Genomic DNA, 453,283 nt, shown 5'->3' with positions numbered 1-453,283 from the left:
CGGTCGACCGCCGGGTCCGCGTACCGGAAGCGGTTGGTCGCCCCGTTTTCTCCGGAGTGGTAGAAGCCGCGCAGGAAGGACGGGCTGGGACCGGGGTTGAGCGCGAGCAGCACGGCCTCGAAGCGCCCGGGATAGACGTGCTCGCGCAGCAGCTCGCCGATCGGCAGCGCGTCGACCCGCACCCGCACGCCCACGTCGGCGAGTTGGCTCGCGATCAACTCGGCGGCGGCCAGTTTCACCTCGTCACCGGCGACGGTGAGCAGGCTCAGCGTGAGCGGCCGGCCCGCGCCGTCACGGCGCACCGCGGTGCCGTCGAGCCGCCAGCCCAGGCGCCCCAACCGGTCCGCCGCCGCCATCGGGTCATAACGATGCTCGAAGACGTCGCCGCAGTGCCAGCGACTGTCCGGATGGATGATCGTGGTCGCCGGGCGACCCTGGCCGGCGATCGTCTCCGCCACCAGCTTCCGGCGGTCGATCGCCATGCTCAGGGCCGTGCGCAGCGCCGGCTCGCGCAGCACCGGTGTCGCGGTCTGGTAGCCGAGGTAGACGCAGCTTCCGTCGCTGCTGGTGTGCACCCGCACGCCGGGATGACCGGCGACCGATCGGGCGGCCGCGGGCGTGACGGCCGTGGCGATGTCTTCCGCGCCGGCCAGCACCGCGTCCACCGCCGCCCCCGCGTCCCGGTAGCGCCGCCAACGGGCACCGTCGAGCCTCGGTGGCGCCCAGTGGTCGCGGTTGGCCACCAGCTCGATCGTGCCGTCGGCCGGGTCGCGGGTGGCGAACCGGAACTCGCCGGAGCCCAGCGGGGCAACGGCGAACGGGTCACCGCCTCCGGCACCGTAGTGATGCTCGGGCAGCACCGGCAGCCAGGCCAACGCCCGCAGGCCGGCGTGGCCTTCGGGAACGAACTCGAGCTCGACCACTCGGGCCGTCGGGCACCTGACGGTCAGGTCGGCGCCGATGGTCAACACTTCCGGCCGGCGCGGGCTGTCCAGCGCCGGGTCGAGCACCCGGCGGATGGTGAAGGCGACGTCGTGCGCGGTGACCGGCCGCCCGTCGTGCCAGCGCGCGTCGTCACGCAGCCGCAGGCTGTGCCGGACCCGGTCGCCGAGCCGCGTCTCCACAGCCTCGGCCACGAGCGAGCCGTAGCCGTAGCCGCCGGCGCTGTCGGTGACCAGCAGGTGGCTGAACATGCGGTTGAGCACCTCACCGGTGCCCCGGTCGTTGTAGCGCACCGGGTCGAAGGTGGTGACCTCGGTGGTGCGGGCGATCCGGACCGTCGTCGTCATCCCGCGTCACCGCGCACCACGCGGATCTCCTCGGGGCCGCGCAGGAACCCGGTGCGGCACCAGCGGATCGGGCCCGCGGCCGGATGCAGCCGCAGGTCGGGCAGCCGGGTGGCCAGGTGCCGGAACGCGACGGCGCCTTCGGTGGTCGCCAACGACGCGCCGAGGCACCGGTGGATGCCGTGGCTGAACGCCATGTTCGGCGCCGGTGGGCGGCCGATGTCGAACGCCTCTGCGTCGGCGAACGCCTCGGGGTCGTGGTTGGCGGCGGCCAGCGAGACGCCGACGAGCGTGCCGGCCTCGAACGTCACGTCGCCGAAGCGGACGTCTTCGGTGGCGACCCGGAGGGTGGCCCGCTGCACCGGACAGTCGTAGCGGAGCGCTTCCCGCACCGCGGCGTCGGCCATCGACGGTGTGCTGGTCAGCAGCTTCCACTGGTCTTCGTGCACCAGGAACGCGGCCATCCCGTTGAGGATCATGTTGGCCGCGCCCTCGTAGCCGGCGGCGAGGATCAGCGTGATCATCGTGACGATCTCGCCGTCGGTGAGCGCGTTCTCGGACGCGTCGATGGCCAGGGCGCGCAGCAGCGGTGCCGTGTCGTCGACCGTCCCGCGTTCCCGGGCCTCGACGGCCACCCGCTCCCGGACGTACGCGCGGATGTTGTCGACCGCCGTCGCCTGAGCCGTCCGCTCGGCCTCGGTCGGCGCCGGGCTCAACATGCGGACCGTCCAGGCGTGGAAGTCGTCGCGCCGGTCGTCCGGGATGCCGATGATCTCGCTGAGCACGGTGAAGGCGAACGGGAGCGCGTACTCGTGGCGCAGTTCGGCGACGCCGGCGCCGGGCGGGTCCAGCCGCGCCACCATGGCGTCGACCAGCTCCTCGCTGATCCGGGCGATGCGCGGACGGCGGGCGGCGATGGCCCGCCCGGAGAAGGTCGAGGAGACGGTGGCGCGCAGCCGGGTGTGTGCCGGCGGGTCGCTGCCGAGCATCGAGCGCCCTTCACCACCGGCGGTCGAGGTGGCCGTGTACTTACCGGGCAGGTGCTTGGAGAACCGGCCGTCGGCGAGCACCTGCCGCCCGAGCTCGCAGCGGGTCACCAGCACCCAGCGGTCGGACCCGGCCGGCCCGATCCAATGCGCCGCCGCCTGCTCGCGGAGCTTCCGGTAGTGCCAGTACGGGTCGGCCGCATACTCGGCGGAGGTGATGTCGAGCTCCGCGCCCTCGTGGATAGTCATCTTGCGGTCTCCTCCCATGCCCATTGCCAGCTGTTCCAGGTCACGTACGTGCCGAACGCACCGACGTGCCGGACCCCCGTGAGGCCGCGCCGGACGGCGTCGATCTGCGGCAGGAAGAACAGCGGCAGCGACGGCAGCTGCTCGGCCCACTCCGCCTGCTGCTCGGCGATCAGCGCCGTCCGGGCCGTCGGGTCGCCCTCGGCGATGATGCGGTCGAGCAACCGGTCGTTGGTCGGCGACCGCCAGCCGGCCAGGTTGAGCCCGTAGTCGCCGGCCCGGCGTGGGACCTGGCCGGAATGCCACATCAGGTGCCCGTTGGCCTCCAGCGCGATCGACCAGGCAAACATCGCGAGATGCGGAAAGTCTCGGGAGCGGAACCGGCGGAACGCGTCGCCGGCCGGCACCGCGTCGACCCGCAGCTCGACGCCGACCGCCCGCAGCTGGTCCGCCAGCAGCTCGCCGGCCCGGGTCCGGGTGGACGAGGCGCTCCACCGGCCACCGGCCACCGACGGCGTCGTGGTGAGCAGCCGGAAGCACAACCGGTCGCCGGACGCGTCGCGCAGGATGCCGTCGGGCCCGGGCGTGTAGCCGGCGGCGGACAGCAGGGACCGGGCGGCGCGAGGGTCGTGCGGGTAACGCCGGACGGTGTCGTTGTGCGCCGGATGGCGCGCCGGCAGCCACGAATGTGCCACCTCGGCGAGACCGTCGTGCAGCGTGTCCGAGATCGCCTGGCGGTCGACCGCGTGGGCCACCGCGTGCCGCACCCGGACGTCGCGCAGGTGGCGGTCGTCCAGGTTGAAGTCGATGTGTTCCCACATCGACGAGGGCACCACCGCCACCCTTACCCCCGACCCGCCGGCCCGCAGGGCGCGGGCGTCGGCGGCGGTGAACCCGGACAGGTCGGTGACGTCGACCTCCCCGGCCGCGACGGCGTCGCGCAGCTCGCCCGAGCCGGGTAGGAAGCGGAACACGATCTCGTCCACGGCCGCGGCACCGCGCGGGTGCGGCTGGCAGCGGACCAAGCGGATCCGTTCGCCCGGCACCCACTCGGCCGCGCGGAACGGGCCGTGCGAGATCGGCAGCCGCAGTTGGGGCAGCTCCGGCCAGGCGGCGGGGTCGGCGAGTCGCAGCGGGTCGAGCAGCCGGGCCGGCAGCACCGAGCCCCACTCCTCGAAGACCGCGTAGGGGTTGGTCGCGCCCCACCGGACGGTCAGCGACAGCCCGGCCGCGGTCATGTCATCGATCGCTTCCACGATCTCCCGGTGCGGGTAGTCGCACTCGAGCGAGCGCAGCAGCCGGTAGCTCGCCACGACGTCGTCGGCCGTCACCGGCCGCCCGTCGTGCCAGCGCAGCCCCGTGCGCAGCCGATAGCGCATCGTCGTGCGGCCGTCGGGGTGCCGGACCCAGGAGCCGTCGGCCGGCGCCGGCAACCGCTCGGCCATCTCGGGCCACGGGCGCCAGTGGTCGTCGTAGCGGACCAGCTTGAGCGTGAGCGGGGCGAGCACGGCCCAGGTCGAGTGCCGGCCGGTGAAGTCCTGGACCAGGACGTCGGGCTCCTCGGCCAGCCCGACCACGACCCGGTTGGGCGGAGCCATGGCGGTCAGGCGATCGCGTTGCCGAAGGTGATGGCGTGATCGGCGCTCTCGCCGTCGCGCCAGACCTGGAAGCTCGCCGAGTCTCCGGGCCGGAAGCGGCCGACCAGCTCGCGGAACTCCGCGAAGTCGCCGACCTTCGTGCCGTCGACGCCGTTGATCACGTCGCCGACCCGTAGGCCTGCGGCGGCCGCCGGGGTGCCGGCGATGACGTCGATGACCCGCACGCCGGGCGAGGCCTGCGCGGTGACGAAGCGCAGTCCCATCAGGACGCCCTTCCAGACCTGGGGCCGGATGTCGGCACCTGTCTCGACATAGGCCTTGAGCACCTGGAGCTCGGTCTTCCAGCCGACCTTCATGCTCTCCCGGAGCCAGTCTTCGGAGTCGTTGTGGTCGAACCCCTCGACGTCGATGGTCAGCTCGGTGCCACCGAACGAGTTCGCCAGGGTGAAGGCGTTGTAGTAGCGGTGGCTGACGCCGCGGTCGAAGACGAAGTTCTCCTGCACGAGCCGGTTCGGTGCCGAGACCACCAGGAAGATGCCCGCCCGGGCCGGCCCGTACTGGAACAGCTCGATGAAGGCGCCACCGGGCCGCAGGTCGGTCTGGTTCTCGGTGCAGACATATTTGTTGCGTTCGGCCGGTGACGTCAACGCGTCCCAGACGCGTTGCCGGGGTGCGTCAATGACGATCGTGTGGGAGAAACGAAGGTCGTCGCTCATGTTTAGGCACGCTAACGAGCGGCCGCCAAGGGCGGCTAGCGCAATTCTTGCGCACATTAATTCGGCTACGTGATCCCGTGCTTGACTGCATATTTTGCGCAGCTCAAGTGCGAACCGGGGAGGTTAGCGGGATTCGCCCTAGGCTGCATTGTCAGCGTACGTATTAGGCAGTGCGGAAAGGAGTTCGGTCATGGGCGCGGAGCCGGCAATCGCCCGGATAGGTCGGGCGGCCGACGTGGTCACGCTGAATCCGATCATGTTCACCGACCTGTTCAGCGCGCCAGTGGTCACCCAGCTCTACGACCATCTCCTGTCGCTGGACGACGACTACCGATACCAGGCCGGCGGGCTCGTCGAGGACTGGACCATCAGCCCCGACGGCGAGACGGTCGACTTCCTGCTGCGGCCCGGGGTGCGTTTCCACGACGGTCACGAGCTCACCGCCGAGGACGCCGCCTTCACCTTCCAGGCGGCTCTCGACCCGGCCAACGAGAGCCCGCGGCGCTCGCAGCTCATCGTCGGCGGCGCCGAGATGGGCTTCGCCGCGACGGGCCGCTACCGCCTGCGGATCTGGCTACCCAAGGCGTCGGCCTCCTGCCTGGCGTCGCTGGCCTGCCTGCCCCTGCTGCCCAAACACCGCTACGGCGACGCGCCCTTGCCCGACCACCCGCTCAACAACTCGCCGATCGGCTCGGGCGCGTTCCGGTTCGTCGAGTGGCGCCCGGGCGAGGTGGTCTCGATCGCCGGCTACGCCGACTACTTCGACGGCAGGCCACCGCTGGACCGGGTGGACTTCATGACCTTCGGCGACATCGAGGCGGCGGTGAAGGCCCTGGTCGCCGGCGAGATCGACTACGTGCCCAACGTGCCGGCCGACCTGGCCCGGGCGCTGGCCGACGTGCGCGGGGTCGACGTGCACTGGAACGACGCACCCGTGGTCAGCTATCTGGCGTTCAACCTGGACGACCCGCTGCTGCGGGAGCTGCGGGTGCGCCAGGCCGTGGCGCACGCGATCGACCGGGAAGGGCTGATCCACCGGGTGCTCGGTGGCGCCGGGACCGTGGCCGACACCCTGGTGCCGCCCGGCACGGTCTGGCGCAACGACAACCTGCTCGCCCGCGAATACGCCGTCAGCGAGGCCAACGCGCTGCTGGACGCGGCCGGCTGGCGCTTTGTCGACACCGGCGACGTGCGCCGCGACAGCCGCGGCACGGCGCTGGAGCTCACCATCCTCACCGTCGCCGGCGACCGGGCGAAGGAGCGGTCGGCCGAGTTCATCGCCGCCGACCTGCGCCGGGTGGGCATCCACGCCACCGTGCGGGCGCTCGGCATGGGCCCGCTGCTGCGTGACCACATCTATCCCCGCCAGTATTCCGCGGCCGTGCTCGCGCTCAACCCGGACCCGGACCCGGCGTTCCTCAACACGTTCTACCACTCGGCGATGCTCACGCCGGTTGGCTGGAACCGCTGCGCCTACCGCAATCCGGCCGTCGACGACCTGCTCGACAAAGGACTGTCGATCCGGCTCGGGCAGGACGAGCGCAAGACGATGTACGACGCGGTGCAGCGCATCGTCCTGGACGAACTGCCGCACGTCACGCTCTACAACCCGCGCGTCGCCAACGTCACCAGCAGCCGCGTCGTGCTGCCGCCGACCGTGCTCTCACATGGCGACTTCCTGGCCGCCCTCAACCGGTGGCGGGTGGCCGGCAGCGGGAACGACGGCAACATACGCCGAGCGACTAGGCGATGACGCTGGATAACGTGCTCGTGTTCGCCGACAGGGAGGCAGAGCCATGACGTCCCGTTCCGGTTTTCTGACTTTCAGCGCCCTCAACGGCCGGCACCACCGCGCCGCCCTCAACGTGTTCATGTTCATCGTCATCGCGCACTGGGCCGAACACATCGTCCAGGCCATCCAGATCTGGGGACTGGGCTGGCCGCGGCCCAAGGCCCGCGGCGTGCTCGGCGTGTGGTTCCCCTGGCTGATCACATCGGAATGGCTGCACTACGGCTTCGCCATCGTCATGTTGGCCGGCCTCTGGCTGCTCCGCGACGGCTTCACCGGTCGGGCCCGAACCTGGTGGATGGTGGCGTTCGGGCTCCAGTTCTGGCACCACATCGAGCACCTGCTGCTGTTGCTACAGGCGCAGACCGGTCACTACCTCGGCGGCGCCGCCGTGCCGACCAGCCTGGTGCAGCTCATCGTGCCCCGGGTCGAGTTGCACCTGTTCTACAACACCGTCGTCTTCATTCCGATGGTGGTCGCCCTCTACCTGCACCTGCGTCCGACCGAGGCGGAGGCGCGGGCGATGGCGTGCAGCTGCCGACCGTCCGATGTCTCCGCACGACGCCGCGTCCAGGCCGCGACGGCGTCCTGAGATGAAGCCGCCCCGCGCCCTGCTCCTCGGAGCCGTTCTGGTGGTGGGCGCGTTGGCGCTGGTGCTCATGGCGGGCCGGAACGCTCCGGCCCGCCTGGTCGCCGCGTCGCCCGCCGCCGGTGACCGACTGACGTCGGCGCCGCACGAGATCAGGCTGGTCTTCGACGGCCGGGTCGACGCCGGCCGGAGCCACGTCGCGGTCACCACGGCCGACGGCCGCCTCGTCAGCGCCGGATCTTTCGCCGTCACCGACGACACCGTGGTGTTGCCGGTCGACATCTCCGGCAGCGGTGGTTATCGCGTCGACTATCACGCCGTGCTCGACGACGGACCGGTCTCGGGCGAGCTCGGCTTCGGCATCAACGACGACGCGCCGCTGCCCGCCACGGGCCATCAGCATGCCGCGTCGGACGGCCCCAACGTCGCCCTGCTGGCCGCCGACGCGCTGCTCATCACGGTGGCGCTCGTCGTGCTGCTGCGCGGTCCGCGGGTGCGCCGGGCACACCGTTGGGTGGCACCGCCCGACCTGTGAGCGCCGGCACCGGTAGAGTTGACCTGTGTCGATCTTCTATACGCCACAGATCATTCTCTTCAGCGACAATCTCCCGAGGGCGGTCGCGTTCTACAAAGGCCTCGGCTTCACCGAAACGTTCCGGGTGCCGGTCGACGCGGAGCCGATCCATGTCGATCTCGTTCTCGACGGCTACAAGATCGGGATCGCCTCGGTCGCCTCGACCCGCGACGACCACGGTCTGGACCCCATCGCCGAAGGCCAGCGGGCGGCGGTGATCCTCTGGACCGACGACACCGCCAAGGCCTACGAGGACCTCGTGGCCGCTGGGGCCCCGGCGATCGCCGCTCCGCACCGGTGGCTCGACCGGCTGCTGATCGCCTGGACCGGTGACCCCGACGGAAACCCGATCCAGATCGTGCAGTCCCTGGCATAAACGGCGCCGAACGGGGTATCCGACACCGACAGACCTAGGGAGGTCGGAAATGCTCGGAACCGCAGTTCGGCGGTGGGCGGTCGTCGCGGTCGCGCTGCCGTTGGCCGCCGCCGGGATCCGCAAGGTCACCCAGGTCGTCGAGGCCCGGCGCGGCCCTAGCGGCCTCACCAGGGGCATGCGGCAGTTCGCCGACCTGCTCGGCATGGGCCGCCGCCGGCGCCGCTTCTTCTAGCCGGCTCAGCTTTTAGCCAGCTCAGCTTTAGCCGGCTCAGCTTTTGGCCGGCTCAGCTTCTCGGCGGCTCAGCTTCTCGGCAGCTCAGCTTCCAAGCGGGCCTGCGCCCTTTCGGCGTGGTCGAGCCACACCATCGCGGAGTCGATCCGGCTGCCGACCTCGAGGTGACGGTCGTCGCGGTCGGTTTCCAGGGCGCGGCCGATCGCCAGGATCATCGTCCGAAGTTCGGCGATCTCGAGCCGGGTGCCGCGAGGTGTCCGACGGGTGCGGTCGAGGCGCCGGTCGAGGATCTCGTCGAACAGGTCTCCGGCCAGCTTCGCCAGCACCGAACTGCCGACGAGGACGGCCGCCAGCACCAGCGGGTCGCCCGGATCGGGCACGATCAGCAGCGCCGCCACCCACGAGACCACGTTGGTGCCGCCCATCGCCAGGGACACGTGCAGGAGCCGGCGACTCGCGACCGGCGGCTGGCTCAACACCTCGGCCGCATAGCGGAGCATGTCAGCGGTCAGTTGCAGCCCGGCGATGACCGTGCCGGTCGACCGCGGCCCGTCCAGCCCGGCGAGTTGCCGGTCGGTCGCGGCATATTCCGCCAGATCGGCGACCGACCGCAGCCGGCCGTCGATGTCGGTCACCGGTCAGCCTCGCGGGTGTCGCGCCAGATCTCGATGGAGTCGATGGCTACGCACAGGTCGCGGTCGGCGACGCTGGCCCAGTAGAGGTGGCGATCGCGGCTGGCCAGCCGGTCGACGCCGATGATGTAGGCCTCGGGCCACTGCCGCAACACGGTGGCCAGCCCGTCACGGACCGCCCACAGCAGCTCGATGACCGCCACCGCCGGATCGGGGTCTTCCGGCTCCACAATCGACACCGGCTCCGCCCGTCGCCTCGTCCGCCGGCGGTTGACCCGTTCCGCAAGAGCGTTGGTCAACAGGAAGACCGGCAGATGCGCCGCCAGCACCACCGTCACGGTGACCGTGATCGTCCAGCCCGCCGGCAGGCCGGCGAGGGGCCCGGCAACGGTGGCCACCGCCCAGGCCGCGATGCCCAACAGCACCGCGCCGAACCAGGTGCGCGTCCAGCCGGACAGGCCGCCCGCCACCCGGGCCAGTGCGTCGGCGGAATTCTCGATCCGCCCACGTGCCGTGTCGATCCGGGGATGGTCGAGGCCATCGGTCAGCACGGCGAACCGTTGCTCGGCCAGGTCCATAAGTTCCTTGTAGACCGCGAGCTGGCCCTGCCACCCCTTGGGGTTCACGCGGCCGAGGGTCGCACACCCGTGCAACCGGTGACCGCCGCGCGGCGGTCACCGGCGCACCCGTCTACGAGACCCGGCCGCAATAGGCGCCCGAGGTCCGCTGATGCATCATGGCCCGCCGGGTGTTGGGCCCGTATTCGCCATCAGCGGCGGTGCCGGCCAACTGCTGCACCCTGCGCAGCGCCCGCTCGGTCTCGGGCCCGAAGTCGCCGTCGACACCGACGTCTTTGCCCAACAGGTTCCACATCTCCTGGTGGTAGCAGATGTTCATGTCGTTCTGGAGCTGGCGGACCGCGTCCGAGCGGTCGCCCCGTGTCAGCAGGCAGTTGAATGGATCCCAGGACGGATAGAAGATCGGCACGTAGGCGTCGTTGGATTGGCCGACCCGGTTGCAGTGCAGGGTTGCCGCCTGCGACGGCGATTGCAGGACGACGACCGACGTGACGGTCGTCGCCGCCATGGCGGCGAGCCAGAGCCCGATCCGGGTGGCCCTTTTGGTTCGCGTCATGCCCGCTTCTCCTCACCGCGGGCCCCCCTCGGGCACCGCACACGGGCACCCTGCTGCCCGCACCTATTCCCGGCCTATCCGCGCTATCGCAGCGATGAACTTCCGATGGACGATCGACGGGATGGGGTTCGTCGCCGCCGCGCTGTGAGATCGTCTCGGCGGGGAGGTGCGGATGCTTCTCGTCGTGCTGCTCGGCCTGTCGGCCGCCGTCCTCCTGTCGGTCGCGGCGGCGTTGCAGCAACACGCTGCCCAGCGCGCGGCCGGAACCGGCACCGGCGGTCCGTTGCCGCTGCTGCGGGTCGCGCATCGCCTGGTGCGCTCGCCGGTCTGGGTTTCCGGTCAGGTGACCAGCGCGCTCGGCGCGGGCGTGCAGGCCGTCGCCCTGCATCTCGGGTCGGTCGGGCTCGTGCAGCCGCTGCTGGCCACCCAGCTGCTCTTCGCCCTGCCGCTCGGTGCCCGGCGCAGCCGGCGTTGGCCGCGGGTCCGGGACTGGTTGGCCGCCGGCGCCATCGTGGGTGCGCTCGCGCTGTTCCTCACCGTTCGCGGCACGGTGCCGGCGCACGGGCACTCCGATCGGGCGCGGGTGCTGGTCGCGCTCGCCGCGACGGTCGTGCTCGCCGGACTGACGGTCACGGTCGCCACCACCAAGATCGGGCGCCGGGGGTACGCGACCCTGCTGGCCGTCGGCGGCGCGCTCTGCTCGGCCCTCAGTGCCGTGCTCCTCAAGGTCACCGCCGAGAGCGCGGCCGTGCGTGGTGCTGCCGCGACGGTGACCGACTGGCCGGCGTACGCGCTGCTGGTCTCGATTCTTGGCGCTCTTGTGCTCGGTCAGCAGGCGTTCGCGTCGGGGTCGCTGGCCGCGGCCGTGACTGCGGGGTCGATCACCAATCCGGTGGCCAGCTACCTGCTCGGGATGGTGGCCTTCCACACCGCGCCGCCGCGTGGGGTCGGTGCGATCGCGGCGCTCGGTGGTGCCGCCGCGCTGCTGCTGGCCGGTGCGTGGGGGTTGGCCCGGTCGGCAGCGGTCGGGCTAGGCGGCGAGTTCGATGCCGGCGCGGCGGACGGGCTCGGTGGCGAGGCCCGCCAGCATCGGCAGGTTCTTGCTGATCACGCCGGTCACACCGATCGACCGGGCCCGCGCCAGCGCCGCCGGGGTGTCCACCGGCCAGGCGAGCACGGTGTCGGTGGCCCGGTGCAGTTCCTCGACCACCGCGGCGGAGAGCAGCCGGAGCCGGATCGACACGCCGTCAACGCGGCCGCGGCGCAGTCGGGCGCGCAGGCGCGCAAGCTGCAAGGGGTCACTCGCCGACAGGATCCGGCGCACGTGCGACTGGCCGGCGAACGCGTCGAGCATCGCCCACTGCTTGGTGCACACCGCCACCGGTATGCCCGGCGCGTAAAGCCGCAACGCCCCGGCGACCTCGGGGGCGACGTCGAGTGACGGGCCTTTGAGGTCGAGCATGAGCCTGGGGTCGCCGGCCGCCGTGGCCAGCACCTCGCGCAGGTCGGGGACGATCAGGTCGCGGCGGCGGTGCACCTGGGCCCACCGCTCCCAGTAGAGGTGCGGGCCGAGCGCCTTGCGGTGCCGGATCTCCAGCGCGCCGCGATAGAGGTGCACGTCGGCCTCGACCAGGTCGACCCCGGCGGCCAGCGCCGCCCGCAGGTCAGGCAGGGTGTTGCCGGCCCGGTGGGCCACGGCGAGCAGGGTCATGGCCGGAAGGGTAGCTGGCCGTGGATGCCAACTACGCCGATGTGACGCGACCGCCGGTTGAGCACCGGGCAAACAGGTCGAGACGGCATCGTTGACCCCACGCAGGGCAGATGTGAGACAGATTCTCCGGATTCTCATCTTTTGTGCCCCCGTTCGGGCACTATCGGCCGTACGGGCGTGAGCGGGCCGCATGTCCGGCTCGGGACCGAAGTGACGCGGGAGGTGGCGGTGTGTGGGCGCGCGCCCCGCACCGGCCGCAGGCGGACGATCAGCTGACTACGGGGGATCAGATGAAGAAACGTGCGCGGCTCGGTGCCGTGGCAGTGATGAGCGCGATGGGCCTGCTCGCCCAGGTGCCCGCGTTCGCCAGGGTGCAGACCGTGATGTCCGGCACCGGCACGGACATGTGCGCGGTCACCGATGCTCCGGCCGACGACTGGTCCGACGGCTGGTCCGAGGCCGACGGCTGGTCCGAGCCGGAGCACAGCGACGGCTACCTGGAGCAGGCGCCGACCGACGTGCCGGTGCCGCCGCTGGCCGCCGCGCCGGACGCCGCCGCCGCGCCCGCCGCCGGCACCGCGGACCCGGCCGGCGCACCGACGCCGACGCCCTCGCCGGCCCCGGCCCCGCTGACGCCGCAACCGGCGCCGAGCACCACCGGCGAGCCGCTCGCGGCCCCGAGCGGCGCGCCGTCGCCGGGTGTGGCCGCGACCGACCAGCCGACCGGCACCCCGGTCGACCCGCAGAGCGCGCTGACCCCGGCGCCGGACGCCGGGACCCCGATCCCGACCGTGACACCGGACGCCTCCGCCCTGCCGCAGCTCGCCCCGTCGGTCCCCGGCATCGCAGTCGAGTCCCCGCCCGCAGTCGGGTCCGCTCCCGCCGTCGCCTCCGCCCCCGCGGTCGGGTCCGCTCCCGCACCCGGTGACGTCCAGCCGTCAGCGCCGGGGATCGCACCGACGGTCGCGCCCACCCCCGCGCCGGCCGTGCCCGGGATCGCCGCCACCGTTGACCCGACACCGCTGCCGTCGGCCACCGCGCTGCCGCCGCTGACCGACCCCTACGCCGCGCCCGACCCCACCGTGGACCCCTACGCGACGACCGACCCCTACCTGGTTCCGGAGGCCTACGTCGACCCGGCGCTGCCGACCGAGTCGATGACCGGCGGCATCGGCGGCGGGATGGCCGAGCCCGACCCCGGCATTGCCCCGGCGACCGAGCAGGCGGTCTTCCCCGACATGGCGACGCCGGACCCCTCGGCGATCGCCACCGCCGACCCGTGGGCCACCCCGACCCCGACGCCCGAGGCCGCCCTGGCCGATCCCTACGCCACGCCGTCCGCCGTGCCCGGCACCGTGGCCCGGATCCCAACCAGGTCATGCCCGACGGCTCGGTCGACAGCGCCGTGCCCTACGACGCGACCGCCGCGCCGCCGCTCACCGCGAACGAGGGCTTTGTCGACCCCCGCTACGTCGACCCGAGCACCGCCAACTCCGACTGGAACGCGGCCGGCGAGGAGTGGACCGACGACAGCGGCTGGGGCAACGACTGGTCGGACAGCTCCGACGGGTGGGGCTGGGTCGACGAGGGCACCACCGTCACCGAAGAGGCGACGCCGTGGGCCGAGTCCTACGAGGCGCCCTCCGTCGAGTCCTACGAAGCGCCCTACGCCCCCGACTGCCAGCCGACCGACGACTGGTCCGGCGAGGACCACAGCGCGGCCGAGCCCGAATACCAGGAGCACCACGAAGAAGCACAACCCGAGCAGGTGTACGAGCAGCCGGCGGACGAGGAGCAGCACCACTACGAGCCGGCACCGCAGCAGGCCGAGCCGCAGCACGACGAGCCGCAGCAGTCCCGCCCCGCCGCCGCCCAGCACCAGGATCCGCCCCCGGTCGCCGCCGAGCCCGCGCCGGTGGCGGTTGACCCGGCGCCGGTCGTACCCGAGCCGATCCTGCCCTTGCCGGTCGACCCCGGCCCGGTGGCCAACGAACCGGCGCCCATCGACGCCGGCGCCTGGGGCCCGGGCGCCTCCACCTCGCTCAACGCGGTGCCGGTCGACCCGGACACCGCGACCACGGAGCCCGCCCGCACCGATGACCCGGCCGCGACCAGTTGGATGCCGGGCAGCAGCGGTGGTGCCGCCGTTGCCGAGGAGAAGAAGGCGAAGCCGGCCAAGAAGGCCGCCAAGCCGAAGGCGACCGGCACGAAGTCGGCGAAGCCCAAGGCCACCACCGCCACCAAAACCGCCAAGACCGCCAAGCCCAAGGCAACCAAGACCGCCACGCCCTAACCGGCGAGTTTGCCCCACACCGCCGCCCGCAGCAGCCATCAGGCGCTGCGGGCGGCGCGCGCGGCTAGGCTGGAACGGTCCTCCCCCGGTTTGCCGTCACGCAGTCGACCCGAGGGAATTGCGGCATGGCGCCCTATCTGGAAACCGAGAACAAGACCACCACGGCGGCGGACGGCGTGACCTACGCCTACCGCGAGACGGGCCAGGGCGGGCTGCCGCTGGTGCTGCTCCAGCACTATCGCGGCAACCTCGACTTCTGGGATCCGGCCCTGATCGACGCGCTGTCGGCCGGCCGCCGGGTGATCATGTTCGACTACGCCGGCGTGGGCGCCAGCACCGGGCGCACCGCCGACACCATCGACCAGATGGCGCGGGAGACCGTCGCGTTCGTCACCTCGCTCGGCCTCGACCGGATCGACGTGCTCGGCTTCTCGATCGGCAGCTTCGTGGCGCAGCGGGTCGCGCTCGACCGGCCGAGCCTGATCCGCCGGCTGGTGCTGGCCTCGACCGCTCCCGAGGGTGCGGAGGGCATGTTCGGCTGGGCGCCCGAGGTGATCGGCGCGGTAGGCGCCCCCGAGATGAGGCCCGAAAACTACCTGTCGGTGTTCTTCGCACCGAGCGAGACCAGCCAGGCCGCCGGGCAGCAGACCCTCGAGCGGATCTACACCCGCGAGGCCGGCCGCGACGAGGTGACCACCTGGGACACCCGGCTCGCGCAGTATGACGCCGTGGTCCGCTGGGGCACGCCCAACCACGCGGCCCTGCAACGGCTCAGCGCGATCGACGTTCCGGTCTTCGTCGCCAACGGTGACAGCGACCCGATGATGCTGCCCCGCTACAGCCACCTGGTCGCCGGCCTGTTGCCGAACGCCGACATCAAGATCTACCCGGATGCGGCGCACGGCTTCCTGTTCCAGCATTTCCGCGAGTTCGCCGACGATCTGACCGAGTTCCTCACGCCGTCCGACGAGGACGGCCGGGTCATCGCTGCCACCAACCGGCGGTGAGCTGGTCCGGGTCGTAGCGGCGGCGCACCTGGCCGAGCCGTTCGCGGATGTCGTCGGGCCAGCAGGCGGCGACCCGCTCCGCCGTGATCGGCTGGCTCACCACGTTGGCGTTGTTGACGTCGGAGATCCACGGCGCCGCCGTGCTGTCCCAGTGCGCGGCCGCGGCCGGTGCCGCGGTGGCGAACAGTTCCGGTTGCCCGGCGACGAACGCGCAGGCGAAGCCGGCACCGCGCCCACCAACGGCGGAGCCGCCGGGCACGTCACGACTGGTGGCCGCGCCGAGGTGGCGCAGTTCGCCGGCGAAGAACGGCGAGTCGGGGGCGCCCGGCCCGATCACGTCGAGGAATGCCGTGCCCAGGCCCTGGTCGATCCGGTCGAGCATGTTCCCGTGCACGTAGGCCGGGATCGGGTCGGCCGGGTCGTTGTGGATCCGGCCCAGCTCGGTGGCCGGCAGCTCGCCGAGCATGTCGAGGTAGACCGGTGCGGCGGCGCGCAGCGGCGCCACCAGGCGCTGCCCCTCGGCCGGGTCGCCGGGGAACGCGAACCGCACGCTGAGCAACAGTTTGCCGCGCATCGGCTCGGGCACCTCGGGCAGCGGCGGGAACCCGACCAGCTGGACGCTGGTGGTCACCCGGTCGTCGGCCCCGTCGGTCCAGTCGATCCAGGCCCGCAGCATCCGCTCGATGTCAGAAGTGTCCACGAAGAACGATCCACCATAGACAGACGTCAGCTCGACGAGGCGGACCCGCATCTCGGTCACGACGCCCAGCCCGAACTTGCCGCCCCGCAAGGCCCAGAACAGGTCGGGGTTGGTGTCGGCGTCGGCCTCGACGACGTCGCCCTCGCCGGTCACGACGGTGAACCCGGTCGCGTAGTCGGAGCTGAAACCGTGACTGCGGGCCAGCGGGCCGACTCCGCCGCCCAGCAGGTAGCCGACCGCGCCGACCGCCGGCGACGAGCCGGTGACGGGCGCCAGCCCGTGTTCGGCCGCGGCGTCCACCACCGCCTTCCAGCGCACCCCGGCGCCGATCGTCGCGACGCAGGCGGCCGGGTCGACGGTGAGGTGGTCGAGCCGGCTGGTGATGATCAGCAGGCCGGACTCGATCGGCGCCTCGGCGCCGTGCCCGGTGCCCTGCACGCTGACCCGCATTCCGGCGGAGCGGGCGAACCGCACCGCCTCGACGACGTCGTCGACGGACGTCGCGGTCACCACCAGGTCGGGTCGGGGTGCGAAGGACAGGTTGAAGCCGGCCGCGGCGGCCGCGAATCCGTCGTCGCCGGGCTGGTAGACCGGGCCGCGTACCCGGTCGGACAGGGTCGTCATGCTGTTGGCTCCTTTCAGTCGTTCTGGTTCGGGCCGAGCAGCGACATCTCGGTGACGTCGAGGGAGGCCTGGAGTTCGCGCATCACGATGTCGTCGATCTCCCGCCGGTCCCGCATGGCGGTCACGGCCAGCCGCTCGTGCTCCAGCACGCCCAGCCGCAGCCGCCGCTCGAGCTGTTCGGCGCTGGTCAGCCCGGACTGCCCGCTGTTGCCGCGCGCCTCGTTGGCGGCCGCCTCGTAGTCGGCCCGGACCCGGTCGGTCATCGGCTGCGGCGCGTTCAGCGAGCGGGCCACCGCCGGCAGCGCCGCCAGCCCGGCCTCGGCGGCGCGCACCCGGGCGTGTCGGGCCTCGTCGGCCCGGGCGGTGTCGGTGCTCATCCCCGCCCAGCGGACCACCATCGGCAGGGTCAGCCCCTGCACCAGGATGGTCACCAGGATCACCACGGAGGTGACGAAGACGATCAGGTCGCGGTCCGGGAACGGGTCGCCGTTGTCGAGCACGGACGGGACCGCCAGCGCGGCGGCCAGGGAGACGGCGCCGCGGAAGCCGGCCCAGCCGTACGCCGTGCGTACCTTCCAGTTGAGCCGCCGGGTGCGCTGGATCTCGCGCCGGTCGAACGTGCGGATCAGGAACGCGGCGACGTGCAGCCAGGCGAGCCGGGTCGCGATCACCACGGCGGCCGCGGCGAACGCGATGCCCACCGCGCGGCCCATCTGGTCGTTCTCGATCCGTTTGGCGGCCGACGGGATCTGGAGACCGACGAGCACGAAGAGGCTGCCGTTGACGATGAAGGTGGAGAGGTTCCAGAAGGCGAACGCCTGCACCCGGGAGCGGGCCCGGATGACCCGCGGCCCGGAGTAGGCGATGACCAGGCCGGCGACCACGACCGCGACCACGCCGCTGGCGTGGATCAGCTCGCCGAGGAAGAACGCCCCGAACGGGGTGACGATCGACAGGCCGCCTTCGCGCAGCGGGTCGTCGATCCGCCGCCGGATCCAGATGATCAGACCGCCAGCGACGATGCCGGCGATCAGCCCGCCGACGACCGACCAGATCAGTGTGCCGGTGACCGCCAGGACGCTCGGCCTCGACCCGCTCGTCAGCGCGCTGACCGCGACCGTGAACAGCACCAGCGCGGTGCCGTCGTTGATCAGGCTCTCGGCGCGCAGCGTGGTGAGGTTGCGGCGGGGCATCCGCTTGGCGAGCCCGGCGACGGCCGCCGCGTCGGTCGGCGCCAGCACCGCGCCCAGGATCCAGGCCGCGGCCGTGGCCACCCCGAGCGCCTGGAGCGAGAACGACAGCGCAACCATGGTTGCGATGACCAATCCGATGGCGGAAAGCAGGATCACCCGGATATTCGCCCGGATCTCGCGCAGGCTGGTGTTGAGGCTCTCCCAGTAGAGGATGCCGGGCAGGAAGATCACCAGGACCGCCGACGCCGGCAGCCGGATGTCGGAAAGCTGGGGAATGAGCGCCAGCAGGCCGCCCATGATGATCAGAAGAACCGGTGGGGCGACGCTGTAGCGGCGACCGATCGTGGTGCCGACGATGACCGTCGCGCCCAGCGCGACGATCACCAGCAACCCTTGTTCCACCGCTTCTCCCCCCGGCTTAGCGTGTGGACCATGTCCAGCATCGCGCGGGTGGCACGGCGACCAGGTGTGATCTGGCTATCGGAGCCGCGGGTGGATCAGCTTTAGCGACAGCCAGGCGGTGATCACGCCGATGATCACGCCGATCACGGTGTCGGCGAGGCGCAGGATCGGCTGTTGCCACGGTGCCACCGGGCTGATCGCCGACACCACCAGCACCACGGCCGTGGTGATCGCCGCCGTGGTCGCGTCGCCGGGCCGGCCCAGCAGCAGGCCGACCGCCCCCGAGATGCCGATCAGCAGCCCGAACGCCCACAGGTGGAACGGGAGGAAGATCAGGTAGATCAGGCAGATCACGAAGCTGATCAGGGTGGCCGACATCCGGGAGATGCCGGCGGTGTAGCTCTCCCGGAACGTGGCCCGGCTGACGAAGATCGTCGACAGCGCCGCCCACATGCCGCCCAGCAGGTCGCTGTCACGGCTGTCGAAGTAGACCCGGGCCAGCACGTCGCTGGTCAGCCAGAAGGCCAGCACGCTGGACAGGCCGAGGACCACACTCTCGGCGATCGCCACCCGCACCTGCGACGGTGTCAGCGGGCGCATGCCCCGCAGGCTACCGCCGGCAGCCGTTACGAGGTCAGGGTTTCCGGGATCTCCACGTCTACTGTGGTCTGCTCGCGTAGGGCGGTGCTGACCGTGCAGTAGCGCTCGTGCACCCGCTCGGCGACGGCGCGGAAGACCGGCTCGGCCTCGGCGTCGTCGGCGGGCAGCAGCACGTCGTAGGTCATGGTGATCGGTCCGAGCTTGTTGGGCTTGAGCTTCTCCGCCTGGAGGTCGGCGGCCAGCTTGGCCAGGCGGTGCCCGCGCTGGGCGGTCAGCGGCTCGACGGTGACGATGTTGCAGCCGCCGAGCGCGGCCAGGAGCAACTCGACCGGGGTGAAGTCGTCACCCTCCGAGGTGCCGAAGCGGATCTCGCCGCCGCGCCCGTTGCGGGCGACATAGCCCCCGTCATCGGTGCGCTCGACCGTTACGTGAAAACCCATGTGTTGATCTTCTACCCGTGGGCTTTGCCCCGGCCACCCGGGCCGACCTTCTTGCGGGGCTTGACCGTGACCGAGATCGGGCTGCCCTCGAAGCCGAACTCCTCGCGCAGCCGGCGCTCGATGAAACGCTGGTAGCCCGCGTCTAGCAGACCCGTGGTGAAGAGCACGAAGCGCGGCGGCCGGGTGCCCGCCTGGGTGGCGAAGAGCACCCGCGGTGCCCGCCCGCCGCGGACCGGGTGCGGGGTCTCCTGCACCAGCGCGGCCAGCCACTGGTTGAGCTGGCCGGTCGGCACCCGGGTCTCCCAGGACTCCAGCGCCTTGCGCAGCGCCGGGGCCAGCTTGTCGACCGCGCGGCCGGTCTTGGCCGAGATGTTGACCCGGATCGCCCACGGGATGCGCTTGAGCTCGCGGTCGATCTCTTTGTCGAGGTAGTAGCGGCGGTCCTCGTCGACCAGGTCCCACTTGTTGAACGCGATGACCAGGGCCCGCCCGGCCTCGACGACCATCGTCAGGACCCGCTGGTCCTGCTCGCTGATCGGCTCGGCGGCGTCGAGCAGCACGCACGCGACCTCGGCGGCCTCGATCGCGCCGGCGGTGCGCAGCGACGCGTAATATTCGGTGCCGCTCGCGTGGCTGACCCGCTTGCGCAGCCCGGCGGTGTCGACCAGTTGCCAGGTCTCGCCGCCGATCTTGACCAGCGAGTCGACCGGGTCGACGGTGGTGCCCGCGACCGCGTCGACGACCGCGCGCTCCTCCTTGGCCAGCTTGTTGAGCAGCGACGACTTGCCGACGTTGGGGCGGCCGACCAGGGCCACCCGGCGCGGGCCGCGCGGCCCGTCTTCGACGATCTTCGGCGCCGGGGCCGGCATCGCGGCCAGGATCGTGTCGAGCAGGTCGCCGGAGCCGCGGCCGTGCAGCGCGGAGACCACCTGCGGCTCGCCGAGGCCCAGGCCCCAGAGCGAGACCGCTTCCATCTCGATCGCGTTGTTGTCGGCCTTGTTGGCGACCAGGATCACCGGCTTGTTGCTGCGGCGCAGCATCTTCACCGCGGCCTCGTCGACGTCGGTCGAGCCGACCATCGCGTCGACCACGAACAGCACCACGTCGGCGGTCTGCACGGCGATCTCGGCCTGCATCGCGATCGCCTTGGCCCGGTCGCGGGCGTCGGGCTCCCAGCCGCCGGTGTCGACGACGGTGAACTGCCGGCCGTTCCACTGGGCGTCGTAGGGCACCCGGTCGCGAGTCACGCCCGGGGTGTCTTCGACCACGGCCTGCCGCCGGCCGATGATCCGGTTGACCAGAGTGGACTTGCCGACGTTGGGCCGACCGACGACGGCGACGATCGGAACGGGGCCGGTGTCTTCCACCCGCACATCCGACATGTCGGACATGTCGGAAAGTTCCGGGAAGGAGGCCGTCATGCCGTCACCATGGCGCGCAACCGCGCGACAACGTCGTCGATGCCCATCGCGGTGGTGTCGAGCACCACGGCGTCGGGCGCCTGCTGAAGCGGGTCGACCGCCCGGGTCGAGTCGAGCGTGTCACGGCGCAGCAGGTCGGCCGCGGTGTCGTCGACCGACGCGGCGGTCTCCAACGACCGGCGCTGGGCCCGGGCGTCGTGCGAGGCGGTCAGGTAGACCTTGAGGTCGGCGTCGGGCGCCACGACCGCACCGATGTCACGCCCCTCGACCACGATCCGCCCGGCCGCCTCGATCAGCTCGCGCTGCCGGGCCACCAGGAGCTGCCGGACCGCCGGCACGGCGGCCACGGCCGAGACCGCGGCGGTCACCTCGGGACCGCGGATGTCGGCGTCGACATCGACGTCGTCGGCGCGCACGTGCGGCGCCGCCGGATCGGTGCCGATCACCAGGTCGAGCCCGCCCGCCACTTTGGCCACTCCCTCGACATCGCCGAGATCGACCCCGTAGCGCAGGACCGCCCAGGTCACCGCCCGATACATGGCGCCCGTGTCGAGGTATTGCGCACCCAACGCGGACGCCAGCCGCCGGGAAACAGTGGATTTGCCGGAACCCGACGGGCCGTCTACGGCCACCACACACCGACCGTTAGCCAACTCGTCTGCCACCGTTCCTCCTCGCGCCGTCGACACCTATTCTGCCTGGTCCGCAGAATCAGTCGGCGACGGCCTTGAACAGGGCCGCGACCTCGGCATTGGTGAGGCGCCTGGTGCGCCCCGGCTTGAGGTCGCCGAGCCGGATCGGCCCGATGGCGGTGCGCACGAGCCGGTTGACCGGGTGCCCGACCTCGTCGAGCATCCGCCGCACGATCCGGTTGCGCCCCTCGTGGATCACGATCTCGATCTGGGCCGACCGCCCGAACGCATCGATCAGCCGGAACTTGTCGACCTTGGCGAGCCCGTCTTCGAGCTCGACCCCGGCCAACAGCTGACGGCCGACCGCGCGGGGCAGCGGGCCGGGGACCTCACACACGTAGGTCTTGGGCACCTCGTAGGACGGGTGCATCAGCTTGTGCGCCAGGGTGCCGTCGTTGGTCAGCAGCAGCAGGCCCTCGCTGTCGGTGTCGAGCCGGCCGACGTGGTAGACCCGCTGGTCGACCCGGTCGAGAAACTCCAGGAGCGCGGTGCGCCCCTTCTCGTCGGCCATCGTCGAGACGACCCCGCGGGGCTTGTTGAGCGCCAGGTAGACCAGATTCTCGTCGGCGATCACCCGCTGCCCGTCGACGTAGATCTCCGCCTTGTGGGCGTCGACCTTGTCGCCGAGCTGGGCGACCTTGCCGTCGACCGTCACCCGACCCCGGAAAATCAGGTCTTCACACGCGCGGCGGGAGCCCACACCGGCGCTGGCCAGCACCTTTTGCAGGCGCTCAGCGTTCGCCATCAGCCACCTCGTCGACGTCATCAGGAAGGAACGGCGCCAGGTCGGGAAGCTGGTCGACCGTGTCGAGGCCGAGCTTCTCCAGAAACAGCGTCGTCGTCCGGTAAAGGTACGCGCCCGTTTCGGGCTCCGTGCCGGTCTCTTCGATCAGACCGCGCGAGGTAAGCGTACGCACCACGCCGTCACAGTTGACGCCCCGGATGGCCGAGATCCGCGCCCGGGTGACCGGCTGCTTGTAGGCGATCACCGCGAGCGTCTCCAGCGCGGCCTGGGTCAGCCGGACCGACTGCCCGTCGAGCACGAACCGTTCGACGTAGGCCGCATAGCGCGGGCGCGTGTAGAGCCGCCACCCACCAGCGGCCCGGCGCAGCTCGAACCCGTGCCCCTGCTCGGTGTAGCCCGCCGAGATCGCCTCCAGGGCCGCCGTCACCCGGTCGGTCGGCTGCTCCAGGACCTGCGCCAGCACGATCTCCTGGACCGGCTCGTCGACGACCAACATGATCGCCTCAAGAGCAGCCCGCAACTCATCCTCATCGATCGTGGGGGGATCTTCGTCCGGGCCGGTAAGCGCGGCCTGGTCGGCCGCCGCGGTCGGTTCCCCATCCGCATCGGATACGCGCACCGGGGCGGGACCGGCGACGTCGGCCGCACTGCCGCCCTCGCTCCCGGGGTCGGCCTCCGACGTGAGGTCGACCAGGTCCGCGTCGGCGGGCGCCTCGGAGAGCTCGGCCGCGAGCTCGGGATCCTGCTCCTCGGCCTGACCGACGGCGTCGGCCGCCATGATCGTCTCGGCCTCGGCGGCCAACTCGGCCTTGGCCTCGGCGGCCAGGTCGACGTCACCGCCGGCGACCCGGTCCGTGGTGCCGAACGGCTCGACCTCCGGGGCCAGGTCGGGCTCGACGTCATCGGCCAGGCCGGCCTCGTCGGCCAATCCAGCTTCGTCGACGGCCCGGTCGGCCTCGTCGGGCTCCCCCGCGAGTTCAACATCACCGACGAAGCCGGCCTCGACGGCGGGCTCGACCTCGTCGTCGCCCAACCCGGCTTCGCCGGCAGGCTCAACGTCTTCGGCGAGCCCCGCCTCGTCGGCTAGGCCCGCCTCGTCGCCCGGCTCGACGTCGTCGGCCAGGCCGGTTTCGTCGGCCAGCCCCGGCTCGCCCTCGGCCGCCTGGTCGGCGGCCTCGGCCTCCGCAGCCGGGGCGGGGTCGTCGGTGGCTGGCGTGGTGGGGCGGGCGCGGTCCCAGGGTGGGATCCAGGCCGCTGCCTGTTCGGCCAGGGACGACTCGCGGCCCGCGTCGGCGCCGCTGCGCTCGCTCACTTGCTACTCCTTAACCGGGTCGGCGGGGGCGTCTTCGGCCGGCTTCTCCGGCGTACCCGCGTATTCGTCGACCTTGATCTCGCCGACGGCGTCGCCGCCGATCCAGCGGATCGTTAGCTCGCCCAATGCCTGGACCTGTTCGAAGCCGATCAGGTTTTCGCGGTAGAGCTCCAGCAGCGCCAGGAACCGGGCGACCACTTCGAGGGTGCTCTCGCAGTCGATGGTCAGCACCCGGAACGTCGCCGTGCCGGAGCGGCGGATCCGGTCGCGCAACAGGATCGCGTGTTCGCGCACGCTGACCTTGACGTCGTGGATGTGCGCGATCGACACCGTCGGCGGGGCGGCCTTCGGGGTCATCGCCCTGATCGCCAGCTTCAGCAACCGCTCGGGGCCGATGCCGAGGACCAGCTCGGGCAGCGCTTCCGCGTATCGCGGCTCCAGCGAGACCGCCCGCGGATAGCGGCGGGCGCCCTCCTGCTCGAGCATCGAGATGTGCGCGGCCGCCTCTTTGAACGCCTTGTATTGCAGGAGCCGCGCGAACAGCAGGTCGCGGGCCTCCAGCAGGGCCAGGTCCTCTTCGTTCTCGACCTGGGCGGCGGGCAGCAGCCGGGCCGCCTTCAGGTCGAGCAGGGTCGCGGCCACCACCAGGAACTCGCTGGTCTCGTCGAGCGGCCAGTCGTCGCCCATCGCGCGGATGTAGGCGATGAACTCGTCGGTGACCTGGCTCAGCGACACCTCGGTGACGTCGAGCTTGTGCTTGCCAATGAGGTTCAGCAGCAGGTCGAACGGGCCGGTGAAGTTGGCCAGCCGCACGGTGAAGCCGGTCGCCGGCGCGGCGTCGGGCGCCAGGGCATCGGCTGGGACCGATCCCTCGACGACGACGGGTGACGGCACGGCCGCACCGGGTGGTTCACTCACCGTTCGACCGTAGTCCACCGCCGGAACGGCGACGTTCACGCCCACCTCACCCGCACCATCAGCACCGGCCCGGGCCGGTGGGACAAAAAGATCAGCGCTCCGCCTGTTGGGCGATGACCTCTCGGGCGAGCTGGCGGTAGTTGCGGGCACCGGACGACGCCGGGTCGAGGGTGGTGATCGGCGCACCGGCCACGGTCGACTCGGGGAACTTGACCGTCTTGGTGATCACGGTCTGGTAGACCTTGTCGCCGAACGCCTCGACCACCCGTTGGAGCACCTGGCGGCAGTGGGTGGTGCGGCTGTCATACATGGTCGCCAGGATGCCTTCGAGCTCGAGGTCGAAGTTGAGCCGCTCGCGCACCTTGTCGATGGTGTCGAGCAGCAGCGCGACGCCGCGGAGGCTGAAGAACTCACATTCCAGCGGGATCAGCACCCCGTGCGCGACGGTCAGCGCGTTGATCGCGAGCAGGCCGAGCGACGGCTGGCAGTCGATCAGGATGTAGTCGTATTCCTTGCGCACCGACCGCAGCACCCGGGCCAGCGCCATCTCGCGGGCGACCTCGTTGACGAGCTGGATCTCGGCGGCCGACAGGTCGATGTTGGCGGGCAGCAGGTGCAGCCCGGCGACGTCGGTCTTGATCAGCACGTCTTCGGCCTCGACGTCGTCCTGCATCAGCAGGTTGTAGACCGACAGGTCGAGGTTGTGCGGGTTGACGCCCAGGCCCACCGACAGCGCGCCCTGCGGGTCGAAGTCGACGAGCAGCACGCGGCGGCCGTATTCGGCCAGGGCCGCGCCGAGGTTGATGGTCGACGTCGTCTTGCCGACGCCGCCCTTCTGGTTGGCCAGCGCGATGATCCGCGCCGGGCCGTGCCGATCGGTGGGCATCGGCTCGGGGATCGGTTTGCGCATCGTGTAGGCGGCCGGGTCGGCCGGGCCCAGGTCGGCACCGAGATCGAGCGACGACTGCTGCTCGCGGAGCTGCGACGTCCATGTCTCGGCACGATCATTGCCAGCCATGTCCCTGCCAACCCCCTCCCGACGAGCGTCCCCAACGCCGGAGCCCCGACTGTACGCCACGTCCCACCAGCCTCGGGTGCACCATATCGGCGTGTCGACACGCCATGACGCGGGTGTCAGCTATGCGCCCGCGGGTGGGCTGTGGCGTAGACCTCACGCAACCGCTCCACTGTGACCAACGTATATACCTGGGTCGTGGTCACGGACGCGTGCCCGAGCAGTTCCTGCACCACCCGCACATCGGCACCGCCGTCGAGCAGATGGGTGGCGTAGGAGTGCCGCAGGGTGTGCGGCGAGACCGCCCGGGAGCCCTCGACCGGCAGTCCCGCGGCGCTGGCCGCGCGGCGCAGGATCGACCACGCGCTCTGCCGCGACAGTGGACCGCCGCGGGCGTTGCGGAACACCTCGGGCCCACCCCGACCGGCCGCCATCAACAGCGGCCGCGCCCGCACCAGGTAGGCCTCCAACGCCGCGCGGGCATAACCACCGACGGGCACGATGCGGGTACGGCCGCCCTTGCCGTGCAGGGTGACCGCGCCGGCTTCCAGGTCGAGGTCGTCGACGGCCGCGCCGACGGCCTCGGAGATCCGTGACCCGGTGCCGTAGAGAAACTCCAGCAGGGCCCGGTCGCGCAGTTCGAGCGGGCTGTCGCCGGCCACCGACTCGAGCAGCCGCAGCACCTCGTCGACCTCGAGCGCCTTGGGCAGGCGGCGGGGCAGGCTCGGCGGTTTCACGTCGCGGCTCGCGTCGTCGGTGGCCAGGCCCTCGCGTACCGCGAAACGATGCAGCCCGCGCACCGCCGAGGTGGCCCTGGCCGCGGACGCCGCCGACAACGGCGGGTGCCGCTCGTCGCCGTCGCGCAGCGCGGCGACATGGCCGGCGATCTCGGCCGACGTGGTCGCCGCGAGATCGTCGACCCCACGAGCGGCGAGCGTGACCAGATAACGATCCAGATCGCGACGGTACGACGCGAGCGTGTTGCCGGACAGCCCCCGCTCGACGGTGAGGTGGTCGAGGTAGGTGCGGACCGCACGGCGCAGCGCCGGTGACGGCTCGGGAGGAGCGTCACCGGCGCCGGGCTTCGCGGCCGCCCCGGTCAGGCGAGGACCTCGGCCAGCGGCAGGTGCTTCATGCCGTGCGCCTCGGCGACCGGGCCGTAGGTGACCTGGCCGTCGAAGGTGTTCAGACCCAGCGCGAGGGCCGGGTCGCGGCGCAGCGCGTCGCGCCAGCCACGGTTGGCCAGCTCCAACGCGTAGGGCAGCGTGACGTTGGTCAGCGCGTAGGTGCTGGTGTGCGGGACCGCGCCGGGCATGTTGGCCACGCAGTAGAACATCGACTCGTGGACCTTGTAGGTCGGGTCCGCGTGCGTGGTCGGGCGCGAGTCTTCGAAGCAGCCGCCCTGGTCGATCGAGATGTCGACCAGCACGCTGCCGGGCTTCATCCGGCTGACCAGCTCGTTGGAGATCAGCGTCGGTGCCTTGGCGCCGGGCACCAGCACCGCGCCGATCACCATGTCGGCGTCGAGGACAGCGCGTTCGACCTCGTACGCGTTGGAAGCGACGGTCTGGAGGTGCCCCTGGTAGATCGCGTCGGCCTGGCGCAACTTGTTGATGTTGCGGTCGAGCAGCAGCACCTCGGCCTGCATGCCGAGCGCTATCGCGGCCGCGTTCATGCCGGAGACGCCGGCGCCGATCACGACGACCTTGGCGGCATACACACCGGACACGCCGCCCATCAGGATGCCGCGCCCGCCGCCCTGCCGCATCAGCGTGTAGGCGCCGACCTGCGGTGCCAGCCGGCCGGCCACCTCAGACATCGGGGCCAGCAGCGGAAGCGCGCGGTCGGCCGTCTCGACGGTCTCGTAGGCGATGCCGGTGACCTTGCGGTCGATCAGCGCGTCGGTGCACTCCTTGGAGGCCGCGAGGTGCAGGTAGGTGAAGAGCACCTGGCCCGGTCGCATCCGGTGGTGTTCCTCGGCGATCGGCTCCTTGACCTTGAGCACCAGATCGGCGCTGCCCCAGACCTCGTCGGGGCCGGGCAGGATCGTGGCGCCCGCGGCGGCGAACTCGCCGTCGGTGATCGACGAGCCGAGACCGGCACCGGTTTCGACGAAGACCTCGTGCCCGGCGCGGACGAACTCGTGGACGCCTGCCGGGGTGATCGCCACGCGGTACTCGTGGTTCTTCACCTCGCGTGGGATTCCGACCTTCACATTGACACCTTCTCTCCCGCGGTCGCCCGGTCACCGTTGACAGGGCGGTCATCGCGTCGGCGGCGAGTCTAGGGCTCCCGGGTCACGGGCACGCTGCTACCTCGCGCGGACGCGCATTCAGTATTGCCCGCCGCCCCTGATCAGCACACACGGCCGGCCCGACGGCTGGTGCGCACGAGGCGGGTGGTGCGACGGGAGACACAGCGGGGCGTCGATCGACAGCCGGTCTCGCTCACTGTGCCGGGCGCGGCCACCGACACCCGTGGCCCATCGCACGCCCGGCAGGTGCTCGAGCCGATCGCCGCCCGACCCGGCCGGCTCGTCGAGCGCCGGCCGGGACTATCGGGCGGTTCAACGCACCAGCGGGGTCTCCGGGTCGCGCAGCGGGCGCCACTCCTCGTCACGGGCCCGGGCGGCGCCGAGCACCCCGGCCACCGCGGCCGCGTTGGTGATCTCGCCGCGGAACACCATGGCAACCGCCTCGTCCAGCGGCACCCAGGTGACGGTCAGCTCAGCCTCCTCGTCGGAGCGCTCGAACCGGTCGGCCTCGGGGACCGCGGACAGCCCGCGGGCGAGGAACAGCCGGATCAGCTCGTCGGAGAAACCGGGCGAGGTGTGCAGGTCGAGCAGCAGGTCGAGCCGCTCGCAGCGCAGGTCGGCCTCCTCGGCCAGCTCGCGCCGCGCGGTGTCCGGCGGCGGCTCGCCGGCCACGTCGACGAGGCCGGCCGGCAGCTCCCAGAGGACCTTGCCGATCGGGTGCCGGTATTGCCGCACCAGCAACACCCGGCCGTCGTCGTCGAGCGGAACCACGCCGACGGCGCCGACGTGCCGCACATAGTCGCGGTCGGCCTGGCCACCGCCGGGCATGCTGACCCGGTCGGTGACCACGCTGAAGATCGGACCATGAAACCGCTCGACCCGATCGAGTACGGCGTACGCGTGCACCGAGCTCACGACGAGGCCGGCGCGCTGCCGTTGCTGGCCAGCTCGGGCTCGTGGTCGGTTGCCTCCGCGAGCTGGTCGACCGGGAGCTGGTCGGCGAGCGAGTAGGCGACCGCCGCCTTCACGAACGCCGCGAACAGCGGGTGCGGCCGGGTCGGGCGGCTCTTGAGCTCGGGGTGCGCCTGCGTCGCCACGAAGAACGGGTGCAGCTCGCGGTCTAGCTCGACGAACTCGACCAGCCGGCCGTCCGGCGAGGTGCCGCTGATCTGCAGGCCGGCCTTGGTGAGCGCGTCGCGGTAGGCGTTGTTGACCTCGTAGCGGTGGCGGTGCCGCTCGGAGACCTCGGTGGTGCCGTAGGCCTCGGCGACCAGCGAACCCGGTGCGAGCAGGGCCGGGTAGGCACCCAGCCGCATCGTGCCGCCCAGGTCACCCTTGCCGGCGACGATCTGCTCCTGGTCGGCCATCGTCGCGATCACCGGGTGGCCGGCGGTCTCGTCGAACTCCAGCGAGTTGGCGTCGGCGAGGCCGGACAGGTCGCGGGCCACGTCGATCGTCATGCACTGAAGGCCCAGGCACAGGCCCAGCGTCGGGATGCCGTTCTCCCGGGCGAAGTGCGCCGCACCGATCTTGCCCTCGATGCCCCGGACGCCGAAGCCACCCGGGATCACCACGCCGTCGACGCCGGCCAGCGCGGCCGCCGCACCCGCCGGGGTGGTGCACTCGTCGCTGGGCACCCAGCGGATCTCCACCCGGGACCGGTGGTGGAAGCCGGCCGCGCGGACCGCCTCGGTCACCGACAGGTAGGCGTCGGGCAGGTCGACATACTTGCCGACGATCGCGACGGTCACCGTGTGCTTGGGGTGGTGCACCCGCTCCAGCAGGTCGTCCCACTTCGCCCAGTCGACGTCACGGAACGAGAGCCCGAGACGGCGTACGACATAAGCGTCCAGACCCTCGCGGTGCAGCACCTTCGGGATGTCGTAGATGCTCGGCGCGTCGGGCGCGGCGATGACCGCCTCGCGGTCGACGTCGCAGTAGAGCGACAGCTTGTGCTTGAGCTTCTCCGGGATCTCCCGGTCGGAGCGGCAGACCAGCGCGTCGGGCTGGATACCGATGTTGCGCAGCGCCGCGACCGAGTGCTGGGTCGGCTTGGTCTTCAGCTCGCCCGACGGCGCCAGGTAGGGCACCAGCGAGACGTGCAGGTAGAAGCAGTTGTCGCGGCCCACCTCGTGGCGGACCTGACGGATCGCCTCCAGGAAGGGCAGCGACTCGATGTCGCCGACCGTGCCGCCCACCTCGGTGATCACCACGTCGGGGGTGCGGCCCTCGTCGTCGGGGTCGCCCATCGCCCGGATCCGCGACTTGATCTCGTTGGTGATGTGCGGGATCACCTGAACGGTGTCGCCCAGGTATTCGCCGCGCCGCTCCTTGGCGATCACCGCCGAGTAGACCTGCCCGGTGGTGACGTTGGCCTTCCCCGACAGGTCGCGGTCGAGGAAACGCTCGTAGTGGCCGACATCGAGGTCGGTCTCCGCGCCGTCGTCGGTGACGAAGACCTCACCGTGCTGGAACGGGTTCATCGTTCCGGGGTCGACGTTGAGGTAGGGGTCCAGCTTCTGCATCACGACCCGCAGGCCGCGAGCGCTCAGCAGATTGCCGAGGCTGGAGGCGGTGAGGCCCTTGCCGAGCGAGGAGGCGACACCCCCGGTAACGAAGATGTGTTTGGTCAGCCGTCCTGAAGGGGCCAAGGCCTGCTCCCGTGGTCGTTTGTCAAGGTCGAGATCATGCGATCCACGGGTCTCCACGGTAACACGTCCTCATGGTCACGCCGCGCCGACACCCTTCGCGACCTCGACCGACGCCGGCTCTTCCGGCGGTCGGGTGAAGTCGCTCGCGTGGTCGAGCACCCGTAGAGCGGTCAATGCGGCCATCGGCACCGCGACTGCGGCGGCCGCGCCGGCCAGGTCGAGTCCGGTCCCGCCGAGGACGCCGCCGAGCAGCACGGCCACCCCGACACCGACCGCGCCGGCCCGGACCGAGGGGTAGAGCCCGTACGCCCGGCGCAGCCCACCCCAGTTGCGCAGCAAAGCCAGCCACAGCAAGGCGGCTCCGACCAGGGCGAGCAGCGTCAAGGGGCTGCCGGCCAGCGCGTCCAGGCTGGCCTTGCTGGTGCGTTGCAGGGTGGTGCCGCCGGTGCCGTCGCCGAGCGCCTCGACGAACCGGCCCAGGCTGCCCCGCTCCCCGGCCGGCCGGCGCATCTCGATCCAGGAGAACGCCGCGGTCACCGCGACACCGGCCACCGACGCCGCCGCCAGCCGCCCGAGGGTCAGCCAGCCGCCGGTGCTCAGCGCTGTGGCGATACACACACCGGCGGTCAGCGCGACCGCGCCGATCGGGTCGGAGCCCAGGTAGGGGCTGCCGACCAGCAGCACGCCGATGCCGCCGACCACCACCACGACGAGCGGTCGCCACGGCCGGGCGAACCGCTGGGCCAGCGAGCCGGCACCGAGCAGGACACCGGTGATGAACACCCCAAGACCGACCGTGCCGACCCCGGAGTAGCGGTTGCCCTCCAGGACCGAGTAGCCGGCCACGCCGTTGAGCTGGAGCGTGCCGCCGGTCAGCAGGTCGAGGCCGACCACCGCGCCGGCGACGGTGACCACCATCGAGACCGGCCCGAGGGTGCGCCGGAAGGAGGGCGCCAGCCGCACCACGGCCGTGCCGACGGCGAGCACGAAGACCACCACGGCGGCGAACAGGTAGCCGGGGTGGCCGCCCCGCCACCAGGGGACCAGATCGGCGATCAGGGCCGCCGGTATCGCCAGGGCGGAGGCCACCAGCAGGATCTCGACGGTGTCGGTGATCGGCTTGCGGACGGTCTGGTCCTCGCCGACATGCCGGCGGGCCCGCCGCAACAGCGGCAACACGGTGATCGCCAGCCCCAGTTGCACCGCGGCGAGGATGCCGAAGAACCAGGTCGCGACGTTCTTCTGGGCCCCGGCCTCCCGGTCGGCGTCGGCCGGGAAGGTCACCGCGTCGGGCAGCTCCGCCGGCCGGCCCGGCACCGAGGTTGCCGCCTGGCCCACGAACAGCCGCTCCGGCAGCGGCCGATTGAGCGTGGCCAGCGCGGTTGGCGCCAGGTCGACGAGCTGCACATAGCCGTCGCGCCCGGTGCTCGGCGAGGTCAGCCAGCCGCCGTCCCAGCCCGGCCCGTCAGCGATCGCCACGTGCAACCGGCTGGCCTGGTCGGTGTCGGCCAGCCCGGCGACCATGACGAGCGAGTTGTCAGGGCGGGCGGCGAGCACTCGGGCAAGGGTCGCGTCGGCGCGGGCAGCCGCGGTCTGCCTGATCGTCTTGTCGTCGCCGCTCACCGACCCCAGGTCAACCATGCTGAGCGTGCACTGGCTGAGCAGCTTCTTCGGGTCGGCCGGCAGCTCGGGCTGGTAGGTGTCGACCCGCCCGTAGGGCCGCGCGGCCGCGACCGCGGCGCCGGGACCGACGGCAACGGTGCAGCGCACCGACTCGGGCAGCGCGCCCGGCACGGCGCCCCAGGTCAGCGTCTGCTGGTTGTATTGCACGGCCTGCCGGTCGAGGTCGGGCAGGAACGCGCCGATCTTGTCGGGCCGCTGCACGTCGACGTTGAGCGGCGGGCAGGCACCGCTGACCGGCGTGGTCCGCTTCCACCCGGCGAAGTTGCCTGCGCCGAGGGTCAGCCAGCCGTCGACCGGGCAGGTCGGCTTGAGCGCCGAACGCACCGACAGCGACCCGATCGAGCCGTGCTCGGCCAGCCGCCACAGGTTGGGCGTGCCCTTCTCGGTGACGTCTTCCCAGCGCAGCCCCGGAATGCCCACCAGCACCACATAGTCCGCGGACCGCTTGACCTCCGCGGCGGTTGCGGGGCGCATCGAGAGCGCGGCCAGACCGCCGGCAAGGGACAGGACCACGAGGAGGTACGGGGTGAGCCGGCGGATCATGTCGGCGCGAACTCTGCGTAGATCGCGCTGAGCTGAGCGACAGTGGCGGCCTCGGTCGGCCACGTCTTGGCGCGCTGGAACCCGCGCGCCCGGTATTCGGCCCGCTTGGCCTCGTCACCCAGCAGGTCCCGCACGGCTTCCGACACGGCCGCGACGTTACCCGGCGGAACCAGCAGCGCCGCGTCGCCGACCAGGTCAGGCAGCCCACCGACGGCGGTGGCGACCAGCGGCACACCGGCGCGCAGCGCCTCCTGCGCGAACAGCTGCCGGGCCTCCCAGTCACTGGTCACGACGGCCACATCGGCCGCTTCGAGCAGGTCGGCGATGTCATTGCGGTGGCCAAGCAGGGTGATCGGGGCGTGCGCCGCGGAGATGGCGGCGGCCAGGGGCAGGTAGGCCGGCCCGGACCCGGCGACCAGCACGGCCGGGATGGGCCGGATGTCACGCCAGGTGGCGGCGGCCTCGACCAGCACGTCGTAGCGCTTCTGCGGGTGCAGCCTGCCGACCGAGAGCACCACGGCCTGGTCCCGGTGCAGGCCGAACTCGGCCCGGACGGCGGCGCGCCCCCTTCTGGGCTCAGGAAGCTCCGGCGCGGCGACCGGAGCGAGCCGGGCATCGCGGGCGCCGAGGGCCCGGGCCCGCTCGACGAGGTCTTCGGAGGCACCGAGGCAGACGTCGGCGTTGCGGGCGACCATCCGCTCGGCCAGCCGGGAGGCGTAGCCGCGCAGCCTACGGGCGAGCACCGCGTTGTGCCAGGTGACGGCCAGCGGCTGGCGGGGCTTGGCGAGGACGGCGACCAGCCCGGCGCGCAGCCCGTGCGCGTGCACCATGTCGACGTCGCCGGCCAGCGCCTTGCGCAGCGCACCCACGGCCCGGCCGTCGTTGAGGGTGGGATTGGGCGGGATCTCGACCGGCACGAACCGAGCGGCGCCCGCGTCGGTGAAGCGGAAGTGCTCCTCGGTGGCGGCCGGCCCGGCGACGGTCACGGTGGCGCCACCGGCGATGAGCCCGCGGACGAGCGAGGTGAGGTGTTGGCCCACACCACCGGTGCTGGAGGCCAGCACGAGGCAGACAGAGCCGGCCCAGTGGTTCCCCCGTTCGGCGTCGGTCACGCCACTAACCCCCTCCCCCGTGTGCGCCGCGATCCCGGCCCGGCGCGGCCACCCGGGTCGTGCGGCGATGCTATCGGCACCTTGACCACCGCCGGTGCCGATGCAGCCGGTCCACCGGACGCCTGTCGGTCTTCAGTCACTCCCGCGCCGCGTGGAGTTCATTCTCGGTGATGCCCTCGGGCCGGGACGAAGTGGACCCACCCCATCGACGCCTAACTGTCTCGTGGTGGCCAACACACCCCGTAAGGCATCCTAGGATGAATCTGCTTGCTCTGCACCCTTATAGGCACCACTTGAACGGTTGTTTGGGTTGCCTCGATGTTGCTTGGACCACGGGTCCGGCTCTGGGGTTTCTCCTTGCTCTGCTGCCATCCAGGCCCCGCTTGAACGATCGTTCAAGCGGTGCGTATACGGGTGCAGAGCAAGGAGGGGTGTTGTCCTTCGCGGAGTGACGGCGGTCGTCGGCAGATGGCGACGGCCACGGCCCAACACGGTTGGCTACGGCCACCACCGTGGTCCGGCAACGCCCGGCCCGCCGCCCAACCACGGACGGCCGGGAGGTCCGGAACCGCCCGGCTCGCCGCCCAACCGCGGACGGCGGGTGGCCCGAAACGCCCGGCCCGCCGCACAACCACGGACGGCCGGGTGGCCCGGAACCCGCCCGGCCCGCCGCACAACCACGGACGGCCGGGTGGCCCGGAACCCGCCCGGCCCGCCGCACAACCACGGACGGCCGGGAGGTCCGACACCGCCCGGCCCGCCGCACAACCACGGACGGCCGGGAGGTCCGACACCGCCCGGCCTGCCGCCCCAACCACGGACGGCCGCAGCCATGGCTGTAGTCCCCCACGGCCGACCCGCCACCCGACCACGCACGGCAGCAGCCACCACCCTGGTCCAGCACCGCGCGCCCGCCACCCCACCACGGACCGCCACAGCCACCGCCGCGATCTGGCCCGTCATCCAACCGGGGGGAAGGCTGTCGCCTGCCCTACCTGGCGGCGCGTGGTGAAAGACGCCCATCTTCCTGGTGCTGAGTGGCGCTGTTCAGCAAGGTTGCGTTCGCGTCGGCGAAAGGCCGACACGCGCGGCCGACACGCCGACGGCGAGCCGTCCGTCGGAGATCTAGGTAAATGGATGTAGCTATAGCTACATCCATTTACCTAGATCTCGCCGCACGGGCCTCGAAGCCGCGGAGGTCGGCGATCTTGGGACGCCGTCAAGCGAGGACAGGCCTCTGCCTGTGGCGCCGCTACCGCAGAACCCCTCGGGTCTCAGGTCCGGACCGCCGGTGGTTGCTGGCGTCTGGTCCCGGCCGGGTGATCACCGGCGGCAACCCTCCCCCGCCAGCAACCGGGCCACCCACACCGCGGGGTTCGTAGAGGCGGCTTCCTGCCCGGGAGTTGGCTGCCAGGGCACGGCCTATCCCGGCCGCGCCGCCGGATCCGCCGGCCACGCCGCCGGATCTACCGCCCACCGCGCCGCCGGATCCGCCGGCCACGCCGCCGGATCTGCCGCCCACCGCGCCGCCGGATCTGCCGTCGGGCACGCCGCCGGATCTACCGCCGGCCACGCCGCCGGATCTGCCGCCCACCGCGCCGCCGGATCTGCCGTCGGGCACGCCGCCGGATCTACCGCCCACCGCGCCGCCGGATCCGCCGGCCACGCCGCCGGATCTGCCGCCCACCGCGCCGCCGGATCTGCCGTCGGGCACGCCGCCGGATCTACCGCCGGCCACGCCGCCGGATCTGCCCCCAACCGCGCCGCCGGATCTGCCGCCGGCCAGGCCGCCGGGCACGCCGCCGGATCTGCCCCCAACCGCGCCGCCGGATCTACCGCCGGCCCGGCCGCCGGGCACGCCGCCGGATCTACCGCCAGCCGCGCTGCCGGCCACGGGCCGGCTACGGCTGCCCGTCCCGACTCATGCGGGCCGGTGGCGGCGGATCCGGCGGCCGACCGCGTCGATCGCTGGCCGGATGTCGTGTCGGTCGAGCGGATACGCAACGACCAGGAAGACCACCACCACGACGACCGCGGCCACCGCGCCGTGCCAGAGGGCGTCCGGCTTGCTCGCCACGCTGCCGCCGCTCAGGGCGTTGGCCACCGCCCACCCCGCGCCCGCCGCAGCCGCCCCCGCCGTCAGGCCGACGAGCAGGGAACGAGAGAACCCGGCCAGCGCCGCCGCGCCGGCCCGGCGGTGGACGGTCAGCACCAGCAGCGCGCCCAGGACCAGCATGCCGATGGAGTTAGCCAGCGTCAGGGCGAGCAGGCGGCGGTCGTTGGCCAGCCCGGCCGCGAGCGCGATCGCCGCCACCGACACCGTGGCCCAGCCGATCGCCGTCGCGGTGGCGGCTGGGCGGGGCAGGCCTCGGGCGTACAGGGCGCGGGTCAGCATCGCGAACAGCCCGTAGCCGATCAACCCGGGCGCGAACCCGGCCACCGCCCCACCCAGGCCCGACAACGCGAAGAATCCGGCCACCGGCTCAGCCACCGCGAACAAGGCGGCGGCCCCGAGGCAGCTCAGCAGCAACACACCACGGGCGGCCGGAGCGAGCCGGGTTCGGTAACCAGAGTCGTCCCCCGTGCTGTGTGCCGTAGCCAGCGCCGGGTAGGCCGCCGTCGCCACCGGCACCGCCAGGATCGCCCAGGGCAGCAGGTAGACCGCCTGGGCCACGGTGAAGACCACCACCGTGCCCTCGGGGCCCTGGTTGGCCAGGCGGAGCGTGACCACCACCGCGATCTGTTGCAGGCCCACCGTGACCACCCCGGCGCTGGCCAGGCGCAGCGCCGAGCGGCCCGCGTCGGGCGGGAACCGGAAGCTCGGCCGGAGGCGGACGCCGAGGCGGCGGACCGGGATCACCAGGCACAGCGACAGCACGACCACGCCGAGGGTGGTGCCGACCGCCAGGATGAGTTGGCCGCCTACGCCGACCTCGGGCACGTCGGCCCGGGCGCCCTCGACCGCCGCGAAGACACCGTAGGACGCCGCCACCACCACGCTCGACATCAGGGGTGCGAGCACCGGCCAGGCGAAGCGGCGGTGGGCCTGGAGCACGCCGGTCAGCACGATGCCGACCCCGTAGAGCGGCAGTTGGGGTGCGAAGACCCGCAGCATCAGCACACCGGCGTCGCGGGCGGCGGCGGGTGGGTTCGATGCCAGGGCGTCGATGATCGGGCCGGCCAGCACCGCCACCACGGCCGCGAGGGGCACGAGCACCGCGAGCGTCCAGGTGAGCAGCGCGGAGACGGTGGCGGTTTCGGTGCGCCGGTCGCCGAGCGATACCGCCCCGGCCAGCAGGGGGACGACCAGGGCCGCCAGGGCGCCGCCCGCGACGATCTCGAAGATGATGTTGGGGACCGTGTTGGCCGTGACGTAGGCGCTGCCGAGCAGGGTGGAACCGACACAGAACGCGAGCACGGCGGTACGCCCGAAGCCGGCCACCCGGCTCAGCACGGTGAGCCCGCCGATCAGGCCGGCGGACCGGGCTACGCGCGAACCACCGGCGGCCGGGGGTGGGCCGTCGGGAGTGGCGGTGCTGGGAGGGGTGGTCACGCTCACGTGGTCAGGGGCGGCGTCCGAGCGCGTCGAGCTCGCGCAGCACCGGCGTCCGCTGGATGACCTGGGTGAAGCTGACCTTTTCGCTCGCCGCGGTCAGGCCCGCCAGGCCGGCCAGTAGCGCGGCCCTTCCCACAGCACCGGTGCGGGCGGCCAGGGCCACCCCGAGCAGCGCGCCGAACGCGTTGGCGCCGGCATCGCCGAGCATCGCCCGCTCGCCCAGGTCGTCGGGGAGGACACCGGCGGCGGCACCGAGTGGACCGGCCACCAGGTCGCGCGACGAGCCGACCGCCAGCGGGGCGGCGACGAGCGCGCCGGCCTTGATGGCCCGCCCCGGGCGCAGGTCGAGCAGGTTGAACAGGTTGGCGCTGCCGGCGATCACGCCCGCGCCGAGCGCGACGTCGACCACCGTGCCGAACCGGCCCCGCCGCGGACGGTCGACAGCGAGCAGCGCACTGGCCGCCAGCGCCGCCGCGCCCACCCCGGCGATCTTGACGAAACCGCTGGTCACCCGGCCCTCGCGGAGCGCGCCCAGGTGGCCCTTGAAGCCCTTGGCCTTGTGCTCCGGCCGACCGCCGACCACGTCGTCGTAGAAGCCGACCGCGCCCGAGCCGAGCCCGGCCACCAGGGCCGCACCGGCGGCGGGCACGCTGCCCGCGCCGACCGCCGCGCTGGCCGAGGCGCCGACGGCCAGCGCCGGACCGGCCGCCAGGGTGACCGTGTCGCCGCGGAAGTTGGTGCGATCGAGCTCAGTGCGAGCGGCCAGGCCGCGCAGGACCGCCCGGGCGGTCAGGCTGCCGATGGTGGCGAGGGCGAGCGAGCGGCTACTCATTGCGGCTGCTGCGGCATCATCGAGCCGGCGCCGGCGCCGAGGCCGTATTGCCCCGCCTTGCCCTGGTTGACCATCTCGGCCGTGGCCAGGGCGGTGACGACCTGGCCCTGGGTGGTGTTGGCGTTGTCGACCGTGCTGATGGTCTTGACCAGCGCGCCGTCGCCGCGGACCGCCGCGACCACGTTGCCGTCGCTGGCGCCGTTGCCGGCCACCACGACCGCGCCCATCTTGTCGAACTGGCTGACCATCGTCACGACGGCCTGGTCTTTCTGGGCCGACTCCTTGTCGACGTAGGGCAGCCCGGTCACGATCACCACGGCCTGGGCCGGCTCGGTGACCTTGTCCTTGCCCGCGTCGGAGTAGCTGATGTATTTGGCCTTCTCGTAGGCCGTCAGCAGCGCGGTCAGGTCGGCGGCGCTGGGCGGCGCCGTGCCCGGTGCGCGGTCGAGGACCGCGCTGGCCAGCAGCGCGCTCGCCGTCTCCACCCCGTCGCTGTTGCTCGGCAGCCCGGTGGCCGGGATCGTCGGCTGTGCGGCCGACGAGGCCAGGTAGAGCAGCTCCTGGGCGTTGTCGGGCACGAAGAACGAGTCCTGCATGTCGATCCGGCCGGTGACCGTCGCGCCCGCGGTGGTCAGCATCTGGCGGACCGGGTCGGCCTGGTCACGGCCGCTCGGCAGGGTGACCATGAGGATCTTGCGACCGGTGAGCCGGCCGGGGAGGACGACCTGCGACATCTCGGCCGCGAAGTCTTCCTCTCGCTTGACCTCTTCCTGAAGGCTGGAGACCGAGTCCCGTAGCTGGGTGTTGTCCTTGCGCAGCTCGGAGACACGCTGGTTGAGCGAGTCGGCGACCGGGCCGTTGAGCGCCGCGGTGCCGACGACCAGGCCGATGGCCAGTGCGAGGAACACCGCGGTGAGTGACACCACGTGGTACCGGAAATTGATCACGCTTATGTATGCCTTCTGATTCGGTCGGGAACGCCCCGCCCTTAGCTGAAGAGCTGTCCCAGTTGGAAGACCAAATTGTTCCACCACTCGGAAAGCACACCGAGATAGGCCTTCCCCACAGTGGAGACGGCCACTGCCGAAGCCATGGCGGAAACCGCGCTGAGCACCAACAACAGCAACGAAGAGCCGGAGATGCTCTGCCGGTAGAGGCGGCTGACGCCCTTGGCGTCGACCACCTTGCCACCGACCTTGAGGCGGGTGAGGAACGTGGAGGCCATCCCGCCGCGCCCCTTGTCGAGGAACTCGATCAGGTTGTTGTGGGTGCCCACCGCGACGATGAGGGTGGCGCCCTTCTCGTCGGCCAGCAGCATGGCGACGTCTTCGCTGGTCGCCGCGGCCGGGAAGGTCAGTGCGGAGAGCCCGAGCTGGTGCACCCGGGCCAGGCCCGGGGCGCGCCCGTCGGGGTAGGCGTGGACGATCACCTCGGCACCGCAGCGGAGCACGTCGTCGGTGACCGAGTCCATGTCGCCGATGATCATGTCGGGGGTGTAACCGGCCTCGACCAGCGCGTCGGCACCGCCGTCGACACCGATCAACACCGGTTTGAACTCACGGATGTACGGGCGGAGCACGTCGAGATCGTCCTTGTATTCGTAGCCCCGCACCACGATCAGGCAATGACGCCCGGCGATGCTGGTCTCGACCTCGGGCACCCCGACCCCGTCGAGGAGCAGGTCGCGCTCCTGCTTGAGGTATTCCATCGTGTTGGCGGCGAACGCCTCGAGCTGCACCGACAGCCCCTCGCGGGCATCCGACATCGACTTGGCGACGGTGTCGGTGTCCTGCCGGGTGCCGTGTGCGATCGGCTCACCGCCCACGAACACGGTGTTGCCGTCGATCCGCAGCGCCTCGCCCTCGCGGATCTGCTGGAAGACGCCTTCCCCAAGATCGTCGATCAACGGGATGCCGGCCTTGACCAGGACTTCCGGGCCGAGATTGGGGTAGCGGCCGGAGATCGAGGGCTTGGCGTTGAGCACCGCGGTGACACCGACCGCCACGAGGGAGTCGGCGGCCACCCGGTCGAGGTCGACGTGGTCGATGACGGCGACATCGCCCGGCCGCAACCGGCCGACCAGACGCTTGGTCCGGCGGTCGAGGCGCGCGGTGCCGGTGATTGTGCCCGGTTCGGCGCTCCGGGTCCGGCGCAAGGTGGGTAGACGCATCGTGACCATCCTGGCATGTCCGGCGAACTAATTCTGTCCGCGACATGCCTGAGCAGGGGTGCTAGCTGCGGCACGCGTCGAAAGTGGCACGTGCGCCGCTCCTCAGCGAACCATGCGAACGCCACCCGCGGCGGTGGCCCGCGTCACACCTTGCCCTTCTGCGACCCCCTTGCACCGCCCACGGTGTGCGACGACACCGTGCTAGCTGCGGCGTTCCCTGGCCGCCACCGCGAGCAGTTCTTCCGCGTGGGCGATACCCAGATCGGAGTCAGGCAAACCCGCCAGCATGCGGGCCAGCTCGCGGGCCCGCTCGGTGTCTTCGACGACCCGCACGCCGCTGGTGGTGACGGCGCCCCCGGTGTCTTTGGCGACCACCAGGTGGCGGTCGGCGAACGCGGCGACCTGGGGCAGGTGGGTCACGACGAGCACCTGGTGGGTGCGGGCGAGCCGGGCCAGCCGGCGGCCGATCTCGACCGCCGCGCGCCCGCCGACCCCGGCGTCGACCTCGTCGAAGACCAGCGTGGGTGGGCCGCCGGCACCGGCGAAGACCACCTCGATCGCGAGCATCACCCGGGACAGCTCACCGCCCGAGGCGCCCTTCTGAAGCGGCAGGCTGGGCGCGCCCGGGTGGGCGTGCAGCCGCAACTCGACGTCGTCGGCGCCCTCGGCGCTGGTGGCGGCGGCGGGCAGCACCGCGACCTCGACCCGGGAGTGTGGCATCGCGAGCCCGGCGAGCTCGACGCTGACCTGCTCGGAGAAGCGCCCGGCGGCCTCTTTGCGGGCCGCGGTGACCCGGGCCGCGAGCGCCGCGACCTCCTCTTCGAGCCGCTGCCGCTCGCGGTCGAGCTCGTCGAGCACGTCGTCGGAGGTGTCGAGCTCGCCCAACCGGCCGCGGGCGCGGTCGGCCCAGGCGATCACCCCGTCGACGTCGTCGGCGTATTTGCGGGTCAGCGCCCGCAGCTCGGCCCGCCGCTCGTAGATCGTCGTCAGCCGGTCGGGGTCGGCGTCGAGGCTGTCGAGGTAGGACGACAGCTCGGCCGTCACGTCACCGATCAGGGTGGCCGCCTCGTCGAGCCGGGCGGCGAGGTCGCCGAGCTTGGCGTCGACGCCGGACTGCCCCTCGAGCGACCGCTTGGCCGCGCCGAGCAGGCCGGTGGCGTTGGGCGCCTCGTCGGCACCGTCACCGGCGACCGCCTGGTAGGCCGCGATCGCGGCGACCCGCAGCCCCTCGGCGTGCTCGAGCCGCTGTGCCTCGGCCTTGAGGTCGTCGTCTTCGCCGGGCTGCGGGTCGACCCGGGTGATCTCGTCGAGGCCCAGCCGGAGCAGGTCGGCCTCCTGGTTGCGCTCGCGCGCGTTGCGCCGCCGGTCGGCGAGGTCGTCGGCGACCGCCCGCCACCGGGTGTAGGTCTCGCGCATCTCGCCGAGCAGCTTCTCGTGGTCGGCGCCGGCGAACCGGTCGAGCGCCGCGCGCTGCTCGGCCGGGCGGAGCAGCCGGAGCTGGTCGGACTGGCCGTGCACGGCGACCACCTGCTCGCCGATCTCGGACAGCGTGGCGACCGGCATGGCGCGGCCGCCGACGTGGGCGCGGGACCGGCCCTCGGCGGTGACGGTGCGGCTGAGCAGCAGCGAACCGTCGTCGTCGGGCTCGGCACCGGCGTCGCTGACCCGGGTGTGGACGGTCGTCGCGAGCGGCTCGGACAGCCGCAGCCGCCCCTCGACGACGGCACGGCCGGGGTCGGCACGCACCCGGCCGGCGTCGGCCCGCCCACCGAAGAGCAGCCCGAGACCGGTGACCACCATGGTCTTGCCGGCGCCGGTCTCACCGGTGATCACATTCATGCCACCCGCGAGGGGCAGCGTTGAGTCGTCGATGACCCCGAGCCCGGTAATCCGCAACTCTTCAAGCACAGGACACGACAGTAGTAGCGGGGTCCGACAGTTGACCAGCCGTGGCCGCCCGAAGCCGAAAGTGGTCCCCCCGTTTCCGGAAAACTGTTTGGCAGTCCACTGCTCACCCCCCGTTTTTCTGGCTGGCGTACGTTCTGCGGGTGAACGAACAGCGGGCCGCCGGTTGATCTCCGCCGAACTCAAGGCCGCGGCGCCGGAACGGCTCGCCGCCGCGGTCGGCACCCGGGTGGCCCGGCTCGGCGACAGCGCGCTGGTCGTCGCCGGCAACACCGACCTGCTGCGCGACATCGCGGCCGGCCCGTTCGCCGCCGAGCCCACCCGCCGGGTCCGCGTCGTGGTCGCCTACTGGCGGCACACGCCCTGGTCGGCACCGGTCGCGCCGGCACCGCACCTGGTCCGGCACCGGGTCGCCCGGCCACACCTGCGGCGCGGCACCGCCGTCGTCACGCTGCGCTACGCGCGGCCGGTGCCGCTCGGCGACGCGATCCGCAGCGCGCTGACCGCGCTGGCGCCCACCGACCCATGGCCAGCCCACGCACCCACGCCCACCGACCCACGGCCAGCCCACGCACCCACGCCCACCGACCCACGGCCAGCCCACGCACCCACGCCCACCGACCCGCGACCGGCCCACGCACCCACGCCCATAGACTCGCGACCGGCCCACGCACCACCAACGCCCACCGACCCGCGGCCAGCGCATCCGCCCGCGCTGATCGGCCCAGCCTGTTTCGACGCCACCCGGATCAATCCGCGCGGCCGGCGACCGGCCGCCTACCGCGCCGACGCGCCGCGGCTGATCCTCGACAACCCGGGCTTCGACGCGGCGGCCCTGGCCCGGCTACGCGACACCCACAGCGTCGCCGTCGGCGCCGGCATCGACCCGGCCGCCCTGGCCGCCCTCTGCGCGACCGGCGTGCTGATAGACGCCGCGGCCGTGCCGCCCACGACCCGCGCCGCCCTCCACACCGAACTGCGCGACCTCCTCGACGCCCCGCCGCCGGGCGACGACCCGCTCGCCGTCGAGGCCCGCAGCGTGCGCCAGCGCCGCGCCGCCCTGCGAAACCACGCGGCCGGGCAGGGAGACCCACCCGCGGTCAGCGCCATCCTGGCCACTCGCCGCCCCGACCTACTCGGGCCGGCGCTGGCGATGCTGGGCGGACAGACGTACCCCAATCTGGAGATCGTGCTCTGTCTTCATGGTGTGGCCGCGCCGCCCGGACTGGCCGCGGCACTCGGCGGGCGCCCGCACCAGATCGTCGAGGTGCCGGCGGAGGTCAGCTTCGGCACGGCGCTCGGGCTGGCCACCGCGCGCGCAGGCGGCACGCTGATCACCAAGGTCGACGACGACGACACCTATGGGCCGGAGCATCTCTGGGACCTGGTGCTCGCCCGCCACTATTCCGGCGCGACGCTGGTCGGCAAGGGCAGCGAGCTGGTCTTCCTGGAGAGCCGCGGCACCGTCGTGCGCCGCCGCTCGGGCGTCCCGGAGGCATTCGGCGAGATGGTCTCGGGCGGCACCATGCTGCTGGCCAAGGGCGACGTGACGGCCGTCGGCGGCTGGCGCCCGGTGCCCCGCTCGGTCGACCTGGGTCTCATCCAGCGGCTGGTGCGCGCGGGGGGAACGATCTACCGAACCCATCCATTGGGGTACGTCTACCACCGCCGCGCCACCGGACACACCTGGGACCCGGGCGAGGACTATTTCCTGCGCAACGCCGGCGCCACCTGGCCGACGATCCCACCTGACGCGCTGGCCTAGACGCGGCCGCCGCGCCAGCCGTCGACCGGCAGGCCGAACTTCGCCACCAGCCGGTCGGTGAACGGGCGCGGGCGCAGCCGGACGATCCGCACCGGCAGCGTGCCCCGGTTGACCGTGACCCGCGCGCCGGGCGGCAGGTCGTAGACCCGGCGGCCGTCGCAGCAGAGCACCGCGAGCGTGGTGAACGGGTCGACGGTGATCGCGAACGTCGAGGTCGGCGCCGTGACCAGCGGCCGGCTGAACAGGGCGTGCGCGCTGATCGGCACCAGCAGCAACGCCTCGACCTCGGGCCAGACCACCGGGCCGCCGGCCGAGAACGCGTAGGCCGTCGAGCCGGTCGGGGTCGCGCAGACCACGCCGTCGCAGCCGTAGCGGGACAGCGGCCGGCCGTCGACGTCGACCAGCAGCTCCAGCATCTGGGCCCGCTGTCCTTTTTCGACACTGACCTCGTTGAGCGCCCACGACTCGACCACCTGGCCGCCGGGTGTCAGCTCCGCCCGCACGTCGAGGGTCAGCCGCTCGTCCACCGTGTAGTCGCGGTTGACCACGTCGCGGACGGCCTGGTCGAGGTCGTCGATCTCAGCCTCGGCGAGGAAACCGACCTTGCCGAGGTTTATCCCGAGCAGCGGGGCCTTCGCCGGCCGGGCCAGTTCCGCGGCGCGCAGGAACGTGCCGTCACCGCCGAGCGCGAAGACGATCTCGGCACCGTCGGCGGCGTCCTGGTCGCTTCGCGGCACCACGCCGGGCACCTCGAGGTCGTCGGCCTCGTCGGCGACCACCCGAACCTCAAAACCGGCCCGGATCAGATCGGCGGCCACCGTACGCGCGTGCTCGGTGCTCCGCCGCCGCCCGGTGTGGGTGACCAACAGCGCTATGCGGCTCATGCGCCTACCTCGCTTCGCGAGGCGGGGCATGAACCCGGCTGACTGAGCTGGCCGATTCGCTCGCTGCGCTCGCTCATGTCGCCTCCTCGGGAACGGCCGTTGGGCCGGCGGCGACGATCGCGCGCACCTCGTCGGGGTCGACGGGCGGCGCGTCACGCCGGAACCAGATGAAGAACTCGACGTTGCCGCTCGGGCCGGGCAACGGGCTCGCGACCACGCCCGCCACGCCCAGACCGAGTTGGGCACCGGCGGCGGCGACGTCGAGCACCGCCTCGGCGCGCAGTTCGGGCTCGCGGACCACGCCGCCGGTGCCAACCCGCTCCTTGCCGACCTCGAACTGCGGCTTGACCATCAGGGCCAGGTCGCCGGTGACTTCGGTGCAGCCCGTCAGCGCCGGCAACACCAGCCGCAGCGAGATGAACGAGAGGTCCGCGACGGTCAACGACACAGAACCACCGATCAGATCCGGTTCGAGGGTACGGACGTTGGTGCGCTCGAAGACGCGTACCCGCGGATCGGTGCGCAGCGACCAGGCGAGCTGGCCGTAGCCGACGTCGACCGCGACCACCTCGGCCGCGCCGGCGCCGAGCAGCACCTCGGTGAAGCCGCCGGTGGAGGCGCCCGCGTCGAGGCAGCGCCGGCCGGTGACGGTGAGCCCGCGCGGGCCGAAGCCGGCCAGCGCGCCGAGCAGCTTGTGCGCGCCACGCGAGACGTAGGTCGGGTCGTCGCCGGTGACCAGCACCGGGTCGGCGGGGTCCACCATGGCGGCGGCCTTGCGGGCCACCACGCCGTGCACCTTCACCCGGCCGGCGTCGACAAGCTCGCCCGCCTGCTCACGGGACCGGGCGAGCCCGCGGCGGACCAACTCTGTGTCGAGACGGTTTCGACGAGCCATGGCCAGTGAGCGCTCAGGCCTGGTCGATGGTGGCGAGGGTCTCCCGCAGGGTGCGGTAGGCGGCCTCGTATTCGGCGATCTGGTCGGCCGGCGACAGGTCGGCCGCGTTGGTCATCGAGCGGATCGCCGCGTCGACCGCCGGGTGCCCGGACAGGCCGTCGCCGGCCGCCTCGGGTTCGACCGGCGCCAGCTCGACCGGCGCGGGCTCGACCGGCGCCGGCCGGGCGAACATCGCCGGGCTCGGTGCGCCGGAACCGGGTTGGTTCGCGGCGCTGCCGTACATCGTCATGCCGTTCCGCCTGCCTTCTTCGGCGGTGTCTTCTTCGCGACCTTGCGCGGCGCGGCCGCGGTCTTCTTCGCCGGGGTGGCGATCGGCTCAGCGGAGCCCAGGTCTTCGGCGATCGCGGCCGCCGACGGTGGGGTCGTCTTCTTCACCGCGGTCTTCTTGGCGACGGCCTTCTTCGCCGGTGGCGCCTGCTTGGCCGGCGTGGCTGCCGCGCTCACCGGTGCGGTCTTCTTCGCCGGCGCGCGCTTGGCCACCACCGGCTCGGCCGCCGGCGCGGGCGTGGCCTTCGCGGCCTGGCCGGTCTTCGCGGCCTGGTCGGTCTTCGCGGCCTGGTCGGCCTTCTCGGCCGCGTCGGCGCGGGCCCGCTCGGCCCGCAGCTCGACCTCGAGGTCACGGAGTCGGGTGTTGAGCTCGGCCACCTCGTCGGCGGTGGCCAGACCGACCCGCCCGAGTGCCTTGTCGACCTCGAACCGGACCAGCTTGGTCAGCGCCGCACGGTTGGCCGCGCTGGTGGTGACCATCTCCTCGGCCATCGCCGTGAGCTGTGCCGCCGTAGCGCCGCTCTTGCCGACGAGCTTGCGGGCGACCTTCTCGGCCTTCTTCCGCGACGTCTCCGTCGCGCCAAGAGCCAGCTCCAGGTATGCCCGCCACGCGTCCTGCATCGTTCGATCCTCTCCCACGGAGTTAGGGCCACTCACGATGGATCCGCCGGAAATCCGCCGGCTCGGGCTCCACGCTACCGGGCGCCGATAAGGGCCTTGTGCGGTACCGTGCCGGGAGATCACGTGGCGCGGAGAGGAGCGGCAGTTTGGCCACCGTCGACGAGTGCCGGGACGCGATGCACGAGTTGGCCGCGAGGCTGGCCGGCAACGCCGAGGCCCGCAACCGGCTCGACCTCGAACGCACCGTGGCCTGCCGGCTGACCGACCTCGGCGCCGCTTTCCACGGCCGGCTGCACGATGGGCAACTGATCGACATCACCGACGGCGACGACCCCAAGGCCAAGATCGCGCTGAGCCTCAAGAGCGACGACTTCCTCGCCCTGGTCCGCGGTGACCTCGACCTGACCCGGGCGATCGCCGGCGGTCAGATGCGCATCAAGGCCAACCCGTTCGACCTGCTCAAGCTGCGCAAGCTGCTCTAGAGCCCCAGGGCTCGCAGTGCTTTCGCCGCTTCGTCGGTGGCGCCGCTGAGCGCGCTGACGTCGGTGCCGTCCCAGGCGGCCGCGGCGATCGTGCGCAACGCGGCGATCGGGTCGCCGTGGCCGTCGAGCCGGCCCTCGCTGATCCGCCAGCCGGTCTCCCCGTTGCCGGTGATGGCCAGCGTCGCCACGTCGTCGAAGAGCCCGGCCAGGTCGCGCGCGACGTAGGTCGGCCGCTGGTGCGGCGGCGCGGCGATCAGGTCCTTGGGCTGGCTCACGCCGGTCAGCACGAGCAGGCTGTCGAGCCCGGCGCCGACCGCGCCCTCGATGTCGGTGTCGAGCCGGTCGCCGACGACGATCGGGCGGTCGGCGGCGTCGCGCTTGACCGCCTCCTCGAACAGCACCGGCTGCGGCTTGCCGATCACCTCGTCGGGCTCCCGGTCGAGGGCGGTGCGCAGCACGGCGACCAGCGAGCCGTTGCCCGGCAGCGGGCCACGCGGGCTGGGCAGCGTGCGGTCGGTGTTGGTGGCGATCCAGAGCGCGCCGGCCCGCACGGCAAGCGCGGCCTCGGCCAGGATGACCCAGCCGACATCGCGCCCGTAGCCCTGCACGACCGCGACCGGCTGGTCGTCGGCACTGCCCACCGGCGTCAGCCCGGCCTCGACGACCTCCTGGCGGAGCGCCTCGGCGCCGACCACCAGAACGCGCGCCCCCGGGTCGAGCCGGTCACCGAGCCGCCGGGCCGCGGCCGCCGCCGAGGTCAGCACCTCGTCGGCGGCGGCGGGGACGCCGAGCCCGGTGAGCAGGTCGGCCACCTCCGCCGCGCGCCGGCTGGCGTTGTTCGTCGCGTAGGCGATCGAGCGGCCCTGATCATGCAGCCGCTGAACCGCCTCGACGGCGCCCGCGACCGCCTTGTCGGACAGGTAGATAACCCCATCCAAATCGAAGATCACCAGGTCGTACGCGTCGGCGAGTCGACCCCGCGGCGGTGTGCTCATCGCTTGTCGTCGTCGACCTCGGGCAGGACCTTGCGGTCGTCGTCGTCGAGGCCGTCGTCGCCCGGTTCGGAGTCGATCTCGGCGTCGACCGGGACCTCTTCGTCCGCGTGGCCTTCGGCGTCGAGCTCGACCACCTCGTCGGTGGCCTCGTCATCGACGGTCTCGACGGGGACGTCGTCGTCGGCGACCTCGGACGGCAGGACGGCGGTCACGGTCTCGACCGGCTGGTCGTCGTTGAGATCCGCTACCACGTCTTCGTCGTCTTCGTCGTCTTCGTCTTCGTCGTCTTCGTCTTCGTCTTCGTCGTCTTCGTCTTCGTCGGCGTCCGCCTCGTCGTCGGCGTCCTCGTCGATCTCGGCGTCGACCGCGACGTCGTCGTCGGCCTTGCCCTCGGCGTCGAGTTCGACGTCGTCCTCGTCTTCGTCGTCCTCTTCGGTCTCGTCGAGCTCGGCTTCGAGGGCGGCCTCGTTTTCGGCGCCTTCCTCGGCGGCTTCCTCTTCGTCGTCCTCGTCATCGCCCTCGATGAGCACGCCGTCGAGCTCGAGCAGGCGCTCGGCCGCGTCGGTCTCGCCGTCTTCGTCGGCCTCGGCCGCGCGGGCGAACCACTCGCGTGCCTCGTCGCGCCGGTCGGCGGCCAGCAGCGCGTCGGCGTAGGCGTAACGCAGCCGACCCGCCCACGGCTCCTCGTTGCCGCTGGTGAGCTCGCGGACCTGGAGCATCGCCACCGCGGCGTCCTTCTGCCCGAGGTCACCCCGCGCACCGGCGGCGACGATGAGCAGCTCGACCGCGTCGGCCGAACCCAGCTCGGTGCGGTCGGCACCGCGGTAGAGGTCGATCGCCCGTTCCGGACGGCCCAGCGCACGCTCGCAGTCGGCGAGCACGGCCAGGTGGTCCTGGCGCCCGGTCATCCGGTGGTAGGTGCGCAGCTCGCCGATCGCGACCTGCCACTCACCGGCGTGGTAGGCGGCCAGCCCGACCGCTTCCCGCACCGCCGCGATCCGCGACGCCAGCCGGCGGGCGGCGAGCGCGTGCGCCAGCGCCTCGTCGGGGTCGTCGTCGATCAGCTGGCCGGTCGCGACCAGGTGCCGCGCCACGATCTCGGCGACGGGCTTGTTCAGCCCGAGCAGCTCGGCGCGGACGCTCTTGTCGAGGTCGCTGGCCGTGATGCCCTCGGGGATCTGCGGACCCACCTGGGTCGTCGGCCGGTCCTCGTAGGACCGACCCTCGTCGCGCGGGCCACGGTCGTCGCGGTCGCGGTAGCCGCCACCCGACCGGAAGCCGCCATCACGGGCACCCCGGTCGCCGCCGCCGTCGCGCTGTGCGGGCCGGAACCCACCGCGGTCGTCACGGTCACGGGAGCCGCCCCGGTCGTCGCGGTCGCGGTAGGGCCGGTCGCCACCGTCGCGCTGGCCCGGGCGGAAGCCGCCCCGGTCACCGCTGTCCCGGTAGGGCGGCCGGTCGCCACGCGGTGCGCCGCCGTCGCGCGGGCCGGAGCGGAAGCCGCCCCGGTCATCCGAGGAGCTTGGACGCGAGCCGCCGCGGTCGTCGCGCGGACCGGAACGGAAGCCACGGTTGTCGCGGTCGCCGTAGGAGCGGCCACCACGGTCGCCGCCGCTCGGCGGGCCGGACCGGTAGCCACCGCGGTCGCCACCGGAGTCACGCGGACCGGAACGGTAACCGCCACGGTCGCCGCCGCTGGGCGGGCCGGACCGGTAGCCGCCACGGTCACCACCGGAGTCACGCGGGCCAGAACGGTAACCGCCACGCTCGCCGCCGGAGTCACGCGGACCGGAGCGGAAGCCGCCGCGGTCGCCGCCGCTGGGCGGGCCGGACCGGTAGCCGCCACGGTCACCACCGGAGTCACGCGGGCCAGAACGGTAACCGCCACGGTCACCGCCGGAGTCACGCGGACCGGAGCGGAAGCCACCGCGGTCATCGCCGCTGTCGCGCGGGCCGGAGCGGAAGCCACCACGGTCACCGCCGGAGTCACGCGGACCCGAGCGGAAGCCACCACGGTCGCCGCCGCGGTCGTCGCGGTAGGGACGGTCGCCGCCGCGCTGGTCGCCACCGCGGTAGCCACCACGGTCGCCACCGGAGTCACGCGGACCGGAGCGGAAGCCACCGCGGTCACCGCCACCGGAGTCACGCGGGCCGGAGCGGTAGCCGCCACGGTCGTCACGCGGGGGTCCGGAGCGGAAGCCACCGCGGTCGCCGCCGCGGTCGTCGCGGTAGGGACGGTCGCCGCCGCGCTGGTCACCACCGCGGTAGCCACCACGGTCGCCACCGGAGTCACGGGGGCCGGAACGGTAGCCGCCACGGTCACCGCCACCGGAGTCACGCGGGCCCGAACGGTAGCCGCCACGGTCGTCACGCGGCGGCCCGGAGCGGAAGCCGCCCCGGTCGCCACCGCGGTCGTCGCGATAGGGACGGTCGCCGGACCCACGCCGGTCGCCGTAGCTCGGACGGTCGCCACTCGGGCGGTCGCCGTAGCTGGGGCGGTCACGGTTGGGCCGGTCGTCACGCGGCGGGCCGGAGCGGTAGCCACCACGGTCACCGCCGTAGCCACCACGGCCGCCGGAGCTCGAGCCCCGGTCGCCGTAGCTGGGGCGCCCGCCGGCGCTGCCGCCACGGTCGTCGCGGCCACGGTCGCCGCCGGAGCGGAAGCCGCCGCGGTCGCCCTGGGGACGGTCGCCACTGTCACGACGCGGGCGGTCCCCGCGGTTGTCGCGGTTACCCCGGTCGCCTTGGTCGCGACGGCCCTCGCCGCCGCGGTCATCGTCGCGGCGATCGCGAGGGGCGTCGCCGCCCTGGTCTGCACTCACGGGGTACATCCTTCCTCATGCCGGAATTGCCGGCACACGCAGTCGAGGGCCGCCCCTATGGGTCGGCCCTCGACTGGAATGATTGTCCGGCGGTGTCCTACTCTCCCACACCCTCCCGGGTGCAGTACCATCGGCGCTGGAGGGCTTAGCTTCCGGGTTCGGAATGTGACCGGGCGTTTCCCCTCCGCCATGACCGCCGTAACTCTATCGACATATCAAACAACCGACCAACAATGGTCTCGGGTGTTTGTTTGTCGGGAGTTGCACAGTGGACGCGTAGCAGCTTTGTAGGTCAAGTCCTCGGCCTATTAGTACCGGTCAACTGAACCCGTTACCGGGCTTACATTTCCGGCCTATCAACCCAGTGGTCTAGCTGGGGGCCTTACCCCACACAAGTGTGGGTGGGATACCTCATCTTGAAGCGAGCTTCCCGCTTAGATGCTTTCAGCGGTTATCCCTTCCGAACGTAGCTAACCAGCCGTGCCCCTGGCGGGACAACTGGCACACCAGAGGTTCGTCCGTCCCGGTCCTCTCGTACTAGGGACAGCCCTTCTCAAGTATCCTACGCGCACGGCGGATAGGGACCGAACTGTCTCACGACGTTCTAAACCCAGCTCGCGTACCGCTTTAATGGGCGAACAGCCCAACCCTTGGGACCTGCTACAGCCCCAGGATGCGACGAGCCGACATCGAGGTGCCAAACCATCCCGTCGATATGGACTCTTGGGGAAGATCAGCCTGTTATCCCCGGGGTACCTTTTATCCGTTGAGCGACACCGCTTCCACATGCCGGTGCCGGATCACTAGTCCCGACTTTCGTCCCTGCTCGACCTGTCAGTCTCACAGTCAAGCTCCCTTGTGCACTTACACTCAACACCTGATTGCCAACCAGGCTGAGGGAACCTTTGGGCGCCTCCGTTACTCTTTAGGAGGCAACCGCCCCAGTTAAACTACCCACCAGACACTGTCCCTGAACCGGATCACGGTCCGAAGTTAGATACCCGAATCAACCAGAGTGGTATTTCAAGATTGCCTCCACCCGTACTGGCGTACGAGCTTCACAGGCTCCCACCTATCCTACACAAATTAACTCAGATACCAATGTCAAGCTATAGTAAAGGTCCCGGGGTCTTTCCGTCCTGCCGCGCGTAACGAGCATCTTTACTCGTACTGCAATTTCGCCGGGCCTGTGGTTGAGACAGTAGGGAAGTCGTTACGCCATTCGTGCAGGTCGGAACTTACCCGACAAGGAATTTCGCTACCTTAGGATGGTTATAGTTACCACCGCCGTTTACTGGCGCTTAAGTTCTCCGCTTCGCCCCGAAGAGCTAACAGGTCCCCTTAACGTTCCAGCACCGGGCAGGCGTCAGTCCATATACATCGAATTACTTCTTCGCATGGACCTGTGTTTTTAGTAAACAGTCGCTTCCCCCTGGTCTCTGCGGCCATACCACGCTCCACAAGCGTGTTGCTTCACGTGTCCGGCCCCCCTTCTCCCGAAGTTACGGGGGTAATTTGCCGAGTTCCTTAACCACAGTTCGCCCGTCGCCTTGGTATTCTCTACCTGACCACCTGTGTCGGTTTGGGGTACGGGCCGCTAAGAACTCGCTAGAGGCTTTTCTCGGCAGCATAGGATCACTGACTTCACCTGAATCGGCTCGGCATCACGTCTCAGCCTTCATGCACCACGGATTTGCCTATGGTGCGGCCTACACGCTTACCCCGGCACAACCACCGGCCGGGATCAGCTACCTTCCTGCGTCACCCCATCGCTTGACTACTACCCACCAGGTTCCCACGCTCCCCACCCTCAACCCGAAGGTCTTGGATGGTTTGGGTGGTTAGCACAGTAAGGTTCATCAGGGACGCTCTTTCGCGGGTACGGGAATATCAACCCGTTGTCCATCGACTACGCCTCTCGGCCTCGCCTTAGGTCCCGACTCACCCAGGGCGGATTAGCCTGGCCCTGGAACCCTTGGTCATCCGGCGGAAGGGTTTCTCACCCTTCTTGCGCTACTCATGCCTGCATTCTCACTCGCACCGCGTCCACAACTCGATCACTCGGCTGCTTCACCCGCGGCACGACGCTCCCCTACCCATCCACACACCTGCACCCAAACCCGAAAGTTTAGGCGGGGTTATTATGTGAATGCCACAGCTTCGGCGGTGTACTTGAGCCCCGCTACATTGTCGGCGCGGAACCACTTGACCAGTGAGCTATTACGCACTCTTTAAAGGGTGGCTGCTTCTAAGCCAACCTCCTGGTTGTCTAAGCGACCCCACATCCTTTTCCACTTAGCACACGCTTAGGGGCCTTAGCTGGTGATCTGGGCTGTTTCCCTCTCGACTACGAAGCTTATCCCCCGCAGTCTCACTGCCGCGCTCTCACTTACCGGCATTCGGAGTTTGGCTGATTTCGGTAAGCTTGTAGGCCCCCTAGACCATCCAGTGCTCTACCTCCGGCAAGAAACACGCGACGCTGCACCTAAATGCATTTCGGGGAGAACCAGCTATCACGGAGTTTGATTGGCCTTTCACCCCTAACCACAGGTCATCCCCCAACTTTTCAACGTTGGTGGGTTCGGCCCTCCACGCGGTCTTACCCGCGCTTCAGCCTGCCCATGGCTAGATCACTCCGCTTCGGGTCTAGAACACGCGACTCAACGCCCTATTCGGACTCGCTTTCGCTACGGCTCCCCCACACGGGTTAACCTCGCCACGTGCCACTAACTCGCAGGCTCATTCTTCAAAAGGCACGCCGTCACCCCTAAAGGCTCCGACGGATTGTAGGCGAACGGTTTCAGGTACTATTTCACTCCCCTCCCGGGGTACTTTTCACCATTCCCTCACGGTACTCGTCCGCTATCGGTCACCAGGAAGTATTTAGCCTTACCAGGTGGTCCTGGCAGATTCACGGCAGATTACAGGGGTCCGCCGCTACTCGGGAACAACCACAGAAGACCAGCCACTTTCACCTACCGGACTATCACCGTCTACGGTCGGCCTTTCCAGACCATTCAGCTAGCAGCTAGTTTTGTAACTTCTCGACTGGTTGTCAGCCCAATCAGTAGTGTCCCACAACCCCGACCACGCAACCCCTGACAGGTATCACACGCAACCGGTTTAGGCTCGATCCGCTTTCGCTCGCCACTACTCACGGAATCACATGTTGTTTTCTCTTCCTACGGGTACTGAGATGTTTCACTTCCCCGCGTTCCCTCCACACACCCTATGAATTCAGGTGCAGGTGACACCACATAACTGGTGCCGGGTTACCCCATTCGGACACCCTGGGATCACAGCTAGGTTGGCAGCTCCCCCAGGCCTATCGCGGCCTCCCACGTCCTTCATCGGCTCCTGGTGCCAAGGCATCCACCGTTCGCCCTTGACAACTTGACCACAAAGATGCTCGCGTCCACTGTGCAATTCTCAACAAACAACCAACCCACAACCATCAAGCCCCACACCAGAACCCGACGATCCGCCGGCGGTATATGGAGCCAGGCCATGCCTGGCAATTCGAACCCAGAAAAAACAAGCTCAGCGCTTGTTCCTTCAGGACCCAACAGGGTGTTTAGTATCCACTTCCAGCCGCACCGAGCTCCCGTTCCTTCACGCAAGCGTGTGTACTAAGGAAAGTTTCGGCCGTTGCCGGACGTTGATTAAGCCAGTGTCTCCGCCATCGAGCACCCCAGACCGACATTCGCGGCCTGCGGGCTCCTACCCGGCTTTCGCCAGGAGGTGCTCCTTAGAAAGGAGGTGATCCAGCCGCACCTTCCGGTACGGCTACCTTGTTACGACTTCGTCCCAATCGCCAGCCCCACCTTCGACGGCTCCCTCCACAAGGGTTGGGCCACCGGCTTCGGGTGTTGCCGACTTTCGTGACGTGACGGGCGGTGTGTACAAGGCCCGGGAACGTATTCACCGCAGCGTTGCTGATCTGCGATTACTAGCGACTCCGACTTCACGGGGTCGAGTTGCAGACCCCGATCCGAACTGAGACCGGCTTTTTGGGATTCGCTCCACCTCACGGTATCGCAGCCCATTGTACCGGCCATTGTAGCATGCGTGAAGCCCTGGACATAAGGGGCATGATGACTTGACGTCATCCCCACCTTCCTCCGAGTTGACCCCGGCAGTCTTCGATGAGTCCCCGGCATAACCCGCTGGCAACATCGAACGAGGGTTGCGCTCGTTGCGGGACTTAACCCAACATCTCACGACACGAGCTGACGACAGCCATGCACCACCTGTCACCGCCCCCGAAGGACCTCCCATCTCTGGAAGTTTTGCGGTGATGTCAAACCCAGGTAAGGTTCTTCGCGTTGCATCGAATTAATCCGCATGCTCCGCCGCTTGTGCGGGCCCCCGTCAATTCCTTTGAGTTTTAGCCTTGCGGCCGTACTCCCCAGGCGGGGCGCTTAATGCGTTAGCTGCGGCACAGAGAGCCGGAGAGGCCCCCCACACCTAGCGCCCAACGTTTACAGCGTGGACTACCAGGGTATCTAATCCTGTTCGCTCCCCACGCTTTCGCTCCTCAGCGTCAGTATCGGCCCAGAGACCCGCCTTCGCCACCGGTGTTCCTCCTGATATCTGCGCATTTCACCGCTACACCAGGAATTCCAGTCTCCCCTACCGAACTCTAGCCTGCCCGTATCGGCTGCAAGCCCGCAGTTGAGCCACGGGTTTTCACAGCCGACGCGACAAGCCGCCTACGAGCTCTTTACGCCCAATAAATCCGGACAACGCTCGCGCCCTACGTCTTACCGCGGCTGCTGGCACGTAGTTGGCCGGCGCTTCTTCTGCAGGTACCGTCACTTGCGCTTCGTCCCTGCTGAAAGAGGTTTACAACCCGAAGGCCGTCATCCCTCACGCGGCGTCGCTGCATCAGGCTTCCGCCCATTGTGCAATATTCCCCACTGCTGCCTCCCGTAGGAGTCTGGGCCGTGTCTCAGTCCCAGTGTGGCCGGTCGCCCTCTCAGGCCGGCTACCCGTCGTCGCCTTGGTAGGCCATCACCCCACCAACAAGCTGATAGGCCGCGAGCCCATCCCAGACCGAAAAACTTTCCACACACCACCATGCGATGAAGCGTGGATATTCGGTATTAGCCCCCGTTTCCGAGGGTTATCCCAAAGTCCAGGGCAGGTTACTCACGTGTTACTCACCCGTTCGCCGCTCGAGTACCCCGAAGGGCCTTTCCGCTCGACTTGCATGTGTTAAGCACGCCGCCAGCGTTCGTCCTGAGCCAGGATCAAACTCTCCAACAAAAACCTTTGTTAAAAAGTGTCCCGGCAACCATTATTAACGGATGCCAAAAACAATCACAATTGGCACTGGCTTATCAAACACCCTGTTGAGTTCTCAAAGAACAAACACACACCAAGAAGCTGGCTCGTTTCCGAGCCCGCGTCGTGGGGCTTTGTTTTACCGCTTTCGTGTCCGGCGCTTCCGCGCTGGGCACTTTTACTACGTTACCTGGTCCGTTTGGCGTTGTCAACCCGGTGTTTCCCGGTTTGTCATGCCTTGGGCAGGTTTCCCCGTTGCGGGCGCGCAGCAGTCAACCTGCCGAACGTCGCTCAAGGGATTTGGTAGGCCGGCCGCCGCGACTCTCGCCGCATGCGCGCCCGGTGCCCTACCGGCTCGCAAAGCTTACCCCGTCGGTTTCGCCTCACCAAATCGACCCGTTGTCCGGATCGTTCCGTGTTGCTCCCGCCGTGCAGAGAGAAAGATACGCAGCCCCCGAGTTGAAGGTCAAATCGGGGGCCTGCGTCCCGCGTCACAGACCCGAACGGGCGACTCAGGAGACCCGCTCGACGCCGGCGAACGTGCGCTTGCCGCGCCGCAACACCAGGAAACGCCCGTGTAGCAAGGCATCCGCGGGCACGGTGGCCTCCACATCGGATACCCGCTCGTTGTTCACGTATGCACCACCCTCGGTGATCGCCCGCCGCGCCTCGTTGAGGCTGCCCACCAGCCCGGAGTCCCGGAAGAGCGCGGCCACGGTCGGGAGCTCACCCCTGACCTCCACCAACCCGGCCTCGGCCAGCGCCGCCCGCAGCGTCCCGGCGCCGAGGTCGCCCAGCGACCCACGCCCGAACAACGCCTGGCTCGCCGCCTGCACCTGGGCGGTCTCCTCCGCTCCGTGCACGAGCGTGGTCAGCTCCGCCGCCAGGGCCCGCTGACCCTCCCGGGCACCAGGTCGCTCCGCCGTCGCTCGTTCGAGCTCCTCGAGCTCGGCGTGCGAGCGGAAGCTGAAGTAGCGCAGGTAGGCGTTCACGTCGCGGTCGTCGGTGTTGAGCCAGAACTGGTAGAAGGCGTAGGGGCTGGTCAACTGCGGGTCGAGCCAGACGGAAGCACCCTCGGTCTTGCCGAACTTGGTGCCGTCGGCCTTGGTGACCAGCGGCGTCACGAACGCGTGCACCGGCCCACCACCCCGCCGGCGGATGTAGTCGACGCCGGCGGTGATGTTGCCCCACTGGTCGGAGCCGCCGAACTGGAGCGTGCACCCGTGCCGCTGGTGCAGCTCGAAGTAGTCGTGCGACTGGAGGAGCTGGTAGGCGAACTCGGTGAAGCTGATGCCGGTCTCCAGCCGGGCCCGGACCACCTCGCGAGCCAGCATCTTGTTGACCGGGAAATGCTTGCCCACCTCGCGCAGGAAGCTGACCGCCGACATCGGGCCGGTCCAGTCGAGGTTGTTGACCAACGTCGCGGCACTGTCACCGTCGTAGGTGACGAACGGCCGCACCTGCTCGCGGATCTTGTCGACCCAGCCGGCCACCACCTCGGGTGGGTTGAGCGTGCGCTCGCTGCTCTCCCGGGGGTCACCGATCTGCCCGGTAGCCCCACCGACCAGCAGCAGCGGCCGGTGCCCGGCGAGCTGCAACCGGCGGGCGGTGAGCACCTGCATCAGGTGGCCGAGATGCAGGCTCGGCGCCGTCGGGTCGAAGCCGACATAGAACGTCACCTGCCCCGAGTCCAGATGCTTACGCAGCTCGTCGAGGTCGGTGGAGTCCTGGAGGAGGCCCCGCCACAGCAGGTCGTCGATGAATTCGCTCACGCCTGGATTGTCTCCCACCCCCCGGGGGCGGCCGCACCCGGTTTACTGCACCGAGAGCACGTCGACCACGAACCGCAGCGCCCCCGCGGGGTAGCCGGCCGGCGGGTTGTCGCCGTAGGCCATCGCGGCCGGGATGTCGAGCTGGAGCCGGCTGCCGACCTTGGCGCCGACCAGCCCCTTGTCCCAGCCCTCGATCACGGTGCCGGAGCCGAGCTGCACCGGGAACGGCTGGCCCGTCTTCCAGGAGGCGTCGAACTCTTCGCCGGTCTTGTAGGTCACGCCCACATAGTTGACCGTCACGGTCTGCCCGCTCTTCGCGGCCGGCCCCTTGCCCTCGATCAACGGGGTCACCTTGAGCGCCGTCACGTCGCCCTCCCCCGACTTCACGACCGGTTTGGTCTTGAGCGCCGGGTCGACATCGGCCGGAATCCCGTTGGCCGGCGGCGCGGCAGCCGAGGCGCTGGGCGCGGCACCGGCCGACGACTGCGTCGAGGTGTCGTTGCCGCCACCCTTGGTGAACAGCACGATCGCCAGGACGATGGCCACCACGGCCAGGCCCGCGAGCACAACGGCGAGCTGCTGACGGCGCCGCTTGGCCTTGGCCGCCCGCTCGGCGGCAGCCTTGCGGGCCGCCTTGACGGCGGCCTTCCGGTCGTTCTTGGTGTCGACCATCCGGTTGCTCACGGTTGTCTCGCCCTCACAGCTAGTGTCCGGCCGGCCCGGACCGCTCCGGACACGGTACCGGCGTCAGCTGAGCATCGGCAGGGTCAAACCAACCCAAGTCCGATTGAGAATCCAACCGGCCTCACCTGTCACACCACCCCCAAGGCCAGGGGCGGGTCCCGTTGTCGGGCGTAGCCCAAAGGTCAGGATGTTCGGGCGGTGACAAGGTGGAGCGCCCAACTGGACGAACGACCTTGTCACCGCCCGAACATCCTGATGCCCTTGCGAAGACCGACAACGGGACCCGCCCCGGACCTCCGGCTGGGTCCCCGCAGCTCGGCCGGGGTCCGGGGCAGCGCCCCGGAGACCCAGTCAGCTAGCCGGGAGGTGCTGGGGCACGCCGGTGGCTACCCAACCGCGCAATGACCAGCGCCGGGCCAGCACAACCGCTCCGCCCAGAGCGGCCAAGACCAGGCCGCACTCGATCACGACCACCGGCAGTGCGTTGCTGTAGTTGACCAGGGCCGCGAACCCCATCGTCACCGGCGTCACGACAAGGCCGGCCAGCGGCACCAACAGCGCCATCCCGAGAACGGTGTGCCCCATCGATGGCAGGTCCCGCAGCCGGAACCACACCGTGAGCAGCGACGACGCCACCACGAGGGCGGCCAGCACGGTATAGGCGAGAAGCACCTCACCGGTCCCCGGTTGTTGCGTCTCCAACCGGGCCGGCACCGGGATGTGCGCGAAGATCACCGCGTAGCCGACCAGGATGCCGGGCAGCGCACCCACGAGCGCCGTCAGCAGGAGGCGGCGGAACTCACAAGGAATCCGCGGCGCCTCGGCGGCCAACCGGCGGGCGAACCCGCGCACATCGGGCCCGATCAGCTCCGCTGGCCCGACCCCCTCGGTTGCGGCCGCCGTCAGGTCGTCGCGCAGGTCGCGACTGAGCTTGGCCAGGTCGGCCGGATGCACATGCAGGCGGCGCCATTCCCGCTCCGCGGCGGACATCGCCTGGTCGATTGTCCATAGTGGGGTCTCACTCATGGCCGCCTCCGGCGGTGTCGGCGAGGGTCGCGTTGACGGTGTTGACGAACCGGTGCCATTGGCCCTCCCAGGCGGCCAGCCGCTGGTGGCCGGCCGCGGTGACGGCGTAGACCTTGCGGCGCGGCCCGCTCGGGCTCTCCTGGACCTCGTCGACGACCAGGCCCAGCCGGCGCATGCGGGTCAGCAGCGGATAGACCGTGCCGTAGCCGCCCGCGTCGAGACCCGCCTCGTCGAGCCGCCGCACCAGCTCATAGCCGTGTGCCGGCTCCTTGGCCAGCAGCGCGAGCATGCACATGTCGAGAGCCCCGCGCAGCAGTTGGGTTTGCCGCTCGGGGCCCTCGACTGGTGTCATGCGACACATAGTAGTGAGCACTATTAGGTGTCGTCAAATAGCCTTCCGCCGGTGGCCCGGCAGGAGCAGCGCGGACAGCGCGGCCGCCGCGACCACCGCGGCACCGACGAGGACCGCGGGGACCACGCCGTCCACGTACGACTGCGGGTTGGCGTAGCTGCCCTGGCTGGCGAAGACCGATGCCAGCGCGGCGACGCCGACCGCCACGCCGAACTCGCGGACCGTGTTGACCGTGCCGGACGCGACGCCCTGCGACGCCGGGTCGACGCTGTTCAGCGCGACCGTGCTCATCGGCGCGAAGGTCAGGCCCATGCCGATCCCGGCGAGGACGAAGGCCGGCACCAGCGAGCCGAAACCGACGCCGACCGTGGTCTCCAGCGCGACCCAGAGCAGGCCCAGGGCCAGCAGTGCCTGGCCGAGCACGATCAGCACCCGGCTGCCGACCCGGCCGACCAGCAGACCGGCGATCGGCGCGACCACCATCGGCGCCGCCGTCCAGGGCAGCGTGCGGATGCCCGAGCCGAACGGGCCGTAGCCCTGCACCACCTGGAAGAACTGGGCCAGCAGGAAGACCGATCCGAAGACGCCCGCGCTGAACAGGAACGCCATGATGTTGACCGAGGTGAAGGCCCGCGAGCGGAACAGGCGCAGCGGCAGCATCGGCGCGGGTGCCTTGCGCTCCCAGCCGATGAACGCCGCGAGCAGCGCGCCGCCGGCGATCAGCGTGCCGAGCACCGACAGTGACGTCCAGCCGTCGTCCTGACCGTGCACGACGCCCCAGATCAGGCCGAGCATGCCGAGCGAGACCAGCACCAGGCCGATCGGGTCGAGCTTGCGGGCGCCGCCGTGCGACTCATTGAGGACCAGGCGGACCAGCACGATCGCGACCACGCCGATCGGCACGTTGAGCCAGAAGATCCAGGTCCAGTGCAGGCCCTGGGCGACCGCGCCGCCGACGACCGGGCCGACCGCCACGCCGAGACCGCTGATCCCGCCCCAGATGCCGATCGCCGCGTTGCGCATCTTCTCGGGGACGGCCGCCGCCAGCAGCGTCAGCGACAGTGGCATGACCGCGGCGCCGCCGATGCCCTGCACCGCGCGGGCGGCGGTCAGCATCCACGGTTCGGTGGCCAGCGCGCAGGCGGCCGAGGCGAGCGTGAACAGCGCGATGCCGGCGACGAACAGCCGGCGCCGGCCGATCCGGTCGCCGACCGCGGCGGCGGTGAGCAGCAGCGCCGCGAACGGCAGCGTGTAGGCGTTGACGAACCACGACAGGTCGGTGAGCGATGCGCCGAGTTCGGTCTTGATCACCGGCAGCGCCGTGGTCACGACCAGGTTGTCCAGCGTGACCATGAACATCGGCACCCCGACCGCGAGCAGCACGGCGGCCAGGGAACGGGTCCGCGCGCTGGACGGCGCGGCGGCCACAGGTGGTGTGGCGGTGGTGGTCATGACGACGGGTCCCCCTTGTTGTTATCCACTGATAACTTGGAGAGTAGTAATCGACTGATAACATGTCAACGACAAACCCGAGGAGGACACGTGACCCGCACCCGGCTCACCGCCGCCGAGCGCAGCGTGCAGCTCATCGACGCGGCGATCATCGCGTTCGCCAAGGGCGGGTACGCCGGCACGAGCACCGACGACATCGCGCGACTGGCCGAGGTATCGCAGCCCTACGTGATCCGGCTCTTCGGCTCGAAGAAGGCGCTGTTCATCACGGTGATCGAGCACGTCAGCGGCCGGATCCAGGAGGCCTTCCGGGAAGCGGCGCCGGCCAGCGGTGCACAGCTCGCCGACCTGGCCAACGGCTTCGACAAGCTACTGGCCGAGCGTTACCTGCTGCCCGTGCTGCTGCACGGCTTCGCGGCGGCCAACGCCGACGAGGAGATCGGCCGCACGGCGCGCGGCTGCTACGGCAACATCTACACGCTCGTGCGGGGGCTGACCGGTGTGACCGACGGCGAGGCCCGCGACTTCATGTCGACCGGCATGCTGCTCACCGTGCTGGCGTCGATGAAGGTGATCGGTCCCGACCCGGTCGCCCAGGACCCGTGGATGACCGAGATGATCGGCAGCTTCGAGCACGAGAACCGCTACAAGAACTGACCGCCCGCCAGTGACGACGGGCGGCCAGCAGGAAAAACCGGGATCAGCGCACCGGCCTCGGCAGCCCCATCGGGCTCTCGTTCCACAGCCGGTCGAGCGCGGTCACCACGTAGGTGTAGCGCTGCCCGGCCCGCGCTGACGTATCCACATAGGACTGCGCCCGGGCGGTGCCGATCAGGTGGGTCGCGTCGGCCAGGTCGCAGGCGTTCGGGACGCGGGTGCCGTCGAAGCGGTAGACCGCGTACGACGTCGCCTTGCCGAATGGCCCCACCCCGTCGACCGGTTGGTGCCAGCGCAGGGTGACCGCCCCCGCCCCGTCGCGGGTCGCCGACGTGACCACCGGGAACATCAGCGGTTTGTGTGGCAGGTGGGTCATGGTGGGCACCAGCGCCGGGTGCGCGTAGTGCTCGGCCGCGTAGATGTCGGTGGCGCCCAGCTTGTTGTCGCGCACCTGCACCGCGCTGAAGTGCACGTGGCCCGACACGTTGTAGTCCTGCGCGAACGCCAGGTGGTCGGTCATCTCCCGCGGGTCGTTCCAGTTGGTGTCGGCGTTGGCCGCGATCTTGTAGTCGGCCTCGCCGATGTAGAGCTGCACGTCGGTGCCGGCGACCACGTCGGACCACCACGGGATCAGCTTGGCGTAGTCGGCCACCGTGAACCCGATGCTCCAGTAGATCTGCGGCACGATGTAGTCGATCCACCCCTCCTTGACCCACTTGCGGGTGTCGGCGGAGATGATGTCGTAGGACTGCGAGCCGGCCGTGTCGGAGCCGAGCGGGTCGGCGGTCTTGTTGCGCCAGATGCCGAACGGGCTGATGCCGAACTTCACCCAGGGCTTGACCCGCTTCACCGCGGCGCCGAACTCCTGGACCAGCAGGTTGATGTTGTCGCGCCGCCAGTCGGCCTTGTTGGTGAAGCCCCGGTTGTAGGCGGCGAACGTCGCGTCGTCGGCGAAGTCCTGGTTGGCCGCCGGGTAGGGGTAGAAGTAGTCGTCGAAGTGCACCCCGTCGACGTCGTAGCGGGCCACCGCGTCGAGCATCGCGGTCTGCACGAACGCGCGTACCTCGGGAATGCCGGGGTTGTAGTAGAGCCGGGCGCCGGCGGCGTTGACCGGGTAGGCCTGCACCCAGTCGGGGTGCTGCCGCACCGGGTGGTTGGGCGCCAGCTTGTTGATGTCGACGCCGGCACCGTCGGGCATCGAGACCCGGTAGGGGTTCATCCAGGCGTGGAACTCGAGGTTGCGCTTGTGCGCCTCGCCGATCAGGAAGGCCAGCGGGTCCCAGCCCGGGTCCTGGCCGCGCACCCCGGTGAGAAACTCCGACCAGGGCTCGTGCGGCGAGGGCCAGAACGCGTCGGCGGTCGGCCGGACCTGCACGACCACCGCGGTGTGGTGCAGCCGCTGTGCCAGGTCGAGCCAGCCGAGATATTCGGCCTTCTGCGCGGCGATCCGGTCGGGCGCGGTCTGCGACGCCTTGGTCGGCCAGTCGATGTTGACGACCGACGAGATCCACATCGCCCGGAACTCCCGCTTGGGCGCGGCCGGGTTGGTGACACAGGCGGCGGTCGAGCCGGTGGTGGGCGCGGCGGAAGCCGGCGCGGGCGCGAGTGCGAGCAACGAGACGGACAGCACGGCAGCGCTCAACGCCGCGCCGATGGGGCGTTTCATACGTGCGTACCTCCATTGGAGATTTTCGCCGTCAGTGACAAACCACTGAAGGAAATCTTCACGGGAAGCGCACCCGAAAGCAAGACCTACTTGAATGCGTGTCTCGGTGACTCGGACCTTGACCCCGCCCGCTGGCAGGGGGCACAGCCTGCGGCCGGCGTGTCGCGGCGCGGACGGGGTGGGCCTGTTCGGGCGTACATGTTCTTTCACGGGATGGCAACAGTTCCCACGGTTGGTGCGGCATGATCGGAACGCATTCGCGCAGCTCCGGACTGCGCCCACCCGCCACCCAGGTCATTGAGCGGCGGCGGGCGGCGCACGTCATCAGGAAAGGGCCACGTCGCTGTAGTAGTAGATGCGCCTGGCCGCGGAGGTCGGGTTCACCGACGTGGAGAGCTACGAGAAGTGGGGTGCCCGAGCAGGGGTTCGCCACACGGCCCTGGTCAGGCTGTCCCGTTGAACTCGCGGCAGACGACGCGGCGATCCGGACGAGAGCCAGCGATATGTCGCTCACTTCGATCGCTCGGACGAAGCCAGGCAGCGCGTCCTGAGCCCGTCGAGCTTCGGTTCGCCGCGCGACCTCCGCTCATGCCGATGACCGCATCCGGCTGCACACCGTCGCCGTCATCTGATTTCAGCCCGGAAAGGCGAGGGATTGTGTCCGTCTGCATTGGAGATGCACGACAGGCTCGAACCCCGGCGGTCCTGACGGGCTCGAACCCGGGTGGGGTTACGGGGACGCGCACCTCGCCCGTCGCGTGCTGGAACCCGGCTGGCGCCTCGGCCAAGCCCGCCTGGAGGTCAACGACCTCGCGGGATCGAGATGGTCACACTCGACTCCGACGTCGCCGACTGCGTCAGCAGCTGGCTGAACCACAGCGCCGACTCGATGATCGGTGGTGGGATGTTCTTGCGGCACGTGAACAGGACCTCGCTCGGGTGATACCGCGTTTGGCCGGCTACGAGTCGAGCTATTACCAACGGCTGTTGGACAGCGCCCACACTGACCACTGAAAACTCACGAACGCGGTGAACGCGAAGACGGCGACCTGGGAGGCGCTGTGGCCCCGGCGCTGTCGCAAGAGGCGCGGATCGAGATGGGCGCGGAGCGGGCACGCGCCAATACTGGTACCGCGCATATGGTCCCCCAGAGAGTGAGAGGCCAGCGCTAGTCCGATCCACGTCAGGGTAGTCGGCCCACACCTGGATCTGTTAGGACCAGTGTTTGCACCACGGGCGCCGCCCGGCATGTCCACCACGTCGTGTTGACTTTGCACGATCTCGATCGGGCGCAGGTGGACACTGCACCCGATGGCCGACTCCGAATATCGGATGGCCGTCCCGGGGACGCGCCCGTATCGTGCCGGGATGATCGACGAGTCGGTTTACCCGTATGACCACGTCGAGTCGCTGGTGGAGCAGGGACGGCCGGACGACGCGATCGCGTTTCTGGAAGACCGTGTTCGCGGGGGCCACTGGGAGGATCTCGACCGCCTGTCCGACCTGCTGGTCGAGCATGGACGCGCCGATGACGCGGAGGCGGTGTGGCAGACCGCCATCGACTCCGGTGTGGCCCACGCCCACCATGGCCTCGCCTACATGCTGGCCCGCTGGGGCCGGTTTGACGAGGCGGTCGCAGTAGGGCGGGTGGCTCTGGCGGCGGGCGAGCCGCGGGCCAGGGTCGATCTCGCCATCCTGCTCTGCAAGGCGGAGCGGATCGAGGAGTCCATTGTCGAGTATCGCGCGGCGGTGGCGGAGGGCGACGTCGCGGCGGGCGCGGCACTAGCGAAGATGTACGCCCGCAACGACCAGTTCGAGGAAGCGGTCCAGGCCTACCGGGCGGCGATCGGCGCCGAAGGTGTCGCGCGCTGGCCGCTGGGTGCGATCTTCGAGAAGTTCGGCCACGTCGACGAGGCGGTGGCCGCGTACCGGGCTGCCGTCGAGGCCGGCGAGAACCACGTTCGCGACCGGCTGACGCGCCTGCTGGCGGCGCACGGCAGGCTGGCGGAGGCGACTGTGGTCGTCCAGGCCCAGGTGGCAGAGGCGGGCCACAACCCGTCCTACCAGCAGCTCGGGTGGTTACTGACCGAACAGCGGCGGTTCGCCGAGCTCAAGGCCGCCGCGGTCGCGCTCAAGGAGACGAACCCGATCGCGAGGGCGTACCTCATCAAGGGCGCACACCAGTCCGCGAACCTCCACGACGAGTCCGAGGAGGGCAGCGCACGAGTGGTGCGTCAGCTTCCGGGCCGCTGGGACAAGGCGGCTACCTAGTGCGTTCGCAGCGGCCGGCGACCACGTCCGTGGTCGCGCCGCCAGCGAGCGGATCTGCCGATGAGCGGGCTTCTACCGGGCCGGGCGTTCGTAGAGGAACTCCGTGCCGTCCTCGTCGTCCCACTGCTCGCCCACATGGACGAAGCCGAATCCGGCAATGGTCGCCAGCGAGGCATGGTTCTCGGGGCTGATGCTGGCCCGCACCGTGACAGCCGAGCGCTCGGCGGCGGCCCAGCGCAGCAATTCGGGCACCATTGACCTGGCGTAGCCACGCCTGCGGTAATCCGGATCGGTGCCGTATCCGATCTCCACCATGCCATCGCCGTCGGGCGGACCGTGGAAACCGTACGGGGCGGGGAGACACCCCCCGCTCCGCCGCGCCACGCCCGACTGTCGCCGGCGGCCTTACCTCTTAAATGCGGGTCTTGGGTACGTGCCGGCGGTAGGCGCTGACCGTCGGGTCGCCGGCGATCCAGAAGCGCCACTCGAGGTCGTGCGCGCCGGTCACGCCGACCCGCGGCCCGGCCGCGATCGCGGTGGCCGGCACCGCCGACGGTCCCCAGGCCAGCCGCACCGGGCTGGCCCGGTCGAACAGGTCCAGCCCATAAGCCGAGCGGTCGATGCCCAACGCCGAGCAGAGCCGCGCCGGACCGCGGGCCAGGTCGACGTCGCGCTTCACGGTGAGCCGGCGGGCCCGGGCGGCGTCCACACCGGACACCACCTCGCCGGCCCGCAGCAGGACCGCCGAGGCCACCCCGGGCGTGCCGGTGACCACGTTCATGCACCAGTGCATGCCATAGGTGAAATAGACGTAGGAGAACCCGGCCGGACCGAACATGATGGCGTTGCGGGTGGTCCGGCCGCGGTGGGCGTGCGAGGCCGGGTCCTCACCCGTCCCCGCGTAGGCCTCCACCTCGGTCAGCCGGACCGTCACCCCGCCCGCCGACAGCGTGCAGCCGAGCAGCGACCGGGCGGCGTCTTCGACGTCGCCTGCCAGCACCGACCTCAGCGCGGGACGACGCGCTGCGCGGCCCACTCCCGCCAACCTTCCAGCTTGTCCTGCACCGACGCCAGCTGGTCGGCGACCGGGCCCGGGCCCGTCGAGCCCGGTGTGGTGCGCGACGCGAGCGCCGACTCGACCGACAGGACCGTGCCCACCTCGGGGGTCAGCAGCGGGCTGACCTGGCGCAGGTCGTCGTCGGAGAGTTCGTCGAGCGCGCAGTCGCGGGTCACGCAGAGCGAGACCAGCTTGCCGGTCACCTCGTGCGCGTCGCGGAACGGAACGCCGCGCCGGACCAGCCAGTCGGCCACCTCGGTGGCCAGCGTGAAGCCGACCGGTGCGGCGGCCGCCAGGCGGTCGACCCGGACGGTCATCGTGGCGATCATCCCGGCCAGCGCCGGCAGCAGCAGTTCGAGCGTGTCGACCGCGTCGAAGACCGGTTCCTTGTCTTCCTGCATGTCGCGGTCGTAGGTCAGCGGCAGGCCCTTGAGCATCGTCAGCACCGTGACGAGGCCGCCGATCAGCCGGCCGGACTTGCCGCGGGCCAACTCCGCGATGTCGGCGTTCTTCTTCTGCGGCATGATCGACGAGCCGGTCGCGAACGCGTCGTCGAGCTCGACCCAGCCGAACTCCTGCGAGGTCCAGAGCACCACCTCCTCGCCGAGCCGGGACAGGTGCACCCCGGCCAGCGCGGTGATGAAGAGGAACTCGGCCACGAAGTCGCGGTCGGCGACGGCGTCCATCGAGTTGGCCGCCGACGTGGTGAAGCCCAGCTCCTTGGCGACCACCACCGGGTCGAGCGGCAGCGACGAGCCCGCCAGCGCGCCGGCGCCGAGCGGGGAGATCGCGGTGCGCTTGTCCCAGTCGCGGAGCCGGTCGAGGTCGCGCAGCAGTGGCTGCACGTGCGCCAGCAGCCAGTGGCCGAAGGTGACCGGCTGGGCGTGCTGGAGGTGGGTCATGCCCGGCGCCGGGGTCTCGACGTGCTGCGCGGCCTGCTCGACCAGCACCGACGCCAGCTCCACGAGCCGCGAAGCCACCCCGCGGGCATGATCGCGCAGATACAGCCGCAGGTCGGTGGCGACCTGGTCGTTGCGCGAGCGGCCGGCGCGCAGCTTGCCGCCGAGCGAGCCGAGCCGCTCCAGCAGCCCGCGTTCGAGCGCGGTGTGCACGTCTTCGTCGTCGACCGTCGGCCGGAACGACCCGGAGGCGCAGGCCGCCTCCAGGTCGTCGAGCGCGGCCAGCGTCTGGCCCAGCTCCTCGGCGTCGAGCAACCCGGCGTGCGCGAGCACCCGGGCGTGTGCCCGGGACCCGGCCAGGTCGTAGGGCGCGAGGCGCCAGTCGAACTGGACGCTCACCGACAGGCGGGCCAGCGCTTCCGCGGGGCCGCCGGCGAACCGGCCGCCCCACAGGCTCGTGCGCGAAACAGGCTGATCAGTCACGGACACCATTCTGTCGGTCACGCCGACGGGCCACCGAACCGGGCATCCCGGGCGGCCGCCATCCGCGACGGCAGGCCCCAGAGCTGCACGAAGCCCTTGGCCAGCGACTGGTCGAACGTGTCGCCGGTGTCGTAGGTGGCCATGCCGAAGTCGTAGAGCGACGTCTCCGAGCGCCGGCCGGTGACGACCGCACGACCGCCGTGCAGGGTCAGCCGCACCTCGCCGGTGACGTACTTCTGACTCTCGTCGATGAAAGCGTCCAGCGAGTGCTTCAGCGGCGAGAACCACAGGCCGTCGTAGGCCAGCTCGGCCCAGCGCTGGTCGACGCTCTTCTTGAACCGGGCCACGTCGCGCTCGACGGTGACGGCCTCCAGCTCCTGGTGCGCGGTGATCAGGGCGATCGCGCCGGGTGCCTCGTACACCTCGCGGCTCTTGATCCCGACCAGCCGGTCCTCGACCATGTCGAGCCGGCCCACGCCCTGGGCACCGGCCCGCCGGTTGAGCTCGGCGACGGCCTGGAACGGGGTCACGGTCTCGCCGTCGATCGCGACGGGTACGCCGGCGTCGAAGGTGATCACGACCTCGTCGGCGTCGCGCGGCTCGGCCGGGTTGGCGGTGTAGGAGTAGACGTCTTCGATCGGGGCGTTCCAGATGTCCTCCAGGAAGCCCGTCTCGACGGCGCGACCCCAAAGATTCTGGTCAATGGAGTACGGGGATTTCGCCGACACGTCGATCGGCAGGCCCTTCTCCTCCGCGTACGCGATCGCCTTGTCCCGGGTCCAGGCGAAGTCGCGGGCCGGTGCGACCACCTTGAGCTCGGGCGCGAGCGCGCCCAGGCCGACCTCGAAGCGGACCTGGTCGTTGCCCTTGCCGGTGCAGCCGTGCGACACGATCGTGCCGCCGTGCTTGCGTGCCGCGGCGACCAGGTGCTTGACGATCAGCGGCCGGGACAGCGCCGAGACCAGCGGGTAGCGGTCCATGTAGAGCGCGTTGGCGCGGATGGCGGGCAGGCAGTAGTCGGCCGCGAACTCGTCGCGCGCGTCCACCACCTCGGACTCGACCGCACCGCAGTCGATCGCCCGCTGGCGGATCACGCCCATGTCCTCGCCGCCCTGGCCGACGTCGACCGCCACGGCGATCACCTCGGCGCCGGTCTTCTCGGCGAGGTATGGAATGGCGACGGAGGTGTCGAGGCCTCCGGAATATGCGAGGACGACGCGCTCGGTCATCAGGTGGTGCTCCCTTCGAGTGGTTCTCCGGCCCAGCCGGAAAGTTTGTCGGCCAGGGCGGCTCCGCCCATGGCGTCACGAGAAACGACGAGGATCGTGTCGTCGCCGGCGATGGTGCCGACGACCTCGGGAAGCCCGGTGCGGTCCAGCGCGCTGGCCAGGAACTGCGCCGCACCGGGCGGGGTTCGCAGCACGGCGATGTTGCCGCTCGCGTCGACCCCGGTCAGCAGTTCGCGGAGCAGGCGGATCAGCCGGGCCGAGGCGGCCTCGGCGTCGCGCAGCGGGCGTACGCCGTCTTCCGGGATCACGTAGGCGGCCGGGCCGTCGGCGCCGCGCACCTTGACCGCGCGCAGTTCCTCGAGGTCACGCGACAGCGTCGCCTGGGTGACCACCAGGCCGTCGCCGGCCAGCAGCTCGGCCAGCTCGGTCTGCGAGCGGATCGCCTTGGCCCGGATCAGCTCGACGATCCGGGCGTGCCGCGCCGCGCGGGTGATCGGCGAGGTCATGCGGACTCACCCAGCAGGAACGCGAGCAGCGCTTTCTGCGCGTGCAGGCGGTTCTCGGCCTGGTCGAGCACCGCGCTCTGGACACCGTCGAGCACGTCGTCGGTGATCTCGTGGCCGCGGTGGGCCGGCAGGCAGTGCAGCACGACCGCGTGCGAGGCGGCCTCGGCGACCAGGTCGGCGTCGATCCGGTAGGGCAGGAACGGCGCCATCCGGTCGTAGCCGTCGTCTTCCTGGCCCATCGAGGTCCAGGTGTCGGTGGCCACGACGTCGGCGCCCTGGACGGCGACGTAGGGGTCGGTCATCGTGCGCACCGAGCCGCCGGTGCCCGCGGCGATCTCGGTGGCCCGTTCGAGCACCGCCGGGTTGGGCAGGTGCGCGTCGGGGCCAGCCACCCGCACGTGCATCCCGGCCGTGGCGCCGGCCAGCAGGTAGGAGTGCGACATGTTGTTGCCGGTGTCGCCGAGGTAGGCCAGCACCCGCCCCTGCGTGCCGCCGCACCGCTCGCGCACGGTCAGCAGGTCGGCCAGCAACTGGCACGGGTGGAAGCCGTCGGTGAGCGCGTTGACCACCGGCACGGTGGAGCCGGAGGCGAGCTCGGCGAGGTGGCTGTCGGCGAACGTACGCACGACGATCGCCGACACGTAGCGGGACAGCACCCGGCCGGTGTCCGCGGCGGTCTCACCGCGGCCGGCGTGCGTGCCGCCGCTGTCTATCACGATCGGGTTGCCGCCGAGCTCGGCGATGCCGGCCGCGAACGAGACCCGGGTGCGCAGGCTCTGCTTGTCGAACAGCACCGCCACCGACTGCGGTCCCTCGAGCGTGCGGAACTTGAACCGGTCGGCCTTCATCGCCGCGGCCAGGTCGAGCACCGCCGACTGCTCGGCCGGGCTCAGGTCGTCGTCGCGGAGGAAGTGGCGAGTCATGCGATTACCTCGGAAAGGGCCGCGACGAACGCGTCGGCCTGGTCGGCGGTCAGGATCAGGGGTGGTGCCAGCCGGATCGCGTTGGGCTGCACCGGGTTGACCAGGAAACCGGCCTCGCGCAGCCGGCCGGCCAGCTCACCGGACACCGGCTCCGTGAGCACGATGCCGAGCAGCAGGCCGGCGCCGCGGACCTCGCCGACCAGCGGGTGGTCGAGCGCCTCGATGCCGCGCCGGAGCCGCTCGCCGACCCGCTTGACCGAGTCGAGCAGGCCCTCGTTGGCGATCGTGCCGATCACCGCGAGGGCGGCGGCGCAGCTCACCGGGTTTCCGCCGAACGTGGTGCCGTGCTGGCCCGGCGCGAGCAGGTCGCCGGCCGCGCCGAACGCGACGCAGGCGCCCAGCGGCAGCCCGCCGCCGAGGCCCTTGGCCAGGGTGATCACGTCGGGCTCGACGCCGTCGGCCTGGTGTGCGAACCAGTGGCCGGTGCGGCCGATCCCGGTCTGCACCTCGTCGAGCACCAGCAGCGCGCCGTGCTTCGTGGTGATCTCGCGGGCCGCGGCCAGGTAGCCGGGCGGCCGGACGACCACGCCGTTCTCGCCCTGGATCGGCTCGAGGATGACCATCGCGGTCTCGGTGGTGACGGCGGCGGCCAGCGCCGCGGCGTCGCCGTAGGGCACGTGGGTGACCTCGCCGGGCAGGGGCCGGAACGGGTCGACCTTGGCCGGCTGCCCGGTCAGCGCCAGCGCGCCCATCGTGCGCCCGTGGAAACCGCCCTCGGTGGCGACCACGTGGGTGCGGCCGGTCAGCCGGGAGAGCTTGAAGGCGGCCTCGTTGGCCTCGGCGCCCGAGTTGCAGAAGAACACCCGGCCCGGGCGGCCGGCCAGCGCCAACAGCAGCTCGGCGAGGGCGACCGGCGGCTCGGCGACGAAGAGGTTGGAGACGTGGCCGAGGGTGGCCACCTGGCGGCTGACCGCTTCGACCACCGCGGGGTGGGCGTGGCCGAGCGCGTTGACGGCGATCCCGCCGAGCATGTCGACATAGGATCGGCCGGCCTCGTCGGTGACGACGGCGCCGGTGCCGCGGACCAATGCCAGCGGCGGCGTGCCGTAGTTGTCCATCATGGACCGCTGCCAGCGGTCGACCAGGGTCATGCGTTCACCACCATGGTTCCGAAACCTTCCGACGTGAACACTTCGAGCAATGTGGAGTGTGCGACCCGGCCGTCGACCACGTGTGCGGCCGGCACCCCGCCGCGGACCGCGCGCAGGCAGGCCTCCATCTTCGGCACCATGCCCGCCGCCAGGCTCGGCAGCAGCACTTCCAGGTCGGCCGTGCTGATCTGGGAGACCAGGCTGGCGGTGTCGGGCCAGTCGGCGTAGAGGCCGGGCACGTCGGTCAGCACGACCAGCTTGCGCGCCTCCAGCGCGATGGCCAGGGCGGCCGCGGCGGTGTCGGCGTTGAGGTTGTGCAGCACGCCGTCGACGTCGGGCGCGACCGTGGAGATCACCGGGATCCGGCCGGCGGCGATCAGGTCGGTGACCGCCGAGGTGTTGACCGCGTCGACGTCGCCGACCTGGCCGACGTCGACCGGCTCGCCGTCGACGAACGCCGGGCGGCGGACCGCGGTGAACAGCCGGGCGTCCTCGCCGGAGAGCCCGACCGCGTAGGGGCCGTGCTCGTTGATCAGACCGACCAGTTGGCGGCCGACCTGGCCGACCAGCACCATCCGGACGACGTCCATCGCCTCCGGCGTGGTGACCCGCAGGCCGCCGCGGAACTCGGTGACGATGCCCAGCCGGGCCAGCATCGAGGAGATCTGCGGGCCGCCACCGTGCACGACGACCGGCTTGAGGCCGGCGTAGCGCAGGAACACCATGTCGGCGGCGAAGGCCCGCTGGAGCTCCGGGTCGACCATCGCGTTGCCGCCGTATTTGACGACGACGGTGGCACCGTGGAACCGGGCCAGCCACGGCAGCGCCTCGATCAGCGTCGCCGCCTTGACCTGCGCGTCGCTGAGGTCGCGGGAAAGGGAAGCTGTCATGTCGAGTAGGCCGAGTTCTCGTGCACGTACCCGTGTGACAGGTCGTTGGTCCAGATCGTGGCAGCGGCGGTGCCGGCGTGCAGCTCGACCTTGACCGTCACGTCGCGCCCGGTGAGGTCTACTTTAGAGCGGTCTTCGGCTGCGCCGCCGGCGCGGCAGACCCAGACCCCGTTGACGGCGACGTCGAGCTGGTCGGGCTCGAAGGCGGCGGCCGTGGTGCCCACCGCGGCCAGGATCCGGCCCCAGTTGGGGTCGTTGCCGAACAGCGCGGTCTTCACCAGGTTGTTGCGGGCGACCGAGCGACCGACCTCGACCGCGTCGTCGTCGGTGGCGGCCCCGGTGACCTCGATCGCCACCTTCTTGGTCGCGCCCTCGGCGTCGTCGACGAGCTGGTCGCACAGGTCGCGGCAGGCCGCTGTCACCGCCTCGGCCAGCTCCTCGGGCGTCGGCTCGATCCCGCTGGCCCCGCTGGCCAGCAGCAGCACGGTGTCGTTGGTGGACATGCAGCCGTCGGAGTCGACCCGGTCGAAGGTCAGCCTGGTGGCCTCCCGCAGCGCGGCGTCGAGCGTCTCGGTGCCGGCGACCGCGTCGGTGGTCAGCACGCAGAGCATCGTCGCCAGCCCGGGCGCGAGCATGCCGGCGCCCTTGGCCATCCCGCCGACCCGCCAGCCGCCGCCGTCGACCACAGTGGACTTGGGCCGGGTGTCGGTGGTCATGATGGCCCGTGCCGCCGCGGCGCCACCGTCGCGGGCCAGGCCCTTGACCGCCGCGCGTACGCCCGACAGCAGTTTGTCCATCGGCAGCCGCTCGCCGATCAGCCCGGTGGAGCAGACGGCGACCTCGCTGGCACCGATCAGCAGCCGCGGCGAGTGCTCGCTGACCAGCGCGGCGGTGTGTTCGGCGGTGGCGTGCGTGTCCTGGAAGCCGAGCGGCCCGGTGCAGGCGTTGGCGCCACCGGAGTTGAGCACCACCGCGCGCACCACTCCCCCACGCACGACCTGCTCGCTCCACAGCACCGGCGCCGCCTTGACCCGGTTGGCGGTGAAGACACCGGCGGCGGTCGCGTCGGGACCGTCGTTGACGACGACCGCGACGTCGAGGGCGCCGGCGGCCGACTTGAGACCCGCGGCCACACCGTGCGCGCGGAAACCCTTGGGCGCAGTGATCGTCATGGCATGACTCCGAAGGCGGACAGGCCGGTGGTCTCCGGCAGGCCGAGCATGAGGTTGGCGCACTGCACGGCCTGGCCGGCGGCGCCCTTGCCGAGGTTGTCGAGCGCGCTGACCACGATCACCCGGCCCGAGTCGCGATCGACGGTGGCTTGCAGGTGGCAGGCGTTGGAGCCGAGGGTGGCCGCGGTGCGCGGGAAGACCCCTGCGGGCAACACCTTGACGAAGGGCTCACCGGCGTACGCGGCCGCGAGCACCTCGGCGGCGTCGGCCGCACCGGTCGGCCGGGCGGTGACGGTGGCCAGGATGCCGCGCGGCATCGGCGCGAGCAGCGGGGTGAAGGACAGCGAGCGGGCGCCGCTGGCCTGCTTGATCTCCGGCACGTGCTGGTGCGTGCCGGTCTTGTAGGTGGACAGGTCGCCCATCACCTCGGTGGCCAGCAGGTGCGGCTTGGCCGCGCGGCCGGCGCCGCTGGTGCCCGAGGCGGCGACCACGACCACGTCGTCGGCCTCGACCGCTCCCGCGGCGATCAGCGGCGCGAGGGCGAGCGTGATGGTCGCGGCGTAGCAGCCGGTGTTGGCGACCCGGCCGGCCGCGGCGATGGCGGCGCGCTGGCCGGGCAGCTCGGGCAGCCCGTAGGTCCAGGTGCCGGCGTGCGGGCCGCCGTAGTAGCTGGCCCAGGCCGCCGGGTCGGTCAGCCGGAAGTCGGCGCCGAGGTCGACGATCCGCACCGACTCGGGCAGCTGGGCGGCCACGGCCGCCGACTCGCCGTGTGGCAGGGCCAGGAACACCAGGTCGGCGTCGGCCAGCACGGCGGGGTCGGTGGTGGTGAGCGTCAGGTCGAGGCCCGCGAGCTGCGGGTGGACGGCCGCGAGGGGTGCGCCGGCCTGGCTGTGCGCGGTGACGGCGACGAGGTCGAGCTCGGGGTGCCCGGCGATCAGGCGGACGAGCTCGCCGCCCGCGTATCCACTCGCCCCGGCCACCGCGACCCGGATGCCCATGTAAACCTCCGCATGTCTATGCGGAGAACGGTATCAGCACGCGCTCACCGATCGCAAGATCATGCAGTGCGGTGTATGGCCAATCACGCGTTAGGGCGACGCCGGCGGATCAACACGCCGGCGCCGATGCCGATCAGGACGGCGAGGGCGAAGCCGGACACCCAGGCACCGACGTTGTGCATCGGCATCCGGTAGGCCAGGCGCACCGTGTGGGCGCCCTGCGGCACGGCGACCGCCACCATCCCGTTGTCGGCCGGCACCAGCGCGGCCGGCGCCCCGTCGACGGTTGCCGCCCAGCCGTTCTGCAACGCGTCGGCGACGACCAGATAGCCGGCGCCCTGGGCGTCGACCCGAACCGCGATGTCGTCGGTGCCGTCGTCGGTCACGTCGACCGCGGCCGGCCGGCCCGCCGGCGGCACCGGCGGCGCGCTGTCGAGCACCACCTCGTCGGGCCGCAGGCTGGTGCCGGTCAGAGCGGACATCCGGGACCGCCCGTCGGATCCCACGTAGGCCTCGCTGGCCCAGCGGATCCGGGGCAGCGCGGTGGTGCGCTCCCAGACGACCGAGTTTCCGGCGTACGCGATCCGCAGCCCGTCGGCCGCGGCACCGACGACCGACACGGCCGGCCGGCCACCGAGGGCGGCGATCGTGACCGGCTCGTTGACGCTGACCACCGCGACGGTCGGGGTCCCGGCCGGGATGCCGTCGCCGGCGACCGCGACCCAGGTGGGCTGCCCGGTACGGATCTCCAACGCCAGCCGGCTGCCCTTGGCGAGTTCGTGGCCCCCGCGGTCACGCACGCTGACATCGATCCGCGCCGTCTTCGGCACCTCGGCCGGCAGGGTCACCCCGACGCCGCGGATCGGGCCCGCGACCGGCACCTCCACGGTCTGCGGCTGACCCGGCCGCAGCGCGATCGTCGACCCGTCGACGGCGGCGAGCCGCTCGGGGCCGAAGATCGTCGCCTGCGGTGGGGTGACGAAGTAACGCACCGACAGCCGGTCGAGGACCGGGCTGCTCACCATCTGCTGGGTGGCCGGCAGGCGCAGCAACGTGGTGCCGAACATCTCGCCCGGCAGCCCGGAGACGGTCTGCGCGAACCGCTTGTCGAAGAATGTCTCCCCGGTCAGCGAGCGCAGCCCGGCGGCGCTGTCGGCGCCCGGGTACATGCCGCCCTCGGCGGAGGCGAGCCGGTCGTGGCCGAGGTTGGCGGCCAGGTAGCGGTGCACGTCGGTCTGTGGATACCAGGTGTCGCGGTCGACCCGCGGCCAGTAGGCGTAGACCGTGAACAGCGCCTGGACCAGGACCAGCACCGGCACCGCAACGGCCGCCGCCGCGGTCAGCCGCCGCCGGGCGGCCGGTCGCCAGAGCAGCCGCAGGGCGAGCACGGTGACCGCGATGATGGCCAGCCCGGCCGCGCAGCGCACCGCGAACGCGACGATCCGCACGCCGCTGTCCGGTTGCGAGACCACCCGCCAACCGTCGACGAGGGTGAACACGAGCGTGACCACGCCCACCGCGCCGACGCCCACGGCCCAGCGGCGGTGCGGCGCGGGCAGCGCGACGGCCTTGGCCTTGCGCAGGGCGATCTCGAAGCCGACCGCGATCAACACGGCGACGAGGAAGCCGAGGATGCTGCGGGCCCGGCCGACGAAGTTGTCGGCGAACAGGATCGGCAGTTTCTGCATGACCGCCAGCGGCAGGCCGCCGACGTAGATCAGCGCACCCCAGGCCACCGCGGCGGCCACCGTGTAGGTCCAGACGCCACGGGGCAGGAACGACCGGGCGGCGGCGGGCAGCGCGACGGCCACGAAGAACAGCACCAGGCCCGCGGCGCCCACGTAGGACAGGGCCTCGACGGCGTTGTGCTGGAGCGCGAAGTGGTTGACCCGGCCGAGCGACCAGGGCGCCCACGACGTGACCAGCGCGGCCGGTTCGAGGTGGTCGGCGCCGGTCTGGCCGCGATAGCTGAGCTTGGCGTTCTCCATCGAGGCCACGAACGGCACGAGCTGGATCGCGGTGATCATGACGGCGCCGACCACCGCGCCGGCACCGGCGAGGATCGGCGCGACGGCCCGGCCCCGGGCCAGTGCCCGCACGACCAGATAGCCGCCGGCGGTCAGCACGGTGTAGCCGGTCACCGCCGGGAAGCCACCGAACAACATGCAGGCCAGCGCGACGGCGAGCAGGGCGCCGTCGCGGATCCGGCGTTCGGTGACCAGCCGCTCGGTGGCCCAGAACACCGCCGGGATGAACGCGGCGACCCGGGTCTGCGGCCAGTTGGTCCAGACGATCATGAACCCGCTGGTCACGAAGGCCAGCCCGCCGAGCAGGGCCGCGGCCTTGCCGAGCCGGAGCCGGCGCAGGAACAGGTAGCTGCCGCCGGCGGCGACCAGGATCTCCAGCAGCTTGACGAACGCCGGCGCCATCGACGCCGGCAGCAGGTAGTAGGGCAGCGTGAGCGGCGAGAGGACGGCGTAGTTGGGCACCGCGCCGAGCACGCCGCCGCCACCGACGTAGGGGTTCCACGCGGCCAGGTGGCCCGCCTTGAGCTGCTCGGCGAACAACGACGTGCCGGGCAGCACCGAGGCGACGATGTCGTTGGCGATGTAGCTCGTGACGCTCGGCTGCGACAGGCCGGCGCCGGCGTAGGGGCTGCTGGCCACCAGCAGGTCGGTGTTGGCGAAGGTGGTCAGGCCGAGCAGCGGGGTGCCGATGCCGACCAACGCGAAGAGCACGACCGCGGCCAGCGCGACCCGGTCGACGAGCCGGCCCAGCCGAGCGGCCGGTGGTGCACCGGCCTCGGCTGACTCGCGGACTTCCTCGGTTGACGTGGTCAACGCAGCCGGTCGCATGGAATGTGCACCTGCCCGTAAGGAGCCCCGCGTGGACCCGACAACAATATCGCCTCAAACGCGGAGGGATCGGCCCGGCACCCGCTCCGTCCGGCGTCGACCTGGGCCGACCAGCTCGGCGTCAATGGCGTACGCGTCTGGTGGTCGACCCGGTAGTTGGCGATCGAGGTCACCGCGAGCAACGCGCCGACGGCCGCCAGGGGTGCCCACCCGGCCAACCGGGCGCCCGCCCGCGGCTTCAGCAGCGCGACGACCGCGACGACGATCAGCATCGACGGCGCGACCAGGTAGCGGTTGGGCACCCGGCCCAACACGATCAGCTCGGCGCTGTAGAGGCCGACGGCGTGCAGCAGCGCCAGCGCGGCGAGCGGGATCGACGGGCCCTCGGCCGGCGACCGCCGGAACCGCAGCAGCGCGACGACTCCGGCGGCGAGCAGCGGCACCAGGGCAGCCGCGATCAGCCACGGATGGTTTGGCACGGCGGCGACCGGGTGTGCGATCCACCGCTCGCCGAAGAACGACTGCGGCAGCAACCGTTCGAACACCGACTTGCCGATCCACGTCAGGTCCAGGCGGGTCCCGCCGATGTCACCCCGGTCGGCCTTGCCGGAGGCGAGCGCGACGAGTTGGATCGCGATGGCACCGACCAGCGTCGCGGCGGTGGCGATGCCGGACCGGTCGCGGCGGACGGCGGCCCGCACCAGCGCCAGCGGAACGAACACGACGGCAAGGGTGGTGGTCAGGGCGATCAGCCCGGCCGCGACCGGCGCGCCGATCCGGCCGAACCGGCCGCGCGGGACCGCCAGCAGGATCCAGAACAGCGCGTAGAGCATCGGGAACTGGAGCGTGGCGTTGTTGTTGACGGCCTCGCCGTTGGCGACCCACTGGAGCACGACCGGCGCGGCCACGAACAGCCGCAGCGCGCGGTGCGGCAGGAAGCCGGCGGAGCACTGGTAGACGATCGCGGCGAGGCCGAGCGTGCTGCCGACCGCCAGCAGGGTGTTGACCACCGCCCACCACGAGACCGGGAAGGTGGTCACCACCTCGGCCACCAATCGGTTGTAGACACCGAAGTAGCCGTTGAGGGTGTTGGTGATCGCATCGACGACCGACCGGTTGGCCGCGTCGTTGAGGAAGTTGGCACCGTCTTCGGCCCAGACCGTGTCCCAGGCACCCACGCCCGGGGTGCGCCAGGCCAGGTAGAGGCCACCGCCGAGAAGGACGGCGAGCCAGACCGGCCAGTGCCGAGGGTCGGCGGCCGTGGCCGGCTCGGGGAAGAGCGTCGCCGCGAACCGCCGCGGTGCCCGCACCGGAGGCTCCTGCGGCCCGCTGACCCGTTGGTCGACGGTCACAGCGCCGGACCATACGCGAATCGGGCGCGGCGCGCGGACCCGGGCTCCTCGCCGATCGAAGGTCATCCACGGCCACTACAGTTTCCCGAATGGCGACCGACCTATCCGGCGACGAGCTGGCCAAGCTCTATGACGACCGCTTCGACGCCGTCGAACTGGAGAGCAAACGGGTGCTCTGGGAGGCACTCTGCCGCGGCTTCTTCGACCGCTACGTCGGTCCCGACGACACGGTCGTCGATCTCGCCGCGGGCACCTGCGAGTTCAGCAACGCGATCCGCGCCAAGCGGAAGATCGCGGTCGACCTCAATCCCGACACCCCGAAGTTCGCCGTCGACGCCGACGTGGTGGTCGCGCCGAGCGACGACATGCCGCAGATTGGCGACGGCAGCGTCGACGTCGTGTTCACCTCCAACTTCTTCGAGCACCTGCCCGACAAGCGTGCGCTGCTGCGCACCCTCGGCGAGACCCGGCGGATCCTGCGGCCGGGCGGCCGGCTCCTGGTGCTGATGCCCAACCTGCGGTTCGTCGGCCAGCGCTACTGGGACTATTTCGACCATCACCTGCCGCTGACGCACGTGAGCCTGGTCGAGGGGCTGCGGCTGGCCGGCTTCGAGGTCGACGAGGTGATCCCCCGCTTCCTGCCCTACACCGTGAAGGACTCGCCGGTGCCGGTGCGCCCGGCGTTCGTCCGCGCCTACCTGCGGCTGCGGCCGGCCTGGCGGGTGCTCGGCCGGCAGATGTTCGTGGTCGCCCGCCGGCCCGACTGACCTGGCTACCAGGCCTCGATCCGCACCGCGGGCTCCGGCCCGGACGGCGTCGACCGCGCGGTCAACGTCGCGAGTTCGGCCTTCCAGGCCACCTTCTCTTCGCCGGACTGGTGGGAACGGATCAGCCAGACGACCGCGCCGGGGCCCGACTTCGCGGCCAACCCGGTCGCCTCGAGCAGGCCGGCGTGGATCGCGGCCGGGTCGCGCCCCGGGCTCACCACGATCGCGGGGTCGGCGTAGGTCGGCTGCCAGCCCACCGCGGTGGCGGGGTCGGGCCGGTGTCCGGGTCGTTCCGGCCAGTAGTCCGCGAACCCGAACGCCGCCGAGCCGCTGACCAACACGACGTCGCCCGGGTGCCGATGGGCCCAGACGTAGGCGGCCGGGTCGCGCACGTCTTCGGTCAGCGCCGGACTGCGCGTGCCGAGCGCCGGGTCGGTGCCGCCGAAGCGCAACCAGTCGGCGGTCGCCCAGACGTAGCCGCCGAGCACCGCGGCGGCCAGGACGGCGGCGACGACCGCCCCGCCGGCCCGGGATCGGCGGGCGAGCAGGCCGCCGGCCGCCGTGGCGAGGCCGGCGACACCGAGGGTCGCGAAGGCGGTCAGGCAGACCAGCAGGAAGTGTGAGGTGCGCAGGTCGAGCAGCGGGTACTGGTGGGCCAACCCGGCCAGCACGGCCGCGGGAAGCAGGAAGGCGGCACCACAGGCCAGCGCCGGGCGGCCCAACCGGGCGACGGTGACCACGCCGGCGGCGGCCAGCAGGAGCAGCACCGGCCAGGGGACGCCGAGGTAGGGCCGCAGGTCGGTCAGCCGGTCGCCGAGGAAGCCGGGCAGGTGACCGACCGACGGGAAGAAGTCCTGCCAATAGCTGTCCATGGCGCCGTTGTTGCCGCGGCGGTCCAGCCCGGCGTAGCCGGCGACGAACACGGCCAGCATCAGCGCACCGGTGACCGCGACCTCGACCGCCTGCCGCCGTAGCCCGCGGGCCAGCGCGGCGACCAGCAGACCGCCGACCACACAGCCGCCCACCAGGACGGTCGTGTGGCTGACCAGCATCCCGGCGCTCGCCGTCGCCAGCAGCAGGGCGAGCCGCTGCCGCGGATAGCCACCGGCCTCGACCAGTCCCGCGACGACCAGCAGGAGCAGCGCGACCGCCGCGTCCGCGGTGTATTGCTTGAGGTCGTGGCGCACCTGTTGGGCGGGAAGCAGGGCGACGGCGAGGCCGGTGACCAGGCCGGCGCCGATCCGGTGGGCCCGCGACGGCCAGCGCACCACCGCCGCCAGCGCGTAGCCGGCCAGCACCGAGAGCACCAGGAAGGCGATCGGCAGCAGTCGCAGTCGGTCGAAACCGGGCACGAGGCGCAACAGCGCGGTCCAGCCGAGCGGTGTCGAACTGGTGACCACCGGCAGGTCGCTGATCGGGAACCGGACCGAGGCGGCCACCCACGCCTCGTCGAGCCAGTAGGGCGGCCGCAGGGCCGCCGGCACGTCGTGGATGGCCAGCGTGGCGGCGACCAGCGCGAGCGGCGCCAGCGCTTCGAGCAGCCGGAGCCGAACCCGCCCGAACCGGTCCTGGGTTGCGGCAGTCACGCGCCGAGGTTAGTCAGGCTCACAACCGGCCGTCGTGCACGGCCTGGGTCACCCAGGGGATGACCTCGTCGAGCATCGTGTCGAGGCTCGTCGTGGCTTCGAATCCGAGGACCTCGCGGGCCTTGGTGACGTCGGGGACCCGCTTCTGCACGTCGTACTCGAAGGGGTCGTCGGAAATGATCTGGAAGGGCACGTCGGGGCCCTTGATCTTGCGCCAGATCACCTCGGCCAGGGCGAGCACGGTGGTCGACTCGGCGGTCGACAGGTTGAAGTCGTTGTTGGTGGCGGCCTCGTGCTCCATCGCGACGACGATGCCGCGGGCCAGGTCACCGCCGTAGGTGTAGTGCCGGACCTGGTCGCCGGAGCCGAGGATGTGCAGCGGGTCCTGGCCCTTGACGATCTTCTGCACCAGGTCGGGAACGACGTGCGACATGGCCAGCTTCACATTGCCGGAGAGCACCTCGGCCTCGCCGAGGGCGCGGCCCTCACCGACGCCGACACAGTTGAACGGCCGCACGATCGTGTAGGGCAGGTGGTATTGGTCCCAGGCGGCCTTTGCGTAATATTCCACGGCCAGCTTCTGGAAACCGTAGGACGACAGCGGCGGCGGCACGTTGCGCTCGTCGCCCTCCTTGCTCGGCCAGGTCGTCGTCGACTCGAACACCATCGACGACGACATGTAGGTGACCTTCTTGAGCTTGCCGTCGCGGTGGGCCGCGATCGCCGCGTCACACGAGGCCGCCATGATCCGCTCGTTGGTGGCCAGCAGGTCGTAGGCGTAGGCGTGGAAGTAGGAGATCCCGCCGATCATCGCGGCACCGGCGATGAAATGGTCGCAGTCGGCGAGCAGCTTGGTCACCAGGTCGACGTCGCGCGCGTCGCCCTCGACGAAGTGGTAGCGCGGGTGGTCGTCGTAGCTGTGCGACACCGGGCCGTACTTCGAGAAGTTGTCGAGGCCGACCACCTCGTGACCGCGGCCGAGCAGCTCCTCGACCACATATCCGCCGATGAACCCGGCCGAACCGGTAACCAGGACCTTTGCCACTGCTCTCCTATCGGGTTTTCTGGAAGTCAGCTTGTGCCGGGACGCGTTGGGCCGGGACCTTGGCGGCGAGCCGCTCCGGGGACAGCCGGCGGCCGTAGGTGAAGAAATACCAGCGCAGGTAGCCGGGCAAGAACCGGCCCAGGTCGAAGCGGGACTCGCCGAGCTGGCGGTCGAGCCAGATCGTCGGGATCTCGGCGACCGGCCGGCGCAGCCGGGTGGCCTTCGCGGTCAGCTCCAGGCCGATCTCGAACCCGGTGCGCGACTCGATGCCGACCTCGCGGACGAACGCCGTGTCGTAGGCCTTGAAGCTGTTGGTCGCGTCGCGGGTGCCGGCCCGGGCGAACAGGTGCAGGGTGCGCCCGGCCCACTTCGACATCATCCGCTTGAGCCGCGGCCCACCGACCTGCTGGCCGCCGGGCATGTAGCGGGACGCAGCCGCGACGACCACGCCGCGGTCGACCAGCCGGGCCAGCTCGTCGATCTGCCGTGGGTCGTCACAGCCGTCGGCCATGGTGACCACCACGACGGGCGCCTGCGCCGCGTCGATGCCGAACCGGATCGCGTTGGCCGGGCCGCGGCCGTAGGTGTTGAGCACGGTGCGGACCCGCGGGTCGAGCCGGCCGACCGCCTGCGCGAACGGCACGGTCGTGTCGTCGGGCATGTCGTGCACCACGAGCACCTCGGCGGGCAGCAGCACCTCGCGCAGGATCCGGTCGAGGCAACGGGTGATGGTGTCGCCCTCGTTGTAGACCGGGATGACGACAGTCACGCGGGGCGTCATACCCGCACGCCCTGCCCCGTCAGCCCCCACATGTCGACCACCGGCAGGTCGGTGTCGAGCGCGGCGTATTCGGCGTGTGGCGACGCGATGACCAGCAGGTCGGCCCGTTTGAGCACCTCGTCGAGCGGGGTGAACCGGTCGTCGACGATGTGCGGGTCGGTGCACAGCGTCTCGCGGGTCTTCAGCGTCAGGATCTTGCGTAGCTTGTAGGCCAGGCTCTCCCGCGGGTCGTCGCTGCCGCCCTTGAACGCCATGCCCAGGATGCCGACGGTCAGCTCGCCGAGGTTGAAGCGCTCCTCCAGGCGGGAGACCAGGTAGAGCGGCAGCCCCTCGTTGATCAGCATCGCCGAGTGGCCGAGCACGAAGTTGTTGCGGTTGAACGCGGCGAGCTGCATCGTGTCCTTGAATAGGCACGGCCCCGCCGCGAAGCCCGGCATCGGGATGTCGGCCGCACGCGGATAGTCGAACGCGATCGCGTGCCGGATCCGCGCGAAGTCGAGCCCGAAGTCATTGGCCATCATCCAGAACTGGTTGGCCGTCGCGAACTTGATGTAGCGCCAGGTGTTGGTGAACAGCTTCGCCAGCTCGGCCTCTTCGGGCTCGAGCGGCACGATCCGGGTGGTCAGCCGGCGGAACAGCGCCTCGGCCCGGGCCAGCGCGACCGGGGTGCGGGCGGCGACGATCTGCGGCAGCTCGAACAGCTCCGTCATCGCCTTGCCCTCGGCGATCCGCTCGGGGCAGAACGCCACGTCGACGCCGAGCCCCTTGCTGGCCAGCAGCTTCTCGGTCAGCGCGGTGACACCGGGGTAGACCGTGCTGCGCAGCACCACGAGCTGGCCGTCGCGCAGGTGCTCGGCGCAGCGCTCCAGCGCCCGCGGCACCGCGTCGAGGTCGGGGTTGAGGTGCTCGTCGACCGGGGTGCCGACGACCACCACCAGGTTTTCCGCCGAGCCGACGCTGGCCGGGTCGGTGGTCGCGCGCAGGCGCCCGGCCTCGACCACGTCGGTCAGCACGCCGGCGGCGCCTTCCTCGGCGAACGGCAACGTGCCGGAGTTGACCACGTCGACGGCGTCGGCGTTGATGTCGTAGAGCACAACGGACAGACCACGGGACGCGAGCGCGATGCCGAGCGGCAGGCCGACCCGGCCGCATCCACCGACGACACAAACGTCTACATCGAACTCATTGGCAGAAGCCACGTGATCTCCCGTGAGTGTTGTGGACGATGGCACGCCATTCGGATCGACAACCAACGCAGGCTAGCCGAACGTGAGAGGGCGGTCCAATCCCTCTTTCGTGCCGGAGCCGCAGACACGCAACGGCCGCCGGGACACGTGGTCCCGGCGGCCGTTGCGACTAACGGAAGAAGCGGTCAGGCGCCGCGCAGCGTGGCGCCGAACCGGTTGGCCGCCTCGGCGACCGCCGCGTCGCGGGCCGCGACCGCTTCCTCGACGGTCAGCGTGCGGTCGGGCGCGCGGAAGGTCAGCTTGTAGGCCAACGACTTGCGCCCGGCACCGAGCTGCTCGGAGGCGTAGACGTCGAACAGGCGCACCGACTCGAGCAACTCGCCCGCGCCCTCGGCGATCGCCTGCTGCACGTCGGCGGCCGGCACGCCGTCGCCGACGACGAGCGCGACGTCGATCAGGGCCGGCGGGAAGCCGGAGACCCGCGGCGCCGGTGCGACCGGAGCCGCCGGGACCGCGTCGAGGTCGAGCTCCACCGCGGCGGTGCGCTTGGGCAGGTCGAGCGCGGTCACCACGGCCGGGTGCAGCTCACCGGCCCAGCCGACCACCACGTCGTCGACCGCGATCTCGGCACACCGGCCGGGGTGCCAGGGCGCCACCGCGGCCGACCGCACGGTCACCCGGGCGGCCGGGATGCCGGCGGTGTCGAGCACCGTGCGGGCCGACTCGACCGCGTCGGACCAGCTCGCCGGGCGGCCGCCGCCCCACCAGCCGGTCGGTTCGGCCTCGCCGGCCAGCACCACGGCGACGTGCCACGGCTGCTCGGGCACCACCGCGTCGGCGGCGGCGAAGACCGAGTCGGCCGGCCGGTCGTCGACGCCCATGACGGGCGGCGCGCCGGCGCCGGTGCGGGCCTGGAACACCACGCCGACCTCGTAGAGCGCGAGGTCGCGGGCGCCCCGGCCGACGTTGCGGCGCAGCGTGGCCAGCAGCGGCGGCAGCAGCGTCGTGCGCAGGTAGGGCTCTTCGTCGGAGAGCGGGTTGGCCAGCCGCACCAGGGCCCGCCGCGGGTCGTCGTCGGGGATGCCGAGCGCGTCGAGCGCGGCCGTGCCCACGAACGGGTAGGACAGCACCTCGACGTGGCCGGTCTCGGCCAGCGCGCGGGCCACCGAGCGGCGCCGGCGCTGCGCGTCGGTCAGGCCGCGACCGGCGGGTGCGAGCGGCAGCCGCCCCGGCACCTTGTCGTAGCCGTCGAGCCGGACCACCTCTTCGACCAGGTCGGCCGGGTCGGTGAGGTCGGGCCGCCAGGTCGGCGGCACGGCGGACACCCGGTCGCCGTCGAGGGTGACCGTGCAGCCGACGGCTTCGAGCAGGGCGACCACCCGGGCCGGCTCGTAGGCGACGCCGACGCGGCGGGTGGGCAGGTCGACGGCCATCTCGACCGGCCTGGCCGGCTGGACCGCGTTGATGTCGAGGATCTCGTCGCCGACCGTGCCGCCGCCGTAGGTGGTCATCAGGTCGACGGCCCGGGCGAGCGCGACCAGCGGCAGCGCCGGGTCGACGCCGCGTTCCCAGCGCTTGGCCGCCTCGCTGAACAGCTTGTGCCGGCGGGCGGTGCGGCCGACCATCACCGGGTCCCAGTGCGCCGCCTCGAAGAGCACGTCGGTGGTGCCCGGGTGCACCTCGCTGGTCTCGCCGCCCATGACCGCCGCCAGCGAGATCGGGCCGGTGTCGTCGCAGATGACCATGTCTTCGGCGTCGAGCGTGCGGGCGATGCCGTCGAGCGTCGTCAGCTTCTCGCCCGGCGTGGCCCGGCGGACCACCAGCGGGCCGCGCACGCGGTCGAGGTCGAACGCGTGCATCGGCTGGCCGAACTCGAGCATCAGGTAGTTGGTGATGTCGACCGGCAGCGAGATCGTGCGGATGCCGGCCTGGGTGAGCCGGCGGACGATGAACGCGGGCGTCGCCGCGGCCGGGTCGACGCCGCGGACCGCGCGGCCGGCGAACCGGTCACAGCCGACCGGGTCGCGCACGTCGACCGGGTAGGCCGGCTCGGCGGTCGCGCCGGGCGCCGGCACCAGGGCCGGGTCACGGAACGGAACGCCGACGGCCAGCGCCAGCTCGCTGGCGATGCCGCGGACCGACATCGCGTACCCCCGGTCGGGGGTGATCTCGACCTCGACCACGACGTCGTCGAGCCCGACCAGCGGGCGCGCGTCGTCGCCGGGCGCCGCGGCGGTGTCGGCCGGCAGCACGATGATGCCGTCGTGGTCGTCGCCGAGCCCCAGCTCGCGGGCCGAGGTGATCATGCCGGCCGACATGTGGCCGTAGGTCTTGCGGGCGCCGATCTCGAAGCCGCCGGGCAGCACGCCGCCGGGCAGGATCACCACGACCAGGTCGCCGGGCGCGAAGTTGCTGGCGCCACAGACGATCTCCTGCGGCGCGCCGGTGCCGTTGGCCTGGCCCACGTCGACCGTGCAGAACCGGATCGGCTTCTTGAAGCCGGTCAGCTCCTCGACGGTCAGCACCCGGCCGACCACCAGCCCGCCGGTCACCGACCGGCGGAGGTCGACAATGGACTCGACCTCGATGCCCAGCCCGACCAGGGCCCGCTCGATGTCGTCGGCGGAGATGTCGGCCGGCAGGTCGACGTGTTCGCGCAGCCAGGACAGTCCGACCCGCATCTAGAGCTCCATCCCGAATGCGCGCGTGAAGCGCACGTCACCCTCGACCATGTCGCGCATGTCGCTGATCCCGTGCCGGAACATCAGCGACCGTTCGATGCCCATCCCGAACGCGAACCCGCTGAACTCCTCCGGGTCGATGCCGCAGGCGCGCAGCACCCGCGGGTTGACCATGCCGCAGCCGCCCCACTCGACCCACTGTGGACCGTCGCGGTGCTCCGGGAACCAGATGTCGAACTCGGCCGACGGCTCGGTGAACGGGAAGTAGTGCGGGCGGAACCGGGTGCGCGCGTCGGGCCCGAACATCGCCCGGGCGAAATGGTCGAGCGTGCCGCGCAGGTGGGCCATCGTGATGCCACGGTCGACGACCAGACCCTCGACCTGGTGGAAGACCGGCGTGTGGGTCGCATCGAGCTCGTCGGTGCGGTAGACCCGGCCGGGCGCGATCACGTAGATCGGCGGCGTGCGGGTCAGCATCGCCCGCGCCTGCACGGGGCTCGTGTGGGTTCGTAAAACCAACCCACTGCCCTCGGGTGCGATGTGGAACGTGTCCATCAGACCACGGGCCGGGTGGTCCGGCGGGATGTTGAGCGCGTCGAAGTTGGTCCACTCGAGCTCGGCCTCGGGACCCTCGGCGATCTCGTAGCCCATGCCGACGAACAGGTCGCCGATCCGCTCCATCAGCGTGCTCAGCGGGTGCCGGGCGCCGCGCGGCCGGCGGCCCCACGGAAGCGTGACGTCGACCCGCTCCTCGGCCAGCACCCGCTGCTCCTGCTCGGCGGCGAGCGCCGCGGAGCGGGCGTCGAACAGGTCCTGGATCTGCCGCCGGGCCTCGTTGACCCGCTTGCCGGCGTCGGACTTGGCGGCCGGCGGCAGCGCGCCGATCTCGCGCCGGGCCAGCGACACCGCCGCCCGGTCACCCAGGTGCAGGTGGCGCAGCTGGGTCAGCGCGTCGGGATCGGCGGCCCCGGCGAACGCCTTGTCGGCCTCGGCGACCGCCGCGTCGAGCGCGGCGGGATCGAGGTAGGCGACCTGCTTAGGGTCGTAGGGGTCGTTGCGGTAGGACATGACTCTCCCTCGGCGGGACAACCTCGCAAGTCTACGGGCGGGTGGGTGCCGGCCGGCGCAGGGCTCGGGCGCTGGCGTAGAGGCAGACGGCGGCCGCCGCGGCCAGGTTGAGGCTCTCCGCGCGGCCGTGCAGCGGCACCCGGACCCGGTGGTCGGCGGCGGCCAGCAACGGCTCCGGCAGGCCGTGCGCCTCGGAGCCGAACAGCCAGGCGGTGGGCCCGGCGAGGCCACCGGTGTCGGCGAGGTCGTCGAGGTCGGTGTCGCCGTAGCCGGTCGCCGCGAGCACCGTCAGGCCGCCGCGCTTGAGGCTGGCGACGACCGCTTCCGGATCGCCGTCGCGGACGACGTCCGGGTGGAACACGCTGCCCGCGCTGGCCCGGACACATTTCCCGTTGTACGGGTCGACGGCGTCACCGGCGAACACCACCGCACCGGCGCCGGCCGCGTCAGCGGTGCGCAGGATCGTGCCGGCGTTGCCCGGGTCACGGATCTCGGCGAGCACGGCCACCAGGCGCGGCCGTTTCGCGAGGGCGTCGGCGAGGCTGACGCCGGGCTGGTGGCAGACCGCGACCAGCCCCTGTGGCGCGACGGTCTCGGCGAGCGCGGCGATCGCGCCGTCGGTGACGAGCGTGGCGTCTTCGGTGAGCTCGGGATGCCGGCCGGTCGCTTCTTCAGTGGCGAAGAGCTCCTTGACCGCGCCGGCGGCCAGTGCCTCGCGCACCGCCTGCGGGCCCTCGGCGAGGAACAGGCCGGACTCGTCGCGCTCCCGGCGACGTTGCAGACGCCGGGCAGCAATGACCCGGGGTGTCCGCTCAGTGAACGGAGCTACCCCGGGTCGCTGGTGCTGTTGCGACAACCGCTCGGCTTCAGGCGGCCTTGGCCGGGGCGCCACCGGTGCCCTCGGCTGCGACGGCGGCCTTGGCGACCTCGACGATCGCCGCGAAGGCGGCCTCGTCGTGGACGGCCAGGTCGGCCAGGATCTTGCGGTCGACCTCGATCCCGGACAGCTTGAGGCCCTGGATCAGCCGGTTGTAGGTCATGCCGTTCGCGCGGGACGCCGCGTTGATCCGGGTGATCCACAGCTGGCGGAAGTCACCCTTGCGGTCGCGCCGGTCGCGGTAGGCGTACTGCATCGAGTGCAGCATCTGCTCCTTGGCCTTGCGGTAAAGCCGGGAGCGCTGGCCGCGGTATCCACTCGCGCTTTCGAGGACTGTGCGGCGCTTCTTCTGGGCGTTCGCCGCCCGCTTGACGCGTGCCATCGATTGTTCTCCTTCGGTCGGTGGCGCGCGTCAGCGCCCGAGCAGCTTCTTGATGCGCTTGGTGTCGGCCTTCGAAATCTCTTCGGTGCCGGACAGCCGACGGGTGCGGGTCGAGGACTTGCCCTCGAGCTTGTGCCGCTTACCGGCGGGCTCGTGCACGATCTTGCCGCCGCCGGTGACACGGACGCGCTTGCCCGTACCGGTGTGGCTCTTCATCTTCGGCATCTTGTTACGTCTTCTCCCCTGTTACTCGCCGGGATTTCCGGCGGGCCCGGCCGTGGTGGCCTCGGCGGCCTCGTTCTCTTCAGCGCGCTGTTCGCGCGCCGAGGGCGCCTTGGTGTTCGCGGCCACTGCCGCGGCCTTGGTGGCCCGATGCGGGGCCAACACCATGATCATGTTGCGGCCGTCCTGCTTGGGGGCGGCTTCGACATATCCCAGTTCCGAGATCTCCGACTCGAGCCGGCGCAGCAGGCGGTAGCCAAGCTCCGGACGGCTCTGCTCGCGACCACGGAACATGATCGTGACTTTGACTTTGTCTCCGGCCTTGAGGAACCGCACCACGTGACCCTTTTTGGTCTCGTAGTCGTGCGGGTCGATCTTCGGGCGGAGCTTCATTTCCTTGATGACCGTCTGTTGCTGGTTTCGCCGTGCTTCGCGTGCCTTCAGTGCGCTCTCGTACTTGAACTTGCCGAAGTCCATGAGCTTGCACACCGGCGGGCGCGCCATCGGCGCAACCTCGACCAGGTCCAGGTCTACATCCGCCGCCAGCTGAAGTGCGCGCTCCAGCGGGACGATGCCCACCTGCTCGCCTTCAGGACCGACCAGTCGGACCTCTCGTGCCCGGATCTGCTCGTTGACGCGTGGTTCGACGCTGATGAGGCCTCCTCGTTGCCATGCCTGTTGCTGCGGTCGCAGCCTGTGCGCCAACCGAGGAGAAGCAGAAGGCCCCGGCGCATGCCAGGGCCCGCTCGACCGGCCGGCACGCTCACGCGTGCGCTCCCGGACCAGAACCCATAGGCTCTGTTTCCGGTGACCGGACCCGGCGCTCTTGATCGAGGCTCGGGTGGGAGCAGGCGCTCCGCTTCACCGCCACCCACGCGCGAACGCGCGGACAGCATGGTCGACGACCACAACGTTACCAGGTCGGGCGCCACCCCGCGAAACGGGCACGGCTCACACCGGTGCCGGAGGGTCACCCTCCGGCCGCGGCCCCTCGCCTGGCGCCGCCGGCGGCGTGACGTGAGCGGCCGGGTCGGGGCAGATCACGAACGGTCCGGGGTACGGCGGCGCCGGCCAGCCAGGCCCACCCGGCCACGGCTGCGGCCCCGATTCGGGGTGGCCGGCGTAGCCGCCTGCGGGTGGGTAACCGGCATAGCCAGCGCCGGGCGCATATCCGGCGTAGCCGGCCAGCGGCGGCACGCCGGCGTAACCGGCCATAGGCGGGTAGCCGGCGTAGCCGGCCGGCCAGGCCGGGGTGGGTGGTCGCGGCACGAAGTAGCGGTGGGCCGGCGGGACCGCGATCAGGATCGCGATCGTGATCACCAGCAGCAGTTCGAGCCCGGTGCCGATGGCGATGCCGCCGAAGAAGGCGTCGTCGAAGGACGTCGTCTGCCCGTAGAGCGTCTCGAGGAACCGCGACTCCTCCCACGGCACGCCGTCCATTGGCACGTCGTCGGGTGCCGCCTCGGAAATGCCGCCGATGAGGAACGGGATGGCCATGAAGCCGGCGGCGCACGGCGCGAGGCAGACCAGCGCGTGGGCGCCCGCGCCGACGAACACCAGGATCCGGGCGACGTTGCGGCCCCGGCGCATCGGCACCGCGGTCACCGCCAGCCAGACCGCCATCAGCAGCAACAGCGCGCCGGGCACGACGGCGCCGTAGAGGTTGCCCGAACGCTCGTCGCTGACCTCGAGCGGATCCGCGTCAGGGACGAGGGCGACGGCACGGGAGATCTGGTCGTCGAAGTAGATCGCGTGCGCCACCAGCACCCCGATCAGGGCGAGCAGCAACCCGACAGCACCGACCTGGAGCCAGAACGCGACGGTCACCGACGCCGGCCGCGGCGGACGCGACAGCCGCGCATCGGCGGTGATCATGGTCATGGCAGGAGAACCTACGGGCCGGCGACAACCGTCGATTCCCCCGTTCGGCCAGTGCCGCGCTAGCGGAGGTGCTCGTGGAACAGTTCGGCGCCCGAGCCGTGCCGTTTGGCGGCATACATGGCCTCGTCGGCGTCGCGCAGCAGGGCCTCGATCGGCTTGTCGACACTGACCGCGACGCCCACGCTGGCGGCCGGGCGCAGGACGTGGTCGTCGATCGACACCGGCCGAGCCAGGGCGTCGACGATCCGGCGGGCGGTGTCGGCCGCCGCCGCCTCGGTCGTGTCGACCAGGATCACGCTGAACTCGTCGCCGCCGAGCCGGGCGACCGTGTCCGCCGGCCGCACGCTGTGCTCGATCCGCCGCGCGGCGATGCGCAGCAACTCGTCGCCGGCCGGGTGCCCGAACTCGTCGTTGACGTCTTTGAACTGGTCGAGGTCGAGCAGCAGCACCGCACTGCCCCGGCCGCGGGCGGCGGGTTCGCGCAGCGCCTCGGCACGCTCGTTGAACAGGGTGCGGTTGGCCAGCCCGGTCAGCGGGTCGTGGCTCGCGTCGTGCCAGAGCCGCTCCCGCAGCGCAACGGTGTCGGAGACGTCGCGGATGTTGAGCACCAGACCGACGACCGCCGGGTCCTTGAGGCGGCCGGTCGCGATCACCTCCAGCCAGCGGCGGGCGCCGTCGGCCCGGCGTACCTCCAACTCGTCGGTCGCGGTCACCATCCGGCCGGCCATCACCGACGCGAGCAGCGCCTCGAGCCGCTCGGCGTCGACCGGCCGCAGCGCCGCGGCCACCGGCTGCCCGACCGCCGCCGCCGGCTCCTGCCCGAGCATCGGCCGCAGGGCCGGCGTCACGTAGGTGATGACGCCGTGGCCGTCGAGGACCATCGTGATGTCCGAGGCGTGCTCGACCAGCGACCGGAACCACCGCTCCCGCCGGCCGACCTCGTCGACGGTCCGATCGAGGCGGCCGACCAGCCGGGCGTTCTGCACCAGCAGCCCGTCCTGCCGCAGGATGATCAGGCCGGCGATGATCACCGTGCCCATGGCGGTGCCCCAGCTCCGCGCGTCCAGGCCCTCGTCGGAAAGTTGCGCGATGAGCAGCACCTGCGTGGTGCCGAGCGCGACGAGCGGTGCGACGAAGCCGGCGCTGCGCCGGCTGAGCGCCGGCCGGACGGCTCCCAGCTCCGCCAGGCATGGCGCGGCGGCCAGCAGCAACGCCGGCAGCAGCCGGATCACCAGCACCCACTCCGCGTCGTCGGCGTTCATGACCTGCGGGTTGAGGGCGCGTTCGAGCCCGTGCAGGGCAGCGGCCGCACCGATGGCGACGCCGGCCAGGACCGGGAACGGTGCGGTCCCGGTGACCAGCAGGTGGGTGACGGCGAAGGCGGAGACCAGCAGGATGATCGCCCCGACCGCGGTCCAGACCTTCTGCTCCGGCTTCTCGGCGCCGAGCGCACCGGTCAGCGCGATCGTCCAGATGAAGACCGCCGCCGCCACCACGACGGTGCCCGCGTCGATCCACAGGTCGCGCTGCGGCGGTCCGTCGCGTTCGACGCAGATGAAGATGAAGGCCAGCAGCCACGCCGAACCGATCGTGACCAGCGCCGTCGGCGCCGTCCAGGCGGTGCTGTGTAGTCCGGGGTCGACCGCCACGTCGATCGCCCGCAACGCCGCGCCCGCCACGAATATGACGCCGCTGACCGCGGCCGCCCGCCAGAACCGGCGCGCGCGAGGCGACGAGCGCCGGCTGTTCGCCAGTTGCCAGGACAGCACCGCGAAGACGGCGAAGCACACGGCCTGGGTGACCCAGGAGGTGATCGCCGGAGCCGGCCCGGTCAGGATCACGATGGTCGCGGCGACGAAGATCCCCAGGAGTAGCCACAGCCAGGGCCTGGCCAGCACACCGCCGGCGGGGCCCGCGCTCCGTCGAAGCTCGGCCGCCGTCAAGCCCTCATGACACCACGCCGGCACCGCGGATGAGTGGCGTACGCGAAGATCGGGTATCCGATCATAGCCGGACGAACACCAAGTAACGTGACGATGGTGCCGGGCCCGGTCCTGTTCGGCGACGCGGCGCGGCGGTCCACGTCGCTGGAGCTCTTCTTCGATCTGGTCGTCGCCGTCGCGGTGTCCCAGGCCGCCCGCCTGCTGCGGCTCGACCCGACCTGGCACGGCGCCGGCGTGCTGGCCCTGGTCTTCGTGCCGCTGTGGTGGGGCTGGAACGGGTTCACGTTCTACGACAACCGCTACACCGTCGACGACCCGGTGCACCGCGCGTCGGTGCTGGCCGCGGCCATCGGGATGGGCGCGCTCGGGCTCAGCCTGACCCGCGTGCCCGGTTCGGGGACGATGGTGCTCGGCCTCTCGTACATCTTCATCCGGTTGATTTTGATCGGCCTCTACGCGCGGGCCTGGCGCTCCGAGAGCCGGGCCCGCGAACAGGCCAGCGGGTACGTGCTCGGCTTCAGCTCCGCCGTGGTGCTGTGGGCCGCGGGAGCGCCGCTGCCGCCCGGCGTGCGTCTGGGGATCTGGTCGGTCGCGGTGCTGATCGACCTGGCGACCTCGGTGCTGATCGAGCGGCGGGTCGGCCTGCTGCCCGTCGACGCCGACCATCTCGCCGACCGGTTCGCGGCCTTCTTCATCATCGTGCTCGGCGAGTCGATCATCACCACCGGCGGCCTGGCCGCCGACGCCGTCACCCGGTGGGGCCCGCGCCCGATCGCGGCGGTGCTCTGCACGGCCCTGCTCGCCTGCGCGGTGTGGTGGGGCTATTTCGACCGGCGGGCCTGGGCGCTGCGCGCCGCCGCGCTCAAGCCGCCGAGCAGCGGGTGGAACGCGGCGACCGTCTTCGCCTACGGGCATTTCCCGATCGTGCTGGGCGTGTCGGCATCGGCGTCGGCGCCCAGCTCACCGTCCTGTGGGCGGCCGGCGCAGCGCAACAGACGGCCGCACGGGTGATCGCCGCGAGCGGGCTCGTCCTCTACCTGCTCGGCCTCAACCTGCTCACGCTGCTGCAACGGGTGCCGTGGGCCAACTCGCTGGTCGTCGGGCGCACCGGGCTCGTGGCGCTGCTGGCCGTCATCGCCGCCGTCGGCCCGGCCGACCCGCTGTGGGCGCTGCTGGCGATCCTCGGTGTCGCGGTGGCGCACGTCCTGCTCAACCTCCGGCGCGGCGCGCGGGTCCCCGAGCCGGCCTGACCCGTGCGAGGATGGGCGCTCTTCTGCTACGGGAGGGGTGGCTGTGGCGGCCGAGGAGCTCAACGACCGGGCCCGGCGGGTCATCGACGGCAATCGTTACCTGACGCTCGGCACCACCGGGCCCGACCACAAGCCGCGGGTGTCGCCGGTCTACTTCACCCACGTCGGCTACCGCGAGTTCTACTGGGTCTCGTCGCCGTTGGCGCACCACTCGGTCAACGTCGCCGAGCGGCCCGACGTCGCCATCGTCATCTTCGACTCGACCGCGGCGATCGGCGAGGGGCGCGCGGTCTACGTCGATGCGCGGGCCGCTCAGGTGCCCGACGACGAGTTGCCCCGGCGCTGTGCCGAGGCGTTCGCCCGGCCGGCGCCGGGCGCGAAGGCGTTCACGCCCGACGACTTCGCCGCCGACACCGACCTGCGCCTCTACCTGGCCGTGGCGACCAACCACGACCTGCACGTGCCGGGCCGCGACCCGGATTACGGCACCGGCATCGACTCCCGGCAGCGGGTCGAGCCTTAGCGGAGCCGCGCCGGCAACGGCTTGCGGTGCAGCACGACCAAGCCCGCGACCGCGCGGGTCAGCGCCACATACAACCGGTTCATGCCGCGCGGCTCGGCGGCCACGATGTCGGCCGGCTCCACGACGATCACGTGGTCGAACTCGAGGCCCTTGACCAGGCTGGCCGGCAGCACCGTCACCCCCGGCAGGTCGAGTGACCCGGCCAGCTCGTCAGTGGCGATGACGGCGACCGTGGCGCCGGCCGGTGCCTGCCGCACCGCCTCGCGCACCGCGCCGACCAGATCGTCGACCGCGCGCACCGACAGCGCGCCGCCCGGCTGGTAGGACCGGGTCGGCTCGATACCCGGCGTGAGCGCCCGGGCCGCGAAGTCGGCGATCCGCTGCGGCACCCGATATCCCGTGCGCAGGTCCAACTCCCGCACCTCGCGCTTGCCCAGCCGGGCCAGCAGTTCCGGCCACGAGTCACTGGCCAGCGGGTGCGTCGCCTGCCCGAGGTCGCCGACAACCGTCATCGACGCGTACGCCGCCCGCCGCGCGATCACCCGGCACTCCATCGGCGACAGGTCCTGTGCCTCGTCGAGGATCACGTGCAGGTAGCGGTCCTCGACGGGCGCGTCGTCGGGCTCCTGGACGGGCAGCGGGTCGGCCAGCAGCGGCACGTAGCCCTCCTCGCCGTGCGGGTCGAAGCCGTCCTGCCAGCCCACCACCCGTTGCCCCTCGCGAAGGATGATCGCCTCCGCCCAGCGCTGCGCGACACCGTAGGCGTCGTTGTCGATCGCCGGCCCGGCCACCGCGATCGGCGTCGCGAGCCCGGGCGCGTAGAGCTCCCACCCGTCACGCAGCCCGCAGCTCAGCACGAACGTCTCCACCAGCCGCGGGCCGCTGGTCAGCTCGCGCAGCCGCCATTCGGGCTCGGGCGCCCTGGGCGGCTTCGGTGGTGTGCCGAGCAGTTCGGCCAGTTCGTCGAGCAGGGGTACGTCGTCGACAGACCAGTCGCCCCGGTAGGACGCGGCCAGCGCTTCCGCGTTGTCGACCCCGACCGCCCGGGCCGGGTCGGCGAGCCAGGCCAGCACCAGCGGCGGTGTCAGCGGCGGCCACCAGGCGCGCAGGAACCGTTCGAACTCGCCGCGCTCGGCGACCTCGTCGGCGAACAGTTCCGGGTCGAGGTGCGCGCCGTCGACCTTCGTCCAGAGGGCGGCCGCCAACGCCGCGACGGCTTCCGGTCGGGCGCCGTTGGGCGGGGTGCCGGCCGCTTGGCAGCGTTCGCGCACCCGGGTGCGGGCCGCCGACAGGTCGGCCGCGTCGAGGGTGAGCACCTGGCCGGCGTACACCAGGCGCAGTCGGTCCGGTGCCGTTGGCGGCGTCTGCCACATCAGCTCGACCAGCACGCCGAGCATCCGCTCGCTGCCCTTGATCTCGGCGACCTCCGCGCGGTCGCGGCGGGTGGCGGTCACGCCGTCGACGAGTTCGCCGATGGCGCGCAGGTGCACGCTGTCTTCGCCGAGCGACGGCAGCACCCGGCCGATGTAGCTGGTGAACACCGTCGACGGCCCGACCACCAGGATGCGCCCGCCGGTGAACCGGCCGCGGTCGGTGTAGAGCAGGTAGGCCGCCCGGTGCAGCGCGACCTGGGTCTTGCCGGTGCCCGGGCCGCCGGTGATCAGCGTGACGCCGCGGGCGGGTGCGCGGATCGCCTCGTCCTGCTCCCGCTGGATGGTGGTGACGATGTCGCGCATGTGCGGGCCGCGCGAGCGGCGCAGCGCGGCCAGCAGCGCCCCTTCGCCGAGCACCCGCAGGTCGCCGACCGCGTCGGGCGTGAGCACGTCGTCGTCGAGGTCGACCACCGCCTGGCCGCGGCAGAAGATGACCCGCCGGCGCACCACACCGAGCGGGTCGCCGGCGGTGGCCCGGTAGAACGGCGCCGCGGCGGGTGCGCGCCAGTCGACGAGCAACGGCTCGTGGCCGTCGCGTACCCCCAACCGTCCAATGTGGTAGATCTCGCCGTCGTCGAAGTCGAGCCGGCCGAACACCAGGCCTTCTTCCTCGGTGTCGAGTTCGTGCAGCCGCACGGCGGCACGGTGCACGATCGCGTCACGCTCGACCAGACCGACGGCGGTGTTGCCGCTCGCCCGCCCATGTCCTTCGCCTTCGAGCGCCCTGGCCTGCGCCCGCAACTCCTCGAGCCGCTCGTAGACCCGATCGACGACGCGCTGCTCGGCCGCGATCTCCTGCGTTCTGCCTGCGGGCACGATGCTCCCCCGGGTTCCGTGCTGGATTGGCTCCGGCGAGCATATGGGCGGTTCTGAGCCAGAAAATCAGCACCCGGGCCGATTCGCCGAGGTTGACGCGTGGATATAGTTGAGAAGGACAAGGGGACGCCACCGGTTGGTGACGCCCCCTTTTTGTTGTTCTCGGATCAGCTAGGTGCGGTGTAGCAGAGCACGTAGGCGCTGCCCGTGCCCACCTGGCCGCTCGAGTTGGCGAAATTCACCGTCCAGCCGGTGAAAGGGCCGGCGCCGCTCTGCGGATTGGGCCGGCTGGCGAGCACCCGCACGAAGTTGCTGTTCTCCAGGAACCCGCCGCCGGTGGCGACCATGCCGGCCGGACAGTTGGCGGTGACCGGCGTATCCGAGGAGTTCGCCGGGATGCTACCGCTGTTGGGAACGGACTGGCCGACACCGGTGAGGCCGGCCGGCCCGGCCGGCCCGGCGGGCCCGCGCGGTCCGGGAGCGCCGCGCTCTCCCTGCGGGCCGCGGGGTCCCTGCACGTTCCAGACCACCCACCGCTCGCCCTTGTTGCAGCGCTGGCCACCGCCGTTGAACGGGTTGGGGATACGCACGTCGCCGGTCCGGTTGTTGACGCAGGCGTAGATGGTGCCGGCCGCCTTTTCGGTGTCGGCCTGCGCGAACCCGCCGAAGGCCAACACGACGGCGGCGGCGACACCGGTCACGCCGAGCGCGCGCCGCACCCGACGTTTGGTAACTGGTTCCACGTCTCTCCTCGATGAAAGCCGAGATCTCTCCTCATTGGAGACAAACTCGGTTATATCGCACGGAGAGTAGTCGTATGATTACGCCGCGCTGAGGCGGCGGAGGAACTGTTGGGTGCGGGCCTCGGCCGGCTCGTCGAAGACCTGGTCGGGTGGGCCCTGCTCGAGGATCCGGCCCGCGTCGAGGAAGCAGACCCGGTCGGCCACCTGGCGCGCGAAGCTCATCTCGTGCGTGGCCAGCACCATGGTCATGCCGTCGTTCTTGAGGTCGCGGATCAGGTCGAGCACCTCGCCGACCAGCTCCGGGTCGAGGGCCGACGTGACCTCGTCGAGCAGCAACAGCCGCGGCGAGTTGACCAGCGCGCGGACGATCGCGACCCGTTGCTGTTGCCCGCCGGAGAGCCGGTCCGGATAGGCGTCGGCCTTGTCGGCCAGGCCGATCCGGGCCAGCAGCGCCAGCGCCTGCTCGCGGGCCTCCGCGCGAGGGCGCTTGTGGACGCGCACCGGCGCGAGGGTGATGTTGTCGAGGACCGACAGGTGCGGGAACAGGTTGTAGGCCTGGAAGACGATGCCGATCTTCCGGCGTACGAGATCGGGGTTGATCCTCGGATCGGTGATGTGCGAACCGTCCAGGTGGATCGTGCCGTCGTCGAGTTCCTCCAGCAGGTTGACGCAGCGCAGCAGGGTCGACTTGCCCGAGCCGGACGCGCCGATCAGCGCCACCACCTCGTGCTCGGCCACGTCGAGATCCAGCCCGTCGAGCACCACCGACGACCCGAAGACCTTGCGGACGCCCCGGCAGGAGAGCACGGCGGTCATTGGCCGGCCTGCCGGCGGGCGGCGCGCAGGGTCACCCAGTCGGTGACCGCGATCAGCGGAATGGCGAGCAGCACGAAGAGCACCCCCGCGACGATGTAGGGCGTGTAGTTGAAGTGTTCGGCCGTCGAGATCTGCGCGGCGCGGACCGCATCGATCGGGCCCGCGAGCGAGACCAGGCCGACGTCCTTCTGGAGCGCGACCGTGTCGTTGAGCAGCGGCGGCGCCACCCGGCGGACCGCCTGCGGCAGCACCACGTGGCGCATCGCCTGCCGGTAGGACAGGCCGAGCGAGCGGGCCGCCGCGACCTGGCTCGGGTGCACCGACTCGATGCCGGCGCGGAACACCTCGGCGATGTAGCCCGAGTAGGTCAGCACCAGTGCCGCCCCGCCGAGCACCAGCACCGACGGCATCCCCTGCAGGCGCAGGCCCGGCACGCCCAGGGTGAGCACGTAGATCACGATGATCAGGGGCAGGCCGCGGAACGTGTAGGTGTAGCTGACCGCCAGGGCGCGGACCGGGAAGAAGACCGGACCGCGGAGGGTACGCAGCAGCGCGATCACCAGGCCCAGCCCCAGCGAGCCGAGCGCGCAGAAGAACAGCAGCCGGATGTTGAGCCACAGCCCGCGCAGGATGTCGGGCAGCGAGTCGACGGCGATCGACGGGTCGAGGAACGACTGGCGGACCCGGTCCCAGCCGGGCGCGCCGGTGACCGCGAAGACCAGCAGCGCGCCGAGCACCGCGGTGGAGCCGGCCGCGACCAGGATCGATCGGATCGTCTGGCGGCGCCGCCAGGCGATCCGATCCTGCTGGACCGCTGAAAGCGGCCGGTCCTGTCGGACCGCGGAGACCGGCTGGGTCACGACAGTTCGGGCGCGCCCGCCGTGTCGGCGAGCCACTTCTTCTCCAGCTCGGCGAGCTGGCCGCCGTCGCGGAGCTTGTCGACGGCCTGGCTCACGCAGTTGGTCAGCGGCGAGCCCTTGTCGAGCAACAGGCCGAACGTCTCCGGCGTGCCGACCTGCGGCAACTGCCCGACGATCTTGCCGTCGGTCAGCTCGGCGCCGGTCATGTAGAACGCCGTGGGCAGGTCGACGACCAGGCCGTCGATCTGGCCGTTTTCGAGGGCCTTCTTGGCGTCTTCGTTGGTGTTGTAAACCTGCGGCTGGGTGCTCGGCTTGATCAGCTCGTTGACCGCCTGGTAGCTCGTCGTGCCGACCTGGGCGCCCAACTTCGCGGCGCGCAGGTCTGCGATCGACTTGGCGTTGGCGATCTTCGAGGACTTCAGCGAGATCACGGTCTGCCGCACGAGGTAGTAGGGCGACGAGAAGTCGACCGCCTGCTGCCGCTCGGGCGTGACCGAGAACTGGTTGATGTCGAAGTCGAAGGCCTTCGGGCCGGGCGCGATCGCGTTGTTGAAGGTGACCCGGGTCCACGCCACGTCGGTCTTGGCGTAGCCGAGTTGCTCCGCGACCGCGTAGGCGACGGCCGACTCGAAGCCCTCGCCGGACTCGGGCTTGTTGTCGACCACCCACGGCTCGTAGCCGGGATCGTCGGTGGCGATCGTCAGCTTGCCGGCGGTCTCGGTCTGCAGGGAGTCCTTTGTGCAGGACGGGCCCGCCGACCCCGACGGCGCCGCCGCCGGCGTCTCCTCGGGCGCGCAGGCCGCGAGAGTGGTGATGAGGGCGGCCGCGACCGCGACCACGAGGGGGGTAGCTCGCCTGGACATGTGGGACAGCTTAGAGATGGAACGGTGTACGTCCATCGAGTTCCCTATCACACTGGTCGGGAATTTGGACATTCGACCCATGGCGCCCGTTCCTGGCAGGCGGTAAACCGGAACCGAGGCCCGCGCGTCATCCTGCTGTGCGAGCCGACACAGTGGCGCGTCCCCGGAGCTTCATGCGCGACGGACCCGACCCCGAATGGGACGCCGACCAGGCGGTCACCCATCTCTTCGGCGCGCACTACCGGCCGATGGTCCGGCTGGCCAGCCTGCTGCTGCACGAACGCGGCCTGGCGGAGGAGATCGTCCAGGACGCCTACGTGCGGCTGCACGCCCGCTGGCACCGCCTCCGCGACACCGACAAGGCGCTGGCCTACCTGCGGGTCACCGTGGTCAACGGCTGCCGGTCGGCGCTGCGCCACCGCAAGGTGGTCGACGCGCACCTGGCCGCCAGCCACCCGCCGCCCGACGTGCCGAGCGCCGAGGCCGGCGCCCTCGACCTGCTCACCCAGGCGGCGGTGGTGACCGCGGTCCGCGGGCTGCCGGCCCGCCAGCGGGAGGCGATCGTGCTGCGCTACTACGCCGACCTGTCCGAGGCACAGATGGCCGAGGCGATGGGCGTCAGCCGCGGTGCGGTCAAGAGCCACCTGTCGCGGGGCGTCGCCGCCCTGCGCCTGACCGTGGAGCGGCCGTGATGACCATCGACGACGTCATCCGCCGCGCCCTCGACGCCGAGGCGGCCACGGTCGACGTGCGGCCCGACGCGCTGGCCACGATCCGGGCGCGCACCGGGCGGCGGCGCGCCCGATTCGCGGTCAAGGCCTGGATCGGCGGCGGCCTGGCCGTCGCGGCGGCCGCGGCGACCGCGGCGGTCTTCGTCCTCGACGCACCACCCCCGGCACCGCCGGCGCCGCCGGCCACCACGACCGAGCCGCCGGCCTCACCCGAGCGGCTGCTCGCGGTCTACTACGTCGGCCCGGACCGCGGCGACCGGCTGGTCCGCGAGTTCCACCGGGCCGCGCCGGCGACCGGCGCGGCCGCCGACCAGGTGCGCGCCGCGCTGGGCCTGATGTTCGCCGGCGTGCCCGCCGACCCCGACTACGCCAGCGCCTGGCCGGCCGGCGTCGCGGTCCGCGGCGTCACCGTCACGGGTGACGTGGCCACCGTCGACCTCGGCGGCGCGACCCCGCCCACGCCGATCGCCGCACAGCAACTGGTCTGGACGGTGACCGCGGTCAGCGGGCTGAAGGGGGTCCGGATCGGCTCGGGGTCGGTGCTGCACCGAGCGGCGGCGGTCGAGACGCTGGCGCCCGTCTGGCTGATCAACCCGCAGCACGGCGACGTCGTCAGAACCCTCAAGGTGCACGTCGCGGGCTTCGCCGGCCGGTGCCGCCTGGTGATCCGCACCAGCGCCGGTCGGGTCGTGTCCGACGAGCAGCTGACCCTGTCCGGCGGCAGCCCCGCACAGCGTGAGGCGCAACTCACAGCGGTGGTCGCGCCCGGCGACTACGTGCTGACAGTGACGGTCGACGGCGGTGTCGACGACCACGTCGTGCGGGTCGAATAACGCCGGGCGGGTTCGGCGGCCGGGCCGGTGCCTGGTTGGATGGCTGCGTGAAGACGTTCGAGGAGCTCTTCGCCGAGTTGCAGGCGAAGGCCGAGGCCGGCACCCCGGGCTCGGGCACCGTCGCCGCGCTCGAGCGCGGGGTGCACGCGATCGGCAAGAAGGTCGTCGAGGAGGCGGCCGAGGCGTGGATGGCCGCCGAGCACGAGGGTCCGGAGCGGGCCGCCGAGGAGATCTCGCAGCTGCTCTACCAGGCCCAGGTGCTGATGCTGGCCAGCGGTCTGAAGCTGGAAGACGTCTACCGACATCTGTGAGCCCGCCTCCGCTCACCGGTTGACGTCTTTCAGAGGAGATCCCCGAAATGCTGCGCATCGCCGTGCCCAACAAGGGCACCCTGTCCCGTCCGGCCGCCGAGATGCTGCGCGAGGCGGGCTACCGCCAGCGCACCGACGAGCGTGACCTGGTCTGCCGCGACGAGTCCAACGACGTCGAGTTCTTCTACCTGCGCCCGCGCGACATCGCCACTTACGTCGGCTCCGGCGACCTCGACCTCGGCATCACCGGCCGCGACCTGTTGGTCGACGCCGGCAGCCCGGCCGACGAACTGCTCGACCTCGACTTCGCCGGCGCCAGCTTCCGGTTCGCCGCGGCACCGGCGACGCTGACCACGGTCGAGCAGATCGCCGGCCGCCGGGTGGCCACCTCGTTCCCCGGTGTGGTCAACCGCTACCTGGCCCACAACGGCATCGAGGCCGAGGTGATCCGGCTCGACGGCGCGGTCGAGAACGCGGTGCGGCTCGGGGTGGCCGACGTGGTCGCCGACGTCGTGCAGACCGGCGCCACCCTGCGCCAGGCCGGGCTCGCCGTGGTCGGCGACCCGATCCTGACCTCGTCGGCGCTGCTGATCGGTCGGGACTCGGTCGCGTCGGCGCCGGTCGCCCAACTCGTCCGCCGTCTCCAGGGCGTCCTCGTCGCCCGCCGCTACGTGATGCTCGCCTACGACGTGCGGGCCGACCTGCTCGAGCAGGCGACCGCGCTGACGCCGGGCATCGAGTCGCCGACCGTCTCACCGCTGCACCGCGAGGGCTGGGTGGCGGTCCAGGCGATGGTGCTGCGCACCGACGTGCACAAGATCATGGATGAGTTGTACGACCTGGGCGCCCGCGCCATCCTGGTCACCGGCATTCACAACTGTCGCCTCTGACCGGCCTTGTCGCCCGCTGTGGCAGACTGGGCTGCCGTGACCAGTGCTGCTGTGCCCTCCGTGACCGGCACCGTGACGTTCCGCCCGCAGCGGGCGCGCAAGGTCGCGATCGGTGCGGCCGCCGCGATCGTGATCGTCTTCACCGCCGTCAGCTTCGGCCTCACCGGCTCGACCGGTGAGGGCGAGGCCGTCTTCCAGCGTGGCGACCAGACGGCGATGATCGGCCTGGGCATCGCGTTCGCGGCCGGCATCCTGCTGTTCCTGCGCCCCCGGGTCGACGCCGACGCGAAGGGCATCCGGATCCGCAACGTGATCGGCTCCTACGACCTCCCCTGGGAGGTCGTCCGCGCGATCCGCTTCGAGCGCGGCGTCTCGTTCGCCGGCGCCGAGCTCCACGACGACGAGCTGGTCACGATCATCGCGCTCCAGGTCGTCGACAAGGAATACGCCCTGGCCGGCGTCCGCGCCCTCCGCGAGCTGTTCGCCGCTCACCAGGCCGCGGCCGCGACGGCCGAGTCCGCCTAGCACCGACCGCGCGCCGCGTCAGTCGGTGGTCGGGTGGGCGCGCCGGTAGTGGCGGGCGACCCGGGTGCGGTTGCCGCAGATGTTGGGGGTGCACCACTGGCGGCGGGTGGTCTCGGCGAGGAAGAGCATCGAGCAGTTGGGGTTGGCGCAGCGCCGCAGCCGGGCCAGCCGGGTCGGGTCGGCGAGCAGCTCGATGGCGCCGCGGGCGGTGGCCGCGAGCGCCGCGTTGCCGCCCTGCTCGGTGTGCCAGCGGACCTCTTCGCGATAGCCGGCGCCGGTCGGGGCGAGCCGCAGGCTGGTCGGAACGGCCGACGCGGCCGCGTTGACGTCGTCGAGCGAGCCGGCTTCGGGCTCGCGGTGCTCGAGATGGGCGTCGAAGAGGTCGCGGATCGCGGTGCGCAGCCGCCGGGTGGCCGGGAGGTCGGGCGCCGGGCCGCCGGGTAGTCGGCTGGCCTGGAGGCGCCACCAGGCCTGCGCCGTCGTGGGGTCGGCGATCAGGTCGGTGGGCGGGTCGGTCACGAGCATCTTGGTGTCGACCAGGTCGAGCGCCACCAGCGGCTCGCCGCCCATCGGGAAGCCGGCGCGCTGGACGTCGGCCAGGCTTATGCTCACCCCACCACCCTATCCATTAGGTGAGACAATCGCGAGTTTTTTTCCAGAACCGCTTGCGCGCTCTCACCTAATGGAAATAGCGTCGACTTATCCATTAGATCGAGAGGGAGGTGCCCGATGGGACTCGCATGGCAGCAGGGGCCGCTCTCAGCCCAGCCGGAAGGCCGGTTCCTGGTTCCCGATCCCCTTCCGCCGCGGCTGCTGTTCGCCGAGCGGTTGCGCCGGCGGATGCGGGTGCGGTTCGGCGGCGAGTGGATCGCCGACAGCGACGAGGTCGTGCTGCTGCACGAGCCGGCCCGCTATCCGGTGGCCTACTTCCCGCTGGCCGCGATCGCGGGCGGCGTGCTGGAGCCGACCGACCGGGTGACCGAGCACCACGACCTGGGCCCAACGGGGTGGTACACGGTGCACGGCGGCGACCAGGTCGCGCCGCGGGCCGCGTGGCGGTTCACCGACCTCCCCGACCACGCGAGCGACCTGCGCGACCGGGTCGCGTTCGCCTGGCGGCCGATGGACGCGTTCTACGAGGAAGACGAGCGGATCGTCGGGCACGCCGCCGACCCCTACCACCGGATCGACGTCCGGCGGACCTCCCGGCGGTTGGTCGTGCGCGACGGCGACCGGGTGGTCGCCGACACGAAGCGGCCGCTGGCGCTCTACGAGTCGGGCTTCGCACCGCGCTGGTATGTGCCCCGCAACGACGTCGACCCCGACGCGCTCCACCCGGTCGAGGGACAGACCTTCTGCCCCTACAAGGGGCTGGCCAGCTACTACGACATCGGCGACCGCAAGCGGGCGGCCTGGTCCTACCGCGAGGCCTGGCCCGAGGTGCGACTGATCGACGGCCTGGTCTCGTTCGAGCCGGACCTGATCGAGGTGCTGCTCGACGGCAAGCGGCTCGCCCTCGAACCGGGGCAGACCGTGGTGCCGCACGGCGTCGACCGCGGCCTGGACCCCGCCGAGATCCTGAAGTCCACATAGCACAGAGAGGAGCACGACCATGACCGCCACCCTGAAAGAGCGGACCGTGCTGGTGATCGGGCGGCCCGGCGGGATCGCCCGAGCCATCACCTTCGCCGTACGCGAGGCCGGCGGGTCCGTGGTCGCGGCCGGTCGCGACGCCGGCGCGCTCGCGGAGGCCTACGACGATCCGGGCATCGTGGCCGAGTCCGTCGACGTGACCGACGAGGCGAGCGTCGCCGCGCTGGCCGAGCGGCTCGGCGGCGTCGACCACGTCGTCTCCACCGCCTCGGCCCGGGCCCGCGGCGCGGTCGGCGACCTCGACCCCGACGTGGTGACGCTGTCGCTGCGCACCAAGGCGGTCGGCGCGATCCTGCTGGCCAAGCACTTCGCCACGCGGATGCCGGCCGACGGCTCGTTCCTGTTCTTCTCGGGCGCGACCGCGGTCAAGCCGGCCGCCGGCATGCTCGCCGTCGCGGCCACCAACGGTGCCGTCGACGCCGTGATCCGCTCGCTGTCGGTGGAACTCGCGCCGATCCGGGTCAACGCGGTCTCCCCCGGCACGATCGACAGCGGCGCCTACGACGCGCTCGGCGCGGAGAAGAAGGCCGCCCTGTTCGCCACCCGGGGCAACGCCAACCCGGCCCGCCGGATCGGCACGCCGGAGGACGTCGCCGATGCCGTCGTCTTCGCCCTCACCAACACCTTCCTGACCGGGGTGTCGCTGGGTATCGACGGCGGAGAGCCGCTGGTGTGACATGTGTGACGAGAGGCGACTCCCGGAAGGCCCGGAGTCGGTGACGCCGGCCTTCGGTCCGCTGCCGCCGGTATACCTCGGCCGGCCGGGGGAAGGCGGCTGGTGGCGCCGGCTGCTCATGCGACGGAAGGACGACCATGGCGACCCTGCTCTCGCTCAACGTCGGGATGCCGAAGAACGTCCCGTGGCACGGGCACACCGTCTACACGGGAGTGTGGAAGGCCCCGGTGGACGGGCGGCGGATGGTGCGCCGGCTCAACATCGACGGTGACGGCCAGGGCGACAAGGACGGGCACGGCGGTGAGATGCGGGCGGTGCTGGTCTACCAGACCGACTCGTACACCCATTGGTCGAAGCATTTTTCCAAAGACCTCGGGGGTACGGCGCGTTCGGCGAGAACTTCACCGTCGACGGGCTGGCCGACGACGAGGTGCACATCGGTGACCGCTACCGGATCGGCGACGCCGAGTTCGAGGTCACCCAGCCGCGGGTCACCTGCTTCCGGGTCGGCCTGCGGCTCGGCGAGCCGCAACTGCCCGCGCTGCTGGTCGGCCACCACCGGCCCGGCTTCTACCTGCGGGTGATCACCGAGGGCGAGGTCGGCGCGGGCGACGAGATCGTCCGCACCCGGGTCGGCCCGCACGAGGTGACCGTCGCCGAGATCGACGCCCTGCTCTACCTGCCCAACCCCGACCACGACCGGATCCGCGCGGCGCTCGACATCCCGGCGCTCAGCCCGGGCTGGGTGGCGTCGTTCAAGGAGGTGCTGGCCGGTGGCGGCGGGCTCGCCCCGATCCCGGTGGGCAAGGAGCCGGCGTGGCGCGGCTTCCGGCCGTTGCGGGTCGACCGGGTGGTCCCCGAGACGGCGTCGATCACGTCGATCTACCTGGCGCCCACCGACGGCCAGCCGCTGCCGAAGCCGCAGGCCGGCCAATACCTGACGTTGAAGGTCGCGCCCGCGGGCAACCCGGCTCCGGTGCGGTCCTACTCGCTGTCCGACCACTTCGACCCGGCCGCCTACCGGATCAGCGTGAAGGGCGAGGCGCACGGCGCTGTGAGCCCTTATCTGCAGGGCTCGCTGACGGCCGGCGGGACGCTCGACGTGGCGCCGGCCCGGGGCGAGTTCGTGCTGACCGACGGCACCGACCCGATCCTGCTGATCTCGGCGGGCATCGGGGTGACGCCGGTGCTGGCGATGCTGCACCGGTTGGCCGCCGACCACGACCCGCGCGAGGTCTGGTGGATCCACACCGCGCACGATGCGAGCCACCACGCGTTCGCGGGCGAGGTTCGCGACCTGCTGGCCACGCTGCGCAACGCGAAGGAGCACATCTTCTACTCGGTCGACACCCGGCTGACGCCCGCCGTGCTCGACGGGCTGGGCGCGCCGCTGGAGGCCGACGCCTACATCTGCGGTCCGGAGTCCTTCATGGACGACATCGCGAGCGGGCTGGTCGATTCGGGGATGAAGCCCGATCGGGTACGCCGGGAACTGTTCGCCTCCCGCTCGGCGATCAACCCGGGCGTGACCGACGCGACCCGCAAGAAGCCGCACCCGCCGGAGGGCCCGCCCGGCACCGGCCCGGCGGTCACGTTCGCGCGCAGCGGCCTGACCGTCCCGTGGTCCGACGACCGGGGCTCGCTGCTGGAGTTGGCCGAGTCGTGCGACGTGCCGACCCGCTGGTCGTGCCGCACCGGCGTCTGCCACACCTGCGAGACGGCGCTGCTCTCCGGCGACCTCGACTACGACCCGGACCCGCTGGAGCCACCGGGCCCGGGCGACGCCCTCATCTGCTGCTCGCGCCCCCGTGACGCGGTGGTGCTCGACCTTTAGATGGCCCGGATGGCCAGGGCGGCGTCGAGGGCGGCCAGCGTCGCGGCGTAGCCCTTGTCTTCCGCGGAGCCGGGCAGGCCGGCGCGGTCCTGCGCCTGCTCCAGCGTGTTGACGGTGAGCACGCCGTGCGCGACCGGCTTGCCCGAGTCGAGCGCGACCCGGGTCAGGCCCTCGGTCACCGACTGGCAGACGTAGTCGAAGTGTGCCGTCGAGCCGCGGATGACCACGCCGAGGGCGACCACCACGTCGTATTTCTTCGCCAGCGCCTGTGCGACCACCGGGATCTCCACCGAGCCGGCCACTCGGGCCACCGCCACGTCGGCCACCGCCGACGCCTTGGCCGCGGCCACCGCGCGGTCGACCATGTGGTCGGTCAGCTCGTTGTGCCAGCGGGCCGCCACGATGCCGACCGTCAGGCCCGAGGCGTCGACAGCGGCCACCGCGGGTTCGCCGAAACCAGCCATCAGAATCCTTCCGCAAGGTCGACGTCGTCGAGGGCGTCGAGCAGGTGTCCCATCCGGTCGCGCTTGGTGCGCAGGTAGCGGACGTTCTCGGGGTGCGGGCGGATCGGCAGGCCCTCGCGGCCCGTGATGGTCAGCCCGTAGCCCTCGAGGCCGGCCCGCTTGGCCGGGTTGTTGGTCAGCAGGCGCATCGAGCGCACGCCCAGGTCGTAGAGGATCTGCGCACCCGTGCCGTAGTCGCGGGCGTCGGCCGGCAGCCCCAGGTCGAGGTTGGCGTCGACGGTGTCGCGACCCAGGTCCTGGAGTTGGTAGGCCTGGAGCTTGTGCAGGAGGCCGATCCCCCGGCCCTCGTGGCCGCGCATGTAGAGCACGACGCCGCGGCCCTCGGCCGCCACCCGGGCCAGTGCCGCGTTGAGCTGCGGGCCGCAGTCGCAGCGCAGCGAGCCCAGCACGTCGCCGGTCAGGCACTCGGAGTGCACCCGGACCAGCACGTCGGCGCCGTCGGCGAGGTCGCCGTAGACCATCGCCACGTGCTCGGCGCCGTCGTGCGCCGCGCGGTAGCCCACCGCGGTGAACACGCCGTGCTCGGTCGGGATGCGCGTCTCGACGACCCGCTCGACCTGCTTCTCGTGGTGGCGCCGGTAGGCGATCAGGTCGGCGATCGAGATCAGCACCAGGCCGTGTTCGGCCGCGAACTTCTCCAGGTCGGGCAGGCGCATCATGGTGCCGTCGTCGTTGACCAGCTCGCAGAGCACCCCGGCGGGGCGTAGCCCGGCGAGCTCGGCCAGGTCGATCGCGGCCTCGGTGTGGCCGGGGCGGCGCAGCACGCCGCCGGCCTTGGCCCGCAGCGGCACCACGTGGCCGGGGCGGGACAGGTCGCCGGCGGTCGTGTCGGCCGAGGCCAGCAGCCGGATCGTGTGTGCCCGGTCGGCGGCCGAGATGCCGGTGGTCACGCCCTCGCGGGCATCGACCGTCACCGTGTAGGCGGTGCCGCGCCGGTCCTGGTTGGTGTGGTACATCGGCGGGAGCTCGAGCCGGTCGGCGTCTTCCTCGGTGACCGGCGCGCAGATGTAGCCCGACGTGTAGCGGACGGTGAACGCGAGCAGTTCCGGCGTCGCCATCTCGGCGGCGAAGATCAGGTCGCCCTCGTTCTCCCGGTCTTCGTCGTCGACGACCACGACCGGCCGGCCCGCCGCGATCGCGGCGACGGCCTCTTCGACAGTTGACAGCGTCATGACCTCTTCCCAAGAAGTCGTTCCACGTATTTGGCGATGATGTCGACCTCGAGGTTGACCAGGTCGCCGACCTGCTTGTGACCGAGCGTGGTGAGACCGAGCGTGGTCGGGATCAGCCCCACCGCGAACGTGTCGTCACCCGCTTCCATGACCGTCAGCGAGACACCGTCGACGGTGATCGAACCCTTCTCCACCACATACCGGCGGATCGCCGCCGGCAGCTCGAACCGCACGGTGGTCCACTGTTCGGCGGGCTCCCGGGCGGTGATCCGGGCGACGCCGTCGACGTGCCCCTGCACGAGGTGGCCGCCGAGCCGGCTGTCGAGCTTGGCCGCCCGTTCCAGGTTGACCGGGTCGCCGGGCTTGAGCTCGCCGAGCGACGAGCGCCGGAGGGTCTCACCCATCACGTCGGCCGTGAACCCGTCGGAGGAGATCTCGACCGCGGTCAGGCAGACGCCGTTGACCGAGATCGAGTCGCCGTGCCCGAGGTCGTCGACGACGGTCTTGCCGCGGATGGCGATCAGGCCGGAGTCGTCGCCGGTGGCCGTCCAGCCGACCATTTCGCCGAGCTCCTCGATGATGCCGGTGAACATGCGGGTCAGCCCTCCTTCTTGCGTGGCACAGCGGTGAACCGCAGGTCAGGGCCGACCCGCGTGACGTCGGTGAGTTCGAGGTCGATGACCTCGGCGATGGTCGAGACGCCCGCGTCGGCGAGCGCCGACGGGCCGGCGCCGAGCAGCTTCGGCGCGACGTACCCGATCACCTTGTCGACCAGCCCGGCGGCGAGGAACGCGCCGGCCAGCCGGGGGCCGCCCTCCAGCAGCACCGAGCGGACGCCGCGCACGTGCAGCGCCGCGAGCAGCGCCTGGAGGTCGACCTTGCCGTCGGGACCGGTGCCGACCTCGGCCGCGGTCGCCACCCAGGTGGCGGCGGCGTTGTCGCGGATCTTGGCACCAGCGGGGGTACGCCCGTGGCTGTCGACCACGACCCGCAGCGGCTGGCGGATCGCCAGCGAGCCGTCGCGCAGGTTGCGGGCCGTCAGCCGCGGGTCGTCGGCGAGCACGGTGCCGACGCCGACCAGCACGGCGTCGCTGGCGCAGCGCAGCCCGTGCACGTCGGTGCGCGCGGCCTCGGAGGTGATCCACATGCTGGTGCCGTCGGCGGCGGCGGACCGACCGTCGAGGGTGGCGGCGTATTTCCAGACCACGTAGGGCCAGCCCCGGCGCACGCTGGTCAGCCAGGCGATGTTGCCGGCCTCGGCCTCGTCTTCGCGGACACCCATCCGCACCTCGACGCCGGCGGCCCGCAGCGTCTCGGCGCCGCCCCGGGCGACCGGGTCGGGGTCGGCGACGCCGACGACGACCTTGGCCACGCCCGCGTTGATCAGGGCGCGGGTGCAGGGGCCGGTGCGGCCGGTGTGGTTGCAGGGTTCCAGGGTGACGACCGCGGTGCCGCCGCGGGCCCGGTTGCCGGCCTGCGCGAGCGCGACGATCTCGGCGTGCGGGCCGCCGGCGTAGGCGTGGAAGCCTTCGCCGACCACCTCACCGGCGGCATCGAGCAGGACGCAACCCACGATGGGGTTGGGACTGGTGGTGCCGAGCCCGCGTGCGCCAAGCGCAATCGCGCGTCGCATCGCCTCGTCGATGGAGACGCCGCCGCTCGCCATGCCCGTTCCTTCCCGTTCGCCGTGTGCACGCGGCGCGGGCGAAAGGAGGCATGCGTGAGGGGGCTCGGAACGGCAACGAACAACCGTCCCGACGACGGCGCCAGACAACGGCGCGGCCGTCCGCCCTCGCGCTGTCTCCCATCCGGACTGTCTGGGTGCCGTGAGGGCGCCCAACCGTCGGCCCCGGATTCTCACCAGGTCCACCGCCCGAAGAGGTGCCTTCGGTCGGGTCGCGGGCTTACCAAGGGCCAGGCCCCCGGATCACCGCCGGTTCGGAATTTCACCGAGTCCCGCCAGCGCGTGGTGGGTAACTAAGTCTTACACGCAATCCGCGGAACAGCGATCGTGAGGCGACCTACCTCACACCGAGCCCAAGAAACGGACGAACCGGTCAGGGTGCGGACAGCCGGCGGTCGACGGCCACGTATGAGCCGGGCTGGCTCTTGGCCACGCCCTTCATCTCGTTGGCCAGCGCGATGATCTCGCGGGGATCGCTGAACCGCCGCTCGCCGCTGGACAGCGCCACCCCGATCGACAGCGTCACCAGGGCGGCCCGCTGGATGTTGTTGCGCCGGTCGCGCACCTCGACGTAGCCACGGGCGGCGTCGCGCTCGTCGTACAACCCGTCGGTGGTCTTCTCGAAGTCGAGCACGGCCTTCTCGGAGAGTGGCCGGACCTGGTGCGGCGCGCAGACGATCACGAAGTCGTCGCCACCGATGTGGCCGAGGAACGCGGGCGGCATCCCGGCGACCGTCACCGCCCGGTGCAGGCTGCGGGCCAGCGCGCCGATGAACTCGTCGCCCCGACCGAACCCGTAGACGTCGTTGACGCTCTTGAACCGGTCGATGTCGATGTAGGCGACCGCGTAGTCGGTGCCGCCGCGGACCCGGTCGGTGATCTCCCGGCTGATCCGGGTGTTGCCGGGCAGCCCGGTCAGCGGCGAGACCTCCCGGTATTCGCGGTTGCGGCGCAACGTCGACTCGACCCGGGCGACCAGTTCCGACGTGTCGAACGGCTTGACCATGTAGTCGTCGGCGCCCGCGGTCAGGCCGAAGACCTTGTCGACGGTCAGGCCCTTCGCGGTCAGCATGATGATCGGCAGCGCGGCCGTCATCGGGTTGGCCCGCAGCCGCCGGGTCAGCTCGACGCCGTCGATCCGCGGCATCATCAGGTCGACCACGCACAGGTCGGGCTTGATCCGCTCGATCAGCTCCAGCGCCTCGACGCCGTCGCGGGCGTGCATCACCTCGAAGCCGTGCAGCTTGAGGCTGATGCCGACGAACCGGGCGATGTCGTCGTCGTCGTCGACGATCAGCACGAGGCCCAGCCGGTTGGCGGCCTCCAGCGCGACCTCGGTGCGTTCGCTCATCAGTGCCCGACTACACCACTCGCGGCGAGGGCGCGCAACCGGCGGATGGCCGCGGCGGGGTCGTCGGCGCCATAGACCGCGGTGCCGGCGACGAACGCGTCGGCACCGGCCTGCGCCGCCTGCTCGATCGTGTCGTCGGCGATCCCGCCGTCGACCTCGATGCGCAACTCGAGGTGGCCGCTCTCCCGGGCGGTGCGTGCCAGGCGGACCTTCTCCAGCAGCGCGGGCAGGAACCGCTGGCCACCGAACCCGGCCTTGATCGTCATCACCAGCAGCGTGTCGAAGCTGGGCAGCAGCTCCAGATATGGCTCGATCGGGGTGTCGCGGTCGATCGCCAGGCCGGCCTTGGCACCAGCGGCGCGCAGGTCCTTGGCCAGCGCGACCGGGTTGTCGCAGGCCTCGACGTGGAAGGTGACGTTGTAGGCGCCGGCGTCGGCATAGGCCGGTGCCCACCGCCGCGGTTCGTCGATCATCAGGTGGACATCGAACGGGAGCTGCGTGATCGGGCGCAGACTCTGGACAACCGGCAACCCAATTGTCAGATTGGGCACGAAATGGTTGTCCATGACGTCGATGTGCAACCAGTCCGCCTCCTGCTCGACAAGGCGTACCTCGTCAGCGAGATGGGCGAAGTCAGCCGCGAGGATGCTGGGCGCCACGATCGGCGACGGTCGGGTCACACGGGCCAGTGTACGAAGCCGGGCCCGATCCCCGTAGGGTTGCCCTCAACCCGGCCCTGGGGAGGGATGGATGCGACGCTGGTGGGCGGTGGGCCTCGCGGGCCTCGTGGCAACCCTGGCGTTGACCGGCTGCGGCAGCAACCCCGCCGGCGTCGACGGCGACATCAGCGACGACTGGCGGCCGATGAGCGAGCCGAAGCCGTTCGTCCCCGACAACGAGGTCTGTCACAGCTCGGCGGTCGAGTCCGGCTACCTGGCCGCCTACGCGCCGGTCGACTGCGCCACCACGCACGTGACCGAAACGGTCCATGTCGGAGCGTTCGACACCGCGGGCGGCAAGCCGCCGGTCTCCGGCGAAAAGAGCTACCAGACGGCGTACGCCGAATGCAGTGCCAAGGCCAGCACCTTCCTCGGCGGCGACTGGCGCACGGCCCGGCTCAGCCTGGGCCTGGTGCTGCCGGCCCCGGAGGCGTGGCAGGGCGGTTCCCGCTGGTATCGCTGCGACCTCGCCGAGACCCGCTCCCTCGACGACGACAGCATGGCGTCGCGGGACGGCTCGCTGAAGGGCGCGCTCGCCAAGACCTCCGCGCTGCGCTACGGCTGCTTCACGCCGAAGATCGAAAAAGAACTCGTGCAGGAGATGACCCCGGTCGCCTGCACGAAGTCACACCGCAGCGAGTTCGTCGGCATCTACTCGGCACCGGAGAAGTCCTACAAGACCTTCCTCGCCGACGACGAGACCATCCACAAGGCCTGCCTCGACCTCGTCGCGACCTACGCCAAGCTGCCCAAGGACGACAACCTCGGTGCCCGCACCGGCACGATCTACTACTACCCCACCACCGAAGAGTGGGACCAGGGCAACCGCGGCGTGAAGTGCTTCTCCTGGGACAGCGGCCGCACCTTCACCCGCTCGATCAAGGGCGGCGGCACCAGCCTGCTCCCGGTCAACTAGCCGCTCGGGCCGCAGCGGGCAGCCGCAGGCCGGGCGGCGGGCTGTCGGCCAGGTTGGGGTCGAACAGCGGCCCGCTGTCGGCGACGTCATCGGTGACCACCGACCCCTCGAGGACGACGGCACCGCCGGAGAACTCGGCATCGAGGAACGACACCTCGCCACCGGCGAACTCGGCACCGGCGAACGAGACCTCGCCGGCCGAGAACTCCGCACCCGCGAAGGACACCTTGCCGCTCGCGAAGACCGCGTCGAGGAACGAGACCGCACCGCCCTCGAAGGCCGCCTCCCGGAACGAGACCTCGCCGCCGGAGAAGGCGGCCTGCTGGAAGGACGCGGCACTGGCCGTGAAGCGGGCACCTTCGAAGTAGACCTCGCCGCCGGCGAACGTCGCCCGGCGAAAGGACACGGCGCCCCCGACCAACATGGCGCCCACGAAGGAAACCTCCCCGTCGGAGAACTCGGCCTGCTCGAGCGAGATCTCGCCTTCGAAGAGCCGCGCCTCCTCGAACGACACCGCACAGCCGGAGAACCGGGCCCGCGAAAGGTCGACGGTCGGTCCGGAGAACGCCGCCCGGGCGAACGACACCTTCCCGCCGGAGTATTCGACCTGCTGAAAGGAGATATCGCCGCCGGAGAATTCCGCCTCTTCGAAGGAGATGGCGCCGGCGGAGACCTCCGCGCGTTCGAAGGACAGGGCGCCACCGACGAACTCCGCGTGCTCGAACGCGACGTCACCGCCGGAGAATCGGGCTGTGGTGAAATCCACGTCGCTGCCGGCGAACCGCGCGGCGCCGAAGGACACCCGGCCGCCGGCGAACCGCGCACCCTCGAAGAACACGGCACCGCCGGCGAAGTCCGCCGCCACGAACGACATCCGACCGTCGGCGAACGTCGCTCCCGCGAAGTTGAGCTGGGTCGTGCCGTCGAGGGTGATGCCACTGAGGTCACCACCGTCGAAGAGCGCGCCGGTGAAGTCGAAGGAGTGTCCGTGCCAGCTGGCGTCCCGGTCGACCGGCAGGCGCAGGTGGTCGCGGACCAGCCGCAGCACGGTGTGCCGGACCTCGCGTTCGTCCCGCGGGTCGCGGCTCGGTGCCGGGCCGGGGTGGGCGTCGGGCTCCCCCGGCGGCGCCGGTGCGGTGTGCGGCATGCGCAGGTAGGCGCACAGCACGTCGATGCACGACTGCCGGCCGTCGGCCCAGTCGTCGGCGAGGGCCGCCATCGCGTAGACACCGGCCAGGCGCACTGCGGCCTGGGTGTCGCCGAGCAGTTCGGCGGCCTTCGCGAACCGTTCCGTGAAGAGCCGCGTGTCCTCGCGGTATTCGGCCGCCTCGCCGTGCTGCTGGCGGCGGTAGGCAACGGTCAGCGCGACGACCGCACCCAGGCCGCCGACGATCGACAGCACGATCTTCAGGGCGTCGAGGGTGTTCTGGGTCGTCCACCGCCCCGACCCCACCACCGGGGTCCCCGTCGGCAGGGGCGTGGGCACCGGGTTGCCCACGTCCGGACGGCCGAACGCCTGCCACAAGAGGAACCCGACCAGCACCGCGACAACCAGCGCCAGCACGAGCAACAGCCCAACGTGGACGAACAGCGGCAGGCGCGCGCCCGCGGGGCGTTGCCGGCGCCGCGCCGGCGGCGGGCGACCGAGCCACCACAGGCCCGCGAGCAGGGCCGCCACCAACAGCAGCAGCACCACGGGCCAGATCGCGACGAGGAACCCGCCGACCGCCAGCGCGACCCGGCCCCACCAGCGGGGTTGCACCAGGATCACCGCGGCCACGGCGGCGACGACCGCGAGTCCCAGCCGCACCCGGTGCCCTCTCGGGGACGCGAAGAAGGCCGAGAGCCGGGTCAGTCTGTCCACGTTGACCATCGTCGCCGCCCGTCCGCGAAGCACAATCCGCTCCGCTGGTCGTATAACCGACTCACCCTTCACACCGTGCTTCCCGCCGGGACGGTGCGCGCGCGGCCCGCCGCGGCGTCGACCAACCAGGCCAGCATCTCCGGGAGCACCTGCATGGCCCCGAAATGCGCCGTCTGCGCCTGCACCCGCACGTCGGCGCGCGGAATGCGGGCGGCGAGCCACCGGGTGTGGCTCGCCGGGGAGAAGTTGTCGTCTGCGCCGTGCCACAACAGCACCGGCGGTCGGATGTATTCGGGCCGGAAGCCCCATTGGGTACGCAGCGCCAGCACGTCGTCGATCCACCCGTACGGGCCGGGCCGCAAGGCCTCCGAGTAGGTCTGCGCCAGCAGCCGGCGGATCGCGAAGTCTCCCACCACCCGCAGGTCGGGGTCGGTCATCTGGCTCCGCAGGTCGTCGACGAGCTGATGGGGATCGCGCCGGGCCCGGTCGGCGCGCAGCCGCAGCCGCTCGACCAGTTTCTGCCGGTCGGTGCTGGCCATCCGGTAGCCGCTCACGTTGGCGTCGGTCATGCCCTGGAACCAGTCGAGGCCGTGGGCGTTCGCCGGGGCCAGGCCGACCAGGACGGCGGCACCGGTGACCCGTTCGGGCAACAGTGCGGCGGCCGCCAGCGCGTGCGGCCCGCCGCCGGAGCGACCGACCACGGCGAACCGTTCGATGTCGAGCTGGTCGGCGATCGCCTCGATGTCCTGGGCGGCGTCGGCGACGGTGCGGCCGGGGTCCCGCTCGGAGCCTCCGTAGCCGGGCCGGTCGTAGCAGATGAGCCGGACACCCAACCGGTAGAGCACGCTGGCCCGCGGCTTGGGCCCGACCCGGCTGCCCGGCGTGCCGTGCAGCAGGAACACCGGGCGCCCGCGCTCGTCGCCGGACACGTCCACCTGCAGCCTGCGCCCGTCCCAGGCCTGCACCGGAGCTGTCACGGTCAGAACAGGTGGGGATCGAGGGTGCGGTGGACGTAGCGCCGCTCCCGGGCGGCACGGACGGAGGGATGCTTGGGGCCGAGGGTCGCTTCGAGCCGGTCGAGGGCGTCATCGGGGCCGGTCATCAGCGCCAGGTTGACCTGGCCGCGCAGCGTGTCGGGGTGGTCGGCACCGAGGACTCTGGCGGTGTCGGCGGCCACGGCCCGGGCCAGCTCGCGCGCGGCCGGCAGGTCGCCCTCCTCGGCACGGAGGATCGCGAGATTCATGCGTACGGCGAGCGCGTGTGGATGGTCGGGTCCGAGCACCTCGCGCATCCCCTGTGCGGCCTCGTCGCTGAGCGAACGGGCGAACCCGAGGTCGCCGGTGATGCGGCTGGCCACCGCCCGGTTGCTGGCACAGGCGAGCGCATAAGGATGGCGCGGCCCGAGCTCGCCTTCGTAGCGGAGCTGAACGTGCTCGAGTTCGGCGGCGGCGCTCGGCAGTTGCTCGAGCGCCACCAGGTTGGTCGCCCGGCTGTGTCGGCACGCCAGCGTGTAGGGGCTGTTGGGGCCGAGCCGCTCGTTGAGCTGCTCGTAGGCCTCCTCCAGGAGCGGCGCGGCGAGTTCGGCGAGCCCGGCGCAGCGCAGCGAGACGGCCAGGTTGGCCGAGGCGAGCAGGGTGGGCACCCGGTCGGGGCCGAAGGTCTCCTCCGTGGCGGCCCGGACGGCCCTCAGCAGTGCGACCGAGCTCCGGTATTCCCCGCGTTCGCGCAGGTCGCGCCCGAGCGCACCGCCCGACCTCAGGGTTCGGGGGTGGTGGTCGCCGAGGATGGCCCGGCGGCGCTCGTAGACCTCCTGGTCGCCGTCGCCCGCGGCCCGCACGTTGCCCGCGAGCCGTTCGGAGCAGGCCAGGCCGGACCGGGCGGTGAGCGTGGCCGGATGGTCGGGGCCCAGGGCCGCCGTGCTGGCGGCGACATTCCGCTCGTCGAGCGCGACCGCGGCGGCGTAGCGGCCGAGCGCGCGGAGGTCGGCCGCCACGCCACCGGTCGTCTCGAACACGTCCGGGTGGTCGGCTCCGACGAGCTGCCCCTGTTGGGCCAGCACCTCCTGGTCGAGCGCGTACGCCGGCTCGAACCCGCCCTGCTCCCGGATGAGGCCGGCGAGCATGTGGCGCAGCCGGAGCGACTGCCGTCGCAACCCGTCGGCGCCACCGTCGAGCCAGGACGCGCCGATCCGGGACGCCAGCGCCTGGCCGTCGCTGAGCTCGCCGCTGAGCCAGGCGTGCCGGACCTGATCGAGCAGCAGCTCGCGGGTGGTCTCGTCGCCACAGTCGGCCGCGGCGCAATGCTCGAGGTGCGGCCAGAGCAGCCCCAGCCGCGGCCAGGACGCCGGATCTTCCGGGCCGGCCGTCGGGCGCAGCGCCGCCAGCACACCGTGCATGCGATGGCGGATCTCGTCGAGGTCGGAGGCGGAGACCTCGCCGCGCACCAGGTGCTGGAGCAGCGGGTGGACGTGGATCGCGCGGTGCCCGACGTCGAGCCGGAGCAGCGCCAGCCGGCTGATCTGCTGCACGAGCAAGGCCCGGTAGGGCCGGGTGGCGGTGGCCGGGTTGACCCCGGCGAGCGCGGTCGCGAACTCGTCGGCGTAGACGATGTCGAGGCCGATCTCCGGCGCGAGCGTCGAGAGATGCGCGAGCAGGTGGAATCCCGGTGGATGGTCGTCGCGCAGCCGTGCGAGCGACTGTGACCAGGTGTGCTCCACGCTGGACACACCGTCGCGCCGGACCTGCCGCACGTAGTCGTCGACCCCGGTGCCGGTGGACGCGAGCCAGTCGCCGGCGGCGCACAGCGCCAGCGGCAGGTCGCCGACGGCCGCCGCGAGCGACATCGCCTGCTCGGGTTCGATCGTCGGCAGGTAGGTCTGGAGCAACCGCAGGCTCGCAGCCCGCGGCAGGACGTCGATCGACAGCGCGTGCACCAGGTCCTGCCAGGGGGTGTCGCGCGAGGTCAGCAGCAGGTGCCCGGCGCCGGCCGGCAACCGCTGGACCACTCGTTCGAGGTCTTCGGCGTGGTCGCAGACCACGAGCCACCGGGGGTAGGCGCTGCCGACCCTCGACGGGCCCAGTGGCGCGGTGTCGAGGGGCTTGGCGTCGTCGTCGAGCCACCAGACGACGTCGTAGGACGCCGCGAACCGGTGCGCGTACTCCAGCGCGATCTCGGACTTGCCGACACCGCCCATGCCGCGCAGCACCACCGGCACCGGCCAGGGCAGCCCGTCGCCGCTGTGTGCGCGCAGGTGGGCGCGGAGTTGGCGGAGCTCGTGCTCGCGGCCGGTGAAGCGCGGGTTGCGCACGGGCAGGCCGACAACCTCGCGGTCGGTGCCCGGAAACCGCACGCCCAGCTTCGCGGCGTCGAGGTCGGCACCGATGCCCACGTGCCCGACAAGGCGCAGCAGCCGCTCGATCGCCTCGTCGGCGCTGAGCCCGGCGACGAACGCGGAGGCGTCGAGCTCGAACGCCGGCAACGGCGGAACGACGTCGACGTAGACGGCGAACGCGCCCCGGTCGTCGCGGGCGACCAGGGCGGCCTGGCCTTCGGCACTGGTCGCCGAAACGATCACCATCAGGCGGGCGTGCAACGGGGTCGCCTCGGCCGTGCCCTCGGGGACGTCGTGCACCCGGATCCCGGCCGCCGTCAGCAACCGCTCCACCCACTCGGCCCAGGCCTGATCCGCGGGAGCGTAGGACAGCGCCACGTTCTCCTCGGCCACGGCGGCCCGGCGGGTGAAGAGGCCGAGCGTGCGGGCCCGGACGAACTCGTTCATCGGCGGCAGCCGCTCGACGACCCCGTCGCTGGCGAACCGTGCGATCGACTCGTAGGCGCTGAGCAGAGGAGACGGCATGTCGGGCCGGTCGCCGAACGGAGCCAGCACCTCCTCGAACGAGTAATAGGGACAGTGCGGCACTTCGACCGATCGCCAGTAGACATCGCGCTCGCGCTCCGGCATGCCCTTCGGCAGACCCGCCAGTCGTTGCCGGGCGACCTGGCGGCCGATCTGGGCCTTCTCCTGCTCGCCGAGGTCAACCCTGGTCGGCACCGGCAGGACCCGGATCTCCCGTTCCGCGTGGTGGAAACGCACGGCGGACGCGGACGCGACCGCGCCCTCGATGCCCTGATGGCTGAGCGGGAAGCAACTGACCAGCACGTCCGGAAGCTGGATCGCGCAGATGTCGGCCAGTTCGTTCCACCCGTTGGGGCTGTCGATCAGCGCGTAGTCGTATTCGCCGCGCATCGTGTCACGCAGGACGTCGAAGAACCGGCCGCCGTCGCGCCGCTCGTAGAACTCGTCCCAACCTGTCGCACCGATGATCGCGACATAGTTGCGATCCTGGCTGCCGGTCGGAAGCAGATGTAGGCAACCGTCGCCGGGAAACTCCCAGTCGAGCGGGATCGCGTGCGATGTGACGTCAGCGAGGCGTTCGAGGTCGGGTTGTGGCAGCGGGCCACCCGCGCGCATGACTTCCAACTCATATCCGCGAATCAGATCGGTAACGCCCGGGGCGTGGTCGATGTCCTCGGATCGGATGAACGGCCGGAAATAGCGATGGAGACCGGGTGACTCGAAGTGCCAGTCGGCGACCAGAACGCGATGCCCATTCGCCGCCAGGATCCAGGCGACATTGGCCAGGGCCATCGTGCGACCGGTGCCGCCGGTGAATGAGTAGAAGGTGATCACCGTGCCGTGCCGACTGTTGGTCATCGACGCTCATTTCGGGGGTGGGCTGGCGTCACTACCCAGTGAATCACGCTTTACGGGACTGTCCATCCAGAAGTTGACGGCGACCAAAGGATCATGAATTCTCGCGGGCACCCGGTTGTTCGCGAGCGACACCGCATGTCAAGCTTGTTCAACGCAACTTGGCAACGCTATACACCCGTCGGAGTGTGCTGCTTGGCGATCCGGTTACCGGCGTCGGATGCGTTGCCGGACGGTCCGCTGCGCGAGTTCGTCGCAGTCCTGCATGAGCTCTATGACCTGGCCGGCCAACCGGCCGCGCGGCTCATCAGCAAGGACATCTCGGCGCTGCCCAAGCGTTTCGAAAGCGTTTCACACCAGACAGTGGCCGCCCTGTTGCACGGCGGCCCACCGCCCGCCTGGGAAAAGGTCCGCTCGATCGTCTTCGCGCTGAAGGTGCGCGCCGAACTCGACGACAGCGAGCGCGACCTCGAACGCCGCTTCAAGCCACTGTGGATCAACGCGCGGGCGGCCGCGGTCGCCCGCCCCGCCGAGTCGATCGCCCGCGCGCCCATCCCCGGGCCGCGACCGCAGATCCGCTCCGAGCCCGTCCAGGTGCGGATGCCGTCGCCACCGGAGCGCGTCGCCATCCGGCCCGACGAGGTGTTGCGCACGCAGATCGAGCCCGTGCCGCTGTCGTCGGTGGAGCGGATCGTCGGTGGGCTGCCCGACCGCGACAGCATGTTCACCGGCCGGGCCGCGCTGCTCGACCGGATGCACCGGGAACTACAGGAGAACCCGCACGCGCCGGTGGTGCTCCACGGGCTCAGCGGGGTCGGCAAGACCCAGCTCGCACGGGAATACGTCGAGCGCTACCGCCACGAGCACCTGGTGATCTGGTGGATACAGGCCGACCAGCTGGAGCATGCCCGCCGGTCGCTGCTCGACCTCGCGGAGCGGCTCGGCTCGCGGCAGGGGCAGAGCGCCGACCAGACCATCGACGGCGTGATCAGCCAACTCGAGTCGCAGCCGACCCCCTACCTGCTGGTCTTCGACGGGGTGAGCGACGAGGAAGTGCGGCAGCTGATGCCGACCTTCGGCGGCCACGTGATCGTGACCACCCGCGACCCGGCACTCGGCCGCGAGAACACCAGCAGCGGCATCGAGGTGCCGGACTTCACTGTGGACGAGGCGGTGGCCTTCCTCCGCAAGCGCGACGTCTCGCTCAGCGAGGTTCAGGCCCGGGAGCTTCTCGATCAGATCGGCCGGTTGCCGCTGGCCCTGGAACACATCGCGGCGTTGCGGCAGGGACCGGGACTGTCGTGGATCGAGTTGAAAGAGCGGCTCGAGGGCTCCCCCGGCGTGCTGCCCGTCATCAAGGTCGCGCTCGACAAGTTCGGCTCGGCCAACCCGTCCGCGATGCTGGTCCTGGAGATGTTCGCCTGGTTCGGTTCCGAGCCCGTCGCGATCGCGCTGTTGCGGCAGGGTCGCGTCGGCGACGTGACGGCCGCCCTGCGCCGCGCGGTCGGCGACCCCCTCGAACTGCTCAGGGCGCTGCGCTCGGTCCAGCAATACGGATTGGCGCGACTCCACGGCGACCAGCGGGTCGAAGTGCAGCCGATCACCCGGCACGCGCTTCGCGACGTGTTGTCCGAGGAGGCGCTCGGCCGCGCCCGGCGCAACGCTCATGAGGTGCTCGCCGCCGCGGGCCAGGGCGAACCCAACGATGTGGCCTCCAGCGGCATGCACCGGGAGATCGCCGCCCACGTCCTGCCGGCGGAGCTGATCCAGTCCGACTCGCCGAAGGTGTTGCTCACCGTTTACCACCAGATCAGATACCGCTATGTGATCGGTGACTACGCGGGCGCGCGCGACGTGGCGGAGTCAGCGGTCACGGTGTGGCGCGAAGCGCCGGGCCTCGGTCCCGGTGCCGAACTCGTGCTGAAGGCGACCCACGAATGGGCTAACGCGCTGCGCGCGCTGGGCGATTATCAGGCGGCCCGCGATCGCATGGCAGACGCGATGAGTCGATTGCGATTCGACCCGGCCTACGGCGAAGACCATCCATTGACCCTCAGGCTGTCCTCGAGTCATGCGTCGGACCTGCGCCTGGCCGGCGAATACCGCCGGGCGAAAGAGATCGACTCGGCCACTCTCGAACGCTGGGAACGCAGATACGGCGACGACGATCCGAGCACCGCCACCCGGCGCCACAATTTCGCGGTGAGCCTTCGGCACATGGGCGAGTTCGCGCGGGCGGAAAATACCGACCGGGTGGCACTCGCCGCGAATCTGCGTCATTTCGGCGCCGACGACTGGCGCACCCACCTGTCGGTCAACGCGCTCGCCGAAGACCTCTACGGTCTCGGCCGTTGGGCACAGCTATTGGAACTGCAAACGGTGTACGCGGGATCCGGCCGTTCGCTGCCCGGCCAGGTCGACCGCGGCGCGCTGCTCCTGCGCCGCACGCTGGGCCTGGCTCAGCGTGGCCTCGGCGAGTTGGCCGACTCGCTCGTGCAGCTCAAGGAGCATTACCGCGAATGTCATGCCGCGTTCGGTCCCGACCACGAATACACGCTGGCGGCCGCGTTCAGTTATGCGAACACTCTTCGGTTGCAGGGTGACCTCCAGGAGGCCGACGCCTACGCGCACGACGCCGTCGCGGCCTACAGCCGCACGTTCGGGTCGCGCCATCCGCTGACCCTCGCGGCAAAGGTCAACTTCGCGGCCATCCGGCGGGCACAGGGCTATCGGCTCCAGGCGCAGCAGTTCGACGCCGCGGCCAGCGAGGCGCTGCGCGACCGCCTCGGTGACGGCCACCCGTCGACCATCGCCGCGACCGCCAACCTGGCGACCGACTACGCGTTGGCCGGTGGGCACCACGCGCCGGCCGCACGCGCGCTGTCTGCCAGCGCGTACGCCAGGGCTTGTGAGTCGCAAGGCGCGGATCACCCGGATTCGCTGGCCATCGGTGCCAACCTGGCGCTCGACCTGGCGGCGGACGGCCGGGTCGACGAGGCGGCCGACCTCCGGGAGTCGGTCTTGTCGGCGGTGCACCGGGAACTCGGCCGGGGCCATGCCATGGCGGGCCACGTTGTCAATGGTCGCCGGATCGAGTGCACCATTGAACCCCCGTCCGCATGACAAGTAGGCCGTAAAATTCTGTAAACCGCCGCTTGTCTAGCTACGTCAGCACCTGCTCACTCGTCATACTTTTCGAGTCTCAGTCTGTGACTGAACTGTCCGTTTTAATGACTTTTGTCGGTATAGGGAGCCTTCAATGGTGAGTAAGCCGCTGCAAGACACGGGCACCGACGGGGATCAGTGGGCGCCGCTCGCTGAAGTTTCCGGTCTGCCGATCTCGGAACTCGCGACCAGCGGCGCGGACCCTGCTCTTGCCCTTTCGATGCGGCGGCTGGTGAACAGCCTCGACGACCCCGACGGGGTCATTTCGGCGTTCAGCTCCTTCGTCTCATGATCCCGGCGGCCGTTGCCACGGTTCGCGCCGAGCAGCGGGAACGGGCAGCCTGGCCGTATCGGGAGCTGGATGTGACACCGTTGCGGGGCGCCGGCTGGCGCCCCGTTCCGGTGCGCGACGTGATCGTCAAGGTGCACCAGCGCTGCAACCTGGCCTGCACCTACTGCTACGTCTACCAGCACGAGGACCAGAGCTGGCACGACCGGCCAGCCGTGATGCCGGCGGAGATCTGGCAGGCCACGGTTGACAAGCTGCGCCAGCACGTCCGGCAACACCGGATGCCCGCCCTCCGGGTGATCCTGCACGGCGGCGAACCGCTGTTGCTGGGTGCCCGACTCGGCGAGCTCGCGTCCGACCTGCGCACGGCGCTCGACGCGGAATGCGACCTACAGATCGGTGTGCAGACCAACGGCGTCCTGCTCGGCGCGAAGATGATGGCCCACCTGCGCGCTCACCGGGTCAAGGTCGGTGTCAGCGTCGACGGCACCAAGGCCGACCATGACGCTCAGCGGGTGACGCACGCCGGCCGAGGCACCTTCGACCGCGTCGCGACCGCACTCGACCTGCTGCGGCAGGAGGAGAACCGGGCCAACTACGGCGGTCTGCTGTGCACGGTGTCGGCGACCACCGACCCGGTCGCGACCTACCGCACGCTGCGCGCCTTCGATCCCCCATTGATCAACTTCCTGCTGCCGCACGCCAACTGGGAACACCCGCCGCCCCGCCCGGACGACCGCGCCACGCCCTACGGCGACTGGCTGGTCGAGGCGTTCGAATGCTGGTACGCGGACCCGGAACCACCGCGGATCCAGTTCTTCGAAGACGTGATCGTCCTGCTGCTCGGCGGGAAGGGCACCTCGGAGCAGATCGGGCTGAGCCCGGCCGCCCTGGTCGTCGTCGAAACCGACGGGGCGATCGAGCAGGTCGACGCGTTGAAGTCGGCCTACCCGGGCGCGGCCGCCACCGGCCTCGACATCCGGCGCGACTCGCTTGACGCCGTGCTCGACGACCCCGGGGTGATCGCCCGCCAGATCGGGCTCGCCGCCCTCGGTGACGAGTGTTCGAGCTGCCCCATCCGGCGTGTCTGCGGTGGCGGCCATTATGTGCACCGCTACCGCGCCGGAGCCGGGTTCCGCAACCCGTCCGTCTACTGCGCCGACCTGACGCGAATCATCGACCACATCCGCGGTCGGATCACCGCGGACATCGCGCATCTCACCCGAAAGGTACCGGCATGACCAGCACCGCTGTCATCGAGCTGGAGCAGTCGCTCTTCGATGGCCTCGCTGCCGGCGGCGGCGGCGCCGCCGCGATCGACGCGCTCCGCGCGGCCCAGGTGAACAAGCACCTCCAGCTCATCGGCTTCCTGCTCGAACGCTGGCCCGGGCCGGCGAGCGAGCGCGACGCCGTGGTCGAAGCTCTCGACCGGGCACGCCGCAGCGACCCCGCCCGGTTCGCCGAGGTGATCGGCAAGCCGCTGGTCGGTGGTTGGGCGGCGATCGCCGTGCGGGCGGCGCTCCAGGGTCGTCCGCAGTGGACCGACGCGGCCCAGCTCGCCGCGCTCGCCATGGTCGCCGGTGCGGCGACCGGTGTCGACGGCGAGGCGACCATCCCGGTTCGCGACGGCCACGCCTCCGTTCCCGGCCTCGGCGTCGCGCTGATCGACGCCTACCGCGCCGTCCTCCGGGTGCGCGACGGCCGGCTCAAGGTGCACAGCGACGGTGTCGAGGTGTCGGCCCGGGCGGAGCACGAGGATGCCCGCTGGCTCCCGGTCCGCCGGCTCACCGCCGCCGACTTCGCGCTGGAGTTGGACGATGTCGACCCCTACCGGCACGGCCATCACGTGCCGCCGGCCCTCCGGCTGCCGTCCGCGGAGGTCGCCACCTGGCAGACGCTCTTCGCGGAAGCCTGGGATCTGCTCGGCCGGCACCTGCCCGAACGGGAGGTCGAGTTGCGGGCCGGGCTGCGCACGCTCGTGCCGCTGGTCGAAGACGGCCTCTCGGCGCGCAGCGCGACGATTCGGCACGCGTTCGGCGTTTTCGGGTTGACCCGGCCGCCTTCCGCGGCGGAGTTCGCCGTCACCCTCGTGCACGAGTTCCAGCATTCGAAGCTCAGCGCGATGCTCGACCTCATGCCGATGAGCGACGCGTCCGACAAGACCCGCTACTTCGCGCCGTGGCGCGTCGACCCCCGGCCGCTCGCCGGTCTGCTGCAAGGGGTCTACGCGTTCGTCGGGGTGGCCGACACCTGGCGCGCGCTGCGCGAGGTCGACGCCCTGACCGACGAGGCGCAACGGCAGTTCGCGACCGCTCGCATGCAGGTGCACACGGGCCTGACGTCGATCGAGCAGTCGCCCGGTCTGACACCGGCCGGCCGGGCGCTGGTCGGTCAACTGCGACTCCGGACCGACTCGCTGCTCGCCGAGCCGGTGCCGCCGGCCATCGCGCACGCGGCCGAGGAGGCCAACGCCCGGATCCGCCGGCAGTGGACGGAACGCAACGGCGCCGACCTCAACTGATCACGTGGGGGGCGACTCGATGTCGCCCTCGGTGCGACGCCCTTCGCCGACGGCGACCACCTCGTGGTGGTCCGGCCCCAGGAACCGGCGGAGGGCGTCGAACGATTCGGCGAACAGGGCGTCACCCTCGGCCTCGGATCCGGCCGCGCGCAGGTCGTGTGCCAGGTTGATCGCGCGCATCAGCACGTAGGGGTGCTCGAAGCCGTCGCGCGCCGGATCACCACCGCCGGAGGTCGCCCGGCTGGTCTGCACGATCAACGTGGACTGGGCCAGTGCGGCCGCGCGTTCGCCGGCGAGCGCGAGGTTGGTGGCGACCGAGTTGCCGGCGCACAGCGTGTAGGGGTGGTCGGGCGAGAGGACTTCGGCCAACTTGGCGTAGGAGCGTTCGTCGAGCTCGCGCGCTTCGTCGAGCTCACCCAGGGCGCGCTTGACGATGGCGTCGTTGACGGTCGCCACCAGCGTCAGCGGGTGGAACTCGCCGAAGTCGGACTTGTATCGGCCGAGCGCGTCGGAGATCAGCGCCTGTGCCTCGTCGAGCCGGCCCAACTCGCGCAGCGCGTTGGCGAGGCTGACGGCGGCCGCCACCGTGTATTCGTGGTTGGCACCGAATCGGGCCCGCGTGCGCTTTTCGGTGTCTTCCAGCATCGAGGCGGAATCGTCGAGCCGGCCGGCCTTGCGCAGCAGGATCCCGAACGTGCGGTCGGCGAGCAGGGCCAGGCGGTGGTTGGACCCGACCACGTAGTGGAGGGACTCCCGCCAGTCTTCCATGATCTTGACACCGGACGTGTAGGCGCCCATTCCGTAGTAGCTGCGGCCCATGTTCATCTGCGCTTCGAGCGACCGCCGGTCGGTGGCACCGGCGTCTTCCCAGTATTCGGCGACCTCCTTGTCGAGCCGGAACGCCTCGGTGAAGTTGCCGATCATGCGATAGTCCACCGCCAGATTGAGCTTGGCGCGCAGCGTGTAGGTGTCGTCTTCGGCCCGGAAGACTTCGCGGTGCGCCGCGACGGACTCCTGGTCGAACGCCAGTGCCTCGAGGTATTTGCCGGCGATCCGAAGATCGGCACCGACCTGGTTGCCGGTGATCAGCGTGTATTCGTGGCTCGGACCCAGCAGCGGACTGTTGCGGAGCCGGTGGTAGGTGTCCAGCGCCAGCGGGGCGGCTCCGGCACTGTCGCCGGTGGCGCGCCGCGCGTTGGCCAACTGCGCGCGGGCCAGCAGCGTCATCTCTCCGTCGGGCCCGAGCTTGGGGTCGAAGGTCTCCTTCTCCCACGTGTTGACCGACCGTTCGGCGAGGCGCTGGCTGCCGGCGTAGTCACCGATGATGAACAGGTAGCGGGAGTAGTCGCCGACCACCGTGCGGGCCTCGAGGCTGTCGGCATTCGTGAGGTCGGCGGCGTCGATGTGCGGACCCAGGTCGGCGTGGAACTCCATGTTGGGGTTCTCGTCGGGGTCGCCGGGGCTGGCCTGGACGAGGATGTTGCGGACGTTGCGCAGCGCGGCCTCCGCCAGCCCGAGGGGCATGGTGTCGCGCAGCACCCGCTGCACCAGCCGGTGCACCTGGATCCGCTGTGCCGCGTCGACCTTGGCGAGGCCGAACCGGTTGAGGTCGCGGACGGCCCGGTTGAGTTGGACCTTCTGCCGGAGCATGCTCCGCAGGGGCTCGGTGACGTCGGCGTCCTTGCCGTTGATGAGCAGCGACACCGCGACCGGCTCACCGCCGAGGTAGGCGAACAGCTCGAAGAGCTGCGCCGTCGCCGGCGAGTCACGGCGCAACTGCTCCATGGCGAGCGTCACGAACGCGGCCACCGAGACCGGGTAGTTGATCGGCTTGCCCTCGGCGAGCAGCTCGATGTGGGTGTCGAGCAGCTCGATGTATTCCTTGATCGGCATCGCGGTCGCCAGGTACCACGCCGCGGCCTGCTCGAGGGCCAGGGGCAGGTCGCCGAGCTTCTCCGCCAGCGCTCGCGCGTCCGGCTCCTGGATGCGCGCGTTGCCGTCGCTGTCCCGGGTGCGCTTGCGGAGGAGCTCGACGCTTTCGTCGCGGCGGAAGACGTCGACCTCGATCGCCGGCCCGACCGCCGCCCATTCCTGGATGCGGCTGGTGACGATGACGTCGCCACCCGACGACGGCAGGAACTGGTCGAGGGTGTCGGGGTCGTCGGCGTTGTCGTAGACCAGCAACCAGGTCAGGCCGCCGCCCGCGAGCGCGTCGAGGACGATGCGCGCGTTTTGCTGCCGGTCTTCGGTGGTGGCCAGGCCGAGGCGCTCGGCCAGCGCGGTCAACGACCGGAGCACACTCGACGGCTGCTCCGCCGCGATCCACCAGATCAGGTCGTATTGGTCGATGTGCCGGTAGACGTATTCGACCACCAGTTGCGTTTTGCCGACACCACCCATGCCGTGCAGCGTCTGCGGAAGCACCGACGCCTTGGAGGTGTTGCGCAATGCCTCTCCGAGCCGCTCCAACATGCCGTCGCGACCGGTGAAGTTGCGGTTGCGAATAGGCACGCCGCCCCAGATCAAACCGGTTTCTTCAGCACGCCGGGAACGCTGCGGCTGGCGCGGCACGGCGTTGAGCGCGAGCGTGGACGGCTCCGGAGCGGCCGAGGTCGCGGTGGCCCGCGGGCCGCCGATCATCCGCAGCTCGTTCAATGTCGCTGGGCCGACGCCCAGACCGCCGGCGACGGTCTCCAGCCAGCTGCCGAGCTCGCCGTTGGCCGCGCCGGTGACGGCGGAACTCAGCCGGCCGACGAAGGTCATCAGTGCGGGCACACCGTCGCTGCTCATCGGCAGGCGTTCCATCAGGCGGATCGCCTTGCCGGTGTCGCGCCAGGTCTGCAACGAGCGCATCTCGTCGATCTCGGCGAGCGCGGCCACATCGGCGACCGCGTCGGCGATGTCACCGATCGGGACGGCGGCGAGTTGGCGGCGGAGCACCTCGCGGTCGGGCGCCGACAGCAGCATCGGCCCGTTGATGTCGCGGGCCAGCGTCGCGGCCTTGGCGCTCTCGTCACCGCGGTGGTGCCGCAAAATGATCTGCGTGAAGGTCTTGAGACCACCCGAACAGGCGTGACAGCTGGCGAGAATCGCTTGAAGATCGCGTTTCGCGTCGTCGTGCCTTTGGATCTCCAATGGACGGCGTAACGATCTCCGCAGGTCCTCTACGCGCGCGTCCCGCACATCGGAGTCACCGAGTGCGGGAATACCGAGAAGCGCATCGAGCATGCCGTCAAGGTGACCTCGACCCAGCACGACTTCAGCCACGGTTTACCCACTTCTGAGCTCGCGGGTCAGGAACACTCATGGTATCCCACCGGCTACGGATTGGAAGTCCTGAATTTCGTCCGTAGCGTTACGCAAGCCGATTACCGGCAAGGGAAGTCGCACACAAAGCCGAATTGCATTTCGGCGGTCAACTAGTGCGCCGGAGCACCGCCAGGAACATCGCGTCGGTGCCGTGGCGGTGTGGCCACAGTTGCACGGTCGGGCCGGTTCCCAGGCCCGGCATTCCGGCGGGCAGCAGCGGGCGGGCGTCGACGAAGTCGACCGCGATGTCGGAGCGCCGGGTGCCCTCGGTGACCGAGACGTGCGTCTCCACCGTGTGCGGCGAGCAGGTGACATAGCCGACCAACCCACCCGGCCGGACCGCCCGCAGTGCCGCGGTGAGCAACTCGCGCTGAAGCCGGGTCAGCGGCGGCAGGTCGCTCGGCTGCCGGCGCCAGCGCGCTTCCGGGCGGCGGCGCAGCGCGCCGAGCCCGGTGCACGGCGCGTCGACCAGCACCCGGTCGAAGCCTTCCTCGGGCAGGTCGGGGTCCTTGCCGACGTCGCGCCCGTCGGTGTGCAGCACGGTCGCCGGGAAGCCGGCCACCGCCTGGGAGACCAGTTTGGCCCGGTGCTCGGTCACCTCGACGGCGGTCAGGTGCGCGCCGCGCTGTGCGGCGAGCGCGGCCAGCAGGCCGGCCTTGCCACCCGGGCCGGCGCACAGGTCGAGCCAGCGCTCGTCGGTGCCGTCGATCGGCGCGTCGGCCAGCGCGGCGGCGACCAGTTGGGAACCCTCGTCCTGCACGTGCGCCCGGCCGTCACGGATCACGGCCAGGTCACCGGGCGCGCCGCCGGGCAGGTAGACCGCGTAGGGCGAGAACGCGCCGGGCGCCCCGCCGATCTCCTCGGCCAACTCGACCGCGTCGGCACGGCCCGGGCGTACGCACAGGGTCACGCCCGGCGCCTGGTTGTCTTCGATCAGCAGCCGGGTGGTCTCGTCGACCGAGCCGCCGAGCGCCTCCTGGAACGCCCGTACGATCCATTGTGGATGGCTGTAGGCCAGCGACAGGTGACCGACCGGGTCGGTCTCGGCCGGCGGCGCCACCTGCTCGATCCAGGCGTCGAGATCGCGGCTGGCCACCTCGCGGAGCACCGCGTTGGCGAAGCCCGAGGCACCCGGCGCGACGGCCTTGACCAGGTCGACCGTGGAGGACACGGCCGCGTGCGGCGGCACCCGGGTGTAGAGGATCTGGTAGACGCCCAGGCGCAGCGCGTCACGGGCCGGCGGGTCGATCCGGTCGACCTCACGGCCGGCCGCGACGGTCAGCACCGCGTCGATCGTGCCGCGCGAGCGCAGCGTGCCGTAGGTCAGTTCGGTGGCGAACGCCGCGTCCCGGCCGCGCACGTCGCGGTCCCGGAGCATTCCGGGCAGGACCAGGTTGGCGTACGCGTCATCGCGATGCACCGCCGCGACCGCGTCATAGGCCGCCTGGCGCGCGGGGTCGACGGCGTCCCGCCCTCGCGGTGGCCCGCCTCGTTCCCGGCCGCCACGGTCGGAGCCGCCGCGATCCCGGCCACCGCGCTCCGAGCGACCACGCTCAGAACCGCCCCGCCCACGGTCAAAGCCACCCCGCTCCGGACGCCCACGGTCAGCGCCACCGCTCTCCGGCCGGCCGCGGTCAGCGCTCGCGGTCTCCGGACGGCCGCGGTCAGCGCCACCGCTCTCCGGACGGCCGCTTTCGAAGCCGCCACCCTCCGGACCGCCACGCTCCGAGCCGCCCTGATCCGCGCCGCCGTGCATTTCGGCGCTCACGCGAAACGCTCGTTCGACTCGACCCGGACGCCGCGTGCCCAGTCGGCGGCGGGCATGGCCCGCTTGCCGGCGGCCCGCACCTCGCCCAGCGCGACCGGAGTCGTGGCCGTGCCGACCAGCACTCCGGTGCGGTCGACCAGCAGGTCGCCGGGCTTGAGCGCGGGGCCGTTGGCAACGGGCCGCACGGGGCCGAGCTTGACCCGGTCCTCCCGGAAGGTGGTCCACGCGCCGGGCGCCGGCGTGCAGGCCCGGATCCGGCGGTCGACGGCGAACGACGGCTCGTCCCAGCGCACCTGCGCGTCGTCGACGGTCAGCTTCGGCGCGAGACTCACCCCCTCGAGTGGTTGCGGCTCGGCCCGGGCGGTGCCCGCCTCGATCGCGTCGAGCACGGCGACCAGCAGCCCGGCCCCGGAAGCGGACAGCCGGTCGAGCAGATCGCCGGAGGTGTCGGTGGGCCGGATCTCGTCGGTGAGCGTGCCGTAGACCGGGCCGGTGTCCAGGCCCGCCTCGAGCTCGAACACGCTGGCTCCGGTGATCTCATCGCCGTGCAGCACCGCGTGCTGCACCGGTGCGGCGCCCCGCCACGCCGGCAACAGCGAGAAGTGCAGGTTGACCCAGCCGTGCCGGGGGATCTCCAGGGCTGCCGGGGGCACCAGGGCGCCGTAGGCGACCACCGGCACGCAGTCGGGTGCCAGGTCGCGCAGCCGCTCCTGGAACTCGGGCTCGCGCGGCTTGGCCGGGGTCAGCACCTCGACGCCGTGCTCGTCGGCCCACGCCCCGGCGGGCGACCGGACCAGGTTGCGGCCGCGACCGGCGGGCGCGTCGGGCCGGGTGACCACGGCGAGCAGCTCGTGGGACGAAGCCGCGATCGCGTCGAGCGCGGGCAGCGCGACCGCCGGCGTGCCGGCGAAGACCAGCCGCATCAGCGTGCCCCGCCCAGGCCGAAGGCGTGCGGGCTGGTCTTGACGACGGGTGGGGCGCCGGCGTCGTACCACTCGGCCTGCCGGATTTCCTTCATCGCCTCTTTGCGGGCCTCGGAGTCGAGCCGGTCGAGGAAGAGCACCCCGTCGAGGTGATCGGTCTCGTGCTGCACGCAGCGCGCCATCAGCCCGGTGCCGACCAGCTTGATCGGGTCGCCCCACTGGTTGAAGCCGGTGGCGACCGCGTTCATCCGGCGCTTGGTGTCGACGTAGATCCCGGGAATTGACAGGCACCCCTCGGGACCGTCCTGCTCCTCCTCGTCGGGGAAGCTGAGCTGCGGGTTGACGATGTGCCCCAGCACGTCGTCGACGTCGAAGGCGAACACCCGCAGGCCCACACCGAGCTGCGGTGCGGCGAGCCCGGCCCCGGACTGCTCCTGCATGGTCTCCACCAGGTCGGCGACCAGCTTGCGCAGCTCAGCGTCGAAGTCGACGACCTGGTCAGCGGGGGTGCGCAGCACCGGATCGCCGAACAGGCGGATGGGCTGGACGGTCACGTGGAACTCCTCGTTCGGGTCGCTCGCGCGGGGCACGCGGGCGCAATCCCGACAAGTCTACGGAGGTCTAGAAGAGGTCTGTCGCGTCGACCTGGATACGCACCGGTTGGGGGGTTTTGCGGGCGCTGCGCATGCCCGCCGCGGCGTGCAGGGCGGTGGCCACGTCGGCGGCGCGACCGCGCGGGGCGCGTACGAGATAACGCTCCTGATCCTGGTCTGCCGGCACCGGACCGAGCACCTCGGCGTCGGGCGGCAGCTCGACGGCCGCGAGCAGGTCGGCCACCGCCGCCGCGGTGCCGGTCAGGCTGGTCATCCGGGCCGCCGGCGGAAACCGCAGCTCGCGACGTTCGCCCAGCTCACGGGCGGCATACCAGCCCGGGTCCCAGCGCAGCAGCGCCTGGATCACCGGCACGCTGCCGTCGGCGACCACCACCACCCGGCCACCCCCGGCACCCGGCCTGGCCAGGGCCGCCGCCGTCATCCAGCGGCGCAGCGCCTCCTCGCCGGCGCGCAGGTCGGCCCGGGTCAGCAGGGCCCACGTGTCGAGCAGCAGCACCGCGCCGTAGCCGCCCTCGGCGACCGGCTCGGCACCGGGCGTGGCGACCACGACAGCGGCCGCGGCCGGCACCTCGGTGAGCACCTCGTCGCGACCGGACGTGCGGACCGGGATCTCCGGGAAGGCCCGCCCCAGCTCCTCGGCGGTCCGCCGGGCGCCGGTGACCGAGGCCCGCAGGCCGCGCGCGCCGCAGTGTGGGCAGACGTGGTCACCGGCCACCCGCCCGCACCAGCGGCAGGCCGGCACGGCGTGCGAGGAGCGCAGCGCGAGCGGCCCGGAGCAGGCGGTGCAGCGGGCCGGCGCGCGGCACGTGGCGCACGACACCGACGGCAGGTAGCCCCGGCGCGGCACCTGGACCAGCACCGGCGCGTCGGCCTTGAGCGCCGCCCGGGCGGCTTCCCAGGCCAGGCTGGGCAGCCGCGCGGTCGCGGCGCCCGGATCGCGGGCCAGCTGCGGGTCGTCGCCGGTGGGGGTGATGACGGGGGTACGCCGCCGCGTGGTCGCCCGGTCGCCCACCACCTCGCGGGCCCACCCGGTCTCCAGCAGCAGTTGCGCTTCGGTGGTGCGGGCGTGCCCGGCGACCAGGGCGGCCGCACCGGCCCGCTGGGCCCGGGTGAGCAGCACCTCACGGGCGTGCGGGTAGGGCGCCCGCGGCTCGGCGTGCAGGTCGTCGCCGTCGTCCCAGATCACCACCAGGCCGATGTCGTGCACGGGGGCGAACGCGGCGGCTCTCGTGCCGGCGACCACCCTGACCTGGCCCCGGCTGGCAGCCAGGAAGGCGCGGTAGCGCTTGGCCGGGCCGAGCCCGGCGGCGAGCGTGACGTGGCGGTCCTTGCCGAGCTGGTCGGTCAGCGCCTTGTCGACGCGGTCGAGGTCGCGGGCGTCCGGCACCACGGCGACCACGGCCTTGCCCGCGGCGAGCGTGGCGGCCGCGGCCTCGGCGATCCGCGCCGGCCAGTCTTCGCCCGGCAGCGCCGACCAGACGGCGCGGGGGTTCTTGCCCTCGGCCAGCGCGCGCAGGAACCCCTCCCCCGCCTGGTAGTCGGCCCAGCCGGTGTCCACCGGCGCCGGCGGTGGCGCGTCGTCGCTCTCCGCGGGCGGCGCGGCCTGCTCGGCGCGGGCATGCCGGGGTGGCACGGCGAGCCGGAGCACGTCGGCGAGGCTGCCCGCGTAGCGGTCGGCGATGGCTCGGGCCAGCTCGGCGACCTCGGGAGTCAGCACCTGCTCGGCCGAAACGAGCTTCTCCAGGTAGGCCAGCTTGGGCACGGCCGACTCGGCGGCCCGCTCGATCAGCCAGCCGTCCACGAGCTGGCCGGCAAAGCGCACCTTGACCCTGGTGCCGGGCTGGGCGGTCTCGTCCAGGTCGCCCGGCACCAGATAGTCGAAGAGCCGGTCGAGGTGCGGCAACGGCACGTCAACGCAGACGCGCGCGACCGGCAGCTCGGCTGCGGGCTGCCGCTCGACGCGGGTGCTTCGGTTCGGCACCGCACCATCTTCCTCCGCCGGGCCGGCGACCCGCCCGGCCGCCGGCTCAACGGTCTTCGCGCTTCCGCGATCGCGCGGGTCGGACGGGGAACATATCGGACACAACCGTGAGCCCGAAGCCGATCACCGCCGTCACCAGCGACCAGAGCACCGCGGCTCCGGCCGGGTCGTCACTGAGGGCCATCCGCATGAGGAACGCGAACGGCCACCCGAGGAGGAGCCAGCCGAGCGCGAGCCGAACGATCGTCCGTGGCCGGGGCGTCCGCATTTCATCGGTTACCCGCCGGCGCGGCGCCGGCAAACGCCTCAGCGCCGGTGCGTCCGCGCCCGTGCCATCCCACTCCTCGCCGTCGATGGAATCGGACAGCCTCGCCGCCCGGTGCCGCACCACCGACGGGCGGGCCCGCGCGAACGGGCCCGCCCTCCGTTGCCGGTCAGTGCGCGGCGAGCAGCCGGTTCTCGTCTTCCGGCGACAGCGGTTCCTCGACCGGGCCGCCCCGGCCGAGGTCCCACGCGAGGACATCGGCGACCGTCTCGGCGACCGAGCGGCTCGCCAGGCCAGCCGCGCGGGCCCAGCTGCCGTCCACCAGGTTGGCCGCACTCCAGGCCGGATCGGCGATCCAGAGGGGTACGCCCATCCACGGGTCGACGCCGGCGGCGCGCAACTCCGCCGTGGACACCCAGATCACCTCCTGGTCCGAACCGGTCGCCGCGCGGCACGCGTCGAGCAGGTCGGCCATCGGCACCGTCGGCCCGACGGCGTTGAACACGCCGGCGGCCGTGCTGCCGACCAGGAACGTGGCCAGGTCGCGCACGTCGACCCACTGGACCGGATCGCTCGGGTCGCCCGGGGCCAGGATCGGCCCGCCGCGGGTGAACCGCCGTGGCCAGTAGGAGAACCGCTCGGTCTGGTCGTGCGGCCCGACGATCAGGCCAGGCCGGGCAACCAGCGCGCGGTCGCCGTAGTGCTCGAGCACGACCCGCTCACAGGCGGCCTTGCGCCCGCCGTAGGAATCGTCGTCGAGCAGCGCGGCGCCCTCCACCGGCGGGACGCTCTGGTCGGCGTAGACCGAGACCGACGAGACGAAGACGTAGCGGTCGACCGATTCCCGCAGCGCCGACGCCGACAGCGCGACGACCTCCGGGTAGTAGCCGGCACAATCGACGACCAGGTCGAAGCGGCGGCCGGCGAGGGCCGACAGGTCGGCCGTGCGGTCGCCCACCACGGTCTCCAGATGCGGGTAAAGATCCGGGGCGGTCCGGCCCCGGTTGAACAGCGTTACCTCGGCGCCCAGGGCGAGCGCCTCGTCGACGACGGCACGACCGACGAACCGGGTGCCGCCCAGAACCAACAGCTGCATTTTCGTGGATGTCCTTCGCAAGCGTTGAGTCAGAGTCGTTTCAGGGCATGCGGAAAGAGGCTGTGCACGCGCATAACCTCACCTCGCCCGACTCGTCGCCTGCTGGCCGACGGAGCCTACCGCTTGCCGCCCTCGCGGCCACGCCGGTTGACGAACACCTGCAGGGCGGCCATGACGACCACGACCGGGAGCATCGCGGCGAGCGCCTCGCCGTAGGAGTCGTCGGTGATCAGGCTGAGCACCAGCGCGGCGACGAGCCACCCGACGGCCAAGGAGGACGCGAGAAGCAGAATCTGTCGCACGTCAGGCCCCCTCACGTCGCACCATCGGAATCCGCATGCGCAGGGCGGAGCAGGGCGAACGCCAGCAGCACGGCCGCGACCGCGCACGACGTGCCCTGCCCGGCACGCCAGGACTCCAGGTCGCCGCTCCACAGCGGGTCACCGAGGTCCGCGAGCGCTCCGGCAGACAGCAACACCAGGCTGGCGACATTCACTCGACGCCAGCGTCGCTCCCGCGCAGCCTGATCCGCGCGACTCGGCGCGACAGCCGGCGGCCGGCACGCAGGTGGCCGACGAGAGAGACGAGCAGGTAGCCCGACAGGACCGAGAGCCCACCGGTCGCGATGTAGGCGCCGACGCCGCTGTTGAGCACGCCGGTCGCGCCGGCGACGATCCAGGCGATCGACCCGGCCAGGAGGGCGAGCAGCGCGACGAGCCCGAGCGCAAGGATGACCACCCGTGTCCGGCGCATGCCCTCCGAGTACCCGGCGTGGTGGAACCGACAAACGCGAAAGCGGGCCCACCGTGTGGTGGGCCCGCTTTCGTGAGTTAGGAACGGCTCAGAGGCCGGCGGCGTTCTTCAGGTCGGCCGCGCGGTCGGTGTTTTCCCAGGTCAGGTCCGGCAGCTCGCGGCCGAAGTGGCCGTAGGCGGCGGTCTGCTGGTAGATCGGGCGCAGCAGGTCGAGGTCGCGGATGATGGCGGCCGGGCGCAGGTCGAAGACCTCGCCGATGGCCTTCTCGATCCGGTCGACCGGCACGTTCTCGGTGCCGAACGTCTCGACGAACAGGCTCACCGGGTGGGCCTTGCCGATCGCGTAGGCGACCTGCGCCTCGCAGCGCTCGGCCAGGCCCGCGGCAACGACATTCTTGGCAACCCAGCGCATCGCGTACGCCGCGGAGCGGTCCACCTTGGACGGGTCCTTGCCGGAGAACGCGCCGCCGCCGTGGCGGGCGTAGCCGCCGTAGGTGTCGACGATGATCTTGCGGCCGGTCAGGCCGGCGTCGCCCATCGGGCCGCCGATCTCGAAGCGGCCGGTCGGGTTGACCAGCAGCCGGTAGCCCTCGGTGTCGAGGCCGAGAGCGTCGAGCTCGGGTGCGATCACGTGCTCGCGCACGTCGGGCGTGAGCAGCGACTCGAGCGAGATGTCGGCCGCGTGCTGCGACGAGACCACGACCGTGTCGAGGCGCACCGGGCGCAGGCCGTCGTATTCGATGGTGACCTGGGTCTTGCCGTCGGGACGCAGGTAGGGCACCGTGCCGTCCTTGCGCACCGCCGACAGGCGACGGGCCAGGCGGTGGGCCAGCGCGATCGGCAGCGGCATCAGCTCGGGCGTCTCGGAGCACGCGAAGCCGAACATCATGCCCTGGTCGCCGGCGCCCTGGCGGTCGAGCGCGTCGCCCGCGCTCTCGCCGTCGCGCAGCTCGATCGCGGTGTCGACGCCCTGCGCGATGTCAGGCGACTGCGAGCCGATGGAGATGCTCACGCCGCACGACGCGCCGTCGAAGCCCTTCTTCGACGAGTCGTAGCCGATCCCGAGGATGGTCTCGCGGACGATCGTCGGAATGTCCGCGTAGGCCTGGGTCGTCACCTCGCCGGCGACGTGGACCTGGCCGGTCGTGATCAGGGTCTCGACCGCGACCCGGCTGCGCGGGTCCTGCGCCAGCAGCGCGTCGAGGATGCCATCGCTGATCTGGTCAGCGATCTTGTCCGGGTGGCCCTCCGTAACCGACTCGGACGTGAACAGGCGACGTGCCACGGTGCTCCTCACAAAACTCGGGTCCGGCCCCAAAGTGCGCCACGCCGACAGCCTCCTGCGGCGGCACCCTGGTTAAGACGTACTCGTCAAGCGTGTTGTTACCAGATCCCAGACGGCGTCGGCCAGGTCTTCCTTAGGTTGCGGCGGAAAAACCGTCTCCGAGCCGTCGGCGCCCAGCACCGTCGCGGTGTTGGCGTCGGACCCGAAGACTTTATCGGTGCCGACCTGGTTGACGACGATCAGGTCGGCTTTCTTAACAACAAGTTTTTGCCGCGCGTTGGCCAGCGCCGCCTCGGTCGAGACGGTCTCGGCTGCGAAGACCACCAGCACCTGGCCGGCGGGCTTGCGCTCGCCCAGCTCGGCGGCGATGTCGGGGTTGAGCGCCAGCGCGATCGGCGCGGGGCCCTCGCCCGGAACCTTTTTGATCTTTTCCGAAGCGTAGACCGCCGGGCGGAAATCGGCGGGCGCGGCGGCCATCACCACGGCGTCGGCGTCGGCGGCCGCCTCGACGGTCGCCTTGCGCAGCTCTTCGGTGGTGCCGACGACGACCAGGTCGACGCCGGCCGGCGGCGGAAGGGTCGGGTTGGCGCTGACCAGGGTGACCCGGGCGCCGCGCGCGGCGGCGGTGCGGGCGAACGCGTAGCCCTGCTTGCCGGAGGACCGGTTGCCCAGGAAGCGCACCGGGTCGAGCGGCTCGCGGGTGCCGCCGGCGGTGACCACCACGTGGCGGCCGGCGAGGTCCTGCGGAGCGGCGCCGCCACGGGCCAGCACCCGGCGGGCGAAGGCGAAGATCTCGGCCGGGTCGGGCAGCCGGCCCTTGCCGGTGTCGGCGCCGGTCAGCCGGCCGCTGGCGGGCTCGATGACCAGGACGCCGCGGGAGCGCAGCAGCGCGACGTTGGCCTGCGTCGCCGGGTGCTCCCACATCTCGGTGTGCATCGCCGGCGCCAGCACGACCGGGCAGCGCGCGGTCAGCAGCGTGTTGGTGAGCAGGTCGTCGGCGAGGCCGTGGGCCGCCTTGGCGATCAGGTCGGCGGTGGCCGGAGCCACCACCACCAGATCGGCCTCTTTGCCGAGGCGCACGTGTGGCACCTCGTGGGCGTCGGCCCACACGTCGTCGGCGACCGGTTCCCTGGACAGCGCGGCCCAGGTCGGCGCGCCGACGAAGTGCAGCGCGGACGCGGTGGGGATCACCCGGACCCGGTGCCCCGACTCGGTGAACAGGCGGAGCAGCTCAGCGGCCTTGTAGGCGGCGATGCCGCCACCGACGCCGAGCACGACCCGGGCGGTCATGACCTAGGGGTTGTCGGTCGGCTCGGCCGTCAGCAGGCCGGCGTTGATCTCCCGCATCGCGATGGAGAGGGGCTTCTCCTGCGGCGTGGTCTCCACCAGCGGGCCGACGTATTCGAGCAGGCCCTCGCCGAGCTGGCTGTAGTAGGCGTTGACCTGGCGGGCGCGCTTGGCCGCGAAGATGACCAACGCGTATTTCGACGTGGTCTTCTCGAGCAGCTCGTCGATCGGCGGGTTGGTGATGCCTTCAGGGTTGGTGGCGATGGATCCCACGGAAAACAAACCTCAAAGTTCTCAACCGCCGCGCGGCGGTCGTGCCGGGGTCAGGAATGACGAACCGAGTAATCCTACCAGCTCATCGGCAGCACGCCCGGCGGCATGGTTGATGATCGCCGCGGCGACGCCGTCGCCGCCCGTCACCCCGTCGCCGGGGGCCAGCAGCAGCACCACGCGGGTGTCCGGCAGCGCCTCGCTGACGAGCAGAGCCCCGCGGGGGTCGATGGACACCAGCACCGGCTCGCCGGCGGCGAGCCAGGCCTCCACCGGGCGGCGGGGGGTGCCGTAGCGGTGGTGGCGGATCGCCGCCGACTCGATCAGGCCCTGCTCGGCGACCATGCGGTCGAACGCGGCCTCGTCGACGAACGTGTAGTGCACGCCGTCGACCTCGTGGTCGCGCCGGCGCCGGGTGGTGACCAGGACGGGCATCCGCACCCACGGCGAACGCGCCCGGACCAGCCGGACCACGGCTGCCCGACCGGCCTCGGAGGGACCGGTCAGGACCGTGAGCCGAGCCGCCGGGCGCGCCTCGTCATGCATGGTCACTACTTCGTTCTACCCGCGGGACGGGTCAGCTGCCGGCGAACTCTCCAAGGAGCGCCTTGCGCTGCTGGTCGCCGAGGCCACGCAGACGGCGGCTGTCGGCGATCTTGAGCTTCTCCATGATCTGGGTAGCCCGGATCTTGCCGATACCCGGCATCGCCTGCAGCACGGCCGAGACCTTCAGCTTGCCGACGACGTCGTCAGCCTCGGCCCGGTCGAGCACGGCGGAAAGGGTGGTCTTGCCCTGCTTGAGCTGCTCCTTCAGCTCGGCGCGGGCTTTGCGGATCTCCGCTGCCTTTTCCAGCGCTGCCGCGCGCTGTTCGGGGCTCAGTGACGGGAGCGGCACCAGTTCTCCTCAGGTCCTACCGCGATCGGGAATTTCCGCCGCGGTCGTGAAACGTGGGGTGGCCGTGAACCAAAGGGGCATGTGGTTCCCAGCGCCGGGAAAACTAGCGGCCCGATTGGTTTTCGGCAACGTCGGCGCGCGTTGATCACGAAATCTTGATCCCCCGTGTCACCTCGTTCGGGGGCCCAAAACCGCTCGGCAGTCGCGCACCGCCTGCTCCGCCGCGCCTCGCAAATCGGACACCGAGGGCCCCCGGGCGAGGATCTCCCGCGAGTAGGACGGAACCACCCAATCAAGATCATTACCGAAGACGGTACGCAGGTCGGACGCGGTGGCGCCCTGAGCGCCGAGGCCCGGCGCGAGGATCGGGCCGTTCACCCGGGAAAGATCATGGCCGGTATCGCCGACCGTCGCGCCGACCACCAGACCGAAGCTCCCGAGCGGCTCCGCACCCCTGTTGAGCTGGGAAATCTCGTCAATCACGGTCTGCGCGACAGTCCGGCCGCCGGGACCGACGGCGCGTTGCACGGCGGCGCCCTCCGGGTTGGAGGTGAGCGCCAGAACGAACACTCCGCCATCATGCGCGGACGCCGCGTCGAACATCGGGCGCAGCGAACCGACGCCGAGGTAGGGGCTCGCCGTGATCGCGTCGGCACGCAGCGGGCTCGCCGGGTCGAGATAGGCCGCGGCGTAGGCGGCTACGGTCGAGCCGATGTCGCCCCGCTTCACATCGAGGAGTACGAGTGCCCCGGCATCGCGCAACTGTCGGATAACCGACTCAAGGACGGCTACCCCTTGGGACCCGTGTCGCTCGAAGAACGCCGACTGCGGCTTGACCACGGCGACCCGGTCGGCGAGCGCCTCGACGACGGTTTCGGCGAACCGGGCCAGCCCGTCGACGTCGTCCGGCAGCCCCCAGGACTCCAGCAGACTTGGATGAGGATCGATGCCGACACAGAGCGGGCCGCGGGTGGCGAGGGCCTCGTGCAGCCGTACACCGAAGGCTTTTGTCATGATTGTCCTTTCTGCGCGACGATCTGCCGGACCAGCGCCGGACCGTGGTAGATGAACCCCGTGTAGACCTGCACCAGGCTCGCGCCGGCATCGAACATCCGGCTCGCGTCGTCGGCCGACATGATGCCGCCGACCCCGATCACGGGCAGCCGCCCGCCGGTCTCGTTGTGCACAAACCGGACGACCTCGCGGGCCCGCCGGGTCAGTGGCGCGCCGGACAGCCCGCCGGTCTCGGCCCCGGTGGCGGCGTCGGCAGCAGCCAGGCCGGAGCGGCTCAGCGTTGTGTTGGTGGCGATCACCCCCGCCGCGCCGCGGGCCAGGCAGACCTCCAGAAGCTCGGCGATGGCCGCCTCAGAGAGGTCCGGGGCGATCTTCACGAGGATCGGCTTCTCGCCCACCAGCGCGCGCAGCAGCGCGTCGATCGAGTCGCGGTCCTGCAGCGACCGCAGCCCCGGCGTGTTCGGCGACGACACGTTGACGGCGAAGTAGTCACCGTGGTCCCGGAGCAGCTTGTAAGACGCCAGGTAGTCGTCGACGGCCTCGTCCAGCGGCGTCACCTTCGACTTGCCGAGGGAGATCCCCAGCGGCACGCCGAACGGCGGCGCCGCAGTCGCGGCAGCGCCGTCGGCCGGCGCGTTGCCGGCTGGGCTGCCCGCGGGCGGCGCGTTGCCGGCGCCGGTCGCTCCCGCCAGTCGGGCCGCGAGGGCCGCGGCGCCTTCGTTGTTGAAGCCCATCCGGTTGACGATCGCGTCGCTGCCGCGCAGCCGGAACAGCCGTGGCTTCGGGTTGCCCGGCTGCGGGTGCGCGGTCACCGTGCCGACCTCGACGAACCCGAACCCCAGAGCCGGCCACGCCGCGAGCGCCACCCCGTTCTTGTCGACGCCGGCCGCCAGCCCGACCGGGTTGGGGAACTCGACGCCGAAGACGGTGCGCGGATCACGCCTGGCGTACCGCAGAGCCATGATCCGCCGCGCGGCCGGCGGGAGACCCGCCAGCCGCGTCAGCGTCCACTCGTGTGCGGCCTCGGCGTCACCGGAGCCGATCCGGAACAGCGCCGGCCGGACGACCCGCTCAAACAGCACGCCCGCCCCGCAGCGCGAGATGGAGGTCCTGCAACGGGCGTACGGTCATCTCGCCGCGGATCAGCGCCTCGATGCCCATCACCGCCGCGGCCGCGCCCGGCACCGTGGTGATGCACGGGATGTCGGCGGTCACCGCCGCGCTGCGGATCTCGTAGCCGTCGGAGCGCGCCGAGGCGCCCGAGCCCTGCGGCGTGTTGACGACCAGCGCCACCTCGCCGTTGCGGATCAGGGTCACCGCGTCGGGCCCGGAGCCCGCCTCTTCCCAGTGCTTGCGGATGATCTCGCAGGAGATGCCGTGCCGGCGCAGCACCTGGCCGGTGCCGATGGTCGCCACGATCTGGAAGCCGAGGTCGGCCAGCCGCTTGATCGGGAAGATCATGCTGCGCTTGTCGCGGTTGGCGACCGACACGAAGATCCGCCCCGAGGTCGGCAGCGAGCCGTAGGCGGCGGCCTGCGACTTCGCGTACGCGTTGCCGAAGGCCGGGTCGATGCCCATCACCTCGCCGGTCGACTTCATCTCGGGGCCGAGCAGCGAGTCGACGCCGCGACCGGCCGGGGTGCGGAACCGCTTGAACGGCAGCACCGCCTCCTTGACCGCGGTCGGGCCGTCGGCCGGCAGGTCGCCGCCGTCGCCGGTGGGCGGCAGCAGGCCCTCGGCGCGCAACTCGGCGATGGTCGCGCCGAGCATGATCCGGGCGGCCGCCTTGGCCAGCGGCACCGCGGTCGCCTTGGAGACGAACGGCACCGTACGCGACGCGCGCGGGTTGGCCTCGAGCACGTAGAGCGTGTCGTCCTTGAGCGCGTACTGCACGTTGAGCAGCCCGCGCACCCCCACGCCGCGCGCGATCTCCGCGGTGTAGCGGCGCACCTCGGCGATGTGCGAGGCGGCCAGCGTGATCGGCGGCAGCGCGCACGCCGAGTCGCCGGAGTGGATGCCGGCCTCCTCGATGTGCTCCATCACGCCGCCGAGGAAGACTTCGCCGGTGGCGTCGCAGAGGGCGTCGACGTCGATCTCGATCGCGTCGTCGAGGAAGCGGTCGACCAGCACCGGATGGGCCGGCGAGATCTCGGTGGCCCGGTTGATGTAGGCGGACAGCGTCGGGTCGTCGTAGACGATCTCCATGCCCCGGCCGCCCAGCACGTAGGAGGGTCGGACCAGCACCGGGTAGCCGATCTCGTCGGCGATCGCCTTCGCCTCGTCGTAGGAGGTGGCGGTGCCGTGCGCCGGCGCCCGCAGCCCGGCCTTGCCGAGCACCGCGCCGAACGCGCCGCGGTCTTCGGCCAGGTCGATCGACTCCGGGCTGGTGCCGACGATCGGCACGCCGGCGTCCTTGAGCCGCTGGGCCAACCCGAGCGGGGTCTGCCCGCCGAGTTGCACGACCACGCCGATCACGCCCGGCCCGCCGGCGGCCCGGCCGGACTCGTTCTCCGCGTTGACCACCTCGAGCACGTCTTCGAAGGTGAGCGGCTCGAAGTAGAGCCGGTCGGCGGTGTCGTAGTCGGTCGACACCGTCTCGGGGTTGCAGTTGACCATCACGGTCTCGTAGCCGGCACCCCGGAGGGCCATCACGGCGTGTACGCACGAGTAGTCGAACTCGATGCCCTGCCCGATCCGGTTCGGCCCGGAGCCCAGGATCAGCACCTTGGGCCGGTCGGAGGGTGCCACCTCGGTCTCCTCGTCGTAGGACGAGTAGTGGTAGGGCGTCTTGGCCTCGAACTCGGCCGCGCAGGTGTCGACGGTCTTGTAGACCGGCCGCAGCCCCAGCCGGTGCCGCAGCCGCCGGACACCGTCTTCCCCGGCGAACTCGGGCCGCAGGGCGGCGAGCTGCCGGTCGGAAAGGCCGGCCCGCTTGGCCCGGCGCAGCAGTGCCAGGTCGAGCACCGGCGCGGCGATGATCTCGGCACGCAGGTCGACCAGCGAGGCGATCTGGTCGAGGAACCACGGGTCGATCCGGCCGGACGCGGCCGACACCTCGGCCACCGTGGCGCCGAGCCGCAGCGCCCGCTCGACCGTGTAGAGCCGGCCGTCGTGCGGCGTGCCCAGGTCGTCGAGAGTGGACGCCAGCGTGGCGCCGGCCGGGTCCGGCGTGGTCCAGAAGCCGGCGGCGGTGGTCTCCATCGAGCGCATCGCCTTGTTGAGCGCCTCGGTGAAGTTGCGGCCCAGGCTCATCGCCTCGCCGACCGACTTCATCGTGGTGGTCAGCTCCGGGTCGGCGCCGGGGAACTTCTCGAACGCGAACCGCGGGATCTTCACCACCACGTAGTCGAGCGCCGGCTCGAACGCGGCCGGCGTCTCCTGGGTGATGTCGTTGGAGATCTCGTCGAGCGTGTAGCCGATCGCCAGCTTGGCGGCGATCTTCGCGATCGGGAAGCCGGTCGCCTTCGACGCGAGCGCCGACGACCGGGACACCCGCGGGTTCATCTCGATCACCACGAGCCGGCCGTCGTCGGGGTTGATGGCGAACTGGATGTTGCAGCCGCCGGTGTCGACGCCGACCTCGCGGAGCACCGCGATGCCCACGTCGCGCAGCGTCTGGTATTCGCGGTCGGTCAGCGTCATCGCCGGCGCGACGGTCACGCTGTCGCCGGTGTGCACGCCCATCGGGTCGAGGTTCTCGATCGAGCAGACCACCACGACGTTGTCGTGCTTGTCGCGCATCAGCTCGAGCTCGTACTCCTTCCAGCCGAGCACGCTCTCCTCGATCAGCACCTCGTGCACCGGCGACTCGGTCAGCCCGGCGCCGGCGATCCGCTCGAGATCGGCGGCCGTGTGCGCCATGCCGGAGCCGAGGCCGCCCATCGTGAACGACGGCCGGATCACCACCGGCAGGCCCAGCTCGCCCACCGCCGAGCGGACCGCGTCCATCGAGTCGCAGACCCGCGAGCGCGGCGTCTCGGCGCCGGCCTTCGCCACGATCTCCTTGAACTTCTGCCGGTCTTCGCCGCGCTGGATCGCCTCGATGTCGGCGCCGATCAGCTCGACGCCGTATTTCTCGAGGATGCCCGCCTCGTGCAGCGCCACCGCGGCGTTGAGCGCGGTCTGGCCGCCCAGCGTGGGCAGCAGCGCGTCCGGCCGCTCCTTGGCGATCACCAGCTCGAGAAACTCGGTGGTGATCGGCTCGATGTAGGTGGCGTCGGCGAACTCCGGGTCGGTCATGATGGTCGCCGGGTTGGAGTTCACGAGCGAAACTCGCAGGCCCTCCGCCCGCAAGACCCGGCACGCCTGGGTGCCCGAATAGTCGAACTCGCACGCCTGCCCGATGACGATCGGCCCCGAGCCGATCACGAGCACGTGCGACAAGTCGCTGCGCTTAGGCACTGACCTTCTCCCCCGCGATCAATTCCCGGAACCGGTCGAACAGGTAGTCGGCGTCGTGCGGACCGGCGGCCGCTTCCGGGTGGTACTGGACGGTGAAGGCCGGCACGTCGTGTGCGCGCAGGCCCTCCACCACGTTGTCGTTGAGGCAGACGTGCGAGACCGCGACGTCGCCGAAGTCGGTGGCCACCGAACCCTCCAGCGGCGCGTCCACGGCGAACCCGTGGTTGTGCGAGGTCACCTCGACCTTGCCGGTCATCCGGTCGAGCACCGGCTGGTTGCTGCCCCGGTGGCCGAAGGCCAGCTTGTAGGTGCCGAAGCCGAGCGCCCGGCCGAGGATCTGCGAGCCGAAGCAGATGCCGAACAGCGGGATCTGGCGGCGCATCACCTCGCGGGCCAACTCGACCGCGCCGTCGGCGGTGGCCGGGTCACCCGGGCCGGGCGAGAAGAACACCGCGTCGGCGCCGGTCGCCAGCAGGTCGTCGATCGACGAGCCGGCCGGCATCACGTGGGTGGTCACGCCCCGGGCGGCCAGCCGCCGCGCGACGTTGCGCTTGATGCCGAGGTCGACCGCCGCGACGGTGAACTCATGCGAGCCAAGGGCGTTCACGGTGTACGGCTTAGCCGTGGTCACCTGGGCCGACAGGTCGGCGCCGACCATCTCGGGCGCCTCGCGGACCTTGCGCAGCAGCGCTTCCGGGTCGTCGGTGACGCTGGAGACGCCGACCCGCATGGCGCCGCGGTCGCGCAGGTGCCGGGTCAGCGCCCGGGTGTCGATGCCGGCGATGCCGACCACACCCTCGGCGGCCAGCCGGTCCTCGAGGTCGCCGGTGCGCCGCCAGTTGGAGGCGAGCCGGGCCGGGTCGCGCACCACGTAGCCGGCGACCCAGATCTTCGACGACTCGTCGTCTTCGTCGTTGACGCCGGTGTTGCCGATGTGCGGTGCGGTCTGCACCACGACCTGGCGGTGGTAGGACGGGTCGGTGAGCGTCTCCTGGTAGCCGGTCATCGCGGTGGTGAACACCGCCTCGCCGAAGGTCTCGCCCACGCTGCCGTAGGACTCACCGTGGAACGTCCGCCCGTCCTCCAGGACGAGCAGCGCGGGGCGCCTCATTTGACTGCCTTTCCATCCAGCACCGTCGGCTCGCCACGCAGGAACGTCGCGACGATCCGACCGGGCAGGGTCATTCCGGCGTACGGGGTGTTGCGCGACCGGGACGCCGACCCGGTCGGGTCGACCTCCCAGCGGGCCGCGGGGTCGACCAGCGTGAACGTCGCCGGCGCGCCGGGCACCGGCAGGTGGCCGTGTTCGGCCAGCCCGGCGATCCGGGCCGGCGTCCGCGACATCCGCTCGGCGATCAGCGGCCAGTCGGGACCGAGCACGTCGAGCACGATCGAGAGGGCGGTCTCCAGGCCGAGCATGCCCGGCCGGGCGTAGGCCCACTCGCATTCCTTGTCTTCGACGGCGTGCGGAGCGTGGTCGGTCGCCACGATGTCGATGACGCCCTCGGCCAGGGCCTTACGCAGTGCCATCACGTCGGCCTGGGTGCGCAGCGGCGGGTTGACCTTGAACACCGGGTCGTAAGAACTGGCCCGCTCGTCGGTCAGCAGCAGGTGGTGCGGCGTCACCTCGGCGGTCACCCGTACGCCGGCCGCTTTGGCCTGCCTGATCACGTCGACCGAGCCGGCGGTGCTCACGTGGCACACGTGCAGGCGGGCGCCGACGTGGCCGGCCAGCAGCGCGTCGCGGGCGATGATCGCCTCTTCGGCGACCGCCGGCCAGCCGGTCAGGCCGAGCCGCGCGGAGACCTCGCCCTCGTGCATCTGGGCGCCCTCGGTCAGCCGGGGCTCCTCGGCGTGCTGGGCGATCACGCCGTCGAACGCCTTGACGTATTCGAGCGCGCGGCGCATCAGCCGGGGGTCGGAGACGCAGTGCCCGTCGTCGGAGAAGATCCGCACCTTGGCCGCGGAGGTGGCCATCGCGCCGAGCTCCGCGAGGTGCTGGCCGGCCAGGCCGACCGTGACCGCGCCGATCGGCTGCACGTCGACCAGGCCCGCCTCGCGACCGAGCCGCCAGACCTGCTCGACCACGCCGGCCGTGTCGGCGACCGGCGAGGTGTTGGCCATCGCGCAGACCGCGGTGAACCCGCCGAGGGCCGCGGCCCGCGAGCCGGACTCGACCGTCTCCGCGTCTTCCCGGCCCGGCTCACGCAGGTGGGTGTGCAGGTCGACCAGGCCCGGCAGCGCGACCAGGCCGGCGCCGTCGATCACCTGGGCGTCCCGGGGCGAGTCCCCGGCCGCGGCGATGACGCCGTCGCGGATCAGCAGGTCGGTCGGCTCGGCGCCGGCGACGCTGACTCCCTTGACCAGGTATGTGGTGCTCATTTGCCCCCCAGGAGCAGGTAGAGGACGGCCATCCGGACCGAGACGCCGTTGGCGACCTGTTCGACGATCGTGGAGCGGGCCGAGTCGGCCACCTCCGGAGTGATCTCCATGCCCCGGACCATCGGGCCGGGGTGCATGACGATCGCGTGCTCGGGGAGCCGCCGCATGCGCTGCGCGTCGAGCCCGTAGCGGCGCGCGTACTCCCGGGTCGATGGGAAGAAGGAGTCGTTCATCCGCTCGCGCTGGACCCGCAGCATCATCACCACGTCGACCTCGGGCAGCACCGCGTCGAGGTCGTAGGAGACCTGGAGGTCGGGCGAGAGGGCCGGTGCGACGTCGACCGGGATCAGCGTCGGCGGGCCGACCACGGTGACCTTCGCGCCGAGCGTGGTGAGCAGCAGCACGTTGGAGCGGGCGACCCGGCTGTGCAGCACGTCGCCGACGATCGCCACGTGCAGGCCTTCGAGCCGGCCGAGCCGCGAGCGCATCGTGTAGGCGTCGAGCAGCGCCTGGGTCGGGTGCTCGTGGGTGCCGTCGCCGGCGTTGACCACCGAACCGCCGACCCAGCTCGCGAGCCGGTGCGGCGCACCGGAGGCCGGGTGGCGGATGACCACCGCGTCGGCGCCCATCGCCTGGAGGGTCAGCGCGGTGTCCTTGAGGCTCTCGCCCTTGGAGACGCTGGAACCCTTGGCTGAGAAGTTGATGACGTCGGCGGAGAGTCGCTTGGCCGCGGCCTCGAAGGAGATGCGCGTGCGGGTCGAGTCTTCGTAGAAGAGGTTGACCACCGTGCGACCGCGCAGCGTGGGCAGCTTCTTGACCTCGCGGCCGGAGATGCTGGCCAGCTCGGCGGCGGTGTCGAGCACCAGGATCGCCTGCTGGCTGTCGAGGTCGGCGGCCGACAACAGATGCTTGATCATGTGGGCTCCTCGCCGATCAGCTTGACCTCGTCGCTGCCGTCGGTCTCGGCCAGCGTGACCTTGACGCTCTCGGTGCGCGCGGTGGGGATGTTCTTGCCCACGTAGTCGGCGCGGATCGGCAACTCCCGGTGGCCGCGGTCGACGATCACCGCGAGCTGGACCGAGCTGGGCCGGCCGAGGTCGGAGAGGGCATCGAGGGCGGCCCGCACGGTGCGGCCGGAGAAGAGCACGTCGTCGACGAGGATGACCCGCCGGCCGTCGATGCCGCCGGGCGGCATGTTGGTCGGGCCGAGTGCGCGGGTCGCGCGCAGCCGCAGGTCGTCGCGGTAGAGAGTGACGTCGAGCACACCGACGGGCACGTCGACGCCCTCGAAAGCGGCGATCCGGGTGGCCAGCCGGTGGGCCAGCGGCACGCCCCGGGTCGGGATGCCGAGCAGGACGGTGCCGTCGGCACCGTCGGTCTTTTCGAGGATCTGGTGTGCGATCCGGTCGACGACCCGCGCCAGATCCGTCTCAGTGAGGATGACCTTCACAGACGGTGGCGAACCGGACGTCGTCGAGGATGGGGCGGCCTTGGGAAAGGCCACGGCGGACCTCCTTCCCCGCCTCACTGGACGGGTCGTTAAAGGATGTCTTCGGCGAACCGTCGATCACGTTACCAGCGCAGACTGCTGGGGTAAGCGCAGCGTGCCGTGCGTAACACCGGCGCGAGTCGTTGATGCATGGTGCACGAAAATTCGGACAAGAGAAGACAGTCATCCCAAGTGATGGGTAATGAGCACTTGACCAGTTCTCTCATTCCCCGTACCGTCACGCTCCGTAGCGAACGCTGGGGAGAACCCCGGGTACCAGCACTGGGAGAGTCGTCAATGCCTTCTGAGTACGCCAAGTCGTTGGGCGCGCGCTTGCGCTCCATCCGCCAGCAGCAGGGCCTGTCCCTGCAAGGTGTGGAGGAGAAGTCGAACGGTCGCTGGAAAGCGGTCGTCGTCGGCTCCTACGAGCGCGGCGACCGGGCCGTGACGGTGTCCCGCCTCGCCGAACTGGCTGATTTCTACCGGGTACCCGTTTCGGAGTTGCTGCCCGACGGCAGCGGCGTCCGCCACGAGCCGACCAACAAGATCGTGCTCGACCTGGAGCGTCTCTACGACGACGCCTCGGAAGACCTCGCCTACGTGGCCCGTTACGCACGCGCCATCCAGCAGCAGCGCGGTGACTACAACGGCCGGGTCCTCTCGATCCGCGCCGACGACCTGCGCGCGCTGGCGATCGTCTACGACTCGTCGCCGTCGGGCCTCATCGAGCGCCTCAACGAGCACGGTGTCCTGGTCGCTGACCCCCGCGCGTTCTTCGCGAGCTAGTTTCCCTTCCACGTCAAAGGGCCCCTGGCCACCGCTACCGCGGTGGAAGGGGCCCTTTGACGTTTCTTGCGCCTAGCGGGATGCGTATTCGGCGATCCGGCCCAGCAGGCCGTTGAGGAACCGCGGGCTGTCGTCGGTCGACATCTGGCGGGCCAGCTCGACCGCCTCGGAGATCGCCACCGCGTCGTCGATCTCGTCGACGTAGAGCAACTCGTAGACCGCGATCCGGGCCAGGTTGCGGTCGACCACCGGCATCCGGTCTATGGTCCAGCCCTCGGCGTAGCTACCGATCAGCTCGTCGATCCGGCCGAGGTGCGCCGCGACGCCGTTGACCAGGCCCAGCGCGTAGTCGAGGTGACCGGGCAGCGGTCGCTCCAGTCGCGCGACGTAGTCGGTGAGCACGTCGCCCGCCGGCCGGTCGCGCAGGTCAGCTTCGAACAGCACGTCGAGGGCCCGCTTGCGCGCCTTGCGGCGCGCGGGCATCGAGGTCTTCGGGCCCTCCGCCATCAGGCGCGGCCGAGGTAACGGCCGTCGCGGGTGTCGACCTTGATCTTCTCACCGGTGGTGATGAACAGCGGGACCGAGACGGTCGCGCCGGTCTCCACGGTGGCCGGCTTGTTGCCGCCGGTCGAGCGGTCGCCCTGGAGGCCGGGCTCGGTGTAGGTGACCTCGAGCACGACGCTGGTCGGCAACTCGACGTAGAGCGGGACGCTCTCGTGGGTGGCGACGGTGGCCTCGGCCTCGGGCAGCAGGTAGTTGGCCGCCTCACCGACCGTGCCACCGCTGACGTGGATCTGGTCGTAGGTGTCGAGATCCATGAAGACGTAGTCTTCGCCGTCGATGTAGAGGTATTGCATGGTGCGCTTGTCGACGGTGGCGGTTTCGACCTTCGTGCCGGCGTTGAAGGTCTTGTCGACGACCTTCCCGGAGAGCACGTTCTTCAGCGTGGTGCGCACGAAAGCGCCACCCTTGCCAGGCTTGACGTGCTGAAACTCCACGACGGACCACAGCTCGCCGTCGAGGTTGAGGACGAGACCGTTCTTCAGGTCGTTAGTGGTGGCCATTTCCTGCCTTGATCTTCACTCGGCGGACAGACACTGCGAGTCTACCGGCCATCAACGGATGCCACCTTCCTCGGGTGTCCGCGCCGGTCGTCGCCAATACTGCCGGCCAACTGGGCCGGTGCCGCGCCTGGGGGGTCGCCGGCACGATGTGCGTCGCCCTCGGCGGGCTGGGTGCCGGCGCCGGGCCGTCCGACGGCCCGTTGGCCCGCCCCGACCTGCCGGTCGACCTGTTCAACGCCGGCGTCGCGGTGGCCTACTTCGGGCTCGTGCTGCTCGTGGTCGCCTGGTGGCGGCTGGGCAAGCTGGTGCGGCAGCGCCCGCCGCGGGTGGAGGAGCTGCTCTCGACGCTGATCATGTGGGCGGCGCCACTGCTGATCGCGCCGCCGGTGTTCAGCCGCGACGTCTACAGCTACCTGGCCCAGGGCGCGATGGTCGGCGCCGGGCTCGACGTCTACCACGAGGGTCCGGCCGCGCTGGGCGGCCCGTTCGGCCTCGAGGTGCCGGCGATCTGGCAGCACACGCCCACCCCGTACGGCCCCGCCTTCCTGCTCCTGGCCACCGCCGCGGCCACCCTGGTCGGCGGGCACGTGACGCTGGGCGTACTCCTGTTGCGGTTGGTGGCCGTGGCCGGGGTGACGCTGCTCGCGCTGACCCTGCCACCGCTGGCCCGGCGGTGCGGGGTGCCGCCCGCGGCCGCGCTCTGGCTCGCCGTGCTCAACCCGCTGGTGCTGCTGCATCTGGTCGGTGGCGCGCACAACGACGCCATCATGATCGGCCTGCTGGCCGCCGGGCTGGCTCTCGCGTTGGCCCGGCGGCCGGCGCTGGGCGCGCTCCTGATCACCCTGTCCGCACTCGTCAAGGCGCCGGCGGCGGTCGGGCTGGCGGCGGTCGCGCTGATCTGGGCGCGGCAGGCCGACGCCCGGTGGCGGGCCCTCGCGGGCACCGCCCTGGTGGCCGCCGGGACGACGGTCGCGGTGACCTGGGTCGCCGGCACCGGGTTCGGCTGGGTCGGCGCGCTGCGCACCCCGGTGACGGCCGACGCCTGGTCGGTGACCAGCGTTCTGGGCCGGTTCACCACCAACCTGCTGGGCACCCTGGACGCCTCGTTCGGCACCGCGCCGCTGACCGCCTGGCGGCTCGCCGGGATGTGCGCGGCGGTCGCCACGGCGCTGCTGGTCTGGGGGCGGCGGCACACGCTGGGCCCGGTGCAGGGCGTCGGCCTGCTGCTCGGCGGCGTGGTCGCGTTCGGGCCGGTGGTGCGGCCCTGGTATCTGCTGTGGGCGGTGGTGCCGCTGGCCGCGTCGGCGCCGCACGGGCGGGCCGGCCGGTTCGCCGCGGGCGCGTGCGCGGTGCTCGCCCTGGTGGTGCTGCCCGACGGGTTCGCGCCGAACGCCGGGACGCTCGGTTTCGCCGTACTCGGCGGATGTCTGGCTGTGGCCCTGCTCGTGATGACCGCGTTCGCCGCGCTCGACGACGACCTCGCGCCGGGGCTGGCGGGATGATGACCTCCCGCCGCGGTCTGGCCGTCCTGGCGCTGCTGGCCGTGCTGTGGATCGTGCTGGTGCCCGGCCGGCGCGGCTTCTTCGACGTCGGCGTCTACTACGGCGCGGTGCGGCACTGGCTCGACGGCGGGCAGCTCTACGACTACGTGCGACCCGGCACCGTGTACGGCTTCACCTATCCCCCGTTCGCGGCGCTGCTGTTCGCGCCGCTGGCGCCGCTGTCGTGGCACACGGTGATCGCGGTGAGCATCGCGGTCAACGTCATCGCCGGCGGGCTGGTGATCCGCGCCCTGGTCGGCCCGGGCTGGCGGCCGTGGCTGCTCGTGGCGCTGCTCTGCGTGTTTCTCGCACCCGTCCGTGACACGGTCAGTTTCGGCCAGGTCAACCTGGTGCTGCTGGCGCTGGTCTGGTGGGACCTGCGCCGCTCGCCGCGGGCCGGGATCGGCATCGGGCTGGCCACGGCGGTCAAGCTGACACCCGGCCTGTTCGTGGTCTACCTGGCGGTGGCCCGGCGCTGGCGCGCCTTCTTCGTCGCGATTGGCACGATGGCCGCGGCCGTGCTGCTGGCCGCGGCGGTCGCGCCGACGGCGTCGCGGGTCTTCTGGACCGAAGCTCTCTGGAACACCGGCCGGGTCGGCGACCTGGCCTACGTCTCCAACCAGTCGCTGCGCGGCCTGCTGGCCCGGGCCGGGCTGCCCGGCTGGTGGTGGGCCGTGGCCGTGCTCGGCGTCTGCGCATTGTGGATGGTGCGGGCACGGCGGGCAGCCCGGCTCGGCGACCACCGGGCCGGTTTCGCCCTGACCGGGGTGGCGACCTGCCTGATCAGCCCGGTGACCTGGGTGCACCACCTGGTGTGGTTGCTGCCCGCCCTCTACCTCGCGTGGACGGCGGCCCGCGGCCGGTCTGCGCGGATCCTCCTGCTCGTCGCCTATGTGTTGCTCTGCACCAGCGCGGTCTGGCTGTGGGCCGACGACGGCCGGTCGCTGGTCGGGGTGCTGGGCAGCAACCTGTATGTCTGGATCGCGCTGGGGCTGCTGGCGTTCCTGCCGGTCGGTTCACGAATACATCAGGTGGAGCATCATCCCGGCCTCGGCGTGCGCCAGGTTGTGGCAGTGGTTGGCCCAGGCGCCGGGGTTGTCGGCCCGGAACGCGACCTCCCAGACCTCGCCGGGCCGCACGTCGAACGAGTCCAGCCACAGTGGACTGCCGCTCGCCGGCTGCCCATCGCGGGACAGGATCAGGACGTGATGGCCGTGGAGGTGCCACGGGTGCACCACCAGTGACCGGTTCACGATGGTGAACTTCACGATCTCACCCAGGTGTACGACCTCGGGCGGGATGTCCGGATCGGCCGCGCCGTTGACCGTGTGCGCATACCGCGGCAGCAGGCCGTGCAGGTCGAGCCCGCGGTCGAGCACCAGGGTGAACCGCCGGTCGAACCGCGCGAACGGCACCGGCGCCGCGGCACCGTAGCCGAGCGGGTCCAGCACCGGCCACCCGCTGGTCTCGGCCGTCACCGGGCCGGTCGACCAGACCAACCGGCCGTCGACGAACAGCCCGACCGGCCCGGCGGGCGCGCTGAACACCAGGTCGTAGCGGCCGCCGGCCGGGATCCGCACGGCGGTGTCCACAAGGGACGTGGGCCCGGTGAGGTCGGTGCCGTCGATCGCGGCGACCTGGAACGCCGTGCCGGCCAGGGCGTAGCGGTGGGTGGTGCTGTCGGTGTTGAGCAGGCGCAACCGCACCGGCTCCCCCGGTCTGGTCGGCGCGGTCCGTGGCTCCGGCAGGGCCCGGCCGGCCAGGGTGTGCACCGGCATCGTGACGTCGACCCCCGTGGCCGGCGTCTTTCTCACCACCAGGACCCCGTAGAGGCCCATCCGCACGCCGACGTCGGAGGCCTCGTGGGTGTGGTACCAGTAGGTCCCGGCCTGGTCGGCGCGGAACCGGTAGACGAACTGTTGGCCCGGCAGCACCGCCGGCTGGGTCAGGCCGGGCACGCCGTCCTGGTCGTTGGGCACGTCGTAGCCGTGCCAGTGCAGCGTCACCCCGCGCTCGATGTCGGTGTTGCGCAGGGTCACCTCGAGCACGTCGCCGACCGTTGCGGTCAACTCCGGCCCGGGTACCTGCCCGTTGAACGCCCATGCCGCGACCGGGTGGCCGCCCACGGTGACGGTGGCTTTCGCGGCCGTCAGGGTGAACCGCTTGGTCGGCTCGCCGACGGGTCGCGCGGCCGGATAGGTGTGGGTGTGCGGCGCGGCCGGAGCGGCGCGCGGTGCGACGGTCAGCCCGGTGCCGGTCACCAGCGCCGCGACCGCCACCACCAGGGTGGCCCGGGCTGGACGCCCGCCGAGCAGCCGCCACGAGAGCGCGGTCGCTCCCAGCGTTCCGGCGACCGCGAGCAGGCCCGCGCCGGCCGACGCCGGATAGCCGTGCAGCACCGTGACGAGCAGGGCGGCGGTCGCGGCGTACCCCGCGGACAGCAGGGCGAGCGCGGCGGACCGGATCTCGCCGCGGACCCGGACCAACCGCGTGGCGGCGACGATCACCGCCGCGAGCGACAGCGGAGCGGCGATCACGACCTTCTCCGCCGCGAACCACCAGCCGGCGCTAGCGAGCGCGGTGATCGTGCCGGCCCGCCCGACCGTCGCGAGCAGTCCGAGGCCGGCTAGACCCAGGGCGACCGGCCGGTTCCGGGCGGCGGCGGCCGCGCCGGCACCCAGCCACCCACCGGCGGCCAGGACGGCGACCACCAGGTCGGCCGCCAGCATCGAGCCGGTGGTCACGCCGTCTCCGCCGGTCCGGCCAGCTTGCGTGCCCCCTGGAGGACGCTGACCACGATGTGCACGGCGATGATCCCGTTGACCGCGTGCAGCCCGCCGATGGTGAGGCCGAGCGGGGTGCTGCCGCCCGTGTCGTCGGTGAACGCGTGGACGAGCACGACCAGCAACTCCTGCACGACGACCAGGCCGAGGGGCAGGATCGTCAGCCCGATCAACCGGCCCGGCGCCTTGGCCAGCGCCGCGAGCAGGGTGGCGGCCAGGGTCAGCGCCGGGATGACGGCCAGCCCGTTGACGCTGTGCAGCGTGTAGGCGCCGTCGCCGGCCGGCTCGGTGAACGCGCCCACGGCCGCGAAGACGAACTGCATCGCGAACGCGGCGAGCAGCAGGGCGCTGACGATGACAAAGGCTCTACGCATGGTGAGCTCCGGTTCGGCCGGCGAAGTCGAGCAGGGTGAGGCTGGGCCGGCGATCGCGCAGCGGGGGCCGGGCCGCGAGGATCCGGACGGTCCGCGACGCCCAGACGCCGCGACCCGGCGGCAGGGCGATCTCGGTCGCGGCGACCACCCGCGGTATCAGCTCGACCAGCCGTGCGGCCTCGGTGACGGAGAGGCTGAACGGCATCGGCGGCGCCGTGTAGCGGTCGGAGAACCGCAGGCCCCGGCCGGTGCGGGCGCTGAGCCAGGCCGGGATCGAGTCGAAGAAGAGCTGGCCACCGGGGAACCGGGCAGCGCAGTCGGCGATCAGCGACAGGGCGTCGGCGCGGTCGAAATACATCAGCAGCCCTTCGGCGGAGATGAACACGCCGTGCGCCGGGTCAACCCGGTCCATCCAGGACCGGTCGAGCGCGGAGGCGGCCAGCGGTGTGACCCACGGCTCTTCGGGCAGGAGCCGGGTGCGCAGTTCCTGCACGGGCGCCAGGTCGACCGACAGCCAGGGCACCCGCGGTCGGCCCAGCCGCCAGTAGGTGGTCTGGAGCCCCTCACCGAGGGCGACGACGGTGGCCGCCGGGTGGGTGTCGAGATACGCCCGGGCGGCGCGGTCCAGGGCCCGGGCCCGCAGGGCGTGCAGCTGACCCGGCTTGCCGAAGCGCCCATAGTCGTAGCTGATGGTCTCGTAGAGGCGGACCGACCAGGGGTCGGTGAAGCAGGAGCCGGGATGCTTCGACTCCTCGGCGCGGTTGCGCAAGGTCCACAGCAACGTCTCGGCGACGCCGTCCAGCCTTGGTTCCACTTCGATCGGCATGCGATCGATGCTTGTCGCGACCCACCGGGAAAGCGTCTGGCGGGCGCAGGCACTTGCCCGGCCATCGATACGACGAACGTGGTACGGCCCAGCTACGACAAGCGTGGGATGACCGGCGCGGACGACCGTTCTACAGTGCGATCATGCGCCCGGACCTGCCTTACGCCGTCGGCGGCGTCGTGCTCGGCGCGCTCGTGCTCGGCGACGCCGCGATCGCACCCGACGCCGCCGCGGTCCGCCCGATCGACGTCGTGCTGGTTCTGGTGACGGTGGCGGCCGTGGCCGCGTGCCGGCGCTATCCGGTGGTCGCGTTGACCGTGGTGACCGCGGCCATGCTGGGCTTCTACCTGCGGGTGCACGGCGGGGTGGCCGCCGCGTTCGCCGTTCTCGGCACGGTTTACATCGCGGCCTGGCGTGGCCATCGGGCCGCCGCCGGGCTGGCCAGCGTCGTCTTCCTCGGCGGCTTCCTGTCCCGCGACGTCTCGGTCGCGCCCGCCGACCGGCCGGGCCAGGTCATCCTCGAGCGCACCTCGCTGCTGCTGGGCTGGTTCGTGGCGGCCAACGTCGCGGGCCTCGTCGCGCGGCAGCGCGGTGCCTACCTGGAACAGGTCGAGCAGCGGGCGGTCGAGGCCGAACGCACCCGCGAGGAGGTGGCGTTGCGCCGCGCCGGCGAGGAGCGGCTGCGGATCGCCCGGGATCTGCACGACTCGCTGACCCACAACATCTCGCTGATCAAGGTGCAGGCCGGGATCGCGGTGCACCTGGCCCGCAAGCGCGACGAGGAACCGTCGACCGCGCTGCTCGCGATCCAGGAGGCCAGCGGCGCGGCGATGCGCGAGCTGCGCGCGACCCTCGACGTGCTGCGCTCGCCGTTCGACGGGGACCCGGTCGGGCTGGCCCAGGTGGGCTCGCTCGCCGAGCGGACGGTGGCGGCCGGCGTGCCGGCGCGGGTGGTCGTCGTCGGTGACCCACGCGACGTCCCGGTCGAGGTCGACCAGGCCGGCTATCGCGTGGTCCAGGAGGCGCTCACCAACGTCGCCCGGCACGCCGGGCCGGCCACCGCCGAGATCCACGTCGAGTACGCCCCGGCCCGGCTGACCGTCTCGGTGACCGACGACGGCCAGGCGTCCCCGGCCAGCCCGGTGACACCCGGGGTCGGCCTGCGCGGCATGCGGGAACGGGTCACCGGGCTGGGCGGCACGTTGGACGCCGCGCCGCGCGAGAGCGGTGGGTTCGCGGTGCGGGCCACGTTCCCGCTGGACGGCCCGGCGTGATCCGGGTCCTGCTCGCCGACGACCAGGCGCTGATGCGGGCCGGGTTCCGCGCCCTGCTCGACGCCGAAGACGACCTCGAGGTCGTCGGCGAGGCGGCCGACGGCGCCGCGGCCGTCGCGGAGTCGCGCCGGCTGCGGCCCGACGTCGTGCTGATGGACGTGCAGATGCCGGGGCTCGACGGCATCGAGGCCACCCGGCGGATCGCGGCCGACCCCGACCTCGGCGCGGTCCGCGTCCTGATCCTCACCAACTACGGGCTCGACTCCTACGTCTTCGCGGCGCTCCGCGCGGGCGCCAGCGGCTTCCTCCTCAAGGACGCCGAGCCGGCCGACCTGCTCCAGGCCGTCGCGGTCGTGGCCGCCGGCGACGCGCTGCTCGCCCCGGCCGTCACCCGCACGCTGATCAGCGAGTTCGTCTCCGGCCCGGCACCGGCCGACCCGGCGGCCGGGCGCGAGGTGCTGACCGCGCGCGAGCAGGAGATCGTCGAACTGGTCGCGCGGGGCCTGACCAACGACGAGATCGCCACCCGGATGGTGATCAGCCCGTTGACCGCCAAGACCCACGTCAACCGGGCGATGACGAAGCTGTATTGCCGCGACCGGGCCCAGTTGGTGGTCTGGGCCTACGAGTCGGGGCTGATCACGCCGCGACGGCGCTGAACGCGTCGGCGAGCAGGGCGTCGCTCGGTCCGTCGAGGACATCCGTCTCGGCCAGCGCATCCAGCACGATGAAGCGCAGCCGCGAGCCGCGGGCCTTCTTGTCGACCCGCATGGCCGCCAGCAGCTCCGGCCAGGCGTCGGCGTCGTAGCCGGTCGGCAGGCCCAGCGCGGTCAGGATCGCGCGGTGCCGGTCGGCGGTGGCGTCGTCGAGGCGGCCCGCGCGGCGGCTCAGTTCGGCCGCGAAGACCAGGCCCACCGCGACCGCGTCGCCGTGTCGCCAGGTGTAGTGCTCGACCTTCTCGATCGCGTGGGCCAGCGTGTGTCCGTAGTTGAGGATCTCGCGGCGGCCGGACTCCTTCAGGTCGCCGCCGACCACGTCGGCCTTGACCCGCACGGCGTATTCGATCAGCGTGCGGACCGCCGGGTCGGCCGGGTCGGCGGCGGCCCGCGGGTCGCGCTCGACCAGGTCGAGGATCGCCGGCTCGGCGATGAAGCCGCACTTGACCACCTCGGCCAGGCCGGCGCGAAGGTCGGCCGGCGGCAGCGAGTCGAGCGCGTCGAGGTCGCAGAGCACCCCGGCCGGCGGGTGGAAGGCGCCGACCAGGTTCTTACCAGCCGCGGTGTTGATGCCGGTCTTGCCACCGACGGCGGCGTCGACCATGCCGAGTAGCGAGGTCGGCACCGGCACCCAGCGCACGCCGCGCAACCAGGCCGCGGCGACGTAGCCGCCCAGATCGGTCGCCGCACCGCCGCCGACCGCCACCACGGCGTCGGACCGGGTGAAGCCTGCGGCGCCGAGGCGGTCCCAGCAGGCGGCGGCCGTCTCGATCGTCTTGCCGCTCTCGGCGTCGGCGATCTCGATGCGGGTGACCTCGCGGCCGTCGGCGCGTAGGGCGGCCTCGATCGTGTCGGCCTTGGCCGCGAGCGGCGCCGAGGCGAGCACGGCGACCCGGTCGGCGCCGGGCAGCAGTGCACTCAGTTGATCGGTGAGCCCGCGACCGACAACCACGTCGTAGGCCTGGTCACCCCCGACCGGAATGCGCGTGATCTCGTTCATGCTCAGCCCATCGTCTTCTGGCCGTCTATCGACTCGCGGATGATGTCGGCGTGGCCCGCGTGCTGGGAGATCTCGGCGATCAGGTGCAGCATCACCCGGCGAACCGACCACGACGCACCCGGCTCGAACCAGGGCGCCTTCGGCAACTCGTGCTCGGCGTCGAGGTCGAGCGTCTCGACCAGCGCGTCGGTGCCCGCCGCGGCGGCCTGGAAACCGGCCACCACGTCGGCCAGGGACGCGCCCTCCGGCATCTGGAAGCCGCTGGCCCAGTCGACCTCGATCTTCTCCATCGCGGCCGCACCGCCGGCGGCGAACGCACCCCAGCGCTGCTCGGTGTCGGCGACGTGCCGCAGCAGGCCGCCCAGGCAGAGCACGCTGGCGGTCGGCGTCAGCCGGGCCTGCTCGTCGCTCAGCCCGCCGACGGTGAACAGCAGGAACCCACGGTGCCGGCGCAGCGAAGCGAGCAGGTCGGCACGTTCAGAACTCGACGTCATGCCGAGCACCTTAGACACTCTCAGCCGTGCACCGGCTCCGGGTCGCCGAGGGCGTGTGCCGGCATCTCCAGCTCGGTGCCGTGCGCTTCCTGCCAGTCGTACACCTTGCTCATGGTCACGGTCGAGGCGAAGAACTCGCGGGCCGTCAGCCCGCCGACCACCGGGTCGTTGTCCTGCGCCAGCAGGGTGCCCGGCACCATCCGGGACCCGGCCCGCAGCGCCGCGCTGAGCCGCCGGTGCCCGTCGACGACGAAGAACCGCGAGTCGGCGTAACCGATCGAGATCGGCTCCAGGGTGTCGGGCGCGATCGGCTCGGCCTCGTCCATCCCGCGCAGGGCGGAGATGTCGCCCGTGGGGTAGATCCGCGCCGGGTCGAGCAGCAGCAACGGCGGGCTGTCGGCGAGCACCGCGGCGCCCAGCCGGCCCTCGATCGCGCCGACGACCAGCTCGATGACCTCTTCGGGCCGGGCCCGGGTGGTGTCGCAGACGAGGTCGTAGTTGCGCAGGTTGTGCTTGTCGGCGTGGTAGCGGGTCAGGAACCGCTGCCGCTCGCTCTCGCTCCGGCTGCGCAGCCGGTCTTTGGCCTCTTCGAGGGTGGCGTAGTTTTCCACCTCGTTGGCCGGCCGGCCGAGCACCCGCCGGGCCGCCACGGTCGGGTCGGTGATCAGGTGGACCTTGAAGCCCTTGGTGAAGAAGAACCAGGCCAGCCGGCTGTCCATGATGACCCGCTCGCCCGACTCGGCGATCTCCCGCTGCATCGCGTCGACCGTGCCGTCGATCACGTCGTCGAGCTCGGCGTGCAGGTTGAGCTGGAGTGCGGTCATGCCCCGCTGGCGGGCCATCTCGCGGTAAAGGTCGCCGACACTGATCCGGCGCAAGTTGAGGCGCTCCGCCAGGCCTACCGACACGGTGCTCTTGCCGCTTCCCAGGTCACCGTTGACGGTGATGGACCGCTGGTTGCCCATGCGCCTCGATCCTCGAAGTAGAGGACGGAATTGCCCGAAGGGCGAGACACGTCCGCTTTACGCCAATCTCCAGAAATTTTAACACCCGGTCCTCGGCCCGCCGATCGCCCGTTTGCTCGACCCGAGCGTCCTCTGTGGAGATTCAACGCGCCGCGTGCTGGATCAGTCGCTCGCCGTGTGCGCGCACGGCGTCGCGCAACTCCGGCGGACCGACGATCCGGAATGGCCAGCCCAATCCGGCCAGCATTTGCGCCATTCCGGGCAGACTCTGGGCTCTGGCCCGCATCAGCACGCCGTCGGCGGTCTCGGTGATCTCGGCAACACTGGCCGGCACCCGGCGCCGCACCTGCGCCTGATCGGCCTCGAACAGCACCTCGACCTCCCACGTATAGGGGACGCCGGCCAACGAACGGGTGACGTGGCCGACCGGATCGAACCCCTCCGGAACGGTGAATGTCGCCTCTCCCGTGTCGACAGCGGCGATCCGGTCGAGCCGGAACGTGCGGACCTCGCCGCGCCGGTGGTCGAAACCCGTGAGATACCAACGCCCGGCGTGGAAGACCAGGCCGTAGGGGTCGACGTCGCGCAGCGAGACCGCGCCGCGCCAGGACCGGTAGGTGATGCTGACCCGCCGGGTGGCCCGGGCCGCGGCGCCTAGCGCCAGCAGCGTCGTGGTCGCCGGCCGCGCCGCGGTCGCGCTCCGATTCACCGTGAAACCGAGGTTTTCCTGTACGCCCGCGAGGCGCTCGGCCAGGTTCTTCGGCAGCACCCGGCTGATCTTCGCCAGCGCGGGGCCGGTGGCCGGCGCCTCGGTGGTCAGCCCGAGGTGCTCGGCCGCGATCAGCCCCAGCACGACGGCCGCGGCCTCGTCGTCGGTCAGCATCAGCGGCGGCAGCTTGTATCCCGGGCTCAGCCGGTAGCCGCCGTAGCGGCCGCGCGCCGCGGTGACCGGGATGCCCAGGTCAGCGAGCGTGGTGGCGTAGCGGCGGACAGTGCGCTCGTCGACGCCGAGCCGGGCACCGAGGTCGGCGCCGGTCAGGTGGTGGTGGGTCTGGAGCAGTTCCAGCATGCCCAGGACCCGGGAAGCGGGATGTGACACCCGTCACGCTCCTTATCCGGACCGAAAGCGTCCGGATGCAACCTTACGCTCGCCGCATGACAGAGACATTCGTGTTGGTGCCCGGCATGTGGCTCGGCGGTTGGGCGTGGGACGACGTGGCGGCCCACCTGCGGGCCGCTGGCGACGAGGCCATCCCCGTGACGCTGACCGGCGTCGGCGACCGGGTCGGCGAGGACGGCCCCGGCGCCGACCTGGAGCGCCACGTCGCCGACATCATCGACGCCACCCGCGGCCACGACAATATCGTCCTGGTTGGACACAGCTACGGCGGATTGCCGGTCACCGCGGCCGCCGCGCGGATCCCGGTCTCCCGGGTGGTCTATGTGGACAGTGGACCGTTGCCGGACGGCTCCCGGCAGCTCGACATGGGCCCGCCACCGGCGTCGACCGGCCCGGTCCCGCCGCGGTCGTGGGAACCGGACCCGCTCCTCGCGGGTGTGGACGAGGAGATGCTGGCGCTGCTGGCGAAACGGTCGACCACCCACCCCTACGCGTCGGTGGCGCAGCCGCTGCATCGGGGCGGAAGTCTGACCGCACCGACGACCCTGATCGCGTGCACGTTCTCGCCCGAGCAGATCGCCGAGATGCGCACGGCCGGCCATCCGTTCTTCGCCGCGGTGGCTGACGACGTGGTGATCCGCTCGCTGCCGACGGGCCACTGGCCGATGTTCTCGGAGCCCGTTCGCCTGGCCGAGTTGCTCAGGGCTTGAGCAGCGCCACGATCTCGTCGGCGACCTCTTCCGGCGTGCGCCCGTCGGTCTCGACCGTGATCGTCGCGACCGACTCGTAGAGCGGAATCCGCTGGTCGAGCAGGTATTTGAGGGTGGCACGCGGGTTGATCGCGAGCAACGGCCGCCCGGAGCTGAGACCGACCCGCTTGACCGCCTCGCCGAGGCTCACCACCAGGTGCACGACCTGGTGCCCGGCGAGCGCGGTGCGGTTGTCCTCGGCCAGGATCGCTCCGCCGCCGAGGGCGAGCACACCGTCGAAATCGCTGACCGCTGTGGCGACGGCGGCCCTTTCGAGGACCCGGAAGTGCTGCTCGCCCTCGTCGAGGAAGATCTCCGGGATCGGCTTGCCTGCGGTCGCCTCGATGTCGGCGTCGGTGTCGCGGAACGCCACACCCAGCCGGGCGGCCAGCGCCTCACCGGTGCTGGTCTTGCCCGCGCCGGGCGAGCCGACCAGAATCGCCCGCGGGCTCACCGGATCACCAGGTTGTCGAGGTAGCCGGCCAGGTTGCGGCGAATCTCGACGATCGAGTCGCCACCGAACTTCTCGACGGCCGCCTCGGCCAGCACCAGCGCGACCATCGACTCGGCGACGATCGCGGCGGCCGGCACGGCACACACGTCGGAACGCTGGTTGATGGCGGTGGCCGGCCCACCGGTCGCGACGTCCACTGTGGAAAGGGCCCGGTTGAGCGAGGAGATCGGCTTCATCGCGGCGCGTACCCGCAAAGGTTCGCCGGTCGTGATCCCACCCTCGAGCCCGCCGGCCCGGTCGGTGACCCGTTTGACCCCGTTGGCCGTCGGAATGATCTCGTCGTGCGCCTGCGAACCGCGGGACCGCGCCTGCGTCCACGCGTCGCCGACCTCGACGCCTTTGATCGCCTGAATCGACATGAGCGCGGTCGCGAGCCGGGCGTCGAGCTTGCGGTCCCACTGCACGTGGCTGCCCAGCCCCGGCGGAACGCCGTAGGCGAGGACCTCGACCACTCCCCCGAGCGTGTCGGCGTCTTTCTTGGCCGCGTCGACCTCGGCGACCATCCGCGCGCTGGCGTCGGGGTCGAGGCAGCGCAGCGGGTCGGCGTCGATCCGCTCGGCGTCTTCGGGCCGCGGATGCAACCCCGGCTTGGCGGCGACGCTGCCGAGCTCGACAACGTGCGAAACGATCTCGATCCCGAGCCCCTGCCGCACGAGCTCCCGCGCGACGGTGCCGACGGCGACCCGGGCGGCGGTCTCCCGCGCACTGGCCCGCTCGAGAATCGGCCGGGCGTCGGTGTAGCCGTATTTCTGCATGCCGGCCAGATCGGCGTGCCCCGGCCGGGGGCGGGTCAGCGGCGCGTTGCGCGCCTGTGCGGCCAGCAGCTCGGGGTCGACGGGGTCGGCCGCCATGACGGTCTCCCACTTGGGCCACTCGGAGTTGCCCACCCGAACGGCGACCGGACTCCCGAGGGTGAGGCCATGCCGCACCCCACCGAGAATCTCGACGACGTCCTGCTCGAAGGCCATCCGCGCGCCACGCCCATAGCCGAGCCGGCGGCGGGCAAGCTGCCGCCCAATGTCGGCGGTGGTCACCTCGACCCCAGCCGGCACCCCTTCGAGCACAGCGACCAACGCCGGCCCATGCGATTCCCCTGCGGTCAACCAGCGCAACACAGGGGTAAGTCTTCCACGACGTTTAGGGCTGGCCACCATCCGGTCACCCGGTCCCAAAACCCGGACATCCTTCGATCCCCGTCAGGGGGCCATTTGCCCGTCGGTTTACCGCGCTGACGCGTCCGGTGGCGGCCAGCCCACTCACCGCCACCCAACCCGAGGCGGACCGTCTTTTCCTCGACACCCTCCGGGGCCAGACCCGCGACGAGGTCCGCGCGACCCATCGATCCGCCGCGCGTGCCCTTGACCTCCGGCGTGGCGCGGCGGACACGCCGCTCTGGCGGCTCGCGGCCCTAGGTAAATGGTTGCTGCTATAGCAGCAACCATTTACCTAGATCGCTGCGCCTTGCGGCGCGGAGCGCGGAGTAGGGCGAAGAGGCGGCGCCCGGCGCGGGCCGGCGCGCGACGTTGAGGCCGGCGGGCGCGGGCGCTGCCGTGTTGCGAGGGGCGCGGGTCCGGAGCGGCGCGGAGCGAGAGACCCGGAACGGACCCGGGCCGGCGCAGGGCCCGGGGGCCGGCGCGGAGCGAGAGACCCGGAACGGACCCGGGCCGGCGCAGGGCCCCGGGGCCGGCGCGGAGCGAGAGACCCGGAACGGACCCGGGCCGGCGCAGGGCCCCGGGGCCGGCACGGAGCGAGAGACCCGGAACGGACCCGGGCCGGCGCAGGGCCCCGGGGCCGGCGCGGAGCGAGAGACCCGGAACGGACCCGGGCCGGCGCAGGGCCCCGGGGCCGGCACGGAGCGAGAGACCCGGAACGGACCCGGGTCGGCGCAGGGCCCCGGGGCCGGCACGGAGCGAGAGGCCCGGAACGGACCCGGGCCGGCGCAGGGCCCCGGGCCGGCACGGAGCGAGAGGCCCGGAACGGATCCGGGCCGGTGCGAGGCGCCGATACCGACGGTGCGCTTATCCGGGTCGGCTCCGCGATCTTCCAACGGCGCAGATCCGCCAAAGGGCCGTTTCTCACGCGCCGCGACCGAGGTCGCGGCCGATGGCTAGGTCTTGGCGGAAGCGCACAAAACCCTCCGCCGAAAGCGGAGCGGAGCCGTCGCGCGACGACGAAATCAGGAACGCGCTTGGTACAGGGCGTCGCGCATCGCCGCAGTTGGGGGTTCGGCGCCCGTGAAGAGGCGGAACTGGCCTTCGGCCTGGGCCAGCAGCAGGTCGCGGCCCGACAGGATCTGGGTGCCCGAGCGGGCCGCCGATTCGGCCAGCGGCGTCGGCCACGGGTCGTAGAGGGCGTCGAACAGGATCGTCCGAGGCCGCCAGACCGCGTTGATCGCGATCGGATCCGCCACGCCCTTCGGGACGGTGGAGATGACCACGTCGGCGTCCAGGGCCGCCGCCGCGTCCGGCCACAGCGTGGGTGTCAGCGGGAGCCCGAGGTCGGCGGCCACCGCCGAGAGTTCTTCGATCGCCAGTGGGCGGCGGGCTACCACCGTCACCGAGGCGGCCGCCAGCTGGGACGCGGCCGCCACCGCGGCGCGGGCCGTGCCGCCCGCACCGAGCACCGTGAAGCGGGCGCCGGCCGGCACGCCCGCGTCGCGGAGCAGGTTGACCATGCCCTCGACGTCGGTGTTCGTGGCGTGCCAGCCACCAGCGCGGCGGACCAAGGTGTTGGCCGCGCCGACGGTCGCGGCCACCGGGGCGACGGAAGTCGCCACCGACAGGGCCACCTCTTTGAGCGGCATCGTCAGGGACAGGCCCGCCCACTCGGGGCCGAGACCGGCGACGAAGCCGGGCAGGCCGGCCTCGTCGCACTCGATCGCCGTGTAGGACCAGTCGGTCAGGCCCAGCGCCGCGTAGCCGGCGTTGTGGATCACCGGGCTGAGCGAGTGGCCGATGGGCTTGCCCAGGACTGCCGCACGGGTCAATTGATGATCCCGGCCTCGCGCGCCTTCACCTTGTTGGCCTCGTGCTCCTCGTCGGTCACCGCGAAGGCCGAGTGGCCCTGCTTGTCGATCGCCACGAAGAACAGCCACTGGCCGGCCGGCGGGTCCATCGCGCCCTGTAGCGCGTCTTTCCCCGGGCTGTCGATCGGTGTCGGGGTCAGGCCCTTGTAGTAGTGGCTGTTGTATTTGTTGCCCGCGTTGGCATAGTCGGCGGGGGACATGTCCTTGGACGCCTTCGTCGGCTTGCCGGCGGCCTCGAGGCCGTAGTTGAGCGTGACGTCGAACTGGAGCGGCATGTCCTTGAGGTAGACCCGGTTGTAGGCGACCCGGGCGATCTTCCCCAGGTCATCCTTGTTGCCGGCCTCGGCCTGGGCCAGCGACGCGACAATCAACGCTTCGTAGGGTGCGATGCCGCCCCGCTTCGCTTGCACGGTGTCGGCGAACTTCATGTCGCCGGTGACGGTCAGGAACCGGTTGACCATGATGTCGAGGATCTGCTTGGCGGTCGGCTTGGGCGGCATCTCGTAGGTGTCGGGGAACAGGAAGCCCTCGAGCGACTTGGTGACCTTCTTGCCGTCGCGGCGTTCGAACCAGAACGGCGGGATGTCGAACGAGTCGACGTTCTTCGCGGCCGCCTGGAAGTCCTTGACCGGGATCTTGGTCTGGTCGGACAGCTTCTTGAACGTGCTCAGCATGGTGAGGCCCTCTGGCACCGTGACCCCGTTGACGATCTTGTTCTTGGGGTCGACCAGGACCGCGAGGGCGGCCTTCGCGCTCATCTGCTTGCGTAGCCCGTAGACACCGGGCTGGATGTTCTTGCTCTTGCTGTCGGCGTCGGCCGCCTCGATGAACGCCTTCGCGCTCTTCACGACATCGGCCTTGACCATGAGGTTGGCGATGTCGGTCGCGCTGGCGCCCTGCTTGACCTCGATGTTGACCTTTTCGGCCGTGCCCGCGCCGTCGTAGTCGGCGGTGACGAAGTAGGACTGGATCCGGTCGAAGCCATACCAGGCACCGACGCCCAGGGCGCCGAGCAGCACCAGCGCCATCAGGAAAGCGACGGCAGTCTTGCCACCGCCGCCCTTGCGCTTCTTCTTCCCTACGTTCTTCCGATAGCTGCGACGATGCCGGCCCTTGTCGGCGCGTTCATCGAACGCGAGGTCAAGATCGTCGATCACGTTCGCCTCCGCTGCGCGTCCAGCCAGCCCTGCAGGATCTCCACCGCGGCCGCCTGGTCGACCACCGCCCGTTGGCGTCGACCCCGCACGCCACGCTCGGCCAGCCTACGGGTCGCGACAACCGTGGACAGCCGCTCGTCTGCCAGCCGGACGGGCACCGGATCGATGACCGTCGTCAACCGGAGAGCATAAGCCCTGGCCGCGACCGCCGCAGGCCCGTCCTTGCCGGCCAGGTTGACGGGCAAACCGACCACCACTTCGATGATCTCGTGCTCGTCGACAAGTCGGGCAAGTTCGGCGATATCTGCAGGAATAGCGTCTTCTCCGGCATTCAGGTCACGACGCAGTGTCACCAGCGGCGTAGCGAGAATGCCGTCGGGGTCGCACATCGCGACCCCGACACGCACGTTACCCACATCAACACCGAGCCGTACACCCCGGTGAAAAGCGGTCAGACCGTCACGCTCCGTCAATAGCCTTTTCCACAGCAGCCAGGAGGTTGGCAGCCTCGGACGCCGGAACGCCGCCGCCCTGGGCCAGATCGGCGTTTCCGCCGCCGCGCCCGGACAGCGCGCCCTTGACCAGATCGCCGGCCGACAGGCCGCGCGCCTTGGCGGCCGCGTTGGCCGCCACCACGAGCGACGCCTTGCCACCCGACCTGGCCGTCACCGCGACGATCGCGGCCCGCGCCGGGTCGATCTTGCCACGGATCTCTTGCGCGAGGGTACGCACGTCGTTGCCCGCGGCACCCTCGGGCGCCTCGGTGCCGACGAACGCGACCCCGCGGATGTCGACCGCACCGGCCGCCAGGGCCGCCGCACCGCCGAGCACGAGTTGGCCGCGGAGCTTCTCGAGCTCCTTCTCCGCGTCGCGGAGCTGGCTGATCGTCTGCGCAACGCGCTCGGCGACCTGCTCGCCCGGCACCCGGTAGAGCTCGGCCAGCCGGGCCACCAGCAGGTGCTCGCGGGCGAGGTGCTGGAACGCGTCGATGCCGACCAGCGCCTCGACGCGACGTACACCGGAACCGATCGACGCTTCTGAAAGGATCTTGACCAGGCCGAGCTGGCCGGAGCGGGCCACGTGGGTGCCGCCGCACAGCTCGCGGGCGTAGTCGCCGACCTCGACGACCCGCACCTCGTCGCCGTATTTCTCGCCGAACAGCGCCATCGCGCCGAGCCGCCGCGCCTCGTCCTGCGAGGTGATGAACGCGTGCACCTCGAGGTCGCCCAGCAACACCTCGTTGATCTGCTGCTCGACGTCGGTCAGCACGCTCGGCGGCACCGCGGCCGGGGTGTTGAAGTCGAACCGCAGCCGGCCGGGCGCGTTGAGCGAACCCGCCTGGGTCGCCGACTCGCCCAGGAAGTTGCGCATCGTCTGGTGCACCAGGTGGGTCGCCGTGTGCGAGCGGGAGATCGCCTTGCGCCGGGTGATGTCGATCTCGGCGAAGCCGGCCTCGCCGACCCGCACCTCACCGCGGACCACCCTGGCGCGGTGGATGACCAGGCCGGGCACTGGCGACTGCACGTCGAACACCTCGACCTGCCCGCCGCCGACCGTGACCAGGCCCATGTCGGGCTGCTGGCCGCCGCCCTCGGCGTAGAACGGGGTCGCGTCGAGGACGAGTTCGATGGTGTCGCCCTCGCCGGCCGCCTCCAGCGCGGCACCACCGGTGTCGAGCACCGCGCGGACCCGCGACTCGCGGCTGACCTCGGCATACCCGGTGAACTCGACCGGGCCGCCGGCGTCGAGCACCGCACGGTAGGCGGACAGGTCGACGTGGCCGGTCTTGCGCGCCTGCGCGTCGGCCTTGGCCCGGGTGCGCTGCTCGGTCATCAGCCGGCGGAAGCCGTCGGCGTCGACCGACAGGCCCTGCTCGGCCGCGATCTCCAGGGTCAGGTCGATCGGGAAGCCGTAGGTGTCGTGCAACTGGAACGCCTGGTCGCCGGAGAGCGTCGTGCCACCGGCCTGCTTGGTCTCGGCCACCGCGGTGTCCAGGATCGTCGTGCCGGCGCGCAGGGTCGAGAGGAAGGCCTCTTCTTCCGCGTACGCGTAGTCGGCGATCCGGCCGAAGTCGCTGGCCAGCTCCGGGTAGGACGGCGCCATGCAGTCGCGCGCGACCGGCAGCAACTCGGGCAGCGAGCGCTCCTGCCAGCCCAGCAGCCGCATTGACCGGATGGCGCGGCGCATGATCCGGCGGAGCACGTACCCCCGGCCCTCGTTGGAAGGGGTGACCCCGTCGCCGATCAGCATCAGCGCGGTGCGCACGTGGTCGGCGATCACCCGCAGCCGCACGTCGTCGGGGTGCGACTCGGCGGCGACGTGGCTGCTGGTGCCGGCGCCGTAGCGCTTGCCGGTCAGCTCGGCCGCCCGGTCGAGGATCGGCTTGACCTCGTCGATCTCGTAGAGGTTGTCGACGCCCTGGAGCAGCGAGGCCATCCGCTCGAGGCCCATGCCGGTGTCGATGTTCTTCGCCGGAAGTTCACCGACGACGTCGAAGGTTTCCTTGTTCTTCACGTTGGTGATCTCGTATTGCATGAAGACGAGATTCCAGAACTCGAGGAAACGGTCCTCGTCGACCTCGGGGCCGCCCTCGGGGCCGTAGGCGGGGCCACGGTCGTAGTAAAGCTCCGAGCACGGACCGGCCGGCCCGGGGATGCCCATCGACCAGTAGTTGTCCTTCTTGCCCCGGCGGACCAGCCGCTCCGAGGGGATGCCGGTCTGCTTCCAGATCTCGATCGCCTCGTCGTCGTCGAGGTAGACCGTGGCCCAGATGCGCTCCGGGTCGAGCCCGAACCCGCCCTCGCTGACCGGCTTGGTGACCAGCTCGAAGGCCAGCGGGATGGCGCCGGCCTTGAAGTAGTCGCCGAACGAGAAGTTGCCGTTCATCTGGAAGAACGTGCCGTGCCGGCTGGTCTTGCCGACCTCTTCGATGTCGGGCGTGCGGATGCACTTCTGCACGCTCGTCGCCCGCTGCCACGGCGGGGTGCGCTGGCCCAGGAAGTAGGGCACGAACTGCACCATGCCGGCGTTGATGAACAGCAGGTTGGGGTCGTCGATGGCGGGCAGCGGTGCGCTCGGGACCACGGCATGGCCGTTGGCCTCGAAGTGCGCGAGAAACCGCCGCTTGATCTCCGCCGTCTTCATCGGGTGCCTTCCTAAGTGATGTTTCGTTGCCTGGGATGCGTTCCGTTGATCGGCTCGTCGAGGTCGACCTCGATGTCGTCGCCGCGGAGGTCTTCGAACTGGTCCTCGAACGTCACGCCGTTGGCGAACGCCTCGTGGATCTGCTGCTCGCGCTCGGCCATGTTGAACCGCACGTCGTCGACGAACGCCCGGACCGACTCGACCAGCCCGCCCGCCGACTCGGAGACCGACGAGGCGATGCCCGACGGGGTGTATTCGTTGGCCTTCTGGGTCAGCTTGCGCACGACCAGGGCGCCCACCGCGAGGCCGACGCCCAGCCAGAGCAACCGCTTCATGGTTCCATCCTTCCTCGCGGGGCCTCGATCAGCGGGTGGCGGCCTTCTTGGCGGCGCGGCGCTGCTGCTTGAGGGTGGTGCGCACCTCACGCTCGTCTTCCGCGTGGCGGCGGGCGGCGGCGGCCCGGCGCACGCCGTAGCCGAAGGCGGCGACCTTGACCAACGGGTTGGCCGCGGCTGCCGAGACCACCGTGGCCAGGTTGGCGACGTTGGCGGTCACGTTCTGCGCGTGCCCGGTCATCGTGTCGATCTTGGCAAGCTGGATGTTGACGCCATCGAGCGAGGTGTGCACCTGGCTCAGCGCCACATTCACCCCTTCGATCGTCGTGTTGGCATTGGCCAGGATCGGAGCGGTGCGGTCGTTGAGATCGTTGATCGCGTTCGTCGCGGCGTCGATCGTCTTACGCAGGCGCAGGATGGGCACCGCGAGCACCAGCACCAGCATCAGGAACGCGCCGGCCACGACCAGCCATGCGACTTCTCCACCGTCCACCCGAACCTCCTCCACGACGTGCCCCGTGCGCCAACGTGCAGACCCTACCGTCCGTAACGCCGCACGGCCTCACGACGGTGCGGCCGCCGGGGCGAGCCCGAACGGCGTCTCGCCGACCTGACCCGGGTTGACGTCGGGCAGCGGCCCGGTGCGCTCGTCGGCGATCGCGTTGCGGACCTTGATGGACACGTCGGAACCCTTGCAGTCCTCGGGGTTGAGCGCGATCTGCGGCCCGGTGCTGGCACCGTCCTGCGGCTGCGGCGCGATGGGCACATTGCCGCAGGCGGGCGCGCGTACCCACAGATCCATGGTCAGCTCGTCGCGGGTCCAACACGTGTAGCTGCCGTCAACCTTGGTCTCCGGGCACTTCGCGACCTTCCAGGTTGTCCATCCGGCCTGCTGGAGAGCCTCGTGGTAGGCCTTGGTGGTCGCCTCGGGCGACTCCGTCGAGTGCGTCGTGCGCTCGCGGAACCGGCACTCGGTCAGGCACCAGCGGTTGCCGTCGATCCGGTCCACGGGTTTGGTGTTGGCCCAGCCCGGCACGCTCATGCTGTCGAGCGCGGTGAACACCGGGTCGCGCGACTCGGCCTTCGACCACGAATAGAGCGGAAGAGCGACCAGGACCATCAGGATTCCGAGTACGAGGATGCCTAGCCGGACGTTCCGCGGCTCCCTGATCTGCTCGCGGAACTGTATGGCCCGTGCCGCGGCCAGCGCCTTCTTCCGCTGCGGTGCCGTCTCGGGCTCCGCGCCGGGCACGGTGGCCCGGGCCGCGATCGGCTGGCTCGCTTCCGGGCCGACCGGGACCGACGCCGAGCGGCGGATGCCGTCGGGTGGGGCCTGGTCAGGGGCCGCGCCGGGTGGGCGGGCCGTGCCGGCTGCGGCTGGTGGGCGGGTGGCCGGTGGGGCCATCGGGGTGGCGGCGGCGCGGACTGGCGGGACCGCGCCGTCCGGGGCGGCGCCGGGGCGGCCGCGGGTTCCGGGTGCGGTCGGGCCGGCGGGCATGCCCGGGCCTGGGGCGCCCGGTCCGGCTGGGGCGTTCAATCCGTTCGGCCCGGCGGGTATGCCGGGGCCGTTCGGGGGTCCGGCCATGCCTGGCCCGGCTCCGCCGCCTGGTGCGGCTGGCCTGGCGGGCATGCCGGGTCCGTTTGGTCCGGCGGGCATGCCGGGGCCGGCTCCGCCGCCTGGTGCGGCTGGCCTGGCGGGCATGCCGGGGCCGTTTGGTCCGGCGGGCATGCCGGGCCCGTTTGGGCCTCCGGCGATGCCTGGCCCGGCTGCCCCGCCTGGTCCGGCTGCCCCGCCTGGTCCGGCTGCCCCGCCTGGTCCGACTGCCCCGCCTGGTCCGACTGCCCCGCCTGGTCCGGCTGCCCCGCCTGGTCCGACTGGCCTGCCGGGGCCGTTTGGTCCGGCGGGCATGCCCGGTGCCGCTGGGCCGGGTGTTCCCGGACCGGATGTTCCTGGACCGCCTTGGTCGTGGCCGATCGGCGGCCGGACGGTGCCGGTCGCATCCGGGGCGCCCATGGGGCGGTTGCCTGGGCGGCCGCCTCGGGCGCCTGGGCTGCCGGGTGGCATGCCGGGTTGCGCCGTGCCGACCGGTGGGCGGGCTACGCCTGCCGCGTCCGGGCGGCCGCCACGGTTGGCCGGACCGCCGGGGGCGGCCTGGTCCGGGCCGAACGGCGGCCGGATCGCACCGGTGCCCTCGGGACCGGGTCCGCTGCGGGTCGGACGAGCTCCGTCCGGCCCGCCCGGCCGCCCGCGAACGGGTCGGCCCGGTCCGTCGCCGGCGCCAGCAGGTGGACCGCCGGGAGCGGCACGGTCACCGTCGTTGAACCGTCCACGCGCGCCACCGATCGAGCCGGTGTCCGTGTCGCCGGCCCGGCGGCGCCGTCCGCCCGCCGCCCCAACCTCGCCGGTGGTGTTGGCGACGTCGTCCGCGGCAACCCCGTGCCGGCTCGCCCGCACATCGGATCCGGGCACGCCACCGGACGGCGTCCCGGTCAGCTCGTCGGTGCCGCCGTGCCGGCCGCGCGGACCTCCATCGGGCGTGCCCCGCCGCCCGGACGGGACAGCCACCCCGCCGGTCGTATCGCCACCGAACCGGCTCCGTGCGCCGCCCTGCCGGCCGGTGCCACCGTCAGCTACGTCGCCAGGGCCCGCCGGTGCGGCCGGGCGTCCCGGACCGCCGAACGTTTCCGCGCGCCCGGGCCCGCTCGCTGCGTCCGGACCCGCCGGCCCACCGGGTGCGCTAGGGGCACCTGGCCGCCCACGGCCGCCGAACGCCTCCGTGCGCCCGGGAACGACAACGCCGCCGCCGGGGGGCAGATCGCCACCGCTACGACCCGCCGATCGCCCACGACCGCCGAACGGCTCGCCGCCAGGGCCACCATCACCAGGCGGCAGGTCGGGACCCGCGGCACCGCCCGGCCGCCCACGGACACCGTCACCGGCTGCGATGCCAGGACCCGCGACCCCGCCACGACCCGGCGCATCCGGGTCGGCGACACCACCGCGACCTGCCGGCCGTCCGCGACCGTCACCAGGTGCGACCTCGGTACCCGGGAGCCCGCCACGGCCGGCCCGCCCACGACCGCCGAACGGCTCGGCCCGACCGGAACCCGCCGCGGCCTCGCCAGGTGTGAGGTCGGGCGCTCCGCCGCGCTGGCCGGCTCGCCCACGGCCACCAAACGTCTCCGCACGCCCGGCGTCGCCCGCGCCAGCACCCGGCGGCACGTCCGGGCCGGCGACACCGCCGGGCCGACCCCGACCGCCGAACGTCTCCGCGCGACCGGCCACACCGTCATCGGCCGGGCCCGCGACACCGCCGCGCGGTGGGCGGCCACGGCCACCGAACGTCTCCGCTCCGTCCGCCGGGGGCTCCGGCGCGGCGCGGCGACCCTGCCGGGTCGGTCCGGACTCACGCCCCGGCACCACCGGCGGTGTGATCACCGGCGACATACCGCCGGTCGCGGTCGGACCCGCCGGCGGCCCGCTCCAACCAGGCGCGCGGTCGGCCGGAGGCGGTGTTGCCGCCCCTCCGGCGAACCGGCTCCGGGCCGGGTCCCCGCCAGACGTCGGCGCACCCGGCACCGGCGGCCGACCGGCCTGGTCGCGCCGTGCCCAGTCGGACGTCTGCCCGGCGGGAGCCTCACTGTCATCCGGCGCGCGACGCCGGCCACCGCCGGCCGCGCGCACCGCTCCGGTGCCCGGCTCAGAATCCGCCGCGGCCCGCCGACCGGTCGACTCGGCGGCCGGCGAGCCCGTGGCTCCCCGCCACCCGGGCCCCTGCTCACCGGCAGCCGCCGGAGGCACGGCCGGCGCGTTGCCGGAGAGCGGAACGCCACCCGTCTGGTCCGGCGGCGCCGAGAACCGGCTACGCGCCGCACCGCCGCGCCCCCGCGGACCGGAAACGGGAGCGGCGGGCAACCCACCGGTCGCATCCGCACGCGGATCGCGCTGCGCACCCCACTGCCCGGTGTCCTGACCCGCCGGCGCGCCAGCCCGCCCGGCCGCGCCGAACTGTCCACCGTCCTGCCCCGGCGGCGTCCCACGACGCCCGGCCGGACCCACCGCGCCAGTGTCCTGACCCGGCGGCATGCCGCGACGCCCAGCCGGACCCACCGCGCCAGTGTCCTGACCCGGCGGCATCTCACGACGCCCAGCCGGACCAACCGCCCCGGTCTCCTGACCGGCCGGCACCCCACGACGCCCAGCCGGACCAACCGGCCCCGTGTCCTGACCAGCCGGCACCCCACGACGCCCAGCCGGACCAACCGCCCCGGTCTCCTGACCAGCCGGCACCCCACGACGCCCAGCCGGACCAACCGCCCCGGTCTCCTGACCGGCCGGCATCCCACGACGCCCAGCCGGAGCAACCGGCCGCGTGTCCTGACCGGCGGGCACGCCGCGCCGGCCAGCGGGACCCACCGCGCCAGTGTCCTGACCCGGCCCAGCCCCGGGCCGCCCGCTCGCGCCGAACTGGCCACCGTCCTGACCCGGCACCACACCGGGACGCCCAGGCGCACCAAACTGCCCACTGTCCTGACCAGCCGACGCCCCGCGCCGCCCAGCCGGACCAACCGCGCCAGTGTCCTGACCCGGCACCACGCCCGGACGCCCGGGCGCACCAAACTGCCCACCGTCCTGACCAGCCGACGCTCCGCGCCGCCCAGCCGGACCGATCGGGCCGCTGTCCTGACCCGGCACCACGCCGGCACGCCCAGGGGCACCAAACTGCGCGCTGTCCTGACCAGCCGGCACGCCGCGACGGCCGGCGGGACTTATCGGGCCGCTGTCCTGACCCGGCACCACGCCCGGACGCCCAGGGGGACCGAACTGGCCACTGTCCTGACCAGCCGATGCCCCACGACGCCCGGCGGGACCGATCGGGCCGCTCTCCTGGCCCTGCGGCACGCCGGAGTGCCCGCCCGGACCGAACTGGCCGCCCTCCGGAGCCGGTGGCACGCCGGGACGACCGGCGGCACCGAACTGCCCAGTGGCTTCCTCGGGCCGGCCAGGAGCTCCGCCGCCGTGCCGCCCGCCGGCCTCGCCACCGCGCGGTGGGCGGCCCGGTGCACCGCCCCGCGGCGCGCCACCAGCCGGTGGCACCGGCGCGCCGCGCGCCGGGTCAACCGGGATCGCGCCGGTGCCGGGCGGCACTGCCGCGCCCGCACCGCGCGGCCCAGCCGGGGGCACGGCGCCGGGTGTGACCGGCGGGCCACCGGCGAAGCCCGCACGTGCGTTGTCGGCTCCGGGCCGTCCACGACCGGCCCGCCCGGGCGGCGCGGCCTCGGCCGCGCGCCCAGCGGGCGCATCCGGCGCGAACCGTCCCGGCGGGGCGTCCGCGGGTCGCGCGGCCGGGTCGGCCGGCCGCCCAGCGGGCTCGCCGCGACCAGGACCGTCCGGGAAACCAGGACCGTCGGGAAAACCGGCATCGTCGGGGAAGCCCGCACCGCGTCTTGGCGGACCTGCCGGCGCCCCCGGACGTCCGCCGCCCGCCGGACCCGCGTCCGCGCCGCCGGGGCCGATGTCGGCGCGTTCTTCCTTGGCCGTGCGGAGGTCAGCGAGCCAGCCGAGGTCTTCGCCCCGGGTCGCGTCGACCTCTTCGTCGTCGTCGCGACCCCGGCCCCATCGCCGGCCCTTGGCCGGCGGATCGCGCCGATCGTCGCTCACGCGTTCACCTCATTGCTCGTCGTGCCAGGGGATGGCACGATTCGTCGCCACATACCTCGCCAATGGGACATCGGTGAGGTGGGGAGATCGAGATCGCGACCTAATCCGCAATCCCGGTTCACCCAACCTCGCCTTCGTCGTTGCGATCCTGCCGCCGGGCCTCGGGCCCCGCGGGAACAGCCTCACCCACCGGCGGCTCCGCCGCGACCCCGGTCCCACCGGAACGCGCCTTCGGGCCACCGACCGATTCAGCGCCATCCGCACCACCGCCGGCAGTTGGAGGCGTCTCGCCGCCGGCCCGGGGCGGACCTGCCTCGGCCCGGGCGGCACCCTCGCCGTCGGCCGGCCGGGAAGAGCTTGGGCCATCGGTGCGGGCTCGCGGCGTACCCCCGGAATCGGCTCCATTGGGGTTTGCCCCTCGGCGGCCGCGCTCGCCGCGCAGGATCCGCCGGATCGTCGGCAGCCGCATGGCGACGGCGCGCTCGTCGCCATGGTCGCCCGGCTCGTAGTAGTCGACGCCGACCAACCCGTCCGGCGGGTATTGCTGGGTCAGCACCCCGCGCGGGTCGTCGTGCGGATATTGGTAGCCCCGCCCGTGCCCGAGCCCCCGCGCGCCCTGGTAGTGCGCGTCGCGCAAGGCCCGCGGCACGCTGCCGCCCTTGCCGGCGCGCACGTCGGCCAGCGCCGCGCCGATCGCCTTCGTGGCGCTGTTGGACTTGGGCGCGGTGGCCATGTGGATCACTGCCTGCGCCAGGTTGAGCTGCACCTCGGGCAGCCCGACGTATTCCACGGCGTGTGCCGCCGCGGTCGCCACCGTCAGCGCCGACGGGTCGGCCATGCCGACGTCTTCGCTGGCGAAGATGACGATCCGGCGCGCGATGAAACGGGCGTCTTCGCCGGCCACCAGCATCCGCGCCAGATAGTGCAGTGAGGCGTCCACATCGGAGCCTCGCATGCTCTTGATGAACGCGCTGATCACGTCGTAGTGCTCGTCGCCGTCGCGGTCGTAACGCACCGCCGCCACGTCGACGGCCTGCTCGGCGGTCTCCAGGTCGATCTCGGTGGCGCCGCGGGCCAGCGCCGAGCCGGCGGCCGCCTCCAGCGCGGTCAGGGCCTTGCGGACGTCGCCTGACGCGAGGCGTACCAGATGATCTTCTGCTTCGATCGTGAGAGTGACCTCGCCGCGGAGCCCGCGCTCGTCGGTGAGCGCCCGGCGCACCAGCCCGCGAACCGCCGTCTCGTCGAGCGGCTGCAAGGTCAACAGCACACACCGGGACAGAAGCGGTGAAATCACCGAGAAGTACGGATTCTCCGTCGTCGCCGCCAGCAGCGTGACTGTCCGGTCCTCGACCGCCGACAGCAGCGAGTCCTGCTGCGTCTTGGAGAACCGGTGCACTTCGTCGATGAACAGCACCGTCGGCGGCCCACCGGCCCGGCGCTCGCGACGCGCGGTCTCGATCACGGCCCGGACGTCTTTGACGCCCGCGTTGAGCGCCGACATCGCCACGAACCGACGGTCACTCGCCTGGGCGACCAGGTGCGCGATCGTGGTCTTGCCACTGCCCGGCGGACCCCACAGGATCACCGAGAGCGGTGTCGCGCCGCTGACCAGTTGCCGCAACGGCGCACCCGGCGCGAGCAGGTGATTCTGGCCGACCAACTCGTCGACCGTGCGCGGGCGCATCCGCACCGGCAGGGGCGCGTCGGCGCCCGGATCCGCGAAGCCGCTAGCGCCGACCGCGTGCTGGGGTGCGGTGCGCACCCCGCCACTGTCGGCGACCGAGAAAAGGGCGTCGGGCTCCATCAGGAGAACAGTACCGGCCGGGCCATAGGTGCCGGAAATGCGAAGAAGGCGAAGACACGGCGAGGGGCCCACTTTCCGTGGGCCCCTCGCGCTCTGGTCCGTCAGCCGCGACCAGGCCGGCGGCCGTAGAAGCGGCGACCGCTGCCCGTGCCCGAACGGGGGCCACTGCCGATGCCAGCGAGATAGAGCGAGAGCAAGGTCAGACCGATCAACACGAGGGTCTGCCAGTTGAAAAGGTCGGGTGCGCCCAGGTCGGTGTCGAACAGGTCGAGCAGCAGGGCGAAACCGAAGACGATGGCCGCGACGATGGCGAGCATCTCTATCCTCCTGAAAGGGGCTACGCCCGAGGGGTTCGAGCGGTGGCCGGGTCAATACCCAATCGGGTCCGTGGGCAATCTCGATGTTCGATCGGCTACGTTGCGGGCATGGCTGAAGCTCTCGTCGGCCGCGATGCCGTGCTGGCGGCGACGGACGCCCACCCCTACGCGCTGCTCACCACGGGCGGCGGCGAGGGCGTGACCGGCGTCCGGGACGGGTCCACAGTGGTCTGGATCACGCACGCGTCGGTGGTGTGCGCGCTGGGCGACGGCGCGGTGGCGGCCGCGACGGCGGCGCGCCTCGCCACCGAACGGCAGCCCGACGCGCCCCGCTGGTGGCACCTGCCGCGGCTGGCCGGTGCGACGCCGGTCGCCGTGCGGGTGCGCGACGAGTGGGACTTCCGGTGGACCCGGGAGGCTCCGCCGGAGCGGATGGGCGAGGAGCGGGCCGCGCCGGTCGTCGACGATGCCGGCATCACCACGCTGCTCGACCTCGCCTTTCCCGGCACCACCACCCGTCCGGGCGATCCGCGGGTGCGCGCCTGGTGGGCGATCCGCGAAGGTGGCCGGGTGGTCGCCTGCGCCGCCGACCGCAGCCGCGGCGGGGTCGGCTTCCTGTCCGCTATCGCGGTGCATCCGGCCGCGCGCGGGCGCGGGCTGGGTGCGGCACTCACGGCCGCACTGACCCGCCGGCTCATCACGGAGTACGGCATCGCGGCGCTCGGCGTGATGAGCGACAACGTCGTGGCGAACCGGATGTATGAGTCGCTCGGCTACGGGTCGTCGATCCCCCGCACGTCGGTCGGGCTCGCCTAGCCGGGTCTGTCCACGATGGTCAGAGCACCTCGGCGGCCGGCCGCAGGCGGGTCTTCAGCATCTCTTTGGCCCTCGTGGTGTCGAGCACGATCATCGCGGCGCGCGCCATTCCCGACTCGGCGACCGTCGTGGTGCGCAGGCGGCCCGGGTCGAGCCCGTGCACGCGGGCGACCAACTCGCCGAGCTCGGCCCGGCTCAACGGTTCGGGCCCGGCGACGTTGAGCACGCCCGCGTAGTCGCCCGCCGCCAACTCCAACACCGCCGCGGCCAGGTCAGCGACGCCGACCGGGGTGCGGATCTCGTCGCGGAACAACCGCAGGTCGGACTCCGGATCGAGGGCCCTGAGAGACTGCGCCACCTGATTCGACCGGGCATCCGGCCCGATGATCAGGGAGCAGCGGACCACCGCGGCGTCGGGTGCCAGCGCACGGACGGCGGTCTCGGCGGCCGCCTTCGCGGCACCGTAGGCGAAGACCGGGCTCGGGTCGTCGTCGTCTCCGTAAGGCTCCGGCCGTCCACCGTGGACGGCATCGCTGGACAGGTGCACCAGCCGTGCGCCTGTCCTGGCGGCCGCGGCGGCCACGTGCGCCGCGCCGGTGGCGGTTGTCGCCCATTCGGCGTAGGCGTAGGCGACGTTGACCACCATGCGCGGCCGCACCGCGGTGACCAACCGGTCGACCGCGGCGCCGTCGCGCACGTCGAGCCGCTCCCACCGCGCGCCCGGCGCCTCGCCGGGTTCGCGGCGGTAGGTGGCGACCACCGTGGAGCCCGCCGCGACCGCCTGCCGGCACACCTCGCCGCCGAGGTAGCCACTGCCACCGACAACCAGCACCGTCATCGCGCCACCGGCCGTCGTCCGGTCATACCGCCCTCCTGGTCGTTCCGCCGACCCGCCGCTTTCGGGCGGGCTGGCTTCTCCCGTTGGCCCGCCGTTTCCGGCGGGCTGGCGGTCATGGCGTGTGTTCGACCGGCGCCGCGACTCCCGCCGTGCCGACGTTGGCCGGCGACGTCGGCTTGGGCTTGGCGTCGACGCCCGCCTCCTGCCGCTGCTGGCCGGTGATCGGCGTCGGCGCGCCGGTCAGCGGGTCGTAGCCGCCGCGCGTCTTGGGGAACGCGATCACCTCGCGGATCGAGTCGGCGCCGGCGAGCAGCATGCAGACCCTGTCCCAACCGAAAGCGATGCCGCCGTGCGGCGGGGGGCCGTATTTGAAGGCTTCGAGCAGGAAGCCGAACTTGTCGGCCGCCTCGTCGTCGGTGATGCCGAGCAGCGTGAAGACCCGGCGCTGCACGTCGGCCCGGTGGATACGGACGGAGCCGCCGCCGATCTCGTTGCCGTTGCAGACGATGTCGTAGGCGTAGGCCAACGCCCGGTCGGGCGCCTCCTCGAAGCGGTCCATCCACTCGGAGTTGGGCGAGGTGAAGGGGTGGTGCACGGCCGTCCAGCCGCCCTCGTCGTCTTTCTCGAACATCGGCGCGTCGGTGACCCAGCAGAACGCCCACGCGTCGGGGTCGGCCAGGCCGGCCCGCCGGGCGATCTCGATGCGGGCCGCGCCGAGCAACTCCTGCGCCTCGCGCCGTTCGGCGGCCGCCGCGAAGAAGATGGCGTCGCCCGGCTTGGCACCGACCGCGTCGGCGAGCCCGTCGAGGTGCTCCGCGCTCAGGTTCTTGGCGACCGGGCCGCGGGCCTCGCCGGTCTCGGCGTCGAGCACGACATACGCCAGGCCGCGGGCGCCGCGCGCCTTGGCCCAGTCCTGCCAGCCGTCGAGCTCCTTGCGGCTCTGCGCGGCGCCGCCCGGCATCACGACGGCGCCGACATAGCCGCCGGCCGCGATCGCACCCGCGAACACCCGGAACTCGGTGCCGCTCAGGTAGTCGGTCAGCTCGGTCAGCTCGACCCCGTAGCGCAGGTCGGGCTTGTCGGACCCGTAGCGCGCCATCGCGTCGTGCCAGGTGATCCGCGGGATGGGTCGCTCGATCCGGTGACCGGCGAGCTCCTCCCACAGCGCCCCGACGATCGCCTCGCCCAGGTCGATCACGTCGTCCTGGGTGATGAACGACATCTCGATGTCGAGCTGGGTGAACTCGGGCTGCCGGTCGGCGCGGAAGTCTTCGTCGCGGTAGCAGCGCGCGATCTGGTAGTAGCGCTCCATCCCGGCCACCATCAGCAGTTGCTTGAAGAGCTGCGGTGACTGCGGCAGCGCGTACCAACTGCCGGGTTGCAACCGCACCGGCACCAGGAAGTCGCGCGCGCCCTCGGGCGTCGACCGGGTCAGGGTCGGCGTCTCGATCTCGTTGAAGTCGCGCGCGTGCAGCACCTGCCGGGCGATCTGGTTGGCCCGGCTGCGCAGCTTGAGCGCGTTGGCCGGCCCGCTGCGCCGCAGGTCGAGGTAGCGGTGGCGGAGGCGGATGTCGTCGCCCGCGTCGATGTTGTCGTCGACCGGCAGCGGCAGCGGCGCGGCCTCGGAGAGCACCTCGAGCGCCGTCGCGTTGACCTCGACGTCACCGGTCGGCAGCTCGGGATTCTCGTTGCCGGCGGGCCGCCGGGCGACCTCGCCGACCACCTTGACGCAGTATTCGTTGCGCAGGTGGTGGGCGTCTTCCTCGCGGAAGACGACCTGCACCACACCGGAGGCGTCGCGAAGGTCGACGAAGATGACCCCACCATGATCACGGCGGCGGGCCACCCAGCCGGCCAGGGTCACCGCGCTGCCGGCGTCCGTGGCGCGCAGGCTTCCGGCATCATGGGTACGGATCACGGCGGTCGCTCTCCTTGACAATGGGGTACGGCGTTCAGCGCTCGATTCTCGCAGGGCTGGTCGGTCGCGAAAGTTCGCACCCCCCGGCCTGTGGATAAGGTTTGGTGTCCTGAGTTATCCACAGGTCACCAAAATTCGTCGTACATGAGTTCTAAGGTTTTCGCGTGTCCGTCGAACGCTGGTCCGCAGAGAAGGTGCTCTCGCTCGCGCCCGACCAGGGCGCGGCCAAGAGCGGCCGAGGCCTGATCACCGCTGCCCATTGGGCCGGTCAGGGCCGGTTCGACGACATGCTCTGGGGCCTGTGCCGTGGGTCGGGTGCCCGGCCTTATCAGGTCTGTGTCGATCTGACCGGTCCGGCCTACCGGTGCACCTGCCCAAGCCGCAAGATCCCCTGCAAGCACGTGCTGGGCCTGCTGCTCCGCTGGGCCAACGGCGGCGTCCCCGACGAGGCCGAAACACCCGAATGGGCCGTCGAGTGGCAGGCCGACCGGGCCGCCCGGGCCCAGCGGGCCGACGAGCGCGCGACCCGCGCCCCACGCGCCGCCGGCGAGGGCCTGGCCGACCCTGTCGCCGCCGAGCGCCGGGTCAAGCAGCGCGCCGACCGCGTCGAGGCCGGTCTGGTCGAGCTCGACCGCTGGCTGGCCGACCAGATCGAGCAGGGGCTGGCGGCGTCCGAGCAGGCCGGCTACCAGCCGTTCCAGACCATGGCGGCCCGCCTCGTCGACGCGCAGGCGCCGAGCATCGCCGGCGCGGTCCGCCGCCTCGGCTGGGTGATCGGCGTCGGCGCCAACTGGGCCGACCGACTGCTCGGCGAGTTCGCGATGCTGCGTCTCCTGATCGTCGCCCACGGCCGCCTCCCGGCGCTGCCGGCGGGCCTGGCCGCGACGGTCCGGTCCCGGGTCGGCTACCCGGTCGCGGCCGACGACGTGCTGGCCGAGCCCGAGATCCGCGACCGGTGGGAGGTGCTGGGCCGCATCGACACCGCCGACGACCGGCTGACCAGCCGCCGCACCTGGCTGCGCGGCCAAGAGTCCGGCCGGTTCGCGCTGGTCCTGACCTTCGCGCCGGTCGGCCAGACCCTGCCGGCCGACCTCGAGCCCGGCACCGCGGTCGACGCGGGCCTCTGCTTCTACCCCGCGGCGGTGCCCCGGCGCGCTCTGGTCAAGGCCCGCTACGGCGAGCCGGTCCGCACGGGCGACGCCCCGACCGGCGCGCTGCCGGTGCGCGACGCGGTCGCCGAGCACGCCCGCGCGGTCGCCGCCGAGCCCTGGCGCGAGTCCACCCCGATGCTCCTGTCCGACGTCGCACCGACCGAAGACGGCGCCCTGCTCGTCGATCCGGCCGGCGACGCCGTCGCCCTGCACCCCGACGACGACCGCCCCTGGTGGCTGGTGGCGGCGGCAGGCGCCCGCCCGGTCGTGGTCGCCGGCGAATACGGGCACGGCGGCTTCCGACCCCTCGCTGCCTGGCCCGATGGCCGCCACGTCCCGGCGGCTCCCAGCGACCCCCGCGTCGCGCTGGGCGGCCCGCCGGAGCTGCCGGCCGACCTGTTGTCGGCCGCCCTGGTCGGCACGGCTCGACGCCCGTGGTCCGCCGACCACCTCGACCTGGCCGACGGCCAGCGCCTCTCCCTCACGGTCTCCCCCAACCTGCACGACTCCGACCCAGCGACCGCGTCCGAAGAGCTGAGCGCGGGCGCTCGGGCACTGCTCGAAGCGGCCGCGGTGGCGCTCACCTACCGGCGGGCCGGCGAGACACCGCAGGCCGGGCGGCCGACGATCGCACCGGCGCCCGACGAGAGCCGCCCGGTCGTGCCGGAGCCGGCCGCCGAGCGGCTCGACCTCCTGCTCACCGACGGCGCGACCGGCTGGGGCGGCCCGGCACAACGGGCGGTGCTGGGCCAATGGCTGGTCGAGGCGGGCCGGCGCCGCCTGCTCGTCCCACCCGAGACGCTGCCGATCCTGCTCGATCTCGGGCGCCGCGACACCGCACTGCGGCCGGCCCTCGGCGCGGTCGCCGGGCGCCGCGGCCACTGGCTGGCCCAGCGGCAGTCCGACTGGCGCTACTTCCGCGACGTGGGCGGTGAGGTCGTCGACACCGACCCCCACGACTGGCTGACGGGCACCCCGGGCGAGCGACTCGCCTACCTGGTGGCGCTGCGGTCCACCGACCCCGCCAAGGGTCTGGAGTTGCTGACGGAGGCGTTCGACGGCGAGCCCCCGCACGATCGCGTCGTGCTGCTCGGCGCCCTCGAAACCGGTCTGGCCCTGCGCGACGAGACGCTGATCGAGCACGCGCTCGACGACCGGCGGCGCGAGATCCGGCAGGTCGCGGCCGACCTGCTCCGCAAGCTCCCAGGCTCCGCGCTGGGCCGCCGGATGGCCGAGCGCACCGCCGCGAGCGTCCACTTCGCCGACGGCGGCCTGACGGTCACCGCGCCGGCGAGCATCGACGCCACGATGCTCCGCGACGACGTCGACCCGTCACCGCCCCGCGGCGTCGGCCTCGGCTCCTGGCTGCTCGAAGAGATCGTCTCGGCCACGCCGCTGGCGTTCTGGTCCACGCTCACCGGCCGCGACCCGGCCGGCGTGCTCGCGCTGCCGGTCGCCGACGGATGGCAACCCGTCCTGCTCCGCGGGCTGGCCCGGGCCACCGCGGCACAGCGCGACCCGGCGTGGGCGGCCGCCCTTCTCGACCTCGTCGACAGCGGCTCGGCAGCATCGGCCGACGACGGCCTCGGCGAGCGACTGACGTGGCCGCTGCTCGAGGTGCTCCCAGGTGGCGAACGCGGGCGCCGGGTCGCGGCCGCGCTGCGCCGCGACACCGCCGCCGGCATCCGGCTGCTGCACTTCTGCGCCGACGACTGGTCCGACGAGCTGGCGTCGGCGGCGCTGCGCGCGATGGCCGTGCTGGCGCCCGACAACGCCTGGCAGCTCTCCGAGCTGTGTCGACTCGCGATGCCGGCCATGCCGACGTCGTTCGTCGGCCGCGTCGAGGCGCTCGTCCGGTCCCTCGACGGCCTGCCCGAGGGCCGCCGCTCAGCCCGCTACCTCGCCCAGCTCGCCGCCGTGCTCGGCTTCCGCCACGACATGATCGAGGAGTTCGCATGACCGCCCTGCGCCCGCACGCGGAACAGTTCTACGCGGAAGAGCTGTCCGCGCTGGCCGCCGACGACGACCGCTCCCGCCCGCCGGGCTGGCGGCTGTCGCCGCAGGCGGTGGTCACCTACCTGCTGGGCGACGGCGGGAAGATCTCCCCTAAATACGTCGGCTCCCGCCGGCTGATGGAGGTCGCGGTCGCCACCCTCGCCACCGACCGGGCGCTGCTCCTGCTCGGCGTGCCCGGCACGGCCAAGACCTGGGTCTCCGAGCACCTCGCGGCGGCCATCTCGGGCGACTCGACGCTGCTGGTCCAGGGCACGGCTGGCACGCCGGAAGAGGCGATCCGCTACGGCTGGAACTACGCGCGGCTGCTCTCCGAGGGCCCGTCGCCGGCAGCGCTGGTCCCGAGCCCGGTGCTGCGCGCGATGGAAACCGGCGCGATCGCCCGCGTCGAAGAGCTCACCCGGGTCCCGTCCGACGTCCAGGACGCCCTGATCACCATCCTGTCCGAGAAGACGCTGCCGGTTCCGGAGCTCAACACCGAGGTCCAGGCCCAACGCGGCTTCAACGTCATCGCGACGGCCAACGACCGCGACCGCGGCGTCAACGAGCTGTCCAGCGCGCTCCGGCGCCGGTTCAACACCGTCGTCCTCCCGGTGCCCGCGACGGTCGACGAAGAGGTCGACATCGTCACCCGGCGCGTGGCCCAACTCGGCCGCTCCCTCGAGCTGCCCGAGACGACCACCGCCCTCGAAGAGATCCGCCGCGTCGTGACGGTCTTCCGCGAGCTGCGCGGCGGCCAGACCGACGACGGCCGCACCAAGCTCAAGTCTCCTACCGGCACCATGTCGACGGCGGAGGCCATCTCGGTGGTCACCAACGGCATCGCGCTCGCGGCCCACTTCGGCGACGGCGTCCTGCGCGCGGGCGACATCGCCTCCGGCATCCTCGGCGCGGTGGTCAAGGACCCGGTCTCCGACCGCGTGGTGTGGCGCGAATACCTGGAGACCGTCGTCCGCGAGCGCCCCGGCTGGGCCGACTTCTACCGTGCCGCCCGCGATGCCTGAGCGCTACTACGGCATCCGCCACCACGGGCCCGGCTCCGCCCGTGCGGTGATCCGCGCGCTGGAAGAGCAGCGCCCCGACATCCTCCTGGTCGAAGGGCCACCCGAGGCCGACGAACTGATCCCCTGGATGGCCGACGACCGCCTACAGCCCCCGGTCGCGCTGCTGGGCTACGCCGCCGACAACCCGCGCCGCGCCGCCTTCTGGCCGTTCGCGGTTTTCTCGCCGGAATGGCAGGCAATCCGCTGGGCCGTGGCCAACAACGTCCCGGTCCGCTTCTTCGACCTACCTTTCGCCCACCGCCTGACCTCGCGCAAACCCAGCACCGACCCACCGCCCGAAACACCCGGCGCCGAACCCACGCCGCAAGGACCCGGCGCCGAACCGGCGCCGCAAGGGCCTGACGCCGCGCCGGGGGCAGAGCCGGCGCCCGACGAGACCGACCCCTTCGACCTGGCCGACGATGACGGTCCGGCGCCGGGTCCGCCGGAGCCGGTGCTGCGGCCGGTCGACCCGATCGGTGAGTTGGCGGCGGCGGCCGGCTACGACGACCCTGAGCGCTGGTGGGAAGACGTCGTCGAGCACCGCCGGGCACCGGCCTTCGAGGCCATCGAAGAGGCGATGACCGAAGTCCGGAGCGGCGCTCTCGAAGACCCCTACGACCTCTTGCGCGAGGCACACATGCGCACGGTGCTGCGTCAGGAGCGCCGCAGCCACAACGAGATCGTCGTCGTGTGCGGCGCGTGGCACGTGCCCGCGCTGCGGGCGAAGTTCACCGCCGCCCACGACGCCGCCCTGCTCAAGGGTGGCCGGCGCCGGGGGAAGGTGCGGTTCACCTGGGTGCCGTGGACCTACGGGCGGCTGGCGTCGTGGCAGGGCTACGGGGCGGGCGTCAACTCACCGGGCTGGTACCACCACCTCTTCACCACCACCGACGAGGTCGTCCCGCGCTGGCTGGTCGCCGCCGCCGGCGTGCTGCGCGACGAGGGCGTCGACACGTCCTCAGCGCACGTGATCGAGGCGACCCGGCTGGCCGAGGCGCTCGCCACGATGCGCGGGCGGCCGCTGGCCGGCCTGGCCGAGGTCACCGACGCGGCTGCGGCCGTGCTCTGTGAGGGCGACGACCTTCGTCTGCAGTTGATCGGCCGGCGGCTGGTCGTCGGCGAGCGGCTCGGCGAGGTTCCCGACGGGGTGCCGACCGTCCCGCTGGCCCGCGACCTCGAGGCCCGCCAGCGGGCCGCGCGGCTCAAGCCGTCGGCGCTCGACCGGGCGCTCGATCTCGACCTGCGGAAGGACACCGACCTGGCGCGCAGCCATCTGCTGCACCAACTGCGGTGCCTCGACGTGCCGTGGGGCGAGCCCGACGAACGACGCGGCAGCACCGGCACGTTCCGCGAGGAGTGGTCGCTGCGCTGGCAGCCGGAGTTCTCGATCCGGCTGGTCGAGGCCAGCGGCTACGGCACCACGGTGGTCGCCGCGGCCACCGCCCAGGTCACCGCCGCGGTCGCCAAGGCCACGACGCTCGCCGAGGTCACCGCTCAGTTGGAGACGTGCCTGCTCGCCGACCTTCCCGCGGCACGACCCGCGGTCCTCCGCGCGCTCGACGCCCGCGCCGCGGAAGACGCCGACGTGACCCACCTGATGGCCGCGATCCCCGCGCTGGCTCGCACGGTCCGCTACGGCGACGTGCGGCGCTCCGATGTGGCCGCGGTGGCCGCCGTGGTCCGCGGCCTGTTGGCCCGGGTTTACGCCGCCCTGCCACCGGCCGCCTCCGCGCTGTCCGACGAGGCCGCCACCGCGCTCCGCGACCACATCGACGCCGTCCACACCGCCGTCGCCCTGCTCGGCGACGAGGCCGAACGCACGCGCTGGCTCGACACCCTCACGGCCATCGCAGTGCGTGACGACCTGCACGGCCTGCTGGCGGGCCGCCTCACCCGCCTGCTGCACGACGCCGGCCGGCTGAGCGCCGAGGAGGCCGGCCGACTGCTCGGCCGGGCCCTGACCGCCGGCGTTCCGGCCGCGACCGGTGGGGCGTGGGTCGAGGGTTTCCTCGCCGGCGGCGGCCTGCTCCTGATGCACGACGACGCCCTGCTGTCCCTGGTCGACGACTGGCTGGCGGCGATCCCGCCGGACGCCTTCACCGAAATACTCCCCCTGCTCCGCCGCACGTTCGGCACCTTCGCGACCGGCGAGCGCCGCGGCATCGGCGAACGCGTGGCCGGCGGCGCCACCGCCACCCGCACCACGACGGCCGTCCTCGACCGGGAGACGGCCGACCTCTCCCTCCCGACCTTGAGCGCCCTGCTGGGCAGGCAGATCCAAGGAGGAGCGCGCCATGAGCGTTGACGACGAACGCCGGCGGCGCTGGCGATTGGCGCTCGGCGAGCCGGCCGACGAGTCGCTCGGCCAGCCCAACGGGCGCGACGCCGCCATGGACGCCGCGATGGCGGCGCTCTACGACCGCGGGCCCGGAGGTGAGGGCGGCGGCGAGACCGACGGCAAGAGTCGCGGCGGCAACCTGGCCGCCTCGGCGCCCCGGGTGGCGCGCTGGCTCGGCGACATCCGCGAATACTTCCCGCAGAGCGTCGTCCGGGTGATGCAGACCGACGCGATCGAGCGGCTCAACCTGACCCGGCTGCTGCTCGAGCCCGAGATGCTGTCCGCCGTCGAGCCCGACGTCCACCTCGTCGGCACGCTGCTCTCGCTCAACTCGGTGATGCCCGACAAAACCCGCGACCTGGCCCGCCAGGTGGTCCGCAAAGTGGTCGACGACCTGGAGAAACGGGTCGCGCAGAAGGCCCGCGCCGCGGTCACCGGCGCGCTCAACCGGGCCAGCCGGATCGAACGACCCCGCCACGGCGACATCGACTGGAACCGCACGATCCGCGCCAACCTGCGGCACTACCAGCCCGAATACCGCACGATCGTGCCGGAACGCATGATCGGGTACGGGCGTCGCGGCAACGCCGTGCAACGCGACGTGATCCTCTGCGTCGACCAGTCCGGGTCGATGGCGTCGTCGGTCGTCTACTCCGGGGTGTTCGCCGCCGTGCTCGCCTCGCTGCACACGCTCAAGACGTCGCTGGTCGTCTTCGACACCTCGGTGGTCGACCTGACCGAGCACCTGCACGATCCCGTCGAGGTGCTGTTCGGCACGCAACTCGGCGGCGGCACCGACATCAACCGGGCCATCGCCTACAGCCAGCGGCTCGTCACCCGGCCCCGGGAAACCATCTTCGTGCTGGTCAGCGACCTTTACGAGGGCGGCGTCCGGGCCGAGATGCTCAAGCGGGTCGGCGACCTGGTCGGCGCCGGGGTGCAGGTGGTGGCGCTGCTGGCGCTCTCCGACGACGGGGCGCCGAGCTACGACCACGACAACGCGGCCGCGCTCGCGTCGCTCGGTGTGCCCGCGTTCGCCTGCACGCCAGACGTTTTCCCGGAACTGATGGCCGCCGCGATTCAGCGGCACGACCTGCGCGCATTCGCGGAACGGGAGGCGACACGGGGCGCACATGGAAGCTGAACAACCGTCACGATCGGTGCTACTGTCCGTGCCATCTGGGTAGCCGCCTCGGGCTCAGCGGGCTGCCCTTCCGGCGCACGCGGAATGGGGGTCTGATGGGCGCCTTCGACGCCACACCGAAGCCGCTACCACCGGCGGAGCTCAAAGAGACGGTCGACGCCCTGCGCGAAGCGGTGGCCGCCGCGACGGCGACGGTCTCCACCTCCGACGGTGCGGTCGAGGTCACCGCCGGCCCCGGCAACGCGATCGTCGGGCTGGGCTTCGGCCGGGCCGCCTACCGCTACACCCCGGAGCGGCTCGGCGCGCTGGTGGTCGAGACGGCCCGCCACGCGAGCGCCGAAGCGACCGGCACGATGACCGAGACGATCCGCACCAGCCGGCGCAGCCGGGCCGAGCTGCCCGATCCCCTCGGCCGCGGCGGGTTGCCCGGCTCCGAGCGGTCGAAGCTCGATCACGTGCCGTCCAACGGTGCCGTCGACAGCGACGGCCGGCGCACCGACGAGGTGCTGCGCCGGGTCGGCGAGGAATCACCCCGACAGCCGCAGGGGTACGCCCAACTGCGCGCCGAGCTCACCGGCCTGACCGCGACCGCGCGCTCCGACGACGGCGGCGTGGCCGCGCAGGTGCGCGCGGGCGGCGAGCTGATGTCGGTGCACATCGGCACAGACCAATACCAACACGACCCGGCGACGCTGGCCGGCATCGTGCACACCACCGTGATGACCGCGACCGCGCGGGCCGCCATGTTGATGGCCGAGCGGGTGCAGCAGCTCACCGGCCAGCGCCCCGGCACCCGGTCGCGCACTGTCAGACACCAGGACCGGCCCGCCGAGCCGGACGACCAGCACCCGAGCTGAGCTTGGCCCCCACCGATGACGCGAAGCCTGAGCGGGTAGTCGCCCGCCGCGTCCGCTCGCGGTTGCCCACGACCGCCGCGGTGCTGGCGGCGATCAGCATCACCCTGGCGGCACTGCTGCTCGTCTTCGCGGTCCTCGTCGGCACCGGCGTCGACGCCGGACCAGCCCTCGCGATCGGCGCGGCAATCGGAATCGTCGCGGGAACGACGTTCTACCTCATCTGGCGCCGCCGCGCCCCGCAACGCCGCCGCACACGCTGACCCCATACGCGTGCCGAACCCGGCGACCCCGCGCACGGAATGAGGACCAGCAGGAGGCCGACTTCGACGACCGCTTGCGCAGAACGCGGACCGACCAGTAGGCCGAACCCGGAGACCTCCCGCGCAGAACGAGGACCAGCCAGCAGGCCGAACCCGACGACCTCCCCCGCAGAGCGCGGGCCAGCCGCGAGGCCGAGCCCGGGCGACCGCCCGCGGAGCGCGGACCGGCCAGGAGTCAGCGGCCGACGTGGGCCAGATACCGGTCCGCGGACCGGCGGACGCGGTCCTTCGCCCCGCCGGCCACGACCCGACCCCACCAACCGCCGTACACCGTGTCATAGGGTAGTGGGTCCACAAGGGACACTGCTCGGACGATGGTGTCGGGGTGCTCCGGGATCAGGTTGGGGTAGCTGTACATGAAGCTCACCCAGCGCCGGTCCATGACGACCGTGAAGATGTCGCCGGTGCAGAGGGCGCCCTTGCCGTCGATGCCCGGCCAGTGCAGGACGGTGCCGCCCGGGAAGTGGATGCCGCAGTTGACCAGTGTGCGATCGGGCAGGATCTCGCGCTGGTCGCCCGACCACAGCACGACGTTGCCCGACCGCGGCACCCAGCTCGCGTCGGCCTCGTGCACGTAGATGGGTATGTCGCCGAACGCCCGGCTCCACTCCACCATCGAGCCGTAGAAGTGTGGGTGGGAAAGGGCGATCGCGGCCAGGCCGCCTTGGGCGCGCACCGCCGCGACCGTCTCGTCGTCCACATAGGGCACGCAGTCGAACATCACGTTGCCGCCCGGGCCGGGCACGATCAGGGCTCGCTGTCCAATGCCGACACTCGGCTCGACGCCGATGCCCCACAGGCCGCGCGACTCCTCGCGGACCACGCCCCGATGGCCCTCGGCGTGCAGTTCGGTGATCGACACCCACCGCTGGCCGCCCCAGCCCACGTACTGCCGCTCATCCGCGCATACCGGACAGACCATGCGGCTGGCGTCGGGTTCACGCTGAACGCCACAGGTGCGGCAGATCGGATGGTGACGGTCCATTTCTCGAAGCGTACGACCTGATCTAGGACTGATCGACGGAGGGCGTCTTGCGCGTGCCGTGCGCGTCGCGGCGTAACTGGTGCGTAACGTTCTGGTGGCACGATCGCGGCTCGCGGTGCGGTCGTTCGTACCCGTGGAGGTGAGCCTTGTTTCTGAGCCAGCACGAGCAAGAACGCCTGCTCATCCACGTCGCCGCCGATGTGGCGCACAAGCGGCGGGAGCGCGGGTTGCGGCTCAACTACCCGGAGGCGACCGCGGTCATCACCGCCTTCCTGCTGGAGGGCGCGCGCGACGGCCGAACTGTGGCCGAACTGATGTCTGCGGGGCGCGGGGTGCTCGGCCGCGACGACGTCATGGAGGGCGTGCCGGAGATGTTGGCCGAGGTCCAGGTCGAGGCGACGTTCCCCGACGGCACGAAGCTGGTCACCGTCCACGAACCGATCCCATGATTCCCGGCGAGATCGTGTTCGGCGATGGCCCGATCGAAATCAACGCGGGCCGGCCGGTGCTGACCGTCACCGTCCGCAACACCGGCGACCGGCCGGTGCAGGTCGGCTCGCACTACCACTTCGCTGAGGCCAATCCCGCGCTCGACTTCGACCGCCGGGCCGCCTGGGGGCATCGCCTCGCCGTGCCGGCCGGCACCGCCATGCGCTTCGAGCCCGGCATCGATCGCGACGTCGACCTCGTGCCGCTGGCCGGCCATCGGGTGGTGCCCGGGCTCCGCGGCGAGTGCGCCGGCAAGCTCGACCCGGCCGGAGGTGCCGACCAGTGAGCATGGTGGACCGGCGGCGCTACGCCGCGCTCTACGGCCCGACCACCGGAGACCGCATCCGGCTCGCCGACACCGACCTGTTCATCGAGGTCGAGGAGGACCGCTGCTCGCACGGCGACGAGGCGGTCTTCGGCGGCGGCAAGGTGATCCGCGAGTCGATGGGCCAGTCGGCGGTCAGCCGGGGCAACGGCACCGTCGACACGATCATCACCGGCGCCGTCGTGCTCGACCACTGGGGCATCGTCAAGGCCGACGTCGGCATCCGCGACGGGCGGATCGTCGCGCTCGGCAAGGCCGGCAACCCCGACACGATGGACGGCGTCCACCCCGACCTGGTGATCGGGCCGTGCACCGAGGTGATCGCCGGCAACGGGAAGATCCTGACGGCCGGCGCGGTCGACAGCCACGTACACCTGATCTGCCCTCAGGTCATCTCCACCGCGCTGGCCAGCGGCGTGACCACCGTGATCGGCGGCGGCACCGGGCCCGCCGAGGGCAGCAAGGCGACGACCGTGACGCCCAGCCCGTGGCATCTCGCGCGGATGCTCGAGGCGATCGACCCGTGGCCGGTCAACGTGTTGCTGCTCGGCAAGGGCAACACCACGAGCGAAGAGGCCATGTGGGAGCAACTGCGCGGCGGTGCGGGTGGCTTCAAACTTCATGAGGACTGGGGTACGACGCCCGCCGTGATCGACGCCTGCCTGCGGGTGGCCGACGCCAGCGGGGTGCAGGTCGCGATCCACACCGACACGCTCAACGAGGCCGGGTTCGTCGAGGACACCTTGCGGGCCATCGGCGGCCGGTCGATCCACGCCTATCACACCGAGGGTGCCGGCGGCGGGCACGCACCCGACATCATCACCGTCGCCGGGCAGCCCAACGTGTTGCCGTCGTCGACCAACCCGACCCGCCCCTACACGCGCAACACGCTCGACGAGCACCTCGACATGCTGATGGTCTGCCACCACCTCAACCCGACGGTGCCGGAAGACCTGGCGTTCGCGGAGAGCCGGATCCGGCCGAGCACGATGGCGGCCGAAGACGTGCTGCACGACCTGGGCGCGATCTCCATCATCGGTTCCGACTCGCAGGCGATGGGCCGGATCGGCGAGGTCATCCTGCGCACCTGGCAGACCGCCCACGTGATGAAACTCCGGCGCGGTTCGCTCCCCGGCCCGGCCGACAACCTCCGGGCGCGGCGCTACATCGCGAAATACACCATCTGCCCGGCGGTGGCACACGGCATCGACGCCGAGATCGGCTCGGTCGAGCCCGGCAAGCTCGCCGACCTGGTGCTGTGGGACCCGGCCTTCTTCGGCGTACGCCCGCACCTGGTGCTCAAAGGCGGCATGATCGCCTGGGCCCAGATGGGCGACTCGAACGCGTCGATCCCGACCCCACAGCCGGTGCTGCCAAGACCGATGTTCGGCGCGTACGGCGTCGTGCCCGCCCAGACCAGCGTCGCCTTCGTGGCACCGGCGGCGATCGACGCCCTGCTCGGCGATCGGCTGCCGGTCAGTCGCCGGATGGTGCCGGTCGCCGACACCCGCGCGATCGGCAAGGCCGACCTGCCCCTGAACGACGCCCTGCCGCGCATCGAGGTCGAGCCCGACACGTTCACGGTCCGCATCAACGGTGAGGTAGTCGCGCCTGAGCCTGCGGTCGACCTGCCAATGACCCAGCGCTACTTCCTTTTCTGATGTCACTGTCCACGTTGCTGGTCCTCGCCGACGGCCGCCTCCCGTCGGGCGCCCACGCCCATTCGGGCGGCGTCGAGGCCGCGGTGGCCGCCGGCCGCGTGCGCGACCTGCACACGCTGGAAGCGTTCCTCCTCGGTCGCACCGCCACGACCGGCGTGGTTTCGGCGGCTTTCGCCGCCGCCACCTGCTACGCCCTCACCCGGGCCGGAGGCGATGGCGACGATCCGTGTTGGGATCGGGTGCGCGCACTGGACGACGGCCTCGACGTCCGCACCGCGTCGCCGGCCCTTCGGGCCGCCTCGCGGGCGCAGGGACGCGCCCTGCTGCGAGCCGCGGCCCGGATCTGGCCCGACGCCGTGCGGGCGACCGACCCGGCCGTCGCTTCGCCCGCCGCCGTCGACAGAGCCCCCTCGCTGGCCACCACCCGCGCAGACGCCGAAATCGCTCGGCTGGCCAACTCCGCCGCCGCGCCATACGAAAGCACCCCCTCGCCAAGCGACACCCGCACGGACGACGCCCGCGCCACGCGGCCGGCCGCCGCCGGCGTGCCAGGACCGCCCGCGCAACGCGTCGGGCTCGGCCCGCGCGGTGCCCGGCGCAACGTCAGCGCCGCCAGGAGCCGGCTTCCCGCGGGCGTTCACCATCCGACGGCGATCGGGATCGCGGCCGCTGCCTCCGGGCTGGGCCCGCAGGAGGCCGGCCTCATCGCCGTCTACGGTGGACTGACCGGAGCCGCTTCGGCGGCCGTGCGGCTGCTCGGCCTCGACCCCTACGCGGTGCATGGGCTGGTTGCCGCCCTGGCCCAGGAATGCGACCGGGTCGCGGCCGATGCCGTGCTGCGGGTCGACGATCCGGTGGACGACCTGCCCGCCGGGTCCGCTCTTCTGCTCGACGTCGACGCCGAGCAGCACGCCACCTGGGAGGTGCGTCTCTTTGCGTCCTGACAACGGTCGTGCGGTGCGGATCGGGATCGGTGGGCCCGTAGGGTCCGGCAAGACCGCGCTCGTCGCCGCGCTCTGCCGGTCGCTCGCCGCCGAACTGCGGCTCGCGGTCGTGACCAACGACATCTACACCACCGAAGACGCCGACTTCCTGCGGCGGGCGGGGGTGCTGCCCGACGAGCGGATCCGCGCCGTCGAGACCGGGTGCTGCCCGCACACCGCCATCCGCGACGACATCAGCGCCAACCTCGACGCCGTCGAAGACCTGGAGGAGCGGTTCGGCGACCTCGACCTCGTGCTGGTCGAGAGCGGCGGCGACAACCTCACCGCCACGTTCAGCAAGGGCCTGATCGACCATCAGATCTTCGTGATCGACGTCGCCGGCGGTGACAAGGTGCCGCGCAAGGGCGGGCCCGGCGTGACCACCGCCGACCTGCTGGTCATCAACAAGACCGACCTCGCCACGCTGGTCGGCGCGGACCTGGGGGTGATGGCCCGCGACTCCGCGGCGCGCCGCGGCGACCTGCCGACCGTGTTCCTCTCGCTGGTGGGAGACCCGGGCGCGACAGCCGTCGCGGGCTGGGTCCGCGACCGCGTGACAGCCGGGCCGACGGCGGCCAGCAGCGTCACCGCGCCGGCCAATCACCACCACCACGGGTCAGAGCCCGGGGACAGTGCGGGCTGAGGCACGGCTGGTCGCCGAGGCCGACGGGCGGGGCGGCACGCGGCTGTCCACGATGTACGGCGAACCACCCCTGCTCCCCCGCCGCACCGGGCACCGCCAGACGACCCACGCCGAGGTGCACCTGGTCGGTGGTGCGGCCGGCCCGCTCGGCGGCGACGACCTGCGGGTCGACGTCGAGGTGCGGCCGGGCGCCCGGCTCGTCGTGCGTACGGTCGCCGCTTCCCTGGCCCAGCCGAGCCACCCGAGCGCGCCGAGCACGCTCACTGTCACGGTGAGCGTCGGCGCCAACGGCGCGCTGGCCTGGCTGCCCGAGGCGACCATCGCCGTCAGAGGGTGCGACCACCGCACCCGCTCCATCGTGGACCTCGCCGATGGTGCCGAGTTGTTGTGGCGGGAGGAGATCGTCGCCGGGCGGCACGGGGAACGGTCCGGTGACCTGGCGACGGCGACGACGGTGCGCTACGCCGGTCGTACCCTTTTGCGCCACGATCTGGCCATTGGACCTCGCGCCAAGGGCTGGGACGGCCCCGCGGTCATCGGCGCCCGGACCGCGGGGACCCTGTTAATCGTCGGTCCGGACGCGCCCCGGCAACCCGCGACGATCACCCCCACGGCAGCGGTCATGCCCCTCGCCCACGGCCCGGCCGCCCTGGTCAGCGCCACCGGCGAAAACGCCCGCGAGGTGCTCGATAGGAGCGCCGCTAACACATGGGCTCATGATCCGGATGCGAAAACCGGCAATTGCCGCGAAAACTGAGGCTCGCGTCTACGTTCGGTGGGTGTGAGCGGTCGCGTGGGGCGGTCGTTCACCGGAGGGAGTCTCGTAATGGCGATCAGCGACAGGTTCGGCGACGCCGCCGACCAGGCGAAAGAAAAGCTCGCCGACAAGGACGAGCGCGACCGGCGCATCGACCAGGCCGGCGACGCGATCGACGCCAAGACCGACGGCAAGATTGCCGAGAAGGTCGACCGCGCCCAGAACGCCGCCCGCCAGGGTGGCGACCGCGCCCAGAACGCCGCGCGTCAGGGCGGCGAGCGGGCTCAGGGCGCCGCGCGCAAGGGTGGCGACCGCGCTCAGAACAACCGCAACAACAACAGCAACAGCGGCAACAACAGCAACCGCAACAACAACCGCTAATTCACAGCGGTTTCAGCTCCCCGGAGGGCACACCGGGAACGAGCAGACCGGCGGGTCGGGCGCTTGGGGGCGCCCGGCCCGCCGTGCGCTCAGCGACGGCGGGCGCCCAGGCCCGGCACGGGCCAAGACCACGGTGGGCCCCCGGCGCGGCCGGGACGTCGTGCTCAGCGGCGATGGGCGCCCAGCCCCGGCACGGCCAGGACCACGGTGGGAACCCCGGCGGCCGGGACGTCGTGCTCAGCGGCGATGGGCGCCCAGCCCCGGCACGGCCACGACCACGGTGGGAACCCCGGCGGCCGGGACGTCGTGCTCAGCGGCGATAGGCGCCCAGGCCCGGCACGGCCAGGACCACAGTGGGAACCCCGACGGCCGGGACGTCGTGCTCAGCGGCGATGGGCGCCCGGGCCGGGCGCGGCCAGCACGTCGCGGGGGTTGTCGATCTCGTGCCCGGCCGAGCAGCGCAGCACCGCTCGCACCTCGGCGCCGCAGCCGCGGTGCACGGTGGACAAGGGCGAACCCTCCGGGTCGGCCAGGTAGCGGTCGCCCCACTCCAGCACCGCGACGATCACCGGCCACAGGTCGAGGCCCATCTGGGTCAGCCGGTATTCGTGCCGGACCCGTGCGCCCGGATCCTGGTAGGGCTCCTTGCGCAGGACACCGGCGTCGACCATCATCGCGAGCCGGTTGGTCAGCACCTGGCGCGGGATGTTGGTGCGCACCCGCATGTCGTCGAAGCGCCGGATGCCGTTGGCGATCTCGCGCAGCACGACGAAGGTCCAGCGCTCGCCGAGGATCTCCATCGCCCGGCCCACCGTGCAGTTGTCGACGGACCAGTCGAGCGCTTCCGGACGCGTACCCATGACGTTCACCCTAAGTCTCGTTGACAGACCCAGCAACCGGCTGCGAGGCTGGGTCCATGACGCAGACGCAGGTGGAGCGCAGCCGTACCTTCTCCTGGTCGGATCCGGCCACCAACGCCGCCCTGATCGGCAAGACCAGTGGCCTCGCCCTGCTCCAGGCGATGATCGCCGGTGAACTGCCGCCGCCGCCCGTGATGCACCTGCTCGGCATGACCCGGCTGACCGCCGAGGAGGGCCGGGTCACCGTCGAGATGCCGCCGCGGGAATACCACTACAACCCGCTCGGCACCGTGCACGGCGGCGTGCTCGCGACACTGCTCGACACCGCCGCCGGCTGCGCGGTGCACACCACGCTGCCGGCCGGCGTCGGCTACACCTCGGTCGACCTGTCGGTGAAATACCTCCGGCCGGTCACCGTCGGCTCCGAGTTGCTGACCTGCGTCGGCACGGTGATCCAGCGCGGCCGCCGCACCGCGCTGGGCGAGGCGCGGCTGACCGACGCCGCGGGACGACTGGTCGCCCACGCGACGTCGACCTGCCTGCTCTTCGAGCTCCCGGCTAGTTGATCGTCGGATAGAGGTCGGCGGCCGGCGGCGCCCAGGTCGAAGCGTCAGCCTCGACCTGGTCGCCGGAGCGGATGTCCTTGACCGAGTCCGGCTGGCCCGGGAACCAGACGAACGGAATGCCCCGCCGCTCGGCGTAACGGATCTGCTTGCCGTATTTGGCGGCGGTCGGCGACACCTCCGTCGGGATGCCGCGCCTGCGCAGCGCCGCCGCGATGCCGTCGGCCGAGCGGCGGTGCTCCTCGTCGCCCAACGCCACCAGCACACAGGTCGGCACGTCGCGCGAGATCGCCAGCTTGTCGGCGCCGAACAGCAGGCCGAGCACCCTGGTCAGGCCGATCGAGATGCCCACGCCGGGGAACCGCTCGTTGCCCGAGGTGGCCAGGTTGTCGTAACGGCCACCCGAGCAGATCGACCCGAACCGCTCGAAACCGGCGAGCTGGGTCTCGTAGACCGTGCCCGTGTAGTAGTCGAGACCACGGGCGATCTTCAATTCGGCGACACACAGACCCGGCGCGTACGCCGCGGCCGTCTCGACCACCTCGACCAGCTCGGCAAGGCCCTCGTCGAGCAGCGGGTCGCTGACCCCGAGCGCACGCACGGCGTCGGCGAACGACGCGTCCGGCGACGAGATCTCGGCCAGCGCCAGCACGGCCTTGGCCTGTGCCTCGGTCGCGCCGGCCGTCTCCACCAGCAGCTCGGCGACCCGGCCCGGCCCGATCTTGTCGAGCTTGTCGACCGCCCGCAGCGCCGCCTCCGGGTCACCGAGGCCCAGGCCCCGGTAGTAGCCCTCGCAGACCTTGCGGTTGTTGACCTGGATGGTCACCGGCGGGATCGGCAACGAGCCGAGCGCGTCGCCGATCACCAGCGGCATCTCGGCCTCGTAGTGCGGCGGCAGCGTGTCACGGTCGACCACGTCGATGTCACATTGCACGAACTCGCGGTAGCGACCCTCCTGCGGCCGCTCGCCCCGCCACACCTTCTGAATCTGATAACGCCGGAACGGGAACTGGAGTTTGCCCGAGTTCTCCAGCACGTAACGAGCGAACGGCACCGTCAAATCGAAGTGCAGGCCCAGCGAGTCGTCAGCAGGAGACCCAGGATCCTCCTGCAGCCGGCGCAGGACGTAGACCTCTTTCGACGTCTCGCCCTTTCGCAGCAGTTGGTCAAGCGGCTCGACGGCGCGCGTCTCCAGCGGGGCGTACCCGTAGAGCTCGAAAACGCTCTTGATCTTGTCGAGGAACCGCTGCTCGATCATGCGTTGCGGCGGCGTCCACTCCGGAAAGCCGGAGATCGGCCGTGGCTTGCTCATCTTGGTCATAGCCCTCTGGTCGGGGCCGGTCGCATGGCTTCCAGCAGGTAAGGGTTGGTCGCGCGTTCCCGGCCGATCGTGGTCGCCGGGCCGTGGCCCGGCAGGACGATGGTGTCGTCGGCGAGCGGGAGGATCCGGTCACGAAGGCTGGCTGTCATCGCCGTCATGCTTCCCCCCGCCAGGTCGGTGCGCCCGATCGAGCCGGCGAAGAGCACGTCACCGGAGAGGCAGATCTCGTCTGCTTCCCAGCCCCGCGCGGTGCCGGCCGGCAGCCGGAAGAGCACCGACCCGCCGGTATGGCCGGGGGCGTGGTCGACGGTGATCTCGAGCCCGGCGATCACGATCGCCTCACCGTCGGTGAGCGGCGCGACGTCTTCGGGCTCGGTGTAGGTCAGCCGGCCGCCGAAGAGCTGCGCGGGATCCATGGACAGCGCCTTGGCCGGGTCGGCGAGCAGCTCGCGGTCGGCGGGGTGCACGTAGGCCGGGATGCCCTTGGCACCGCAGACCGGCGCGACGGAGAACGTGTGATCGAGGTGGCCGTGGGTGAGCAGCACCGCGGCGGGGGTCAGGCGGTGCTCGGCGAGGATCTCGTCGAGCCGCTTCTCGATCCCGATGCCCGGGTCGACGATCACGCACTGCTCGCCCGGCGCCGCGGCCACCACGTAACAGTTGGTGCCGAAGATGTCGGACGGGAAACCCGTGATCAGCACAGTCGTCCCTTTCTGGTCGCTCTGGCCAGCCTAGCGGGCGGCGCACGTCGATTACCCGCAGGCACGCACCCTTGGTAATCACGATCTCCGATCGCTCAAAGCGCAGGACCTCTCACCATGCTCCCAGCGATTGCCCGTATGCTCTCCCGGAAGTTTGTGGCGCGAGGCACACCCGAAAGAGGAGCACCGGTGGCATCCAGCAGGGATCGGCAGCGCAAGCTCGCGCGTGCCAAGCTCGACCGGCAGTTGGCCCGCCGGGCGGCCGTCCTGCGGCGGAAGCGCCGGATCCAGGCCGGGTTCGGTGGCGCGCTCGCCCTGATCCTGATCGGGGTCGGCGCCTTCTGGGCGCTCGGCGGTTTCGACAAGGAGCCGGTCAACACCGCGAGCGACGTCTGCGTGTGGACACCGCAGGAGCCGGGCGTCAACGTCAACGCGAAAGACGTCGGCCAGCCGTCGACGACCGACGTGCCGACCTTCGGCACCCGTGACATGAACCTCACCACCAACGAGGGCGCGATCACCGTCAAGCTCGAGCTGGCCAGCGCCCCGTGCGGCGGTGCCAGCCTGGCCTACCTCGCGGGCAAGAACTTCTACGACGGCACCAAGTGCCACGAGATCATCCCCGAGGGCGCGGTGCACTGCGGCGACCCGAGCGGCACCAACCTGGGCGGGCCGACCTACACGTTCGCCAACGAGAACGTGCCCGCGGCGGCGCCGACCCCGTCGCCGTCGGCCTCACCGGCACCCGGCACGCCGCCCACCTACCCAGCCGGCACCGTCGCGCTCTTCCCCAACCCGCCGGGCGCCAACGGCAGCCAGTTCCTGATCTTCTTCAAGGACTTCACGCCGGGCGGCGAGCCGACGTACCCCATCGTTGGTTCGGTCAGTAAGGGCATGGACGTGGTCCAGAAGATCGGCCAGATCGGCACCGTCAACAACGACGACGGCCTGCCGGTCAAGCCGAAGACCGACATCACCATCCAGACCCTGACCGTCGGCGCCGTGGTGAGCGAGCAGCCCAGCGACGCGCCGACCACCAGCCCATCCGCGACGGCGACCCCGTCCGGCGCGCCGTCCGGGACACCGACGAACGCGAGCTAGGGTCACCTCGAAACGCCCAGGAGTCGAAGCAGGAGGAGAGTCCCGTGACGTCCACGAGAGAGCGGCAGCGCGCGGCGGCGCGGGCCCGACTCGCGAAGGAGATGGCCGACCGGCAGACGGTCGCGCACAAGCGCCGTCAGCGGCAGGCGTTCATCGGCGCCGGCGTGGCCCTGCTGATCGTCGCCGGTGGCGTGATCTGGCTGGTCAGCAGCCTGGGCGGCGACGACAAGAGCACGGCGGCCAGCGACCCGTCGGCGGCACCGATCAGCTGTGCCTGGACCGAGGTCCCGGCCGACCAGCGCACGCCGACCACCAAGGACGTCGGTGTCCCACCGACCACCACGCCGCCGACCAGCGGCAACCAGGTGATGACGGTCGACACCAGCTTCGGCCCGGTCGAGGTCACCATGAACCTGGCCAAGTCGCCCTGCACCGCCGAGGCGTTCAGCTTCCTGGCCAGCAAGAACTTCTGGGACGGCACCAAGTGCCACCGGATGTTCCCCGGCATGCTCCAGTGCGGCGACCCGTCGGCGAAGGGCAAGGGCTACCGCGACACCGACGGCACGGGCGGCCCGAGCTTCCGCTACGCCAACGAGAACCTGCCGGTCGACGACCGGCCGGCCTACCCGGAGGGCGTCGTCGCGCTGGCCAACAGCGGCCCCGACACCAACGGCTCGCAGTTCTTCTTCATCTACCAGGATGTCGAGCTGTCGCCCGACTACACGGTGCTCGGCAAGGTCACCAAGGGCCTCGAAAACATCAAGAAGGCCACCGAGGCCGGCCACGACGGCGCGTTCGACCCGTCGCCGGGCGGCGGCCACCCCAAGAGCGACATCGAGATCAAGACGATCAAGGTAGCCGCACCGGCCGCCTGACCTGATCCACGCACAGCGCCGCCCCGGGGTCTCCCGGGGCGGCGCTTTCGCTCAGAGCGCCGCGACCGACGCGGGCGCGCGCTCCTTCCGGGCCAGGGCCCGCACCACGGCCGTCGGCCCATGCCGCCAGGTCGCGAGCCGGGCCAACAGGACCACGGTCGCGTCGGTGGCCGCCGGCGGCAGGTCGGGCGTCGGCAGATCAAGGCTGACGGCCAGATCATCGACGTGTACGACCAGCTCCAGCACCCGGGTCAGCAGGAAGTCGTCGACCGTCAGCCCCCAGTCGCCGAGGTCGACGAGCCGGTCGGCGGGCTGCGCCGGCACGCTCTCCCGCAACGCCACCAGCGCTTCGTCGACCAGGTCGGCCAGTGCGGCAGCGGTGGTCTCCCGTGCGGCGGTCTCGCTGCGCCGGCGGATGCCGACGTTGTCCTCCGCGTCGATGGGGGACGTGGTCCAGGTGTTGCCGGTGAAATGGGCCAGCAACGGGATGGCGGCGGTGCCCGGCTCCGCGGCCAGGAAGGTCACCGTGTGCGTGACCTGGTTGGCCAGGTGCCGGGCGAGACCGCCGGTGGTGAAGTCAGGGAGGGCGCTCGGCGCTGACCAACGCTCGGCCAACACCGGCGCGCGCAGCAGCGTGGCCGCCGTCGCGGCGGAGTCCAGGAAGGCAGCTCTGATCACCGGTCGACAGTAGACGGGCGCGAGCCGCGCGTGTGGGTCAGTCGGACTTGCGCACCAGCAGGTAGACGTGGATGCGGCGGTGGTGGGTCGGCTCGGTGACGGCGAACAGCCGCTTCAGGGCCTGGGCCTTCTCCACCGGCATCTCGCTCCACGGGTCCTGGCTGTAGCTGGTGCTCACCAGCCAGAGCCGCTCCCGTTTGGCAACGCAGGTGCTGGTGATCGGGCACTCGCGTACGCCGAAGTCGCCGAGTTGCTCCGACGGCACCGATACCAGCACGTCGTCCGGGCGCGGCACGTCGCGCATCTCGTACGCCATGCCCAGTCGCGGCGGCCGGGTGGTCCCGGCGTAGACGATGCCGTCGCCGGGCGCCAGCTTGGCGCTGACCACGGCCGCGGCCGCGTGGTAGTCGGGCTCGCCGGGTTCCAGGTCCTGGCGGATCTGCTCGTGTGCCGGGAGTGCCAACAGCACGGCCACCGGCACCAGCACCGCCCCGACCAGGAGCTGCGGCCAGGACCGCACGGTGATCAGCCGGATCAGGCCGGACGTCGCGCCCGCGCAGAGCAGTGCCCACGCGGGCAGCGTGAACAGCAGGTACCGGAACAGGAACAGGTGCAGCAGCGGGAACGTCAGGTAGGTGAGCAGCGGCGGCACCAGGGCCCAGGCGAGCAGCCCGAGCAGCACGGTTCGCCGGCGGGCGAGCGGCAGCGTGATCGCGGCCACCAGCGCCATGCCCCCGAACGCCGCCGCGACCGCGTACGAGCCGAAGAGCTGGCGCGGCAACTGCTTCACCGTGTCCAGGTCTGCCTTGATCCAGTCGATCGCGAACGACTGGCCCTTAGCGGCATAGGCGAGCGGCATCACCAGCGCGGCGATCAAGGCGAGGGCGCCGAGCGCCTTCCACAGCCGCACGTCGCGCTCCGAACGCCGGTAACGCGACCAGCCGAGCACCGCGTGCGCCGCGAGCACGAGGATCGCCACCACGTGGAAGTAGGCGGTCAGGCCCAGCACGAACCCGTAGAGCAGCCACCACCGCCAGCGCGGCCGGTCGAGCGCGACCAGGAACAGCCACGTCGCCACCGCCGCGCCGGCGATCGCGAACGCGTAGGGGCGGGCCTCCTGCGCGTAGCGGCTCACCGCGGGCAGCACCGCGAACAGCGCACCCGCGACAATGCCGGTCGGCGCGTCGAACAGCCGTTGCCCGATCAGCCCGGTGGCGCCGGCGGCGACCGCCATCGCCAGCACGGACGGCAGCCGCAGCGCGGTCGGGCCGTCGCCGAACAGCCCGATCCAGCCGTGCATGACCGTGTAGTAGAGCGCCACGACCCGGTCGATGTTGCCCAGCAGCGTGCCGAGGTCGCCCCACGACAGCGTCGCCGCGTGCCAGGTGGCGTGCTCGTCGTTCCAGAGTTGCCGGTTGCCGACACCCCGCCAGGCGACCGGGAACGCGATCGCGACCGGCAGCACGAACACCAGGAGCTGGGTCCACCAGGGCAGCCGCGGTGGCTGCCGCACCGCCGCGGTCGGCTCGTCGGGCGGTGGCGGCGCGTCCGCGATCCGGGGCAGCAGCGTGGTGCCGGTCGGGGTGAAGCGCATGATCTGGGTCTGGTCGTCGGACCGCACGCCGCGCTTGAGCACCAGGGTCGGCGGCTCGTCGCCGCGGTCGGCCGACCGCCGCCGCGCTGTCTTCTGGTCCACCATCAGCAGGCGACACCCGACTTGGCCAGGCCGGAGCGGAACGCGGCGAGGTTGCCGTCGGTGTCGTCGAAACTCCACTGGCCGTCGCGGTTGACCTGGTTCCAGATGAAGCCCGCGATCCGCGGGTTGCTCTTCAGCCAGGGACCGAACGCCTTGAGCCAACCGCGCTTCTCCGGGCCGGGCTGGACACCGACCTCGGTCAGCACGATGGGCTTGTCGGTCAGCGCGTACATCAGTTCGAGGGTGTCCTTGTAGGTCCTGGTCGGGTCGCTCTCGCGGACGCCGTAGCCGGTCAGCCCGACCACGTCGACATAGTCCTCGCCGGGCCAGAACTCCTTGAGCGTGCGGCTGTCGGCGCCGCGGATGATGTTGGGCGACCAGACCCACAGCGCGTTGGTCGCGCCCATGTCGCGAAACAGGCCGACGACGTGCTTCCAGGCCTTGACGTACTCGCCCTTGCGGTTGCCGTTCGTGCTACCCCACGGATACCAGTGGCCGTTCATCTCGTGCGCGAAACGGACCAGGATCGGCTTCTGGTACGCGACGACAGCGCGCGCGATCGCGGCGTATTTCTCGTCCCAGCTGCCGTCGATCGTGCGCGCGAGCCGCCAGTCGGGTTGCTCCTCGCCGCCGGCGGTGCTCCACGGCTCGACCGACAGCAGCGGGGTGCCGGGCACCTCGGCCAGCGTCTTCGCGGAGATGCCGTCCTCGACCGACGCGAACACCTTGATCAGCTCGGGCCGGCAGTCGGTCGCCTTCTCGATCGCGTCGACCGCCTTCTTTGTGCGCTCGGGCAGCATCACGCCGAAGAGCGGGCGGTCGCCGAGGACGTCGCCGACCTTGGCCACGACGGGCTTGTCCGGCGGCGCCGACGACGCCGGTGCGCCGGCGGCGGGTTGGCCCGTGCCGGCGCCGGGACCGGGCGTCGTGCTTCCGCAGGCGGTCAGGGCCAGTCCGGCGGCCAGGGTGATCGCCGCGGTCAGGGTTCCGGCCTTCACCGGGCACGCTCCAGATGGTGTGGCGGATCGGGCTGGTGCGGGCCCGGATAGGCGACAGCGTCGTGCGGCGACCGCCGCACCGGCGGACGCGGCGCGGGACCGTACGGGCCCGGCGCGTGACCGACCGGCGGCGGCCCGCCATGGTGCGCCTGGACGGGGTGCGGGTGGTTGTGCCGCGGGTGGCGCTGGTCCGGGTGGGTGGACCAGGCCGGCGGCGGTGCGTCCCACCCCACCTGACGCTGCGCCGCCGCCGAACGCGTCGCACTCCAGGCCCGCTCGGCCGCCGCCACGGCCGGCCCGCGATCGGTCACCTCGAGGGGCGGGGTGCTGGGGCGGATGCCGTACGACGGCAGCAACAACGGCGCGACCATGTAGAGCTGCACGGCGGCGAGCAACGCGGTGGCCCAGAGGGTGCCGATGCCGTATTCGGGGAGCCGCAGCGCCAGGCCCGACCACAGCAGCACCTGCACGACGATCACCCAGGTCCGCAGCAGCCGGGAGACCCGTTCGGGCGCGCCCTTCTTCTTGGTCTTCGCCGCCTTGGTCACGGCGCCGGTGGGCACCCACTCCTGCACCTTGGCGCGGAGCGCGTCGCCGATCGCGATCACGTGACAGCCCGAGTTGATCATGCAGAGCCGGAAGATCTCGGGACGCCAGCCGCGGGCCATCATGGGGAAGATCAGCAGGGTGGCCAGCAACGCCGGAAGCATCGGCAGGTAGTTGTGCGGCAGCACCTTGTCCGGGAAGAACCAGAGCATGGTCAGCGTCGGGAACGGCGCGGTGAGCAGCAGGCCGGCCGAGGCCATGTAGTAGAGGAACGCCGCCCAGAACGCCATCCGCTGCTGCCAGTTGAACTTGGCGTCGCGGAAGTGCTTCTCGGTCATCAGCAGCATCGACGACCGGCACCAGCGCTGCTGCTGGTTGGTGATGGCGCCCCAGGTGTCCGGCGCGACCCCCTTGGCCAGGGCGAGCGGCAGGTAGCGGGTCTCCCAGCCACCGGTCCACAGCTTCACGCCGGAGTTGACGTCTTCACCGAGCGGCACCCGGGCGAACCCGCCCACCGACTCGACGGCGTCGCGGCGGTAGACCACATTGGTGCCGGCGCAGATCGCCGCCCGCCACACGTCGCGGGCGGGCTGGATCCAGCGGAAGAAGACCTCCTGGAGGCTGCCGGCGCCGCGCTGGACGTAGTTCATCCACGGTGAGATGTCGAAGTACTGCGCCGTCTGCACGATGCCGGTCCGCGGGTAGGCCTGCATGTAGGGCACGGTCTCCTTGAGGAAGTCCGGCCGCGGCGCGAAGTCGGCGTCGAACACCACACCGAACCGGCCCATCGACAACTCGAAGGCGTTGATCATGTTGCCGGCCTTCTTCAGCCAGCCCCGCTCCCCCTCGCGCGGCTCCCGCCCGGGCACCGCATCGCGCCGCCGGACGTAGACGAAGCCGAACTCCAGCGCCATCTCCTCGACCTCGCGGCGCGGGTCACCGTCGTCGAGCAGGTAGCGCATGACCGGGGCGTGCCACTCGAGGGCGGCGACGGTGCGGCAGGTGTTGCGCAGCACCGGAATCGGCTCGCCGCAGATCGGCACCCAGATGTCGACGGTGTCGGCCGGGTCGGGCCGGTAGCGGCGAAGCACCTCCTGGTGCTGTTCGAGGGTGAGCCGCGGCCGGTGGCTGCGCAGCCAGAAGTTGACCAGCACCGGCATGACCATGATGGGCAGCACCAACAACGCCGGCGTGGTCAGCGGCGACTTGACCGCGACCATCACGTAGCCGTAGAGGATGCCGAGCGCGGAGACGAAGATCCAGGCGAAGATCCACGGCTTCGGCTTCTGGAAGTAGCTGTACTTCTCCTCGTCGGAGGGCGGCGCGGGAACGTAGATCGGAGCCTCGTCCGACTCGACCGGTGCATGCTGACGCCTGCCCACGCCCACCACTTCCTCCTTGGCCTGACCAGCGGTCAGCACCAGCCCCCGTAGGCTGGACGCGCTCAACGGCCGAGGAGTGCGTGCGGCGGCATCCCGGCGAGCCATGATCGCAACATGCCGTCGGCGAGCGCCTCAAGCGCGGGCCGGGCGAGAAACATCACCCCTGGTCAGGCCGGTCGAGGTATTGGCGATGGCCGAATAGTCAGCGAAGTTCGCCGGCTGGTCTTGATCTTGGTCACCGGTCGGTGGGCTCCGGCGCCGCCAATTGCCGGAATCGCGGAGGTTCATGCCCGTCATTGCGGTGCCACCGAAATACTGCACCCAGACAAGCATTGACCTGGGGAAACTACCGATCGCGATGCAATAATTTACCTGAATTCAACGGCGCGGCCGCGAAAGCGCCGCGCCGCCCGGCTGTCGGCCGGGCGGCGCGGCGCTCGTGCACTCGTCAACCGGCCTCAGTAGATCGACGCCAGCCAGTTGGTCCAGCTCCGCTCGGCCTCGGCCTGGTCGACGTCGGCGAAGACGTGGTGGCCCGTCATGATCATCTCGCCGCCGACGAACCGGAGCAGCGCGTTGTCGGTGCGCACGCCCAGGAACCCGGGCACCACCGCGGTGTCGACCACGCCCTCGACCTGCTGGCCGTCGACGGTGAGGCGCACCGCGTCGCCCTCCTGGAAGTCTTTGTCGAGCCCGGTCGCCCGGGTCAGCGCCGCCCACGCCGTGTCGAGGTCGGCCTGCTGCGGCCCGAACGCGGCTACCGGCACCGCGTGCCGGCCGGCGAAGTGCTCCAGATATTGCGCGAGGGTGCGCAGGTAGAGCGGGTTGCCCTGGCGCAGCGCGTCGTATTGCTCCTCCCAGTCGGCGCCGAGGATGCCGCTGTGCACCAGCCGCAGGGCGGTCGAGCCACCGTCGCGCCCCTCGATCAGATATTCGAAGGCCATGAACGTGCCGTCTTCGGCGGCCTGGCCGCGGTAGGCGAAGTGCCGACCCGGCTCCCACGCGGTGACCGTCGCCTGCGCGGTGAAGCCCGGCAGCTCCATCGAGGTGGCGCCGCCCTCCCCCGGCTCGACCGTGTTGCGTCCCATGAACCAGGAGTCGATGCCCGGCCCAGTGGCGATGGCGTCCCACACCTGCTCGGGGCTGGCCGGCAGGTCGATGTCGTGGACCAGCTCGAACTCGTGCGTCTCGGACATGTCAGGACTCCTTCGTCTCACTGATTTTCGGGTGGATGGCGACGATGACCCGGTGGTCGCGCCCACCGGGCGCCTGCTCGTCGTGGTAGCGGCCGACCAGCGCGGCGACCGCCGCGGTCAGCTCCTGAGTGAAAGCGGCCCGATCGGCCGCGGACGCGAACCGCACCGTGCCGTCGAGCGCGAACGTGGCCACCGGCTTCCCGGCCCGGGCGGCGCCGGTGATGAGCTGCCCGGTCTCCTGCACCAGCCGCGCCGCGAGGGCGAGCAGCCAGCGGGCGGAAAGCCGGTCGGGCGCCCGGTCAGGATTGGGCCGCACGGCGGAGAGGGCGATCGGCGAGATCACGAACGAGGCGGCGGTCGCCCGCATGACCCGCTCCGTCACGTTGCCCTTGCGCCGCTCTTCGACGAGCTCGACCAGCCCGTGCGTCTCGAGCGTCTTCAAGTGGTAGTTGACCTTCTGCCGCGGCAACCCGACGACCGCCGCCAGGCTGGTGGCCGAGTGCGGCTCGGCGAGCAGCCCCAACAGCCGCGCCCGGATCGGATCGAGCGCGACCTCGGCCGCCCCCGCCTCCTCAATGACTCCCACCTCGATCATGTCCCCAACGCTATCTTCCGACAACTCTTCCCGTCAAGACAAAAAACATTGTCGGCGTCGAGGACAAAGAAAACCGGGCCCCGTAGGACCCGGTTTCCGTAAGAGCGCTACGCCCCCGAGGTCACCCGGTAGGCGTCGAAGACGCCGTCGACCTTGCGTACGGCGGCCAGCAGGTGGCCGAGGTGCTTGGGGTCGGCCATCTCGAAGCTGAACCGGCTCACCGCCACCCGGTCGCGGGTCGTGGTCACCGTCGCCGAGAGGATGTTGACCCGCTCGTCGGAGAGCACCCGGGTCACGTCGGCCAGCAGCTTGTGCCGGTCGAGGGCCTCGACCTGGATGGCCACCAGGAACGTCGACGCCGAGGTCAGCTTCCAGCTCACCTCGAGCACCCGCTCGGGCTGGGCCTTCAGGTCTTCGGCGTTGGCGCAGTCTTCGCGGTGCACCGAGACGCCGCCGGAGCGGGTCACGAAGCCGAAGACCGAGTCCGGTGGCACCGGCGTGCAACAGCGGGCCAGCTTGATCCAGACGTCACTGACGCCCTTGACGACCACACCCGGGTCGTGACCGGCAGTCCGCGACCGCGGCGGACGGGTCGCGACGGCGGTCTCGGCCAGGTCTTCGGCCGCGCCTTCCTCACCGCCGTAGGACGCCATCAGGCGCTGCACCACCGACTGCGCCGACACCTGGTTGTCGCCGACCGCCGCGTAGAGCGAGGCGACATCGGCCAGGTGCAGGTCGCGGGCGATGGTCATCAGGTTGTCGGAGGTCAGCATGCGCTGCAGCGGCACACCCTGCTTGCGCATCGCCTTGACGATCGCGTCCTTGCCGGCCTCGATCGCCTCTTCGCGACGTTCCTTGTTGAAGTATTGGCGGATCTTCGTGCGGGCCCGCGGCGACTTGACGAAGCCGAGCCAGTCTTGCGTCGGGCCGGCCGTGTCGGACTTCGACGTGAAGATCTCGATCACGTCGCCGTTGGACAGCGTCGACTCCAGCGGCACCAACTTGCCGTTGACCCGCGCGCCGATGCACTTGTGCCCGACCTCGGTGTGCACCGCGTAGGCGAAGTCGACCGGCGTCGAACCCGTCGGCAGCGGTATCACGTCGCCCTTGGGCGTGAAGACGTAGACCTCCTGGCTGGAGAGGTCGAACCGGAGCGCGTCGAGGAACTCGCTCGGGTCGCTGGCCTCCCGCTGCCAGTCGAGCAGCTGCCGCAGCCAGGTCATCTCGTCGATGTGGGCCGGCGGGCCGACGATCGTCGCGCCCTTCTGCTCCTTGTATTTCCAGTGCGCCGCGATGCCGAACTCCGCCGTGCGGTGCATCGCGTAGGTCCGGATCTGCATCTCGACGGGCTTGCCGGTCGGACCGATCACCGTCGTGTGCAGCGACTGGTACATGTTGAACTTCGGCATCGCGATGTAGTCCTTGAACCGGCCCGGCACGGGCTGCCAGTTCGCGTGGATCACACCGAGCGCCGCGTAGCAGTCGCGAACGGTCTCGACCAGGATGCGTACGCCAACAAGATCGTATATGTCGTTGAAGTCACGACCGCGCACGATCATCTTCTGATAGATCGAGTAGAGGTGCTTCGGCCGTCCGGTGGTCTCCGCCTTGATCTTCGCGGACCGCAGGTCGGTGTGCACCTTCTGGGTCACCTGGCGCAGCAACGCCTCACGCTGCGGCTGGTGCTCGCCGATCAGCCGGTTGATCTCCTCGAACCGCTTCGGGAACAGCGTGCCGAACGCCAGGTCCTCGAGCTCCCACTTGATCGTGTTCATACCGAGGCGGTGTGCCAACGGCGCGAGGATCTCGAGCGTCTCCTTGGCCTTCTGCTCCTGCTTGGGCCGCGGGAGGAAGGTCAGCGTGCGCATGTTGTGCAGCCGGTCGGCCAGCTTGATCACCAGAACGCGCGGGTCCTTGGCCATCGCGACGACCATCTTGCGGATCGTCTCGGCCTTGGCCGCGTCGCCGAGCTTGACCTTGTCGAGCTTGGTGACGCCGTCGACGAGGAGCGCGACCTCGCCACCGAAGTCGGTGCGCATCGACTCGAGCGTGTAGTCGGTGTCTTCGATCGTGTCGTGCAGCAACGCCGCGACCAGCGTGGTCGTGTCCATCCCGAGGTTGGCCAGGATGGTCGCGACCGCGAGCGGGTGCGTGATGTAGGGATCGCCCGACTTGCGGTATTGCCCCGAGTGCCACTGCGCGGCAGTGTCAAACGCCCGCTGCAACAGCCGGGCGTCGGCCTTGGGGTGGCTCGCTCGGTGCGTCGCGATCAGCGGCTCGAGCACCTCACTGACCTGCGGCGCCTGCCACGGAGCGTTGAACCGCGCCAGCCGCGCCCGAACCCGCCGCCCGGTCGGCGTGCCAGCCAGGCCAAAGCCCGACCCGGTCTCGCTGGCCGGATCGCGCGTGGTCGCGCCCCGCTCCCGGAACGGCACGACAACGCCATCGTCCTCGTCGTCCTGCACCTCGTGCGGCGCCCGCCCATTGGCCGGCCACTCAACGGTCGACTCACTGTCTTCGACCGTCCCGGCACGATCAACATCCGGCGGGGATACGGCCTGGCCCGCGCGCCCAGCAACCTCGGCCGCACTCGAGCCCGGCGCCGCCGGAGTGATCCGCCCAGCCCCAGCCCCACCCGCGCCCGTGTCGTCAGCCTCATCGGCGCCGGTCGAGGGGGCAGACTCGGTCGTCGCGGACCCGCTGCCCTCGGATTCGGAGGTGGTCGTCGCGGACCCACCGCCGGCCGAGCCAGAGTCGCTCGCCGGGCCGGAGGTCGTCGCTGCGGACCGACTGCTCGCCGAGCCGGAGGTGGTCGCGGACCCGCCGCCCGGCGAGCCAGAGGTCGTCGCCGCGGACCCGCTGCCCGCCGAGTCGGAACTAGTCGGAGCCGGCGCGGACGCGCCGCCGCCGGAGCGAGTCTTCGTGGCCCCGCCGGAAGGAGAGCTGGATCCGTCTGAGGCCGTCGGCGCCGAGCCGGACCCGCCAGAAGCAGGTGCGGCCGCGCCGGCAGTGGCCGGAGCGGACTTGGCGCTCGAGGACTTGGACCTGGTGGTGGATTTCGCGCTCGGGGCGGACCCGGACGGACCGGGCTCCGCGCTCTCAGCGGCACCGTTGGCGCCCTCAGGAGTGACGGTGGCGGCCGCGCCGACGTTGCCGCCCGGGCGAGCCGACGTCACGATCGGGGCGCCGGCCGGGCCGTGGGCGCCGTTGCCGGTCGCGGTGTCGGTTTCGGGGCGTGTTTCAACGCCGGCCGGGGCCGACTCCGTCGGGTGCCCGGTCGTGTGCTCTGCCTCGCCGGTCGGGCGTTTTGAGCCCGCAACCGGTGGGGCGACGTCGTGGGACACCGGCCTCCTCAACACCTCGCGATCCACCGACCGTATCGGGCCGGCAACACCTGCGCTAGCCAGGTGGTGGCGATCCGTGCCGGGTCGGGGCCGGGTGCGCTCAATTCTACCCGTCCGGCCGATCCCGCCCGGACAGGCGGGAAGCAGCTAAACGGTCAAAAGCGCGTGAACCTCGCGGGGAGCGAGGCGGTCCCGACCGTGCAGGAACGCTAACTCGATCAACACGCTGAAGCCGGCCACCATTCCCCCGGCCTGCTCGACCAGGGAGAGGGTCGCCTCGGCGGTGCCGCCGGTGGCCAGCACGTCGTCGACCACCAGCACCCGCTGCCCCGGCTTAAGAGCGTCGATGTGCACCTCTAGGGTGGCCTCGCCGTATTCCAGCGCGTAGGAAGCGGCGTGCACCTCGCGGGGCAGCTTGCCGGCCTTGCGCACCGGCAGCACGCCGGCGCCGGTCGCGTATCCGATAGCACCGGCCATCAGGAAACCGCGGGCCTCGACGCCGGCGACGACGTCGAACGAGTCGCGGCCGTGGTGGTCGACGATCGCGTCGATCGCCTGCCGGAACGCCGGCCCGTCACCGAACAGCGGCGTGATGTCCTTGAACAGGATTCCCGGCTGCGGGAAGTCGGGCACGTCGACGACGTGCCCGGCCACCAGTTCCGCTAGTGCTTTGTCATCCATCACCTAGCGGCGCTTCGCGCCGCCGGGCCGGTTGCCGCCGGGGCGGCCGCCGCGGTTGCCACCCGAGGAGCGCTTCGCCGTCGACGGGCGGGCGCCCACCTTCGGCGCCGAGCCCGCCAGCGCGGCGACCTCGGAGGCCGACTGCTCGGGCGCGGCCTGCCGCGGCTGGCGCGCGCCGGCCGGAGCGGCCTCGCCCTTCTTCGGGGCGACCTCGCCCCGGGCGATCGCCGACCGGCGGGCGAGTACGCGCTTGGTGTGCGCCTGGATCCGCGGCTCGAACTCCTTGAGCGTGACCAGCACCGGGGTCGCGAAGAAGATCGACGAGTAGACCGCGATCGCCATACCGACGAAGAGCACGAGGCCCAGGTCGGCCAGGGTGCTCGCACCCGACAGCCCGGCGATCAGCAGACCACCGACCGGCAGCAGCGCGACCAGACCGGTGTTGATCGACCGCATCAGGGTCTGGTTGATCGCCAGGTTGGCCGACTCGGCGTAGGTCGTCGTGTTGCTCGCCGTGATGCCTCTGGTGTTTTCCTGCACCTTGTCGAACACCACGACCACGTCGTAAAGCGCGAAGCCGAGGATCGTCAGGAAACCGATGATCGTTGCTGGGGTGACCTCGAAGCCCGCTAAAGAGTAGAGCCCAGCCGTCAGCACGAGGTTGAGCAACAGCGAGGAGACGGCCGCGACCGCCATCCGCCACTCGAAGCGCAGGATCAGGTAGACCATCACGAGCGCTACGAAGATCACCAGACCGAGCACCGCGCGCTCGGTGACCTGGCTGCCCCAGGCCGGGCTGACCCGGCTGCTGTTGATCTGGTCGGTCGGGACCCCGAGCTCCTTGGCGACCTGCTCGGTCACCGCCTTGGTCTGCTCGGGGGTCAGGATCGACGTCTTGACCTCGAACCAGGTCTCGCCGCCGCGGCCGACCTGCTGCGCCGGCAGGGCCGTCGCGCTGGTGTTGTTGTCGGCCAGCGCCTTCTCGACCGCGCCCTGCGTCTTGTCGAGCGAGACGCTGCTGCTCGCCGGCACGATGAACTGGTTGCCGCCGGCGAACTCGATGCCGAGGGTGAACCGGTTGATGCCGAAGCTCAGCAACGCGACCAGGATCAGGGCGCCGGCGATGCCGAACCAGAGCTTGCGCTTGCCGATGAGGTTGAGACCGGCCTCACCGCGGTAGAGCCGGTTGGCCAAACCCGACTTCGACATCTCAGGCCTCCTTGGCGCGCGGCGTGCGCGTACGCGGGTTGCGCGGCTCGTCGCCGTCGTCGTCGTGCTGTTCGAGGATCCGGCCGAGGCCGCTGACCCGTGGCGAGAGGAACGCCTTGGTGTTGGCGAACATCGTCATGATCGGGTGCCGGAAGAGGAACACCACGACCAGGTCGAGGATGGTGGCGAGGCCGAGCGCGAACGCGAAGCCCTTCACCGTGCCCACGGAGACGATGTAGAGCACCACCGCCGCCATGATCGAGATCGCGTTGGCGGAGATGATCGTCCGTCGCGCGCGAGCCCAGGCCCGGGGCACCGCGCTGCGCGGTGATCGGCCCTCACGTATCTCGTCTTTCAGACGTTCGAAGTAGATGACGAACGAGTCCGCCGCCACACCGAGCGAGACGATGAAGCCCGCGATGCCGGCCAGGGTCAGCGTGAAGCCGATCTGGCGGCCGAGGAACACCAGGGCGCCGAAGACCAGACCGGCGGAGAGCACGAGGCTCAGCACGATCACGGTGCCCAGCAGGCGGTAGTAGAAGAACGCGTAGATCGCGACCAGCAGCAGGCCGATGCCCGCGGCGATCAGGCCGGCGCGCAGGTATTCGGCGCCCAGCGTCGGCGACAGGTTCTCCTGGTCGGCCGCGGTGAAGGTGAGCGGCAGGGCGCCGTAGCGAAGCTCGCTGGCGAGCTGGTCGGAGCTCTGCGCGGTGAAGCTGCCGGAGATCTGCGAGTCGCCGGTCAGCACGCCCTGGATCTCGGGCGCCGAGATGATCTTGTTGTCGAGCACCACGGCGACCAGGCAGTTGCCGTTTTGCAGGGTCGACGCGTCACAGGTCTGGCCGCTGTTCTGGTAGGCCTCGCGGGTCAGCGCCGTCCACTTCTCCTGGCCGTCGCCCTTGAAGTCGAGGCTGACGACCCACTGGCCCTGCTGGTCGAGCTGCGCGGTGGCGTTGCCGACATCGGTGCCGGAGACCTTCGACACGTCGAGCAGGTATTTGCCGCCGAGCTGGCAGGCGATCGCCTGCTGGTCGGTCTTGCTGATCGAACCGGCCGGCCGCGCGTCGAGTTGCTGGCAGGTGATGGTCGGCACGTTGAACTGCATCTGCGGTGTGAGCACCGCGACCTCGGTCGGGCTCAGCTGGCTGAACGGCTTCAGCGTCTCGGCCGCGGCCGGGTCGGTGCTGGGTGCCTGAAGGGCGCTCGCCGCCGCCCAGGCGGCCGCGCCGACCTTCGTCTCGACCGCCTTGCGGGCCGCCTCGACGTCGGCCGGCACCGGAGCGGGTGCCGCCGAGCCGGTCGGGGCCGGGGTCGCTGTGGGTGCTGCCGCCGTAGCACTCGGTGTCGGGGTGGGAGTCTCCTCCGCACCCCCGCCCGTGCCGCCGGTGCCCGGCGTGGCCGTCGCCGACGGTGCGCCGGTCGCGGCCGGCGGCGTGCCATCCGGCGTCGGCGTGGCCGAGCCACCCGGCACCGGGGTCGCCGACGGCGCCGGCGCGGCTGCCGCACCGCTGCCGTCGGTCATGTTGATGACCTTGCGGAACCGCAGCTCGGCCGTCTGGGCGATGCCGCTCAGGTCGGCGTTCTTGCCCGGCAGCGAGACCACGATGTTGCGGTCGCCTTCGGTGACCACCTCGGCCTCGGCCACGCCCCGCGCGTTGACCCGCTGCTCGATGATGGTGCGAGCCTGGTCGAGCGACTCCTTGGTCGGGGGCTTGTTGCCCTCGGTCGTCGCCTGCAGGGTCACCCGGCTGCCACCGACCAGGTCGAGACCCAGCTTGGGATGCAACCGATCCATCACGCCGCCACTCGTTCCCACGAGGAACACCAGGGCGTAAAGAACGACGAAGAGCCCCGCGAGGATGGCTAGCTGCCGCCCTGGGTGCATCTGTCGCTGAGGTGGTGCCACGGCAGCGGGTCTCCCTGTGCTGGGGGCCGTCGCGGGTGCGTCGGCGCGGGTCGAAGCAGTGGTCACGCCGGACAGGGCGTGATGCGCCGACCCTGTGGGACGGAGCCGGCGCGATTATCCATCAAAGTCAATCGAAACGGGGGGCGTTACCGGTCTACAGGCGCCAGGTTATGCCGGGGTCGCTGGGGGATGTCTGCCGACCCCGGGTCAGCTATGTGTGATCAGTCCTTGGCGGGCTGGATCGGCGAGGTGATCGTCTCCGCGGCGGGGGCCGACGCGGTCTCGGGCTCGGTCACCTCGTTCTTGTTGCTGATCACCCGGGCGACGGCCGGCCGCGCGTATTTCACGTGCACGCCGGGGGCGGCTTCGAGGGTGACGGTCTCGGCGTCGGTCTCGACGACGGTGCCGTAGAGGCCACCGATGGTCACGACCTCAGCGCCGGGGCCAAGGGTGGACTGCATTGCCATGGCATCGCGGCGACGCTTCTGCTGCGGTCGGATCATGAGGAAATACATGACTGCGAACAGCACGACGATGAGGAGGAGCGGCAGGAAGCTGCTGCCCCCGGAGGCGGTTGCTGCGAGCACGATTTAATACCTTCCCATTGGCCTCCGCCGGACGTGGGGGCGTCGGGCGTCGGCAGAAAATGTCGTCCCCTACGGACCGCGGCGAGTCTAGTCGGTCTGGCTGAGAACGCCGAATGCCGCGCGGGTTACTTTCGGATCACGGAAAACGCTGTTCGGCGGAGAAGAGATCGGGACCTCCGGCCGGGGCATTCTGACCGGTCGGCGGGGTGCGCCCGAGGTGGTGCCAGGCGGCCTCGGTGGCGACCCGGCCCCTGGGGGTTCGGGCCAGCAGACCGGCCCTGACCAGGAACGGCTCGCAGACCTCTTCGACGGTGTCGGGCTGCTCCCCCACGGCAACGGCCAGGGTCGACAGGCCCACCGGGCCGCCCTTGAACGAGTCGACCAGGGCCCGCAGCACGGCCCGGTCGAGCCGGTCGAGGCCGAGCGCGTCCACGTCGTACACCTTGAGCGCCTCGCGGGCGGTCTCCAGGGTGACCATGCCGTCGGCCCGCACCTCCGCGTAGTCGCGCACCCGGCGGAGCAGCCGGTTGGCGATGCGGGGCGTGCCGCGCGACCGCCCGGAGATCTCGACGGCGCCCTCGTCGGTGATCGGGACGCCCAGGATCCGCGCCGAGCGGTGCAGGAGTTGCTCGAGATCGCTCGCCGCGTAGAAATCGAGGTGGGCCACGAAGCCGAACCGGTCGCGCATCGGGCCGGTCAGCAGGCCGGACCGGGTGGTGGCGCCGACCAGGGTGAACGGCTCGACATCGAGCGGGATCGCGGTCGCGCCCGGCCCCTTGCCGACCACCACGTCGACCCGGAAGTCCTCCATCGCCGAGTAGAGCAGCTCCTCGGCCGGCTTGGCGATCCGGTGGATCTCGTCGATGAACAGCACGTCGCCCATGGCCAGGCTGGTCAGGATCGCGGCAAGATCACCGGACCGCTCGATCGCCGGCCCGCTGGTGACCCGGATCCCACTGCCCAGCTCGGCCGCGACGATGTTGGCCAGGGTGGTCTTGCCGAGGCCGGGCGGCCCCGACAGCAGGATGTGGTCGGGTGGCGTGCCCCGGCCCATCGCGCCTTTCAGCAGCAGGTCGAGCTGGTCGCGGACGCGATGCTGGGCGATGAACTCGGAAAGACGCTTCGGGCGTACGGTCGCCTCGGCGTCCTGCTCCCCTTCAGCGACGTACGCCGAAATCTCGTTCATCGCGTGCGGCCGAGCAGCTGGATCGCCATCTTGAGCAGCATCGGCACGGGCTCGGTGCCGGTCGCCTTCTCGGCCACCGCGGCCACCGCCTGGTCAGCCTGTGCGGCCGTCCAACCCAGCCCGACCAGGCCCTGCCGGACCTGCTCGTGCCAGACCGCGCCGACCACGCCGCCCGCACCGTCGGCGCCGATCGCGATCGGGCCGATCCGGTCGCGCAGCTCCAGCACCAGCCGCTCGGCGCCCTTCTTGCCGATGCCCGGCACCCGGGTCAGCGTCGCGGTGTCGGCGTTGGCGATCGCCTTGCGCACGACATCGGGGTGGTGCACGGCGAGCACGGCCTGGGCCAGCCGCGGGCCGACCCCGCTCGCGGTCTGGAGCAGCTCGAACAGGTGCTTCTCGTCGTCGTCGGCGAAGCCGTAGAGGGTCAGCGAGTCTTCCCGGACGACCAGGCTGGTCGCGAGCCGGGCCGGCTGGCCCACCCGCAGGCCGGCGATCGTGCCGGGGGCGCACTGCACGGCCAGGCCCACCCCGCCGACCTCGATGACCGCGCCGTCCGGCGACACCGCGGCGACAACTCCGCTCACGCTGGCGATCACCTTCGCACTCCCCTTCTCGCGGCGGCCGCCGCCTCCTCGATCTTCGCCTTGGTGCCGCCCCGCCAGATGTGGCAGATCGCCAGGGCCAGCGCGTCGGCCGCGTCGGCCGGCTTGGGCGGCGCGTCGAGCCGCAGCAGCCGGGTCACCATCGCGGTCACCTGCGCCTTCTCGGCCTGGCCGGACCCGGTGACGGCGGCCTTGACCTCGCTCGGCGTGTAGGTCGACACCGGCAGCCCGGCCCGCGCGCCGGAAAGCACCGCGATCGCGCTGGCCTGCGCCGTGCCCATCACGGTGCGCACGTTGTGCTGGCTGAACACCCGCTCCACCGCGACACTCTGCGGCTGGTGCTCGGCGACCAGCTCACCGAGGCTGCGGTCGAGGTGCAGCAGGCGCAGGGCGAGGTCGTCGGCCGGATCGGTGTAGATCACGTAATAAGCGACCAAAGTGCACGGTCGACCGGGCACGCCTTCGACGACGCCGACGCCGCAACGCGTCAGCCCCGGATCGACGCCGAGCACCCGCACGACACCCTCCCCTGTACGTGTGTTCGACACCCTACGTGCCGCGCGGACAGCGGCCGGGGCGGACACACCGGAGCCGGAAATCCGGTGGCCCGCCTCACTAGCGTGGAAGGCGTGGCGAACACCGGCTTCATTTCGACGACGATTCCCTACGTCAATGCGCGTCCGCATCTCGGTCACGCGCTCGAGTTCGTCGAGACCGACGCCTACGCACGATTCATGCGCACCCAACTCGACGACGTCTTCTTCCTGACCGGTTCCGACGAGAACAGCCTCAAGAATGTGCTCGCCGCGGAATCGGCCGGCATTTCCACCGCCGATCTCGTGGCCCGCAACGTCGTCGCCTTCCAGGATCTGTTGGCGCGCCTGGGTTGTGTGCCCGACCATTTCGTCCGCACCAGCGTCGACCCGCTGCACCTCGAGGGCGCGACCGAGATCTGGCGGCGGATGGCCGCGGCCGGCGACATCTACACGCGCGCCTACGAGGGGCTCTACTGCGTGGGCTGCGAGCAGTTCTACGAGCCCGACGAGCTGGTCGACGGGCACTGCCCGGAGCATCTGACCGAGCCCGAACGCGTACGCGAGGAGAACTATTTCTTCCGTCTCTCCCGCTACCAGGAGGACTTGCTCAAATCCCTCGAATCGGGCGAGCTGACCGTCCATCCTGAAACCCGGCGCAACGAGGTGCTCGCGTTCGTCCGCGCCGGCCTCCAGGACATCAGCGTCTCCCGGTCGGCGCAGCGCGCACACGGCTGGGGCATCCCGGTGCCGGGCGACGACAGCCAGGTGATGTACGTGTGGATCGACGCGCTCACCAACTACACCAACGCCCTGGGCTGGACCCGCGACGACCCGCGCTACCAGCGGTTCTGGGCCGGCGCCGACCGCCGCACCCACGTCATGGGCAAGGGTGTGATCCGGTTCCACGCCGTCTACTGGCCGGCGATGCTGCTCTCCGCCGGCCTGCCACTACCCACCGACCTGGTCGTGCACGGCTACATCACCGCCGGCGGCCGCAAGCTGGGCAAAAGCCTCGGCAACGCGGTCGACCCGGTCGCGCTGATCGACCGCTACGGCGCGCGGGCCGTCCGCTATGCCCTGCTCGCCACCTTCGCACCGTTCGGTGACGGCGACGTCACCGAGGAGCGGATCGTCGCGGCCTACAACACCGACCTGGCCAACGGCCTCGGCAACCTGGTCAGCCGGGTGACCAGCATGATCGGCCGTTACCGGGGCGGCGTCGTGCCGAGCGGCGCGACCGACAGCGGGCTCGGCGAGCCGGTCGCCACCGCGATCCGCGACGTCGAGACCGCCATGACGGCCTTCGACCACCGCACCGCGATCCAACACCTCAACACGCTGGTCGGGCGCTGCAACGCCTACGTCGACGACAACGCACCCTGGCACCTGGCCAAGCGCCCGGAAGATGCCGAGCGGCTCGACACGTGCCTGCTCCAAACCGCGGCGGCGGTCCGCGCCCTCGGCGTGCTGCTGCGCCCGTTCCTGCCCGACGCCGCCACGGAGATCCTCGCGGCGCTGGGCCAGCCGGCCGACCGGCGGCTCACGGCCGGCGGTTGGCTCGACGGCATGGCCGGCACCCGGGTCGACAAGCCCGCCGCGATCTTCCCGCGCATCGACGCCCCCGCCACATAACACCCTGGGGCAGTGTGTGGCGGCACGCCATGGGCGCCACCCCGTCACGCTCGTAGATTCATGCGCCATGGCGGCAGATCGGGTGGCTGACCACCACGTCGTACGGCTCGACCTCACCGGCCGTACCGCGCTGGTGACCGGCGGGGGCAGTGGCATCGGGCGGGCCTGCGCGGCCCGGCTCGCGGCCGCCGGCGCGAAGGTGGTGGTCGTCGACCGCAACATGGCGGCCGCCGAAGAGGTGGCGGCCGCGATCGGGGGCGTGGCGGTCACCCTCGACCTGACCGACACCGAGGCCCTCGAACGCGTCGACGTCGACGTCGACGTGCTGGTCAACAACGCCGGGTTCCAGCACGTCGCGCCGCTGCCGGAGTTCCCGCCGGACACCTTCGCGGCCCTACAGCGGGTCATGGTGGAGGCGCCGTTCCGGCTCGTCCGGCGCGCGCTTCCGCACATGTACGAGCGCGGCTGGGGCCGGGTCGTCACGATCTCGTCGGTGCACGGGCTGCGCGCGTCGGCGTACAAGTCGGCTTATGTCACTGCCAAACACGGCGTCGAGGGCCTGTCGAAAGTGATCGCCCTGGAAGGCGCCCCGCACGGGGTGACCGCCAACTGCATCAGCCCCGGCTATGTCCGGACCCCGCTGGTCGAGGGCCAGATCACCGACCAGGCCCGCACCCACGGCATCCCCGAGTCGGAGGTGCTCTCGTCGATCCTGCTGGCCCGCTCGGCGCTCAAGCGCCTGGTCGAGCCCGAGGAGGTCGCGGAGCTGCTGGCATACCTGTGCACCCCCGCGGCATCCTTCATCACCGGGGCCTCGATCGCCATGGACGGGGGATGGACGGCAAGCTGAACGCCATGACTGGAGAGTTTCTCGAACTGCTGGCGCGGGAGGCCGCGGTGGTCGAGTTCGAGGGTCCGCTGCTGGCCGCGCGCGCCGCCGCCCTGCCGCCGGACCAGGTCGCCGAGCTCGAGCGCGCCAAACTGGCTGCGCTGCGGGTGCGCTCGCTGCTGGAACGCCGCCGGCAGCGCGAGGTGGAGCTCTCCGGGCTGGTCGACACCGCCGCCGACCTGGCCGGCCTGCGCGACGTCGACGACGTGCTGCGCGCGATCGTGCACCGGGCCCGCACCTTGCTCGGCGCCGACGTGGCCTACCTGACCCTCGACGACGAAGATCGCGGCGACACCTACATGCGGGTCACCGACGGTTCCGTGTCGGCCCGCTTCCAGCGGCTGCGGCTCCCGCTCGGTGCCGGCCTGGGCGGCCTGGTCGCGCAGACCGGCACCCCTTATGTCACCGCCGACTACCACGTCGACGAGCGCTTCCGGCACACCGGTGAGATCGACGCGGGGGTACGCGAGGAGGGGCTGGTCGCCATCCTCGGCGTACCCCTGCGGCTGGGTTCGTCGTCGTTGGGTGTGTTGTATGCCGCCAACCGCTCGGCGCGCCCGTTCGCCCGCGAGGAGGTGGCGCTGCTCGGCTCGCTGGCCGCGCACGCCGCGGTCGCCCTCGACACGGCCCGCCTGCTGACCGAGACCCGGGTCGCGCTGGCCGAGCTGTCCGCCGCCAACGCCACCATCCAGGCGCACAGCAGCTCGGTCGAGCGCGCCGCGTCGGCCCATGACCGGATGACCGCGCTGGTGCTGCGCGGCGGCGGGGTCGAAGACGTGACCGCCGCGGTGACCGAGGTGCTCGGCGGCGCGCTGCTGGCCCTCGACTCCGACGGCCGCGAGCTGGCCCGGGTCGGCGAGATCGACGAGCCCGACCGGACCACGCTGGCCGAGGCGGTCGCGGCGTCCCGCGCCGAACGCCGCTCGGTCCGCCGCGGCGACAGTTGGTATGCGGCGGTCGTCGCCGGCACCGAGGACCTCGGTGCATTGGTGCTGCGCCCGACCGCGGCACTGGTCGACGCCGACCAGCGGATTCTCGAACGGGCCGCGCTGGTCACCGCGCTGCTGCTGCTGTTCCGCCGCACGGTCGCCGAGGCGGAGGGCCGGGTCCGCGGCGAGCTGCTCGACGAGCTGGTCTCCCGGCCCGTCCGCGACGCCGAGTCACTGCGCTCCCGGGCCCGCCGGCTCGGCGTCGACCTCGACGCGCCGCAGGTGCTGGTCGCGGTCGGCGACGACACGGCCGGGCGGCAGCGGGTGCTGTCCTGGGCCACGTCCTACGCGTTGTCCCGCGGTGGGCTGGCGGCCGCCCGCGACGGGCGCATCCTGCTGATGCTGCCCGGCACCGACCCGGGCGGCGCGGCCCGGCTGGTGGCCAAGGACGCGGCGCGGGTGTCCGGTCGCGCGATGACCGCCGGGGCCGGCGGGCCGTCCGACGGACCGGCCTCGCTCGGTGCGGCGTTCGCGGAGGCCGACCGGTGCCTGTCGGCGCTGACCGCGTTGGGCCGGGTCGGCGAGGGGGCGGGGGCGGCCGAGTTGGGCTTCGTCGGGCTGCTGCTCGGCACGACCGGCGCGGCCGGCGACGGCGAGGTGGCCCGCTTCATCGCCGCGGCGATCGGGCCGGTGGTCGACTACGACGTCAAGCGGGGCACGGCGTTGGTCCGCACGCTGGAGGCCTACTTCGGTGTCAGCGGCGGCCTGGCCAAGGCGGCCGAACTGCTGCACGTGCACGTCAACACGGTCACCCAGCGGCTGGAGCGGGTCGGTCAACTGATCGGCACCGACTGGCAACAGCCGGAGCGGGCGTTGGAGGTGCAGCTCGCCCTGCGCCTGCACCGGCTGCGCAGCGGCCCTCAGATCTGACCGGTCGCCCGCAGGTTCATCAGTGCCGCCATGACCACGATCAGGGCGATCACCACGGCGACCCGCTTGCGGCGGCGGTAGGCCTCGTAGGCGTGGAACCAGGCGATGCTGGCCTCGGCCCGCGGCGTCGGCGGCCGGCGCAGCGGGCTCAGGAAGCGGGCCTGCTTGAGGCCGATGCTGCTCCGCCCGGGGCCGGTCCGCTTGTAGCGGGCCAGACCGGCGCTCTGGGTGCTCGGCGCCTCGGTTTTCAGCGGCTCGATCACCGCGTCGGCCTTGAGCACGACCATCTCGACCTCGTAAATCTGCTCGGCCCGCCACCGCTTGGCCCGGGTGCTCAGCACCTGGCGCAGATAATCGTCGGCCGCGGACTGCCGGCCGAACCATCGCGCGAGGAGCTCGAGCCGGTGCCACCGCGCGGCGACATCGCTGAGCACCTCGGGGTAGATCTCCTCCGCGTGCCAGGCGTCGCCGGCGAGCTGGGCCGACTCGAAGCGCAGCGAGACCAGGTGGCGGTCGACGAACGACACGTAGCCGTCGGGCGCCTCTTCTTCCATCCTCGTTACGAGCTCCACCGCATCCTCCGTGCGCATCTATCACCATCATCGCCGGACTGACGCGCCACGCAAGCCCCAGTCGTGACCGCCCTCACATTTTGATACGAGACGGTTCCGTATCGCATCCTCTTCGGCGTAACGTTCCCAGGCGATACGAACCTGTGCCGTTTCGTAATTAAGACGAAGATCTATCGGGGGGAGACGGACGTGGAGCAAACCGCCAACACAGGACATCCGAGGCGCTGGGCGATCCTCGCTGTCCTAGTGGTGAGCCTGCTCGTCGTCGTACTGGACAACACGGTTCTCAACGTCGCCCTGCGGACCCTCGCCGACCCCCACCACGGGCTCGGCGCCACGCAGAGCGAGCTCGAATGGGCCATCAACTCCTACACGCTGGTGTTCGCGGGGTTGCTGTTCTCGTTCGGCGTGCTGGGTGACCGGTTCGGGCGCAAGCGCTTCCTGCTCGTGGGGCTCGCGCTCTTCGGGCTGGCGTCACTGCTGTCCGCGTACGCGCAAAATCCTGGTCAGTTGATCGGCGCCCGCGCGCTGATGGGCATCGGCGGCGCGGCGATCATGCCGGTGACGCTGTCGATCATCTCCAACGTGTTCGACCCGCGCGAGCGCGGCAAGGCGATCGGTGTCTGGTCCGGCGCGGTCGGCCTGGCCATCGCGATCGGCCCGATCCTCGGCGGCGCGCTACTCGAGCACTTCTGGTGGGGCTCGGTCTTCCTGATCAACGTGCCGGTCGTGATCGTCGGCCTGATCGCCGTCGCGATCCTGGTGCCCGAGTCACGCAACCCGCGCCCCGGACGCCTCGACGCACCCGGCGTGCTGATGTCGGTGATCGGCCTGATCGGCCTGACCTACGGCATCATCAAGGGCGGCGAAGACGGCTTCGGCACCCCGGAGGTGCTGCTCACCGGCGGCGGCGGCCTGGTCGTTCTGGCGCTGTTCGTCTGGTACGAGTCGCGGATCGCGTTCCCCTCGCTCGACGTGCGGCTGTTCAAGATCCCGCGGTTCTCGGCCCCGATCGCCGCGATCGGCCTGACGTTCTTCGCGTCGATGGGCGTGTTCTTCTTCAGCTCGTTCTACCTGCAACTGGTGCGCGACTACTCGCCGCTCCAGACGGGCCTGCTGTTCCTGCCCTTCGCGACCGCGCAGCTCATCTTCGCCCCGCGTAGCCACGCGGCGGTGCAGAAGTTCGGCGCGAAGGCGGTCACCGCGACCGGTCTCGCCCTGGTAGCCCTCTCGCTGGTCGGCTTCATCTTCGTCGACGCCTCGACGGCGGTGTGGTACCTGCTGGTCGTCTTCTTCATCCAGGGCGTCGGCATGGCCAACATCATGGCGCCGTCCACCGAGTCGATCATGTCGGCGCTCCCCCGCGAGAAGGCCGGCGTCGGCTCGGCGGTCAGCAACACGATCCGCCAGGTGGCCAGCGCGCTGGGCATCGCGATCCTGGGTTCGATCCTCGCTGCCGTCTACCGCGGCCAGATCGAGCCGACCACCACGGCCCTGCCTCCAGGCGCGCGCGACGTGGCCGACGAGTCGATCTCTGGCGCCTACGGCGTGGCGGCCCAGGCCGGCCCGGCCGGCGGCAACCTGGTCTCGGCGGCGAACGACGCGTTCATCACGGCGATGCACTGGGCGGCCGGTTCGGCCGCGATTGTGCTCCTGTTCGGCATGGCCGCGGCGCTGATCTGGATGCCCGGCCGGCAGGCTGGCGCCGACCACGTGCAACCCGTCGAGCAGGCGGAAGCCGGAGAACTGGCAACGGCCGGCTGAAGTCAGCGACAATGGAACGCATGCCAGACATCGAGGAAGCTCCGCGGGCGCCCGGGCGTCCGCGGAGCCTCCGCGTCGATGAGGCCATCATCTCCGCCACCCTCGACCTGCTGGCCGAGGGCACGTCGGTCGAGGTCCTCTCGATCGAGGCGATCGCGACCCGGGCCGGCGTCGGCAAGGCGACGATCTATCGCCGCTGGGCCGGCAAAGAGGCCCTCCTGCACGACGCGTTGGCCACCCTGAAGAGCGCCGGCCCCGAGCCGACCGGCGAGTCGATCCGGGTTGACCTGGTCGCGATGCTCTCCCAGGTCGGTCCGTCCAACCACGACCCACGCTTCGCGAAGATCATGCCGTGCATCATCCCGCACCTGACCCGGAGCGAAGAGCACTACCAGGCCTACCAGGACATCATCGAGCCCCGCCGCGACCGGATCCGCCAGGTCCTCCGGCGGGGCGTCGAGGCCGGGGAGCTGCGGGCCGATCTCGATGTCGAGCTGGCGATGACGGCGCTGATCGGGCCGATCCTGGTGCAGCGCGTGTTGCGCTGGCACCCCGACCTCGACGCCGACAAAATGCCAGAGCAGATCGTCGACCTACTCATGGGCGGCATGAAGCCGGCATAGGCCGGCCCTTGCGGGCCGCCCAGGCCCGCGCCTCGCGCCGCCCAGGCCCGCGCCTCGCGCCGCCCAGGCCCGCGCCTCGCGGGCAGCCCAGGCCCGCGCCCTCGCGGGCAGCCCAGGCCCGCGCCCTTGCGGGCCCAACCAGGCCGCGCCTCGCGGGCAGCCCAAGCCCGCGCCCTTGCGGGCCCAACCAGGCCGCGCCTCGCGGGCAGCCCAAGCCCGCGCCCTCGCGGCCCAACCAGGCCGCGCCTCGCGGGCAGCCCAAGCCCGCGCCCTCGCGGGCCCAACCAGGCCTGCGAGCCAACCGGGCCCGAGCGGCCAAGCGCAGCCGAGCGGCACTCGTCGCTTCGCGACGTTAGCGTTCGCGTCGCGCCCGGCGCCAAGGCGTGGTCCAGGCAAGACGCACCGGCGGGCTCAGCCGGTCAGGGCTTCCAAGGCCAGATCGACGTCGTGGTCGGTCGAGTAGACGTGGAAGCTGGCCCGCACCCGGCCGGCGCGCACCGCGGCCCGGATGCCGGCGCGGTCGAGCTTGGCCTCGGCATCAGGCACGTCGACCACGACGATCGCGCTGCCCGCCGCCGGCTTACCGAGCCCCGCCAGGAACCGATCAGCCAGCCGCACGTTGTGCTCGTGGATCGCGCCGACGCCGATCTCCTCGATCAGTTCGAGCGCCGGCGCGCAGCCGACGAAGCTGTGCCACGCCGGCGAGATGTCGAACCGGCGGGCGTCGTCGGCCAGCCGCAGCGGCAGCCCGTAGTAGGAGCCGTGCGGGTCGGCACCGGCGTACCAGCCGGCCGCCGACGGCGTCATCCGCTCGCGCAGCGCCGGCGAGTAGTAGCCGTAGGCCGTGCCCCGCGGACCCATCAGCCACTTGTAGCCACCGGTCACCACCGCGTCGGCCAGCGACCCGTCGAACGGGAACCAGCCGCACGCCTGCGTGCCGTCGACGATCACCAGCGCACCGACCGACCGCGCCGCGGCGACGATCTCTTCGTAGGCGGCGATCGCGCCGTCGGCCGACTGCACCACGCTGAACGCGACCACGCCGACGCCCGGCTCGACCGCATCGGCCAGCTTCTCGACCGGCACGCCCACGACCTCGAGCCCGTGCACCGCCCAGGGAAACACGATCGAGGTGAAGTCGCCCTCGGGCACGACCACCCGAGTGCCTGACGGCAGGGCGGCCGCGATCGGTGCGACCATCTGCGAGACCGCGCTGCCGACCGCGACGTCGGCGACCGGCACCCCGATCAGCCGCGCGTAGGACGCCCGGGACCGCTTTGTCGCCTCGTCCCACGGCTCCCACGACGTGCGGCCGACCCGCCAGTCATCGAGCGCCGACTGCAGCGCGTCCCATGCCGGCTTCGGTGGCAGCCCGTAGCTCGCCGTGTTGAGCCAGCCCGGAATGGGCTCCCAGAGCGCCTGCGCAGAAGCAAGATCCATACTGTCCGACGCTATCCCCCATCACCCCCGCTCACACGGTCCAATTCCACGGTGCTGGCCGGCACGATCAGAGCTCGTAGATCCCGTACCCGAAGCCGTCGATCTTCACCTCCGTCTCGCCCAGCCGGGCACCGTGCACCTCCAGCGCGCGGACGCTGTCGCGGACCAGCCCCGCCGGCAGCGCGGCCGTCGCGGGCGCGCGCCGCGGGTTGATCGCCACCAGGTGGGTGCCGCCGCGCGTGTAGACGAACGGGTAGCCCGAGTGCAGCACCTCGACCGCGGCCCCGCTGCCCAGCGCGGGCGTGGCCCGCCGGAGGGCGATCAACCGGCGCACCAGATGCAGCAGCGACCCCTCGTCGGCCCGCTGGGCGGCCACCGTCGGCCGGGCCGGATCGGGATCGATCGGCAGGTAGAGCTGGTCGGCCGGCGCCGTCGAGAAGCCGGCGTTGGGCGAGGAATCCCACTGCATCGGGGTGCGCGACCCCGTGCGATTGTTCGTCGGCCCCAGCACGCTGCCCTCCTTGTCGGGCAGGTCGGGGAGGTAGCGCATGCCAATCTCGTCGCCGTAGTAGATCGTCGGCAGCGTCGGCCACGTCATCAGGAACGCGAAGGCCGCGCCCACGTGCTCGCGCGACCGCGTGCCGGTGACCAGCCGGGCGTAGTCGTGGTTGGACGTCGGCAGCGCGATCTGCCCCGCTCCGGCGATCACCTCGGCGGCCGTCTGCCACTGGTTGACGAACTCGGTGATCGCACCAAGTCCTTCGGCGTCGAAGTAAGCGGGCCCGGTCGACCACGACGGGTCGGCCGTGCCGATGCCGAGGTGCCAGAGGGACCGCAACGCCGTACCCCGGAAATGCAGGAAGAAGTCAGCGTGGAAACCGGCCGGCACCGCGACCGCCGGGTCGCCCCACTCTGGAATCAGCACGTTGTCGGGGTAGGCGCGGTCGATCCACGCCCGCATCTCGCCCCAGAGCTTGCCGGTCTCCACGTAGCCGGGGTCGTCCTTGACCAGCGACGCCGCCATGTCGACCCGGAAGCCACTCACCCCGCGGTCGAACCAGAAGGCCATGATCTCGCGCAGCGCCTCACGGTTGGCCCGCGGACCCGGCGCGTCGACCGCCTGCCGCCACGGCTCACGCGCGTCGTCGCGGGCGTAGCCGAAGTTGAGCGCCGGCTGGCACGGATAGAAGTTGAGCATGAAGTAGCCGCCGCGCTTCCCCGGCGCCGGCGCCCACGCACCCGCCGGCGAACCCACCTTCGGCGACCAGATGAAGCGGTCGTCGTCGGGGTCGTCGGCCCAGGCCCGGAACCACGGGTGCTGGTCGGAGGTGTGCCCGGCGACCAGGTCGAGCATGATGCGGATGCCCCGCTCGCGCGCCGCCTCGGTGACCGCGACCAGGTCGTCGTTGGTCCCATAGCGCGGCGCGATCGAGAGGTAGTCGCTCACGTCGTAGCCCGCGTCGGCGAACGGCGACCGGAAGCACGGGCTGAACCACACCGTGTCGACACCCAGCCACCGCAGGTAGTCGAGGCGCTCGAGGACGCCCGCGAGATCACCGATCCCGTCGCCGTTGGAGTCGGCGAAACTCTGCGGATAGATCTGATAGAGGACAGCGTCGGACAACCAGGAAGGCCCATTGCGGCGCGGCTCGTTCACGCAGCTCAATTTACCGGCGGGCGGGAGCGATCCGCTGTCTGACCACTATGGACTGTGGATAACGTCGGGGCAATACGGACACAACCCGACAGCGCAGCCCCGCGCGGTCGGGTTGTGTGGAAAACGGTGGGAACTCAGGCGTCGATCAGGGCCATGACGTCGTCGGATACGTCGAAGTTCGCGTACACGTTCTGCACGTCGTCGCAGTCTTCGAGCACGTCGATCAGCTTGAAGATCTTGCGGGCGCCTTCCTCGTCGAGGGGCACGTTGACGCTCGGGACCAGCGACGACTCGGCCGACTCGTAGTCGATGCCGGCATCCTGAAGCGCGGTGCGGACCGGGACCAGGTCGGTCGGCTCCGAGACCACCTCGAAGGCCTCGCCCAGGTCGTTGACCTCTTCGGCGCCCGCGTCGAGCACCGCGAGCAGCACGTCGTCTTCGGCCAGCCCGGCCTTCGGCACGATCACGACACCCTTGCGCGTGAACATGTAGGACACCGACCCGGCGTCGGCGAACGAACCGCCGTTGCGGGTCAGCGCGGTGCGCACCTCGGTCGCCGCGCGGTTGCGGTTGTCGGTCAGGCACTCGATCAGCAGGGCGACACCGTTGGGGCCGTACCCCTCATACATGATCGTCTGGTATTCGGCGCCGCCGGCCTCGAGACCGGAACCGCGCTTGACCGCCCGGTCGATGTTGTCGCTGGGCACCGACGACTTCTTCGCCTTCACGATGGCGTCATAAAGCGTGGGGTTACCGGCCGGATCGCCACCACCGGTGCGCGCCGCCACCTCGACGTTCTTGATCAGCTTGGCGAACATCTTGCCGCGCTTGGCGTCGATGACGGCTTTCTTGTGCTTGGTCGTCGCCCACTTTGAGTGGCCAGACATGGATGACCTCCGAAATAACCCCAGATGGGCAGCGGAAACGGGCGGGCTGGGCTGCCCAAGCCACCAAGTCTACCGACGAGACATGCGTCTCCCCCAGCCGCCTCAATCGAGCATGATCCAGCCAACGCCATCGACCAAGATCGAGATCGAGATCGAGATCGAGATCGAGATCTGGTCCCGGGTCCGCCGTGGGCGCGACCGTCGCTCCCGCCGGGGACCGGGTCGGGCCCTGGGGGGGCCCGACCCTGCCAGGCCCGCGGTGGGAAAGGGCGCAAGATTCTGGTCGTGGCCCCAGGACAGAAGCGATCCGGTTCAGCCGCCACGGCAAGCCGCCGAAGATCACTCACCGCTTCGCCGCGCTATCGCCGCGGGTGGGATCGGCATCGGCGGCGGTCCGCGCGGTCCGGTGGCCGTGTTGACCAAGGGGACCGTGGCCTACCGGCGGTTCAGTTGACCAAGGGGAACGTCGCCTACTGGCGGTGTGACCAGAGCCGGGCCGCGCAACGGGCCGGACCGCCGCTGGCGGTACGACCAGAGCCGGGCCGCACGCGGCCGGACCGCCACTGGCGGTACGACCAGAGCCGCGCCGCACGACGGCCGGACCGCTGCTGGCGGTGCGACAACGGGTATGGCCGACGGCGGCTGGGGCCGCCGCCCGTGCGACGCGTCCGCGTCGACCCTGGCGGTCGCCGTCTCCGACCACCGGCCGGGCCGGCAAGATCACGTACTACGGCGCCGTGCATCTCGCAGGCCCGATTCGCGAAGAAAGTCGCAGGCCGTTGGAGATCTAGGTAAATAGATGTAGCCCCAGCAGCATCTATTTACCTAGATCTACACGTCAGGCCGCTTCGCGGACCATCCCCACGAACAGCTCGTGCAGGCGCAGATCGCCCGTCAGCTCCGGGTGGAACGACGTCGCCAGCGCCGCGCCGTGCCGGACGGCCACGATGTGCGGTGCCACCGCACCGTCGACACCCGCCCGCTCGATCGAACCCAGCACCGTGACCTCGTCTCCGACCGACTCCACCCACGGCGCCCGGATGAAGACCGCGTGGAAGGGCTCCCCCTCGATGCCGGCCACCGCGACCGGAGCCTCGAACGAGTCCACCTGCCGCCCGAACGCATTGCGCCGCACCGTCATCGGTATCGCGCCGAAGCTTCGCTGGTCCGGACGCCCGTCGAGGACGGTCGAGGCCAGCATGATCATGCCGGCGCACGAGCCGTAGACGGGCATCCCGTCGGCGATCCGCTTCGCGATCGGGTCGAACAGGCCGAAGTCGATCGAGAGCTTGCTCATCGTCGTCGACTCGCCACCGGGAATGACCAGGCCGTCGACGTCGTCGAGCTCACCCGGGCGGCGCACCGGAACAGCCGTCACGCCGAGCGACGTCAGCGCGCTGACATGCTCCCGCACGTCGCCCTGTAGGGCGAACACGCCGACAACGGGACGAGCGGTCACCAGCCACGCTCGGCGAGCCGGTGCGGCTGCGGGATCTCGTCGACGTTGATGCCGACCATTGCCTCGCCGAGACCGCGGGAGACCTTGGCGAGCATCTCCGGGTCGTCGTGGAAGGTGGTGGCCTTGACGATCGCCGCCGCGCGCTGGGCCGGGTTGCCGGACTTGAAGATGCCCGACCCGACGAACACGCCCTCGGCGCCGAGCTGCATCATCATCGCCGCGTCGGCGGGGGTCGCGATGCCGCCGGCGGTGAACAGCACGACCGGCAGCTTGCCGGTGCGGGCGATCTCGACCACCAGGTCATAGGGCGCCTGTAGCTCCTTGGCCGCGACATAGAGCTCGTCGGGCGACAGCGACGTCAGCCGCCGGATCTCGCCACCGATCTTGCGCATGTGCGTGGTCGCGTTGGACACGTCGCCGGTGCCGGCCTCGCCCTTCGACCGGATCATCGCCGCGCCCTCGGTAATGCGCCGCAGCGCCTCGCCGAGATTGGTCGCGCCGCACACGAACGGCACGCTGAACGCCCACTTGTCGATGTGGTTGCTGTAGTCAGCCGGCGTCAGCACCTCGGACTCGTCGACGTAGTCGACCCCGAGCGCCTGGAGGATCCGCGCCTCGACGAAGTGCCCGATCCGCGCCTTGGCCATCACCGGAATCGACACGGCGTTGATGATCCCGTCGATCATGTCGGGGTCGCTCATCCGCGACACGCCACCCTGCGCCCGGATGTCAGCCGGCACCCGCTCGAGCGCCATGACCGCCACCGCACCCGCGTCTTCAGCGATCTTGGCCTGCTCGGCGGTGACCACATCCATGATCACACCGCCCTTGAGCATCTCGGCCATGCCGCGCTTGACCCGCGACGTGCCGGTCACGCCGCTGCCCTGCTCGGTGGTCTCGGTCACGTGGGCCACTCCCTCTCTCAGGTTCGCCTTACCGCAGCCAGGGTAATGCGGAATTGGCCCCTACCCGATATCCAATCGACCCCACGGTGGCCTTCACCACCATTCTCGATCTAGATCTGGTCCCGGGTTCGTCTGGGGCGCGGTCCGTTGCTCCCGCCGGGGTTGGAGGTTCGTCGTGGGTTGGGCTTAGTTCCTTCGGGGCTCCGACCGGAGCCCCACCGGGGCGCTGCCCCGGACCCCGACCCGAGCTACGGGGACCCAGCCGGAGGTCCGGGGCGGGTCCCGTTGTCGGTCTCCGCAAGGGCATCAGGATCTTCGGGCGGTGACAAGGTCGTTCGTCCAGCTGGGCGCTCCACCTTGTCACCGCCCGAACATCCTGACCTTTGGGCTACGCCCGACAACGGGACCCGCCCCTAGCTTGGGGGCGGCCATTGGTCGGTGCATCAGGCGCACAGGCGACGGATGGGCCGCGGCTCGGTCGGCGCGCAGACCGGGCTGACGCCGGCTTGTTAGCCCGTCACTCCCGCTGATGGTGGTGGGGCCACTGCGGGGGCCGGGGAGATCGGGGCCATCGGGCGCGCTGGGACCAGTGTCGGGTCGTCGATGTCGAAGAACCTCGGGCGGTCGTGCCGGCGGGTGAGCAGCAGGATCCGCACCAAGGGGCGCCGGCGCGCCGCGTGGGCCTCGCGGGCCAGGTCGTTGTGCACCTGCCTGGCCAGCGCCAACCGGCGGCTGGCCGACATCACCGGGTCCGCGCCCGGGTCGTCCGTCCAGAGCGGCACCGCCCGCAGTTCCCGGGTCAGGTCGTTTTCCGCCGCCTCGCGTTCCTCGTCCTCCGCGTCCAGAGCCGCCCGCGCCGCGGCGTATAGCTCCGGGAACTGGTGGTCCTCGGCCAGCACGGCGGCCGCCGCCGCCCGGCGCATCAGGTGGGCGTCGAGCGAGCGTGCGGCGGCCGCGGAGCGGTCGTGCAGGCGGTCCACCCGCTGCGCCGTCCACGTCAGGTAGGTGGCCAGCACCGTCACGGCGACGACCACGACTACGACCCACCACATGCTGCGCATCGTAATGCGAGGGCGTGGGCAGGGATCATGTCACCATTGGGATCCGCCGGTTACCGACCGTGACAACAGGGGTGTCCGTGCAGGTCAGCTCGCTTTGCCCACCGTCGGAAGAAATCGCCCCGATGTGACCCGCGCCACGGGCGCCTCAATCGTGTGCGCAGACAACACCAGTCACGGCGCCGTACACAGTGGAGGCCAGCCTCTACCATGGACACATGAGCGTCAATCTGGCCGAGGAGCTCCTGCTGCTGGGCTACGAAGACGACGGCACGCCGACCTCCGACTCCGGCACCCTCGACTACGGGCTCGCCGGTGCGGTCCTGGTCGAACTCGCCGCAGCCGGCCGGGTCCGCCTCGACCGCGGGCGGGTCCGCGTCGACCAACCCGGCCCGACCGGCGACCCCGTGCTCGACCACGGGCTGCGGGCCATCGCGAGCTACGGCCGCGACGCCACCCCGGATGAGCTGCTCGACGGGCTCCGCAGCGGGTTGCGCGACGTCGTCCTCGACCGGCTGATCGACCGCGGGGTGTTGCGGCGCGAGCGGCATCGGGTGTTGCTGGTGCCGAGCACCCGCTTTCCGTCGACCAACGGTGGCGAGCCGGCGCCGGAGACCGAGACCCGTGGCCGGCTGGCCGCGCTGTTGGCGGGCGCGCCCGCCGATGCCCGCACCCACGCGTTGGCCACGCTCGCCCTCGCCGCGGGGCTGACCGCGTCGGCCTTTCCCGGCGTCGCGCGTGGCGACATCGAGCGGCGGCTGGCGGCGCTTCCCGACCCGTGGCCGGCGGCGGCCGTGCGCACGCTGCTCGACGAGGTCCAGGTGTCGATCATCGCGATCACCACGATGTTCATGACCGGCAGCAATTAGGGCCGCGGCTCGGACCACTCCACGTCGATGACCCGGCCGTCGGTGGCCTCGATCGCGGCCGCGTAGACCTCGAGGACCCGGAGGGCGACCACCGGCCAGTCGTAACCGGCCACGACGGAGTTCGCGTTCTCCACCAGCGCCGCCCGGCCGGGTGGATCGTCCAGAAGGGACGCCAGCGTGTCGCGCAGCGCGACCGCGTCGCCCGTCGGGACCAGGCGGCCGGCCCGGCCTCCGTCCAGGACGCGGCGGAACGCGTCGAGGTCGCTGGCCACCACCGCCGTACCCGCGGCCATCGCCTCGGTCAAAATCATCCCGAACGACTCGCCGCCGATGTTGGGTGCGACATAGAGGTCGACGCTGCGCAGCATCCGGGCCTTGTCCTGCTCGGACACCAGACCTAGGTAGGTAACCCGGTCCCGCAGCGCATGCGGGATCCCCTCCAGCAGGTCGTCGAGGTCGCCGGGCCCGGCGACCAGCAGGCGCAGCCCGGGCCGCGAGGCCGCCAAGGCGACGAACGCGTCGCGCAGCACCGGGAAACCCTTGCGCTGCTCGGTAAACCGGCCGAGAAAGCCCAGCGAACCACCGGTGCCCGGCCATCCGTCCAATGGGGTCGCACCGGCATAGCGCGCGACCGTCACCCCGTTGGGGATCTCGACCGCGCCGCCGTCGAGGTGCTCCACCTGGACCTTGCGGGCCAACTCGCTGACCGCGATCCGGGCCGTGATGCGTTCGAGCACCAGGCGCAGCACGCCCTGCGCGACCGACAGCGCGCGCGACCGGGTCATCGCCGTGTGGAACGTCGCCACCACCGGGCCGCGGCTGTTGAGCACCGCGAGCATCGACAGGCTCAGCGCCAGCGGTTCGTGCACGTGCAGCACGTCGAAATCGCCGCGGGCCAGCCAGCGGCGGACCCGGGCGCTGGAGACCGGGCCGAAGGTGATCCGGGCCACCGAACCGTTGTAGGGAAAGCGGACCGAGCGACCGGCGGGAACCACGAACGGGGGAAGGTCGGCCTCGTCGTCGGCCGGTGCCAGCACGCTCACCTCGTGGCCCAGGCCGATCAGGGCCTCGGCGAGGTCGAGGATGTGGTTCTGCACGCCGCCCGGCACGTCGAAGGAGTATGGGCTGACGATGCCGATCCGCATCCTGCCCACCTCCTCAGGCCTCCGCTGTCGGCGGCGCCGGCTTGTCGAGCCAGACCCGCTGGAGCATGTGCCAGTCCTGCGGGTGGCGGGCGATCGCCGCCTCGAAGCCGGTGGCCATCCGCTGGGTCACCACCGCGACCCTTTCCCGCAGCGTTCCCGTTTCCGGGCCGGGTATCTCCAGCGGCGGGTTGATGTAGCCCCGGGTCGACTTCTCGTCGTACCAGACGTCGATCACCAGCAACGGCAGACCCGTCTGGATCGCGAGCAACGCCGGACCGGGCGCCATCCGGGTGCGCCCGCCGAAGAACTCGACCTCGACACCGCGCTTGGACAGGTCACGGTCGGCCAGCAGCGGGATCACGGCACCGCCACGCAGCTTCTCGGCCAGGATGTCGAACGGGGGTCGCTCGCCACCGGTCGCCGGGATGATTTCGAAGCCCATGCCCTCCCGGTATTCGACGAACCGCTTGTAGACCGACTCCGGCTTGAGTCGCTCGGCGACCGTGACGAGCTGCCAGCCGTTGGCGGTCACCCAGGCACCGGCGACGTCCCAGTTGCCCGAGTGGTTGAGCGCCATGATGACGCCGCCCTCGCTGAGCAACTTCTTCAACATGTCGACGTTGCCGACCTGGAAGTCGTCGAGGTGCTGCTGGTGGCTGCGGGAGGGAAGACGAAAGGCTTCCTTCCAATAGCGGGCGTACGAACGCAGCCCGGCCAAGGTGAGCGCGTCCAGCTCTTCGTCGGGCATCTCCGGACCGACCACCCGGCGCAGGTTGCCGCGCAGTCGCTGAGTACCCGGGCCGTTCTTGCGGTGCGCATAGCCGGCGGCGCGATTGAACAGGCCGCGGGCGACCGGCTCCGGCATCCCGCGAACCAGCGCCCAGCCTGCCGCGTAACCCAGGTCTGCGGCGTTCACGATCCCGCCTCGGCGGCCCGGGCACGGTCTGCCGCGTCGGCCGCTTCCGCCTGCTTGTACACGTACGCCATGCGTTGCCAGATCGTGATCACCGAAACGGCGGCGAGGAACCAGACGGCCGCCGCCAACCCCCATTCGAGGCCGAAACCGCTCAGCAGGCCGCCGATGCCGATGATGATCAGCCGCTCGGCGCGTTCGGCGATGCCGACGTTGGCTTTCAGGCCCAGGCCCTCGGCGCGGGCCTTCACATACGACACGACCGCCCCGGTGACCAGGCAGATGATGCCGCCGACCACGCCCCACTGGTCGTGTCGCTGGGCCAGGATGTAGATCACCGTGCCGACCACCGCGCCGTCGGCGATCCGGTCCATCGTCGAGTCGAGCAACGCGCCGAAGCGCGTCGAGCCGCCGCTGAGCCGCGCCATCGTGCCGTCGACCAGGTCGACCAACGCGAAGAACGTGACGACCAGCGCACCGGCGACAAGGAACCCTTGAGCACCCAGACCGATGGATCCGCCGAGCACGCCGACGGTCCCCGCGACTGTGACCTGATTGGGGGTAACACCCCAAGCGATCAGTCGCCGGGCAACGGGTTCGATGACGTGGGCCATCGCGGCCCGCGCTGACACCTGGAAGATCTTCGCCATGGCGGTCCCACGATAACGGTGCCGTGGCCCGGACGATACGGTGCCCGCTGTTCCCGGGCGGGTCGTCCGTCACTCCCTCACCTTTAGCGTCGGGGTTGTGTACGGCGGGTTGCGGGTGTGGGATCGGAAGATGACGTGAGCTAGCTCACCCAGGGAGGTCCCCATGGCTCAGAAGGCTCAGGAGAAGGGAGTCACCGGCCCCGCGCCGGTGGTGGATGAGCCCGGCAGGGTTCGCAACGTGGTGCTCGTCGGGCATTCCGGGTCGGGAAAGACGACCCTCGCCGAAGCACTGCTGGCCGCGACCGGAGCGATCAGTCGCGCCGGTTCGGTGACCGAGGGCACCACGACCTGTGATCACGACCCGGCCGCGGTCAAACAGCAGCGGTCGGTCACTCTCGCCGCGGCGCCGTTCCTCCACGACGGCGTGAAGGTCAACCTGCTCGACAGCCCCGGCTACGCCGACTTCGTCGGTGAGTTGCGCGCCGGGTTGCGTGCCGCCGACGCGGCGCTGTTCGTGGTGCCGGCCGCCGACGGGATGGACGCGGCGACCGCGGCGCTGTGGGAGGAATGCGCGAGCGTCGGCATGCCGCGCGCCGTCGCGGTGACCCGCCTCGACCACCAGCGCGCCGACTTCGACGAGACGGTCGCGCTGTGCCAGCGGGTGTTCGGCGACAACGTACTCCCGTTGTATCTGCCCATGCTCGGCGACGACGGCGTCTCGACCGTCGGCCTGCTCGGCCTGATCACGCAGCGGGTGTTCGACTACAGCAACGGCTATCCGCCCGAGGTGCGCGACCCCGATCCCGAGCACCTGCCGGCGATCGCCGAGGCGCGCAACGAACTGATCGAGGGGATCATCGCCGAGAGCGAAGACGAGACGCTGATGGAGCGTTACCTCGAGGGCGAGCAGATCGACACCGAGGTGCTCATCAACGACCTGGAGACCGCGGTCGCCCGGGGACACTTCTACCCGGTGATCCCGATCTGCGCCGAGAGCAAGGTCGGCATCGACGCCTTGCTCGAGGTGCTGACCGCCGCGTTCCCGTCGCCGCTCGAGCACGACCTGCCGGTGGTCACCGGCGTCGACGGCTCGCCGCGCCCGCCGCTGACCTGCGACCCCAACGGCCCGCTGGTGGCCGAGGTGGTCAAGACGACGGTCGACCGGCACGTCGGCCGGGTCTCGCTGGTGCGGGTCTTCTCCGGCACGCTGCGCCCAGAGGCGGTCGTGCATATCTCCGGCCACGGCATGGAGCAGCGCGGCCACCCCGACCACGACTCCGACGAGCGGATCGCACACATCTACTCGCCGCTGGGTTCGGCGCTGCGCGAGATCTCCGAGTGCATCGCCGGCGACATCTGCGCGATCACCAAGTCGGGCAGTGCCGAGACCGGCGACACGATCTCGTCGAAGGACGAGCCGCTGCTGATGTCGCCGTGGGAGATGCCGGAGCCGCTGCTGCCGGTCGCCGTCGTGGCGAAGACCCGGTCCGATGAGGACACCCTGGCCAAGAACCTCGGCCGGCTGGTGGCCGGCGACCCGACCATGCGCCTGGAGCGCAACCCGGAGACGCATCAGATGGTCCTCTGGTGCATGGGCGAGGCACACGCCGACGTCGTGCTCGACCGGTTGCGCGGCGGAGGGGCGGAGATCGAGACCGAGCCCGTACGCGTCGCGCTGCGCGAGACGTTCGTCGCCGGTGCCAAGGGCCATGGCCGGCACGTGAAGCAGTCCGGCGGCCACGGCCAATACGCCGTCTGCGACATCGAGGTCGAGCCGCTGGAGCGCGGTTCCGGCTTCGAGTTCGCCGACAAGGTGGTCGGTGGCGCGGTGCCGCACAACTACATCCCGTCCGTGGAGAAGGGCGTGCGCGCCCTGATGGAGCGCGGGATAGTGGCCGGCTACCCGGTCGTCGACCTCAAGGTGACCCTGACCGACGGCAAGGCGCACAGCGTCGACTCGTCGGACGCGGCGTTCCAGACGGCCGGCCAGATGGCGCTCAAGGACGCGGCGGAGAAGGGCCTGGTGACCCTGCTGGAGCCGGTCGACGAGATCATCATCCGGATCCCCGACGCCTACGTCGGCGCGGTGATGTCAGACATGTCGAGCCGGCGCGGGCGGGTGCTCGGCACCGAGCCCGACCAGGTCGGCGTCGAACGCACCCTGGTCCGCGCGGAGGTGCCGGCGACCGAGCTGGTGCGCTATGCCGTCGAGCTGCGCTCGATGACCTCGGGGGCGGGCACGTTCGCGCGCACGTTCGCGCGGTACGAGCCGATGCCCAGCCATCTCGCTGAGGCGGTGCGCAAGGAGCACGCGGCGCACTGAGGCTCTGGCCGGCTTGGTCTTGGTCGGCGCGGCGGCTTCGTCCTGGCCGCCGCGCCGCTCATTTCTTGTCGGTGGTCCTTCCTAGACTCTGTCCCATGGAAGCGTCGGAGATCGGGCCGCGGCGGCTGCACCAGCAGCACCTCGCCGGTCCCGCGTGCGCCGACCCGGTGGCGGCGGTGCGCCGGCTGGGTTGCGTGCAGGCCCAGGAATATGCCGTGGCCAAGTGGTCGCTGGGCCAACGGTGCGCGCCCGGTGTCACCGACGCCGACGTGCAGCGGTTGCTCGACGACGGCACCATCCTGCGCACCCACATCCTCCGGCCGACCTGGCACTTCGTGCTCGGCGAGGAGCTGGGCTGGATCCAGGCGGTGACCGCGCATCGGGTGCACGTCTTCAACGGCCACTACAACCGCATGCACGGCCTCGACGCGGCCACCGTCGCGGCCACCACCAAGGTGATCACCGACGCCCTGCGCGGTGGCAATCACCTGACCCGCAACGAGCTTTCCGCCGCCCTGGCCGACGCCGGCTTCTCCGCCACCGGCAACAAGCTGGCCTACGTGGTGATGTTCGCCGAGCTCGACGGGCTGATCGCCAACGGTGTGCAGCGCGGGAAGCAACACACCTACGCGCTGGTCGAGGAGCGGGTGCCGGCGCCTCGGCGGCTCGATCCGAAGGAAGGGCTGGCGGAGCTGACCCGCCGCTACTTCACCAGCCACGGGCCGGCAACGATCAAAGACTTCGCGTGGTGGTCGAGCCTGACGGTGGCCGAGATCAAACGCGGCATCGCCGCCTGCGGCGCGGCCCTGACCAGTGCCGAGGTCAACGGCCGCACGCTGTGGTCCGCGGCCGACGCCCCGCCGCCCGCTCCCCCACCGCCGGCGGCGCTGTTGCAGGGCTACGACGAATACGTGGTCGCCTACAGCGACACGAAGTTCGCCTACAACCTGGCAGGCGCCTCGGCGAAGCCCGGCCAATACACGGAAAACATGATGTTCCACCCGATCGCCTTCGACGGCCAGATCGGCGCCTTCTGGCGCCGCAAGGCGGCGCCAAAACGGATCGCCGTGGAGATCGACCTGCTGGTCGACCCAACCACCCGGCAACGCGAGGCCCTGAAGGCTGAAATCGACCGCTACGAAGCCTTCGCGGGGTTGCCAGTGACCGTTTCGTTCGTCTGATCGCCCGTCGCACGGCGAGGTAGTCCCTCTTCGTGCGCCGTGCGAGCGCGTGTCGGCCTGACCGGCAACGGCCCTGCCACTGTTGCCGCGTCCGCGGGCGGGTTCAGAGGTGTTGGCGGTTCTACCGCCTTGCCTTGGTCTTGCGCTCACGACCACGCACGGCCCCACAACCAGGCCGCCTCTGCCCCCGCGCGTCTTGCCCTCACAACCGCGCGAGGCGCCCAACCCCCGCCGGCGCCACCGCCGCGCCGGTCTTGCCCTCACAACCGCGCACCGCGCCCAACCGAAACCGGCGCCACCGCCGCGCCCGGTCTTGCCCTCACAACCGCGCGCCGCGCCCAACCGAAACCGGCGCCACCGCCGCGCCCGGTCTTGCCCTCACAACCGCGCGCCACGCCCAACCGAAACCGGCGCCACCGCCGCGCCGGCCTCGCGCTCACAACCGCTCACCGCGCCACATCCTGGGGGGCTCTGCCTCCGCGCGTCTTGCGCTCGCGACCGCGCGCCGCGGCACAGCCCGGCCGCCTTAGCCGGCGCGCTTCTGGGCTCGCACCGCCGCATCATCCGCCCGGCGCTACCTCGGAGGTCTTGCGCTCTCCACCGCGCGTCGCAGCACAACCCGGGCGCTCGACCGCGGCGCGCTGGCCTTGCTCTTGCCGCGTGACCGGGCATCGGGCCGCAACCAGTCGGCTCCACCGACAGGCGCCGGCCTTGGTCTTGCACTCGGTGCCACGTGGCGCACACAACCAGGCGCTCTTATCGCGGCGCGTTGGCCCTGGTCTTGCCGCTCACCGCGCATCGCGCCGCAACCGGTCGGCTCTACCGGCGGGAGCCGGCCTTCGCCTTGCGCGCGGGGCCGCGTGGCGCGGCGGCGCGCTCCGTGTCGCGGCGGCGGCGCAACATCAATGCCAGCACGGCGACGACGACGCCGCCCACCGCGGCGACACCGATCAACAGCCAAGCGGTGCCGCTGCTGGATTTGGTTGCCGCGGCCGAGCCCGAGGCGGCCAACGGCGTGGGCGCGTCGCAGTTGCTGGTCTGGGTGTTGTTGCTGGCGCCGACCTGGAACGAAGCCGCGCACGTCCGCGCGATCGGTGGTCCAAACTCGACAGTCACGTTCCACGAGCCGGCCGGCAGCGTGCTCATGTAGACCAGCGTTCCCGGCGCCGACGACTGCACCAGCTTCGCCGGCGCGATCGCGGTGCCGTCGGTCTCGCGGGCGCTCAGGCTCGCGTCGATGAACCCGTCGTAGGGGTGGCCGTCGTCGGAGGTGACGCTGACCCAGACCGAGCCTCGGCCGTCGCTGTTGACGGCGATTTTCGCACCGCCGTGCGCGGCGGCCGGTGACGACCAGAGCAGCGCGCTCACGAGGGCGACGGCAGCGGCGAGCAGTAGGCCGGCGGGGCGGCGGAGCGTCGGCTTCACCGCGCCAGTATCGCCGGCCGTCGATCGTTGCGGAAGAGCCGGCGCAGCCGCTCATCTCACCCCTGTCGGCGCAGAGGCGGCGTTGGGCGGCCGCCAGCAAAAGCCGCAGACCGGCCAGGACCGGCGAATCGGGCGGCGCGAAAGCCGCGGGCCAACTGGGTCGCCGCCGCAGAGGCGGCGTCGGCCGGCCGGCAGCAAAAGCCGCAGACCGGCCAGGCGAATGGGGCGGCGCGAAGCCGCGGGCCAACCGGGTCGCCGCCGCAGAGGCGGCGTCGACCGGCCGGCAGCAAAAGCCGCAGACCGGCCAGGCGAATGGGGCGGCGCGAAGCCGCGGGCCAACCGGGTCGCCGCCGGCGGGGGCGGCTCAGTCGTCGTCGGAGCGGCGCTTCTGGCGGCGGCGGGCGACCGGCTCGCGTGCCAGCCGGCCAACCAGGCCGAACCGGCTCACCTGCTTCTCCGGCGCGTCGGGGTCGCGCAGCAGCATGACCACGCTGGCGCCGCCGAGCTGGGCCCGGTCGATGCTGACCGAGCCGTGCGCCGTCAGGGTGACCCGCTTCGCGATGTCCAAGCCCAGGCCGGTCGAACCGCGGTCGCTTGCTCCCCGGCGCAACGCCCGCTCCGGGTTGGCGATGCCGGGGCCGGCGTCGTCGACCCGCACCGCGACATAGCCGTCGCGGCGGGAGATCGCCACCTCGAATGCCGTGCTCTGCGGCGTGTAGCGGAACACGTTGCCGATCACCGCGTCCAACGCGGCCGCCAGCTCCGCCCGGGGCACCGGCACCTGGATCCGGGTGTGCGCGCCCACCACGCGGTGCGGGCGGTTCTGGTCGTCGGCGAGTTGCGACCAGAAGACCATCCGCTCGCGGACCACCTCGCTCGCGTCGCAGCTGCCGGGGCCGGCGTCCTGCGAAATTGTCTTGCGGGTGGTCTTGATCAGCACGTCGATCTCGCCCTCGAGGGTGACGATCGCCTGGCGGATGCGGCGGATCGTGCGCCGCCGGTCGAGCTCCGCCTCGCTGAACGAGCCGATGCTGGTGTCGTCGGAATCCAACGCGTCGGCGTCCAACCGCAGGACCGTCAAAGGGGTACGCAACCGGTGCGACAGGTCGGCCACCAGCTCGAACTCGTCGGTGCGGGTGACGCTGAGCCGCTCGGCCATCCGGTTGAAGGCCAGCCCCGCCTCGGCCAGCTCGCGCGGGCCGCTCGGCCGGACCCGGGAGTTGAGGTCGCCGTCTCCCAGTCCTACGGCCGCCTTGGCCAGGGTGCGGGCCGCCGTCACCGCCCGGCCGGCGATCCGGTCGACGACGATCACCGTCACGATGACCAGGGCCAGGGCGATGCCGAAGAGGATCAACCAGGTGCGTCCCGAGCCGCCCCGCAAGGCCGCGTCGGAGACGAACACCTCGATCACGGCGATGCGGTCGCCGACCTTGACCGGCTCGAGTCGCAGGGCGCCGCCGTCGATCTCGACCACGATCGGCTCCGTGCCGGCCGAGGCCCGCTCGATGTCGACGCCCGCGGCGCGTGACTTCGTGCCCGTCTCGATGCCGTGCACGTGGATGTCGCCGCCGGCGGCGTCGATCGCCGTATTGAGGCGGGAGGTGTCGGTGGTGACTGCCAGGGCGCCGGCCACGATGCCGCTGCGCCGCGCGGCTCCGGCCAGCGCGTCGTCACGGTTGTCGCGTTGCACGGCGATGCCGAGCGGGATCAGGAAAACGAGGGCGACGATCGTCGTCATGCCAGCCGCCAGCGCGGCCAGCGCCGGCCTCAGTCGGGGGCCACCAGCCGGAAGCCGACCCCCCGCACGGTGCGCAGGTAGCGGGGTTTCGCCGCGGACTCGCCCAGCTTGCGGCGCAGCCAATAAAGATGAACGTCGATCGTCTGGTCCTCGCCGACTGACGGTTGCCGCCATACCTCCTCCAACAACTCCCGGCGGGAGACTACCCGGCCCGGGCGTGCCGCGAGGTAGGCCAACAGGTCGAACTCTTTGCGGGTCAGCGCGAGCGCCGCCCCGTCGAGGGCCGCGCTGCGCTCGCCGACGTCGACGCGCAGGCCACCGACCTCGTGCACGGCCGGTGCGACGGTGCGGCTGGCGCGACCGACCCGGCGCAGCACCGTGGTGATGCGGGCGTCGAGGTGTGCGCCGGTGAACGGCTTGACCATGTAGTCGTCGGCGCCGGCCCGCAGCAGCCGGACGATGCCCTGCTCGTCGTCGCGCGCGGTGGCGATGATGATGGGCACGTCGGTGATGCCGCGGAGCATCCGCAGCGCGTCGGCGCCGTCGAGGTCGGGCAGGCCGAGGTCGAGCACGACCAGGTCAGGCGTCTCGGCCGCGACCCGGCGCAGGGCGTCGAGGGCGGTGCCGACGGCGTGGACGGCGTGGCCGCGGTCAGCGAGGGACCGCAGCATCGCGCCACGCACGACGTGGTCGTCTTCGACCAGAAGGACGGTGGCCACGTGAAGAACCTACTGCCCTTGGCAAGTCAGCGAGCGGCCACACTGTCCGTCATTCGCGGCGCTGCGCCCGAAAAGCCCGACTTACACCGTCTTATGAGGACATAGTGATCCGGTCGCTCGGGGCGAACGGCCATTCCTCGTATTCCCGACATCGCCCATCAGGGGCGAACCGCATGACCCAGAGGTCGCGGTATTCGTGCGGAGTCGGCTCCGCGTAGTGCACCTCGACCCGCACGACGGCGGTGTCACCGTCGACCGCGACGATCGAACTCGTCATCGTGAACGGCTCCGCCGCACCCTCCCGGGCCGCCTCCCACATCCGACCGATCGCGGCCAGCCCGACCACCGGCTCCTCGTAGGGGCCCTGCGAGTAACGCGCATCCTCAACGAAGATCGAAGCAAGAGCAGCGGTGCCCGGCGTACGCCAGACCTGCTCATAGGCTTCGATCCAGTCCTCTACCGTGGCCCGCGCGAGCGACTCATCCATGCCGGGGACCTTTACCCAAACGGCGACGGGTCATGAGCGAAACCGCCCATGACCCGCCGTCTTTCCCCCGAGAAACGCTTTACTACGCCGGTTCGATGATCACGTCCGGCTCCGCGGAAGGCGAAGGTGCCGGCGCCGGGCGGCGCACCGAGCGGAAGCTCAGCGCCACCACGACCAGGCCGAGCGCGATGATCACGGAGACCACGTTCGCGACGTTCATGCCGTGTACGAAGCTCACCGGGTCGGCCGTGCCCGCCGTGTTCTCCCGGCCCACCGCGGCGCCGAACACCGCGATCAGCACCGCGAGCCCGAGCGTCGCGCCGATCTGCTGCATGGTCTGGAGCACGCCGCTGGCCGCACCGGCCTCCTTCGGCTGCACCGAACCCATGATCACCGGGGTCAGCGGCACGAAGATCAGGCCGCCGCCGAGGCCGAGCAGGATCATCGGGCCGAGCAGCGCACCCGCGTACCCGCTGGTGGTGGAAAGTTGGGTCAGCCAGGCCAGACCGGCGACCATCAGCGGCGCGCCGACCAGGGCGAGCGGCCGCGGGCCGATCTTGGGGAGCAGCCGTGGCACGACCCGGGTCATCGCGAACATCGAACCCGCCATCGGCAGGAACGCGAGGCCCGTCTGGAGCGGGCCGAACCCGAGCACGATCTGGATGAACTGGGTCAGGAAGTAGAACGCAGACATCATCGCCGCCGGGCCCAGGAGGAACCCGACATAACCCACCGCCCGGTTGCGGTCCTTGAACAGCGACAGCGGCACCAGCGGCTGGGCGGAGCGAGCCTGGATGACCAGGAACGAGATCAGCAGCACCACGCCGACGCCCAGCGAACCGAGCGTCTCGCCGGCGGTCCAGCCGTGCGTGGAGGCGTGGATGAACCCGTAGACCAGGGCGCCGATGCCGAGCGTGGCGGTCAGCGCGCCGGGCCATTCGAGCCGGCCGGGGTGCCGCTCCGGCTCGCGGACGTGCCGGGGCGCGAGGAACACGGCGGCCAGGCCGAACGGGACGTTGATGAACAACACCCAGCGCCAGGACAGGGCGTCGGTGAGCACCCCGCCGACGATCAGCCCGATCGCGAAGCCGGCGCTGGCCATCGCCGAGAGCAGGGCGAGCGCCCGGATCCGCTGGCGGGGTTCGGTGAACGTGGTGGAGATCAACGCGATGGTGTTGGGGCCGGCCATGGCAGCGCCGACGCCCTGCGCGACGCGGGCCGCGAGCAGCCAGGTCGCCGAGGTGGCCAGGCCGCCGACCAGCGACGCGATCGTGAACAGCGCGATGCCGAAGACGAACATCCGGCGCCGGCCGAGGATGTCGCCGGCTCGGCCGCCGAGCAGCAACAGGCCACCGAAGGTCAGCGTGTACGCGTTGATCACCCAGGACAGGCCGGCGGTGGAGAAGCCCAGGCCCTCCTGGATGTGCGGGAGCGCGACGTTCATGACCGTGCCGTCGACGATCAGCATGAGTTGGGCGCTCACGATGATGAGCAGGGCGAGCCGGCCCGGTGCGCGGGCCTCGGCGCTGGAGCGCACGACGGCCGGTGCGGCAGTTTGGGTGGACAAGATTTCCCCCGAGCGGAGTGGTCTAAGCGGAGATGCTCTCCGGTTCTTACTGAGCTAGCATATGGAGGACGTCTCCGATTTCGCAACACTATCCGGAGACAGTCTCCGTTAATAGTGTGTTGCCCCACAGTGACCCGGGAGGTGGGTGCTGGTGACGACCGAACGGCCGCTGCGCGCCGACGCGCGGCGCAACCGCGAACGGGTCATGGTGGCGGCCCGCGACGCGTTCAGCGCCAACGGCGAGAAGGCGACGCTCGACGACATCGCCCGGCGCGCCGGGGTCGGCCCAGGCACCCTATACCGGCACTTTCCGGACCGCGAGTCGCTGCTCGAGGCGGTCTATCGCGACGAGATCGGCGCGCTGTGCACCCGCGGCGAGGCCCTCGCCAGTCGCGAAGACCCCAGCGAGGCGCTGGCCGAGTGGCTGCGGATGCAGTTCGACTACATCAAGACAAGGCGCGGGCTGGGCATCGCGGTCAAACAGATGCTCGGCACCGACTCGGCCACCATGATCGACTGCAAGACGATGATGCGGGTCGCGATCGGCGACCTGCTGCGGCGCGCACAGGAGTCCGGCGCCATCCGCAAGGAGGTCGAGCCCGACGACGTGCTGCGCCTGGTGCACGGCGTGGTGATGGCCACCGAGCACGCCCCCGAGTCGGCCGATCGCCTCCTCGGGTTCGTGCTCGACGGCCTGCGCCCACCCCGCTAGGCGGGCGTCCCGGGCATCTGGAGCACCCAGCGATAGGCCTGCACGAGGCCCGTGTCGAAGCCCGCGGCCGAGCCCCAGAGGAACAGCCGGAACCGGCGGTAGAGCGGCTCGCCCCACCGGGCCACGATCTCGTCGCGCCGCTCGTCGAGCCGCTTGGCCCACTCGCGGCAGGTCAGGTAGTAGTTGTGCCGGTCGTCGGCGACGCTGATCAGCTCGAACGGCGACCGGGACACGTGCCGCAGGTATTGGTGCAGCAGCAGCGGCGCCGAGTTGCCGGGGTAGATGTAGCGCTTCATGAACGTCGAGATGCCGTGCTTGCGGCGCATCGCCAGCGCGTCGAGGTAGACCCGGCCGCCCGGCCGGAGCAGCTCGGCGTATTTCGCCAGGGTGGTCTTGTAGTCGGGCAGGTGCTCGGTGACGCCCATGTTGACGATCGCGTCGAACTTCTGGTCGCTGTGGTAGCCGAAGATGTGCTGGCGGACCACGTTGACCGGGAGCTTCTCGCGGGCGAACAGGTCCTTGAGGTAGCGCTCCGACTCGACCGCCAGGGTCGTGGTGGTCACCTCGATGCCGCGTCGGGCCGCGTGCTCGGAGAACGCGCCCCAGCCGCCGCCCACCTCCAGCACCCGGTCGCCGGGCTTGACCTCGATCGCTTCGAGCGCGAGATCCATCTTGCGGGTCATCGCGTCTTCCAGCGGCTCGTCGTCACTGGCGAACACGCCCTCGGTGTAGCAGCGGTGCCGGGTGTCGAGGAAGCTCAGGAAGAACTCGCTGTCTTCGTCGTAGTGCTGCGAGATCGCCCGCCGGTCGTTTTCCTTGCGGCCCTGGACCAGGGCGGCCGGGGTGAACCGGGACAGGAAGGCGATCGGGTGGAAGTCGTTGAAGAAGCGGCGCATGCGTAGGGCGGCGGCGAGGTCGCCGTCGACGTCGAGCCAGCCGTGGAGGTAGGCGACGGCAACGCCGAACTGGTCGAGGCCGGCGAGCGCCTTGGCGCCCCGCTGGTCCTTGACGGTGATCGTGAACACCGGGTCTCCGGTGCCGAACACGTGTGCCTGCGCCCCCGCGGGGGCGACCGCGAACGGCACGGCAGGCTGGGTCGCGAAAAACGTCTGGTAGCGGCGCTGCAGCGCGGCGATCATGTCCGACGGGCTCACGAGCTGAATGTAACTCCCGGGTCCGGCTGGGCGCAGCGTCGCCAGGCGTGATGACTAGCATTTACCCAAACGTCCTACCGACCGAGGAGATCAGCGTGTCCGCATCCCGTACCCCCGCAATGGCCGACCCCGTCGTCGTCGCCGCGGGGACGACGGCGGCCGACACGGTGTCGGCGGCCGGGCTGCCGATGAGCGGCCCGAAGGCGATCGTGGTCGTGCGCGACGCCGAGGGCCGGCTGCGTGACCTCGACTGGGCGCCCGAGTCCGACGCCACGGTGACCCCGGTGGCCATCGACGAGCCCGACGGCCTCAACGTGCTCCGGCACTCCGCCGCACACGTGCTCGCGCAGGCTGTGCAGGATGTGTTTCCCGAGGCCAAGCTGGGCATCGGCCCGCCGATCGAAAACGGCTTCTACTACGACTTCGACGTGGCCAAGCCGTTTCAGCCCGACGACCTCAGCAAGCTCGAGAAGCGCATGCAGGAGATCATCAAGTCGGGGCAGCGCTTCCGCCGGCGCCGGTTCGCCTCGGTCGAAGAGGCCCGCACCGAGCTCGCCGACGAGCCCTACAAGCTCCAGCTCGTCGATATCAAGGGCACCGGCGAGCTCGACTCCGAGGAGACCGTCGAGGTCGGCGGCGGCGAGCTGACGATCTACGACAACGTCGACGCGGAGAGCGGCAAGACCTGCTGGTCCGACCTGTGCCGTGGCCCACACCTGCCGAGCACCCGGCTGATCGGCGCGTTCAGGCTGATGCGCTCGGCCGCCGCCTACTGGCGCGGTTCCGAGAAGAACCCCCAACTGCAGCGGGTGTACGGGACGGCGTGGCCGACCCGCGACGCGCTCAAGGCATACCTGAAGCTGCTCGAAGAGGCCGCCAAGCGCGACCACCGCAAGCTCGGCGCCGACCTGGACCTCTTCTCGTTCCCGGACGAGATCGGCTCGGGGCTCGTGGTGTTCCACCCCAAGGGTGGGATCATCCGCCGCGAGATGGAGAACTACTCGCGGCAGCAGCACGAGATCTCCGGCTACGAGTTCGTCAACACCCCGCACATCACCAAGGGGCAGCTCTTCGAGACCTCGGGCCACCTGCCCTACTACAAGGACACGATGTTCCCGCCGATGCAGCTCGAAGGCGCGGAATACTTCCTCAAGCCGATGAACTGCCCGATGCACAACCTGATCTACAAGGCCCGCGGTCGGTCCTACCGGGAGCTGCCGCTGCGGATGTTCGAGTTCGGCTCGGTCTACCGCTACGAGAAGTCGGGCGTCGTGCACGGCCTGACCCGGGTGCGCGGGCTCACGATGGACGACGCGCACATCTACACCACCAAGGAGCAGATGCCGGGCGAGCTGCGGTTCCTGCTCAAGTTCGTGCTCGACCTGCTGCGCGACTACGGCCTCGAAGACTTCTATCTCGAGCTGTCGACCAAGGACGACTCGCCCAAGTTCATCGGTGACGACGCCGACTGGGCGGAGGCGACCGCCGAGCTCGAGTCCGCGGCCCGCGAGTCCGGCCTGGAACTGGTGCCCGACCCGGGCGGCGCGGCGTTCTACGGCCCGAAGATCTCGGTGCAGGCCCGCGACGCGATCGGCCGCACCTGGCAGATGTCGACCATCCAGGTCGACTTCAACCAGCCCAAGCGGTTCGGCCTGGAATACCAGGCGGCCGACGGCACCCGGCAGCAACCGGTCATGATCCACCGTGCGCTGTTCGGCTCGATCGAGCGCTTCTTCGGCATCCTGACCGAGCACTACGCGGGCGCGTTCCCGGCCTGGCTGGCGCCGGTGCAGGTGATCGGCATCCCGATCCGCGACGACCACGGCGCCTACCTGCAGTCGTTCGTCGACGCGCTCAAGGCCGAGGGGATCCGGGCCGAGGTCGACGGCTCCGACGACCGGATGCAGAAGAAGATCCGCACCGCGCAGCAGCAGAAGATCCCGTTCATGGCGATCGCGGGCGACGACGACGTGTCCGGTTCGACCGTCTCGTTCCGCTACCGCGACGGCTCGCAGCGCAACGGCGTGCCGCTGGCCGAGGCCGTCGCGCATGTGGTCGAGGTGGTCCGGTCGCGCACCAACGTCTCACCCTCGGCGGCCTGACCTCACATTCCGGGGAGCTACGTCGTCGGTTGAAGCGAAACGACGCTCTCCGGAAGGAACATCTGTGTTCGCCGCTTACGTCACGCTCACCATCCTGGCCTCGGCATTCACCGCCATCGCCGCCTTCACCTACCTGACCGGCCACGACTATCCCAAGGCCCAGTTGGACATGAAGCGGCTGCCGCACTCGTGGATGCCGAGGCTGGGCACGGTGCTGGCGGCGGGCTCCGTGGGCCTGCTGGTCGGGTTCGCGGTGCCGTTGGTGTGCACCCTGGCCAGCGCCGGCCTCGTGCTCTACTTCGTCGGCGCGCTCATCGCCCACCTGCGGGTCGGCTCCCGCAACCTGGTCGGGTGGGCCGTGTTCTTCGTGACCGTGGTCGCCGAGTTGGTGGTGAGCCTGAGCTACCACGGCGTCTGGTGAGCTGTCTAGGATCAGTTGATGACCTTGGGTAATCCGGGCGAGCCCGACGGGCTCGACCGGCTCTGGACGCCGCACCGGATGGCCTACATCAAGGGCGGCGCCGCGCGTGAAGGCTGCCCGTTCGACCAGGCGCCGCACCTGCCCGCCGACGAGAGCCTGGTGGTCGCCCGCGGCGAGGTGGTCTACGCCGTGCTCAACCTCTACCCCTACAACCCGGGTCACCTGCTCATCTGCCCCTACCGGCACGTCGCCGACTACACCGACCTCACCGACGAGGAGGTCGTCGAGGTGGCGGCGTTCACCCAGGAGGCGATGCGCACGGTCCGCCGGGTCAGCGGCGCGCACGGCTTCAACATCGGGCTCAACCAGGGCCACGTCGCCGGGGCCGGGATCGCCGAGCACCTGCACCAGCACGTGGTCCCCCGGTTCGGTGGCGACGGCAACTTCATGCCGATCGTCGGGCAGACCAAGGTGCTGCCGCAGTTGCTCACCGACACCCGCGACCTGCTGTCGGCGGCGTGGGCGGGGTCCTGAAGGCGAGCCTTCCTCTCGTACTCTCTCGCCATGAGGCGAACGAGGGCGGCGGTTGTGCTGGTCACGGCGGGTGTGTTGGCCGCCGGGTGCGGCGCTGAGGAACCGGAGCCGAGGTGGCGGTCCAGCGCGCCGGCCGCGGCGCCCTCGTCGGTGCCCACCGCGGCACCGCCGGCTGAGCCGGCGACCCTGACCCTGGCGTTCGCGGGCGACGTGCACTTCACCGGCCGCACGCTGGGGCTGCTGGACAAACCGGACACCGCGTTCGGGTCGATCGCCAAGACGCTCGGCGACGCCGACCTCACGATCGTCAACCTGGAGACCGCGGTGACCGGCCGGGGCACGCCCGAGCCGAAGCGCTTCCACTTCCGGGCGCCGAAGACCGCGTTCGCCGCGTTGCGGGCGGCCGGCGTCGACGCGGCCTCGGTGGCCAACAACCACGCGCTCGACTACGGCCAGGTGGGCCTGCTGGACACGCTGGCCGCCGCCGACGCGGCCGACTATCCGGTCTTCGGCGCCGGCCGCACCGCCGACGACGCCTACGCGCCGTGGCTCACCGAGGTCAAGGGCGTGAAGATCGCGGTGCTCGGGATGTCACAGGTCGCCGAGTTGTCGGCGCAGTGGAAGCCGACCGACACCCGCCCCGGCATCGCGATGGCGTTCGACCCGGCCCGCGCCTCGGCCGCGGTGAAGGCCGCCCGCGCCAAGGCCGACCTGGTCATCGTGTTCATGCACTGGGGCATCGAGGGCAGTTCGTGCCCGAGCGCCCAGATGAAGACGTTCGCGAAGCGGATGGCGCGCGACGGCGCCGACATCGTGCTCGGCACCCACGCGCACACCCTGCTCACCGACGGCTGGGAAGGCGACACCTACGTGCATTTCGGGCTGGGCAACTTCCTCTGGTACGGCGACTCGCACAGCACCGACTCCGGCGTGCTGAAGCTGACCGTGCGCGACCGGCAGGTGGTCAAGAACCAGTTCCTGCCGGCCACCGTCTCCGGCACCGGGCAGCCGGTGCTGGTCTCCGGCACCGCGAAGAAGCGCATCGAGAGCAAGCTCAAGGCCGCCAAGGGCTGCACCGGGTTGGCCGCCGCGCCCGCACCCTAGCGGTCGAGGTAGTAGACCTCCTCGCGGACGATCGCGCCGTCGTGCACGGAGTAGAGCGAGAACTTCGTGGTGGTCCGCCGGCGCCCGGTGGGCCGGTGGGTCTCGTCGAACGCGAACCGCACCCCGAAACGCCGGCCGCCCGGCTCGACGAACGGCCCGTCGGCGGTGACCCCGTGGATCTGGAGGTCGGCGGTGAGCTGCTCGCTGTGCGCCATGATCTCGTCGAGCCCGGTGCGCTCGGCGGCATCCTCCAGCGGTGCCACCCGCACCAGGTCGGGCGCGGTGAGGCGCAGGGCACGGTCCATCCGCCCGTCCCGGAACGCCTGCACGTAGCGGTCGGCGACCTCGCGCCCCGGCAGCGGCCGGAAGTCGTCGACGTGATCGTCGGCCCACCGCCGGAAGCCGCGCGCCGGCCGCCCGAGGATTTCCTCGACCGTGTCGGTGACCGGTTCGGGCTGGTCGACCAGCGACGCCCAGTAGCCGAGGGCGTGGTCGACGAACGCCGGTTCGCCCCACGTCAGCATCTGCGCGCGGGCCTCCTCGGGCGGCTGCTCGGCGAACGGCACCGACCGGCCGACCGCCGCGCCGATCGCGGCGAGCTGGTCGGCCTGGCTGATCGCCGCCGGGCCGGTGAGCACATAGGAGCGGCCGTCGTGGTCGCCGGTCAGGGCCGCCGCGGCCACCTCGGCGATGTCGGCCTCGTGGATCAGCGACCGGCGCGCCAGCGGATAGGGGATGCGCACCGTAGCGCCGCCGCGGATGGCGGCCGCCCAGGCGAGCGTGTTGGTGGCGAACCCGCTGGCCCGTAGGAAGGTGTGGCCGAGACCGGCGTCGACGATCGCCTGCTCCACCTCGCCCCAGACACCGGCCGCGCGCCGGTCGTCGTCGGTGACGTGCAGCGCGGAGACGTGCACGACGCTGCGGACCCCGGCGTCGACCAGCGCCTTGACGACACCCTCGATCCCGTCGGCGCGCAGGAACGGCCAGAGCAGGAAGACCCGGTCGACGCCGGCCAGCGCGGGCCCCAGGCTGGCAGGGTCGGTGAGGTCGCCGGGAACGACGTCGGTGCCCGGTGGCAGCAAAGCGGCCCCACGCCGGGCCAGGACCCGGTGGTCGGCGCCCGCGGCGCGGAGAAGTTCGACGAGGTGGCGACCGATGTTTCCGGTGCCGCCGGTGACGAGGATGGTGTTGGTCATGCGTCCACCCTGAAACCTCAACAAATGTTCAGGTCAAGCTAGGCTGGCCGGGTGCCACCAGCTCAGGAGCTCACGATCGGCGACCTGTCCACGCGCAGCGGCGTTCCCCAGTCGGCGCTGCGCTTCTACGAGCGCCAGGGCCTGATCTCCAGCCGGCGCACGACCGGCAACCAGCGCCGCTACGACCGCACGACGCTGCGCCGGATCGCGTTCATCCGGGCCTCGCAGCGCGTCGGCATCCCGCTGGCCCAGGTGGGCGAGGTGCTCGGCTTCCTGCCCGAGGGGCAGCCACCGACGAAAGAGTTCTGGGTGCGGGCGTCGGAGTGCTGGCAGGAGGCGCTCGACGACCGCATCACCCAGCTACAGCGGATGCGCGACCGCTTCACCAGCTGCATCGGCTGCGGCTGCCTGTCGTTCGAGGAATGCGCCCTGGTCAACCCCGACGACACGCTCGGCGACCGCGGCCCGGGCGCCCACCTGCTCGACGCCCGGGGCCCACGAACCAACTAGGCCGCGGCGTACGCGTTGATCTCGTTGGTGATCCGGGTCTTCTCCCCCGCCGGCAGGAACGAGGCGTCGACCGCGGCGATTGCCAGCCGGGCCACGCCGGCCTCGTCGAGGTCGAGCAGGTCGGCGGCGACCGCGTACTCCTGGTTGAGGTCGGTGCCGAACATCGGCGGGTCGTCGGAGTTGATCGTGACCGGCACGCCGGCGGCGACCAGCACCGGCAGCGGGTGCTCGGCCAGCGACGGCACGGCCCGGGTGCGCACGTTGGAGGTCGGGCAGACCTCCAGCGGGATGCCCTCGGCGGCCAGGTAGGCCATCAGCGAAGGGTCCTGCGCCGCGGAGATGCCGTGGCCGATGCGTTCGGCGCCGAGCTCGCGGATCGCGTCCCAGATGGTCTGCGGGCCCGTCGTCTCGCCGGCGTGCGGCACCAGGCGCAGGCCGGCCGCGCGGGCCTTCTCGAAGTAGGGCTTGAACTGGGGGCGCGGCACGCCCACCTCGGGCCCGCCCAGGCCGAACGAGACCAGGCCGTCGGGGCGCTCGTCGAGGGCGATCCGCAGGGTCTCCTCCGCCGCGGCCAGGCCGGCCTCGCCCGGGATGTCGAAGCACCAGCGCAGCACGATGCCGAGTTCCTTCTCGGCGGCCAGCCGGGCGTCTTCGATGGCCGCGCAGAACTCCGGCGCCGGCATGCCGCGGCGCACCGACGAGTAGGGCGTGACGGTCAGCTCGGCGTAGCGGACCTGCTGGCGGGCCAGTTCGCGGGCCACCTCGTAGGTCAGGATCCGGACGTCTTCCGGGTCGCGGATCAGGTCGACCACCGACAGGTAGATCTCGATGAAGTGCCCGAAGTCGCGGAACTCGAAGTAGGACGCCAGCGCCTCGATGTCGGTCGGGACCGGGGTGCTGCCGGCGTGCCGGGCGGCCAGCTCGGCCACGATCCGGGGTGAGGCCGAGCCCACGTGGTGCACGTGCAGCTCCACCTTGGGCAGGCCGGCGATGAAGTCGATCAACTGAACACTCCTATGTGAGCGCGCCGGTCTGCGCGACAACAAAGATCCGGCGGAAGGGGAAGAAAGCGCGGTCGTGGCGGATCGGGTAGGCGTCCGCCAGTCGCTCGCCCAGCTCGGCCCGGTAGCCGGCCCAGCCGGCGTCGTCGGTGCCGAACGCGGCCCGGATCGGCCGCAGCGCCGTGCCCTCGAGCCAGGCGAGGACGGGGTGGTCGGCGGTGTTGCCGGGGAGCAGGTGCACGTAGCTAGTTTCCCAGGCGTCGACGGCGCAGCCAGCGGCGGTCAGCGCGGTCGCGTATTCGTCGGCCGCGGGCACCGCCATCCGCCGGGCGACCCCGGCCAGGGTCTCCTTCCAGCGCGGTGCCGCGGCGAGCTCGTAGACGGCGTCGTGCGCCGGCGAGGAGAAGTTGCCGGGCACCTGGAAGGCGAGCCAGGCCCCGGCGGTCAGGGCGCCCACCCAGCGGGCCAGCAGGGCCTCGTGGCCGGGCACCCATTGCAGCGCTGCGTTGGAGACGATCACGTCGACGCCCGGCGACGGCACGAAGTCGCGCAGGTCGCCGAGGGCGAAGTCGACCGGTGCGCCGAGCGCGCGGGCCGACTCGATCATCTCGGCCGACGAGTCGATGCCGCGGACCAGGGCGTCGGGCCAGCGGTGTGCCAGGGTGGCGGTCAGCGTGCCGGGGCCGCAGCCCAGGTCGACGACCTGACGGGGGCGTTCGGCGGGGATCCGGGCGACGAGTTCGAAGAACGGCCGGGACCGCTCGTCACCGAAGCGGCCATAGACAGCGGGGTCCCACATGTTGCCCTCCAAACCGTACGTACGTCTTGTTAAGACTAGGGCCGAGCCGGTACCGCCGGCAAGGCCCTTTAAACGTTCCAGATAGGGTGCCTCCGTGGAGTACCGCCAGTTTGGCCGCATCGGCCGTGACGCGTCAGTCGTGGGCCTGGGTGCCTGGCAGCTCGGAGCCGACTGGGGCGAGGTGAGCACCGACGACGCGCTCGCGACCCTGGACGCGGCCGTCGACGCCGGCGCCACCTTCATCGACACCGCCGACGTCTACGGCGACGGCCGCAGCGAGCAGGTGATCGGCCAGTTCCTGCGCCGGCGACCCGAGCCGATCATGGTCGCCACCAAGATGGGCCGGCGGGTGCCGCAGGAGCACGCCAACTACACCGCCGCCAACTTCAAGGCCTGGACCGACCGCTCCCGGGCCAACCTGGGCGTCGACCGGCTCGACCTGGTGCAGTTGCACTGCCCGCCGACCGCCGTGTTCCAGGACGACCAGATCTTCGACGCGCTCGACGGGCTGGTCGACAACGGCGCCATCGCGGCCTACGGGGTCAGCGTGGAGACCGTCGAGCAGGCGCTGATCGCGATCGCCCGGCCGCACGTGGCCAGTGTCCAGATCATCCTCAACGCGTTCCGGCTCAAGCCGCTCGACCAGGTGCTGCCCGCGGCCCAGGCGGCCGGCGTCGGCATCATCGCCCGGGTGCCGCTGGCCAGCGGGCTGCTCTCCGGCCGCTACGACGCGCACACCACGTTCGGCGCCGACGATCACCGCAACTACAACCGGCACGGCGAGGCCTTCGACGTCGGCGAGACGTTCTCCGGCGTCGACTTCGAGACCGGGCTCCGGGCGGTCGAGCGGCTGCGGGCCTTCGTGCCGGCGGGCCAGACCATGGCGCAGTTCGCGCTCCGCTGGGTGATCGACCAGCCCGGCGTCACCGTGGTGATCCCCGGTGCCCGCGGCCCCGAGCAGGCCCGCGGCAACCTGGCCGCCGCCGAGTTGCCGGCGCTGCCGCCGGCCGCCCTGGCCGGCGTGCGGGAGACCTACGACGAGCTCATCCGGCCGGCGGTCCACGACCGGTGGTGACCGCGTGAAGGGCTGGTTCCGGCTGACGCTCGGCCTGCTGGCCGTCGTTGTCGGTTTGGTGTGGACCTTGCAGGGGCTGGGCACCCTGCGGGGCAGCGTGATGTCGGGCGACGACGCCTGGACGATCATCGGCCCGATCGTGGTCGTCATCGGCCTGGTGCTGTTGACGCTCGGACTGCGGGCCCGCAACCGGGGCAAGCGCACATAGACAGCGTCGAGCCCCGCATACAGGGCAGGATGCGGGGCTCTACACCGACCCGTGCGACCGGGTCACTCATTGGCCGGACGCGCCGGCCACAACGTTTTTGGTTATTGAAAATTCAATCGTGAAACGAACGTCAGATGGGGCGGACCTGCTCAGCCTGCGGGCCCTTCTGGCCCTGAGCGATCTCGAACTCCACCCGCTGGTTCTCCTCCAGCGTGCGGTAGCCGCTGGTCTGGATGGCCGAGAAGTGGACGAACACGTCAGCACCCCCGCCGTCAACGGTGATGAAGCCGAAGCCCTTGTCTGCGTTGAACCACTTCACGGTTCCCTGCGCCATGTGTATCTCCTTGTCGAAACTGGCGGCCGAACGCCGTGCGGCCGGTTGGCCGTTTTCGAGCAGCGGCGCCTGAGTCGGCCTCCATCGAGCGAAGGAGGTCTCTCTCAACCCCTCTGTCTCACAACAGCGGGGACCAGCAAACCACGTACCGAAAAACTCCGCATAGCCTACCCGACGAATTTCTCCGACATGTGATCTGCGGCGTCAGAGTTCGATACCGGAATGGCCACGGCGGGGTCTTGCGCATCGACGTGTCGCCGCTCCAAAGCGAGCGCCACGAGCGCTCCCAGCGCGCACAACACGGCCGTGGCCAGGAAGATCTCGCGGTACTCCTGGCGCAGCGCCGCGCTGACCGCGGCACGGTAGGCGGCGAGCTGCGACTGCGCCGTCGCAGCGTCCACACCGAACCCGAGCGGCAGCACGAGGTCGCGGGTGAGCTCCTGGAAACGGTGCAGCCCCCACCCGGTCAACGCCGCCACACCGATCAGCATGCCGACCGTGCGGGCGACCACCGCGGCGGCGGAGGCGATTCCATGTTGCGCACTGGGCACGGCTCGCAACACCGCTGACGAAAGAGGCGCGATGACTAATCCCAGGCCCAGTCCGGCAAGCGCGAGGTCGGTGTCCATTCGCGGCAACGGGCCGAACCGGGCCGCCGCGAGGTCGGCCGGCCAGTTCGCGATCAGCAGGTAGGCGCCGGCGGCGATGGCGAGACCGGCGACGGTCACCGGACGCTCGCCGAGCCGCCGGGTCAGCAGCCCGCCGAGCACGGCGCCGACCGGCAGCGCGATCAGGAAGCGGGTGAGCACCAGCGCGCCGTCGAGGCCGTCGCGCCCGAGCACGGTCTGCGCGAGCAGCTGCACGTCGACCAGCGTGACCATCAGCGCGGCACCGGCGAACACATTGGCCAACAGCGCGGCGCCGAACGGCCGCAGCCGGGCGCCGGTGGGGTCGAGCAGCCGGGTGCGGGCCTTGGCCTCCCACGCGACGAAGGCGAGCGCGACGGCGACCGCGGCGCCGAGCACCGGAAGGCCCCAGCTCGGCAGCACCGCACGGGCCGGGTCGGGGTTGTAGAGGGCGACCACCAGCAGCCCGAGGGCGAGCGCGAGGAGCAGGCCGCCGACCACGTCGACGGGTTGGCGCTCGCGGCGCTCGTCGGCCCGGCTGGGCAGGCCGAGGTGCACCACCAGGGCGACGACGGCAGCCAGCGGCAGGTTGATCCAGAAGACCCCACGCCAGCCGGCCAGCGCCGCGATGCCGGCGCCGTAGAGCGGGCCCAGCACGCTGCCCAGCTCCTGCGCGGCGCCGACCAGACCGAGGGCCAGCGGGCGCTGCCGGGCGACCAGGTCGGCGGCCAGGGCCATGGTGACCGGCAGCAGCGCGCCGCCGGCCAGCCCCTGCACCGCCCGGCCGGCGGCCAGCGTGGTCAGGCCGGGCGCGAGCGCGGCGACCAGCGAGCCGGCCGCGAAGCCGGCCAGGCAGACCTGGATCACCAGCCGGCGGCCGTAGCGGTCGGAGAGCCGGCCGAGCAGCGGCATGCCGGCCACGTAGCCGAGCAGATAGCAGGTCACCACCGGGGTGATCCGCTCGAGCCGGTTCACCGGCACGGCCAGGTCCTTCATGATCTCCACGAGGATCGTGACGACCACGTACGCGTCGAGCGCGGCCAGCAGCACCGCCACCCCGCCGGCGGTGAGCGCCAGGCGGCTAGACCTTGGGGACGTCGACATTGACCGGCTTGTCGAAGTCGGTGAACTTGATCGTGACGGTGCCCTTGGCGTCGCCCGGCACCGCGAAGCGGAGCTGGTGCACCAGCGGGGTGTCGACACCGATCCAGGCCGTGCCGGTCACGTCGCCGGTGACGCCGGGGACCAGGCCCGACATCGCGGCGCCGTTGAAGGTCGCGTCGACGACGTAGCAGTCGGTGCCGTCGAGATTCTCCTTGCGCTTCGTGGTGCCCTTGGCCGACGCGAGCACGGCGCCGATGCCCTTGGCCGGGTCGAGGATCGCGGTCGGGTCGTAGACGGCCGCCGCCTGGGCCAGCGGCACCTTCTGCCAGCCGGCGGTGATCCCCCGGACGTAGAGGTAGTCGTCCTTGGCCACGAAGTCGAGCTCGATGGGCAGGCCGACCTGCTCGAGCGATGCCTTGCCCTGCGCGGTGCCGTTGCTGTCGATCGCGCCGTTGGCCGACTTGATCGGCAGCGCGCCGGTGTCCCCCTCGGTCGTGATGTCGAAAGCGGCCGAGGTGACCTGGCGCATCTGCGCGGCCGCGGCCGGCAACAGGGTCGACGCCGCGGGCAGGTTGGGGTCAACCGCGGGCGCGTCGGTGTCGTCGCCGCTGCCGCAGGCACTGACCGAGGTCAGCGCCGCCAACAGGACGGCGATGATGAATGTATGGGGACGGCGCATACCGGGATGCTACTCACCCCGGCGCCAGTGACCCGGTTAGTCGTGCGGCCAGTGGCCGGTGAACTTTCGGACGCCCGTCGCGCCGGCGCGGTCGATCGAGGCGCGGATGACCGCCACGATGGCGCCCTGCATGGCGGCCGCGAGCAGGACCTCGCCCCAGCCGCGGTCTTCGTCGATCGGGTGCGGTGCCACGTTGTGCCGGGTCATCGCCCAGACCCGCTGGAACACCATTCCGGACAGCGTGCCGGCCGCGAGCCCGAGCACGATCCCGATCGGCTTGTAGTTGGACTTGCTGATTCGCCTGGCCATTCGGTTCCCCCCGTTGAACCCCTGGCCCGCCGCTGGCTCAGCGGCGGCGCCTACGCATCACCAGCAGGATGATCGCGACGGCACTGGCCGCGACGCCGATCATCGTGGCCACCGGCACCGGGTTGGCGCGCAGCGTGGCCGGGCCGCCGGGCCGGCCGCCGTTGCCGCTTTCCCGCATCCGGGACGCGGTCGTGGTGGCCTTCGCCTTGAACCGGTCCCGCGCCTGGGTGGCCGAGCTCTTCATCCGCGCCTTCACGTCGGCCTTGGCCGCCAGCAGCTGGACCGTCTCCCCCAGCTCGGCCCGGGTGCGCCGGATCTCCGCCCGGAGCACCGCCGGGTCGGACGGCGGGTTGCCGTTGCTGCCGTGGCCATTGCCTGATGCCGTCATCGCCCCGCACCCCCTGAGCTGGCCCCGTGGCCATTCTTGTGCCCATTGTTGCGGAAGCCGTCCTTGACGGTCTGCATGTCGGCCTTGAGGCCTTCGGTGACGTCGGAGGGGACCGGCGGCGTCGCGCGCTTGACCTCGAAGCGGCCGACCAGGGCGAACAGGCCGGCGAGGATCATCAGGAAGGCGCCGACGATCAGCGCCGACAGCCACAGCGGCAGCGCGATGTCGATGGCGATGACGGCGGTCGCGATCAGCACCGAGATGCCGAAGAAGGCCAGGCCGCCAGCGCCGCCGAAGAGCCCGATGCCGATGCCGGCATGCTTGGCCTTGTGCGTCAGCTCGGCCTTGGCCAGCGCGAGCTCGTCGCGGACCAACCGGGAAACCTGCTCGGTCGCGCGCTGCACCAGCTCCGCCGTCGTCGGGTCGGCATCGGCACGCGGTGGTGCGGCGGCGTTGCGGGCGTCAACCATTCGGGGCCTCCTCTCACGCTGGCGGATACCTCCTGGAACGGACATACCGCCATGATCAGTGTGTCAGACCTTGCGGTACTTCGACTGCAGGAAGCAGAACAGCGCAAAAGCGGCGATACCGAGAGCTACCAGGGTTAGCAGGACAGCGCCGTACGCCTGGCCGCGAAGCGTCTCCAATGCGGCGTCCAACCCGCGCGCCTTGGCCGGGTCGTAAGTGGCACCGGCGACCACGAAGAGCACCCCGGCGATGCCGTACGCGATGCCCTTGGCGCTGTAGCCCGCCGCACCGAGCCGCATCGCGACCTTCCGGGTGTGCGGCGGCATCGGCTTCAGGTGCTTGGCGAACGCCTTCTTCAGCCCGTAGATGACCAGCCCGATGCCAAGACCAGCGAGCGCCAGGCCAGCGATGATCACCACGGCCCGCCCACCACCACTGGTCAGCAGGTCCTGCGTCTTCTTCTGCTGGGTGTCGGCGGCCGACTGCGGCACGCCCTTGAAGACCTTCCAGGCGGTCCAGGCGAAATAGGCGTAGACCACGGTGCGGAACGCCGACGCGATGCGCTCGAAGACCCGGGACTTGCCCTGCTCGGACCGGTGCCCGATGAGCGCCTCGGAGAGCTGCCAGATCGCCATGGCCAGCAGGCCGACGGCGATCGCGACCACCAGGAACTTGCCCAGCGGCTGCTGCGCGATCGTCATCAGCGCGCCCGACTGGTCACCCTCGGCGGCCGGCTTGTCGAACGCGATCTGCAACGCCAACCAGGCGAACAGCAGATGGACGATCCCGTAGCCGATGAAGCCGGCTCGGGTGAGCGCCTCGAGGGCCGAACTGTTGGCGGCCCTCGAGGCGGTGGACTCGGCACGGCTGGCTGCTGACATGCCGGTCAATGTGACCGGCACGCCACTTTTCCAAACCCCTACCGGGAGATCTGCACCGACACCTGGTCGTCGGTGATCGACGAGAGCGAGACCTGAAGGCCCCCCACGTCGACCGCCTGGCCGCCGGTGGTCAACGAGATCTGCTCACCGGCCACCTCGAGCGTGACGGTGTTGGCGTCGGCCTGCACGAACTTGGCGTCGACGCCGAGGATGCTGGCGTTTCCCTGGACACCCCGGTCGAAGGTGACGGTGCACTGGTCGAGGCCGCAGTTGGTGGAGGCTCCTTCGGAGCTGCAACCGGCGAGAAGGGCGCCGCCGAGGGCGAGCGCCGCGAGAAGGCTCACGGTCGTTCGTCGCGTATTCACCCGGCCAAGGGTACGGAACGCCGTCCACCCCGGACTATTCGAGCAATTCCGCCGCACCGGCACGCAATGCCGCCAACTCGCGGTCGGCCCAACCCTCGCGGATGGAGTCGATCCCGCGGAACATCGGTTTCTCGACCAGGTGGTAGTGCAGGTTGGCGATCAGCCCGAGCACCTTGAACCACGGCAGCGCGGCGAGGTCGGCGCCGCCGAACGGCCGCACCTCGCGATAGCCCGCGAGGAAGGCGGGCCACGTGGGCGTGCTCGCGACGCCGCTCAGGTCGGCCGCCCGCCAGCCCGCGCCGGCCAGGTCGAGGTCGTAGAGCACCAGCCGGTCGCCGTCGACGTGCACGTTGTCGAGCGACACGTCGCCGTGGCAGATCCCCCGGTCGAGGCCGGGACCGCCGACCCGCTCCGGAAGGACGGCACCGAGTCGCGCCAGCAACTCGCGGTCGGCCGGCCCGACGGCCGCGCGCACCCGGTCCAGCGTCGGGCCGAGCAGTTCACCGAGGTCGGTGCCGCGGGGAGCCGGCGGGGCACCGACGTCGGCGACCGCGTGGAACGCCGCGACGGCGCGCCCGAACTGGCCGGCCAGCCGGTCGGTGGCCGGTGCCGGCGGCGGCGTGCCGGGTGCCCACTCCCAGAGCGCGTAGGCCCGCGCACCCTCGGCCGCGTCGAGCGTGCCGGCCGGACGCCCGTCGCGCAGCGGCACCGCCTGCGGGACGCGGTCGCCGAGGTGTGCCGCGAGCGCCACCTCCCAGACCACCGCGGCCAGCGGTCGGCCGTGCCGGTAGAGCTTGAGCACCAGCGGGCCGCGCCCGGTGTCGACCCGGTAGACGTCGTTGTTCAGCGACCGGAGCAGCACTGCGCCGGCGGCCGGCAGCCCGTAGGCGCCGGTGACCAACGCCGCGATGTCGTCGGCGGCGAGCAGTGATCGCAACGGGCGGCCCACGGGGTAGAACTGTAGGGGTGGAATCCGTGGTGAACGACAACCCCGACAAACACCGTTTCGAGCTCACCGTCGACGGTGCGCTGGCCGGCTTCTCCGCCTACCGCCTGCGCGAGGGCGGCATCGTGTTCACGCACACCGAGATCGACCCCAATTTCGAGGGCAAGGGCCTGGGCAGCCGCCTGGCCCGCGCGGTCCTCGACGAGTCGCGCGACCGTGGCCTGCGGGTCTACGCGCAGTGCCCGTTCATCGCGGGATTCATCGACAAGCACCCGGAATATCAGGACCTGCTGGCGACCAGCTGACCATGCGGGCGATCCGGGCCGCACGGCTCTTCGACGGCGTCACCACTACCGACAATCCCATCGTGTACGTCGAGGGCGGCACCGTGGTCAGCGTGGCGCACGGCGGCCCGGCGCCGGCCGACGCGCTCGATCTCGGCGCGGTGACGTTGCTGCCGGGGCTGGTCGACGCGCACACCCACCTGGTGTTCGACGCCGGCGCCGACCCGGTCGCCCGGTTGCACGCGGTCGACGACGACGAGTTGCTCCGCGGCGCGAAGGTGGCGGCCACCCGGGCGCTGCACGCCGGCATCACGACCGTGCGCGACCTGGGCGACCGCGGCTACGTGGCGCTGCGGCTGCGGGCGCAGTTCGCGGCGGCGCCGCACACCGGCCCGCACGTGCTGGCCGCCGGACCGCCGCTGACCAGTCCGCGCGGGCACTGCTGGTGGCTCGGCGGCGAGGTCTCCGGCGTCGCCGGCATCCGGGCGGCGGTGGCCGAGCACGCCGCCCGCGGCGTCGACGTGATCAAGGTGCTGGCCACCGGCGGCGAGATCACCCCAGGCACCAAGCCCTACCTGCTCCAGTTCAGCCCGGAAGAACTCGCCGCGGCGGCCGACGAGGCGCACCGGCACGGTCTGCCGGCCGCCGCGCACGCGCACAGCGCGCCGGCCATCGCGGCCGCCGTCGACGCCGGTTTCGACACCGTCGAGCACGGCTCGTTCCTGACCGCCGACGGCGCCGCCGCTGATCCGGCCGTGATCGGGAAGCTGGCCGCGAGCGACACGGTCGTCTCGGCGACGCTGGGCTACCTGCCGGGCCAGCCGGTCAACCCGCGCACCGCGGCGCTGTCGGCCACGCTGACCGCGATCTTCCAGCAGCAGCGCCGGGCCGGCGTCCGCATGATCGTCACCAGCGACGCCGGCATCGACGCGTCGAAACCGCACGATGTGCTCGCGTACGCCGCGGAGATGTTCCTGCTCTTCGGCGACGGGCCGGAAGCGGCGCTGCGCGCGGTGACCGCCGACGCGGCCGCCGCGTGCGGTGTCGGCGCGACGAAGGGCCGGGTGGCGGCGGGCTACGACGCCGACCTGCTGGCCGTTGCCGGCGACCCGACCACCGACATCGCCGCGCTACGCGACGTGCGGGCGGTCTTCCGCGCCGGCGTGCGGGTCCGCTAGGCCCGGTTTTCCCAGTCAGGAAACCGGGCCTAAGACGGCGCCGTAGAGCAGCACGTCGACCAGGTCTTCGACCGGCACCGCGCGGGGGCCGCTGCCGCCGCCCACCCGGGTCGGGAAGAGCAGGCCCAGGAAGGCATTCGTCAGCGTGGCCACCGGGAGGCGCAGGCGTTCCTGGTCGGGCTCGATCAGGTCTCTGACCGCCGCGAACGTTGCACTGACCGACCGCTCCGGATCGCCGGGCGCGGGCGCGCGCCGCGGGCCGGTGTGCCCGGTGGCGTGCAGGGACCCGAGCACCGAGCCGATCCGGGCGAAGTGCGCGTCGAGCGCGTCGGCCGCGTCGACCAGGCGCAGGGCGAGCGGCTGGTCGAGGGAGATGGAGTTGAGCTCCTGCACAACGACGGTCGGGTCGAGGGCGGCCGCCACGCAGGCGTCGAGCACGGCCTGCTTGTCGTCGAACACCCGGAAGATCGTCGCCTCACCGATGCCGGCGGCGCGGGCGATCTGCGCGGTGGTCACCGCGGCGCCGTGCTCGGCGACCAGCGGCAACGCGGCCCGGACGACGGCCTCGCGGCGCTGCTCCGGGCTCATCCCCGGCGCGCGGCGCCGGGCCTCGGTTTCGGTCATGCCACGACCATAACGGAGTGAGCACTCACTCCGCTAGAGAGCAGGGAGGTCCGAGCCCGCGAGCACCTCGGCGACGGCCAACCCGCTCGACCGGGTCGCGCCGTGCGTGGCGATGTGGGTGGCGCCGACGACCGCGGCCGGCACGCCGAGTTCGACCACCACCGCGTCCGGGCGCGACCGCAGCACGGCGTGCACCAGCGTCGCCATCCAGGCGTGCCGGTGCAGGTCACGCACGACCAGCACCAGCGGGCGGCCGGCGGCCGCGGCGACCACGGCGGCCGGCTCGGCGGCGTCGTCGCCGGTCAGTCGCACCGCGGTGGTGCCGGGCAGCAGGGCGGCCACCGGTGCGGCGACCCCCCAGGGCGTGTCGGTGCCGACCGCGATGTTGGCCGGCGGCGACAGCTCGACCACGTGCGGCGGCCCGGCGAGCGGCAGGGCCGGCGCCGTCCCGACGACCTTGACCGCGCGCCGGGCCGCGGCCAGACCCACCGGCGAGCCGCCGGTGCCATACCAGGGGCCCGGAGCCGAACCGGCCCGCGCCGTCGCGGCCCAGGCGGCCAGGTGCTGGACCCGCTTCGCGGCCTCGGTCAGCCGCTCCTCGGCCAACTCGCCGGAGAGCACCGCGCGGGCGATCGCCGTGCGCAGCCGGTCGGCCGTGCCCTCGTCGGCGTGCTCGCCGCCGATGCAGATCGCGTCGGCGCCGGCCGCGAGGGCGGACACCACCGCGCCCTCGAAGCCGAACCGGTTGACGACCGCGCGCATCTCCATCGCGTCGGTGATCACCGCGCCCTGGAAGCCGAGCTCGTCACGCAACAGTCCAGTGAGGACGGATCGGCTCAGGGTGGCCGGCAGGTCCGGGTCGACGGCCGGCACCAGCAGGTGCCCGGTCATCACGGCCTGGACGCCGGCCTCGATCGCGGCGCGGAACGGGAGCAACTCGACCGCGTCGAGGCCGGCCCGGTCGCGCGGGATGTGCGGCAGGTCGTGGTGCGAGTCGACGGCGGTGTCGCCGTGCCCGGGGAAGTGCTTGGCGCAGGCGGCCACGCCGGCGGCCTGGAGACCGGTCACCCACGCCCCGGTGTGCCGGGCGACGAGGGCCGGGTCGGCGCCGAAGCTGCGTACGCCGATGACCGGGTTGTCGGGGTTGTTGTTGACGTCGGCGTCGGGCGCGTAGTCGAGGTTGACGCCCACCGCGGCCAACTCCCGGCCCAGGTCGCGGGCGACCTCCTCGGTGAGCGCGACGTCGTCGACCGCGCCGAGGGCCAGGTTGCCGGGGCGCGAACTGCCGGCCCGCGATTCGATCCGGGTGACGTCGCCGGCCTCTTCGTCGATCGCGACCAGCACGTCGGCCCGCTCGGCACGCAGCGCCGCGGTCAGCGCGGCGACCTGCTCGGGATCGCGGACGTTGCGGGCGAACAGCGCCACTCCGCCCAGCCCCTCGCCAAGCCAGCGGCGGACCCAGTCCGGCGGCGCGGTGCCCACGAACCCTGGTTGCAGAACGGTCGCGGCCAGCCGCAGCAGTTCGCCGCCAGGCTCGGTCATCTGTGCATCCCCCCGATGTGGCACGGATCCGGTCGCTGTCATGGTCACACCTGACCCCGGAAATAGTCAACAAACCTTCCAGTTGTTGGCGGCGCTACAGTGCCGGCATGCGATGGGCCGCCGACAACGTGAGTTGGTACGACGTACCAGGTGTCCAGATCTTCGGCGCGATCCTCGGGATCGCCGTGCTTCTCTACGCCATCCGCCGGATCTTCAAATAGTTTCGGCCCACCCCGCCCCGGGTAACGCCGCACCGCGATGAAGTCACCCCTCACCTCCCTGCGTCTGCGCCGGGCAGCCCGCACCCTCTTCGGCTGGAAAACCCTGCGCCCCGGTCAGCTCGACGCGATGCGCGCGATCCTGCGCGGCCGCGACGTGCTCGCCGTCATGCCCACCGGTGCCGGCAAGTCGGCGCTCTACCAGGTGCCGGCGACCCAGTTGCCCGGCCCGACCCTCGTGGTGTCCCCGCTGCTCGCCCTGCAACAGGACCAGATCGGCGGGCTCGAACGGCGCGGCTCCGCCGGCCTCAAGGCGGTGCGGATCTCCTCGGCCGAGACGCCCAAGCAGCAGGAGGCCGCCCTCGCGGCCCTGCGCGACGGCCGGGCCGAGTTCCTGTTCATCACCCCCGAGCAGCTCGCCGACCCCGACCGGCTGGCGCAGGTGAAGGCGCTGAAGCCGTCGCTGGTCGCGATCGACGAGGCGCACTGCATCTCCGCGTGGGGGCACGACTTCCGGCCCGACTACCTGGCGCTCGGGCACGTCATCCGGGAGCTGGGCCGGCCGCCGGTGGTGGCGCTGACCGCGACCGCGTCGCCGCCGGTGCGCGACGACATCGTGGCCCGGCTCGGCCTGGCGAAGCCGAAAATCATGGTGACCGGGCTCGACCGCGCCAACCTGTTCCTGGAGGCGGCCAACTGCCCGACGGAGGACTACCGGTGGCGGCGGCTGCTCGCGCTCGTCTCCACCGACGAGGGCCCGGGCATCGTCTACGTGCCGACCCGGCGGGGCGCCGAGGAGCTGGCGGCGCGACTGTCCGCCGCGGGCTACGCCGCCGAGTTCTACCACGGTGGGATGGCCGGCGGGGCGCGCGAGAAACTGCACGTCGCGTTCCTGGCCGACGAGGTGCCGATCATGGTGGCGACCTCGGCCTTCGGGATGGGCATCGACAAGCCCAACATCCGCTGGGTGGCGCACGTCGCGCTGCCCGACTCGCCGGACAGCTACCTACAGGAGATCGGCCGCGCCGGCCGTGACGGGCTGCCCGCCCGCACCCTGCTGCTCTGGCGGGCCGAAGACGAGGGTTTGCAGCGGTTCTTCACCGGCGCCCTGCCCGCGGTGGACGAGCTGCGCGACCTGGCCGCCGTGCTGCGCGCCGAAGGCCCGCTGACCAAGGCGGCGCTGCGCGAGCGCACCGGCCTCGGCGCCCGCAAGCAGGGCCAACTCGTGGCGCTGCTCGAACACGTCGGCGGCGCGGTCACCCGGTCGGGTGGCAAAGTCGCCTGCCCGCGCTACGCACCGTCACCGGCCGACGCCGCCGACCTCGCCGTCGCGGAGGCCGAGCGCCAGCAGAGCCTGTCAAAATCACGGACCGACATGATGCGGGCGTACGCGCAGGCGCGCGGCTGCCGCTCCCAGCCGCTGCTGGCCTATTTCGGCGAGCAGTTGACCCGGGTCTGCGGCCACTGCGACAACTGCTCGGCCGGCCGGGGCGAACCCGACAACGGCGCCGTCGGCCCGTTCCCTGTGCACAGCACGGTGAGCCACGCCGAGTGGGGCGCCGGCATGGTGATGGGCTACGAGGACAACCGGATGACGGTGCTCTTCGACGACGTGGGGTACAAGACCCTGTCGGTTCCGGTCGTCTCCGAACAAGGCCTGCTGACTACGCTGTAGCGATCTGATCGAAGGGTGTTTGACGTGACTGACGTTCCCGTGTCCACCGAGTTGGGCTTCACCGATTCCGAGTGGGGCCTGCTGGTCGGCCTCCCCCAGTCGGTGCTGACCGCCGCGAGCGCGGCCGAGCACGACGGCACCCGCCGCACCCTGGCGGAGAACGCCGCCGGCCTGGAGGCGATCGCCGAGGGCCGCGAGTCGGCGAGCCCGCTGGTCACCGCCGTCGCGGGCGAGCTGGTGGCCCGGGTCGGCGACCCGGAGAGCGGTGAGGAACTCCCGTCGATCTCCCCGGCCGACCCGGTCGCCTACGCCAAGGATGTCCTGGCCCGCGCCGGCGAGGCCGCCGCGTTGCTGGCGGCGAAGTCGGGCGAGGGCGAGGCCGGCGCCTACAAGCACTGGCTGGTCACCATCGCGGAGCAGGTAGTGACGGCCGCACCGAGCGGCGGCATCCTCGGCATCGGCGGCGACGTGGTCACCGACTCGGAGCGCACGTTCCGCGACCAGCTCGCCGCGGTCCTCAACGACTGAAATCCGACCTATGAGGACGGTGCCACAGTCTGATACAAGAGACTGTGGCCCGGGTCTTCATCAGCAGTGCGTCGGGGGCGTTGGCGCCCTATCGCCAGGCCGCGGTCGATGTCTGTCATCGACTCGGCCTGGTGCCGGTGCACATGGAGGAGTTCCCGCCGGACCGCCTGGCACCCCTTGAGGTGTGCCGCGGGCGGGTCGAGACCGCCGACGTCTTCGTCCTGCTGCTGGCGCACCGTTACGGTTCGCGACCGGTCGGCGAGTCCCGCTCCTACACGGAGCTGGAATATTCCTGGGCGTTGGAACGGCCCGCGATGGCGGTGTTGCCGTTCGTCGTCGACTCATCCTTCCCGTGGCCGCCGCCAGACGTCGACCATGGCGCCGACGGAGCGGCCCTCGCGCGCTTCATCGAACGGGTGAAGAAGGCGCACACGGCGAAGCGCCTCGCCGACCTGGCAGCCTTCCGCGAAGACCTCCTGCTCGCGCTGCGGCCCTACGAGCCGCAGCGGCCCGGCCTCACGTCAGGCGGAATCCCGGCCCCGCCGACCCTGCACGCGATGCCGCCCTACGTCGGCAGTGCGCCCTTTACCGGCAGGTCGGCCGATCTCGCCGCCCTCGACGAATGGTCCCGGTCCGACGATCCGGTGCTCGTCGTGGAGGCCATCGGCGGCACCGGCAAGAGCGCGATGACCTGGGAGTGGGCGTCGACCGGCTCAATGGATCAAGCCGGCCGGCTCTGGTGGAGCTTCTACGACGGCTCCGCGTCGATGACCCGGTTCCTCCAGGAGGTGCTCGCCTACGTGAGCCGGCGGCCACGCGGCGAGGTCGCCAAGATGCCCCTGGCCGATCTCGGCGCGGAAGTGTTGTCCGCGTTACGCAGCCGGCCCTACCTGCTGGTGCTCGACGGGTTCGAGCGGTTACTCGGTGCCTACCACCGTCTCGACCCGTCGAAGGTCCGTGACGACGAGGTCGAGTCCACCAAGCGCTCGATGATCGACCCGGCGGCCGAAGAGGTGCTCCGCGAGCTGACCGCCGCCGGGCCCTCGAAGATTCTGATCAGCACGCGGCTGATGCCCGACGCGCTACAGGGGCGATTCGGGGCGATCATGCCGGGTGTGCGGCACCTGCGGCTGCCGGGCTTGACCGACCGCGACACCGTTTCGCTGCTCGACCGGCTGGGCGTGCGGGGCAGCACCGCGGCACTCAACGGCTTCTTCCACCGGCTCGAAAACCATCCGCTGTTGATCGGGATCGTCGCCGGGTTGGTGCGCGACTACCGGCCGGATCCCGGCGGGTTCGAGCGCTGGCTCGCCGACCCTACCGCTGGCGCCGCGCTCGCCCTGCCCGAGCTGGACCTGACCCAACGACGCACCCACATCCTGGCCGCCGCGCTGGCCGACCTGCCACCCCCCAGCCACCGGCTGCTCAGCTGGATCTCGGTGCTGGCCGGCGCGGTCGAGTGGAGCGCGCTCGAAGCGATCAACCCCTTCCGTCCGGCGCCGCCCGCACCGGCGGAGCCGGATCTCGACGCGTTCGGTCCGCCCCCGCTGTCGTTCGGCCCGGATCGGGACCCGGGCCCTTCGGCGGCCGCGGAGATCGCCGTTCGGCAGCGCCGGGAGTGGCTCTCATCGGAGCCGGTCGTCCGCGCGAAGGCCCAGCTCGACCTGGCCTTGCGCGACCTCGAGGAGCGGGGTCTGCTGTGGTGGGACCGCGCCGCCAACTCCTATGACCTGCACCCGATCATCCGTGCCTACGTGCACGACCGGCTGGACGGGTCGGAGCGGGTGCGCGCCAACCTCGCGGTGCGCGACCACTTCGCCGCGCTGCCGCCCGAAGATCCGGAACAGGCAGCCAGCGTCGAAGACCTGCGGCAGACGATAACCATCTTCCGTGCCCTCGTCGGCGCCGGACTCCTCCTTCAGGCAGCCATGCACTGGGCCAGACATCTACAGGATGCGCTTCTCGTCGATCTCGGCGTCTACCCCGCCGTGATCGAGCTGCTCGCGCCACTCGCGCGCGACGAGTCCTTCGCAACTCGTTCGGCGCTGACGATCGCCTATGCGTGGCAGGACCGCTTTCCGGAGGCGATCGACCATGAGGTCGGCATTCTGAGCCGGTTGCTCGAGGCCGACGACGATTTCAACATGCTGAGCAGCCTGAACCGCCTGGCCGAGGTGGTTGGCGCCGGCGGGTCGCTCCTCGCCGAGTCCAGGCTCGTCGCGCTGCAAGCCGATCTCCTGATCGCCAAGGGCGACGACCCGGACCAGGTTCCCGATCTGTTGTACGACCTGGCCCTCGCCCACGAGCGCCGCGGCGAGCTGACCGCCGCGCGGGGTCTGATCGAACGAGCCGAACGCCTTCCGGACCCGACCGACAATCCGTGGCACCGCGGCTTGCTCCACCTCGTCACGCTTCGACTGGCCATGCGCGACGAGGTCGCCCGGCGCACCTTGTCGACGGCCGACTTCACCCGTGTCGCCGACGGCATGGTGACCCTTCAGAACCGCGTCCGACTGGCGGCGTTGCGATGCAGGTTCGAGATCCAGCGCGACGACTTCACCGCCGCGCTGATCAGCGCCGAGCAGCACGAACGCCTGGCCCGCAACGCGGGCATCAACACCACTGCGGCGGTCCACGCATTCCTGTTGGCCAGACTCGGCCGGATCGCGGAAGCGGACGCGGCCCTGGCCGAGACACTCACCCGGCTCCCCCGGCTGCCCTTCGTCAGACGGCCCCACTACGACCTCGCTCTCGCGTTGCGGGAACGCGGCCGCCTCCACGAGGCGGTCGCCCACGCGGTCGACGCATACCGGCAGAGCTGGAGCGAAGGGCCGCCCTACCATCACCACTGGGACCTGACCGAGGCCCATGAGCTGCTCACCCAGCCGGGTGTCGCACCGCCAGACCTGCCGGTCACCGACCCCGCCACGGTGAAGGTGCCCATGGAGAAGGAGATCCGCGCATATATCGTGCGCACGCGCGAACGTCGGGCCCACTCGTAAGATGTCGCGTTGGGTTGTCGTCGTGAACCGGAACGAGGTCAGGGGGCCGCAGTGCTGGCATGTCAGACGGCTGGGCCGGCCGCCGCACCGGTCATCGTGCTGGGCAGCTCGCTCGGCACCACCGGCGCCATGTGGGCGCCGCAGCTCGCGGCGCTGAGCGCCGACTTCCGGGTGGTCGCGTTCGACCATCGTGGACATGGCGGGTCGCCCAAGCCACCGGGGCCCTACGCGATCGAGGAGCTCGGCAACGACGTGCTCGCCCTGCTCGACCACCTCGGCCTCGACCGGGTGCACTACGCCGGGCTGTCGCTCGGCGGCATGGTCGGCATGTGGCTGGCGGCACACGCACCCGAGCGGGTCGACCGGCTGGCGCTGTTGTGCACAGCCGCCCACCTACCGCCGGCGTCCGGGTGGCGCCAGCGGGCGGCGACCGTGCGGGCCGACGGGATGGGCGCCATCGCCGACGCGGTCGTGGCGCGGTGGTTCACGCCCGGCTTCCGGCCCGACGTGGTCGCCTCGTTCACCGAGTCGCTGGTGGCGATCGACGCCGAGGGCTACGCGGGGTGTTGCGAGGCCATCGCGGGCATGGACCTGCGGCCAGTGCTCGGTCGGGTCGCAGCGCCGACGTTGGTTGTCGCCGGCGCCGACGACCCGGCCATTCCGCCCGTCTTCTCCGAGTCCATTGTGGAAGGCGTGCGCGGCGCCGAGTTGGTCGTGCTGCCCGACGCCGCGCATCTGGCGAGTGTGCAGCAGGCCGACGCCGTGTCCGCCCTGCTGCACAAGCATTTCAGCGCCGGGTGAGGCGCACGGCGTCGGCGATGACATAGCCGGTGCCGCTGGTCCAACGGCTCACGCCGACCTTGTTGCCGGCGCCGGCCGGGAGGGTGAAGACGCCGAGTGGCACCCACTGCCCACCGCCCGTGCGCTGGTTGACCGTCACCGTCTGGTTGCCGGTCGCGGCGGCGACGATGAAGGGCGTCTGGTTGTTGTAGCCCGGGTCAGCCGGATACCAGACCTCGACCGAGTAGGACCCGGCCGCCGGCGTGGTCGCGGCATACCAGGCGACGTCGCTCGCCGAGACCGGGCTGGCGAACCGGTAGTCGGCGCCGAACCGCTGTGCCGAGAAGGCCGACGTACCCCAGTTGGCGCTCGCGGTGAAACCCGCCCCGGTGTTGTCGACGGTGGTGGTCCACTCCCCCTCCGGTGGCGGCCCCTGGTCGGTGCTCACGTCGAGGTAGTTCCGGTCGATGTGGATCGTCACGCCGCCCCAGGTCTCGGTGACCTCGCCCGCGTACTGGTGCAGCCGTTGGTGATTGGCATAACGGTCGTCGGCGCAGTAGCTGCCGCCATCCGTGTCGGCCACGCCGTTCCACCAGGCGATCCAGATCTGGTCGAGCCGGGTGTACGCGGGGTCGTCATAGGCGTCGCAGACGTCGCGGATGCCGGACGAACCGCTGGAATACATGCCGGCGAGGTAGCCGCGGGTGTGCAGCCGCTGCGTCCACCCGGACAGGAACGAGAGCACGGCGGCCCGGCACGAGGCGTTGGACGGGTAGGCCTCGATGTCGTTGTAGATCGTGCTGCCGGCCCCGATCCCCAGGGCCTGCGCGGCGCTGACGGCACTGTCGGCGGCGGTGCCGCCCTGCGTGCGGGCGGTGACGGCGTTGGCCGACATCTTCGGCGTACGCGTGCCGCACGGCGCCTGGTAGCCCAACTCGATCGGGATCAGCCGCCAGCCGTTGGCCACCTGGTTGCTGACCCAGGTCGCGGTCAGGTTGGGCTGCGCGCACGACCGGCTGCCACCGCTGATGTAGATCCCGACGGCCCGGTAGGGCGAGTTGGCCCGCCAGGCGTTCATCGCCGACTGCGACGGCGCGGCGCAGGTGTCGAACCCGCGCCCGACGAACGTCCCCGGCTGCGGCGGCGTCGCGGCCACCGCCACTCCCGAGGCCGGCACCATCAGAAACGCCGCGGCCATCACCGCCATCCCGGCGAGCCTGGCGACGGTCGATCGTCGAAGGATTCTTCCGGCCGCATCGATGCTCATGAAGTTTTCTACCACGCATCGATGGATGACGGTATATATGCGAGCCGCCTAACGCGGATTGCCACGCGGGTCGTCGGGAACCTGGCCGTCACGCAGGCCGAGCACGTACGCCCGGTCCAACTCGATCCGGGCCCGCATCTGATCGGCTCCGCCGACCGATCCGTGCCCGGGCACGAAGACCGCGACGTCGCCCGCCACGGCCTCCAGCAGCCGCAGCGCCGCCAGGTAGTCGTCGACCGGGTCTTCGCTGCCGTGCACGTCGAGCATCGGGACCAGGACGTCGGAGAGCATGTCGCCGGCGACCAGCACCCCGCGATCTGGGATGAGCAGTGCTGCGTGGCCCGCGGCGTGCGCCTGGTGCTCGATGATCCGGATTCGCGGACCATCCCATGGGATCGTCGAAGCTGGCAGTGCGGTGATGTCGCCCAGCAGGTCGAGCGACACCTTGTCCGCGAATTCCGGTGGGATCAGCTGGGCGGTGATGCGGGCCTTCACGCCCGGGTCCGACAACCGGTCCCGCGCCGTGGCCGCGCACCGGGCAGTGCCGTAACGCGGCGCGTCGCCGAACCGCGGGTGCCAGAGCAGGTGATCCCAATGTGGATGGGTCGAGAAGCCGGCCACCACGGTCTGCCCCGACAGGTCGTCGGCCAGGCAGGCCATTTCCTGCTCCTGCACCCCGGGGTCGATGAGCAGCACGCCGGCGCGGCCTTCCACCACAACGGCGTTGCTCTGCACGAACTCGCTCTCGTGGACCAGCACACCCGCCGCGACCTGACTCAGCACGCCGCCAGCCTAGGTCAGGCGACGGCGCCGCTGGGACGGGTGCGTAGGCCGGACAGCGCCGAGTAGGCCGCGGTCAACTGCGAGGCCACGCGCTTCCACGAGTAGACCTGGCGGGCCCGGTCGATGGCCGCGGTGGCGTAGGCCAGGTGGCGCACCGGGTCGCCCAGCAGGCGGCGGATCGCCGTGCCCAGGGCGCGCGGGTCGCGCTGTGCGACCAGGTCCCCGGTCAGTCCCTCGACCACCGTCTCGGCGATGCCGCCGACCGCGGTGCCGATGACCGGGACGCCGCAGGCCATCGCCTCGAGTGGGCTGAGGCCGAACGGCTCGTACCAGGGTGCGGCCACCAGCAGGTCGGCGGAGCGATACCAGAGCGGCATCTCGCGGCGCGGGACGCCGCCGACCAGGTGGACCCGGTCGCCCACGTCGTAGCGGTCGGCCAGGTCGCGCAACTCCCGCGCGCCGGGGTCGTCGCCGAGTGCCGAAGCGGGCGGGCCGCCGACCACGACGCATTCGGCGTCGGGGACGAGGCGCAGCGCGGAGATCAGGTCCTGGTGGCCCTTGCGGGCGGTCAGCGCGCCGACCGAGAGCAGCCGCCGGCGGGCGCCGCGCTGCTGTGCCGGGCCTTCGGGCTGGAACAGGTCGTCGTCGACGCCGCCCGGGATCAGCACCAGGCGGGCCCGCGGGACGCCCATCCGGACAAGTTCGCGCAGTTCGTCCTGGCTCTGGGCGACGACCCGGTCGACCGCGCGGCCGAGCACCCGCTCGTAGCCGATCCGCTGCGGCGGGCCCGCGAAGACGTCGTTGCGCCGCGCGGCCGAACCCAGCTCGTGATAGCTCTGCACGATCGGCACGCCGGTCTGCCGCCCGGCCGTGATCGCGGCCAGCCCGCTGGTCCAGAAGTGCGCGTGCGCCACCTCGGGGATCCAGCCGTCACCGCGCCAGCGGTCGACGAGCCAACGGGAGAAATCCTTCGTGTACGGGAGCAGCTCCTCATCCGACAAGGGCCGGGCGGGGCCGGCGGGCACCCGGATGACGTCGACGCCCTCGCGTTCCCTGGTCATCTCGGCGCCGTCTTCGGCAGCCCGGCGGGTGTAGACGCGGACCTCGTTGCCGGCGGCGGCGAGCGCGGCCGACAGGTCGCCGACGAACGCACCGCGGCCGCCGATCGCCGCCCCGTCGGACGGATCGGCATGCTCGGAGATCATCGCGATGCGCATGCGTTCATCCTCCCGCGCCGGATCTGCGTACCCACTCAAATCCGGCTTTCCCGATGATCCGGACCGGCCGTGTCGGCTCATTCGGTGCAACACCTCCCCGCCAGGGCTCAGAGCTTCCCGCGCTGCGCGGCGCTAAACATCACCAGCACCGCATGCCCCATCCTCACCGGTAGATCGCGCGGTGCGCGGCGCCGACCGCGGCCGCGTAGGCCGAGCCGGCGCGACCGGCCCTGACCAGGGCGGCCCGGGCGGCGTTGTGCCCGGGTGCGCCGTGCACGCCGCCGCCGGGGTGTGCCGACGAACTGGCCAGGAACAGCCGGTCGACCGGGGTGTCGGGCCGGCCCAGGCCGGGCACCGGGCGCAGGAAGAGTTGCTGGTAGGCGGCCGCCGTGCCGCCGCCGAGGGTGCCGCCGACCAGGCTCGGGTTGGCGCCGTGCAACTCGGCCGGACCGGCGACGTGGCGGCCGACGACCAGGGCGCGGAAACCGGGCGCGTGCTCTTCGAGTACGGCTTCCATCCGCTCGACGTGCGCGGCGATCTCCTCGGCATGCCACTGCGTGCGGAACGGCAGATGCGTGTAGGCCCAGAGCGACTCCGTGCCGGCCGGCGACCGGCCCGGGTCGCTGGTGGTCATCTGCCCGGCCAGCAGGAACGGCCGCGCGGGGAGGTCGCCCGAAGCCAGGTCGGCGGCGTAGCGGCTCAGGCCGTTGAGGTCGGCGTCGAGGTGGACGGTGCCGGCGCCGGCTGCCGCGGGGTTGCGCCACGGTATCGGGCCCGACAGCGCCCAGTCGACCTTGACCGTCGAGCCGTCCCACCGGAAGTGTTCGAGGTCTTCGACCAGGCGGGGCGGCAGGTGCGCGGCGCCGACCAGGTCGAGGTAGAGCGCCGGTGCGGGCACGTCGGCGAGCACCGCCCGGTGTGCCCGGTAGAGGTCGCCACCGGCCCGCACGCCCATCGCCCGGCCGCGGGCGATCAGCACCCGGTCGGCGGGCGCGCCGTAGACGATCCGGCCGCCGCGCTCCTCGAGGCGGGCCACCAGCGCGTCGGTGATCCGCTGGGCGCCGCCTTCCGGCACCGGCCAGCCGACCTGCTGACCGAGCATCGCCAGCAGCCAGCCGAAGAAGCCGCCGCCGGCATCCTCGGGCGACAGGTCGGTGTGCAGCGCGCAGCCGGCCAGCAGCAGCGGGCCGCCCTCGCCGGCGAACATCTCGCGGCCCAGCGCGCGGACGGGCAGGACCAGCCGCCGGGCCAACCGCAGCGCGCCGGCCACCCCCTCGCCGCGCAGCAACTCGGCGCTGGCGCGTACCGGTGGAAAGGGTGTCAACAACGCGCGCACGAGCGGGTCGGCGACCGGCCGCCACGCCGCGAACGCGGCCCGCCAGCGGTCGCCGTCGCCGGGCGCGAACTCGTCGAGGCTCGCGGCGGTGATCTCGACGTCGCGGTGCAGCCGCGCGACCCGGCCGTCGGGCAGCACGTGGGCGAGCACGTCGGGCGCGTGCCGCCAGCGCAGGCCGTGTTCACCCAGGTCGAGCGCCGTCAGCGCGGGCGAGACGAAGCCCAGGGGGTAGAACGAGCTGAACAGGTCGTTGCGGTAGCCCGGAGCGGTCACCTCGGCGCTGCGCACCGCGCCGCCGGGCACCCCGGTCGCCTCGACGACCACGACGCTCCACCCCGCGTCGGCCAGTTCGTTTGCCGCGACGAGCCCGTTGTGGCCGGCCCCGATGACGATCGCGTCCGCTGCCTGCGTGCTCACGACAGCGACCCTATGCCGCTGTTTGTGATGCCGTTGCCCTGGGTACGGAGGTCACCGCTCGTAGTGATGCCCCATCGGGCAGACCGCCGGGGGCCGGCGTGAGAGGCGGACGCATGGCGACCACGGCCGGTCTCGACTTCGACCCCGCGGCGCTGCCGCGCCGGGTCAGGCAGCTCAACTGGCGCACCTGGCGCGGTGTGCTGGCCCGCGCCGGCAAGGGCTTCGTCAAGGACAACTGCTCGGACTGGGCGGCCAGCCTGACCTACTACTCGGTGCTGGCGCTCTTCCCGTCGGCGATCGTGGTGGTCGCGCTGGTCAACCTCGTCTCCTCGGGCGACCAGACGGTCGACACGGTGGTCGGCCTGCTGCGCGACATGGGCGCCAAGTCGCTGGTCGAGAAGGACGGGGTGACCGACGCGATCGGTCAGGTGGTCGGGCAGAAGAGCTCGGCCGGCGTGCTGCTGAGCGTCGGCCTCCTCTCCGCGATCTGGTCCGCGTCCGGGTTCGTCGGCGGATTCACCCGCGCGTCCAACGCCATCTACGGCGTCGAAGAGGGCCGGCCGTTCTGGAAGCTGCGCCCGCTGCAGATCCTGCTGACCGTCGCGGCCCTGCTGCTGCTCGCCGTCGTGGTGGTGATGCTGATCGTGAGCGGGCCGGTGACCACCGCGATCGGCGACCGGCTCAGCCTCGGCGGCGCACCCCAGTTGGCCTGGTCGATCGCCAAGTGGCCGGTGCTTCTGTTGATCGCCATGCTGCTGCTCGCGATGCTGTTCTGGATCGCGCCCAACGTGCGACAGCCCCGGTTCCGCTGGCTGACCGTGGGCGGCTTCGTCGCCCTGCTCGTAACCGGCGTGGCCTCGTTCGGCTTCGGCCTCTACGTGGCGAATTTCAATTCCTACGACAAGACGTACGGCAGTCTCGGCGCCGTGATCGCCTTTCTGGTCTGGATCTACCTGGTCAACTCGGCGGTGCTGTTCGGCGTCGAGGTCAACGCCGAGGTGCAGCGCGGGCGGGAGTTGCAGGCGGGTGCGGAGAAGGTCGCCGACCCCGTGTTGCCGCCGCGTACGCCGGCCGACTGAGGCAGTTGGGGCGGATGGGTCGGTTTAGCTCCCCGACCCGGGGGTAGCCCAAAACGCATGGAACGGGGCAACGCAAAACACAGTCCGCGTGTCGACGACGAAATGGCCCACGAGGTCGACGGCATCGTCAAGGGCACCGCCGGTGGCCGGTCGGAGGAGTTCCGCGAAGCCGAACCGGCCGGCGACGACCAGCCCGAGGCGAGCATGGTGCCGGAAGGCGACGACGGTTCCGGCGTGCCGCAGGGCATGACGGCCGAGGACGTGGAGTCGCGCAGCAGGTTGGGGCGGTTCATCAACCGGTCCGTGCTGCCCGCTGACCGTGACCATCTGCGCCGGGCGGCCGAGGAGAACGAGGCGCCCGACGACGTGCTCGCCGAGATCGACCGGCTCCCCACCGGAGTCCAGTTCCAGACGGTGTCCGAGGCGTGGGCCGCGCTCGGCCATCGCAACGAGACCCATCGCTGGTGAATCCCAGCAGACGCAGGAGGCATGCCACATGAGTGGCGTAACCAAGTCTGTCGATGTAGCAGTGCCGATACGCACCGCCTACAACCAATGGACCCAGTTCGAAGAGTTCCCCCGCTTCATGGAAGGGGTCCAGGAAGTCCGGCAACTCGACGACAACACCACGCACTGGCGCGCCGAGATCGCCGGCGTGAAGCGCGAGTTCGACGCCCGGATCACCGAACAACTCCCCGACGAGCGGGTCGCCTGGACCTCCACAGACGGCACGAAGCAGTCCGGCGTGGTGACCTTCCACCGGCTGGATGCCGACCACACGCGGGTGACCGCGCAGATGGAGTACGAGCCCGACGGCATGCTGGAGAAGGCCGGCGACAAGCTGGGCATGGTCGACCGGCGGGTCGAGGGCGACCTCAAGCGGTTCAAGGAGTTCATCGAAGGCCGCGGCGACGAGACCGGCGGCTGGCGCGGCGAAGTGGCCCGCCCGATGCCCTGATTGACCCTCTGATCGAATGGGGAGCCCGCGCGCGCGGGCTCCCCATTCCTATGTGCGCTTCGCGAACGCCGGGTCGAAGCCGAACGGCAACTCGAGGCGGTGGCCGCGCATCAGGTCGGCGTCGGAGAGCAGGTCGCCGGTCTTGCCGTCGGCCACGATCCGGCCGCCGTCGAGGATCACCGCGCGGGGGCACAGCTCGAGCGCGTAGGGCAGGTCGTGGGTCACCATCAGCACCGTGACCGGCAGCGAGCGCAGGATGTCGGCCAGCTCGCGGCGGCTGGCCGGGTCCAGATTGGACGATGGCTCGTCGAGCACCAGGATCTCCGGGCGCATCGCCAGCACGGTGGCCACGGCGACCCGGCGGCGCTGCCCGAACGAGAGGTGATGTGGCACCTGGTCGCGCTGTGCGGTCATGTCGACGGCGGCGAGCGCCTCGTCGACCCGGTCGCGCAGCTCGGCGCCGCGCAACCCGAGGTTGGCCGGGCCGAAGCCGACGTCTTCGGCGACCGTGGGCATGAAGAGCTGGTCGTCGGGGTCCTGGAAGACGATGCCGACCCGGCGGCGGATCTCGGCGAGGCCGGCCCGGTCGGCCGGGTCGACGGTGAGACCGGCGACGTCGACGGCGCCCGACCCCGAGCCGGAGCCGGCGTGCAGGATCCCGTTGAGGTGCAGCACCAGGGTGGTCTTGCCGGCGCCGTTGGGGCCGAGCAGCGCGACGCGTTCGCCCGCGCCGACGGTCAGGTCGACGCCGTGCAGCACCTCCCGCCCGTCGGGATAGGCGAAGTGCAAGCCGGTCACCGTCAACGACGCCGTCATGCGTTCGCCCCGCTTCGCGCGGCGGGGCATGCCCGCAGGCCACTGAGCCGGCTGCGCTCGCTTCGCTCGCGGAGCCGGCTGCGCTCGCTTCGCTCGCTCATGCGAGCACCGCCACGAGGGCGATCGCGCCGGCGGCGATCGGGAGGGTCGCGGAGCGTACCCAATCGGCTTGGGTGGCGGCCGTGCCCTCGGGGCGCGGCAGGCTGCCGGTGTAGCCGCGGGAAACCATGGCCAGGTAGACCCGCTCGCCGCGTTCGTAGGAGCGGATGAACAGCGCACCGACGCCCACCGCGAACGCCTTGACCTGCCAGAGGAAGCGGGGGTCGTAGCCGCGGGAGAGGCGCGCGACGCGCATCCGGCGGGCGTCGTCGGCGAGGATGTCGAGGTATCGGAGCATGAAGGTCGCGATCTGGGTGAAGACCTGTGGGCAGTGCAGCCGGTCGAGGCCGACGAGCAGGTCACGGGTGGTCGTGGTGGCGGCAAGCAGGAGCGAGGCGAGCACGCCGAGGGTGCCCTTGGCGAAGATGTTCCAGGCGCCGTGCAGGCCGTCGATCGACAGCGAAAGGCCGAGCCAGTGCACCCGCTCGCCGTGGCCGGCGAACGGGAGCGCGATGGCGAGGAGGATGAACGGCAGCTCGATCATGGCCCGCTTGGCCAGCCAGAGCGGGCGCACCCGGGCGAGGAGCATCACCACCGCGAGAAGCAGGAGGTAGCCGGCGAAGGCCACGAACATCTCGCGCGGGGTGATGACGACGACGATGGTGAACAGCAAGGTCGCGACGATCTTCACCTCGGCCGGCAACCGGTGGATCCGGCTGTCGTGGTCGAGGTGGAGCGGGTGCGCGTGGCCCGCACCCATCAGGTGTTCGCGTTCCTGACGTCGTGCTCGGGCCCGTGCTGGCCGCGGCGCCGCACCAGCCAGAAGACGCCACCGCCGATGCCGAAGGTGACCAGCACGCCGAGGATGCCGGACACGCCGGTCGACAGGTAGGGGTTGTCGATGCCCCTGATGCCGTACCCGGCCAATGGGCTGTCCTTCAGCTGGTGGTCCTGCTCCTGCTGGGCCATGCAGGTGCCGCCGGTGATGTGGTCGTTGGCGTCGAAGGTGCAGCCCTTGCGAGCGGCCGCGTCGAGGCCGTCGGGGCTCGACGACGCGAAGCTCGACACCACTCCGGCGAGCAGCGCGGCGACCAGCAGGCCACCGGCGAGAAACCAGCCGAGTCGCTTGGTCACGCGACACCTCCGGCGATGTTGGCGGGCGCGACGGTGGGCCGCGGGGTGGTGGCGCGGAAGCGGCGCAGCGCGTACACCAGATCGGGCCGGACCCGGGCGACCGTCGCGACGGTGACCGCCGCGATCAGGCCCTCGCCGATGCCGATCAGGACGTGCGCGCCGGCCATCGTGCCGGCGATCGTAGTCAGCGACAGCGGCGTGGTGCCGCCCAGCCAGTATTCGAAGACGAAGCCCTGCGAGGCGACGACCACGCTGACCACCGAGCCGATGAACGCCGTGATCGCGACGCCGCGCGGCGTCTTGTGCAGCACCCGCAGCAGCGCCGCGACCAGCAGGTAGCCGGCCGCGGTGCCGATCAGCGCCATGTTGGTGATGTTGAGGCCCAGCGCGGTCAGGCCGCCGTCGGCGAACAGCAGGCACTGGATGATCAGCACCGTCGAGACGCAGAGGGCGCCGACCCACGGGCCGACCAGCACCACGGCGAGCGTGCCGCCGAGCAGGTGACCGGAGACGCCCGGCAACACCTGGAAGTTGAGCATCTGCACCGCGAAGATGAACGCCGCGACGAGGCCGGCCATCGGGGCCAACCGGTCGTCGAGGTCGGCACGGCCGCGCCACACACAGATCGCCAGCGCCGCACCCGCGATGACGGCGAAGACCGCCGACACCTGCGCGTTCACGATGCCGTTGGCGATGTGCATCGCCACACCGTTCATGGATCCTCCCCCCACGGAGGCCGCCACCGCCGGTCGTGGCGGCGCGGTCGCCGGTAGCATATTGCTCTGGTCCGGTAGTTGCATAGTGTTGGCAACAAGCCCCGGCCGAGGTAGTCCACCACGCGCGCCCGACCAAGGTCAACACGGCCGCGGGACGGTTGGATCATCCGAAATCCGCTGTTCACACGCCCGTTCCCGCAGCGTTCGGCGGTGCAGGTGCTTCTCGTCGACCCCTTGTCGTGCCACGCCGGGGCCCCCGTTCCACCGCAACGATGCCCGTCGATCACGGTAAGTGGGCGCGGCAACACACGCGGCTGCGATGATCGTCGCGATGGAACTCGTCACGTCCCGGCTGCTGCTCCGGGAACTCACGTCACCCGACCGCGACGCGGTGCACGGGTATGCCAGCGACACCGACGTCACGCGGTTCATGGATTGGGGCCCGAACAGTGCCGCGGACACGGCCGCTTTCCTGGCCGACGTGCTGCGCGAGGCGGCCGCGGTGCCGCGCCTGGCCTACACGCTGGCCATCGTCGTGCGTGCGAGCGGCGAGTTGGTCGGCGCGGTGCATCTCGCGGTGACCAGCGGCGCGCACCGCCGTGGCGAGATGGGCTATGTGCTGGCCGCGGCCGAGTGGGGAAAGGGCTATGCCACCGAGGCGGCGGCGGCCATCCTGCGCTTCGGGTTCGACGAGGTCGGCCTGCACAAGGTCGTCGCGACCTGCGATCCCGACAACGTCGCCTCCGCCCGCGTCCTCAGGAAAATCGGCATGCGGCGCGAGGGTCACCTGCGCGACCACCTGCTGATCCGCGGGCAATGGCGCGACCGGCTGACCTTCGCCGCCCTCGCACCACACGCCTGACCCGGCGGCTACGTCCTTTCGAGATGTTCCGGAAGTTTCTCGGGCCGCGGGCGCCGTTGGATGTATTGAAGTGCGCCGCTGTACGGCATTGACGTAGGACGCTGTTACTCGTAGCGTGTGGGAAATCTTCCGGAAGAGTTTCGATATGTATCGGGCTCTTCTCGAACCAAGCCGGCCTCTGCCGGGGCCGCCACCACGTGCGGCCCGGGTCGATGGCTGCTGTCCGGAAACGGCGGAACGAGGAGGTGTCGGTGCAACCGTTGCACGAGCTGCCGGCGGTGGCGGACGGCCCGAAACCGCCGGCAGAGCCAAAGCCGGCGCCACGGATCAGGCGGGACCGCTTTCTGCTGCTCGCCATGCTCCCCGGCCTGGCGCTGCTGCTGACCTTCCACTACCTGCCACTGCTCGGCAACATCATCGCCTTCAAGGACTTCCAGCCCTACCTCGGCCTGGTCGACAGCCCGTGGATCGGCCTCGACAACTTCCGGGTCATCGTCGAGGGCGACCCGGTCTTCCTCAAGGCCTTGACCAACACCCTGCTGATCATGCTGCTCCAGATCGGCATCGTCTTCACGCTGCCGATCGCGCTCGCCCTGCTGCTCGACAGCCTGCTGTCGGAACGACTCAAGCGGGTTGTGCAGACGATTCTCTACCTGCCGCATTTCCTGTCCTGGGTGATCGTCATCTCGATCTTCAACGAACTGCTCGGCGGCAGCGGGCCGATCAACACGTTCCTGCGCCGGCATGACCTCGGGACCATCGACATCATCGGCAACTCGGCCGTCTTCAAGGAGCTGATCACCGGGCAGGTGCTCTGGAAAGAGGCCGGCTGGGCGATGATCCTGTTCCTCGCCGCACTGTCCCGGATCGACCCGGAGCTCTACGAGGCGTCGGCGGTCGACGGTGCCGGCCGGTTGCGGCAGATGTGGCACGTCACCCTGCCGGGCCTGCGCAGTGTCATCGTGCTGCTGCTGATCCTGCGGCTCGGCGACGCGCTCACCGTCGGCTTCGAGCAGATCCTGCTGCAACAACAGGCCGTCGGCGTCGACGCCAGCGAGGTGCTCGACACCTACGTCTACAACAACGGCATCGTGCAGAGCGACTGGGGCGTCAGCGCCGCCGTCGGTCTGGTCAAGGGGCTGGTCGGGGTCGCGCTGGTGCTCGGCGCCAACCGCCTCGCGCACGCCTTCGGCGAAGCCGGCCTCTACCGCCGGGAGGCCCGATGAGAGGCAACACCCCAACCGGGGCCATCCGCGCTTTCAAGGGCGTTCTGCTCACCGTCTGCTGCGCGCTGGTCGTCGTGCCGTTCGTCGGGATCGTCTCGACCAGCCTCGCCACCCGCGAACAGATCGTCCGGTCCGGCGGCTTCGTCATCATCCCCGACGAGGTCACCTTCTCCGCCTACCGTGCGCTGTTCACCGGCGGCGTCGTCCCCCGCGCCGTCGGGGTCAGCGTGTTCATCACGCTGGTCGGCACCGCGCTGAGCCTCGCGAGCACAACCCTGCTGGCGTACGGCCTGAGCCGCCCCGCCACCCGCGCGCACCGCCCCGTGCTCATGCTCGTCGTCGGCGCGCTGCTGTTCACCCCGGGCATCATCCCGGGCTATCTCACCGTCGACCTGCTCGGCCTGATCGACTCCTACTGGGCGGTGATCCTGCCGGTCGTGGTGAGCGCCTTCAACGTGGTGATCCTGCGGGCGTTCTTCATGGAGATCCCGGCCGAGCTGGTGGAGAGCGCCCGCATCGACGGCGCCTCCGACCGGCAGATCTTCGGCCGGATCGTGCTTCCGCTCTCCAAGGCCGTGCTCAGCGTGATCGGCCTGTTCTACGCGGTCGGCTACTGGAACGCCTTCTTCGGGGCGCTTCTCTACCTCAACGACTCCGCCAAGTGGCCGATCCAGCTCGTGCTCCGCACCTATGTGGTCAACCAGCAGCAGCTCGGCGTCGACCAGGTCGGCACCACCGAGCTGCCGCCGCAGGAGGCGCTCCAGATGGCGATCCTCGTCATCTCCATCGTGCCGATCCTGCTCGTCTACCCGTTCATCCAACGCCATTTCAGCAAGGGAGTTCTGGTCGGCGCGGTCAAAGGATGACCGCCCGCTCCGCGCTACCGCCCACGGCAAGGAGATCAGGATGAGCTACCTGCACCAACCCATCAACCGCCGCACCCTGCTGTCGGGTGTCACCGCACTCGCCGCCGGGTCGCTGCTCGCCGGCTGCGGCGACGACAGCGCCGCCCGCAACGACAACAGCAGCAAGGCCAACAAAGACGTCAAGCTCCCGGCGTACCTGCCGTCGACGGTCGTCAAACCCGACCTGCCGCCCGACGCCAACGGGCTGCTGGCCGCGTTCCTGGCCTACCCGAGCCCACCACCGCAGCAGTTCACCGCGCCGCCATTGAAGGGCGGCACGGTCTCGGCGTTCGTGTTGACCGGCTCGCCGGTGCCGCCACCGAAGGGAAACAACCCCTTCTGGCAGGAGCTAGACCGCCGGCTCGGTGTCGACCTCCAGCTGACCATCACGCCCAGCGCCGAGATGGCCACCAAGTTCTCCACCCTGATCACCGGCGACGACCTGCCCGACCTGATCGTGCCGGCGCTCTTCCTGCCCAATGGCGTGCCCGCCGGGATCGGCAACCTGCCGCAGTGGATGGCGACCAAGTGCACAGATCTCACGCCGCACCTGAGCGGCGACGCGATCAAGGAATACCCGAACCTGGCCAACATCCCGTCGGCGGCGTGGCGGCAGTGCGTCTACAACGGCGGCATCTACGGGCTGCCGGTGCACCGCGGCGTCGCCGGCACGCTGATGTTCAAGCGCGACGACCTGATCGCCAAGCTCGGCGTCGACCCCGAGCCGAAGAGCTTCGCCGAGTTCCGCGACTTCTGCCGCAAGGTGACCGACGCGAAGGCCAACCGCTGGGCGATCGTCAACGCCGGCGGGCTGATGCACCTCATCCAGCAGATGGTCGGCGCGCCCAACGGCTGGCGCTGGGAAGGCGGCAAGCTGACCAACGTGGTCGAGACGGAGGAGTTCCGCCAGGCACTGTCCGATGTGGTAGCTCTCTACAAGGACGGCGTCGTACACCCGGACAGCTTTGCCAACAACGCACCCGTGAAGCGCTGGTTCAACGCCGGCGAGGCGCTGCTCACCGCCGACCGCTACACCGCCTGGCCGCAGTTCTACGCGGAGAACATCGCCGGGCCCGATTTCGCGATCAGCGGGATGCGGCCCCCGAAGTATGACGGCGGCGGCTGGGCGCCCACCTGGCAGTCCGGCGCGGGCTCGATCAACAACTTCACCGTGTTCAAGAAGGCCGACGAGGGCCGGATCAAAGACCTGCTGAAGCTCTGCGACTATCTCGCGGCGCCGTTCGGGACGCAGGAGTGGCTGTTCCGCCGCTACGGGCAGGAGGGCACGCACTACACGATGCAGAACGGCGGCCCGGTCTCCACGCAGGCCGGCGCCAGCCAGACCGTGCTGGGCATCCGCTACATCGTCGACGCGCCCGACACCATCTTCATCCCGGGGCGGCCGCAGGCCAGCCAGGCGTCCTACGACTACCAGAAATCGATCATCGACACCTCGGTGCCCGATCCGACGGTGGCCAACGGCCTGTTCTCCGACGAGTGGTCGCGCAAGCAGCCGGTGCTCGGCGGGCTCGTCCTCAACGGGCAGAACGACATCATCGCCGGCCGGCAGCCGCTGAGCCATCTCGACGAGGTGATCAAGAACTGGCGCGCGCAGGGCGGCGACAAGGTCCGCACGGAGTTCACCGAGCAGTTGCAGACGCTCCAATGAACGCACCGGTGCGGGTCGCGCTGGTCGGCACCGGCAATATCGCCCGGATCCACGCCGAGGCCCTGCGGGGCCTCGGCGACCGGGTCGACCTGGTCGCCGGTGTCGACGTCGACGGGGTGCAGGCCCGCTCGTTCTGCCAGACGCACGGGATTCCGCACGCCGGCACCGACCTCGGACGCACGCTGGCGGCGACCCGGCCCGACCTGGTGCACGTCTGCACGCCGCCGGGAGCCCACCTGGACGCGGCCCGCATCGCGCTGGCGCACGGCGCGCACGTGCTGATCGAGAAGCCACCCACGCTGACCCTGCGGCAGTTCACCGAGCTGGAGACCGCGGCCAACCACAGTGGACGGCACGTGGCGACGGTGTTCCAGCACCGGTTCGGCTCGGGCGCGCGCCGGCTGCGGTCGATGTATGAAGCGGGGGTGCTCGGCCGGCCGCTGCTGGCCCTGTGCCACACCACCTGGTTCCGGCCGCAGGAGTATTTCGACGTGCCGTGGCGGGGCCGTTGGGACACCGAAGGCGGCGGTCCCACGATGGGACACGGCATCCACCAGATGGATCTGCTGCTGGCGATCCTCGGCGATTGGACCCAGGTCAGTGCCGTGGCCCGGCGGCAGGCCCGCGACGTCGACACCGAAGACCTGTCGCTGGCCCACGTCACCTTCGCCGACGGCGCGGTGGCCAGCGTGGTCAACAGCGTGTTGTCCCCGCGCGAGGAGAGCTACCTGCGGTTCGACTTCGCGCGGGCCACGATCGAGCTCACCCACCTTTACGGGTACGGCGAGGACGCCTGGCGGGTGACCCCCGCGCCCGGCCACGAGGAGGCGGTGCTCAGTGCCTGGCACGGCGGCGAGCGCGGCGAGCCGAGCGGGCACCGGGCCCAGTTCGCGGCCGTGCTCGACGCGCTCGCGGCCGGCGAACGGCCGCCGGTCACGCTGGCCGAGGCGCGCCGCACGATGCGCCTGGTCGCGGCGATCTACGCGTCGGCGTTCTCCGGGCACCCGGTGGGCCCGGGCGACCTCGGGCCCGGATCGCCGTTCCACGAACGGATGCAGGGCGGCGGACCGCCCTGGCGACTCATACCACGACAGGAGGTCGCGTGAGCGAGGAGCCGGGGCGCCCCGGGTTGGGGTTGACCCACGAGCACGACCGGTCGTTGCGGGTGAGCTGGCGCGACCGGGAGCTGTTCCGCTACGTCTACCGGCCGTGGGACGACCGCCTCGAGTCACCGAAGCCCTACCTGCATCCGATGTGGACGCTCGGCGGGCGGCCGGTCAGCCTTTACCGGCCGCACGACCACGTCTGGCACAAGGGGCTGTCGCTGGCGCTGGCCAACGTCGGCACCGACAACTTCTGGGGCGGGCCGACCTACCTCAACGGGTATGGCGGCTACGCGCAACTGGCCAACAACGGCACGCAGCGGCACGACGGGTTCAGCCGGCTCGACGTGTCTGACCACGACGTCGGCGTGACCGAGGAGCTGACCTGGGTGGCGCAGGACGGGCGGGCGGTGTTCGCCGAGGTGCGCACGCTCGACGTGACCGTGCTGCCCGATGACGAGGCGTGGCGGCTCGACCTCACCACATCCTTGCGCAACACCGGCGACATCGAGGTCGCGATCGGCAGCCCGGAGACCGAGGGTCGGTCCGGGGCCGCCTACAGCGGACTGTTCTGGCGTGGCCCGCGCAGCTTCAGCGGCGGCACGGTCCGGATCCCCGACGCGGAGGGCACCGACGAGCTCAACGGCGCGCGGGCACCGTGGATGGCGTTCACCGGGCGGCACGACGGCGACGGCGAGCGGGCGACGCTGCTGATGGCCGACCGCGACGGGCCGACCGCGTGGTTCGTCCGCAGCGAGGTCTACGCGGTGCTCTGCCCGGCCGCGTTCGCCGAGGTCCGCCGGGTCGGCCCGGGCGAGACCCTGACGCTGCGCTACCGGGTGGTCGTCGCCGACGGCGACCTCGACCACAAGGCCTGCGCCCGGCTGGCGACATGAACCTGTTCCCGGGCGGCACCGGCGTCACCCACCTGACCGTCTACGACTGGGCCGGGCCGGACGGGCTGCCCGGCGGGTCGGCACACGTGCACCTGGTCTGCACCGAGGGCTACGTGGTGCTCGACGGCCGCGGCCGGCTACAGACGCTGGCCGACGACGGCTACGCCGAGACGCCGCTGGAGCCGCTCACCGTCGCCTGGTTCGCGCCGGGCGTGATCCACCGGCTGGTCAACGACGGCGGGCTGCGGATCCTCGTGGTCATGCAGAACGCCGGGCTGCCCGAGGCCGGCGACGCGGTGCTGACCTTCCCGCCGGAGCACCTCACCGACCCGGCGCACTACCGGGCGGCCGCGACGTTGCCGCCCGACGACCCGGCCGGCGGGGCGCGGCGGCGCAAGGACCTCGCGGTCGACGGTTTCCTGCGGTTGCGGGAGCAGGTCGAACGCGACGGCGCCGGCGCGCTGGCCGCGTTCTACGAGCGGGCGACCGCGCTGGTGCACGACGAGTTGCCGGCCTGGCGCGGGCGCTGGGCCCGCGGCCCGGCCGAGGCGGCGGTCGCGACCGGCGAGCAGATCGAGCGGCTCACCGAGGGCGGCTTCCAGCACCTGCACGACGGCCGGCTCACCGTGCTCGGCCCGCCGCCGGAGCGCGGCTACGGGATGTGCGGGCGGCTGGCCACGTACCCCTGACGGCGTTTCCTGCGGCATTTGTCTGGTTAGCAGCAACTACGCTGCGGCTCATGCGACTCGGACGTAGTTTGCTCGCGGTGGTCACGGTCGCCGCGCTGGCCGCCACGCCGGCCTCGGCCGTGGTCGCCCCGCCCGACGCACCGGGCCCGCCGACCGTCACCGGCGCCGACATCCGCTTCGCCCGGCCGCCGCTGGCGCTGCGCTACGGCACGGCCCGCGAGGTTGGCCTGAACCCGCGCTACGTGGACGGGATCCAGGACACCATCGCGTCGTTCCTCGCGCCCTCCCCCGGCGGGCACCCGATGTATCCCGGCGCGGTCGCGCTGGCCGGGCACGACGGCGTGCTCGTCGCGCACGACGCGGTCGGCTTCGCGCTGCGCTACGCCGACGCCGCGGGCAACGACCTGCCGCGTAACCAGTGGATTCCGATGCGCCGGGACACCATCTTCGACGTCGCCTCGATGACCAAGCTCTTCACCGCGATCGCGGCCGTGCAGCTCATCGAGGCCGGCCGGATCCGCCTCGACGCGCCGGTGGTGCGCTACCTGCCGGCGTTCGCCGCCGAGGGCAAGTCCGACATCACCATCCGCAACCTGCTGACCCACACCTCGGGGCTGCCGGCCGACCCGATGCCGTCGCTGTGCACCTACGACACCGACGCGCAGCGCTGGGCCGCCGTGCTCGGCATCAAGCCGATGAGCCCGCCGAACACCACCTTCCTCTACGCCGACACCAACATGATGGTGCTCGGCAAGGTGATCGAGACGGTCACCCGGCAGCGGCTCGACCGGGTCGTCGCGCAGCGGATCACCGGGCCGCTCGCGATGCGGGAGACGATGTTCAACCCGCCGGCCCGCCTCCGGCCGCGGATCGCCGCCGAGGAGTTCGAGCCCGGGCGGGGCCTGGTCTGGGGCAGCGTGCACGACGAGAACGCCTACTGCCTCGGCGGGGTCGCCGGGCATGCCGGTGTCTTCTCGACCGCGCGTGACCTGGCGACGCTCGCGCAGGCCGTGCTCAACGGCGGGGTGTACGGACGTTCCCGGATCCTGTCTTCGGAATCGACGCGCTCGCTGTTCACCAACTACAACCAGGCGTACCCGACGCATGATCATGGTCTTGGTTTCGAGCTCGACCAGCGGCGCTACATGGGCGCGCTCAGCTCGCCGGTGACCGCCGGGCACACCGGCTTCACCGGCACCTCGATCGTGATCGACCCGCTGGCCCACTCCTTCGCGATCCTGCTGACCAACCGGGTGCACCCGACCCGCGAGTGGGGCAACAACAACCCGTCCCGCGCCGCGGTCGGCACCGACCTGGCGATGGCCCTGCCGGTGCGCCCGACCCAGGGCCGCACGGCCTGGTTCGCCGGCACCGCCGACAACACGACCGCGACGCTGACCATCCCGCTGCGGGTGCCGCGCGGCGGGGCCCGGCTCGCGTTCGACCTCTGGTATGACACGGCGGCGACCGACCTGGGTGCGGTCGAGGCGTCGGCGGACGGCGGGCGGACCTGGCAGCGGTTGCCGCTCGGGCTGCGGGCGCCGGGCTATCGCTGGAGCACCGACGGCACGTTCAGCGGCTTCGAGGGCCGCCAGTGGCTGACGGCCAGCGCGGCCGTGCCGGGGGGAACCACCAACCTGCGCTGGCGGGCCACCACCGCCGCCGCGCCGCACGGACGCGGGATCTATGTGGACGGTGTCCGGGTGGGCACCATCTTCGACGACCGCCGGCCGCGCGACGCGGCGCGGTTCCGGGCCGACGGGTGGACGGCCAGCGCGTCGTAACCGCCCCGGGTAGCGTGGCGCGATGACGATCGCTGTCCGGCCCGCCAACGAGGCGAGCCCGGCCGACCTGCGGGCGGTGTTCGGCAGCCGCGGCGACCCGGCCAACTGCCAGTGCCAGTGGTTCAAGGCCCGCGACGTCTGGTCGCTGCCCAAGCAGGAGCGCACCGATCGGCTGCGGTCGCAGACCCACTGCGGCGACGCGACCGCCAAGGAGACCAGCGGCCTGGTGGCGTATCTCGACGGCGAGCCGGCCGGGTGGTGCGCGGTCGAGCCACGGATCGCCTACGAGCGGCTGATCCGGGCCCGGATCCCGTGGACCGGCCGCACCGAGGACAAGGCCGACCCGGGCGTGTGGGCGGTGACCTGCTTCGTGACCCGCACGGGCTACCGGCGGCAGGGCATCAGCCGGGCACTGGCCAAGGCGGCCGTGACGTTCGCCCGTGAGCGCGGCGCGCACGCGGTCGAGGGCTACCCGATCGTCGTCGAGCCGGGCCGGATCGCCGGCGGCGAACTCTTCGTCGGCAGCGCCAGCGTCTTCGAGGAAGCCGGCTTCACCGAGGTCACCCGCCCGACGCCGCGCCGCGCGGTGATGCGGATCGACTTCTGATCCTCGGACCCGACCGATTCAAACCGCCGTTGGACCCAGGTGGGTGCGTTCGCCCTCGTGGTCGAGGATGCAGAGGATCTCGGCCGGGCCGCCGTGCGCGCCGAACGCGTGCGGGACCATCGTCGAGAACTCGGCCGCCTCGTTGGGGCCGACCAGGATCGTCCGCTCGCCCAGGCGCAACTCGATCGTGCCGGAGAGCACCGTGAACCAGTCGCGGCCCGGGTGCACCCGCAGGTCTGCCGGCACCTTGCGGGTGACCCGCATCTTGCTGATGGTCTGGCCCCGGTCGCGCGACAGCAGCCAGGTGGTGATGCCGCGCGCGGCGTCGCGGTGCGGGCGGATCACCACGTCGTCGTCGGCGCCGGACTCGACGAGGTGGTCGAGCGTGGTGCCCAGGGCGCGGGCGATCGCGGTGAGCTGGTCGAGGGCGATCCGCCGGTGGCCGGTCTCGATCCGGCTCAGCGTCGACGGGCTCAGCAGGCACGCGGCGGCCAACTCGTCGAGCGACCAGCCGCGGGCGGCGCGCAGGCTGCGAATCCGCTGCCGGACCGTGTCCTCCAGATCTCCGTCTTGCTTCATACGCAAGATTCTATGCCATTAGCGCAACGGACGGCTACCGTCGGCGCATGGCACACGACCACATGATCGAGATCCTCGACCTCGACGCCGAGGTTCTGCACGACTACCACCGGGACCTGATCGGTTGGGTCGGCCGCGAGGCCGCCGACCGGCCGCGGATCGTCGACCTCGGGGCCGGGAGCGGCACCGGCGCGCTCGCCCTCGCCAGGGAACTTCCCGGGTCCGACGTCGTCGCGGTCGACGTCTCGCCCGACATGCTGGCGCACCTGCGGCACCGGGCCGACGCCGCAGGGGTGGGCGACCGGGTCCGCACCGTCGAGGCCGACCTCGACCAACCCTGGCCCGACTTCGGCCCGATCGACCTGGTCTGGGCCGCGTCGTCGATGCATCACATGGCCGACCCTGGGCAGGCGCTCGCGTCGGCACACGCCGCCCTGCGGCCGGGCGGCCTGCTGGTGATCGCCGAGTTGGACGCGTTCCCCCGCTTCCTGGTCGGCACCGCGGACGAGGGCGTGGAGGAGCGGGCGCACGCGGAAATGGCGCGGTTGCGTGACGAGGCGGGCCTGCACATGCACGAGAACTGGGGCGACCGGATCGCCCACGCCGGATTCGGCGCGGTGACCGAGCGCCGCTTCGAGATCGACCTGCGGCCACCGCTGCCGGCCGCCGCCGCGCGGTATGCCGAACTCTCGCTGCTCCGGGCGCGACACGGGCTCGAGGAGCGGCTGCCGGCCGCCGACCTGGCCGCCCTGGAGAAGGTCGCCGCGGGTCTGGCCAGTCGCGGCGACCTCCGCGTGCGCACCGTGCGGACCGCCTGGTTGGCCCGCCGCTGACGCGAGTAGATACGCGCATCCGCGTATCGCACCGCCCGCCACGGGATCCCCACAGTTATCCGGACCGATCCACCGATCGGCTCGGGGTACGAGGGGGGATGGTGCGTGAAACGCACACGAAAACTGGCGCGGGCGCTGCTGGCGGTCGCACTCACCACGGTCGTGGCGGGTGCCGTGCTGCCGGCGACGCCGGCCGCGGCCAGCTACGGCTCGACCGTCACGGTCACCGCCAACGAGATGCACACGACCGAGTGCCTCGACCGGGTCTGGCTGTTCTTCTGCGACCCGGTCGAGCTGTTCGGCGTCGCGATCATCACGCAGGACGACGGGCAGCAGCAGCGTTGTGAGATGGCGCTGCCGGCGCCCTCCGGCGCGGACATCACCACGCCCAACACGATCTGCACGACGCCCCGGACGGTGACCGGCAACTTCCGGGTCAGCTTCGAGCTGTGGGAGGACGACTCCACCGAGGGCGGCAGCCGGGAACAGGCCGACCTCAATCCGGGCACGGCGAAGGACTGGTCGACGACGAGCCTGCTCGGCGGCCGCGGCGGCACGTCGACCTGGTTGACCAGCGGCGGCCCGTCGCGGGCCGTCTTCTCCGTGGCCGTGACCGGGCGGCCGACGACCATCAACATCAGTTCGCCGAATCCGATCGGTCTCGTCCGCGAGTTCGACCCGCGGCTCGGCGAGACGATCCCGATCACCGGATCGCTGTCGGTGCCGTCGACGCTGCGGTTCACCATCACCGCGCAGGCGACCGGAGCCGGGTTCGTGCTCTGGGAGGCGCCGTTCTACGGCGGCATCTTCAACATCTCCTGGGACGGCCGGTTGCCGGGCGGGACGTTCGCGGCGGTCGGCACCTACACCATCACGGTGGCCGACCCGCTCGACGCGGCGTCCACCAAGACGACCCAGGTCAAGGTGATCCAGCGGGTCGGGTTGGTGTTCACCGGCATGACCACCCAACCGACGTCGAACTGGCAGTATCGCAGCGGCCCGATCGTGGTCAGCGCCGTCGCGTCGGCCGCCGGCACGTTCCGGATGGTCGTGCAGCGCGCGGGCGCGGAGGTCTTCCGCACCGCCGACGTGCACCGCGGCGCAGGCCCGATCGCGTTCTCCTGGAGCGGCCGGCACGCCGACGGAAGCTGGGCCACCCCGGGTTCCTACGCCTACTACCTCCAGGGCACCGCCGACGACGGGCGGACGTTCCCAGCCGCCAACCTCGTCATCAGCGCGACCAACCCGCCGCCCGGTCTGGAGGTCTACGCGCTGGCCGAGCCCGGCGTGCCGGCGGTCAACCCGCAAGCTGTCCCCGGCACCGGGATCCGCGCCAAGGTGGTGGCGGCCGACCACACCGCCCGGCCGGCGGCCCGGATCACCATCGAGATGAGCCCGGCCGGCTGGATCGGACGTCCGGTCACCCTTGCCCCTCGGGTGGTGCGGACGTGCGTGCAGGCCGACGAGTGCCAGGCCACGATCCCGGCCGACATCATCGCCGGTGAGGCGGTGGCCTACCGGATCACCGCGAGCGAGGCCGAGGGCGTGCCGGACATGGCGACCGCGACGGCCGACTGGCGGATCACCGACCTCAACCCCCCGAAGCCGTCACAGGGCCCCGAGGTCACCCTGGTGCCGTTGTGGCGGGCCAGCGTGCCGGCCACGGTCAACAAGAGCGGACTGGTCAACACCCGGGCGCTGAACGAGACCCTGGACGTGGCGTACGCGCCCGGCACCGGCTACGACACCTCGACCACCAACGGCGCCCGGCAGTTCGGCAACGCCGTCGACGACAACGCGTGGCAGTTGCTCGGCGTACGCGGGCAGATCAACCCGAGTTCGATCGCCACACACTGGTCGCAGGTCGGCATCTGGGTGCAGAACGTGCCGGTCGAGGTGAAGGTCAGCCCCAACGGCGACGCCCTGTGCGAGCGCGGACCGTTCGGCCCGGTGAGCTTCGCCGAGGCCAACGGCATCCTGCACACCGTCAACTGCCGCGACAACGCCTCCGGCAACATCTTCACCGCCGACTCGCCGACCGTCGGGTGGCACGAGTTCCATCACGACGCCTACCACGAGGGCGACGAATACTGCTGCGACGGCGGCTACTGGTATGGGGCGGGGATCAACGACTACGGCTCGCTCACCGACTGCCAGCGCAACGGCTCCGTCGCCAGCACCTGCAACGAGATCACCAATGGCACCACGCGGACCGGTTGGTGGCGCAGCGACGGGCCGATGTCCGACGTGATGATCGACAACACCGTCGAGCGCGCCGACGACCTGCGGGCGGCCGAGGCGACGTACGCGAAATGTGGGAGGGCACAATGCTGAGCCGACGCGTCCGCCTGCTCGCCGTGGCGGTCCTGGCCCTGCCGGCCATCGCGGCCGGTGCCATCGCGGCGCAGGCCACGCCCACCACGTCGGCGCCGGTCCAGCCGGCACCGACGGTCGACTACACCGACCCGACGAAGGGCGCGCACCTGCGGCTCGGGCTGCGGGTGTCGAAGGGTGGGGTCGCGCCGACCCTGTTGGAGATCGACCGGGGCTTCACCTCGACGCTGCGCGGCTCGACCGGGCCGTTCGAGCTGCGGCTGCGGGACAGCGCCGGTGCCCTGCTCGACACGCTCACCTTCGACGATCCGCTGGCGGTGCGCGCCTACGACAGCAAGCAGAACGTGCACAGCAACCCGCGGGTCGAGGAGGCGGACATCGTCGTGGACCTGCCGCTCATCGACACCACGGTGACGGTCGAGGTGGTCCTCGAGCGCGGCCGGATCGGTGAGGTCGAGGTCGGTTCGTTGATCCAGGCGTGCCAGGGCCGGCCGCTGCCCTGCGCGTTCAGCTAACCCCGCTGGCCGGGCACCTCCACGATGCCGAGTTCGACCGCCTTCATGACGGTGGCGACCGGCCCGGAGGTGCCCAGCTTGCGGTGCACGTTCTCCAGGTGCTTGCGGACCGTGCCGGGCGCGAGGCCCAGCCGGCGCGCGGTGGCCGGCACGGTCAGCCCGTCGGCGATGCCCCGGACGACCTCGACCTCGCGCTCGGTCAACGGCGGGCCGAGCGCGGTCGTGGCCCGCCGGTGCAGCGCGATCAGCGCGGGCTGGAGGCGTTCCAGCAGGTCCATCTCGCGGCCGTCGAACTCGCGGTCGCGGTTGAACTGATAGAAGCGCAGCACCGGCGGCGAGCCCACCACCAGCGCCACGGTGTGCACGCCGATGCCCTGCGGGCGCACGACTTCGCGGTAGACCTCGTGTTGCCGCCACCGCCGCTCCGGCAGCACGTCGGTGACCTGGAGCGGCGGCCCGGGATAGGGGTGCGACCCGCGCACCGTGGCCGCGAACAGCGGGTGCGTGGTGACCCGGTCGTGCATCCGCCGGACCGCCATCCGGTCGACCGGCCGGTCGCTGGCGACGGCCGGCATTCGCAGCGTGGCCAGGTCCAGCTCGGCGTAGGTGGCCAGGTCAGTACCGAGCCGGCCGCCGACGGCCGCGATGGTCGCGTCGACCAGGGGGCGGCCGCGCAACGCGCTGACCTCGGCCGCGACCGCGCGTACCCACGCCTGGTCGGTCGAGGTGTGCAGAAGGGTCACGACCGGACGATAGAAACCCGCCCGGGCATCAACGGTCGTCCATTGGACAGCGGTCGGGTTTGCGTCACAAGATCGCTAGGCCGCGCGGGTCCGGATAGCCGCTCCGTAGAAGACGATCAGAAGCACCGACAGGATCAGCAGGCAGGTGCCCAGGGCGCCGGCCCCGAAGTGGCCCAGCAACAGGCCGATGCCGGCCGGGATGAGCGAGCCGCCGAGGCCCGCGCCGCCGATCTGCATGCCGATCGTGCGGTCGGCGTGCGCCTGACCGACCCGGTCGGCGGTGGTCAGGGTGAGCAGGGGGAAGACCGGCGCCGCGGCGAAGCCGATCACAGCCAGGCCGAAGACGGTGACCGAGGCGTGCAGCGGCAGCGCCACCAACAGGGCGCCGGCCGCCATCCCGAACAGGCTGCCGACCAGGATCTTCTTGGGGTTGATCCGCTCGGACGCCACGCCCTGCACCACCCGGCCGACGAACAGCATGCCCCAGTAGAGCGACACGCAGAGGCCGGCGATCGTGGCGCTGACCCCGCGCCCGTCGGTGAGCAGCAGGAAGGCCCACAGGCCGGCGCCGGCCTCGACCGCGACGTAGACGGCGAACGCCAGCACGCCCAGCCAGACCGCGGGGATGGCCAGGGTGTCGCGGGTGCGCACCTTCTCGACCGTCCTGGTCGCGACCGCGGTGGCCACGGCGTCACCGGCCGAAGCGGGAGCCGGGGTCTCGGCGGCGGCGGCCGGCACCACCGAGCCGTGCCGGACCCAGCGGCGGACCGTCGCGAAGAACGCCAGCGCCAGGCAGGCCTGCGCGGACGCGACCAGGCCGTAGCCCCAGCGCCAACTCAGGCCGCCGCCGATCACCGCGGTCATGATGAGCGGGCCGATCGCCACGCCCAGACCGAAGAAGGCGTGCAGCCAGTTCATGTGCTTGGCGCCGAAGGCACCCGCCGCGTAGGCGTTGAGGCCCGAGTCGATCGCGCCGCCACCGAAGCCGGCGAGAAGGGCGAACGGGACCATCACGGCGTACGCCGGTGAGATCGCGTAGCCGGCCAGGGCGGCGCTGGCCGCGGCGGTGCTGAAGGCCAGCAGCCATCCCACGCCGACCCGGGCGATGGTGAAGCCGGCGGCGATGCTGGAGATGAAATAGCCGGTGGTCGACGCGATCAGCAGCAGGCCGACCGCCGAGGTGGCGACCCCGAAGTCACCCGCGATCGACGGCCACGCGACGCCGAGCAGGCCGTCGGGGAGGCCGAGGCTGATGAACGCGAAATACGCGAGAACCAGCAGGGATGCGCGGATCGGGCGCGCCGAGGGGGACGTCACCGGGCGATGATAGTGATGAGAGCGCTCTCTGCGGGAATTCAGGCTCTATCCAGCACCAGGCTCGACACCCCCGCCGCGGCGTCGATGTCGTAGCGGTCGCGAGCCGACGACCAGCCGTCGCTCTCGATGACCGTGCCGCCGGAAATGCCGCTGCGGGCGATCCCGTCGACCACCACGGTGCCGGCGCCGCCACCGAGCCGCACCCGGGCCGGGGCGTCGCCGGTCACGTGCACCACGAAGTCGCCGGCGCCGCCGGTCATCCGGACCGGCACCGTGCCGTGCGGCTCGGGCAGGGTCAGCGAGATCCGGGCGGAGCCGGCCAGGAACTCGACCGCCGACACGTCGCCGCCGGTCAGGTCGACCTGCTCGTCTTCCGCACCGCCGCCGAAGCGCAGGTGCCAGCGGACGGCCCGGTGCAGCGTGACACCGACGGTCGCGGGGCCGGCCTGGCCGGTGCCCTCGACCAGCAGCCGCACGTCGCCACCGTCGGCGTTGACCACGGGTGCGATTCGCGAACCGTCGGGTGTGCGTACCTGATAAAGGTCGTCGTCCAGGTCGTCGAACCCCACGATCAGCGTCGTTACGCCGCTGACCTGCGTGAACGTGGCGGCGTCGAGGCCGTCGCGCGGGCCCGTCACGGTGTGGCCGACCCGGGGAGCGCTGCCGGCAGCGGGCTCGGCGGCCCAGTGCGGCCGCGGCCGGGCGGGGCCGGGTGCCGTGCACGCCGCCAGCAGCACCGCGGCCAACAGCGGGGCGACCGCTCGCGACATCCGCCTCATCGGTGTCTCCTTACCCTGGGCGTCCAATCCGGACAGGTCAGTCAAAGTCGGCCGAACGGCCGACTGGTCCCGCCGAGGCTCCCGGGCAGACTTGCGTGAATGCGCGAGACGACCCCAAGCATTCTCACGGTCAGCCAGCGCCGGTTCGCCTGGGTCGCCTTCATGGCGATCGCCATCCAGGCGCCGATCGCCGCCCGCGTCCTGCATGACGACTCCTGGCTGCTCAGCATCCTGGTCGGAATGATGATCGGGACGCTCATCCTCGTCGATGACGCCCAGCGGCACCAGCCCGCCGCCGACAGCGTCGAATAGCGGCGGGCCGGTGCCGACCGGCTAGCTGTCCCGGCCGTCCCGCGGCCGGATCACCTGGGTCTGCTCGGCCGACGGATCGTCGCCGGCCGCCGACTCGGTGACCGCCGGCAGCTCCCGGGTCGGTGTCGGGTTGGCCACGGTCGGCTTGCCGCGACCGCGCCGCGGGCTGGGAGCCGGCTCGGGCTCGGGCTCCACCGGTGCCGGCTCCATGCCGGGCACGATGTGTGCGTCCTCGGGGCGCGGGATCACCTGGGTCTGCTCGGCCTCCGTGCTGATCACGGTGGTCTGCGCCCGGTCGATCTCGGCCTGCGCGGCCGCCTCCCGCTGCGCCGCCTCGACGCGGGCGGCTTCGACCCGGGCGGACTCCTCGCGGGCCGCTTCCGCTTCGACCCGGGCCGCCTCGACCCGCGCCGCTTCCTCCGCCTCGACCCGGGCCGCCTCGACCCGCGCCGCTTCGGCCGCTGCCCGGGCCTGCTCCTCGGCCTGCCGCTGCTCGTCGATCCGGCGCCGCTCGGCGTCGGCCTTCTCCGTCTGGTAGGCCTGCGCCCGCTCGCGGATCACCGCGGACTCCGCGGCCATCCGGTCGAGCCAGCGGTCCCAGCGGCCCTGCATCGGCCGGACCAGGCCGCCGCCGACCCCGACGATCAGGATGCCGGCGATCGTCGCGAGCACGGCGATCAGCACCGGCGTGGTCACGGTGGTGGCGATGCCGACCTGGTTGAGCGCCGCGATCACGCCCAGACCCACGATGAACACCCAGACCACGGTCGCGATCAATTTGCCGTACGAGAGTCCGCCGAGCGCGCCGTTGATCAGGTCCCGCACCGCGCTGGCGATCGCGGTGGCCACCACGACGATGACGATCGCGACGAACGCCCTGGGCAGCCAGCCGACCACCGCCGAGATCAGGTCGCTGATCGGGTTGGGGCCCCAGACGCCGAAGGCGAGTTGGAGCGCGAACAGCAGGATCGCGTAGTAGGCGAGGCGGGCCAGGATGTCGCTGGCGTCGTAGCGCGAACTGGCCAGTCGCCGGCCGATCCCGGACCGCTGCACCGCCCGGTCGAAACCGACGCGGGTCAGCAAGGTGTCGACCAGCCGGCGGACGACCCGCGCGATCAGATAGCCGACCAGCAGGATCGCCAGGAACGCCAGTGCCTTCGGCACGAAGAGCAGCACTGACCGCCACATGTCGGTGAGGGCGGCACCGATGTCCATGTCAGACCTTCCGTCGGGGGTGGGTGTTCAGCCGACGGCATTACCCGAACCCGGCTCGCGGCAATCCCGGGAGCGGTCCCAAGCCCGCGCCACCGTCGTCGCGCCACTGCGCCACGCGGCGGTTACGCTGCTGGCATGTCAGGCTCCGGTGCGTCGCCGACCCCGCCCGTGTGGGCGTCGACGTCCGACGGCTGGGACCCGGGGCTGCTGGCCGTCGTCGATCTGGTGCTCGGTTCGCCGGTCGCGATGGCCTTCCTGCACGGTGACCGGCTGCGCCTGATCTACAACGACGCCTACGGGCAACTGCTGGGCGAGCGCCACCCCGACGCCTACGGCGCACCGGCGGCCGAGGCGTTCGGCGCGGCCTGGGACGGCCCGGCCGGTGCGGCGGTCCGCGAGACGCTGCACACCGGGTTCGCGCCGCGTGACACCGAGTTGCCGTCGACCGCCGACGACGAGCCCGACCCGGCGCTGCCCACCCGCGGCCTGTCCGCCGTGCGCGACGGCAGCGGCCGGATCGCCGGGGTGCTGATCGTCGCGGTCGAACCGGTCCCGGTCGCACATCGCCTCCAGGGGCTCACCGAGTTGGCCGAGGCGCTCGCCGGCACGCTCACCCTCGACGAGGTGGCCCGGGTCGCGCTGCGCTACGGCCTGTCCTCCCCCGACGTGCAACAGGTGGCGTTCGGGGTCGACGACGGCGACGACTGGCGGGTGGTCCGCCGGGTGCGCGGCGACGTGCTCGACGACGCCGACGAGCGGCTGCCGCCGGTGTGGCGCCGGATCCCGGCCGACTCGGTCGCGCCGCTGTCGGTCGCGGCCGGCGCCGGGCTCGCGCGGTTCACCGCCGACGGCCACCCGCTGCGCGAGGCCGCCCAGGACCGGCACGACGAGAAGGTACGCGCACTCGCGGCGCTCCCCCTGCGTACGCCCTCGTTGCGGGGTGCGCTGACCGTCGGCCGGCACGACCAGCACCCCTGGTCGGCCGCCGAGCGGGCGTTGCTGACCGCCGCCGGCAAGCTGGTCGCCCAGGCGGCCGAGCGGGCCCGCCGCTTCGAGAACCAGCACGGCACCGCGCAGTTGTTGCAGCGCAGCATGCTGCCGGAGAACCTGCCCGACGACCCGCGGTTCCGGCTGGCCGCCCGCTACGACCCCGGTGTCGACGGCAACGCGGCCGGCGGCGACTTCTACGACGCGTTCCTGCTCCCCGGTGGCCGGCTCGCGGCGGTGCTCGGCGACGTGGCCGGGCACGACGTGCGGGCAGCGGCGCTGATGGGGCAGGTGCGGGCGGCGCTGCGGGCGCTGGCGCTGACCGACTCGACGCCGACCAGCGTGCTGACCGGCCTTGACCGGCTGGTCGCCAGCCTGGGTGCCGAGGCCCGCACCGACGAACTGTTCGTTACCGTGGCCTACGCCGTGATCGAGCGGGACGGGCGGCTGACCGTGGCGACCGCCGGCCACCCGCCGCCGCTGGTCCGGCATGCCGACGGCACGGCCGACTATCTCGAGGTGCCAACCGGCACTCCGCTCGGGCTGGGCGGCATCCGCCGGTCGGCCGTCGCGACCCTGGCCCCCGGCGACACGCTGCTGCTGTTCAGCGACGGCGTCATCGAGCGGCGCGGGCTCGACCTGGGTGCCGGGCTGGAGAAGCTCGCGGCGACCGTGGCGGGGGCGGTGGGCGGCGATCCGCGTACCCTGTGCGCTCTTGCCTCTGCCGCCGTCGGCGGCACCACCGACGACGACGTCGCGGTGCTGGCCGTCGAACACGCGACCGCGCCGAGCCGATCGGCGGGCATGGAGATCCCGGCCGAACCGACCGCGCCGGGCCGGGTCCGGCACTGGATGTCGGCTCAGCTCACCGCCTGGAACGTGCCCGAGCAGGTGATCGGCGCGGCGGTGCTGTGCGCCAGCGAACTGACCACCAACGCGCTGCTGCACGCCGGCACGGCCGCGCGGGTGCAGGTCGACCTGAGCGCCGAGCGGCTGCTGGTCGCGGTCTCCGACAGCGGCACCCGCGGCGCGGTCAGCCGGGCCCACGCCGAGACGCTCAGCAGCCGGGGACGCGGCCTGGGGCTGATCGAAGAGTTGAGTGACGCGTGGGGCACCGACCCGGCCGTCCGCGGCTCGACGGTCTGGTTCGAGATCGGGATCCGCGCATCGAAGGGCGGCGAGCGGGGTATCGGGGTCGCATGAGCCCTCCCGCTGGCGTCCTCTTCGATGTCGACGGCACCCTGATCGACAGCACCTACCTGCACGCGGTCACGTGGTGGGAGGGCTTCCGCGCCGGTGGCCACGACGTGCCGACCGCCCAGATCCACCGGGCCGTCGGGATGGGCGCCGACCGGCTGCTCGACCACCTGCTCGGCACGGAACGCGACAAGTCGAACGATGATCTCGTACGCGCGGTGCACGCCGAGCGCTACGCGCCGTTCCTGGCCCGGCTGCGGCCGTTGCCGGGTGCGGCCAAGCTGTTGCGGGCCTGCCACGAGCGGGGCCAACTGGTGGCGCTGGCGTCGTCGGCGACGCCGACGGAGCTGACGGCGATGCGGGCCGCCCTCGACGCGGACGCGGCGATCGACGCCGCGACCTCGTCGGCCGACGCTGAGCGGACCAAGCCGGAGCCCGACATCATCGAGGCAGCGCTGCGGCTGCTCTCGCTCGACGTCAACCGGGCGGTCTACGTCGGCGATTCCATCTGGGATGTCGCCGCCTGCGCCAAGCTCGGCCTGCCCTGCGTCGCGCTCACCTGCGGCGGCACCTCCCGGGCCGAGCTCGCCGGCGCCGGTGCGGTCGCGGTCTACGAGGATCCGGCCGACCTGCTGGCCCACCTCGACGAGTCCCCGCTGACCGTGGCGTGAGCGTCACCGCCACCGCGTTCGCCATCCTCGGTGCCGGTGCCCTGCTGGCCGGCGTGCTGCCGCGGCTGCTGGAGCGCCGTCCACTGTCGATGCCGATCGCGTTCCTGCTCCTCGGGATGCTGGTGTTCGCCCTGCCGACCGGGCTGCCGACGCCCGACCCGATCCGCTTCCCGGCGATCGCCACCCACCTGACCGAGGTCGGCGTGATCGTGGCGCTGATGGGCGCCGGGCTGAAGATCGACCGGCCGCTGGGCTGGCGGCGCTGGTCGTCGACCTGGCGGCTGCTGGCGATCGCGATGCCGCTGACCATCGCCGCCGTCGCGCTGCTCGGCTGGTGGTGGGCCGGCCTGGTGCCGGCGACCGCGCTGCTGCTCGGCGCCGCGCTGGCGCCGACCGACCCGGTGCTGGCCTCCGACGTGCAGGTCGGCGAGCCGACCGACGAGGAGGACTCGGAAGACGAGGTGCGCTTCGCGCTGACCTCGGAGGCCGGGCTCAACGACGGGCTGGCGTTCCCGTTCGTGTTCGCCGCCATCCTGCTCGCGCAGCACGGCGGTTCCGGCTGGCTCACCGAGTGGTTCACCGTGGACGTGCTCTACAAGGGAGTGGTCGGCGTCGTCGGCGGGCTGGTGATCGGCAAGCTGCTCGGCCGGCTGTTCTTCCGGCCCCGGTCGGAGGCGCTGCGGTTGGCCCGGCACGCGGAGGGCTTCCTCGCCCTGGCGGCGACCTTTCTGGCGTACGGGCTGGTCGAGGTGGCCGGCGGCTACGGGTTTCTCGCGGTGTTCGTCGCGGCCCGGGCGATCCGGTCGGCGGAGCGCTCGAGCGAATACCACCAGGTGCTGCACGACTTCGCCGAACAGATCGAGCGGCTGCTGACGGTGCTGCTCCTCCTCCTCTTCGGCGGCGCCGTGGTCGGCGGGCTGCTGACCCCGCTGACCTGGCCGGCGGCGGCGGTCGCGGTGGCCCTGGTGTTCGTGGTCCGGCCGCTGGCGGGCTGGCTCTCGCTGCGCGGCGGGCCCGGGCGGCCGGCCGAGCACTGGGTGATCGGCATGTTCGGGATCCGCGGCATCGGGTCGTTCTACTACCTGGCGTACGCGACGTCGCACGCTGCGTTCCCCGGCTCGGCACTGGTCTGGGCAACGGTGGGGCTGGCCGTCGTGGTTTCTGTCGTCGTACACGGAATTGCTGCGACGCCGGTCATGGCCCTGTTGGACCGGTCCGGCGAGCGCACCGCGCTGGCGCGGGACGGCGGATGATCCAGTTCGATGCTTGGATGGACGTTCATTGTCCATCGGGGAGGGTTTTGTCGTATGGCTTCGCATCTCAACCGGCGCACCGCACTCGGGCTCGGCACGATCGCAACGGCGGGCGCCGTGTTCGGCCTGCCCGCGGTCGCGTCGGCGGCTCCCAGCGGCGGTGCCGCTTCGACCGCCGAGCCGACGCCGCTGCGGGCGGCGCGCAAGGTCGGCCGGATCTACGCCCGGGAGACCGCCTCGGCCGGAGGCAACTGGCAGGCCTATGTCACGGTCGCCGGATCCAGTGAGGTCGCGGTGTCCGACGAGCCCGACACGGTGCTCGAGGCCTACAGCGTCAACAAGATCGCGGTGGCCACGGCGGTGCTCGACAAGGTCGACCGCGGCCTGCTCACGCTCGACCAGCGGGTCGACGTGACCGCGGCGATCGTCGTGCCGGGCGGCGACGGCATCTTCAGCCTCGACGGCGCCTACCCGAGCTCGGTCACCCTGGGCCACGTGCTCGCCGCGCTGCTGACCGTCTCCGACGACACGGCGGTGCGGCTCTGCGGCCTGGTCGCGCCGGCCGCCGAGATCAACGAGATCCTGGTGGCGAAGGGCTTCCCGCAGACGCAGGTCGAGCCGGTGGCCAACCCCAACCGGTTCTTCCTCGGCCGTTCGACGCCGCGCGAGACACACGGGCTCCTGCAGGCGCTGGTCGCCGGCACGCTGCTCTCCCCCGCGTCGACCCAGGTGATCCTGTCCCGGCTGCGGGCGCCGATCGCGTTCACCGACGGCATCCGCCGCGAGATGTCGTCCGACGAGCGGCTCCGGATCGCGACGAAGGCGGGCTGGTTCGACGCCGCGCGGCACGAGGCTGGCATCATCTTCGACGGGGCCGGTGCGCCGGTGCTGACCTACGCCATCTTCGCCGACGGCCAGGCCGGTGCCGACGACTTCGGCGCCACTCACCCGGCCGTGGCGGCTCGGGCCAAGATGGGCCGGGCGTTCCTGGACACCGTCGACGCGCTGAGCGGCGACCCGGCGGTGCGGGTGGCGAAGGCGCCGCGCTACCGCCCGTCCAACGGCGGCTGATCTTCCCTTCCGGGCGGCGCGCGTTTCTCGCGCGCCGCCCGTTTTTCTGCCTCGCCTCCCTTGGTGTCTGATTCGTGCTTGAATCGGATGTCTGTCCATAAAGGGGGGTTTATGGGTACGTCGCTCAACCGCCGCACCGCACTAGGGCTAGGAACCATGGCGACCGTAGGGGCGGTGTTCGGCCTGCCGGACGGCGTGGCAGCGGCTCCGGGCGGCGATCTGGAGGACCTGCGGGCGACCCCGCTGGCGGCGGCCCGCAAGATCCGTCAGGTCTACACCAAGGAGAGCGCGGCAGCGGGCGGCAACTGGCAGGCCCTGGTCACGGTGGCGGGGTCGAGCGAGATCGCGGTGACGGACCAGCCGGACACGATGGTCGAGGCCTACAGCGTCAACAAGATCGCGGTCGCCGTGGCAGTGCTCGACAAGGTCGACCGGGGCCTGCTGAAGCTCACCCAGCGGGTCAACGTGACGGCGGCGGTCGCGGCCGGCGACAGCGACGGCATCTTCCGGTTGGACGGCGCCTACCCCAGCGCCGTCACACTGGGCCACGTGCTCTCGGCGCTGCTGACGGTGTCCGACGACGTGGCCGCCCGACTGTGCGGTGACGTCGCACCGGCTGCGGAGATCAACAAGATCCTGGTCGGGAAGGGTTTCGGCAAGACCCAGGTGCAGCTGACGGGCAACCCCAACCGGTTCTACATGGGCCGCACCACGCCGCGCGAGACCCACACGCTGCTGCGCCGTCTGGTGGCCGGCACGCTGCTGTCGCGGGCGTCGACCAACGTGATCCTGTCGCGGCTGCGGTCGCCGATCGCCTTCACCGACGGCATCCGGCGGGAGATGTCCTCTTTGGAACGCGGCCGGATCGCGACGAAGGCCGGCTGGTTCGGCGCCTCCCGACACGAGGCCGGCGTCATCTTCGACCGGGGCAGCGCGCCGGTGCTGACCTACGCCATCTTCGCCGACGGCCAGAGCGGCGCCGCCAACTTCGGCGCGACTCACCCGGCCGTGCGCGCCCGCTCCCGGATGGGCCGCGCCTTCCTCGACGCGGTCAACGGCCTGCCCGGCGACCGCAGCGTCCCGGCTGCGCGCGAGTCGTTGGCCGGCTAAGGTCCCCGGCCAGTCGTCGCCTGGGCCCGGATCGACCGGAGCGTCCGGCTCGCCTAGCCGGTCTCGCGTAGTTCGGTGACCACCGGGCGGGCCGGCTCGCCCGGGCCGATCGGCTCGGCCAGGCCGAGCAACTCCTGCCGGGCGTTGAGCAGCACCATGATCAGTTCGTCGAGGCGGGCCGGTGTCAATCCGTAGCGGCCGATCGGCAGCGCGGAGAGCACCGTAGGTGGGGTGCCCGCGTCGATCGCCTGACCGATCGTCAGCACGACCTGGTCAGGGGTGCCGCCGCTGTGGTCGAGTTGGGCCAGGAACTGGTTGGCCACCTCGACGCGGGGCATGCCGTCGGCCACCCAGTGCACGGGTGCCTCGGGCCGGGCGTAATCATTGGTGCTCACCTATCGACCATGACACAGGTGCCACCCCACCGCACAGCGGAGCGGGCTAGCGTTTGGGGTGTGCTGCTCCTGATCATGTCGGATACCCACCTGCCCATGCGGGCGAAAGACCTCCCCGCTCCACTATGGATGATGGTTGACGAGGCCGACGTGGTGGTGCACGCCGGCGACTGGGTCGACGTCGACCTGCTCGACCGGCTCGAGGCCCGCTCGCGCCGGCTGGTCGGCGTCTACGGCAACAACGACGGCCCGGCGCTGCGCGCCCGGCTGCCCGAGGTGGCCCGCGAGACCCTCGACGGGGTGCGGCTGGCCGTGGTGCACGAGACCGGCCAGGCAACCGGCCGGGAAGCCCGCTGCGCCGCCACCTTCCCCGACACCGACGTGCTGGTCTTCGGCCACTCGCACATCCCCTGGGACACGACGGCGCCGGGCGGCCTGCGCCTGCTCAACCCCGGCTCACCCACCGACCGCCGCCGCCAGCCCCACCACACCTTCATGACCGCCGAAATCACCGACGGCGCCCTGACCGCGGTGGCACTGCACCGCCTCGACCCGACCGGGTCCTAGGCACCGCCGACGCGGCACGAGCGAAACCCGGTCGCGATCGTGGCGGCAGCCAACTAGCGTCACGGGCCGTGACCCGCTTCGCCCACCTGGTGCTCGTCGACGCCAACGGCACGCCGTTGGGTGTGCTGCCGCCCTATCAGGTGCCGGTGCCGTGGTGGCAGGAGTCGGCCGATGTCGTCGACGGCGCCCGGGTGCACTTCGGCCTCGACGTGACCATCCTGCGGCTGCTCAGCGCCGACCGGCCGGCGATGCCCGGCGGCACGGTGACCTACGTGGCCGAGTGCGCGGCCGCGCCGGCCGTGGCGGTCCCGCTGGCCGAGGCCGGGGTCGACGAGGCGGCGGTGACGAGTCCCGCGGAGAACCGCGCACCCTACGCGCGGCCGGGCGGGCCCGCCGCGAGCATCGGCTGGGCCGCGGCGCGGCTGGCCGACCTGGGCTGGACGGGTGTCGCCGCGCACCAGCACCGCACCTGGAACCTCTCGGCGATCTGGCGGCTCGACGCCGCCGGGGGGCAGCGGGCCTGGCTCAAACAGGTGCCGCCGTTCTTCCGGCAGGAGGGCGCCGTGCTCCGCTGGCTGGCCCAGGCCGCACCCGGTCGGGCGCCGACCCTGCTCGCCGAGGGCGACGAGGGCCGGTTGCTGCTCGCAAACGTGCCGGGCGACGACTGGTATGGCGCCGACCTCGCCGGGCATCACCGGATCGGCGTGACCGCACACGGCATCCAACTCACCGCCGCCGGCGATCTCGACACGCTGGTCGCGGCCGGCCTGCCCGACCGGCGCGGCACGCGGCTCGCCGACTGGATCCGCCGCACGCTCGCGCCACACCTGCCCACGGTCGACGAGGTCCTCCCCGACCTCGACGAGCGGCTCGCCGCGGCCGCCGCGTGCGGCTTGCCGGACACCCTCGTGCACGGCGACCTGCATCCGGGCAACACCCGGGTCAGCGGCGACGACGATCCGGTGGTGATCGACTGGGGTGACTCGTTCGCCGGCAACCCGGTGTTCGACATCCTGCGGCTGAGCGAGCGGGTCGACGACGATGCCGCCGCCGGGCTGCGGGCGGCCTGGTCGGCGCGCTGGCGGGCGGCCGTTCCCGGCTGTGACCCCGACGGCGCGATCACCGCACTGCGCCCGGTCGCCGCGCTGCGGTCGGCCGCCGTCTACGCCGAGTTCCTCGCCAACATCGAGGAGAGCGAGCATCCCTATCACGCCGCCGACGTGCCGCACTGCCTGCGCGAGGCCCAACAGGAGGCGGGGCGGCATACCGTAGGTGCATGACCGACGTGCCGGCCCTCCGCGAACGTCTGGTCGACGTGCTGCGTGACGACGGCGGGCTCACCCGCGACGACGTGATCCAGGCCTTCGCCACCGTGCCGCGCGAGCTGTTTCTCGCCGACGGGTTCCACCTGGGCGAGGCCGGTTTCCTGCGGCCGGGTGACGACGGGTTCCTCGCGGCCGCCTACCGCAACGACGCCCTGGTGACCAAGTTCGACGACGGGCGGCCGGTCAGCTCGTCGAGCCAGCCGTCGCTGATGGCGTTGATGATCGAGGCGCTCGGCGTCGCGCCGGGCATGCGGGTGTTGGAGATCGGCGCCGGCACCGGCTACAACGCGGCGCTGATGGCCCACATCGGAGCGGCGGTGACCAGCGTCGACGTGCAGCCTGACGTGGCGGCCCGGGCGGCGGCGGCGTTGGACAGGGCCGGCGTGACCGGCGCACGGGTCCGGGTCGGCGACGGCTATCTCGGCGAGCCCAGCGGCGCGCCCTATGACCGGGTGATCGTGACCGTCGGCATCACCGGGGTGTCGCCGCACTGGCTGGCGCAGCTCGTGCCGGGCGGCCTGATGCTGGCGCCGGTCGCGCACGCGGGCAACAACCCGGTCCTGCGGGTGTGGACCCGACCCGCGGCCGGCCGCGCCGAGCCGGGGTGGCCGGCCACCGATGAGGTCTGGGCCGACGGCATCTGCGGTGCGGGCTTCATGGCCGCCGCCGGGCCGCTGGCCGCGCGCTACCCGTGGGCCCATCCGGACCCGCTCCGGGTGCCCGACGGCGTGACCCCGTCCGTCCAGATCCCGCCGCGCTGGAAGCAGCCGCTCGACGGGCTGAGCTACCACGACCTGTGGTTCGCCGTCGGCGCCTGGGACCGGCGGACCACCAGCGGCCCGTTCGACGGCGGGTCGGGCTGCGTGCTGGCCGACGACACCCGGGCCGGCGGTGCCGCGATCCGGGCCGACGGTTCGGTCATCGCGGCCGGTGCCCACGCCGCGGCATTCGCCAACGACGCCGGCATCCTGCTCGACCGATGGCTCGACGCGGGCCGGCCGGGCATCGAGCGGTGGCGGGCGCCGCTGGTGCTGGCCGGCGACCCGGCCGCGCCGATCTACGTACCCCGGGAATGGTCGTTGTTCGCCTAGAACGTGCCGCTCAGCCGGTGCCGCAGCGGGCGCCCGTCGGGGTCGTAGATCAGGCGGTAGAGCGGTAGCGCCCAGAGCCGGGTGCGCAGCGGCAGGCGTTCCGGCGAGTGCGGGCGCAACCGGCCGGGCGGCCGGGGTCCGCGCCGGCCCGAAACATGCCATGCCTCCAGCGCTTCCGCCGACGCGACCATGGCGTCGACCGCCGCCGCTGCCTCGACCGGAGCTTCCTCGCTGTCGAGGTGCTCGGCCATCAGCCGCAGCCGCAGGTCGCGGGCGTAGACGCGGGCGCCGTCACCGAGACCGGCGGGGTCGGCCGGCGCGCGGGTATCCAGGGTGGTGTCCAGCACGGCACAGGACAGCTCGCTGTCGTGCGTCCACGAACGACGGTTGAAGTTGTCGGAGCCGACGCTCGCCCACACGTCGTCGATGACACAGACCTTCGCGTGTACGTACACCGGCGTGCCTTCATGGTTTTCCAGGTCGAAGACGTGCACCCGGTCGGGCGCCGCCTCCTGGCACAGCCGCAGCGCCAACTCCCGGCCGACCTGGTTGGGCGGCAGGGCCAGCCGGCCGTCGAGGTCGGGATGGCGCGGCACGACGGCGACCAGGTGCAGGTCGGGGTTGTCGCGCAGGGCCTGTGCGAACAGCTGGGCCACCTCGGTCGACCAGAGATACTGGTCTTCCAGGTAGATCAGCCGGCGGGCGCGGCGGATCGCCTTGACGTAGCCGCGGGCCACGGTCCGCTCCCCGTCCGGCGCGAAGGGATAACGCGGGCGGACGGTCGGATAGGTGCGCAACACCTGCACCGCGTGCGGGCCGACCGCCTCGGCCGCCGGAGCCCGCGGCGGCAACGGGTCGGCCTCGAGGTCGGCGTGGCTCAGCCGGTCGCGCACGTAGGCGAGCGGGTTCTGGATGTCCAGCGGCATCGGGTCGTCCCAGCGCTCGCGGAACACCCGGTCGAGCACGTCGACCACCGGCCCGCGCAGCTTGAGCTGCACGTCGTGCCAGGGCGGGCGCGGCCCGTAGGCCTTGGCCATGGCTATCGGCTGTGGGTCACCGAGGTGACTCGCGTCGTCGCGGCGGCTGTGGCACAGGTCGATGCCGCCGGCGTAGGCCACATCGCCGCCCGGCCGCCGGACCACCACCAGCTTCTGGTGGTGCGAGCCGCCGCGCCGGACCCGCTGGTCGAGCAGCACCTCGCCGCCCGCGGCCTCGACGTCGTCGCCCAGGTGCCGGTTCTCCTCCTCGCTGTATTGCAGCTTGTCGAGGTGGGAACGCCACATCAGCCCCTTCACCACCACGCCCCGCTCGGCGGCGCCGGCGAACAGGTCGGCGACGGTCGGGCCGTCGGGCAGCAGCCGCTCGTCGGGATCGCCGCGCCAGTCGGTGAAAAAAAGGTGGTCACCCTTCTCCAGCGCGGCGACGGTGTGCACGAGATCAGCGAAGTAGGTCGCGCCGTGCACCAGCGGCTCGCATTGATTGCCTTCGGTCCAGGTGGGTAGGTCTGAGGCGGGATTGCCGCGCTCCGACCTGGTGAGAAACCAGTCCTCCATCGGCATCCGTGGGTCTTTTCCCAGGTCGCCCGATGTTCACACCTGTGGCGCAAGCTCAGGGACGGCACGACACGTTGACACAGAACCGCCGAGGCTGGCGCGAAACCGCGATTTCTCTCCGCAACGGCGCGCCTACCGTCATTGTCGAAGGACGGCAGGTAAGGAGGCCCCGATGAGCAGCGAGTCCATCTCCCCCGAGTCGGAAAGCCGCACCCGGGAAGCCAACAGCGAACAGGGCCTGCTCGTCGCCGTCTTGATAATGGTCATTCTGGGCGTGATCGCGATTTTCCTGGTCACGGCCTGAGAGGCCGCGCGCTCCGGACGGGGGGACGGCCGGAGCGCGCGGACTCGGCTCAGGGGCGGTCGCCCTCGCCCGCGGAGTGCGGGAGACGAGCCGCCGGGATGACGCCGAGGCGACCGGCCTGGTAGTCCTCGAACGCCTTGACCAGCTCGGCGCGGGTGTTCATGACAAACGGGCCGTAGTGCGCGACCGGCTCGCGGATCGGCTCGCCACCCATGATGTAGAGGTCGAGCGCCGGGGTGTGCGAGTCCTGCTGTAGGTCGGCGGTGAAGCGCAGCGCGTCGCCGGGACCGTGCACAGCGAGCTGGCCGGTGTGGATCGGGCGCTTGTCGGCGCCGACGGTGCCACGGCCGCCGAGCACGTAGAGCAGGGCGTTGAAGTCGGCCCGCCACGGCAGCTCGACCTCGGCACCCGGCTGCACCGTCACGTGGGTGATGGTGATCGGGGTGTGCGTGCTGCCCGGGCCCGCGTGGCCGTCGACCTCACCCGCGATGACCCGGATCAGGGCACCGCCGTCGGGCGTGGTCAGCAGGGCCGACTCCTTGCCCCGGATGTCCTGGTAGCGCGGCGGGTTCATCTTCTGGGCGCGGGGCAGGTTGACCCAGAGCTGGAGGCCGTGGAACAGGCCGCCGCTCATCACCAGGTGCTCCGGCGGAGCCTCGATGTGCAGCAGGCCGGAACCCGCCGTCATCCACTGGGTGTCACCGTTGGTGATCGTGCCACCGCCACCGTTGGAGTCCTGGTGGTCGAAGATGCCGTCGATGATGTAGGTCACCGTCTCGAACCCGCGGTGCGGGTGCCACGGCGTTCCCTTGGGCTCGCCCGGCGCGTAGTCGACCTCGCCCATCTGGTCGAGGTGGATGAAGGGGTCGAGGTCGGTCATGGCCACGCCGGCGAACGAGCGGCGGACCGGGAAGCCCTCGCCCTCGAAGCCACTCGGCGCGGTGGTCAGCGACTTGACCGGCCGGAAGGCCGTGGTGGCCGGGTCGAGGCGGGGCAGGCGGGGCAGGACGAGAACGTCTTCGACGGTGACGGCAGGCATGGTGTTTCTCCTAACGGGACTGCGACCGGGCGGCGATCAGCCGCTCGCCCAGGCGGGTGAAGATCTTGTTGAGCTCGGCAAGCTCGGTGTCGTCGAGCGCGTCGACGAAGTGCTGGCGCACGGAACGCAGGTGGTGGGGTGCGGCTTCGCGCAGCGCGCGCAGCCCGGCGTCGGTGAGGACGGCCTCGCTGCCGCGCCGGTCTTCGGGACAGGGCTGCCGGGCGACCAGGCCGCGCTTCTCCATGGTGCCGACGTGGTAGGTGAGGCGGCTGGGCGAAAAGATCAGCTTGTTGGCCAGCTCGCCCATCCGGAGCCGCTGCCGCGGTGCCTCGGACAGCAGCACGAGCACGTGGTAGTCGGCGAAGCTGAGCTCGCTCGTCTCCCGCAGGTTGTCTTCGAGCTGGGTCAGCAGGCGCTGACTCCCCTCGATGACGGCTCGCCAGGCGGCCATCTCCGCCGGGCTCAAGGACTTCACGTCGCTCATCACACCTCCGACCGTACTAGGTCTTTCAAATTCGAACAACTATGTCGGCGGCCCGTTCATTCCCTAGGCTGGGTGACGTGGATGACCTTGATCTTGCTGACTGGCGTGAGCGGGTGGCCGCCCTCTACCTCTCCGACGCCGACCTCAACGGGTTCCGGGCGGGGCGGGACGAGTTGTTCGCCTCGCACCCGCAGTCGCCGATCCCCGCCGACGAGCGTCCGGCGTTCCCGGGCCTGCGCTACTTCGACGAGAACCCGGACGCGATCGTCGAGGTGCCGGTGCGCCCGGCCAGCGGCGGCGAGCGGATCGACACCGGCGGCCCGGATGGCGTGGTGAGCTACCGGCGCGCCGGGATCGCCGAGACGCCGTGGGGTCCGCTGACCCTGTGGTGGATCGAGGCCTACGGCGGCGGGCTGTTCCTGCCGTTCCGCGACGGCACGGCCGGCCCGCGCACCTATGGCGGCGGCCGCTACCTGACCGACACGGTCAAGGGCACGTTCGGCCGCGGCCTGGTGCTGCTCGGCTCCGACCGGGTCCGGCTCAACTTCAACTACGCCTACAACCCCAGCTGTGCGTACGACGACCGCTGGGCCTGCCCCCTCGCCCCGGAGGAGAACCGCCTGACCACGCCGATCGAGGCGGGGGAGCTGAATTACCACTGAGGTCCTATCCGGTGGGTCAGTGCGAGCCGAGCCGGAGTCCAGGCGTCGTCTGGTGGTGGCCCGGGATTGCCGGGATACCGGTGTTGTATCTCGGTGATCCCGGGACGCCGCCAGGCGGCGGCTGGGCCCGGCGCAGGCCGCGCTGACCCACCGGATAGGACCTTGGCCGTCTACTGTGGCGGGCGTGCGGGATCTGGGGATCAATCTCGTGGCGAGCGTGCTCGCCGCCGCCGCGGCGTGGCTGGTGCAGCGGGTGGTGGCCCGGCGGCGGTTGGCCCGGATGCGCGGCTTCTTCGGCCTGCGGGCCGGCGTGCCGAGCCTGTTGATCGTCGGCAAGCACTGGTCGTCGCCGCGGGTGGCCAGCGTGCACCGCAACGACGTGGCCGCGCTGGTCGAGTTGGGTGCGATCGTCAAGGAGTGCGGCGCCCGGGCCGACGTCGTGCCGGCCGCCGAGGCGCCGAAGGAGCTGGGCAAGGTGACCGAGTTCTGCGTCGGCAGCACGGAGAGCAACTCGCGCACGACCGCCCACCTCGCGGCGCTGCTGCCGGGGGTGCGGGTGGTCACCTACGGCGAGGGCGGCGATCCGGTGCCGTTCATCGTGGGCGAGGAGCGGTTCGAGCGGCAGCCACACCGGGAGGCCTACGTGCTGGTGGCCCGGGCGGTGCCCACCGCGCACCCGATCTTTCTGCTCATCGGGCAGACCTCGCTGAGCAACCTGGCCGCCGCCCGCTACCTGGCCGGGAACCATCAGGAGCTACGGCGGTCATACGGGGACCAATCCCCGTTCTGCCTGGTGCTCCGGGTGCGTCAGCCGCAGGCCTACGGGCCAGACCTGGTCGAGCTGGCCGCCGACGTGACGGCGGCGGCCTTCGGCGACCCGCCCCCGGCGGCACCGGTGCCGTCACCGCGCCGGCCGTGGCAGTTCCTGACCGGACGACGCTAGAGGCGCCACCCCTGAGCGGGCGGCGCCTCTAGCGGCAGTGCGGCTCAGCTGGCGCCGCTGGCCTGCCAGTTCATCCGGGTGAGGAGCTGGCGGGCGGCGTCGGCGTGTTCCGCGTCGGCCATGACCGCGTATTCGCTGGCCTGCAGCGAGCTGCGCGAGGTGAAGTCGCGCCGCCCGCGGGTCATGGCGTGGGCGAAGGCGCCGAACACGGCACCCCAGAACGCGCCGATCGCCAGTGCGGAGAAGAACACGGCGAACCAGTTGGCGTCCGAGAAGATCCCGAACAGCAGGCCGATGAAGGCGCCGAACCAGGCGCCGCTGGCGAGGCCGGCGAGCGCCGCGCGGCCGGTGGTCAGCCGGCCCAGCACGTTTTCCACGAGGCGCAGGTTGCTGCCCACGATCGCGGTGTATTGGACCGGGAATTGGTTGTCGGAAAGGTAGTCGACCGCCCGCTGGGCGGCGGCGTAGTCGGGGTAGCTCGCGACGGTCACGGTCGCTCGCGGCAGGCCCTGGTCAGCGACCGGGGCACCGCCGAACACACCGCCGCCGAGACCGCTGGCGCCCGGCACCGGAGCGCCGGAACCGGCGGGACCGGGCGGGATGTTGCTGGCCGGCGTCGAAGGTGTGGTCATGGTTCCTCCTTGGTCGCGTACCACTTCCCCGATCTTCGACTGAGTAACCGCTGTTGTGTAAGCGTTCTGCGAACTCCGTCAAATCGCCGTGCACAGAGTGTTACCCAGGCGCCAGTCGGTCGGCGCCTGGAAGGTACCTGTGTAGCTGCCCTGGAAGCCGATCGTGGTGGATCCGCCAGTGGGCAGGGTGCCGTTCCAGGCCAGCGGCCGGGCGGTGAGCTGGGTGCCGGACTGCGACCACGTGGCGCTCCAGCCCTGGGTCAGCCGGGCGTCGCCGCGGGTGGTTGCGGTCAGCGTCCAGCCCGTGACGGAGGCGCCGTTGTTGCGCACCGTCACCTCGAGGGTGAAGCCGCCGGGCCAGGCGTTGGGCCGCAGGCCGACCGAGCAGCCCCCGGCGGGCGGCGTGGTCGGCGGGGTGGTCGTGGGCGGGGTGCTAGTGGGCGGCGTGCTGGTGGGCGGCGCGGTCGTCGGCGGGTTGGACGTCGGCGGGTTCCACGGGCCGGCCGCGATGGCCAGGTCGTAGGCCCGTTGCGGGACGAACTGGCCGGCGCCGGCGATGCAGCCGTCGGCTTCGCCGGGGAGCTTGACCCAGAGGTACGCCGCGATGGCCGAGTCGCCGGTCTGGGTCGTGCTGGGCACGCCGATCGCCCGCCCGGCCGGGTCGCACCACTCGGAGCCGAGCGGCCCGTTGCCGTTGCGGCTGGTGTCGATCACGGCCTTGAGCTGGGGTGCGCCGATCGCGGCCAGCACCGACTTGGCGTAGGGCACGGCCTCGCTGTTGGCCCGGTAGTTGGACACGTTGATCGAGATGCCGTCGGCACTGTTGGCGATGTCGGCGCCGACCAGCCGGGACGCCGCGTCAGCGGCCGAGAGCCAGGCCGAGTGTCCGGCGTCCATGTAGACCTTGGCCTGGGAGGAGCCGGCCTTGAGCTTCTTTCCGGCGTACGCCATGGATGCTTTGGTCTCGGCTTGTTGGCTCGCGTTCTGGCAGTTGGTCATCAGCGGCAGCACGTCGGGCTCGAGAACGATCGTGGCCGGCCGGCCGGCAAGCCCGGCAGCCACCTCGTCGATCCAGGCCCGGTAGGCCGCGTGCGACGGCGCGCCGCCCGAACTGGCACCGCCGCAGTCCCGGTTGGGGATGTCGTAGACGACCATGATCGGGATCTTCCCGGCGGCCGCGGCGGCGCCGACGAACGTGTTCACCTGGCCGCGCACCGTGCTGGTGTTGGTCGTGGTGAACCAGCGGGCCTGCGGCACCTCGGCGATGCGCTCGCGGATGACGGCGGCCTTGCTGTCGTTGGGGTTGGCGGCCACCCAGCGGGCGGCGTTGGTGTCGGGATCGACATAGAAGGCAGAGTCGACCGCGGCGGCACGGGCGGCCGTGGGAAGGCCGGGCGCGACGAACGCGGTCAGGGCGACAGCGAACGCCGCCACGCCGGCAAGCGACGCGCCGACGACAGATCTGCGGTGCATGGCGGTTCTCCTTGGCAAGGGATGCGATAGAGGACCGTCAGTGGAAGCGCTCCCAGGAGCCTACGACAGCACCGCGCCGCTGTGAAGCCCGAGGATTACCGGTAACGCCACTCAACGTCTGAGCGTCGACCCCGCCGAGGGTCGCCTAGGCGTCGGGGCGGGGTTGGCGGGGTTTGAGCATGAAGACGTTGGGTGCCAGTTTCTCCATCGCGCCGTCGCGGGCGACGATCAAGCCCGCCGCGAAGTCGACCAACGGGGTTGGGTCGCCGCCGTCGTCGAGGTTGGTCAGGTCCATCACTACCGTGAAGTCGTGGCAGAAGTAGTGCCCGACGTGGATCACGTCGCTGTAGCTGCGCGGACGGAGGGTCTTGAGCATTACCTCATCCTCCCCCCGCCCGGGGCCGGGAGCCACGCCGTGCGCAGCGTGTCGAGGACCCCGTCGTCCAGGTGGCCGTGCAAAGAGAGCCGGGCCATGCCGCCGTCCGGATAGATGTCCAGGCGTACGTGCGTCACCGGGTCCGTCCGCAGTGGAAAGCGGTGCCGTGTGTCGGGGCGCAGGTCGACCCGGGGCAGCAGCGGGAACCAGGCCGCCGGGTCGGCCGGGTCGGCCTTGCGGTCGTCGACGCCGGTCAGCGCGGCCGCGCCCGGTGCGTTGCCCTTGAAATGTGTCGTGTCCAGCGACGCGAGGCTGATCCGCCCGGGCGCCGCGAGCCGCACCAGCACCCAGTCGTTGCCCGCGTCGCGGCGGCGCCGGGTCTCCCAGCCCTCGCCCATGGTGCGGGCCAGGCCGGGCTCGATGAGCTGCCCGGGCGCGCCGTAGAACAGGTCGCTGCAGCCGACCACCCGGCCCCCGTTCTCGGCCGCGGCCAGGTCGAGAAAGCCGTCCGGGAAGCGCACAGGATCAGGAACCACCTCACCGTGTACGCGCAACCGCGCCACTCCCCCATCCGGATGGATGACCAGCCGCACGTGGGTGACCAACGCGTCGCGGGAGACGGAGAACGGGTTGGCGGTGTCGCCTTGCAGCGGGGAGCGCGACACCAGCGGCACCCAGTCGGCGGCCAGCAGGTCGTCGAGCGACGGGTGGCCGTCGACGCGGCAGCCCTGCACCGACGCCTCGGGCGGGTAGTTGCCCGTGAAGAAGGACGTGTCGACGACCACGCCGCGCACGATGCCGGCCGCGCCGAGGCGGACGATCGCCCAGTCTTCCCCGGGGACGCGGCGGCGGCGGGTCTCCCAACCGTCGTACACCTGGCCCTTGGGTCCGAAGGTCTTCGGTGTGAAACCCGGCGGTTCCGGCGTGACCAGGTTGTCGGCGGCCGCGAACAACTCGTCGTTGGTGCCGACCACGCCACCGCCGAGGCGGCGCGACGCCAGGTCGGTCAGGCCGAGCCAGTTCATCGTGCCTCCAGCAGGTCGGCGGCCCGGCGCAGCAAGCGACCGCGCGGCGGGTCGGAGGGCGAGACCTCGGCGCCGCCGAGCCAGACCCGACGGACAACACCGGTCAACTGCCGGCCGGCGTACGGGGAGACCGGGTGCCGATGGTGCAGCGCCGCCGGGTCGACGGTGAACGTGGCCGCCGGGTCGAAGGCGACCAGGTCGGCGTCGGCGCCCACCGCGATCCGGCCCTTGCCCGCGAGGCCCACCAGGTCGGCCGGGCCGGTCGACATCCAGCGCACCACGTCGGCGATGCCGTGGCCGCGGGCCAGGGCGCCGGTCCAGACCAGCGGCAACCCGAGTTGCAGCGACGCGATGCCGCCCCAGGCCGAACCGAAGTCACCCTGCTTGAGCGCCGGCGTCGACGGCGAGTGGTCGGAGACGACGATGTCGATGGCGCCCGCGGCCAGAGCCGACCACAGCGAGTCGCGGTTCGCGGCGCCGCGAATGGGCGGGCAGCACTTGAACTCGGTGGCGCCGTCGGGGATCTCGTCGGCGTCGAGCGTCAGGTAGTGGGGACAGGTCTCCGCCGTCACGCGCACGCCCCGGGCCCGGCCGGCCGCGACCACGCTCGCCGCCGCCGCGTCGGAGACGTGCAGGATGTGCACCCGGCTCCCGGTCGCCTCGGCCGCGTCCAGTGCGGCGCCGACCGCCGCGCACTCGGCGGCGCCGGGACGCGAGTCCAGGAAGTCGGCGTAGTGCGGGGACGGCGGCGCCGACCGCAGCCGGGCCGGGTCTTCGGCGTGCACGATGAACAGCGCGGACACCGCGGCCATCGCTTCCCGCAGCTCCGCCGGGGAGACCGGCGGGAACTCCGGCACGCCGGAGTCGGCCAGGAACGCCTTGAAGCCGAACACCCCGGCGGCGTGCAGGTCGGCCAGGTCGCCCGTGTTGCCGGGGATCGCCCCTCCCCAGAAGCCCACGTCGACATGGCACTGGCCCGCGGCGGCGTCTCGCTTCGTGGCCAGCGCGGCGGCGGAGACCGTCGGCGGCAGCGAGTTGAGCGGCATGTCGACGATCGTGGTCACCCCGCCGGCGAGCGCGGCCCGGGTGGCCGTGGCGAAGCCCTCCCACTCGGTGCGCCCCGGCTCGTTGACGTGCACGTGCGTGTCGACCAGCCCGGGCATCAGCACCAGGTCACCAAGGTCGACATCGGGAGTCACGGCGCTGGAGGCAACCGACGCGATCGTGCCGTCGCGCACCGCGACCGAAGCCGGCCCGACCGCGCCGTCGGGCAGCACCACCCGGGTAGACCTGATCACGAAGTCCACGGCACCACCCGGCAAGGACGACGAATCACGCGGTCCACTGCGCCACCTGGGGAAGAACGGATCAAGAGGTCCATAAAGCCTCCAGCGACGGGCGGTCGAAAGGAACCTCCGGCGGATCGAGAGCGCCGCAGTCGAGCCCGCGCAGCAGGAAGCCCGCCAGCGCACGGGCCGTCGCCGGCTCGTCGAGGATGCCGCTGGACCTGCGATCGAGGTAGGCGCCCAGGCGTTCGACCGCGGCCCCGGAGGCCGAGCGGAAGAACGCGTAGGTGGCCGCGAACCGGGTCGGGAGCTGGGCCGGGTGCAGGTCCCAGCCCTGATAGAAACCCCGGGCCAGCGACCGCGCCACCAGCCGGTGATGGAGCTGCCAGGCCGCGTGGATGCCGGGCCCGACCGGGAGGACGTTGCACGAACCGTCGCTGAGCCGCACCCCGGTCCCGGCCACCGCCACCTGCATGACCGCCTTGGCGTGGTCGGCGGCCGGGTGGGCCAGGCTCTGCTCCGAGGCGGCGATGCCGAGCGCGGCGCTGTAGTCGTAGGTGCCGTAGTGCAGCCCCACCAGCCGGCCCTCGGCCGCGCCGGCCAGCCGGGCGACGGTCGCGTCCCCGGCCGGCCCGAGCACCGCGAGCGGCGTCTCCACCTGGGCCTCGAACAGCAGCGTTCGCGACGGCAGGCCGTAGGCCAGCTCGAGCTGCCCGCAGAGCAGCGCCATCGCCTCGACCTGGGCCGGCGCGCTCACCTTGGGCAGGGTCACCAGGAAGCCCGGCGGCAGCGCGTCGCCCACCGCCGAGAGGAACAGGTCGAGGGTGCGCACGCCGCGGCGGCGGGTCGCCGCCTCCAGTGACTTGATCCGCAGGCCGATGAACGGCGGCGCGGGTGCGAGCGACAGCAGCGCGGCTCCGGCGGCCGCCGCGGCGGCGTCTTCGGTGTCGTCGCCGCGGGAGCCGTAGCCGTCTTCGAAGTCGATCCGCAGGTCTTCGATCGGCTCGCGGTCGAGCTTGGCCACCACCCGGTCGCGCAGCTCCTCCGGAAAGGGCAGCGGCGGCGAGCCTTCCAGCGCCGCGCGCGCCGCGGCGCCCCAGGCCGAGACGACCGAGGGCACGAACTTGTCGGCGGGTACGTAAACGGTGTGCACCGGCTGCCGCCCGGTCACCGCGGGCCGGTGCCGGTCGCGCAGCACCGCGTCGACCGGTGCGAGCCGCTGGTCGAGGTCGCGGTAGACCGCTTCCGGCAGCCGCCTGCTCATCGCGCCCTGTTCGACGGCCCGCCGATGGGACCGGCGGGGCACGCGATGTGGTCCGGGCGGACCGGCACCCGGTTGAGCGCCAGGCCGGTGGCCGCCCGGATCGCCGCGACGACGGCGGGGGTCGACGAGATGGTCGGCGGTTCGCCCACCCCGCGCAGGCCGTAGGGCGCGGTCGGGTCGCCCAGCTCGAGCACGTCGACCGACATCGGCGGCATGTCGAGGATCGTGGGAATCAGGTAGTCGGTGAAGGACGGGTTGCGGATCACCCCGTCGACCACCTGGATCTCCTCCATCACGGCCAGCCCGAGGCCCTGCGCGGTGCCGCCCTGGATCTGGCCGACCACCGCCTGCGGGTTGACCGCCTTGCCGACGTCTTGCGCGGTGGCGATCTCCACGACCCGGACGAGGCCGAGCTCGGTGTCGACGTCGACGACCGCCCGGTGTGCCGCGAACGCGTATTGCACGTGGGCGTCGCCCTGGCCGGTCGCCGGGTCGAGTGGCGAGGTCGGCTTGTGCCGCCACTCCACCGTCTCCTCGACCGTGTCGTCGCCGAGCAGCTCGACCAGGGAGGCGATCACCGAGCCGTCGGCGGCGACCACCTTGCCGTCGACCAGGGACAGCTCGTCGGTGCGGCCGAGCCGACCGAGCACGGTGGCCCGCACCGCCTGGCAGGCCGCCCGCACCGCGCCGCCGGTCATGTAGGTCTGCCGGGACGCCGACGACGAGCCGGCGCTGCCCACCGAGGTGTCGGCCGTCGCGACCGAGACCCGGGCGACGCCGAGTTCGGTGCGGGCGATCTGCGCCTGCACGGTGACCAGGCCCTGGCCGACCTCGGCGGCGGCGGTGTGCACCAGCACCGCCGGCTCGCCGCCGATCACGGTCAGCCGGACCCGCGCGGTGGAATAGTCGTCGAAGCCCTCGGAGAAGCAGACGTTCTTGATGCCGATCGCGTAGCCGACGCCGCGCACCACGCCCTCGCCGTGGGTGGTGTTGGCCACCCCGCCGGGCCGCTCGCGGTCGTCGCCCGCGTAGGGCGCCGGCAGGGGCCGGTCGCGGACCAGCGCGAGCAGGTCGGCGACCGGGGCCGGGCCGTCGACGATCTGGCCGGTCGGCATCACCGAGCCGGTCGTCATCGCGTTGCGCCGGCGGATCTCGACCGGGTCGACGCCGATCGCGGCGGCCAGCTTGTCCATCTGCGACTCGTAGGCGAAGCAGGCCTGCACCGCGCCGAAGCCGCGCATCGCGCCGCAGGGCGGGTTGTTGGTGTAGACCCCGTAGGCGTCGATCACCACGGTCGGCACCTCGTAGGGCCCGACGCCCAGCGTCGCCGCGTTGGCCACCACGGCCGGCGTCGACGAGGTGTAGGCGCCGCCGTCGAGCACGATCCGGGCCTTGACGTAGACCAGCTTCCCGGTGCGGTCGGCGCCGTGCTCGTAGAACATCCGCGCCGGGTGCCGGTGCACGTGGCCGAAGAAGGACTCCTCCCGGCCGTACACCATTTTGACGGGTTTTCCGGTGTGCAGCGCGAGCAGACTGGCGTGCACCTGCATGGAGAGGTCTTCGCGCGCGCCGAAGGCGCCGCCGACACCGGCCAGGCTGAGCCGCACCTTCTCGGTCGGCAGGCCCAGGCACGCGGCGACCTGCCGCTGGTCGACGTGCAACCACTGGGTGGCGACGAACAGGTCGATCCCACCGTCTTCGGCCGGCACGGCGAGCCCCGACTCGGGGCCGAGGAACGCCTGGTCCTGCATCCCGACCTCGTAGGTGCCGGTGACCACCACGTCGGCCGTGAGCGCGCCGCCGCCGGCCGAGGCGAAACGGTGCACCGGCACGTGCCGGACCAGGTCGCCGCGGGCCAGCGCTTCCTCGGCGTCGGTGACCGGTGCCCGGACCGCGTATTCGACCCGGATGCGGGCGGCGGCGCGGCGGGCGGTCTCCGGGTGGTCGGCGGCCACGATCGCGACCGGCTCGCCCTCGTAGCGCACCTCGTCGACGGCGAGCACCGGCTGGTCGACCACTTCGAGCCCGTAATGCTTGGCACCGGGTATGTCGTCAGCGGTCAGCACCGCGTAGACGCCGGGCAGGGCCAGCGCGGCGCTGATGTCGATCTCGCGGATCTCGGCGCTCGGGTGTGGCGAGCGCAGCGTCGCGCCCCAGAGCATCTCGTCGGCCCACAGGTCGGACGAGTAGGCGAACTCGCCGGATACCTTGAGGATCCCGTCGGGGCGCTGCGGTGAGGTGCCGACGCCGCCGGCGACGGTGGTCGTCTCTTTCAGAGCAGAGGTCATCGGGCCCTCCGGAGCAGCGCGCGGTGGGCTCGGCGGGTGCGCCGGGTCAGGTCACGGTCGTCGGCTGTGCGCAACTCCCCGTATTCGACGATCGTCCGGCCACCGACGGTCAGCAGTTCGAGCGTGGCCGGCGGGCCGAAGACCAGCGCGGTGACCGGGTCGTCGATGCCGACGTGCCCGAGGTCGTCGAGGCGCCAGAGCGCCAGGTCGGCGAGCTTGCCCTTCTCGATCGAGCCGAGGTCGGCCTCGCGACCCAGGCAGCGGGCGCCGCCCATGGTGCCCAGCCGGAGCGCCTCGCGAGCGGTCAGCCCGGTCGGGCCGCCGCGCAGCCGGGCCGTGTAGAGCGCCTGCCGCAACTCGGCGCCGAGCTGGTTGGCCTCCTGCGATGCGGCGCCGTCGACGCCGAGCCCGACCGGGACGCCGGCGTCGAGCAACTCGCGCACCCGGGCCATGCCGGCACCGAGTCGGGCGTTGGAGCTCGGGCAGTGCGCGACCGCGGTGCCGGTCGCCGCCAGCTTGCCGATCGCCGCGTCGTCGAGGTGCACCGCGTGGGCCAGCCAGACGTCGGTGCCGAGCCAGCCGAGCCGCTCGGCGTATTCGACCGGCGTGCAGCCGAACTGCTCGCGGCAGAAATCGGTCTCGTCGGCGGTCTCGGCCAGGTGGGTGTGCAGCCGCACGCCGTGTCGCCGGGCCAGCGTCGCCGCCTCTTCCATCAGCCGGCCGGTCACCGAGAACGGCGAGCAGGGCGCGACCGCGATCTGGAGCATCGAGTCGGGCGCCGGGTCGTGGTAGCGGGTGATCGCCTCCTCGGTGGCGGCGAGCGCGTCGTCGGTCTTCTCCACCACCTCGTCGGGCGGCAGCCCGCCGGCCGACCGGCCCAGGTCCATCGAGCCGCGGGTGGGATGGAAGCGCAGGCCGACCTCCTGCGCGGCGGCCACCTGGGCGGCCATCAGGTCGCCGGCCGCACCCGGGTAGACGTAGTGGTGATCGGTGCTGGTCGTGCAGCCGGACATGGCCAGCCAGCCGAGCCCGGCCGCGGTGGTGGCCGAGACCGTCTCGGCGTCGAGGCCGGCCCAGATCGGGTAGAGCGTGGTCAGCCACTCGAAGAGGGTGCCGTCGGGCGCGAAGCCGCGGGTCGCCCACTGGTAGAGGTGGTGGTGGGTATTGACCAGGCCCGGGGTGAGCAGGCAACCGGTGCCGTCGACGCGGCGGACCGACTGGAAGCGGCCGGCGTGCCCGGCGCCGACGGAGGCGATGCGCCCGTCGTCGCCGATCACCACGTGGCCGTCGACGTATTCGGTGCCGGCGGCGTCGACGGTCGCGATCGCGCAGTTTTCGATCAGAATCATGACGTCGCCGCCAGCCGGACCGCTTCCATGATCTTCTCGTAGCCGGTGCAGCGGCACAGGTTGCCGGCCAGCGCCTCGCGGATGTCGGGGTCGCTCGGCGCCGGGTCGCGGGCCAGCAGGTCGTGCACCGCGACGATCAGGCCGGGCGTGCAGAACCCGCACTGGACGGCGCCGGTGGCCAGGAACGCCCGCTGCACCCGGTCGAGCTGCTCTTCGCCGGTGCCGGGCGCGAGCCCTTCGACCGTGGTCACCGCGCGGCCGTGTGCCTGGCCGGCCGCGACCAGGCAGGCGCACACCGGCACCCCGTCGAGGTAGACCGTGCAGGAACCGCACTCGCCCTGCTCGCAGGCGTTCTTCGCGCCGGGCAGACCGAGCCGCTCGCGGAGCACGTAGAGCAGGCTCTCGCCGGGCCAGACGTCGTCGGCATCCCGGGCCTCGCCGTTGACCTCGAAGCTGACCCTCATCGCGCACCTCCCAGATCCGCCCAGGCCCAGCCGAGCGTGCGGCGGGCCAGCACGGCCAGCGCGTGCCGCCGATAGTCGGCGCTGCCCCGCACGTCGTCAATCGGCCGTGCGGCCGCGCCGACCAGGTCACCGAACCGGGCCGCCACCGCCGCCGGAACCGGACCGAGGGACTCCCATGGCAGTTCAGCGGCCAGGAACGAGGCGGCCTCGGTGGCGCGCAGCGGGGTCGGCCCGGCCGAGCCGATCCCGGTGCCCACGCTATGGGTCCGCGGGTCGAGCGACAGTGCGAACGAGCAGACCGCGATCACCATCGCGTTGCGGGTGCCGACCTTGGCGAACTGCTCAGCGCCCGGGACGGCCGGCACCAGGAACGCGGCGATCAGCTCGTCGGGCGTCTCGACCGAGCGCTTGGGGCCGACGAAGAACTCGGCGGCGGGCACCCGGCGGGTGCCCCGGGCCGACGCGAGTTCGACCAGAGCGCCGGACGCCAGCAGCGCGGGGTGCGCGTCACCGGCCGGCGACGCGGAGCCCAGGTTGCCGCCGACCGTGCCCCGGTTGCGGATCTGCGGCGAGCCGACCGTGCGGGCGGCCAGCGCGAGCCCGGGGACCCGGCCGGCCAGTTCGTCGATCAGCCGCCGGTAGGTAACGCCGGCGCCGATCCGCAGCAGGTCGCCGTCGGTGCCCCAGTCGGTGAGCGCGCCGACCCGGGTCAGGTCGAGCAGCGCCGCCGGCCGGGACCGGTCGAAGTTGAGGTCGACCATCACGTCGGTGCCACCGGCGATCGGCACGGCGTCGGGGTGGGCCGCCTTCGCGGCGAGGGCTTCGGCCCAGTCGGCCGGTCGCAGGAACTCCATGGTCACCACGCCTCCGGCGCCGGGGGCGCGTCGTCACGAAGCACGGTGCCCTCGATCAGCCCGTAGGGCCGGTCGGTGGCGACGTAGACCTCGTTGTCGTTGTCGAGCCCGAACGGCGCCAGGTCGACCAGGAAGTGGTGCTTGTTGGGCAGCACCAGGCGCACCTCGGCGAGCTCCGGCTGTTTCTCCAGGGCCCGCGAACCCATCGCGTAGAGCGTCTGCTGTAGCGAGTAGCTGTAGGTCTCGACGAACGCCTCGACCAGCGCGTCGCGGACGCCCTGGAAGGACGCGCCCCACGACGCGGCGGCGCCGACCGAGGCCCAGCGCCAGCGGGCGGAGACCTCGGTGGCCAGGACCCGGTCGGTGGTCTCGGGCAGCGTCGTGTAGCCGTCGCGCACGTAGCCGTGGAACTCGGAGTCGGTGGTGTTGAGCAGCACCAGGCCGGCCAGGCCGCTGACCACGTGGGACGCGTCGCCGGTCACGGTCACCGACGCGACCCGGGTCGGGCCGCCGTCGCGGGCGAACGAGTGCGGGCCGAGCCGCGACCACGGGTGCTCGATCAGGTCGACCCGGGCCCACGAGATGGTCGGCTGGGTGTCGACGAAGTGCCGGGCCAGCAGCAGGCCGAACGCCTCCGGCTCGCCGACGCCGTAGCGCTTCGCGAACGCGTACACCGTGTTCTTCTGGGTGTCGGTCGGAAGCACGCCGCTGTTGTCGCCCTCGTGCGCGGCGGCCAGGTCGCCGGCCAGCGCCACGCTGACGGTCAGGTCGCGCAGTTCGTGGCGGGCGCCGTCGCGGACCACCCGGACGAGGCGGACCTCGGCCTTGCCGTAGCGGTTGTCGCCCAGGGTGATCGCCATCGGCTCAGCTCCCCCGGTAGGTCGTGTAGCCGTGCCGGTTGAGCAGCAGCGGCACGTGGTGGTGCTGGTCGGGCGCGGTGACCCGGAACCCGATGGTGATCTCCGGGAAGAAGGTCGCGCCGTCGAGATAGCCGGCGACGTCGAAGACCAGCCGGTAGTCGCCGGCCGCCCAGCCGTCTTCCGGGACCCACTCGCGCAGCCGGCCGTCGTCGTCGGTGCGCCCCTTGGCCAGCGTCTCGGCGCCGCGCTCGAGCCGCACCGGCACGCCGGCCGCGGGCCGGCCCCGCTCGAGGTCGAGCACGTGGGTGGACAGCGGCGCGGTCGGATCGGTGACCAGCCGTTCGAGCCGGAGCAACGCGATCTTGCGGAGCTCTTCCTGGACCGTGCGGCGCTCGGTCTCGTCGTCGTTGTCGAGCCGGTGGCGCAGCGCGTCGAGGATCTCGGCCTGCGACTTGCCCGTCGCGAAGATGAGGAACACCTGGTCGAAGCGGCGCTCGTAGTCGAGGTTGGCCCGCTTGAGCGCGGTGCGGGTGTCGGCGTCGGCCGCCACACCGGCCTGCTCGCGGCGCGACCAGGCCGACTCGCGGTCGCCGCCGGCCGGGCGCTCGCCGATGCGGGGGTGTGCGGAGATCGCGAGCGAGACCTCGGCCCAGGTCAGCCGGCGCAGTGCGGCATCAGCGGCGGCGAGCAGCGTGGCCCGGTCTGGATAGGGGCGGCCGGCGGCAACCACCTCGACCCACGCGGGCGCCGCGCAACAGGCGAGCAACTCGCGCTCGGCCTCGGCGGGTGGGAGCCGGTTGAACCGGTCGACGTCGGCGATGACGCCCCCTTAAAAGACGGATACCGCATGACTACTCCAGCACCGCCCCCCGATCAAGACGTTTGCGCACCCGGTGGCGGCGTGTCTTGGTCGTCGGGGGTGTCCAGGTCGGTGTCGTCGGCGACATCGCCGCACGGGACGACGGTGACGGCAGCGGCGTGGGCACGCAAATACGCCCGGGCACCGGCGTCGCCGGTGGCGGTCTCGGCGACACCGGTCCAGTGGTCGCGGCCGAGCACGACCGGGTGGCCACGGCGATCGTCGTAGCCGCCCATGGCCAGGGTCTGCCGGTCGGCGCCGGCAGTGACCCGGGCGACAGCGGCCGCTGTGACGCCGGGCATGTCGACCAGTAACACCGCTGCGGCCGACGCGTCCGTGGCTCTCAGTGCCGCTAGACCGGCGCGCAATGACGAGGCCATTCCGCTGGCCCACTCCGGGTTGTCGACGAGGACCGCGTCGCCGAGGTCGGCCTCGGCGCGGACCCGGTCGGCGGCGGCGCCGACCACGACGAAGACCGGTGCGAGGCCGCCGGCGCGGGCGGTGGCGACGGCGCGTTCCACCAGAAGTGCGCCGTCGCGGCGGACGAGCGCCTTGGGTCCGCCGTAGCGCCGGCCAGCGCCGGCGGCGAGCACGAGCCCGGCCGTCTTCATGGCTTCAAACCCTAGTCCGGCAGAAAATCTTGAGCATTACACCCCGATATGCCCCATTAGCGTGCTATCTCCATCGGCCGTTCGGCTAGCTTTTCGCTAGCCGTCCGGGCTACGGTGACTTCCGAACGGTTATCCATGCTTCACAGCAAATATCAGTTCCACTCATATATCGCGCACGAATGCAGGAGGTCCCCCCATGACCGTGCAGACGGTGGACAAGGTCGACGCACCGCATACCGAGGCGCCGGCGGCCATAGCCACGAAGCCCACCGACACCGCGACCGAGCTGCTCCACGCGATGGCCGCGCTGCCCGCCGGCCACCCGTCCCGGGCCCGGCTGCGGGACCGCACGATCGAGGCCTGGCTCCCCCTGGCCCAACACCTCGCCCACCGCTACAGCGGCCGCGGCGAGCCCACCGACGACCTGCTCCAGACCGCGTCCGTCGGCCTGATCAAGGCCGTCGACAAGTTCGACCCCGAGCGCGGCGTCGACTTCGCCGGCTACGCCATCCCGACCATCATCGGCGAGCTCAAGCGACACTTCCGCGACCGCACCTGGGACATCCGGGTCCCCCGCCGGCTCCAGGAGCTGCGGCTGTCCATCTCGGAGGCCAACAGCACCCTGCTGCAGACCCTCGGCCGCTCCCCCACGGTCGCCGACATCGCGGCACACCTCAAGACCACCGAGGAAGAGGTCCTCGAGGGCCTCGAAGGCGCCCGCGCCTACAACGCCGTCTCCCTGTCGACCCCGACCGGCGACGGCGAGCGCGGCACCGAACTCGGCGACCTGCTCGGCTCCGACGACACCTCGTTCGAGCTGGCCGAGCTGCGGGTCGCCCTCGGCCCGGCGCTGGCCACCCTCGACGAGCGCGAGCAGAAGATCCTCACCCTGCGGTTCTACGGCAACCTGACCCAGTCGCAGATCGCCGACCAGATCGGCGTCTCGCAGATGCACGTCTCCCGGCTGCTCGCCCGCGCGCTGACCAAGCTGCGCGGCCAGCTCGGCGACTCGGTCTGAGGTCTGAGCTACTGAGGCAAGAGCACGAGCGGGCCATACCAGCGCGATTTTGGTTCAATTCGGACTAAAAGCCGCTACTCTGCGGAGATGCTGGTATGGCCCGGCCGGCGCTACCCGCTCGGAGCGACATACGACGGGGTCGGCACGAACTTCGCGGTGTACTCCGCGGTCGCCGAGGCGGTCGAGCTGTGCCTGTTCGACGCCACGGGCGACGAGCAACGGATCGACCTCACCGAAGTCGACGCGTACGTCTGGCACGTGTTCCTGACCGGTGTCCAGCCGGGCCAGCGCTACGGGTTCCGGGTCTACGGCCCGTGGGATCCCGCCAAGGGCCTGCGTTGCAACCCGCACAAGCTGCTGCTCGACCCCTACGCGAAGGCCATCGACGGCGACGTCGACTGGCATCCCGCGCTCTACGGGCACGACCTGAGCGACGCCGACACGATGTCGACCACCGACTCGGCGCCCTACCTGCCGAAAGCCGTCGTGGTGAATCCCTACTTCGACTGGGGCAACGACCGCACGCCGCGCACGCCCTACCACGACACGGTGATCTACGAGGCGCACGTCAAGGGGCTCACCGCCAAGCTGCCGGAGGTGCCCGAGGAGTTGCGCGGCACGTACGCGGGGCTGGCCCACCCGGCGTCGATCGAGCACCTGAGCCGGCTCGGGGTGACCGCCGTCGAGTTGATGCCGGTGCAGCAGTTCGTGCACGACCAGCACCTCACCGACCGGGGCCTGCGCAACTACTGGGGCTACAACACGATCGGCTACTTCGCGCCCTACCACGGCTATTCCGCGATGGGCCGGCACGGCCAGCAGGTGCAGGAGTTCCGCGGGATGGTCCGGGCGCTGCACTCAGCGGGCATCGAGGTGATCCTCGACGTCGTCTACAACCACACCGGCGAGGGCAACCACCTCGGGCCGACGCTCGGCTTCCGGGGGTTCGACAACCCCGGCTACTACCGGCTCTCCGACGAAGACCCGCGCTACTACATGGACTACACGGGCACCGGCAACTCGCTCAACGTACGCAGCCCGATCTCGCTCCAATTGATCATGGATTCGCTGCGCTACTGGGTGCAGGAGATGCACGTCGACGGCTTCCGCTTCGACCTGGCCGCCGCGCTGGCCCGCGAGTTCTACGAGGTCGACCGGCTGTCCACGTTCTTCGAGGTGGTGCAGCAGGACCCGGTGGTCAGCGCGGTCAAGCTGATCGCGGAGCCGTGGGACGTCGGGCCCGGCGGCTACCAGGTGGGCAACTTCCCGCCGCTGTGGACCGAATGGAACGGCAAGTTCCGCGACACCGTCCGCGACTTCTGGCGCGGCGTCCCGGGCAGCCTCGCCGAGTTCGCCACCCGGATCAGCGGCTCGGCCGACCTCTACCAGGACGACGGCCGCCGGCCGGTGGCCAGCATCAACTTCGTCACCTGCCACGACGGGTTCACCCTCGGCGACCTGGTCGCCTACAACGACAAGCACAACGAGGCCAACGGCGAGAACAACCGCGACGGCTCCTCGGACAACCGGTCGTGGAACTGCGGCGTCGAGGGCCCGACCGCCGACCGCGACGTGCTCGCGCTGCGGGCCCGGCAGCGCCGCAACTTCCTGGCGACGCTGTTCCTCTCGCAGGGCGTGCCGATGCTCGGGCACGGCGACGAGTTGGGCCGGTCGCAGCGCGGCAACAACAACGGCTACTGCCAGGACAACGAGTTGACCTGGGTCGACTGGGACCGGGTCGACGAGCACCTGCTGTCGTTCGTCCGCAAGCTGGCCGCGTTCCGGGCCCGGCACCGGATCTTCCGGCGCCGCCGGTTCTTCACGGGCGCGCCGGTCGCCGGCCGCGACGTGACCACCCCGGTCGCCGACATGGCCTGGTTCACGCCCGACGGGGCGCCGATCTCCGACTGGGACGGTGTCGTCAACGCGCTCACCCTCTTCGTCAACGGCGAGGGCATCAAAGAGCGCGGCCGGTACGGGCAGCGCCAGGTCGACGACTCCTTCCTGCTCTGCTTCAACGGCCACCACGAGCCGCTGTCGTTCGCGTTGCCGCCGGCCGAGTACGGCGAGAAGTGGCAGGTGGTCTTCGACACCGCCCAGGTCGAGCCGATCGACCCCGCGCCCACCGTCGGCGCCGGCGGCCGGACCACCGTCGCGGAGCGCAGCCTGCTCGTCCTCGACCGGGAAGTGTGAGGTGGCCGGCCGGGTCGTCTACGCGGTCGACGACCTGTCCACGCTGTCGGCGGTCGCGGCGCTGGGCGTCGACGCCGTCGAGATCGAGCCGCCCGACGACGAGGAACAGCTGCGCCGCTTCGTGGCCGTCGCCCGGTCCCGCGGTCTCGGCGTCACACTGCGCCTGGCCAGCGACCGGATCCTCGGCCCGGCCGTGGTCGACCACGTGGTGCAGTGGCTGGCCGGCTTCGCGCTCGACGGCGTGCGGCTCGACGGGCCACCGCCGCCGGTGCCGCTGGGCGAGTTCGCGGCCGCCGTCGGGGCGCTCTCCGACCACCTCGGGCGGCCGCTGACGCTGGCCGAGTCGGGGCGGTTCCTCGTACCCGGTGATGGTGGTGTGCTCGGCACCATCGACGCCGTCAGCGCGTGGCTGTGGCGCGCGGGCGACGCGGACCCGCTCCCCGACCCGGGCCTGCCGGTCGCTCCGCCGCCGCCCGGCGCGGTGGCGACGCTGACCGGGCTGCGCGACGTCGCGGCGACGCTGCTGCTGACCGCGCCGCTGACCCCACTGCTGTCGCCGGCCGACAACCTGCCGGCCGAGACGCTGCGGGCGCTGACCGCCCTGCGTCGCGCCCACCCGGAACTGACCAGCACCGAGCCGGAGCCGACCCGGCCCATCCGGCGCGGCGCCGAGGTGATCACGATGCGCCGCGGCGCGCTGGTGGTGGCGGCCAACATCGGCCTGACGCCGGCCCGGATCGGCCTCCACGGCGTGCCCCGGTCGGTGCTGTTCACCACCGGCCCCGGAGTGAGCCTCACGCACACCAGCGTCGACCTGCCGCCGGAGTCGGCCGCCGTGGTCGCCTGCTGCCGCTTCGACCAGCCCTGACTATCCTCCTCCTCGGGTCTCGTTCGTCGGGGAGGCGGAGTAGTGGGCGTATCGACGCTGGGCTGGGTGCTGACCATGGTCACGCTCGTCGCCCTGCTCGCCGTCGACCTGCTGGCGGTGTCGCGGCGCAAGGACGCGGTCACGCCGGCCGGCGCGGGGCGATGGATCGCGCTCTACGTCGGCCTGGCCCTGGTCGCCGCGGTGATCATGCTGTTCTGGCTGGGCCGGGAGACGGCCGAGCAGTTCGTCGCGACCTACCTGACCGAATACAGCCTCAGCGCCGACAACCTCTTCGTCTTCATGTTGATCATCGGCCGGTTCGCGGTGCCACCCTCGGCGGTCGAGGAGGTGCTGACGGTCGGCATCCTGCTCTCGCTGGCCCTGCGGATCATCTTCATCGCGGCCGGCAGCGCCGCGGTGCACGCGTTCAACTGGATCTTCTACCTGTTCGGCGCCTTCCTGATCTACACGGCCGTGAAGCTGCTGGGTTCGATGCGCGACGGCGACGACGGTGCGGAGGAGAAGCCGCCGGGCGTCGCGCTGCTGTCCCGGCTGATCCCGGCCACCGACGTGTACGCCGGCCGCCGCTTCACCACGATGGTCGACACCCGCCGGGTGCTCACCCCGATCCCGCTGGTGATCGCCGCGATCGGCGTCGCCAACCTGGTGTTCGCGCTCGACTCGCTGCCGGCCGCGTTCGGCCTGACCAAGAGCGCGTTCGTGATCGTCACCGCCAACGCGTTCGCGATGCTCGGCCTGCGGCAGCTCTACTACGTGGTCGGCGGCCTGCTGGAACGGGTCGTCTACCTGCCGATCGCGCTGGCCGTGATCCTCGGCTTCATCGGCGTGAAGCTGGTGCTCGAAGCCCTGCGCGGCTCACACATCGACGCCCCGGAGATCGGCGTCGGCCCGTCCCTGGCCACGATCGTCGGTGTGCTGGCGATCGCGGTGGTGGCCAGCGCCCTGCGCAACCGCCGCGCCTGACGCTATTCGAAGCGAAACTCCGCGACGCGCCGGTTGCCCTTGAACCACGCGCCCGCTAGCTCTTCGCCGATCACCGCCCGGTATTCGCCCGCGAAGTCGATCTCCTTGTGGCCGGGCACCTCATACCCCGTCTCCTTGAACACCACCGTCGTCCCGCTGGCGCGCCCGTTGTCGGTCGGCGTGACCCGGCCGACGATTCGGGTGGTCGTGCCGAACGCGGGATAGGTGATCGTGCCGGTGAATTCGGCCGCCGGCCATTGGTCGATGCGTAGGACCATCTCCAGATCGCCGTTATATCTGCCCCGCCAAACGGCCGAGCCGCCGATTGTCGGCGCGACCGGATGCTCCGGGATCGAAGCCGCGAGGCGTTCCCATTCGGCGCTGGCCATCGCGCCCGGCGCTTTGCCGATACGCGAGGCAAGCTCGTAAACCACGGCGGTCAGATCGAGATCGACCTGCGCCTCCGAACCGAGCGACAACGCACGCCCGTCGGCCGGTCGTGCCTGGATCCCCTTGAGCGCCTCTTCGAGGCGCCACGCGCACGGTCGCACGACCAGCGGCAAGATCAGCAGGCCCTGCTCCGCGTGGGCGACGATGCGGGGCATCTCCTCGTCCCAGATGAAGCGGGACGCGAGAAACGCGGGGCTCAGCATGAGGACCGCGATGCTGGCCCGCTCCAACTGCGTCTCTATCGCGCCGCGCCAATCGGCGCCGGCTGCGATGCGGCTGTCTGACCAGGCGTGCACCAGACCCCACCGCTCCAGCGCGGCGAGGTGTTCCATCAGCCGGATGAGCCACGGACGGTCTCGATGGCTGTAACTGACAAAGATCTGTTCCCTGGCCATTCGGCGCACCTTTCCGGCATACGAATGACGGCCCATTGAATGATCGGTGTCAAACCGGCGGGAGCGTAATCATCCGAGCGTTTGAGCTTTGTCCGCATGCGTTGTTCGATGCTCCCGCCCGTGGTTGGCTGAATCACCACATAGGAGGGAGCGCTCGCCATGACGACGCCGACGCTCGGGCGGGGCCTCGCCGAATGGGTGTGGGAGCAGCAGAGCGTCTGGTCGCAGGCGGCCAGCGCGGCCAAGGCCCGGATCGTCCGCAGCCGGCTGATCCTGCTGGCCCTGACCGTGGCCGCCGCGCTCGCCGGCACCGTCGCCACCCAGGTCGGCGGCGCCTGGTCGCGGGTGTTCGCCGGCGTCGCGGCCGCGGCGCTCGCCGCGGCGCCGGTCCTGGCCCGCGGCACGTCGCCGAAGAGCGTCGCCGAGTGGACCCGCCTCCGTTCCGTCTCCGAGGCGCTCAAGGCCGAGACCTACCAGCGCCTGGCCGGCGTCAAGCCCTACCGCGGCGCCGACCCCGACGAGACGCTGAAGCGCCGCGCGGGCCGGATCATCAACGACGCGAGCGACCTGGCGGCGGAGCCGGGCATCCTGACGCCGGCCGTCCGCCCGTTGCCGGCGGTCTCCGACGTGACCAGCTACGCCCGCGAGCGGGTGGAGAAGCAGCTCACCGACTATTACCGCCCGAGGGCGAAGCACCTGGCCGAGGTGTCGGCGCGCTACCTGCGCGCGGCGACCTTCGTGTCCCTGGCGATCGCGGTGACGTCGGCGGTCTCCGCGATCGTGGGTGCCAACCTCAGCGTGTGGGTCGGCGTGGTCACCACGTTCAGCGCGTCGCTGGTCGCCTTCAGCACCGCACAGCGCTACAGCTATCAACAGCTCGAGTTCGCCCGCACGGCGACTCAGCTCAGCCTCCTGCTGAGCACGTTCCCGGGCGACGCCGACCCGGCCCGTGCAGACCATTTCGTCGCCGAATCCGAACGGGTCATCTCGGTCTCCAACGACGCCTGGATGGCCAAGCAGACCGAGGCCGACGAGCCCGCCTAGGTCAGACGGGTCGCAGGCGGAGCAGGTCGGGGGTCAGCTCGACGATCTCGTAGCCGGTCGGTGCGCCGGTCGAGCGGGCGCCCGGTGGGTAGGCCAGGTTGAGCCGGGTGCGCGACGGCGCGGTCCAGTGGCCGACCGAGGCCACCGGCGCGTCGGTGGGGCCCGGGCGCAGGTCGGCGAACGTGCCGTCGTCGCGGAACTCGATGCCCTCGCGGCCCCGGGCCGGCGGCAGTGGGCGGTCGGCGGGGCGGTAGACGCGGACGCCGGCCGCGTCTTCCTCCCGCACGTGCACCCAGCGCCGGAACAGGGCCGGGGGCAGTGACGTCACGGCGTGGCCGCCGCCGCGAGCAGGCCCGAGCGCGGGCCGCGCAGGGTGGCCGCCATCCGGGCCGCCTGGCCCTGGGTGAACATCACCATGGCGGCATCATCCGTGTAGTCCATGTAGTTGACGAACATGTCGCCGTGTGGCGCGTTGTCGCACGACACCTTCGGGTAGGCCGGGCGGCCGTAGTTGGGGCCCGCCTGGTTGGGGGTGTCGGCCACGAAGTCGTCGCCGCCGCAGCCGTCGCCGTCGTCGCCCCAGATGTGGCGCAGGTTGAGCCAATGGCCCACCTCGTGGGTGGAGGTGCGGCCCAGGTCGAACGGCGCCGCCGCGGTGCCCGTGGAGCCGAACGCGGTGTAGGTGCACACGACGCCGTCGGTCTCCGGCGGGCCGCCGGGGAACTGGGCGTAGCCGAGCAGGCCACCACCGAGCTGGCAGACCCACAGGTTGAGCGTGGTGTCGGTGGAGACGGCGTCGGCGCCGCCCGTGCGGGCCGACTTCACCGCGTCGTCGGTGTCGAAGGACGCCACCGACGTGCGCGTGCGGGTGACGTCGACCAGCGCGAACTCGACGTCGGCGTCGGCCGCCACCGCCGCCCAGACCGGCGGCACCAGCGACACGTCGTCGTTGCGCCGGCGGAAGTCGCGGTTGAGCGCCTCGATCTGGGTGGCCACCTGGTCGTCGCCGATGTTGTGCTCGGGGCGCGACCAGACCACGTGCACGACGGTCGGGATGGTCACCAGGCCCAGCGGCGGCGGCTCTTCGCGGGCGGCCCCGAACGTGAAGGTCTCGATCTCCTCCCGGGCCCGGGCGTAGCCCGGCTCGGTGTCCAACAGCCGGCGGTGCACCGGCATCGTGCCGCACCAGTCACGCGCCGCGCCGGGCGCGAGCCGCCCTCCATCGAATGCCATCGCGCCATTCTCCCTGTCCGGCACCGGTCCGCACTAGCCGATCTTGGACTCTTCGCGGCACCACCGGATGGCCGGACGGTGCGAACCGGATGGCCGAGAAGGTGATCTACTAGAGACAACCGGCGCACATCCTGGCATCCTGCCTGCCATGACGCTTGTGCTCCGGTCGGTCGCGCTGACCGACCGCGGTCTGGTCCGGCGGGCGAACCAGGACGCGGTCTACGCGGGCGCCCGACTGCTCGCCGTCGCCGACGGCATGGGCGGGATGGCCGCCGGAGACCTGGCGAGCGAGATCACCATCAAGGCGGTCGCCGCGGCCGACGCCGACCACCCGGAGGCCGCGCTCGTCGACGCGATGCGCGAGGTGATCGGCACCGCGGGCGCCCGGATCCGCGACGCGGTGGCGGAAGATCCCACCAGAGACGGCATGGGTACCACGCTGACCGCGCTGCTGTTCGCGCCCGGCAACACGGCCGTGACGCTGGCCCACGTCGGCGACTCCCGGGCCTATCTGCACCGCGACGGCGTCACCCAGCAGATGACCAAGGACGACACGTTCGTGCAGATGCTGGTCGACGAGGGCGTGATCACGCCCGACGAGGCCAGCGTGCACCCGCGCCGCGCGGTGGTCACCCAGGCGCTCCAGGGCGAGCCCGTCGAGCCGGCCTTCAGCACCATGACGCCGCTGGCCGGCGACCGCTGGATGATCTGCAGCGATGGCCTGTCCAATGTGGTCCGCGAGGACACGATCCAGGACGTGCTGCGGATCTACCCCGACCGCGCCGCCTGCGCGGCCCGCCTGGTCGACCTGGCCCGCCGGGCCGGCGGCCCCGACAACATCACCGTGATCGTCGCCGACCTGGAGGCCGCGCCGTGATCCGTCGAGTGCTCGTCAGCCTCGCCGCGCTGGCCGTCGGCGCGGTCGCCCTCGACCCGATCGGCGAGGTGCTCTTCTACGGCCTCGAAGGCTTCCCGGTCAGCGCCGACGCGAGCGGCGTGCTCCGGATCCTCTCGGCGACCGGTTCCGTCGCGCTGCTAGCGGTCGGCGCGGCAGCCGGCTGCCGGGTGCCCGGCCGGGCCGGAGGCTGGCCGACGGTCGCGGCCGGGCTCGTCGTCGCCGGCCTGCTCACCGCCTACGCGCCGCTGGATGGATCCTCCGCGTTGTTCGGCGAGCTGCACCCACTGATCCGTCCCGTCGCGGCCCTGGTGGGCGGCGTCGTGATCGGCGCGACCCTGGCGGCGGTGCTGCCCGCGACCCCGGCGGGCGGCGACCCGTGGCCCGTCGCCGCGTTCGCGGCGGGCATCGTGGCCGGCCTCCCGCTGGTCCTCCGCCTCCCGCCCGACTTCCCTGAGCTGCGCACCCTCGGCTGGGCCGAGGTGATCGCCCTGGGCCTCGCCGTCGTGGCGGCGGTCGCGACCCGGACGGCGCAGGAGCCCGAGACACCCCGCATCAGGGCCGTCACCCTGGTCGCGGTGTTCGGCGCCATCGTCGGCGCCGCGTTCCACATGGAGTACGTCGGCCGCGCCACGGAGAGCTCCCCGGCGGCCGTGGTCGCGGTCGTGTTGCTGCTGACCGTGCTCGTATGGGTTCTGATCTCCCGGGTCCTGGTGCGGTGGAGCGGCAGCGTGGCCGGGCCCGACGCAGCCCGCTTCGCGCTGACCTGCGCCGGCGCGGCCGCCGCCCTGTTCTCGGCCAGCGGCCGCAACCACGGCATCGGCTGGGGGTCGGATTGGCTGCCGCTGATCGGCCTCCTCGCTGCTGCGGCCGGCGCCTGGCTGACGCGCCGCCGGCCGGCGATCCCCTGGGACGCGGCCGGCATCGGCGCCGCGGCGCTCATCGCCCTGGTGATCACCACGGTGCGGACCGAAAACTCCAGCTTCCTGATAGCCGGCATGCCGGTCGCGGCGTTCGCGCTCGGCTCCGCACTGGCTCGCACGGCGGTGGCCGGCGCCCTGTGCGGCCTGGTCACCCTGCTGATCACCGCGCCGGTCCTGATCGGCACCTTCAGCCAGCTCCAAAACCTGCTGTTCGACGACAACGAGGACCAGTCCGGATGGTTCCGCGAGGCCGTCCTGTTGACCCCGCTCTGGCTGACCGGCCTGCTGACCGCGGCCTACCTCGCCCGGCGCCCGCGCCCCACCAGCCCGGCGCCGGAACCGCTACCGGTCGGCTGACGCGTACTCCCGCAGAAGTTCCTGCTCGCGCTCGCGTTTGGGGAAGGCGAAGAAGACCAGCAGCGCGCCGATCAGGATCGCGCCGATGCCGGCGGTGTAGGTCCACCGGTCGCCATCCAGGAACGCCGACCGGGCCGCGTCGATGATCTGGTGCGCATACTGCGGATAGCGCTGCGCGGTGTCCACCGCGCTGGCGAACGAGTTCTCCAACTCGGTCCGCGTCTCGTCGATCGCGCGCTGGTCGGCGGGCGGCGCACCGGCCAGTTCGCGGGCGAAAGCGGTCGCGTAACCGGCGGTCAGCAGCGCGCCGAAGACCGACTGGAGGACCGCCCCGCCCAGGTCGCGCTGGAGGTCGGCGGTGCCGGAGGCCATGCCGGCCCGGCGCACCGGCACCGAACTGGTCAGCGCGTGCGAGGCGGGCGTGCCGGCCAGGCCCACCCCGATGCCGAGCAGCCCGTAGGCCAGGGCCACCCGCCAGAACGCGATGCCCTCCTTCCACAGCAGCAGCATCGCGACGAAGCCGAGCAGACAGAACACGTAGCCGAGCAGCAGCGTGAAGCGCGAGCCGCGGAGCCGGACCAGCACCGCCGACCGCGGCGCGACCAACACCATCAGGGCGGCGGCGGGCAGGATCGAGAGGCCGGCCTTCAGGGTCGAATAGTCGAGCACGTTCTGGAGGAACTGCTGCCCGACGAACATCGCGCCCATCAGCGAGCCGAACACGATGATCCCGCCGCAGGCGGCGACCCAGAACGTCGGCCGGCCGGCGATCCGCAGGTCGTAGAGCGGGTTGGCGGCCCGCCGCTGGCGCAGCACGAACAGCACGGCCGCCAGCACCGCGATCCCCGCGAGGGCGATGGCCCGCCCGCCTGCGCCGGGCACCGCCGCGTCGTTGATCGCCAGCACCAGGGCGGCCACCAGGATGATCGACAGGGCGCCGCCGAGGTTGTCGACCCGCCCGCCGCCCTCGTTGACGTGCGCCGGGACGAGCAGCACCGCGAGCACCAGCGCGACCGCGGCGAGCGGCAGGGTGACCAGGAAGACCGAGCCCCACCAGAAGCCCTCCAGCACGGCTCCGGCGATGGTCGGGCCGAGGGCGGCGACCGCACCACCGATGCCCGACCAGAGCGCGATCGCCTTGGTCCGGGCCGGCCCCGACCAGAGCGCGGTGATCAGCGCGAGCGTGGTCGGGTAGGCCATGCCGGCCGAGACGCCGCCGAGGACCCGGGCGGCGATCAGCACGAGGTCGGAGGGCGAGTAGGCGGCCAGCACGCTGATCGGGATCGCCAGGGCCATCCCGATCACGAGCAGCAGCTTGCGGCCGTGCCGGTCGCCGAGGGCGCCGAGGTAGAGCACCGAGGCGGCGAGGCCGAGCGAGTAGCCGATCGCGATCAGGTCCAGCCGGGTCTGCGTCGAGTCGAACGCCCGGCCGATGTCGGGCAACGCCACGTTGGCGACCGACAGGTTGAGGTTGGCCACCGACGCCACCAGGATCAGCGCGGTCAGCACCAGGCCCGCGCGGGCCGGGGCGGGCGGGCTGCCGCGCTCGCCGGTCCGGGCAGCGGGTGCGGACGTCACCGGGAGGATGCTAATCGGGACATTCCTCCCATACGGTCGATTCGCCGTATTGGTTCACGTCCCGTCGTAGGTTGGGAAGAGGAGCCCTACGCCGGTAAGGAGGCTCGCCATGTTCGTGCAGATCATCCAGGGTCACGTGCGCGACGCCGACCAACTCAAGGCGGCCATGGACCAGTGGGTCCGCGATCTCTCGCCCGATGCCAGCGGCTGGATCGGCTCGACCGGCGGGGTGACCGACGACGGCGAGTTCATCGGCCTGGCCAGCTTCACCGACCCGGAGTCGGCCCACCGCAACAGCGAACGGCCGGCACAGGACCAGTGGTGGCAACGCACCGCGAAGCTGTTCGACGGCGACGTCACGTGGCACGAGACCTTCGACGTGTGGACCGACAACCCGGGCGACCCCAACCGCGCGAAGTTCGTGCAGATCATGCAGGGCCAGGGGCGCGACCACGACCGGGCGCTGGAGTTGATGGCACAGGACTCCGAGGAGTGGGCGAAGTTCCGCCCCGACGTGCTCGGCACCACCGCCTGCTCCTACGGCGACGGCGAATACACGATGGCGGTCTACTTCACCAACGAGCAGGAGGCGCGGGCCGGCGAGCACAAGAAGCCCCCGCCCGGGCTGGCCAAGCAGATGTCCGAGATGGAGCATCTCAACATCCGCGAACCCAACTTCTACGACCTGCACACGCCGTGGATCGACGCGCCGTGAACACCCACAACGGCCACAATGGCCATCAGGGGCGCGCGGAGCGGGCCGCCTTCGGCAAGGCGCAGCGGGCCGAGGTGCCGCTCGACGCGCAGGTCGCCACCGGCGCCGACGGCGACCGCGACCCGATCGGGCTGGTGATGGGCCAGGCTGCGTCGCGGGTGCCGGAACTGGTCCCGGTCCGCCATGCCCGGATGTCGGTCTCGCCGTTCGCCTACTTCCGCGGCGCGGCCCTGCCGATGGCGGCGGATCTCGCGAACGCACCGCACGCCGGGCTCACCGTGCAACTCTGCGGTGACGCGCACCTGTCCAACTTCGGGGCGTTCGCGTCGCCGGAGCGGCGGCTGGTGTTCGACTGCAACGACTTCGACGAGACGCTGCCGGGGCCGTTCGAGTGGGACGTCAAGCGGCTGGCGGCGAGCTTCTCGGTGGCGGCGCGCGACAACGGCTTCAAGCGCAAGCAGCGCAAGGCGATCGTGCGCGAGGTGGCGCAGGCCTACCGGGAGAACATCCGCCGGTTCGCGACGCAGGGCCGGCTCGACGTCTGGTATGCCCACCTCGACATCGAGGCGACCATCCCGCGGTTCCGCGACCAGATCCGGCCCAAGGCCTACAGCGAGGCGACCTCCGTGCTGGCCAAGGCGCGCAGCAAGGACAGCATGCAGGCCCTGTCGAAGCTGACCGAGGTCGTCGACGGGCGCCGCCAGATCATCAGCGAGCCGCCGACCATCGTTCCCATCGAAGAGGTGTTCAGCGGCGTCGAGACCGACATGCTCTACGGGCTGATCGGCGGCGTGATCGACTCCTACCAGCGCAGCCTGAGCACCGACCGGCGGCACCTGCTGCACGGGTTCAACCTGGTCCAGGTGGCCCGCAAGGTGGTCGGCGTGGGCAGCGTCGGCACCCGGGCGTGGATCGTGCTGCTCGAGACCGGCGACGGCGAGCCGCTGTTCCTCCAGGCCAAGGAGGCGCAGAAGTCGGTGCTCGCGCGCTACGCCGGTGCCAGCCACTATCGCAACCAGGGCGAGCGGGTGGTCGCCGGCCAACACCTGATGCAGGCGCTGAGCGACATCTTCCTGGGCTGGACCCGGGTCAAGGCACCCGACGGCGCCACCCGCGACTTCTACGTGCGGCAACTGCGCGACTGGAAGTTCTCGGTGCCGATCGAGCGGATGCGCCCGGAGGGCATGGTGCTCTACGCGAGGATGTGCGGCTGGACCCTGGCCCGGGCACACGCCCGCTCCGGCGACCCGGTCGCGATCGGCGCCTATCTCGGTGGCTCCGACCGCTTCGACCGGGCCATCGCGGAGTATGCCGAGGACTACGCCGACACCACCGAGCACGACTACGCGATGTTCCGCGACCACGTCAAGGACGAACTGGTCGGAGTGAGCGCGTAGCCAGCGGCGACAGCCCGGCGAGGATGACCACCGCGGCGAACGGCAGCGCGTCGAGGTTGACGGCGATGGCCAGGAACCCGGCCAGCATGACGATCGGGCTCCACAGTGGCACCAGCCGCGCGGCGACGAGCTGACCCAGCAGCGTCAGCATGCCGACCTGGAACAGCACCGGCAGCCCGAGCTCCAGCGGCTCCGGCAGGCTGACGTCGATCGCCGGCACCAGGTCGGTGAGCGTCACGAAGAGAAAGGCCGACGCGCCGACCAGCGCGGCGACGAGCGCACCGTCGCGGACGACGCGCTGCCAGCGGGCGACCGCCGGCACCTGCTGGCGCAGGCTCACCGCCAGCACGGCCATCAGCACGAACGCGAGGAAGAACGCGGCGTGCCCGATGTTCCAGGCCGGCCCGTTGCCACGGTCACCGTCGAGCCCGTCGACGAACCGCATGATGCCGTAGAACAGGATGAGCAATGGTGCCGCGAGGGCGGTGAACCTGGTGGTTGAGGTCATGTCCGCAGACTTCCAAGCCCACCGCCCCTAGCGACATCGGGAAACTCCCCCGCGCTTCCACTAAGGCCTTTACCCGAGCCAGTCGAGCAGTTTGGCGCCCTGTTCCTTGATGGTCAGCACGGAGAAGACGCCGAACAGCAGGACGCCCCAGATCAGGGCTATGACGCGGATGCCGCGCGGGCGTACGCGTTCCGGCAGGAACTTGCGGTTGATCAGCAGGAGCAGGCCCGAGTAGAGGAACATCATCAGGCCGCCGACGCACGCGGAGATGACCAGCAGGACCAGTGGCTGGTCGAAGCCGCCGAGCAGGACCACGACGCCGATCAGGACCAGGCCCCAGACCAGCGCGAAGTAGATCCGGCTCTCGGAGACCCGGCGCAGGTAGCCGACCTTGAGCACGTCGGCGGCCAGCCGGCTGGTGTAGTCGACGATGCCCATCGCGGCGGCGAACAGGGAGACCGCGCCGATCACCCAGAACAGCACGCCGAACCACTCGCCGACCAGCTCCTTGAGCCGCTCGCCCTCGACCTCCAGGAAGCCGACGCCGTTGGCGAGGCCGGGCACGCCGAAGACGGTCGAGTAGGACAGCAGCGACATCAGCGTGATGGTCACGATGGTGATCAGCACGAACGTGTAGAGCTGCTCCTTGTTGGCCAGCTTCCACCACTGCTTCCAGCGGGCCAGGTTGGCGTCGGTGTCCTCGAACACGAAGCCGGTCGACTCCGGCGCGGCCTCCTCCCGGCCGGTGATCGGGCTGACCAGGCGCGGCACGTACGCTCCCATGCCGAAGCCCTTGTCCCTGATCCAGTTGCTCTGCACCAGATTCTGGCCGCCGCCGGCGCCCGCGAAGACCAACGCGGAGAGCATCAGCGCGAAGCCGAGCTCGGTCGGGAAGTCGGGCCGGACGATGTCGTGCCCGAGCGTCGTCCAGGCGTCGGTGGTGACCGCGAAGATGACCGCGATCACGATGAAGACCACGACCAGGCCGACCTTGAGGAACTCGACCCGCTCCAGCACGGTGTAGATCACCGGGGCCAGGGTCAGCGTGACGCCGATCAGCGCGAGCATGCCGATCGCGATCCACTTCGGCTCGCCGCCGAACAAGTAGGTCAGCATCGTCGCCGAGCTGGTAGCCCAGCCCGGCCAGAGGTTGGCGAAGTAGGTCAGGATCGCGAAAACCAGACCCCAATGCCGCCAGGTACGCGAGAATCCGGTCAGCGCGGTCTCCCCCGTGGCGAGCGTGTAGCGCTCGATCTCCATGTTGAGGAACCACTGGGTGATCAGCCCGACCGCGGCCGCCCACAGGAAGACCAGACCGACCTGCGAGGCGATGTACGGGAACAGGATGAACTCGCCGGAGGCCAGCCCGACACCGGCGGCGATCACCCCGGGCCCGATGATCCGCCAGTGCGAGCGGGGCGCCTCGGGTAGGTCGCGAACCTTGACGTCGTGCACGTGTCGGCTGCGGAAACGGTCGGCGGCGGTCTGCGTCATCAGGGCCTCCTGGGGCAGGGTGCCGCCCTCCTTCCCCCATATTGACGATCGTCAAACCCGTACAGTCCTCATCGTCCGGACTGTCCTTTATGTTACGAATAGACCTTGAGACCAGCTCGCTTTAGGGAGGCTCGGATGCGCGGACGAACGCTGTGGAGCGTCGCAGCCCTCTCGGTTGCCTCAGTGGTGGGCTGGTATGCCTTCGCCGGGCCGGGAACGGGCGCCAACGCCGCCGACCCGGTGTCCGATGTCGAGCAGGCGCCGATCGTCGCGGGCCGGATGCCGGCGCTCGGGGTGAAACTGCCGGCGTCCGAGGCGTCGGGGCTGATCGCGAGCCGGCACAACCCGGGCATGTACTACTGGCTGCGGGACGGCGGTTCGAGCAAGCCCGGCCGGCCGCGCGACGCGATCTGGGGCATGCGGATCTCCTCCGGCGGGATGCCGGAACCGGTGCGCGGCGCGGAGCTGTTCCCGAGCTATCCGGTCGAGGGCGCGAAGAACCTCGACTGGGAGGACCTGACCGTCGACGACGCCGGCGCGCTGTGGATCGGCCAGTTGGGCGCCAACAACTGCAAGGACCAGCAGCGGCTGCTCCGGGTGGCCGAGCCGGACCCGAACGGCGCCGGGCCGCTCAGCGTGGTCGCGTCCTACGACCTGCGGTTCCCGGACAACACGAAACCGGGCTGCACGACCTACAACTCCGAGGCGATGATCTGGCTCGACGGGCACTTCTACGTGTTCGCGAAGACCAGCGGGTCGCCGGTCTACCGGGTCGACCTGCCGGCCGGCACCTCCGGACGGGCGACGGTCACCCGGATCGGCAAGATCGGCCACAACGTCGACAACATCTCGGCGGTCGGCATCTCCGACGACCGGTCCCGGCTGATGGCGCTCGACCACGAGCGCTTGTGGGTCTTCACCACCGACCCGACCCGCACCGGCGACGACTTCCTGAAGGACGCGTTCAGCAGCAAATACACGGGTACGGCGAAGTTCGAGGCCCCCGGCGGCGCCTCGGTGGAGGGCGGCTCCTTCGTCCGGGACAGCCACGACATCGCGTTCGTGGCCGAGGACGGCAATCTCTACTACGCCCGCCCGCAGACCTACGGCGAGCCCCCGTGGACAGCGCCCCCGACCGCTCCCCCGACACCGACCTTCCCGCCGCTGCCGACGGAACCGCCGCTGCCCACCGAGCCGCCGATGCCGACGTTCCCGCCGTTCCCGACAATGCCGCCGTTCCCCACGATGCCGCCGGCCCCAACGGACGCACCGGATTGGTACGACCCGTGGTTCGACGACCTCCCCACGCTGCCGACGGAGCCGGAAACAGAGGGCTGAGGGACCTCCCTCTAGATCTAGGAAAAAAGTGGTAGCTATAGCTACCACTTTTTTCCTAGATCTAGAGGGAACGCCGCCGCGGCGGCGGCAAATCGGGCTTATCGGCAGTCAGGCCGGCCAGCGGCGGACCTGGCAAGCGCAGCGCAGCGGAGCGATCCCTCGCGGGAGGAACGGTCCGCGCCACCGCGGACCCGAGTCATGAATTGGATCTTGTCTCTAGCCGAGGGACTCGTCGACGAAGCACCATTTCCAGTTTTCGCCGGGTTGGAACGACTTGATCACCGGGTGGGTGGTCTCGTGGAAGTGCGCGGACGCGTGCCGGCTCGGCGACGAGTCGCAGCAGCCGACGTGGCCGCAGGTCTCGCAGAGGCGCAGGTGCACCCAGTCGTGCGCGCCGGCGCCGAGGCAGTCCTGGCAGCCCTCGCGGGTCTGCGGCTCCGGCGTCACCGACGCGGTGATGTGCTCGCAGGTCATTGGCTCCCCCATCAGTCTTCCTCCCTGCGGATGAGCAGGGATTCCTCGAGGTCGAGGTCGCGGTAGGCCCGGTTGAGCACCTCTTCCGGGATGCGGCCCTCGTCGCGGGCGGTGCGGAACACCTCGCGCTCGGCGTCGATCATCTCCTGCCGGAGTCGACCGTACGCCGCCGAAGGGGTCTCCCGCCCGTCGCCACCCAGCCGCTCCCACGCGGTGTTGGTGCGATCGACCACCTGCTGGCGCAGCCGCTTGACCACCGACTCGGGCGCGCCTTCGAGGTTGGCCTCCAGCCGGCTCTTGGCCGCCCGGGCCGCCGCCTGCTGCACCGACGCCTCGGCCAGGAAGTCCTTGGTCGGGTCGTCGGCCGGCAGCCCGACCATGCGCGCGAAGACGGGCAGCGTGGTGCCGAAGACCAGCAGGGTGAACAGGATCACCGAGAACGCGATGAAGATGAACACGTCGCGGGGATAGATCGCCTCGCCCTCGCCGGTGCCAACGGTCGGCAGCGCGAGGGCGGCGGCCAGCGTCACGACGCCGCGCATGCCGGCCCAGCCCAGGATCACCGGATGGTGCCAGGTGAACGTGGTCTCCCGGCGGCGGATGCGGGCCGACATGCGGGGCACCCAGGCGCCCGGCAGCACCCAGACGTAACGGGTGACGATCAGCGTCCCGATCACCGCGAGCGTCACACCGACCACGGTGCCCCAGGGGGTGCTGATGTCCAGGATCACCGCCCGCAACTGGAGGCCGACCAGCAGGAAGACCAGCCCCTCCAGGAGGAAGCGGACCAACCGCCAGAACGCGTCCATCTGGAGGCGGGAGCCGGCCGCCATCAGCGTCGGCATCCGATGCCCGAGGGCGAGCCCGGTGACCACGACGGCGACCACACCGGAGGCGCCGGCCTCCTCGGACACGATCACCACGGCGAACGGGATCAGCAGCGAGAGCGCGTTGTCGAGCAGCGGGTCCTTGATCTTCTTGTGCAGGTAGCCGAACACCATCGTGGCGACGATGCCGATCGCGATGCCGCCGCCGGCCGACCTGAGGATCTGCACGCCGACGTTGCCGAACCCGACCGCGCTACCGGTCGCCGCGGCGGTGGCCACCCGGAGCAGCACCAGCGCGGTGGCGTCGTTGATCAGGCTTTCGCCCTCGAGGATCGTCACCAGCCGGCGCGGCAGGCCGATCCGGCGGGCGATCGCGGTCGCCGAGACGGCATCGGGCGGCGCCACCACCGCACCCAGCGCCACGCAGATCGCGAACGGCGCCATCGGCAGGATCAGGTGCACGACGTAGCCGACCGCCAGCGCCGTGAACACCACCAGGCCGACCCCGAGCAGCAGGATCGGCCGGAGGTTGAAGCGGAAGGCCGGAACCGAGGTCTGTAGCGCGGCGATGTAGAGCAGCGGCGGCAGCACGCCGATCAGCACGAACTCGGGGTCGAGGTGGAACGTCGGGAACCCCGGGACGAACGAGAGCGCCAGACCGATAATCATCAGCACGATCGGCGACAAAATGCCGATTTTGCGAGCCAGCGCCGCCCCGAAGACGGCGACCGCCAGCAGGATGACGATCTCGGTCAGCTGGTGCATGGGCGAAATGCTATTGGGCGTACGCGGCGGCGCCCAACCGCACCGCCTCACACCAGCTCGGGCAGCACCTTCGCGCCGAACGCCTCGATGAAAGCCGTCTGCTCCTGCCCGACATGGTGCAGATAAATGCGGTCAAACCCGATCTCGGCGTACGAGCGCAGGTTCGCCGCGTGCCAGCCGAGGTCGGTGGAGATGTCGACGGTCGCGGCCACCCGCTCTATCGGCAGGTCGGCGGAGACGGCGTCGAAGTGGTCGGTCAGCTCCAGGTCCCAGCAGACCGGCGGCGCGAACACGTTGGAGCGCCACTGCTCGTAGGCGATCGCCTCGGCTTCCTCCTGGGTGCCCGCCCAACTCAGGTGCGCCTGGAGGCAGACGGGTCCACGCCCGCCCGCGTCGCGGTAGGCGGCGACCATCCGGAGCAGGTGCTCGTGCGGCGCGTTGACGGTGATCAGCCCGTCGGCCCAGCCGGCACACCATTCTGCGGTCTCGGTGCTGACGGCCGCCCCGATCAGGGCCGGCGGCTCGGCGGGGCGGGTCCAGAGCTTGGCCCGATCGACGGTGACCAGCCCGTCGTGGCTGACCTCTTCACCGGCGAGCAGCGCGCGGATGATGTCGACGCATTCTTCGAGCCGCTTGGTACGCAGCTCCTTGCGCGGCCACCCACCGCCGGTGATGTGCTCGTTGCTGGCCTCGCCGGTGCCGAGGGCGGCCCAGAACCGGCCCGGATACATGGCGCCGAGGGTGCCGATCGCCTGCGCGATGATCGCGGGGTGGTAGCGCTGTCCCGGCGCGTTGACCACGCCGAACTGGAGGTCGGTGGCCTGGAGCGCGGCGCCCAGCCACGACCACGCGAAGCCCGATTCGCCTTGGCGTGCGCTCCACGGCGAGAAGTGGTCGGAGCTCATCGCGGCACCGAACCCGGCCTGTTCGGCCGCGACCGCGGCGTCGAGGAGTGCGCGCGGATGGACCTGCTCGTGCGAGGCGTGCCAGCCATAGACGGTCATGCGGTCAGGTACTACCCCGGGACGGGGCCGGCTACACAGGCACGCATTCGCCGCAGTGCCGCTTGCATCCGATCGCGGCGCCGCGATGACCGCGGCGCCGCGTCGGCACGCCGCTGGCCACCAGGCGGCTGAGCTGGCTGTGCCGGACGCTACGCCGCGAGAGCTGGCGCGGGCGCTGATTGGGGCGTGGCCTCGGGCAGACGGATCCGGGCGACCAGCCAGGCCGCGGCGGCGAGGGCGACGCCCGCGAGGCCGAACGCGAACGGAGCGCCCCGCGTCGCGGCCAGTGTCCCGAAGCAGACCGAACCCAGCGCGCCCGCGGCCTGTAGAGCCAGCGACTGCACGGACACCACCGTCGCCCGCTCTCCCGCCGCGACCCGGGCGTGCAGCACCGCCGCCTGCGGAGCGGCCGTGATCCCGAGGCCCACGAACAGCACCAGGTAGGCGGCAGCGATCACCGTCACCCCGGCGACCGCCCCGTGCAGGGCAGGCCCGGCTACCGCGACGCCCAGCAGCGCCACCGCGCCCAGCGCGATGCCGGCCACCCCGGCCCGGACCGCCGAACCGAGCCGGCGCTGCACCCACGGCCCGAGCAGGCTGCCGACCGCACTGGCCCCGAATCCCGCGGCAGCGACCGTGGCATAGGTGGTCGCGCCCCGGGCCGGATCGCCGACCAGGCCGGCCAACCACCCCGGGGTGAGCAACTCGATCGCGGACAGGGCCACGCCGACGCCGGAGCCGGCCAGCAGCAGCCGCGCGAGCACCCCGTCGCGCAGCCCCAACCGGAGCCCGCCAGTGACGGTCGCGGGCACGCCGCGCAGCACGGCGCCGACCGTGGTGCGCGGCCGCGGCGGCTCGGGCATGCCACCGAGCGTCACCCCGAGCCGGACCAGCTCGACCAGCGCGGCGATCGCCACCGGAACGGCCAGCGCCGACAGTGGACCGACCGCACCGATCGCGAGCGGCAGGGCCCCGCCGACCAGCGTGCCGATCAGCAGCCCGACCGAGGACGCGGCCTCACCCCGGGCCAGCCCGCGGGTCAGGAACGCGTCGGGCCCCTCGGCGGCATGCATGGTGTCGACGAACCAGGCCTCGTCGGGACCGCTCGACAGGGCCCGGGCGACGCCGCGCAGCACCGCCGACGCGGCGAACAGCCAGAACCCGTCGGCGACGGCCAGCAGCGCCAGCCCGGCGAAGCTGGCCACCGCCGAGGCGGCGAGCACCGTGCGGCGCCCGATCACGTCGGCGAGCCCCCCGGTCGGCAACTCGAGCGCCGCCGTCGTCAGCGAGAAGACCAGCACGACCGTGCCGATGGCGGCGACGCTGAGCCCGCGATCGAGCATCAGCAGGATCTTCGTCGCCACGTAGAGCCCGCTCGGCAACCAGAACAGGAAGACCAGCAACGCGTAGCGCCATTCGGCGCGCCGCCCGGTCATGACTCGTCCGCGACGTCGTCCCAGCCCGGCGGGTCGATCCGCGGGAAGCCGCCGTAGAACAGCATCACCGGCCGCGCGTCGGGCTCGCCGGCGTCGGCCGCGACGAACTCGTCGATCAGCGCGATCACCCGTTCCTCCAGCGCGTGCAGCGACCGCGGCGTCAGCGTGGCCGGGAGGTCGCTCATGCCGGCGGCGCCCACCCACTCTTGCGGCAGGTCGGTCTGCGCGGCGTCGTAGGCCGAGATCGTGCGGTCGAGCGCCGCCAGCTGGTGCCGGCGCATGACCGACACGGCGGCCCGCCCCTCGGCGGTGACCGACAGCGCGGCGCTGTCCCACGAGGTCGTCGGCTCACTGGCCTGCCAGCGCCGCTCGCGCCCGTCGCGCTGCTCGGCCTCTTCGACGAATTTGAAGCGGGCCAGCTTGCGCAGGTGGTAGCTGGTCGTGCCGGTGTCGGTGTCGAACCGCCGCGCCAACTCGGTCGCGGTGGCCGGCCCGTCGGCCCGCAACGCGCCCAACATCCGCACCCGCAACGGGTGCGTGACCGCCTTGAGTTCATCGACCTCGGTGATGATGCGATCCGCCATGGGATCGACCATACCAACTACAGAGAAAGTTCTGCAAACAAAATTCTGCAATCAGCGGGTACGCCGTGCGCGCTGCTGGTCAGGCGACCCAGACGGTCTTGGCGTTGCAGAACTCGCGGATGCCCAGGTCTGCCAACTCGCGGCCGTAGCCCGAGTTGCGGACGCCGCCGAACGGCAACTCGGGATGCGAGGTGGTCATGCCGTTGACGAAGACCTGGCCGGCGTCGAGGCCGGCGATCAACCGCTCCCGCTCGCCCGGGTCGGTGGTCCAGGCGTTGCTGCCCAGGCCGTACTCCGTCGCGTTGGCGACCTCCAGCGCCTCCTCCACCGACTCGACCCGGTAGAGGCCGGCGACCGGGCCGAACACCTCCTCGCCGAACAGCCGCATCTCGGGGGTCAGGTCGGTGACGACCGTGGGCGGGTAGAACCAGCCCGGCCCGTCCGGCACGCGCCCGCCGGTCAGCACCGTCGCGCCCTTCGCGACCGCGTCGTCCACCTGCGCGGCCACCTCGTCGCGGCCGCGCGCCAACGCCAGCGGGCCGATGTCAGTCGCGTGGTCGAGCGGGTCGCCGACCTGGAGCCGGGCCATCCCGTCGGTGAACGCCCGGGCGAACGCGTCGTAGATGTCGCCGTGCACGATGAACCGTTTCGCCGCGATGCACGACTGGCCGTTGTTCTGGCAGCGGGCCCGCACGGCCGTCGACACGGCGCGGTCGAAGTCGGCCGACGGGAGCACCACGAACGGGTCGCTGCCGCCCAACTCCAGCACCATTTTCTTCAGCGCGCGGCCCGCGATCGCCGCCACCGCGCGGCCGGCCGTCGAACTGCCGGTGAGGGTCGCCGCGCGTACCCGATGATCCAGCAGGATGTCCTCGATCGCGTCGGAGCCGACGAGCAGGGTCTGGAACGCGCCGGCCGGGAAACCCGCGTCGCGGAACAACTCCTCGAGGAACAGCGCGGTCTGCGGCACGTTCGACGCGTGCTTGAGCAGCCCGGGGTTGCCGGCCATCAGGGCCGGCGCGGCGAAGCGGATCACCTGCCAGAGCGGGAAGTTCCACGGCATCACCGCCAGCACCGGACCCAGGGGCTCATAACGGGTGTACGCCGTGGAAGCGCCGACCGCGACGGCGTCGTGCGGCATGTCGGCCAGGAACCGCTCGGCGTGCTGTGCGTAGTAGCGGCACGCGCTCGCGCACTTGGCGACCTCGTCGGCGGCCTCCCGGACCGGCTTGCCCATCTCCAGCGTCATCAGCCGGGCGACCTCGGCCTGCCGGCCCTCCAGCACCAGGGCGGCCTCGCGCATCCAGGCGCCTCGCTGGTCGAATGTGGACGCTCGCAGCGCCGCGGCCGCTTCGGCGGCGTACGCCAGGATCTCCTCGATCTGCTTTTCGCCCATCGGCTCGAACGTCTGGAGCATCTCCCCCGTCGCGGGGTTGGTCGTGGCGATGGGCATCGGCGTCTCCTGAGTCATTCGAACAACGAGTGATGCACGCCGGGCTGAGCGCGATGCCGGGCCCGGCGGCGCAGTTGCACGATCACCACGTCGGCCAGCGCGGTCAACGCGACCACACCGCAGATCACCGCCAGGACCATCAGGTCGGCCCGGGCGCTGAGCCAGGTCAGCACGGCGAAGACCACCAGACCGAAAACGGCCAGGACCAGACGGAGATTGAGCGCGGAGTACGGGTGCCCGACGGTGCCCCGCGCCCCGCGCGGCTGCGGGTTGACCTGGTGCGGACGCTGCGGCGGGTTTCCGGTCATACCGGACGACTACCCGCCGCCCCGGCCGGTTAACCGGACGGCGGCGTAAAGCGGAAGACGAGGCCGCCGAGATCGTCGCTGACCAGCAGCGAACCGTCGGCGAGGCGGGCGATGTCGACCGGCCGGGCCCACGGGGCATCGGAGCCGAGGAAGCCCGTGGCCAGGTCGTGCTGGTCGCCCGGGCGGTCACCGGCCCACGGGAAGTTGACCACCTTGTAGCCGGTGGGCTTGCTGCGGTTCCACGAACCGTGCAGCGCGACCACGGCGCCCAGATCGGGCACGAAGGTCAGCCCGAGCGGCGCCGAGTGGGCCTGGATGCCGAGGTCGACCGGGGTGGCGGCGGCACAGTCGGCCGCCGCGCCGTCGCGGTTGAGCTCGTAGTCGCGCTGGTAGGGCATGTCCCGCAGGCCGCCCGACGGGTCGGGGTTGCAGAACGGCCAGCCGTAGAAGCCGCCCTGCTTGATCCGGATGAACTCTTCGGGCGGGTGGTTGTCGACGTACGCCGTGTCTTTCTTGCCGGTCGCCGGGTCGATGATGTTGTCCCGGTTGTTGACCACCACCCACAGGTCGTGGGTGCCCGGCGCGATCGCCAGCCCTTCGGCGTTGCGCAACCCGCGGGCGACCAGCGCCTTGCCGGCGTTGTGCCCAGCGGCGTCCCATCGGTAGATCGCACCCCGGATCGGGTCGCTCTTCGTGTCGGAGGCACAGGCGTTGCAGGTCGACGCGATCGAGACATAGAGGGTGTCACCGTCGACCGCGATGTTCTTCAGCACGTGGCCGTAGGTGCCGCGCAACTCGGGCAGGCTGTCGTCAGGGAGCCCGTCGACCACCACTTCGGCCGTCCCGGCCGTGGCCGCACCACCCACGTAGGGATAGCGGACCACCCGGTCGACCGCTGAGACGTAGATCCACTGCCGGCCGCCGACGGTGGCCAGCACCATGTCGTGCGGTCGGTCGAGCCCGGAGAGGAAGGTCGTGGGTTCGCTCCCGCTTTGCGGGACCCGGGCGATCTCGCCCGCGCTCGGGCGGGAGACCAGCACCGAGCCGTCGGGTAGCGGGAGAAGGAAGCGGGCCTTGGGCACCCGGGCGTAGACGCCGGCGGACCAGCCCGCGGGCAGGTTGACCGAGTGGTCGGTGCCGGCAACGGGCACCGGGGCCAGGCCGGCACCCGGCGAGACGCTGCCGGTCGGTGCCAGTTCGGCCGGCGCGCCCTGATCGCAACCAGCGACCAGGGCGGCCAGTAATGCCAGGACTGCTATGGGGCCGGCCGGGCGCATTCCTGCAACCTACCCGGCCGGGCCCGATCTACATCAATGGCCGTATCGGCCGTGTCCGTACCAGTCGCGCCGCCCCCGCCAGTCGCCACGACCCTGCACGTCGCCCCGCGTGTACCAGTCACGGGTGCGCGACGAGTAGGCCCGCCGCCCCCAACTGGCCCAGTGCAGGAAGAACAACAGCACGATCAGCGGAAAAACCGGGAAGAACAGTGCACCGTTGGCGATGAACAGCGCGGCGAAGAGCACCCCGACCGCGGCGAGCACGCCGGCCCGGCGGCGCAGGAACAGCCGCATCTCGGCCTTCGCCTGTGCCTCGGCCTCGGGCGTACGCACGAGTGCCCCGCGACCTCCGTCGGGCAGGTCCGCGGTCAGCGGGCCGAGCTCGTCACGGTAGGTCGCCTTGTAGGCCGCGGTCAGCCGCTGCTCTCCCTCATCGAGATTCAGCCGCCCCTCGGTCATCGCGGCGCGCAGGATGGTCGCGATTTGTTCGCGTTCGGCGTCCGAGGCTCGAAGCCGCGGGCCAGATGGCGTGGTCATGGCTCCCTCCGCTCATGTCGACCTACCTACAAGACTGCTCCTTTCCGCGTTCGATTGCCTGCGGCCTGTGATGGCTCTCGCTCTACTCCCCACGGAGTAGACGGGTGGGGCTGATGTGGCGTTTCTACGCCCCCCGAAGTAGTCCGCTCCCGGCTCCCGGCCGATTCCGGGGGTGGGCGCGGTGCCCTAGCGTCGGTGCCATGCGCGGCACGCCGGACCCTCAGGACGCGTGGCCGCGCGCGCCCTGGGCCCGAACCGGCGAACCGCGCCGCTACGGCCGCCACGGCGCGGGCCTGGCAACGCTGGTGTCCCTGGTGCAGGTGATCGGTGCCGAGGCGGCCGCGCGCGACAACCCGGCCTTCGACGGCCTTACCTATCCCGGCGCCGCGCTGCTGCTCACCGGATCGGTCGCGCTGTTCTGGCGCCGGCAGGCCCCGCTCCCGGTGCTCGCCATCGCTCTTGGCTCGACGGTGGCGTACGCCCTCTCCGGTTATCCGCACGGTCCTTTCTTCTTAGCGGCAACGGCGGCCTACTTCGCGGCGGTGGCGGCGGGCCGTCGCTACCCGGCGCTGGTGCTGGCCTTCTGCGGCGTGGCGGCCTATATCGGCTGCGGCTGGTGGTTCGCGAGCGCGCTGGGCGTGCCGGCGCGGTCTTTGGTATCGCCGCGCGACGCGGTGCTGGCGGTCGTCTGGCTGGTGCTGTGCCTCGCGGCCGGCGAGTTCGCCCGGGTGCAGCGGGGCCAACTCGCGGAGATGGCCCGGATGCGGGCCGAGCAGCGGCGCGCCCGGGAAGAACAGGAGCGCCGGCAGGCCAGCGAGGAGCGGCTACGGATCGCCCGGGAGTTGCACGACGTGCTCGGCCATCACCTGTCCTTGATCAACGTGCAGGCCGGGGTCGGCTTGCACCTCATCGACCAGCAGCCTGAACAGGCGCGGGAGGCCCTCACTGTGATCAAGTCGGCGAGCGCGGAGGCGTTGCGCGAGGTCCGTTCGGTGCTGGCCGCTCTACGGCCCGCCGAGGAGGCGGCGCCGCGGGCGCCGGCTCCGGGGTTGTCCCGGCTGGGCGAGTTGACGTCCGGGGCCGGGTTGGCGGTGGAGACGGTGGTTTCCGGGGAGCCGCGGCCGTTGCCGGCCGAGGTCGACCGCGCGGCGTTCCGGATCGTGCAGGAGGCGCTGACCAACGTGCGCCGGCACGCCGGGCCGGGCGCGAAGGCGACGGTCGCGGTTTCGTACACGCCGGGACGGGTGGTGGTCAGCGTGGTCGACGATGGGGTGGGCGTTGCGCTTGGCGACGGCGCCGTCGAGTTGGGCACGTCCGGCAAAGCCGGCGCAGACAGCGCGGCCAGCAAAGCCGGCGCAGACGTCGCTGGCAATGTCCCATTGGGCGGCGGAGCCGGTGCGGCCGGCGCGGACAGCAAAGCCGGCGTAGGCGTCGCCGGCAAAGCCGGACTGGGCGGCGGAGCCGGTGCGGCCGGCGTGGGCGGCACGCTCCGCGATGGCGCCGTCGAGTCGGCCGCGGCCGGTAAAGTCCAACCGGCCGGCAGCGCCGGTGCCGCCGGCGTGGACGGCGAAGCCGGACCCGGTGATGAGGCCGGCAATGGAATTGCCGGCATGCGGGCTCGGGCGGCCGCGTTGGGCGGCACGCTCACCGCGGGCCCTGCCGACGACGGCGGTTGGCGCGTCGAAGCGATTCTCCGGGACGCCGACCGATGATCTCCGTGCTGTTGGCCGACGACCAGGCGCTGGTGCGTGCCGGTTTCCGCGCGCTGCTCGACGCGGAGGCCGACATCACGGTGGTGGCCGAGGCCGGCGACGGCCTGGCCGCGGTGCGGGCGGCCGCGGCGACCCGGCCCGACGTGGTGTTGATGGACATCCGGATGCCCGGCGTCGACGGACTCGAGGCGACCCGCCGGATCACCACCGACCCGGCGCTGGCGGACACCCGGATCGTCATCCTGACGACGTTCGAACTCGACGAGTACCTGTTCGAGGCGCTCCGGGTGGGCGCTTCCGGGTTCCTGGTCAAAGACACCGAGCCGGTCGACCTGATCCGTGGCGTCCGCGCGGTCGCGGCCGGTGACGCGCTGCTCTCCCCCGGGGTGACCCGCCGGGTGATCGCCGAGTTCGCGTCGCGCGACCGCCGGCCCGCGCCAGCGCTACCGCCGCCGGATCAGCTCACCGACCGGGAGCGCGAGGTGGTCGCTCTGGTCGGCGCCGGCCTTTCCAACGACGAGATCGCGGCCCGCCTGGTGGTCAGCCCGGCCACCGCGAAGACCCACGTCAGCCGGGCGATGATCAAGCTGGCCGCGCGGGACCGGGCGCAGCTCGTGGTCTACGCATACGAGGCCGGGCTGGTCCGTCCATCCTGGACCGATTAGCCCTGGCGGGGGCCGGGCAACTGCGGCGGGGTCGGCCAGTAGGCGGCCCGCGGGCGGTAGAGCTCGCGGGTGCGTTTGGCCAGGTCGGTGGTCGCCGACGAGTTGGCCCAGGTGCCCAGGATGATGGCGGCGCCGGGCACGATCTTCGCGAAGATCCGCTTGGCGGCCCGGATGCCGGCCATCTGCGCGAGCTTGACGCCGAGCTTGGCCAGCACCTTGTGCATCGGCGTGCCCCGGCCGCTCAGCAGCGCGCCGGCCTTTTCCCGACCGGCCGCGACGCCCAGCGCCAGCCGGGCGGTCTCCGCGACCTTGTGCACCTTCTGGAGCACCAGCAGGTCGGTGGCGCGTTCCGGCTCGCGCGGGTCGACGCCGTAGGCGGCCGCCATGTGCAGCACCATCCGCGCCTGGTTCCAGGCCAGCACGCCGACGTCGACGACCGCACCGGCGATGCCGGTCGCGCCGGAGACGGCGCCGGAGAGCCGGGCCAGGTTGACGAACTTGCGGGCCGCGAGGTCGGCCAACGCGTCCGGCGGGATGCCCGGGCGTTGCGCGCGGGTACGCATCCCCCACTCGTGCGCCTCGGGACCGAGCCGGCGAACCGCCTCCAGCGCCAGGTGCTCCGGCGCGTATTGCGGGTCCGCCTTCATCTTCTCCCAGAGACTCGCGGGCGGCGCCGCGGCAGCGTCGGCGTCAGGCTCCGCCGCGTCCGACGGCGGGGCGTCGGTCCCGGCGGCGCCGAACGGCGCCGGGCCGTTCGACCCGACGGCATCGGTTCGTGATGCGTCCGACGCCGGGAGGTCGAACTCCGGCGCATCCGGCCGCGAAGCGTCCGGCCCGGGGGCGTCGAACCGCGGAGCCTCCGACAGCGCGGACTCCGGCGCATCCGGCCGCGAAGCGTCCGGCGCGGGCGCGTCGAACCGCGGAGCCTCCGACAGCGCGGACTCCGACCCCTGCCGCTTCAGGCCGGCGTCGAACGCCACCGCATCCAACCGCGAGACCTCCGGCTGCGCCGGGGTTCGAGGTCCCGGGGGCTCGGGCCAGAGTTCGGCTGAAGCCGCAGCGGCCGGGGGTCCCGACGGCGCGGTGGGGGGCGGGGTGTCGGCACCCGTGTCGGGGTGGGTCACGGCGTCCTCCGGGGGAAAGGTGGGGGAAGGACTCTTTGTACCCCAGGCGCACCACCGGCGAACCACAGTGCGGGCTCGACCGGCCGGCTGACCTCCGTATCCGTTCCGCTGGTTCACCCCGGGGCCGGGTTTGCGGTAGCGTCCCCAGCCGGACTGACCGTGATCAAGAACCGTGAGGGTGCGCATGTCCACGGCCGGCGACGACCAGGGTGAGCTGCGGATCGGCGGCTGGCTGCCACCGGCGGAACTGCCGGCGGCCGCTGACGACGGCCAGGTCACCCAGGTGATTCCGGCTGTCCCGGCCCAGCCACGGCGGCCGGCCCGGTCAGGCCCCGGGCACAACCCCGGCGGGGAAGCCGTCGACGAGCCACGGCGCCGGGGGCGGCGTACCGCGATCGCTGTCGCTGTTTCGGTGGCAACTGTCGCGGTCGCGGCCGGCGTACCCCTGCTGATGTCGGCTTCTGATCAACCGACCCCGCCTGACCAGCGGGTGCTGCCGGCACCCACCGCGAGCGCCTGGCCCGACGAGTCACCCACCGCGCCGCCGACGACCCAGCGGCCGAGTCGCCCGCCGGCCAGTCGCGGCACGGTGCGGGGTGCGCAGCACGCCACGCCGCCGGCCACCGGCACCAAGGCGCCCGACAAGGTGGCGGCGCCGCCGAAGACGACAGTGTCGCTGGAGGCCGAGGCCGCCGACCTCGATGGCTGGGCCAGCACCCGCCGGGTCGACTCGGCTTCCGGCGGGCGGGTGGTCACCCGGATCGGCTACCGGCGCAGCTCGCTGACCTTCACGACCCCTGCCGTGCCGCGGGCCGGTGACTACGACGTGGTCGTCTCCTACGTCGCCGATGACCGGCGGCGGGCCGAGGTCGAGGTCGGCGGGCGGGATGTCGGGCGCTTCGAGTTCGGGTCGACCGGGAGCTGGGAGTCCGTGAAAACGATGACGGTCCGGCTGCCGTTGGCAGCCGGACCGAACATCATCGAGTTCAGCAACTCGGATGGTTGGGCGCCGGATTTGGACCGGATCACCCTTACCTACTAGTTAGCCCTACTTCATCAGGGCGTCGGCGACGGCCTGCGCACGGAACTCGTGCTGGGCGTAGGCGTCCGGGAACGCCGACACCTGGACCGTCTGGGCGGCGGCCGACAGCGGCATGTTCTGCCAGTTCGGCACCTGCTTCAGGGCGTCGAGGAAGGCACCGGCCGAGTACGTCGGGTTCATCAGGTTCTTGACCGAACCCCAGCCGGAGGTTGATCGCTGCTGGAACAGGCCGACCGAGTCGTGGTCGGAGCCGCTGCCCTGGTGGGCGTAGTTCATCGACTCCGGAACGACGTCGCTGGCCAGGTTGAGCAGCTGGCTTTCCTGCATCGAGGTCGCGATCGCGATGACCGCGCCACGCTCGCCCATGCCCTTGGCCTCGGCGACCTTGACGATCGCCATGGCGTTGTTCATCTGGGTCTGGCTCAGGCCCATGACCGGCTTCGGCTGCGTCGGGCGCACCGTCTTCGGCTTCGCCTTGTGCTCGGCCTTCGGCTTGGACTTGGCCTTGTCGTGCTTGTCCTCCGCCTTGGGGTGGACAGCCGCGGGGGCGGGCTTGTCTGCACCCTTGGCGGCACCGGCCGCGTGCCCACCAGCCGAGGTGGGCGGTGCGGACGGGTACTGACCGATGTCGGCCTTCTTGACCGAGTCGACAGTCGCGACCGCAGCGGTGGTGCTCCTGGTGTCGTCGTGGTTCTGGGTAGCGGCGGCGGTGCCGGCGGCAGCGGCCACGCCAACGGCGGCCAGCACACCGGTCGCGATCGCGACCCGGGCCGGGCCACGCTCGCCGAGCGCACTACGCATCTTGTCGTAGCCAGGCATGGCGGTCACGCGGTCGCGGGAAGCGGTCCACATGCCGGCGGCACGCTCGGCGTACGGGTTTGCCTTGATCGAGTCGGCCTTGCGAGCGGTCTGCTCCGTCAGCCGGTGCCACTGGCCCCGGGTCGCGGTGTTGATCTTCGCGGTACGGAAGACGAGTCGCTCCTGGAGGCGGCGGGCGCCGGTGGTGGGCCGTTCGGTCGAGTTCGTTTCGGGTGAACGGTCCGCGGGGGTAGCGGCGCCGTTCTCGGGCTCGAGGGTGTGGTCGTCACGCATTGGACGAGGCTAGGCAGGCCCCAAGCCGATTACCCACTGTTATTTAGTGGCAGTTGCCACAAAAGCCAAATACCTAATCGGTCAGTCGATATCGGTCGCTCACTGCCTGCACATAGCCACGCGTAAGGGGCAAGTCGTGAAATGGCCAAATACCTAGCCTGTGCTGCAATTAAGTCCGATTTTGAATGCACGTAGCGTGACGATCGATCACCGGCTGTGTGCGGCCGTTCTGCCCCGTCTCCGGGGCCGCCAAACCCCCACTGGAGTACCCGTACGACTACTCTGCGTATAGAAATTGCGCCCTTGGCGGAGGGAAGGCCGGCCTAACGTCAGGCGCCGGTGGAATGCAGGAAGATGGACACGTGGTTGCCCATACCGGGAACCCACCACAACTCAGGGAGGTAGGACCGCGGTGCTCGATCCGCACGCGCTCTACGAGCTAGCCGGCGACCTGCCCGACATGGGCCAGCCGGTGCTGATCCAGACGCTGTCCGGCTTCGTCGACGCCGGCAACGCCACCCGGCTCGCCCGCGAACATCTCCTGGCCTCGACCGAAAGCCAGGTCGTCGCCACCTTCGACATCGACCAGCTATTGGATTACCGGTCCCGGCGCCCACCAATGGTGTTCATGGAAGACCATTGGGAGGAATACGCGGATCCGACGCTGGAGCTACACCTGCTCCGCGACGACGCCGGCACTCCTTATCTCATGTTGGGTGGCCACGAGCCCGACCTGCATTGGGAACGGTTCACCAGGGCCGTGATGAGCCTGATCGACCAGTTCCGGGTCAGCGTGACCATCGGCCTCAACTCGATCCCGATGGCCGTTCCGCACACCCGCCCGGCCGGGGTCACCGCCCACGCCACCCGGCGCGACCTGATCAGCGGCTACGAGCCCTGGCTCCAGCGGGTGCAGGTGCCCGGCAGCGCGGGCCACCTGCTCGAGTTCCGGCTCGGCCAGGCCGGCAAAGACGCGATCGGCTTCGCCGCACACGTGCCGCACTACGTCTCCCAGGCCGAATACCCGGCGGCCGCCGAGGTGCTGCTCTCCTCCGTCTCCCGCACCACCGGCCTCCTGCTGCCCACCGAGGGCCTGCGCACGGCCGCCGAGGCGGTCCGCACCGACATCGACCGCCAGGTGGAGGAGACAAACGACGCGGCCGGGGTGGTCCGGGCGCTCGAGGAGCAATACGACGCCTTCACCCGCGGCCGGGCCGGCACCAACCTGCTCGGGCCGCAGACCGGCCCCCTGCCCACCGCCGACGAACTCGGCGCCGAGCTGGAGCGCTTCCTCGCGTCTCAGCCCCGCCCGGGCGACAACCCAGGAAACTGACGTATATGCGCCTCGCCACCTGGAACGTCAACTCGATCAAGGCCAGGGAGCCCCGGCTGCTGGCCTGGTTAGAGGAGAAGAAGCCCGACGTCGTCTGCCTCCAGGAGGTCAAGTCGACGACCGAGCAGTTCCCGACCGAGCAGATCGGTGAGCTGGGTTACACCGCGGCGACGCACGTCGACGGCCGGTGGAACGGGGTCGCGATCCTCTCCAAGGTCGGCGCCGACGACGTGGTGCGCGGGTTCGCCGGCGAGCCGGGCTTCCCGGAGCCGGAGACCCGGGCGATCTCCGCGACCTGCGGCGGCGTGCGCGTCTGGTCGATTTACGTGCCAAATGGGCGTACGCCGGAAGATCCGCACTATCAATACAAGCTCAACTGGCTGGCGGCGCTGCGCACGGCGGTGGCCGCCGACCTGGCCGCGCACGGTGATCTGGTGGTCTGCGGCGACTTCAACGTGGCGCCGACCGACGCCGACGTCTGGGACCCGGCGGTCTTCGTCAACTCCACCCACGTGACCCCGCCAGAGCGGGCGGCCCTGGCCGCACTGCTCGACACGGGGCTGCGTGACGTGGTGCCCACGCCGATGAAGGGACCGTTCCCCTTCACCTACTGGGACTACCGGGCCGGCATGTTCCACCAGAACAAGGGCATGCGGATCGATCTGGTGTACGCCACGCCGAAGCTCGCGGAAGGCGTCGGCGCCGCCGTGATCGACCGGGAGGCCCGAAAGGGCAAGGGCCCGTCCGACCACGCGCCGATCATCGTCGACTTCTAGCCGTCTTTCGCTTCTATGAGAGAAGCGAAGACGACGATGTTGTCGACGTAGCCGATGCTGCCGCCCTTGAACTCGCCGCCGCAGGTGATCAGGCGCAGCGCCGGGCGGCTGAAGTCGGCGTAGATCCGCTCGATCGGCTGGTCGGCCTTCTTGAACTTCTCCACCGAGTTGACCTCGAAGATGGCCACCGAGTCGTCGCGCCGGACGACCTCGACCCGGGCGCCCGGTTTCACCTTCGACAGGTCGTGGAAGATCGACGGGCCGGTGTGGGTGTCGGCGTGGCCGACCAGCACGGCTGGCCCGTATTGCCCGGGTGTAGGGCTCTTGTCATACCAACCGGCCTGGTTGTGCCGCGCCAGCGGAGGCACCGCGATCGAGCCGTCGTCGGCCATGCCCACGTCGTCGATCTTCGCGTCGACCTTGAGCGACGGGATCTTGATCTCCACCGGCCGGCTCGGGTCCATCACCGGAAACTGCCCGGGCGGAGCGACGTCGTCGGGGCCGAAGGCGCCCTTCTCCACCGCACCGGCGAACGTCGCGATCCCACCCACGGCGATCAGCACCGCGGCGAGCGGGCCGGCGAGCTTGCGCTTGGCCATCGCTCAGGCGGTCCGCCGGCGGCGCACCGTGAGCACCGCGAGCACCAGGCCGGCCGCCAGCGTGAGCATGCCGCCGCCGAGCACCAGGCTGCTGTTGTCGTCGCCGGCCGTGCTGCCGAACCCGGTCGCCGGGCCCCGGCTGGGCCGGTTGCCGGTGACCACGTTGAGGGTGGTCGAGGCGGTGCCGCTGAAGAGTCCCGGGCAGTCGAGGACCACCCGGTAGGACCGCGCCTTGGTGTCGGCCGGCACGGTGACGGCGCCGGTCAGGTAGCCGAACTGCGGCTTGACGGTGATCTCGCCGAACGCGGTCGACTCGACGATGGCCGGCTCGGTGTCTTGCGGCGGGTCGTCGTCGGCCGCGGTGCAACTCGCCCGCAGCCCGACGATGAAGCCGGCCTCGACCGTGCTGGGGTTGACCTCGACGAACCGGCCCTCGGGCACCGGAACGGCCGTTGGGGTCGGTGTGGGTGTTGGCGCCGCTAGTGCTGGCGCACCGGTTAAGACGACGATCCACGCGCTGATCGCGACTGCCGCTAAAGCCCGACGACCGGACATCGTGACCTCCCTGCCGCCCGTGCGTCGATTGTCGCATTTGGAGCGCCGAGGCGACACCTGCCAAAATCGCTCAGTGAGTGCTATCGCCCCTGAGGGCTCAGGTCCTCAGACGGCCTGCCGCTCGCGCGGCATCCCGTCTTCCGGTCAGCACATCCGGACCTTCCACAACCGTGGCGGCCGGATGGGTGACCGGCATCACGATGCGCTCGAAAGACTCTGGCCGGCCTACGGAATGTCGGTTTCCACCGAGCCGCTCGACGCCACCGCCGTTTTCGGCCGGTCCGCGCCGCTGGTGGTGGAGATCGGCTCCGGGATGGGCGACGCGACCGCGGCGATGGCGGCGGCCGACCCCGAGCGCGACTACCTGGCCGTCGAGGTGCACGTCCCGGGCATCGCCAACCTGCTCGGCCACATCGACGCCCGCGGGCTGCGCAACCTGCGGATCGTCCGCGGCGACGCGCTCGAGTTGGTGCGCGACATGCTCCCGCCCGACCGGCTGGCGGCGGTGCACGTGTTCTTCCCCGACCCCTGGCCCAAGCTCAAGCACCACAAGCGGCGGCTGATCCAGCCCGCCCATGTCGCGCTGCTGCGCTCCCGGCTGGTGCCCGGATCGGGCGTGCTGCACTGCGCGACCGACTGGGCCCCGTACGCTGCGTCGATGCTCTCCACCCTGTCGGCCGACCCCGAACTGGTGAACACCGTCGACGGTTTCGCGCCGCGGCCGCCGCACCGCGTCACGACGCATTTCGAACGGCGCGCCGCCCGGCAGGGGCGCGACGTCTTCGACCTGGTCTTCCAGCGGCGCGCCGCGTGACCCTCGCCGACCGGATTCCCGCGGAAGTCACGCCCGACGCCCTGTTCGAAGCGTTCGTCGCCTGGACCAGCGAGCAGGGGCTCACCCTCTACCCGCACCAGGAGGAGGCGCTGATCGAGCTCGTCTCCGACGCCAACGTCATCCTCAACACCCCGACCGGCTCCGGGAAGAGCCTGGTGGCGACCGGCGCGCACTTCGCGGCCCTGGCCTACGGGCGGCGCACCTTCTACTCCGCGCCGATCAAGGCGCTGGTCTCGGAGAAGTTCTTCGACCTGTGCCGGATCTTCGGTGCGCACAACGTCGGGATGCTGACCGGCGACGCGGCCGTCAACGAGGACGCGCCGATCATCTGCTGCACGGCCGAGATCCTGGCCAACATCGCGTTGCGCGACGGCTCCTATGCCGACGTCGGCCAGGTCGTGATGGACGAGTTCCACTTCTATGCCGAGCCCGACCGCGGCTGGGCCTGGCAGGTGCCGCTGATCGAGCTGCCGCACACCCAGTTCCTGCTGATGTCGGCGACCCTCGGCGACGTGTCGCGGTTCGAGACGGACCTGACCCGGCGCACCGGTCGGCCGACCGCGGTGGTCAAGTCGGTCGACCGTCCAGTGCCGCTGATGTTCACCTACGCGGTCACCCCGATGCACGAGACGTTGACCGAGTTGCTGGAGACCCGGCAGGCGCCGGTGTACGTCGTGCACTTCACGCAGGTCGCCGCGCTCGAGCGGGCCCAGGCGCTGATGTCGGTTAACGTCGCGACCCGGGCCGAGAAGGACCAGATCGCGGCGGCGATCGGCAACTTCCGCTTCGCGGCCGGCTTCGGCCGCACGCTGTCACGCCTGGTGCGGCACGGGATCGGCGTGCACCACGCCGGCATGCTGCCGCGCTATCGCCGCCTGGTCGAGACGCTCGCGCAGGCCGGCCTGCTCAAGGTGATCTGCGGCACCGACACGCTCGGGGTCGGCATCAACGTTCCGATCCGCACGGTCCTGTTCACCGGACTGTCCAAATACGACGGCACGAGGGTACGGCTGCTCAAGGCCCGCGAGTTCCACCAGATCGCCGGCCGGGCCGGTCGCGCCGGCTACGACACCGTCGGCACGGTGGTGGTGCAGGCGCCGGAGCACGTGATCGACAACGAGCGGGCGCTGGCGAAGGCCGGCGACGACCCGCGCAAGCGGCGCAAGGTGGTCAAGAAGAAGCCGCCGGAGGGCTCGGTCGGCTGGGGCCGCGCGACGTACGAGCGGCTGATCGAGGCCGAGCCCGAGCCGTTGCAGTCGTCGTTCCACGTCTCGCACGCCATGCTGCTCAACGTGATCGGCCGGCCCGGCGACCCGTTCAAGGCGATGCGCCACCTGCTGACCGACAACCACGAGGAGCCGGCCGCACAGCGCAAGCACATCAAGCGCGCGATCGCCATCTACCGCGCGCTGCTCGCCGGCGGCGTGGTGGAACGGATCGAGCCCGACGCGTCCGGCCGCACGGTGCGGCTCACCGTCGACCTACAGGCCGACTTCGCGCTCAACCAGCCGCTGTCCCCGTTCGCACTGGCCGCGATCGAGTTGCTCGACCGCGAGTCGCCGGAGTATTTCCTCGACGCGCTGTCGGTCATCGAGTCCACACTGGACGACCCACGCCAGGTGCTGTCGGCGCAGCGGTTCAAGGCGCGCGGCGAGGCCGTACAAGCGATGAAGTCCGAAGGTATTGAATATGAGGAGCGGATGGAGCTCCTCGAGGAAGTCACCCATCCCCGGCCCCTCGCCGATCTGCTGGATGACGCCTACGCGATGTATGCCCGCGGCCACCCCTGGGTGTCCGATTATGAGCTGGCGCCCAAGTCGGTGGTCCGCGACATGTACGAGCGGGCCATGACCTTCGGCGAATACGTGGCGTTCTACGGGCTGTCCCGGTCGGAAGGCCTGGTGCTGCGCTATCTGGCCGACGCCTACCACGCGCTGCGCCGGACCGTGCCCGAGGATTCGCGCACCGAGGAACTGTGGGACCTGATCGAGTGGCTCGGTGAATTGGTTCGCCAGGTCGACTCCAGCCTGCTCGACGAGTGGGAGCGGCTGCGCGACCCGCTGACGGTCGACGAGGAAGTGGCCGACATCGAGCGCCCACCGCCCGCGGTGACCCGCAACAAGCGGGCGTTCCGGGTGCTGGTCCGCAACGCGCTCTTCCGCCGGGTGGAACTCGCGGCGCTGCGCGACTGGGAGTCGTTGGGCGAGCTGGACGGCGCCGACGGTTTCACGGCTTCGGAGTGGGCCGCGGCCATGGAGCCCTACTACGACGAGTACGCCGACATCGGCGTCGGCCCCGACGCCCGCGGCCCGGCCCTGCTGTTGATCGAGGAGAAGGCCGACCGCTGGGAGGTCCGGCAGATCTTCGACGACCCCGAAGAAGATCATGACTGGGCCATCGAGGCCACTGTTGATCTAGCGGCCTCCGACAGCGCCGGGGTGGCCTCGGTGACCGTAACCAGGGTGGGCACAGCGGCGAGTTTCGATTAGAATGGGTGTACGAAAATCGCCGCTGACCAGCGGAGATCTTGGCTAGCTGGAGGGCCATGTGACCGCACCCGCCGTCCCTTACGCCACTCTTCTCGCGTTCGCCCGCTACGTCGACCGCACCGGCCCCGCGAAGGCCACCTTCGTCGGCGGCCTCCGCAAGCAGCGTGAGAGCCGGTCCGGCTTCAACCCACACGCCCAGCTCGTCAAGGCCCTCAAAAGCGACATCGCCTTCCACGGCGCCGGCCGCCACCTCCACGCGGTGGTCAACGAGGTCAAGCCGCGGTGGAAGCCGCTCTACGAGGCGCTGCTGCCGGGCGCCCTGACCTACCTGGGCACGCTGGACAAAGACGCAGAGCTGGCCCAGACCCGCGACGCGATAGCGATGCTGGGCGACCTACCCGTGAAGATCAACCCGCACTTCGGCCTGCGCTACCCCGACGGCCGGGCGGAGGCCGTCCGCCTCCACCTAGACGAGCAGCCACCCAGCCGCGAAACCGTGCTGGCCACCCTCCACCTGATGTCCCGCCACATGGACCAGGTCCTCCCCCACGCCGACCCAGTGCTAGTCGACCTCCGCCGCGGCGTCGTCCACCGGCCTGACCCGTCGGTGAAGCCTGAGCAGGTCGAGCAGTGGCTCGCCGGGGAGGCTGCCGCCTTCCGGGCCACCTGGTCCGTCGCCGCTTAGGTTTTCGACCGCCCACCCCGTTCCCCCTCCCCCGCCCCCTGGGGGTGGGGTGGGCCTTAGCTCTTCACGGGCTTCTTGCCCGCTGCCCCTCTCCCCCGGGGGGTGGGGTGGGTCGGGCTTCTCTGGATCCTTGGCCGCCGCCACCCTCCGGTGTGGGGGGTGGGCTGGGCTCACGGAGTCTTTGCCTCGGATCGCTGGCCGTCGGGTGCGGGCTTCGATCGGGCCGGCGCCTCTGCGGCGCGCCCTGCGACCGCCGCGACCGCACCGCCAGCCACCGCCACCGCCACCACGCCGCGGCCTCGCGCCGCCGCCACGACGCCGCGCCCCTGCGACCTCCGCCAGACACAACGCGGAGCCGCCGCCACCACGCCACGGCCTGCGACCCTCACCACCCGCCGCCCGACACAAACGGGCCACCGCCACGCTCTACGACCGAACCCACACGCAGCCCGACACAACCCGGCCGCAGCCACCAGGCCGGACCCTGCGACCGCCGCCGCACGCCGCCACCACGCCGCGCCCTCACCGCGCCGCCGCCACCACGCCGCACCCTTGCGACCGCCGCCGCCGCACCGCCAGCACGCCCCGCCCTCACCGCGCCGCCGCCACCACGCCGCACCCTTGCGACCGCCGCCGCCGCACCGCCAGCACGCCCCGCCCTCACCGCGCCGCCGCCACCACGCCGCACCCTTGCGACCGCCGCCGCACGCCGCCACCACGCCCCGCCCTCACCGCGCCGCCGCCGCCACCACGCCGCACCCTGCGACCGCCGCCCGACACAACCGGGCCGCCGCGACCATGCCGCCCGACACAACGGGGCCGCCGCCCCCACGCCGCGCCCCCGCCCGACACAACCCGGCCGCCACCACCACGCCGCGCCCTGCGACCGCAGCCACCACGCCGCCCGACACGACCGGGCCACCGCCACCACGCCGTGCCGTGCGCCCCACCGCGCCCGACCCACGCCGCGCCGGATCACCCTCGCTGGCCGGCTTTGGCGGGTGCAGCCCGCCGCCACCACGCCTCGCCGGCAGGCTGCCGCCGCTGCTCGGCGGCTTCGGCCGCGGCGCGGACGCTATGTCGCTTTCGTCTGGCCGGATCTGCTTCCGCACGCGGATTCGTTGAGATCTAGGAAAAAAGTGGTAGCTATGGCTACCGAATTTTTCCTAGATCTCCAATGGGCGGGCGAAATCAGGCCGTGATCAGGCTTTCGTAGCGGTTGCCCTCCGGCGTGTAGATGAGGACGAAGTCCTCGCCTGCGCCCAGCGCCACCTCGCGCATCCGCGTCAACGCGTCCACTTCGGTCGGGAGGGTCAGGCCGAGCGTTGCCGCGGCGCGGTCGCGTTGGGCTGCCAGGTCGGGGATGTCTTCCAGGTACTCCGCCGCGAGTTCGCGGCTTTCCTCTGCCGTGAACTCGTCGCAGTCGCGCCACCAGGGTGCTACCAGTAGGAGGCTCAGCAGCTCGGGCAAACCGATCGCTAGCAGGGCCGCGCCGCCCTCCGAGTCGGCGTAGAGGATTGGGCGTTCCTCGCCGCCCTCGCCGCAGAAGAAGTAGGTGCCGCCCGAGCCGTCGCCGGCGAAACCCTCCAGTGCGGCGCCCGACGACAGGTGGACTTCCTCGACGTGGTCGCCGCGGTCCAGATCGAAGTCTCCCGGCCAGTCCAGGAAGCGGGCGACGTCAGCCTGTTCGCGAATGGTCGCGATCAACGATTGCATGCGAGGCACCTTAGGCCGAACGCCGGTGCGGCGCCGAGGGTGGCGCGGATGAACACTGTGGAACGTGTTGTTCACGCAGGTCACGAACGGGTGACACCCCCAGCGCACGCATAGGGAAACACCCGATTCCTCGAACCGCCCCGCACCATAACGTCGACTTGTGCCCGCGGCGGCTCTCTGGGGTGGTCGGTCGCGCGGGTGCCTCGTCGACGACGGAGGAGAAATGCGGCGGTTGGTTACGTCTTTGCTGCTGGTGGGGGCCCTGTTGGCGCCAGCGGGGTGCAGTGGTGGCGGCGATGACGCGGGCGACAGCACGTCGGCCGCGGTTGCTGAGGGGGCGACGGCTGACGACGGGGGTGTCGGCGCGTCGACGGCTAAGCCGGCCTGTCCGTTCACGGCAGACCAGGTGTCGCAGCTGATCGGGCAGCCGATGAAAGACGAGGGCAACTGCCTGTTCGGCGACGGCAAAGGGGTGGCCAGCCTGACGGTCACGGTGTCGTCGGAGTTGGCCGGTGAGACGACCTACGACTACCAGCGCGACATGGCCAGCAAGTCGTTCCCGACCGTGAACGACATCGGCAAAGGCAAGAAGTCCTACCTGGCCATCAAGGACATCCAGGCCGAGGCCGCGCTGATCAGCGATAAGGGTGCCTACACGTTGATCATGAGCAGTTTCGGGTTCGACAGCGCGAAATACGACAAGACCATGCGTGCCCTCATCGACGTGATCCTGAGCTGAGGCGGCGATGAAACGACACCTGATCCTCCTGACTCTGGTCGCCGCCGTCGGCGCCGCCACACTGGCCGGCTGCGGTGGGGGCGACGCCGCCCCGGCTCCGGAACCGGCGGCGCCCGTCGAAGCGACCGCAGCCGCCGAGCCGACCGAAGCGGCCCCAACCATCGCGGCCCTGCCGGATGCGTGCGGCCTGTTGCCCCAGGCCGAAGCCGAGGCCATCGTCGGCACGCCGTTGGATCCGCCCCGAGCGATCCGCGACACCTGCACCTACACCGGGCCGGTCACCGGGCCGACGGCGCAGGTTGAGATCTACGTCGGTGACGGCGCGAAGAAGTTCCTCGACATCGACCGGGAGCTCGGCCACACGTTTGCCGAACTGTCCGGCATCGGCGATGAGGCACACCTCGAGGACGGCACCGTCTTCTTCGCCAAGGGCGGCGTGTGGGTCGGCATCCGGGTTGTCCGCCTCGTCGACGCCGCCACGCTGGCCAAGCCCCTGGAGAAGGCGGCGCGCGCGGCTGTGGGCCGGATGTGAACCGCCGGCGGGTGCTGGCCGCGCTGCTGGTCGGCTGCCTGCTCGCCGCCGCCGGATGTGGCAACGCCACAACGAGCGCCGGCGACGCAACAAAGGGGCCTTCCGCTGATGACGACCTGCGCTACGGGGCCGCGCCCACGCCCGACGACAGCGTAAAGCTGCAACCCGACGTGGTCGTGGTCGGCGGTGGCGGCCGGTCGATCCGGTCAGTCACGGCCGACGGGCTGTCGTGGCGGATCGACAAGAACGCCGCGCACGCCGACGATCTCGCGCCCGGCAAGGTCATGTTCATCACCGAGCGCGGCGTCGGCCGGGTGCTCGACATCGCGACGGCCGGTGACGACCTCCTGGTCACCATCGGGCCGGTCGACATCACCGAGGTGATCCGCGACGGCACGTTCGAACGGGCCAACGTGCCGCTCGGCGAGGCCGTCGTCTACCCGGCCGGCGAGCCGTTCTGGGCAGACGAGAAGCCGGCGACGCCGGGCAGCTACGGCCGCTCGGTGCCGCGGGGGCTACGCGGGCCGCTACCCACACTGGACCAACCCACCCAGCCGGGCGTCCAGCGCGGCGGAGACACGGCGACGCACGCACTCGGCTACACCGTCTACCCGACCTGCTGCACCAACGGCGCCGGGGCGCACTTCAGCTACGACGACGGCGGGGTGCGGCTCGTCGGCACCGTGACGCTGACGACGCGACGGCCCGACGCACGGTTCCACCTGGCGATCGGGGCCGGCAAGGTGAACCGGGCCGAGTTGACGATCAGCGGCGGCTTCGGGATCAAGGCCGAGTTCCAGGCCGGGATCCAGGACGGCAAGAACCACAAGAAGACCTTCCCGATCGCGGCCGACCTGTCGTTCCCGATCGGCGCCATCGCTGGCATCCCGCTCTCGTTCACGGTCAGCCAGACGCTCTCGGTGACCACCGCGTTCGGGGCCAAGGTCGGCACCATCAAGGGTGCGGGCGAGTTCTCGTTGGCGGGTTCGCTCGGCTTCGGGTACGCGGACGGCACGTTCGGCCCACACGTCACGACCGACTTCCAGCGCAAGTCGAGCCTGCTCAACTCGCTGTCCGGCGTACCCGTGGGAGTCATGGGTCTGGTCATCGAGCACGGCGTGCGGTTCACCGTCGGGATCAGCGCGTTCCTGTTCAAAGCCGGCGTCTACTTCGAACTGACGACGAAATACGGCGTGACGCTCGGTTCCGCCCTCGGCGCGGCCTTGGCCGAATGCCGGGGAACGGCGATCGGGGTCCACGCGGCCTTCGGGGTCGGCTACTCGATCCTGGATCCGGTCGTCAAGGTGATCAACTCGTTCCTCAGCCTGCTGAAGCCGTTCAAAGTGATCAACATCCCACCGATCAAGAACTCCGGTGGGATCCAGTCGACCAGCGAGATCTACAGCAACGAGGAGGTTATCCCCAAGGCATCCATCTGTGGACAGGCACCGACCTGACCTGTGACACCCGTGCCATCATCGCCGTGTGGATCGGGGCGTGGTGGGGCGGGATGCGATCCTCGCCGAGGCGCGCGAGACGCTGACCGCCGGCACGTCGGTGTTGCTCGAGGGCGATGCCGGGATCGGCAAGACGGCGGTCTGGCGGGCCCTCGTCGACGACGCCCGGCAGCGCGACTGGTTGGTGCTGACCTGCGCGCCCACCGAGACCGAAGCCGCGCTGCCGTTCGCCGCCCTCGCCGACCTGATCCGTCCGCTGCGCGACCTGGTGCCCGCCTTGCCCCCACCGCAACGGGCGGCGGCCGATGCCGTGTTGCTCGCCGACTATCCCGAGGAAGACGTCGACGAACGCGCGATCGGCGCGGCCACCCGGTCGCTGCTCGAACGCGCCGCGGCGGACACGCCGGCACCGATGCTCGTCGCGATGGACGACGCGCCCTGGCTCGACCAGCCCAGCGAGCGGGCGATCCGGTTCGCGCTGCGCCGCCTCGCACCGCGGCCGTTGGCGCTGGTCGCGTGCCGCACCGGCCGGGCCGCACCCACCACCGCCGCGCTCGACCTCGACGAGGCGCACCGGGTCGCGCTGGCACCACTCGGCGCGGGGCCGCTGCACCAGATCATCCGCGAGCGCCTGGGCCGCACGCTGAGCCGTTCGATGCTCGACCGGATCGCCCGCGATGCCGGCGGCAACCCGCTGGTGGCCATCGAGCTGGCCCGGGCGGTACTGAGGCTGCCGCAGCCGCCGGGTCCGGGTGACGACCTGCCGGTAGCGACCTCGATGCGCGACCTGGTGGCCGGCGCCACCCGGGCCCTGCCGGCGCCCAGCCGCGAGGCGGTGCGGCTCGCCGCGCTGCTCACCGTGCCCACCGTCGGCGACCTGGTGGCAGCCGGCGTCGCGGCCGGCGACCTCGACCCGGCCGAGGAGGCGGGGCTGCTCACGGTGCTCGGCGCCAACATCGCCTTCACCCACCCGGTGTACGCGAGTGCGGTGCGCGCCGGCGTTCCCGCGGCCACCCGGCGCCGGCTGCGCCGCATGCTGGCCGCCGCGGTGGCCGACCCCGACGAGCGCGCCCGGCAGCTCGCCCAATGCACCGAGGCACCAGACGCGCCGGTCGCCGCGGAGCTGGCCGCGGCCGCACAGCGGCAGCGGGCGCGGGGTGCCCCGGCCGTCGCCGCCGACCTCTACGAACGCGCGGCCGAGCTGGCACCGCCCGGCCCCGACGCCGACCGGTGGCGGCTGGCCGCCGTCCGCTGCCGGTTCGACTGCGGCGACTACGCGGCCGCAGGCACCGCCGCCGACGCCGCAGCCGCCCAGCTCACCGGCGACGCCCGTGCGGAGGCGTTGCTGCTGCGCGCGATGGTCGCGTGGGCCGCCGACGACCTGCGCGGCGCGCTCGACTCCGCCGACGCGAGCCTCGCCCTGGTCGACCCCGGCGGCGAGCTGGCCGGCCGGATCCACGCGCACCTCAGCATGTTTCAGGACACGCCGGAACGCGGCCGGGCGCACGCCCTCGCGGCGATCTCGTTGTTGTCGGAAGACGGTGCCGACCGGGCGCTGCTCTGCGCCGCGCTGCTCAACCTGTTCTTCCACGAGGTACGCGCCGGCATCGCCCGCACCGACCTGCTCGACCGGGCACTGCGACTGGAAGACGGCCGCCCGTCGTGGCTGTCGGGCACCGTACCCGCCATCTGGTGGAAGGGTGTCGACGACCACGACCGGGCCCGCGCCCGGCTGCACGAGCTGCTCGCCTACGCGGCCGGCCTCGGTGACGAGCCCTGGCAGCACGAGGTGCTCACCCACCTGGGCGAGAGCGAGCTGCTGGCCGGCCGGTTCACCGCCGCCGGCGGGCACATCGCCGCCGCCCGCGAGCTGGGCGAGATGCTCGGCACCGGGCTGACCGGCGAGACCTGGCTGGCCGGCACCCTCGACGCCTACCGGGGCGAACTCGACGCCGCCGAAGAGGTAGCCACGGCCGGGTTGGCCAAGGGACGAGCGAGCGGCGACCCCTGGTGTGTACGGATCCACCTCCAGCTCGCCGGCTTCACGCACCTGTCCCGCGGCCGGCCGGCCGACGCGGCCGCCGCCTACGGGGAGCTGGCGACCCTGCTCGGCACGCTCGGCGTCGTCGAGCCGGTGACCCAGCGGTTCGAGCCCGACTGGATCGAGGCCTGCGTCGGCGCCGGCGACCTCGACACCGCCCGCGAGGTGCTGGCCCGGCTCACCGCCCGGCACGAGCGGCTGCCCCGACCGTGGACCACGCTGGGGTTGGCCCGCAGCCGGGTGCTGCTGGACACCGCGACCGGGACCGACCCGCTGCCGGCCCTGGCCGCGCTCGAGCTGGCCCGGGCCCAGGTGCCGGCCGATGTGCTGCCGGTCGACCGGGCCCGCTGCCTCCTCGTCGCCGGGATGGCCCACCGCCGGGGCCGGCGCAAGCGGGAGGCCCGCACGGCGCTGGAGACGGCCGCGGCCGAGTTCACCGCGCTGGGCGCCGCCGCGTTCGCGGAACGGACGCGGGCCGAGTTGGCCCGCACGGTCGGCCGGACCATCTCGGCGACCGAGCTGACCCCGACCGAGTCGCGGGTGGCCCGGCTCGCGGCGGAAGGACAGACCAACCGGGCGATCGCTGACGCGCTGTTCATCAGCCCGAAGACGGTGGAGGCCAACCTGGCCCGCGCCTACCGCAAGCTCGGCATCACCAACCGCGCGCAACTCGCCGTCGCGATGACCCGGATGCCGGCCCGGTAACGGCTCTCACTAAGTTCGTCGGGTGCCTGTGCGTCCTGACGACCTCGACCCGGCCCACTCGCTGCTGTGCGGCGACGACGGCACCGTGCTCGCCCGCCTGATCCTGCGTCACGACGCGGCCGAGGCGGTCCGCCCGGCCGCCGGGGTGCCCGTCGGAAAAGTGGCCGACCAGGTGCGGCGCGACCTGGCGGGGCTGACTCTGGAGACATCCGACGACGGCCTGGTGGCCGCGCTCGGGCTGCCGCTGAGCCGGGCCGCGACCGAGTTGCGGCACGACCTGGCCGAGCTGCCGGCGCCGGTCGCGCTGCCCGACGGTTGGTCGCTGGCCGAGGGCGGCTGGGACGACGACCTGGCCTCGGCCCTGGCCGCGGCGTACGCGCCGGGCCACCCGGACGGCGGCTGGACCGAGAACGACACCGGCCAGGTACGCGCGATGTTCGACAAGGGCGACCCCGTGCCGCCGCTGTCACCGGCATCGGCCCGCCTGGTCGGGCCCGACGGCCGCAGCGCCGGCCACGTGCTGTGTGCCGGCCCGGTGCCCTGGACCGACTACCGCTGCGCGTGGGTGCTCAACCTCGGCGTCGGCCCGCAGGCGCAGGGCCGTGGCTTCGGCTGGGCGTTGCTGGTGCACGCCCTGCGCGGCAGCCACGCGGCCGGCCTCCCGGCGCTCGCGCTCGCGGTGACCGACGGCAACCCGGCCCGCCGGCTCTATGACCGGGCCGGCTTCCAGCCGGTCGCCAGGGTGCTGACGGTGCCGCTGCCCACCGGATAACCTTCCCGGCGTGGAGATCGTGACCCGGGTCGATCGGCCCGACCTCGACGAGATCGCGGCCGAGGTGTTCCGGGAGCGCTGGCCGGAGTTCATCTTCCACGACGACGTACCCAAGAAATATCTTTCTCGGGTCGAGGAGCATTTCGGCGGGTACGACATCGTGGTGCTCGACGGCGGTGCGGTGGTCGCCGGTGGTTGGGGTGTTCCGCTGGCCTGGAACGGCTCGGTCGACGACCTGCCGAGCGGCTACGACGATGCGATGGTCCGCGCGGTCGAGGGCCACGAGGCCGGCACCGCACCGACCGCGCTGAGCTTCATGGCAGCGGCGGTCAGCTCGGCGCACGACCGGCGCGGGCTGGCGACCGTCGTGCTGGCCGAGCTGACCCGCCGCGCCCGCGAAGCCGGCCTGGCCCACGTCATCGCGCCGCTCCGTCCAACGTGGAAACACCGCTACCCGTTGGTGAAGATGGCCGACTACGCCGGCTGGACCCGCGCCGACGGGCTGTCCGTCGACCCGTGGATCCGCACCCACCAACGGATGGGCGCCCGCGTCCTCGGCCCGGCGCCGCGGTCAATGGTGATCGAAGGCACGGTCGCCGAGTGGGAAAGCTGGGCCGACATGCTGTTCCCGGTCACCGGCGACTACGTCGTGCCCGACGCCCTCAACCTGGTCAGCATCGACCGCGAACGCGACCGCGGTGTCTACGTGGAAGAAAACCTCTGGGTCCAGCACGGCTGATCACGCCGCGAGCGTGCCGATCACCGCTGTCGTGCTGTCGAGGGCAAGGAGCTCACCGCTCGCGGGATGGACGACGGTCGGCCGGAAGTCGGGTATGCGGGCGGTGCGCGCACCACTCACCGGATCCCACACCTCCACGCCAGTCGCGGTGGTGGCGAAGAGCCGGCCGCCGTGCGACAGCAGGCGCCCTGTGGGGCCGGCGAACTCGAGGATCACCGCACCCGTCGCCGGGTCGTGGACGGCGGCGCCCGGCAGGAGCGCGGGATCAAGCCAGGTGCCGAGGCCGCGCAGGACGACGTGGTCGCCGCACCACACGATCGGCTCATTCCAGTCGGGCCGGTCGGCCAACCGTCGCCGCGTGGGTCCGTCTTCCGGCTCGCCGGGGTTCGACAGCCAGGCGTCGACGGACCAGACCTGCGGCATGCCCACCGGGGTCCAGACCCAGCCGTCGTCGGCGATCCACCGGCCGTCGGGCGAGACGACGAGCTCACCATGGAAATATCCGTTGTAGGCGCTGGAATCACGAGCGGTGCGCAGCCGACCCGTCGCCGCATCGCTGATGTCGACCCGGTCCCAGTTGGTGCCGTGCACGTAGGCCTCGCCGTCGTCGAGCGCGAGAAAGGCGAACGGGACCCGCTGCGTGCCGGGCCGGTATTCGCCCCGGTCCAGCTCCGCGACGATCCGCCCGGCCGCCAGGTCGACGACGATCCCGTGCCGACCGAAGTCGACCACGACCGCGCAGAACCGCGCGGACGGCGACACGTGCAGCCGCGGTCGGGGTGGCAGCGTCGGGAAATGGCCCTCGGCGGGGACATCGGGCAGCTCGAATCGCACCATCGCCGCCGACGACGGCCGGTCGTCGCTGTGCCATTCGACAACTCCCGACGGGGACAGCAGCAACCACCGGTGTGGCGCCCCCGGGACGGGCGCGATGTCCAGCGGTGCGAACGGCAGCGCCCGCCGGTCGAGAGCGATCGACATCGGCTCGGGACGGTCCAGGACGGCCGGAGTCCCCCGGTAGCCGTCGACGGAGTTGTTGTCGAGGGCGCGCGCCAGGCAGCCCTCGCAGACCACGAGCAGGTCGGGAGTGTCATCGACGCAGGGTTGGCAGGCCAACTCGTATTCGGCGCCGATGCCGGTGAACAACCGGAAATAGTCCTGCTCGGAATCTGGCTCGATCAGGTGCCGGCACACCCGCCGCGACCCGGCCAGGGCGGCGTGCCCACACGGCAACAACTCCATCGAAGAATGATGCGTCACAACCGCTCGGCAAGCACCGGGCGGGTTGTCAGGATGGTGCCGTGGACGAGCGGTCGTTTCTGTTTCTGATCGGCAGCACCCGGCGGGGTGGCAACACCGAGGCGCTGGCCGTCGAGGCGGCCCGGCAACTGCCGGCCGCGGTGCCGCAGCGGTGGCTGCGGCTCGACGAACTGCCGTTGCCCGACTTCATCGACGTGCGGCACAGCGGCGACGGGGTCTACCCGGCGCCGACCGGCAACGGCCGGGTGCTGCTCGACGCGACGCTGGCCGCCACCGATCTCGTCCTGGCCACGCCGCTGCACTGGTACACGATGTCGACCAGCACCAAGCGCTATCTCGACCACTGGTCGGGCTGGCTGCGGGTGCCCGGGGTCGACTTCCGCGACCGGATGCGCGGGCGCGCGCTGTGGGGTGTCAGCGCGGTCAGCAACCTCGACCTCAGCCTCGCCGATCCGCTCGCCGGCACGTTGCGGCTCACCGCCGACTACCTGGGCATGCGGTTCGGCGGCCACCTGCTCGGCTACGCCAACAAGCCCGGCGAGATGCGCGCCGACGCCGACGGGCTGGCGCGGGCCAAGACGTTCTTCAACTGAAGACTAGGAGACGCCGAACTCCTCGCGCAGCGAGCGGACGACCGCGCCGCCCGGGCGGTCGCGCAGCTTGCCGTCGACCGTGACGTCGAAGAGGTCGTCGTAGAACGCGACCAGGCCGCCGATCCCCGCGGCGTCGGGCAGCGGGTCCAGATAGGACCACACGACGTTGGCGCGGTCGCCGGTCGACCAGTAGGACGCCTGGCCCTTGTAGGGGCAGTAGGACACCTGGTCGCTCGCCGTCAGCTCGGCCACGACGTCTTCGCGCGGCAGGTAGAACCGCACCGGCAGGTTGGTCTCGAAGACCAGCACCGGCCGGGTGGTCTCGGCGAGCAGCCGGCCGCCGTCTTCGATCCGCACGTGCCGCGAGCTGGCCCGCGCGTCGACCCGGTGGTAGGGGTCGCGCGGGTGCGCGTGGATCTCCTCGTCTTCCTCGAACCACTGGTCCATGGCGTCGAAGTCGAGCACGACGTGGTCGCGCAGGTCGGCGTCGGTCGGCCGGAACGCGGCCTTCTCGCGCGTCTGGCCGCCGGCCGACACGTCGAACGCCTCGCCGGCCGTGGAGTGCGTGCTGAACGGGATCCCCGGGTGCAGGAACCCCGGGCCGCCCGCCTCGACCGCACCGGCCGACACCAGTGAAGCGCGCAGATCGGCCGCGGGCACCGCGTAGGTCGGGACGATCCGCCGTGGCTCCCACACCAGGACCGGGCTCGTGGTGTCGACGATGGTCTGGCCGCCGAGCGTCGCGCGGACCCGCTTCTCCGTAGGTTCGTGCCGCAGCTCTTTGAAGTGCTGCCCCATCGCGTCGCGCATCCGGGTACTCATCCCACCACCTTGGCGCAGTCAGCTCGCCGGCACCACCCATGGGAACTCGTCGCGGCGCATGTCGGCGGCCACGGACGGGTCCAGGCCGGAGCTCGTCGCCGAGTCGAGCACCATCGAGAACATCGCCTCAGGTGCGTTGTCGGCCAGCGTGCGGCCGTTGACTCCGGAGAAGCCGAAGCTGGCCGGCGTGCCCACCGTGTAGGGCATGACCTCCGGGAAGATCCGGTGCGAGACCAGATAGCCGTAGCCCTCCGGATCGGCCGAGGTGCCGTTGGCCGCGACCACGGCGGCGATCTTCTCGGCGATGTACTTACCGTCGGCGTTGCGGTCCTCCGACGGGTGCCGGTCGTTGGCCGGGTTGGAGAAGTCGGTGTCGGCGGGCCAGAAGATCGGCCACATCATCGGCAGGCCGAACCTGTTGATCTGGCGCCAGCCGCCGGCGTCGGTGGCCAGCTTGGTCGCGCACCAGACGCCGAGCTTGGCACCGGGCCGCAGCCGCGGGTGGTCGTGCGAGACCTCGAGCACGATCGAGTAGACCTGGCTGCCGGCGAAGGTGTTGTTCGGCTTGCCGGAGCGCCACTTCGACAGGTCGACCTTGGTGCCGTCGCGGACCGCCGCGTTGATCACGCCCAGTTCGTCGAGGTCGATGTAGAACGGGTCGTTGATCCTGCCGGCCCAGACGCGGACGTTGCCGGCCTCGGTGACCTCGCCGGTGCGGCCCGTGGCCACCTGCCGGCCGCTGCCGTCGTCACCGCGGGCGTCGGCGCCGGTCAGCTCGTACACCTGAAATGCCTGTTGTCCGTCTGCCATCGGGTCGAACGCCACGCGGTAGGTGAGCTCCTCGAAATCCGCGCCGTCGAAGTGGATCCGGAACTCGTAGCGCGCATCGGAGCTGAAGCCCGGGGTGACGTTGGGCTCCGTGATGTTGGAGTTGACGTCCATCACGAAGTCGGTGCAGCCGTCGCCGCCGAAGACGTAGAGGTCGTCGATGAAAAGCTGGCCGCTCTGCCGCGCCAGCGGGGTGTCGAGATGGTGGGACATGGCGGGGCTCCTTCGCCGCACGGAAGCTTTTGACGTTACCGGCGAAACGGCTACGACCCGGGCGGAACGATCCTTTGGGAAGTTTCACCCATCGATCGCCGGAGCCGCCCGATGTCCCGCTCAGACCTCGTCCATCGACCTTGGCAGCCGGACCGGGGTGAACGCCGCGCCGCCGGCCGGGACCAGCCAGGTCATCGCCTCGACGACCAGCCGGCCGGCCAGCACCGCCGGGTCCTTCGCGTAGAGGGCGCGGGCGGTTTCCAGGTCGGTGGCCAGCACGCAGATGCCGCGCAGCCGCTCGTCGGTCTGGTCGGTGAACGGGCCGGCGACGACCAGCAGGCCCCGGTCGGCGAGGCCGGCCTGGTAGGCGAGGTGGGCGTTTTGGACCGCGGCCGCCGCGTCTTCGGGCAGATCGGGCGCGTCCGGGGCGCGGACCAGCAACACCACGGTGTGGGCATCGAAGCGCATGCGGCGCAGCGTACCCACCCTTGACTTTGTGTTGTAAAGTTCTTTACGTGAGTGAGAGCTTTGTTGACAACGATCAGCCGCCCGGCGATCCGGCCGAGGCGCTCAAGCTGATCGAGGAGCAACGCGCGGCGGTCATGCGCCGCATCTATGTCGACGACCGCTGGTGGTATTGGCCCTGGGGCTTCGCCTGGTTGATCGGCTTCGGGTTGCTGTTCCTGCGATTCGGCCCCGACGACCGGGTCTTCGTGCGGATGCCCGAGTGGTTGCCGGTCGCGGTGCTGGTCGCCCTGCTGGCAGTCGCCAGCGTGATCTCCGCGATGACCGGCACGCGGGCCAGCGGCGCGGTGACCGGCGAGTCGTCGCGACGCGGCGCCTACTACGGCTGGTCCTGGTTCATCGCGTTCGCCGCGGTCACGGTGATCATGGTGCGGATCAGCGACGCGCTTCCCGACAACCTGGTCACCCTCGTTTGGGCCGCGACCACCGTCGGCCTAACCGGCGCGCTGCACATGGCCGGCGGCGCGATCTGGCTCAGCCGCCCGCTGTTCATCCTCGGCGTCTGGATCTCCGTGGTCAACGTCACGGGCGTGCTCGCCGGGCCGGGCTGGCAGTCGCTCATCATGTGCGTCGCGGCCGGCGGCGGCATGATCGTCTTCGGCGCGATCACCAGCCGGTGGAGGCGTGGGCGTCGGGGGTCGGCGTGACCGATACGCCGCTGGATCCCGTGATTCACGCGCAGGCCCGGCTCCGGGTCGTCGCCGCACTGTCCACATTGGGCTCCGGTGACCAGATCGCGTTCCCCCGCCTCCAGGACATCCTCGGCATGACCGCCGGCAACCTCTCGGTGCACCTGCGCAAGCTGGAAGACGCCGGCTACGTCGAGATCACCAAGACCCACCGCGGCCGCACCCCGGTCACCCTGGTCGCGCTGACGCACCGGGGTCGGATGGCCTTCGAGGAATACACCGCCGCCGTACGCGCCTTGCTGCAACCCCCCGACATCAAGGAGAAGACATGATCCTCGCCGAGGCGATCGAGGTCACCCGCAGCTACGGCGACGTCGTCGCGCTCGACCGCGTGTCGCTCCAGGTGACGCGGGGCGAGTTGGTGGGTCTGCTGGGCCCCAATGGCGCCGGCAAGTCGACACTGGCAAACCTCTTGACGGGGGTACGCCGTCCCGACTCGGGCAAGGTCACCCTTTGCGGCGGCGACCCGCGCTCACCGTCCATCCGCCAGGCGCTCGGCGTGACGCCGCAGGAGACCGGTCTGCCGGCCACGCTGCGGGTCGGTGAGGTGGTCGACTTCGTCGGGGCGCACTACCCCTCCCCCGTGCCCCGCGGCGAGTTGCTCGACCAGTTCGGCCTCGCCGACCTGGCGAGGCGGCAGACCGGCGGCTTGTCGGGCGGCCAGAAGCGGCGGCTCGCGATCGCGCTGGCGTTCGTCGGCCGGCCCCGGATCGTGGTGCTCGACGAGCCGACGACGGGCCTCGACGTGCAGTCCCGGCGGGCGTTGTGGGACGCCATCAAGGCCTACCACGCGGGTGGTGGCACGGTGCTGCTCTCCAGCCACTATCTGGAGGAGATCGAGGCGCTGGCCGACCGGGTGGTGGTGCTCGGGCACGGCCGGGTGCTGGCGGATGACACGGTCGCCGCGGTACGCGGCCTGGTCGGCGTACGCCGGGTCAGCTTCGCCCACGACGGCGAGCCACCGTCGCTGCCCGGCGTGGTGGCGGTCGAGGTGCGCGACGGCCGCACCCACCTGCTCACCCCGGATTCGGACCAGCTCGTCCGAGCTCTGGTCGCGTCCTCCGTGGACTTCCGCGAGCTCGAGGTCGCCGCCACCTCGCTGGAGGAGGCCTTCCTCGCGATCACCGCGGCCACTCCCCTTGCCACCGCCGCCTGAGAACGGAGCACCCCTTCCGTGACACTCACCCTGGTCCACGCCCGCTATCAACTCCTCGAAACGATCCGGATCCCGATCGCGCTGATCGGCTCCGCCTTCTTCCCGGCCGCGTCGATGCTCTTCTTCGTCGTCCCGTTCGCGGGCGACGACCCGGTGGCGGCCACCTTCGCCACCGCGTCGATGGTCACCTTCTCGGTGATGGTCAGCAGCCTGTTCACCTACGGCGTGGGCGTTGCCGACGACCGGTCCCAGCCATGGGACGGCTACATGCGCACCCTGGCGGCGGGCGCGGCACCCCGGTTCGCGGGCCGAATCCTGGCCGGCATGGCGATGACGCTGGTGTCGCTGGTGCCGGTCGTCGTGATCGGCGCCCTGTTCACCGCGGCCACGGTCACCGCGGCCGGCTTCCTCCTTGCCCTGGGCACGGTCTTCGTCGGCGCCCTGCCATTCACGTTGATGGGCCTGGCGATCGGGTACGCCCTCCCCCTCAAGGCCGCGCTCGTGGTCTGCCAGGTGATCTTCTTCCCGCTGGCCTTCGGCGGCGGCCTGATGTCGTCGCCGGACCAGGCACCGGGCTTCATCCAGACGATCGCCCCCTACCTACCCACCCGCGGCGCGGTCGAACTGATGTGGGCGGCCGTCGGCGACTACCCGCTGCACCCCAAGTCCCTGATTTTGCTGGCCGTCTGGACGGTCGCGGCTGGGGCGGTCGCGGTCTGGGCCTACCGCCGCGACGAAGGCCGCCGCTTCCGCTGACAAAGCTTGGCGGCGCAGTGCCGCCGCGATAACGGGCGGTGGGTTTGCCACCACTCGTGGCGCGGTCGCTGCGAGGCACGTGGCGCGACACGGGGCGCGGCCACGTGGCGCGACACGGGGCGCGACACGGGGCGCGGCAGGCATGGGGCGGCGCGATTCTTCGCGCCGCCCCGCAGCGTGATGCGCTCCGCACGACGCCGCCGGCAGGCGAACGCCGCACGGCCGGCCCGGACCTCGCAACGCCAGGTCGGACCGCGCAACGCCAGGCCGCGCCGCACTCCGGCCCCGACCTCGCAACGCCAGGTCGGACCGCGCAACGCCAGGCCGCGCCGCACTTCGCCCCCGACCTCGCAACGCCAGGTCGGACCGCGCAACGCCAGGCCGCGCCGCACTCCGGCCCCGACCTCGCAACGCCAGGTCGGACCGCGCAACGCCAGGCCGCGCCGCACTCCGCCCCACACGCCAGGAAGAACGTCGGCGTCAGGGTGTCGCCAGGGCCTCCGTCGGGGACAGGCGGGCTGCGCGGATCGCCGGGTAGAGGCCGGCCAGGCCGCCGATCACGACGGTCGCGGCGAACCCGCCGGCAGACGCCCAGGCCGGCACCACCGCCGGCCAGGACTGGTAGCCGGCATAGCTCGTGGTGACCGCGACGCCGAGCAGCACCCCGCCCACGCCGCCAAGGGCCGACAGCAACAACGACTCGGTCAGAAACTGAAGGCGGATCTGCCCGCGGGTGGCCCCCAGCGCACGGCGCAGCCCGATCTCGGACCGGCGTTCCAGCACCGAGATGACCATCGTGTTGGCCACCCCGATCCCGCCCACGAGCAGGGCCACCGCACCCAAGCCCAGCAGCAGCCCGCTCAGCGTGACATCGGCGGCCCGGCTCGCGGCCAGCGCGTCCGACGGCCGCGAGACGCTGACGTCACCAGGAGCCGACGGGTTGGCCGTCGCGGCGAGGACACTGTGGACAGCCTCGACCTGGGCATCCGCTGACCTGGTGTAGACGGTGGTCGGCCGGCCATCGAACCCAAACCGGCCGGCCGCGACCTTCCAGCCGATCAACACCGTCGTGTCGAGCTCGCGGGCCAGCGGCACCGGCGCCAGCACCCCGACCACCGTGAATCGCTCGCTGCCGACCAGGATCTGGGTCAGCGGGCTGGGCCGCCCGATGCCGAGCCGCTCCGCGGCCTCGGCGCCCAACACCGCCGCCGGATAGCGGCTGGTCGCGCCGTTGAGCCAGGTACCGGCACGCATAGCAGCGCCGACCGTCGACGGCAGGGTCAGCCGGGCCGCCCGCACCGACAGGCCGTTGGTCTCCACCCGGGGGATCCGGTCCGACCGGTAGACCTTCGCGCCGGAGACCGCTCCCGTCGCCGAGACCGCGGTGACCGGACCGATCCGCGCGATCATCGCCTCGGACGAGGCCGGCAGCTTCGCCTCGGAACCCGCGACGGTCTGGCCCGGCGAGACGGTGAGCAGGTTGGTGCCGAGCGCGGCGAGTTGGCGGTCGAGTTGCTCGCGCGACGAGCTCGAGATGCCGACCACCGCCACCATGGCCGCGATGCCGATCGCGATGCCCAGCGCTGACAACAACGCCCGGTTCGGCCGGGTACGCAGCCCCGCCGCACCCACCCGCACCACATCCCGCAACGCCAGCCGGGCGGGCCGTGGCGCCGTGCTCACCACGCCGGCACCGACGAGACGACCAGGCCGTCCCGCATCCGCACCTGCCGGTCGAGCCCGACCGCGACGTCCCGATCGTGGGTGATCACCACGACCGTGGTGCCGGCCGCATTGAGTTCCCGTAGCAACGCCAACACGCCCTGACCCGACGCGGTGTCGAGGTTGCCGGTCGGCTCGTCAGCGAGCAGCAGCGCGGGCGAGCCGATCACGGCCCGCGCGATCGCGACCCGCTGCCGCTCGCCACCGGACAGCTCGTGCGGGGCGTGGTCGAGCCGGTGACCGAGACCGACCCGCTCGAGCGCGGCCCGCGCTCGACGAGCACGATCCCGAGGGGGTACGCCCGCGTAGAGCAGACCGTCGGCCACGTTGTCGAGCGCCGGCGTCCCCGCGGCCAGATGGAACTGCTGGAACACGAAGCCGACCCGGGTGGCGCGCAGCGCCGACAGCTGCCGGTCCGACAGCCGCGACACGTCGTGCCCGTCGACGACCACCCGCCCGGTGGTGGGCCGGTCGAGGGTGCCGAGCAGGTGCAGCATCGTCGACTTGCCCGAACCGGACGGGCCGACGACCGCGACCAGTTCGCCGGCGTCGATGGTCAGGGTGACGCCGGCCAGGGCGCGGACGTCGCCGGGATAGACCTTGGTCACGTCGGTCAGCGAGATCATCGGGGCATCCCCACGGTCAGGCCTTCCCGGAGCCCGGCACCGGAAATCTCCACCCGGCCGTTGGCGAACAGCCCGGTCGTCACCGCGACGTAGCGGGTCGACGAGCCCTCCACCACCTCGACGCCGTAGCCGCCCTCGGCCAGCGCCACCAGGGCCGCGATCGGCACGGTGAGCACGTCGGGGCGGTCGGCCGCGGTGAACACCACGTCGACCACGGCCGCCGAGATGCCGGCCGCCGCACCCGGGTCGGCCAGCGCGACGACCGCCTCGATCCTGGTCTCCGGTTCGGCGCTCGGGTCGGGCGGCGGCACGACCACCGTGTAGACCCGACCCACCCGGCCGGCCACCTGCTTGCCGTCGGGCAGCGTGATCCGCACCGCGGTGCCCGTGCGGGCCAACCGCTGGCGTGACACGTCGAGCTGGACGGTCACCACCCGGTCGGTCCCGGTGTAGCGCAGCACTTCCTCCGCCCCGCCGGTCGACTGGTTGACGCTGGCCGTCACCGAGTCGACCCGGATGCGGCCCGGCGCGAACACCACCCGACCCTGCTCGATCCGGCCGGTGCGGGGCAGCCCCAACGAGCGCTGCCACCGGCGCACCGCGATTGCCGTCGCGGCCGTAAAGCGACGGTCCACAGTGAACCCCCGATAGCCCAGCGCCGCGAGGTTGGTTTCGAGCTGCCGGACATCGGTGCCGACATCGCCCGGCCCGAGCGACCGGTAGGCCGCTACCCCGCCCGACAGCAGCACGATCGGCGCGTCGTCGACCCGGTAGATCGGCTGTCCCCGGCCGAGCACGGCGCCGGCCAGCGGCAGCGCGGTGACCACCCCTGGCACCCGGCCGGCCAGCATCGTCGTGCCGCCGTAGCCCAGGGATCCGGTGACCGCCTCGGTGTCCTGGAGGGTCTGCCGGGTGACCTGCGCGGTTTCCGGCGGCAGGACGGCGCCGGTCGGCGCGGCAGCGCCGCCACCGTTCCCGAAGCCGACCGTCGCCCAGGCGGCCGCGCCCACGGTCACCGCCGCACCGACCGCCACGACGGCCCTGCCGCGAAGGCGACGGCGACGGGGCGGCGCCGCTCTCACCGCGGCACCGGTGTGCTCGCGAGGAACGACCGGGTGGCGGCATCCATCTCCGCGTCGCAGGCCTTCCGCGCGTCCCGGTATTGCGGATCCTGCCCGATCTCCGGCCCGACCCGGGTCTGACCGTTCGGGTCCGGATCGGGATAGTCGGCCACCCCGTGGTCGCGCATGCACTTCGCGAACTGCCGGGCCAGTCCGTTCTTGAAGTCGATCCCGGGACCGGTCTCCTGCGGCGGCCGCTGCTGCGCACAGGCGTCCTCGGCGGCCCGCTCCACCGCCGAACTCACCGCCTCCTTGTCATACCGCCCCTGCCGGACGGTCTCGCCCTCCACCTCCGGGTCCGCCATCGGCACGCCGTGCTCCCGCATACACCGGGTGTAGATGATCATCTGGTCGAGCCGGCTGACGCTGGGCGAAACGTTCGGTCGCGGCGCGGCGCCGCCCGCCGAAGCCACGCCCCCAGCGTCATCCGACGACCCGCAGCCGCCCAGCAGGACCAGCGCCAACGACAACAGCCACCATGCTCTTCTCATGCGCCCAGTCGAGCAGCGACCCCGCAACGCCACCGTTACCGCGCCTGTAACGCCGGTGTTATCCCCGATCCCGCACACTGCGAGGGTGCGGGTGCTGCTGATCGAAGACGAGCCCCTGCTGGCCGAGCAGGTCGCCGACGGGCTGCGCGACCGGGGCATCGCCGTCGACCTCGCCGCCGACGGCGTCGACGGGCTGCACAAGGGCCAGGCCAACCGCTACGACGTGATCGTGCTCGACCGCGACCTCCCGCTGGTGCACGGCGACCAGGTGTGCACGGCGCTGGCCGCGGCCGGCAACGACGCGCGGATCCTGATGCTGACCGCGGCCGGCGAGGCCGCCGACCGGGTCGCCGGGCTGCTGCTCGGCGCCGACGACTACCTGGCCAAGCCGTTCGTCTTCGACGAGTTGGTGCTGCGGATCCGGGCCCTGGCCCGCCGGGCCAACAACGCGCCGCGGGTGTTGCGGCGGGCCGGCCTGACCTTCGACACCGCGCGCCGGGTGGTCACCCGCGACGGCCGGCTGATTCCACTGACCACAAAGGAGCTTGCCGTCCTGGAGATCCTGCTCACCGCCGACGGCGCCGTGGTCAGCGCCGAAGACCTGCTGGAACGGGCGTGGGACGAACACGCCGATCCGTTCACCGCGACCGTACGCGTCACCGTCGCCCGACTGCGCCGCAAGCTCGGCGAGCCACCCCTGATCGAAACCCTCGTCGGCGCGGGATACCGGCTATGAGGATCCGGCTGACCCTCGTCTACGCCGTCGTGCTGGTCGGCACCTGCGCCGTCCTCCTCGCGCTCAACTACGCGCTGCTCTACCGGAGCCTCTACGCCAACGTCAACGACCCGCCGCCGGCCGAGATCGCCGCGACCTGCGACCGGGCCAACGAAGACCCGGTGGCCGACACCAAATGCGCGGCCTACGGGCGGGTGAGCATCGAGACCGACCGGCTGCGCCGGAGCACGCTGGTCGACACCGCGGGCACCTCGGCGCTCGCGCTGGCCGGCATCGCCGTGCTGGGCCTGGGCGTCTGCTGGATCGTCGCCGGCCGGCTGCTGCGACCGCTGCGCACGTTTACCGCGACGACCAGGCGGATCTCGCAGGACCGGTTGCACGAGCGGATCGCGCTGACCGGCCCGCACGACGAGATCAAGGAACTGGCCGACACCTTCGACGAGATGGTGACCCGGCTGGAGGCGTCCTTCGCCAGCCAGCGCCGGTTCGTCGCCGACGCCGCCCACGAACTGCGTACCCCGCTGGCGATCGTCCGCACCGGCGCCGAGGTGCAACTGGCCAAGCGGCAGAGCACACCCGAGCAGTGGGAGGCGATGGCCCGCCGCGCCCTCACGGCGACCGACCGGGCCGGCCGCACCTTGGACGCGCTGTTGGCGCTGGCCCGCAGCGACAGCGGCGCCCTCACCAAAGAGACCTACGACCTGGCTGTCGCGGCCGGCGCCGCGGTGAGCGACGCCGACACGGAGCTCGAAAAGGCTGGGCTGACAGTCACCACCGACCTGCGCCCCGCGCCGGTCCACGGCGACCCGGCACTGCTCGACCGCCTGCTCAGCAACCTGGTCGACAACGCCGTGCGCCACAACAGAACCGGCGGCTGGGTCGAAGTAGCCAGCAACCAACAAGGGGGACAAGCCGTTGTCACGGTTCGCAACAGCGGCAACCCGATCGCCGCGGCCGACGTACAACAGTTGTTCGAGCCTTTTCACAAGCTCGCGAACGACCGCGGCTCGACCGGCCTGGGACTGGCCATCGTCCGGTCGATCGTGCGCGCGCACGGCGGCACCGTCACGGCCACCCCGATAGACGTGGGCGGGCTGGCCGTGACGGTGACGATGCCGATCAGCGCAACACGATCAATCGCTGGGTAGCCCGGGTCAACGCCACATAGAGGTCGTTGAGACCGCGCGCCGACTCCGCCTCGATGCCGTCGGGGTCGGTGACCACCACGGTGTCGAACTCGAGGCCCTTGGCCTGGCGCGCGGACAGCACCGCGACCGGGCTCTCCAGGTCGGGCTCGTCGCCGACCGCGACCGCCAGCTCCGGCAGCGCAGCCCGCACGTCGGCGGCCAGCCGGGCGACGCCACCCGCCGGGCCGATCACCGCCAGCCGGCCCTCGCCGAGCACCGCGGCCTCGGTCGCCAGCACCGGGCCGAGCTGGTCGAGCGACGCCTGGATCGGCTGCTCACCGGTGGAGCGGACCGAACGCGGCGGGGTGGCCGCGGGGTCGATCCGGGCCAGCACCTCGCCGGCCAGCGACATCACCTCGGCCGGCGTGCGGTAGTTGACGGTCAGCTCGGCCAGCTTCCAGCGCTCGGAGACGTAGGGCGCGAACACCTCCGACCACGACGCCGCGCCGGCCGGGTCGCCGGTCTGGGCGATGTCGCCGACGACGGTCATCGACCGGTTGGGCGACCGGCGCATCAGCACCCGCCAGGCCATCGGCGACAGCTCCTGTGCCTCGTCGACGATCACGTGGCCGAACGCCCACTTGCGGTCGAGAGCGGCCCGCTCGGCAGCGCTCAGCCGAAGCGCGTCTTCCTGGCGGTCGGCCAGCCGCGACGCGTCGAGCAGGTCGGTCACCAGGAGCAGCTCCGGGTCGTCTTCGTCTTCCACGTCGATCGACGCCGAACCGCGGGCGATCTCCAGCGCGCCCTCGGCGTAGGCGAGCTCCGAACGCCGCACCTTGTCGGCCTCGGTGCGCGCCGCGACCTCGGCCTCGGGCAGCTCGCCCAGCTGCTCGGCGGCCTCGTCGAGCAGCGGTGCGTCGGCGGGCGTCCAGGGCGTGCCGGTCGGGCGGGCCAGCGCGGCCGCCTCGGCCAGCGTGAGCAACTCGGTGCCGTCGCGGCCGACCCGGGCGGCGGCCAGCCGGTCGGCCGACGCGTAGAGGTCGCGCAGCAGCCGCTGCGGCGTCAACGGCGGCCAGAGCTGGTCGAGAGCCGCCCGGATGCCCGGGTCGCCGGCCAGCTCGGTGCGGATGTCGGCCAGGTCGGCGGCACCCATCAGCAACGGGTCGCCGGGAGCGTCGTCGCCACCCAGCGGGTCGTCGGCGAAGGGGTCGGTGCCGATGATCGCCGCGGCCTGCTGGACGAGCCCCTCGACCAACGCCAGCTCGAAGACCTCGCGGGCCTCGTTGTGCGCCTTGCCGGAGCGGCGGGCCCGCTCGCGAGCGACGGCGACCAGGTCGCGGTCGATGGTCAGCGGCTCGCGCTCGACGTACACCGTGATGGGTTCGGATGGCAGTTCCTGCCGGTCGGCGATCGCCGACGTGAGCACGTCGACCATCGTCGCGCGGCCCTTGATCGCGGCGACCGACTCGGGCTCCTCGCCGCGCGCGGTCACGCCCGGGAAGAGGTCGCCGAGCGTCCACAGCAGCACGCCGGTCTCGGCCAGCGACGGCAGCACGTGGGAGATGTAGCGCAGGAACGTCGGGTTGGGGCCGAGCACCAGCACGGCCCGCGTCGACAGCTCGCGCCGGTGGGTGTAGAGCAGGTAGGCCGCGCGGTGCAGGGCAACCGCGGTCTTGCCGGTGCCCGGACCGCCCTGCACCACCAGCACGCCGTTGAGGTCGGCGCGGATGATCCGGTCCTGCTCGGCCTGGATGGTCTCGACGATGTCGCGCATCCGGCCGGTGCGGTTGGCGCCGACCGCGGCCAGCAACGCCGCCTCGCCGGCCAGCCCCTCGCGGGCCGCGGAACCGGCCGCCGACAGGTCGAGCACCTCGTCGTCTAGCGCGATGACCGTGCGCCCCTTGGAGCGGATGTGCCGGCGGCGCCTGATGCCCAGCGGGTCGGCGGCGGTCGCCAGATAGAACGGGCGGGACGCGGGCGCGCGCCAGTCGAGCAGCATCGGCTCGTAGTCGCCGGCCTCATCGAAGATGCCGATCCGGCCGATGTAGAGCGGCGCACCGGTCTCGGGGTCGAGGCGGCCGAAACAGAGCCCGCTCTCCACCGCCGAGAGCTGGGCGAGCTGCTCGGAATACATCGCGACCGACGACTCGCGCTGCGACCGCGCCTGCGGGGTGCCCCCGGTCGCGGCGAGCGCGCCGGAGCGGCGCGACTCGGCCAGCTCCCGCATCTCGTCGAGCCGGTCATAGAGGCCGGACACGTATTTCTGTTCGGCTTCCATCTCGGCAGGCGAGTCTGTGGGATCGAGGACGCGACTAGGATCAACGCGCTCAGACAACAACGTTCCTTCCGGAAGCGAACCGGCAACCATGCGAACTCCCCAAGATACCGCGACGGCGACCGGACTGAACCGTGCTCTGCTGGCCCGCCAGGGCCTGCTCAACCGTCATACCGGTCCTGGTGGCGGCAAGCACAGTGGCAAATCCCTGGTGTCGGCTATCGAACAGATCGGCGCGCTCCAGGCGCAGCAGTGGTCATCGCCGCCGATCGGGCTGTGGAGCCGGCTCGACGGCTTCTCCCCCGCCGATCTCTGGGCCGTTCTCGACCAGGGTGACCTGGTCACCGGCATCCTCATGCGTCGCACGTTGCACCTGGTCAGCGCGGCCGAGCACCCCGTCTGGGCGCGGATCGCGGCGGAGACCGGGGTCGGCGGCTGGCTGCTGCGCGGCGTCGACGAGCCGGAGCGCGCCCGCGACCTGCTCACCGACACGGTGGCCTTCGCGAAGAAGATCAGAACAGGCGACGAGCTGACGGCGTACGCCGAGAAATGGGTTGATGATCACCCCGACGCCCTGCCGGCCAAGGCGGTCGAGGCACAGCGGGAATACAAATGGCGGCCGTTCCGGGCCCAGCCGGCGTTCGTCAAGGCGCCCGCCGACGGCGCGTGGGGTGCCAAAACGCCCGCCGCCTACCGCTCCGGCCCGCCCACCCCACGCAGCCTGACCAGCGAAAAGGCCTGGGAGACGGCGATCATCCGGCACCTCGGCGCGTTCGGGCCGGCCGGTGCCGACGACATCGCCTACTGGCTCGGTTCGCCGGCCGGGCCGGTCAAGGCCGCCCTCGAACGGCTCGACCTGGCGACGCTCCGCGAGGAAAACGGCCGCCGGGTGCTCTACGACGTGGCCGACGCGCCCCGGCCGGCCGACGAGACCGAGGCGCCGCCGCGCTTCCTGCCCGCGTTCGACAACGCGCTGCTGGCGTTCGCCGCCAACCGGCGGGCCCGGATCCTGCCCGACGCCTACAAGGACCGCGTCTACCTCAAGCGCAACCTGCGTTGGCTGCCGACGTTCCTGGTCGATGGGCTGGTGGCCGGTGTCTGGTCGGCCGAGACCAAGCGCGGGGTGGCGACGCTCACGGTCACCGCGTTCGAAAAACCGACCAAAGCGGCGACCGCGGCGGTGGAGGCCGAGGGTGAGGCGCTGGTGCGATTCACCGAGCCAACCGCTAAAGATCACGTCGTACGGATAACCACGAGCTGACCGACCCCTCCCCGCCTATCCTTGGGCGCGAGATGAACGCGCCCTCAGCAGCAGCCGACCCGTCGTTGCCCACCCGCCTGGCCGCGCTGACCCTGCGCGACGCCCACCGCCTGGGTCGGCGGCTGGAGGGCACCCGCAAGATCCGTGAAGCCGGCAAGAAAGCGGCCGCCCAGGCCGCGATCGAAACCGAGATCGTAGCGGCCGAAAGCCGGGTCGCGGCCCGCCGGGCGGCCCTGCCCACGATCCGCTACCCGGCCGAGTTGCCGGTCAGCGAGCGGCGCGACGACATCGCGGCCGCCATCCGCGATCACCAGGTGGTGATCGTCGCCGGCGAGACCGGGTCCGGCAAGACGACCCAGATCCCGAAGATCTGCCTGGAGCTCGGCCGCGGCATCCGGGGCCAGATCGGCCACACCCAGCCACGCCGGCTGGCCGCCCGCACGGTCGCCGACCGGATCGCCGAGGAGCTGGGCACGCCGCTGGGCAGCACCGTCGGCTACAAGGTGCGGTTCACCGACCGCGGCGGCGACGACACGCTGGTCAAGTTGATGACCGACGGCATCCTGCTGGCCGAGTTGCAGACCGACCGCGACCTGTTGCGCTACGACACCCTGGTGATCGACGAGGCACACGAGCGCAGCCTCAACATCGACTTCATCCTGGGTTATCTGGCGTCACTCCTGCCCCGCCGGCCCGACCTCAAGGTGATCATCACTTCGGCGACGATCGAGACGTCGCGGTTCGCGGAGCACTTCCGGCAACGCGACGGCTCGCCGGCGCCGATCGTCGAGGTGTCGGGGCGCACCTACCCGGTCGAGCTGCGCTACCGGCCGCTGGTGCTCGAGGAAGCTATTGAGGACGACGACGACGTTGCCGATTCTGTCGTTCGCGACCCGATCCAGGCCATCGGCGACGCGGTCACCGAGTTGGCCGCTGAAGGGCCCGGCGACGTGCTGGTGTTCCTCAGTGGCGAGCGGGAGATCCGCGACACCGCTGACGCGCTGGGCCGGCTCAACATCCCCCACCTGGAGATCCTGCCGCTCTACGCCCGGCTCTCGACGGCCGAGCAGCACCGGGTGTTCCAGTCACACACCGGGCGCCGGGTGGTGTTGGCCACCAACGTCGCGGAGACCTCGCTGACGGTGCCAGGCATCAAATACGTCGTAGACCCGGGCACGGCCCGCATCTCCCGCTACAGCCACCGGCTCAAGGTGCAGCGGCTGCCGATCGAGCGGGTCTCCCAGGCGTCGGCCAACCAGCGCAAGGGCCGCAGCGGCCGCACCTCGCCCGGCATCTGCATCCGCCTCTACGACGAGCAGGACTTCCTGTCGCGGCCGGAATACACCGAGCCGGAGATCCTGCGTACCAACCTGGCTTCGGTCATTTTGCAGATGACCGCGATCGGCCTCGGCGACATCGCCAACTTCCCCTTCATCGACCCGCCCGACCGGCGCAACATCACCGACGGCGTGGCGCTGTTGCAGGAGTTGGGCGCGCTCGACGACGCCAAGCGGCTCACCGAGAGCGGCCGCCGGCTGGCGCAGCTCCCGGTCGACCCGCGGCTGGGCCGGATGGTGCTCGAAGCCGACCGCAACGGCTGCCTCGACGAGGTGATGGTGGTCGCCGCCGCACTGTCCATCCAGGACCCGCGCGAGCGGCCGGTCGAGCACCGCGCCCACGCCGACCAGTTGCACGCCCGGTTCGCCGACCCCGACTCCGACTTCGTCACCTACCTCAACCTGTGGCGGCACCTGCGCGACCGGCAGAAGGAGCTGTCGTCGAGCGCGTTCCGCCGGCTCTGCCGGGCCGAATATCTCAACTACCTGCGGGCCCGCGAGTGGCAGGACATCCACGCCCAGCTCCGCCAGGTGACCAAGTCGCTGGGCCTGGTGCCGTCGTCGTCGCCCGACCCGGCGCGGCTGCACCAGTCGCTGCTGGCCGGGCTGCTCTCCCAGATCGGCCTGCGTGAGGGCGAGAAGCGCGAATACCTCGGCGCGCGCGGCGCCAAGTTCGCCATCTTCCCGGGCTCCACCCTGGCGCGAAAGCCGCCCCGATTCCTCATGTCGGCCGAGCTCGTGGAGACGTCGCGGTTGTGGGCGCGGGTCAACGCCCGGATCGAGCCCGAGTGGGTCGAGCCGCTCGCCGGCCACCTGGTCAAGCGCAGCTACAGCGAGCCGCACTGGGAGAAGAAACAGGCGGCCGTCATGGCCGTCGAGCGGGTCACCCTGTTCGGCGTGCCGATCGTCGTCGGCCGGCGGGTCACCTACGCCAGGGTCGACCCGGTGCTGTCCCGCGAGCTGTTCATCCGACATGCCCTGGTCGAGGGCGACTGGACCACCCCGCACCACTTCGCTCGCGACAACGCGCGGCTGCTGGAGGAGGTCGCGTCGCTGGAAGACCGGGTCCGCCGGCGCGACATCCTGGTCGACGACGAGAGCCTCTACGCCTTCTACGACCAGCGCATCCCCGCCGACGTGGTTTCGGGGCGGCATTTCGACTCGTGGTGGAAGAAAGCCCGCCGGGAAAACCCGACTCTGCTCACCTTCACCCGCGAGTTCCTGGTCAACGCCGGCCGCGGCGACGTCGACCCAGCGTCCTATCCCGACGTGTGGCGCTCGGAATCCGCGGCGCTGCCACTGACCTACGAGTTCGCGCCGGGGTCCACATCGGATGGTGTCACCGTCGACGTGCCGCTGCCGATGCTCGGCCAGGTGCGGCCGGAAGACTTCGACTGGCAGGTGCCCGGCCTGCGGTCGGATCTCGTCGTGGCGCTGATCCGCTCGCTGCCGAAAGCGATCCGCACCAACTTCGTGCCGGCGCCCGACTTCGCCCGCGCCGCCCTGGCCGGCATCACGCCGACCACCGGGGTGTCCCTGATCGAGGCGGTCACCCGCGAGTTGCGGCGGATGACCGGCGTGACGGTGCCGCACGACGCCTGGGATCTCTCGCGGGTGCCCGACCACCTCAAGCTGACCTACCGGGTCGTCGACGGCGACCGCGAGGTGGCCCGCGGCAAAGACCTGGCCGCGTTGCAGGCCCAGCTCAAGGCCGAGGTGCGCGCGACGGTCACGGCGGCCGCGCCCGGCATCGCCCGCTCCGGCCTGACCTCGTGGGACTTCGGGCCGCTGCCCCGCACCCTGGAGCAGGACCGGGCCGGTTTCCGGGTCACCGCCTACCCGGCGCTGGTCGACGAGGGAAAGACCGTCGGCGTCGAGGTCTTCGACACCGCGGGCGAGCAGGCCGCGGCGATGATCGCCGGCACCCGGCGGCTGCTGCTGCTCACCCTGCCCAACCCCGCGACGTTCCTCCAGGGCCGGCTGACCAACCAGGAGAAGCTGGCGCTGAGCCGCAACCCGCACCGCAGCGTGCCCGAGTTGCTGCGCGACGCCGCCGGCGCCGCCGTCGACCGGCTGGTCGCCCAGGCCGGCGGCCCGGCCTGGGACCCCGACGCGTTCGCCGCGCTGCGCGACCAGGTGCGCGCCGACCTGGTCGACACGGTGGTCGCGGTGGTCGCCCGGGTGGAACGGGCCCTGGCCGCACAGCACGCCGCCGAGCTGCGGATCGCCCGGATGTCCTCATTGGACGCCTTGGCCGCGCTGACCGACGTACGCGGACAGCTTTCCGCTCTGATCTATCCCGGTTTCATCACCGCCACCGGTTGGACCCACCTCGGCGATTTGCCCCGCTACCTCGCCGCGGTCGAGCGCCGGCTCGACCGGCTGGGCCAGGACCCGGCCCGCGACCGTGCCGGCCAGGCCCGGATCGCCCAGGTGCAGAAGGAATACGACACCATGCAGGCCGCGCTTCCGCCCAGCCGCCGGCGCGCCGAGGCGGTGGTCGAGATCCGCTGGATGATCGAGGAACTCCGGGTGAACATCTTCGCCCAGGCCCTCGGCACCCCCTACCCCGTCTCCGAACAGCGCATCTACAAAGCGATGGACGCCGCCGAGGCGGTCTGAGCCACTCCCGGGGTATCGTGCGCTGGCTTCACCATCGCACGGGGAGGTTCGGTGGGGTACTCCTTCAACGTCGACCTGCGTGGCATCGTCGACCTGCTCAGTCACCATCTCTACGCGAGCCCGCGGGTCTACGTCCGCGAGCTGCTCCAGAACGCGGTCGACGCGATCACAGCCCGCCGGGTCGCCGATCCCGGTGCGCCCGGCCAGGTCCTGGTCGAGTCGCCGGCCGTGACCGGCGACGGCACGCTGCGCGTGCACGACACCGGCATCGGGCTGACCGAGCAGCAGGTGCACGACCTGCTGGCCACCATCGGCCGCAGCTCCAAACGCGACGACCTCGGCTTCGCCCGCCACGAGTTCCTCGGCCAGTTCGGCATCGGCCTGCTGTCGTGCTTCCTGGTCGCCGACGAGATCCGGGTCTCCACCCGCTGCGGTGACGCGCCGACGGTCGAGTGGACCGGCTACGCCGACGGCCGCTACGAGGTGGCCATCGCCCCGGTCGACCGTGCCCGCCCGGTCCCCGGCACCACCGTGACGCTGGTGCCGCGCCGCGACGCCGAACACTGGTTGCGCGGCGAGACGGTCGCCGAGCTGGCCCGGCTGTTCGGCTCGATGTTGCCGATCGCCGTGCGGGTCGACGGCCAGCCGGTGACCACCGGTCTCGCGCCGTGGCACCGGGATGCAGGTGAGTCGGCCACCGCACGCCGGGCCCGGCTCGACCGCTACGCCGAAGAGGTGTTCGGCTTCCCTCCGTTCGACGTGATCGACCTCGACGTTCCCGCGGCGGGGCTGCGCGGCGTCGCGTTCGTGCTGCCGGTCGCGGCCAACCCCGCGTCCCGGGTCGCGCACCGGGTCTACCTCAAGCAGATGCTGCTCTCCGAGTCGATCGAGGGGCTGCTGCCCGAGTGGGCGTTCTTCGTCCGGTGCGTGGTCGACACGACCGAGCTGCGGCCGACGGCGAGCCGCGAGGCTCTCTACGAAGACGACGTGCTCGACGAGGTCCGCGAGTCGCTGGGCGCAGCCCTGCGCGGCTGGTTGACCGCGCTGGGCCGCACCGACCCGCGCCGGCTGGCCACCTTCCTGTCGGTGCACCACCTCGGCGTGAAGGCGCTCGCGTTGCACGACGACGAGATGCTGCGTCTGCTCTACCAGTGGTGGCGCTTCGAGACCAACGTCGGCCCGATGACGCTGGCCGACTTCCACGACCGCTACGGCGTCGTCCGCTTCATCCCGTCGGTCGACGAGTTCCGGCAGCTCGCACCGGTGGCCGCGGCCCAGTCCATCGCCCTGGTCAACGCGGGCTACGTCTACGACGCCGAGCTGTTGCGCCGGCTGCCCGACATCGACGCCACGATCGACACCGAGGTGTTGACCGCCGGTGCGCTGGCCATGCAGCTCGAACCGCTCGACCCGGCCGGCGAGCAGGCCGTGGCGCCCTTCCTGCGGGTGGCCCGGCGCGCGCTGGAGCCGCTCGGCGTCGAGGTGCTGGTCCGCGCGTTCGAGCCGGCCAGCCTGCCGGCGCTCTACCTGCTCGACAGCGACACGGCCCTGCACGTCGACCTGCGCCGGGGCCGCGACGAGGCCGACGACACCTGGGCCGCGATCCTCGGCAGCTTCACCGCCGGCCGCCAGGACCTCCCCCAGCTGGTGTTCAACCATCGCAACCCGCTCGTCCGGCAGACCTGCTCGGTGGGCGACGAGGAGCTGGTGACCCTCGCCGTCGAAGGCCTCTACGTGCAGGCCCTGCTCCTCGGCCACCAGCCACTGCGCCCGGCCGACACCGCGGCGCTCAACCAGTCGTTCCTCGGCCTGCTCGGGCGGGCCATGGGAGAAGCGCGATGACGATGTCCCTCGAGCAGCTCAACCAGCAGCTGCGCGACCTGCACCGGCTGCCCTCCGGCCCGGCCCGCTTCGCGGCGTATGACGCCCTCTTCCGGCACGCGGACGCGGCCGGCGCCACGGAGTTCGCTTACGCGGCGCGGATGTCGGCGATCAGCGAGTTCCACCACGGCGGCGACCCGACCCGGGCCTTTCTGGCGTTCTCCTGGTGCCTGGCAACGGCCGACCGCGGCGAGATCGACGTCGCCGGCGACGAGCACGGCCTGTTGTGGCGGTTCAAGTGGATCGTCTGGGCGCTCCCCCAGTTTCCCGAGATCCCGCTCGACCGCACGATGGCCGTGCTCGACGACATGGAGCGCCGCTACCGGTTGCGCGGCCACAGCCTGCATGCCGTGCACCAGCACCGCTGGCTGGTCGCCCACCACGTCGGCGACGCCGAGGGCGCCCAGCGCCACTACGACGACATGCTGACCGCACCCCGCGACTCGCTGTCCGACTGCCACGCCTGCGTGCCGTCGGGCCAGGTCCGGCACCTGGCCTCGCTGGGCCGCCACGACGAGGCGATCCGGATCGGCACGCCCTACCGCCACGGTGGCTGCACCGAGCAGCCACATTGGATGCTCGCCGAACTGCTGCTGCCCTACCTGGCCACTGGAAAGGTCGACGAGGCGGTCGACGCACACCGGCGCGGCTACCGGCGCATCCGCGACGACCGCCACCTCGACAACGTCGCGCTGCACGTCGCCTTCTGTGGCCGCAGCGGCAACGAGGCGGCCGGCCTGGCCATCATCGAGCGGCACCTGAGCTGGCTCGACGCGCCGTCGTCGCCGTTCGCGGAGATGGAGTTCGCCACCGCCGCCGCGCAGGTGCTCGGCCGGCTGGCCGCGGCCGGCCAGGGCGACCGCGTCATCCCGCGCCGCAGCGACGACGGCACCCGCCGCTGGGAGTCCACCGTCGCCGAGGTGCGCGACGAGCTGGCCGGCCGCGCGACCGCGCTCGCGGCCCGGTTCGACGCCCGCAACGGCAACGCACACCAGAGCCAGCGGATCGCCGCCCGCTTGACGGCCACACCGCTGCTCGACCACGTGCCGCTGACCGTCCTGGCTGGACGGACAACCGACCCCGCGTCGCGCGAGCTGGTGGAGCGGGTCGCCGCCCTGACCGGCGCCGGTGACCACGCCGGCGCCGCCCGCGCCCGGCTCCAGGTCGCCTACGCGCTGCGCAACGCCGACCGCCACGACGACGCGGTCGAGGCGGCCGAGGAGGCGGTCCGCAGCCTCGACCGGGCGGGCCTACCCACCGACGCGGTCCGCGCCCGCTACCTGCTGTGGGAGCTCTACCGGCGCTCGTGGGAAAACCGCCGCGAGGCGCTGGCGATCCTCGACGCCATCGGCGCGGCCGGCGACATCCCCGACGACCTGCCGGGCTACGAGGTGCTGCTCGAAGAGGCCGCCGACCTGGCACCCGGCGCCGACGCGGCGAACCGGCTCTTCGCGGCGGCCGAGCGGCACCGGGCCGCCGGGCGCGCTGCCGACGAGTTCCGGACCCTACGCAGGGCGGCCGCCGCGCTGCCCGATCCCGACGAACGACTATCTGCCGCACTCGACCGTCTCGAGTCCCTCGCCGCCGGCGACGCCGACCTGCCGGTCGCCGAACTCGCCCGCGCCGACCTGCTCGTTGGCCGGGCCGCCGCCCACGCCGGTGACCTCGACGCCGCGCTGCTGCGCACCCAGCGGGCCCTCGACCGGTTGGCCGCGGCCGACCTGGCCAGGGAACGCCTCGCGGCGTCGCTGTCGTGGGCGCGGCTGCTCTTCACCGCCGGCCGGCTGGTCGAGGCCGAGCAGCAGGCCCGGGCGATCCTCGCCGAGGACCCTGACCAGTGGTATGCCGGTGCGCTTGCGGCCCGGTCGCTGAAGGCACAGGGCCGCGACGCCGACGCGACCGAGTTCATGGCCGACTACGGCATCGACGAAGACGACCTGGCCTACGACGAAGACTGAGCGGTCCGCCGCCGTCAAGAATCGGGTCCTTGGCGTCAGGATCGTGGCAAGATCGTCGCTTCGCGGGTTGCGGCGGTCGCATGCTGGGCGGATGGCTACCAAGGTCGTGGTCGGAATCAGCCCGTCGCTGGCCGGCCTCCAGGCACTCCGCTACGCGGTCAACCTCGCCCGCGAGCAGCGCGGGACCGTGCACGCCGTGCGGGTCTGGCTGTATCGGCCGATGTGGCGGGACAACACCACCACGTTCGAGCGGCGGGTGCACAGAGCGGAAGCGGAACTGCTCATCCCGTATGCCTTCGACGTCGCCATGGGCGGCATGCCGACCGACATCGCGATCCGGCCCGTGGTCGTCGAGGGCCTCGCCGGCGCCAGCCTGCTCGAGGAGGCCGCCGACGACGAGGCGCTCCTGGTCGTCGGCGGCGACCGGCGCGGCTCGCATTTCCGCGGCAGCGGGCCGGTCACCCGGTTCTGCGTCCGGCACGCGCACTGCCCCGTCGTCGTGGTGCCGCCCCCGCCGCTCGCGCAGACCCAGCCGGTCGACGCGCTGGTGCGCGAGCTGGGTCGCGACCTAGCCGGCTGACCGGCGCGCACTCAGGAACTCCTCCCAGGTCTGGTGGCCGATCGCGCGCTGCGGGGTCAGGTTGGCGCCGTTGCGGAACGCGCGGGCCGCACCGCCGGGGGCCGGCATCGGCAGGATCGGGCGCCGGCGGCCGGTCGCCTTCAGGTAGGAGCGGGCCAGGTCGGCGAACGTGTAGATGCGCGGGCCGCCGAAGTCCGGCACGAGGCCCTGCGGCTCGCCGAGCGCGAGTTCGACCAGCCGCTCGGCGACCTCGTCGGCGGCGATCGGCTGGGCCTTGACGCCGGCCGGCGCGGGCACGACCGGCAGCTTCGCCATCGTCTGGAGGGTCGTGAAGATCAGTTCGTGGAACTGGGTCGCGCGCAGCGTCGAGTAGGGCACGCCCGAGCCGGCCACGATCTCCTCCGCCAGGCGCTTGGCCTCGACGTAGCCGAACATCGCCCGGTCCACCCCGCTTTTGACGGGGGTACGGTCGGCGCCGACGACCGAGATGTAGACCACATGCTCCGCGCCGGCCTTGGCCGCCGCGGCCATCAGGTGCCGGGCCTTCACGTCGTCGCCCTTCTGGCTCCCGGCCAGGTGCACGATCGTGCCGACGCCCTCGACCGCAGCTTCGGCGCCGGCGCCGCTGGCCAGGTCGCCGACCACGTAGCTGACCCCGTCCGCGGCCGGCTTCGGCGTGCGGGTGAGGACCCGGATCTCACTGCCCTTCTCCAGCAGCCGGGGTACGACCAGCCGGCCGAGGGTGCCCGTACCACCGGTGACCAGAATTGGGGTTTTCATGTTGTTCCTCCGGTTTGCTTGGCATTTGGAGCTTCGCACTTCTACCGGTATGACACGTGGTGGCGAGAGGATGTGACCGGTGGACGAAACCGAGTTGGCGCGACTTTTCGAGGGGCACCGCAACCACCTGAGAGCGGTGGCCTACCGGATGCTCGGCTCGTTGAGCGAGGCCGACGACGCCGTGCAGGAGACCTGGCTCCGGCTCGCCCGCGCCGACATCTCCGAGGTCACCAACCTGGGCGGCTGGCTGACCACCGTGGTCGGCCGGATCTGCCTCAACATGCTGCGCTCCCGCGGCACCCGCGCGGAGCTTCCGCTCGACACGCACGTCCCGGACCCGATCGTCAGCCCGGAAGAAGGCGTCGGCCCGGAAGACCAGGCCCTGCTGGCCGACGCCGTCGGCCTGGCGCTGCTGGTCGTGCTCGACACGCTGAACCCGGCCGAGCGGCTGGCGTTCGTACTCCATGACATGTTCGCCGTGGCCTTCGACGAGATCGCGCTGATCGTCGACCGCACGCCCGCCGCCACCCGCCAACTCGCCAGCCGCGCCCGGCGGCGGGTGCAGGACGCGGCTCCGGAACCAGACGTCGACCTGGCCCGCCAGCGCGAGGTGGTCTCGGCGTTCTTCGCCGCGTCGCGGGCCGGCGACTTCGACGCGCTGATGGCGGTGCTCGACCCCGACGTGGTGCTGCGGGCCGACGGCGGCACCGGCCGCCCCGCGTTCTCGGCCATCATCCGCGGCGGCGTCGCGGTGGCCGGCCAGGCCCGGACCGCGAAGCAACTCGCCCCGTTCGTGAAGTACGCGCTGATCAACGGCACCCCCGGCGCGGTCATCGCACCCCGCGACCAGGTGGTCTCGATCATGTCCTTCGTGGTCCGCGGCGGCCTGATCACCGAGATCCACGTGCTGGGCGACCCGCAGCGGCTACGCGCTCTTGATCTAGCGGCGTGGCTCGACTGATCGGAGAATGCCGACCATGGAGTTGATCGCATCCGGCCGCGAGGCCGACGTCTACGCGCTGGGCACCGACCGGGTACTGCGCCGCTACCGACACGGCGGCGACACCGCGCCGGAGGCCGAGGTGATGGCCTACCTCGCGGCGGCGGGCTATCCGGTGCCGGCCGTCTACGACGCCGCCGGGCCCGACCTGGTCATGGAGCGCCTGTCGGGCGAGACGTTGTTGGCGGCGGTGCTGGGCGGGTCCGCGTCCACCGATCGGGTCGCGGCGGTCATCGCCGACCTGCACACCCGGCTGCATTTGGTGCCGGCGCGCACTGCCGCCTCGCCCGCCGACCGGATCCTGCATCTCGACCTGCACCCCGACAACGTCATGCTGACCGCCCGCGGGCCGGTGGTGATCGACTGGCGCAATGCGACGGAGGGACCGGCCGATCGCGACGTGGCGATGACGCTGCTGATCATGGCGCAGGTGTCGTTGTGGCCGGTCGAGCCGGCATTGACCGGGGCTGCCGGTGCGGCACTGGAGGCGATCGGCGCGCTGCTGCCGCCGCCGTCGGCGGGCGCGTTGGCGTGGGTGCTGGCCATGCGCCGCGACAATCCGACGATGAGCGCGGCCGAGTTGGCGCAGCTCGACGAGGCGGCCGCGCTCGTGCGGCACGAAGCGGTGGCTTAGACCAGCGTCTCTGTCGATCGCGGACCGGTCCTGACCGCCGTTTCCCGGGTGCGCCAGCGTTCCCGGCCTGAACCTGCGTTCAAGCGGTGCCCATAGGGGTGCAGAGCAAGAGAAGATCAACACGGCGCCCGACCGCGGACGCCCAGGCCGGCCAGCCGCTGGCCTGAAGCTGCGTTCAAGCGGTGCCCATAGGGGTGCAGAGCAAGAGGAGATCAACACGGCGCCCGACCGCGGACGCCCAGGCCGGCCAGCCGCTGGCCTGAAGCTGCGTTCAAGTGCTGCCTACAGGGGTGCAGAGCAAGAGGAGATCAACACCTCGCCCGACCGCGGACGCCCAGGCCGGCCAGCCGCTGGCCTGAAGCTGCGTTCAAGTGCTGCCTACAGGGGTGCAGAGCAAGGGGAGATCAACACCCGATGGGCTCAGACCAGCGTGACTTCCGCGGTGTTCAGGTCGTAGCGGGCGCCGACCACCCGGGTCGTTCCCGCCGCGACGGCGGACTGGACGATCGCGCTCCGCGCCGTCAACAGCCCCGCCTGGTGGCGGACGTTGGCCACGACCGCGTTCTCCACCGGGTCGCCGGGCGCATCGTGGACCGCGGCGACGGCGGGTCGCAGTGCCTCGACCACGGCGCCGATGCTGCCGGCCGGCGCGCGCCCGGTGGACAGCGCCGAGACGGCCGCCGTGATCGCGCCGCAGCGTTCGTGGCCGAGCACGAGCAGCAGCGCCGGCGCGAACTCGGACACCGCGAATTCCACGCTGCCCAGCACGACCGGGTCGACGACATTCCCGGCGACCCGGTTGTCGAACAGGTCCCCGAGCCCCTGATCGAAGAGCACCTCCGGGGAGACCCGCGAGTCGGCGCAGCCGAGCACGACCGCGAACGGGCGCTGCCCGGCCGCCAGCCGCCGCACGTCGGCCGGCGACTGGCGCGGGTGCCGGGCCCGCCCGGCACGGAACCGCCGGTTGCCGGCGAGCAACCGCTCCACCGGATCCTCGGCCGAAGCGGCAGAAGCGGCGGACGGCCCGGCCGGCAACGACACCGCTCCGGCCACACCAGCCAGGATGGACCGTCTACTCAGGAACTCCACAGGCCGACGTTAGCCGGGAACACCCGCCGAGATAGGGCTAACGCCATCCATAGTCGGAGCGCAGGCGGGCGGCGATCCGGTCGAAGCGGCCCCGGTCCAGGATGGAGCCCTCGCGGCGGATGCCGGTCTCGTGCACCGTCAGCACGCGGTCGAGGCGCACCCAGCTCGGCCGCGCGCTGCGGTCCCACGACCCGGTGCCGACCGGCAGCCAGCCGTGCTGGCCGTCGCGGCGCTCGTTGCTGGAGAGCATCAGGCCCAGCATCGTGCGGCCGCGCCGGCCGACCACCACGACCGGCCGGTCCTTGCCCTGGTGCGGGTCCTCCTCGAACGGGACCCAGGTCCAGACGACCTCGCCCGGGTCGGCGCGGCCGTCGAGTTCCGGCGAATAGTCGAGCATCCGGTCTTCGCGGCGGCGCAGCGGCGCGGGCATCCGCCGTTGCTGCCGGACCGAGCCGGTGGGGACCATCCGCGTCGGGGTGGGGCGGCCGAACATGCGGGCCGCTACATCGCGCCAAGGTTTCACGTCCGCAGACTCTACGGACAAACGTCGGCGAGGATCACTTCCCGGAGCGCCGACGCGGCGTGGGTCAGGGAGACACCGCGGCGTTGTGCGATCGCGATGGTGCGGCGCAGGCCCGGCGGGGCGAGCGGCACCGCACGCAGGCCGGGGCGGTTGGCCAGCACCATCTCGGGCACCACGGCCAGGCCGAGGCCCGCCTCGACGAACTCGAGCACCGCGTCGAGCTCGCCGCCCTCGACCGCGAACGTCGGCTCGAAGCCGGCCCGGCGACAGGCCTCGAGCGCGTCGTCGCGCAGGTTGTAGCCGCGGCGGAACATCACCAGCGGCCGGTCGCGCAGGTCTTCGACCCGCATCGGCTCGGGCAGCGGTGTGCCGACCGCGGCCGCGACGACCAGTGCTTCCTCCAGGATCGGGGCGGCCTCCAGGGCCGGGTCGATGCCGGTCGCGGGCAGCACCACCAGGGCCAGGTCGAGCTCGCCGTGCGAGAGCGACCGCACCAGCTCCTGCGAGCCGCCCTCGGCGACGCGCAGCTCGATGCCGGGATGGGCGGAGTGGAAGCGGCGCAGCACCCGCGGTGCCAGCGAGGTGCACAGGCTCGGCGTCGCACCCAGGCGCACCCGGCCGCTGGTCAGGCCGACCAGGTTGCGTACCTCTCGATGGGCGGTCTCGGCGTCCGCCAGGATCCGCTGTGCCAGCGGCAGCAGCGCCTCGCCGGCGGGGGTCAGCTCTACCTCGGACGGCAGGCGGGTGAACAGGGGTGCGCCGAGCTCGGCCTCGAGGCTGTGAATCTGCTTACTGAGTGAGGGCTGCGCCACACCCACAGCGACGGCCGCTTGGGTGAAATGTCGTAGTTCGGCCACTGCCACGAAGGACCGTAGCTGTTCCAAGCGCATGTCGATAGCTTAACGCTATTGACACCAGTATCGCCATGCATTGGACGCATGATGTCAGGTCAACCTAGCGTCGGCCACATGGTGGCAGCAGCAACACGTACGAAGGCGATCTACCGGTCGACGGTAGGCGCCAAGGCGGTCATGGCCGTATCCGGGCTGCTCCTGCTGCTGTTCCTGGTCGCGCACATGGTCGGCAACCTCAAGATCTTCTTTGGCGCCGACTCGTTCGACAACTACGCGCACTGGCTGCGCACCATCGGCTATCCGGTGGTCCCGCACGTCTGGTACCTCTGGATTCAACGCGCCGTGCTCACCGCCGCCGTGATCGGGCACGCCTGGGCCGCCACCACGCTCGCGCTGCGCGCCAAGCGCGCCCGCCCGGTCGCCTACGCCCACCGCCCCAAGGTGCAGGGCAGCTACGCGGCCCGCACCATGCGCTGGGGCGGCGTGATCATCCTGCTGTTCATCGTCTGGCACCTGCTCGACCTGACCGCCGGCACGGTCAACCCGGTCGGCGACGCGGCGCACCCCTACGCCAACGTGGTCGCCGACTTCGCGCCGAGCCGCTGGCCGGTCACCCTCTTCTACGCGCTGGCCATCGTCGCGATCGGTTTCCACGTACGCCATGGCCTGTTCAGTGCTCTTCGCACGCTCGGACAGCGCACCGCGAAAGGCGAGCAGCGGGCCCGGATAGCCGCGCTCGGCTTCGCGATCCTCCTCTGCGTCGGCTTCCTCTCGGTGCCGTTCGCTGTTCTCGTCGGATGGGTGGGACCCGCATGACGTACCCGGGTGAGTTCTTCATCGAAGGCGACCCGATCGCCGACACCAAGGCGCCGGACGGCCCGCTCGCGGAGCGGTGGACCAAGCGGCGCTCCACCGGCCGGCTGGTCAACCCGGCCAACCGGCGCCGGCTCGACGTGATCGTGGTGGGCAGCGGCCTGGCCGGTGGCTCGGCCGCGGCGACGCTCGGCGAACTCGGCTACCGGGTGCGCTGCTACTGCTACCAGGACAGCCCGCGGCGGGCGCACTCGATCGCCGCGCAGGGCGGGATCAACGCCGCGAAGAACTATCGCAACGACGGCGACTCCGTCGAGCGGCTGTTCCACGACACCATCAAGGGCGGCGACTTCCGGTCGCGCGAGTCCAACGTCTACCGGCTGGCCGAGGTCTCTGTCGAGATCATCGACCAGTGCGTGGCGCAGGGAGTGCCGTTCGCCCGCGAGTATGGCGGCCTGCTCGACACCCGCTCCTTCGGCGGCGCCCAGGTCTCCCGCACCTTCTACGCCCGCGGCCAGACGGGCCAGCAACTCCTGCTGGGTGCCTACCAGGCGCTGGAGCGGCAGGTCAACGCCGGCACCGTCGCCATGCACACCCGGCACGAGATGCTCGACCTGATCGTCGTCGACGGCCGGGCCCGCGGCATCGTGGTGCGCGACCTGGAGACCGGCGCGGTCACCGTCGACCTCGCCGACGCGGTGGTGCTGGCCAGCGGCGGCTACGGAAACGTGTTCCACCTGTCGACCAACGCCAAGGGCTGCAACGTCACCGCGAGTTGGCGGGCACACCGGCGAGGCGCGTTGTTCGCCAATCCGGCGTACACCCAGATTCACCCGACTTGTATCCCGGTCTCGGGTGAGCACCAGTCGAAGCTGACGCTGATGAGCGAGTCGTTGCGCAACGACGGCCGCGTGTGGGTGCCGACCGCGGCGGGTGACACGCGCGCACCGGCCGACATCCCGGAGGACGAGCGGGACTACTTCCTGGAAAGGCGTTATCCGGCGTACGGGAATCTGGTGCCCCGTGACATCGCCTCCCGGGCGACGAAGGCGGTCTGCGACGAGGGCCGCGGTGTCGGCCCCGGCGGCCGTGGCGTCTATCTCGACTTCGCCGACGCGCTGGGGCGGCTGGGCCGGCCGGCAGTCGAGGCCAAATACGGCAACCTTTTCGAGATGTACGAGCGGATCACCGGCGAAGACCCCTACGTGACGCCGATGCGGATCTATCCCGCCGTGCACTACACGATGGGCGGGCTCTGGGTCGACTACGACCTCAGCTCGACGATCCCCGGCCTGTTCGTGATCGGCGAGGCCAACTTCTCCGACCACGGCGCCAACCGGCTCGGCGCGTCGGCGCTGATGCAGGGGCTCGCCGACGGCTACTTCGTGCTGCCGAACACGATCGGCGCCTACCTGGCCGACGGCCCGTTCCAGAAGCTCACGCTGAAGCACCCCGACGTGGTCTCAGCGCGGACCGCGGTGAGCGACCGGGTGCAGAAGTTCCTCACGATCGACGGCGACCGGTCGGTGGACTCGTTCCACCGCGAGCTGGGCAAGATCATGTGGGAGTACTGCGGCATGGAGCGCACGGACGCCGGTCTCCGCAAGGCGATCGAGCTGATCCGCTCACTGCGCACCGAGTTCTGGGCCCGGGTCAAGGTGCCCGGCACCGGCGCGGAGCTCAACCAGTCGCTCGAACGGGCCGGCCGGGTCGCCGACTTCTTCGAGCTGGCCGAGCTGATGTGCATCGACGCGCTGCACCGCACCGAGTCGTGCGGCGGCCACTTCCGGGCCGAGTCGCAGACCCCCGACGGCGAGGCGCTGCGGGCCGACGACGAGTTCTCCTATGTGGCCGCATGGGAGTTCGGCACCCAGCCGGTGCTCCACAAAGAGGCCCTGACCTTCGAGTACGAGAAACCCAGCCAGCGGAGCTACTCGTGAAACTGAACCTGCGCATCTGGCGCCAGCAGGACCGCTCGACGCGCGGCTCGATGGTGTCCTACAAGGTCGACGACATCTCGCCGGACATGTCGTTCCTCGAGGTCCTCGACGTGCTCAACGAGCAGCTCACCACGGCCGGCGAGGAGCCCGTGGCGTTCGACCACGACTGTCGCGAGGGCATCTGCGGCGCCTGCGGCATGGTCATCAACGGCGTGGCACACGGCCCGCAGAAACTGACCACCGCGTGCCAGCTACACATGCGCCACTTCAAGGACGGCGACACGATCGACGTCGAGCCGTGGCGGGCGCGCGCCTTCCCGGTGGTCAAGGACCTGGTCGTCGACCGGGGCGCGTTCGACCGCATCATCCAGGCGGGCGGCTACATCTCCGCGCCGACGGGCAGCGCGCCGGACGCGCACGCGACACCGGTGCCGAAGCCGGCCGCTGACGCCGCCTTCGAGGCCGCGGCCTGCATCGGTTGCGGCGCCTGCGTGGCGGCGTGCCCCAACGGCTCGGCGATGCTGTTCACCGCGGCGAAGGTCGCCCACCTGGGCGCCCTGCCGCAGGGCCAGCCGGAGCGCGCGTCCCGGGCAACGGCGATGCTGGCCGCACACGACGCGGCCGACTTCGGCGGCTGCACCAACACGGGCGAGTGCACGGCGGTCTGCCCGAAGGGCATCCCGCTGACGGTGATCGGCAACCTCAACCGCGACATCCTCGGCGCGGCGATCCACAGCCGGTAGCGGTTTGACTTAGAGGGCGCTCCAGCTCCTAGCGTTTTGGGTGACCACCTAGAGGAGCGGGGAACCATGAGCGAGAACACCTCCCGTCAGGAGCGTTTCGACCAAGGCAAGGACGTGCTCGACCGGATCGACGGCGAGGCGGGCGCGAAGGTCATCGAGGCGTTGTCGGACATCGCCCCGGAGCTGGGTCATCAGATCGTGGCCTGGGGCTTCGGCGAGATCTACGCCCGCCCCGGCTTGGAGCCGCGCGACCGACAGCTCGTGACGCTCGGAATGCTCACGGCCCTCGGCGGCTGCGAGCCACAACTGGACGTGCACATCAACGCCGCGCTCAACGTGGGGCTGACGCCACAGCAGATCATCGAAGCGTTCCTGCACTCGTCGGTCTATTGCGGCTTCCCCCGCGCCATCAACGCGGTCTTTACGGCGAAGAAGGTCTTCACGGACCGCGGTCTGCTCCCCCTCGTTTAGGCCCGGTGCCCGACGGATGGTGGGCAGCGGGACCGCTTTCCTGAAACGCGGAATCGCGTGGTTTGAAGCGCCGATATGGGGCCTGAACCGGCGCATGCCGATGGGCGTTGGGATGTCGGTGCATTTCCCCAGACCGTGACGGCGCATTTCTCACCAGTCGCGACAACCCGCGTCCCGACGGGGCGGTCAACGCGTTCGCGGCTGACCAGGTAGCCTTCCCCGTTCGGTCGGCGGTGGTCTTCGCCTGGGACCCGGGCCTATCTCCCGCCACCCGCGACAACCCGCCTCCCGACGGGGCGGTCAACGCGTTCGCGGCTGACCGGGCAGCCTTCCCCGTTCGGTCGGCGGTGCTCTTCGCCTGGGGCCTATCTCCCGCCACCCGCGACAGCCCATCGCGCGACGGGATGGTCGACGCCGGCCGCGGCAATTGCTTCGCCGGCGAGCCTTGCTGATCGGCGGTGGTTTTCGCACCGCCAGAGCGATGGTGACGTGCGGCGATGTCCGGATCCGCGGCCGGGCCCACGGCGTGGTTGGACGGCGTCGATGTCGGGGAGACAAGCGCTGGAGAGGTTTCGCCCGCGGCCGGCGTGGGAGAGTTCCCGCCACGCGCGCGGCGCAGACGGTCGGCGTGCCGTCGCGTCAAGCCCCAGGCACGATGGCGCTGATGCTCGCGACGGAACTCCTCACCCGCAGGCGAATAATTGCGAGCCGCAGTGCGATCGCGCATAACAGCCAGCTCTTTCGTCGTAAAGAACTGGAGCTGCCGCATGCATTAATTATCGCTGATCCACAGCGGGAAGTCTGCCCCGTCAGAGGCTTTCGATTATGCAAGACAATGGACGCCTACTTGCTCGGTAACCCGCCGTCGGTAAAGCCGGCGTATAGGCGAGCCTTGGTCGCGGGATCCGCGAACGACGCGTCGATCGAGGTGCGCGCCAGCTCGGTCAGGTCGGTGTCGGTCCAGCCGAACTCGCGGGCCGCCGCGGCGTATTCAGCGTCCAGGGTCGTGTGCACCATCTCCGGGATGTCGGTGTTGAGGGTGACGGCCAGACCGGCCGCGCGCAGCCTCGGCAGTCGGTGCGCGGCCAGTGACGGAGCGAAGCCCAGGGCCACGTTGGAGGTTGGGCAGACCTCGAGTGGGATGCCGCGCTCGCGGACCTCGGCGACCAGATCGGGGTCGTCGAGGACGCGGATGCCGTGGCCCAGGCGCTCGGTCAACCCGACGTCTAGGGCCTCGCGGATGCTCGCCGGGCCGGCGGCCTCGCCGGCGTGGTGCACGACGTGTAGCCCCGCCTCGCGGGCCTCGGCGAAGACTGCGGCGAACGGGGTTGCCGGATGGTCCTCGTCGCCGGCCAGGCCGATCGCGACGACGCCGGCGTGTTTGCGGGCCAGGTCCAACGTGCGCCAGGCCCGCTCCACCGAACGGCGGCGGGACGTGTCGAGGATGACCTGCCACGCCAGGCCGTAGCGGTCGCCGCCCTCGGCCAGGCCGTCGAGCACCGCGGCCAGTGGCATGCCCAGGTCGCCCAGGCGCTCGCCGTGTGCGGCCGCGGTGAACGAGACCTCGACGTAGCCGACGCCCTGGGCCACCTGGTCGGCGCAGAACTCGACGGCCACGCGGTGGAAGTCGTCGGGCGTGCGGAGGCACTCGCGTACCAGGTGGTTCTGGTCGAAGAAGTCGGTGAACGAGGTGAAGCGGTGGGCGCCGCCGCGCAGGTGGTCGGGGAAGTCGATCCCGTTGCGCTCGGCGATCTCGGCCAGGGTGGCCCAGCGCACCGCACTTTCCAGGTGGACGTGCAGGTGGGCGACGGGCGGCAACTCGGTCATGGCCTCGGCAGACTAGCCGGGCCCGTGGCGCCGCCGCCCGTGGTTTTCCGCGCGGTCAGCGCTTGCGGCCGCGCAACCGGTTGGCGAGTTGCTGGAGCCGGCGCTGGTTTTCCGGTTTGTCGAGTTGGGTGCGGCCCTGCTGAATGAGCTTTTGGCCACGGGGACTGCGCAGGAAGTCGCGGAGCCGGTCTGCCATCGATGCCATGGTTCATTCTCGCCGAGATGGTGCCGAAGCGCAGCGCTAAACCGGTTGCCACGCCGAGTGACCTCGCGGATCATCTGGCGGTGGTCATCGACGTAGCGCTCGTGCGCACCCTGATCGCCGAGCAGTTTCCGGAGTGGGCCGACCTGCCCGTGTCGCCCGTAGCGGTCGGTGGCAACGACAACCGCACCTTCCACCTCGGCGACACGATGACCGTGCGGCTGCCGAGCGCCGAGGGCTACGTGGCGAGTGTGGCCAAGGAGCAGCGCTGGCTACCGGTGCTCGCGCCACACCTCCCGCAGCCGATCCCCGCCCCGCTGGCCTTCGGCAAGCCGGGCGCGGGCTATCCCTGGCCATGGTCGGTCAACCGCTGGCTCGACGGCGCCACCGCGCGCCACGAGACCGCGACCGACGGCGCTGCGGCCCACGGCACCGCAACCCACGGCGCCGCGACCCGAGCCGCCGCGACTCCAGGCAGCACGACCCATAGGGCCGCGGCCCAGGCCATCACGACCCACCACGACACCACGACCAACGACACCCCGACCAACGGCGCCCCGACCAACGGCGCCCCGACCAACGGCGCCCCGACCAACGGCGCCCCGACCAACGGCGCCCCGACCAACGGCGCCCCGACCAACGGCGCCCCGACCAACGGCGCCCCGGCCGACGGTGTCGTGACCGACCTGAGCGCGTTCGCGGTCGACGTGGCCGAATTCCTCATCGCGCTACAGGCGGTCGACACCGGTGGCGAGCCCGCGGCCGGTGAGCACAGCTTCTGGCGCGGCGCCGCCCTCAGCCACTACGACGAGGAGACGCGGCGGGCGATCGCCGCCCTCGACGGCCGAATCGACGCCGCCAAAGCCACCGCCGAATGGGACGCCGCCCTCGCAGCCGAGTGGCACGGCCGGCCGGTCTGGTTCCACGGTGACGTCGCCAACGGGAACCTGCTCGTCCGTGACGGCCGGCTCGCGGGTGTCATCGACTTCGGCACCTCCGGCGTCGGCGACCCCGCCTGCGACCTGGTGATCGCCTGGACCTTCCTCGACGCGCCCGCCCGCACGGCCTTCCGCACAACAACCGGTGTCGACGACGCCACCTGGCAGCGCGGCCGGGGGTGGGCGCTCTGGAAGGCCCTCATCCAACTCGCCGAGAACAACGACAACACCGTGGTCGCCCGCGAGATCGACGTGTTGCTAGGCAGTTGACTCCGCCTGGAGTTGGGCCGACGCGTGGCCGAACGCGAGCAGGGCCACCAGCAGGTCGTGTTGCGCCCGGTGCGGCATCCGGTCGAGCACACCCTGCACGGCCTGGGCCCGGCGTTCGCGCAACTCGCGGAGCACCGTCGCCCCGGCCGCCGTCAGCACCAGGCGCACCTCGCGCCGGTCGCGCTCGTCGGCCGCCCGGCGCAGGAGGCCGACCGCCTCGAGCCGATCGCAGAGGCGGCTGGCCGACGAGGGCACCACGTCGAGGATCTCGGCGAGTCGGTTGACGTTGGTGTCCGGTCGCACGTTGATGATCGACAGGACCCGGATCTGGGTGGGCGAGACCGGCGACTCCTGGCGGGTGCGGGCCGCATCCAGAACGCTGACCAACGCCTCCGAGGCAGCCTCGATCGAACTGGCCAGGCTAGCCGCGCGATCCATGTCGTCGCCTCTCCGTTGACAAGTCGCAGACTTACCCTGGCGCCGCCTCCACCATGCGCTTCGACGTGATTTGATCGACAACACCTGCGGTCCCGCTGACGGGATGCGTGCGATCCAGGCAGACGATCACCGCGTCGTCTTCGATCTCGATGTCGCCGTGATAGTCGTGCAGCGCGTGCATCACCGCGCCGATCGCCTGTGCCGGCGGGGAAAGCCGGGCCGCCCGGAACGCGGCGGCCAGATAGCGCTCGCCATAGGACTCGCGGCCGCCCGGTGCCGCGCCGTGCACACCGTCGCTGACCACGAACAGCCGGTCGCCGACGGACATCTCGAAGCTCTGCACGCCATACCTGTTCTCCTCGAACATGCCCAGCGGCAGTTGCTCCTCCAGCACCACGGGCGCCACCGCGCCGGCTCGGACCCGCCAGGCCCGCGGCGAGCCCGCGTCGACCGCCTTCACGTGGCCGCTGCCCGCGTCGTACTCCAGCAGCAAAGCCTCGATCGGTCGCGCACCGTGATGGGCCGCGAACAGCGTGTCCGACGCGAGCTCGGCCTGCTCCACCAACGTCCCACCGGACCGGCGGGCATTGCGCATCGCGTTGACCGCGAGTGAGGTCAACGCCGAGGCGGCGAGCCCGGTGCCGTTGCCGTTGACGACGGTGACGGTCAACCTGCCGTCGTTGATCGCCCAGTCGAAGTTGTCGCCCGACGTGCGGTAGGCCGGCTCGAGCTGCCCCGCGAGCACGTACCCGTGATCGGTGACACACCGCCCGGGCAGCAGGTCCCACTGCATCTCGGCGGCCATCGAGAGGCGCCCCCGGCGGCGGGCCAACCGGTAACGGTCGGTGTCGCGGTCGGCGGCCCGCAACGCGACGGCGAGATCGTCGGAGATGCCCCGACAATGCCGGACCGTGCCGTCGTCGGGCTGGGCCGGAAAGTCAGCCACCAGAATCCCGAGGCGTTCACCCCAAACCGATAGGGGCACATATAGGCGTACGCCTGGCGTCTCGGGCACATCCTCGATCATCGGCTCCTGGCGGGCGTAGCAGCGCGCGGCGATGTTCTGCTCCGCGAGCAGGCCCTGGGTCGGGTCGTCGGGGCGCAACACGGGCCAGAGCCCAGCGATCCGGTAGTCGGCCAGCAGCACGTCAGCGCGGAGTCCGCCCAGCTCGGAGCGGACGTGGTGGTCGATGACCTCGACCAGGGCGTCGGGCGCGACATTTCGCAGTCGCTCGGCCAGCATCACGTACCTCCCTCGGTGTGGCTTCTACCCACTGGCCACGCCAAACGAACCGGTCCGGCAGAATGCCGGAGGTGACCGACCAGATCCAGGCAGCAGCTCCGTCCGTCTCCGCGCGGATCGCCGACGAGTTGGGCGTCCGCGAATCCCAGGTAACCTCGGCCGTCGATTTGCTCGACGGTGGCGCGACGGTGCCGTTCGTGGCCCGCTACCGCAAGGAGGCCACCGGCGGGCTCGACGACACCCAGCTCCGCACCCTCGAAGAGCGGCTGCGCTATCTGCGCGAGCTCGACGAGCGGCGGGACGCGATCCTCGAGTCGATCCGGTCACAGGGCAAGCTCGACCCCGAGCTCGAGGCGCAGATCCGGGCGGCCGACTCGAAGGCCCGGCTCGAAGACATCTACCTGCCGTTCAAGCCGAAGCGCCGGACCAAGGCGCAGATCGCCCGCGAAGCCGGTCTCGAGCCGCTGGCCGACCTGCTGTTCGCCGATCCGGCGCAGGACCCTTCGAGCGCGGCCGGGGCCTATGTCGACGCCGAGAAGGGTGTCGCCGACGCGGCCGCCGCATTGGACGGTGCCCGGTCGATCCTGGTCGAGCGGTTCGCGGAAGACGCCGACCTGATCGGCACGCTGCGCGAGCAGGTCTGGGAGCGTGGCCGGATGCGCGGCAAGGTCAAGCCCGGCAAAGAGGAGGCGGGCGCGAAGTTCAGTGACTATTTCGACTTCGCCGAGCCGCTGACCTCGCTGCCGTCACATCGGATCCTGGCGCTGTTCCGCGGCGAGAAGGAGGAGGTGCTCGACCTCATCCTGGAGCCCGACGCCGCCGAGGCCGACGCGGTCGCGGCCGGCACGCTGGCCACCGGTCCGGTGCTCTACGAGCAGCGGATCGCCGGCCACTTCGGCATCGCCGACCAGGGCCGCCCCGCCGACCGCTGGCTGCTCGACACGGTCCGCTGGGCCTGGCGCACCCGGATCGTCGTACACCTGGACATGTCTCTGCGAATGAGGCTTTTCCAAACCGCGGAAGACGAGGCTGTACGCGTCTTCGCGGCCAACCTGCGCGACCTGCTGCTCGCCGCGCCCGCCGGCACCCGCGCCACGATGGGCCTCGACCCGGGCTTCCGGACGGGCGTGAAGGTCGCGGTGGTCGACCCGACCGGCAAGGTGCTGGCGACCGACACGATCTACCCGCACGTGCCGGCCAACAAGTGGGACGCGGCGCTGGCTTCGCTGGCCAAGCTCGCGGCCGAGCACAAGGTCGACCTGATCGCGATCGGCAACGGCACCGCGTCGCGGGAGACCGACAAGCTGGCCGCTGATCTGATCGCGAAGAACCCTTCGCTGGGGTTGACGAAGGTGATGGTCTCCGAGGCGGGGGCTTCGGTCTATTCGGCTTCGGCGTACGCCGCCTCGGAACTGCCCGGCATGGACGTCTCGCTGCGCGGCGCGGTGTCGATCGCGCGCCGGCTCCAGGACCCGCTGGCCGAGCTCGTGAAGATCGACCCGAAGTCGATCGGGGTCGGGCAATACCAGCACGACATCTCCGAGGCCAAGCTGTCGCGCTCGCTCGACGCGGTGGTCGAAGACTGCGTGAACGGTGTCGGTGTCGACGTCAACCTGGCGTCCGCGCCGCTGCTGTCGCGGGTTTCGGGCATCGGCGAGTCGTTGGCCGCCAACATCGTCGCCCACCGCGAGGCGAATGGCCCGTTCCGCGACCGCACGGCGCTCAAATCGGTCCCCCGGCTCGGCCCCAAGGCGTTCGAGCAGTGCGCGGGCTTCCTGCGGATCGCGGGCGGCGACGACCCGCTCGACGCGTCGTCGGTGCACCCGGAGGCCTACCCGGTGGTCCGGCGGATCCTGTCGTCGGTCGGCACGGAGTTGCCGGCCCTGATCGGCAACGGCGCGATGCTGCGCGGTCTGAAGCCCGGCGACTTCGCCGACGCGATGTTCGGCGTGCCAACCGTGACCGACATCCTGCGCGAGTTGGAGAAGCCGGGCCGCGACCCCCGGCCGGCGTTCAAGACGGCGACGTTCGCGGAGGGCGTCGAGAAGATCGGCGACCTGATCTCCGGCATGGTCCTCGAAGGCGTCGTCACGAACGTGGCGGCGTTCGGGGCGTTCGTCGACGTCGGCGTGCACCAGGATGGCCTCGTGCACGTCTCGGCGATGTCGAAGACGTTCGTGAAGGACCCGCGCGAGGTGGTCAAGCCCGGGGATGTCGTCAAGGTCAAGGTGCTTGACGTCGACGTGCCGCGGAAGCGGATCTCGCTGACCCTGCGGCTCGACGAGGAGAGCCCGGCCGGCGGCGGCGGGGGTGGCCGGGGTGCCGGGCGCGAGGGCGGTGGCGAACGCCAGCCGGCCCGGCCGCGCCAAGGCGGCGGTGGCGGCGGACGCCAGGGTGCCGGCGGGCAGGGCGGCGAACGGCAGGGCAAGAGCGACGCCGCGCAAGGTGGCGGCAGTGGCCGCCAAGGCGGTGGCGGCGGCCGGCAGGGTGGCGGCGGCCAAGGCGCCCGCCAGGGCGGCAGCGGCGGCTCCGGGCGTCAAGGTGGCGGTCAGGGCGGCGGCCAGCGCCAAGGCGGCGGCAGCCGGCAGTCGGCGCCACCGGTCAACAGCGCCATGGCCGACGCGCTGCGCAAGGCCGGGCTGCTCTAAGTGTGCTGTCCAGCCAGGTTGGTAAGGCGGGTGATGGGTGGCTGGCCGCCGATCGCGGTGTGGGGTCGGTGGTGATTGTAGAAGTGCAGCCATCGGGGTAGGGCCGCGCGGCGGTGGTGTTCGGTGGGGTAGAACCGATCGATCGCCCAGGCGTTAAGGGTGCGGTGGAACCGTTCGATCTTGCCGTTGGTCTGGGGCCGGTAGGGGCGGGTCTTCTTGACGGTGATGCCGAGCTGGGTGCAGGTCTCGCGCCAGAGGCGGGAGCGGTAGGCCGAGCCGTTGTCGGACAGCACCCTTTGCACTCGGACGCCGCGGGCGGCGAACCAAGCCACTGCGCGGGTCAAGACTGCAGCTGCGGTTATGGCGGTCTCGTCGTTGTGGATTTCGGCGTAGGCGACGCGGGAGTGGTCGTCGATGACGGTGTGGACGTGGGCGGTGCCCATCTTCGGGTTGCGGTAGGCGCTGCGGGGCTTGCCGGTGGTCGCGGCGCGGTGTCGCTTGCCTTGGACGCGGCCGACGTATCGCCAGCCGCCGCCGTCGGGGATGTTGCCGAGTTTCTTGACGTCGACGTGGATCAGGGCGCCCGCGGTGTCGTGTTCGTAGCGGCGGATCGGTTCACCGGTGCGTCGATCGATGTGGGAGAGCCGGTTGATCCGGGCACGGACCAGGACCGCGTGCACGGTGGAGGCGGCCATCCCGAGACGGGCGGCGATCGCGACAGGGCCGAGTCGGTGCCGCCACCGCAAGTACACGATCTTGCGGACCAGGTCGCGGCGGGTGCGGGTCGGGGTGTGGAGTGGGCGGCTGGACCGGTCCTGCATACCCGCGGCTCCCATCGCGAGATACCGGTCGACCCACCGTTTCGCGGTGCGGTAGGAGACATCGAATCGGCGGGAGGCCGCGGAGACCGTCCAGCGCTCATCGACGACCAGGCGGGCGAGTTTGAGGCGTGCTTTCGGGGTCAGGGCTGCGTTAGCGTGTGCCACGAGGCCTCCAGGTCAGGTGAAGCGGTTCTTCGACAGCTCCACTTCACGACCGGAGGCCTCACCCTTTCAAGACCTAGATCGTCTCGTCACACAACCTTGACCAACCTCCCTGGACAGCACATCTAAGCCCGCGCTCGATGGCGGGGCCGGCCCGACGCCAAGCCGGCCCGACGCCAAGCCGGCCCAACGCCAAGCCGGGCCTGTCGACCGCGGCCGGGCTGCTCTAAGCCCGCGCTCGATGGGGGCCGGCCCAACGCCAAGCCGGGCCTGTCGACCGCGGCCGGGCTGCTCTAAGCCCGCGCTCGATGGGGGCCGGCCCAACGCCAAGCCGGGCCTGTCGACCGCGGCCGGGCTGCTCTAAGCCCGCGCTCGATGGCGGGGCCGGCCCGACGCCAAGCCGGCCCAACGCCGAGCCGGGCCTGTCGACCGCGGGCCGGGCGCCTCTCAGGCCACGCTCGAAGGCAGGGCCGGCGCCCAACCGAGCCGGCCCAACGCCGAGCCAGTGCGACGCTGGCGTGGGCCAACGCGAGCCGCGGCCGCTTGGGCCGAGTCGGGCGACGGGGGCCGGGCGGCTACGAGCCGCCCGTCCGGCGCGCGGCGCCTCAGCCCTCTTCGTCGTCGTTGGCGCTGTTGAGGGGGACCAGCAGCCGCACCAACTGGCGGCGGACCAGTTCGTCGACGTGTTCCTTGTTGCGGTCGCGGAGCACCTCGCTGCGCAGGTCGCGGGCCTCCTCAGCGACGTCGCGACCGCGCGACACCGCCTTGCGCAGGTCGTCGAGCCGGTCCCCGATCCGCTCGGCGGCCTTCTCGTCGATCTTGCCCTCCGCGACCGCCTGGTCGAGGGCCGCCTCGAACTGGTCCAACACGTCGGCCGGCGCGGTCGGCGCCGGCGGCTCGGTGGTCGGCTCGGGCTTGAGGTCGTCGACTGCGGGCGCCGGCGGGCTGGCGCCCGCCTGTGCCACTCCCCCGCCACCCGGCGTGTTTCCGCCGGACGGGCTGGCCACGATCGCCAGCACGATCCCGACCACCACCAGGATCGCGGCGAGCGCGCCGAGGGCCACCGCCCGCATCGGGTTGCGGGCCACCAGAGCGCCCTCGATCGGCTCCGGCTCGTCGAGGCGGCGGATCGCGGTCGTCGGCGCCGCGACCACCGCCCGGCCGGGAACGACAGCGGTGGCCAGGTCGGTCAGCGCGGCGGCGACCTCCGCCGCCGAAGGACGGAGGGCCGGGTCGGCGGCCAGGCAGGCGGCACCGACCCGGGTGAGCGCCGCCGGCACGCCGGGCAGCACCGGGAAGCTGGCCACCCCGCGGCTCGACTCGGGCCGGCGCCCGACCAGGGCCTCCGCGAGCAGCACGCCCACGCTGTAGACATCGCCTGCCGGGGTCGGGTCGGCCCCGGCCAGCCGCTCGGGCGCGAGGTAACCCACGGTGCCGTAGCGGACCCCGTCGGAAGCGGTGACGCCGGCCAAACCCGCGATGCCGAAGTCGAGGATCTTGACGCCGGTCGCGGTCAGCATCACGTTGCCGGGCTTGATGTCGCAGTGCACCACGCCGGCCGCGTGGGCGGCGGCCAGCCCCGCGGCCACCTGCGCCGCGAGAGATGCCGCATCCGGCCAGGGCAGCGGGCCGGCGGTCAGCCGGGAGGCCAGGTCGGCGCCCTCGACCAACTCCATCACCAGGTAGGGCGCCAGCCCGCCGTGGGGCAGGGCGGCCTCGCCGTAGTCGTACACCCTGGTGATGTTGGGGTGGGTCAGGCCCGCGGCGGCGCGCGCCTCGCGGTGGGTGGCGATCCGGATCGTGGTGTCGCTGCCGATCGACGGGTCGAGCACCTTCACGGCGACGGGGCGGCCCAGGACGGTGTCGTCGGCCCGCCAGACCTCAGCCATCCCGCCCACACCGATCCGCGCGACCAGCAGGAAGCGGTCGTGCAGGCGTAGGCCGGGCGCAAGCGTCGACATAGCGCCCACCATCGTACGGACTGGTCGCGACCGAGGGCCTGAGCCCGGGAACTCAGGCCCCAACCGTTACGTCGGCCAGCGGCCGGTCAGCCGCTTGACGCCCACCGCGCCGCCGCGGTCGACCGCGGCCTTGACCAGCGCGAAGATGGCACCCTGGAGCGCCGCGGCCGCGAGGATCTCGGCCCAGCCGCGCTCCTCGTCGGTGGCGTTGGGCGCGTCGGAGTCGCCGGCGACCCGCTTCCACACCTGCTTGAACACCACGCCGGCGATGCCGCCGGCCGCGACGCCGAGCAGGATTCCCACCGGCTTGTAGACCAGCTTGCCCATGGTGCCTCTCTTCCGGGGGAGTTTGTCGATTGGCGAGAGGTTTTGCCTGGCGAGCGAAGTGCTAAACCCGAGAGCCAGGACACAGGGGCGAACTCGGCGTTGTCGCTGGCGGTGGTCGGGTCGCGTCATACGGTGGAGATTGGCTAGCACAAAAGAAGGTTTTTCCGGTCATTTAGGCCGAGGAAGTCATATGACGACAGAAACCGCTGCGGCCCGCCAATACGAGGCCGATCGCGAGTTCGAGAGCAAACACCGCTGGACCATCCTGGTGATCGTCTCGATCGCACAGCTCATGGTCGTGCTCGACGCCACCATCGTCAATATCGCCCTCCCCGCCGCGCAGGACGCGCTGCACTTCGCCGACAGCGACCGGCAGTGGGTCGTCACGGCGTACGCGCTGGCCTTCGGGTCCTTGCTGTTGCTCGGCGGGCGGCTGGGTGACCTTTTCGGCCGCAAGCGGATGTTCCTCATCGGGCTGATCGGCTTCGCGGCCGCGTCCGCCGCCGGCGGGGCGTCCACCGACTTCATGGTGCTGGTGGTGTCCCGGGCCTTCCAGGGCGCGTTCGGCGCGCTGCTCGCACCGGCCGCGCTGTCGACCATCGCCAACAGCTTCCAAAAACCGGCAGAACGGGGCAGAGCATTCGGCGTGTACGGCGCTGTCGCCGGCGGCGGTGGTGCGGTCGGACTCCTGCTCGGCGGGGTGCTGACCGAATATGCGTCCTGGCGCTGGTGCTTCTTCGTCAACCTGGTCTTCGCCGGCATCGCGTTCGTCGGCTGCCAGATCTACCTCCGGAACCAACGACCGGACACCAAACCCAAGATCGACTGGTGGGGTACGGTCTGCGCCGCGGTGGGTCTCTTCCTCATCGTGTACGGGTTCGCCCGCGCGGCCTCCGACGGCTGGGGCGACATCATCACGATCGTCAGCCTGATCGTCGCGGCCGTCCTGCTCACGGCGTTCGTGCAGGTCGAGCGCCGGGTCCGACAACCCCTGCTGCCGCTGCGCATCGTGCTCGACCGCAGCCGCGGCGCCGCCTATCTGGCCGTCGGCCTCGCGGCGATCGCGATCTTCGGGGTCTTCCTCTTCCTGACCTTCTACCTGCAACTCACCAAGGGCTACAGCCCGGTGCTGACCGGCGTGGCGTTCCTACCGATGATCACCTTCGTGTTGATCGGCTCGACGCTGGCCAACGTGAAGCTGATGCCGATCCTGGGCGCCCGGGTGCTGATCACGGCGGGCATGGCGCTGGCCGCCGTGGGCATGACCTACCTCTACTTCATCACCGCCACCTCGAACTACTGGGTGCACATCCTGCCCGCCCTGCCCCTGCTCGGCTTCGGTTTCGGCCTGATCTTCGCGCCGGCGATCAACACCGCGACCGAACGCGTCAGCCGCAACGACGCGGGCGTCGCCTCCGCCCTGGTCAACACGATGCAGCAGGTCGGCGGCTCGATCGGCACGGCCCTGCTGAGCACCATCGCGGTGAGCGTGACCAGCACGTACGCGGCCACCCACACGGGCGCCGCGGCGGCGGCCGAGGCACCGGTCGCCGGCTACAAGGTCGCGTTCCTGGTTTCGGCCGGCATCTTCGCGGCCGGCGCGATCCTGATCTTCTTCCTGATCCAGGCCCACGCACCCCAGCCCACCGGCGCCCCACCGACCGACGACGACGGCGGCCCCGCGCTGACGACCGGCGAGCCGGGCGCCGAGGAGCGGCCGGCATCGGAGTCGGCCGGTGCCCGGGCCAACCGGGGCGCCGACCCGGCGCCCGGCACGACGTAGCGGCTTTCCGTCCAAAGAATCCATGAGGGGGCTGGCGATGTTCGATTCAGTTGATATCCGCGAGTGGCAGGGCGAAGCGGTGGTCGACCCGGAAGGCAACAAGATCGGGAATCTGGAGTCGGTCTACCTCGACACCGCGACGGACGAGCCCACCTTCGCCACGGTCACCATCGGCATGCCGACCCGCCACCGCGCGGTCTTCGTGCCGCTGGCGGGCGCCAACGTCGGCCCGGGCTATGTGAAGGTGACCGCCTTCCGCGACCAGGTGAAGAACGCACCGTCCATCCCGGACGGTGGCGAACTCCCGGCGAGCAACGAGCCGTCGGTGTTCGCACACTACGACCTGGAGTATGTGCAGGGCTCCTCGGGCGAACGCCGCCTCGCCCGCGGCTGACCGACCGCCGGGAGTGACCACCTAGCCGAGCCGCGGCCCAACGAGATCTTCGTAGGGTCGTGGCGTGGGATTTTCACTGAAGCTCGCGCCCGGCGTGCGGATCAGAGCGTCCTCGCGCGGGGTCCGAACCAGCATCGGCCCGCGCGCGGCTCGGGTGCACATCGGCGGCGGCCGGACCGGCATCTCGACCGGCGTGGGGCCGGTCGGTTTCTACACGTCGCTCGGTGCCGGCCGCGGCCGCTCCGGAAGCCGTGGCGGCAACTCCGGGCAGGCTGCCTACCAGCGTCAAGTGGCGGCGCAGCAGCGCTACGCCGCCCAAGCGGATCGCGCCGCCATGGCACAACAACTGACAGACGCCTTTCTGCGCATCCTGAACCTGCACCGGGTCGACTTCCCGAGCGTGCGGCGACCGATCGCGCCGGAGCCGCCAGCACCGGACCGGGCGGCGATCTACCAGCACTACGAGAAGCAGGCTCTCGCTGGGATCGGCATGCTCAAGCGCGCGGATCGCGCCGCGGCGAAAGCCCAGGCGGCGACCTGGGCGGACGCGGAAGCGGCCCGACAATGGGCCGAGCTCAAGGGCCGACAGGCGCAATGGCAGCGCAGCCTTGACCAACAGTGGCAGTGGTTGGTCGGCAATGATCCCGACACGGTGCTCCGCACCCTGGCCGAGGCGTTCGAGGACAACGAGGCTCCGGCCGCCGCGGTGGGCGTGGTCGCGGGAGAGGTGTCGCTGGTCGTGTTGGTGCCACCGGCCGCGCACGCGATTCCCGAGCAGATGCCGGGCCGGACGGCTGCCGGGAACCTGTCGTTGAAGAAGATCACCCAGGCCGACAAGGCCGACTTCTACAAGGCGTTCGTCTGCGGGCAGGTTCTGGTCACGGTCCGCGAGGCATTCGCCGTCGCGCCCGGCCTGACCGCTGCAAGGGTGGTGGTGCTGCGCGACGAGGGTCGTGACCCTTATGGCCGTCCCAACGTGTCCTGCCTGGCCGCCGTTTCGATAACCCGCCGGGCGCTGGAGGGAGTGCGCTGGCACGACGCCGACGCGATCGACATCCTCAACGCGGCGGCCCACGAGAAACTGATGGCGCAGAAGGGCCGGAGCAAGGAACTCAGCCCGGTCGACCTGTCCGACGAGCCCGACATCGCCGCCCTGGTCAAAGCCGTCGACCTCGAGGAGCTCACCGCCGGCTAGACGCGGGCCTGGCGGCGCAGGCGCAGGGTGCCGGCGGTCAGTAGGGCCAGGGCGCCGGACAGGACCGTCCAGAACCACAGGCTGGCGTCGCTGCCGGGCTGGTCCCAGGCGCCGAACTGGCTGAGCCACAGCCAGGCGAGGATCACCGGGAGGAGCAGCACCCCCGCCGCGATGGTCGCGCGTGCGTCGACCGCGACCCACAACAGGGCGCCGGCCAGCACCGCCACGGTCGCCCACGGTTGCAGACCCGTCGTCGTGTCGTAGTCGGTGGGCAGCAGGACCACCGCAGCCGGCACGGCCAGCAGCCAGAACGCAGGCCGCCGGCTGCCCGGGGCCGGACGGATCAGCAACGGCAGGAGCAGCAGCGCGGCGAGCGGCATCGGCCAGATCGTCGACTCGCCCGCCACGAAGTCACGGACCGAGATGATCGCCGGGTAGTAGCGCTCGCCGGTGACCACGTCGACGCCGACCAGGCTGAAGTAGGTGACGACCAGGGTGCCGGCCAGCGCGCCGAGCGTGGCCAGCAGGCCCAGCAGGTAACGCCCGCCGGCGACCGCCAGGAGGGCCAGGGCGCAGGTGACCGTCACCAGTGGATGGATCAGCTCGGAAGGGTAGTCGACGCCCTGAGAGATCATCCGGGGAATGACCCGGCCGCTCTCGGCGAGGCTGCCGGCACCGGCGTAGGCCAGCAGCAGGAGCACCGCCAGCCGCAGCGCACCTCTGGCGCCCCGGCCCGCCGCGGGAGCGCTGTGGGTTCCCGCCCGGGTCTGGAGTCCACGTAGGACCAGGATCGTCGCTTCCCGCGCGGTCGGCCGGCGTTGGTCGGGGCCGGCCGCCTCCAGCAGCGTGCCGATCATCTCGGCGCCGCGTTCGTGCCGGTAGCGCTTCGGGTAGGCCCACAGCAGCCGCCGGTAGCGGGCCTCGAGTGCGTCGTGGCTCATGCCGGCTTCACCACCCGCGCGCGCCTTGCCGGGCGCTCGGTCACGACCTGCGCGGCCTGGAGCATCCGCTCGGCCTCCGCGCGCAGGGCCGCGATGCCCTCGTCGGTGAGGTCGTAGTAGCGCCGGGCCCGGCCGTTGACCACCTCTTCGTCGACGACGCGGAGCAGGCCCTCGGCGCTGAGCCGGTCGAGCGCCGCGTAGAGGGTGCCGGCGGCCATCCGCACCCGTCCGCCGGACAGTTCCGACGCGCGCTTGATGATCGCGTATCCGTGCAGTGGCCCGTCCATCAGCGCGGCGAGCGCGAAGTAGCTCTGTTCGCGGATAGTCACCACGACAGAATAGTCAGTTCACCTGAGTATCCACAAGGCCAGCCGCCAACGGCGGTCAAGAGGACAGTGTCGCCGGGAGAGCGAAGTCGGCGAACACGGCCGGGTCGCGGTAGACCACGTTGCGGGCGACGCCACCGGCCGCCGGGACGGTCAGGATCTGGAGGGTGTGCAGGGCGAAACCGTCGCCATCGCGGACGTAGGCCGCGAACGCCGGTTGGGTGTTGGCGCCCAGCCGCACCACCCGCCAGAACTCGCCGTTCATGGCATAGACCCGGTGCATGAAAGTGGCGTACGCGTCCCGCCCGCGATACCAGAGCGGCACCGGCGGCATCTCCAGCACCGCGTCGTCGGTGAGCAACCGGACCAGGCCCTCGACGTCGGCGACCTCGAAGGCCCGCAGGTAGCGGTCGACCGTCGCCCGGACGGTGCGGTCGTCGGGCTCGACGACCTCCAGTTCCTCCACATCAGACAGTGCCGAGCGGGCCCGCTGCAACGCGCTGTTGACGGCCGGCACCGACGTGTCGAGCAGATCGGCCACCTCAGCGGCGGAAAACTCCAACACCTCCCGGAGCAGGAGCACCGCGCGCTGCCGGGCCGGCAGCACCTGGAGCGCGGCGACCAGCGCGAGCCGCAGGCTCCCCCGCCGCACCACCCGCCCGGCCGGATCCTCGATCCGGGCGTCCGGCAACGGCTGGAGCCACGGGATGTCGAACGCCGGCACGAGCGGCGTGCCAGAAGGGTCGTCGTCGGGCGCGCCGAGGCCGGACGGGAGCGGCCGGCGGGCCCGTCCGCGCAGCGCAGTCAGGCAGGCGTTGGTGGCGATCTTGTAGAGCCAGGTACGCAGGGCGGCGCGCCCGGGGTCGTAGGACTCCCGGGCGCGCCAGGCACGCAGCATCGTCTCCTGCACCACGTCTTCGGCGTCGTCGACCGACCCGAGCATCCGGTAGCAGTGCACCAGCAACTCGGGTCGGTGGGCCTCGACGTCGGCGTCGGCAGGAGCGGTCACGGCGCCGCCGGCGTGTTGGTGTAGGCCGCGACCGCCCATTCCCCGGCCTCGCGGGTGAGCACCCAGGTGGCCAGCACGGCGGCACCCGGTGCGAGGTCGTCCTGGCCCGGCATCAGGATCCCGGCCCGGCTGACCACGATGGCGGTGTCGCCGATGACCCGCACGTCCTGCGGCTCGTCGACCGCCCGGGAGCCCTTCAGCGGGCCGGCCCAGGCGGCGCCCATCGACGCGCGCACGGCCTCGCGGCCCTGGCGGAAGACGCCGGGCATGACGACGGTGGCGTCCTCGCGGTAGAGCGCGGCGAAGGCGTCGGCGTCGCCCCAGGCGGCGTACACCCGGTCGAACAGGTCCTTGATCTCGGCGGTCATCATCTCGATCTTCCTCCTTGATGGTGCGGTCGAGATATCTACCGCGCCGGCACCGGAAACTCATCGTTCCGGAACAACATCCCGGAAGTTTCCGAAACTTATTGACGCTCTCGAAACACCGCCGCAATACTTCGATCCACTCACATCGATGCGGTCCGTCTCTCCGGACCCGGCAGAAAGGGACCCAGATGCGAATACGCACCGCCGTCGTCGTCTCGACCGTCAGCCTGTTGGCCGCCGTCGGCACCCTGGTCGTCGCGGGCAGCGCCAGCGCCGCGAGCACCCTCGGGGCGTCAGCCGCCCAGAGCGGCCGCTACTTCGGGACCGCCGTCGCGTCCGGCAGGCTGGGCGACTCGGCTTACACGACGCTGTTGGACCGCGAGTTCAACCAGGTCACGCCCGAGAACGAGATGAAGATCGACGCGACCGAGCCACAGCGGGGGCAGTTCAGCTATGGCAACGCGGACCGGATCGTGCAGCACGCCGCCTCCCACGGCATAAAGGTGCGTGGTCACACGCTGGCCTGGCACTCGCAGCAGCCGGGCTGGATGCAGAGCCTGTCGGGCAGCACGCTGCGCTCGGCCATCCTCAACCACGTGACCCAGGTGGCGACCCACTTCCGCGGCCAGGTTACCTGGTGGGACGTGGTCAACGAGGCGTACGCCGACGGGTCGTCCGGAGCACGTCGCGACTCCAACCTCCAGCGCACGGGCAACGACTGGATCGAGGCGGCCTTCCGCGCGGCGGACGCGGCCGACCCGAACGCGCTGCTCTGCTACAACGACTACAACATCGACAACTGGAACGACGCGAAGACGCAGGCCGTCTACCGGATGGTGCAGGACTTCAAGAGCCGCGGCGTGCCGATCGACTGCGTCGGCCTCCAGTCGCACTTCACCGGCGGGTCCAACTACCCGAGCAACTACCGCACCACGCTGTCGAGTTTCGCCGCTCTGGGCGTCGACGTGCACATCACCGAACTCGACATCCGCAACGCGCCGACCAGTGCCTACAGCAGCGTGGTCAACGACTGCCTCGCCGTGTCCCGGTGCAAGGTGATCACCGTGTGGGGCATCCGCGACTCCGACTCGTGGCGGTCCGGCGAGAGCCCGCTGCTCTTCGACGGCAGCGGCAACAAGAAGGCCGCCTACAACGCCGTGCTCACCGCGCTCAACAACGGCAACCCCGGCGGTGGCGACCCGACGACCCCGCCGCCGACCGGCAACCCGACCACGCCGCCACCCTCCAGCGGCGGTTGCACCGCCTCGGTGACACCCGGGACGGTCTGGGGTGACCGCTACAACACGTCGGTGACCGTCAGCGGCGCCAGCACCTGGGCGGTGGTCGTCGCGATCACCCCGCCGCAGAAGATCTCCACCATCTGGAACGGCAGCGCCAGTTGGGACAGCAGCGGCAACGTGATGACGATGCGGTCCAACGGCAGCGGCAACACGTTCGGCTTCACCACGATGATGAACGGCAACTCCGGCGCGCGGCCGCAGATCAGGTCGTGCACCGCGGGCTGAGAAGCCACTGACCGGGCTGTGCCGAACCGGCACAGCCCGGTTAGATCACCGCAAAGGTGGAAACCCGGGACGCATGACCGACACCGACCGGGTAGCGCTGCTGCTCAACCGATACGGCGAGACCTACGCGCAGCAGGCGGGCATCCGCCTGGCCGACCGACCCCAGCCGCTCTACCAGTTGCTGGTGCTGGTCAAGCTGCTGAGCACCCGGATCTCCGCGGACGTCGCGGTCGCGGCCGCCCGCGAACTGTTCAAGGCCGGGCTCACCACGCCCAAGGCGATGGCCGGCGCCGACGAGCACACCCTCTGGCACGCCCTGGCCGCCGGCCACTACATCCGGTATGGCGGCCCGGCGGTCGCGCAACTCACCGCCGGCGCCCAACTCCTGCTCGATCGCTGGCACGGCGACCTGCGCCGGATGCACGGCGCGGCCTACGGCGACCGGGCCCAACTGCGCGACTCGCTGATGGAGTTCCCGGGCATCGGCCCGACCGGCGCCGACATCTTCCTCCGCGAGGTGCAGGCGATCTGGCCGGACGTGCACCCGTATCTGGACCCGCGCGTCACCGAGGCCGCCAAGGCAGTCGACCTGCCCAGCAACCCGGACCGGCTGGCCGGCCTGGTCACACCGGAGCGGCTCCCGGCGCTGGCCGCCGCCGTCCTGCGCGGCTCACACGACAAGACCCTCTAGGTGCGCCGGCGCCGGACGAAAACCGTGCCGATCGCGATGCCGGCGAGCAGCACCAGGGCGTAGGGCAGCGCCCGCCGGGCGACCGTGTTGAGGCCGGTGACCGCGAACAGGTCGACCGGCTCCACCTCGACCTCGGTGAACGCCTCCCGCTCCGCGGTGAACGCCTGGCGCTCCTCCGACTCCACCTGACCAGGGAACGCCCGCTCCGCCGGCCGCAGGCCGTGGAACGCCTCCGGCCGCGCCCCGCTGGCCCGCCCGTTGGGCGGGCCCCCACCGGACGAGGCCGAGCCCGCCGGCGTGCCGGCCGCGGCCGCACCCGCCGCCGACGCGCCACCGCTGGACGCCGCCGCACCGGCCGAGGTGGCGGTCTGTGCGGCGGGGACGGCAGCCGTGCCGCCGCCGGCCAGCTTGCCCTGGAGGCAGTCGGTGAACTGGCCGAGCAGCCGCCCGCTGACGTCGGCGATCATGCCGCGACCGAACTGGGCGATCCGGCCCGTGACGGCCAGGTCGGTGACCACGTGCACGTCGGTGGAGTCGGGGTCGGCCGCCGGGGTCAGCGTGGCCCGCACGGTCGCCTTCGCCGTGCCGCCGCCGCGGGAGTCACGGCCGGCGGCCTCGACCACCACGCGCCGGTTGGCCTCGTCGCGTTCGACGAAGGTGCCCTTGCCGGCGAACGTCATCGAGACCGGGCCGAGCTTGACCTTGACGGTGCCGTCGAAGCTGTCGCCGTCTTGCCCGGTCAGCGCCGCGCCGGGCATGCAGGGCACGACCGTGTCGAGGTCGAGCAGCACGTTCCAGGCGCGTTCGACAGGTGCCGCGACGGTGAAATTGTGTTCCAGCTCCATTGCAGGATCTCCCAGTCAGCGTCGGTCGAGGTTCTCGTGGATACTTCCGTCCAGAGTGGACAACTTCTGCCCGTCGCCACCCCAGCGGTCGGCGATGATCTCGGCGGTGATGCTCACCGCCGTCTCCTCGGGGGTACGCGCACCGAGCGCCAGCCCGATCGGCGAGTGCAGCTTCTTAAGTTGGGCCTCGGGCACCCCGGCGGCGAGCAGGCCGGCTATCCGGTCATCGTGGGTGCGCCGGGAGCCCATCGCGCCGACGTAGGCGAACTCGCGTTCCAGCGCCACCTGGAGCACCGGCACGTCGAACTTCGGGTCGTGAGTGAGGACGCAGACGACGGTGCGGCCATCGACCCGGCCGGCGGCGATCTCGCCGTTGAGGTAGCGGTGCGGCCAGTCGACGACCACCTCGACGCCGGGGAAGCGGCGGCTGGTCGCGAACACCGGCCGGGCGTCACAGACGGTCACCCGGTAGCCGAGGAAGGCACCCTGGCGGGCCAGCGCCGCGGCGAAGTCGATCGCGCCGAAGACCAGCATCCGCGGCGGCGGTGCGTAGGCCGCGACGAACACGGTGACCTCGTCACCGAGCCGCTCGCCGTCGGTGCCGTAATGCAGTGGTCCGGTGAGCCCGGCGGCCAGCATCCCCCGCACGTCTTCGGTGAGCGCCTCGTCGAAGTGGGCCGAACCGAGCGTCCCGTCGACCCGGTCCGGCCAGACGACCAGGCGCTGGCCGAGCCGCCCCAACGGGTCGCTGATCACCGTGGCCACCGCTACCGGCTGCTCCGCCGCGATGGCCGACGCGACGTCGCCGAGCTGCGGGAACGACGACGGGTCGATCCGCTCGACGAAGATGTCGATGATGCCGCCGCAGGTCAGCCCGACCGAGAACGCGTCGTCGTCGCTGACCCCGTAGCGGATCAGCTGCGGTTGGCCCGTCGAGATCGCCTCGAGGCCGAGCTCGTAGACGGCCGCTTCGACGCAGCCGCCGGAGACGCTGCCGACGGCCGTCTGGTCGGGGCCGACGAGCATGGTGGCGCCGGGTGGCCGCGGTGCGCTCTTCCAGGTGCCGACCACGGTGGCCATCCCCACCGGGCTACCCTCGCGCCACCAGCGCGACAGGTCAGCGAGCACGTCGCGCACGGTCATCGCCCCCAGCTATCACTATGGTCGGTCCGCCGGGCCGCCGCCACCGGGTCGGCGACCCGCGGCCGCGGCCGGTGGCGCGGGCCGGGATCGGCCAGCGCCGCCAACAGGTCGTCGAGCGCGGTCAGTCGATGCGCGCTCACCACCGCGTCGCAATAGGGCCACGCGGCGGCCATGCCCCCCGTCAGCGGTCGGAACGCCGCGCTCTGGGTGCGCGGATTGGCCCAGACCACCCGATGCGCCAACCGTGCCAGGCGCGCCATCTGTTGCCCCAGCACCTCGGGAGGACCGGTGTCCCACCCGTCGCTGAGGATCAGCACGACCGCGCCGCGGGCCATCCCGCGGGCGCCGTGCTCGTCGAGGAAGGTGCGCAGCGCGGCGCCGATCCGGGTGCCGCCGGACCAGTCCGGTGCCGCCCGGCCGGCGCGCTCCAGGGCGACCGTCGGCGGCACCCGCTCGAGCACCTTGGTCAGCCGGGTGAGCCGGGTGGCGAAGGTGAACACCTCGGTCCGCGGCCCGGTGGCGGCGGCGCAGTAGACCAGTTGCAGCAGCGCCCGGGCGTAGGGCGCCATCGAACCGGAGATGTCACAGAGGACGACCAGCCGGCGCGGCTTGACCCGGGGGCGACGCCGGCGCAGCCGCACCGGGTGGCCGCCGGTCCGCCGCGCGGCCCGCAGCGTCGCGCGCAGGTCGAGCGCCGGACCGCGGTGGCCGACCCGGGTGCGCCGGGTGCGACGAGGTGGGCTGGACAGGCGGAGCCGCCGCATGGCGACGGCGAGCTCCGCGAGCTCGTCGGGCGAGAGCTTCGCGAAGTCGCGGCCACCGAGTCGTTCGGCCGAGGTCGCGATGAGGGGATACGGGCTACGCGTTTCGGGCGACGAAGGAGGCGAACCGGACGGCTGGTCGCCGATTCCGGGCTGCCCGCCGTCGGCGCGGCCCGGCCGGGGCGGCACGTTGGCACCGGACGACTCCGGCGAGGTATCCAGGCCGCGGGCCGACGCGTCGTCGACCATGCCGCCGAACACCAGGTCGAACGCCCGGTCGAAGGCGGGCCGGTCGGCCGGGTCGGCGAGCAGCGTGATCGCCGCGCACCAGTAGAGCGCGCGGGTGGTGGCCGGCCGGGTCAGCAGCACCGCCCGGGCGAACCGCTCGCCCCGGTCGGGCCCGACCGCGACGCCGGAGTCGTGCAGCACCGCGCCGAACCGGGCCACCACGGCGGCCAGGTCGGCCGGGGACGGTTCAGTCATCGAAGAGCCCGCTTCCGCGTACCGTCGCCAGGTCTTCGTCGTATTTGACCACGGCGGCGAGCGTCTGGGCGGCTGTGGCGGGCGTCAATGTCGCGATGCCCAGAACCCGCAGCGCCGTCGCCCAGTCGACCGCCTCGGCCACCCCGGGCGGCTTGTAGAGCTCGAGCCCGCGCAACCGCTGCACCGCGGCGGCGACCTGGTCGGCGAGCGGGTCGCCGATGCCGGCCACCCGCCGGCGGACGATCGCCGCGACCCGGTCGGCCGCCGGGTAGGGGATCCAGTGGTAGAGGCAGCGCCGCTTCAACGCGTCGTGCAGGTCGCGGGTGCGGTTGGAGGTGAGCACCACGACCGGCGGCAGCACCGCGCGCCGGGTGCCCAGCTCCGGGATCGTGACCGTGTTCTCCGCGAGCAACTCCAGCAGGAACGCCTCGAACTCGTCGTCGGCCCGGTCGACCTCGTCGAGCAGCAGCACGGCCGGCCGCGGCCCGGTGTGCTCCAGCGCGGCGAGCAACGGGCGGGCGAGCAGGAACTCCGGCGTGAAAAGGTCGGCCGACGCGACCGTCGCGCCGGAGGCCTCGGCGAGCCGGATCGCCAGCAACTGCCGGGGATAGTTCCACTCGTAGAGCGCCTCGGAGACGGTCAGACCCTCGTAGCACTGGAGCCGCACCAGCGGCGTGTCGAGCGCGGCCGCCAGCGCCTTGGCCGCCTCGGTCTTGCCGACGCCGGGTTCCCCTTCGAGCAGGATCGGCGCCGGCATCCGGGTGGCCAGGAACAGGGCGGTGGCGAGCGGCTCGTCCGCGAGATAGCCGGTGCGGTCGAGCGCCGCCGTCAGCCCGCCGACATCGGCGGGCAGGTCGCCGGTCATCCGCCCCACCGCGCGGGGTCGGCGGCGAACGCCGTGCGACAGCCTGCGGCGCAGAAATACCAGGTGCGGCCGGCATTCTCAAACGACAGCGCGCCGGGCTCCACCAGCACCTCCATCCCGCACACCGGGTCAACCGCAAGCAAGGGCCCCTTGTTAACGCTTTCCGCATAGGAAGGGGCCCCTATTACCACCGGCTGCGGCGCGCGCGGCGGGGGCACGGTCTCCGCCATCGCGGCGGTCCGGGCCGCGACCACCTCGGCCAGGATGGAGACGGCGACGTCGCCGGGTGTGCGCGCACCGAGGTCGAGACCCGCCGGCGTCTTGACCCGGCCGGCCGGCACGCCCGCCTCGGCAAGCACCGCGGCACCCCGCTTCGGCGACGCGACCAGCGCCACGTAAGGCACTCCAGCCGAGACCGCCGAGGTCAGCACGCCGATTTCGTCGTGCCCGTGCGAGGCGACCACCACCGCCAGCGCATCGGTCGGCACGGTGGTCGGCCCGGCGGCCAGCCGGACCTCGTAGCCGGCCGCGCCGCCGACCGCCACCAGGGCGCGCGCGATCGGGGTGTCGCCGTAGACCTGCACCAGTGGCGCCGGCATGACCACCTCCAGGAACACGTCGATGGTGCCGCCGGACAGGCAGGTGTTGTCGGCCACCACCAGCCCCGGCGAGTCGGAGACGAAGCCGGGCGGCCGGGTCGCGTCGCCGCCCGGGGTGATCCGCAGCAGCGTCGACTCGCCGGACGCGAGCTGCCGCAGGCTCTGGATCCGCACCGTCGACTCCGCGCACGAGCCCCCGACGAAGCCCTCGATCGTGCCGTCACCGCGGATGATCGCCCGGTCGCCGGGCTTCGCGGAGGTGGGCCGCTCGGCGCGGACCACGACCGCGAGGACGAACGGGCTGCGCGCGGCGCGCAGCTCGTTCGCCCTCTGCTCCGTCGTGGCCGTCACTGGATCGCGAGGTCCGTCCGGATCGGCCGCCCCTGCATGGCACCCCAGACCGCGGCCGGCGTGAGCGGCATGTCGGCATGCCGCACCTTGATCGCGTCGAGCACCGCGTTCACCACCGCGCACGGCGAGCCCACGGTCGCCGACTCACCGACGCCCTTGGCGCCGATCGGGTGGTGCGGCGACGGGGTGTAGGTCGCACCCAGCTCCCACGACGGGCATTCCAGCGAGGTCGGCAACAGATAGTCCATGAAGGACGCTCCTAGGTGGTTGCCCTCCTCGTCGAACGCGATCACCTGCATCAGCGCCATGCCCACGCCGTCGGCGAGCCCGCCGTGCACCTGGCCCTCGACGATCATCGGGTTGATCCGCACGCCGCAGTCGTCGACCGCGATGAACCGCCGCACCTTGACCCCGCCGGTGCCCGGGTCGACGTCGACCACGCAGATGTAGGCGCCGAACGGATAGGTCAGGTTGGGCGGGTTGTAGACCGTCGTCGCGTCGAGGTGTCCCTCGATCCCTTCCGGCAGCTCCAGGCTGGAGTGCGCGGCCATGGCGATCTCCTGGATCGTCTTGGCCTGCTCGGGGTCGCCCTTGACGTGGAAGCGGTCGCCGGCCCACTCGAGGTCGTCGGGCGACACCTCGAGCATGGCCGACGCGATGATCTTCGCCTTGTCGCGGATCTTGCGGGCCACCAGCGCGGTCGCCGCACCGGAGACCGGCGTCGACCGGGAACCGTAGGTGCCCAGGCCGAACGGCGTCTGGTCGGTGTCGCCGTGCACCACCTCGATGTCGGCCGTGGGCAGGCCCAACTCGTTGCCGACGATCTGGGCGAACGTCGTCTCGTGCCCCTGGCCCTGGGTCTTCACCGAGATCCGCAGCACCGCCTTGCCGGTCGGGTGGATCCGCAGCTCGGCGCCGTCGGCCATGCCGAGCCCGAGGATGTCCATGTGCTTGCGCGGGCCCGCACCGACCGCCTCGGTGAAGAACGCGACGCCGATGCCCATCAGCTCGCCCCGCTCACGCTTCTCCGCCTGCTCGCGGCGCAACTCGTCGTAGCCGGCCATGTCCATGGCGAGCTGGAGGGCCTTCGGGTAGTCGCCGGAGTCGTACTCCCAGCCGGTCTGGGTGGTGTAAGGGAACTGCTCCGGTTGCAGCAGGTTCTTCATCCGCAGCTCGGCCGGGTCGGCCTTGAGCTCGTAGGCGAGCACGTCGACCATCCGCTCGACCAGGTAGACCGCCTCGGTGATGCGGAACGAGCAGGCGTAGGCGACCCCGCCCGGCGCCTTGTTGGTGTAGACACCGGTGACCGAGCAGTGCGCGGCCTGCAGGTCGTAGGAGCCGGTGAACACGTGGAAGAAGCCGGCCGGGAACTTGGTCGGCTGGGCGGTCGCGTTGAACGCGCCGTGGTCGGCGATCACCTTGACCCGCAGGCCGAGGATCTTGCCGTCCTTCGTCGCCGCGATCTCGCCGCGCATGTGGTAGTCGCGGGCGAACGCCGTGCTCATCAGGTGCTCGGACCGGTCTTCGACCCACTTGACCGGCTTGCCGGTGACGATCGAGCCGACGATCGACATCACGTAACCCGGGTAGATGCCGACCTTGTTGCCGAAGCCGCCGCCGATGTCCGGCGCGATCACCCGGATCTTGTGTTCGGGCAGGCCCGCGACGAGCGCGTACACCGTGCGGTGTGCGTGTGGGGCCTGGCTCGTGGTGTAGAGCGTCAGCTTGCCGGTGACCGGGTCCATGTCGGCGACCGAACCGCAGGTCTCCAGCGGCGCCGGGTGCACCCGCGGATAGAGGATGTCCTCCGCGACGACCACCTCGGCGTTGGCGAACACCTCGTCGGTCTTGGCCTGGTCGCCGGCCTCCCAGTCGAAGATGTGGTTGTCGGCCTGGTTCTCCTTGTCGTCGCGGATCACCGGCGAGTCCGGGTCGAGCGCCTTCTTCGCGTCGATGACCGCGGGCAGCGGCTCGTAGTCGACCTCGATCAGCTCGACCGCGTCGCGCGCCGCGTAGTGGTCCTCGGCGATCACGAAGGCGACTTCCTGGCCCTGGTAGCGGACCTTGTCGGTGGCCAGCACCGCCTGCACGTCGTAGGACAGCGTGGGCATCCAGGCCAGGCCAAGGCCCTTGAGCGTCTCGCCGGTGATCACCGCGAGCACCTTCGGCATGGCCTCGGCCGCCGAGGTGTCGATCGACAGGATCCTGGCGTGCGCGTAGGGGCTGCGCAGCAGGGCGCCGTGCAGCATCCCGGGCAGGCGCACGTCGTCGACGTAGTTGCCCTTGCCCCGCACCAGCCGGACGTCTTCCTTACGCAGCGTGCGGCCGAAGCCGGTGTGCGGGCGTTCCTCTACCGTCGTCATGCCGTCGCCTCCACGGGCTTCTCCGATTCGGTGACCGGTCCAGACGCCTCTTTCTCGGCAGCCCAGCGGACCGAGCGGACGATATTCTCGTAGCCGGTGCACCGGCAGAGCTGGCCCGAGATCGCCTCGCGGATCTCGTGCTCGGACGGGTCCGGGTTGGCGTCGAGCAGCGCCCGGGCGGTCATCAACATGCCCGGCGTGCAGAACCCGCATTGGAGGCCGTGGCACTCCATGAAGCCCTCCTGCACCGGGTCGAGCTGCCCGCCCTGCTCGAGCCCCTCGACGGTGCGCACCTCGTGACCGTCGGCCATCGCCGCGAACACCGTGCACGACTTGACCGGCTTGCCGTCGAGCCAGACGACGCACGTGCCGCAGTTGGAGGTGTCGCAGCCCCAGTGGGTGCCGCGTAGGCCGGCCTTCTCCCGGATGAAGTGCACGAGCAACAGCCGCGGCTCCACCTCGTGGGTCTCGGCGCTGCCGTTGACAGTTATCGTGACCTGCATGTCTATGCCTCCTGACCGCGCGCGCGGGCGGCCGCCCGGCGCAGTGCCCGGGTGGTGAGCTCCGCGGCGAGGTGCCGCTTGTAGTCGACCGGACCCCGCTGGTCGGCTGTCGGGTTGCAGTTGTCGGCGGCGATCCGGCCGGCCGCGCGGAACGACTCGTCGGTGGCCGGCTGCCCGACCAGGGCCGCCTCGGCCTCGGGTGCGGCGAAGTGCTCGGCGCCAACGGCGGTCAGGCCGATGCCGGCCCCGCTCACCGTGTCGCCGTCGAGCCAGATCGCGGCACCGCCGGCCGCGACCGCGTAGTCGCCGACCCGCCGCTCGACCTTCTCGTAGGCGCTGCCGCCGCCGGGCCGGATCCGCACCCGCAGCTCGATCAGCAGCTCGTCGGGCGCCAGCACCGTCTCATATGGACCGATGTGGAGCTCGCGGACCGGCACCTGGCGGACCCCGCCGGGCCCGCGGAGGACCGCGACGGCGTCGACCGCGGCGAACACCGCGGACAGGTCTTCGGCCGGGTCGGCCTGGCAGAGCGAGCCGCCGACCGTGCCGAAGTTGCGCACCACCGGGTCGGCGATCACCTTCTCGGCGTCATGAAAAATCGGGAAATGCTCGCCTGCGACCGCCGACCGGAGCAGGTCGGCGTGCCGGGTCAGGGCGCCGATCACGAGATCGGTGCCGTCGACCCGGATCTGCCCGAGCTCGGCACCCAGGGCGTTGATGTCGACCAGCGCGTCGGGCCGGGCGAGGCGGAGCTTCATCATCGGGATCAGGCTGTGTCCACCGGCGACGACCCGGGCCTCGGGGCCCAGTTGGCCGAGCAGTTCGATCGCGTGCTCGACACTCGTCGCCCGTTCATAGGTGAACGGGGCAGGGACTTGCATTAGCACCTCCGAGTTAACGCGGGCGGGGTGGAGCGTTGCGGACCGGGCGGACGCGGGTCGCCGGTAGCCTTGGCGGGGTGACCGGACAACGTCTCGCCGAGACCCGCCGTGCCTGGCACGGCGTCGCGGAGATCCTGTTGGCCGGGCCGCAGTTCCGGGCGAGCGGCACCATCCGGCTGCGCGTGGTGCCGGGTGGTTTTGCCACGGTGAAGGCACCAGACCTGCGGGTCGAGGGTGCCGAGCTGGTCGCCGGCGGGCAGCGGCTCGCGCTGCCGGGCAACACGCCGGCCGGGCTCGCGGCGGCCGTCGACGTCGACGCGGGCGTTCCCGACAACTACGCCGACCATTCGGGCGTACGCGAAGACGAGGCGCTGGTCGTCGACGAGGCCAAGGCGGCCTATCTCGCCGACTGGTTCAACGCCGGCGACGCGGCCATGCGCCGGGTGCTGCCCGACCAACTGCCGGTGCTGTGGCCCGAGCACTTCGACGTCTCGGTCACCGAGCACGAGGTCAACTACGGGGTCTCCCCCGGCGACACCTGGCACAACGAGCCCTATGCCTATGTCGGCCCGTGGAAGCCGAGGCAGGGCGAGTTCTGGAACGCGCCGTTCGGCGCGGCCCGCGGGATCAGCGACCTGCCCGACGCGGCGGCGATCGCGGCGTTCTTCGAAGAGGGTCGCGCGAAGCTCTGACGGGCATGCGGCGGCCCACCGTCGGCACGCGCTGCCGCCGGGCCGTCTTGGCGCCGGACCCGCCATTCATCAACTATCCCTCGCCTGTGTTCCCGATCACTGGTTTCGAGGTGAAAACCTTTACTCGTGATGTGTCCGGTCACTCCTGTCCGGAATTCCGGTCATGATCGTGAACGCGGCTTCCAAGATCCACCGCCGTCGAGCCGTCCTCGACGGGTTATGGCAGGGTGGGGGCGTGTCGCTGTCCTCCGCACCCGCGCGTCTGCACCGCGCCGCCCGCGCCGAAGACGCCGTTCGCGCGGTCATCGAGCGGCGGATGCGCCGGCGTGGCTGGCAGGCGACGATCGTGCCCTACACCGGCTACGGGGGGCCCGGCTGGGTTCGGGTGATGGGCCGGGTGCTGCTCAGCCGCCCCGGTGAGAGCGACACGCCACCATCGGGCCCGGAGGGCGCGCCGCCGCCGACCAAGCCCAAGAGCGTGCGCGGCTGGCGCAGCTTCGGCACCGTCGCGGTCAACGACGCCGAGGTCGAGATCATCGCCGGCGACCAGCGACACGTGCTGCGCACCGACCGCGGCGGTTTCGTCGACGCGCGGGTCGAGGCCGACCTGCCGACGGGCTGGCAGACGGTGCGGATCCGCGCCGCCGACGCCGACCCGGCCGAGGCGCCGGTGCTGATCGTCGACCCCTCCGTGACCTTCGGCATCGTCTCCGACATCGACGACACGGTCATGGTCACCGCGCTGCCCCGGCCGCTGCTGGCCGCGTGGAACACGTTCGTGCTCGACGAACACGCCCGGGCCGCGGTGCCCGGGATGGCGGTCCTCTACGAGCGGCTGATCACCGCGCACCCGGGCGCACCCGTGCTCTACCTGTCGACCGGCGCGTGGAACGTCGCGCAGACGCTGACCCGGTTCCTGTCCCGGCACCTCTACCCCGCCGGCCCGCTGCTGCTCACCGACTGGGGCCCGCAGAAGGACCGCTGGTTTCGCAGCGGCCAGGAGCACAAGCGGGCCACCCTGCGCCGCCTCGCTTCCGAGTTCCCCACTGTCAAGTGGCTGCTGATCGGCGACGACGGGCAGCACGACCCGGAGATCTACGCCGACTTCGCGCGCTCCAACCCCGACAACGTCGCCGCGGTCGCGATCCGCCGCCTGTCACCGACCCAGGCCGTGCTGGCCGGCGCGCTGCCGATCCACGACAACAGCCCGCGGGCCCGGGACACCGGGGCACAGAGCTGGCTGTGGGCGCCCGACGGTGCCGGCCTGTCCCGCCTGATGCGCGAGGCGGGGCTGCTCTAGTCGCCGATCCGGGCGTGCACCTTGGCCGCGGTGGCCTCGAGGGTGGCGCGCGCGTCGAGGCCGAGGCTCTCGATCGCGACCAGTGCGGTGATCACCACGTCGGCCAGCTCCGCGGCGACGTCGTCGCGGGTGTGCGTGACGCCCTTGCGCGGATTCTGCCCGCGCATCCCGATCCAGGCGCTGGCCACCTCGCCGGCCTCCTCCGTCACCTTCAGCATCCGGCAGCTCAGTTCGGCGTCGTCGGTGCCGTTGGCGGCGTCGAGCCAGCCCCGCGCCGCGGGCACCAGCTTCCAGATCGTGTCGTCCACGGTGACAGTGTGGCGTACGCCCGATTGCCCACCGGGCAAAGGTTCGCGAACGGCTTTTTGGGCTTATCCCCGCCGGTAGCGTCGCCCGAAAGCGGCCGCCGGCGCGAGGAGTCGTCATGTCTTCGGTAACCACCGCACGCTCGACCGAGGTCACCGTCGAGCTGCGGGTCAACGGGCGCACCTATCCCGCCCGGTTGGACAGCACCACCACGCTGCTCGACGCGCTGCGCGACGAGCTGCACCTGACCGGCACCAAGAAGGGCTGCGACCAGGGCGCCTGCGGTGCGTGCACGGTGCTGCGCGACGGCAAGCGGATCGTCTCCTGCCTGACCCTCGCGGCGCAGTGCGACGGCACGGAGATCACCACCATCGAAGGGCTGGCCGACGACCCCGTCCAGGAGGCTTTCGTCCGCCACGACGCGCTGCAGTGCGGCTATTGCACGGCGGGTCAGGTGATGTCGGCGGTGGCGCTGCTGCGCGAAGGGCGGGCCGGGTCCGACGACGAGATCCGCGAGTTCATGAGCGGCAACCTCTGCCGCTGCGCGGCCTACCCCAACATCGTCGCGGCGATCCGCGAGGTGGCGGACTCATGAGCGACATCGAGTACGTGCGTGCGGCGGATGCGTCCAGTGCCGTGGCCCTGGTCGCCGAGCAGCCGGACGCGGCGTTCCTGGCCGGCGGCACCACCGAGCTCGACCTGGCGCTCAAGGACCGGGTCGTGCACCCGAGCCGGCTGGTCGACATCGGCCGGCTGCCGCTGCGCGGCGTCACCCGCACCGGCGAACACCTGCGGATCGCCGCACTGACCACAATGGAGGAGCTGGCCGCCGACGAGACGGTGGCCGCCCGGCTGCCCCTGGTCCGCGAGGCGCTGCTGGCCGGCGCCTCGACGCAGTTGCGCAACATGGCCACCATCGGCGGCAACCTCCTGCAACGCACCCGGTGCCGCTATTTCCGCGACCCCGACGTGGGCGCCTGCAACAAGCGCACGCCCGGCTCGGGCTGTGCCGCGGTCGAGGCCGTCGCCCGGATGCACGCGATCCTCGGCGCCGGCCCGTCGTGCATCGCCCTGCACGCCTCCGACCTGTGCGTCCCGTTGGTGGCGCTGGACGCGGTCGTGGTGCTGCGCGACGCCGACGGCGGCCGGCGCGTGCCGCTGACCGAGTTCTACCTGACCCCGGGCGACCGGCCGGACCGGGAGAACGTGCTGCGCCACGGCGAGTTGGTCACCCACGTCGAAGTGCCGCTGCTGCCCGCGGGCACCCGATCGGGCTACCTGAAGGTCCGGGACCGGTCTTCCTACGAGTTCGCGCTCACCTCGGCCGCCGCCGCCATCCAGGTCGACGACGGCACGATCGCGGCCGCGCGGCTCGGGCTGGGCGGCGTCGGCACGGTGCCGTGGCGGGCCTACGAGGCCGAGCGGGTCCTGGTCGGCGCGCCGGCCAACGAGCGCACCTTCCGCGCGGCGGCCGAGGCGGCGATCCGCCACCCGTTCACGGTCCCCGGCACGGAGTTCAAGGTGGAACTGGCCAAGCGCACGATCGTGCGGATCCTGCGGACGGTGACAACATGACGGCGACTCTCACTGACCGGTTGCTCGGGCGGCCGGTTGACCGGGTCGACGGCCGGCGCAAGGTGGCCGGTGCCGCGCCCTACCCGTCTGACTTCGACCTGCCCGGCCAGGTGCACGCGGCGCTGATCTCGTCGACCGTCGCGGCCGGCCGGATCACCCGGATCGACCGCTCGGCGGCCGAGGCCGCGCCCGGCGTGCTGGCCGTGCTCACCCACGAGAACGCGCCCGCGCTGGCCCCGCCGCCACCCAACGACCTCGGCTCGATCACCCGCTGGACCCTCCAGGACGACCGGATCTTCCACTACGGCCAGCACATCGGCATCGTGGTCGCCGCCACCCAGGCGCAGGCGCAGGCGGCCGCGCGCCTGGTCGAGGTGGAATACGCGGAGCAGGAGCCGGTGCTCGACATCCTCGACCCGCGGGCGTTTGTCGAGGAGAACCCGTACGGCCTGGAGAGCAGCCGCGGTGACGTGGAGACCGCGCTGGCCGCGGCCGACGCCACGGTCGACGCGACCTACACGATCGCCGGTGAGTCCAACAGCCCGATGGGCCTGTTCACCACCGTCGCGAGCTGGCAGGGCGGCCGGCTGGTGGTGCACGACACCACCCAGTACCCGTCGATGGTGCGGGCCTCGCTGGCCGCCATGTTCGAGGTGCCGGAGCGCGACGTCCGGGTGCTGATCCCGTTCCTCGGCGGTGGGTTCGGCGCCGGGCTGCGGCTGTGGAGCCACACGGTGCTCACCACGCTGGCGGCGCGGGTCCTCGACCGGCCGGTCAAGCTGGTGCTGACCCGGCCGCAGATGTTCAGCTCGACCGGGCACCGCGCCAGCAACCGGCAGCGGATCCAGCTCGGCGCGACCGATGACGGGCGGCTGCTGGCGATCGATCACGAGTGCCTGGCCGCCAACGGTGTCGAAGACCGGCTCAGCTCCTACATCGTCGCCAACACGCCGGCACAGTACGCCTGCGACAACGTCGCCACCCACGACCGGGTCGCGCACGTCAACATCCCGTACACCGGATTCATGCGGGCTCCCGGCGGCGCGGAGCTCAACTTCGCGCTGGAGTCCGCGCTCGACGAACTGGCCAACGGGATCGGGATCGACCCGGTCGAGCTGCGGCTGCGCAACTACGCCGAGGTCAACCCGGTGTCCGGCAAGCCGTGGTCGAGCAAGGCGCTGCGGGAGTGCCTGACGGTCGGCGCCGACCGGTTCGGCTGGTCGCGGCGCGACCCCGCGCCCCGCTCGATGCGCGACGGCGACTGGCTCGTCGGCTACGGCATGGCCGGGGTGACGTTCGACTTCTACGCCGACGCGTGCGAGGTGCGGCTGACCGTCGACCAGGGCGGGAACGCCACCCTGCGCACCGCGGCCACCGACATCGGCACCGGGACCTACACGATCGCCGCTCAGCTCACCGCGGAGCTGCTCGGTCTCGACCTCGACCAGGTCCGGGTGGAGATCGGCGACACCGACCTGCCGCCGGCACCGCAGTCCGGCGGCTCGGGGCTGGCCGGCGCGCTCGGCGCCGCGGTCAAGGACGCCGCCGGCCAGTTGACGGCCCGCCTGGCCCGCCTCGACGGCAGCCCCGGCGAGACGTTCGGGGCGATGCTCGACCGGCTCGGCCTCGACGAGATCTCCGCGACCGGCCGCTCCGACCTGGCCGCCGCGGCCGGCACCGCCGACCTGGCCGTGGCCGGCCCGTTCGCCGCCCGCTTCGCCGAGGTCGGTGTCGACGAGGAGCTGGGCCTGGTCCGGCTGCGCCGGCTGGTCTCGGTGGTCGACGGCGGCCGGCTCTACAACGAGAAACTGGCCCGCAGCCAGGTGATCGGCGGCACCGTCATGGGGCTCGGCATGACGCTGCTGGAGGAGACCATCGTCGACCCGAACACCGGGCGGATCGCCAACGGAACCTTGGGCGACTACGTGGTGCCGGTCAACGCCGACGTGCCCGAACTCGACGTGGTCTTCGTCGGCGGTCCCGACGCGTTCACCCCGACCGGCACCAAGGGGCTCGGCGAGATCGGCATCATCGGCGTGGCCGCGGCGATCGCCAACGCGGTGCACCACGCGACCGGCCGGCGGGTCCGCGACCTGCCGATCACATTGGACAAGCTGCTCTGACCCTTGACGCGCACTATTCACCCAGTGAATAGTGGGTCGCATGTCGACCCCGCATGTGCTGCTCGGGCTGCTCGCCGCCGGGCCCATGCACGGCTACGAGCTGAAACGCGCACACGACCAGCGGCTGCCGCAGGCCAAGCCGCTCGCGTTCGGCCAGGTCTACGCCACCCTCGGCCGGCTCCAGCGCGACGGTCTGGTGACCAGCACCGGGCAGGACCAGGATGGCGGTCCGGAGCGCACCAGCTTCGCACTCACCGACGCGGGCCGGGCCCGGCTCGACGAGTGGCTGGGCCAGGTCGAGCCGCCCGCGCCCTACGTGACCAGCACGCTGTTCGCCAAGGTCGCGGTCGCGGTGCTGGTCAGCGGCGAGCAGCGGGCCCACGACTACCTGGTCGCGCAGCGCACGGCACACATAAACCGGCTGCGCGCGCTGACCGCCGTCAAGACCGACCCGGACAGCGGCCTCGGCGACGTGGTCGCCGCCGACTTCGCGATCCTCCACCTCGACGCCGACCTCCGCTGGGTGGCCAACACCCTGGCTCGCGTCGCCGACCTGCATCGGGAGTTGCAACCATGACGATTCTGCGCGCCAGGGGCGTGGTGAAGTCCTACGGGCCGACACCCGCGCTGCGTGGGGTGACCATCGACGTCGCGGAGGGCGAGATCCTCGCCGTCACGGGCCCGAGCGGTTGCGGCAAGTCGACCCTGCTGCACTGCCTGGCCGGCATCCTGCGGCCCGACGCCGGCGAGGTGAGCTACGGCGAGCACCGCCTCGACACGTGGTCGGAGCGGATGCGGGCGAAGCTGCGCCGCACCGAGTTCGGCGTGCTGTTCCAGTTCGGGCAGTTGGTCGCCGAGTTGACCGCGGCGGAGAACGTCGCGCTGCCGTTGCTTCTCGCCGGCACGGGGCGGCGAGAGGCGCGGACCGCCGCGGTGCAGTGGCTCGACCGGCTGGGTGTGGCCGACCTGGCCGACACCCGGCCGGGCGAGATGTCGGGCGGCCAGCAGCAGCGCTGTGCGACCGCGCGGGCCCTGGTCACCGAGCCGCGGGTGCTCTTCGCCGACGAGCCGACCGGCGCGCTCGACTCGCGCACCAGCGAGCAGCTTCTGGGCGAATTGGTGCGGGTGGTCCGCGACCAGCGCACCACGGTCGTGCTGATCACCCATGACGCGACCGTCGCCGGGTACGCCGACCGCGAGGTGCCACTGCGCGACGGCGTGCTCGACCCGTCGGGCCTGGGCCTCACCGCGATCTCGGGCCGGCACAACCGGTGAAGCCGACGACCCTGCTGCGGCTGGCCCTGGCCGGCAGCCGCACCGACGGCCTGCGGGTGGCCCTCACCGCCGTCAGCGCGGCGCTCGCCACGGTGGTCATCCTCGCCGCGCTCACCGTCATCGCGATCCCCGAGCTGGGCGAGCGGGTCAACAACAACCGCTACGTCAACGCCCTGCTCGACGAGCCAGGTCTGCGCGGCGGCACCGCGATCACGCTGGTCATGCTGACCATCCCGATCCTGGCCCTGGCCGGCCAGTGCGCGCGGCTCGGCGCACCGGCCCGCGACCGGCGGCTGGCCGGCTTCCGGCTGGCCGGTGCCAGCCCGGGCCAGGCCACGCTGATCGCGCTCGCCGAGACCGGCGTCGCGGCCCTCGTCGGCACGGGCGTCGGCACCGGCGCCTACTTCGCGGCCCGCGTGCTCCTCGACCGGCCCAGGCCGGATGGGCTGCTGCCGCTGCCGACCGACGTCCTGCCGTCACCGGTCGCCATCGGCATCGTCGTCGTCGCACTGCCCTTGGTCGCCGCCCTCGCCGCGGCGGTGATGCTGCGCCGGGTCGTGGTCGGGCCGCTCGGCGTCGTCCGGCAGGCCCGCCGCACCCGGGCGCCGTTGCCCTGGCCCGGCGCGCTGATCGTGCTCGGCCTCATCGGCGCGGGCAGCATCCTGCCGATCTTCCGCTACTACGACGCACGGCAGTTGCAACCCCCGGACTGGATCGTGTTGGTCGTCGGTTTCGGCGGGCCGCTGTGCGCGATCCTCGGCGTCATCCTGGGCACCGGCTGGATCTCCTACGCGACCGGCCGGCTGCTGCACCGCTTCGGCCGCCGGCCCGCGGTGCTGCTCGCGGCGCGGCGGCTGACCACCGACCCGTGGCACGGCGGGCGCACCTTCGCCGCCCTGCTCACCTGCGTCGTCGTCGGCGCCGGCGCGGCCTGCATGCGCGGCTATTTCCAGATCATGCGCGACCTCGAGCTGGCGGAGCTCCGCGACAACACCGGCAACTTCGTCCCGTCCGACGACAACTTCTATCTGTCCACGATGAACCTCGTCGACCTCGCGATCGTGGTGGCCCTGGTGATCGCGGCCGGCGGCCTGCTGGTCGCGGTCGGCGAGGGCATCGTCTCGCGCCGCCGGGCGTACGCGGCGCTGGTCGCCTCGGGTGTTCCCCGCGGCGTGCTGGCCCGGTCGATCCTCTGGCAGGCGCTGGCCCCGGTGGTGCCGTCGGTCGTGCTCGCGCTGTTCGTGGGCACCCAACTGGTCGGCCGGACCTACACCCGCGGCGGCGTCGAGAACTACGGCCGCACCGCGCCATACGTGCTGCCGTGGGACACCCTCGCCTCCTACGGCCTGCTCGCGGTCGCCGCGGTCGCCGTCGCCGTCGGGGTCGGGCTGCTGTTCCTGCGCGGCAGCACCGCGGTGGAGGAGTTGCGCACCGGCTGATTGACTGTGCCGATGCGCCCGGCCGAGGGAGAAGTGCTGCACTTCTCCGAAGACCCGACGATCACCCGCTTCGTGCCGCACGTGGCGCCCACCTCGGCGGAGGCCGACCCCTACGTCTGGGCGGTGGGCCACGACCGGGCACCCGACTACTGGTTCCCGCGCGACACCCCGCGCGCGATGGCCTGGACGCAGCCGGAAACCACGCCCGCCGACCGCGATCGGATCATCGGCGCGGGCTGCGGGAGGCGGGTGCACGCCGTCGAATACCGCGCGCTACCAGCGATGCGCGACGTGCGGCTCTACGGCTACCGGCTGCCGGCCGCGCCGTTCCACCCGATCGGCTCGGCCCGGCACGCGCTCGTCGCGACCGAACCGGTCGAGCCGCTCGGCCCGCCGGAGCCGGTCGGCGACCTGTTCGCGTTGCACGAGGCGGCCGGCATCCAGCTTCGGGTGCTGCCCAACCTCTGGCCGTTCTGGGACCAGGTGATCGGCAGCACGCTCGGCTTCAGCGGCATCCGCCTGCGCTACGCCGCGGCACGCCGCTGACGTAGCTCTTCGAGCAGGTAGAGCCAGATCTCGCTGATCGTCGGGAAGCTCGCGACCGCGTGCCGCAGGACGCTGACCGGCACCTTGCCGACCACCGCGACGGTGGCCGCGTGCAGCAACTCGCTCACACCCGAGCCGACGAACGTGACGCCGACCAACGTGTCGGTGCTGTTGTCGATGACCAGCTTGGCCCGGCCGACGTAGTGCTCGCGGGCCAGCCGGGCACCGTCGATGCCGGCGAAGTCGCGTTCCACCACCTCCACCGGGATCTCCCGGTCGAGCGCCTCGGCCTCGGTCAGCCCGACGGAGGCCACCTCCGGGTCGCAGAAGACCACCTGCGGCGCGCCGTCCTTGTCGGCCTGGTCGGTGTAGGGGTTGAAGGGCCGCTCGTCGAGCGGCTTCCCGGCGGCCCGCGCCGCGATCACCTCGCCGGCGATCCGGGCGTGGTATTTGCCCATGTGGGTGAGCAGCGCCCGGCCGTTGAGGTCGCCGAGCACGTAGAGCCAGTCGGTGCCGGGCACCGTCAGGTGGTCGTCGACCTCGACGAACCCGCGGTCGGTGGTCGGCACGCCGACCGCCTCGAGCCCGATGTCGCGGCTGTTCGGCACCCGCCCGGTCGCCACCAGCACCTCGTCGGCGACGAGTCGCTCGCCGTCGCCGACGGTCACGGTGACCTCGTCGCCGTGCGTACGCCCGATGCCCCGGTCGTCGACCTTCTCCCGAAGCACCTCGTGCACCGGCGTCCCGGTGCGCACGGTGATCCCGTCGGCCTCGAAGGCCTGCCGCACCAGCTCACCCACGAACGGCTCTTTCATCTCCAGCAGCCGCTCCCCCGGGAACACCAGCGTCAGCTCCTCGACACCGAGCCCGCGCAACCAGGTAGCGGCCTCGCAGGCAACGACCCCGCCACCGATGACGACCATCCGGCGCGGCACCTCGTGCATGTTGGTCACGTCGCGCGACCGCCACGGCCGCGCGTCGGCGAGCCCGGTGATCGGCGGCAGCGCACCATCGGTGCCGGGCGAGAGCACCACGGCCTGGGTGGCGGTGATCTCCCGGGTGCGGCCGTCGTCGCTGACCTCCACCGTCTTCGGCCCGACCAGCCGCCCGCGACCCCGGAGCACGTCGACGTCGTGGCTCAGCATGAGGTCGACGGACTGCTTGTCGTCGTGGTTGTAGGTGATCTCGTCGCGCCGGGCCAACACGGCGTCGGCGTCGACGCGCCGGCCGTTGACGAGCTGCCGCATCCCGGGCAGGTCGACGGCCAGGTTGCGGGCGTGCACCGGCAGCAGCATCGCCTTGCTCGGCATACACGCCCAGAACAGGCATTCACCGCCGACGCGGTCCTGCTCGACCAGCGCCACCGACAGCCCCGCGAAGCTGCTGTAGAGCGAGATCGTCTCCCCCGGCGGCGCACCGCCCACGACGATGACATCCCATTCCGATCGGGCCGGGTTGATCGAGCCGTTCATCGCCGCCCCCTCACGGTCGGATCCCAAAATCCAGCGAAACACGCGGGCGTACGCCTACTGGCCGGTAATGGGAGACTGCGCAATGCGCAAGCCCGTGCTCATCCTGCTCCGGCACGCGATGCCCGCCGCCGATTCGGCCGCGGAGCCTTCGACCTGGCCGCTTTCGGCCGCGGGTTCGGCGGCGGCGGCCGCGCTGGCGCCGCTGCTGCCGCCCGGGGCGGGCCTGGTGTCGAGCAACGAGCCCAAGGCGGTGCAGACCCTGCGGGCCGCGGCGGGTGGGCGGAGCGTGCCGACCGACCCGCGGCTGCGCGAGGTCGACCGGCCGCCGGAGGCGTGGTCGGCCGACTTCCGCCTGGCCCGTCGGGCCTATGTGGAGGGTCGGGTGCCGGCCGGCTGGGAGCCGCCCGCCGCCGTGGCCGAGCGGATGGACGCGGCTATCGCCGCGCACCGCCGCGCCGGCGACGCGCTCGTCGTCGCCGGCCACGGCATGGCGTTCACGGTCTGGCTGGCCAGCCACGGGTTGATCGACGACCCTGGGGCGTTCTGGGCCGCGCTACGCCTCCCCGACCTCTTCGCCGTCGACGACGCCGCCGTCCGCCGCCTCGGCTGATCAGCCGACTGTCGCCGGACGCCCGGCTGATCAGGCGACTGTCGCCGCAGGCCAGGCTGACCAACCGACTGTCGCCGCGGGCCAGGCTGACCAACCGACTGTCGCCGCGGGCCAGGCTGACCAACCGACTGTCGCCGCAGCCGCGGCTGATCAGGCGACCGTCGCCGCAGCCTCCGGAGCGGTCGCCG

416 protein-coding genes, 3 rRNA genes, 4 pseudogenes and 1 riboswitch (2 of these 424 cut by a window edge) are annotated in these 453,283 nt (G+C 71.6%); of the genes and pseudogenes, 161 read left to right on the top strand and 262 right to left on the bottom strand.

What is annotated here, in order from left to right:
- The 4 genes in view from DFJ67_RS24290 to DFJ67_RS24275 are tightly spaced (at most 5 nt apart) and all read right to left on the bottom strand, a layout consistent with a single transcriptional unit that may run on beyond the window.
- A protein-coding gene (locus tag DFJ67_RS24290; RefSeq protein ID WP_116070114.1) for an ABC transporter substrate-binding protein crosses the window boundary here: on the bottom strand, positions 1–1,289 show its 5' portion. The gene continues 229 nt to the left of window position 1, outside the view; 1,289 of the gene's 1,518 nt are visible here — the first part of the coding sequence; its start codon is at positions 1,287–1,289; the stop codon falls past the left edge of the window.
- Positions 1,286–2,521, bottom strand: coding sequence for a cytochrome P450 (locus tag DFJ67_RS24285; protein WP_170215949.1), 1,236 nt, complete (start codon positions 2,519–2,521; stop codon positions 1,286–1,288). Before DFJ67_RS24285 ends, DFJ67_RS24290 begins: the two co-directional genes overlap by 4 nt.
- A complete protein-coding gene (locus DFJ67_RS24280; protein ID WP_116070112.1) occupies positions 2,518–4,116 on the bottom strand; it encodes a peptide ABC transporter substrate-binding protein in 1,599 nt (532 codons plus the stop codon). The genes DFJ67_RS24285 and DFJ67_RS24280 overlap by 4 nt, the downstream gene beginning before the upstream one ends.
- A 5-nt stretch (positions 4,117–4,121) precedes the next feature.
- Complete coding sequence (locus DFJ67_RS24275) at positions 4,122–4,832, bottom strand: SRPBCC domain-containing protein (RefSeq protein ID WP_170215948.1); 711 nt, start codon at positions 4,830–4,832, stop codon at positions 4,122–4,124.
- A 190-nt stretch (positions 4,833–5,022) separates the two neighbouring features.
- Here DFJ67_RS24275 and DFJ67_RS24270 point away from each other — a divergent pair, with 190 nt between their 5' ends.
- From DFJ67_RS24270 to DFJ67_RS24250, 5 genes are read left to right on the top strand one after another with little or no spacing between them, the layout of a single operon-like run.
- Positions 5,023–6,585 carry an ABC transporter substrate-binding protein gene (locus tag DFJ67_RS24270; protein WP_116070110.1) on the top strand — a complete coding sequence of 521 codons (1,563 nt, stop codon included), beginning with the start codon at positions 5,023–5,025 and terminating at the stop codon, positions 6,583–6,585.
- 43 nt (positions 6,586–6,628) lie between these two features.
- Positions 6,629–7,213 carry a hypothetical protein gene (locus tag DFJ67_RS24265; RefSeq protein ID WP_116070109.1) on the top strand — a complete coding sequence of 195 codons (585 nt, stop codon included), beginning with the start codon at positions 6,629–6,631 and terminating at the stop codon, positions 7,211–7,213.
- Position 7,214: 1 nt separating this feature from the next.
- Positions 7,215–7,745, top strand: coding sequence for a copper resistance CopC family protein (locus tag DFJ67_RS24260; RefSeq protein WP_170215947.1), 531 nt, complete (start codon positions 7,215–7,217; stop codon positions 7,743–7,745).
- A 25-nt stretch (positions 7,746–7,770) separates the two neighbouring features.
- Positions 7,771–8,160 (top strand): VOC family protein, encoded by a 390-nt coding sequence (locus tag DFJ67_RS24255; protein ID WP_116070107.1) that lies wholly within the window; start codon positions 7,771–7,773, stop codon positions 8,158–8,160.
- A gap of 49 nt (positions 8,161–8,209) precedes the next feature.
- A complete protein-coding gene (locus tag DFJ67_RS24250) occupies positions 8,210–8,392 on the top strand; it encodes a hypothetical protein (RefSeq protein WP_116070106.1) in 183 nt (60 codons plus the stop codon).
- Between the two features lie 68 nt (positions 8,393–8,460).
- Here the strand turns inward: DFJ67_RS24250 and DFJ67_RS24245 are convergent, their stop codons facing one another.
- The 3 genes from DFJ67_RS24245 to DFJ67_RS24235 all read right to left on the bottom strand — a co-directional run bounded on the left by DFJ67_RS24245 (position 8,461) and on the right by DFJ67_RS24235 (position 10,158).
- A complete protein-coding gene (locus DFJ67_RS24245) occupies positions 8,461–9,027 on the bottom strand; it encodes a hypothetical protein (RefSeq protein ID WP_116070105.1) in 567 nt (188 codons plus the stop codon).
- Positions 9,024–9,650, bottom strand: a complete 627-nt coding sequence (locus tag DFJ67_RS24240; RefSeq protein ID WP_116070104.1) for a hypothetical protein — start codon at positions 9,648–9,650, stop codon at positions 9,024–9,026. Before DFJ67_RS24240 ends, DFJ67_RS24245 begins: the two co-directional genes overlap by 4 nt.
- Before the next feature lie 64 nt (positions 9,651–9,714).
- Positions 9,715–10,158 (bottom strand): peptidoglycan-binding domain-containing protein, encoded by a 444-nt coding sequence (locus DFJ67_RS24235; RefSeq protein ID WP_116070103.1) that lies wholly within the window; start codon positions 10,156–10,158, stop codon positions 9,715–9,717.
- A 172-nt stretch (positions 10,159–10,330) separates the two neighbouring features.
- Between DFJ67_RS24235 and DFJ67_RS42835 the strand changes: the two genes are divergently transcribed.
- Together DFJ67_RS42835 and DFJ67_RS42830 are read left to right on the top strand one after the other, a co-directional pair.
- Positions 10,331–11,599 carry a DMT family transporter gene (locus tag DFJ67_RS42835; protein WP_170215946.1) on the top strand — a complete coding sequence of 423 codons (1,269 nt, stop codon included), beginning with the start codon at positions 10,331–10,333 and terminating at the stop codon, positions 11,597–11,599.
- A gap of 141 nt (positions 11,600–11,740) precedes the next feature.
- Entirely contained in the window at positions 11,741–11,914 is a 174-nt protein-coding gene (locus tag DFJ67_RS42830) for a hypothetical protein (protein ID WP_170215945.1), read from the top strand.
- 241 nt (positions 11,915–12,155) lie between these two features.
- Here DFJ67_RS42830 and DFJ67_RS44410 read toward each other — a convergent pair whose 3' ends face one another.
- The 3 genes from DFJ67_RS44410 to DFJ67_RS42825 form a co-directional block, all read right to left on the bottom strand.
- Positions 12,156–12,287, bottom strand: a complete 132-nt coding sequence (locus DFJ67_RS44410) for a hypothetical protein (protein ID WP_280525914.1) — start codon at positions 12,285–12,287, stop codon at positions 12,156–12,158.
- Positions 12,288–12,362: 75 nt separating this feature from the next.
- Positions 12,363–12,713 (bottom strand): hypothetical protein, encoded by a 351-nt coding sequence (locus DFJ67_RS42350; RefSeq protein ID WP_147315583.1) that lies wholly within the window; start codon positions 12,711–12,713, stop codon positions 12,363–12,365.
- Positions 12,714–12,995: 282 nt separating this feature from the next.
- Positions 12,996–13,139 carry a hypothetical protein gene (locus DFJ67_RS42825; protein ID WP_170215944.1) on the bottom strand — a complete coding sequence of 48 codons (144 nt, stop codon included), beginning with the start codon at positions 13,137–13,139 and terminating at the stop codon, positions 12,996–12,998.
- 108 nt (positions 13,140–13,247) lie between these two features.
- Between DFJ67_RS42825 and DFJ67_RS24215 the strand changes: the two genes are divergently transcribed.
- Together DFJ67_RS24215 and DFJ67_RS24210 are read left to right on the top strand one after the other, a co-directional pair.
- Positions 13,248–14,162 carry a hypothetical protein gene (locus tag DFJ67_RS24215; protein ID WP_116070100.1) on the top strand — a complete coding sequence of 305 codons (915 nt, stop codon included), beginning with the start codon at positions 13,248–13,250 and terminating at the stop codon, positions 14,160–14,162.
- 125 nt (positions 14,163–14,287) lie between these two features.
- Entirely contained in the window at positions 14,288–15,169 is an 882-nt protein-coding gene (locus DFJ67_RS24210) for an alpha/beta fold hydrolase (protein WP_116070099.1), read from the top strand.
- Here DFJ67_RS24210 and DFJ67_RS24205 read toward each other — a convergent pair.
- The 21 genes from DFJ67_RS24205 to recN form a co-directional block, all read right to left on the bottom strand.
- The gene (locus DFJ67_RS24205; RefSeq protein ID WP_116070098.1) at positions 15,144–16,493 is read right to left on the bottom strand and encodes an FAD-binding oxidoreductase; all 1,350 of its coding nucleotides are present in this window, start codon (positions 16,491–16,493) and stop codon (positions 15,144–15,146) included. The genes DFJ67_RS24210 and DFJ67_RS24205 overlap by 26 nt on opposite strands.
- 14 nt (positions 16,494–16,507) lie before the next feature.
- The gene (locus DFJ67_RS24200; RefSeq protein ID WP_239097001.1) at positions 16,508–18,088 is read right to left on the bottom strand and encodes a Na+/H+ antiporter; all 1,581 of its coding nucleotides are present in this window, start codon (positions 18,086–18,088) and stop codon (positions 16,508–16,510) included.
- Between the two features lie 75 nt (positions 18,089–18,163).
- Positions 18,164–18,688 carry an FUSC family protein gene (locus DFJ67_RS24195; RefSeq protein WP_116070097.1) on the bottom strand — a complete coding sequence of 175 codons (525 nt, stop codon included), beginning with the start codon at positions 18,686–18,688 and terminating at the stop codon, positions 18,164–18,166.
- Positions 18,689–18,714: 26 nt separating this feature from the next.
- Entirely contained in the window at positions 18,715–19,128 is a 414-nt protein-coding gene (locus tag DFJ67_RS24190; RefSeq protein ID WP_116070096.1) for an OsmC family protein, read from the bottom strand.
- Between the two features lie 11 nt (positions 19,129–19,139).
- On the bottom strand, positions 19,140–20,519 hold the full coding sequence (gene der, locus DFJ67_RS24185; RefSeq protein ID WP_116076606.1) for a ribosome biogenesis GTPase Der: 1,380 nt from the start codon (positions 20,517–20,519) through the stop codon (positions 19,140–19,142).
- A 26-nt stretch (positions 20,520–20,545) separates the two neighbouring features.
- Positions 20,546–21,214, bottom strand: a complete 669-nt coding sequence (gene cmk / locus DFJ67_RS24180; RefSeq protein WP_116070095.1) for a (d)CMP kinase — start codon at positions 21,212–21,214, stop codon at positions 20,546–20,548.
- A gap of 46 nt (positions 21,215–21,260) precedes the next feature.
- Positions 21,261–21,986: a pseudouridine synthase gene (locus DFJ67_RS24175; protein WP_239097002.1), complete on the bottom strand. Its 726-nt coding sequence runs from the start codon at positions 21,984–21,986 to the stop codon at positions 21,261–21,263.
- Positions 21,973–22,764: an SMC-Scp complex subunit ScpB gene (scpB, locus tag DFJ67_RS24170; RefSeq protein WP_239097005.1), complete on the bottom strand. Its 792-nt coding sequence runs from the start codon at positions 22,762–22,764 to the stop codon at positions 21,973–21,975. Before scpB ends, DFJ67_RS24175 begins: the two co-directional genes overlap by 14 nt.
- Before the next feature lie 537 nt (positions 22,765–23,301).
- Complete coding sequence (locus tag DFJ67_RS24165) at positions 23,302–24,216, bottom strand: segregation and condensation protein A (RefSeq protein ID WP_409362884.1); 915 nt, start codon at positions 24,214–24,216, stop codon at positions 23,302–23,304.
- 91 nt (positions 24,217–24,307) lie between these two features.
- Entirely contained in the window at positions 24,308–25,234 is a 927-nt protein-coding gene (locus DFJ67_RS24160) for a ParA family protein (protein ID WP_116070093.1), read from the bottom strand.
- A gap of 116 nt (positions 25,235–25,350) precedes the next feature.
- Entirely contained in the window at positions 25,351–26,334 is a 984-nt protein-coding gene (locus DFJ67_RS24155) for a site-specific tyrosine recombinase XerD (RefSeq protein WP_116070092.1), read from the bottom strand.
- Positions 26,331–27,446 (bottom strand): alanine dehydrogenase, encoded by a 1,116-nt coding sequence (gene ald / locus DFJ67_RS24150; RefSeq protein ID WP_116070091.1) that lies wholly within the window; start codon positions 27,444–27,446, stop codon positions 26,331–26,333. Before ald ends, DFJ67_RS24155 begins: the two co-directional genes overlap by 4 nt.
- A gap of 351 nt (positions 27,447–27,797) precedes the next feature.
- Positions 27,798–28,400, bottom strand: a complete 603-nt coding sequence (locus DFJ67_RS24145; RefSeq protein WP_239097003.1) for an NUDIX domain-containing protein — start codon at positions 28,398–28,400, stop codon at positions 27,798–27,800.
- Positions 28,397–30,136 (bottom strand): CTP synthase, encoded by a 1,740-nt coding sequence (locus DFJ67_RS24140; protein WP_116070090.1) that lies wholly within the window; start codon positions 30,134–30,136, stop codon positions 28,397–28,399. Before DFJ67_RS24140 ends, DFJ67_RS24145 begins: the two co-directional genes overlap by 4 nt.
- A gap of 75 nt (positions 30,137–30,211) precedes the next feature.
- A complete protein-coding gene (locus DFJ67_RS24135) occupies positions 30,212–32,362 on the bottom strand; it encodes an alkaline phosphatase family protein (RefSeq protein ID WP_116070089.1) in 2,151 nt (716 codons plus the stop codon).
- Positions 32,359–33,474, bottom strand: a complete 1,116-nt coding sequence (locus DFJ67_RS24130; RefSeq protein WP_116070088.1) for a glycosyltransferase family 4 protein — start codon at positions 33,472–33,474, stop codon at positions 32,359–32,361. Before DFJ67_RS24130 ends, DFJ67_RS24135 begins: the two co-directional genes overlap by 4 nt.
- Positions 33,475–35,395: 1,921 nt before the next feature.
- Positions 35,396–37,027 (bottom strand): murein biosynthesis integral membrane protein MurJ, encoded by a 1,632-nt coding sequence (murJ, locus tag DFJ67_RS24120; RefSeq protein ID WP_116076600.1) that lies wholly within the window; start codon positions 37,025–37,027, stop codon positions 35,396–35,398.
- A gap of 10 nt (positions 37,028–37,037) precedes the next feature.
- Positions 37,038–37,862 (bottom strand): hypothetical protein, encoded by an 825-nt coding sequence (locus DFJ67_RS24115; RefSeq protein ID WP_116070086.1) that lies wholly within the window; start codon positions 37,860–37,862, stop codon positions 37,038–37,040.
- On the bottom strand, positions 37,859–38,809 hold the full coding sequence (locus DFJ67_RS24110) for a copper transporter (RefSeq protein WP_116070085.1): 951 nt from the start codon (positions 38,807–38,809) through the stop codon (positions 37,859–37,861). The genes DFJ67_RS24115 and DFJ67_RS24110 overlap by 4 nt, the downstream gene beginning before the upstream one ends.
- 41 nt (positions 38,810–38,850) lie before the next feature.
- Positions 38,851–40,032, bottom strand: a complete 1,182-nt coding sequence (gene steA / locus DFJ67_RS24105) for a putative cytokinetic ring protein SteA (protein ID WP_116076599.1) — start codon at positions 40,030–40,032, stop codon at positions 38,851–38,853.
- Between the two features lie 201 nt (positions 40,033–40,233).
- Positions 40,234–41,940, bottom strand: coding sequence for a DNA repair protein RecN (gene recN, locus DFJ67_RS24100; RefSeq protein WP_116070084.1), 1,707 nt, complete (start codon positions 41,938–41,940; stop codon positions 40,234–40,236).
- A 163-nt stretch (positions 41,941–42,103) separates the two neighbouring features.
- Between recN and DFJ67_RS24095 the strand changes: the two genes are divergently transcribed.
- The gene (locus DFJ67_RS24095) at positions 42,104–43,702 is read left to right on the top strand and encodes a hypothetical protein (protein WP_116070083.1); all 1,599 of its coding nucleotides are present in this window, start codon (positions 42,104–42,106) and stop codon (positions 43,700–43,702) included.
- Here the strand turns inward: DFJ67_RS24095 and DFJ67_RS24090 are convergent.
- The 4 genes from DFJ67_RS24090 to DFJ67_RS24075 form a co-directional block, all read right to left on the bottom strand.
- On the bottom strand, positions 43,699–44,586 hold the full coding sequence (locus DFJ67_RS24090) for an NAD kinase (protein ID WP_116070082.1): 888 nt from the start codon (positions 44,584–44,586) through the stop codon (positions 43,699–43,701). The two genes, DFJ67_RS24095 and DFJ67_RS24090, sit on opposite strands and share 4 nt — an antisense overlap.
- A 73-nt stretch (positions 44,587–44,659) precedes the next feature.
- Entirely contained in the window at positions 44,660–45,481 is an 822-nt protein-coding gene (locus DFJ67_RS24085) for a TlyA family RNA methyltransferase (protein ID WP_116070081.1), read from the bottom strand.
- Between the two features lie 13 nt (positions 45,482–45,494).
- A complete protein-coding gene (locus tag DFJ67_RS24080) occupies positions 45,495–45,770 on the bottom strand; it encodes a hypothetical protein (RefSeq protein ID WP_147315582.1) in 276 nt (91 codons plus the stop codon).
- Complete coding sequence (locus tag DFJ67_RS24075; protein ID WP_116070079.1) at positions 45,767–46,429, bottom strand: phasin family protein; 663 nt, start codon at positions 46,427–46,429, stop codon at positions 45,767–45,769. Before DFJ67_RS24075 ends, DFJ67_RS24080 begins: the two co-directional genes overlap by 4 nt.
- A 146-nt stretch (positions 46,430–46,575) precedes the next feature.
- Here DFJ67_RS24075 and DFJ67_RS24070 point away from each other — a divergent pair, with 146 nt between their 5' ends.
- Positions 46,576–46,911: an SCP2 sterol-binding domain-containing protein gene (locus DFJ67_RS24070; protein ID WP_116070078.1), complete on the top strand. Its 336-nt coding sequence runs from the start codon at positions 46,576–46,578 to the stop codon at positions 46,909–46,911.
- Here the strand turns inward: DFJ67_RS24070 and DFJ67_RS24065 are convergent.
- From DFJ67_RS24065 to DFJ67_RS24020, 10 genes and pseudogenes are all read right to left on the bottom strand, one after another.
- Positions 46,908–47,906, bottom strand: coding sequence for an HAD-IIA family hydrolase (locus DFJ67_RS24065; RefSeq protein WP_116070077.1), 999 nt, complete (start codon positions 47,904–47,906; stop codon positions 46,908–46,910). The genes DFJ67_RS24070 and DFJ67_RS24065 overlap by 4 nt on opposite strands.
- A 499-nt stretch (positions 47,907–48,405) precedes the next feature.
- Positions 48,406–49,000 (bottom strand): annotated as a pseudogene (locus DFJ67_RS44405) (Replicase polyprotein 1ab); the annotation flags it as partial.
- Between the two features lie 1,812 nt (positions 49,001–50,812).
- A 5S ribosomal RNA gene (gene rrf, locus DFJ67_RS24055) occupies positions 50,813–50,929 on the bottom strand.
- 87 nt (positions 50,930–51,016) lie between these two features.
- Positions 51,017–54,127: ribosomal RNA gene (locus tag DFJ67_RS24050) — 23S ribosomal RNA — on the bottom strand.
- 353 nt (positions 54,128–54,480) lie between these two features.
- A 16S ribosomal RNA gene (locus tag DFJ67_RS24045) occupies positions 54,481–55,996 on the bottom strand.
- Together the 16S, 23S and 5S rRNA genes form the textbook arrangement of a ribosomal RNA operon.
- A gap of 530 nt (positions 55,997–56,526) precedes the next feature.
- A complete protein-coding gene (tyrS, locus tag DFJ67_RS24040) occupies positions 56,527–57,786 on the bottom strand; it encodes a tyrosine--tRNA ligase (protein WP_116070076.1) in 1,260 nt (419 codons plus the stop codon).
- Between the two features lie 42 nt (positions 57,787–57,828).
- Positions 57,829–58,458 (bottom strand): FKBP-type peptidyl-prolyl cis-trans isomerase, encoded by a 630-nt coding sequence (locus DFJ67_RS24035; protein WP_116076596.1) that lies wholly within the window; start codon positions 58,456–58,458, stop codon positions 57,829–57,831.
- A gap of 363 nt (positions 58,459–58,821) precedes the next feature.
- Positions 58,822–59,496, bottom strand: coding sequence for a hypothetical protein (locus DFJ67_RS24030; RefSeq protein ID WP_147315581.1), 675 nt, complete (start codon positions 59,494–59,496; stop codon positions 58,822–58,824).
- Positions 59,489–59,848 carry a PadR family transcriptional regulator gene (locus DFJ67_RS24025; RefSeq protein ID WP_116070074.1) on the bottom strand — a complete coding sequence of 120 codons (360 nt, stop codon included), beginning with the start codon at positions 59,846–59,848 and terminating at the stop codon, positions 59,489–59,491. The genes DFJ67_RS24030 and DFJ67_RS24025 overlap by 8 nt, the downstream gene beginning before the upstream one ends.
- Positions 59,849–59,881: 33 nt before the next feature.
- Positions 59,882–61,300 carry an MFS transporter gene (locus DFJ67_RS24020; RefSeq protein ID WP_116070073.1) on the bottom strand — a complete coding sequence of 473 codons (1,419 nt, stop codon included), beginning with the start codon at positions 61,298–61,300 and terminating at the stop codon, positions 59,882–59,884.
- Between the two features lie 90 nt (positions 61,301–61,390).
- Here DFJ67_RS24020 and DFJ67_RS24015 point away from each other — a divergent pair, with 90 nt between their 5' ends.
- A complete protein-coding gene (locus DFJ67_RS24015; protein ID WP_116070072.1) occupies positions 61,391–61,957 on the top strand; it encodes a TetR/AcrR family transcriptional regulator in 567 nt (188 codons plus the stop codon).
- 43 nt (positions 61,958–62,000) lie between these two features.
- Here DFJ67_RS24015 and DFJ67_RS24010 read toward each other — a convergent pair whose 3' ends face one another.
- A complete protein-coding gene (locus tag DFJ67_RS24010; protein ID WP_116070071.1) occupies positions 62,001–63,623 on the bottom strand; it encodes a glycoside hydrolase family 10-like protein in 1,623 nt (540 codons plus the stop codon).
- Between the two features lie 1,368 nt (positions 63,624–64,991).
- Here DFJ67_RS24010 and DFJ67_RS24005 point away from each other — a divergent pair.
- A complete protein-coding gene (locus tag DFJ67_RS24005) occupies positions 64,992–65,894 on the top strand; it encodes a tetratricopeptide repeat protein (protein WP_170215943.1) in 903 nt (300 codons plus the stop codon).
- Between the two features lie 72 nt (positions 65,895–65,966).
- Here the strand turns inward: DFJ67_RS24005 and DFJ67_RS24000 are convergent, their stop codons facing one another.
- The 12 genes from DFJ67_RS24000 to DFJ67_RS23945 all read right to left on the bottom strand — a co-directional run bounded on the left by DFJ67_RS24000 (position 65,967) and on the right by DFJ67_RS23945 (position 79,409).
- Entirely contained in the window at positions 65,967–66,278 is a 312-nt protein-coding gene (locus DFJ67_RS24000) for a GNAT family N-acetyltransferase (RefSeq protein ID WP_275407667.1), read from the bottom strand.
- Between the two features lie 28 nt (positions 66,279–66,306).
- A complete protein-coding gene (locus tag DFJ67_RS23995) occupies positions 66,307–66,903 on the bottom strand; it encodes a DNA-3-methyladenine glycosylase (RefSeq protein WP_239097288.1) in 597 nt (198 codons plus the stop codon).
- Positions 66,900–68,342 carry an argininosuccinate lyase gene (gene argH / locus DFJ67_RS23990; RefSeq protein WP_116070067.1) on the bottom strand — a complete coding sequence of 481 codons (1,443 nt, stop codon included), beginning with the start codon at positions 68,340–68,342 and terminating at the stop codon, positions 66,900–66,902. Before argH ends, DFJ67_RS23995 begins: the two co-directional genes overlap by 4 nt.
- Positions 68,343–68,350: 8 nt before the next feature.
- The gene (locus tag DFJ67_RS23985; RefSeq protein ID WP_116070066.1) at positions 68,351–69,562 is read right to left on the bottom strand and encodes an argininosuccinate synthase; all 1,212 of its coding nucleotides are present in this window, start codon (positions 69,560–69,562) and stop codon (positions 68,351–68,353) included.
- Entirely contained in the window at positions 69,562–70,068 is a 507-nt protein-coding gene (locus DFJ67_RS23980; RefSeq protein WP_116070065.1) for an arginine repressor, read from the bottom strand. The genes DFJ67_RS23985 and DFJ67_RS23980 overlap by 1 nt, the downstream gene beginning before the upstream one ends.
- Complete coding sequence (gene argF / locus DFJ67_RS23975) at positions 70,065–70,991, bottom strand: ornithine carbamoyltransferase (RefSeq protein WP_116070064.1); 927 nt, start codon at positions 70,989–70,991, stop codon at positions 70,065–70,067. Before argF ends, DFJ67_RS23980 begins: the two co-directional genes overlap by 4 nt.
- Positions 70,988–72,142, bottom strand: a complete 1,155-nt coding sequence (locus DFJ67_RS23970) for an acetylornithine transaminase (protein ID WP_116070063.1) — start codon at positions 72,140–72,142, stop codon at positions 70,988–70,990. The genes argF and DFJ67_RS23970 overlap by 4 nt, the downstream gene beginning before the upstream one ends.
- Positions 72,139–73,032, bottom strand: a complete 894-nt coding sequence (gene argB / locus DFJ67_RS23965; RefSeq protein ID WP_116070062.1) for an acetylglutamate kinase — start codon at positions 73,030–73,032, stop codon at positions 72,139–72,141. Before argB ends, DFJ67_RS23970 begins: the two co-directional genes overlap by 4 nt.
- The gene (argJ, locus tag DFJ67_RS23960) at positions 73,029–74,204 is read right to left on the bottom strand and encodes a bifunctional glutamate N-acetyltransferase/amino-acid acetyltransferase ArgJ (protein WP_116070061.1); all 1,176 of its coding nucleotides are present in this window, start codon (positions 74,202–74,204) and stop codon (positions 73,029–73,031) included. Before argJ ends, argB begins: the two co-directional genes overlap by 4 nt.
- Positions 74,201–75,202, bottom strand: coding sequence for an N-acetyl-gamma-glutamyl-phosphate reductase (gene argC / locus DFJ67_RS23955; protein WP_116070060.1), 1,002 nt, complete (start codon positions 75,200–75,202; stop codon positions 74,201–74,203). Before argC ends, argJ begins: the two co-directional genes overlap by 4 nt.
- Positions 75,203–75,285: 83 nt before the next feature.
- A complete protein-coding gene (locus DFJ67_RS23950) occupies positions 75,286–78,057 on the bottom strand; it encodes a YfhO family protein (RefSeq protein WP_116070059.1) in 2,772 nt (923 codons plus the stop codon).
- Positions 78,039–79,409 carry a hypothetical protein gene (locus DFJ67_RS23945; protein WP_116070058.1) on the bottom strand — a complete coding sequence of 457 codons (1,371 nt, stop codon included), beginning with the start codon at positions 79,407–79,409 and terminating at the stop codon, positions 78,039–78,041. The genes DFJ67_RS23950 and DFJ67_RS23945 overlap by 19 nt, the downstream gene beginning before the upstream one ends.
- An 89-nt stretch (positions 79,410–79,498) precedes the next feature.
- Between DFJ67_RS23945 and DFJ67_RS23940 the strand changes: the two genes are divergently transcribed.
- Positions 79,499–80,176, top strand: coding sequence for a class I SAM-dependent methyltransferase (locus DFJ67_RS23940; RefSeq protein ID WP_116070057.1), 678 nt, complete (start codon positions 79,499–79,501; stop codon positions 80,174–80,176).
- Between the two features lie 5 nt (positions 80,177–80,181).
- Here the strand turns inward: DFJ67_RS23940 and DFJ67_RS23935 are convergent, their stop codons facing one another.
- The 12 genes from DFJ67_RS23935 to DFJ67_RS23880 all read right to left on the bottom strand — a co-directional run bounded on the left by DFJ67_RS23935 (position 80,182) and on the right by DFJ67_RS23880 (position 93,829).
- Positions 80,182–81,762 carry a hypothetical protein gene (locus tag DFJ67_RS23935; protein WP_116070056.1) on the bottom strand — a complete coding sequence of 527 codons (1,581 nt, stop codon included), beginning with the start codon at positions 81,760–81,762 and terminating at the stop codon, positions 80,182–80,184.
- Between the two features lie 19 nt (positions 81,763–81,781).
- Complete coding sequence (locus tag DFJ67_RS23930) at positions 81,782–82,807, bottom strand: NAD-dependent epimerase/dehydratase family protein (RefSeq protein ID WP_116070055.1); 1,026 nt, start codon at positions 82,805–82,807, stop codon at positions 81,782–81,784.
- A 7-nt stretch (positions 82,808–82,814) separates the two neighbouring features.
- Entirely contained in the window at positions 82,815–83,576 is a 762-nt protein-coding gene (locus DFJ67_RS23925; protein WP_239097286.1) for a glycosyltransferase family 2 protein, read from the bottom strand.
- Positions 83,577–83,584: 8 nt separating this feature from the next.
- Positions 83,585–84,787, bottom strand: coding sequence for a nucleotide sugar dehydrogenase (locus DFJ67_RS23920; protein ID WP_116070053.1), 1,203 nt, complete (start codon positions 84,785–84,787; stop codon positions 83,585–83,587).
- A gap of 173 nt (positions 84,788–84,960) precedes the next feature.
- A complete protein-coding gene (gene pheT, locus DFJ67_RS23915; protein WP_116070052.1) occupies positions 84,961–87,456 on the bottom strand; it encodes a phenylalanine--tRNA ligase subunit beta in 2,496 nt (831 codons plus the stop codon).
- Complete coding sequence (gene pheS, locus DFJ67_RS23910) at positions 87,457–88,524, bottom strand: phenylalanine--tRNA ligase subunit alpha (RefSeq protein WP_116070051.1); 1,068 nt, start codon at positions 88,522–88,524, stop codon at positions 87,457–87,459. It abuts the gene before it with no gap.
- 31 nt (positions 88,525–88,555) lie between these two features.
- Entirely contained in the window at positions 88,556–89,380 is an 825-nt protein-coding gene (locus DFJ67_RS23905; RefSeq protein WP_116070050.1) for a TrmH family RNA methyltransferase, read from the bottom strand.
- 10 nt (positions 89,381–89,390) lie between these two features.
- Positions 89,391–89,783 carry a 50S ribosomal protein L20 gene (rplT, locus tag DFJ67_RS23900; protein ID WP_116070049.1) on the bottom strand — a complete coding sequence of 131 codons (393 nt, stop codon included), beginning with the start codon at positions 89,781–89,783 and terminating at the stop codon, positions 89,391–89,393.
- A gap of 30 nt (positions 89,784–89,813) precedes the next feature.
- Complete coding sequence (rpmI, locus tag DFJ67_RS23895; protein WP_089255971.1) at positions 89,814–90,008, bottom strand: 50S ribosomal protein L35; 195 nt, start codon at positions 90,006–90,008, stop codon at positions 89,814–89,816.
- Between the two features lie 21 nt (positions 90,009–90,029).
- The gene (gene infC, locus DFJ67_RS23890) at positions 90,030–90,659 is read right to left on the bottom strand and encodes a translation initiation factor IF-3 (RefSeq protein ID WP_116076594.1); all 630 of its coding nucleotides are present in this window, start codon (positions 90,657–90,659) and stop codon (positions 90,030–90,032) included.
- A 297-nt stretch (positions 90,660–90,956) separates the two neighbouring features.
- Complete coding sequence (locus DFJ67_RS23885; RefSeq protein WP_116070048.1) at positions 90,957–91,886, bottom strand: hypothetical protein; 930 nt, start codon at positions 91,884–91,886, stop codon at positions 90,957–90,959.
- 59 nt (positions 91,887–91,945) lie between these two features.
- A complete protein-coding gene (locus DFJ67_RS23880; protein ID WP_147315580.1) occupies positions 91,946–93,829 on the bottom strand; it encodes a sensor domain-containing diguanylate cyclase in 1,884 nt (627 codons plus the stop codon).
- A 93-nt stretch (positions 93,830–93,922) separates the two neighbouring features.
- Here DFJ67_RS23880 and DFJ67_RS23875 point away from each other — a divergent pair, with 93 nt between their 5' ends.
- The 3 genes from DFJ67_RS23875 to DFJ67_RS23865 are packed head-to-tail and all read left to right on the top strand — an operon-like array spanning position 93,923 to position 95,602.
- Entirely contained in the window at positions 93,923–94,840 is a 918-nt protein-coding gene (locus DFJ67_RS23875; protein ID WP_116070046.1) for a low temperature requirement protein A, read from the top strand.
- Positions 94,837–95,079, top strand: coding sequence for a hypothetical protein (locus DFJ67_RS23870; RefSeq protein ID WP_116070045.1), 243 nt, complete (start codon positions 94,837–94,839; stop codon positions 95,077–95,079). The genes DFJ67_RS23875 and DFJ67_RS23870 overlap by 4 nt, the downstream gene beginning before the upstream one ends.
- Before the next feature lie 43 nt (positions 95,080–95,122).
- Positions 95,123–95,602 (top strand): pyridoxamine 5'-phosphate oxidase family protein, encoded by a 480-nt coding sequence (locus DFJ67_RS23865; RefSeq protein ID WP_116070044.1) that lies wholly within the window; start codon positions 95,123–95,125, stop codon positions 95,600–95,602.
- Here the strand turns inward: DFJ67_RS23865 and DFJ67_RS23860 are convergent.
- The 5 genes from DFJ67_RS23860 to DFJ67_RS23835 form a co-directional block, all read right to left on the bottom strand.
- Complete coding sequence (locus DFJ67_RS23860) at positions 95,599–97,851, bottom strand: HelD family protein (protein WP_116070043.1); 2,253 nt, start codon at positions 97,849–97,851, stop codon at positions 95,599–95,601. The two genes, DFJ67_RS23865 and DFJ67_RS23860, sit on opposite strands and share 4 nt — an antisense overlap.
- A 167-nt stretch (positions 97,852–98,018) precedes the next feature.
- A complete protein-coding gene (locus tag DFJ67_RS43360) occupies positions 98,019–98,594 on the bottom strand; it encodes a hypothetical protein (protein ID WP_203783746.1) in 576 nt (191 codons plus the stop codon).
- 78 nt (positions 98,595–98,672) lie between these two features.
- Positions 98,673–99,410 (bottom strand): amino acid ABC transporter ATP-binding protein, encoded by a 738-nt coding sequence (locus DFJ67_RS23845; RefSeq protein WP_116070040.1) that lies wholly within the window; start codon positions 99,408–99,410, stop codon positions 98,673–98,675.
- Positions 99,407–100,270, bottom strand: a complete 864-nt coding sequence (locus tag DFJ67_RS23840) for an amino acid ABC transporter permease (RefSeq protein WP_116070039.1) — start codon at positions 100,268–100,270, stop codon at positions 99,407–99,409. The genes DFJ67_RS23845 and DFJ67_RS23840 overlap by 4 nt, the downstream gene beginning before the upstream one ends.
- A complete protein-coding gene (locus DFJ67_RS23835) occupies positions 100,267–101,133 on the bottom strand; it encodes an ABC transporter substrate-binding protein (RefSeq protein ID WP_116070038.1) in 867 nt (288 codons plus the stop codon). The genes DFJ67_RS23840 and DFJ67_RS23835 overlap by 4 nt, the downstream gene beginning before the upstream one ends.
- Before the next feature lie 173 nt (positions 101,134–101,306).
- On the opposite strand from DFJ67_RS23835, the gene DFJ67_RS23830 reads away from it, so the two are divergent.
- The 5 genes from DFJ67_RS23830 to DFJ67_RS23810 are packed head-to-tail and all read left to right on the top strand — an operon-like array spanning position 101,307 to position 104,423.
- The gene (locus DFJ67_RS23830) at positions 101,307–101,825 is read left to right on the top strand and encodes a SigE family RNA polymerase sigma factor (protein WP_116070037.1); all 519 of its coding nucleotides are present in this window, start codon (positions 101,307–101,309) and stop codon (positions 101,823–101,825) included.
- On the top strand, positions 101,825–102,697 hold the full coding sequence (locus tag DFJ67_RS23825) for a GerMN domain-containing protein (RefSeq protein WP_116070036.1): 873 nt from the start codon (positions 101,825–101,827) through the stop codon (positions 102,695–102,697). The genes DFJ67_RS23830 and DFJ67_RS23825 overlap by 1 nt, the downstream gene beginning before the upstream one ends.
- Positions 102,698–102,744: 47 nt before the next feature.
- Positions 102,745–103,008, top strand: coding sequence for a phosphoribosyl-ATP diphosphatase (locus DFJ67_RS23820; RefSeq protein ID WP_116070035.1), 264 nt, complete (start codon positions 102,745–102,747; stop codon positions 103,006–103,008).
- A gap of 47 nt (positions 103,009–103,055) precedes the next feature.
- The gene (hisG, locus tag DFJ67_RS23815) at positions 103,056–103,898 is read left to right on the top strand and encodes an ATP phosphoribosyltransferase (protein WP_116070034.1); all 843 of its coding nucleotides are present in this window, start codon (positions 103,056–103,058) and stop codon (positions 103,896–103,898) included.
- Positions 103,899–103,934: 36 nt separating this feature from the next.
- Positions 103,935–104,423, top strand: a complete 489-nt coding sequence (locus DFJ67_RS23810; protein ID WP_116070033.1) for a PH domain-containing protein — start codon at positions 103,935–103,937, stop codon at positions 104,421–104,423.
- 18 nt (positions 104,424–104,441) lie between these two features.
- On the opposite strand, the gene DFJ67_RS23805 is transcribed toward DFJ67_RS23810, so the two are convergent.
- The gene (locus tag DFJ67_RS23805; protein WP_203783744.1) at positions 104,442–105,035 is read right to left on the bottom strand and encodes a CGNR zinc finger domain-containing protein; all 594 of its coding nucleotides are present in this window, start codon (positions 105,033–105,035) and stop codon (positions 104,442–104,444) included.
- Between the two features lie 117 nt (positions 105,036–105,152).
- On the opposite strand from DFJ67_RS23805, the gene DFJ67_RS23800 reads away from it, so the two are divergent.
- The 3 genes from DFJ67_RS23800 (at position 105,153) to DFJ67_RS23790 (ending at position 108,586) form a co-directional block, all read left to right on the top strand.
- A complete protein-coding gene (locus DFJ67_RS23800; protein WP_116070032.1) occupies positions 105,153–106,016 on the top strand; it encodes a DUF427 domain-containing protein in 864 nt (287 codons plus the stop codon).
- A gap of 19 nt (positions 106,017–106,035) precedes the next feature.
- Entirely contained in the window at positions 106,036–106,752 is a 717-nt protein-coding gene (locus DFJ67_RS23795) for an SDR family oxidoreductase (protein WP_116070031.1), read from the top strand.
- A gap of 346 nt (positions 106,753–107,098) precedes the next feature.
- The gene (locus tag DFJ67_RS23790) at positions 107,099–108,586 is read left to right on the top strand and encodes an MOSC and FAD-binding oxidoreductase domain-containing protein (RefSeq protein ID WP_211333964.1); all 1,488 of its coding nucleotides are present in this window, start codon (positions 107,099–107,101) and stop codon (positions 108,584–108,586) included.
- Here DFJ67_RS23790 and ribH read toward each other — a convergent pair.
- From ribH to rpe, 6 genes are all read right to left on the bottom strand, one after another.
- A complete protein-coding gene (gene ribH / locus DFJ67_RS23785) occupies positions 108,583–109,050 on the bottom strand; it encodes a 6,7-dimethyl-8-ribityllumazine synthase (RefSeq protein WP_116070030.1) in 468 nt (155 codons plus the stop codon). The genes DFJ67_RS23790 and ribH overlap by 4 nt on opposite strands.
- Positions 109,050–110,282 (bottom strand): bifunctional 3,4-dihydroxy-2-butanone-4-phosphate synthase/GTP cyclohydrolase II, encoded by a 1,233-nt coding sequence (locus DFJ67_RS23780; protein ID WP_116070029.1) that lies wholly within the window; start codon positions 110,280–110,282, stop codon positions 109,050–109,052. Before DFJ67_RS23780 ends, ribH begins: the two co-directional genes overlap by 1 nt.
- A complete protein-coding gene (locus DFJ67_RS23775) occupies positions 110,279–110,875 on the bottom strand; it encodes a riboflavin synthase (protein ID WP_116070028.1) in 597 nt (198 codons plus the stop codon). Before DFJ67_RS23775 ends, DFJ67_RS23780 begins: the two co-directional genes overlap by 4 nt.
- Positions 110,876–110,880: 5 nt before the next feature.
- On the bottom strand, positions 110,881–111,948 hold the full coding sequence (ribD, locus tag DFJ67_RS23770) for a bifunctional diaminohydroxyphosphoribosylaminopyrimidine deaminase/5-amino-6-(5-phosphoribosylamino)uracil reductase RibD (RefSeq protein WP_116070027.1): 1,068 nt from the start codon (positions 111,946–111,948) through the stop codon (positions 110,881–110,883).
- 126 nt (positions 111,949–112,074) lie between these two features.
- Positions 112,075–112,250: riboswitch (FMN riboswitch) on the bottom strand.
- An 89-nt stretch (positions 112,251–112,339) separates the two neighbouring features.
- Positions 112,340–113,317, bottom strand: coding sequence for a GGDEF domain-containing response regulator (locus DFJ67_RS23765; protein ID WP_116070026.1), 978 nt, complete (start codon positions 113,315–113,317; stop codon positions 112,340–112,342).
- The gene (rpe, locus tag DFJ67_RS23760; RefSeq protein ID WP_116070025.1) at positions 113,317–113,997 is read right to left on the bottom strand and encodes a ribulose-phosphate 3-epimerase; all 681 of its coding nucleotides are present in this window, start codon (positions 113,995–113,997) and stop codon (positions 113,317–113,319) included. The genes DFJ67_RS23765 and rpe overlap by 1 nt, the downstream gene beginning before the upstream one ends.
- Positions 113,998–114,067: 70 nt before the next feature.
- On the opposite strand from rpe, the gene DFJ67_RS23755 reads away from it, so the two are divergent.
- A complete protein-coding gene (locus DFJ67_RS23755; RefSeq protein ID WP_116070024.1) occupies positions 114,068–114,952 on the top strand; it encodes a septum formation family protein in 885 nt (294 codons plus the stop codon).
- Here DFJ67_RS23755 and DFJ67_RS23750 read toward each other — a convergent pair.
- The 3 genes from DFJ67_RS23750 to fxsT (DFJ67_RS44400) form a co-directional block, all read right to left on the bottom strand.
- On the bottom strand, positions 114,945–116,816 hold the full coding sequence (locus DFJ67_RS23750; RefSeq protein ID WP_170215942.1) for a pentapeptide repeat-containing protein: 1,872 nt from the start codon (positions 116,814–116,816) through the stop codon (positions 114,945–114,947). The two genes, DFJ67_RS23755 and DFJ67_RS23750, sit on opposite strands and share 8 nt — an antisense overlap.
- Positions 116,817–116,884: 68 nt before the next feature.
- On the bottom strand, positions 116,885–117,793 hold the full coding sequence (locus DFJ67_RS23745; RefSeq protein WP_116070022.1) for an alpha/beta fold hydrolase: 909 nt from the start codon (positions 117,791–117,793) through the stop codon (positions 116,885–116,887).
- A gap of 2 nt (positions 117,794–117,795) precedes the next feature.
- Positions 117,796–121,530 carry an FxSxx-COOH system tetratricopeptide repeat protein gene (gene fxsT / locus DFJ67_RS44400; protein ID WP_116070021.1) on the bottom strand — a complete coding sequence of 1,245 codons (3,735 nt, stop codon included), beginning with the start codon at positions 121,528–121,530 and terminating at the stop codon, positions 117,796–117,798.
- Between the two features lie 192 nt (positions 121,531–121,722).
- Here fxsT (DFJ67_RS44400) and fxsT (DFJ67_RS23735) point away from each other — a divergent pair, with 192 nt between their 5' ends.
- From fxsT (DFJ67_RS23735) to DFJ67_RS23720, 4 genes are all read left to right on the top strand, one after another.
- Positions 121,723–124,650: an FxSxx-COOH system tetratricopeptide repeat protein gene (gene fxsT / locus DFJ67_RS23735; RefSeq protein WP_170215941.1), complete on the top strand. Its 2,928-nt coding sequence runs from the start codon at positions 121,723–121,725 to the stop codon at positions 124,648–124,650.
- A gap of 139 nt (positions 124,651–124,789) precedes the next feature.
- Positions 124,790–124,984 (top strand): FxSxx-COOH-like cyclophane-containing RiPP peptide, encoded by a 195-nt coding sequence (locus tag DFJ67_RS23730; RefSeq protein WP_147315577.1) that lies wholly within the window; start codon positions 124,790–124,792, stop codon positions 124,982–124,984.
- A 71-nt stretch (positions 124,985–125,055) separates the two neighbouring features.
- The gene (locus tag DFJ67_RS23725; protein WP_239097285.1) at positions 125,056–126,222 is read left to right on the top strand and encodes an FxsB family cyclophane-forming radical SAM/SPASM peptide maturase; all 1,167 of its coding nucleotides are present in this window, start codon (positions 125,056–125,058) and stop codon (positions 126,220–126,222) included.
- Entirely contained in the window at positions 126,219–127,502 is a 1,284-nt protein-coding gene (locus tag DFJ67_RS23720; RefSeq protein WP_116070017.1) for an HEXXH motif domain-containing protein, read from the top strand. The genes DFJ67_RS23725 and DFJ67_RS23720 overlap by 4 nt, the downstream gene beginning before the upstream one ends.
- Here the strand turns inward: DFJ67_RS23720 and fxsT (DFJ67_RS23715) are convergent, their stop codons facing one another.
- From fxsT (DFJ67_RS23715) to pyrR, 21 genes are all read right to left on the bottom strand, one after another.
- Positions 127,503–130,730: an FxSxx-COOH system tetratricopeptide repeat protein gene (gene fxsT / locus DFJ67_RS23715; RefSeq protein ID WP_116070016.1), complete on the bottom strand. Its 3,228-nt coding sequence runs from the start codon at positions 130,728–130,730 to the stop codon at positions 127,503–127,505.
- A gap of 187 nt (positions 130,731–130,917) precedes the next feature.
- Positions 130,918–132,567, bottom strand: a complete 1,650-nt coding sequence (locus DFJ67_RS23710; RefSeq protein WP_116070015.1) for an RsmB/NOP family class I SAM-dependent RNA methyltransferase — start codon at positions 132,565–132,567, stop codon at positions 130,918–130,920.
- Between the two features lie 8 nt (positions 132,568–132,575).
- Positions 132,576–133,502, bottom strand: coding sequence for a methionyl-tRNA formyltransferase (gene fmt / locus DFJ67_RS23705; protein ID WP_116070014.1), 927 nt, complete (start codon positions 133,500–133,502; stop codon positions 132,576–132,578).
- Positions 133,502–134,056 (bottom strand): peptide deformylase, encoded by a 555-nt coding sequence (gene def, locus DFJ67_RS23700; RefSeq protein WP_116076591.1) that lies wholly within the window; start codon positions 134,054–134,056, stop codon positions 133,502–133,504. Before def ends, fmt begins: the two co-directional genes overlap by 1 nt.
- Positions 134,057–134,123: 67 nt before the next feature.
- Positions 134,124–136,052, bottom strand: a complete 1,929-nt coding sequence (locus DFJ67_RS23695) for a primosomal protein N' (protein ID WP_170216218.1) — start codon at positions 136,050–136,052, stop codon at positions 134,124–134,126.
- A gap of 479 nt (positions 136,053–136,531) precedes the next feature.
- The gene (locus DFJ67_RS23685) at positions 136,532–137,458 is read right to left on the bottom strand and encodes an NAD-dependent epimerase/dehydratase family protein (RefSeq protein ID WP_116070012.1); all 927 of its coding nucleotides are present in this window, start codon (positions 137,456–137,458) and stop codon (positions 136,532–136,534) included.
- A gap of 116 nt (positions 137,459–137,574) precedes the next feature.
- The gene (locus DFJ67_RS23680; RefSeq protein ID WP_116070011.1) at positions 137,575–137,760 is read right to left on the bottom strand and encodes a hypothetical protein; all 186 of its coding nucleotides are present in this window, start codon (positions 137,758–137,760) and stop codon (positions 137,575–137,577) included.
- Positions 137,761–137,771: 11 nt separating this feature from the next.
- Positions 137,772–137,954, bottom strand: coding sequence for a hypothetical protein (locus DFJ67_RS23675; RefSeq protein ID WP_116070010.1), 183 nt, complete (start codon positions 137,952–137,954; stop codon positions 137,772–137,774).
- Positions 137,951–138,211 carry a hypothetical protein gene (locus tag DFJ67_RS23670; protein WP_116070009.1) on the bottom strand — a complete coding sequence of 87 codons (261 nt, stop codon included), beginning with the start codon at positions 138,209–138,211 and terminating at the stop codon, positions 137,951–137,953. The genes DFJ67_RS23675 and DFJ67_RS23670 overlap by 4 nt, the downstream gene beginning before the upstream one ends.
- An 88-nt stretch (positions 138,212–138,299) precedes the next feature.
- Positions 138,300–139,496 carry a methionine adenosyltransferase gene (gene metK / locus DFJ67_RS23665; RefSeq protein ID WP_116070008.1) on the bottom strand — a complete coding sequence of 399 codons (1,197 nt, stop codon included), beginning with the start codon at positions 139,494–139,496 and terminating at the stop codon, positions 138,300–138,302.
- 72 nt (positions 139,497–139,568) lie between these two features.
- Positions 139,569–140,786, bottom strand: coding sequence for a bifunctional phosphopantothenoylcysteine decarboxylase/phosphopantothenate--cysteine ligase CoaBC (gene coaBC, locus DFJ67_RS23660; protein WP_116070007.1), 1,218 nt, complete (start codon positions 140,784–140,786; stop codon positions 139,569–139,571).
- A 3-nt stretch (positions 140,787–140,789) separates the two neighbouring features.
- A complete protein-coding gene (gene rpoZ / locus DFJ67_RS23655; RefSeq protein ID WP_089255590.1) occupies positions 140,790–141,056 on the bottom strand; it encodes a DNA-directed RNA polymerase subunit omega in 267 nt (88 codons plus the stop codon).
- Positions 141,057–141,077: 21 nt separating this feature from the next.
- Positions 141,078–141,605, bottom strand: coding sequence for a guanylate kinase (locus DFJ67_RS23650; protein ID WP_116070006.1), 528 nt, complete (start codon positions 141,603–141,605; stop codon positions 141,078–141,080).
- 25 nt (positions 141,606–141,630) lie between these two features.
- Positions 141,631–141,948 carry an integration host factor, actinobacterial type gene (gene mihF, locus DFJ67_RS23645; protein ID WP_116070005.1) on the bottom strand — a complete coding sequence of 106 codons (318 nt, stop codon included), beginning with the start codon at positions 141,946–141,948 and terminating at the stop codon, positions 141,631–141,633.
- Between the two features lie 168 nt (positions 141,949–142,116).
- Positions 142,117–142,962: an orotidine-5'-phosphate decarboxylase gene (gene pyrF, locus DFJ67_RS23640; protein WP_116070004.1), complete on the bottom strand. Its 846-nt coding sequence runs from the start codon at positions 142,960–142,962 to the stop codon at positions 142,117–142,119.
- Positions 142,959–144,044, bottom strand: coding sequence for a quinone-dependent dihydroorotate dehydrogenase (locus tag DFJ67_RS23635; RefSeq protein WP_116070003.1), 1,086 nt, complete (start codon positions 144,042–144,044; stop codon positions 142,959–142,961). Before DFJ67_RS23635 ends, pyrF begins: the two co-directional genes overlap by 4 nt.
- Complete coding sequence (gene carB / locus DFJ67_RS23630) at positions 144,034–147,363, bottom strand: carbamoyl-phosphate synthase large subunit (protein WP_116070002.1); 3,330 nt, start codon at positions 147,361–147,363, stop codon at positions 144,034–144,036. The genes DFJ67_RS23635 and carB overlap by 11 nt, the downstream gene beginning before the upstream one ends.
- Positions 147,356–148,474 (bottom strand): glutamine-hydrolyzing carbamoyl-phosphate synthase small subunit, encoded by a 1,119-nt coding sequence (gene carA, locus DFJ67_RS23625; protein WP_116070001.1) that lies wholly within the window; start codon positions 148,472–148,474, stop codon positions 147,356–147,358. Before carA ends, carB begins: the two co-directional genes overlap by 8 nt.
- Positions 148,471–149,745, bottom strand: coding sequence for a dihydroorotase (locus DFJ67_RS23620; protein ID WP_116070000.1), 1,275 nt, complete (start codon positions 149,743–149,745; stop codon positions 148,471–148,473). The genes carA and DFJ67_RS23620 overlap by 4 nt, the downstream gene beginning before the upstream one ends.
- Positions 149,742–150,662: an aspartate carbamoyltransferase catalytic subunit gene (locus DFJ67_RS23615; protein WP_116069999.1), complete on the bottom strand. Its 921-nt coding sequence runs from the start codon at positions 150,660–150,662 to the stop codon at positions 149,742–149,744. The genes DFJ67_RS23620 and DFJ67_RS23615 overlap by 4 nt, the downstream gene beginning before the upstream one ends.
- Complete coding sequence (gene pyrR / locus DFJ67_RS23610; protein ID WP_116069998.1) at positions 150,659–151,249, bottom strand: bifunctional pyr operon transcriptional regulator/uracil phosphoribosyltransferase PyrR; 591 nt, start codon at positions 151,247–151,249, stop codon at positions 150,659–150,661. The genes DFJ67_RS23615 and pyrR overlap by 4 nt, the downstream gene beginning before the upstream one ends.
- 282 nt (positions 151,250–151,531) lie before the next feature.
- Between pyrR and bldD the strand changes: the two genes are divergently transcribed.
- Entirely contained in the window at positions 151,532–152,020 is a 489-nt protein-coding gene (bldD, locus tag DFJ67_RS23605) for a transcriptional regulator BldD (protein WP_116069997.1), read from the top strand.
- A 72-nt stretch (positions 152,021–152,092) separates the two neighbouring features.
- Here bldD and nusB read toward each other — a convergent pair whose 3' ends face one another.
- Entirely contained in the window at positions 152,093–152,503 is a 411-nt protein-coding gene (gene nusB, locus DFJ67_RS23600; protein ID WP_203783725.1) for a transcription antitermination factor NusB, read from the bottom strand.
- A gap of 23 nt (positions 152,504–152,526) precedes the next feature.
- Entirely contained in the window at positions 152,527–153,084 is a 558-nt protein-coding gene (gene efp, locus DFJ67_RS23595) for an elongation factor P (RefSeq protein ID WP_116069995.1), read from the bottom strand.
- 74 nt (positions 153,085–153,158) lie between these two features.
- On the opposite strand from efp, the gene mptB reads away from it, so the two are divergent.
- Positions 153,159–154,586, top strand: a complete 1,428-nt coding sequence (mptB, locus tag DFJ67_RS23590) for a polyprenol phosphomannose-dependent alpha 1,6 mannosyltransferase MptB (RefSeq protein WP_239097283.1) — start codon at positions 153,159–153,161, stop codon at positions 154,584–154,586.
- Positions 154,508–155,404 (top strand): annotated as a pseudogene (locus tag DFJ67_RS43935) (glycosyltransferase family 87 protein); the annotation flags it as partial. The gene mptB and the pseudogene DFJ67_RS43935, both read left to right, overlap by 79 nt.
- Before the next feature lie 237 nt (positions 155,405–155,641).
- Here DFJ67_RS43935 and DFJ67_RS23580 read toward each other — a convergent pair.
- Genes DFJ67_RS23580 through DFJ67_RS23570 form a run of 3 tightly spaced genes read right to left on the bottom strand, consistent with a single transcriptional unit; the run spans position 155,642 to position 158,608 of the window.
- On the bottom strand, positions 155,642–157,369 hold the full coding sequence (locus DFJ67_RS23580) for a multicopper oxidase family protein (RefSeq protein WP_116069994.1): 1,728 nt from the start codon (positions 157,367–157,369) through the stop codon (positions 155,642–155,644).
- A complete protein-coding gene (locus tag DFJ67_RS23575; RefSeq protein WP_116069993.1) occupies positions 157,366–157,782 on the bottom strand; it encodes a DUF6220 domain-containing protein in 417 nt (138 codons plus the stop codon). The genes DFJ67_RS23580 and DFJ67_RS23575 overlap by 4 nt, the downstream gene beginning before the upstream one ends.
- Complete coding sequence (locus DFJ67_RS23570) at positions 157,775–158,608, bottom strand: class I SAM-dependent methyltransferase (protein ID WP_116069992.1); 834 nt, start codon at positions 158,606–158,608, stop codon at positions 157,775–157,777. Before DFJ67_RS23570 ends, DFJ67_RS23575 begins: the two co-directional genes overlap by 8 nt.
- 143 nt (positions 158,609–158,751) lie before the next feature.
- Here DFJ67_RS23570 and DFJ67_RS23565 point away from each other — a divergent pair, with 143 nt between their 5' ends.
- Positions 158,752–159,882, top strand: a complete 1,131-nt coding sequence (locus DFJ67_RS23565; RefSeq protein ID WP_116069991.1) for a sensor histidine kinase — start codon at positions 158,752–158,754, stop codon at positions 159,880–159,882.
- Positions 159,879–160,541, top strand: coding sequence for a response regulator (locus DFJ67_RS23560; RefSeq protein ID WP_116069990.1), 663 nt, complete (start codon positions 159,879–159,881; stop codon positions 160,539–160,541). The genes DFJ67_RS23565 and DFJ67_RS23560 overlap by 4 nt, the downstream gene beginning before the upstream one ends.
- Here the strand turns inward: DFJ67_RS23560 and aroB are convergent.
- The 4 genes from aroB to DFJ67_RS23540 all read right to left on the bottom strand — a co-directional run bounded on the left by aroB (position 160,522) and on the right by DFJ67_RS23540 (position 164,156).
- Positions 160,522–161,598 (bottom strand): 3-dehydroquinate synthase, encoded by a 1,077-nt coding sequence (aroB, locus tag DFJ67_RS23555; protein ID WP_116069989.1) that lies wholly within the window; start codon positions 161,596–161,598, stop codon positions 160,522–160,524. The genes DFJ67_RS23560 and aroB overlap by 20 nt on opposite strands.
- A gap of 2 nt (positions 161,599–161,600) precedes the next feature.
- Complete coding sequence (locus DFJ67_RS23550; RefSeq protein ID WP_116069988.1) at positions 161,601–162,092, bottom strand: DinB family protein; 492 nt, start codon at positions 162,090–162,092, stop codon at positions 161,601–161,603.
- A gap of 20 nt (positions 162,093–162,112) precedes the next feature.
- Positions 162,113–163,057, bottom strand: a complete 945-nt coding sequence (locus tag DFJ67_RS23545) for an AAA family ATPase (RefSeq protein WP_116069987.1) — start codon at positions 163,055–163,057, stop codon at positions 162,113–162,115.
- A gap of 142 nt (positions 163,058–163,199) precedes the next feature.
- Complete coding sequence (locus DFJ67_RS23540; protein ID WP_116069986.1) at positions 163,200–164,156, bottom strand: helix-turn-helix transcriptional regulator; 957 nt, start codon at positions 164,154–164,156, stop codon at positions 163,200–163,202.
- Between the two features lie 56 nt (positions 164,157–164,212).
- On the opposite strand from DFJ67_RS23540, the gene DFJ67_RS23535 reads away from it, so the two are divergent.
- Positions 164,213–164,887: an alpha/beta fold hydrolase gene (locus DFJ67_RS23535; RefSeq protein ID WP_116069985.1), complete on the top strand. Its 675-nt coding sequence runs from the start codon at positions 164,213–164,215 to the stop codon at positions 164,885–164,887.
- Here DFJ67_RS23535 and DFJ67_RS23530 read toward each other — a convergent pair.
- The 12 genes from DFJ67_RS23530 to DFJ67_RS23465 form a co-directional block, all read right to left on the bottom strand.
- The gene (locus DFJ67_RS23530) at positions 164,877–165,380 is read right to left on the bottom strand and encodes a shikimate kinase (RefSeq protein WP_116069984.1); all 504 of its coding nucleotides are present in this window, start codon (positions 165,378–165,380) and stop codon (positions 164,877–164,879) included. The genes DFJ67_RS23535 and DFJ67_RS23530 overlap by 11 nt on opposite strands.
- Positions 165,377–166,555 (bottom strand): chorismate synthase, encoded by a 1,179-nt coding sequence (gene aroC, locus DFJ67_RS23525; protein ID WP_116069983.1) that lies wholly within the window; start codon positions 166,553–166,555, stop codon positions 165,377–165,379. The genes DFJ67_RS23530 and aroC overlap by 4 nt, the downstream gene beginning before the upstream one ends.
- A 1,061-nt stretch (positions 166,556–167,616) precedes the next feature.
- The gene (locus DFJ67_RS23515; RefSeq protein WP_116069981.1) at positions 167,617–168,426 is read right to left on the bottom strand and encodes a shikimate dehydrogenase; all 810 of its coding nucleotides are present in this window, start codon (positions 168,424–168,426) and stop codon (positions 167,617–167,619) included.
- Positions 168,423–169,622 carry an endolytic transglycosylase MltG gene (gene mltG, locus DFJ67_RS23510; RefSeq protein WP_116069980.1) on the bottom strand — a complete coding sequence of 400 codons (1,200 nt, stop codon included), beginning with the start codon at positions 169,620–169,622 and terminating at the stop codon, positions 168,423–168,425. The genes DFJ67_RS23515 and mltG overlap by 4 nt, the downstream gene beginning before the upstream one ends.
- Positions 169,619–170,077 carry a Holliday junction resolvase RuvX gene (gene ruvX / locus DFJ67_RS23505; protein WP_116076586.1) on the bottom strand — a complete coding sequence of 153 codons (459 nt, stop codon included), beginning with the start codon at positions 170,075–170,077 and terminating at the stop codon, positions 169,619–169,621. Before ruvX ends, mltG begins: the two co-directional genes overlap by 4 nt.
- Positions 170,078–170,081: 4 nt before the next feature.
- Positions 170,082–172,766, bottom strand: a complete 2,685-nt coding sequence (alaS, locus tag DFJ67_RS23500; protein ID WP_116069979.1) for an alanine--tRNA ligase — start codon at positions 172,764–172,766, stop codon at positions 170,082–170,084.
- A gap of 11 nt (positions 172,767–172,777) precedes the next feature.
- Positions 172,778–173,101: a hypothetical protein gene (locus DFJ67_RS23495; protein WP_239097662.1), complete on the bottom strand. Its 324-nt coding sequence runs from the start codon at positions 173,099–173,101 to the stop codon at positions 172,778–172,780.
- Between the two features lie 28 nt (positions 173,102–173,129).
- On the bottom strand, positions 173,130–173,594 hold the full coding sequence (locus DFJ67_RS23490) for a DUF948 domain-containing protein (protein WP_116069978.1): 465 nt from the start codon (positions 173,592–173,594) through the stop codon (positions 173,130–173,132).
- A 69-nt stretch (positions 173,595–173,663) separates the two neighbouring features.
- Positions 173,664–174,599 (bottom strand): hypothetical protein, encoded by a 936-nt coding sequence (locus DFJ67_RS23485; protein WP_116069977.1) that lies wholly within the window; start codon positions 174,597–174,599, stop codon positions 173,664–173,666.
- Positions 174,600–175,732: 1,133 nt separating this feature from the next.
- Complete coding sequence (locus tag DFJ67_RS42345) at positions 175,733–176,131, bottom strand: hypothetical protein (protein ID WP_147315576.1); 399 nt, start codon at positions 176,129–176,131, stop codon at positions 175,733–175,735.
- A 2,750-nt stretch (positions 176,132–178,881) separates the two neighbouring features.
- Entirely contained in the window at positions 178,882–180,567 is a 1,686-nt protein-coding gene (locus DFJ67_RS23470; protein ID WP_239097621.1) for a replication-associated recombination protein A, read from the bottom strand.
- 101 nt (positions 180,568–180,668) lie between these two features.
- Positions 180,669–180,884, bottom strand: coding sequence for a hypothetical protein (locus DFJ67_RS23465; protein ID WP_116069974.1), 216 nt, complete (start codon positions 180,882–180,884; stop codon positions 180,669–180,671).
- A 108-nt stretch (positions 180,885–180,992) separates the two neighbouring features.
- Here DFJ67_RS23465 and DFJ67_RS23460 point away from each other — a divergent pair, with 108 nt between their 5' ends.
- Complete coding sequence (locus DFJ67_RS23460; protein WP_116069973.1) at positions 180,993–181,700, top strand: GNAT family N-acetyltransferase; 708 nt, start codon at positions 180,993–180,995, stop codon at positions 181,698–181,700.
- 19 nt (positions 181,701–181,719) lie between these two features.
- On the opposite strand, the gene DFJ67_RS23455 is transcribed toward DFJ67_RS23460, so the two are convergent.
- The gene (locus DFJ67_RS23455) at positions 181,720–182,538 is read right to left on the bottom strand and encodes a sugar nucleotide-binding protein (protein WP_116069972.1); all 819 of its coding nucleotides are present in this window, start codon (positions 182,536–182,538) and stop codon (positions 181,720–181,722) included.
- Between the two features lie 112 nt (positions 182,539–182,650).
- The gene (aspS, locus tag DFJ67_RS23450; protein ID WP_116069971.1) at positions 182,651–184,456 is read right to left on the bottom strand and encodes an aspartate--tRNA ligase; all 1,806 of its coding nucleotides are present in this window, start codon (positions 184,454–184,456) and stop codon (positions 182,651–182,653) included.
- 164 nt (positions 184,457–184,620) lie between these two features.
- On the opposite strand from aspS, the gene DFJ67_RS23445 reads away from it, so the two are divergent.
- The 6 genes from DFJ67_RS23445 (at position 184,621) to DFJ67_RS23420 (ending at position 193,265) form a co-directional block, all read left to right on the top strand.
- Positions 184,621–187,566 (top strand): SWIM zinc finger family protein, encoded by a 2,946-nt coding sequence (locus DFJ67_RS23445; protein WP_116069970.1) that lies wholly within the window; start codon positions 184,621–184,623, stop codon positions 187,564–187,566.
- A complete protein-coding gene (locus DFJ67_RS23440) occupies positions 187,563–188,624 on the top strand; it encodes an ATP-binding protein (RefSeq protein ID WP_116069969.1) in 1,062 nt (353 codons plus the stop codon). Before DFJ67_RS23445 ends, DFJ67_RS23440 begins: the two co-directional genes overlap by 4 nt.
- Positions 188,617–190,971, top strand: a complete 2,355-nt coding sequence (locus DFJ67_RS23435; RefSeq protein ID WP_116076584.1) for a DUF5682 family protein — start codon at positions 188,617–188,619, stop codon at positions 190,969–190,971. Before DFJ67_RS23440 ends, DFJ67_RS23435 begins: the two co-directional genes overlap by 8 nt.
- The gene (locus DFJ67_RS23430; RefSeq protein WP_116069968.1) at positions 190,961–192,148 is read left to right on the top strand and encodes a VWA domain-containing protein; all 1,188 of its coding nucleotides are present in this window, start codon (positions 190,961–190,963) and stop codon (positions 192,146–192,148) included. Before DFJ67_RS23435 ends, DFJ67_RS23430 begins: the two co-directional genes overlap by 11 nt.
- A gap of 95 nt (positions 192,149–192,243) precedes the next feature.
- A complete protein-coding gene (locus DFJ67_RS23425) occupies positions 192,244–193,005 on the top strand; it encodes a YbaB/EbfC family nucleoid-associated protein (RefSeq protein WP_116069967.1) in 762 nt (253 codons plus the stop codon).
- A 2-nt stretch (positions 193,006–193,007) separates the two neighbouring features.
- Complete coding sequence (locus DFJ67_RS23420; RefSeq protein ID WP_116069966.1) at positions 193,008–193,265, top strand: hypothetical protein; 258 nt, start codon at positions 193,008–193,010, stop codon at positions 193,263–193,265.
- Between the two features lie 235 nt (positions 193,266–193,500).
- Here the strand turns inward: DFJ67_RS23420 and DFJ67_RS23415 are convergent, their stop codons facing one another.
- A complete protein-coding gene (locus DFJ67_RS23415) occupies positions 193,501–194,310 on the bottom strand; it encodes an MBL fold metallo-hydrolase (protein ID WP_116069965.1) in 810 nt (269 codons plus the stop codon).
- A 146-nt stretch (positions 194,311–194,456) separates the two neighbouring features.
- Here DFJ67_RS23415 and DFJ67_RS23410 point away from each other — a divergent pair, with 146 nt between their 5' ends.
- The 7 genes from DFJ67_RS23410 to DFJ67_RS43355 all read left to right on the top strand — a co-directional run bounded on the left by DFJ67_RS23410 (position 194,457) and on the right by DFJ67_RS43355 (position 199,549).
- Positions 194,457–194,759 (top strand): urease subunit gamma, encoded by a 303-nt coding sequence (locus DFJ67_RS23410; protein ID WP_116069964.1) that lies wholly within the window; start codon positions 194,457–194,459, stop codon positions 194,757–194,759.
- Positions 194,756–195,085, top strand: a complete 330-nt coding sequence (locus DFJ67_RS23405) for an urease subunit beta (protein ID WP_116069963.1) — start codon at positions 194,756–194,758, stop codon at positions 195,083–195,085. The genes DFJ67_RS23410 and DFJ67_RS23405 overlap by 4 nt, the downstream gene beginning before the upstream one ends.
- Positions 195,082–196,785 (top strand): urease subunit alpha, encoded by a 1,704-nt coding sequence (locus tag DFJ67_RS23400; protein ID WP_116069962.1) that lies wholly within the window; start codon positions 195,082–195,084, stop codon positions 196,783–196,785. The genes DFJ67_RS23405 and DFJ67_RS23400 overlap by 4 nt, the downstream gene beginning before the upstream one ends.
- Entirely contained in the window at positions 196,785–197,729 is a 945-nt protein-coding gene (locus tag DFJ67_RS23395; protein ID WP_116069961.1) for an urease accessory protein UreF, read from the top strand. The genes DFJ67_RS23400 and DFJ67_RS23395 overlap by 1 nt, the downstream gene beginning before the upstream one ends.
- Complete coding sequence (gene ureG, locus DFJ67_RS23390) at positions 197,719–198,411, top strand: urease accessory protein UreG (protein ID WP_239097620.1); 693 nt, start codon at positions 197,719–197,721, stop codon at positions 198,409–198,411. Before DFJ67_RS23395 ends, ureG begins: the two co-directional genes overlap by 11 nt.
- Positions 198,401–199,168, top strand: coding sequence for an urease accessory protein UreD (locus tag DFJ67_RS23385; RefSeq protein WP_116069959.1), 768 nt, complete (start codon positions 198,401–198,403; stop codon positions 199,166–199,168). Before ureG ends, DFJ67_RS23385 begins: the two co-directional genes overlap by 11 nt.
- A 69-nt stretch (positions 199,169–199,237) precedes the next feature.
- Positions 199,238–199,549, top strand: a complete 312-nt coding sequence (locus DFJ67_RS43355) for an Rv0909 family putative TA system antitoxin (RefSeq protein WP_203784421.1) — start codon at positions 199,238–199,240, stop codon at positions 199,547–199,549.
- A 383-nt stretch (positions 199,550–199,932) separates the two neighbouring features.
- On the opposite strand, the gene DFJ67_RS23375 is transcribed toward DFJ67_RS43355, so the two are convergent.
- On the bottom strand, positions 199,933–200,409 hold the full coding sequence (locus tag DFJ67_RS23375) for a winged helix-turn-helix transcriptional regulator (RefSeq protein WP_116069958.1): 477 nt from the start codon (positions 200,407–200,409) through the stop codon (positions 199,933–199,935).
- A 56-nt stretch (positions 200,410–200,465) separates the two neighbouring features.
- Here DFJ67_RS23375 and DFJ67_RS23370 point away from each other — a divergent pair, with 56 nt between their 5' ends.
- Complete coding sequence (locus tag DFJ67_RS23370; protein WP_116069957.1) at positions 200,466–200,975, top strand: PaaI family thioesterase; 510 nt, start codon at positions 200,466–200,468, stop codon at positions 200,973–200,975.
- Here DFJ67_RS23370 and hisS read toward each other — a convergent pair.
- Both hisS and DFJ67_RS23360 read right to left on the bottom strand, forming a co-directional pair.
- Entirely contained in the window at positions 200,968–202,284 is a 1,317-nt protein-coding gene (gene hisS, locus DFJ67_RS23365) for a histidine--tRNA ligase (RefSeq protein WP_116076582.1), read from the bottom strand. The two genes, DFJ67_RS23370 and hisS, sit on opposite strands and share 8 nt — an antisense overlap.
- Positions 202,285–202,289: 5 nt before the next feature.
- The gene (locus tag DFJ67_RS23360) at positions 202,290–202,994 is read right to left on the bottom strand and encodes an MBL fold metallo-hydrolase (protein ID WP_116069956.1); all 705 of its coding nucleotides are present in this window, start codon (positions 202,992–202,994) and stop codon (positions 202,290–202,292) included.
- A gap of 189 nt (positions 202,995–203,183) precedes the next feature.
- On the opposite strand from DFJ67_RS23360, the gene DFJ67_RS23355 reads away from it, so the two are divergent.
- Positions 203,184–204,095: a peptidylprolyl isomerase gene (locus DFJ67_RS23355; protein WP_116069955.1), complete on the top strand. Its 912-nt coding sequence runs from the start codon at positions 203,184–203,186 to the stop codon at positions 204,093–204,095.
- Between the two features lie 44 nt (positions 204,096–204,139).
- Positions 204,140–204,970 carry a peptidylprolyl isomerase gene (locus DFJ67_RS23350; protein ID WP_116069954.1) on the top strand — a complete coding sequence of 277 codons (831 nt, stop codon included), beginning with the start codon at positions 204,140–204,142 and terminating at the stop codon, positions 204,968–204,970.
- Positions 204,971–205,021: 51 nt separating this feature from the next.
- On the opposite strand, the gene DFJ67_RS23345 is transcribed toward DFJ67_RS23350, so the two are convergent.
- From DFJ67_RS23345 to ruvC, 14 genes are all read right to left on the bottom strand, one after another.
- Positions 205,022–205,648, bottom strand: coding sequence for a maleylpyruvate isomerase N-terminal domain-containing protein (locus DFJ67_RS23345; protein ID WP_116069953.1), 627 nt, complete (start codon positions 205,646–205,648; stop codon positions 205,022–205,024).
- 37 nt (positions 205,649–205,685) lie between these two features.
- Positions 205,686–207,344, bottom strand: a complete 1,659-nt coding sequence (locus DFJ67_RS23340; RefSeq protein ID WP_170215939.1) for a glycosyltransferase family 39 protein — start codon at positions 207,342–207,344, stop codon at positions 205,686–205,688.
- A 2-nt stretch (positions 207,345–207,346) separates the two neighbouring features.
- Entirely contained in the window at positions 207,347–208,342 is a 996-nt protein-coding gene (locus DFJ67_RS23335; RefSeq protein WP_116069951.1) for a glycoside hydrolase family 26 protein, read from the bottom strand.
- The gene (locus DFJ67_RS23330) at positions 208,339–210,309 is read right to left on the bottom strand and encodes a glycosyltransferase family 2 protein (protein WP_170215938.1); all 1,971 of its coding nucleotides are present in this window, start codon (positions 210,307–210,309) and stop codon (positions 208,339–208,341) included. Before DFJ67_RS23330 ends, DFJ67_RS23335 begins: the two co-directional genes overlap by 4 nt.
- A 419-nt stretch (positions 210,310–210,728) precedes the next feature.
- On the bottom strand, positions 210,729–211,466 hold the full coding sequence (locus DFJ67_RS23325) for an SRPBCC family protein (RefSeq protein ID WP_116069949.1): 738 nt from the start codon (positions 211,464–211,466) through the stop codon (positions 210,729–210,731).
- A gap of 1 nt (position 211,467) precedes the next feature.
- Positions 211,468–212,061 (bottom strand): ArsR/SmtB family transcription factor, encoded by a 594-nt coding sequence (locus tag DFJ67_RS23320; protein WP_116069948.1) that lies wholly within the window; start codon positions 212,059–212,061, stop codon positions 211,468–211,470.
- A 107-nt stretch (positions 212,062–212,168) separates the two neighbouring features.
- Positions 212,169–214,676 carry a RelA/SpoT family protein gene (locus tag DFJ67_RS23315; RefSeq protein WP_409362991.1) on the bottom strand — a complete coding sequence of 836 codons (2,508 nt, stop codon included), beginning with the start codon at positions 214,674–214,676 and terminating at the stop codon, positions 212,169–212,171.
- 876 nt (positions 214,677–215,552) lie between these two features.
- Positions 215,553–216,086 (bottom strand): adenine phosphoribosyltransferase, encoded by a 534-nt coding sequence (locus DFJ67_RS23310; RefSeq protein WP_116069947.1) that lies wholly within the window; start codon positions 216,084–216,086, stop codon positions 215,553–215,555.
- A gap of 3 nt (positions 216,087–216,089) precedes the next feature.
- Positions 216,090–217,295, bottom strand: a complete 1,206-nt coding sequence (secF, locus tag DFJ67_RS23305; protein WP_116069946.1) for a protein translocase subunit SecF — start codon at positions 217,293–217,295, stop codon at positions 216,090–216,092.
- A 1-nt stretch (position 217,296) separates the two neighbouring features.
- Positions 217,297–219,201: a protein translocase subunit SecD gene (secD, locus tag DFJ67_RS23300; protein WP_203784376.1), complete on the bottom strand. Its 1,905-nt coding sequence runs from the start codon at positions 219,199–219,201 to the stop codon at positions 217,297–217,299.
- A gap of 221 nt (positions 219,202–219,422) precedes the next feature.
- Positions 219,423–219,788 carry a preprotein translocase subunit YajC gene (gene yajC / locus DFJ67_RS23295; protein ID WP_116069944.1) on the bottom strand — a complete coding sequence of 122 codons (366 nt, stop codon included), beginning with the start codon at positions 219,786–219,788 and terminating at the stop codon, positions 219,423–219,425.
- A gap of 136 nt (positions 219,789–219,924) precedes the next feature.
- Entirely contained in the window at positions 219,925–220,974 is a 1,050-nt protein-coding gene (ruvB, locus tag DFJ67_RS23290) for a Holliday junction branch migration DNA helicase RuvB (RefSeq protein WP_116069943.1), read from the bottom strand.
- Positions 220,971–221,570: a Holliday junction branch migration protein RuvA gene (ruvA, locus tag DFJ67_RS23285; RefSeq protein ID WP_116069942.1), complete on the bottom strand. Its 600-nt coding sequence runs from the start codon at positions 221,568–221,570 to the stop codon at positions 220,971–220,973. Before ruvA ends, ruvB begins: the two co-directional genes overlap by 4 nt.
- Positions 221,567–222,094 (bottom strand): crossover junction endodeoxyribonuclease RuvC, encoded by a 528-nt coding sequence (gene ruvC, locus DFJ67_RS23280; protein WP_170215937.1) that lies wholly within the window; start codon positions 222,092–222,094, stop codon positions 221,567–221,569. The genes ruvA and ruvC overlap by 4 nt, the downstream gene beginning before the upstream one ends.
- A 111-nt stretch (positions 222,095–222,205) precedes the next feature.
- Between ruvC and metG the strand changes: the two genes are divergently transcribed.
- The 3 genes from metG to DFJ67_RS23265 all read left to right on the top strand — a co-directional run bounded on the left by metG (position 222,206) and on the right by DFJ67_RS23265 (position 226,492).
- Entirely contained in the window at positions 222,206–223,744 is a 1,539-nt protein-coding gene (metG, locus tag DFJ67_RS23275; RefSeq protein WP_116076578.1) for a methionine--tRNA ligase, read from the top strand.
- A 67-nt stretch (positions 223,745–223,811) separates the two neighbouring features.
- Positions 223,812–224,594, top strand: a complete 783-nt coding sequence (locus DFJ67_RS23270; RefSeq protein ID WP_116069941.1) for a 3-hydroxybutyrate dehydrogenase — start codon at positions 223,812–223,814, stop codon at positions 224,592–224,594.
- Positions 224,595–224,599: 5 nt separating this feature from the next.
- Complete coding sequence (locus DFJ67_RS23265; RefSeq protein ID WP_239097590.1) at positions 224,600–226,492, top strand: helix-turn-helix domain-containing protein; 1,893 nt, start codon at positions 224,600–224,602, stop codon at positions 226,490–226,492.
- On the opposite strand, the gene DFJ67_RS23260 is transcribed toward DFJ67_RS23265, so the two are convergent.
- The gene (locus DFJ67_RS23260; protein ID WP_147315575.1) at positions 226,483–227,064 is read right to left on the bottom strand and encodes a hypothetical protein; all 582 of its coding nucleotides are present in this window, start codon (positions 227,062–227,064) and stop codon (positions 226,483–226,485) included. The two genes, DFJ67_RS23265 and DFJ67_RS23260, sit on opposite strands and share 10 nt — an antisense overlap.
- Before the next feature lie 189 nt (positions 227,065–227,253).
- Between DFJ67_RS23260 and DFJ67_RS23255 the strand changes: the two genes are divergently transcribed.
- Both DFJ67_RS23255 and DFJ67_RS23250 read left to right on the top strand, forming a co-directional pair.
- Positions 227,254–228,828 (top strand): DHA2 family efflux MFS transporter permease subunit, encoded by a 1,575-nt coding sequence (locus DFJ67_RS23255; RefSeq protein ID WP_116069938.1) that lies wholly within the window; start codon positions 227,254–227,256, stop codon positions 228,826–228,828.
- Between the two features lie 20 nt (positions 228,829–228,848).
- Positions 228,849–229,451, top strand: coding sequence for a TetR/AcrR family transcriptional regulator (locus DFJ67_RS23250; RefSeq protein WP_203784375.1), 603 nt, complete (start codon positions 228,849–228,851; stop codon positions 229,449–229,451).
- A gap of 411 nt (positions 229,452–229,862) precedes the next feature.
- Here DFJ67_RS23250 and DFJ67_RS23245 read toward each other — a convergent pair whose 3' ends face one another.
- The 6 genes from DFJ67_RS23245 to DFJ67_RS23215 all read right to left on the bottom strand — a co-directional run bounded on the left by DFJ67_RS23245 (position 229,863) and on the right by DFJ67_RS23215 (position 236,851).
- A complete protein-coding gene (locus DFJ67_RS23245) occupies positions 229,863–230,891 on the bottom strand; it encodes an aminotransferase class V-fold PLP-dependent enzyme (protein ID WP_116069936.1) in 1,029 nt (342 codons plus the stop codon).
- 67 nt (positions 230,892–230,958) lie between these two features.
- Complete coding sequence (locus tag DFJ67_RS23240) at positions 230,959–232,548, bottom strand: alpha-amylase family glycosyl hydrolase (protein WP_116069935.1); 1,590 nt, start codon at positions 232,546–232,548, stop codon at positions 230,959–230,961.
- Between the two features lie 134 nt (positions 232,549–232,682).
- Positions 232,683–233,435 carry a YebC/PmpR family DNA-binding transcriptional regulator gene (locus DFJ67_RS23235; RefSeq protein WP_116069934.1) on the bottom strand — a complete coding sequence of 251 codons (753 nt, stop codon included), beginning with the start codon at positions 233,433–233,435 and terminating at the stop codon, positions 232,683–232,685.
- A gap of 838 nt (positions 233,436–234,273) precedes the next feature.
- The gene (pdxT, locus tag DFJ67_RS23225; RefSeq protein ID WP_116069932.1) at positions 234,274–234,894 is read right to left on the bottom strand and encodes a pyridoxal 5'-phosphate synthase glutaminase subunit PdxT; all 621 of its coding nucleotides are present in this window, start codon (positions 234,892–234,894) and stop codon (positions 234,274–234,276) included.
- Positions 234,891–235,799: a pyridoxal 5'-phosphate synthase lyase subunit PdxS gene (pdxS, locus tag DFJ67_RS23220; RefSeq protein WP_116076576.1), complete on the bottom strand. Its 909-nt coding sequence runs from the start codon at positions 235,797–235,799 to the stop codon at positions 234,891–234,893. Before pdxS ends, pdxT begins: the two co-directional genes overlap by 4 nt.
- A 509-nt stretch (positions 235,800–236,308) precedes the next feature.
- Positions 236,309–236,851 carry a hypothetical protein gene (locus DFJ67_RS23215; RefSeq protein ID WP_239097646.1) on the bottom strand — a complete coding sequence of 181 codons (543 nt, stop codon included), beginning with the start codon at positions 236,849–236,851 and terminating at the stop codon, positions 236,309–236,311.
- Positions 236,852–237,075: 224 nt separating this feature from the next.
- Between DFJ67_RS23215 and DFJ67_RS23210 the strand changes: the two genes are divergently transcribed.
- Entirely contained in the window at positions 237,076–237,726 is a 651-nt protein-coding gene (locus DFJ67_RS23210; protein ID WP_116069931.1) for a GOLPH3/VPS74 family protein, read from the top strand.
- Here the strand turns inward: DFJ67_RS23210 and DFJ67_RS23205 are convergent.
- From DFJ67_RS23205 to pgsA, 3 genes are read right to left on the bottom strand one after another with little or no spacing between them, the layout of a single operon-like run.
- On the bottom strand, positions 237,723–238,871 hold the full coding sequence (locus DFJ67_RS23205) for a glycosyltransferase family 4 protein (RefSeq protein WP_116069930.1): 1,149 nt from the start codon (positions 238,869–238,871) through the stop codon (positions 237,723–237,725). The two genes, DFJ67_RS23210 and DFJ67_RS23205, sit on opposite strands and share 4 nt — an antisense overlap.
- A 13-nt stretch (positions 238,872–238,884) precedes the next feature.
- A complete protein-coding gene (locus tag DFJ67_RS23200) occupies positions 238,885–239,787 on the bottom strand; it encodes a phosphatidylinositol mannoside acyltransferase (protein WP_116069929.1) in 903 nt (300 codons plus the stop codon).
- On the bottom strand, positions 239,784–240,434 hold the full coding sequence (gene pgsA / locus DFJ67_RS23195; protein ID WP_116069928.1) for a phosphatidylinositol phosphate synthase: 651 nt from the start codon (positions 240,432–240,434) through the stop codon (positions 239,784–239,786). The genes DFJ67_RS23200 and pgsA overlap by 4 nt, the downstream gene beginning before the upstream one ends.
- 163 nt (positions 240,435–240,597) lie before the next feature.
- Between pgsA and DFJ67_RS23190 the strand changes: the two genes are divergently transcribed.
- The gene (locus DFJ67_RS23190) at positions 240,598–242,757 is read left to right on the top strand and encodes an elongation factor G-like protein EF-G2 (protein ID WP_116069927.1); all 2,160 of its coding nucleotides are present in this window, start codon (positions 240,598–240,600) and stop codon (positions 242,755–242,757) included.
- Between the two features lie 95 nt (positions 242,758–242,852).
- Positions 242,853–243,938: a winged helix DNA-binding domain-containing protein gene (locus DFJ67_RS23185; RefSeq protein WP_116069926.1), complete on the top strand. Its 1,086-nt coding sequence runs from the start codon at positions 242,853–242,855 to the stop codon at positions 243,936–243,938.
- 819 nt (positions 243,939–244,757) lie between these two features.
- Here DFJ67_RS23185 and DFJ67_RS23180 read toward each other — a convergent pair.
- The 5 genes from DFJ67_RS23180 to DFJ67_RS23160 all read right to left on the bottom strand — a co-directional run bounded on the left by DFJ67_RS23180 (position 244,758) and on the right by DFJ67_RS23160 (position 249,874).
- Positions 244,758–245,363 carry a hypothetical protein gene (locus DFJ67_RS23180; RefSeq protein WP_116069925.1) on the bottom strand — a complete coding sequence of 202 codons (606 nt, stop codon included), beginning with the start codon at positions 245,361–245,363 and terminating at the stop codon, positions 244,758–244,760.
- A 364-nt stretch (positions 245,364–245,727) separates the two neighbouring features.
- A complete protein-coding gene (locus DFJ67_RS23175; RefSeq protein WP_116069924.1) occupies positions 245,728–247,101 on the bottom strand; it encodes a HAMP domain-containing sensor histidine kinase in 1,374 nt (457 codons plus the stop codon).
- 29 nt (positions 247,102–247,130) lie between these two features.
- Entirely contained in the window at positions 247,131–247,820 is a 690-nt protein-coding gene (locus DFJ67_RS23170; RefSeq protein WP_116069923.1) for a response regulator transcription factor, read from the bottom strand.
- A 91-nt stretch (positions 247,821–247,911) separates the two neighbouring features.
- Entirely contained in the window at positions 247,912–248,307 is a 396-nt protein-coding gene (locus tag DFJ67_RS23165) for a YybH family protein (protein WP_116069922.1), read from the bottom strand.
- Between the two features lie 82 nt (positions 248,308–248,389).
- Positions 248,390–249,874 (bottom strand): MFS transporter, encoded by a 1,485-nt coding sequence (locus DFJ67_RS23160; RefSeq protein WP_239097383.1) that lies wholly within the window; start codon positions 249,872–249,874, stop codon positions 248,390–248,392.
- Between the two features lie 151 nt (positions 249,875–250,025).
- Here DFJ67_RS23160 and DFJ67_RS23155 point away from each other — a divergent pair, with 151 nt between their 5' ends.
- Positions 250,026–250,586, top strand: a complete 561-nt coding sequence (locus DFJ67_RS23155) for a TetR/AcrR family transcriptional regulator (protein WP_116076573.1) — start codon at positions 250,026–250,028, stop codon at positions 250,584–250,586.
- On the opposite strand, the gene DFJ67_RS23150 is transcribed toward DFJ67_RS23155, so the two are convergent.
- Complete coding sequence (locus DFJ67_RS23150; protein WP_239097382.1) at positions 250,583–251,740, bottom strand: class I SAM-dependent methyltransferase; 1,158 nt, start codon at positions 251,738–251,740, stop codon at positions 250,583–250,585. The two genes, DFJ67_RS23155 and DFJ67_RS23150, sit on opposite strands and share 4 nt — an antisense overlap.
- A 95-nt stretch (positions 251,741–251,835) precedes the next feature.
- Here DFJ67_RS23150 and thrS point away from each other — a divergent pair, with 95 nt between their 5' ends.
- The 4 genes from thrS (at position 251,836) to DFJ67_RS23130 (ending at position 255,901) form a co-directional block, all read left to right on the top strand.
- Positions 251,836–253,842, top strand: coding sequence for a threonine--tRNA ligase (gene thrS, locus DFJ67_RS23145; protein ID WP_116069920.1), 2,007 nt, complete (start codon positions 251,836–251,838; stop codon positions 253,840–253,842).
- 64 nt (positions 253,843–253,906) lie between these two features.
- Positions 253,907–254,263 carry a DoxX family protein gene (locus DFJ67_RS23140; protein ID WP_116069919.1) on the top strand — a complete coding sequence of 119 codons (357 nt, stop codon included), beginning with the start codon at positions 253,907–253,909 and terminating at the stop codon, positions 254,261–254,263.
- An 18-nt stretch (positions 254,264–254,281) separates the two neighbouring features.
- Positions 254,282–254,797, top strand: a complete 516-nt coding sequence (locus DFJ67_RS23135; protein ID WP_116069918.1) for an HIT family protein — start codon at positions 254,282–254,284, stop codon at positions 254,795–254,797.
- 30 nt (positions 254,798–254,827) lie between these two features.
- Positions 254,828–255,901: a CapA family protein gene (locus DFJ67_RS23130; protein WP_116069917.1), complete on the top strand. Its 1,074-nt coding sequence runs from the start codon at positions 254,828–254,830 to the stop codon at positions 255,899–255,901.
- Here DFJ67_RS23130 and DFJ67_RS23125 read toward each other — a convergent pair.
- On the bottom strand, positions 255,898–257,097 hold the full coding sequence (locus DFJ67_RS23125) for an NAD(P)H-binding protein (protein WP_116069916.1): 1,200 nt from the start codon (positions 257,095–257,097) through the stop codon (positions 255,898–255,900). The two genes, DFJ67_RS23130 and DFJ67_RS23125, sit on opposite strands and share 4 nt — an antisense overlap.
- Positions 257,098–257,148: 51 nt before the next feature.
- On the opposite strand from DFJ67_RS23125, the gene soxR reads away from it, so the two are divergent.
- Positions 257,149–257,607 (top strand): redox-sensitive transcriptional activator SoxR, encoded by a 459-nt coding sequence (gene soxR / locus DFJ67_RS23120; protein WP_116069915.1) that lies wholly within the window; start codon positions 257,149–257,151, stop codon positions 257,605–257,607.
- Here soxR and DFJ67_RS23115 read toward each other — a convergent pair.
- Together DFJ67_RS23115 and DFJ67_RS23110 are read right to left on the bottom strand one after the other, a co-directional pair.
- Positions 257,604–258,611, bottom strand: a complete 1,008-nt coding sequence (locus DFJ67_RS23115; RefSeq protein ID WP_116069914.1) for an adenosine deaminase — start codon at positions 258,609–258,611, stop codon at positions 257,604–257,606. The two genes, soxR and DFJ67_RS23115, sit on opposite strands and share 4 nt — an antisense overlap.
- Positions 258,612–258,621: 10 nt before the next feature.
- Positions 258,622–259,407 carry a trans-aconitate 2-methyltransferase gene (locus tag DFJ67_RS23110; protein WP_116069913.1) on the bottom strand — a complete coding sequence of 262 codons (786 nt, stop codon included), beginning with the start codon at positions 259,405–259,407 and terminating at the stop codon, positions 258,622–258,624.
- Between the two features lie 94 nt (positions 259,408–259,501).
- On the opposite strand from DFJ67_RS23110, the gene DFJ67_RS23105 reads away from it, so the two are divergent.
- A complete protein-coding gene (locus tag DFJ67_RS23105; protein WP_116069912.1) occupies positions 259,502–260,482 on the top strand; it encodes an aldo/keto reductase in 981 nt (326 codons plus the stop codon).
- A 4-nt stretch (positions 260,483–260,486) separates the two neighbouring features.
- Entirely contained in the window at positions 260,487–260,690 is a 204-nt protein-coding gene (locus tag DFJ67_RS23100; protein ID WP_116069911.1) for a hypothetical protein, read from the top strand.
- Positions 260,691–260,820: 130 nt separating this feature from the next.
- On the opposite strand, the gene DFJ67_RS23095 is transcribed toward DFJ67_RS23100, so the two are convergent.
- The 9 genes from DFJ67_RS23095 to DFJ67_RS23055 all read right to left on the bottom strand — a co-directional run bounded on the left by DFJ67_RS23095 (position 260,821) and on the right by DFJ67_RS23055 (position 266,793).
- Entirely contained in the window at positions 260,821–261,024 is a 204-nt protein-coding gene (locus DFJ67_RS23095) for a cold-shock protein (protein ID WP_007075740.1), read from the bottom strand.
- A 167-nt stretch (positions 261,025–261,191) separates the two neighbouring features.
- A complete protein-coding gene (locus DFJ67_RS23090) occupies positions 261,192–262,754 on the bottom strand; it encodes an MFS transporter (protein ID WP_116069910.1) in 1,563 nt (520 codons plus the stop codon).
- On the bottom strand, positions 262,732–263,433 hold the full coding sequence (locus DFJ67_RS23085; RefSeq protein WP_116069909.1) for an LppX_LprAFG lipoprotein: 702 nt from the start codon (positions 263,431–263,433) through the stop codon (positions 262,732–262,734). The genes DFJ67_RS23090 and DFJ67_RS23085 overlap by 23 nt, the downstream gene beginning before the upstream one ends.
- Before the next feature lie 36 nt (positions 263,434–263,469).
- The gene (locus DFJ67_RS23080) at positions 263,470–263,742 is read right to left on the bottom strand and encodes a DUF4235 domain-containing protein (RefSeq protein WP_116069908.1); all 273 of its coding nucleotides are present in this window, start codon (positions 263,740–263,742) and stop codon (positions 263,470–263,472) included.
- A gap of 37 nt (positions 263,743–263,779) precedes the next feature.
- Entirely contained in the window at positions 263,780–264,130 is a 351-nt protein-coding gene (locus DFJ67_RS23075; RefSeq protein ID WP_116069907.1) for a DUF3618 domain-containing protein, read from the bottom strand.
- Entirely contained in the window at positions 264,127–264,600 is a 474-nt protein-coding gene (locus DFJ67_RS23070) for a phage holin family protein (RefSeq protein WP_116069906.1), read from the bottom strand. The genes DFJ67_RS23075 and DFJ67_RS23070 overlap by 4 nt, the downstream gene beginning before the upstream one ends.
- 63 nt (positions 264,601–264,663) lie before the next feature.
- Positions 264,664–265,479 (bottom strand): DUF1206 domain-containing protein, encoded by an 816-nt coding sequence (locus tag DFJ67_RS23065; protein ID WP_116069905.1) that lies wholly within the window; start codon positions 265,477–265,479, stop codon positions 264,664–264,666.
- Between the two features lie 38 nt (positions 265,480–265,517).
- Positions 265,518–265,844 carry a hypothetical protein gene (locus DFJ67_RS23060; protein WP_116069904.1) on the bottom strand — a complete coding sequence of 109 codons (327 nt, stop codon included), beginning with the start codon at positions 265,842–265,844 and terminating at the stop codon, positions 265,518–265,520.
- Between the two features lie 34 nt (positions 265,845–265,878).
- Positions 265,879–266,793, bottom strand: a complete 915-nt coding sequence (locus DFJ67_RS23055) for a phosphotransferase enzyme family protein (protein ID WP_170215936.1) — start codon at positions 266,791–266,793, stop codon at positions 265,879–265,881.
- 17 nt (positions 266,794–266,810) lie between these two features.
- Between DFJ67_RS23055 and DFJ67_RS23050 the strand changes: the two genes are divergently transcribed.
- Both DFJ67_RS23050 and DFJ67_RS23045 read left to right on the top strand, forming a co-directional pair.
- Positions 266,811–267,095, top strand: coding sequence for a GNAT family N-acetyltransferase (locus tag DFJ67_RS23050; protein WP_116069902.1), 285 nt, complete (start codon positions 266,811–266,813; stop codon positions 267,093–267,095).
- A gap of 2 nt (positions 267,096–267,097) precedes the next feature.
- Complete coding sequence (locus DFJ67_RS23045; RefSeq protein WP_116069901.1) at positions 267,098–268,252, top strand: amidohydrolase family protein; 1,155 nt, start codon at positions 267,098–267,100, stop codon at positions 268,250–268,252.
- Between the two features lie 15 nt (positions 268,253–268,267).
- Here DFJ67_RS23045 and DFJ67_RS23040 read toward each other — a convergent pair whose 3' ends face one another.
- Both DFJ67_RS23040 and DFJ67_RS23035 read right to left on the bottom strand, forming a co-directional pair.
- On the bottom strand, positions 268,268–268,876 hold the full coding sequence (locus DFJ67_RS23040) for a TetR/AcrR family transcriptional regulator (RefSeq protein WP_116069900.1): 609 nt from the start codon (positions 268,874–268,876) through the stop codon (positions 268,268–268,270).
- A 33-nt stretch (positions 268,877–268,909) separates the two neighbouring features.
- Positions 268,910–270,418 (bottom strand): glycoside hydrolase family 3 protein, encoded by a 1,509-nt coding sequence (locus tag DFJ67_RS23035; RefSeq protein WP_116069899.1) that lies wholly within the window; start codon positions 270,416–270,418, stop codon positions 268,910–268,912.
- 258 nt (positions 270,419–270,676) lie between these two features.
- Between DFJ67_RS23035 and DFJ67_RS23030 the strand changes: the two genes are divergently transcribed.
- The 4 genes from DFJ67_RS23030 to pcaD are packed head-to-tail and all read left to right on the top strand — an operon-like array spanning position 270,677 to position 276,642.
- Positions 270,677–272,311 (top strand): RecQ family ATP-dependent DNA helicase, encoded by a 1,635-nt coding sequence (locus DFJ67_RS23030; RefSeq protein ID WP_116069898.1) that lies wholly within the window; start codon positions 270,677–270,679, stop codon positions 272,309–272,311.
- 24 nt (positions 272,312–272,335) lie between these two features.
- Positions 272,336–272,839, top strand: coding sequence for a hypothetical protein (locus DFJ67_RS23025; protein ID WP_116076571.1), 504 nt, complete (start codon positions 272,336–272,338; stop codon positions 272,837–272,839).
- A gap of 44 nt (positions 272,840–272,883) precedes the next feature.
- Positions 272,884–275,841, top strand: coding sequence for a DUF4062 domain-containing protein (locus DFJ67_RS23020; protein ID WP_116069897.1), 2,958 nt, complete (start codon positions 272,884–272,886; stop codon positions 275,839–275,841).
- A 51-nt stretch (positions 275,842–275,892) separates the two neighbouring features.
- Entirely contained in the window at positions 275,893–276,642 is a 750-nt protein-coding gene (pcaD, locus tag DFJ67_RS23015; RefSeq protein WP_116069896.1) for a 3-oxoadipate enol-lactonase, read from the top strand.
- Here pcaD and DFJ67_RS23010 read toward each other — a convergent pair.
- The 4 genes from DFJ67_RS23010 to DFJ67_RS22995 all read right to left on the bottom strand — a co-directional run bounded on the left by DFJ67_RS23010 (position 276,629) and on the right by DFJ67_RS22995 (position 281,641).
- Positions 276,629–277,888 (bottom strand): glycoside hydrolase domain-containing protein, encoded by a 1,260-nt coding sequence (locus DFJ67_RS23010; RefSeq protein ID WP_116069895.1) that lies wholly within the window; start codon positions 277,886–277,888, stop codon positions 276,629–276,631. The genes pcaD and DFJ67_RS23010 overlap by 14 nt on opposite strands.
- A 48-nt stretch (positions 277,889–277,936) precedes the next feature.
- The gene (locus tag DFJ67_RS23005; RefSeq protein WP_116069894.1) at positions 277,937–278,671 is read right to left on the bottom strand and encodes an MBL fold metallo-hydrolase; all 735 of its coding nucleotides are present in this window, start codon (positions 278,669–278,671) and stop codon (positions 277,937–277,939) included.
- A gap of 14 nt (positions 278,672–278,685) precedes the next feature.
- Positions 278,686–279,888 carry a glycosyltransferase gene (locus DFJ67_RS23000; protein WP_116069893.1) on the bottom strand — a complete coding sequence of 401 codons (1,203 nt, stop codon included), beginning with the start codon at positions 279,886–279,888 and terminating at the stop codon, positions 278,686–278,688.
- Positions 279,889–280,051: 163 nt separating this feature from the next.
- Positions 280,052–281,641 carry a phytoene desaturase family protein gene (locus DFJ67_RS22995; RefSeq protein ID WP_116069892.1) on the bottom strand — a complete coding sequence of 530 codons (1,590 nt, stop codon included), beginning with the start codon at positions 281,639–281,641 and terminating at the stop codon, positions 280,052–280,054.
- Positions 281,642–281,754: 113 nt separating this feature from the next.
- Here DFJ67_RS22995 and DFJ67_RS22990 point away from each other — a divergent pair, with 113 nt between their 5' ends.
- The 3 genes from DFJ67_RS22990 to DFJ67_RS22980 are packed head-to-tail and all read left to right on the top strand — an operon-like array spanning position 281,755 to position 283,678.
- Positions 281,755–282,720 (top strand): YihY/virulence factor BrkB family protein, encoded by a 966-nt coding sequence (locus DFJ67_RS22990; RefSeq protein ID WP_116069891.1) that lies wholly within the window; start codon positions 281,755–281,757, stop codon positions 282,718–282,720.
- Between the two features lie 57 nt (positions 282,721–282,777).
- A complete protein-coding gene (locus DFJ67_RS22985; RefSeq protein ID WP_116069890.1) occupies positions 282,778–283,188 on the top strand; it encodes a DUF2795 domain-containing protein in 411 nt (136 codons plus the stop codon).
- A 28-nt stretch (positions 283,189–283,216) separates the two neighbouring features.
- Positions 283,217–283,678, top strand: a complete 462-nt coding sequence (locus DFJ67_RS22980; RefSeq protein WP_116069889.1) for an SRPBCC family protein — start codon at positions 283,217–283,219, stop codon at positions 283,676–283,678.
- 48 nt (positions 283,679–283,726) lie between these two features.
- Here the strand turns inward: DFJ67_RS22980 and DFJ67_RS22975 are convergent, their stop codons facing one another.
- From DFJ67_RS22975 to DFJ67_RS22960, 4 genes are all read right to left on the bottom strand, one after another.
- The gene (locus tag DFJ67_RS22975; RefSeq protein ID WP_116069888.1) at positions 283,727–284,494 is read right to left on the bottom strand and encodes an energy-coupling factor ABC transporter ATP-binding protein; all 768 of its coding nucleotides are present in this window, start codon (positions 284,492–284,494) and stop codon (positions 283,727–283,729) included.
- Positions 284,495–284,591: 97 nt separating this feature from the next.
- On the bottom strand, positions 284,592–285,353 hold the full coding sequence (gene cbiQ, locus DFJ67_RS22970) for a cobalt ECF transporter T component CbiQ (RefSeq protein WP_116069887.1): 762 nt from the start codon (positions 285,351–285,353) through the stop codon (positions 284,592–284,594).
- Positions 285,353–285,727, bottom strand: coding sequence for a PDGLE domain-containing protein (locus DFJ67_RS22965; RefSeq protein ID WP_116069886.1), 375 nt, complete (start codon positions 285,725–285,727; stop codon positions 285,353–285,355). The genes cbiQ and DFJ67_RS22965 overlap by 1 nt, the downstream gene beginning before the upstream one ends.
- Positions 285,724–286,443: an energy-coupling factor ABC transporter permease gene (locus tag DFJ67_RS22960; RefSeq protein ID WP_116069885.1), complete on the bottom strand. Its 720-nt coding sequence runs from the start codon at positions 286,441–286,443 to the stop codon at positions 285,724–285,726. The genes DFJ67_RS22965 and DFJ67_RS22960 overlap by 4 nt, the downstream gene beginning before the upstream one ends.
- Before the next feature lie 331 nt (positions 286,444–286,774).
- Here DFJ67_RS22960 and DFJ67_RS22955 point away from each other — a divergent pair, with 331 nt between their 5' ends.
- From DFJ67_RS22955 to DFJ67_RS22915, 9 genes are all read left to right on the top strand, one after another.
- Entirely contained in the window at positions 286,775–287,305 is a 531-nt protein-coding gene (locus DFJ67_RS22955) for a GNAT family N-acetyltransferase (protein ID WP_116076569.1), read from the top strand.
- A gap of 251 nt (positions 287,306–287,556) precedes the next feature.
- Positions 287,557–288,531 carry an ABC transporter permease gene (locus DFJ67_RS22950; protein WP_239097381.1) on the top strand — a complete coding sequence of 325 codons (975 nt, stop codon included), beginning with the start codon at positions 287,557–287,559 and terminating at the stop codon, positions 288,529–288,531.
- Positions 288,528–289,397 carry a carbohydrate ABC transporter permease gene (locus DFJ67_RS22945; RefSeq protein WP_116069884.1) on the top strand — a complete coding sequence of 290 codons (870 nt, stop codon included), beginning with the start codon at positions 288,528–288,530 and terminating at the stop codon, positions 289,395–289,397. The genes DFJ67_RS22950 and DFJ67_RS22945 overlap by 4 nt, the downstream gene beginning before the upstream one ends.
- A 40-nt stretch (positions 289,398–289,437) precedes the next feature.
- A complete protein-coding gene (locus DFJ67_RS22940; protein ID WP_116069883.1) occupies positions 289,438–291,105 on the top strand; it encodes an extracellular solute-binding protein in 1,668 nt (555 codons plus the stop codon).
- A complete protein-coding gene (locus tag DFJ67_RS22935; RefSeq protein ID WP_116069882.1) occupies positions 291,102–292,211 on the top strand; it encodes a Gfo/Idh/MocA family protein in 1,110 nt (369 codons plus the stop codon). Before DFJ67_RS22940 ends, DFJ67_RS22935 begins: the two co-directional genes overlap by 4 nt.
- Complete coding sequence (locus tag DFJ67_RS22930) at positions 292,208–293,104, top strand: DUF6807 domain-containing protein (RefSeq protein ID WP_116069881.1); 897 nt, start codon at positions 292,208–292,210, stop codon at positions 293,102–293,104. Before DFJ67_RS22935 ends, DFJ67_RS22930 begins: the two co-directional genes overlap by 4 nt.
- Entirely contained in the window at positions 293,101–293,793 is a 693-nt protein-coding gene (locus tag DFJ67_RS22925) for a cupin domain-containing protein (protein ID WP_116069880.1), read from the top strand. The genes DFJ67_RS22930 and DFJ67_RS22925 overlap by 4 nt, the downstream gene beginning before the upstream one ends.
- Positions 293,794–293,843: 50 nt before the next feature.
- A complete protein-coding gene (locus DFJ67_RS22920) occupies positions 293,844–295,577 on the top strand; it encodes a serine hydrolase domain-containing protein (RefSeq protein WP_116069879.1) in 1,734 nt (577 codons plus the stop codon).
- A 22-nt stretch (positions 295,578–295,599) separates the two neighbouring features.
- The gene (locus DFJ67_RS22915) at positions 295,600–296,184 is read left to right on the top strand and encodes a GNAT family N-acetyltransferase (protein WP_116069878.1); all 585 of its coding nucleotides are present in this window, start codon (positions 295,600–295,602) and stop codon (positions 296,182–296,184) included.
- An 18-nt stretch (positions 296,185–296,202) separates the two neighbouring features.
- On the opposite strand, the gene DFJ67_RS22910 is transcribed toward DFJ67_RS22915, so the two are convergent.
- Positions 296,203–296,763, bottom strand: a complete 561-nt coding sequence (locus DFJ67_RS22910) for an XRE family transcriptional regulator (RefSeq protein WP_116069877.1) — start codon at positions 296,761–296,763, stop codon at positions 296,203–296,205.
- 47 nt (positions 296,764–296,810) lie between these two features.
- On the opposite strand from DFJ67_RS22910, the gene DFJ67_RS22905 reads away from it, so the two are divergent.
- From DFJ67_RS22905 to DFJ67_RS22895, 3 genes are all read left to right on the top strand, one after another.
- Complete coding sequence (locus DFJ67_RS22905; RefSeq protein WP_116069876.1) at positions 296,811–297,596, top strand: class I SAM-dependent methyltransferase; 786 nt, start codon at positions 296,811–296,813, stop codon at positions 297,594–297,596.
- 105 nt (positions 297,597–297,701) lie between these two features.
- The gene (locus tag DFJ67_RS22900) at positions 297,702–299,930 is read left to right on the top strand and encodes a hypothetical protein (RefSeq protein ID WP_116069875.1); all 2,229 of its coding nucleotides are present in this window, start codon (positions 297,702–297,704) and stop codon (positions 299,928–299,930) included.
- On the top strand, positions 299,924–300,445 hold the full coding sequence (locus DFJ67_RS22895; RefSeq protein ID WP_116069874.1) for a hypothetical protein: 522 nt from the start codon (positions 299,924–299,926) through the stop codon (positions 300,443–300,445). The genes DFJ67_RS22900 and DFJ67_RS22895 overlap by 7 nt, the downstream gene beginning before the upstream one ends.
- Here DFJ67_RS22895 and DFJ67_RS22890 read toward each other — a convergent pair.
- The 3 genes from DFJ67_RS22890 to DFJ67_RS22880 form a co-directional block, all read right to left on the bottom strand.
- Positions 300,442–301,188 (bottom strand): response regulator transcription factor, encoded by a 747-nt coding sequence (locus DFJ67_RS22890; RefSeq protein ID WP_116069873.1) that lies wholly within the window; start codon positions 301,186–301,188, stop codon positions 300,442–300,444. The two genes, DFJ67_RS22895 and DFJ67_RS22890, sit on opposite strands and share 4 nt — an antisense overlap.
- Positions 301,189–301,263: 75 nt before the next feature.
- Positions 301,264–302,505: an MFS transporter gene (locus DFJ67_RS22885; protein ID WP_116069872.1), complete on the bottom strand. Its 1,242-nt coding sequence runs from the start codon at positions 302,503–302,505 to the stop codon at positions 301,264–301,266.
- A gap of 38 nt (positions 302,506–302,543) precedes the next feature.
- Positions 302,544–303,284, bottom strand: a complete 741-nt coding sequence (locus tag DFJ67_RS22880) for a hypothetical protein (protein WP_147315574.1) — start codon at positions 303,282–303,284, stop codon at positions 302,544–302,546.
- A 99-nt stretch (positions 303,285–303,383) separates the two neighbouring features.
- Here DFJ67_RS22880 and DFJ67_RS22875 point away from each other — a divergent pair, with 99 nt between their 5' ends.
- The gene (locus DFJ67_RS22875) at positions 303,384–303,596 is read left to right on the top strand and encodes a hypothetical protein (protein ID WP_116069870.1); all 213 of its coding nucleotides are present in this window, start codon (positions 303,384–303,386) and stop codon (positions 303,594–303,596) included.
- A gap of 397 nt (positions 303,597–303,993) precedes the next feature.
- Here DFJ67_RS22875 and DFJ67_RS43930 read toward each other — a convergent pair.
- A pseudogene (locus DFJ67_RS43930) lies at positions 303,994–304,811 on the bottom strand (mechanosensitive ion channel family protein); the annotation flags it as partial.
- 135 nt (positions 304,812–304,946) lie between these two features.
- Here DFJ67_RS43930 and DFJ67_RS22865 point away from each other — a divergent pair.
- From DFJ67_RS22865 to DFJ67_RS22845, 5 genes are all read left to right on the top strand, one after another.
- The gene (locus DFJ67_RS22865; protein ID WP_116069868.1) at positions 304,947–307,001 is read left to right on the top strand and encodes an ATP-binding SpoIIE family protein phosphatase; all 2,055 of its coding nucleotides are present in this window, start codon (positions 304,947–304,949) and stop codon (positions 306,999–307,001) included.
- On the top strand, positions 306,998–307,666 hold the full coding sequence (locus DFJ67_RS22860; protein ID WP_116069867.1) for an HAD family hydrolase: 669 nt from the start codon (positions 306,998–307,000) through the stop codon (positions 307,664–307,666). The genes DFJ67_RS22865 and DFJ67_RS22860 overlap by 4 nt, the downstream gene beginning before the upstream one ends.
- The gene (locus DFJ67_RS22855; RefSeq protein ID WP_116069866.1) at positions 307,663–308,919 is read left to right on the top strand and encodes a cation:proton antiporter; all 1,257 of its coding nucleotides are present in this window, start codon (positions 307,663–307,665) and stop codon (positions 308,917–308,919) included. Before DFJ67_RS22860 ends, DFJ67_RS22855 begins: the two co-directional genes overlap by 4 nt.
- Before the next feature lie 54 nt (positions 308,920–308,973).
- Entirely contained in the window at positions 308,974–309,990 is a 1,017-nt protein-coding gene (locus DFJ67_RS22850; protein ID WP_116069865.1) for a serine hydrolase, read from the top strand.
- 156 nt (positions 309,991–310,146) lie between these two features.
- A complete protein-coding gene (locus DFJ67_RS22845; RefSeq protein ID WP_239097380.1) occupies positions 310,147–311,100 on the top strand; it encodes a serine hydrolase in 954 nt (317 codons plus the stop codon).
- Positions 311,101–311,153: 53 nt separating this feature from the next.
- On the opposite strand, the gene DFJ67_RS22840 is transcribed toward DFJ67_RS22845, so the two are convergent.
- Positions 311,154–311,495: a hypothetical protein gene (locus DFJ67_RS22840; protein ID WP_116069863.1), complete on the bottom strand. Its 342-nt coding sequence runs from the start codon at positions 311,493–311,495 to the stop codon at positions 311,154–311,156.
- Positions 311,496–311,555: 60 nt separating this feature from the next.
- On the opposite strand from DFJ67_RS22840, the gene DFJ67_RS22835 reads away from it, so the two are divergent.
- From DFJ67_RS22835 to DFJ67_RS22825, 3 genes are all read left to right on the top strand, one after another.
- Complete coding sequence (locus DFJ67_RS22835) at positions 311,556–312,062, top strand: metallophosphoesterase family protein (RefSeq protein WP_116069862.1); 507 nt, start codon at positions 311,556–311,558, stop codon at positions 312,060–312,062.
- A gap of 68 nt (positions 312,063–312,130) precedes the next feature.
- Positions 312,131–313,342 carry a phosphotransferase family protein gene (locus DFJ67_RS22830; protein ID WP_116069861.1) on the top strand — a complete coding sequence of 404 codons (1,212 nt, stop codon included), beginning with the start codon at positions 312,131–312,133 and terminating at the stop codon, positions 313,340–313,342.
- Positions 313,339–314,478: a protein-L-isoaspartate O-methyltransferase family protein gene (locus tag DFJ67_RS22825; RefSeq protein ID WP_116069860.1), complete on the top strand. Its 1,140-nt coding sequence runs from the start codon at positions 313,339–313,341 to the stop codon at positions 314,476–314,478. Before DFJ67_RS22830 ends, DFJ67_RS22825 begins: the two co-directional genes overlap by 4 nt.
- On the opposite strand, the gene DFJ67_RS22820 is transcribed toward DFJ67_RS22825, so the two are convergent.
- The gene (locus DFJ67_RS22820) at positions 314,475–316,037 is read right to left on the bottom strand and encodes a phospholipase D family protein (protein WP_116069859.1); all 1,563 of its coding nucleotides are present in this window, start codon (positions 316,035–316,037) and stop codon (positions 314,475–314,477) included. The genes DFJ67_RS22825 and DFJ67_RS22820 overlap by 4 nt on opposite strands.
- A 166-nt stretch (positions 316,038–316,203) precedes the next feature.
- Here DFJ67_RS22820 and DFJ67_RS44395 point away from each other — a divergent pair, with 166 nt between their 5' ends.
- Positions 316,204–316,335 carry a hypothetical protein gene (locus DFJ67_RS44395; RefSeq protein WP_275407680.1) on the top strand — a complete coding sequence of 44 codons (132 nt, stop codon included), beginning with the start codon at positions 316,204–316,206 and terminating at the stop codon, positions 316,333–316,335.
- A 49-nt stretch (positions 316,336–316,384) separates the two neighbouring features.
- Here DFJ67_RS44395 and DFJ67_RS22815 read toward each other — a convergent pair whose 3' ends face one another.
- Positions 316,385–317,374, bottom strand: a complete 990-nt coding sequence (locus DFJ67_RS22815) for a pirin family protein (RefSeq protein WP_116069858.1) — start codon at positions 317,372–317,374, stop codon at positions 316,385–316,387.
- 10 nt (positions 317,375–317,384) lie between these two features.
- The gene (locus tag DFJ67_RS22810) at positions 317,385–317,858 is read right to left on the bottom strand and encodes a MarR family winged helix-turn-helix transcriptional regulator (protein WP_116069857.1); all 474 of its coding nucleotides are present in this window, start codon (positions 317,856–317,858) and stop codon (positions 317,385–317,387) included.
- Between the two features lie 77 nt (positions 317,859–317,935).
- Between DFJ67_RS22810 and DFJ67_RS22805 the strand changes: the two genes are divergently transcribed.
- Both DFJ67_RS22805 and DFJ67_RS22800 read left to right on the top strand, forming a co-directional pair.
- Positions 317,936–318,520, top strand: a complete 585-nt coding sequence (locus DFJ67_RS22805; protein ID WP_116069856.1) for a DUF1684 domain-containing protein — start codon at positions 317,936–317,938, stop codon at positions 318,518–318,520.
- Between the two features lie 184 nt (positions 318,521–318,704).
- The gene (locus DFJ67_RS22800) at positions 318,705–319,463 is read left to right on the top strand and encodes a hypothetical protein (protein WP_203784489.1); all 759 of its coding nucleotides are present in this window, start codon (positions 318,705–318,707) and stop codon (positions 319,461–319,463) included.
- A gap of 44 nt (positions 319,464–319,507) precedes the next feature.
- Here the strand turns inward: DFJ67_RS22800 and DFJ67_RS22795 are convergent, their stop codons facing one another.
- The 13 genes from DFJ67_RS22795 to DFJ67_RS22735 all read right to left on the bottom strand — a co-directional run bounded on the left by DFJ67_RS22795 (position 319,508) and on the right by DFJ67_RS22735 (position 332,804).
- Positions 319,508–320,095 carry a general stress protein gene (locus DFJ67_RS22795; protein WP_116069855.1) on the bottom strand — a complete coding sequence of 196 codons (588 nt, stop codon included), beginning with the start codon at positions 320,093–320,095 and terminating at the stop codon, positions 319,508–319,510.
- Positions 320,096–320,173: 78 nt separating this feature from the next.
- Positions 320,174–321,568 carry a glycoside hydrolase family 6 protein gene (locus DFJ67_RS22790; protein ID WP_116069854.1) on the bottom strand — a complete coding sequence of 465 codons (1,395 nt, stop codon included), beginning with the start codon at positions 321,566–321,568 and terminating at the stop codon, positions 320,174–320,176.
- 145 nt (positions 321,569–321,713) lie between these two features.
- Positions 321,714–321,944 (bottom strand): cell division protein SepF, encoded by a 231-nt coding sequence (gene sepF, locus DFJ67_RS22785; RefSeq protein ID WP_116069853.1) that lies wholly within the window; start codon positions 321,942–321,944, stop codon positions 321,714–321,716.
- Positions 321,944–322,969 carry an allantoicase gene (alc, locus tag DFJ67_RS22780; RefSeq protein ID WP_116069852.1) on the bottom strand — a complete coding sequence of 342 codons (1,026 nt, stop codon included), beginning with the start codon at positions 322,967–322,969 and terminating at the stop codon, positions 321,944–321,946. The genes sepF and alc overlap by 1 nt, the downstream gene beginning before the upstream one ends.
- Entirely contained in the window at positions 322,966–324,267 is a 1,302-nt protein-coding gene (allB, locus tag DFJ67_RS22775) for an allantoinase AllB (protein ID WP_239097645.1), read from the bottom strand. Before allB ends, alc begins: the two co-directional genes overlap by 4 nt.
- A gap of 70 nt (positions 324,268–324,337) precedes the next feature.
- Positions 324,338–325,519 (bottom strand): DUF6986 family protein, encoded by a 1,182-nt coding sequence (locus DFJ67_RS22770; RefSeq protein WP_116076565.1) that lies wholly within the window; start codon positions 325,517–325,519, stop codon positions 324,338–324,340.
- Positions 325,516–327,807 (bottom strand): xanthine dehydrogenase subunit D, encoded by a 2,292-nt coding sequence (gene pucD, locus DFJ67_RS22765; protein WP_116069850.1) that lies wholly within the window; start codon positions 327,805–327,807, stop codon positions 325,516–325,518. Before pucD ends, DFJ67_RS22770 begins: the two co-directional genes overlap by 4 nt.
- Entirely contained in the window at positions 327,804–329,156 is a 1,353-nt protein-coding gene (locus DFJ67_RS22760) for an 8-oxoguanine deaminase (protein ID WP_116069849.1), read from the bottom strand. Before DFJ67_RS22760 ends, pucD begins: the two co-directional genes overlap by 4 nt.
- Positions 329,153–329,620, bottom strand: a complete 468-nt coding sequence (locus DFJ67_RS22755; RefSeq protein WP_116069848.1) for a (2Fe-2S)-binding protein — start codon at positions 329,618–329,620, stop codon at positions 329,153–329,155. Before DFJ67_RS22755 ends, DFJ67_RS22760 begins: the two co-directional genes overlap by 4 nt.
- Entirely contained in the window at positions 329,617–330,474 is an 858-nt protein-coding gene (locus DFJ67_RS22750; protein WP_116069847.1) for an FAD binding domain-containing protein, read from the bottom strand. Before DFJ67_RS22750 ends, DFJ67_RS22755 begins: the two co-directional genes overlap by 4 nt.
- 2 nt (positions 330,475–330,476) lie before the next feature.
- On the bottom strand, positions 330,477–331,334 hold the full coding sequence (pucL, locus tag DFJ67_RS22745; protein ID WP_116069846.1) for a factor-independent urate hydroxylase: 858 nt from the start codon (positions 331,332–331,334) through the stop codon (positions 330,477–330,479).
- A gap of 4 nt (positions 331,335–331,338) precedes the next feature.
- Positions 331,339–332,154, bottom strand: coding sequence for a 2-oxo-4-hydroxy-4-carboxy-5-ureidoimidazoline decarboxylase (gene uraD, locus DFJ67_RS43925; RefSeq protein ID WP_116069845.1), 816 nt, complete (start codon positions 332,152–332,154; stop codon positions 331,339–331,341).
- A gap of 53 nt (positions 332,155–332,207) precedes the next feature.
- Positions 332,208–332,804: a nucleotidyltransferase family protein gene (locus DFJ67_RS22735; protein WP_116069844.1), complete on the bottom strand. Its 597-nt coding sequence runs from the start codon at positions 332,802–332,804 to the stop codon at positions 332,208–332,210.
- Between the two features lie 298 nt (positions 332,805–333,102).
- Here DFJ67_RS22735 and DFJ67_RS22730 point away from each other — a divergent pair, with 298 nt between their 5' ends.
- From DFJ67_RS22730 to DFJ67_RS22715, 4 genes are all read left to right on the top strand, one after another.
- Positions 333,103–333,822: a SigB/SigF/SigG family RNA polymerase sigma factor gene (locus DFJ67_RS22730; protein ID WP_244940464.1), complete on the top strand. Its 720-nt coding sequence runs from the start codon at positions 333,103–333,105 to the stop codon at positions 333,820–333,822.
- An 87-nt stretch (positions 333,823–333,909) separates the two neighbouring features.
- Entirely contained in the window at positions 333,910–336,015 is a 2,106-nt protein-coding gene (glgX, locus tag DFJ67_RS22725) for a glycogen debranching protein GlgX (RefSeq protein WP_116069842.1), read from the top strand.
- A gap of 1 nt (position 336,016) precedes the next feature.
- Positions 336,017–336,883 carry a DUF3459 domain-containing protein gene (locus DFJ67_RS22720; RefSeq protein WP_116069841.1) on the top strand — a complete coding sequence of 289 codons (867 nt, stop codon included), beginning with the start codon at positions 336,017–336,019 and terminating at the stop codon, positions 336,881–336,883.
- Between the two features lie 42 nt (positions 336,884–336,925).
- On the top strand, positions 336,926–337,867 hold the full coding sequence (locus DFJ67_RS22715) for a TerC/Alx family metal homeostasis membrane protein (protein ID WP_203784471.1): 942 nt from the start codon (positions 336,926–336,928) through the stop codon (positions 337,865–337,867).
- A 2-nt stretch (positions 337,868–337,869) separates the two neighbouring features.
- Here the strand turns inward: DFJ67_RS22715 and DFJ67_RS22710 are convergent, their stop codons facing one another.
- Positions 337,870–338,712 carry a toll/interleukin-1 receptor domain-containing protein gene (locus DFJ67_RS22710; protein WP_170215935.1) on the bottom strand — a complete coding sequence of 281 codons (843 nt, stop codon included), beginning with the start codon at positions 338,710–338,712 and terminating at the stop codon, positions 337,870–337,872.
- Positions 338,713–338,871: 159 nt separating this feature from the next.
- On the opposite strand from DFJ67_RS22710, the gene DFJ67_RS22705 reads away from it, so the two are divergent.
- Positions 338,872–339,756 (top strand): DUF4231 domain-containing protein, encoded by an 885-nt coding sequence (locus DFJ67_RS22705; RefSeq protein ID WP_116069839.1) that lies wholly within the window; start codon positions 338,872–338,874, stop codon positions 339,754–339,756.
- A 1-nt stretch (position 339,757) separates the two neighbouring features.
- Here DFJ67_RS22705 and DFJ67_RS43340 read toward each other — a convergent pair whose 3' ends face one another.
- On the bottom strand, positions 339,758–340,084 hold the full coding sequence (locus DFJ67_RS43340; RefSeq protein ID WP_203784464.1) for a hypothetical protein: 327 nt from the start codon (positions 340,082–340,084) through the stop codon (positions 339,758–339,760).
- Complete coding sequence (locus tag DFJ67_RS22700) at positions 340,081–340,989, bottom strand: zinc metalloprotease (RefSeq protein ID WP_203784462.1); 909 nt, start codon at positions 340,987–340,989, stop codon at positions 340,081–340,083. The genes DFJ67_RS43340 and DFJ67_RS22700 overlap by 4 nt, the downstream gene beginning before the upstream one ends.
- A 148-nt stretch (positions 340,990–341,137) precedes the next feature.
- On the opposite strand from DFJ67_RS22700, the gene DFJ67_RS22695 reads away from it, so the two are divergent.
- Entirely contained in the window at positions 341,138–341,866 is a 729-nt protein-coding gene (locus DFJ67_RS22695) for a PP2C family protein-serine/threonine phosphatase (RefSeq protein ID WP_116069838.1), read from the top strand.
- On the top strand, positions 341,863–343,164 hold the full coding sequence (locus DFJ67_RS22690) for a hypothetical protein (RefSeq protein ID WP_147315573.1): 1,302 nt from the start codon (positions 341,863–341,865) through the stop codon (positions 343,162–343,164). The genes DFJ67_RS22695 and DFJ67_RS22690 overlap by 4 nt, the downstream gene beginning before the upstream one ends.
- On the opposite strand, the gene DFJ67_RS22685 is transcribed toward DFJ67_RS22690, so the two are convergent.
- Positions 343,150–344,742, bottom strand: coding sequence for an MFS transporter (locus DFJ67_RS22685; RefSeq protein WP_116069836.1), 1,593 nt, complete (start codon positions 344,740–344,742; stop codon positions 343,150–343,152). The two genes, DFJ67_RS22690 and DFJ67_RS22685, sit on opposite strands and share 15 nt — an antisense overlap.
- 109 nt (positions 344,743–344,851) lie before the next feature.
- On the opposite strand from DFJ67_RS22685, the gene DFJ67_RS22680 reads away from it, so the two are divergent.
- Positions 344,852–345,457, top strand: coding sequence for a hypothetical protein (locus DFJ67_RS22680; RefSeq protein WP_116069835.1), 606 nt, complete (start codon positions 344,852–344,854; stop codon positions 345,455–345,457).
- Complete coding sequence (locus DFJ67_RS22675; protein WP_116069834.1) at positions 345,454–346,854, top strand: DUF2252 domain-containing protein; 1,401 nt, start codon at positions 345,454–345,456, stop codon at positions 346,852–346,854. Before DFJ67_RS22680 ends, DFJ67_RS22675 begins: the two co-directional genes overlap by 4 nt.
- On the opposite strand, the gene DFJ67_RS22670 is transcribed toward DFJ67_RS22675, so the two are convergent.
- Both DFJ67_RS22670 and DFJ67_RS22665 read right to left on the bottom strand, forming a co-directional pair.
- On the bottom strand, positions 346,823–347,362 hold the full coding sequence (locus DFJ67_RS22670) for a hypothetical protein (RefSeq protein ID WP_116069833.1): 540 nt from the start codon (positions 347,360–347,362) through the stop codon (positions 346,823–346,825). The two genes, DFJ67_RS22675 and DFJ67_RS22670, sit on opposite strands and share 32 nt — an antisense overlap.
- Positions 347,363–347,431: 69 nt before the next feature.
- The gene (locus DFJ67_RS22665) at positions 347,432–348,856 is read right to left on the bottom strand and encodes an Nramp family divalent metal transporter (RefSeq protein WP_116069832.1); all 1,425 of its coding nucleotides are present in this window, start codon (positions 348,854–348,856) and stop codon (positions 347,432–347,434) included.
- 135 nt (positions 348,857–348,991) lie between these two features.
- On the opposite strand from DFJ67_RS22665, the gene DFJ67_RS22660 reads away from it, so the two are divergent.
- A complete protein-coding gene (locus DFJ67_RS22660; RefSeq protein WP_147315572.1) occupies positions 348,992–350,194 on the top strand; it encodes a hypothetical protein in 1,203 nt (400 codons plus the stop codon).
- A gap of 216 nt (positions 350,195–350,410) precedes the next feature.
- On the opposite strand, the gene DFJ67_RS22655 is transcribed toward DFJ67_RS22660, so the two are convergent.
- The 9 genes from DFJ67_RS22655 to DFJ67_RS22615 all read right to left on the bottom strand — a co-directional run bounded on the left by DFJ67_RS22655 (position 350,411) and on the right by DFJ67_RS22615 (position 358,859).
- The gene (locus tag DFJ67_RS22655) at positions 350,411–350,680 is read right to left on the bottom strand and encodes a UBP-type zinc finger domain-containing protein (RefSeq protein ID WP_409363000.1); all 270 of its coding nucleotides are present in this window, start codon (positions 350,678–350,680) and stop codon (positions 350,411–350,413) included.
- Complete coding sequence (locus DFJ67_RS22650) at positions 350,680–352,260, bottom strand: Na+/H+ antiporter (RefSeq protein ID WP_116069829.1); 1,581 nt, start codon at positions 352,258–352,260, stop codon at positions 350,680–350,682. Before DFJ67_RS22650 ends, DFJ67_RS22655 begins: the two co-directional genes overlap by 1 nt.
- A gap of 47 nt (positions 352,261–352,307) precedes the next feature.
- Entirely contained in the window at positions 352,308–353,264 is a 957-nt protein-coding gene (locus tag DFJ67_RS22645; RefSeq protein ID WP_116069828.1) for a TIGR03885 family FMN-dependent LLM class oxidoreductase, read from the bottom strand.
- A gap of 149 nt (positions 353,265–353,413) precedes the next feature.
- On the bottom strand, positions 353,414–354,700 hold the full coding sequence (locus DFJ67_RS22640) for an MFS transporter (protein ID WP_116069827.1): 1,287 nt from the start codon (positions 354,698–354,700) through the stop codon (positions 353,414–353,416).
- Complete coding sequence (locus DFJ67_RS22635; RefSeq protein WP_203784423.1) at positions 354,697–355,284, bottom strand: winged helix-turn-helix domain-containing protein; 588 nt, start codon at positions 355,282–355,284, stop codon at positions 354,697–354,699. Before DFJ67_RS22635 ends, DFJ67_RS22640 begins: the two co-directional genes overlap by 4 nt.
- A gap of 79 nt (positions 355,285–355,363) precedes the next feature.
- A complete protein-coding gene (locus DFJ67_RS22630; protein ID WP_116069825.1) occupies positions 355,364–356,737 on the bottom strand; it encodes an NADP-dependent succinic semialdehyde dehydrogenase in 1,374 nt (457 codons plus the stop codon).
- Positions 356,738–356,751: 14 nt separating this feature from the next.
- On the bottom strand, positions 356,752–357,045 hold the full coding sequence (locus DFJ67_RS22625; RefSeq protein WP_116069824.1) for a DUF6343 family protein: 294 nt from the start codon (positions 357,043–357,045) through the stop codon (positions 356,752–356,754).
- A 29-nt stretch (positions 357,046–357,074) separates the two neighbouring features.
- Positions 357,075–358,322, bottom strand: a complete 1,248-nt coding sequence (locus DFJ67_RS22620) for a PQQ-dependent sugar dehydrogenase (RefSeq protein WP_116069823.1) — start codon at positions 358,320–358,322, stop codon at positions 357,075–357,077.
- A gap of 33 nt (positions 358,323–358,355) precedes the next feature.
- Entirely contained in the window at positions 358,356–358,859 is a 504-nt protein-coding gene (locus DFJ67_RS22615; RefSeq protein WP_116069822.1) for a DUF1707 SHOCT-like domain-containing protein, read from the bottom strand.
- Positions 358,860–359,059: 200 nt separating this feature from the next.
- Here DFJ67_RS22615 and DFJ67_RS22610 point away from each other — a divergent pair, with 200 nt between their 5' ends.
- Complete coding sequence (locus DFJ67_RS22610; protein WP_170215934.1) at positions 359,060–360,571, top strand: sensor histidine kinase; 1,512 nt, start codon at positions 359,060–359,062, stop codon at positions 360,569–360,571.
- Positions 360,568–361,236 carry a response regulator gene (locus DFJ67_RS22605; protein WP_116069820.1) on the top strand — a complete coding sequence of 223 codons (669 nt, stop codon included), beginning with the start codon at positions 360,568–360,570 and terminating at the stop codon, positions 361,234–361,236. The genes DFJ67_RS22610 and DFJ67_RS22605 overlap by 4 nt, the downstream gene beginning before the upstream one ends.
- Here DFJ67_RS22605 and DFJ67_RS22600 read toward each other — a convergent pair.
- Positions 361,233–361,985, bottom strand: a pseudogene (locus DFJ67_RS22600) (EcsC family protein); the annotation flags it as partial. The gene DFJ67_RS22605 and the pseudogene DFJ67_RS22600 overlap by 4 nt on opposite strands.
- 559 nt (positions 361,986–362,544) lie before the next feature.
- Between DFJ67_RS22600 and DFJ67_RS22595 the strand changes: the two are divergent.
- Positions 362,545–363,402, top strand: coding sequence for a hypothetical protein (locus DFJ67_RS22595; protein ID WP_116069819.1), 858 nt, complete (start codon positions 362,545–362,547; stop codon positions 363,400–363,402).
- Positions 363,403–363,408: 6 nt separating this feature from the next.
- Here DFJ67_RS22595 and DFJ67_RS22590 read toward each other — a convergent pair whose 3' ends face one another.
- The gene (locus DFJ67_RS22590; RefSeq protein WP_239097623.1) at positions 363,409–364,494 is read right to left on the bottom strand and encodes a hypothetical protein; all 1,086 of its coding nucleotides are present in this window, start codon (positions 364,492–364,494) and stop codon (positions 363,409–363,411) included.
- A gap of 412 nt (positions 364,495–364,906) precedes the next feature.
- Here DFJ67_RS22590 and DFJ67_RS22585 point away from each other — a divergent pair, with 412 nt between their 5' ends.
- Entirely contained in the window at positions 364,907–365,827 is a 921-nt protein-coding gene (locus tag DFJ67_RS22585; RefSeq protein ID WP_116069818.1) for a proteasome assembly chaperone family protein, read from the top strand.
- A 5-nt stretch (positions 365,828–365,832) separates the two neighbouring features.
- Positions 365,833–366,603: an exodeoxyribonuclease III gene (locus tag DFJ67_RS22580; protein WP_116069817.1), complete on the top strand. Its 771-nt coding sequence runs from the start codon at positions 365,833–365,835 to the stop codon at positions 366,601–366,603.
- Here the strand turns inward: DFJ67_RS22580 and DFJ67_RS22575 are convergent.
- Both DFJ67_RS22575 and DFJ67_RS22570 read right to left on the bottom strand, forming a co-directional pair.
- The gene (locus DFJ67_RS22575; protein ID WP_116069816.1) at positions 366,600–367,202 is read right to left on the bottom strand and encodes a class F sortase; all 603 of its coding nucleotides are present in this window, start codon (positions 367,200–367,202) and stop codon (positions 366,600–366,602) included. The genes DFJ67_RS22580 and DFJ67_RS22575 overlap by 4 nt on opposite strands.
- Before the next feature lie 3 nt (positions 367,203–367,205).
- Entirely contained in the window at positions 367,206–367,643 is a 438-nt protein-coding gene (locus DFJ67_RS22570; RefSeq protein WP_244940437.1) for a hypothetical protein, read from the bottom strand.
- Positions 367,644–367,938: 295 nt separating this feature from the next.
- Here DFJ67_RS22570 and trmB point away from each other — a divergent pair, with 295 nt between their 5' ends.
- From trmB to DFJ67_RS22555, 3 genes are read left to right on the top strand one after another with little or no spacing between them, the layout of a single operon-like run.
- Positions 367,939–368,571 (top strand): tRNA (guanosine(46)-N7)-methyltransferase TrmB, encoded by a 633-nt coding sequence (gene trmB, locus DFJ67_RS22565; RefSeq protein WP_116069814.1) that lies wholly within the window; start codon positions 367,939–367,941, stop codon positions 368,569–368,571.
- Entirely contained in the window at positions 368,568–371,081 is a 2,514-nt protein-coding gene (locus DFJ67_RS22560) for a DEAD/DEAH box helicase (RefSeq protein WP_116069813.1), read from the top strand. Before trmB ends, DFJ67_RS22560 begins: the two co-directional genes overlap by 4 nt.
- 58 nt (positions 371,082–371,139) lie before the next feature.
- A complete protein-coding gene (locus DFJ67_RS22555; RefSeq protein WP_239097622.1) occupies positions 371,140–371,766 on the top strand; it encodes a hypothetical protein in 627 nt (208 codons plus the stop codon).
- A gap of 1,191 nt (positions 371,767–372,957) precedes the next feature.
- Here DFJ67_RS22555 and DFJ67_RS22550 read toward each other — a convergent pair.
- The gene (locus DFJ67_RS22550; protein WP_116069811.1) at positions 372,958–373,482 is read right to left on the bottom strand and encodes a hypothetical protein; all 525 of its coding nucleotides are present in this window, start codon (positions 373,480–373,482) and stop codon (positions 372,958–372,960) included.
- A gap of 406 nt (positions 373,483–373,888) precedes the next feature.
- On the opposite strand from DFJ67_RS22550, the gene DFJ67_RS43920 reads away from it, so the two are divergent.
- The 6 genes from DFJ67_RS43920 to DFJ67_RS22520 are packed head-to-tail and all read left to right on the top strand — an operon-like array spanning position 373,889 to position 380,467.
- The gene (locus DFJ67_RS43920; RefSeq protein WP_239097638.1) at positions 373,889–374,221 is read left to right on the top strand and encodes a hypothetical protein; all 333 of its coding nucleotides are present in this window, start codon (positions 373,889–373,891) and stop codon (positions 374,219–374,221) included.
- A gap of 7 nt (positions 374,222–374,228) precedes the next feature.
- The gene (locus DFJ67_RS22540; RefSeq protein WP_116069809.1) at positions 374,229–374,753 is read left to right on the top strand and encodes a hypothetical protein; all 525 of its coding nucleotides are present in this window, start codon (positions 374,229–374,231) and stop codon (positions 374,751–374,753) included.
- A complete protein-coding gene (locus DFJ67_RS22535; protein ID WP_116069808.1) occupies positions 374,750–376,210 on the top strand; it encodes a hypothetical protein in 1,461 nt (486 codons plus the stop codon). The genes DFJ67_RS22540 and DFJ67_RS22535 overlap by 4 nt, the downstream gene beginning before the upstream one ends.
- 28 nt (positions 376,211–376,238) lie before the next feature.
- On the top strand, positions 376,239–378,956 hold the full coding sequence (locus DFJ67_RS22530) for a helix-turn-helix transcriptional regulator (RefSeq protein ID WP_116069807.1): 2,718 nt from the start codon (positions 376,239–376,241) through the stop codon (positions 378,954–378,956).
- 22 nt (positions 378,957–378,978) lie between these two features.
- Positions 378,979–379,728 carry a GNAT family N-acetyltransferase gene (locus DFJ67_RS22525; protein ID WP_116069806.1) on the top strand — a complete coding sequence of 250 codons (750 nt, stop codon included), beginning with the start codon at positions 378,979–378,981 and terminating at the stop codon, positions 379,726–379,728.
- Positions 379,729–379,738: 10 nt separating this feature from the next.
- Complete coding sequence (locus DFJ67_RS22520; protein ID WP_116069805.1) at positions 379,739–380,467, top strand: hypothetical protein; 729 nt, start codon at positions 379,739–379,741, stop codon at positions 380,465–380,467.
- On the opposite strand, the gene DFJ67_RS22515 is transcribed toward DFJ67_RS22520, so the two are convergent.
- Positions 380,468–381,709 (bottom strand): hypothetical protein, encoded by a 1,242-nt coding sequence (locus DFJ67_RS22515; RefSeq protein ID WP_116069804.1) that lies wholly within the window; start codon positions 381,707–381,709, stop codon positions 380,468–380,470. It lies immediately after the preceding gene.
- A gap of 59 nt (positions 381,710–381,768) precedes the next feature.
- Here DFJ67_RS22515 and DFJ67_RS22510 point away from each other — a divergent pair, with 59 nt between their 5' ends.
- Positions 381,769–382,320, top strand: a complete 552-nt coding sequence (locus DFJ67_RS22510; RefSeq protein WP_116069803.1) for a flavodoxin family protein — start codon at positions 381,769–381,771, stop codon at positions 382,318–382,320.
- A gap of 3 nt (positions 382,321–382,323) precedes the next feature.
- Here DFJ67_RS22510 and DFJ67_RS22505 read toward each other — a convergent pair whose 3' ends face one another.
- The 3 genes from DFJ67_RS22505 to DFJ67_RS22495 form a co-directional block, all read right to left on the bottom strand.
- Complete coding sequence (locus DFJ67_RS22505; RefSeq protein ID WP_116069802.1) at positions 382,324–383,142, bottom strand: DUF427 domain-containing protein; 819 nt, start codon at positions 383,140–383,142, stop codon at positions 382,324–382,326.
- A gap of 18 nt (positions 383,143–383,160) precedes the next feature.
- Positions 383,161–384,183: a DUF4331 family protein gene (locus DFJ67_RS22500; RefSeq protein WP_116069801.1), complete on the bottom strand. Its 1,023-nt coding sequence runs from the start codon at positions 384,181–384,183 to the stop codon at positions 383,161–383,163.
- Between the two features lie 120 nt (positions 384,184–384,303).
- Positions 384,304–384,651: a YciI family protein gene (locus tag DFJ67_RS22495; protein ID WP_116069800.1), complete on the bottom strand. Its 348-nt coding sequence runs from the start codon at positions 384,649–384,651 to the stop codon at positions 384,304–384,306.
- Positions 384,652–384,698: 47 nt separating this feature from the next.
- Between DFJ67_RS22495 and DFJ67_RS22490 the strand changes: the two genes are divergently transcribed.
- Genes DFJ67_RS22490 through DFJ67_RS22475 form a run of 4 tightly spaced genes read left to right on the top strand, consistent with a single transcriptional unit; the run spans position 384,699 to position 387,309 of the window.
- Positions 384,699–385,355 carry a transporter gene (locus DFJ67_RS22490; RefSeq protein WP_116069799.1) on the top strand — a complete coding sequence of 219 codons (657 nt, stop codon included), beginning with the start codon at positions 384,699–384,701 and terminating at the stop codon, positions 385,353–385,355.
- Positions 385,352–385,669 (top strand): winged helix-turn-helix domain-containing protein, encoded by a 318-nt coding sequence (locus tag DFJ67_RS22485; RefSeq protein WP_116076558.1) that lies wholly within the window; start codon positions 385,352–385,354, stop codon positions 385,667–385,669. Before DFJ67_RS22490 ends, DFJ67_RS22485 begins: the two co-directional genes overlap by 4 nt.
- Positions 385,666–386,553: an ABC transporter ATP-binding protein gene (locus tag DFJ67_RS22480; RefSeq protein ID WP_116069798.1), complete on the top strand. Its 888-nt coding sequence runs from the start codon at positions 385,666–385,668 to the stop codon at positions 386,551–386,553. Before DFJ67_RS22485 ends, DFJ67_RS22480 begins: the two co-directional genes overlap by 4 nt.
- 18 nt (positions 386,554–386,571) lie before the next feature.
- The gene (locus tag DFJ67_RS22475) at positions 386,572–387,309 is read left to right on the top strand and encodes an ABC transporter permease (protein WP_116069797.1); all 738 of its coding nucleotides are present in this window, start codon (positions 386,572–386,574) and stop codon (positions 387,307–387,309) included.
- A gap of 480 nt (positions 387,310–387,789) precedes the next feature.
- Here DFJ67_RS22475 and DFJ67_RS22470 read toward each other — a convergent pair whose 3' ends face one another.
- From DFJ67_RS22470 to DFJ67_RS22455, 4 genes are all read right to left on the bottom strand, one after another.
- Entirely contained in the window at positions 387,790–388,995 is a 1,206-nt protein-coding gene (locus DFJ67_RS22470; protein ID WP_116069796.1) for an ABC transporter permease, read from the bottom strand.
- On the bottom strand, positions 388,989–389,657 hold the full coding sequence (locus tag DFJ67_RS22465; RefSeq protein WP_116069795.1) for an ABC transporter ATP-binding protein: 669 nt from the start codon (positions 389,655–389,657) through the stop codon (positions 388,989–388,991). The genes DFJ67_RS22470 and DFJ67_RS22465 overlap by 7 nt, the downstream gene beginning before the upstream one ends.
- Entirely contained in the window at positions 389,654–390,673 is a 1,020-nt protein-coding gene (locus DFJ67_RS22460) for a peptidoglycan-binding protein (RefSeq protein ID WP_244940436.1), read from the bottom strand. The genes DFJ67_RS22465 and DFJ67_RS22460 overlap by 4 nt, the downstream gene beginning before the upstream one ends.
- A gap of 62 nt (positions 390,674–390,735) precedes the next feature.
- Positions 390,736–391,269, bottom strand: a complete 534-nt coding sequence (locus DFJ67_RS22455; protein ID WP_147315569.1) for a hypothetical protein — start codon at positions 391,267–391,269, stop codon at positions 390,736–390,738.
- 85 nt (positions 391,270–391,354) lie between these two features.
- On the opposite strand from DFJ67_RS22455, the gene DFJ67_RS22450 reads away from it, so the two are divergent.
- Both DFJ67_RS22450 and DFJ67_RS22445 read left to right on the top strand, forming a co-directional pair.
- Entirely contained in the window at positions 391,355–392,005 is a 651-nt protein-coding gene (locus tag DFJ67_RS22450; protein WP_116069792.1) for a response regulator transcription factor, read from the top strand.
- On the top strand, positions 392,002–393,153 hold the full coding sequence (locus DFJ67_RS22445) for a sensor histidine kinase (RefSeq protein WP_116069791.1): 1,152 nt from the start codon (positions 392,002–392,004) through the stop codon (positions 393,151–393,153). The genes DFJ67_RS22450 and DFJ67_RS22445 overlap by 4 nt, the downstream gene beginning before the upstream one ends.
- Here the strand turns inward: DFJ67_RS22445 and DFJ67_RS22440 are convergent.
- Positions 393,125–395,410 carry a HelD family protein gene (locus DFJ67_RS22440; protein ID WP_239097626.1) on the bottom strand — a complete coding sequence of 762 codons (2,286 nt, stop codon included), beginning with the start codon at positions 395,408–395,410 and terminating at the stop codon, positions 393,125–393,127. The two genes, DFJ67_RS22445 and DFJ67_RS22440, sit on opposite strands and share 29 nt — an antisense overlap.
- Before the next feature lie 208 nt (positions 395,411–395,618).
- Here DFJ67_RS22440 and DFJ67_RS22435 point away from each other — a divergent pair, with 208 nt between their 5' ends.
- The 5 genes from DFJ67_RS22435 (at position 395,619) to DFJ67_RS22415 (ending at position 405,046) form a co-directional block, all read left to right on the top strand.
- Positions 395,619–396,668 (top strand): winged helix DNA-binding domain-containing protein, encoded by a 1,050-nt coding sequence (locus DFJ67_RS22435; protein ID WP_170215933.1) that lies wholly within the window; start codon positions 395,619–395,621, stop codon positions 396,666–396,668.
- A 32-nt stretch (positions 396,669–396,700) separates the two neighbouring features.
- Complete coding sequence (gene hrpA, locus DFJ67_RS22430; RefSeq protein WP_116069788.1) at positions 396,701–400,627, top strand: ATP-dependent RNA helicase HrpA; 3,927 nt, start codon at positions 396,701–396,703, stop codon at positions 400,625–400,627.
- A gap of 51 nt (positions 400,628–400,678) precedes the next feature.
- Positions 400,679–402,469, top strand: coding sequence for an HSP90 family protein (locus DFJ67_RS22425; RefSeq protein WP_116069787.1), 1,791 nt, complete (start codon positions 400,679–400,681; stop codon positions 402,467–402,469).
- Positions 402,466–404,466: a hypothetical protein gene (locus tag DFJ67_RS22420; protein WP_116069786.1), complete on the top strand. Its 2,001-nt coding sequence runs from the start codon at positions 402,466–402,468 to the stop codon at positions 404,464–404,466. Before DFJ67_RS22425 ends, DFJ67_RS22420 begins: the two co-directional genes overlap by 4 nt.
- Before the next feature lie 91 nt (positions 404,467–404,557).
- Positions 404,558–405,046, top strand: a complete 489-nt coding sequence (locus DFJ67_RS22415) for a universal stress protein (protein WP_116069785.1) — start codon at positions 404,558–404,560, stop codon at positions 405,044–405,046.
- On the opposite strand, the gene DFJ67_RS22410 is transcribed toward DFJ67_RS22415, so the two are convergent.
- Positions 405,035–405,826: an SDR family oxidoreductase gene (locus DFJ67_RS22410; protein WP_116069784.1), complete on the bottom strand. Its 792-nt coding sequence runs from the start codon at positions 405,824–405,826 to the stop codon at positions 405,035–405,037. The two genes, DFJ67_RS22415 and DFJ67_RS22410, sit on opposite strands and share 12 nt — an antisense overlap.
- Positions 405,827–405,905: 79 nt before the next feature.
- Here DFJ67_RS22410 and sigJ point away from each other — a divergent pair, with 79 nt between their 5' ends.
- Positions 405,906–406,787 carry an RNA polymerase sigma factor SigJ gene (sigJ, locus tag DFJ67_RS22405; RefSeq protein ID WP_116069783.1) on the top strand — a complete coding sequence of 294 codons (882 nt, stop codon included), beginning with the start codon at positions 405,906–405,908 and terminating at the stop codon, positions 406,785–406,787.
- A 16-nt stretch (positions 406,788–406,803) separates the two neighbouring features.
- Positions 406,804–407,460 (top strand): phosphotransferase, encoded by a 657-nt coding sequence (locus tag DFJ67_RS22400; protein WP_116076556.1) that lies wholly within the window; start codon positions 406,804–406,806, stop codon positions 407,458–407,460.
- Between the two features lie 420 nt (positions 407,461–407,880).
- On the opposite strand, the gene DFJ67_RS22395 is transcribed toward DFJ67_RS22400, so the two are convergent.
- The 3 genes from DFJ67_RS22395 to DFJ67_RS22385 form a co-directional block, all read right to left on the bottom strand.
- Positions 407,881–408,513: a carbonic anhydrase gene (locus DFJ67_RS22395; protein ID WP_239097666.1), complete on the bottom strand. Its 633-nt coding sequence runs from the start codon at positions 408,511–408,513 to the stop codon at positions 407,881–407,883.
- Between the two features lie 73 nt (positions 408,514–408,586).
- The gene (locus DFJ67_RS22390; RefSeq protein WP_116069781.1) at positions 408,587–409,042 is read right to left on the bottom strand and encodes a type II toxin-antitoxin system PemK/MazF family toxin; all 456 of its coding nucleotides are present in this window, start codon (positions 409,040–409,042) and stop codon (positions 408,587–408,589) included.
- Positions 409,043–409,083: 41 nt separating this feature from the next.
- Positions 409,084–409,968, bottom strand: coding sequence for a LysR family transcriptional regulator (locus DFJ67_RS22385; RefSeq protein ID WP_203784522.1), 885 nt, complete (start codon positions 409,966–409,968; stop codon positions 409,084–409,086).
- A 72-nt stretch (positions 409,969–410,040) separates the two neighbouring features.
- Here DFJ67_RS22385 and DFJ67_RS22380 point away from each other — a divergent pair, with 72 nt between their 5' ends.
- The 4 genes from DFJ67_RS22380 to DFJ67_RS22365 all read left to right on the top strand — a co-directional run bounded on the left by DFJ67_RS22380 (position 410,041) and on the right by DFJ67_RS22365 (position 413,893).
- The gene (locus DFJ67_RS22380; protein ID WP_116069779.1) at positions 410,041–410,742 is read left to right on the top strand and encodes a succinate dehydrogenase cytochrome b subunit; all 702 of its coding nucleotides are present in this window, start codon (positions 410,041–410,043) and stop codon (positions 410,740–410,742) included.
- Complete coding sequence (locus tag DFJ67_RS22375) at positions 410,739–412,679, top strand: fumarate reductase/succinate dehydrogenase flavoprotein subunit (RefSeq protein WP_116069778.1); 1,941 nt, start codon at positions 410,739–410,741, stop codon at positions 412,677–412,679. Before DFJ67_RS22380 ends, DFJ67_RS22375 begins: the two co-directional genes overlap by 4 nt.
- On the top strand, positions 412,676–413,422 hold the full coding sequence (locus DFJ67_RS22370; protein WP_116069777.1) for a succinate dehydrogenase/fumarate reductase iron-sulfur subunit: 747 nt from the start codon (positions 412,676–412,678) through the stop codon (positions 413,420–413,422). The genes DFJ67_RS22375 and DFJ67_RS22370 overlap by 4 nt, the downstream gene beginning before the upstream one ends.
- 66 nt (positions 413,423–413,488) lie before the next feature.
- A complete protein-coding gene (locus DFJ67_RS22365) occupies positions 413,489–413,893 on the top strand; it encodes a carboxymuconolactone decarboxylase family protein (protein ID WP_116069776.1) in 405 nt (134 codons plus the stop codon).
- An 843-nt stretch (positions 413,894–414,736) separates the two neighbouring features.
- Here the strand turns inward: DFJ67_RS22365 and add are convergent.
- Together add and DFJ67_RS42810 are read right to left on the bottom strand one after the other, a co-directional pair.
- Positions 414,737–415,720 (bottom strand): adenosine deaminase, encoded by a 984-nt coding sequence (gene add / locus DFJ67_RS22360; RefSeq protein WP_116069775.1) that lies wholly within the window; start codon positions 415,718–415,720, stop codon positions 414,737–414,739.
- A gap of 55 nt (positions 415,721–415,775) precedes the next feature.
- Complete coding sequence (locus tag DFJ67_RS42810) at positions 415,776–415,916, bottom strand: hypothetical protein (protein WP_170215694.1); 141 nt, start codon at positions 415,914–415,916, stop codon at positions 415,776–415,778.
- An 89-nt stretch (positions 415,917–416,005) separates the two neighbouring features.
- Here DFJ67_RS42810 and DFJ67_RS43915 point away from each other — a divergent pair, with 89 nt between their 5' ends.
- Complete coding sequence (locus DFJ67_RS43915; protein ID WP_244940435.1) at positions 416,006–417,130, top strand: aminoglycoside phosphotransferase family protein; 1,125 nt, start codon at positions 416,006–416,008, stop codon at positions 417,128–417,130.
- Here DFJ67_RS43915 and DFJ67_RS22350 read toward each other — a convergent pair.
- Complete coding sequence (locus DFJ67_RS22350; protein WP_116069774.1) at positions 417,119–417,568, bottom strand: MarR family winged helix-turn-helix transcriptional regulator; 450 nt, start codon at positions 417,566–417,568, stop codon at positions 417,119–417,121. The genes DFJ67_RS43915 and DFJ67_RS22350 overlap by 12 nt on opposite strands.
- Positions 417,569–417,599: 31 nt before the next feature.
- Complete coding sequence (locus DFJ67_RS22345) at positions 417,600–418,811, bottom strand: PP2C family protein-serine/threonine phosphatase (protein ID WP_116069773.1); 1,212 nt, start codon at positions 418,809–418,811, stop codon at positions 417,600–417,602.
- Between the two features lie 62 nt (positions 418,812–418,873).
- On the opposite strand from DFJ67_RS22345, the gene DFJ67_RS22340 reads away from it, so the two are divergent.
- Positions 418,874–421,459, top strand: a complete 2,586-nt coding sequence (locus tag DFJ67_RS22340) for a Tex family protein (RefSeq protein ID WP_116069772.1) — start codon at positions 418,874–418,876, stop codon at positions 421,457–421,459.
- Here the strand turns inward: DFJ67_RS22340 and DFJ67_RS22335 are convergent.
- The 3 genes from DFJ67_RS22335 to DFJ67_RS22325 all read right to left on the bottom strand — a co-directional run bounded on the left by DFJ67_RS22335 (position 421,456) and on the right by DFJ67_RS22325 (position 424,730).
- Positions 421,456–422,445, bottom strand: a complete 990-nt coding sequence (locus tag DFJ67_RS22335; protein WP_116069771.1) for an IS481 family transposase — start codon at positions 422,443–422,445, stop codon at positions 421,456–421,458. The two genes, DFJ67_RS22340 and DFJ67_RS22335, sit on opposite strands and share 4 nt — an antisense overlap.
- Before the next feature lie 602 nt (positions 422,446–423,047).
- Positions 423,048–424,403 carry a serine/threonine-protein kinase gene (locus DFJ67_RS44390; RefSeq protein ID WP_275407697.1) on the bottom strand — a complete coding sequence of 452 codons (1,356 nt, stop codon included), beginning with the start codon at positions 424,401–424,403 and terminating at the stop codon, positions 423,048–423,050.
- Positions 424,404–424,469: 66 nt separating this feature from the next.
- The gene (locus DFJ67_RS22325; RefSeq protein ID WP_116069770.1) at positions 424,470–424,730 is read right to left on the bottom strand and encodes a DUF4235 domain-containing protein; all 261 of its coding nucleotides are present in this window, start codon (positions 424,728–424,730) and stop codon (positions 424,470–424,472) included.
- Positions 424,731–424,920: 190 nt separating this feature from the next.
- Between DFJ67_RS22325 and DFJ67_RS22320 the strand changes: the two genes are divergently transcribed.
- The 3 genes from DFJ67_RS22320 to DFJ67_RS22310 all read left to right on the top strand — a co-directional run bounded on the left by DFJ67_RS22320 (position 424,921) and on the right by DFJ67_RS22310 (position 428,102).
- Complete coding sequence (locus DFJ67_RS22320; protein ID WP_116069769.1) at positions 424,921–426,513, top strand: MFS transporter; 1,593 nt, start codon at positions 424,921–424,923, stop codon at positions 426,511–426,513.
- Positions 426,514–426,550: 37 nt separating this feature from the next.
- Positions 426,551–426,907: a PRC-barrel domain-containing protein gene (locus DFJ67_RS22315; protein WP_116069768.1), complete on the top strand. Its 357-nt coding sequence runs from the start codon at positions 426,551–426,553 to the stop codon at positions 426,905–426,907.
- A 64-nt stretch (positions 426,908–426,971) separates the two neighbouring features.
- Positions 426,972–428,102, top strand: a complete 1,131-nt coding sequence (locus tag DFJ67_RS22310; protein WP_147315568.1) for a DUF4236 domain-containing protein — start codon at positions 426,972–426,974, stop codon at positions 428,100–428,102.
- Here DFJ67_RS22310 and DFJ67_RS22305 read toward each other — a convergent pair.
- From DFJ67_RS22305 to DFJ67_RS22290, 4 genes are read right to left on the bottom strand one after another with little or no spacing between them, the layout of a single operon-like run.
- Complete coding sequence (locus DFJ67_RS22305; protein ID WP_116069766.1) at positions 428,099–429,043, bottom strand: hypothetical protein; 945 nt, start codon at positions 429,041–429,043, stop codon at positions 428,099–428,101. The two genes, DFJ67_RS22310 and DFJ67_RS22305, sit on opposite strands and share 4 nt — an antisense overlap.
- Positions 429,040–429,372: a PadR family transcriptional regulator gene (locus tag DFJ67_RS22300; protein WP_308442584.1), complete on the bottom strand. Its 333-nt coding sequence runs from the start codon at positions 429,370–429,372 to the stop codon at positions 429,040–429,042. Before DFJ67_RS22300 ends, DFJ67_RS22305 begins: the two co-directional genes overlap by 4 nt.
- Positions 429,373–429,427: 55 nt before the next feature.
- On the bottom strand, positions 429,428–430,417 hold the full coding sequence (locus tag DFJ67_RS22295; protein WP_116069765.1) for a sigma-70 family RNA polymerase sigma factor: 990 nt from the start codon (positions 430,415–430,417) through the stop codon (positions 429,428–429,430).
- On the bottom strand, positions 430,375–430,749 hold the full coding sequence (locus tag DFJ67_RS22290) for an SgcJ/EcaC family oxidoreductase (RefSeq protein ID WP_116069764.1): 375 nt from the start codon (positions 430,747–430,749) through the stop codon (positions 430,375–430,377). The genes DFJ67_RS22295 and DFJ67_RS22290 overlap by 43 nt, the downstream gene beginning before the upstream one ends.
- A 185-nt stretch (positions 430,750–430,934) precedes the next feature.
- On the opposite strand from DFJ67_RS22290, the gene DFJ67_RS22285 reads away from it, so the two are divergent.
- Together DFJ67_RS22285 and DFJ67_RS22280 are read left to right on the top strand one after the other, a co-directional pair.
- Positions 430,935–432,272 carry a glycoside hydrolase family 10 protein gene (locus DFJ67_RS22285; protein WP_116069763.1) on the top strand — a complete coding sequence of 446 codons (1,338 nt, stop codon included), beginning with the start codon at positions 430,935–430,937 and terminating at the stop codon, positions 432,270–432,272.
- 73 nt (positions 432,273–432,345) lie between these two features.
- The gene (locus DFJ67_RS22280; RefSeq protein WP_116069762.1) at positions 432,346–432,963 is read left to right on the top strand and encodes an HhH-GDP family DNA glycosylase; all 618 of its coding nucleotides are present in this window, start codon (positions 432,346–432,348) and stop codon (positions 432,961–432,963) included.
- Here DFJ67_RS22280 and DFJ67_RS22275 read toward each other — a convergent pair.
- Genes DFJ67_RS22275 through DFJ67_RS22240 form a run of 8 tightly spaced genes read right to left on the bottom strand, consistent with a single transcriptional unit; the run spans position 432,960 to position 441,757 of the window.
- Positions 432,960–433,808 (bottom strand): SRPBCC family protein, encoded by an 849-nt coding sequence (locus tag DFJ67_RS22275; RefSeq protein WP_116069761.1) that lies wholly within the window; start codon positions 433,806–433,808, stop codon positions 432,960–432,962. The genes DFJ67_RS22280 and DFJ67_RS22275 overlap by 4 nt on opposite strands.
- A 15-nt stretch (positions 433,809–433,823) precedes the next feature.
- Complete coding sequence (locus tag DFJ67_RS22270) at positions 433,824–434,951, bottom strand: XdhC family protein (protein ID WP_203784364.1); 1,128 nt, start codon at positions 434,949–434,951, stop codon at positions 433,824–433,826.
- Positions 434,948–436,195 carry a vWA domain-containing protein gene (locus tag DFJ67_RS22265; RefSeq protein WP_116069760.1) on the bottom strand — a complete coding sequence of 416 codons (1,248 nt, stop codon included), beginning with the start codon at positions 436,193–436,195 and terminating at the stop codon, positions 434,948–434,950. Before DFJ67_RS22265 ends, DFJ67_RS22270 begins: the two co-directional genes overlap by 4 nt.
- Entirely contained in the window at positions 436,188–437,060 is an 873-nt protein-coding gene (locus tag DFJ67_RS22260) for an AAA family ATPase (protein WP_116069759.1), read from the bottom strand. The genes DFJ67_RS22265 and DFJ67_RS22260 overlap by 8 nt, the downstream gene beginning before the upstream one ends.
- Positions 437,057–438,010 (bottom strand): XdhC family protein, encoded by a 954-nt coding sequence (locus DFJ67_RS22255; RefSeq protein WP_116069758.1) that lies wholly within the window; start codon positions 438,008–438,010, stop codon positions 437,057–437,059. The genes DFJ67_RS22260 and DFJ67_RS22255 overlap by 4 nt, the downstream gene beginning before the upstream one ends.
- The gene (locus DFJ67_RS22250) at positions 438,007–440,373 is read right to left on the bottom strand and encodes an aerobic carbon-monoxide dehydrogenase large subunit (RefSeq protein ID WP_116069757.1); all 2,367 of its coding nucleotides are present in this window, start codon (positions 440,371–440,373) and stop codon (positions 438,007–438,009) included. Before DFJ67_RS22250 ends, DFJ67_RS22255 begins: the two co-directional genes overlap by 4 nt.
- Positions 440,370–440,876, bottom strand: a complete 507-nt coding sequence (locus tag DFJ67_RS22245; RefSeq protein ID WP_116069756.1) for a (2Fe-2S)-binding protein — start codon at positions 440,874–440,876, stop codon at positions 440,370–440,372. The genes DFJ67_RS22250 and DFJ67_RS22245 overlap by 4 nt, the downstream gene beginning before the upstream one ends.
- Before the next feature lie 2 nt (positions 440,877–440,878).
- The gene (locus tag DFJ67_RS22240) at positions 440,879–441,757 is read right to left on the bottom strand and encodes an FAD binding domain-containing protein (RefSeq protein WP_116069755.1); all 879 of its coding nucleotides are present in this window, start codon (positions 441,755–441,757) and stop codon (positions 440,879–440,881) included.
- Positions 441,758–441,834: 77 nt separating this feature from the next.
- On the opposite strand from DFJ67_RS22240, the gene DFJ67_RS22235 reads away from it, so the two are divergent.
- Together DFJ67_RS22235 and DFJ67_RS22230 are read left to right on the top strand one after the other, a co-directional pair.
- Positions 441,835–442,449: a hypothetical protein gene (locus DFJ67_RS22235; RefSeq protein ID WP_116069754.1), complete on the top strand. Its 615-nt coding sequence runs from the start codon at positions 441,835–441,837 to the stop codon at positions 442,447–442,449.
- A 163-nt stretch (positions 442,450–442,612) separates the two neighbouring features.
- On the top strand, positions 442,613–443,749 hold the full coding sequence (locus tag DFJ67_RS22230) for an App1 family protein phosphatidate phosphatase (protein ID WP_116069753.1): 1,137 nt from the start codon (positions 442,613–442,615) through the stop codon (positions 443,747–443,749).
- On the opposite strand, the gene DFJ67_RS22225 is transcribed toward DFJ67_RS22230, so the two are convergent.
- Positions 443,746–444,057, bottom strand: a complete 312-nt coding sequence (locus DFJ67_RS22225; RefSeq protein WP_116069752.1) for a MazG-like family protein — start codon at positions 444,055–444,057, stop codon at positions 443,746–443,748. The two genes, DFJ67_RS22230 and DFJ67_RS22225, sit on opposite strands and share 4 nt — an antisense overlap.
- A gap of 116 nt (positions 444,058–444,173) precedes the next feature.
- Here DFJ67_RS22225 and DFJ67_RS22220 point away from each other — a divergent pair, with 116 nt between their 5' ends.
- From DFJ67_RS22220 to DFJ67_RS22190, 7 genes are read left to right on the top strand one after another with little or no spacing between them, the layout of a single operon-like run.
- Positions 444,174–444,650, top strand: coding sequence for a (2Fe-2S)-binding protein (locus DFJ67_RS22220; protein ID WP_116069751.1), 477 nt, complete (start codon positions 444,174–444,176; stop codon positions 444,648–444,650).
- Positions 444,647–445,630 carry an FAD binding domain-containing protein gene (locus tag DFJ67_RS22215; protein ID WP_116069750.1) on the top strand — a complete coding sequence of 328 codons (984 nt, stop codon included), beginning with the start codon at positions 444,647–444,649 and terminating at the stop codon, positions 445,628–445,630. Before DFJ67_RS22220 ends, DFJ67_RS22215 begins: the two co-directional genes overlap by 4 nt.
- Positions 445,627–447,753 carry a xanthine dehydrogenase family protein molybdopterin-binding subunit gene (locus DFJ67_RS22210; protein WP_116069749.1) on the top strand — a complete coding sequence of 709 codons (2,127 nt, stop codon included), beginning with the start codon at positions 445,627–445,629 and terminating at the stop codon, positions 447,751–447,753. Before DFJ67_RS22215 ends, DFJ67_RS22210 begins: the two co-directional genes overlap by 4 nt.
- Positions 447,754–447,793: 40 nt before the next feature.
- Positions 447,794–448,330: a PadR family transcriptional regulator gene (locus tag DFJ67_RS22205; RefSeq protein ID WP_116069748.1), complete on the top strand. Its 537-nt coding sequence runs from the start codon at positions 447,794–447,796 to the stop codon at positions 448,328–448,330.
- A complete protein-coding gene (locus DFJ67_RS22200) occupies positions 448,327–449,028 on the top strand; it encodes an ABC transporter ATP-binding protein (protein WP_116069747.1) in 702 nt (233 codons plus the stop codon). The genes DFJ67_RS22205 and DFJ67_RS22200 overlap by 4 nt, the downstream gene beginning before the upstream one ends.
- Positions 449,025–450,467 (top strand): FtsX-like permease family protein, encoded by a 1,443-nt coding sequence (locus DFJ67_RS22195; protein WP_116069746.1) that lies wholly within the window; start codon positions 449,025–449,027, stop codon positions 450,465–450,467. The genes DFJ67_RS22200 and DFJ67_RS22195 overlap by 4 nt, the downstream gene beginning before the upstream one ends.
- 12 nt (positions 450,468–450,479) lie before the next feature.
- Positions 450,480–451,013: a DUF6886 family protein gene (locus DFJ67_RS22190; RefSeq protein ID WP_116069745.1), complete on the top strand. Its 534-nt coding sequence runs from the start codon at positions 450,480–450,482 to the stop codon at positions 451,011–451,013.
- Here DFJ67_RS22190 and DFJ67_RS22185 read toward each other — a convergent pair.
- Positions 450,992–452,485 carry a dihydrolipoyl dehydrogenase family protein gene (locus DFJ67_RS22185; protein WP_116069744.1) on the bottom strand — a complete coding sequence of 498 codons (1,494 nt, stop codon included), beginning with the start codon at positions 452,483–452,485 and terminating at the stop codon, positions 450,992–450,994. The two genes, DFJ67_RS22190 and DFJ67_RS22185, sit on opposite strands and share 22 nt — an antisense overlap.
- 82 nt (positions 452,486–452,567) lie before the next feature.
- On the opposite strand from DFJ67_RS22185, the gene DFJ67_RS22180 reads away from it, so the two are divergent.
- Entirely contained in the window at positions 452,568–453,095 is a 528-nt protein-coding gene (locus tag DFJ67_RS22180) for a histidine phosphatase family protein (RefSeq protein ID WP_203784362.1), read from the top strand.
- A 150-nt stretch (positions 453,096–453,245) separates the two neighbouring features.
- Here DFJ67_RS22180 and DFJ67_RS22175 read toward each other — a convergent pair whose 3' ends face one another.
- Positions 453,246–453,283, bottom strand: partial view of a multidrug effflux MFS transporter gene (locus DFJ67_RS22175; RefSeq protein WP_239097550.1) — the final stretch only. The gene runs 1,291 nt beyond the window's last position; only the last 38 of its 1,329 coding nucleotides appear in the window; its start codon lies off the right edge, out of view; it ends in the stop codon at positions 453,246–453,248.

This window comes from Asanoa ferruginea (assembly GCF_003387075.1).
GTDB lineage: Bacteria > Actinomycetota > Actinomycetes > Mycobacteriales > Micromonosporaceae > Asanoa > Asanoa ferruginea.
This window is presented reverse-complemented; position numbering and strand designations above follow the sequence as displayed.

Excerpts from the sequence above, each read along its gene's own strand:
- pyrF (WP_116070004.1), bottom strand. The coding sequence starts at position 142,962 with ATGACAAAAGCCTTCGGTGTACGGCTGCACGAGGCCCTCGCCACCCGC.
- DFJ67_RS24035 (WP_116076596.1), bottom strand. The coding sequence starts at position 58,458 with ATGGTCGACACCAAGAACGACCGGAAGGCCGCCGTCAAGGCGGCCCGC.
- DFJ67_RS22190 (WP_116069745.1), top strand. The coding sequence starts at position 450,480 with ATGCGCCCGGCCGAGGGAGAAGTGCTGCACTTCTCCGAAGACCCGACG.
- DFJ67_RS23775 (WP_116070028.1), bottom strand. The coding sequence starts at position 110,875 with ATGTTCACCGGCATCATCGAGGAGCTCGGCGAAATGGTCGGCTGGACG.
- DFJ67_RS22845 (WP_239097380.1), top strand. The coding sequence starts at position 310,147 with ATGGCGACCGTAGGGGCGGTGTTCGGCCTGCCGGACGGCGTGGCAGCG.
- DFJ67_RS22240 (WP_116069755.1), bottom strand. The coding sequence starts at position 441,757 with ATGCAAGTCCCTGCCCCGTTCACCTATGAACGGGCGACGAGTGTCGAG.
- DFJ67_RS22750 (WP_116069847.1), bottom strand. The coding sequence starts at position 330,474 with ATGGAGTTCCTGCGACCGGCCGACTGGGCCGAAGCCCTCGCCGCGAAG.
- DFJ67_RS23090 (WP_116069910.1), bottom strand. The coding sequence starts at position 262,754 with ATGTCGACGTCCCCAAGGTCTAGCCGCCTGGCGCTCACCGCCGGCGGG.
- DFJ67_RS23755 (WP_116070024.1), top strand. The coding sequence starts at position 114,068 with ATGCGACGCTGGTGGGCGGTGGGCCTCGCGGGCCTCGTGGCAACCCTG.
- DFJ67_RS23370 (WP_116069957.1), top strand. The coding sequence starts at position 200,466 with ATGACGCAGACGCAGGTGGAGCGCAGCCGTACCTTCTCCTGGTCGGAT.
- DFJ67_RS23425 (WP_116069967.1), top strand. The coding sequence starts at position 192,244 with ATGGGCGCCTTCGACGCCACACCGAAGCCGCTACCACCGGCGGAGCTC.
- DFJ67_RS24010 (WP_116070071.1), bottom strand. The coding sequence starts at position 63,623 with ATGAAACGCCCCATCGGCGCGGCGTTGAGCGCTGCCGTGCTGTCCGTC.
- DFJ67_RS23085 (WP_116069909.1), bottom strand. The coding sequence starts at position 263,433 with ATGCGCCGTCCCCATACATTCATCATCGCCGTCCTGTTGGCGGCGCTG.
- DFJ67_RS23165 (WP_116069922.1), bottom strand. The coding sequence starts at position 248,307 with ATGGATGAGTCGCTCGCGCGGGCCACGGTAGAGGACTGGATCGAAGCC.
- DFJ67_RS22990 (WP_116069891.1), top strand. The coding sequence starts at position 281,755 with ATGGCGACCACGGCCGGTCTCGACTTCGACCCCGCGGCGCTGCCGCGC.
- DFJ67_RS22670 (WP_116069833.1), bottom strand. The coding sequence starts at position 347,362 with ATGACCTCAACCACCAGGTTCACCGCCCTCGCGGCACCATTGCTCATC.
- DFJ67_RS22580 (WP_116069817.1), top strand. The coding sequence starts at position 365,833 with ATGCGCCTCGCCACCTGGAACGTCAACTCGATCAAGGCCAGGGAGCCC.
- hisG (WP_116070034.1), top strand. The coding sequence starts at position 103,056 with ATGCTGCGCATCGCCGTGCCCAACAAGGGCACCCTGTCCCGTCCGGCC.
- DFJ67_RS22955 (WP_116076569.1), top strand. The coding sequence starts at position 286,775 with ATGGAACTCGTCACGTCCCGGCTGCTGCTCCGGGAACTCACGTCACCC.
- pheT (WP_116070052.1), bottom strand. The coding sequence starts at position 87,456 with ATGCGGGTCGGACTGTCCTGGCTGCGCGAACACGTCGACCTGCCGGCC.
- DFJ67_RS22635 (WP_203784423.1), bottom strand. The coding sequence starts at position 355,284 with ATGGCGGATCGCATCATCACCGAGGTCGATGAACTCAAGGCGGTCACG.
- DFJ67_RS22280 (WP_116069762.1), top strand. The coding sequence starts at position 432,346 with ATGACCGACACCGACCGGGTAGCGCTGCTGCTCAACCGATACGGCGAG.
- DFJ67_RS22920 (WP_116069879.1), top strand. The coding sequence starts at position 293,844 with ATGCGACTCGGACGTAGTTTGCTCGCGGTGGTCACGGTCGCCGCGCTG.
- DFJ67_RS22550 (WP_116069811.1), bottom strand. The coding sequence starts at position 373,482 with ATGCAATCGTTGATCGCGACCATTCGCGAACAGGCTGACGTCGCCCGC.
- DFJ67_RS22700 (WP_203784462.1), bottom strand. The coding sequence starts at position 340,989 with ATGGCATTCGATGGAGGGCGGCTCGCGCCCGGCGCGGCGCGTGACTGG.
- DFJ67_RS22215 (WP_116069750.1), top strand. The coding sequence starts at position 444,647 with ATGAGCGACATCGAGTACGTGCGTGCGGCGGATGCGTCCAGTGCCGTG.
- rplT (WP_116070049.1), bottom strand. The coding sequence starts at position 89,783 with ATGGCACGCGTCAAGCGGGCGGCGAACGCCCAGAAGAAGCGCCGCACA.
- argF (WP_116070064.1), bottom strand. The coding sequence starts at position 70,991 with ATGACTCGCCACTTCCTCCGCGACGACGACCTGAGCCCGGCCGAGCAG.
- DFJ67_RS23175 (WP_116069924.1), bottom strand. The coding sequence starts at position 247,101 with ATGACGACGATCGTCGCCCTCGTTTTCCTGATCCCGCTCGGCATCGCC.
- DFJ67_RS23245 (WP_116069936.1), bottom strand. The coding sequence starts at position 230,891 with ATGGATCTTGCTTCTGCGCAGGCGCTCTGGGAGCCCATTCCGGGCTGG.
- fxsT (WP_116070021.1), bottom strand. The coding sequence starts at position 121,530 with ATGACCAACAGTCGGCACGGCACGGTGATCACCTTCTACTCATTCACC.
- DFJ67_RS23685 (WP_116070012.1), bottom strand. The coding sequence starts at position 137,458 with ATGCAGCTGTTGGTTCTGGGCGGCACCCGGTTCGTCGGTCGTGCCGTC.
- DFJ67_RS22705 (WP_116069839.1), top strand. The coding sequence starts at position 338,872 with ATGACGACGCCGACGCTCGGGCGGGGCCTCGCCGAATGGGTGTGGGAG.
- DFJ67_RS24205 (WP_116070098.1), bottom strand. The coding sequence starts at position 16,493 with ATGACGACCCTGTCCGACCGGGTACGCGGCCCGGTCTACCAGCCCGGC.
- DFJ67_RS22820 (WP_116069859.1), bottom strand. The coding sequence starts at position 316,037 with ATGCCGATGGAGGACTGGTTTCTCACCAGGTCGGAGCGCGGCAATCCC.
- cbiQ (WP_116069887.1), bottom strand. The coding sequence starts at position 285,353 with ATGGGTGCGGGCCACGCGCACCCGCTCCACCTCGACCACGACAGCCGG.
- add (WP_116069775.1), bottom strand. The coding sequence starts at position 415,720 with ATGACCGAGTTGCCGCCCGTCGCCCACCTGCACGTCCACCTGGAAAGT.
- DFJ67_RS23465 (WP_116069974.1), bottom strand. The coding sequence starts at position 180,884 with ATGCTCGCCATCGTCGCGGCCATCGTCTTCGGTTTCGCCCTGCTGCTC.
- DFJ67_RS23000 (WP_116069893.1), bottom strand. The coding sequence starts at position 279,888 with ATGCGCATCGCGATGATCTCCGAGCATGCCGATCCGTCCGACGGGGCG.
- DFJ67_RS23035 (WP_116069899.1), bottom strand. The coding sequence starts at position 270,418 with ATGACCGAGCCTGGCGGCGAACTGCTGCGGCTGGCCGCGACCGTTCTG.
- efp (WP_116069995.1), bottom strand. The coding sequence starts at position 153,084 with ATGGCCACCACTAACGACCTGAAGAACGGTCTCGTCCTCAACCTCGAC.
- DFJ67_RS24005 (WP_170215943.1), top strand. The coding sequence starts at position 64,992 with ATGATCGACGAGTCGGTTTACCCGTATGACCACGTCGAGTCGCTGGTG.
- DFJ67_RS24075 (WP_116070079.1), bottom strand. The coding sequence starts at position 46,429 with ATGCAGGACGCGTGGCGGGCATACCTGGAGCTGGCTCTTGGCGCGACG.
- DFJ67_RS23495 (WP_239097662.1), bottom strand. The coding sequence starts at position 173,101 with ATGAAGCGGTTGCTCTGGCTGGGCGTCGGCCTCGCGGTGGGCGCCCTG.
- DFJ67_RS22410 (WP_116069784.1), bottom strand. The coding sequence starts at position 405,826 with ATGAAAACCCCAATTCTGGTCACCGGTGGTACGGGCACCCTCGGCCGG.
- DFJ67_RS23830 (WP_116070037.1), top strand. The coding sequence starts at position 101,307 with ATGCGCGACGGACCCGACCCCGAATGGGACGCCGACCAGGCGGTCACC.
- DFJ67_RS22320 (WP_116069769.1), top strand. The coding sequence starts at position 424,921 with ATGACGACAGAAACCGCTGCGGCCCGCCAATACGAGGCCGATCGCGAG.
- DFJ67_RS23835 (WP_116070038.1), bottom strand. The coding sequence starts at position 101,133 with ATGTCCAGGCGAGCTACCCCCCTCGTGGTCGCGGTCGCGGCCGCCCTC.
- DFJ67_RS22345 (WP_116069773.1), bottom strand. The coding sequence starts at position 418,811 with ATGCTGGCCGAGCGACTGCGAAATGTCGCGCCCGACGCCCTGGTCGAG.
- DFJ67_RS22695 (WP_116069838.1), top strand. The coding sequence starts at position 341,138 with ATGACGCTTGTGCTCCGGTCGGTCGCGCTGACCGACCGCGGTCTGGTC.
- DFJ67_RS23940 (WP_116070057.1), top strand. The coding sequence starts at position 79,499 with ATGGCGACCGACCTATCCGGCGACGAGCTGGCCAAGCTCTATGACGAC.
- DFJ67_RS22200 (WP_116069747.1), top strand. The coding sequence starts at position 448,327 with ATGACGATTCTGCGCGCCAGGGGCGTGGTGAAGTCCTACGGGCCGACA.
- DFJ67_RS22305 (WP_116069766.1), bottom strand. The coding sequence starts at position 429,043 with ATGAGCCACGACGCACTCGAGGCCCGCTACCGGCGGCTGCTGTGGGCC.
- DFJ67_RS23565 (WP_116069991.1), top strand. The coding sequence starts at position 158,752 with ATGCGCCCGGACCTGCCTTACGCCGTCGGCGGCGTCGTGCTCGGCGCG.
- alaS (WP_116069979.1), bottom strand. The coding sequence starts at position 172,766 with ATGAAGACGGCGGAGATCAAGCGGCGGTTTCTCGCGCACTTCGAGGCC.
- DFJ67_RS23720 (WP_116070017.1), top strand. The coding sequence starts at position 126,219 with ATGACCAGCACCGCTGTCATCGAGCTGGAGCAGTCGCTCTTCGATGGC.
- DFJ67_RS23885 (WP_116070048.1), bottom strand. The coding sequence starts at position 91,886 with ATGACCATGATCACCGCCGATGCGCGGCTGTCGCGTCCGCCGCGGCCG.
- DFJ67_RS22270 (WP_203784364.1), bottom strand. The coding sequence starts at position 434,951 with ATGACCGTGCGCGACGTGCTCGCTGACCTGTCGCGCTGGTGGCGCGAG.
- DFJ67_RS22825 (WP_116069860.1), top strand. The coding sequence starts at position 313,339 with ATGACCGACGTGCCGGCCCTCCGCGAACGTCTGGTCGACGTGCTGCGT.
- DFJ67_RS22910 (WP_116069877.1), bottom strand. The coding sequence starts at position 296,763 with ATGAAGCAAGACGGAGATCTGGAGGACACGGTCCGGCAGCGGATTCGC.
- steA (WP_116076599.1), bottom strand. The coding sequence starts at position 40,032 with ATGCGTCTACCCACCTTGCGCCGGACCCGGAGCGCCGAACCGGGCACA.
- DFJ67_RS22615 (WP_116069822.1), bottom strand. The coding sequence starts at position 358,859 with ATGACCACGCCATCTGGCCCGCGGCTTCGAGCCTCGGACGCCGAACGC.
- trmB (WP_116069814.1), top strand. The coding sequence starts at position 367,939 with ATGGGTGACCGGCATCACGATGCGCTCGAAAGACTCTGGCCGGCCTAC.
- rpmI (WP_089255971.1), bottom strand. The coding sequence starts at position 90,008 with ATGCCGAAGATGAAGAGCCACACCGGTACGGGCAAGCGCGTCCGTGTC.
- DFJ67_RS22290 (WP_116069764.1), bottom strand. The coding sequence starts at position 430,749 with ATGATGACCGCCGAGATCAAGGACCTGTTCGACCGGGTGTACGCCGCC.
- DFJ67_RS23320 (WP_116069948.1), bottom strand. The coding sequence starts at position 212,061 with ATGATCGAGGTGGGAGTCATTGAGGAGGCGGGGGCGGCCGAGGTCGCG.
- DFJ67_RS22340 (WP_116069772.1), top strand. The coding sequence starts at position 418,874 with ATGCCGGAGGTGACCGACCAGATCCAGGCAGCAGCTCCGTCCGTCTCC.
- argJ (WP_116070061.1), bottom strand. The coding sequence starts at position 74,204 with ATGACGATCACTGCGCCCAAGGGTTTCCGCGCGCACGGTGTGGCCGCG.
- DFJ67_RS22895 (WP_116069874.1), top strand. The coding sequence starts at position 299,924 with ATGCTGAGCCGACGCGTCCGCCTGCTCGCCGTGGCGGTCCTGGCCCTG.
- DFJ67_RS23205 (WP_116069930.1), bottom strand. The coding sequence starts at position 238,871 with ATGCGGATCGGCATCGTCAGCCCATACTCCTTCGACGTGCCGGGCGGC.
- bldD (WP_116069997.1), top strand. The coding sequence starts at position 151,532 with ATGCCTTCTGAGTACGCCAAGTCGTTGGGCGCGCGCTTGCGCTCCATC.
- DFJ67_RS24135 (WP_116070089.1), bottom strand. The coding sequence starts at position 32,362 with ATGATCCGCCGGCTCACCCCGTACCTCCTCGTGGTCCTGTCCCTTGCC.
- DFJ67_RS23535 (WP_116069985.1), top strand. The coding sequence starts at position 164,213 with ATGACAGAGACATTCGTGTTGGTGCCCGGCATGTGGCTCGGCGGTTGG.
- DFJ67_RS22755 (WP_116069848.1), bottom strand. The coding sequence starts at position 329,620 with ATGAGGGTCAGCTTCGAGGTCAACGGCGAGGCCCGGGATGCCGACGAC.
- DFJ67_RS22770 (WP_116076565.1), bottom strand. The coding sequence starts at position 325,519 with ATGAGCAGGCGGCTGCCGGAAGCGGTCTACCGCGACCTCGACCAGCGG.
- DFJ67_RS22420 (WP_116069786.1), top strand. The coding sequence starts at position 402,466 with ATGACGATGTCCCTCGAGCAGCTCAACCAGCAGCTGCGCGACCTGCAC.
- DFJ67_RS24175 (WP_239097002.1), bottom strand. The coding sequence starts at position 21,986 with ATGGCGAACGCTGAGCGCCTGCAAAAGGTGCTGGCCAGCGCCGGTGTG.
- DFJ67_RS23110 (WP_116069913.1), bottom strand. The coding sequence starts at position 259,407 with ATGTGGGACCCCGCTGTCTATGGCCGCTTCGGTGACGAGCGGTCCCGG.
- DFJ67_RS22850 (WP_116069865.1), top strand. The coding sequence starts at position 308,974 with ATGGCTTCGCATCTCAACCGGCGCACCGCACTCGGGCTCGGCACGATC.
- DFJ67_RS22505 (WP_116069802.1), bottom strand. The coding sequence starts at position 383,142 with ATGAGTACCCGGATGCGCGACGCGATGGGGCAGCACTTCAAAGAGCTG.
- DFJ67_RS23375 (WP_116069958.1), bottom strand. The coding sequence starts at position 200,409 with ATGGGTACGCGTCCGGAAGCGCTCGACTGGTCCGTCGACAACTGCACG.
- DFJ67_RS23215 (WP_239097646.1), bottom strand. The coding sequence starts at position 236,851 with ATGTGGTGGGTCGTAGTCGTGGTCGTCGCCGTGACGGTGCTGGCCACC.
- DFJ67_RS22735 (WP_116069844.1), bottom strand. The coding sequence starts at position 332,804 with ATGAAGACGGCCGGGCTCGTGCTCGCCGCCGGCGCTGGCCGGCGCTAC.
- DFJ67_RS22230 (WP_116069753.1), top strand. The coding sequence starts at position 442,613 with ATGATCGTGAACGCGGCTTCCAAGATCCACCGCCGTCGAGCCGTCCTC.
- DFJ67_RS22945 (WP_116069884.1), top strand. The coding sequence starts at position 288,528 with ATGAGAGGCAACACCCCAACCGGGGCCATCCGCGCTTTCAAGGGCGTT.
- fxsT (WP_116070016.1), bottom strand. The coding sequence starts at position 130,730 with ATGCTCGATGCGCTTCTCGGTATTCCCGCACTCGGTGACTCCGATGTG.
- DFJ67_RS23130 (WP_116069917.1), top strand. The coding sequence starts at position 254,828 with ATGAGGCGAACGAGGGCGGCGGTTGTGCTGGTCACGGCGGGTGTGTTG.
- DFJ67_RS23030 (WP_116069898.1), top strand. The coding sequence starts at position 270,677 with ATGAAGTCACCCCTCACCTCCCTGCGTCTGCGCCGGGCAGCCCGCACC.
- DFJ67_RS22630 (WP_116069825.1), bottom strand. The coding sequence starts at position 356,737 with ATGCCCATCGCCACGACCAACCCCGCGACGGGGGAGATGCTCCAGACG.
- DFJ67_RS24160 (WP_116070093.1), bottom strand. The coding sequence starts at position 25,234 with ATGGCTGGCAATGATCGTGCCGAGACATGGACGTCGCAGCTCCGCGAG.
- DFJ67_RS24090 (WP_116070082.1), bottom strand. The coding sequence starts at position 44,586 with ATGAGCCGCATAGCGCTGTTGGTCACCCACACCGGGCGGCGGCGGAGC.
- DFJ67_RS23980 (WP_116070065.1), bottom strand. The coding sequence starts at position 70,068 with ATGACCTCGCCGATCACCCGCGCGGCGCGGCACGCCCGGATCGTCGAG.
- DFJ67_RS22265 (WP_116069760.1), bottom strand. The coding sequence starts at position 436,195 with ATGACTGAACCGTCCCCGGCCGACCTGGCCGCCGTGGTGGCCCGGTTC.
- DFJ67_RS22980 (WP_116069889.1), top strand. The coding sequence starts at position 283,217 with ATGAGTGGCGTAACCAAGTCTGTCGATGTAGCAGTGCCGATACGCACC.
- DFJ67_RS23550 (WP_116069988.1), bottom strand. The coding sequence starts at position 162,092 with ATGACGTCGAGTTCTGAACGTGCCGACCTGCTCGCTTCGCTGCGCCGG.
- ribD (WP_116070027.1), bottom strand. The coding sequence starts at position 111,948 with ATGGCGAGCGGCGGCGTCTCCATCGACGAGGCGATGCGACGCGCGATT.
- DFJ67_RS23570 (WP_116069992.1), bottom strand. The coding sequence starts at position 158,608 with ATGCCGATCGAAGTGGAACCAAGGCTGGACGGCGTCGCCGAGACGTTG.
- hrpA (WP_116069788.1), top strand. The coding sequence starts at position 396,701 with ATGAACGCGCCCTCAGCAGCAGCCGACCCGTCGTTGCCCACCCGCCTG.
- DFJ67_RS22365 (WP_116069776.1), top strand. The coding sequence starts at position 413,489 with ATGAGCGAGAACACCTCCCGTCAGGAGCGTTTCGACCAAGGCAAGGAC.
- DFJ67_RS24210 (WP_116070099.1), top strand. The coding sequence starts at position 14,288 with ATGGCGCCCTATCTGGAAACCGAGAACAAGACCACCACGGCGGCGGAC.
- DFJ67_RS22465 (WP_116069795.1), bottom strand. The coding sequence starts at position 389,657 with ATGATCTCGCTGACCGACGTGACCAAGGTCTATCCCGGCGACGTCCGC.
- DFJ67_RS24280 (WP_116070112.1), bottom strand. The coding sequence starts at position 4,116 with ATGGCTCCGCCCAACCGGGTCGTGGTCGGGCTGGCCGAGGAGCCCGAC.
- DFJ67_RS42835 (WP_170215946.1), top strand. The coding sequence starts at position 10,331 with ATGCTTCTCGTCGTGCTGCTCGGCCTGTCGGCCGCCGTCCTCCTGTCG.
- aroB (WP_116069989.1), bottom strand. The coding sequence starts at position 161,598 with ATGAACGAGATCACGCGCATTCCGGTCGGGGGTGACCAGGCCTACGAC.
- DFJ67_RS24265 (WP_116070109.1), top strand. The coding sequence starts at position 6,629 with ATGACGTCCCGTTCCGGTTTTCTGACTTTCAGCGCCCTCAACGGCCGG.
- DFJ67_RS22960 (WP_116069885.1), bottom strand. The coding sequence starts at position 286,443 with ATGAACGGTGTGGCGATGCACATCGCCAACGGCATCGTGAACGCGCAG.
- pucL (WP_116069846.1), bottom strand. The coding sequence starts at position 331,334 with ATGGCGATCACCCTGGGCGACAACCGCTACGGCAAGGCCGAGGTCCGC.
- DFJ67_RS23875 (WP_116070046.1), top strand. The coding sequence starts at position 93,923 with ATGGTGCCGGGCCCGGTCCTGTTCGGCGACGCGGCGCGGCGGTCCACG.
- DFJ67_RS22660 (WP_147315572.1), top strand. The coding sequence starts at position 348,992 with ATGCGCGGACGAACGCTGTGGAGCGTCGCAGCCCTCTCGGTTGCCTCA.
- DFJ67_RS22480 (WP_116069798.1), top strand. The coding sequence starts at position 385,666 with ATGATCCTCGCCGAGGCGATCGAGGTCACCCGCAGCTACGGCGACGTC.
- DFJ67_RS23265 (WP_239097590.1), top strand. The coding sequence starts at position 224,600 with ATGACTGGAGAGTTTCTCGAACTGCTGGCGCGGGAGGCCGCGGTGGTC.
- DFJ67_RS24195 (WP_116070097.1), bottom strand. The coding sequence starts at position 18,688 with ATGCGCCCGCTGACACCGTCGCAGGTGCGGGTGGCGATCGCCGAGAGT.
- DFJ67_RS24190 (WP_116070096.1), bottom strand. The coding sequence starts at position 19,128 with ATGGGTTTTCACGTAACGGTCGAGCGCACCGATGACGGGGGCTATGTC.
- DFJ67_RS22180 (WP_203784362.1), top strand. The coding sequence starts at position 452,568 with ATGCGCAAGCCCGTGCTCATCCTGCTCCGGCACGCGATGCCCGCCGCC.
- DFJ67_RS23845 (WP_116070040.1), bottom strand. The coding sequence starts at position 99,410 with ATGACCGCCGTGCTCTCCTGCCGGGGCGTCCGCAAGGTCTTCGGGTCG.
- DFJ67_RS22645 (WP_116069828.1), bottom strand. The coding sequence starts at position 353,264 with ATGACCGTCTATGGCTGGCACGCCTCGCACGAGCAGGTCCATCCGCGC.
- DFJ67_RS22880 (WP_147315574.1), bottom strand. The coding sequence starts at position 303,284 with ATGAGGCGGATGTCGCGAGCGGTCGCCCCGCTGTTGGCCGCGGTGCTG.
- DFJ67_RS22415 (WP_116069785.1), top strand. The coding sequence starts at position 404,558 with ATGGCTACCAAGGTCGTGGTCGGAATCAGCCCGTCGCTGGCCGGCCTC.
- DFJ67_RS22595 (WP_116069819.1), top strand. The coding sequence starts at position 362,545 with ATGTCCACGGCCGGCGACGACCAGGGTGAGCTGCGGATCGGCGGCTGG.
- argB (WP_116070062.1), bottom strand. The coding sequence starts at position 73,032 with ATGACAGCTTCCCTTTCCCGCGACCTCAGCGACGCGCAGGTCAAGGCG.
- der (WP_116076606.1), bottom strand. The coding sequence starts at position 20,519 with ATGTCCGACATGTCGGATGTGCGGGTGGAAGACACCGGCCCCGTTCCG.
- carA (WP_116070001.1), bottom strand. The coding sequence starts at position 148,474 with ATGAGGCGCCCCGCGCTGCTCGTCCTGGAGGACGGGCGGACGTTCCAC.
- DFJ67_RS22815 (WP_116069858.1), bottom strand. The coding sequence starts at position 317,374 with ATGCCTGCCGTCACCGTCGAAGACGTTCTCGTCCTGCCCCGCCTGCCC.
- ribH (WP_116070030.1), bottom strand. The coding sequence starts at position 109,050 with ATGGCTGGTTTCGGCGAACCCGCGGTGGCCGCTGTCGACGCCTCGGGC.
- DFJ67_RS23065 (WP_116069905.1), bottom strand. The coding sequence starts at position 265,479 with ATGTCAGCAGCCAGCCGTGCCGAGTCCACCGCCTCGAGGGCCGCCAAC.
- DFJ67_RS22380 (WP_116069779.1), top strand. The coding sequence starts at position 410,041 with ATGGTGGCAGCAGCAACACGTACGAAGGCGATCTACCGGTCGACGGTA.
- DFJ67_RS23435 (WP_116076584.1), top strand. The coding sequence starts at position 188,617 with ATGCCTGAGCGCTACTACGGCATCCGCCACCACGGGCCCGGCTCCGCC.
- DFJ67_RS23455 (WP_116069972.1), bottom strand. The coding sequence starts at position 182,538 with ATGACGGTGCTGGTTGTCGGTGGCAGTGGCTACCTCGGCGGCGAGGTG.
- DFJ67_RS23235 (WP_116069934.1), bottom strand. The coding sequence starts at position 233,435 with ATGTCTGGCCACTCAAAGTGGGCGACGACCAAGCACAAGAAAGCCGTC.
- DFJ67_RS23825 (WP_116070036.1), top strand. The coding sequence starts at position 101,825 with ATGACCATCGACGACGTCATCCGCCGCGCCCTCGACGCCGAGGCGGCC.
- DFJ67_RS44390 (WP_275407697.1), bottom strand. The coding sequence starts at position 424,403 with ATGTCGACGCTTGCGCCCGGCCTACGCCTGCACGACCGCTTCCTGCTG.
- DFJ67_RS22515 (WP_116069804.1), bottom strand. The coding sequence starts at position 381,709 with ATGGAGTTGTTGCCGTGTGGGCACGCCGCCCTGGCCGGGTCGCGGCGG.
- DFJ67_RS22935 (WP_116069882.1), top strand. The coding sequence starts at position 291,102 with ATGAACGCACCGGTGCGGGTCGCGCTGGTCGGCACCGGCAATATCGCC.
- DFJ67_RS23325 (WP_116069949.1), bottom strand. The coding sequence starts at position 211,466 with ATGTCCGAGACGCACGAGTTCGAGCTGGTCCACGACATCGACCTGCCG.
- DFJ67_RS22325 (WP_116069770.1), bottom strand. The coding sequence starts at position 424,730 with ATGGGCAAGCTGGTCTACAAGCCGGTGGGAATCCTGCTCGGCGTCGCG.
- DFJ67_RS22915 (WP_116069878.1), top strand. The coding sequence starts at position 295,600 with ATGACGATCGCTGTCCGGCCCGCCAACGAGGCGAGCCCGGCCGACCTG.
- DFJ67_RS23190 (WP_116069927.1), top strand. The coding sequence starts at position 240,598 with ATGGCTCAGAAGGCTCAGGAGAAGGGAGTCACCGGCCCCGCGCCGGTG.
- alc (WP_116069852.1), bottom strand. The coding sequence starts at position 322,969 with ATGAACTGGCTCGGCCTGACCGACCTGGCGTCGCGCCGCCTCGGCGGT.
- fmt (WP_116070014.1), bottom strand. The coding sequence starts at position 133,502 with ATGCGGCTGGTCTTCGCCGGCACGCCGGCGGTCGCGCTGCCCGCGCTC.
- argH (WP_116070067.1), bottom strand. The coding sequence starts at position 68,342 with ATGGTGTCCGTGACTGATCAGCCTGTTTCGCGCACGAGCCTGTGGGGC.
- DFJ67_RS23415 (WP_116069965.1), bottom strand. The coding sequence starts at position 194,310 with ATGGACCGTCACCATCCGATCTGCCGCACCTGTGGCGTTCAGCGTGAA.
- DFJ67_RS23765 (WP_116070026.1), bottom strand. The coding sequence starts at position 113,317 with ATGAGCGAACGCACCGAGGTCGCGCTGGAGGCCGCCAACCGGCTGGGC.
- DFJ67_RS43355 (WP_203784421.1), top strand. The coding sequence starts at position 199,238 with ATGGCGATCAGCGACAGGTTCGGCGACGCCGCCGACCAGGCGAAAGAA.
- DFJ67_RS23780 (WP_116070029.1), bottom strand. The coding sequence starts at position 110,282 with ATGACGCTGTCAACTGTCGAAGAGGCCGTCGCCGCGATCGCGGCGGGC.
- DFJ67_RS22905 (WP_116069876.1), top strand. The coding sequence starts at position 296,811 with ATGGCACACGACCACATGATCGAGATCCTCGACCTCGACGCCGAGGTT.
- DFJ67_RS22710 (WP_170215935.1), bottom strand. The coding sequence starts at position 338,712 with ATGGCCAGGGAACAGATCTTTGTCAGTTACAGCCATCGAGACCGTCCG.
- DFJ67_RS22205 (WP_116069748.1), top strand. The coding sequence starts at position 447,794 with ATGTCGACCCCGCATGTGCTGCTCGGGCTGCTCGCCGCCGGGCCCATG.
- DFJ67_RS24275 (WP_170215948.1), bottom strand. The coding sequence starts at position 4,832 with ATGAGCGACGACCTTCGTTTCTCCCACACGATCGTCATTGACGCACCC.
- DFJ67_RS23135 (WP_116069918.1), top strand. The coding sequence starts at position 254,282 with ATGACCTTGGGTAATCCGGGCGAGCCCGACGGGCTCGACCGGCTCTGG.
- DFJ67_RS23470 (WP_239097621.1), bottom strand. The coding sequence starts at position 180,567 with ATGGAGCCCGACGCCCTTTTCTCGGTCGCCGACAGTGGCGGGGTGCGC.
- DFJ67_RS22730 (WP_244940464.1), top strand. The coding sequence starts at position 333,103 with ATGGCCGCGCTGCCCGCCGGCCACCCGTCCCGGGCCCGGCTGCGGGAC.
- DFJ67_RS22795 (WP_116069855.1), bottom strand. The coding sequence starts at position 320,095 with ATGACCACACCTTCGACGCCGGCCAGCAACATCCCGCCCGGTCCCGCC.
- pheS (WP_116070051.1), bottom strand. The coding sequence starts at position 88,524 with ATGTCCTACCGCAACGACCCCTACGACCCTAAGCAGGTCGCCTACCTC.
- DFJ67_RS22620 (WP_116069823.1), bottom strand. The coding sequence starts at position 358,322 with ATGCGCCCGGCCGGCCCCATAGCAGTCCTGGCATTACTGGCCGCCCTG.
- DFJ67_RS44395 (WP_275407680.1), top strand. The coding sequence starts at position 316,204 with ATGAGCAGCGAGTCCATCTCCCCCGAGTCGGAAAGCCGCACCCGGGAA.
- DFJ67_RS22875 (WP_116069870.1), top strand. The coding sequence starts at position 303,384 with ATGCGCGAGACGACCCCAAGCATTCTCACGGTCAGCCAGCGCCGGTTC.
- DFJ67_RS23460 (WP_116069973.1), top strand. The coding sequence starts at position 180,993 with ATGGCTGAAGCTCTCGTCGGCCGCGATGCCGTGCTGGCGGCGACGGAC.
- DFJ67_RS23440 (WP_116069969.1), top strand. The coding sequence starts at position 187,563 with ATGACCGCCCTGCGCCCGCACGCGGAACAGTTCTACGCGGAAGAGCTG.
- DFJ67_RS23310 (WP_116069947.1), bottom strand. The coding sequence starts at position 216,086 with ATGGATGACAAAGCACTAGCGGAACTGGTGGCCGGGCACGTCGTCGAC.
- glgX (WP_116069842.1), top strand. The coding sequence starts at position 333,910 with ATGCTGGTATGGCCCGGCCGGCGCTACCCGCTCGGAGCGACATACGAC.
- DFJ67_RS22455 (WP_147315569.1), bottom strand. The coding sequence starts at position 391,269 with ATGAGAAGAGCATGGTGGCTGTTGTCGTTGGCGCTGGTCCTGCTGGGC.
- DFJ67_RS22925 (WP_116069880.1), top strand. The coding sequence starts at position 293,101 with ATGAACCTGTTCCCGGGCGGCACCGGCGTCACCCACCTGACCGTCTAC.
- pucD (WP_116069850.1), bottom strand. The coding sequence starts at position 327,807 with ATGACCTCTGCTCTGAAAGAGACGACCACCGTCGCCGGCGGCGTCGGC.
- DFJ67_RS42810 (WP_170215694.1), bottom strand. The coding sequence starts at position 415,916 with ATGGCAGACCGGCTCCGCGACTTCCTGCGCAGTCCCCGTGGCCAAAAG.
- DFJ67_RS23075 (WP_116069907.1), bottom strand. The coding sequence starts at position 264,130 with ATGACGGCATCAGGCAATGGCCACGGCAGCAACGGCAACCCGCCGTCC.
- DFJ67_RS23185 (WP_116069926.1), top strand. The coding sequence starts at position 242,853 with ATGGAAGCGTCGGAGATCGGGCCGCGGCGGCTGCACCAGCAGCACCTC.
- DFJ67_RS23070 (WP_116069906.1), bottom strand. The coding sequence starts at position 264,600 with ATGGTTGACGCCCGCAACGCCGCCGCACCACCGCGTGCCGATGCCGAC.
- DFJ67_RS24085 (WP_116070081.1), bottom strand. The coding sequence starts at position 45,481 with ATGGCTCGTCGAAACCGTCTCGACACAGAGTTGGTCCGCCGCGGGCTC.
- DFJ67_RS23485 (WP_116069977.1), bottom strand. The coding sequence starts at position 174,599 with ATGCCCGCCGGCCCGACCGCACCCGGAACCCGCGGCCGCCCCGGCGCC.
- DFJ67_RS22605 (WP_116069820.1), top strand. The coding sequence starts at position 360,568 with ATGATCTCCGTGCTGTTGGCCGACGACCAGGCGCTGGTGCGTGCCGGT.
- DFJ67_RS22610 (WP_170215934.1), top strand. The coding sequence starts at position 359,060 with ATGCGCGGCACGCCGGACCCTCAGGACGCGTGGCCGCGCGCGCCCTGG.
- DFJ67_RS24235 (WP_116070103.1), bottom strand. The coding sequence starts at position 10,158 with ATGACGCGAACCAAAAGGGCCACCCGGATCGGGCTCTGGCTCGCCGCC.
- ruvB (WP_116069943.1), bottom strand. The coding sequence starts at position 220,974 with ATGAACGAGATTTCGGCGTACGTCGCTGAAGGGGAGCAGGACGCCGAG.
- DFJ67_RS22185 (WP_116069744.1), bottom strand. The coding sequence starts at position 452,485 with ATGAACGGCTCGATCAACCCGGCCCGATCGGAATGGGATGTCATCGTC.
- DFJ67_RS23045 (WP_116069901.1), top strand. The coding sequence starts at position 267,098 with ATGCGGGCGATCCGGGCCGCACGGCTCTTCGACGGCGTCACCACTACC.
- DFJ67_RS23575 (WP_116069993.1), bottom strand. The coding sequence starts at position 157,782 with ATGCGTAGAGCCTTTGTCATCGTCAGCGCCCTGCTGCTCGCCGCGTTC.
- DFJ67_RS22640 (WP_116069827.1), bottom strand. The coding sequence starts at position 354,700 with ATGACCGGGCGGCGCGCCGAATGGCGCTACGCGTTGCTGGTCTTCCTG.
- DFJ67_RS22975 (WP_116069888.1), bottom strand. The coding sequence starts at position 284,494 with ATGACGGCGTCGTTGACGGTGACCGGCTTGCACTTCGCCTATCCCGAC.
- DFJ67_RS22400 (WP_116076556.1), top strand. The coding sequence starts at position 406,804 with ATGGAGTTGATCGCATCCGGCCGCGAGGCCGACGTCTACGCGCTGGGC.
- secF (WP_116069946.1), bottom strand. The coding sequence starts at position 217,295 with ATGTCGAAGTCGGGTTTGGCCAACCGGCTCTACCGCGGTGAGGCCGGT.
- DFJ67_RS23985 (WP_116070066.1), bottom strand. The coding sequence starts at position 69,562 with ATGACCGAGCGCGTCGTCCTCGCATATTCCGGAGGCCTCGACACCTCC.
- DFJ67_RS22760 (WP_116069849.1), bottom strand. The coding sequence starts at position 329,156 with ATGATTCTGATCGAAAACTGCGCGATCGCGACCGTCGACGCCGCCGGC.
- DFJ67_RS24260 (WP_170215947.1), top strand. The coding sequence starts at position 7,215 with ATGAAGCCGCCCCGCGCCCTGCTCCTCGGAGCCGTTCTGGTGGTGGGC.
- DFJ67_RS42350 (WP_147315583.1), bottom strand. The coding sequence starts at position 12,713 with ATGCCGGGGACCGACGGGGCGAGCTGCGGCAGGGCGGAGGCGTCCGGT.
- DFJ67_RS22440 (WP_239097626.1), bottom strand. The coding sequence starts at position 395,410 with ATGGAAGCCGAACAGAAATACGTGTCCGGCCTCTATGACCGGCTCGAC.
- DFJ67_RS22540 (WP_116069809.1), top strand. The coding sequence starts at position 374,229 with ATGAAACGACACCTGATCCTCCTGACTCTGGTCGCCGCCGTCGGCGCC.
- DFJ67_RS23545 (WP_116069987.1), bottom strand. The coding sequence starts at position 163,057 with ATGGGCAACCAGCGGTCCATCACCGTCAACGGTGACCTGGGAAGCGGC.
- DFJ67_RS23800 (WP_116070032.1), top strand. The coding sequence starts at position 105,153 with ATGGGACTCGCATGGCAGCAGGGGCCGCTCTCAGCCCAGCCGGAAGGC.
- DFJ67_RS22445 (WP_116069791.1), top strand. The coding sequence starts at position 392,002 with ATGAGGATCCGGCTGACCCTCGTCTACGCCGTCGTGCTGGTCGGCACC.
- DFJ67_RS23250 (WP_203784375.1), top strand. The coding sequence starts at position 228,849 with ATGCCAGACATCGAGGAAGCTCCGCGGGCGCCCGGGCGTCCGCGGAGC.
- hisS (WP_116076582.1), bottom strand. The coding sequence starts at position 202,284 with ATGAGCAAGCCACGGCCGATCTCCGGCTTTCCGGAGTGGACGCCGCCG.
- DFJ67_RS23795 (WP_116070031.1), top strand. The coding sequence starts at position 106,036 with ATGACCGCCACCCTGAAAGAGCGGACCGTGCTGGTGATCGGGCGGCCC.
- DFJ67_RS23970 (WP_116070063.1), bottom strand. The coding sequence starts at position 72,142 with ATGACCCTGGTCGACCGCTGGCAGCGGTCCATGATGGACAACTACGGC.
- DFJ67_RS22350 (WP_116069774.1), bottom strand. The coding sequence starts at position 417,568 with ATGGATCGCGCGGCTAGCCTGGCCAGTTCGATCGAGGCTGCCTCGGAG.
- DFJ67_RS22375 (WP_116069778.1), top strand. The coding sequence starts at position 410,739 with ATGACGTACCCGGGTGAGTTCTTCATCGAAGGCGACCCGATCGCCGAC.
- DFJ67_RS22315 (WP_116069768.1), top strand. The coding sequence starts at position 426,551 with ATGTTCGATTCAGTTGATATCCGCGAGTGGCAGGGCGAAGCGGTGGTC.
- DFJ67_RS24065 (WP_116070077.1), bottom strand. The coding sequence starts at position 47,906 with ATGAGCACACCGCCGCGGGGTCGACTCGCCGACGCGTACGACCTGGTG.
- DFJ67_RS22390 (WP_116069781.1), bottom strand. The coding sequence starts at position 409,042 with ATGTTCGGCCGCCCCACCCCGACGCGGATGGTCCCCACCGGCTCGGTC.
- DFJ67_RS22940 (WP_116069883.1), top strand. The coding sequence starts at position 289,438 with ATGAGCTACCTGCACCAACCCATCAACCGCCGCACCCTGCTGTCGGGT.
- DFJ67_RS23270 (WP_116069941.1), top strand. The coding sequence starts at position 223,812 with ATGGCGGCAGATCGGGTGGCTGACCACCACGTCGTACGGCTCGACCTC.
- DFJ67_RS22285 (WP_116069763.1), top strand. The coding sequence starts at position 430,935 with ATGCGAATACGCACCGCCGTCGTCGTCTCGACCGTCAGCCTGTTGGCC.
- DFJ67_RS22790 (WP_116069854.1), bottom strand. The coding sequence starts at position 321,568 with ATGCACCGCAGATCTGTCGTCGGCGCGTCGCTTGCCGGCGTGGCGGCG.
- DFJ67_RS24285 (WP_170215949.1), bottom strand. The coding sequence starts at position 2,521 with ATGACTATCCACGAGGGCGCGGAGCTCGACATCACCTCCGCCGAGTAT.
- argC (WP_116070060.1), bottom strand. The coding sequence starts at position 75,202 with ATGGGCATCCGGGTCGCGGTGGCCGGGGCGAGTGGATACGCGGGCGGC.
- DFJ67_RS23710 (WP_116070015.1), bottom strand. The coding sequence starts at position 132,567 with ATGCACGGCGGCGCGGATCAGGGCGGCTCGGAGCGTGGCGGTCCGGAG.
- DFJ67_RS22810 (WP_116069857.1), bottom strand. The coding sequence starts at position 317,858 with ATGAGCGACGTGAAGTCCTTGAGCCCGGCGGAGATGGCCGCCTGGCGA.
- DFJ67_RS24020 (WP_116070073.1), bottom strand. The coding sequence starts at position 61,300 with ATGACCACCACCGCCACACCACCTGTGGCCGCCGCGCCGTCCAGCGCG.
- DFJ67_RS22495 (WP_116069800.1), bottom strand. The coding sequence starts at position 384,651 with ATGCGCTTCGATGCCCACACCGTGGTGTTGCTGGTCCGCGCCCCGGAC.
- DFJ67_RS22625 (WP_116069824.1), bottom strand. The coding sequence starts at position 357,045 with ATGACCGGAAACCCGCCGCAGCGTCCGCACCAGGTCAACCCGCAGCCG.
- DFJ67_RS22250 (WP_116069757.1), bottom strand. The coding sequence starts at position 440,373 with ATGACGACGGTAGAGGAACGCCCGCACACCGGCTTCGGCCGCACGCTG.
- pgsA (WP_116069928.1), bottom strand. The coding sequence starts at position 240,434 with ATGGCGAAGATCTTCCAGGTGTCAGCGCGGGCCGCGATGGCCCACGTC.
- DFJ67_RS24215 (WP_116070100.1), top strand. The coding sequence starts at position 13,248 with ATGCCCGACGGCTCGGTCGACAGCGCCGTGCCCTACGACGCGACCGCC.
- DFJ67_RS22860 (WP_116069867.1), top strand. The coding sequence starts at position 306,998 with ATGAGCCCTCCCGCTGGCGTCCTCTTCGATGTCGACGGCACCCTGATC.
- coaBC (WP_116070007.1), bottom strand. The coding sequence starts at position 140,786 with ATGACCGCCCGGGTCGTGCTCGGCGTCGGTGGCGGCATCGCCGCCTAC.
- DFJ67_RS23210 (WP_116069931.1), top strand. The coding sequence starts at position 237,076 with ATGAGCGTCAATCTGGCCGAGGAGCTCCTGCTGCTGGGCTACGAAGAC.
- DFJ67_RS22295 (WP_116069765.1), bottom strand. The coding sequence starts at position 430,417 with ATGGGCGGTCGCGGCCTACACCAACACGCCGGCGGCGCCGTGACCGCT.
- DFJ67_RS23095 (WP_007075740.1), bottom strand. The coding sequence starts at position 261,024 with ATGGCGCAGGGAACCGTGAAGTGGTTCAACGCAGACAAGGGCTTCGGC.
- DFJ67_RS23620 (WP_116070000.1), bottom strand. The coding sequence starts at position 149,745 with ATGAGCACCACATACCTGGTCAAGGGAGTCAGCGTCGCCGGCGCCGAG.
- DFJ67_RS22985 (WP_116069890.1), top strand. The coding sequence starts at position 282,778 with ATGGAACGGGGCAACGCAAAACACAGTCCGCGTGTCGACGACGAAATG.
- DFJ67_RS22655 (WP_409363000.1), bottom strand. The coding sequence starts at position 350,680 with ATGGGGGAGCCAATGACCTGCGAGCACATCACCGCGTCGGTGACGCCG.
- DFJ67_RS22590 (WP_239097623.1), bottom strand. The coding sequence starts at position 364,494 with ATGCGTGACGACCACACCCTCGAGCCCGAGAACGGCGCCGCTACCCCC.
- DFJ67_RS24270 (WP_116070110.1), top strand. The coding sequence starts at position 5,023 with ATGGGCGCGGAGCCGGCAATCGCCCGGATAGGTCGGGCGGCCGACGTG.
- DFJ67_RS23950 (WP_116070059.1), bottom strand. The coding sequence starts at position 78,057 with ATGCGACCGGCTGCGTTGACCACGTCAACCGAGGAAGTCCGCGAGTCA.
- DFJ67_RS23405 (WP_116069963.1), top strand. The coding sequence starts at position 194,756 with ATGATTCCCGGCGAGATCGTGTTCGGCGATGGCCCGATCGAAATCAAC.
- DFJ67_RS23615 (WP_116069999.1), bottom strand. The coding sequence starts at position 150,662 with ATGATCAAGCATCTGTTGTCGGCCGCCGACCTCGACAGCCAGCAGGCG.
- scpB (WP_239097005.1), bottom strand. The coding sequence starts at position 22,764 with ATGGCGGCCGACGCCGTCGGTCAGGCCGAGGAGCAGGATCCCGAGCTC.
- DFJ67_RS22220 (WP_116069751.1), top strand. The coding sequence starts at position 444,174 with ATGTCTTCGGTAACCACCGCACGCTCGACCGAGGTCACCGTCGAGCTG.
- DFJ67_RS24080 (WP_147315582.1), bottom strand. The coding sequence starts at position 45,770 with ATGACGATGTACGGCAGCGCCGCGAACCAACCCGGTTCCGGCGCACCG.
- DFJ67_RS22665 (WP_116069832.1), bottom strand. The coding sequence starts at position 348,856 with ATGACGCAGACCGCCGCCGACCGTTTCCGCAGCCGACACGTGCACGAC.
- DFJ67_RS23670 (WP_116070009.1), bottom strand. The coding sequence starts at position 138,211 with ATGCGCCGGACACGGGTGGTCATCCTTGCGCTCGGGCTCGTCGCGCTG.
- DFJ67_RS24030 (WP_147315581.1), bottom strand. The coding sequence starts at position 59,496 with ATGAGTGAGACCCCACTATGGACAATCGACCAGGCGATGTCCGCCGCG.
- DFJ67_RS22245 (WP_116069756.1), bottom strand. The coding sequence starts at position 440,876 with ATGCAGGTCACGATAACTGTCAACGGCAGCGCCGAGACCCACGAGGTG.
- DFJ67_RS22275 (WP_116069761.1), bottom strand. The coding sequence starts at position 433,808 with ATGGAGCTGGAACACAATTTCACCGTCGCGGCACCTGTCGAACGCGCC.
- DFJ67_RS23395 (WP_116069961.1), top strand. The coding sequence starts at position 196,785 with ATGTCACTGTCCACGTTGCTGGTCCTCGCCGACGGCCGCCTCCCGTCG.
- DFJ67_RS22260 (WP_116069759.1), bottom strand. The coding sequence starts at position 437,060 with ATGACCGGCGACCTGCCCGCCGATGTCGGCGGGCTGACGGCGGCGCTC.
- DFJ67_RS24250 (WP_116070106.1), top strand. The coding sequence starts at position 8,210 with ATGCTCGGAACCGCAGTTCGGCGGTGGGCGGTCGTCGCGGTCGCGCTG.
- DFJ67_RS23430 (WP_116069968.1), top strand. The coding sequence starts at position 190,961 with ATGAGCGTTGACGACGAACGCCGGCGGCGCTGGCGATTGGCGCTCGGC.
- DFJ67_RS23125 (WP_116069916.1), bottom strand. The coding sequence starts at position 257,097 with ATGACCAACACCATCCTCGTCACCGGCGGCACCGGAAACATCGGTCGC.
- DFJ67_RS22500 (WP_116069801.1), bottom strand. The coding sequence starts at position 384,183 with ATGTCCCACCATCTCGACACCCCGCTGGCGCGGCAGAGCGGCCAGCTT.
- DFJ67_RS24115 (WP_116070086.1), bottom strand. The coding sequence starts at position 37,862 with ATGAGTAGCCGCTCGCTCGCCCTCGCCACCATCGGCAGCCTGACCGCC.
- sepF (WP_116069853.1), bottom strand. The coding sequence starts at position 321,944 with ATGCTCAAGACCCTCCGTCCGCGCAGCTACAGCGACGTGATCCACGTC.
- DFJ67_RS22210 (WP_116069749.1), top strand. The coding sequence starts at position 445,627 with ATGACGGCGACTCTCACTGACCGGTTGCTCGGGCGGCCGGTTGACCGG.
- nusB (WP_203783725.1), bottom strand. The coding sequence starts at position 152,503 with ATGCCCGCGCGCCGCAAGGCGCGCAAGCGGGCCCTCGACGTGCTGTTC.
- DFJ67_RS22865 (WP_116069868.1), top strand. The coding sequence starts at position 304,947 with ATGTCAGGCTCCGGTGCGTCGCCGACCCCGCCCGTGTGGGCGTCGACG.
- DFJ67_RS23040 (WP_116069900.1), bottom strand. The coding sequence starts at position 268,876 with ATGACCGAAACCGAGGCCCGGCGCCGCGCGCCGGGGATGAGCCCGGAG.
- DFJ67_RS24025 (WP_116070074.1), bottom strand. The coding sequence starts at position 59,848 with ATGACACCAGTCGAGGGCCCCGAGCGGCAAACCCAACTGCTGCGCGGG.
- DFJ67_RS23080 (WP_116069908.1), bottom strand. The coding sequence starts at position 263,742 with ATGGCCAGGCGAATCAGCAAGTCCAACTACAAGCCGATCGGGATCGTG.
- DFJ67_RS23010 (WP_116069895.1), bottom strand. The coding sequence starts at position 277,888 with ATGAGCATCGATGCGGCCGGAAGAATCCTTCGACGATCGACCGTCGCC.
- DFJ67_RS22680 (WP_116069835.1), top strand. The coding sequence starts at position 344,852 with ATGTTCGTGCAGATCATCCAGGGTCACGTGCGCGACGCCGACCAACTC.
- DFJ67_RS22650 (WP_116069829.1), bottom strand. The coding sequence starts at position 352,260 with ATGCACCAGCTGACCGAGATCGTCATCCTGCTGGCGGTCGCCGTCTTC.
- DFJ67_RS22575 (WP_116069816.1), bottom strand. The coding sequence starts at position 367,202 with ATGGCCAAGCGCAAGCTCGCCGGCCCGCTCGCCGCGGTGCTGATCGCC.